405 protein-coding genes, 1 other RNA gene and 5 pseudogenes (1 of these 411 running past the window's edge) are annotated in these 428,120 nt (G+C 68.6%); 227 read left to right on the forward strand and 184 right to left on the reverse strand.

Annotated features, from left to right (window positions below; genetic code table 11):
* Both BS329_RS21725 and BS329_RS21730 read right to left on the reverse strand, forming a co-directional pair.
* Window positions 1-220 carry the 5' portion of a hypothetical protein gene (locus BS329_RS21725; RefSeq protein ID WP_076163072.1) on the reverse strand. It extends 26 nt beyond the left edge of the window, so 220 of the gene's 246 nt are visible here — the first part of the coding sequence; it begins with the start codon at window positions 218-220; the stop codon falls past the left edge of the window.
* A complete protein-coding gene (locus BS329_RS21730; RefSeq protein WP_076163073.1) occupies window positions 213-1,484 on the reverse strand; it encodes a PspC domain-containing protein in 1,272 nt (423 codons plus the stop codon). Before BS329_RS21730 ends, BS329_RS21725 begins: the two co-directional genes overlap by 8 nt.
* A 110-nt stretch (window positions 1,485-1,594) precedes the next feature.
* On the opposite strand from BS329_RS21730, the gene BS329_RS21735 reads away from it, so the two are divergent.
* The 3 genes from BS329_RS21735 to BS329_RS21745 are packed head-to-tail and all read left to right on the forward strand — an operon-like array spanning window position 1,595 to window position 4,035.
* Window positions 1,595-2,950, forward strand: coding sequence for an ATP-binding protein (locus BS329_RS21735; protein ID WP_076163074.1), 1,356 nt, complete (start codon window positions 1,595-1,597; stop codon window positions 2,948-2,950).
* Window positions 2,951-2,991: 41 nt separating this feature from the next.
* Complete coding sequence (locus BS329_RS21740; protein ID WP_076163075.1) at window positions 2,992-3,666, forward strand: response regulator; 675 nt, start codon at window positions 2,992-2,994, stop codon at window positions 3,664-3,666.
* Window positions 3,667-4,035, forward strand: coding sequence for a DUF4345 domain-containing protein (locus tag BS329_RS21745; protein ID WP_076163076.1), 369 nt, complete (start codon window positions 3,667-3,669; stop codon window positions 4,033-4,035).
* Between the two features lie 176 nt (window positions 4,036-4,211).
* Here BS329_RS21745 and BS329_RS21750 read toward each other — a convergent pair whose 3' ends face one another.
* On the reverse strand, window positions 4,212-5,150 hold the full coding sequence (locus BS329_RS21750; RefSeq protein ID WP_076163077.1) for a DMT family transporter: 939 nt from the start codon (window positions 5,148-5,150) through the stop codon (window positions 4,212-4,214).
* 101 nt (window positions 5,151-5,251) lie between these two features.
* Between BS329_RS21750 and BS329_RS21755 the strand changes: the two genes are divergently transcribed.
* Together BS329_RS21755 and BS329_RS21760 are read left to right on the forward strand one after the other, a co-directional pair.
* Window positions 5,252-6,151 carry a LysR family transcriptional regulator gene (locus BS329_RS21755; RefSeq protein WP_076163078.1) on the forward strand — a complete coding sequence of 300 codons (900 nt, stop codon included), beginning with the start codon at window positions 5,252-5,254 and terminating at the stop codon, window positions 6,149-6,151.
* Between the two features lie 118 nt (window positions 6,152-6,269).
* Window positions 6,270-6,938: an alpha/beta hydrolase gene (locus BS329_RS21760; protein WP_076163079.1), complete on the forward strand. Its 669-nt coding sequence runs from the start codon at window positions 6,270-6,272 to the stop codon at window positions 6,936-6,938.
* A gap of 51 nt (window positions 6,939-6,989) precedes the next feature.
* Here BS329_RS21760 and BS329_RS21765 read toward each other — a convergent pair whose 3' ends face one another.
* The 7 genes from BS329_RS21765 to BS329_RS21795 form a co-directional block, all read right to left on the reverse strand.
* Window positions 6,990-8,024 carry a serine/threonine-protein kinase gene (locus BS329_RS21765; protein ID WP_076163080.1) on the reverse strand — a complete coding sequence of 345 codons (1,035 nt, stop codon included), beginning with the start codon at window positions 8,022-8,024 and terminating at the stop codon, window positions 6,990-6,992.
* 13 nt (window positions 8,025-8,037) lie between these two features.
* On the reverse strand, window positions 8,038-9,651 hold the full coding sequence (locus tag BS329_RS21770; RefSeq protein WP_076163081.1) for a serine/threonine-protein kinase: 1,614 nt from the start codon (window positions 9,649-9,651) through the stop codon (window positions 8,038-8,040).
* Between the two features lie 219 nt (window positions 9,652-9,870).
* Entirely contained in the window at window positions 9,871-10,716 is an 846-nt protein-coding gene (locus BS329_RS21775) for a TrbL/VirB6 family protein (RefSeq protein WP_076163082.1), read from the reverse strand.
* A gap of 255 nt (window positions 10,717-10,971) precedes the next feature.
* Window positions 10,972-12,222: a hypothetical protein gene (locus BS329_RS21780; protein WP_244197247.1), complete on the reverse strand. Its 1,251-nt coding sequence runs from the start codon at window positions 12,220-12,222 to the stop codon at window positions 10,972-10,974.
* A gap of 337 nt (window positions 12,223-12,559) precedes the next feature.
* Entirely contained in the window at window positions 12,560-12,865 is a 306-nt protein-coding gene (locus BS329_RS21785; RefSeq protein WP_076163084.1) for a hypothetical protein, read from the reverse strand.
* Between the two features lie 731 nt (window positions 12,866-13,596).
* On the reverse strand, window positions 13,597-13,872 hold the full coding sequence (locus BS329_RS21790) for a chorismate mutase (RefSeq protein WP_076163085.1): 276 nt from the start codon (window positions 13,870-13,872) through the stop codon (window positions 13,597-13,599).
* Window positions 13,873-14,042: 170 nt separating this feature from the next.
* Window positions 14,043-14,462, reverse strand: coding sequence for a DUF1707 SHOCT-like domain-containing protein (locus tag BS329_RS21795; protein ID WP_076163086.1), 420 nt, complete (start codon window positions 14,460-14,462; stop codon window positions 14,043-14,045).
* Window positions 14,463-14,552: 90 nt separating this feature from the next.
* On the opposite strand from BS329_RS21795, the gene pcrA reads away from it, so the two are divergent.
* A complete protein-coding gene (gene pcrA / locus BS329_RS21800; RefSeq protein WP_076163087.1) occupies window positions 14,553-16,961 on the forward strand; it encodes a DNA helicase PcrA in 2,409 nt (802 codons plus the stop codon).
* Between the two features lie 660 nt (window positions 16,962-17,621).
* Here the strand turns inward: pcrA and BS329_RS21805 are convergent.
* The gene (locus BS329_RS21805; protein ID WP_076163088.1) at window positions 17,622-18,308 is read right to left on the reverse strand and encodes a M23 family metallopeptidase; all 687 of its coding nucleotides are present in this window, start codon (window positions 18,306-18,308) and stop codon (window positions 17,622-17,624) included.
* Between the two features lie 627 nt (window positions 18,309-18,935).
* Between BS329_RS21805 and BS329_RS21810 the strand changes: the two genes are divergently transcribed.
* The 9 genes from BS329_RS21810 to BS329_RS21850 all read left to right on the forward strand — a co-directional run bounded on the left by BS329_RS21810 (window position 18,936) and on the right by BS329_RS21850 (window position 29,329).
* Window positions 18,936-20,804 carry a hypothetical protein gene (locus BS329_RS21810; protein ID WP_076163089.1) on the forward strand — a complete coding sequence of 623 codons (1,869 nt, stop codon included), beginning with the start codon at window positions 18,936-18,938 and terminating at the stop codon, window positions 20,802-20,804.
* Window positions 20,801-21,160 carry a hypothetical protein gene (locus tag BS329_RS21815; RefSeq protein WP_076163090.1) on the forward strand — a complete coding sequence of 120 codons (360 nt, stop codon included), beginning with the start codon at window positions 20,801-20,803 and terminating at the stop codon, window positions 21,158-21,160. The genes BS329_RS21810 and BS329_RS21815 overlap by 4 nt, the downstream gene beginning before the upstream one ends.
* A gap of 117 nt (window positions 21,161-21,277) precedes the next feature.
* Window positions 21,278-22,447: an ADP-forming succinate--CoA ligase subunit beta gene (sucC, locus tag BS329_RS21820; RefSeq protein WP_076163091.1), complete on the forward strand. Its 1,170-nt coding sequence runs from the start codon at window positions 21,278-21,280 to the stop codon at window positions 22,445-22,447.
* Between the two features lies 1 nt (window position 22,448).
* Window positions 22,449-23,336 carry a succinate--CoA ligase subunit alpha gene (gene sucD / locus BS329_RS21825; protein WP_076163092.1) on the forward strand — a complete coding sequence of 296 codons (888 nt, stop codon included), beginning with the start codon at window positions 22,449-22,451 and terminating at the stop codon, window positions 23,334-23,336.
* 302 nt (window positions 23,337-23,638) lie between these two features.
* A complete protein-coding gene (locus tag BS329_RS21830) occupies window positions 23,639-24,463 on the forward strand; it encodes a DUF5336 domain-containing protein (protein ID WP_076163093.1) in 825 nt (274 codons plus the stop codon).
* 143 nt (window positions 24,464-24,606) lie between these two features.
* Window positions 24,607-26,052, forward strand: a complete 1,446-nt coding sequence (locus tag BS329_RS21835) for a cell division protein PerM (protein WP_076163094.1) — start codon at window positions 24,607-24,609, stop codon at window positions 26,050-26,052.
* A gap of 76 nt (window positions 26,053-26,128) precedes the next feature.
* Entirely contained in the window at window positions 26,129-26,746 is a 618-nt protein-coding gene (purN, locus tag BS329_RS21840) for a phosphoribosylglycinamide formyltransferase (RefSeq protein ID WP_076163095.1), read from the forward strand.
* Window positions 26,743-28,305 carry a bifunctional phosphoribosylaminoimidazolecarboxamide formyltransferase/IMP cyclohydrolase gene (purH, locus tag BS329_RS21845; protein WP_076163096.1) on the forward strand — a complete coding sequence of 521 codons (1,563 nt, stop codon included), beginning with the start codon at window positions 26,743-26,745 and terminating at the stop codon, window positions 28,303-28,305. The genes purN and purH overlap by 4 nt, the downstream gene beginning before the upstream one ends.
* Before the next feature lie 250 nt (window positions 28,306-28,555).
* Window positions 28,556-29,329, forward strand: a complete 774-nt coding sequence (locus BS329_RS21850; RefSeq protein ID WP_076163097.1) for a hypothetical protein — start codon at window positions 28,556-28,558, stop codon at window positions 29,327-29,329.
* On the opposite strand, the gene BS329_RS21855 is transcribed toward BS329_RS21850, so the two are convergent.
* Entirely contained in the window at window positions 29,326-30,030 is a 705-nt protein-coding gene (locus BS329_RS21855) for an SRPBCC family protein (RefSeq protein WP_076163098.1), read from the reverse strand. The genes BS329_RS21850 and BS329_RS21855 overlap by 4 nt on opposite strands.
* A gap of 180 nt (window positions 30,031-30,210) precedes the next feature.
* Between BS329_RS21855 and BS329_RS21860 the strand changes: the two genes are divergently transcribed.
* A complete protein-coding gene (locus BS329_RS21860) occupies window positions 30,211-30,708 on the forward strand; it encodes a pyridoxamine 5'-phosphate oxidase family protein (protein WP_076163099.1) in 498 nt (165 codons plus the stop codon).
* A gap of 11 nt (window positions 30,709-30,719) precedes the next feature.
* Complete coding sequence (locus BS329_RS21865; RefSeq protein ID WP_076163100.1) at window positions 30,720-31,160, forward strand: VOC family protein; 441 nt, start codon at window positions 30,720-30,722, stop codon at window positions 31,158-31,160.
* A 384-nt stretch (window positions 31,161-31,544) separates the two neighbouring features.
* Here the strand turns inward: BS329_RS21865 and BS329_RS21870 are convergent, their stop codons facing one another.
* Complete coding sequence (locus BS329_RS21870; protein WP_076163101.1) at window positions 31,545-32,135, reverse strand: HD domain-containing protein; 591 nt, start codon at window positions 32,133-32,135, stop codon at window positions 31,545-31,547.
* A gap of 264 nt (window positions 32,136-32,399) precedes the next feature.
* On the opposite strand from BS329_RS21870, the gene BS329_RS21875 reads away from it, so the two are divergent.
* The 7 genes from BS329_RS21875 (at window position 32,400) to BS329_RS21900 (ending at window position 40,045) form a co-directional block, all read left to right on the forward strand.
* Window positions 32,400-33,104 (forward strand): hypothetical protein, encoded by a 705-nt coding sequence (locus BS329_RS21875; RefSeq protein ID WP_076163102.1) that lies wholly within the window; start codon window positions 32,400-32,402, stop codon window positions 33,102-33,104.
* A complete protein-coding gene (locus BS329_RS21880) occupies window positions 33,089-34,720 on the forward strand; it encodes a DNA polymerase Y family protein (protein ID WP_482746709.1) in 1,632 nt (543 codons plus the stop codon). Before BS329_RS21875 ends, BS329_RS21880 begins: the two co-directional genes overlap by 16 nt.
* Before the next feature lie 2 nt (window positions 34,721-34,722).
* The gene (locus BS329_RS43940; RefSeq protein ID WP_167480025.1) at window positions 34,723-34,875 is read left to right on the forward strand and encodes a hypothetical protein; all 153 of its coding nucleotides are present in this window, start codon (window positions 34,723-34,725) and stop codon (window positions 34,873-34,875) included.
* 3 nt (window positions 34,876-34,878) lie between these two features.
* Window positions 34,879-38,232, forward strand: a complete 3,354-nt coding sequence (locus BS329_RS21885) for an error-prone DNA polymerase (RefSeq protein ID WP_076163103.1) — start codon at window positions 34,879-34,881, stop codon at window positions 38,230-38,232.
* 105 nt (window positions 38,233-38,337) lie between these two features.
* The gene (locus tag BS329_RS21890; RefSeq protein WP_076163104.1) at window positions 38,338-38,847 is read left to right on the forward strand and encodes a hemerythrin domain-containing protein; all 510 of its coding nucleotides are present in this window, start codon (window positions 38,338-38,340) and stop codon (window positions 38,845-38,847) included.
* A 68-nt stretch (window positions 38,848-38,915) separates the two neighbouring features.
* The gene (locus tag BS329_RS21895; protein ID WP_076163105.1) at window positions 38,916-39,398 is read left to right on the forward strand and encodes a VOC family protein; all 483 of its coding nucleotides are present in this window, start codon (window positions 38,916-38,918) and stop codon (window positions 39,396-39,398) included.
* Window positions 39,399-39,457: 59 nt separating this feature from the next.
* Window positions 39,458-40,045 (forward strand): pentapeptide repeat-containing protein, encoded by a 588-nt coding sequence (locus BS329_RS21900; RefSeq protein WP_076163425.1) that lies wholly within the window; start codon window positions 39,458-39,460, stop codon window positions 40,043-40,045.
* 71 nt (window positions 40,046-40,116) lie between these two features.
* On the opposite strand, the gene BS329_RS21905 is transcribed toward BS329_RS21900, so the two are convergent.
* The gene (locus BS329_RS21905; RefSeq protein WP_076163106.1) at window positions 40,117-42,789 is read right to left on the reverse strand and encodes a TNT domain-containing protein; all 2,673 of its coding nucleotides are present in this window, start codon (window positions 42,787-42,789) and stop codon (window positions 40,117-40,119) included.
* Between the two features lie 153 nt (window positions 42,790-42,942).
* Here BS329_RS21905 and BS329_RS21910 point away from each other — a divergent pair, with 153 nt between their 5' ends.
* A complete protein-coding gene (locus BS329_RS21910) occupies window positions 42,943-43,242 on the forward strand; it encodes a DUF3017 domain-containing protein (RefSeq protein WP_076163107.1) in 300 nt (99 codons plus the stop codon).
* A 3-nt stretch (window positions 43,243-43,245) separates the two neighbouring features.
* Here the strand turns inward: BS329_RS21910 and BS329_RS21915 are convergent, their stop codons facing one another.
* Both BS329_RS21915 and BS329_RS21920 read right to left on the reverse strand, forming a co-directional pair.
* The gene (locus tag BS329_RS21915) at window positions 43,246-44,418 is read right to left on the reverse strand and encodes an MFS transporter (RefSeq protein WP_076163108.1); all 1,173 of its coding nucleotides are present in this window, start codon (window positions 44,416-44,418) and stop codon (window positions 43,246-43,248) included.
* 195 nt (window positions 44,419-44,613) lie between these two features.
* On the reverse strand, window positions 44,614-44,931 hold the full coding sequence (locus BS329_RS21920) for an ArsR/SmtB family transcription factor (protein ID WP_076163109.1): 318 nt from the start codon (window positions 44,929-44,931) through the stop codon (window positions 44,614-44,616).
* A gap of 277 nt (window positions 44,932-45,208) precedes the next feature.
* Between BS329_RS21920 and BS329_RS21925 the strand changes: the two genes are divergently transcribed.
* The gene (locus tag BS329_RS21925; RefSeq protein ID WP_076163110.1) at window positions 45,209-46,378 is read left to right on the forward strand and encodes an MFS transporter; all 1,170 of its coding nucleotides are present in this window, start codon (window positions 45,209-45,211) and stop codon (window positions 46,376-46,378) included.
* 3 nt (window positions 46,379-46,381) lie between these two features.
* Here the strand turns inward: BS329_RS21925 and BS329_RS21930 are convergent, their stop codons facing one another.
* The gene (locus tag BS329_RS21930) at window positions 46,382-46,570 is read right to left on the reverse strand and encodes a DUF1918 domain-containing protein (RefSeq protein WP_076163111.1); all 189 of its coding nucleotides are present in this window, start codon (window positions 46,568-46,570) and stop codon (window positions 46,382-46,384) included.
* A 115-nt stretch (window positions 46,571-46,685) separates the two neighbouring features.
* Here BS329_RS21930 and BS329_RS21935 point away from each other — a divergent pair, with 115 nt between their 5' ends.
* From BS329_RS21935 to BS329_RS21945, 3 genes are read left to right on the forward strand one after another with little or no spacing between them, the layout of a single operon-like run.
* A complete protein-coding gene (locus BS329_RS21935; RefSeq protein WP_076163112.1) occupies window positions 46,686-47,330 on the forward strand; it encodes a spermine/spermidine synthase domain-containing protein in 645 nt (214 codons plus the stop codon).
* Window positions 47,312-47,818: a hypothetical protein gene (locus BS329_RS21940; protein ID WP_076163113.1), complete on the forward strand. Its 507-nt coding sequence runs from the start codon at window positions 47,312-47,314 to the stop codon at window positions 47,816-47,818. The genes BS329_RS21935 and BS329_RS21940 overlap by 19 nt, the downstream gene beginning before the upstream one ends.
* 7 nt (window positions 47,819-47,825) lie before the next feature.
* Window positions 47,826-48,392 (forward strand): GNAT family N-acetyltransferase, encoded by a 567-nt coding sequence (locus BS329_RS21945; protein ID WP_076163114.1) that lies wholly within the window; start codon window positions 47,826-47,828, stop codon window positions 48,390-48,392.
* Here the strand turns inward: BS329_RS21945 and BS329_RS21950 are convergent, their stop codons facing one another.
* Both BS329_RS21950 and BS329_RS21955 read right to left on the reverse strand, forming a co-directional pair.
* Entirely contained in the window at window positions 48,393-48,980 is a 588-nt protein-coding gene (locus BS329_RS21950; protein ID WP_076163115.1) for an HhH-GPD-type base excision DNA repair protein, read from the reverse strand. It lies immediately after the preceding gene.
* Window positions 48,981-49,017: 37 nt separating this feature from the next.
* Entirely contained in the window at window positions 49,018-49,896 is an 879-nt protein-coding gene (locus tag BS329_RS21955) for a LysR family transcriptional regulator ArgP (protein WP_076163116.1), read from the reverse strand.
* A gap of 66 nt (window positions 49,897-49,962) precedes the next feature.
* Here BS329_RS21955 and BS329_RS21960 point away from each other — a divergent pair, with 66 nt between their 5' ends.
* Window positions 49,963-50,577, forward strand: a complete 615-nt coding sequence (locus tag BS329_RS21960; RefSeq protein ID WP_076163117.1) for a LysE/ArgO family amino acid transporter — start codon at window positions 49,963-49,965, stop codon at window positions 50,575-50,577.
* On the opposite strand, the gene BS329_RS21965 is transcribed toward BS329_RS21960, so the two are convergent.
* Together BS329_RS21965 and BS329_RS21970 are read right to left on the reverse strand one after the other, a co-directional pair.
* Complete coding sequence (locus BS329_RS21965) at window positions 50,578-51,405, reverse strand: aldo/keto reductase (RefSeq protein WP_076163118.1); 828 nt, start codon at window positions 51,403-51,405, stop codon at window positions 50,578-50,580. It lies immediately after the preceding gene.
* Between the two features lie 2 nt (window positions 51,406-51,407).
* Window positions 51,408-52,271: an NAD-dependent epimerase/dehydratase family protein gene (locus tag BS329_RS21970; protein ID WP_076163119.1), complete on the reverse strand. Its 864-nt coding sequence runs from the start codon at window positions 52,269-52,271 to the stop codon at window positions 51,408-51,410.
* A 115-nt stretch (window positions 52,272-52,386) separates the two neighbouring features.
* Between BS329_RS21970 and BS329_RS21975 the strand changes: the two genes are divergently transcribed.
* A complete protein-coding gene (locus tag BS329_RS21975) occupies window positions 52,387-52,821 on the forward strand; it encodes an Lrp/AsnC family transcriptional regulator (protein ID WP_208619250.1) in 435 nt (144 codons plus the stop codon).
* Window positions 52,822-52,824: 3 nt separating this feature from the next.
* On the opposite strand, the gene BS329_RS21980 is transcribed toward BS329_RS21975, so the two are convergent.
* The 3 genes from BS329_RS21980 to BS329_RS21990 all read right to left on the reverse strand — a co-directional run bounded on the left by BS329_RS21980 (window position 52,825) and on the right by BS329_RS21990 (window position 55,024).
* Window positions 52,825-53,820 carry a DUF2203 family protein gene (locus tag BS329_RS21980; RefSeq protein ID WP_076163121.1) on the reverse strand — a complete coding sequence of 332 codons (996 nt, stop codon included), beginning with the start codon at window positions 53,818-53,820 and terminating at the stop codon, window positions 52,825-52,827.
* Window positions 53,821-53,841: 21 nt separating this feature from the next.
* Window positions 53,842-54,432: a hypothetical protein gene (locus BS329_RS21985; protein WP_084750073.1), complete on the reverse strand. Its 591-nt coding sequence runs from the start codon at window positions 54,430-54,432 to the stop codon at window positions 53,842-53,844.
* Window positions 54,433-54,514: 82 nt separating this feature from the next.
* Complete coding sequence (locus tag BS329_RS21990; protein WP_244197248.1) at window positions 54,515-55,024, reverse strand: hypothetical protein; 510 nt, start codon at window positions 55,022-55,024, stop codon at window positions 54,515-54,517.
* Between the two features lie 239 nt (window positions 55,025-55,263).
* On the opposite strand from BS329_RS21990, the gene BS329_RS21995 reads away from it, so the two are divergent.
* The 4 genes from BS329_RS21995 to BS329_RS22015 all read left to right on the forward strand — a co-directional run bounded on the left by BS329_RS21995 (window position 55,264) and on the right by BS329_RS22015 (window position 58,949).
* Complete coding sequence (locus BS329_RS21995; protein ID WP_076163122.1) at window positions 55,264-56,487, forward strand: NADP-dependent isocitrate dehydrogenase; 1,224 nt, start codon at window positions 55,264-55,266, stop codon at window positions 56,485-56,487.
* A gap of 202 nt (window positions 56,488-56,689) precedes the next feature.
* Complete coding sequence (locus BS329_RS22000; RefSeq protein WP_076163428.1) at window positions 56,690-56,995, forward strand: hypothetical protein; 306 nt, start codon at window positions 56,690-56,692, stop codon at window positions 56,993-56,995.
* Between the two features lie 269 nt (window positions 56,996-57,264).
* Window positions 57,265-58,071, forward strand: a complete 807-nt coding sequence (locus BS329_RS22010) for an exodeoxyribonuclease III (protein ID WP_143253148.1) — start codon at window positions 57,265-57,267, stop codon at window positions 58,069-58,071.
* A gap of 11 nt (window positions 58,072-58,082) precedes the next feature.
* Window positions 58,083-58,949 carry a hypothetical protein gene (locus BS329_RS22015; RefSeq protein ID WP_076163124.1) on the forward strand — a complete coding sequence of 289 codons (867 nt, stop codon included), beginning with the start codon at window positions 58,083-58,085 and terminating at the stop codon, window positions 58,947-58,949.
* Here the strand turns inward: BS329_RS22015 and BS329_RS45540 are convergent.
* Window positions 58,943-59,212 carry a hypothetical protein gene (locus tag BS329_RS45540; RefSeq protein ID WP_425266370.1) on the reverse strand — a complete coding sequence of 90 codons (270 nt, stop codon included), beginning with the start codon at window positions 59,210-59,212 and terminating at the stop codon, window positions 58,943-58,945. The genes BS329_RS22015 and BS329_RS45540 overlap by 7 nt on opposite strands.
* Window positions 59,213-59,506: 294 nt before the next feature.
* Here BS329_RS45540 and BS329_RS22025 point away from each other — a divergent pair, with 294 nt between their 5' ends.
* The gene (locus BS329_RS22025; RefSeq protein ID WP_076163125.1) at window positions 59,507-60,004 is read left to right on the forward strand and encodes a MarR family winged helix-turn-helix transcriptional regulator; all 498 of its coding nucleotides are present in this window, start codon (window positions 59,507-59,509) and stop codon (window positions 60,002-60,004) included.
* Window positions 60,005-60,063: 59 nt separating this feature from the next.
* On the opposite strand, the gene BS329_RS22030 is transcribed toward BS329_RS22025, so the two are convergent.
* On the reverse strand, window positions 60,064-60,942 hold the full coding sequence (locus tag BS329_RS22030; protein WP_076163126.1) for a glycoside hydrolase family 19 protein: 879 nt from the start codon (window positions 60,940-60,942) through the stop codon (window positions 60,064-60,066).
* A 398-nt stretch (window positions 60,943-61,340) separates the two neighbouring features.
* Between BS329_RS22030 and BS329_RS22035 the strand changes: the two genes are divergently transcribed.
* Window positions 61,341-61,673: a hypothetical protein gene (locus tag BS329_RS22035; RefSeq protein ID WP_076163127.1), complete on the forward strand. Its 333-nt coding sequence runs from the start codon at window positions 61,341-61,343 to the stop codon at window positions 61,671-61,673.
* Between the two features lie 607 nt (window positions 61,674-62,280).
* Here BS329_RS22035 and BS329_RS22040 read toward each other — a convergent pair.
* Window positions 62,281-63,027: a S1 family peptidase gene (locus BS329_RS22040; protein WP_076163128.1), complete on the reverse strand. Its 747-nt coding sequence runs from the start codon at window positions 63,025-63,027 to the stop codon at window positions 62,281-62,283.
* Window positions 63,028-63,190: 163 nt separating this feature from the next.
* On the opposite strand from BS329_RS22040, the gene trpS reads away from it, so the two are divergent.
* The gene (gene trpS, locus BS329_RS22045) at window positions 63,191-64,210 is read left to right on the forward strand and encodes a tryptophan--tRNA ligase (RefSeq protein WP_076163129.1); all 1,020 of its coding nucleotides are present in this window, start codon (window positions 63,191-63,193) and stop codon (window positions 64,208-64,210) included.
* 41 nt (window positions 64,211-64,251) lie between these two features.
* A complete protein-coding gene (locus tag BS329_RS22050; RefSeq protein ID WP_076163130.1) occupies window positions 64,252-65,274 on the forward strand; it encodes a YhjD/YihY/BrkB family envelope integrity protein in 1,023 nt (340 codons plus the stop codon).
* Window positions 65,275-65,282: 8 nt separating this feature from the next.
* Here BS329_RS22050 and BS329_RS22055 read toward each other — a convergent pair whose 3' ends face one another.
* The gene (locus BS329_RS22055) at window positions 65,283-66,521 is read right to left on the reverse strand and encodes a D-alanyl-D-alanine carboxypeptidase family protein (protein WP_076163131.1); all 1,239 of its coding nucleotides are present in this window, start codon (window positions 66,519-66,521) and stop codon (window positions 65,283-65,285) included.
* 43 nt (window positions 66,522-66,564) lie between these two features.
* Here BS329_RS22055 and BS329_RS22060 point away from each other — a divergent pair, with 43 nt between their 5' ends.
* The 3 genes from BS329_RS22060 (at window position 66,565) to BS329_RS22070 (ending at window position 69,649) form a co-directional block, all read left to right on the forward strand.
* Complete coding sequence (locus BS329_RS22060) at window positions 66,565-66,819, forward strand: SCO4848 family membrane protein (RefSeq protein ID WP_026467335.1); 255 nt, start codon at window positions 66,565-66,567, stop codon at window positions 66,817-66,819.
* Between the two features lie 79 nt (window positions 66,820-66,898).
* On the forward strand, window positions 66,899-68,317 hold the full coding sequence (locus BS329_RS22065) for a S8 family peptidase (protein WP_076163132.1): 1,419 nt from the start codon (window positions 66,899-66,901) through the stop codon (window positions 68,315-68,317).
* 114 nt (window positions 68,318-68,431) lie between these two features.
* Entirely contained in the window at window positions 68,432-69,649 is a 1,218-nt protein-coding gene (locus BS329_RS22070) for a M14 family zinc carboxypeptidase (RefSeq protein ID WP_244197249.1), read from the forward strand.
* A 75-nt stretch (window positions 69,650-69,724) separates the two neighbouring features.
* Here BS329_RS22070 and BS329_RS22075 read toward each other — a convergent pair whose 3' ends face one another.
* From BS329_RS22075 to sdhC, 5 genes are all read right to left on the reverse strand, one after another.
* Window positions 69,725-70,690 carry a hypothetical protein gene (locus BS329_RS22075; RefSeq protein WP_084750076.1) on the reverse strand — a complete coding sequence of 322 codons (966 nt, stop codon included), beginning with the start codon at window positions 70,688-70,690 and terminating at the stop codon, window positions 69,725-69,727.
* 164 nt (window positions 70,691-70,854) lie between these two features.
* On the reverse strand, window positions 70,855-71,625 hold the full coding sequence (locus BS329_RS22080; protein WP_076163134.1) for a succinate dehydrogenase iron-sulfur subunit: 771 nt from the start codon (window positions 71,623-71,625) through the stop codon (window positions 70,855-70,857).
* On the reverse strand, window positions 71,625-73,379 hold the full coding sequence (gene sdhA, locus BS329_RS22085; protein WP_076163135.1) for a succinate dehydrogenase flavoprotein subunit: 1,755 nt from the start codon (window positions 73,377-73,379) through the stop codon (window positions 71,625-71,627). Before sdhA ends, BS329_RS22080 begins: the two co-directional genes overlap by 1 nt.
* A 29-nt stretch (window positions 73,380-73,408) precedes the next feature.
* A complete protein-coding gene (locus BS329_RS22090) occupies window positions 73,409-73,828 on the reverse strand; it encodes a succinate dehydrogenase hydrophobic membrane anchor subunit (RefSeq protein ID WP_037315751.1) in 420 nt (139 codons plus the stop codon).
* Between the two features lie 2 nt (window positions 73,829-73,830).
* Window positions 73,831-74,280, reverse strand: a complete 450-nt coding sequence (gene sdhC / locus BS329_RS22095; RefSeq protein WP_076163136.1) for a succinate dehydrogenase, cytochrome b556 subunit — start codon at window positions 74,278-74,280, stop codon at window positions 73,831-73,833.
* A 544-nt stretch (window positions 74,281-74,824) separates the two neighbouring features.
* On the opposite strand from sdhC, the gene BS329_RS22100 reads away from it, so the two are divergent.
* The 6 genes from BS329_RS22100 to BS329_RS22125 all read left to right on the forward strand — a co-directional run bounded on the left by BS329_RS22100 (window position 74,825) and on the right by BS329_RS22125 (window position 81,646).
* Window positions 74,825-75,961, forward strand: coding sequence for a BMP family lipoprotein (locus BS329_RS22100; RefSeq protein ID WP_076163137.1), 1,137 nt, complete (start codon window positions 74,825-74,827; stop codon window positions 75,959-75,961).
* A gap of 80 nt (window positions 75,962-76,041) precedes the next feature.
* Window positions 76,042-77,619: an ABC transporter ATP-binding protein gene (locus tag BS329_RS22105; RefSeq protein ID WP_076163138.1), complete on the forward strand. Its 1,578-nt coding sequence runs from the start codon at window positions 76,042-76,044 to the stop codon at window positions 77,617-77,619.
* Entirely contained in the window at window positions 77,616-78,704 is a 1,089-nt protein-coding gene (locus BS329_RS22110) for an ABC transporter permease (protein WP_076163139.1), read from the forward strand. Before BS329_RS22105 ends, BS329_RS22110 begins: the two co-directional genes overlap by 4 nt.
* A 38-nt stretch (window positions 78,705-78,742) precedes the next feature.
* Window positions 78,743-79,972: an ABC transporter permease gene (locus BS329_RS22115; protein WP_076163140.1), complete on the forward strand. Its 1,230-nt coding sequence runs from the start codon at window positions 78,743-78,745 to the stop codon at window positions 79,970-79,972.
* Between the two features lies 1 nt (window position 79,973).
* Window positions 79,974-80,363: a cytidine deaminase gene (locus tag BS329_RS22120; protein WP_076163141.1), complete on the forward strand. Its 390-nt coding sequence runs from the start codon at window positions 79,974-79,976 to the stop codon at window positions 80,361-80,363.
* A complete protein-coding gene (locus BS329_RS22125; RefSeq protein WP_076163142.1) occupies window positions 80,360-81,646 on the forward strand; it encodes a thymidine phosphorylase in 1,287 nt (428 codons plus the stop codon). The genes BS329_RS22120 and BS329_RS22125 overlap by 4 nt, the downstream gene beginning before the upstream one ends.
* 357 nt (window positions 81,647-82,003) lie before the next feature.
* Here BS329_RS22125 and BS329_RS22130 read toward each other — a convergent pair whose 3' ends face one another.
* Window positions 82,004-83,092, reverse strand: coding sequence for a PA containing protein (locus BS329_RS22130; RefSeq protein ID WP_076163143.1), 1,089 nt, complete (start codon window positions 83,090-83,092; stop codon window positions 82,004-82,006).
* Between the two features lie 210 nt (window positions 83,093-83,302).
* Between BS329_RS22130 and BS329_RS22135 the strand changes: the two genes are divergently transcribed.
* Both BS329_RS22135 and BS329_RS22140 read left to right on the forward strand, forming a co-directional pair.
* On the forward strand, window positions 83,303-84,412 hold the full coding sequence (locus tag BS329_RS22135) for an adenosine deaminase (protein WP_076163144.1): 1,110 nt from the start codon (window positions 83,303-83,305) through the stop codon (window positions 84,410-84,412).
* Between the two features lie 55 nt (window positions 84,413-84,467).
* Complete coding sequence (locus BS329_RS22140; RefSeq protein WP_076163145.1) at window positions 84,468-85,676, forward strand: MFS transporter; 1,209 nt, start codon at window positions 84,468-84,470, stop codon at window positions 85,674-85,676.
* Window positions 85,677-85,696: 20 nt separating this feature from the next.
* On the opposite strand, the gene BS329_RS22145 is transcribed toward BS329_RS22140, so the two are convergent.
* Window positions 85,697-86,950, reverse strand: coding sequence for a primosomal protein (locus BS329_RS22145; protein ID WP_076163146.1), 1,254 nt, complete (start codon window positions 86,948-86,950; stop codon window positions 85,697-85,699).
* 153 nt (window positions 86,951-87,103) lie between these two features.
* On the opposite strand from BS329_RS22145, the gene BS329_RS22150 reads away from it, so the two are divergent.
* Window positions 87,104-89,614 (forward strand): DEAD/DEAH box helicase, encoded by a 2,511-nt coding sequence (locus BS329_RS22150; RefSeq protein WP_076163147.1) that lies wholly within the window; start codon window positions 87,104-87,106, stop codon window positions 89,612-89,614.
* A 472-nt stretch (window positions 89,615-90,086) separates the two neighbouring features.
* On the opposite strand, the gene BS329_RS22155 is transcribed toward BS329_RS22150, so the two are convergent.
* Window positions 90,087-90,677 (reverse strand): NADPH-dependent F420 reductase, encoded by a 591-nt coding sequence (locus tag BS329_RS22155; protein WP_076163148.1) that lies wholly within the window; start codon window positions 90,675-90,677, stop codon window positions 90,087-90,089.
* 76 nt (window positions 90,678-90,753) lie between these two features.
* Between BS329_RS22155 and BS329_RS22160 the strand changes: the two genes are divergently transcribed.
* Window positions 90,754-91,113 carry a winged helix-turn-helix transcriptional regulator gene (locus BS329_RS22160; RefSeq protein WP_076163149.1) on the forward strand — a complete coding sequence of 120 codons (360 nt, stop codon included), beginning with the start codon at window positions 90,754-90,756 and terminating at the stop codon, window positions 91,111-91,113.
* A gap of 53 nt (window positions 91,114-91,166) precedes the next feature.
* On the opposite strand, the gene BS329_RS22165 is transcribed toward BS329_RS22160, so the two are convergent.
* A complete protein-coding gene (locus BS329_RS22165) occupies window positions 91,167-92,153 on the reverse strand; it encodes a sugar-binding transcriptional regulator (RefSeq protein ID WP_076163150.1) in 987 nt (328 codons plus the stop codon).
* A gap of 129 nt (window positions 92,154-92,282) precedes the next feature.
* On the opposite strand from BS329_RS22165, the gene BS329_RS22170 reads away from it, so the two are divergent.
* Genes BS329_RS22170 through BS329_RS22185 form a run of 4 tightly spaced genes read left to right on the forward strand, consistent with a single transcriptional unit; the run spans window position 92,283 to window position 96,367 of the window.
* Window positions 92,283-93,287 (forward strand): zinc-dependent alcohol dehydrogenase family protein, encoded by a 1,005-nt coding sequence (locus BS329_RS22170; RefSeq protein ID WP_076163151.1) that lies wholly within the window; start codon window positions 92,283-92,285, stop codon window positions 93,285-93,287.
* Window positions 93,280-94,620, forward strand: a complete 1,341-nt coding sequence (locus BS329_RS22175) for an ABC transporter substrate-binding protein (protein WP_076163152.1) — start codon at window positions 93,280-93,282, stop codon at window positions 94,618-94,620. The genes BS329_RS22170 and BS329_RS22175 overlap by 8 nt, the downstream gene beginning before the upstream one ends.
* Window positions 94,620-95,555, forward strand: coding sequence for a carbohydrate ABC transporter permease (locus BS329_RS22180; RefSeq protein WP_076163153.1), 936 nt, complete (start codon window positions 94,620-94,622; stop codon window positions 95,553-95,555). The genes BS329_RS22175 and BS329_RS22180 overlap by 1 nt, the downstream gene beginning before the upstream one ends.
* Window positions 95,552-96,367: a carbohydrate ABC transporter permease gene (locus tag BS329_RS22185; RefSeq protein ID WP_076163154.1), complete on the forward strand. Its 816-nt coding sequence runs from the start codon at window positions 95,552-95,554 to the stop codon at window positions 96,365-96,367. The genes BS329_RS22180 and BS329_RS22185 overlap by 4 nt, the downstream gene beginning before the upstream one ends.
* Before the next feature lie 226 nt (window positions 96,368-96,593).
* On the opposite strand, the gene BS329_RS22190 is transcribed toward BS329_RS22185, so the two are convergent.
* Together BS329_RS22190 and BS329_RS22195 are read right to left on the reverse strand one after the other, a co-directional pair.
* Window positions 96,594-96,788 carry a ferredoxin gene (locus tag BS329_RS22190; protein WP_076163155.1) on the reverse strand — a complete coding sequence of 65 codons (195 nt, stop codon included), beginning with the start codon at window positions 96,786-96,788 and terminating at the stop codon, window positions 96,594-96,596.
* Window positions 96,789-96,796: 8 nt separating this feature from the next.
* Window positions 96,797-98,011 (reverse strand): cytochrome P450, encoded by a 1,215-nt coding sequence (locus BS329_RS22195; protein ID WP_076163156.1) that lies wholly within the window; start codon window positions 98,009-98,011, stop codon window positions 96,797-96,799.
* 214 nt (window positions 98,012-98,225) lie between these two features.
* Here BS329_RS22195 and BS329_RS22200 point away from each other — a divergent pair, with 214 nt between their 5' ends.
* A complete protein-coding gene (locus BS329_RS22200) occupies window positions 98,226-98,864 on the forward strand; it encodes a TetR/AcrR family transcriptional regulator (RefSeq protein ID WP_076163157.1) in 639 nt (212 codons plus the stop codon).
* Between the two features lie 118 nt (window positions 98,865-98,982).
* Here BS329_RS22200 and BS329_RS22205 read toward each other — a convergent pair whose 3' ends face one another.
* Genes BS329_RS22205 through BS329_RS22225 form a run of 5 tightly spaced genes read right to left on the reverse strand, consistent with a single transcriptional unit; the run spans window position 98,983 to window position 104,064 of the window.
* Window positions 98,983-99,849: an aldehyde dehydrogenase family protein gene (locus BS329_RS22205; protein WP_076163158.1), complete on the reverse strand. Its 867-nt coding sequence runs from the start codon at window positions 99,847-99,849 to the stop codon at window positions 98,983-98,985.
* A complete protein-coding gene (locus BS329_RS22210; protein ID WP_076163159.1) occupies window positions 99,842-101,275 on the reverse strand; it encodes an aldehyde dehydrogenase family protein in 1,434 nt (477 codons plus the stop codon). Before BS329_RS22210 ends, BS329_RS22205 begins: the two co-directional genes overlap by 8 nt.
* 3 nt (window positions 101,276-101,278) lie before the next feature.
* Window positions 101,279-102,253, reverse strand: a complete 975-nt coding sequence (deoC, locus tag BS329_RS22215; protein WP_076163160.1) for a deoxyribose-phosphate aldolase — start codon at window positions 102,251-102,253, stop codon at window positions 101,279-101,281.
* Window positions 102,254-102,272: 19 nt separating this feature from the next.
* Window positions 102,273-103,433 carry a serine hydrolase domain-containing protein gene (locus BS329_RS22220; RefSeq protein ID WP_076163161.1) on the reverse strand — a complete coding sequence of 387 codons (1,161 nt, stop codon included), beginning with the start codon at window positions 103,431-103,433 and terminating at the stop codon, window positions 102,273-102,275.
* A gap of 22 nt (window positions 103,434-103,455) precedes the next feature.
* Window positions 103,456-104,064 carry a DUF1707 SHOCT-like domain-containing protein gene (locus BS329_RS22225; RefSeq protein WP_076163162.1) on the reverse strand — a complete coding sequence of 203 codons (609 nt, stop codon included), beginning with the start codon at window positions 104,062-104,064 and terminating at the stop codon, window positions 103,456-103,458.
* Window positions 104,065-104,169: 105 nt separating this feature from the next.
* Between BS329_RS22225 and BS329_RS22230 the strand changes: the two genes are divergently transcribed.
* The gene (locus BS329_RS22230) at window positions 104,170-104,610 is read left to right on the forward strand and encodes a protein-tyrosine phosphatase family protein (RefSeq protein WP_208619251.1); all 441 of its coding nucleotides are present in this window, start codon (window positions 104,170-104,172) and stop codon (window positions 104,608-104,610) included.
* 10 nt (window positions 104,611-104,620) lie between these two features.
* Window positions 104,621-105,244, forward strand: coding sequence for a uracil phosphoribosyltransferase (gene upp / locus BS329_RS22235; RefSeq protein WP_076163163.1), 624 nt, complete (start codon window positions 104,621-104,623; stop codon window positions 105,242-105,244).
* Window positions 105,245-105,526: 282 nt separating this feature from the next.
* Here the strand turns inward: upp and BS329_RS22240 are convergent, their stop codons facing one another.
* Window positions 105,527-106,120 carry a TetR/AcrR family transcriptional regulator gene (locus BS329_RS22240; RefSeq protein ID WP_076163164.1) on the reverse strand — a complete coding sequence of 198 codons (594 nt, stop codon included), beginning with the start codon at window positions 106,118-106,120 and terminating at the stop codon, window positions 105,527-105,529.
* Window positions 106,121-106,204: 84 nt separating this feature from the next.
* Between BS329_RS22240 and BS329_RS22245 the strand changes: the two genes are divergently transcribed.
* Genes BS329_RS22245 through BS329_RS22255 form a run of 3 tightly spaced genes read left to right on the forward strand, consistent with a single transcriptional unit; the run spans window position 106,205 to window position 108,613 of the window.
* Window positions 106,205-106,606: a MerR family transcriptional regulator gene (locus BS329_RS22245; RefSeq protein ID WP_076163165.1), complete on the forward strand. Its 402-nt coding sequence runs from the start codon at window positions 106,205-106,207 to the stop codon at window positions 106,604-106,606.
* Window positions 106,603-107,586 (forward strand): aldo/keto reductase, encoded by a 984-nt coding sequence (locus tag BS329_RS22250; RefSeq protein WP_076163166.1) that lies wholly within the window; start codon window positions 106,603-106,605, stop codon window positions 107,584-107,586. The genes BS329_RS22245 and BS329_RS22250 overlap by 4 nt, the downstream gene beginning before the upstream one ends.
* 25 nt (window positions 107,587-107,611) lie before the next feature.
* A complete protein-coding gene (locus BS329_RS22255; protein WP_076163167.1) occupies window positions 107,612-108,613 on the forward strand; it encodes an aldo/keto reductase in 1,002 nt (333 codons plus the stop codon).
* A gap of 54 nt (window positions 108,614-108,667) precedes the next feature.
* On the opposite strand, the gene hisS is transcribed toward BS329_RS22255, so the two are convergent.
* From hisS to BS329_RS22295, 8 genes are all read right to left on the reverse strand, one after another.
* The gene (gene hisS / locus BS329_RS22260) at window positions 108,668-109,960 is read right to left on the reverse strand and encodes a histidine--tRNA ligase (RefSeq protein WP_076163168.1); all 1,293 of its coding nucleotides are present in this window, start codon (window positions 109,958-109,960) and stop codon (window positions 108,668-108,670) included.
* A 35-nt stretch (window positions 109,961-109,995) separates the two neighbouring features.
* Window positions 109,996-110,385: a hypothetical protein gene (locus BS329_RS22265; RefSeq protein WP_076163169.1), complete on the reverse strand. Its 390-nt coding sequence runs from the start codon at window positions 110,383-110,385 to the stop codon at window positions 109,996-109,998.
* A gap of 82 nt (window positions 110,386-110,467) precedes the next feature.
* A complete protein-coding gene (locus BS329_RS22270) occupies window positions 110,468-111,652 on the reverse strand; it encodes an amidohydrolase family protein (protein ID WP_076163170.1) in 1,185 nt (394 codons plus the stop codon).
* Window positions 111,649-112,782 carry an MAB_1171c family putative transporter gene (locus BS329_RS22275; RefSeq protein WP_076163171.1) on the reverse strand — a complete coding sequence of 378 codons (1,134 nt, stop codon included), beginning with the start codon at window positions 112,780-112,782 and terminating at the stop codon, window positions 111,649-111,651. Before BS329_RS22275 ends, BS329_RS22270 begins: the two co-directional genes overlap by 4 nt.
* Window positions 112,779-113,300 carry a hypothetical protein gene (locus tag BS329_RS22280; RefSeq protein WP_076163172.1) on the reverse strand — a complete coding sequence of 174 codons (522 nt, stop codon included), beginning with the start codon at window positions 113,298-113,300 and terminating at the stop codon, window positions 112,779-112,781. The genes BS329_RS22275 and BS329_RS22280 overlap by 4 nt, the downstream gene beginning before the upstream one ends.
* Window positions 113,297-113,689 (reverse strand): helix-turn-helix domain-containing protein, encoded by a 393-nt coding sequence (locus tag BS329_RS22285; protein WP_076163173.1) that lies wholly within the window; start codon window positions 113,687-113,689, stop codon window positions 113,297-113,299. The genes BS329_RS22280 and BS329_RS22285 overlap by 4 nt, the downstream gene beginning before the upstream one ends.
* A 490-nt stretch (window positions 113,690-114,179) precedes the next feature.
* A complete protein-coding gene (locus tag BS329_RS22290; RefSeq protein WP_076163174.1) occupies window positions 114,180-114,632 on the reverse strand; it encodes a flavodoxin family protein in 453 nt (150 codons plus the stop codon).
* A 1-nt stretch (window position 114,633) separates the two neighbouring features.
* Window positions 114,634-116,271: a phospho-sugar mutase gene (locus tag BS329_RS22295; protein WP_076163175.1), complete on the reverse strand. Its 1,638-nt coding sequence runs from the start codon at window positions 116,269-116,271 to the stop codon at window positions 114,634-114,636.
* Window positions 116,272-116,300: 29 nt separating this feature from the next.
* Between BS329_RS22295 and BS329_RS22300 the strand changes: the two genes are divergently transcribed.
* Entirely contained in the window at window positions 116,301-117,455 is a 1,155-nt protein-coding gene (locus BS329_RS22300; RefSeq protein WP_076163431.1) for a glycosyltransferase, read from the forward strand.
* A gap of 78 nt (window positions 117,456-117,533) precedes the next feature.
* Here BS329_RS22300 and BS329_RS22305 read toward each other — a convergent pair whose 3' ends face one another.
* From BS329_RS22305 to BS329_RS22315, 3 genes are read right to left on the reverse strand one after another with little or no spacing between them, the layout of a single operon-like run.
* Entirely contained in the window at window positions 117,534-118,319 is a 786-nt protein-coding gene (locus tag BS329_RS22305; RefSeq protein WP_076163176.1) for a purine-nucleoside phosphorylase, read from the reverse strand.
* Window positions 118,312-118,743: an ABA4-like family protein gene (locus tag BS329_RS22310; RefSeq protein ID WP_076163177.1), complete on the reverse strand. Its 432-nt coding sequence runs from the start codon at window positions 118,741-118,743 to the stop codon at window positions 118,312-118,314. Before BS329_RS22310 ends, BS329_RS22305 begins: the two co-directional genes overlap by 8 nt.
* The gene (locus tag BS329_RS22315) at window positions 118,740-119,714 is read right to left on the reverse strand and encodes a hypothetical protein (protein WP_076163178.1); all 975 of its coding nucleotides are present in this window, start codon (window positions 119,712-119,714) and stop codon (window positions 118,740-118,742) included. Before BS329_RS22315 ends, BS329_RS22310 begins: the two co-directional genes overlap by 4 nt.
* Window positions 119,715-119,833: 119 nt before the next feature.
* On the opposite strand from BS329_RS22315, the gene BS329_RS22320 reads away from it, so the two are divergent.
* Entirely contained in the window at window positions 119,834-120,472 is a 639-nt protein-coding gene (locus tag BS329_RS22320) for a MerR family transcriptional regulator (protein ID WP_076163179.1), read from the forward strand.
* Between the two features lie 11 nt (window positions 120,473-120,483).
* Here the strand turns inward: BS329_RS22320 and BS329_RS22325 are convergent, their stop codons facing one another.
* Window positions 120,484-122,286: a serine/threonine-protein kinase gene (locus tag BS329_RS22325; protein ID WP_076163180.1), complete on the reverse strand. Its 1,803-nt coding sequence runs from the start codon at window positions 122,284-122,286 to the stop codon at window positions 120,484-120,486.
* A gap of 171 nt (window positions 122,287-122,457) precedes the next feature.
* Here BS329_RS22325 and BS329_RS22330 point away from each other — a divergent pair, with 171 nt between their 5' ends.
* From BS329_RS22330 to BS329_RS22355, 6 genes are all read left to right on the forward strand, one after another.
* Window positions 122,458-124,320, forward strand: a complete 1,863-nt coding sequence (locus BS329_RS22330) for a methylmalonyl-CoA mutase family protein (protein ID WP_076163181.1) — start codon at window positions 122,458-122,460, stop codon at window positions 124,318-124,320.
* Window positions 124,320-126,488: a methylmalonyl-CoA mutase gene (scpA, locus tag BS329_RS22335; RefSeq protein WP_076163432.1), complete on the forward strand. Its 2,169-nt coding sequence runs from the start codon at window positions 124,320-124,322 to the stop codon at window positions 126,486-126,488. The genes BS329_RS22330 and scpA overlap by 1 nt, the downstream gene beginning before the upstream one ends.
* A 3-nt stretch (window positions 126,489-126,491) precedes the next feature.
* Complete coding sequence (gene meaB / locus BS329_RS22340) at window positions 126,492-127,490, forward strand: methylmalonyl Co-A mutase-associated GTPase MeaB (protein ID WP_076163182.1); 999 nt, start codon at window positions 126,492-126,494, stop codon at window positions 127,488-127,490.
* Between the two features lie 57 nt (window positions 127,491-127,547).
* A complete protein-coding gene (locus BS329_RS22345) occupies window positions 127,548-127,856 on the forward strand; it encodes a hypothetical protein (protein ID WP_076163183.1) in 309 nt (102 codons plus the stop codon).
* 239 nt (window positions 127,857-128,095) lie between these two features.
* Window positions 128,096-129,394 carry an amidohydrolase gene (locus tag BS329_RS22350; RefSeq protein WP_076163184.1) on the forward strand — a complete coding sequence of 433 codons (1,299 nt, stop codon included), beginning with the start codon at window positions 128,096-128,098 and terminating at the stop codon, window positions 129,392-129,394.
* Between the two features lie 259 nt (window positions 129,395-129,653).
* Entirely contained in the window at window positions 129,654-130,496 is an 843-nt protein-coding gene (locus BS329_RS22355) for a DUF559 domain-containing protein (protein ID WP_084750116.1), read from the forward strand.
* Between the two features lie 42 nt (window positions 130,497-130,538).
* Here BS329_RS22355 and BS329_RS22360 read toward each other — a convergent pair whose 3' ends face one another.
* Window positions 130,539-130,991 (reverse strand): gamma-glutamylcyclotransferase, encoded by a 453-nt coding sequence (locus BS329_RS22360; RefSeq protein ID WP_181771687.1) that lies wholly within the window; start codon window positions 130,989-130,991, stop codon window positions 130,539-130,541.
* Window positions 130,992-131,118: 127 nt separating this feature from the next.
* Here BS329_RS22360 and BS329_RS22365 point away from each other — a divergent pair, with 127 nt between their 5' ends.
* The 4 genes from BS329_RS22365 (at window position 131,119) to BS329_RS22380 (ending at window position 134,476) form a co-directional block, all read left to right on the forward strand.
* Entirely contained in the window at window positions 131,119-132,522 is a 1,404-nt protein-coding gene (locus BS329_RS22365; RefSeq protein ID WP_076163186.1) for an NAD(P)H-quinone dehydrogenase, read from the forward strand.
* A gap of 81 nt (window positions 132,523-132,603) precedes the next feature.
* Window positions 132,604-133,068 (forward strand): COG1361 family protein, encoded by a 465-nt coding sequence (locus tag BS329_RS22370; protein ID WP_076163187.1) that lies wholly within the window; start codon window positions 132,604-132,606, stop codon window positions 133,066-133,068.
* A 194-nt stretch (window positions 133,069-133,262) separates the two neighbouring features.
* Window positions 133,263-133,919: a class F sortase gene (locus BS329_RS22375; RefSeq protein ID WP_076163188.1), complete on the forward strand. Its 657-nt coding sequence runs from the start codon at window positions 133,263-133,265 to the stop codon at window positions 133,917-133,919.
* 5 nt (window positions 133,920-133,924) lie between these two features.
* On the forward strand, window positions 133,925-134,476 hold the full coding sequence (locus BS329_RS22380) for a hypothetical protein (RefSeq protein ID WP_076163189.1): 552 nt from the start codon (window positions 133,925-133,927) through the stop codon (window positions 134,474-134,476).
* 729 nt (window positions 134,477-135,205) lie between these two features.
* On the opposite strand, the gene glpK is transcribed toward BS329_RS22380, so the two are convergent.
* Window positions 135,206-136,720 carry a glycerol kinase GlpK gene (glpK, locus tag BS329_RS22390; RefSeq protein ID WP_076163191.1) on the reverse strand — a complete coding sequence of 505 codons (1,515 nt, stop codon included), beginning with the start codon at window positions 136,718-136,720 and terminating at the stop codon, window positions 135,206-135,208.
* Between the two features lie 13 nt (window positions 136,721-136,733).
* Entirely contained in the window at window positions 136,734-137,489 is a 756-nt protein-coding gene (locus BS329_RS22395) for an MIP/aquaporin family protein (RefSeq protein WP_208619252.1), read from the reverse strand.
* Between the two features lie 234 nt (window positions 137,490-137,723).
* On the opposite strand from BS329_RS22395, the gene BS329_RS22400 reads away from it, so the two are divergent.
* Both BS329_RS22400 and BS329_RS22405 read left to right on the forward strand, forming a co-directional pair.
* A complete protein-coding gene (locus BS329_RS22400; protein WP_076163192.1) occupies window positions 137,724-139,463 on the forward strand; it encodes a glycerol-3-phosphate dehydrogenase/oxidase in 1,740 nt (579 codons plus the stop codon).
* A 190-nt stretch (window positions 139,464-139,653) separates the two neighbouring features.
* Window positions 139,654-141,117, forward strand: coding sequence for a benzaldehyde dehydrogenase (locus tag BS329_RS22405; protein WP_076163193.1), 1,464 nt, complete (start codon window positions 139,654-139,656; stop codon window positions 141,115-141,117).
* A gap of 77 nt (window positions 141,118-141,194) precedes the next feature.
* Here the strand turns inward: BS329_RS22405 and BS329_RS22410 are convergent, their stop codons facing one another.
* The 5 genes from BS329_RS22410 to BS329_RS22430 form a co-directional block, all read right to left on the reverse strand.
* Window positions 141,195-141,725 carry a GNAT family N-acetyltransferase gene (locus tag BS329_RS22410; protein WP_143253151.1) on the reverse strand — a complete coding sequence of 177 codons (531 nt, stop codon included), beginning with the start codon at window positions 141,723-141,725 and terminating at the stop codon, window positions 141,195-141,197.
* Between the two features lie 22 nt (window positions 141,726-141,747).
* Window positions 141,748-142,122, reverse strand: a complete 375-nt coding sequence (locus BS329_RS22415; protein WP_076163194.1) for a DUF1707 SHOCT-like domain-containing protein — start codon at window positions 142,120-142,122, stop codon at window positions 141,748-141,750.
* A 41-nt stretch (window positions 142,123-142,163) separates the two neighbouring features.
* On the reverse strand, window positions 142,164-142,619 hold the full coding sequence (locus BS329_RS22420) for a DUF1707 SHOCT-like domain-containing protein (RefSeq protein ID WP_076163195.1): 456 nt from the start codon (window positions 142,617-142,619) through the stop codon (window positions 142,164-142,166).
* 46 nt (window positions 142,620-142,665) lie between these two features.
* Window positions 142,666-144,456, reverse strand: coding sequence for an acetyl/propionyl/methylcrotonyl-CoA carboxylase subunit alpha (locus BS329_RS22425; RefSeq protein ID WP_076163196.1), 1,791 nt, complete (start codon window positions 144,454-144,456; stop codon window positions 142,666-142,668).
* Between the two features lie 151 nt (window positions 144,457-144,607).
* A complete protein-coding gene (locus BS329_RS22430; RefSeq protein ID WP_076163197.1) occupies window positions 144,608-144,892 on the reverse strand; it encodes an SAV_915 family protein in 285 nt (94 codons plus the stop codon).
* Between the two features lie 83 nt (window positions 144,893-144,975).
* Here BS329_RS22430 and BS329_RS22435 point away from each other — a divergent pair, with 83 nt between their 5' ends.
* The gene (locus BS329_RS22435; protein WP_084750081.1) at window positions 144,976-145,659 is read left to right on the forward strand and encodes a hypothetical protein; all 684 of its coding nucleotides are present in this window, start codon (window positions 144,976-144,978) and stop codon (window positions 145,657-145,659) included.
* 131 nt (window positions 145,660-145,790) lie between these two features.
* On the opposite strand, the gene BS329_RS22440 is transcribed toward BS329_RS22435, so the two are convergent.
* Entirely contained in the window at window positions 145,791-147,152 is a 1,362-nt protein-coding gene (locus BS329_RS22440; protein ID WP_076163199.1) for a dicarboxylate/amino acid:cation symporter, read from the reverse strand.
* Between the two features lie 100 nt (window positions 147,153-147,252).
* Window positions 147,253-147,900 carry a Maf family protein gene (locus tag BS329_RS22445; RefSeq protein ID WP_076163436.1) on the reverse strand — a complete coding sequence of 216 codons (648 nt, stop codon included), beginning with the start codon at window positions 147,898-147,900 and terminating at the stop codon, window positions 147,253-147,255.
* A gap of 189 nt (window positions 147,901-148,089) precedes the next feature.
* Here BS329_RS22445 and BS329_RS22450 point away from each other — a divergent pair.
* Window positions 148,090-148,497: pseudogene (locus tag BS329_RS22450) on the forward strand (glycoside hydrolase family 3 protein); the annotation flags it as partial.
* Between the two features lie 89 nt (window positions 148,498-148,586).
* Here BS329_RS22450 and BS329_RS22455 read toward each other — a convergent pair.
* Entirely contained in the window at window positions 148,587-149,165 is a 579-nt protein-coding gene (locus BS329_RS22455) for a TetR/AcrR family transcriptional regulator (RefSeq protein ID WP_076163200.1), read from the reverse strand.
* A gap of 88 nt (window positions 149,166-149,253) precedes the next feature.
* Between BS329_RS22455 and BS329_RS22460 the strand changes: the two genes are divergently transcribed.
* Window positions 149,254-149,703, forward strand: coding sequence for an anthrone oxygenase family protein (locus BS329_RS22460; protein WP_425266371.1), 450 nt, complete (start codon window positions 149,254-149,256; stop codon window positions 149,701-149,703).
* Here the strand turns inward: BS329_RS22460 and BS329_RS22465 are convergent.
* The 9 genes from BS329_RS22465 to BS329_RS22505 all read right to left on the reverse strand — a co-directional run bounded on the left by BS329_RS22465 (window position 149,643) and on the right by BS329_RS22505 (window position 156,594).
* Window positions 149,643-149,948: a hypothetical protein gene (locus tag BS329_RS22465; RefSeq protein WP_279628178.1), complete on the reverse strand. Its 306-nt coding sequence runs from the start codon at window positions 149,946-149,948 to the stop codon at window positions 149,643-149,645. The two genes, BS329_RS22460 and BS329_RS22465, sit on opposite strands and share 61 nt — an antisense overlap.
* A gap of 196 nt (window positions 149,949-150,144) precedes the next feature.
* Window positions 150,145-150,465, reverse strand: a complete 321-nt coding sequence (locus BS329_RS22470; RefSeq protein WP_076163201.1) for a hypothetical protein — start codon at window positions 150,463-150,465, stop codon at window positions 150,145-150,147.
* The gene (locus BS329_RS22475; RefSeq protein WP_076163202.1) at window positions 150,462-150,668 is read right to left on the reverse strand and encodes a DUF397 domain-containing protein; all 207 of its coding nucleotides are present in this window, start codon (window positions 150,666-150,668) and stop codon (window positions 150,462-150,464) included. The genes BS329_RS22470 and BS329_RS22475 overlap by 4 nt, the downstream gene beginning before the upstream one ends.
* Before the next feature lie 208 nt (window positions 150,669-150,876).
* Window positions 150,877-151,710: a helix-turn-helix domain-containing protein gene (locus tag BS329_RS22480; RefSeq protein WP_076163203.1), complete on the reverse strand. Its 834-nt coding sequence runs from the start codon at window positions 151,708-151,710 to the stop codon at window positions 150,877-150,879.
* A gap of 73 nt (window positions 151,711-151,783) precedes the next feature.
* Window positions 151,784-152,002, reverse strand: coding sequence for an acyl-CoA carboxylase epsilon subunit (locus BS329_RS22485; protein ID WP_076163204.1), 219 nt, complete (start codon window positions 152,000-152,002; stop codon window positions 151,784-151,786).
* A complete protein-coding gene (locus BS329_RS22490; protein ID WP_076163205.1) occupies window positions 151,999-153,636 on the reverse strand; it encodes an acyl-CoA carboxylase subunit beta in 1,638 nt (545 codons plus the stop codon). Before BS329_RS22490 ends, BS329_RS22485 begins: the two co-directional genes overlap by 4 nt.
* Window positions 153,637-153,695: 59 nt before the next feature.
* Window positions 153,696-154,358: a response regulator gene (locus BS329_RS22495; protein WP_076163206.1), complete on the reverse strand. Its 663-nt coding sequence runs from the start codon at window positions 154,356-154,358 to the stop codon at window positions 153,696-153,698.
* A complete protein-coding gene (locus BS329_RS22500; protein WP_076163207.1) occupies window positions 154,355-155,506 on the reverse strand; it encodes a sensor histidine kinase in 1,152 nt (383 codons plus the stop codon). Before BS329_RS22500 ends, BS329_RS22495 begins: the two co-directional genes overlap by 4 nt.
* Window positions 155,507-155,826: 320 nt before the next feature.
* On the reverse strand, window positions 155,827-156,594 hold the full coding sequence (locus tag BS329_RS22505) for an NAD(P)H-dependent oxidoreductase (protein WP_076163208.1): 768 nt from the start codon (window positions 156,592-156,594) through the stop codon (window positions 155,827-155,829).
* A gap of 43 nt (window positions 156,595-156,637) precedes the next feature.
* Between BS329_RS22505 and BS329_RS22510 the strand changes: the two genes are divergently transcribed.
* The 5 genes from BS329_RS22510 to BS329_RS22530 all read left to right on the forward strand — a co-directional run bounded on the left by BS329_RS22510 (window position 156,638) and on the right by BS329_RS22530 (window position 161,020).
* Window positions 156,638-157,648 carry a GlxA family transcriptional regulator gene (locus BS329_RS22510; RefSeq protein WP_076163438.1) on the forward strand — a complete coding sequence of 337 codons (1,011 nt, stop codon included), beginning with the start codon at window positions 156,638-156,640 and terminating at the stop codon, window positions 157,646-157,648.
* A 61-nt stretch (window positions 157,649-157,709) separates the two neighbouring features.
* Window positions 157,710-158,417: a lysoplasmalogenase family protein gene (locus tag BS329_RS22515; protein ID WP_076163209.1), complete on the forward strand. Its 708-nt coding sequence runs from the start codon at window positions 157,710-157,712 to the stop codon at window positions 158,415-158,417.
* A 67-nt stretch (window positions 158,418-158,484) separates the two neighbouring features.
* On the forward strand, window positions 158,485-158,802 hold the full coding sequence (locus BS329_RS22520; RefSeq protein ID WP_076163210.1) for an ArsR/SmtB family transcription factor: 318 nt from the start codon (window positions 158,485-158,487) through the stop codon (window positions 158,800-158,802).
* Entirely contained in the window at window positions 158,799-159,236 is a 438-nt protein-coding gene (locus tag BS329_RS22525; RefSeq protein ID WP_076163211.1) for an SRPBCC family protein, read from the forward strand. The genes BS329_RS22520 and BS329_RS22525 overlap by 4 nt, the downstream gene beginning before the upstream one ends.
* A 20-nt stretch (window positions 159,237-159,256) precedes the next feature.
* Window positions 159,257-161,020, forward strand: a complete 1,764-nt coding sequence (locus BS329_RS22530) for an alpha/beta hydrolase family protein (protein ID WP_076163439.1) — start codon at window positions 159,257-159,259, stop codon at window positions 161,018-161,020.
* Here the strand turns inward: BS329_RS22530 and BS329_RS22535 are convergent.
* The 5 genes from BS329_RS22535 to BS329_RS22555 all read right to left on the reverse strand — a co-directional run bounded on the left by BS329_RS22535 (window position 161,017) and on the right by BS329_RS22555 (window position 164,139).
* Window positions 161,017-161,472 (reverse strand): VOC family protein, encoded by a 456-nt coding sequence (locus tag BS329_RS22535; RefSeq protein WP_244197250.1) that lies wholly within the window; start codon window positions 161,470-161,472, stop codon window positions 161,017-161,019. The two genes, BS329_RS22530 and BS329_RS22535, sit on opposite strands and share 4 nt — an antisense overlap.
* Window positions 161,473-161,481: 9 nt before the next feature.
* Window positions 161,482-162,105 carry a LysE/ArgO family amino acid transporter gene (locus tag BS329_RS22540; protein ID WP_076163212.1) on the reverse strand — a complete coding sequence of 208 codons (624 nt, stop codon included), beginning with the start codon at window positions 162,103-162,105 and terminating at the stop codon, window positions 161,482-161,484.
* A gap of 846 nt (window positions 162,106-162,951) precedes the next feature.
* Window positions 162,952-163,290, reverse strand: a complete 339-nt coding sequence (trxA, locus tag BS329_RS22545; RefSeq protein WP_076163213.1) for a thioredoxin — start codon at window positions 163,288-163,290, stop codon at window positions 162,952-162,954.
* The gene (locus BS329_RS22550; RefSeq protein WP_076163214.1) at window positions 163,291-163,686 is read right to left on the reverse strand and encodes a MerR family transcriptional regulator; all 396 of its coding nucleotides are present in this window, start codon (window positions 163,684-163,686) and stop codon (window positions 163,291-163,293) included.
* Between the two features lie 57 nt (window positions 163,687-163,743).
* Window positions 163,744-164,139 (reverse strand): nitroreductase/quinone reductase family protein, encoded by a 396-nt coding sequence (locus BS329_RS22555; protein WP_076163215.1) that lies wholly within the window; start codon window positions 164,137-164,139, stop codon window positions 163,744-163,746.
* A gap of 57 nt (window positions 164,140-164,196) precedes the next feature.
* Here BS329_RS22555 and BS329_RS22560 point away from each other — a divergent pair, with 57 nt between their 5' ends.
* The gene (locus BS329_RS22560) at window positions 164,197-164,901 is read left to right on the forward strand and encodes an alpha/beta fold hydrolase (RefSeq protein ID WP_076163216.1); all 705 of its coding nucleotides are present in this window, start codon (window positions 164,197-164,199) and stop codon (window positions 164,899-164,901) included.
* Window positions 164,898-165,437, forward strand: coding sequence for a histidine phosphatase family protein (locus tag BS329_RS22565; protein ID WP_076163217.1), 540 nt, complete (start codon window positions 164,898-164,900; stop codon window positions 165,435-165,437). The genes BS329_RS22560 and BS329_RS22565 overlap by 4 nt, the downstream gene beginning before the upstream one ends.
* A gap of 316 nt (window positions 165,438-165,753) precedes the next feature.
* Here BS329_RS22565 and BS329_RS22570 read toward each other — a convergent pair whose 3' ends face one another.
* Window positions 165,754-166,872: a C40 family peptidase gene (locus BS329_RS22570; protein WP_208619253.1), complete on the reverse strand. Its 1,119-nt coding sequence runs from the start codon at window positions 166,870-166,872 to the stop codon at window positions 165,754-165,756.
* Window positions 166,873-166,952: 80 nt separating this feature from the next.
* Here BS329_RS22570 and BS329_RS22575 point away from each other — a divergent pair, with 80 nt between their 5' ends.
* The 5 genes from BS329_RS22575 to BS329_RS22595 all read left to right on the forward strand — a co-directional run bounded on the left by BS329_RS22575 (window position 166,953) and on the right by BS329_RS22595 (window position 170,889).
* On the forward strand, window positions 166,953-167,777 hold the full coding sequence (locus BS329_RS22575) for a biotin--[acetyl-CoA-carboxylase] ligase (RefSeq protein ID WP_076163218.1): 825 nt from the start codon (window positions 166,953-166,955) through the stop codon (window positions 167,775-167,777).
* Window positions 167,778-167,874: 97 nt separating this feature from the next.
* Window positions 167,875-168,459 carry a PH domain-containing protein gene (locus tag BS329_RS22580; RefSeq protein ID WP_076163219.1) on the forward strand — a complete coding sequence of 195 codons (585 nt, stop codon included), beginning with the start codon at window positions 167,875-167,877 and terminating at the stop codon, window positions 168,457-168,459.
* Window positions 168,459-169,391, forward strand: a complete 933-nt coding sequence (locus tag BS329_RS22585) for a hydroxymethylglutaryl-CoA lyase (RefSeq protein ID WP_076163220.1) — start codon at window positions 168,459-168,461, stop codon at window positions 169,389-169,391. Before BS329_RS22580 ends, BS329_RS22585 begins: the two co-directional genes overlap by 1 nt.
* Window positions 169,392-169,786: 395 nt before the next feature.
* Window positions 169,787-170,614: a TNT domain-containing protein gene (locus BS329_RS22590; RefSeq protein WP_076163221.1), complete on the forward strand. Its 828-nt coding sequence runs from the start codon at window positions 169,787-169,789 to the stop codon at window positions 170,612-170,614.
* Window positions 170,611-170,889, forward strand: coding sequence for a hypothetical protein (locus BS329_RS22595; protein ID WP_076163222.1), 279 nt, complete (start codon window positions 170,611-170,613; stop codon window positions 170,887-170,889). The genes BS329_RS22590 and BS329_RS22595 overlap by 4 nt, the downstream gene beginning before the upstream one ends.
* 39 nt (window positions 170,890-170,928) lie before the next feature.
* Here BS329_RS22595 and hisN read toward each other — a convergent pair whose 3' ends face one another.
* Window positions 170,929-171,714: a histidinol-phosphatase gene (gene hisN / locus BS329_RS22600; protein ID WP_076163223.1), complete on the reverse strand. Its 786-nt coding sequence runs from the start codon at window positions 171,712-171,714 to the stop codon at window positions 170,929-170,931.
* A gap of 42 nt (window positions 171,715-171,756) precedes the next feature.
* Between hisN and BS329_RS22605 the strand changes: the two genes are divergently transcribed.
* From BS329_RS22605 to BS329_RS22615, 3 genes are all read left to right on the forward strand, one after another.
* The gene (locus BS329_RS22605) at window positions 171,757-172,527 is read left to right on the forward strand and encodes a response regulator transcription factor (protein ID WP_076163442.1); all 771 of its coding nucleotides are present in this window, start codon (window positions 171,757-171,759) and stop codon (window positions 172,525-172,527) included.
* Between the two features lies 1 nt (window position 172,528).
* Window positions 172,529-173,812, forward strand: a complete 1,284-nt coding sequence (locus BS329_RS22610; protein ID WP_076163224.1) for an ATP-binding protein — start codon at window positions 172,529-172,531, stop codon at window positions 173,810-173,812.
* 63 nt (window positions 173,813-173,875) lie between these two features.
* Entirely contained in the window at window positions 173,876-174,388 is a 513-nt protein-coding gene (locus tag BS329_RS22615; protein ID WP_244197251.1) for a hypothetical protein, read from the forward strand.
* Here the strand turns inward: BS329_RS22615 and BS329_RS22620 are convergent.
* From BS329_RS22620 to BS329_RS22655, 8 genes are all read right to left on the reverse strand, one after another.
* Entirely contained in the window at window positions 174,366-174,779 is a 414-nt protein-coding gene (locus BS329_RS22620) for a Pvc16 family protein (protein ID WP_076163225.1), read from the reverse strand. The two genes, BS329_RS22615 and BS329_RS22620, sit on opposite strands and share 23 nt — an antisense overlap.
* A gap of 4 nt (window positions 174,780-174,783) precedes the next feature.
* Complete coding sequence (locus BS329_RS22625) at window positions 174,784-175,416, reverse strand: helix-turn-helix transcriptional regulator (protein WP_076163226.1); 633 nt, start codon at window positions 175,414-175,416, stop codon at window positions 174,784-174,786.
* 130 nt (window positions 175,417-175,546) lie between these two features.
* Window positions 175,547-176,194: a response regulator gene (locus tag BS329_RS22630; RefSeq protein ID WP_076163227.1), complete on the reverse strand. Its 648-nt coding sequence runs from the start codon at window positions 176,192-176,194 to the stop codon at window positions 175,547-175,549.
* A gap of 320 nt (window positions 176,195-176,514) precedes the next feature.
* On the reverse strand, window positions 176,515-177,351 hold the full coding sequence (locus tag BS329_RS22635) for an NAD(P)H-binding protein (RefSeq protein WP_076163228.1): 837 nt from the start codon (window positions 177,349-177,351) through the stop codon (window positions 176,515-176,517).
* Window positions 177,352-177,363: 12 nt separating this feature from the next.
* Window positions 177,364-178,722: an MDR family MFS transporter gene (locus BS329_RS22640; protein WP_076163229.1), complete on the reverse strand. Its 1,359-nt coding sequence runs from the start codon at window positions 178,720-178,722 to the stop codon at window positions 177,364-177,366.
* 249 nt (window positions 178,723-178,971) lie between these two features.
* Window positions 178,972-179,511 (reverse strand): GtrA family protein, encoded by a 540-nt coding sequence (locus BS329_RS22645; protein ID WP_076163230.1) that lies wholly within the window; start codon window positions 179,509-179,511, stop codon window positions 178,972-178,974.
* A gap of 181 nt (window positions 179,512-179,692) precedes the next feature.
* Window positions 179,693-180,193: a GtrA family protein gene (locus tag BS329_RS22650; RefSeq protein WP_076163444.1), complete on the reverse strand. Its 501-nt coding sequence runs from the start codon at window positions 180,191-180,193 to the stop codon at window positions 179,693-179,695.
* Between the two features lie 10 nt (window positions 180,194-180,203).
* Window positions 180,204-182,474 carry a sigma-70 family RNA polymerase sigma factor gene (locus BS329_RS22655; protein WP_076163231.1) on the reverse strand — a complete coding sequence of 757 codons (2,271 nt, stop codon included), beginning with the start codon at window positions 182,472-182,474 and terminating at the stop codon, window positions 180,204-180,206.
* A 255-nt stretch (window positions 182,475-182,729) separates the two neighbouring features.
* Between BS329_RS22655 and BS329_RS22660 the strand changes: the two genes are divergently transcribed.
* From BS329_RS22660 to purE, 5 genes are all read left to right on the forward strand, one after another.
* A complete protein-coding gene (locus BS329_RS22660) occupies window positions 182,730-183,602 on the forward strand; it encodes a GGDEF domain-containing protein (RefSeq protein WP_076163232.1) in 873 nt (290 codons plus the stop codon).
* Window positions 183,603-183,683: 81 nt separating this feature from the next.
* Entirely contained in the window at window positions 183,684-185,042 is a 1,359-nt protein-coding gene (locus BS329_RS22665) for a glycosyltransferase 87 family protein (RefSeq protein WP_076163233.1), read from the forward strand.
* Window positions 185,017-186,222, forward strand: coding sequence for a glycosyltransferase 87 family protein (locus BS329_RS22670; RefSeq protein WP_076163445.1), 1,206 nt, complete (start codon window positions 185,017-185,019; stop codon window positions 186,220-186,222). The genes BS329_RS22665 and BS329_RS22670 overlap by 26 nt, the downstream gene beginning before the upstream one ends.
* A gap of 13 nt (window positions 186,223-186,235) precedes the next feature.
* Window positions 186,236-187,420 carry a 5-(carboxyamino)imidazole ribonucleotide synthase gene (locus BS329_RS22675; protein WP_076163234.1) on the forward strand — a complete coding sequence of 395 codons (1,185 nt, stop codon included), beginning with the start codon at window positions 186,236-186,238 and terminating at the stop codon, window positions 187,418-187,420.
* Between the two features lie 11 nt (window positions 187,421-187,431).
* A complete protein-coding gene (purE, locus tag BS329_RS22680) occupies window positions 187,432-187,929 on the forward strand; it encodes a 5-(carboxyamino)imidazole ribonucleotide mutase (RefSeq protein ID WP_076163235.1) in 498 nt (165 codons plus the stop codon).
* 48 nt (window positions 187,930-187,977) lie between these two features.
* Here the strand turns inward: purE and BS329_RS22685 are convergent, their stop codons facing one another.
* The gene (locus BS329_RS22685) at window positions 187,978-189,651 is read right to left on the reverse strand and encodes a class I adenylate-forming enzyme family protein (protein ID WP_076163236.1); all 1,674 of its coding nucleotides are present in this window, start codon (window positions 189,649-189,651) and stop codon (window positions 187,978-187,980) included.
* A gap of 104 nt (window positions 189,652-189,755) precedes the next feature.
* Here BS329_RS22685 and BS329_RS22690 point away from each other — a divergent pair, with 104 nt between their 5' ends.
* From BS329_RS22690 to BS329_RS22705, 3 genes are all read left to right on the forward strand, one after another.
* Window positions 189,756-190,928: an acyl-CoA dehydrogenase family protein gene (locus BS329_RS22690; RefSeq protein ID WP_208619254.1), complete on the forward strand. Its 1,173-nt coding sequence runs from the start codon at window positions 189,756-189,758 to the stop codon at window positions 190,926-190,928.
* 173 nt (window positions 190,929-191,101) lie between these two features.
* Window positions 191,102-191,530, forward strand: a complete 429-nt coding sequence (locus tag BS329_RS22695) for a hypothetical protein (RefSeq protein ID WP_076163238.1) — start codon at window positions 191,102-191,104, stop codon at window positions 191,528-191,530.
* A gap of 535 nt (window positions 191,531-192,065) precedes the next feature.
* Window positions 192,066-192,491 (forward strand): DoxX family protein, encoded by a 426-nt coding sequence (locus BS329_RS22705; protein WP_076163239.1) that lies wholly within the window; start codon window positions 192,066-192,068, stop codon window positions 192,489-192,491.
* Window positions 192,492-192,559: 68 nt separating this feature from the next.
* On the opposite strand, the gene BS329_RS22710 is transcribed toward BS329_RS22705, so the two are convergent.
* The 3 genes from BS329_RS22710 to BS329_RS22720 form a co-directional block, all read right to left on the reverse strand.
* On the reverse strand, window positions 192,560-193,267 hold the full coding sequence (locus BS329_RS22710; RefSeq protein WP_076163240.1) for a TIGR03089 family protein: 708 nt from the start codon (window positions 193,265-193,267) through the stop codon (window positions 192,560-192,562).
* A gap of 10 nt (window positions 193,268-193,277) precedes the next feature.
* Window positions 193,278-194,594 carry an LCP family protein gene (locus BS329_RS22715; RefSeq protein ID WP_076163241.1) on the reverse strand — a complete coding sequence of 439 codons (1,317 nt, stop codon included), beginning with the start codon at window positions 194,592-194,594 and terminating at the stop codon, window positions 193,278-193,280.
* 89 nt (window positions 194,595-194,683) lie between these two features.
* The gene (locus tag BS329_RS22720; RefSeq protein WP_076163242.1) at window positions 194,684-196,225 is read right to left on the reverse strand and encodes an LCP family protein; all 1,542 of its coding nucleotides are present in this window, start codon (window positions 196,223-196,225) and stop codon (window positions 194,684-194,686) included.
* A gap of 149 nt (window positions 196,226-196,374) precedes the next feature.
* On the opposite strand from BS329_RS22720, the gene rfbB reads away from it, so the two are divergent.
* A complete protein-coding gene (gene rfbB / locus BS329_RS22725) occupies window positions 196,375-197,358 on the forward strand; it encodes a dTDP-glucose 4,6-dehydratase (RefSeq protein WP_076163243.1) in 984 nt (327 codons plus the stop codon).
* Window positions 197,345-198,235: a dTDP-4-dehydrorhamnose reductase gene (gene rfbD, locus BS329_RS22730; protein WP_076163244.1), complete on the forward strand. Its 891-nt coding sequence runs from the start codon at window positions 197,345-197,347 to the stop codon at window positions 198,233-198,235. Before rfbB ends, rfbD begins: the two co-directional genes overlap by 14 nt.
* Window positions 198,236-198,313: 78 nt before the next feature.
* Here rfbD and BS329_RS22735 read toward each other — a convergent pair whose 3' ends face one another.
* Genes BS329_RS22735 through BS329_RS22745 form a run of 3 tightly spaced genes read right to left on the reverse strand, consistent with a single transcriptional unit; the run spans window position 198,314 to window position 202,864 of the window.
* Window positions 198,314-199,402 (reverse strand): glycosyltransferase family 4 protein, encoded by a 1,089-nt coding sequence (locus BS329_RS22735; protein ID WP_076163245.1) that lies wholly within the window; start codon window positions 199,400-199,402, stop codon window positions 198,314-198,316.
* A complete protein-coding gene (locus BS329_RS22740; protein ID WP_076163246.1) occupies window positions 199,395-201,908 on the reverse strand; it encodes a glycosyltransferase in 2,514 nt (837 codons plus the stop codon). Before BS329_RS22740 ends, BS329_RS22735 begins: the two co-directional genes overlap by 8 nt.
* Window positions 201,909-201,940: 32 nt before the next feature.
* On the reverse strand, window positions 201,941-202,864 hold the full coding sequence (locus BS329_RS22745; RefSeq protein WP_076163247.1) for a glycosyltransferase family 2 protein: 924 nt from the start codon (window positions 202,862-202,864) through the stop codon (window positions 201,941-201,943).
* A 19-nt stretch (window positions 202,865-202,883) separates the two neighbouring features.
* Between BS329_RS22745 and BS329_RS22750 the strand changes: the two genes are divergently transcribed.
* The 5 genes from BS329_RS22750 to BS329_RS22765 all read left to right on the forward strand — a co-directional run bounded on the left by BS329_RS22750 (window position 202,884) and on the right by BS329_RS22765 (window position 207,856).
* The gene (locus BS329_RS22750) at window positions 202,884-203,942 is read left to right on the forward strand and encodes a glycosyltransferase family 4 protein (protein ID WP_076163446.1); all 1,059 of its coding nucleotides are present in this window, start codon (window positions 202,884-202,886) and stop codon (window positions 203,940-203,942) included.
* Window positions 203,943-204,054: 112 nt separating this feature from the next.
* Window positions 204,055-205,191, forward strand: coding sequence for a glycosyltransferase family 4 protein (locus BS329_RS22755; protein WP_076163248.1), 1,137 nt, complete (start codon window positions 204,055-204,057; stop codon window positions 205,189-205,191).
* Between the two features lie 305 nt (window positions 205,192-205,496).
* On the forward strand, window positions 205,497-205,619 hold the full coding sequence (locus BS329_RS45205) for a hypothetical protein (RefSeq protein ID WP_279628179.1): 123 nt from the start codon (window positions 205,497-205,499) through the stop codon (window positions 205,617-205,619).
* A gap of 274 nt (window positions 205,620-205,893) precedes the next feature.
* The gene (locus BS329_RS22760) at window positions 205,894-206,757 is read left to right on the forward strand and encodes a glycosyltransferase family 2 protein (RefSeq protein WP_208619255.1); all 864 of its coding nucleotides are present in this window, start codon (window positions 205,894-205,896) and stop codon (window positions 206,755-206,757) included.
* A gap of 58 nt (window positions 206,758-206,815) precedes the next feature.
* Complete coding sequence (locus BS329_RS22765; protein ID WP_076163249.1) at window positions 206,816-207,856, forward strand: serine hydrolase domain-containing protein; 1,041 nt, start codon at window positions 206,816-206,818, stop codon at window positions 207,854-207,856.
* A 16-nt stretch (window positions 207,857-207,872) separates the two neighbouring features.
* Here BS329_RS22765 and BS329_RS22770 read toward each other — a convergent pair whose 3' ends face one another.
* The gene (locus BS329_RS22770) at window positions 207,873-208,370 is read right to left on the reverse strand and encodes a hypothetical protein (protein WP_076163250.1); all 498 of its coding nucleotides are present in this window, start codon (window positions 208,368-208,370) and stop codon (window positions 207,873-207,875) included.
* A 140-nt stretch (window positions 208,371-208,510) separates the two neighbouring features.
* Between BS329_RS22770 and manB the strand changes: the two genes are divergently transcribed.
* Window positions 208,511-209,590 (forward strand): mannose-1-phosphate guanylyltransferase, encoded by a 1,080-nt coding sequence (gene manB / locus BS329_RS22775; protein WP_076163251.1) that lies wholly within the window; start codon window positions 208,511-208,513, stop codon window positions 209,588-209,590.
* A 2-nt stretch (window positions 209,591-209,592) separates the two neighbouring features.
* On the forward strand, window positions 209,593-210,489 hold the full coding sequence (locus tag BS329_RS22780) for a DNA-3-methyladenine glycosylase family protein (RefSeq protein WP_076163252.1): 897 nt from the start codon (window positions 209,593-209,595) through the stop codon (window positions 210,487-210,489).
* Here the strand turns inward: BS329_RS22780 and BS329_RS43475 are convergent.
* The 8 genes from BS329_RS43475 to BS329_RS22815 form a co-directional block, all read right to left on the reverse strand.
* Window positions 210,474-210,629 (reverse strand): hypothetical protein, encoded by a 156-nt coding sequence (locus tag BS329_RS43475; RefSeq protein ID WP_158075823.1) that lies wholly within the window; start codon window positions 210,627-210,629, stop codon window positions 210,474-210,476. The two genes, BS329_RS22780 and BS329_RS43475, sit on opposite strands and share 16 nt — an antisense overlap.
* A 25-nt stretch (window positions 210,630-210,654) precedes the next feature.
* Window positions 210,655-210,879, reverse strand: coding sequence for a hypothetical protein (locus BS329_RS22785; RefSeq protein ID WP_244197265.1), 225 nt, complete (start codon window positions 210,877-210,879; stop codon window positions 210,655-210,657).
* Window positions 210,880-210,920: 41 nt separating this feature from the next.
* The gene (locus BS329_RS22790; protein ID WP_076163254.1) at window positions 210,921-211,271 is read right to left on the reverse strand and encodes a GntR family transcriptional regulator; all 351 of its coding nucleotides are present in this window, start codon (window positions 211,269-211,271) and stop codon (window positions 210,921-210,923) included.
* A gap of 84 nt (window positions 211,272-211,355) precedes the next feature.
* Complete coding sequence (locus BS329_RS22795; protein WP_244197252.1) at window positions 211,356-212,012, reverse strand: hypothetical protein; 657 nt, start codon at window positions 212,010-212,012, stop codon at window positions 211,356-211,358.
* Between the two features lie 30 nt (window positions 212,013-212,042).
* On the reverse strand, window positions 212,043-212,588 hold the full coding sequence (locus BS329_RS22800; protein WP_076163256.1) for an NUDIX hydrolase: 546 nt from the start codon (window positions 212,586-212,588) through the stop codon (window positions 212,043-212,045).
* Window positions 212,585-213,922, reverse strand: a complete 1,338-nt coding sequence (locus BS329_RS22805; protein ID WP_076163448.1) for a coenzyme F420-0:L-glutamate ligase — start codon at window positions 213,920-213,922, stop codon at window positions 212,585-212,587. The genes BS329_RS22800 and BS329_RS22805 overlap by 4 nt, the downstream gene beginning before the upstream one ends.
* Before the next feature lie 7 nt (window positions 213,923-213,929).
* Window positions 213,930-214,928 (reverse strand): 2-phospho-L-lactate transferase, encoded by a 999-nt coding sequence (gene cofD, locus BS329_RS22810; protein ID WP_076163257.1) that lies wholly within the window; start codon window positions 214,926-214,928, stop codon window positions 213,930-213,932.
* Window positions 214,925-215,659, reverse strand: coding sequence for a GNAT family N-acetyltransferase (locus tag BS329_RS22815; protein WP_076163258.1), 735 nt, complete (start codon window positions 215,657-215,659; stop codon window positions 214,925-214,927). Before BS329_RS22815 ends, cofD begins: the two co-directional genes overlap by 4 nt.
* A 53-nt stretch (window positions 215,660-215,712) precedes the next feature.
* On the opposite strand from BS329_RS22815, the gene BS329_RS22820 reads away from it, so the two are divergent.
* The 3 genes from BS329_RS22820 (at window position 215,713) to dapC (ending at window position 217,423) form a co-directional block, all read left to right on the forward strand.
* Window positions 215,713-215,907 (forward strand): hypothetical protein, encoded by a 195-nt coding sequence (locus BS329_RS22820; protein ID WP_076163259.1) that lies wholly within the window; start codon window positions 215,713-215,715, stop codon window positions 215,905-215,907.
* Window positions 215,908-216,017: 110 nt separating this feature from the next.
* Complete coding sequence (gene fdxA, locus BS329_RS22825; protein ID WP_076163260.1) at window positions 216,018-216,338, forward strand: ferredoxin; 321 nt, start codon at window positions 216,018-216,020, stop codon at window positions 216,336-216,338.
* On the forward strand, window positions 216,335-217,423 hold the full coding sequence (gene dapC / locus BS329_RS22830) for a succinyldiaminopimelate transaminase (protein ID WP_076163261.1): 1,089 nt from the start codon (window positions 216,335-216,337) through the stop codon (window positions 217,421-217,423). Before fdxA ends, dapC begins: the two co-directional genes overlap by 4 nt.
* 26 nt (window positions 217,424-217,449) lie before the next feature.
* Here dapC and BS329_RS22835 read toward each other — a convergent pair whose 3' ends face one another.
* Window positions 217,450-218,058 (reverse strand): TetR/AcrR family transcriptional regulator, encoded by a 609-nt coding sequence (locus BS329_RS22835; RefSeq protein WP_076163262.1) that lies wholly within the window; start codon window positions 218,056-218,058, stop codon window positions 217,450-217,452.
* Between the two features lie 79 nt (window positions 218,059-218,137).
* Here BS329_RS22835 and BS329_RS22840 point away from each other — a divergent pair, with 79 nt between their 5' ends.
* Window positions 218,138-219,541, forward strand: a complete 1,404-nt coding sequence (locus BS329_RS22840) for an FAD-dependent monooxygenase (protein ID WP_076163263.1) — start codon at window positions 218,138-218,140, stop codon at window positions 219,539-219,541.
* On the opposite strand, the gene BS329_RS22845 is transcribed toward BS329_RS22840, so the two are convergent.
* The 3 genes from BS329_RS22845 to BS329_RS22855 all read right to left on the reverse strand — a co-directional run bounded on the left by BS329_RS22845 (window position 219,517) and on the right by BS329_RS22855 (window position 222,407).
* Entirely contained in the window at window positions 219,517-220,488 is a 972-nt protein-coding gene (locus tag BS329_RS22845; protein ID WP_076163264.1) for a CHAD domain-containing protein, read from the reverse strand. The genes BS329_RS22840 and BS329_RS22845 overlap by 25 nt on opposite strands.
* Window positions 220,489-221,002: 514 nt before the next feature.
* Window positions 221,003-221,989: a 2,3,4,5-tetrahydropyridine-2,6-dicarboxylate N-succinyltransferase gene (gene dapD, locus BS329_RS22850; RefSeq protein WP_076163265.1), complete on the reverse strand. Its 987-nt coding sequence runs from the start codon at window positions 221,987-221,989 to the stop codon at window positions 221,003-221,005.
* Between the two features lie 28 nt (window positions 221,990-222,017).
* Window positions 222,018-222,407, reverse strand: a complete 390-nt coding sequence (locus tag BS329_RS22855; RefSeq protein WP_244197253.1) for a hypothetical protein — start codon at window positions 222,405-222,407, stop codon at window positions 222,018-222,020.
* A 48-nt stretch (window positions 222,408-222,455) separates the two neighbouring features.
* On the opposite strand from BS329_RS22855, the gene dapE reads away from it, so the two are divergent.
* A complete protein-coding gene (gene dapE / locus BS329_RS22860; protein ID WP_076163267.1) occupies window positions 222,456-223,529 on the forward strand; it encodes a succinyl-diaminopimelate desuccinylase in 1,074 nt (357 codons plus the stop codon).
* Here the strand turns inward: dapE and BS329_RS22865 are convergent.
* The 7 genes from BS329_RS22865 to BS329_RS22895 all read right to left on the reverse strand — a co-directional run bounded on the left by BS329_RS22865 (window position 223,522) and on the right by BS329_RS22895 (window position 232,939).
* Window positions 223,522-224,412 carry an aminoglycoside phosphotransferase family protein gene (locus BS329_RS22865; protein WP_208619256.1) on the reverse strand — a complete coding sequence of 297 codons (891 nt, stop codon included), beginning with the start codon at window positions 224,410-224,412 and terminating at the stop codon, window positions 223,522-223,524. The two genes, dapE and BS329_RS22865, sit on opposite strands and share 8 nt — an antisense overlap.
* On the reverse strand, window positions 224,409-225,662 hold the full coding sequence (locus BS329_RS22870) for a helix-turn-helix domain-containing protein (protein ID WP_076163268.1): 1,254 nt from the start codon (window positions 225,660-225,662) through the stop codon (window positions 224,409-224,411). The genes BS329_RS22865 and BS329_RS22870 overlap by 4 nt, the downstream gene beginning before the upstream one ends.
* A 159-nt stretch (window positions 225,663-225,821) precedes the next feature.
* Window positions 225,822-226,877: a chitinase gene (locus tag BS329_RS22875; protein ID WP_076163269.1), complete on the reverse strand. Its 1,056-nt coding sequence runs from the start codon at window positions 226,875-226,877 to the stop codon at window positions 225,822-225,824.
* A 206-nt stretch (window positions 226,878-227,083) separates the two neighbouring features.
* On the reverse strand, window positions 227,084-228,682 hold the full coding sequence (locus BS329_RS22880) for a M20/M25/M40 family metallo-hydrolase (RefSeq protein ID WP_076163270.1): 1,599 nt from the start codon (window positions 228,680-228,682) through the stop codon (window positions 227,084-227,086).
* Window positions 228,683-228,826: 144 nt separating this feature from the next.
* Window positions 228,827-231,091, reverse strand: coding sequence for a M4 family metallopeptidase (locus BS329_RS22885; protein WP_143253153.1), 2,265 nt, complete (start codon window positions 231,089-231,091; stop codon window positions 228,827-228,829).
* A gap of 277 nt (window positions 231,092-231,368) precedes the next feature.
* Window positions 231,369-232,691 carry a helix-turn-helix domain-containing protein gene (locus BS329_RS22890; RefSeq protein ID WP_084750085.1) on the reverse strand — a complete coding sequence of 441 codons (1,323 nt, stop codon included), beginning with the start codon at window positions 232,689-232,691 and terminating at the stop codon, window positions 231,369-231,371.
* 38 nt (window positions 232,692-232,729) lie between these two features.
* The gene (locus BS329_RS22895) at window positions 232,730-232,939 is read right to left on the reverse strand and encodes a DUF397 domain-containing protein (RefSeq protein WP_076163272.1); all 210 of its coding nucleotides are present in this window, start codon (window positions 232,937-232,939) and stop codon (window positions 232,730-232,732) included.
* Between the two features lie 152 nt (window positions 232,940-233,091).
* On the opposite strand from BS329_RS22895, the gene BS329_RS22900 reads away from it, so the two are divergent.
* The 3 genes from BS329_RS22900 (at window position 233,092) to BS329_RS22910 (ending at window position 236,432) form a co-directional block, all read left to right on the forward strand.
* Window positions 233,092-234,954: a glycoside hydrolase family 9 protein gene (locus BS329_RS22900; RefSeq protein ID WP_076163451.1), complete on the forward strand. Its 1,863-nt coding sequence runs from the start codon at window positions 233,092-233,094 to the stop codon at window positions 234,952-234,954.
* Window positions 234,955-235,065: 111 nt separating this feature from the next.
* Window positions 235,066-235,854 (forward strand): LOG family protein, encoded by a 789-nt coding sequence (locus BS329_RS22905; RefSeq protein WP_076163273.1) that lies wholly within the window; start codon window positions 235,066-235,068, stop codon window positions 235,852-235,854.
* Window positions 235,854-236,432, forward strand: a complete 579-nt coding sequence (locus tag BS329_RS22910) for an LOG family protein (RefSeq protein ID WP_084750088.1) — start codon at window positions 235,854-235,856, stop codon at window positions 236,430-236,432. The genes BS329_RS22905 and BS329_RS22910 overlap by 1 nt, the downstream gene beginning before the upstream one ends.
* Window positions 236,433-236,617: 185 nt before the next feature.
* On the opposite strand, the gene BS329_RS22915 is transcribed toward BS329_RS22910, so the two are convergent.
* Window positions 236,618-237,292, reverse strand: a complete 675-nt coding sequence (locus BS329_RS22915) for a lysophospholipid acyltransferase family protein (RefSeq protein WP_076163275.1) — start codon at window positions 237,290-237,292, stop codon at window positions 236,618-236,620.
* Between the two features lie 51 nt (window positions 237,293-237,343).
* Here BS329_RS22915 and BS329_RS22920 point away from each other — a divergent pair, with 51 nt between their 5' ends.
* Window positions 237,344-238,243 (forward strand): glucosyl-3-phosphoglycerate synthase, encoded by a 900-nt coding sequence (locus BS329_RS22920; RefSeq protein WP_076163276.1) that lies wholly within the window; start codon window positions 237,344-237,346, stop codon window positions 238,241-238,243.
* Window positions 238,244-238,343: 100 nt separating this feature from the next.
* Here BS329_RS22920 and cydC read toward each other — a convergent pair whose 3' ends face one another.
* The 4 genes from cydC to BS329_RS22940 form a co-directional block, all read right to left on the reverse strand.
* Window positions 238,344-239,900, reverse strand: coding sequence for a thiol reductant ABC exporter subunit CydC (gene cydC / locus BS329_RS22925; RefSeq protein ID WP_076163277.1), 1,557 nt, complete (start codon window positions 239,898-239,900; stop codon window positions 238,344-238,346).
* Entirely contained in the window at window positions 239,897-241,456 is a 1,560-nt protein-coding gene (gene cydD, locus BS329_RS22930) for a thiol reductant ABC exporter subunit CydD (RefSeq protein ID WP_143253154.1), read from the reverse strand. Before cydD ends, cydC begins: the two co-directional genes overlap by 4 nt.
* 108 nt (window positions 241,457-241,564) lie before the next feature.
* Window positions 241,565-242,557 carry a cytochrome d ubiquinol oxidase subunit II gene (locus BS329_RS22935; protein ID WP_076163279.1) on the reverse strand — a complete coding sequence of 331 codons (993 nt, stop codon included), beginning with the start codon at window positions 242,555-242,557 and terminating at the stop codon, window positions 241,565-241,567.
* A gap of 3 nt (window positions 242,558-242,560) precedes the next feature.
* Complete coding sequence (locus tag BS329_RS22940; protein WP_076163280.1) at window positions 242,561-243,739, reverse strand: cytochrome ubiquinol oxidase subunit I; 1,179 nt, start codon at window positions 243,737-243,739, stop codon at window positions 242,561-242,563.
* A 140-nt stretch (window positions 243,740-243,879) separates the two neighbouring features.
* Here BS329_RS22940 and BS329_RS22945 point away from each other — a divergent pair, with 140 nt between their 5' ends.
* Genes BS329_RS22945 through BS329_RS22970 form a run of 6 tightly spaced genes read left to right on the forward strand, consistent with a single transcriptional unit; the run spans window position 243,880 to window position 246,888 of the window.
* Window positions 243,880-244,206: a helix-turn-helix transcriptional regulator gene (locus BS329_RS22945; RefSeq protein WP_076163281.1), complete on the forward strand. Its 327-nt coding sequence runs from the start codon at window positions 243,880-243,882 to the stop codon at window positions 244,204-244,206.
* Window positions 244,203-244,877 carry a permease prefix domain 1-containing protein gene (locus BS329_RS22950; protein ID WP_076163282.1) on the forward strand — a complete coding sequence of 225 codons (675 nt, stop codon included), beginning with the start codon at window positions 244,203-244,205 and terminating at the stop codon, window positions 244,875-244,877. Before BS329_RS22945 ends, BS329_RS22950 begins: the two co-directional genes overlap by 4 nt.
* 29 nt (window positions 244,878-244,906) lie before the next feature.
* A complete protein-coding gene (locus tag BS329_RS22955) occupies window positions 244,907-245,581 on the forward strand; it encodes a permease prefix domain 1-containing protein (protein ID WP_084750091.1) in 675 nt (224 codons plus the stop codon).
* Window positions 245,578-245,880 (forward strand): DivIVA domain-containing protein, encoded by a 303-nt coding sequence (locus BS329_RS22960; RefSeq protein ID WP_076163283.1) that lies wholly within the window; start codon window positions 245,578-245,580, stop codon window positions 245,878-245,880. Before BS329_RS22955 ends, BS329_RS22960 begins: the two co-directional genes overlap by 4 nt.
* The gene (locus tag BS329_RS22965) at window positions 245,877-246,326 is read left to right on the forward strand and encodes an SRPBCC family protein (protein ID WP_076163284.1); all 450 of its coding nucleotides are present in this window, start codon (window positions 245,877-245,879) and stop codon (window positions 246,324-246,326) included. Before BS329_RS22960 ends, BS329_RS22965 begins: the two co-directional genes overlap by 4 nt.
* Window positions 246,319-246,888 (forward strand): DNA-3-methyladenine glycosylase I, encoded by a 570-nt coding sequence (locus BS329_RS22970; RefSeq protein ID WP_076163285.1) that lies wholly within the window; start codon window positions 246,319-246,321, stop codon window positions 246,886-246,888. Before BS329_RS22965 ends, BS329_RS22970 begins: the two co-directional genes overlap by 8 nt.
* On the opposite strand, the gene BS329_RS22975 is transcribed toward BS329_RS22970, so the two are convergent.
* Window positions 246,885-247,367 (reverse strand): hypothetical protein, encoded by a 483-nt coding sequence (locus tag BS329_RS22975; protein ID WP_076163286.1) that lies wholly within the window; start codon window positions 247,365-247,367, stop codon window positions 246,885-246,887. The two genes, BS329_RS22970 and BS329_RS22975, sit on opposite strands and share 4 nt — an antisense overlap.
* A 110-nt stretch (window positions 247,368-247,477) precedes the next feature.
* Complete coding sequence (locus tag BS329_RS22980; RefSeq protein ID WP_076163287.1) at window positions 247,478-248,272, reverse strand: enoyl-CoA hydratase-related protein; 795 nt, start codon at window positions 248,270-248,272, stop codon at window positions 247,478-247,480.
* A 195-nt stretch (window positions 248,273-248,467) separates the two neighbouring features.
* Here BS329_RS22980 and BS329_RS22985 point away from each other — a divergent pair, with 195 nt between their 5' ends.
* Together BS329_RS22985 and BS329_RS22990 are read left to right on the forward strand one after the other, a co-directional pair.
* Complete coding sequence (locus tag BS329_RS22985; protein WP_005155393.1) at window positions 248,468-248,635, forward strand: DUF3117 domain-containing protein; 168 nt, start codon at window positions 248,468-248,470, stop codon at window positions 248,633-248,635.
* A gap of 90 nt (window positions 248,636-248,725) precedes the next feature.
* On the forward strand, window positions 248,726-250,201 hold the full coding sequence (locus tag BS329_RS22990; RefSeq protein WP_076163288.1) for a leucyl aminopeptidase family protein: 1,476 nt from the start codon (window positions 248,726-248,728) through the stop codon (window positions 250,199-250,201).
* An 8-nt stretch (window positions 250,202-250,209) separates the two neighbouring features.
* On the opposite strand, the gene BS329_RS22995 is transcribed toward BS329_RS22990, so the two are convergent.
* The gene (locus BS329_RS22995; protein ID WP_076163289.1) at window positions 250,210-250,821 is read right to left on the reverse strand and encodes a phosphatase PAP2 family protein; all 612 of its coding nucleotides are present in this window, start codon (window positions 250,819-250,821) and stop codon (window positions 250,210-250,212) included.
* A 70-nt stretch (window positions 250,822-250,891) separates the two neighbouring features.
* A pseudogene (locus BS329_RS23000) lies at window positions 250,892-251,775 on the reverse strand (LysR family transcriptional regulator).
* A gap of 168 nt (window positions 251,776-251,943) precedes the next feature.
* On the opposite strand from BS329_RS23000, the pseudogene BS329_RS23005 reads away from it, so the two are divergent.
* A pseudogene (locus BS329_RS23005) lies at window positions 251,944-253,074 on the forward strand (MFS transporter); the annotation flags it as partial.
* 12 nt (window positions 253,075-253,086) lie between these two features.
* Here the strand turns inward: BS329_RS23005 and BS329_RS23010 are convergent.
* Complete coding sequence (locus BS329_RS23010) at window positions 253,087-253,737, reverse strand: O-methyltransferase (protein ID WP_076163290.1); 651 nt, start codon at window positions 253,735-253,737, stop codon at window positions 253,087-253,089.
* 201 nt (window positions 253,738-253,938) lie between these two features.
* Between BS329_RS23010 and sigE the strand changes: the two genes are divergently transcribed.
* A complete protein-coding gene (gene sigE, locus BS329_RS23015; protein WP_016331450.1) occupies window positions 253,939-254,538 on the forward strand; it encodes an RNA polymerase sigma factor SigE in 600 nt (199 codons plus the stop codon).
* The gene (locus tag BS329_RS23020) at window positions 254,535-255,212 is read left to right on the forward strand and encodes an anti-sigma factor family protein (protein WP_076163291.1); all 678 of its coding nucleotides are present in this window, start codon (window positions 254,535-254,537) and stop codon (window positions 255,210-255,212) included. Before sigE ends, BS329_RS23020 begins: the two co-directional genes overlap by 4 nt.
* Before the next feature lie 9 nt (window positions 255,213-255,221).
* On the opposite strand, the gene BS329_RS23025 is transcribed toward BS329_RS23020, so the two are convergent.
* Window positions 255,222-255,866: an LppU/SCO3897 family protein gene (locus BS329_RS23025; protein ID WP_076163292.1), complete on the reverse strand. Its 645-nt coding sequence runs from the start codon at window positions 255,864-255,866 to the stop codon at window positions 255,222-255,224.
* A 160-nt stretch (window positions 255,867-256,026) separates the two neighbouring features.
* On the opposite strand from BS329_RS23025, the gene BS329_RS23030 reads away from it, so the two are divergent.
* Complete coding sequence (locus tag BS329_RS23030) at window positions 256,027-257,568, forward strand: S1C family serine protease (RefSeq protein WP_076163293.1); 1,542 nt, start codon at window positions 256,027-256,029, stop codon at window positions 257,566-257,568.
* 54 nt (window positions 257,569-257,622) lie between these two features.
* A complete protein-coding gene (tatB, locus tag BS329_RS23035; RefSeq protein ID WP_076163294.1) occupies window positions 257,623-258,045 on the forward strand; it encodes a Sec-independent protein translocase protein TatB in 423 nt (140 codons plus the stop codon).
* Between the two features lie 114 nt (window positions 258,046-258,159).
* Here the strand turns inward: tatB and BS329_RS23040 are convergent, their stop codons facing one another.
* From BS329_RS23040 to BS329_RS23055, 4 genes are read right to left on the reverse strand one after another with little or no spacing between them, the layout of a single operon-like run.
* Window positions 258,160-259,305 (reverse strand): Mrp/NBP35 family ATP-binding protein, encoded by a 1,146-nt coding sequence (locus BS329_RS23040; RefSeq protein WP_076163295.1) that lies wholly within the window; start codon window positions 259,303-259,305, stop codon window positions 258,160-258,162.
* A 9-nt stretch (window positions 259,306-259,314) separates the two neighbouring features.
* Window positions 259,315-259,824, reverse strand: a complete 510-nt coding sequence (locus BS329_RS23045; protein WP_076163296.1) for a DUF1003 domain-containing protein — start codon at window positions 259,822-259,824, stop codon at window positions 259,315-259,317.
* On the reverse strand, window positions 259,817-261,127 hold the full coding sequence (locus BS329_RS23050) for a magnesium transporter MgtE N-terminal domain-containing protein (protein ID WP_076163297.1): 1,311 nt from the start codon (window positions 261,125-261,127) through the stop codon (window positions 259,817-259,819). Before BS329_RS23050 ends, BS329_RS23045 begins: the two co-directional genes overlap by 8 nt.
* A 44-nt stretch (window positions 261,128-261,171) precedes the next feature.
* Window positions 261,172-262,083 carry an aminoglycoside phosphotransferase family protein gene (locus BS329_RS23055; protein WP_076163298.1) on the reverse strand — a complete coding sequence of 304 codons (912 nt, stop codon included), beginning with the start codon at window positions 262,081-262,083 and terminating at the stop codon, window positions 261,172-261,174.
* Between the two features lie 91 nt (window positions 262,084-262,174).
* Between BS329_RS23055 and BS329_RS23060 the strand changes: the two genes are divergently transcribed.
* Window positions 262,175-263,020: a slipin family protein gene (locus BS329_RS23060; RefSeq protein ID WP_076163299.1), complete on the forward strand. Its 846-nt coding sequence runs from the start codon at window positions 262,175-262,177 to the stop codon at window positions 263,018-263,020.
* A 322-nt stretch (window positions 263,021-263,342) separates the two neighbouring features.
* Here BS329_RS23060 and BS329_RS45210 read toward each other — a convergent pair whose 3' ends face one another.
* Genes BS329_RS45210 through BS329_RS23075 form a run of 3 tightly spaced genes read right to left on the reverse strand, consistent with a single transcriptional unit; the run spans window position 263,343 to window position 264,752 of the window.
* Window positions 263,343-263,981 (reverse strand): DUF4190 domain-containing protein, encoded by a 639-nt coding sequence (locus tag BS329_RS45210; RefSeq protein ID WP_076163300.1) that lies wholly within the window; start codon window positions 263,979-263,981, stop codon window positions 263,343-263,345.
* A 49-nt stretch (window positions 263,982-264,030) separates the two neighbouring features.
* Window positions 264,031-264,408 carry a DUF4190 domain-containing protein gene (locus tag BS329_RS23070; protein WP_076163301.1) on the reverse strand — a complete coding sequence of 126 codons (378 nt, stop codon included), beginning with the start codon at window positions 264,406-264,408 and terminating at the stop codon, window positions 264,031-264,033.
* A gap of 32 nt (window positions 264,409-264,440) precedes the next feature.
* On the reverse strand, window positions 264,441-264,752 hold the full coding sequence (locus BS329_RS23075; protein WP_076163302.1) for a DUF4190 domain-containing protein: 312 nt from the start codon (window positions 264,750-264,752) through the stop codon (window positions 264,441-264,443).
* A gap of 157 nt (window positions 264,753-264,909) precedes the next feature.
* Between BS329_RS23075 and BS329_RS23080 the strand changes: the two genes are divergently transcribed.
* From BS329_RS23080 to BS329_RS23105, 6 genes are all read left to right on the forward strand, one after another.
* Window positions 264,910-266,106, forward strand: coding sequence for an acyl-CoA dehydrogenase family protein (locus BS329_RS23080; RefSeq protein ID WP_076163303.1), 1,197 nt, complete (start codon window positions 264,910-264,912; stop codon window positions 266,104-266,106).
* Window positions 266,107-266,182: 76 nt separating this feature from the next.
* Complete coding sequence (locus BS329_RS23085) at window positions 266,183-266,692, forward strand: YflT domain-containing protein (protein WP_076163304.1); 510 nt, start codon at window positions 266,183-266,185, stop codon at window positions 266,690-266,692.
* Window positions 266,693-266,936: 244 nt separating this feature from the next.
* On the forward strand, window positions 266,937-268,259 hold the full coding sequence (locus BS329_RS23090; RefSeq protein WP_076163305.1) for an ABC transporter substrate-binding protein: 1,323 nt from the start codon (window positions 266,937-266,939) through the stop codon (window positions 268,257-268,259).
* Complete coding sequence (locus BS329_RS23095; RefSeq protein WP_076163306.1) at window positions 268,256-269,206, forward strand: carbohydrate ABC transporter permease; 951 nt, start codon at window positions 268,256-268,258, stop codon at window positions 269,204-269,206. The genes BS329_RS23090 and BS329_RS23095 overlap by 4 nt, the downstream gene beginning before the upstream one ends.
* Complete coding sequence (locus BS329_RS23100; RefSeq protein ID WP_076163307.1) at window positions 269,206-270,048, forward strand: carbohydrate ABC transporter permease; 843 nt, start codon at window positions 269,206-269,208, stop codon at window positions 270,046-270,048. Before BS329_RS23095 ends, BS329_RS23100 begins: the two co-directional genes overlap by 1 nt.
* Window positions 270,049-270,051: 3 nt before the next feature.
* The gene (locus tag BS329_RS23105; protein ID WP_076163308.1) at window positions 270,052-271,230 is read left to right on the forward strand and encodes an ABC transporter ATP-binding protein; all 1,179 of its coding nucleotides are present in this window, start codon (window positions 270,052-270,054) and stop codon (window positions 271,228-271,230) included.
* Window positions 271,231-271,291: 61 nt separating this feature from the next.
* On the opposite strand, the gene BS329_RS23110 is transcribed toward BS329_RS23105, so the two are convergent.
* Window positions 271,292-271,492 carry a PspC domain-containing protein gene (locus tag BS329_RS23110; protein WP_034313416.1) on the reverse strand — a complete coding sequence of 67 codons (201 nt, stop codon included), beginning with the start codon at window positions 271,490-271,492 and terminating at the stop codon, window positions 271,292-271,294.
* 199 nt (window positions 271,493-271,691) lie between these two features.
* Here BS329_RS23110 and BS329_RS23115 point away from each other — a divergent pair, with 199 nt between their 5' ends.
* On the forward strand, window positions 271,692-272,618 hold the full coding sequence (locus tag BS329_RS23115; protein WP_076163309.1) for a hypothetical protein: 927 nt from the start codon (window positions 271,692-271,694) through the stop codon (window positions 272,616-272,618).
* Window positions 272,619-272,888: 270 nt separating this feature from the next.
* On the opposite strand, the gene BS329_RS23120 is transcribed toward BS329_RS23115, so the two are convergent.
* On the reverse strand, window positions 272,889-273,566 hold the full coding sequence (locus BS329_RS23120) for a TetR/AcrR family transcriptional regulator (RefSeq protein WP_076163310.1): 678 nt from the start codon (window positions 273,564-273,566) through the stop codon (window positions 272,889-272,891).
* A gap of 121 nt (window positions 273,567-273,687) precedes the next feature.
* On the opposite strand from BS329_RS23120, the gene BS329_RS23125 reads away from it, so the two are divergent.
* Entirely contained in the window at window positions 273,688-275,202 is a 1,515-nt protein-coding gene (locus tag BS329_RS23125) for an MFS transporter (protein WP_076163311.1), read from the forward strand.
* A 75-nt stretch (window positions 275,203-275,277) separates the two neighbouring features.
* Here BS329_RS23125 and BS329_RS23130 read toward each other — a convergent pair whose 3' ends face one another.
* The 3 genes from BS329_RS23130 to corA form a co-directional block, all read right to left on the reverse strand.
* On the reverse strand, window positions 275,278-276,117 hold the full coding sequence (locus BS329_RS23130; protein WP_076163312.1) for a ParB N-terminal domain-containing protein: 840 nt from the start codon (window positions 276,115-276,117) through the stop codon (window positions 275,278-275,280).
* Complete coding sequence (locus BS329_RS23135; protein WP_076163313.1) at window positions 276,114-276,779, reverse strand: metallophosphoesterase family protein; 666 nt, start codon at window positions 276,777-276,779, stop codon at window positions 276,114-276,116. Before BS329_RS23135 ends, BS329_RS23130 begins: the two co-directional genes overlap by 4 nt.
* Window positions 276,780-276,955: 176 nt before the next feature.
* Window positions 276,956-278,044: a magnesium/cobalt transporter CorA gene (corA, locus tag BS329_RS23140; protein WP_076163314.1), complete on the reverse strand. Its 1,089-nt coding sequence runs from the start codon at window positions 278,042-278,044 to the stop codon at window positions 276,956-276,958.
* A gap of 326 nt (window positions 278,045-278,370) precedes the next feature.
* Between corA and BS329_RS23145 the strand changes: the two genes are divergently transcribed.
* Together BS329_RS23145 and BS329_RS23150 are read left to right on the forward strand one after the other, a co-directional pair.
* Window positions 278,371-278,874, forward strand: coding sequence for a MaoC family dehydratase (locus BS329_RS23145; protein ID WP_076163453.1), 504 nt, complete (start codon window positions 278,371-278,373; stop codon window positions 278,872-278,874).
* 34 nt (window positions 278,875-278,908) lie between these two features.
* Window positions 278,909-280,015: a DUF2332 domain-containing protein gene (locus tag BS329_RS23150; protein WP_076163315.1), complete on the forward strand. Its 1,107-nt coding sequence runs from the start codon at window positions 278,909-278,911 to the stop codon at window positions 280,013-280,015.
* Window positions 280,016-280,120: 105 nt separating this feature from the next.
* Here the strand turns inward: BS329_RS23150 and BS329_RS23155 are convergent, their stop codons facing one another.
* A complete protein-coding gene (locus BS329_RS23155; protein WP_076163316.1) occupies window positions 280,121-280,549 on the reverse strand; it encodes an NUDIX hydrolase in 429 nt (142 codons plus the stop codon).
* A 186-nt stretch (window positions 280,550-280,735) separates the two neighbouring features.
* Here BS329_RS23155 and BS329_RS42745 point away from each other — a divergent pair, with 186 nt between their 5' ends.
* The 7 genes from BS329_RS42745 (at window position 280,736) to BS329_RS23185 (ending at window position 285,524) form a co-directional block, all read left to right on the forward strand.
* Window positions 280,736-280,897, forward strand: a complete 162-nt coding sequence (locus BS329_RS42745; protein ID WP_005167589.1) for a hypothetical protein — start codon at window positions 280,736-280,738, stop codon at window positions 280,895-280,897.
* A 24-nt stretch (window positions 280,898-280,921) separates the two neighbouring features.
* Complete coding sequence (locus BS329_RS23160; RefSeq protein WP_076163317.1) at window positions 280,922-281,482, forward strand: PH domain-containing protein; 561 nt, start codon at window positions 280,922-280,924, stop codon at window positions 281,480-281,482.
* 220 nt (window positions 281,483-281,702) lie between these two features.
* The gene (locus BS329_RS23165) at window positions 281,703-282,566 is read left to right on the forward strand and encodes a PHP domain-containing protein (protein ID WP_076163318.1); all 864 of its coding nucleotides are present in this window, start codon (window positions 281,703-281,705) and stop codon (window positions 282,564-282,566) included.
* Complete coding sequence (locus tag BS329_RS23170) at window positions 282,563-283,192, forward strand: MarC family protein (protein WP_076163319.1); 630 nt, start codon at window positions 282,563-282,565, stop codon at window positions 283,190-283,192. Before BS329_RS23165 ends, BS329_RS23170 begins: the two co-directional genes overlap by 4 nt.
* A gap of 333 nt (window positions 283,193-283,525) precedes the next feature.
* Complete coding sequence (locus BS329_RS23175) at window positions 283,526-284,386, forward strand: RecB family exonuclease (RefSeq protein ID WP_076163320.1); 861 nt, start codon at window positions 283,526-283,528, stop codon at window positions 284,384-284,386.
* A 31-nt stretch (window positions 284,387-284,417) separates the two neighbouring features.
* On the forward strand, window positions 284,418-284,762 hold the full coding sequence (locus BS329_RS23180) for a hypothetical protein (protein ID WP_076163321.1): 345 nt from the start codon (window positions 284,418-284,420) through the stop codon (window positions 284,760-284,762).
* A gap of 117 nt (window positions 284,763-284,879) precedes the next feature.
* The gene (locus tag BS329_RS23185) at window positions 284,880-285,524 is read left to right on the forward strand and encodes a hypothetical protein (RefSeq protein WP_076163322.1); all 645 of its coding nucleotides are present in this window, start codon (window positions 284,880-284,882) and stop codon (window positions 285,522-285,524) included.
* A gap of 43 nt (window positions 285,525-285,567) precedes the next feature.
* Here BS329_RS23185 and BS329_RS23190 read toward each other — a convergent pair whose 3' ends face one another.
* Entirely contained in the window at window positions 285,568-286,962 is a 1,395-nt protein-coding gene (locus BS329_RS23190) for an Rv3212 family protein (protein WP_076163323.1), read from the reverse strand.
* Window positions 286,963-287,170: 208 nt separating this feature from the next.
* Window positions 287,171-288,775: a DEAD/DEAH box helicase gene (locus tag BS329_RS23195; protein WP_076163454.1), complete on the reverse strand. Its 1,605-nt coding sequence runs from the start codon at window positions 288,773-288,775 to the stop codon at window positions 287,171-287,173.
* A gap of 461 nt (window positions 288,776-289,236) precedes the next feature.
* Between BS329_RS23195 and BS329_RS23200 the strand changes: the two genes are divergently transcribed.
* The 3 genes from BS329_RS23200 to BS329_RS23210 all read left to right on the forward strand — a co-directional run bounded on the left by BS329_RS23200 (window position 289,237) and on the right by BS329_RS23210 (window position 291,575).
* On the forward strand, window positions 289,237-289,890 hold the full coding sequence (locus BS329_RS23200; protein ID WP_076163455.1) for a ferritin-like fold-containing protein: 654 nt from the start codon (window positions 289,237-289,239) through the stop codon (window positions 289,888-289,890).
* Between the two features lie 59 nt (window positions 289,891-289,949).
* The gene (locus BS329_RS23205) at window positions 289,950-290,180 is read left to right on the forward strand and encodes a DUF3107 domain-containing protein (protein WP_076163324.1); all 231 of its coding nucleotides are present in this window, start codon (window positions 289,950-289,952) and stop codon (window positions 290,178-290,180) included.
* A gap of 114 nt (window positions 290,181-290,294) precedes the next feature.
* Complete coding sequence (locus BS329_RS23210; RefSeq protein WP_076163325.1) at window positions 290,295-291,575, forward strand: heparan-alpha-glucosaminide N-acetyltransferase domain-containing protein; 1,281 nt, start codon at window positions 290,295-290,297, stop codon at window positions 291,573-291,575.
* 74 nt (window positions 291,576-291,649) lie between these two features.
* Here the strand turns inward: BS329_RS23210 and BS329_RS23215 are convergent, their stop codons facing one another.
* Window positions 291,650-291,976 (reverse strand): DUF4873 domain-containing protein, encoded by a 327-nt coding sequence (locus BS329_RS23215; protein WP_076163326.1) that lies wholly within the window; start codon window positions 291,974-291,976, stop codon window positions 291,650-291,652.
* Complete coding sequence (locus BS329_RS23220; protein ID WP_076163327.1) at window positions 291,973-292,740, reverse strand: TetR/AcrR family transcriptional regulator; 768 nt, start codon at window positions 292,738-292,740, stop codon at window positions 291,973-291,975. The genes BS329_RS23215 and BS329_RS23220 overlap by 4 nt, the downstream gene beginning before the upstream one ends.
* Window positions 292,741-292,790: 50 nt before the next feature.
* On the opposite strand from BS329_RS23220, the gene BS329_RS23225 reads away from it, so the two are divergent.
* Together BS329_RS23225 and BS329_RS23230 are read left to right on the forward strand one after the other, a co-directional pair.
* Window positions 292,791-293,699: an AurF N-oxygenase family protein gene (locus tag BS329_RS23225; RefSeq protein ID WP_076163328.1), complete on the forward strand. Its 909-nt coding sequence runs from the start codon at window positions 292,791-292,793 to the stop codon at window positions 293,697-293,699.
* Window positions 293,696-294,622 (forward strand): alpha/beta fold hydrolase, encoded by a 927-nt coding sequence (locus BS329_RS23230; RefSeq protein ID WP_076163329.1) that lies wholly within the window; start codon window positions 293,696-293,698, stop codon window positions 294,620-294,622. Before BS329_RS23225 ends, BS329_RS23230 begins: the two co-directional genes overlap by 4 nt.
* 176 nt (window positions 294,623-294,798) lie before the next feature.
* Here the strand turns inward: BS329_RS23230 and BS329_RS23235 are convergent, their stop codons facing one another.
* Window positions 294,799-295,335, reverse strand: coding sequence for a carboxymuconolactone decarboxylase family protein (locus BS329_RS23235; protein WP_076163330.1), 537 nt, complete (start codon window positions 295,333-295,335; stop codon window positions 294,799-294,801).
* A 160-nt stretch (window positions 295,336-295,495) separates the two neighbouring features.
* Window positions 295,496-296,119: a TetR/AcrR family transcriptional regulator gene (locus tag BS329_RS23240; protein ID WP_076163331.1), complete on the reverse strand. Its 624-nt coding sequence runs from the start codon at window positions 296,117-296,119 to the stop codon at window positions 295,496-295,498.
* A 244-nt stretch (window positions 296,120-296,363) separates the two neighbouring features.
* Here BS329_RS23240 and BS329_RS23245 point away from each other — a divergent pair, with 244 nt between their 5' ends.
* The 4 genes from BS329_RS23245 (at window position 296,364) to BS329_RS23260 (ending at window position 300,715) form a co-directional block, all read left to right on the forward strand.
* The gene (locus BS329_RS23245) at window positions 296,364-297,221 is read left to right on the forward strand and encodes an alpha/beta fold hydrolase (protein WP_076163332.1); all 858 of its coding nucleotides are present in this window, start codon (window positions 296,364-296,366) and stop codon (window positions 297,219-297,221) included.
* Between the two features lie 81 nt (window positions 297,222-297,302).
* Window positions 297,303-298,469: a DUF3152 domain-containing protein gene (locus BS329_RS23250; protein ID WP_076163333.1), complete on the forward strand. Its 1,167-nt coding sequence runs from the start codon at window positions 297,303-297,305 to the stop codon at window positions 298,467-298,469.
* Between the two features lie 118 nt (window positions 298,470-298,587).
* The gene (gene moeZ, locus BS329_RS23255; RefSeq protein WP_076163456.1) at window positions 298,588-299,766 is read left to right on the forward strand and encodes an adenylyltransferase/sulfurtransferase MoeZ; all 1,179 of its coding nucleotides are present in this window, start codon (window positions 298,588-298,590) and stop codon (window positions 299,764-299,766) included.
* 151 nt (window positions 299,767-299,917) lie between these two features.
* Window positions 299,918-300,715, forward strand: coding sequence for a TIGR02569 family protein (locus BS329_RS23260; protein ID WP_076163334.1), 798 nt, complete (start codon window positions 299,918-299,920; stop codon window positions 300,713-300,715).
* 6 nt (window positions 300,716-300,721) lie between these two features.
* On the opposite strand, the gene BS329_RS23265 is transcribed toward BS329_RS23260, so the two are convergent.
* The 3 genes from BS329_RS23265 to BS329_RS23275 are packed head-to-tail and all read right to left on the reverse strand — an operon-like array spanning window position 300,722 to window position 304,218.
* Window positions 300,722-303,001, reverse strand: coding sequence for an ABC transporter permease (locus tag BS329_RS23265; protein ID WP_076163335.1), 2,280 nt, complete (start codon window positions 302,999-303,001; stop codon window positions 300,722-300,724).
* Window positions 302,998-303,678, reverse strand: coding sequence for an ABC transporter ATP-binding protein (locus BS329_RS23270; protein WP_076163336.1), 681 nt, complete (start codon window positions 303,676-303,678; stop codon window positions 302,998-303,000). The genes BS329_RS23265 and BS329_RS23270 overlap by 4 nt, the downstream gene beginning before the upstream one ends.
* A gap of 15 nt (window positions 303,679-303,693) precedes the next feature.
* Window positions 303,694-304,218: a PadR family transcriptional regulator gene (locus tag BS329_RS23275; protein ID WP_076163337.1), complete on the reverse strand. Its 525-nt coding sequence runs from the start codon at window positions 304,216-304,218 to the stop codon at window positions 303,694-303,696.
* A gap of 538 nt (window positions 304,219-304,756) precedes the next feature.
* Between BS329_RS23275 and BS329_RS23280 the strand changes: the two genes are divergently transcribed.
* Genes BS329_RS23280 through BS329_RS23305 form a run of 6 tightly spaced genes read left to right on the forward strand, consistent with a single transcriptional unit; the run spans window position 304,757 to window position 313,598 of the window.
* Complete coding sequence (locus BS329_RS23280) at window positions 304,757-306,838, forward strand: molybdopterin oxidoreductase family protein (RefSeq protein WP_076163338.1); 2,082 nt, start codon at window positions 304,757-304,759, stop codon at window positions 306,836-306,838.
* Window positions 306,835-308,262, forward strand: a complete 1,428-nt coding sequence (locus tag BS329_RS23285; RefSeq protein WP_076163457.1) for an FAD-dependent oxidoreductase — start codon at window positions 306,835-306,837, stop codon at window positions 308,260-308,262. The genes BS329_RS23280 and BS329_RS23285 overlap by 4 nt, the downstream gene beginning before the upstream one ends.
* 29 nt (window positions 308,263-308,291) lie before the next feature.
* Window positions 308,292-309,650, forward strand: coding sequence for a nitrate/nitrite transporter (locus BS329_RS23290; RefSeq protein ID WP_076163458.1), 1,359 nt, complete (start codon window positions 308,292-308,294; stop codon window positions 309,648-309,650).
* A complete protein-coding gene (gene nirB / locus BS329_RS23295) occupies window positions 309,650-312,154 on the forward strand; it encodes a nitrite reductase large subunit NirB (RefSeq protein ID WP_076163339.1) in 2,505 nt (834 codons plus the stop codon). The genes BS329_RS23290 and nirB overlap by 1 nt, the downstream gene beginning before the upstream one ends.
* The gene (gene nirD / locus BS329_RS23300; protein WP_076163340.1) at window positions 312,151-312,498 is read left to right on the forward strand and encodes a nitrite reductase small subunit NirD; all 348 of its coding nucleotides are present in this window, start codon (window positions 312,151-312,153) and stop codon (window positions 312,496-312,498) included. Before nirB ends, nirD begins: the two co-directional genes overlap by 4 nt.
* The gene (locus BS329_RS23305; protein WP_076163341.1) at window positions 312,495-313,598 is read left to right on the forward strand and encodes a uroporphyrinogen-III synthase; all 1,104 of its coding nucleotides are present in this window, start codon (window positions 312,495-312,497) and stop codon (window positions 313,596-313,598) included. The genes nirD and BS329_RS23305 overlap by 4 nt, the downstream gene beginning before the upstream one ends.
* A 326-nt stretch (window positions 313,599-313,924) precedes the next feature.
* Here the strand turns inward: BS329_RS23305 and BS329_RS23310 are convergent, their stop codons facing one another.
* Window positions 313,925-314,320 carry a DUF3224 domain-containing protein gene (locus tag BS329_RS23310; RefSeq protein ID WP_076163342.1) on the reverse strand — a complete coding sequence of 132 codons (396 nt, stop codon included), beginning with the start codon at window positions 314,318-314,320 and terminating at the stop codon, window positions 313,925-313,927.
* A gap of 62 nt (window positions 314,321-314,382) precedes the next feature.
* Here BS329_RS23310 and BS329_RS23315 point away from each other — a divergent pair, with 62 nt between their 5' ends.
* Genes BS329_RS23315 through BS329_RS23325 form a run of 3 tightly spaced genes read left to right on the forward strand, consistent with a single transcriptional unit; the run spans window position 314,383 to window position 317,490 of the window.
* Complete coding sequence (locus BS329_RS23315; RefSeq protein WP_076163343.1) at window positions 314,383-315,351, forward strand: helix-turn-helix transcriptional regulator; 969 nt, start codon at window positions 314,383-314,385, stop codon at window positions 315,349-315,351.
* Window positions 315,344-316,153 carry a uroporphyrinogen-III synthase gene (locus BS329_RS23320; RefSeq protein ID WP_076163344.1) on the forward strand — a complete coding sequence of 270 codons (810 nt, stop codon included), beginning with the start codon at window positions 315,344-315,346 and terminating at the stop codon, window positions 316,151-316,153. Before BS329_RS23315 ends, BS329_RS23320 begins: the two co-directional genes overlap by 8 nt.
* 53 nt (window positions 316,154-316,206) lie before the next feature.
* Window positions 316,207-317,490, forward strand: a complete 1,284-nt coding sequence (locus BS329_RS23325) for a sensor histidine kinase (RefSeq protein WP_076163345.1) — start codon at window positions 316,207-316,209, stop codon at window positions 317,488-317,490.
* A gap of 394 nt (window positions 317,491-317,884) precedes the next feature.
* Here the strand turns inward: BS329_RS23325 and BS329_RS23330 are convergent, their stop codons facing one another.
* Window positions 317,885-318,712: a siderophore-interacting protein gene (locus BS329_RS23330; RefSeq protein WP_076163346.1), complete on the reverse strand. Its 828-nt coding sequence runs from the start codon at window positions 318,710-318,712 to the stop codon at window positions 317,885-317,887.
* On the reverse strand, window positions 318,712-319,050 hold the full coding sequence (locus BS329_RS23335) for an MGMT family protein (RefSeq protein ID WP_076163347.1): 339 nt from the start codon (window positions 319,048-319,050) through the stop codon (window positions 318,712-318,714). The genes BS329_RS23330 and BS329_RS23335 overlap by 1 nt, the downstream gene beginning before the upstream one ends.
* Before the next feature lie 30 nt (window positions 319,051-319,080).
* Between BS329_RS23335 and BS329_RS23340 the strand changes: the two genes are divergently transcribed.
* Together BS329_RS23340 and BS329_RS23345 are read left to right on the forward strand one after the other, a co-directional pair.
* Window positions 319,081-322,320, forward strand: a complete 3,240-nt coding sequence (locus BS329_RS23340) for an ATP-dependent helicase (protein ID WP_244197256.1) — start codon at window positions 319,081-319,083, stop codon at window positions 322,318-322,320.
* Entirely contained in the window at window positions 322,317-325,577 is a 3,261-nt protein-coding gene (locus BS329_RS23345; protein ID WP_076163348.1) for an ATP-dependent helicase, read from the forward strand. Before BS329_RS23340 ends, BS329_RS23345 begins: the two co-directional genes overlap by 4 nt.
* A gap of 69 nt (window positions 325,578-325,646) precedes the next feature.
* On the opposite strand, the gene BS329_RS23350 is transcribed toward BS329_RS23345, so the two are convergent.
* Window positions 325,647-326,033: a DoxX family protein gene (locus BS329_RS23350; protein ID WP_076163349.1), complete on the reverse strand. Its 387-nt coding sequence runs from the start codon at window positions 326,031-326,033 to the stop codon at window positions 325,647-325,649.
* Window positions 326,034-326,122: 89 nt separating this feature from the next.
* On the opposite strand from BS329_RS23350, the gene BS329_RS23355 reads away from it, so the two are divergent.
* Window positions 326,123-327,199, forward strand: coding sequence for a potassium channel family protein (locus BS329_RS23355; protein WP_076163350.1), 1,077 nt, complete (start codon window positions 326,123-326,125; stop codon window positions 327,197-327,199).
* A 135-nt stretch (window positions 327,200-327,334) separates the two neighbouring features.
* Complete coding sequence (locus BS329_RS23360; protein ID WP_143253172.1) at window positions 327,335-327,742, forward strand: hypothetical protein; 408 nt, start codon at window positions 327,335-327,337, stop codon at window positions 327,740-327,742.
* Between the two features lie 189 nt (window positions 327,743-327,931).
* Here BS329_RS23360 and BS329_RS23365 read toward each other — a convergent pair whose 3' ends face one another.
* On the reverse strand, window positions 327,932-329,020 hold the full coding sequence (locus BS329_RS23365; protein ID WP_244197257.1) for a neutral zinc metallopeptidase: 1,089 nt from the start codon (window positions 329,018-329,020) through the stop codon (window positions 327,932-327,934).
* A gap of 216 nt (window positions 329,021-329,236) precedes the next feature.
* Between BS329_RS23365 and BS329_RS23370 the strand changes: the two genes are divergently transcribed.
* From BS329_RS23370 to BS329_RS43480, 6 genes are all read left to right on the forward strand, one after another.
* The gene (locus BS329_RS23370; RefSeq protein WP_076163351.1) at window positions 329,237-330,346 is read left to right on the forward strand and encodes a DUF7847 domain-containing protein; all 1,110 of its coding nucleotides are present in this window, start codon (window positions 329,237-329,239) and stop codon (window positions 330,344-330,346) included.
* Window positions 330,340-330,981: a DUF4129 domain-containing protein gene (locus tag BS329_RS23375; protein ID WP_076163352.1), complete on the forward strand. Its 642-nt coding sequence runs from the start codon at window positions 330,340-330,342 to the stop codon at window positions 330,979-330,981. Before BS329_RS23370 ends, BS329_RS23375 begins: the two co-directional genes overlap by 7 nt.
* Window positions 330,978-332,102, forward strand: a complete 1,125-nt coding sequence (locus BS329_RS23380) for a DUF4350 domain-containing protein (protein ID WP_076163353.1) — start codon at window positions 330,978-330,980, stop codon at window positions 332,100-332,102. The genes BS329_RS23375 and BS329_RS23380 overlap by 4 nt, the downstream gene beginning before the upstream one ends.
* 26 nt (window positions 332,103-332,128) lie before the next feature.
* Complete coding sequence (locus BS329_RS23385; protein WP_076163462.1) at window positions 332,129-333,088, forward strand: AAA family ATPase; 960 nt, start codon at window positions 332,129-332,131, stop codon at window positions 333,086-333,088.
* Window positions 333,088-334,374, forward strand: a complete 1,287-nt coding sequence (locus BS329_RS23390) for a DUF58 domain-containing protein (protein WP_076163354.1) — start codon at window positions 333,088-333,090, stop codon at window positions 334,372-334,374. The genes BS329_RS23385 and BS329_RS23390 overlap by 1 nt, the downstream gene beginning before the upstream one ends.
* A gap of 66 nt (window positions 334,375-334,440) precedes the next feature.
* Window positions 334,441-334,605: a hypothetical protein gene (locus tag BS329_RS43480; protein ID WP_158075824.1), complete on the forward strand. Its 165-nt coding sequence runs from the start codon at window positions 334,441-334,443 to the stop codon at window positions 334,603-334,605.
* A gap of 28 nt (window positions 334,606-334,633) precedes the next feature.
* Here the strand turns inward: BS329_RS43480 and BS329_RS23400 are convergent, their stop codons facing one another.
* A complete protein-coding gene (locus BS329_RS23400; RefSeq protein ID WP_076163356.1) occupies window positions 334,634-335,641 on the reverse strand; it encodes a stage II sporulation protein M in 1,008 nt (335 codons plus the stop codon).
* 60 nt (window positions 335,642-335,701) lie between these two features.
* Between BS329_RS23400 and BS329_RS23405 the strand changes: the two genes are divergently transcribed.
* On the forward strand, window positions 335,702-336,592 hold the full coding sequence (locus tag BS329_RS23405; RefSeq protein ID WP_076163357.1) for an RDD family protein: 891 nt from the start codon (window positions 335,702-335,704) through the stop codon (window positions 336,590-336,592).
* Window positions 336,593-336,628: 36 nt separating this feature from the next.
* Here the strand turns inward: BS329_RS23405 and BS329_RS23410 are convergent, their stop codons facing one another.
* Entirely contained in the window at window positions 336,629-338,119 is a 1,491-nt protein-coding gene (locus tag BS329_RS23410; protein ID WP_244197259.1) for a neutral zinc metallopeptidase, read from the reverse strand.
* Between the two features lie 27 nt (window positions 338,120-338,146).
* Between BS329_RS23410 and BS329_RS23415 the strand changes: the two genes are divergently transcribed.
* The 11 genes from BS329_RS23415 (at window position 338,147) to BS329_RS23465 (ending at window position 352,396) form a co-directional block, all read left to right on the forward strand.
* Window positions 338,147-339,898: a DUF2207 family protein gene (locus BS329_RS23415; protein WP_076163358.1), complete on the forward strand. Its 1,752-nt coding sequence runs from the start codon at window positions 338,147-338,149 to the stop codon at window positions 339,896-339,898.
* Between the two features lie 73 nt (window positions 339,899-339,971).
* Window positions 339,972-341,570 (forward strand): DUF2207 family protein, encoded by a 1,599-nt coding sequence (locus tag BS329_RS23420; protein WP_076163359.1) that lies wholly within the window; start codon window positions 339,972-339,974, stop codon window positions 341,568-341,570.
* A gap of 21 nt (window positions 341,571-341,591) precedes the next feature.
* Complete coding sequence (locus tag BS329_RS23425) at window positions 341,592-342,896, forward strand: M16 family metallopeptidase (protein ID WP_076163360.1); 1,305 nt, start codon at window positions 341,592-341,594, stop codon at window positions 342,894-342,896.
* On the forward strand, window positions 342,893-344,269 hold the full coding sequence (locus BS329_RS23430; RefSeq protein ID WP_076163361.1) for a M16 family metallopeptidase: 1,377 nt from the start codon (window positions 342,893-342,895) through the stop codon (window positions 344,267-344,269). The genes BS329_RS23425 and BS329_RS23430 overlap by 4 nt, the downstream gene beginning before the upstream one ends.
* Window positions 344,269-345,282, forward strand: coding sequence for an NAD(+) diphosphatase (nudC, locus tag BS329_RS23435; protein ID WP_076163362.1), 1,014 nt, complete (start codon window positions 344,269-344,271; stop codon window positions 345,280-345,282). The genes BS329_RS23430 and nudC overlap by 1 nt, the downstream gene beginning before the upstream one ends.
* A 261-nt stretch (window positions 345,283-345,543) precedes the next feature.
* A complete protein-coding gene (locus tag BS329_RS23440) occupies window positions 345,544-346,794 on the forward strand; it encodes an ROK family transcriptional regulator (protein WP_076163363.1) in 1,251 nt (416 codons plus the stop codon).
* A 10-nt stretch (window positions 346,795-346,804) separates the two neighbouring features.
* Window positions 346,805-348,187, forward strand: a complete 1,383-nt coding sequence (locus tag BS329_RS23445; protein ID WP_076163364.1) for an extracellular solute-binding protein — start codon at window positions 346,805-346,807, stop codon at window positions 348,185-348,187.
* 4 nt (window positions 348,188-348,191) lie between these two features.
* Window positions 348,192-349,181: a carbohydrate ABC transporter permease gene (locus tag BS329_RS23450; RefSeq protein ID WP_076163365.1), complete on the forward strand. Its 990-nt coding sequence runs from the start codon at window positions 348,192-348,194 to the stop codon at window positions 349,179-349,181.
* Window positions 349,182-349,251: 70 nt separating this feature from the next.
* A complete protein-coding gene (locus BS329_RS23455) occupies window positions 349,252-350,145 on the forward strand; it encodes a carbohydrate ABC transporter permease (protein ID WP_076163366.1) in 894 nt (297 codons plus the stop codon).
* Window positions 350,142-351,407 carry a 6-phospho-beta-glucosidase gene (locus BS329_RS23460; RefSeq protein ID WP_076163367.1) on the forward strand — a complete coding sequence of 422 codons (1,266 nt, stop codon included), beginning with the start codon at window positions 350,142-350,144 and terminating at the stop codon, window positions 351,405-351,407. The genes BS329_RS23455 and BS329_RS23460 overlap by 4 nt, the downstream gene beginning before the upstream one ends.
* Entirely contained in the window at window positions 351,392-352,396 is a 1,005-nt protein-coding gene (locus tag BS329_RS23465; RefSeq protein WP_084750097.1) for an N-acetylglucosamine kinase, read from the forward strand. The genes BS329_RS23460 and BS329_RS23465 overlap by 16 nt, the downstream gene beginning before the upstream one ends.
* A 69-nt stretch (window positions 352,397-352,465) precedes the next feature.
* Here BS329_RS23465 and BS329_RS23470 read toward each other — a convergent pair whose 3' ends face one another.
* From BS329_RS23470 to BS329_RS23485, 4 genes are read right to left on the reverse strand one after another with little or no spacing between them, the layout of a single operon-like run.
* On the reverse strand, window positions 352,466-352,990 hold the full coding sequence (locus BS329_RS23470; RefSeq protein ID WP_076163368.1) for an SRPBCC domain-containing protein: 525 nt from the start codon (window positions 352,988-352,990) through the stop codon (window positions 352,466-352,468).
* Window positions 352,987-353,316, reverse strand: a complete 330-nt coding sequence (locus BS329_RS23475) for an ArsR/SmtB family transcription factor (protein WP_076163369.1) — start codon at window positions 353,314-353,316, stop codon at window positions 352,987-352,989. Before BS329_RS23475 ends, BS329_RS23470 begins: the two co-directional genes overlap by 4 nt.
* A gap of 47 nt (window positions 353,317-353,363) precedes the next feature.
* On the reverse strand, window positions 353,364-354,731 hold the full coding sequence (locus BS329_RS23480; RefSeq protein ID WP_076163370.1) for a GntT/GntP/DsdX family permease: 1,368 nt from the start codon (window positions 354,729-354,731) through the stop codon (window positions 353,364-353,366).
* Window positions 354,731-355,222: a gluconokinase gene (locus BS329_RS23485; RefSeq protein WP_076163371.1), complete on the reverse strand. Its 492-nt coding sequence runs from the start codon at window positions 355,220-355,222 to the stop codon at window positions 354,731-354,733. The genes BS329_RS23480 and BS329_RS23485 overlap by 1 nt, the downstream gene beginning before the upstream one ends.
* Before the next feature lie 126 nt (window positions 355,223-355,348).
* Here BS329_RS23485 and BS329_RS23490 point away from each other — a divergent pair, with 126 nt between their 5' ends.
* On the forward strand, window positions 355,349-356,032 hold the full coding sequence (locus BS329_RS23490; protein ID WP_076163372.1) for a FadR/GntR family transcriptional regulator: 684 nt from the start codon (window positions 355,349-355,351) through the stop codon (window positions 356,030-356,032).
* 28 nt (window positions 356,033-356,060) lie between these two features.
* On the forward strand, window positions 356,061-357,014 hold the full coding sequence (locus BS329_RS23495; protein WP_208619258.1) for a cobalamin biosynthesis protein CobD/CbiB: 954 nt from the start codon (window positions 356,061-356,063) through the stop codon (window positions 357,012-357,014).
* Window positions 357,015-357,180: 166 nt separating this feature from the next.
* Here the strand turns inward: BS329_RS23495 and BS329_RS23500 are convergent, their stop codons facing one another.
* From BS329_RS23500 to BS329_RS23510, 3 genes are read right to left on the reverse strand one after another with little or no spacing between them, the layout of a single operon-like run.
* Entirely contained in the window at window positions 357,181-357,801 is a 621-nt protein-coding gene (locus tag BS329_RS23500; protein WP_076163466.1) for an FMN-binding negative transcriptional regulator, read from the reverse strand.
* Between the two features lie 54 nt (window positions 357,802-357,855).
* The gene (locus BS329_RS23505; protein WP_076163373.1) at window positions 357,856-358,677 is read right to left on the reverse strand and encodes an SURF1 family cytochrome oxidase biogenesis protein; all 822 of its coding nucleotides are present in this window, start codon (window positions 358,675-358,677) and stop codon (window positions 357,856-357,858) included.
* A gap of 23 nt (window positions 358,678-358,700) precedes the next feature.
* Complete coding sequence (locus tag BS329_RS23510; protein ID WP_076163374.1) at window positions 358,701-359,162, reverse strand: low molecular weight protein-tyrosine-phosphatase; 462 nt, start codon at window positions 359,160-359,162, stop codon at window positions 358,701-358,703.
* 129 nt (window positions 359,163-359,291) lie between these two features.
* Between BS329_RS23510 and BS329_RS23515 the strand changes: the two genes are divergently transcribed.
* Window positions 359,292-359,612, forward strand: a complete 321-nt coding sequence (locus BS329_RS23515; protein ID WP_076163375.1) for a hypothetical protein — start codon at window positions 359,292-359,294, stop codon at window positions 359,610-359,612.
* 293 nt (window positions 359,613-359,905) lie between these two features.
* On the opposite strand, the gene BS329_RS23520 is transcribed toward BS329_RS23515, so the two are convergent.
* On the reverse strand, window positions 359,906-360,460 hold the full coding sequence (locus BS329_RS23520) for a chorismate mutase (protein ID WP_076163376.1): 555 nt from the start codon (window positions 360,458-360,460) through the stop codon (window positions 359,906-359,908).
* 31 nt (window positions 360,461-360,491) lie between these two features.
* Between BS329_RS23520 and BS329_RS23525 the strand changes: the two genes are divergently transcribed.
* The 4 genes from BS329_RS23525 to BS329_RS23540 all read left to right on the forward strand — a co-directional run bounded on the left by BS329_RS23525 (window position 360,492) and on the right by BS329_RS23540 (window position 365,029).
* Window positions 360,492-361,313, forward strand: coding sequence for a Nif3-like dinuclear metal center hexameric protein (locus BS329_RS23525; protein ID WP_076163377.1), 822 nt, complete (start codon window positions 360,492-360,494; stop codon window positions 361,311-361,313).
* 17 nt (window positions 361,314-361,330) lie between these two features.
* A complete protein-coding gene (locus BS329_RS23530) occupies window positions 361,331-362,068 on the forward strand; it encodes a zinc ribbon domain-containing protein (protein ID WP_076163378.1) in 738 nt (245 codons plus the stop codon).
* Window positions 362,065-363,177 carry a bifunctional RNase H/acid phosphatase gene (locus tag BS329_RS23535; protein WP_208619259.1) on the forward strand — a complete coding sequence of 371 codons (1,113 nt, stop codon included), beginning with the start codon at window positions 362,065-362,067 and terminating at the stop codon, window positions 363,175-363,177. Before BS329_RS23530 ends, BS329_RS23535 begins: the two co-directional genes overlap by 4 nt.
* 115 nt (window positions 363,178-363,292) lie before the next feature.
* Window positions 363,293-365,029: a hypothetical protein gene (locus BS329_RS23540; protein WP_076163379.1), complete on the forward strand. Its 1,737-nt coding sequence runs from the start codon at window positions 363,293-363,295 to the stop codon at window positions 365,027-365,029.
* A gap of 80 nt (window positions 365,030-365,109) precedes the next feature.
* On the opposite strand, the gene sfnG is transcribed toward BS329_RS23540, so the two are convergent.
* Both sfnG and BS329_RS23555 read right to left on the reverse strand, forming a co-directional pair.
* On the reverse strand, window positions 365,110-366,237 hold the full coding sequence (gene sfnG, locus BS329_RS23545) for a dimethylsulfone monooxygenase SfnG (protein ID WP_076163380.1): 1,128 nt from the start codon (window positions 366,235-366,237) through the stop codon (window positions 365,110-365,112).
* A 917-nt stretch (window positions 366,238-367,154) separates the two neighbouring features.
* Window positions 367,155-367,727 carry a sigma-70 family RNA polymerase sigma factor gene (locus BS329_RS23555; protein ID WP_084750100.1) on the reverse strand — a complete coding sequence of 191 codons (573 nt, stop codon included), beginning with the start codon at window positions 367,725-367,727 and terminating at the stop codon, window positions 367,155-367,157.
* A gap of 485 nt (window positions 367,728-368,212) precedes the next feature.
* On the opposite strand from BS329_RS23555, the gene rnpB reads away from it, so the two are divergent.
* The 10 genes from rnpB to BS329_RS23605 all read left to right on the forward strand — a co-directional run bounded on the left by rnpB (window position 368,213) and on the right by BS329_RS23605 (window position 379,153).
* Window positions 368,213-368,611: RNase P RNA component class A (rnpB, locus tag BS329_RS23560), an RNA gene on the forward strand.
* 224 nt (window positions 368,612-368,835) lie between these two features.
* Complete coding sequence (locus BS329_RS23565) at window positions 368,836-369,699, forward strand: SCO6745 family protein (RefSeq protein ID WP_076163381.1); 864 nt, start codon at window positions 368,836-368,838, stop codon at window positions 369,697-369,699.
* A 452-nt stretch (window positions 369,700-370,151) separates the two neighbouring features.
* Entirely contained in the window at window positions 370,152-370,418 is a 267-nt protein-coding gene (locus BS329_RS23570; RefSeq protein WP_005166545.1) for a hypothetical protein, read from the forward strand.
* A gap of 13 nt (window positions 370,419-370,431) precedes the next feature.
* A complete protein-coding gene (locus BS329_RS23575) occupies window positions 370,432-370,908 on the forward strand; it encodes a hypothetical protein (RefSeq protein ID WP_076163382.1) in 477 nt (158 codons plus the stop codon).
* A gap of 3 nt (window positions 370,909-370,911) precedes the next feature.
* Window positions 370,912-373,869, forward strand: a complete 2,958-nt coding sequence (locus BS329_RS23580; protein ID WP_076163383.1) for an ATP-binding protein — start codon at window positions 370,912-370,914, stop codon at window positions 373,867-373,869.
* Window positions 373,866-376,034 (forward strand): hypothetical protein, encoded by a 2,169-nt coding sequence (locus BS329_RS23585; RefSeq protein WP_076163384.1) that lies wholly within the window; start codon window positions 373,866-373,868, stop codon window positions 376,032-376,034. Before BS329_RS23580 ends, BS329_RS23585 begins: the two co-directional genes overlap by 4 nt.
* Before the next feature lie 3 nt (window positions 376,035-376,037).
* A complete protein-coding gene (locus tag BS329_RS23590; RefSeq protein ID WP_076163385.1) occupies window positions 376,038-376,634 on the forward strand; it encodes a hypothetical protein in 597 nt (198 codons plus the stop codon).
* A 4-nt stretch (window positions 376,635-376,638) separates the two neighbouring features.
* Complete coding sequence (locus BS329_RS23595) at window positions 376,639-377,637, forward strand: C40 family peptidase (protein WP_076163386.1); 999 nt, start codon at window positions 376,639-376,641, stop codon at window positions 377,635-377,637.
* Window positions 377,638-377,730: 93 nt separating this feature from the next.
* Complete coding sequence (locus tag BS329_RS23600) at window positions 377,731-378,921, forward strand: hypothetical protein (protein WP_244197260.1); 1,191 nt, start codon at window positions 377,731-377,733, stop codon at window positions 378,919-378,921.
* A gap of 34 nt (window positions 378,922-378,955) precedes the next feature.
* A complete protein-coding gene (locus BS329_RS23605) occupies window positions 378,956-379,153 on the forward strand; it encodes a hypothetical protein (RefSeq protein ID WP_076163388.1) in 198 nt (65 codons plus the stop codon).
* Window positions 379,154-379,493: 340 nt separating this feature from the next.
* On the opposite strand, the gene BS329_RS23610 is transcribed toward BS329_RS23605, so the two are convergent.
* Entirely contained in the window at window positions 379,494-380,459 is a 966-nt protein-coding gene (locus BS329_RS23610; protein ID WP_076163389.1) for an ATP-binding protein, read from the reverse strand.
* 134 nt (window positions 380,460-380,593) lie between these two features.
* Here BS329_RS23610 and BS329_RS23615 point away from each other — a divergent pair, with 134 nt between their 5' ends.
* Both BS329_RS23615 and BS329_RS23620 read left to right on the forward strand, forming a co-directional pair.
* Complete coding sequence (locus BS329_RS23615) at window positions 380,594-382,003, forward strand: RNB domain-containing ribonuclease (RefSeq protein WP_076163469.1); 1,410 nt, start codon at window positions 380,594-380,596, stop codon at window positions 382,001-382,003.
* Window positions 382,000-382,761, forward strand: coding sequence for a helical backbone metal receptor (locus BS329_RS23620; RefSeq protein WP_076163390.1), 762 nt, complete (start codon window positions 382,000-382,002; stop codon window positions 382,759-382,761). The genes BS329_RS23615 and BS329_RS23620 overlap by 4 nt, the downstream gene beginning before the upstream one ends.
* 54 nt (window positions 382,762-382,815) lie before the next feature.
* Here BS329_RS23620 and BS329_RS23625 read toward each other — a convergent pair whose 3' ends face one another.
* Both BS329_RS23625 and gabT read right to left on the reverse strand, forming a co-directional pair.
* Window positions 382,816-384,246 carry an aldehyde dehydrogenase family protein gene (locus BS329_RS23625; RefSeq protein ID WP_076163391.1) on the reverse strand — a complete coding sequence of 477 codons (1,431 nt, stop codon included), beginning with the start codon at window positions 384,244-384,246 and terminating at the stop codon, window positions 382,816-382,818.
* Window positions 384,243-385,574 carry a 4-aminobutyrate--2-oxoglutarate transaminase gene (gene gabT, locus BS329_RS23630; protein WP_076163392.1) on the reverse strand — a complete coding sequence of 444 codons (1,332 nt, stop codon included), beginning with the start codon at window positions 385,572-385,574 and terminating at the stop codon, window positions 384,243-384,245. Before gabT ends, BS329_RS23625 begins: the two co-directional genes overlap by 4 nt.
* A 109-nt stretch (window positions 385,575-385,683) precedes the next feature.
* Here gabT and BS329_RS23635 point away from each other — a divergent pair, with 109 nt between their 5' ends.
* A complete protein-coding gene (locus BS329_RS23635; RefSeq protein WP_076163393.1) occupies window positions 385,684-387,153 on the forward strand; it encodes a PucR family transcriptional regulator in 1,470 nt (489 codons plus the stop codon).
* Here the strand turns inward: BS329_RS23635 and BS329_RS23640 are convergent.
* Both BS329_RS23640 and BS329_RS23645 read right to left on the reverse strand, forming a co-directional pair.
* Window positions 387,137-387,868: a cache domain-containing protein gene (locus BS329_RS23640; protein ID WP_076163394.1), complete on the reverse strand. Its 732-nt coding sequence runs from the start codon at window positions 387,866-387,868 to the stop codon at window positions 387,137-387,139. The two genes, BS329_RS23635 and BS329_RS23640, sit on opposite strands and share 17 nt — an antisense overlap.
* A 32-nt stretch (window positions 387,869-387,900) precedes the next feature.
* On the reverse strand, window positions 387,901-388,644 hold the full coding sequence (locus tag BS329_RS23645; RefSeq protein WP_076163395.1) for a FadR/GntR family transcriptional regulator: 744 nt from the start codon (window positions 388,642-388,644) through the stop codon (window positions 387,901-387,903).
* A 138-nt stretch (window positions 388,645-388,782) separates the two neighbouring features.
* On the opposite strand from BS329_RS23645, the pseudogene BS329_RS23650 reads away from it, so the two are divergent.
* Together BS329_RS23650 and BS329_RS23655 are read left to right on the forward strand one after the other, a co-directional pair.
* Window positions 388,783-389,249 (forward strand): annotated as a pseudogene (locus tag BS329_RS23650) (ABC transporter permease); the annotation flags it as partial.
* A 9-nt stretch (window positions 389,250-389,258) separates the two neighbouring features.
* On the forward strand, window positions 389,259-390,011 hold the full coding sequence (locus BS329_RS23655; RefSeq protein WP_076163396.1) for an ABC transporter permease: 753 nt from the start codon (window positions 389,259-389,261) through the stop codon (window positions 390,009-390,011).
* 45 nt (window positions 390,012-390,056) lie between these two features.
* On the opposite strand, the gene BS329_RS23660 is transcribed toward BS329_RS23655, so the two are convergent.
* A complete protein-coding gene (locus BS329_RS23660; RefSeq protein ID WP_076163397.1) occupies window positions 390,057-393,044 on the reverse strand; it encodes a PQQ-dependent sugar dehydrogenase in 2,988 nt (995 codons plus the stop codon).
* A 472-nt stretch (window positions 393,045-393,516) separates the two neighbouring features.
* Between BS329_RS23660 and BS329_RS23665 the strand changes: the two genes are divergently transcribed.
* From BS329_RS23665 to BS329_RS42750, 3 genes are all read left to right on the forward strand, one after another.
* Window positions 393,517-403,041 (forward strand): RHS repeat-associated core domain-containing protein, encoded by a 9,525-nt coding sequence (locus tag BS329_RS23665; protein WP_076163398.1) that lies wholly within the window; start codon window positions 393,517-393,519, stop codon window positions 403,039-403,041.
* 1 nt (window position 403,042) lies between these two features.
* Window positions 403,043-403,498, forward strand: a complete 456-nt coding sequence (locus BS329_RS23670; RefSeq protein ID WP_158075825.1) for an SUKH-3 domain-containing protein — start codon at window positions 403,043-403,045, stop codon at window positions 403,496-403,498.
* Between the two features lie 95 nt (window positions 403,499-403,593).
* On the forward strand, window positions 403,594-403,878 hold the full coding sequence (locus BS329_RS42750; RefSeq protein ID WP_143253156.1) for a hypothetical protein: 285 nt from the start codon (window positions 403,594-403,596) through the stop codon (window positions 403,876-403,878).
* Window positions 403,879-404,092: 214 nt separating this feature from the next.
* On the opposite strand, the pseudogene BS329_RS44690 reads toward BS329_RS42750, so the two are convergent.
* A pseudogene (locus BS329_RS44690) lies at window positions 404,093-404,332 on the reverse strand (prolyl aminopeptidase); the annotation flags it as partial.
* Between the two features lie 13 nt (window positions 404,333-404,345).
* On the opposite strand from BS329_RS44690, the gene BS329_RS43485 reads away from it, so the two are divergent.
* The 3 genes from BS329_RS43485 to BS329_RS23680 all read left to right on the forward strand — a co-directional run bounded on the left by BS329_RS43485 (window position 404,346) and on the right by BS329_RS23680 (window position 406,654).
* A complete protein-coding gene (locus BS329_RS43485) occupies window positions 404,346-404,555 on the forward strand; it encodes a hypothetical protein (protein WP_158075826.1) in 210 nt (69 codons plus the stop codon).
* A 14-nt stretch (window positions 404,556-404,569) separates the two neighbouring features.
* A complete protein-coding gene (locus BS329_RS23675) occupies window positions 404,570-405,064 on the forward strand; it encodes a hypothetical protein (protein WP_076163400.1) in 495 nt (164 codons plus the stop codon).
* Between the two features lie 1,089 nt (window positions 405,065-406,153).
* A complete protein-coding gene (locus BS329_RS23680; protein ID WP_143253157.1) occupies window positions 406,154-406,654 on the forward strand; it encodes an SUKH-3 domain-containing protein in 501 nt (166 codons plus the stop codon).
* On the opposite strand, the gene BS329_RS44165 is transcribed toward BS329_RS23680, so the two are convergent.
* The 4 genes from BS329_RS44165 to panB form a co-directional block, all read right to left on the reverse strand.
* Entirely contained in the window at window positions 406,648-407,019 is a 372-nt protein-coding gene (locus BS329_RS44165) for a hypothetical protein (RefSeq protein ID WP_208619260.1), read from the reverse strand. The genes BS329_RS23680 and BS329_RS44165 overlap by 7 nt on opposite strands.
* 153 nt (window positions 407,020-407,172) lie before the next feature.
* Window positions 407,173-408,153: a prolyl aminopeptidase gene (gene pip, locus BS329_RS23690; protein WP_076163402.1), complete on the reverse strand. Its 981-nt coding sequence runs from the start codon at window positions 408,151-408,153 to the stop codon at window positions 407,173-407,175.
* A gap of 89 nt (window positions 408,154-408,242) precedes the next feature.
* Window positions 408,243-409,217, reverse strand: coding sequence for a right-handed parallel beta-helix repeat-containing protein (locus tag BS329_RS23695; protein ID WP_076163403.1), 975 nt, complete (start codon window positions 409,215-409,217; stop codon window positions 408,243-408,245).
* 230 nt (window positions 409,218-409,447) lie between these two features.
* Window positions 409,448-410,323 carry a 3-methyl-2-oxobutanoate hydroxymethyltransferase gene (panB, locus tag BS329_RS23700; protein ID WP_076163404.1) on the reverse strand — a complete coding sequence of 292 codons (876 nt, stop codon included), beginning with the start codon at window positions 410,321-410,323 and terminating at the stop codon, window positions 409,448-409,450.
* 244 nt (window positions 410,324-410,567) lie between these two features.
* Between panB and lysX the strand changes: the two genes are divergently transcribed.
* Together lysX and BS329_RS23710 are read left to right on the forward strand one after the other, a co-directional pair.
* Window positions 410,568-413,885, forward strand: coding sequence for a bifunctional lysylphosphatidylglycerol synthetase/lysine--tRNA ligase LysX (lysX, locus tag BS329_RS23705; RefSeq protein ID WP_076163405.1), 3,318 nt, complete (start codon window positions 410,568-410,570; stop codon window positions 413,883-413,885).
* A gap of 141 nt (window positions 413,886-414,026) precedes the next feature.
* Window positions 414,027-414,614, forward strand: a complete 588-nt coding sequence (locus tag BS329_RS23710; RefSeq protein ID WP_076163406.1) for a DinB family protein — start codon at window positions 414,027-414,029, stop codon at window positions 414,612-414,614.
* Window positions 414,615-414,624: 10 nt separating this feature from the next.
* Here the strand turns inward: BS329_RS23710 and BS329_RS23715 are convergent, their stop codons facing one another.
* Window positions 414,625-415,161, reverse strand: coding sequence for a methylated-DNA--[protein]-cysteine S-methyltransferase (locus BS329_RS23715; protein WP_076163407.1), 537 nt, complete (start codon window positions 415,159-415,161; stop codon window positions 414,625-414,627).
* 97 nt (window positions 415,162-415,258) lie between these two features.
* Between BS329_RS23715 and BS329_RS23720 the strand changes: the two genes are divergently transcribed.
* Entirely contained in the window at window positions 415,259-415,885 is a 627-nt protein-coding gene (locus BS329_RS23720; RefSeq protein ID WP_076163408.1) for a VOC family protein, read from the forward strand.
* Here the strand turns inward: BS329_RS23720 and BS329_RS23725 are convergent.
* Entirely contained in the window at window positions 415,856-417,613 is a 1,758-nt protein-coding gene (locus BS329_RS23725) for an NAD+ synthase (protein ID WP_076163409.1), read from the reverse strand. The two genes, BS329_RS23720 and BS329_RS23725, sit on opposite strands and share 30 nt — an antisense overlap.
* 214 nt (window positions 417,614-417,827) lie before the next feature.
* The gene (secA2, locus tag BS329_RS23730; RefSeq protein ID WP_076163410.1) at window positions 417,828-420,155 is read right to left on the reverse strand and encodes an accessory Sec system translocase SecA2; all 2,328 of its coding nucleotides are present in this window, start codon (window positions 420,153-420,155) and stop codon (window positions 417,828-417,830) included.
* A gap of 149 nt (window positions 420,156-420,304) precedes the next feature.
* Here secA2 and BS329_RS23735 point away from each other — a divergent pair, with 149 nt between their 5' ends.
* Both BS329_RS23735 and BS329_RS45545 read left to right on the forward strand, forming a co-directional pair.
* Window positions 420,305-421,876 (forward strand): alpha/beta hydrolase, encoded by a 1,572-nt coding sequence (locus BS329_RS23735; protein ID WP_208619263.1) that lies wholly within the window; start codon window positions 420,305-420,307, stop codon window positions 421,874-421,876.
* Window positions 421,877-422,202: 326 nt separating this feature from the next.
* Window positions 422,203-422,655: an alpha/beta fold hydrolase gene (locus BS329_RS45545; protein ID WP_425266373.1), complete on the forward strand. Its 453-nt coding sequence runs from the start codon at window positions 422,203-422,205 to the stop codon at window positions 422,653-422,655.
* A 21-nt stretch (window positions 422,656-422,676) separates the two neighbouring features.
* Here BS329_RS45545 and BS329_RS23745 read toward each other — a convergent pair whose 3' ends face one another.
* Complete coding sequence (locus BS329_RS23745; protein WP_076163412.1) at window positions 422,677-423,345, reverse strand: LppX_LprAFG lipoprotein; 669 nt, start codon at window positions 423,343-423,345, stop codon at window positions 422,677-422,679.
* Window positions 423,346-423,420: 75 nt separating this feature from the next.
* On the opposite strand from BS329_RS23745, the gene BS329_RS23750 reads away from it, so the two are divergent.
* The 3 genes from BS329_RS23750 to BS329_RS23760 all read left to right on the forward strand — a co-directional run bounded on the left by BS329_RS23750 (window position 423,421) and on the right by BS329_RS23760 (window position 427,687).
* Window positions 423,421-424,701, forward strand: a complete 1,281-nt coding sequence (locus BS329_RS23750) for an MFS transporter (RefSeq protein WP_425266372.1) — start codon at window positions 423,421-423,423, stop codon at window positions 424,699-424,701.
* Between the two features lie 68 nt (window positions 424,702-424,769).
* On the forward strand, window positions 424,770-426,113 hold the full coding sequence (gene glnA, locus BS329_RS23755; protein WP_076163413.1) for a type I glutamate--ammonia ligase: 1,344 nt from the start codon (window positions 424,770-424,772) through the stop codon (window positions 426,111-426,113).
* An 11-nt stretch (window positions 426,114-426,124) separates the two neighbouring features.
* A complete protein-coding gene (locus BS329_RS23760; protein WP_076163414.1) occupies window positions 426,125-427,687 on the forward strand; it encodes an amidase in 1,563 nt (520 codons plus the stop codon).
* Window positions 427,688-428,120 lie beyond the last annotated feature (433 nt).

Consider the following 428,120-nt stretch of genomic DNA (forward strand, 5'->3'; position numbering starts at 1 on the left):
CGGCGAGAAGCAGGACACCGACGAAGATCGCCCCGCCCGCCATGACCCATCGGAAGTCGAATCGCGGGAGCCACGAGGAGCCGTCCGAGAGGACGTATCCCGACACCAGCAGCGTCGCGATCCCGACGATCAAGGTGAAGACGTCCACCCCGCGCTTCGCGGGCTGAGCCGACTGAGCCGATCGCGTGCTGTCGTAGTTGTCGTAGTCGTACTCAGCCACGACGCACCTCCACGTTTCCGACACCGTTCTTGACCTGCAAGACGATCTTCTGGCCGGTGCTGCCCGCCGAGGTGAAGTCGACGGTGTCCTCGCCGACTCCCGAGCGGGACTGGCCGAGGCAGTCGACGTCGCCCGCGCCGGTCTCGCAGGTGACCTTCACTTCCGCACCCGCCGGCACGAGCACAGTCGAGTTACCCGCGCCGTTGGAGACCTTCGTGGTCACCGGCGTCCCCGCGGGCAGTTTGGTCAGGTCGAGGTCGATGTTCCCCGCCGAACGGTGGTACTCCGGCAGCACCTCGGACGCCGCGCTCGGCGTCGCGCTCAGGTCGCCGACACCGCCCTTGACGGAGAAGTTCTCGAACGGGACCGTCGTCAGCGCCATCCCGACGATCGCCAGCGGCACCGCCAGCCCGATCAGCCCACGACCGCCCCGGACGAACGAACCGGCGACCAGCCCGATGCCGACCACAGCCAGGGTGAGCCCGACGACGTGCTGCACGGTGAACCACGCCTCGCCGTCCAGGCCCAGCACGGTGCCGACCCCGGCGACCAGCGCGGCGATCCCGAAGGTCGCGGCGCCGATCTTCGACTTCCGGCCACGAAGCGCCGGTGGCGCGGGAGGTGGCGGAGGGGACTGCGGCGGCAGGCCGCCGGACGGCGAAGAAGCGTTCGGCAGGTCCCAGGCGGACGGGTCGGCCGCGAGCGGGTCCCAGCCGCCTTCGGTCGCCGTCGAGGCCGGGGTCGCCGCGGACGCCATCGAGAACGCGGCGGTCGGATGTGCCGGAGCGGGCATCACCGGCCGGTTGAACTGACCGCGGTTGCGGTGCAACAAGTACAGCGCGACCGCCATCAGCGCGAAACCGATCAGCCCGGTGCCGTCGGTCAGCCAGCCACCGCTCAGGGTCCAGCTGAGACCGGGGAACAGCAGGATCAGCAGCAGCACCGCGAACGCGGGCGAACTCGACGCCCTGCCCCGGCCGATCAGGCCCTCGAACGCGGAAACGCTGTCGCCCTCCTGCGGCAGGAACAGCCAGCCCAGCAGATAGACGAAGACGCCGAAGCCGCCGAACACGGTCGCCGCGACCAGCGCGACGCGAACCACGGTCGGGTCGATGCCGTACCGGTAGCCGATCCCGGCGGCGACGCCGGCGAACTTACGGCCGTGTGCCGGGCGAACCGGCCTGCTCCGCCAGAAATCCTTGACGGTGTGTTCGAAGCCGGCGGCCGGGCCGCGCTTCGGTGTGTGTGTCTCACTCCCACTCATGCCACAAAGAATGCGCCCCGGCGACCCCAGCCACATCCGGGAACGCCCCTGAGTTTTCCCCCACCGGGAAGAGTCAGGGGTTTCCCCGATGGATCAGTACCGCACTCCATGTGACCATGGGGAACGTGCAGGAATCCGCCCCCAACGACCTCGCCGAGCAGGTGAAGCCGACGATCATCGAGCGCACTCCGGTGCCCGTGCCCGGCAGCCTGTCGCCGGCGCCGTTCGAGCCGCCCAAGATGTACCGGCGCCGCTCCGGCCGCGCCATCGCGGGTGTCGCCGCCGGCCTCGCCGACCACCTCGGCGTCAAGGTGCTCTGGGTCCGGACCGCGTTCGCGTTGCTGGCCGCGCTGAACGGCATCGGCCTCCTCGCGTACGGCCTGCTCTGGGTCTTCGTCCAGCAGCAGACCGGTGACGTCGAGCCGGAGAAGGCCGCGCCGAAGGAGAAGCAGCAGGCTTTCGGCCTGATGGCGCTGGGTGTCGGCCTCGCCGTCGCCAGCGGCACGTTGACCGGCCTGATCAGCGGCTGGGTCGCCATCCCGCTGGCGCTGGCCATGATCGGTGCGGCGGTCGTCTGGCGGGAGGCCGACGAGTCGCAGCGGAGGCGCTGGCGCCTCGGCGCGAAGGGCAGTGTCGCCGGGGCCTTCCTCGGTGGCGGTGGCTGGTCGGCCGCGGTCCGCGTCGTCGCCGGTGTCGCGCTGGTGATGACCGGTATCGGCGTCGTGGTCTTGCAGAGCGGCAGTATCGACCAGGTCAAGTTCGCGCTGGTCGCGGTGATCGCGACGTTGTTCGGGGTGGCCGTGCTGACCGTCCCGTTCTGGCTGCGCCTGGTCCGCGACCTCTCCGACGAGCGCACCGCCCGCGTCCGGACCGACGAACGCGCCGAGATCGCCGCACACCTGCACGACTCGGTCCTGCAGACGCTCGCGCTGATCCAGAAGCAGGCGGAATCACCGCGTGAGGTCGCCAGGCTCGCGCGCGGTCAGGAACGTGAACTGCGCGGCTGGCTGTACGGGCCGACGGGGTACGGGAAGAGCCAGAAGACCGAAGAGGAAGCGATCAGCGGGCAGCTGTCCGAGGTGCTCGCGGCCGCGTGCGGCGAGGTCGAGGACGCGTTCGCGATTTCGGTGCAGCAGGTCGTCGTGGGGGAGGCCACGCTGAACGAGCCGCTGACCGCGCTGGTCCAAGCGGCCCGCGAAGCGATCGTCAACGCCGCCAAGCACGCGGGCGTCGAAGAAGTCTCCGTGTATGCCGAGGTCGAGCCGACTTCGGTGACGGTTTTCGTGCGCGACCGGGGCAAGGGGTTCGACCCCGACGTCGTGCCGGGAGATCGGCACGGTCTCGCCGATTCCATCCGGGGGAGGATGGAACGGCACGGGGGCAAGTGCAAGCTGCGTACCGCACCGGGTGAGGGAACCGAGGTCCAGCTGGAGATGCCGGTCAAGGCGGGGAAGGGCGCGGCGTGAGGTCGCTATGCTCACTCCGACAGGGCGAACGAGGGAGCATCGTGACGGAGAACCAGCAGACGCGGGAACCGGTCAAGGTCTTCCTCGTCGACGACCACGCGCTCTTCCGGGCAGGCGTGCGCACCGAACTGGACTCGATCACCGACGACGTGCGAGTGGTCGGTGAGGCGGGCTCGGTCGCCGAGGCGGTCGCGGGGATCGCGCGGACCAAACCGCAGGTCGTGCTGCTCGACGTGCATATGCCGGACGGCGGCGGCGCCGAGGTGCTGCGCCGGATCCGCCCGGAGTTGCCGGACGTCGTTTTCCTCGCGCTGTCGGTCTCCGACGCCGCGGAGGACGTGATTGCCGTGATCCGTGCCGGGGCGCGTGGTTACGTCACGAAGACGATCTCGTCGAAGGAACTCGTGCGCGCCGTCGTGCGGGTCTCCGACGGTGACGCGGTGTTCTCACCGCGGCTGGCCGGGTTCGTGCTCGACGCGTTCGCCGACCGGCCGGGTTCCGCGCCGATCAGCGACCCGGACCTCGACCTGCTGACCCCGCGGGAGCGCGACGTGCTGCGGCTGCTCGCGCGCGGGTACGCGTACAAGGAGATCGCGTCGGAGCTGTTCATCTCGGTGAAGACCGTCGAGACGCACGTGTCGAGCGTTCTGCGGAAGACGCAGCTTTCGAATCGGTACGAGCTTTCGCGCTGGGCTTCCGACCGGCGTCTCGTTTAGGTGGCGCCTGTTCTCATCGGCCTGGTGGCCGTGTTCTTCCTGGGGATGGGACTGCTGGGGCTCGCCGCGCCGGGGCGGCTGATCCGGCCGTTCGGGATCACGCTGGACTCCGCGACCGCGCGGACCGAGGTGCGTGCGGTCTACGGCGGTTTCGGGGTGGCGATCGCCGTGCTGCTCGGTTTCGCGGCCTTCGACGTCGGCGGGATCCAGCGGGGCGCCGCGATCGCGGTGGCCGTCGCGCTCGCCGGGATGGCGCTCGGGCGGCTGGTCGCCCGGTTCGCGGAGCGGCCCGAGCGGTTCTATCCGAGCTGGCTGTACTTCTGGGTGGAGCTGGTCATGGCCGCCCTGCTCGTCGTCTCCGCACTCTGACGCGTGTCGCCTTTAGCGGGCTAATCGCGATCCGGAGATCGTGGCGACTTTCGCGGGCTAATCGCGATCCGGTGAGCCCCCAGGCCCCGCCGCGTCGCACTTAGCCCGCGAAAGTCGCCGCGCCGGTCCAGGGAGGTGCCTGGCGGGCGGAGCGCGATCAGCCCGCTAAACGCGGGTCAGGGCGCCTCCCTGGCGGTCGCGAGGGGCCGCTCCACCACCGGGGCGGTAGCAAAGGTCCCCCGCTCCCTCGGGCGCAGCCGGGTCAGCGCGACGCCGCCCAGCACGACGACCATCCCCGCGATCACCCGGAAGTTCAGCGGCTCGGCCAGGAACACCGCCCCCAGCAGCACCGAAACCACCGGCAGCAGATACCCGACGATCGACGCCGCGACGGCGCCTTCACTCGCGAGGAGCTGGTAGTTCAGCGCGAACGCGATCCCGGTCGACCCGATCCCCAGTACCACGACCGCGACGACGGCGCCGGTGCTCAGACGCACCGGTTCGAAGCCACCCATCGGCATCGCCAGCAGCAGGAACCCGGTCGCGAGCAGCATCTGCCCGCCCGCCAGCGACATCGGCGAGTCGCCGGTGCCGGTCAGGTACTTGCCCTCGTAGACGAACGCGAACCCGTAACTCGCGGCCGCCGCGAGACATGCCAGCGCACCCCAGCTGAGCAGCCCGGAGGCTTCCCACGGCGCGAAGATCAACAGGATCCCGGCGAGGCCGGCGATCAGCCCGGTGACCCGCAGCGCGGTCATCTTCGTCCGCGTGCCCAGCATCGGCGCGGCCAGCAGCACCCAGAGCGGCGTCGTCGAGTTCAGCACCCCGGTGATCCCCGAGTCGACGGTCAGCTCACCCCACGCGAACAGCAGGAACGGCAGCGCGTTGTGGAAGAACGCCGCGACGGCGAGGTGCCCCCAGATCCGCCGTCCCGTCGGCAGCCGGTCCCGGCCGAAATAGCAGAGCCCGATCAGCACCGCCGCGCCGAGCACCACCCGCGCCAGCACCAGCTGCACCGGGGAGAACGCGCCCAGCCCCAGTTTGATCCAGAAGAAACTCGATCCCCACATGAGCGCCAGCGCGCCGATCCGCAGCAGGGTCTTCGTCTCGCCCACCCAGTCCTCCTTAAGTACCGGCTCAGCTTCACCGCGCCGACGCGTAAGGACAAGCGAAAATAACTGCAGGGAGTCTTAAGAAGAACTGTAAGATTCCGACCATGCTGGACGTCCGCCGCATGCAGGTCCTCCGAGCCGTGATCAGCAGCGGTTCGATCACCGCCGCCGCCAGGAACCTCGGTTACACACCTTCCGCGATCAGCCAGCAATTGTCCACGCTGGAAAGGGAAGCGGGTGTCGAGTTGCTCGAACGCGTCGGACGCGGCGTGCGGCCGACACCCGCCGGTTCGCTGTTGTCCGAACACGCGGAAACGCTGAGCACCCAGCTCGCCAAGGCTGAGGCCGCGCTCACCGAACTCAAGGAAGGCCGCACCGGCAGGCTCGCGATCCGCTACTTCGCCACGGCCGGTGCCTCGCTGGTGCCCTTGGCCGTCGCCGCGCTGCGCCGGGACTTCCCCGGTGTCCGGCTCGACCTGAAACTGGTCGAGCCCGACGATTCGATGCCCGAGATCGAGTCGGGCGAGGCCGACGTCGCGATGATCGTCCTCCCGACGGCCATGCCCCGGGTCAAGGGTGTCGAGTACGTGCATCTTCTCGACGACCCGTACCGCGCGATCCTGCCGAAGAACCACCGGCTCGCCCGCAAACGCGTCCTCGATCTCGGCGAACTCGCGGAGGATCCGTGGGTCGGCGTGGACGGTCTGCCCGGCGCCTGCCGCGACATCCTGCTCGACGCCTGCGGCGCGGCCGGATTCGCCCCGAACCACGTCGTCGAATCCGAGGACTACCAGACGGCGCAAGGGTTCGTGGCCGCCGGGCTCGGGGTCGCGCTGATCCCGGAACTCGGCCTCGGCGCCCCGCACCCCGGCGTCGCCATCCGCAAGGTCCGCCGTCCCGACCCGGTGCGTTCCATCCACGCCGCCGTTGCCGCCCACGCCAGGGAACACCCCGCGGTGCGCCGGTTCCTCAGCGCGATCGGTGAAGCGGCGAAAGCGGCCTGACCGGACAGGCAACCGGGACTGATCAGGAGGGCACGAAAACCGGCTGAGCTTGAACAGCCGGGCCGGCGGTCGACAACCTGGCGGGGAAGCCACGAATCCCGCCGGCGAAAGGACTTCCGTGCGTCCCCTGATCATCCTGCACGGCTCTTGGCACCAGCCAGCCCATTTCGACGACGTCGCCGAACGCCTGCGCAGGGAGGGCGTCGAGGTCATCGTCCCCGACATAGGCGCGCGCCCGGTCGCCGAGTCCACCCGGATCGTCCAGGAGATCGTCGACCAAGCGGCCGAACCACCGGTGGTGCTCGGGCACTCCTACGGGGGAGTGATCGCCGGCGGGCTCCAGGGGGTCTCGTACCTGATCCTCCTGGCCGCGATCGTCAGCGAACCCGGTGAGACCGCTCAGTACTGGATCGAGCGCGTCAAGGAGGAAACCGGCCGTGAACCCGAGTCGCTGCCCTTGATCTTCGACGACGCGGGCATGACCCACCTCGACCGCACCGCCGTCCGCGAAGCCCTTTACGCCGACTGCTCGGACGCCGTCGCGGAGCGCGCCACGGCGTTGCTGCGTCCGGAGCCCGTCACGATCTTCGACGAGTCGCCTGAGGGCGCGGCCTGGAAGGACACTCCGAACACCTACATCATCTGCACCGAAGACCGGGCGCTGGCACCGGAAATGGTCGCCCATTTCGCCGCGCGCTGCGAGACGAGGGTGACCTGGCGGGCGAGCCACAGCCCGTTCCTCAGCCGTCCTGTCGAACTGACGACCCTGGTCCGGGAGCGGCTCTGACCCGGATCCCGCTCCGCCGCCACCCTCAACGGACAGGCTGTGCCTGGCTGTTCAGATCAGGAACAGCTCCGCGAACAGCGCGCCGATGAGGATCGCCGCCACCACCGCGCCCGCCGTGATCAGCCACTTCCGGGTGTCGGATGCTTTCGCCGCGGCGGGAGCGGGCGCGTACTGCTGTTGCTGTTGCGGCGGTGCGAACTGCTGCGGCGGCTGGTGCTGCGGGAACGGTGGAACCGGCTGCTGCGGCGCCTGCTGCATCGGCATCGGTACCGGCATCGAGGCGGGCATCGTCGGCATGGCGGGCGCGGTCGGCGGGATGAACGCCGTCTGCCGCCCCTCGGTGATCGCGCCCAGCGAGCGGACGGTGTCGGCCATCGTCGGCCGCACGTCCGGCTCGGCTCGCAGCATCTTGCGCAGCGCACCGGCCAGCGGACCGGCGGTCTGCGGCGGCCGTTCCGAAGACTCGCCGTCCTCTCCGAACGGCGGCACGCCTTCGACGGCCGTGTACAGCGTCGCGCCCAGCGAGAACACGTCGGACGCCGACGTCGCCGGTTCCCCGCGCGCCACTTCGGGCGCCCGGTACGCCGGAGTCGCCCCGCCACCGGTGATGCCGATGTCGGTGAGCTTCACGCCGCCGTCGTCGGCCAGCAGCACCGTGCCCGGCTCGACGGTCCGGTGTACCACCCCGGCCTCGTGCATCGCGGCCAGCGCGCGGCCGAGCATGATGCCCAGCGCCGCGGCCTGTTCCGGGGTCAGCCTGCCGTGTTCGGCCAGGAAGGTCGCCATCCCGCGTGACGGGATGTACTCCATCACCAGCCACACGTCCGGCCCGTCGGGCAGCACGTCGTAGACCTTGATGGCGGTGGCGTGCTCGAACTTGGCCGCGTCCTTGCCCTCTTGGATGACGACGGCCTTGGCCTGCTCCGCCCGGTCCGGCGGCAGGCCGACGGGCAGGTACATGCGCTTCATCGCGACTGTGCGCAGCAGGCGGGTGTCGAACGCCAGCCACACGATGCCCGCCCGGCCACGCCCGATGGGCTGGTCCAGGCGGTACCGGCCGCCGACGATGGAACCTTCAGAACTCAATTGCAGCCTCGGATCATGCTCCGGCCGGGGTCGAGACCGGTGGTGTCGGTGTGTCGGACGGAGTGGGTGTCGGCGTCTTCGTCGGAGTCGGCGTGGGGGTCGGCTTCGGGGTCGGCTTCGGTGTGGTCGGCCGATCCGGCTCGTCCGTCTGAGTCGCCTTCGTCGAAGTCTTCTTCGGCGAAGACGCCGTCTCCTTGGGCGGCTCGGCCGATTGCGTCTCCGTCGGCGATTCCGTGGTCTCGGGAGCCGAAGACGTCGCCGACGGGGGCGGCTTCGTCGAGGAGTTCCCCACCTGCGCGGGCGACTCCGGGTTGTTCGGGCTCAGCAGCCAGAAACCCAGCGCGGCCAGCGCCACGACCACGACACCGCCGATGATCGCGGGCTTCTTCCACGCGCCGGGCTTCTCGTCGTCATCCTCGTTCACCGGGCTGGTCTTCGCCCGGGTGGGCGGCGGCGGGGGAGGCGGCGGCGGGTCGTCGTAATGGTCGTCGTAGTCGCCCGCGGGCACCGGGACGGCGCGCGTGGGCGTCGGGCCGCCCGGGTTGCCACGTTCGGACAGCAACGCCGTCTCGTCGTAGTTGTCGTACCCGTCGTAGTCCTCTTCCGGGTACCTGGACGCGGCCGGCTGGTGGAAGTCGTCCTCGTCGTCGTAGTACGGACCCGCGGCGGCCTGCTCGTCGAGGAGCGAGCCCGAGTGCCCGGCGGCTTCGCTGTCGAGGGCCTGGGTCGCCCCGGCACCCGCGAGCGCGCCCGCGACGGGGGCGGCGAGCACGGTGTCGTCCGAGGGACCGCCCAGCGGCGTTTCACCCCGTGCGACAGCGGCGAGGAGTTCTTCGCATTCTTCGGCGGTGGGCCGGTGCCGGATCTCCGGGTGCAGCAGCACGGCCAGCACGCTGGCGAGCGGGCCGGACTGGCGCGGCGGGATGATCTGCCCCGCCGCGACCGCGTGCAGCAGGCTCAGCGTGTTCTCGCTGAGGCCGAACGGCGGCTGGCCTTCGCAGGCCGCGTAGAGCGTCGAGCCGAGCGAGAAGACGTCGGACTCGGGGCCCGGGTCTCCGCCGATGGCCACCTCGGGCGCCAGGTAGGCGGGGGTTCCGGCGATCATCCCGGTCTTCGTGACCGTGACGTCGTCCTTGGCCCGCGAGATGCCGAAGTCGGTGATCTTCACGGTGCCGTTGGGCGCCAGCAGGATGTTGCCGGGTTTGATGTCCCGGTGCACGATGCCGACCGCGTGCGCCTCGGTCAGCGCCGCCGCGACCTGCGCGCCGATCCTGGCCACCTCGATCGGTGGCAGCGTCCGGTGCTCCTGCAACTCCTGGGCGAGACTGGTGGAGTTCAGGTATTCCATGATCAGGCACGGCTGCCCGTTGTCGTCGGTGACGACGTCGAACACCGAGATGGCGTTCGGGTGGTGCAGCCGGGCCGCGATCCGGCCTTCACGCATCGTGCGCTGGCGGGCGTCCTCGGCGTCGTGAGCCTCGAGGCCGGGCTGCAGCAGCAACTGCTTGATCGCCACCGTGCGGCCGAGTACCTCGTCGTGCGCTTGCCAGACGGCACCCATCGCGCCCGTGCCGATCCGCCCGGCGATGCGATATCGACCGGCGACCAGGCGACCCTCGTCGCTCACGCGACCTCCCTTTGGGCTCCGTCTTCACGTCGCGGAGTGGTCCGCGCACGCGGTGCGGCCTTCAGCGCGCCACAGCGTTGGAGCGTATGCACATGTAGTGGTCTGTGTGCCGGCTTTTCCGAGACCGACTCGTGACAAGGCTAGGCCCTCACTCTGCGCACACACACGCGGTACGCTCCGATCGCCCTGGGTAGAGGGCTGTTTCACGCCGGGTGTCCGTCACATGTGCTGCGCGGACAGCAGCCGGGCGTCGGTGATCAGACCCGTCGTCTCGTCGGCGAATTCCAGCACCTGCGTGACCCGCACCAGGCCGCCGTCCGGATTGCGCATGGTCACCACGGCGAGGACCGTGCCGTCGGCCTGCTCCCGGATGTCCTGGATCTGGATGGCGTCCATGGCGCTCCACGCCTGGATCAGCCTGCCGGCTTCGGAGCCGGCCAGCACCGGCGTGAGCAGCGACATCGCGCCGTAGGGGTCGGCGTCGACGGTCCGGTAGAACTTCCGGACCGCGTCGATCTTGCCCTCGGCCGTGCTGATCGCGGCCGGTTTGGCGACCGACTGCGAACTGGTGCCACTGGTCGCCGAACCCGGCCGCGGGACCGAACCCGCGCCGGTGCCCGAAGGCGGCTGGGCCGTCGTGCTGGTGCCCGGCGACGACGTCGGCGCCGCCTGCTTCTGCCGCGGTTCGGCGGCGTCCGGGACGGCGAGCCCGCCGAGCGCGGCGGCTCCGCTCATCACCTCGGGCGCTGCGGCGCCCGGCACCGGACCCTGCCGCTGGGCGCCCGCGAGCACGCCCGCGGTGACGACGGCGCCCGCGACCAGCAGCCCGGCGGCGACCAGGCCTGCCAGCTTGGCCCTCCGGGCGGCGCGGCTTTCCGGCTCCTCTTCGGGCTCGGGCCGCGGCGACGGCTCTTCACGGGTGCGGGCGGGAACGAACTTCTGCGGCTCGCGGAAGACCTGCTCGAGGTACTCGCGGTCGACGCGGGTGTCGTTCAGGATCTCTTCCGGGATGACGTCCTCGACACGTACGGCGTCCTCACGCCGTATGCGCTGTCGATCAAGCACGAAATTCCTCGCTCTGGTCCGGGGCAGGCGCTGGGCCGTTCGGCCGGCGCCTTCGGTCCGCGCGGCCGTCTTCTGAACGGTGCGGACCCTGCTGTCGTCAGGTAACCCTGTGGAGACGGTCCGCGGCCAGGCTCTATCGCCGGAATGCCGTCGCGATACGACGAACGGCAGCTTAGGTCACCCACCCGGAGCAGGGACAGCCGCTCGCCGCACCGCACGTGCAGAGGAACAAGACACTTGCACGTGCGAGGACACCTACATGCCGTCGTCGATGATCTTGTTGTCGTCACCGAAGGTCAGCGTGCGCTGCTCCATGGTCTTCGTCCCGTCTTTGTGAGTGACCTCGACGGTGTTGACCGTGACGCCGCGGCGCTGGTCGATGCTGACCTTCTTCACCTCAAAGTAGGCGACGTCGGCGTAGCGCTCACGGAGGCCCTGCGCGCCTTCTTCGCGCAGGCCGCCGGAGGTGACGGAGGAGGCTTCGTGGGGGTCGGTGGTCACGGTGTTGAGGAAGACTTCGGAGTTATCGCCCATCGCCTGCGCGTCCGGCTGCGACGCGTACCAGGGGGCCGTCGTGGTGGTGCGGTCGGCGGGCATGACCGGCGGCTTGTGCGGCCGGTCGCTCGACGACGGGGCGGGCCGACCGCTCGTGACCGGTCCGCCCGAGCCGGGCCGCGACCCGCTGGTATCGGCGGTCTCGCTGTCGGAGGAGGAGGTGCCCGAATTGGCGGAACTGCGGTCGTCCTGGGTGGCGGAGTCGGTCGCGGAACCGGACGGGTTGCCCGCGGCGCCACCCTGTGGCGGAGTGGCCGGGTCGGCGGCGACGCCTTCGTTGGTCAGCGGGCTGCCGCCGCGGTAACCGGGCCAGCCGCCCTGGCTCTGCTGCTCCGGGGCGGGTTTGCCGACCAGGAACGAACCGGCGAACAGCAGGCCGACGACGACCAGCGCGGACGCGGCCGCGGCGAACCAGGCGGCCTTGCGCCAAGTCTTGGGCGGGGTCACCGAGGCGGGCACCGAACCGAGGTCGAAGGTGCTCAGGCCGTCGACCGGCGGGGCGAGGTAGACCCGGACGTCATCGTCGTCGAGCTCGGTCTCCACCGGTTCGGGGCGGCGGGGGGCGGGCGCGGCCAGTGTCACCTTCGTGCGCTGGGCGGCCTTCGCACGCCGTTCTTCGGCGGAAGGCCGGACGGGTTCGGTGAACGAGACCTCGACGTGGGCCAGGCGTTCCACGGGTACCTCGCGAGCGGGCTGGGGGAGCGGCAGGCTGCCGCTCGATGAGGCGTAGCCGGGGCTCGGTGCCCTCCTGTTCCGCGGTGGCGGCAGGGGAAGGGAACCGGTGGAGGGCGGGGCGAACTCGCTGTGCGCGTGATGCCCGTGCCCGGTCGGACGCTGCCGCCGCGGCGGCACGGGCGGGGTCCAGCCCTCGCTGCCGCCCGCCCGGTGGCGGCCCGAGTGCGCGGCGCCGTCCCGTCCGGTCCGTCCCTGGTGTTCCACCCAGCCGTTCATGTCCGAGCGACCCCCTCGCGGGCCGTCCCTGACGGCGATGTGACACCGGTTAAGCCGAACAGAGCAGCGGTTTCACGGGATCCCTCGCTTGCAGACTCCCGGGCACTCTCGTGAGCAAATGCACGCGCATGCGACTGTGGACGCGCGGGGCTCTCGCCCCCGCGCGTCGTTCGGGCATCGCCCGACCCAGACGCAAGGGTCCTCACGAGAGCCACACTAAAAGCTCGACACCCGCAAGTCTTCACCCACTCTGCAAGTTGCAGATGTTTCACTCGGTCGGGCGCGGCCGAACGGGCTTGGTGACGTAACGCGGTGCTGTTCGTGCAGGTGAGGGCGGTCAGTTACCGCTGCGGTACTTCTGCTGGGTCGATTGCAGGGCCTTGGTGGCCGTGATTCCGCTACCCGCTGCAAGCAAGATGGCGATGATGTCGAGCGTCGTTCCCCCACTAGTGAGCAACCAGGCGAACAGTGAGGCGGCAGTGGTACCCGCTGCGATCGGCCAACGCGACTTGACGTACTGCGCGATGGGCGTACCGCCCGCACGCTTACCCGCCGCATTGTTCAACATGGCGAGATACCCGAGATGGCCCAGCGCGGCGAGCACGCCGGCGATCGCGATCACGACGGCGATGAGGTTAATCATGTGTCCAGTTTGCCCTGTCGTGAGCCGCCGTGGCTCGGGGAACACCCTGAGTTTCACCTCACGGCACGCGATCGTGACGCTGGCGCTTCGCGTTTAGCGGGCTAGACGCGTTCCGAGTACGTGAAGTACATGAAGGGTCCCTTGCTTGCGTCAGGCGCAAGCAACTAGGCCTTCGCCACCTGCACGCCCCTGAACCACCGCACGGGGGTGGAAGCGGTCGTTTCGCGTTTAGCGGGCTAAACGCGCTCCGAGTACGTGAAGTACATGAAGGGTCCCTTGCTTGCGTCAGGCGCAAGCAACTAGGCCTTCGCCGCCCTGCGCGCCCCTGTACCACCGCAGGCGGGTGGAAGTGGTCGTTTCGCGTTTAGCGGGCTAGACGCGTTCCGAGTACGTGGAGTACATGAAGGTTCCCTTGCTTGCGTCAGGCGCAAGTAACTAGGCCTTCGCCGCCCTGCGCGCCCCTGTACCACCGCAGGCGGGTGGAAGTGGTCGTTTCGCGTTTAGCGGGCTAGACGCGTTCCGAGTACGTGAAGTACATGAAGGGCCCCTTGCTTGCGCCAGGCGCAAGTAACTAGGCCTTCGCCGCCCTGCGCGCCCCTGAACCACCGCAGGCGGGCGGGAGTGGTCGCTTCGCGTTTAGCGGGCTAAACGCGCTCCGGCGCCGCAGGAATCTGGGGCGCGCGTTTAGCGGGCTAAACGCGCTCCGGGCGCCGTGGACCTGGAAGCGGGGGTCAGCGGCCGAGCCTCCCCCGGCCCAGGTTCAGGAGCGCCATCGCCAGCTGCCGTCCCTCCGGCCCGAGTTCGCGGTAGCGCGCCAGCACGTCCATCTCGCGGTTGTAGACGATCCGGGTGCCGCCCGCCGCCATCCTGGCGGCGCCGATCGTCTTGGAGACCTCGACGCGGCGTTTCACCAGCCGCAGGATCTCGCCGTCGAGCCAGTCGATCTCCTGGCGGAGCTCACCGATCTCTTCGGCCGTGGCGGTGGGTTCTTCGGCTGTGGTGTCCATCGGGACCTCTCTTCGGTCCGGATTCCCTGCTGGCCCCCGGAACAGCGTAAAGCCCCGGGGTCCGAGGACTCCGGGGCTTCGGGTGATGGCAGTGAGGCACTATGCGATCACGGGAGCCGGAGTCCGGTTCCCGTAGAAAAATCGCATCGCGTGGTGCCGCATACCGATCATTATGCCACAGCGAAGCCGTCCTCCCGCTCGAAGCGGCGCCGTGCCCCACGGACACACGCGTGCACCAGGACGCTCATGGCCAGCCAGAACATCGGCATCGCCGGCCAGAAGAACGGCACCTCCGAAACCGTCCAGCGGACGATCAGCAGCACCGAAAGCACCACGGCGACCGCCAGGTGGACCCGCACCGCCGGATGCCCGAAGGCGGCCTGGCGCCGCTTCGGCGCGGGTTTCGGCAGATCCGAGGTGAGCGTGGCGAGTTCGTCCGTGTACTTGATGGAATACACGGCGCTGAGCCGGTCTTCTACTTCTTCGAGAGTGAGACGGCCTTCGCCACCGGCGGCCTGGATGAGCGAGGCGATCCGCTCGCGGTCGGTGTCGGCGGCCCTGAGCCGGGAGGGAATTCCGTTGGTGTCCATGGCATCCGATCCTCCGCCGCGAACACCGCACGCGCGTCGGACGGCAGGCGACAACAGCGCCTACGCCCGGCGCTGTAGCGTGGACCGGCGATGAACACCCTCTTCGATCTCCCAGCGGACGGCCCGGCCAAGCCACGGCACGCGGACCTGCTCGACGACCTGAACCCGGCGCAGCGCGAGGCCGTGACCCACGCGGGCGCGCCGCTGCTGGTCGTCGCGGGCGCGGGTTCGGGCAAGACCAGGGTGCTGACCAGGCGGATCGCGTACCTGCTCGCCGAGCGGGACGTGCATCCCGGCCAGATCATGGCGATCACGTTCACCAACAAGGCGGCCGCGGAGATGCGGGAGCGGGTGAGCGACCTCGTCGGCCGCCGCGCCAACGCCATGTGGGTGTCGACGTTCCACTCCATGTGCGTGCGGATCCTGCGCCGTGAGGCCAAAACGCTGGAGATGTCGTCGAGTTTCTCCATCTACGACTCGGACGACACGAAGCGGCTCATCACGCTCGTCGCCCGTGATCTCGACATCGACCCCAAGCGGTACGCCCCGCGCACCCTCGCCGTGCACATCTCGAACCTCAAGAACGAGCTGATCGACCCGGACACAGCGGTCGCCGACGCGGGCAACGATCTCGAACGCCGGGTCGCCGAGGTCTACGTCGAGTACCAGCGGCGGCTGAACCAGGCCAACGCGTTCGACTTCGACGACCTCATCATGCGGACGGTCGAACTCCTGCAGACCTTCCCGGACGTCGCCGAGTACTACCGGCGGCGGTTCCGGCACGTACTGGTCGACGAGTACCAGGACACGAACCACGCGCAGTACACGCTGATCCGCGAACTGGTCGGCACCGAGGCGAACGAGGCCGGGATCGACCCGGCCGAGCTGTGTGTCGTGGGTGACGCGGACCAGTCGATCTACGCTTTCCGCGGCGCGACCATCCGCAACATCGAGGAATTCGAACGCGACTTCCCGAACGCGCGGACCGTGCTGCTGGAACAGAACTACCGCTCGACCCAGACGATCCTGTCGGTGGCGAACGCGGTCATCGCGCGCAACCCCAACAGGCGCGCGAAGCGGCTGTGGACCGATTCCGGCGACGGCGAGAAGATCGTCGGCTACGTCGCGGACAACGAGCACGACGAGGCGGCGTTCGTCGCGGGTGAGATCGACGCGCTGGCGGACAAGGGCGAAGCGGACTACTCCGACGTCGCGGTCTTCTACCGCACCAACAACCAGTCGCGCGTCTTCGAAGAGATCTTCATCCGCCTCGGCCTGCCCTACAAGGTCGTCGGCGGCGTGCGGTTCTACGAACGGCGCGAGGTCCGGGACATGCTGGCGTATCTGAGGGTGCTGGCGAACCCGGAGGACACGGTGAGCCTGCGCCGCGTCCTGAACGTCCCCAAACGCGGCATCGGCGATCGCGCCGAAGCGGTCATCGCGACGTACGCCGAGCGGGAGCGCATCTCGTTCGCGCAAGCGTTGCGCGGCGCCGTCAACGGTGAGGTGCCGCTGCTGAACCCGCGTAGCGCCAAGGCCATCACCGGTTTCGTCGAGCTGCTGGACGAACTCGGCGAAATCGCCGAGAGCGGCGCCGAAGTCGCCGACATCCTCGAAGCGGTCCTGGAGCGCACGGGCTATCGGGTGGAACTCGAGGAGTCCGACGACCCGCAGGACGCCTCGCGGGTGGAGAACCTGACGGAACTCGTCACCGTCGCGCGGGAATTCACCGAGTTCACCGCCGAGGTCGCCGGTCCGGACGGCGAACTCCCAGAGGCGGACCCAGGCGTGCCGGAACCGGGTTCGCTGCCCGCGTTCCTGGAGCGGGTCTCGCTGGTGGCGGACGCGGACTCGATTCCCGCGGCCGACGGCGGCGATGACGGCGACGGGCACGACGCGGGTGTGGTCACGCTGATGACCGTGCACACCGCGAAGGGCCTCGAGTACCCCGTCGTCTTCTGTACCGGTTGGGAAGACGGGATCTTCCCGCATATGCGCGCGCTCGGTGACCCGACCGAACTGGCCGAGGAACGCCGTCTCGCCTACGTCGCGATCACGCGTGCCAGGAAGCGGCTGTACGTCTCCCGCTCGATGGTGCGCTCAGCCTGGGGCCAGCCGCAGATGAACCCGGCTTCGCGGTTCCTCGACGAACTTCCCGCCGAACTGGTCGATTGGCGCAGGCTCGCGCCGTCGTCGTCCTCCGGCGGGTTCGGTTCGTCGGGCGGTTCGCCGCGGGCCGCGACGACCTGGGGAAGTCGTGGTGGCGGCTCCGCGTCGCCGTCGAGGTCGACGGGTACGAGCCCGTTCGGCAAGGGCTGGAAGGACACCGTCGCGCTCAAGCTCGACGTCGGCGACAGGGTCAGCCACGACAAGTACGGGCTCGGGACCGTCCTCGCCTGCGACGGAGCGGGCCCGCGAGCCACCGCGACGATCGACTTCGGCGCCGCCGGCAAGGTGCGGCTGATGCTCATCGGCAGCGTGCCGATGGTCAAACTTTAACTCTGACCTGCGGTTTCGCCGCCGCGTCCGAAAACTGTCGGACCCCTCCCGTATACCTGTGCCATCGAACACGAGTTCGATGCGCTGGGGTATGCCGGGCAGGCCGGCGTCCCCCGATCAGGGAGGGGGCGCACGGTGTGGACGGGGTCCTGTTTGGGGTTCTCGCCGCTGGGGTACTTGAGTACTTGCGGGGTGTTGAAGAAGGGGCGGGGCCGGATCGGGGTCCGGAACCGCCGGAAGTGCTCAGGCTGGTCGCGGCCTGGCGCGCGTTACTGCGGATGCACGAACCGGACGGGGTCGGACGGTGTGTCGTATGCGGGCACGCGCGGCGATGGTTGTTCGGGCCGCGGTCAGCCGGGTACCGGGATTCTTCCCGGGGAGTGTTCGTCGGATGGCCGCCGGTCAGACGGCGCCCGGCAGGGCTCTGCACGGTGTGGCAGGTGGCCGTGGGGTACTTCGTCCGAAGACCGCGCGACGGCATCGTATGAGGCTCTTGAAGGCCTGGAAAACCGAACTCGCTCCACCGCGAAGGACCTACGACGTTCCCTTGTGCCCGAAACGGGCGGAGCGGAGGTCCTGAAGGCACGCCAGAGCGTCATTGCCCGGCGTGCCCTTGCATCGGGCGTGGTCACCGGTGTGGTGAGAGGAATAGAGGCTCGATCAGCCGACGTTGACGCCGCGGGCGGCGAGCCACGGGCGCGGGTCGATCTTCTTCGTGCCGTTCTGCCACACCTCGAAGTGCAGGTGCGGGCCGGTGCTCTGGCCGCGGTTGCCGACCTCGGCGATCTCCTCACCGCATTTGACCTTCTGGCCTTCGCGGACGGAGAACGAGTTCATGTGGCCGTAGACGTGGACCGTGCCGTCGGAGAGCTGGACCTTGACCCAGAGGCCGAAACCGCTGGCCGGACCCGCTTCGATGACCGTGCCGTCGGAGGCCGCGACGATCGGCGTGCCGATCGGGGCCGCAAGGTCGATGCCGAGGTGGCTCGTGCCCCACCGGGCGCCGAAGCCCGAGGTGAAGGTGCCCTTGGTGGGCATGCAGGTCTTGGGGCGCTTGGCCTCTTCTTCGGCCTTGCGGGCCGCTTCGGCCTCACGTTTCACGCGGGCCTGGGTGATGCTGTTGCTGTCCGAGAGCTTCTGGGCCTCGGCCGAGGCGTTCGCAGACTGGCTGGTCGGCAGCAACTCGGGGGCGCCACCAGTGGCTCCGCCACCGAGGGCGAACGAGGCGCTCGCGTCCTGGGTGCTGGCCAGCGGGGTGACGGCGGCGTCGGAGGATTCCGAAACGGACTTCAGGGTCTGCCCGGCAGCGGCGGCCGCGAAGGCGCCGGCGGCGACGGCCGCGACCACGACACGACCGCGGAGGGCCGAGGACGGGGGCGACAGTCGGTGCGAGCCCCGGACGCGAACGACCGCACCATCGAGTGCGTTCTCGAGCGCCGGGGAAGGAGCTTGGCCGCCGGGGGAGCGGTGTGAAGCCAAGACGGGGCCTTCCATGTTCGGGGAGTCGGATCAAGAGCCCGGGCGGGGGAACCCGGTGAACGACCTCGGGGGTGGTTCGTTCGACGCTCTCATTCGTGATCTGACTGTAATGGGGACCAGGGGACAGTAACGAAGCGGCACCCCGGTCAGCAAGATTTGGTCGCGCCCTCGGCCGATCAGGCGACGCCGATCTGGCCGTTGTCCAGTGAATATCACCCAAAGTTAGCTGAGGTTTACTCGTAACCTTGTGATTTGCGTTACAAGATCATGCGGCCATTCGGGGGTACCGGAGGGTCGGAAAGGAGGCAAACGAGGGAAATAACCGGTTGCCCGGTGATGTTGAAGGAGGTTTACCCGCTCTCTGCCTCCGCTGAGGCCCTCCGTGAGCGCCACTGAGCGCAACTGAGCGCCTTCGAGTGCCGCTGAGCGCTGGTGAGATCTGCGGCGCCCCTGCTGGCGGGCCCCCGCGAACCCGGCTTGCTAGCGTCGCCGTCGATGACTTCGCGCTCACGGCACCCCGGTGACGAATCCGCAGTGACTTCGGCACCCGCGGACTCCACCGGGCAGGCCGTCCCCGGGACCGCTTCCGCCGAACCATTCCGGAGCGAACCGGGCGCCCGCCCGCGAGCGCTCCTGCTGTCGGCGGGGCTGGTGTCGGCCGGTGCGGTCGCGCTGGCCGTCGGCGCGCTGCTGCCCGCCGTCCGGGGTGGTTCGCCCGGTTTCGCCGCCGGGCCGTTGCTGGTCGTGCTGGCCTTGGCACCCGCGGTGGCCGTGGTCTACGCCCTGGTGACCGGACGTCCGGGGCTCACGGCCGGGCTGGTGCTGGGACTGACGGCGCTCGCGCCCGGGCGGTTGCTGCTGGACCTGCAACTGCTCGCGGACGGATCCCTCGCCGCGCGTCCGGAGCTGTTCCTCGCCGACCGTCTGCTCGCACTGCCTCCGGCCGGGCCGGGACTGTGGCCGCTGGTGGGGGGCCACCTCCTCACGCTCGCCGCCGGGGCGTTCGCCGCGGGGACCGCCCGCGACGAGGCGGAACTGGCGGGCGAACTCGACGGACGCCGCCGCTGGCGGCTGCTCGGGCCGGTGCTCGGCGTGGTGGGCGGGATCGGCCTGCTGCTCGCACCGCTCGGTTCGGGCAACGCGTACCTCCTGGCGAAGAACGCCTTCGAGGGGCCGACGGTCGCGATGGCCGGATACCTGCTGCTCGCGGCCCTGCTTCCGTTGACCGTGCTCGTGGCGGTCAGTTCGCCCTCGGCCGGGGTCGGCAAGGGCGGGTTCGCCGGTGCCGGGCTGGCGGCGCTGGCGGTCGGGGTGCCGCCGGTGGCCGCGGGACTGGTCGTGGACCGGCTCTCGGTCGCGCCGGGTTCGGTGCTGGTGACCGTCGCGGGCCTGGCGCTGCTCGGGCTGGCCTTCACCCGGTTCGACGTCGAGGAAGCGGGCGAGGCGGCTACCGGTGACCTGGCGGGCGAGGCCAGGCTGCCCGGGCTGTTCTGGTGGCGGCTGGCCACCGGCGGGCTGGCGCTGCTCGCCGCCGCGGCGGCGGTCGCGGGCGCGCTGACACCGGTGCTGAAGGCCAACGGCCCGACGCCCGTCCCCGAGACACCGGCGCGCTGGCTGCTGCTCGGCGCCGCCGTCGCGCTCGCCGTACCCGCGCTGTTCGTCTTCGTGCCACGGCTTTCGCCGTTCGCCAGGGGAGTCGTCGCGGCCACGTGGGCGGGTGTCGTCCTCGCGGGCGCGGGCGTCCTGAGCGCGGCTTTGTCCGTGACGGAGGACAAGGCGGTCGACCCGGCGCTGTTCGGCGTCGATCTCCCGCTGCCGTCGCCGGACAAGGTCGGCTACTCGGCGGGCCCGGGCGTCACCTGGACGTTCGTCGCGCTCGCGCTGGCGGCCGTCGCCGCGCTCGCCGCGGTGATCACCGGGGTCGTGGAACGTGACGTCACCGACGACGCCGCGATGGACACCGGGCTGGACGGCTCGCGGGCGAACGGCACCGTGCTCTCCCCGGTCGTCGCCGCGGCGGTGCTGGCGATCGCGGCGTTCGGCACGCCGGTGTTCATCGCGCCCGGCTATACCGCTCCAGGCCTGTGGTCGGACTTCGGCGCGGCGTCGTGGGGCCTGCTCGGCGCGCTCGCGGTCGTCCTCGGCCTGTACGCGCTCGTCGTGCGCTCACGCCCGATCGCGGCCGCGGCCGCCTTGGCCGGTGCCGCGCTGGTGCTCGGCCTGCGCGCGGCGGAACTGCCGCTCGTCGGGTCGGAATACGAGGGCGCGTCGGCCGGGATCGGGTTCTGGCTCGCGCTGGGCGCCGCAGTCGTCTCCCTCGTCGCGGGCGTGATGGCTGTGGCGGGCTCGCGGCGGTCCGGGTGACCCGTCGTCTCCTGCGCGTCGTGCTGGCCGAGTACGGCGTCGAGGAAGGTTCGGCGGTCGCGCTCGGCAGGGTGCTGCGTGACGACGGCGTCGAGGTCGTCTACGCCGGGCGCCTCGACACCCTCGACCACTTGGTCCGGACGGCCGAACAGGAGGATCCGGACATCCTCGGCGTGGTGCGAGGCGCGAGTGAGCCGGAAGGGCTCGCCGAAGCGCTCCCCGACGTCCTTCTCTTCGCGGTCGGTAACGGCGCAGGCGAGTTCGAAAACGCCTTCGAAAGCCTGGAAGAGGCGGCGAACTGGGTCTCCGGTGTGCGGTCTCACACCGTGGAAACACCGTCTGACCGCGTACGGTGACCGACTTCACCAGATGCGGAGTCCCCGGCTTCTGCGCAGGTCGCTAACCTCGACTGGTCCGACAGCGCGGTCCGGCAACGGACCACCACAGTGGCGTGTCGTCAGGAGACTGGAGTAGTGGACCTCTACGAATACCAGGCGAGGGATCTCTTCGCCGCCCACGGAGTACCGGTTCTGCCGGGTGCCGTGGCAAACACCCCCGAAGAAGCCAAGGCCACCGCCGAGAAGATCGGCAACCAGGTCGTCATCAAGGCGCAGGTCAAGACCGGCGGCCGCGGCAAGGCCGGCGGCGTCAAGCTGGCCCAGACGCCGGACGAGGCCGCGGAAAAGGCCGAGGCGATCCTCGGTCTCGACATCAAGGGTCACATCACGCGTCGCGTGCTGGTGGCCGAAGCCTCGGACATCGCCGAGGAGTACTACTTCTCCTTCCTGCTGGACCGTGCGAACCGCACCTTCCTCGCGATGGCTTCGGCCGAAGGTGGCGTGGAGATCGAGCAGTTGGCCGTCGAGCGTCCCGAAGCGCTCGCGAAGATCCCGGTCGACGCGATCATCGGTGTCGACAAGGCGAAGGCCGTCGAGATCCTGACCGCGGGCAAGTTCCCGGAGAACGTGGTCGACGAGGCCGCCGACGTCGTCGTGAAGCTCTGGGAGACCTTCGTCTCCGAGGACGCGACGCTGGTCGAGGTCAATCCGCTGGTCCGTGACCCGCAGGACAAGATCATCGCCCTCGACGGCAAGGTCACCCTCGACGAGAACGCCTCGTTCCGTCAGCCGGGCCACGAGGCCCTGGTCGACAAGGACGCGGAGAACCCGCTCGAGGCGAAGGCCAAGGCCAAGGACCTCAACTACGTCAAGCTCGACGGCCAGGTCGGCATCATCGGCAACGGCGCGGGCCTCGTGATGTCCACTTTGGACGTCGTGGCCTACGCGGGCGAGAAGCACGGCGGCGTCAAGCCCGCCAACTTCCTCGACATCGGCGGCGGCGCCTCGGCCGAGGTCATGGCGGCCGGACTGGACGTCATCCTCAACGACACCGACGTGAAGAGCGTCTTCGTCAACGTCTTCGGCGGCATCACCGCTTGCGACGCGGTCGCGAACGGCATCGTCGAGGCGCTGAAGATCCTGGGCGACGAGGCCACCAAGCCGCTCGTCGTGCGGCTGGACGGCAACAACGTCATCGAGGGTCGCCAGATCCTGGCCGACGCGAACCACCCGCTGGTCACCGTGGTGGACACAATGGACAACGCGGCCGACAAGGCCGCCGAGCTCGCCGCGGCAGGTGCGTGAGATGTCGATCTTCATCAACGAGAACAGCAAGGTCATCGTCCAGGGGCTCACCGGCTCCGAGGGCATGAAGCACGCGACCAAGATGCTGAAGTCCGGCACGAACATCGTGGGTGGCGTCAACGCCCGCAAGGCAGGCCAGACCGTTTCCGTCGAGGGCAAGGACCTCACCGTGTTCGGCACGGTCGAGGAGGCCATCAAGGAGACCGGCGCCGACGTTTCGGTCATCTTCGTGCCGCCGAAGTTCGCCAAGGACGCGGTCATCGAGGCGATCGACGCCGAGATCCCGCTCGCCGTGGTGATCACTGAGGGCATCCCGGTGCACGACTCGGCCTACTTCTGGGCGCACGCGGTCGCGACGGGCAACAAGACCCGCATCATCGGGCCGAACTGCCCCGGCGTGATCAGCCCCGGCAAGTCGAACGCGGGCATCATCCCGGCCGACATCACCGGTGCCGGCCCGATCGGTCTCGTGTCGAAGTCGGGCACGCTGACCTACCAGATGATGTACGAGCTGCGTGACATCGGTTTCTCGACCGGTGTCGGCATCGGCGGCGACCCGATCATCGGCACCACGCACATCGACGCCCTCGAGGCGTTCGAGGCCGACCCCGAGACCAAGGTCATCGTGATGATCGGCGAGATCGGCGGCGACGCCGAAGAGCGTGCCGCGGCCTACATCAAGGACAACGTCACGAAGCCGGTCGTCGGCTACGTCGCGGGCTTCACCGCGCCCGAGGGCAAGACCATGGGCCACGCCGGCGCCATCGTCTCCGGCTCCTCCGGCACGGCCGCCGCCAAGAAGGAGGCCCTCGAGGCCGCCGGCGTCAAGGTCGGGAAGACCCCGAGCGAGACCGCCGTCCTGGCACGCGAGCTGTACAACAGCCTCTGATCTTTCGGAGACTGAGCACTTCCCCGGCGGGCCGGGCACCCACCCAGGTGCCCGGCCCGCCGACTTGCGTTCAGCCCCCTAATCGCGATCCGGCGACCGGAGCGCGTTTAGCGGGCTAAACGCGAAACGCACGTCGCTGAGGGGTTCCGCGCGGAACCCGATCGGGTGTACAGACGTCTCAGAGCCCGAGGCGAGAGATGACCGCGTGCGTGCGCTAGCGTTCGAGCATCACAGCCGCCTCGTTTTGTCCCGGGGGTCCCGCGTGCCCCGGGGTGCCGGTCCAACGACAGGAGAGCATTCGGATGTCCTATCCCAGCGGTGGGCCCGGCTACCCCCAGCAGGGTGGCGGCCAGCAACACCCCAGCCCAGGATCGGGAGCCTTCCCGCAGCAGCAGGCGCCGTCGTCACCGGCGACCCCGCTGAACCTGGCGTTGCTGCTCGCGCTCGCCGTCACCGTCCTCGGCCTGGTGCAGTTCTTCATCGGTTTCTCCGACGAGGCCGACGCCGCCAAGGAGGTCTCGGTCTTCCTCCTGGTCGGCGGTCTGCTCGCGGCACTGCACGCGCTGCCGCGCGGCCCGAAGGTGCTGCCGTTCGCCGCGCTGTTCAGCGTGCTCGGCGCGTTCGGCGCGCTCGACCTGATCATCGGCTACCCGACCGTCGACGGCGGGGAGGGCCGCCCGGAGGTCTCGGTCCCGGGCATCATCACCGTGGTGCTGATCCTCGGCATCCTGCAGATGCTGGTCGCGGTCGCGGCGCTGCTGTTCGAGCACGACGTCCTCAAGCTGCCCGCCGCGAAGCCGCAGCAGCAGGCGCCGCAGGCCCCCTACAGCCAGCAGTTCCCGCAGCAAAGCCCGCAGGGTCCGTTCGGCCAGCAGGGTCAGCAGGGCCCGGCCGCCACGCAGGTCCAGCCGTTCCCCGGCGCGGGTCAGCAGCAGGGCCAGCCGCAGGGTGAGCCGTCCGGCCCGTTCGCGCAGCCGGGCGGGTTCCAGCCGCCGGTCACGCAGCCGCCGGGCCAGCAGGCCACGACGTACGCGCCCCAGCAGGGCCAGTTCTTCCAGCAGCCGCCGTCCTCGGAACAGGGCCAGAACCCGGGTACGCCGCCGGGTGGTCTCGACCGGCAAAGCTGACTTTTCGCACCAAGAAGCACCCACTGTGACTCTCCGTGTCACAGTGGGTGCTTTTCTTTTCCCGGTTACCCGACCGGGTGGGTTGGGCCACGTGCGCCACCCGATGGCGGCGTGCCTCACCCGGACGGCCCAGTCCGGATGTCATGGTGCGGATCATGAAGCTGCTCACCCGCGACGAACGCCCGCCGGGCGAAGAGCCGGTGAGCGACCTCGTCCCCGAGCCGGAGGTGTCCAGGGCGAAGCGGGTTCGGGTGTTGCTCACCGCGGCCTGCACGTCCTTGCTCTTCTCCTACACCGCGGTCGCGACGGTTCTCGCGGTGGTCGCGTTCGCCGCCGACCGCATCCGGTTCTCCACCGTGGGCGCCCTGCTCGCCGCCGGACCCGGCTGGCTCGCCGCGTGGCAAGTGGAACTCGAACTCGGCGGTCATCCGCTCGGTGTGCTGCCGCTGCTTCCGACGCTCGTCGTCGCGGGGCTCGCGGCGAGGACGGCCGCGCGCGCCGTGCGCCGGATCGGTGGCCGGACCCCGGCGGCCGCCGTCCCCGTGGTGGCGGTGACAGCCGGGGCGCACGCGCTGTTCGGCGCGGTCATCGCCATGCTGGCAGGCGGATCGCCGATCGGGGTGAACCCGCTGACCGCCTTCTGCGTGCCGGGACTCCTCGCCGGACTCGCCGCCGTCGCGGGCGTCGCCAAGGTCTGCGGGCTTCCCGCCGCGGTGCGGGACCGGTTCGACCCGGTGGCCGTGCATGGCCTGCGGGCGGGCGCGCTCGGCCTCGCCGCGCTGGTCGCCTGTGGCGCGGCGGTGTTCACCGTCGCCACCGCGTTGGCCTGGTCCACTGTGGACAGTCTGTTCGAACCAGGGCTCGGTGCGAGCTCCGGCCTGTTCGTGCTTTCCGTGGCGTACCTGCCGAACGCGGTCGTCGCCGCGTTGTCCTTCATCACCGGTCCGGGTTTTTCGGTCGGTTCGCTGACCGTCGGCATGTTCGGCTACCAGGAAGGACAGCTGCCCGGAGTGCCGGTGCTGGCGGGGATCCCGTCGCACCCCGCGGTCTGGTGGCCGGCGTTGCTGCTCCTGCCCGCGCTGGTCGGCGCGCTCGTCGGCTGGAAGATCCGCGCGATCGACGAGGAGCCGATGCCGCGGATGCGGGCGGTCGCCGTCGCGGGCGCGCTCGTCGCGTTCGGCTGCGTCGCCCTCGGCACCCTTTCCGGCGGCAGGCTCGGTGACGGGCCGTTCGACCCGGTCAGCGTGCCGGTCGGGGTCGCGTCGGTGATCGCCTTCTGCTGGATCGTCATTCCCGGCGGGTTCGTCGCCTTTTTCGCCGGAGCGCACGAGCCGCCCGAACCGCCGGGTGAGTCCGAAGCTACCGTCGAGGTCGAGGAAGAAGAGGTCTTCGAAGCCGACGAAGAAGCCGTCGAGCCTGAAGAAGCCGAAGCAGGGCCGGGCGACGACGATCTGGACGACGAGGCCGAAGCGGAACTCGCCCGCGAGCTAGGTGAAGATTCCGGCGAAACCCCGCCCGAGCAGGACATCGCTGTGACCGAGTCCACCGACGGGTCCGGCGGCGAAAGCGCCCACGGCAGCGACCGTTAGGGTTGTCGCGACCAGGTGAAGCGCCGTACGCCCGAGTGCGTACCGCCGTGGCAAGGAGCCCGTTCTGGCTAGTCGGTTGGACCTGCCCACTCCGGTGAAGCTCGTCGTCCTCGCGTCCGGTTCCGGCACGCTGCTGCAAGCCGTGCTCGACGCGGTCGAAAAGCCGAACTTCCCGGCGAAGGTGGTCGCCGTCGGAGCCGACCGCACCGGGATCGAAGCGCTCACCCGGGCCGAACGCGCCGGCGTGCCGTCGTTCGCCGTGCGGATGGCCGACCATCCGGACCGCGTGGCGTGGGACAAGGCGATCACCGAAGCCGTCGCCGCCTACCAGCCCGACCTGGTCGTCTCGGCGGGGTTCATGAAGATCCTCGGCGCCGAATTCCTCGCGCGGTTCCCCGGCCGCGTGATCAACACGCATCCGGCGTTGCTGCCGTCGTTCCCCGGCGCGCACGCCGTGGCCGACGCGCTGGCGATGGCCGTCAAGATCACCGGGTCGACGGTGCATTTCGTCGACGCCGGAGTGGACACCGGGCCGATCATCGCGCAGGAGCCGGTGATCGTGGAGTCCGATGACGACGAGCACGTCCTGCACGAGCGGATCAAGGCCGTGGAACGCAGGCTCCTGGTGGAAACGATCGAAAGACTCGGCCGGAGCGGGTGCGCGGTCGAGGGACGAAAGGTGAGGTTTTCGTGAGTACTGCACTCCGGCAGCGTCCCGTCCGGCGCGCGCTGATCGGCGTCTCGGACAAGGCAGGCCTGCTCGAACTCGCCACCGGGCTGCACGCGGCGGGGGTCGAGATCGTGTCGACCGGCGGCACGGCGAAGGTCATCGCCAACGCCGGGGTGCCGGTGACGCCGGTCGAAGAGGTCACCGGGTTCCCCGAGTCCCTCGACGGCCGGGTCAAGACGCTGCACCCGCGCGTGCACGCGGGTCTGCTCGCCGACCGTGATCGCCCGGAGCACGTCGAGCAGCTCAAGCACCTGGACATCGCGCCGTTCGACCTGCTCGTGGTCAACCTGTACCCGTTCACGCAGACCGTCGCTTCGGGCGCGAGCCCGGAGGACTGCGTCGAGAACATCGACATCGGCGGACCGGCGATGGTGCGTGCCGCGGCGAAGAACCACAGCAGCGTCGCCGTCGTGGTCGACCCCTCCCGCTACGGGTGGGTGCTGGAGCGCGTCGCCGCCGGTGGTTTCGAGCTGGCCGACCGCAAGCGGCTCGCCGCGCAGGCCTACGCGCACACGGCGGCGTACGACACCGCTGTCGCCTCGTGGTTCGCGAACGTGTACGCGCCCGCGGACGACTCCGGCTTCCCCGACTTCACCGGCGCTTCGTGGGAGCGCGGCGATGTCCTGCGCTACGGCGAGAACCCGCACCAGAAGGCCGCGCTGTACAAGCACTGGCGGCCGGGCCTCGCGCACGCGGAGCAGCTGCACGGCAAGGCCATGTCGTACAACAACTACGTCGACACCGACGCCGCGCGCCGCGCCGCCTACGACTTCGACGCCCCGGCCGTCGCGATCATCAAGCACGCCAACCCGTGCGGGATCGCCGTCGGCGAGGACATCGCCGAGGCCCATCGGAAGGCGCACGCCTGCGACCCGGTTTCGGCCTACGGCGGGGTGATCGCGACCAACCGGCCGGTGAGCCGCGAGGCCGCCGAGCAGATCTCCGACGTGTTCACCGAGGTCGTCCTGGCGCCGGACTTCGACGCCGAGGCGCTGGAGATCTTGCAGCGCAAAAAGAACGTGCGGCTGCTGAAGCTGCCCGCGATCACGTCGCCGGATCCGATCGAGTTCCGGCCGATCTCCGGCGGCATGCTGGTGCAGACCGTCGACACGATCGCCGCCGAGGGCGACGACCCGGCGAACTGGACCCTGGCGACCGGCGCGGCCGCCGACGAACGGACGCTGGCCGACCTCGAGTTCGCGTGGCGTTCGCTGCGCGCGGTGAAGTCGAACGCGATCCTGCTGGCGAACGACGGCGCGACCGTCGGCGTCGGCATGGGTCAGGTCAACCGGGTCGACTCCTCGCGGCTCGCGGTCTCGCGTGCGGGGGACCGGGCGAAGGGCGCTGTCGCCGCTTCGGACGCCTTCTTCCCGTTCCCGGACGGCCTCGAAGTCCTGCTGGAGGCAGGTGTCCGCGCCGTCGTCCAGCCGGGCGGGTCGATCCGTGACGCCGAGGTCATCGCCGCCGCCGAGGCCGCCGGGGTCACCCTGTACCTGACCGGCACGCGCCACTTCGCCCACTAGCCCCGACCTGCGTTTAGCCCCCTGATCGCGATCCGGCCGCTCCCAGCACCGACGTCGCCTTTAGCGGGCTGATCGCGATCCGGTGCCGTCTTGCGTTCTGCCCCCTGATCGCGATCCGGGGGCGCCCGCGGACAGCACTGCGGGCGTTCCCGGTGCCCGGCCCGGCCGCGCCGTGCCATGCTGACCGCGTGTCGCCTTTAGCGGGCTAAACGCGACGCGCGAGCGTACGCGAAGATCGGTAGGAGGATCGGTGCACCAGCCGCCGCAGGGGTACGGCCAAGGTCCGGGCCAGGGCCCGCCACCTGGACCGGGATACGGACAGCAGCAGCCGGGTTACGGCCCGCCCCAGCCCGGTGGGCAGGGGTATGGCCCGCCGCCCGGATATCCCCCGCCCGGCTACGGGCAGCCGCCCAAGAAGAAAAAGACCGGGCTGATCGTCGGCCTGGTCGTGGGTGGCGTCGTCCTGCTCGGCCTGGGTATCCCAGGCGGCATCTTCGCGTCGGAGTACTACTCGTCCGTCGGCAAGGCGCCGGTCTCCCAGCAGCCGCCCGCCGAGTGCAAGGTCTCTCCGGAGACCCTGACCAAGGCGGTCACCACCAGCTTCCAGGGCGTCCGCGAGAACGAGATCAAAGCGGGCGACATCGTCACCAAACAGTACGGCTGCTCGTGGGCGGCGCCGGACGGTGACAACGTCCACGACCGCACCCTTCAGGTCATGGTCTACCGTCACGAGGGGCCGGACGCCGAGAAGCGCGCGGCCGAGTCCTCCGTCGGGTCGGCCGCGCCGTCCGAACGCCAGCAGCAGGTGCAGGGCATCGGGGAGAAGGCGGTTCTCGTCTCTCTGGACACCGACAGCGCCTTCAGCGGTGCCGAACTGCGCTTCACCCGGGGCGTGTACGTCGGCATCGTCACCTATAAGGGCTGGGACAAGGGGTTCTTCACGAACTCGCCGATTCCGCCCGCGGAGTCCGCCGAAGCGGCGAAGTCCGTCGGGGCCGAGCTCGCGAAGAACCTGCCTCGCTAGGCGTACAGGCCGTTCAGCCAGGCCGTCCATGCTTTCTCGGCCTTGCCCGCGTCGGCGTCTTCGGCGAACAGGTGGTGCCCGATGCCGACAGGCCGGCCCCAGACGTTCCGGCCGTAGAAGCGATACAGCGCGTCTTCGGTCCGGACGCCGATGAAGGCCTGCGTCAGGTAGTCGACGACGCCTTCGATGGTGCCGCCCGGTACGTCGAAGCGCACCTGGTCGCCTGCGACAGTCGCGCCGATCGCCGCCCGCACGACCTCGAACGCCTCCGGAGCCTTCGAGGCTTCGGGCGCGTCGGTCTTGAAGTACTTCACCTGCCGACGGTTGAAGTGTGTCAGGTATTCGGCCAGCGAGTGGTGGTAGAACGCCGTGTGCCGCTTGCAGGCGTCGTATTCGACGTCGTCGAGGACCGTGGTGTGTTCGTAGCGCAGGTAGGTCCCGCCGTCCTTCGGCTCGAGGACGTACTCGAGCGTGTTGAACCAGCCGGTCCCGTCTTCCGCGTAGGTGACGAAGCGTTGTGACGGCTTCCAGACGGTCACCATGCCGCCGTTCGGTGTGAGGCCGGACTCGGCGCCGCCGTCACGCGGTTCGTACTGGATCGGCCAGAGCCAGCCGCCGCTGCCCGTCGTGATCGCGGCCCAGGTGTCGGCGGGTGTGGTGGGCAGGAAGCCCTCGAAGCGGACCTCGGATTCCTTCGTCATGGCTGTCCTCTCTCGTGTGCCTTCACAGACGCGACGCCTGGCCAGGTGCCGTTTCGACAAACAGATCGCGTTTAGCCCGCTAAAGGCGAAGTGAGGCGGGTCACATTCCGGGGTGTCGAAGTGGCGGGGACAGCGGCGTCCCTGGGGTGTCCGCGAAGACAGCGACCCGAGGAGAGCGACATGCGGCAGAGCACGATCGACGAGATCCTGAACCGCCCGTACAGCCGGGACCTTCTGGCCCGTGACCTGGCCCGGCTGGCCTACACCGCGCTTGACGGCACGCCGCGGGCGATCCCGATCGGGATCCACTGGAACGGCGAGGAGGTCGTCATGTGCACCGCGACGAACGCGCAGAAGCTGCTTGCGCTGCGCCGCAATCCCGCCGTCGCGCTGACGATCGACACCGAATCGCACCCACCGAAGGTGCTGCTCATCCGCGGCACGGCCAAGCTGGACTATGTCGACGGCATCCCCGACGAGTACCTGCGGTGGAACGGCAGCTACGAGATGACGCCTCAGCAGCGGGCAGAGTGGGAGAAGGAAGTGCGGTCGCTCTACGACGGCATGGTCCGCATCGTGGTGACCCCGACCTGGGTCAAGCTCATCGACTTCGAGACCACCCTGCCTTCCGCCGTCGAAGAACTCCTGCGTCAGCGGGCAGCGCGCCAGGACGCCTGAAAGGACCTGTCATGAAGCTGGAACACGTCGGTGTCGTCGTCCACGATCTCGAAGCGACCAAGGCGTTCTTCGTCGCGCTCGGTCTCGAACTGGAAGGCGAGGCGTCGCTCACCGGTGACACGGTCGACCGTCTCACCGGGTTGAAAGGGGTTCGGACGGACATCGCGGTGCTACGGCCGCCGGACGGCCGCGGAGGGGTGGAGCTGATCAAATACCGGACGCCGGAGAGGCGGGAAGGTGATGCGCGCGCGCCGATGAACACGCCCGGCATCCGCCACTTCGTGTTCTCGGTCGAGGACGTCGAGGGCACCCTCGAACGGTTGCGGCCGCACGGCGGCACCCTCGTCGGCGAGCTGGTGCAATACGAGGACAGTTACCGGCTCTGCTACGTCCGCGGCCCGGAAGGGATCGTCGTCGAACTGGCGGAAGAGCTTGTACGTCCGGAAGCGTAGGCGAAGGGCCGTGTCGACGGATTCCCGCGAAGCTGGCATCCGCCATGCATGGCGGGTAGTTCCCGTGGTTGTACGGCAACAGCCTGCCGTTAGAGGGTGTTTCGCGCTATAGCAAGCCAAACGGGTTCCCGGCGCGCGAAGCGGCGCTGTTGTCCTGGTTCGACCGCGACGTCGGCCGTCCGCGGCAGGTGCTCACTGGGTCTCAGGTCGGTCAAGTGAACGTGACCTCGTGAAGCAGGCCTATAGGATCTGGACCTCGGCGCTGATCTGGTCAAGCCGCCGCCGTGCCCCGCGTCAGCCGACGACACCGAACGCGAGTGGATCGATCCCGTCCGGCTCCGGCACTCTTCGTGAGCTTCCCGCTGCTTCGCGTGGCCGGACCGATCAGCCGTCGACGGGATGGCGCGCCTGGAAGGCGAGCCTTCCGTCGGCGTCTGCCGCGATCAAGTCGAGCACGTCGTCCAACGCCATGAAGACCTCCCACGGCGACAGTCCACTCGCGACGGTCAGACGATCGACCAGCAGCTGCTCGAGATCCTCGACCCGCTTCGACTTCCATACTTTGTCCGCGATGCTCACGAGCAGATCCTCGACGCCGACATCCTCACCCCAGGCGGCGTGCGTTCGCGCGAATCGAGCCCGCTTTTCGCCGATTCCTTGGGACAGAAGGAGTTCGTAACCGGCTTGTTCGTGCGCGGAGCCGGGTCCGGACAACTCCCCGGGGTGGATCGTCTTGCCGATGTCGTGGATGGCGGCACCGAAAAGGGTCGCTTTGCGGTCGAAGTCCACTTCCGGATGCCGCTTCTCCAGCCAGTCGGCCAGCGTGCCGGCCACATCGTGGACCGCTCGCAGATGGGCGGCGAGCCGCGGGGAAGCGGCCAGCCGGTCCAGCAGGGCGGCGACCTCGTCCGGCAGTGGGCGCAGCGGCGGCTCGCCGGGGTCGGACAACGCGCGACGCAAGGCTTCCGAGGGCATGGCGTCCAGAATGGCAGAAACCGCCTGGTGGCCGAGGGATCGATGTTCCTCAAAGGTCCCTGAGCTGCGGATTTCCTGGCAAACGGCGGTGCTTTCCGGCTTCGGGCATGACAGGTCCGGTGATCGATCCCTCATCGCTTGACAACCACCGCGAGACCCGGTGTACTGGAGTCATCGAACACCTGTTCGAGATGCCGCCTTCCCCGTGGCATGCCAGCACCGTCCTCTATGGACGGTCTAGGTGTAGTGGGGAGGCGAGGTCCGGTGACAGCGGAGGTGGTCGAGGCACGGGCCTTGCCGTTGGCGAGGCTGGCGGCCTTGCCAGGAGTGAGTACGGCCAGTGGCGTGGCTTCCGCGGCCGAACACGCGAGGACTACGGGAAGGGTGCTCCCGGTGTCCCCGGCGTTGTCCGGTCTGCTGCCCGCCGCGGGGCTCCGGCGCGGGAGCACCGTTTCGGTGCTGGGGTCCACGTCACTGGTGCTCACCCTGCTCGCCGCCGCGACCGCCGGCGGCGCGTGGGCGGTCGCGGTCGGCCTGCCCGCGCTCGGGGTGGTCGCCGCCGCGGAACTCGGGGTCGAGGTGGGCAGGCTCGCGCTGGTCCCCCGTCCCGGTGCCGAGTTCCCGGCGGTGACCGCGGCCCTGCTCGACGGCTTCGATCTCGTGGTCGTCGGTCCGGGCCTCGCCCGGCCCGACGTGGCGAGACGGCTGTCCGCGCGCGCCCGCAACCGTGGCTCGGTGCTGCTTTCGCTGGGTTCCTGGCCCGGTGCGGAGGTCGAACTGAGCTGCCGCCGTTCGCGCTGGACGGGCCTCGAGGGCGGTGGCGCGGGCTACCTGCGCGCGCGTGAGGTCGAGGTGCGGGCCGGTGGCCGGGGTGCGGCCGCCCGGCCGACGTCGGCGTTGCTGCGGTTTCCCGGCGAAGGTGGGGTCGAACGGGCGGACTTTCCCGCGACCAGATGGGGGACGGCGTGAACCCGCCCGTGCGCATGCTGGTGCTGTGGTGCCCGGACTGGCCCGCGGTCGCCGCCGCGGCCGTCGCGGGCGAGCCCGTCGGCCGTCCGGCCGCGGTCTTCTCGGCGAACCGTGTGGTCGCCTGCACCGCGGTGGCGAGAGGGGACGGCGTCCGCCGCGGGATGCGGCGGCGTGAGGCCCAATCCTGTTGTCCGGAGCTGGCGGTCTTCGGCGAGGACGACGGCCGTGACGCCCGGCTCTTCGAGTCCGTCGTACGGGCGGTGGAGGAACTGGCCGTCGGGGTCGAGGTGGTGCGCCCGGGGATCGTCGCCGTCCCGGTCGAAGGCGCGGCCGGCTACTTCGGCGGTGAACACGGCCTCCTCGAACGGCTGGTGGACGAGGTGTCCGTGGCGGCGGGGGTGGAATGCCAGGTCGGTGTCGCCGACGGCTTGTTCGCCGCGACACTCGCCGCCCGCCGGTCGACGCTGGTCGAGCCGGGTGAGACGGCGGATTTCCTCGCCCCGTTGCCCATCCGCGAACTCGATCAGCCCAAAACCGGCCGAGCCGAACTGGTCACCCTGCTCCGGCAACTCGGCCTTCGCACGTTGGGTGCCTTCGCGGCACTCGGCGAAAGCGACGTCTCCGCGCGGTTCGGGATGGAGGGTGTCCTCGCGCACCGGCTGGCGCGAGGACGGTCCGAGCGGCCGCCGTCGCGCCGCCGTCCACCGCCGGAACTCTCGCTCGCGCAGGCGTTCGACCCGCCGATCGACCGGGTCGACGCCGCCGCGTTCGTGGCGAAAGGGCTGGGTGAACGGTTCCACGCCGGGCTCGCCGCGCACGGGCTGGCCTGCACCCGCCTCGGCATCTACGCCACCACCGAGACCGGCGAACAACTCGGCCGGGTGTGGCGCTGTGCCGAACCGCTGACCCCGCTCGGCGTCGCGGACAGGGTGCGCTGGCAGTTCGAAGGCTGGCTGAAAGTCCGGGACACCTCGGCGCGGCCCCGGTCCGGTGTCGTCCGGCTGCGGCTGGAGCCGGAGGAGACCGTCGAAGGCCGGTCGCTGCAACTCGGGTTGTGGCAGGCGTCCTCGGCGGGCGGGCTGCGGCCGTCCACCGAGGACGAAGGACTGTCCGGTGAGCGCGCCGGCCGCGCACTGGTGCGGGTGCAGGGGCTGCTCGGCCCGGAGAGCGTCTTCACCGCGGTCCTCGACGGCGGCCGCGATCCCGCCGAGCGGGTCCGGCTGGTGCCGTGGGGCGACAGGCGGGAGAAGTCGGCGCAGGCGGACGCGAACTGGGCCGGACGGCTACCGTCGCCTTCCCCTGCGACGGTGTTCGCGCGGCCGGTGCCCGCCCAGGTGCTGGACGAGAGCGGGCGCGTCGTGGAGATCACCGCGCGGCGCCGGATCACCGCCGTGCCGTTCCTCGTGAGCTTCGAGGGCGGTGAGCCGCGTGAAGTCCTTTCGTGGGCCGGTCCGTGGCCGGTCGGCGTCCGGGCCGGGGCGGGCCACGCGCGGTCGGGGACCCGGATCCGGATGCAGGTGCTGCTGGCCGACGGGCAGGACGCCGAGGAGGCGGTGCTGCTCCGCTTCGAACCCCACAAGAATCCGATGTGGACACTGGAAGGGAAGTACGACTGAACATGGACGAGGAGTACACGCGGCTGGTGCGGAGCTGGCTGGAGGAACCGGCCGTCCCGGTGCAGCGCGCCGAGCCGGACCCGGCCTGGGCGGCGTGCGTCCCGAGAGCGGAAGTGTTCGTCCCCCCGCCGAGACGTTCGACCGAGAATCAGTGACCGATGGGCTGGGACAACCCTCCACGGCCGTGGAAGGACCTCGCCCGCGAACTCGCGGGCGAGGTCCAGCCCGGCGACGGCGGTGACAGCCCCGCGTGGAGCGCCAAACGGGAGGGTTATCAGCCTCCCACCGACCTCTCGGGGCCGATCGGTGAAGACGACGGGGCCACCACGCGCAGGGTGCCGTACGCCGAACTGCACTGCCATTCGAACTTCAGCTTCCTCGACGGGGCGAGCCATCCCGAGGAGCTGGTGGAGGAGGCCGCGCGGCTGGGCCTGGACGCGATCGCGCTCACCGATCACGACGGCATGTACGGCGTGGTGCGCTTCGCCGAAGCGGCCAGGGAACTGGGCGTGCACACCGTCTTCGGCACGGAGCTCAGCTTCGGGCTGTCCGGGCCGCAGAACGGTTTCGCCGATCCTGAGGGCGAGCACCTTCTCCTGCTGGCCAAGCAACAGGACGGTTACCTGAGCCTGAACCGGGCGATCACCGCCGGACAGCTGTATGGCTTCGACAGGCATTCGTTGTCCCCCAAGGAAAGGGCAGAGAAGGGCAGACCGGTCTACGACCTGCGCGCGGTCGCGGAAGAGGTCGACGGGAAATGTGTCGTGCTCACCGGCTGCCGCAAGGGCGCGGTGCGGAAGGCGCTCGTCACCGAGGGACCTTCCGCGGCGGCGGGGAAACTGAAGGAACTCATCGACTGCTTCGGCCGGGACAACGTTTACGTCGAACTGACCGACCACGGTCTTCCCTTGGACAGCACGCACAACGACTTGCTGAGTGAGATGGCCACCGAGTTCGGGCTGCCGACGGTGGCGACCACGGCCGCGCACTACGCCCGGCCGGAACGGGCCCCGCTCGCCGACGCGCTCGGCGCCATCCGCGCCCGGCGTGGCCTGGAGGACATGGAGGGCTGGCTGCCCGCGGCGGGGACGGCGTTCCTGCGGTCGGGGGAGGAGATGGCCGAGATCTTCGCGCGGTACCCGGGTGCGGTGCAGCGGGCGGCGCTGCTCGGCCGGGAGTGCGCGCTCGAACTGCACCACATCGAACCGAAGCTGCCGCCCTTCAAGGTGCCCGAAGGTCACACCGAGGCGACCTACCTGCGGCATCTCACTTACGAAGGCGCGAAGGACCACGAGAAGAACAAAACCGACAAATACCGCCGAAAAGCCCGGAAGCTGATCGAACACGAGCTGGAGATCATCGAGGAATTGGGCTTCCCCGGCTACTTCCTGATCGTCTGGGACATCGTGCGGTTCTGCCGGGAGAAGAAGATCCTCTGCCAGGGCCGGGGTTCGGCCGCGAATTCGGCGGTCTGTTACGCGCTCGGCATCACCAAGGTCGACGCGGTGCGCTACAACCTGCTCTTCGAACGGTTCCTCGCCCCGGATCGCGACGGTTACCCGGACATCGACCTCGACATCGAATCCGATCGCCGTGAGGAGGCGATCCAGTACGTCTACGGGAAATACGGGCGGCTGAACACCGCCCAGGTGGCGAACGTGATCACCTACCGGGCCCGGTCCGCGGTCCGGGACGCGGCGCGGGCGCTGGGGTACTCGCCAGGTCAGCAGGACGCGTGGAGCAAACAGATCGACCGCTGGGGCGCGTTGCGCTCCACGGAGAAAGACCACGATCACGACATCCCCGGCGAAGTCGTCGAACTCGCCTGCGCGCTCGAAGACTTTCCCCGGCACCTCGGCATCCATTCCGGCGGGATGGTGATCTGCCACCAGCCGGTGAGCGAGGTCGTGCCGATCGAATGGGCCCGGATGGCGGACCGCAGTGTCGTGCAGTGGGAGAAGGACGACTGCGCCGCCGCGGGATTGGTCAAATTCGACCTGCTCGGGCTCGGAATGTTGTCGGCCCTGCACTATATGATAGATCTGGTTCACGACCACAAAGGGGAAGAGGTCGACATCTCCGAATTGGATCTCAAGGATCAGAACGTCTACGAAATGCTCTGCCGCGCCGACGCGATCGGCGTCTTCCAGGTGGAGAGCCGTGCGCAGCTGGCCACCCTGCCTCGCTTGCGCCCCAAGAAGTTCTACGATCTCGCGGTCGAGGTCGCGCTCATCCGGCCTGGCCCGATCCAGGGCGGTTCGGTGCATCCCTACATCCGGCGCAAGAACGGGCAGGAGAAATGGGATTTCGACCACCCGAAGCTGGAGAACGCGCTGAAGAAGACCCTCGGCGTCCCGTTGTTCCAGGAACAGATGATGCAGATCGCCCTCGACGTCGCCGATTTCACCCCGGCGGAGGCCGACCAGTTACGGCACGCCATGGGGGCCAAACGTTCCGAGCGGAAGATGGAACGGCTCAAACGACGATTCCTCGAAGGTGCCGCGAAGCACGACATCGGTGAGGAACTCGCGGAGAAGATCTTCGGCAAGCTCAAGGCGTTCGCGAATTTCGGCTTCCCGGAGAGTCACGCGCTGAGTTTCGCCCTGCTGGTGTTCGCGAGCGCGTACTTCAAGTACTACCACCCGGACGCGTTCCTGGCCGGACTGCTGCGCGCTCAGCCGATGGGGTTCTATTCGCCGCAGTCGCTGGTCGCCGACGCGCGGCGGCACGGCGTGAAGGTGCTCGGGCCCGACATCAACGCCAGCCTCCCGCACGCGACGCTGGAACCGTTGCCGGGCAAAGGAGAACTGCTCGCCGTGCGGGGCGGGCTGTCCACCGTGCGGATGATCGGCGAGAGCCTGGCGAAGGAGATCGTCGAGGAGCGGGAACGCGGTGGCCCGTTCGCGGACCTGTCCGAGGTCGCCCGGCGTGTGCGGCTGACCAAACCGCAGGTCGAGGCACTGGCCACGGCGGGCGCGTTCGGTTGTTTCGGCGAGAGCAGGCGGAGCGCGCTCTGGGCGGCGGGCGCCGTCGCCGACGAGAGCCTGGAGAAACTGCCGGGGCTCACCACCGGGGCCAAGGCGCCGATGTTGCCGGGTATGGACGAAATCGACGTCGCGGCCGCGGACGTCTGGGCCACCGGGGTGTCGCCGGACAGCTTCCCGACCCAGTTCGTCCGGGAGAACCTCGACCAACTCGGCGTCGTCACGGCGGCGGGCTTGCGCGAGGTCCCGCACGGTACGCGGGTGCTGACCGGCGGCGCGGTCACCCATCGCCAGCGGCCGGCGACCGCGGGCGGCGTCACCTTCATGAACCTCGAAGACGAGACGGGGATGATCAACATCATCTGCACGATGGGTGTGTGGCGGCGCTATCATCGGGTCGCCCGCGGGAGCCCCGCGCTGCTGGTCCGCGGCGTGGTCGAGCGCACCGGAGAGGTGGTGAACGTGCTCGCGGAGCAGATCCGGCACCTGCCGCTGCGGATCACCGCCAAGTCGCGTGACTTCCGCTGAGCCCCTTGACGATCACCCGGGAGCCATGCTGAAGTTCATCCAGCGTCGCAGTGCACCCGGCAAAGAGACCGCCGTGGGCGCGGAGGCGCCGGACCATGGGAAATCATGGAAACCCCTTCTTCGCCGAACGGCCGGTTGACGGCGTTCGGAAATCAACTCGTTCAGGTTCACAACTGGCTGCGTGAAGAGCTGGCCAGACTGCATGACGACCTCGGATCGGTCGCGGACGGGCGTGCCGAGCGGCTGCGCGATCTACGGGCGCATTGCCTCACCTTCTGCTCGGCGCTGACCAGGCATCACACCGGGGAGGACGGCGGCGCTTTCCTTGTGCTGTCGGAGAAGTATCCCGAACTGCGGCCGGTGCTCGAAGAACTCGCGCACGACCACGACGTCATGACCGGGATCATCGAACGGCTCGAAGAACTGGTCGGCGGCGTCGGCCCGGCGTCGAGTCCGGCCGAGATCCTGCATGTCCAGCGGGAACTCGACGGGCTCACGGCGATCATGGAGACGCATTTCCGCTACGAGGAGAAACGCATCGTCGAGGCCCTCAACTCCTTGGACATGCCGGAGTGGCGGGACATGAAGCCGTCGTTCCTGCTGAAAACGCATTAGGACAAGATCTGTCCTATACGCCCTTTAGTGTTCTTCTCAACGCGCCACGACGACTGAGGAGAACCCTGATGAACAACCCGATCCCCGACGGCTACCACTCCGTCACCCCGTGGATCATCTCGCGCGACACCGCGGGCGTGATCGACTTCCTGAAGTGGGTCTTCGACGCCGAGCCGATGGGCGAACCGGTGTATGTCGAGGGCGGGAAGATCGGGCACGCCGAGGTCCGGGTCGGCGACTCGGTCGTCATGCTGTTCGACGCGCAGGACGACTGGGTCGACACCCCGGCGTACCTGCGGCTCTACGTCGAGGACAGCATCGAGACGCAGCGCCGGGCCGTCGAGGCGGGCGCCGAAGAGGTCACGAAGCAGACTGAACTCTTCTTCGGCGACCGCGTCGGCCGGGTCCGCGACCCGTTCGGCAACCTGTGGTGGATCCAGACCCGGCTCGTCGACCTCGAGTACCCGGAGATGGAGCGCCGCATGAACGACCCGAAGTTCATCGAGGCCATGCGATACGTGTCGGGTGCGAAGATCATCCCGAGCCGCTGAAGCAGGCGGAGCGGTGAACGCGATCCCGTGGCCGTGAGCAGGTGTGCGATCCTGAACGGGTGATCGAGACCGCCGAAGACTATCGAGAAGCCGTCCTTTCCCAGCAATGGTGGGAAAAACGCAGTTTCGTCGGCTGCGACTTCACCGAGGCCGACCTGCGCGGGCTGCGCACCCAAGGCTGCACCTTCGACCAATGCGACTTCACCAAGGTCGACTTCGAGGGCTCGCGCCACGAGGCGTCGGCCTTCCGGTCGTGCACCTTCGACCGCAGCGTGCTCGCCGGGACCCGGTGGAGCTCCTGCTCGATGCTCGGATCGTCCTTTGTGGACTGCCGGTTCCAGAAGGTCGCGTTCACCGAATGTGACCTGTCGCTGGTCTCGCTGAGTCGAAACCGACTGTCCAAAGTGGATCTTTCCGGTCTTCGGCTGCGCGAGGCCAACCTGACCGAGGCGGACCTCACCGGAGCCGATCTGCGCGGCTCCGACCTCACCGGAGCCCGACTGGCTGGGGCGAAACTCGAAGGCGCCGACCTGCGCGCAGCGCGGATCGACGCCAACGGCCTGGTGCAGGCGAACCTCTCGGGTGTCCACGTGGACACCGAGACCGCGGTGGCCTACGCCGCCGCGCACGGCCTCGTCATCCACTGACCCCGGATGTTATGAACGGACCTTTCATAACAAGTCTTGTTATGAAAGGTCCGTTCATAACACGCCACGGGCTAGTCGATCGGCGGTTCGCCCGGGTCCAGTTCGATGAGGTCGCCCTCGGCGAGCAGCTCCTCGATGGACGCCGGCAGCAGGTACGCCGACCCGCCACCGGGCTGGTTGAACCACGGGATCGCGACACCGGCGAGCGCTTCGAGCGGACGCTGCACGCGGTACACGTGGTACGGCCGGTTCACCCACTCCGGCACGAGTGAGCGTTCCTCGAACGGCGTCCCGGCGGCGTAGGTCAGGTTGCCGTTCGGGCCGCCGAAGCGGTCCAGTTCGCTGCCCGCGGGCAGCTCACGCAGCTCCTTGCCGCGGAACAGCGTCAACGGAGGCTCGCCGTTGAGCGGCGAGATCGGCCAGTTCTGCTTGGCGTCGGGAGGCCCGGCGGCCGGTGAAACCGGCGGGCGGGCCGGTTCCTCGCGCCGCATCGGCGGCGGAGGCGGCGGCGTCACCGGCGGTTCGCGCCGGGGCGGCGGACTCGACAGCACCGGATTCGGCCGCACCGGGGGCGGGACCGGTGCGGGGGCGGGCTCGTCGTCCAAGTCGTCCCCGAGCAGTTCCTCGGCCGTCGTGAACGCCGTCTGTTCCTGTGCCGGGATCGACTCCCGCGGCGGAATCGGATGCGAACCGGTCGCGATCTCGGGGGACAGCGTCGCCAGCACGGGCGGCGCCGGAGCCGGGGGCGGCTCCTCGACCGGCCGCTCCTCGGCGGCGGGCGGCTCCTCGTAGGGCTCGTCGATGACCGGCGGAGCGCCGTTCGGGTTGAGGAGGACTTTGCCGAGCATGAACGCGGCCGCGTCCTCGGCGTCGCCGAACACCGCCGGGTTGGTCAGCTTCCCGTCGTACCAGCCGACCCGCCAGCCACCGCCGTCGACCTGCTCGACGCTCCAACCGTGCTCGGTGGGGGAGCCGATGCGGTAGACGTCGTCGGGCACGTCGAGGTCGTCGAACTTCGCTTGTAGTTCGTTCAGGACCGGGACGGGGTGCTCGGCGCGGCGCGGCCGCTCCGGCGCCGCCCGGCGCGGGGCTTCCTCGCGCTGCGGTTCGGGCTCCGCGCGGGGCACGGGGGCGGCAGTAAAGGTCCCCCGCTCCTGCTGCGGGCCGTCGACCTGGGTGATCTCGGAGTCCGACGGCGGGGGCGCGCTGGGCGGCTCCGCGTCGTGTGTGAGGAGAGGCAGCTCAGGGCTGGCGTCGGCCTGCTCGACCGGCGTGTAGCCGGTGGTCGTCTCCTCGGGGGGCGAGTACGGCTGGTCCTCTTCCTGCGGGGGGTGAGGCTGCTCGTAGGCGTCGACCTGAGGAGGCCGCGCGTACGTCGTGGCTTCAGGGTCGGCGACCAGCGGTTCGGGCTCGGTGCGCTGGCGCGGCGCGTCGTCCTGCCGGGCCTCGTCGGTGTAGGCGTCCTGTTCGGACTCGTGGAACTGCGCCTCTTCGTGCCCGTACTGCTCGTCGTAGCCGTCTTCGTACTGTTGCTCGGCGGCGGCTTCGTGGAAGTCCTGCGCCTGGTAGTCCTGGGGGTCGTAGCCGTCTTCGTACTGCTGGGCCTGCTCGGCCTGGTCCGGGACGGTCGTCTCGGCGGCGGGGACGGCCGCGGCGGCGGAGACCGGTGCGGCGGCCGCGGCGGCCAACGAGGCCGAGTCCGGGCCCTGCTGCTGGTGCGGCGGGAGGACCGGCGGCTGAGCGGGCTGGTTCGGGCCGGGACCCGCGAGACCGTTGGGGCCGGGGCCCTGGTTGGCCGGGGCCTGCGGCGGCACAGGCGCGTTCTGCGCCGGGCCGTTCTGCGGTGGGCCTTGCGGAGGCGGGCCGGCGGGGCCGTTGGGCCCACCCGGGCCGTTGGGGCGCTGCTGCGGGGGCTGATTCCCCCGGGTGAGGTATCCCGCCGCGGCCTGCAACGTCGGGTCGTCGACCTCGGGCAGCGTGAAGCCGTTCTGCCGGACGTGGTCGATCAAGTCGAGTTCCGGCGAGACGCCGTACTCGCGCAGGTAGAAGTTGACGGCGGCGGGCCAGATCCATTGGCCGTCGCTGTGGAAGGCGACCGGGACGGTGGCCTCGGGGGTCTGGGCGAGCCTGTCGATGTCGTAGCCGCGCTCGGTGACCACCAGCGGCGCGTGGTCGAGGTATTCGAGCAGCCTGTCCTGCTCCTCGATCTCCAGGTCGGGCCGGTTGATCACCGGACGCCCGGCCGGGCCGACGGTGTCGAAGATCCGGGCGATGCGGAAGTGCGGGCCCGGCTGTTCGGGGCCGAGACCGGACATGCGCCGGATCAGCCATTCGGGCACATTCTCCTCGGAGCGGGGGAACATGCGCAGTTCGTCGGAGAGTGCCTGCGGAGGCGGCGCGAGGCGCCACTGGGGCTCGTCGCGGTTGTACTCGAGGTTGTAGCTGGACGGGTGGTCGAGTTGGTACCGCGCGTTGAACCAGGTGCCGCGGCCGTCGCGGTACATCCCGGCACGGAGCCTGCCGAACAGCGTCGCGATGTCGTGCGTCGCGACCCATTCGTGCGTGGTGCCGTCCTCGGTGATGATCTCGCCGGTCATCTCGTGGTACCTGCCGACGGCCCGGTACTCGGCGGTCACCTTCCGCCAATCACGAGGCGCGGCCCGCAGCAGGGCGAGGCCGATCTGTTTGACCAGGGTGTCCTGCTCGGTCGCGTTCAGCTGAGTCGTCGGTTGTGCCACGCTCACATTTTGACCGTATCCGCGCCCGTGTGCACCCCGCATGTGGGTTTTGCCGCTCTTGACAACGCGGAAGACGCCCTGACCTGCTGTCTGTTTAGTCACCCGGGATACTGACGGCGTGAATCGAATCGCCCGCGAGACCATGAAGGACAAGGATTGATGACGGTGGCCGGACAGCGGCGTGACCGTGGGGCACTGCTCCGTCACGTGCCGTTCCTGCTGGTGATGCTGGTGGTGGCCGTCGCCGCGCTGCGCATCGGCCAGTACCACTGGCGTCAGGGCGCCGCGCTGATCGGCGGCGCGTTGATGCTCGCGGGCCTGCTGAGGGCGCTCCTGCCCGACGTGAAGGCCGGGCTGCTGGCGATCCGCGGCAAGCCTGTCGACGTCCTGACCTATGGCGCGCTTTCCGTCTTGATCCTTTTCATCGCCTTCACGATCACCGGCGGGCCGTTGTCCTGAGGGTCAGGAGGCCATGGCCGGCGTGATTCGCGCTTCGCGGCGGTCCAAGCCGCCGGAGACCACGGCCAGCGAGAGCCCCAGCACCGCCAGTGACGCGCCGACCCAGTTGGGTGCGACCAGGCCGAGCCCGCCCGCGATCACCAGACCGCCGAGGTAGGCGCCGATCGAGTTCGCGATGTTGAACGCCGACTGCACGGCCGCGGAGACCAGCGACGGCGTCCCGCCCGCCTTCTCCATGATCCGGGCCTGCATCATCGGGCCGATCATGAAACCGGCGAGGCCGACGAAGAAGATCGTCACCGCGGCGCCGACCTTGCCGTTCGCCGTGACGGTGAAGATCGCGAGCACCGTGGCCAGCCCGAACAGCGAGACGTAGAGGCTCGGCATCAAGGCCTTGTCGGCGAGCCTGCCGCCGAGGTAGTTGCCGATCGTCATGCCGACCCCGGCCAGCGAGAGCAGCAGGGTGACGTTCGACGGCGAGTAGCCGGTGACGTCGGTCAGCATCGGCGTGATGTAGGACAGGCAGGCGAATACGCCGCCGAGGCCGAAGGTGACGATCGCGAGCGCGAGCCACACCTGGGGACGGCGGAAGGCGCCGAGTTCGCCGCGCAGCGACGGCTCGACCGGTTTGCCCTGATGGGGGACCAGTTTCGCGATCGCGGCCATGGCGACCAGGCCGATCACGGCGACGACGCCGAAGGTCGCGCGCCAGCCGACCTTCTGGCCGAGCAGCGTCCCGAGCGGCACGCCGACGACGTTGGCCAGGGTCAGGCCCATGAACATCATCGAGACGGCCTTCGCGCGTTCGCCCGGCTTGGCCAGGCTCGACGCGACGACCGCGCCGGCGCCGAAGAACGCGCCGTGCGGGAGGCCCGCGAGGAAGCGGAAGGCGACGCCGAAACTTTGGTTCGGCGAGAGCGCGAAGAGGACGTTGCCGAGCGTGAACAACCCCATCATCGCCAGCAGCATGGTCTTGCGCGGCAGCCGGACGGCGACCGCGGTGAGCAGCGGGGCGCCGACCACGACGCCCAGGGCGTAACCGGAGATCAGGTAGCCGGCGGACGGGATGGACACGCCGAAATCGGCGGCGGCTTCGGGCAGTACGCCCATCATGACGAATTCGGTGGTGCCGATGCCGAAGGCACCGATGGCGAGCGCGAGCAGCGCGACGGGCACGGCTCTCCCTTCGAGGGTCGTACGTGAGTAAACGATTACTCGCCCACCGTCGCGGATGGGCAACTGAATCGATTTAGGTCTCGGACATGAAAGAAGACAGCGCGTTCGGCCCCGACGTCGACGAGCTGTCCTACGTCCAGTTCAACGGATCACGGGGGCTTTTGTCATCCCGGTTTCGGGTGAGGCTGCCCACCCTCAGCGGCGGGCGGCGAGCACGCCCTGGAGCAGTCCGGGGAAGAGTTCGTCGAGATCGTTGCGGCGCAACGAGTTGTAGCGCGTGGTGCCCTGCTGCCGGCCCATGATGATGCCCGCTTCGCGCAGGGTGCGCAGGTGATGGGTGAGTGTTGACTTGGTCACGGCGACGTCGAAACCACTGCACGAGATCTCGGTGCCGGGGCCGGCCAGCTGGCGGACCATGTCGAGCCGCACCGGGTCGGCGAGCGCGGCGAGGACCGTCTCGATCCGGATCTCGTCCTGCCCCGGGTAGACGTACTGCTGGGTCGGCGTGGCCATCCGTCCATAGTACGACGCCCCTCGAACTTTCCGCGAGTTCGTAGTACGGTCACCATCGAACTACGACAACCATCGAACAACGACCCCCGTGCGACTTTCGCCCCCTGATCGCGATCCGGCGCCGGCCGGGCTCCCGCGGCACCGGCTCGACTTTCGCGGGCTAAGTGCGCTCTGCCCGGCACCTGGGTGACCGGGGCCGGAGCGACTTCCGCCCCCTAATCGCGATCTGGGCAGGGAGTGGGAAGTGGGCGCAAAAGGGGTCTGGAGCTGGGGAGTCATGACTTTCGCACCACCCAGGACCGCGGTGCTGGCACTCGGCACGTTCGCGGTCGGCACCAGCGGGTACGTCGTCGCCGGGCTGCTGCCCGCGCTGACCGGCGAGCTCGGGGTCTCCGAGACGGCCGCCGCGCAGCTGGTCACCGCCTTCGCCATCGCGTACGCGGTCGGCTCACCGCTGTTCGCCGCGGTCACGGGCCGTTGGGAGCGGCGCACGCTCCTGGTCACCGCGCTCGTCGTCACCGCCATCGGCAACGCACTCGCCGCCCTCGCGCCCGGCTACGTGACCCTGCTCCTCGCCCGGGTCGTCACCGCGATCGGCGCGGCGGTCTTCACCCCGGCCGCGAGCGCCGTCGCCGCCGAACTCACCTCGCCGGAACGCCGGGGCCGCGCGGTCGCGCTCGTCTTCGGCGGGCTGACCGTCGCGACGATCCTCGGCGTCCCGCTCGGCAGCGTCCTTTCACAGAGCGTCGGCTACCAGGCCGTCTTCGCACTCGTCGCGGCCTTCTCGCTTCTCGGTGCCTTCGCGGTCCGGATGGTGTTGCCCGCGGTCCCGGCGCCGCCTCCGGTCCGGCTGGCTGAAAGGTTCACCGTCGCCAGGGACCCGCGCGTCCTCGCCATGCTCGCCGCGACCGTGCTCGGCTGCCTCGCCGCGTTCTCCGTCTACACCTTCATCTCGCCGGTGCTGTCCGCCACGGCCGGCGTCCACGGAACGACGGTCAGCCTGCTGCTGTTCGTCTACGGCGCGGGCGGCGCGCTCGGCAACGTCCTCGGCGGCCGCGCGGCCGACAAGTGGGGCGCCAAGGGGCCGCTGCTGGTCGTCTTCGGCGGGATCACCGTGGTGCTCGCGCTGCTGCCGCTGGTGGCGACCACCGTCGCGGGCGCGGCCGTCGGCCTCTTCCTCTGGGGACTGGCCACCTGGTCGGTCAACCCGCCGATCCAGCACCGGCTGATCGAACTCTCCAGCCAGAACGCCGGACTGCTCCTCTCACTCAACGCGTCCGCGATCTATCTCGGCGTCGGGCTCTCCGGCCTGGTCGGGGGAGCGGTGCTGAGCGGCGGCGGACCGCTCCTGCTGCCCGAGATCGCGGCGGTGCTGACCGCGCTCGGCGCGGCCGTGGTCGTGGCGGGCTGGCGGAGCCGCGTGAAGCAGCCCGCCCTTGCCGAGTGACGCCTATTCGGCGCGAGACTGGACTTCGCAGTCGGGTCCGGGAAAGACCAGCCCTTCGTGCCCGTCGGCGAACCGGACGAGATACGGCGGGGCGCCGTGTTCGCCGCGTACCTCGAGGATTTCACCGCGTTGTTCAACCGAGCCCACCGTGCGTCCGTGCACGTGGATCTCGTCTCCGACGGTCGCGTGCATGAGTATCACCTCCGACGCTTCAAGGTTAGGAGCGCCGGAGGTGATTCCGCTACGGCGCTTGCATGATCCGCGAAATGCGCGGGCTCGCGTCGGCCGTCGCCGATAAGCTGCCCGGATGACCGACGTACTCGACGTGGTGGCCGGGAAAAGTGGCGAACTGGTACTTCGCCGGGCCGGTGAGGACTTCGAGGTCATCGCCAACGGCGTCTTCCTGATGGACACCCGGAACGGTGAATCCGAACGGCTGCTCGTCTCGGTGGCGGCGGACCTGGTGCCGGGCAGGACAAGGATGCTGATCGGCGGCCTCGGTGTCGGCTATTCGCTGCGCGCCGCGCTGGACCACCCCGGTGTCGGCGAGATCGTGGTCGTGGAGCGCGAACCCGCCGTGATCGGGTGGAACCGAGAGGGCCCGCTCAAGGACGTCCACGACGACGCCCTTTCCGACCAGCGGGTCACCGTCGTCGAGGCCGACCTGGTGAAGTGGTTGCGCCGGACGGAAGAGCGGTTCGACGCGCTGTGCCTCGACATCGACAACGGTCCTGAGTGGACGGTCACCGACGGCAACGCCGAGCTGTATCAGAACGACGGACTCGACATGCTCGCTGACCGGTTGCGGCCCGGCGGGGTGCTCGGGGTGTGGAGTGCCGAGGCGGTGCCGTCCTTCGCGAAGCGGCTGCGAGCGCGGTTCGGGGAGGTGCGGGAGCTGAAGATCCCGGTGCCGCAAGGTGAACCGGACGTCCTGTGGTTCGCGCGGGTGTAGCGGACGCCGCGCGCGTCAACGCCCGCTGGTGCGACGTGGTGTGCCGGGCGCACGGGATCGCCGGGACGTTCGGCCGTCATGCCTGGACCGCGCCGCGCCGGACGCCGCCGCTGTACCCGGACGCGGTGACGTTGACGCCTGCCGCCTCGGTGACGGACGTACTGGACGGAATCGACTTGTCGCCGGGTTGTTCGGTGAAGGACAGCTTCGGTTGCCTGGATCTTTCCGGCGCGGGCTTCGAGGTGCTCTTCGAAGCCACCTGGATCACGCGCACCGCTGAGGTGCCCCTCGAACCGGGCTGGGCACGCGTCGACGGCCGGTTCGAAGACCCGTCCGTCGCAGAGTGGTCTGACGGCGTCTCCGGTGTGATCTCCAACCGGGACGGCGACTTCGCCGGACTGTCCAATTTGTACACTCATGGCGACCTCGACGCCGCCCTCCGCGACGGCTACGCGGCTCTCGGCCCGCTGCGGGTGTGGCTGAAATGATCCCCGGATGGAGATCACGACCTGGCACCTCGAACAGACCTCGCCGGACGACCTGAGCGCGGCGAAACCGCCCGCCGTCCCGGTGACGGTCACCCGCGCCGAGCTGGTCAGCCCCGAGCTGAACCGGTACCTCTACACCGCCGTCGGCGGCGACTGGTTCTGGATCGACAGGCTGGACTGGACGTGGTCGCGGTGGATCGAGTGGCTGGACAGGCCGGGCGTCGAGACCTGGGTGGCGTACACGCGGGGAACGCCGTGCGGCTTCTTCGAACTCGACGGCAGCGCGGACGACGAAGTGGAACTCGCGTACTTCGGCCTGATGTCGTCCTTCGTCGGGAAGGGCATCGGCGGGCATCTGCTGACCGTCGCGCTGCGGGAGGCGTGGGCGCTCGCGGACCGCTGGCCCGGCAAGGCGGCGACGCGCCGCGTGACGGTCCACACCTGCACCACGGACGGCCCGGCCGCGCTCAAGAACTATCAGGCACGCGGCTTCCGGCTGTTCCGCACCGAAGCCGGGCAGGCCGAACTGCCCGCCGAGACGCCGGGGCCGTGGCCGGGAGCCGCGAAGAAGTAGCTACTTCGCCGGAGCCTTGGCAGCGGCCTTCGCCGCCTTCTTGAACGCCCGCACCTCGCCGAGGGTCTTCGTGTCGACAACATCGGCGATCGAACGCCGGGAGCCGCGGTCGCCGTACGAGCCGGTGGCCGCGCGCCAGCCCTTGGGCTGCACACCGAGCTGCTTACCGAGCAGCGCGAGGAAGATCGCGGCCTTCTGATCGCCGAAACCGGGCAACGCCTTGAGCCGCTTGAGGACCTCGGGGCCGTCCGGTTTGGGCCGCCCGGCGGTCCAGATCCCGGCGGCGTCGCCGTCGTAGTGTTCGACCACGTGCTCCGCGAGGTCCTTCACCCGCCGGGCCATCGAACCGCCGTAACGGTGGATCGCGGGCGGGACGACACAGAGTTCGACGAAGGTCTCGGTGTCCATCGCGTGGATCTTCTTGATGTCGAAACCGTCCATCCGGTCCGCGATCTTCTGCGGTCCCCGGAACGCGTGTTCCATCGGGAACTGCTGGTCGAGGAGCATCCCGACGAGCAGCGCGAACGGGTCTTCGGTCAGCAGCCGGTCCGCTTCCTCGTCTCCGACCAGGTGCAATGCGCGCGTCATGCGCCCAGGATCTCACGAACGCGCCGCCGCGCGCGTCTCATCCGTGTGGGTCGACCAGCAGGTCCGCGGCCGCGGTGGTGACGGCGGCCGACACCGCCGCCAGCGCGGGGGAGTCGAGTTTCCACTGCTGCCAGAACAGCGGTACGTCGATCGGGTGGTCCGCGTCCAGGCAGACGAAGCGCCCCTCGCGCAGGCGGTCGCCGATCTGCGCGAGCGGCACCATGCCCCAGCCCATCCCGGCAGCGACGGCGTCGAAGAACCCTTCGGACGACGGGACGTAGTGCCGCAGCGAACTCGCGATCGTGCCGCGTTCGCGCGCGAAGCGGTCCTGAAGGTCGTCACGGCGGTCGAAGACGACGACGGGTGCTTCGGCGAGATCGAGGCCTGTCCCGAGCCGAGGGCTCACGACGGCCAGGTAGCGCATGTGCCCGAGCCGGTGCACCGAACAGCCCGCGACCGGATCCGGCGACGACGTCACGGCCGCCATCACCAGGCCTTCCCGCAGCAGGGTCGTGGTGTGGTCCTGATCCTCGCGGTGCAGTTCGAAGCAGATCTTTTGCTCCGCCGGTACCCGGGTGAGCGCCGGCAGGAACCACGTCGCCAGGGAATCTGCGTTCACCGCGATCGGCAGCCGGACCGGCTCGTCGCCCGCGGTCAGGCCGAGTTCGGCCCGGGTGTCGGACTCCAGCAACGTCAGCTGACGGCCGAAGCGCACGACCGCCTGTCCGGACTCGGTCAGGCGCACCGGTTTCGTGCGGATCAGCAGAACCCGGCCGGTGCGCTGTTCGAGGGCCTTGACGCGCTGGCTGATCGCCGACGGCGTCACGTGCAGGGCCGAGGCGGCCGCGTCGAACGTGCCTTCGTCGGCGACCGCCAGCAGGGTGCGGACCAGGTCGAGGGGCAGTTCTGTCGTCACGAGCGCTAATCTTACGTAAGAATCTTTAGCTGTACTGTTGGCGACTCGCTTCCTACTGTTCTTCTCATGGGAAACGTCCTGTTCAGCGCCGCCGCCGGTTTCGGCGCCACCATGGCCCTCATCGTCGCGATCGGCGCGCAGAACGCCTTCGTGCTGCGCCAGGGCATCCGGCGCGAAGCGGTGCTCGTGGTGGTGCTGATCTGCATCGTCTCCGACGTCATCCTGGTCAGCCTCGGCGTCGGCGGAGTCGGCGCGCTGGTGGGGACCTCACCCGAAGCGCTGACCATCGCCGCTCTGGTCGGCGGCGCTTTTCTGCTCTGCTACGGCGCTCTCGCGGCCCGTCGCGCGTTCAAGCCGGCGGCGCTGGAAACCGGGGGCCCGGAGACCGGCGGGTCGCTGCGCCGCATCGTGCTGACCACGCTGGCGATCACCTGGCTGAACCCGCACGTCTACCTCGACACCCTGCTCCTGCTCGGCGCCATCGCGGCGGGGCACGGCGGCGGCCGGTGGGCGTTCGGCGTCGGCGCGGTGTCGGCCAGCGTGATCTGGTTCCTCGTGCTCGGCTTCGGCGCGAGGCTGCTCAGCGGATTCTTCCGGAAGCCGTCGTCGTGGCGAGTGCTGGACGGCCTGGTCGCCGCGACGATGATCGCCCTCGGTGTCACGCTGGTGGCCAGCGCCTGATCACGGCAGCCGAGCCAGGTCCTCGGCGGTGAGCACGAGCTCGGCGGCGGCCGCCGAATCGCGGATCGTCGCGGGCCGCGTCGAACCGGGGATCGCGATCATCGACGGCGACTTCGCGAGCAGCCAGGCCAGGCACACCCGTTGCGGGCTGACCCCGTGCTCTTCGGCCACGGCGAGGAATTCGCCGCCGATCCCGCGCAGCGGACCCCAAGGCAGGTAGGCGAGCCCGAGTTTCGTGCACAGTGCCAGCTCCGGTTCGTGCGCGAGTTGTGCGGGCGAGTGCTCGTTTTGCACCGAAACCAGCTTCCCACCGAGGATCTCCCGCGCTTCGAGGATCTGCGCACTGGACACATTGGACACTCCGGCGAGCTGGATCTTGCCTTCGTCGGCCAATTCCTTGATCGCGCCGACGGACTCCGCCCACGGCACGCGCTCGTCGGGCTTGTGCAACTGGTAGAGCCCGATCGCGTCGACGCCGAGCCGTTTCAGCGAGCCCTCGCAGGCGCTCTTGAGGTGCGCGGGTGTCCCGGTGACGGTCCACGAGCCGTCACCGGGCCTGCCACGGCCGCCCTTGGTCGCGACGAGCACCGCGTCCGAGCCGCCGCCGTAGGTGGCCAGCGCCTCGGCGATCAGCACCTCGTTGTGCCCGATTTCGCCCGCGTGCCAGTGGTAGGAGTCCGCCGTGTCGATCAGCGTGACCCCGGCGTCGAGCGCGGCGTGGATGGTGGCGATCGCGCGTTCGGAGTCCGGACGGCCCTCGATCGACAACGGCATCGCGCCCAGCCCGATCGCGCTCACTTTGACGTCCCCGATGCTGCGGTAGCGCATGCTCAAGCTGCCTTTCGGATCTCTTCGACGGCTTCGCCGAGCCAATCGGTGGTGGTGGAGAAGGAAAAACCGAGATCGGTCGCACGCGAGGTGTTCAGCACGGCGTACCGGTCGAAGGAGAACGGCGACGCGTCCCGCTCGACGATCCGGAACCGGGGCTCGGCGGTGATGGCGGCGGCGAGATCCACCGCGGACAGCTCGCCGTGCGAACCGGCGTTGACCGGGCCCGTGAAGTCCGCTCGCGTGGCCCAGGCCAGGAAGTCCGCGATCTCACGCTCGTGGATGAACGTCGACGGCCGCGGTGCCGCGTGGACCGCGACGGCTTCCCCCGCGTCCAGCCGTTCGACGTAATGCCGCAGCCGCCCGGTGAAATCCTCGCCGCCGAGGACGTGCGCGACCCGCACGGAAGCGAACGGCACGTCTCCGGCCGCGAAGACCGCCTCGGCCTGCCGTTTGCCGTCGCCGTAGTGCGCTTCGAGGAAATCCTCGTCGTGCCAGGGAAGCTCGAAGTCGACGGGGGAACGGGAGACCAGCGATTCGGCCATCGGGGTATGCGTCCGGACCCGGTCGTAGACCTCGATCGTGGACGTCATCACGTACCGGTCCGCGCGGATGACGCGGCGCGCGATGTCCGCCTGGACCGGGGTGTAGCAGACCTGGTCGAGAACGACGTCGAAAGACCGGGAACCCAGCGCGGCCTTCAGGCCCGCCGCGTCGTCGCGGTCGGCGATCAGGTGGGCGACGCCGGACGGCGCCGGGGTGGAGCCGCGATTGACCACGGTGACGTCCAGCCCGGCGTCGCGCAGCCGCTCGACCACCCCGCGGCCGAAGTACCGGCTCCCACCCAGAACGAGCACTTTCTTCATGCCGTCCAGTGTTACGGTGGCGATCCGAGTGCTTGAAGGGGAGATCATGGGCGATTCCGTGGAATCACTGAAAGAACCTCGGTCAAGGCGGGGTTTCACTGAAAGCTCACTGGACGTGATCGACCGGCGACTCCTCGAACTCCTCCAGGAGGAGGGCCGCATCACCCTAAGCGAACTCGGGCGCCGCGTCTCACTGAGCCCGGCCGCTGTCGGCGAACGCGTAAAACGACTCGAAGCCGACGGCACGATAACTGGCTACGCGGCGCTCGTCTCGCCGTCCGGGGTCGGCCTCGGGCTGCGGGCGTTCGTGCGGATGGCGCCGCACAGCGGGTTCACCGTCCGGCATCCGCGCACGCGGAAGGTCATGGACCGCCCGGAGATCCTCGAACTGCACCATGTGGTCGGGGAGGACTGCTGGATTCTCAAGATCGCCGTCCGCGACACCGCCCACCTGGAAGACCTTCTCGAAGACCTGTCCACGCTGGGCACCACGACGACGTCGATCGTCATGTCGAGTCCCATCGAACGGCGGGTCCTCCTGCCTTGGTGACCCTCAGGGTTTGGTCGCGTGCACCACGAACACCGACCGGACCCTGTCCCCGGACTCGACGTCGAGACGATTCACGGTCACCTCGGTGAAGCCCGCTTCGGCGGCGATTCCGGCCGCGTCGTCCTCGGTTTCCGGGAGCTTCAGGTCGGTGGGGACGATCGCGGCGAACGCCTCCGACGGCCGGAACGCCGACGCCAGCGGCAGGCTGAAGCCCAGCCTGCCGCCAGGACGCAGGGCACGCAGCCAGTCGCGGAGCGCGGCCGCGCCGAGGAAATGCAGAGAGGACGCGCACAGCACGGCGTCCGCGCCCTCGTCCTCCACCGGCGACGGCACCGCCGAGGCGACCTGCCAGGTGATGAGCCGGCCAGGGTCGTGCGCCGCCGCCTTCACCTCGGCCTGGGCGATCATGCCCGGCGAGATGTCGATCGCGAGCACTTCGCCCGGCTTCAGGCGCAGGGCGGCGAACGCGGCCACGCCGGTCCCGGTCGCGACGTCGAGAACGCGTTCGGGAGCTGTGCAGCCGAGGCCGTCGACAAGCGCGTCGGCGACAAGACCGTGAAAGGTGTCTTCGTCGTAGTGCGCGGCAACACCGTCGAAGAGGCCCGCCGCGATCTCCTCGCGCACGACCTCGACCCGGTTCGGGAGGCGGCGGCGCCCGGCGAACCCCAGGTCGGTGCGGTGGTACCAGCACAGTTCCTGGTCACCTTCGAGCCAGCAGAGCAGGACGTCGACGCCGTCGAGTTCGGCGGGGAAGTCGATCAGGAGCGGGGCGAACCCCTTCAGCTCCGCACCCGTCCGCTGGACGGCGGTCATCAGATCGTCCAGCCGGGCCTGCGCGGCCTTCCACTCCGGCATGCCGCCGAGCGCGGTCTCGCGGCCACCCGGACGCAGGGACGCGGCGAGTTCGGCCGCGTCGGCGCGGAGACGGACGATCTCGTCGAGCGCCGGGCGTAGCCGGGCGAGTTCGGCGCGGGCTTCAGGAACGGTGAACAAACCCATGCACCGATGGTCCCAGCCTCCTCAGCGCCGCCGCCGGGCGAGTCTCGACGCGAGGCCCGCGCCGATCAGGAGGAAGCCCGTCCCGAGCAGGCCGCCGATGAACAGCCAGCTCGTGACGCCGTAGGTGACGTCGTTCTGCGGCAGGTACCTCGCCAGGCGGAAGCCCCATTCCGGGACCACGGCGGCGGTCACGCCGGGTGCGACGCCCCAGACGAGGCCGCCGAGGATCGGGCCGGTCGCCGAGAGCGCGCCGAGCAGCCCGACCGCCAGCAGCAGGAGCCCGCCGCCCACGAGCAGTCCGATACCGAAGACGTCACGCTGGGTGCTGAGCGTCGCCTGGACGAGCATCTGCTGCCGCAGGCCGCCCCAGGCCAGCAGGCCGAGGGCGACCGGCGTCAGGACCAGCCCGCCCGCGCCGCTGAGGGCGCGACGCGCGCCTCGGCCCGCGCGGGAGTCTTCGGTGACCAGGTCGTCTTCGTACGGCTGCTCGTACGGTTCGTACGACTCGACGTCCTTGTAGGGCCTTCGCGGGTCTTTCGGCTGTTGCTCGTATTCGCCGTACTCCTGGTAGTCCTCGTCGTCGTACTCCGCGACGTACCGGTGCGATGACATGGGCGGGTCACCTCCCTTAACCGGACTACGGACGCGAAGCCCCTTCGGTTCACTTCGATCTCGCCGGAGCGCGTTTAGCCCGCTAAAGGCGAGTTGGGCGGCGCCGGGTGAGGGTCCCGACCAGGCCGGCCCCGACCAGCAGGAAACCGGCTCCGAACAGGGCGCCCATCACCAGCCAGGTCACCAGGCCGACGCCGAGTTCGCGGCCGCCGAGGTCGTACATGGTGCTCATGACGCTCTGCCCGCCCAGGAGGGTGGTCAGTCCCGGCACCACTCCCCAGAGCAGCCCGCCGATGACCGGGCCGAGTCCGGACAGCGCGCCGAGGAGCGCGACGCCGAGCAGGAGGAGGCCGCCGAGGATCAGCAAGAACAGGCCGAGAGGGTCTTCGCCGACGGTGTAGGCCTGCGCGTACATCCGCTGCAGCCGCGAGCCGCCGTAGATCACCAAGCCGAGCGCGACCGGCGTGAGCAGCACTCCGCCGACAGCGCTGAGCACGCGAGGCACGGCGCGGCTGCTTTGCTTAGGCTGGAGGTACGGCTCCGGTGCCGGTGGCTGCTCGTGCGGCGGCACGGCGTAGGGGTTGGTGGACATGGGGATCGCCTTTCCGGTGGCCGGCTGAGGAGTGCGGTTCGATGATGTCGCGGTCTCCGTGGGTCGCGTGACGGCCGGATGGCCGTCGTCCGACCGGGTGACGTCGGCCACATCGGCCTCGTGGAGACTTGATACCGACCACTACTGGAACCATCCAGAGCCGTTAAGCAGTACGCTTGTACCGCTACCGGAGAGACTCAAGAAGAACGCGAAGATCCGCGGAAGGAGCACCGCTGCTCATGGCCAAGATCAAGGTCCAGGGCACCGTCGTCGAGCTCGACGGCGATGAGATGACCCGCATCATTTGGCAGTTCATCAAGGACAAGCTGGTCCACCCCTACCTGGACCTCAACCTCGAGTACTACGACCTGGGCATCGAGGAGCGGGACCGCACCGACGACCAGATCACCGTCGACTCGGCGAACGCGATCAAGAAGCACGGCGTCGGCGTCAAGTGCGCCACGATCACGCCGGACGAGGCGCGCGTCGAAGAGTTCGGCCTGAAGAAGATGTGGCTCTCGCCCAACGGCACGATCCGCAACATCCTCGGCGGCGTGATCTTCCGCGAGCCGATCGTCATCCAGAACATCCCGCGCCTGGTGCCCGGCTGGACCAAGCCGATCATCATCGGCCGTCACGCGCACGGTGACCAGTACAAGGCGACCAACTTCAAGGTCCCCGGCCCCGGCACGCTGACCATCAGCTACACCCCGGACGACGGCTCCGAGCCGATGGAGTTCGAGGTCGCGAAGTTCCCCGAGGGCGGCGGCGTCGCCATGGGGATGTACAACTACCGCAAGTCCATCGAGGACTTCGCGCGCGCCTCGCTGCAGTACGGCCTCGACCGCGAGTACCCGGTCTACATGTCGACCAAGAACACCATCCTCAAGGCCTACGACGGCATGTTCAAGGACGTGTTCGAGGAGATCTACCAGGCCGAGTTCAAGGCCGACTTCGACGCCAAGGGCATCTCCTACGAGCACCGCCTGATCGACGACATGGTCGCCGCGGCGATGAAGTGGGAGGGCGGCTACGTCTGGGCCTGCAAGAACTACGACGGTGACGTGCAGTCCGACACGGTCGCGCAGGGCTTCGGCTCGCTGGGCCTGATGACGTCGGTGCTGCGCACCCCGGACGGCAAGACCGTCGAGGCCGAGGCCGCGCACGGCACGGTGACCCGGCACTACCGCCAGCACCAGCAGGGCAAGCCGACCTCGACCAACCCGATCGCGTCCATCTACGCGTGGACCCGTGGCCTCGAGCACCGCGGCAAGCTGGACTCGAACCCCGAGCTGATCGGGTTCGCGAACAAGCTGGAGCAGGTCGTCGTCGAGACCGTCGAGAGCGGCAAGATGACCAAGGACCTGGCGCTGCTGATCAGCAAGGACCAGCCGTTCCAGACCACCGAGGAGTTCCTCGCGACGCTGGACGACAACCTGGCCAAGAAGATCGCCCAGGGCTGAGTTTCGCTTTGAACACGGTGAAGGCCCCTTCCTCGCGGAAGGGGCCTTCGTCGTTTGTGCCAGATCCGTGACGGTGGGTAGTACGCGACTCGCCGGGTTGGCGCCTCCGGGTGGTTGGCAATCCGGGATCTGGGCGACCGGGCCGGCTTCTGCCACTCTGGTCAAGGCAGAAAACGATTCCCTTGTTCGAGGAGTGACCATCATGGCCATCTCGAAACCGGTCTTGTTCCTCGGCGCCGGCGCGGCGCTGATCGTCGTCGTCGCCATCTCGGGACAAGACAGGGAGTCGAGCGCTTCGAGTCCCACCGGTTGCCAGGTCGTGGTGACCGCCGACGTGCTCAACGCGCGCGACACCCCCGGCGGGCAGAAGATCGTCGGCAAGTACGTCAAGGACGCGAAGATCGACGCACAGCCGGTGGTCGAGAACGGCTTCCGCAAGATCGCCGAGGGCAAGTGGGTCTCCGCCCAGTACGCGACCCCGGTCGAAGGCTCCCAGTGCGGCCCGTGACCTGCGGCTTCGCGTTTAGCCCGCTAAACGCGAATGGGCCTGACCCGCGGGATCGCGATTAGCCCGCTAAACGCAAGTGGGCGCCTTCCTCGGCCGCCAGTATTTCGCCGCTGAACTCCTTCCGCGCCTTTGCCACCGAGGTCCCGCGGTCGGAGCCGGGCGAGAGGCGGGTCAGCAGCAACCGGCGGGCACCCCCGCTCGGCTCGCTACGAACGAGACCTCTCGGCGCGGCTCAACCCCTGACGTTTCTGTCGGACCCTCCGGGTAGCGTGCGAAGGGTGCTGACCGTCTCCACTGTGAATGTCAACGGCCTCCGTGCCGCCGCGAAAAAGGGCTTCGTCGAGTGGCTCGGCTCCACCAAAGCCGACGTCGTCGCCTGCCAGGAGGTCCGGGCCGAGCTCAAAGAGCTCCCGGCCGGTGCCGCCGCGCCCGAAGGCTGGCACGTGGTGCACGCGCCGTCCGCGCAGAAGGGGCGCAACGGCGTCATGCTCTTCAGCCGGACCGAGCCCGACGAGATCCGCATCGGCTTCGGCGAGCCCGAGTTCGAGGACAGCGGCCGCTACGCCGAGATCCACCTGCCGAACGTCGTGGTCGCGAGTCTGTACCTGCCCAGCGGTGACGTGGGGACCCCGCGTCAGGACGAGAAGGAACGCTTCATGGCGGCGTTCCTGCCGTATCTCGTCGACCTGCGCGCCAAGGCCGAGGCCGGGGGCCGCGAGGTCGTCGTCGTGGGCGACTGGAACATCGCGTACGAGAAGACCGACCTGAAGAACTGGCGTGGGAACCAGAAGAGCTCGGGCTTCCTGCCGGAGGAGCGGGAATGGCTCGGCCGCGTGTTCACCGAGGCCGGTTACGTCGATGTGCAGCGCAAACTCGACCCGGAAGGCCCTGGCCCGTACACGTGGTGGTCGTATCGCGGAAAGGCGTTCGACAACGACTCGGGCTGGCGCATCGACTGCCAGATCGCCACTCCCGGCCTGGCCGAGCGGTGCACCTCCGTCGTGGTGGAGCGTGCCGAGTTCTATGACCAGCGCTGGTCCGATCACGCGCCGGTGACGGCGACGTATTCCGGCTAGCCGAGGCGGTCATGGAGACGAACGAAGCCCGGCGCATCGAGGCGACGAACGCCGAGCGCTACCAGATGTCCGGCCAGTACGGGTGGGAGTTCAGCCCGGACGCGCCGAACCTCCTGGAGCGCTGGACGGTGCTGCCGTTCAACCAGCGCGGCGACAAACGGATGGCGTTCGGCGCGCTGAGCGGCGCGTACAACGGGCTTCGGTTCAGCGTCTTCGACTACCACCGCCGTCCGACGGTCACGAGCGTCCACACGCGGTGGACCAACAAGAAGGTCAACGAACTCGACACGCTCTCGATCGACTCGGTCTGGGTGGTCACCCTGCCCGCGCCGATGCCGAACTTCCAGATCGTGTCGAGCATCGAATCCGCCTGGGACGTCGAGCGGTACCCGGAGCCCGCCACCGCGGATCGGAAGTTCAACCGCTGGTACAAGCTGATCGACACCGATCCGAACGTCGCGATCCAGGTGCTCACGCCGCAGGTCGCCGCCACGATGCGGTCGTTGAAGCTGCACACCTGGTCGCTGGCGGGGCCGGAACTCGTCTACGTCGAGAATCCGACGTTCGGCCGGACCAAACCGGACGACGTACTCGCGACGCTGGGCAGGCTCGCGCAACTGGTGCCGCTGCTGCCGTTCCACCTCGGTGGCGGGCAACCCGCCGCGCCGCCGCGACAGCACCAATACCCGCCGCAGCCGTATCCGCCGCGGAATCCCCAGGGCCCGCAGCAGTATCCGCCCCCGCCGCAGTACGGGCAGCACCCCGGATACCCGCCGCGGCAGCCTTATCCACCGCAGTACCCGCCACCCCAGTACCCGCCACCCGGATATCCGCCACCGGGGTATCCGCCCTCGGGATACCCGCCGCGCGGCTACTGACGAGCCTTCGCCGTCTCCGTCCACACTGGACTCTCGACGAAGTGGTTGTCGAATTCTTCCTGGCTGTCCAAGAGATCCTGGACGGTCGCCGTGCCGTGGCCGACCTGCTCCAGCAGCCGGAAGTAGCCGAACCGTTCCACGCCGGGGATGAACACGATCAGCACGTCCGCAGACGAGCCGACTGCCGCGCGGAAAGCGTGTGTGGTCAACGGTGGGACGACGAGCAGGTCGCCCTCGGAAACGGTGACGATATCTTCCCACAAGGACTTCCAGGTTTCCGCCGAGCATGAAGAACATCTCGGAGGAACCGGTGTGGTAGTGCGGCGCCGCGCCGTTCGCGCCGACGCCTAGTCGTGTTCTCGCGCTGCTGAGGAGGCCGCCTGTGGTCGAGACGTCGGCGAGCAGCGTGACGAGATTGGGAGCCGCGCCGACGGTCTCGGTCTCGGCCGCGCGGACGAGGACGGGTTCACGGGTCTCGATGTGCTGGGTCATACTCGGAATAGTTCCACTGCTTATAGTTCGCTGTCAAACTATCTTCCGTCGAATAGACTGCCGTCGTGAATGACGAACGAAACGCCGACGCGATCGACGCGGTGGTCGGCGCCTGGCGGCGGGAACGGCCGGAACTGGACCTGGCCGCGATCGGGGTCGCCGGCCGCCTCGGCCGCGTGGTGATGCTGACGACGCCGATGGTGGAGGCCGTGTTCGCGAAACACGGGCTGAAACAGGGCGAGTTCGACGTGCTGGCCGCGCTCAGGCGGTCCGGGAAGCCGTACACGCTCATCCCGTCCGAGCTGTCCGCGACGCTGATGATGTCGAGAGCCGGGATGACCAGCCGGCTCGACAGACTCGAGTCGGCGGGGCTGGTCGAGCGCGCGCTCGACCCAGAGGACCGGCGCAGCTTCCGGGTCACGCTGACCGAGCGCGGGTTCGAAGTCGTCGACGCCGCGATGACCGAGCACACCGGGAACGTCGCGAAGCTCCTTTCGCCGCTCGGTGACGATCTTGACGTCCTGGACGCCACGCTGCGTCGACTGCTCGGCGCTCTTGAATGACGAAGGGGCCCTTCGCCGCGTCAGATGCAGCGAAGGGCCCCTTCAGTTCCCTAGACGGATCAGCAGGACAGGTTGCCCCCGGGGGTGACGCCGAGGATGCCGGTGAACTGCTGGTACTTGCTCACGCGGCTCTGCACCTGGCCGGGGTTGCCGCCGTTGCACTCGAGGCTGCCGTTGATGCTGCGGATGGTCTCGCCGAAGCCGCGGCTGTTGACCATCGCGTTGTGCGGGGTCATCGTGCCAGGGCCGTTCTGGGTCATCCAGTACCAGATGCCGGTCTTCCAGGCGACCGCCGCGTCGTTCTGCACCAGCCACGGATTGGTCAGCAGCGGCAGGCCCAGCGCGTCGCCGGCGGCCTTGTAGTTGAAGTTCCAGCTCAGCTGGATCGGGCCGCGGCCGTAGTACGCGGCGTTGCCCGCCGGGCAGCCGTAGGACTGGGTCGTGTCGCAGTAGTGCGGGTAGTTGGCCTGGTTCTGCTCGACGACGTGAACCAGGCCGCCGGTCTCGTGGCTGACGTTCGCCAGGAAGGCCGCCGCCTCCTGCTTCTTGACGGTGTCGCTGCCAGTGCCCGCGAAGGCCGGGTACGCGCTGAGGGCGGTGACCAGGCCGTTGTAGGTGTAGAAGGGGTTCCGGCTGGGGAACATCTGGTTGAACTGGGCTTCAGTGACCACGAAGCCGGACGGGTTCTGCGAGCCGCCGCCGCAGGCGCCCTGATCGGCCCAGACCTGTGCCGAGCCGGGCGTTTCGTTCTGCGTCCACCATTTCGCGGACCAGTTGTGCCCGTTGTGGGAGGCGGTGTTGCCGCCCCGGTAGACCGAGCTCGCGTTCCACGGCGTCACGCAGTCCGCCGCGGAGGCGGACTGGGCCGGGACGACCACGGCGACCGTGGTGGCGGCGAAGGTGGCGGCGACCGCCGCGAGAATACGTCGAAGAGACATCGGTGGCTCCTTCATGCGAGGGGACCATGCAGGGAGATTGGTCTATACCTTTTAAGGGGTATGGCCACAGGTATAGACCATTGCGGACAAGAAACCAACCGCGGAAAGTCGGATCGTGCCTGTTCGGCCCTGGGGTGACATCCGAACGGCCTAACCCTTGTCTTGTTCTATCGGAAACCGTTTGGCTCGCGACGACTCCGAGAAGAGGGGTGCTCGAAACATCCACCCTGTGAGGGGCTAGTCTCGTGCCCCGAGTTGATCAGAACCCACAGGTCTTGACACGCTCGGTAGTTTTTTGACCAGCAGCCTGGAAATGCTCACTCGTTCGGGTTAGCGTTCCGGTTCAGCAATGTCACGTCACGGGAGGCACTCCGGTGCGGAACCCAGTTCATCTCCTGATGCGGTCGGCTCTGCCCGCGGCCAGGACCGCGGCGGTCGTCGCGATCCCGGTCGCACTGCTCGTCGCGGGCGCCGGTCCGGCCTCGGCCGCGGAGTCGACTTCGCGCTCGGAGATGGCGTTCGGCCTCTTGGGGCCGGTCGGCCTGATCGCCGTCGCGCTCGGCATCGTCGGCATGGCCTTCGGTGTTTTCCGTCAGCGCCGGAAGGCCCGCGTCGCCACCGCCATCCCTGTTGTCGTCACCCCGATGCGGTCCGCCACGCCGGACGTCGCCGCGATGGCCGAGGCCGTACTCGCCGATGGCGACGCCCTCACCCGCCCGCAGCGCCCCTGACCAGCGCTTCCCTGGCCCCGGATCGCGTTTAGCCCGCTGAACGCGCCTCGCCCAGGCGTCGCGATTTGCCCGCTAAAGTCGACCTGGCGCCAGCCCCGCTCGGATGACGGTTTGCCCGCTAAAGTCGAGTCCGCCCGCGCGGGGTGCCCCGGGCCCGGATCGCGTTTAGCCCGCTAAACGCGAGGCGGCGGCGGGACCGGACAGATCGCACTTAGCCCGCGAAAGGTGACGTGCCGGATTTCTTGGGTAGGGACACCTAGTCCGGCCCGGATTGTTTAGCCGCGCGCTGATCGCCACGCTCAGGTCCATGACGGTGACGCGGCGTCGCAGCCGGCCCGGTGATCCCTTCCCGCGCGCTTTGGACCGGGCGATCACGGACAGCGGACTCGGACTCGACCGGATCCGGCACCGGCTCGCCCAGCGGGGCGTCCGGGTCAGTGTCGCGACCTTGAGCTACTGGCGGACAGGAAGAAGCCGCCCCGAGCGGTGCGACTCCCTGAAGGCGGTCGCGCTGCTGGAGCGGATCTTCGAACTTCCGCCCGGATCCTTGCTGAACCGGCTGGGACCGCGTCGCCCCAGGGGACGGTGGGGCGACGCGGGGACCGGATCAGACTCCGGAGTTGGTGCGGATCCAGCTGCGGAAGTAGGGGACGTCGACGTAGATCGACGGCCCGGTCGCACAGGTGCTGCTGTTGTTCCCGGCGCGGCTGGTGGCGCCGACCAGCTGCCAGACACCGTTGACCTGCTTCACCTGCGGGCCGCCCGAGTCGCCGTAGCAGGCGCCCTTGTTCCCACCGGGGTTGTTGGTGCAGATCTCGCTGGCACCGTTGATCCCGAGACAACGGCTGTCGGCGACGATCGAGGTGTTCAGTTCCTGCAGGGTGATCGGGGCGCCACAGGCACCCTGCGGGGCGCAGGTCTGGCCCCAGCCGATGATCCGCGTCGCGGTGCCGACGGCCCCGGACGCGTCGGCGATCGTGACCGGCGCCTGCGAAACCGCCGTCGAGAGACGCAGCAGCGCCAGGTCGGCGCTCGGGTGGGCGATCCGCTGGGCCACGCGGGCCACGGTGCCGCCGCTGGTGCGGTTCGTGGTTCCGACCCGCACCTGGTACGGCGTGCCGCAGTGCTTCGCGGTGACCACCCAGGTCGAGCTGATCAATGACCCACCACACTGATGCCCGCCGCCGCTCGACTGCTGGGACACCATGAACGAATAGACCTGGGTCGCGTTGCCGCCGCCGACGATGTTCGGCTGGACGCCTCCGGTGGGCTCGGCCGCCGCCGCGACGCCGGAAAGCGAGAAGACGGCCGCGGCCGCCATGGCCAAGCCCATCACCAGGGATCGTGCCTTCATCTGGGTTCTCCTTCGGTGTGGCCGGAAGATCCGGTGCCATGAACGGTAGGAATCGGACACCGTGCCCAGAACCGTCGGAAGTATGTGCCGGTTAACCGTTTACATCTTTCGGCCGGGACGAGGCCGGGTGACCCACCGGGGCACGGCCTGACAGAATCCGGGCGTGTCCGACGAACTGAAGCGCCCGCGGGTGCTCTCCGGGATCCAGCCGACCGCCGACTCGTTCCACCTGGGCAACTACCTGGGTGCGCTGCGGCAATGGGTGCGGCTGCAGGACACCCACGACACCTTCTACATGGTCGTCGACCTGCACGCGATCACTGTCGAGCAGGACCCGAAGGTGTTGCGGGACCGCACGCGCCGCTCGGCCGCGCAGTTGCTCGCGCTCGGTGTCGACCCGGCCCGCAGCGCGCTGTTCGTCCAGAGCCAGGTGCCCGAGCACGCCCAGCTGAGCTGGGTCCTGGAGTGCCAGACCGGGTTCGGCGAGGCGAGCCGGATGACGCAGTTCAAGGACAAGGCCGCGAAGCAGGGCACGGATCGCGCCAGCGTCGGCCTGTTCACCTACCCGGTCCTCCAGGCCGCGGACATCCTGCTGTACCAGGCGAACGAGGTCCCCGTCGGCGAGGACCAGCGGCAGCACCTGGAGCTGACGCGCAACCTCGCGCAGCGGTTCAACAACCGCTACGGCAAGACGTTCACGGTGCCGGAGCCGCATATCGTCAAGGACACCGCGAAGATCTACGACTTGCAGGACCCGACGGCGAAGATGAGCAAGTCCTCGTCGACCGGCAACGGCCTCATCGAGTTGCTCGAAGACCCGAAGAAGTCGGCGAAGAAGGTCCGCTCGGCGGTCACCGACACCGGCCGCGAGGTCGTCTTCGACACCGAGAACAAGCCGGGCGTCTCGAACCTGCTGACGATCCTCTCCGCGCTGACCGGCGAGCCGGTCGCCGAACTCGAAACCGCCTTCGAGGGCAAGGGTTACGGCGATCTGAAAAAGGGTGTCGCCGAGGCGTTCGTCGACTGGGTCACCCCGGTGCAGGAGCGCGTCCAGTCCTATCTGGATGACGTCGCCGAGCTCGACAAAGCGCTGGCCCTCGGCGCGCAACGGGCACGGGAAGTCGCTTCGGTGACTTTGCGGAACGTCTACGAGAACATCGGTTTCCTTCCCCCGGCAGGCTGATTCGCGCTGCGAGCCGGGGTGGACGTGGTTAGCGTCGACAGGTGGCGAAAGACGACGGCGCGAAGCCGGACGAGGACAAGCTGCTACCGCGGTTGAGGCGGAAGTACGGCTGGCTCGATCACCTCATCCGGGCGAACGACGCCTTCACCGAGCGCTACGGCAACCACTACGCCGCGGCCATCACCTACTTCAGTGTGCTTTCGGTGATCCCGATCCTGATGGTCGCGTTCGCGATCATCGGCATCGTGCTCGCCGGCGACCAGGTGGTGACGAACCAGCTCATCGACGGCATCCAGAAGTCGGTGCCGGAGGGCCTGAGCGATCTGGTCGGCAGCATCATCAAGGCGGCGCTGGAGTCCGGCGGCGGCATCGGCGTGTTCGGCCTGGTGCTCGCGCTGTACTCCGGTGTCGGCTGGATGACGAACCTGCGTGACGCGCTGACCGCCCAATGGGGGCAGGAAAAGCAGCAGCTGCCGCTGGTTTCGACGACCATCAAGGACCTGCTGTCGCTGGTCGGGCTTGGCCTCGCGCTGGTGATCTCGTTCGGGCTCACCGCGGCGGGCAGCGGCGTCGGGCGGTTCCTGCTCGAACTGGTCGGCCTGCAGGACCAGAGCTGGGCGGTGTTCCTGCTCAAGGTCGCGACGATCCTGCTCGGCCTGCTCGCGAACACGCTGGTGTTCCTCTGGGTGATCGCGAGGCTGCCTCGCGAGCACGTCGCGCTGCGCAGCGCGGTCAAGGGCGCGGTGTTCGCCGCGGTCGGGTTCATCGTGCTCCAGCAGGGCGCGACCCTCTACCTCGGCAGCGTCACGAAGTCACCGGCGTTCACGTTGTTCGGCCCGGTGATCGGCCTGCTCGTCTTCGCGAATCTCGTTTCGCGCTTCCTGTTGTTCATCACCGCGTGGACCGCGACGGCGAAGGAGAACATGTCGACGGTCATCGAGCCGCCGGCCCCCGTGTCCTTTCACCCGAGGGTGACCGTTCAGCAGGGGCCGGGACTCGGTGCCGTCGGCGGGGCTTTCGCGACCGGCGCGCTGTTGGGCTGGTTCGGCCGCCGGAAGTCCTGACCGTCCGGCTATGAGCGCTCCAGGGCCTTCTTGCGCTGGTGACCGATGACGAACGCCGCCACGATGATCAGGAAGACGACCAGTGTGATGATCCAGCCCGTCACTCCGAACGGGTCTTCCGCCGCGGCGGCGGCGCCGCTGTTCGACGTGCCGTCGGCGTTCGGAGCGGGCTTGGCCACTTCCGCGTTCACCGATTCCGCCGGCTTGTAGTCGATCCGCCCGACCGATTCCGCCTTGGCCTCGCGCAGCGCGAGGCCGTAATCGAGAAGTTTCGCGGCCTGCTCGGTGACCCGCGTCGGACGCTGCTCGGCGCGAAGCATCACGACCGCGACCCGATGGCCGTTCTGGAGCGCGCCGCCGACGTAGGTGTGGCGCGCGTCGTCGGTGAAGCCTGTCTTCCCGCCGATGAAACCGGGATAGGTCCCGAGCAGTTTGTTGTCGTTGTAGATCGTGATGACCGGCTTTCCCGCCGTGGGCGGGATTTCGAAGCTCTTGGTCTTGACCACCTTCGCGAACTCCGGCTGCCTCATCGCGTAGTGGAAGATCAGGCTCATGTCGTAGGCCGAGGTCGACATGCCGGGGCCGTCGAGCCCGGACGGGGTCGCGGCCCGTGTGTCCGTGGCGCCGATTTCGGTGGCCAGCGCGTTCATCTTCGCGACGGCGGCGTCGACGCCTCCGAGCACGGTGGCGAGCGCGTGCGCCGCGTCGTTTCCGGAGTGCATCAGCAGCCCGTGCAGCAGTTGGTCCACTGTGTACTGACCACCGGCGGTGATGCCCATGCAGGTGCACTCCTGGTCGGCGTCCTCCTTGGTCGGGGTGATGACCTTGTTCGGCGGAAGTTCGGTGACCACGACCAGCCCGAGCAGGACCTTGATCAGCGACGCCGGCCGCTGACGGGCGTGCGGGTCCTTCGCCGCGATGATGTCGCCGGTTTCGAGGTCCTGCAGCACCCAGGACGCGGCGGTGGATCCCTCGGGCGGGTTCAGCGCGCGCTTCGGGAGCACGAGCCCGCATTCGGCCATCCGTTCGCCGCCGACCGGAACCGGCGGGACCGGCAACGGCTCGGGCGCGACCTCGCCGGGGCGAGGCTTCTCGGAGGTGTCGATCGGCGCGGGAGGTGTCGTCTTGTTCGCGCACGGCTGCGCCTGGGCTGGTGGCTTCGGAGCGGCTGTGGCCACCGGCGTCACCGCGAGGGCGAGCACACCGGAAACGAGGACCATGAGCGACCGGGAGATAGCGCTGTGCACCCGAGCAATGTAGCGTCGCCGGGCTCGGTTCATACTCAGGGGCATGCGCATTTCGCGAGGTACTTCGATGTTCCTGCTGGGTTTCGGCGTGTGGTCGTGGATCATCTGGATCACCTTCGCCAAGAACCTCTGGGACAGCGACCGCGCCTGGGCCGCGGACGGCTCGCCCACCGCGTACTTCATCGTGCACGCGGTGCTGACGGTCGTCTCGTTCGTGCTCGGCACCATCATCGGTTTGATCGGTCTGCGCACGCTTCGTGGCGCCAAGTCACGGGACGCGGAAAAGGCTGACGCCTGATCGGGTCTGTCGTCCTTTTGACGGTGGTGGGCCCGGCGTCGGCTCCCTAACGTTCACCTCACCGAATCATGGAGGTTGAATGTCCCGGATCAGACGCCTGCTCGTCCCCGCGCTCGTCGCGGCGGCGGCGGGAAGTTTCTTCGCGGCCCCGTCGGCGAGCGCCGCGCCCGCACCCGCCGCACAGTGCGACACCGCGAGCGCGCCGTTCAGTTACGTGGTGCTCTACAACCCGCGTACCCCGGAGCGCAAGGTCGACGCCGAGCTGCGCGCCAAGTGCGGCGAGAAGGTGGCGTACTACCCGGAGATCGGGGTCGCGGTCGCGACCTCGCGCAACGCCGACTTCCAGGCGAAGATCGGTGTCTACCGCGCCTACTCGGGCGGCCGTGACGTGGCGTTCCCGCCCGCGGCGTCGTCCCGGTCGACCCGCTCCGCGGTGGTCGACACCAAGGAAAGCGAAGAGACCACCAGCGTCGCCGTCGAAGAGGACCTGTCGGCCCAGCAGTGGGACATGCGGGCCATCCAGGCTCCCGAGGCGAACAAGGTCTCCGGTGGCAGCCGTTCGGTGACCGTCGGCGTGCTGGACTCGGGTATCGAGCCCACCCACCCCGCGCTGAAGAACGCGCTGGACCCGAAGGTGTCCGCCGGGTGCAACACGGGCGCGCCCGACACCACGCCCGCCGCCTGGGCGCCGACGAACTCCGACCACGGCACGCACGTCGCCGGCACGATCGCCGGCAAGGACACCGCGCGCGGCTTCACCGGCGTCGCCCCCGGCGTCAAGCTGGCCTCGGTGAAGGTCGTGAACGACGACGGCCTGATCCTCCCCGAAGCCGCCGTCTGCGGGTTCATGTGGGCCGCGAAGCACCGCTTCCCGGTCACGAACAACAGCTACTACATCGACCCGGGCATGTTCTACTGCTCGAAGGAGCCGGGCGACGCGGCCGCGTACGAGGCCGTCCGCCGCGCGGTGACCTACTCGACCGGTCGTGGTGTCCTGAACGTCGCCGCCGCCGGCAACAGCGGCTTCGACCCGGACAAGCAGACCACCGACCCGAACCGCCCCCACCCGATCGACGAGAGCTGCGGCATCCTGCCCAAGGCCATCGACGGCGTCGTCAACGTCTCGGCCATCGGCTACGCGGGCACGAAGTCGTCGTACAGCAACTACGGTGACGACGTTTCGGTCACCGCGCCCGGCGGCGACCGCGCCCAGCTGCCGCCCACCGGCCAGGGTGTCGGCTGCCCGCTGTCGACGATCTTCAACGGTGCCTACGGCGCCAAGTGCGGCACCTCGATGGCGTCCCCGCACGTCGCCGGTGTCGCCGCCCTGCTCGCGTCCCGCTACCGGCACGCGCCCCCCGTGGCGCTGAGGTGGCTGCTCGAGCATCAGGCGGACACGGTTCCCTGCGGAACCGCGGCGCCGGTCTGTGAAGGCCCGGCGAAGGACAACTCGTACTACGGGCACGGCCGCGTCAACGCTCTGGACGCGGTGAGGTAGTTCGGCTGTCACGGGGCCGGTCCATGTTCGTGGGCCGGCCCCGTTTCGTTTTCCTGGCCTTTTCGACGGCGTCCTCGCTACGTTGTGAACACCTTCGACAGTGGGGAGTTCACGATGTCGGTGTTCGGTCGGTTGGTTCCCGTGCTGGTGGGCCTGGCGGTGCTCCCGCTCGTCAGCGCGCCCGCCGCGGTGGCGGCGCCCGTCCAGGCCTGTAGTGAGGAACCGCGGGAACTGCCCATCAACGAGTTCACCGACTATCGCGAGATGGTGCGGGAACTCGGCAGGCTCGAGCGCGTGAGCAAGGGGCGGGTGGCGGTCAAGGAGGTCGGGCGGTCCACTCGCGGGCGGGTGATCCACCAGGCGAGCGTCGGGACCGGGCCGAAGGTCTTCGTGGTCTCCAGCGAGATCCACGGAAACGAGAAGACCGGCACCGACGCGCTGCTGCGTATCCTCGACTACCTCGGCACGTCGGAGTCGCGGGACGCCGAGCGGCTGCGGAAGACCATCACGTTCGTCGCGGTGCCAAAACTGAACCCGGACGGCGCCGAACTCGACCGGCGCGGCAACGACCTGTCGTGGGCCGAGGTCCAGCAGAGGTTCCCGCAACTCAAGGACCGGCCGCCCGCCTGGAACTACCTGAGCGACGTCCTCCAGGGTGACGACTACCGGAAGCGTCCCGGGTTCGACGTCAACCGCGACTTCAATCCTGATCTGAACTACGTCCCGCGCGCGGAGGACTTCCCCGGTGCGCCGGACGAGCCGGGTTGGTTCATCACGCCCGAGGCGCGGGCGCTGCGTTCAGTGTACGTCTCGCTGACCGGGCAGCGAGGGAAGGTGCCCGACGTCTACGTCGATCTGCACCATCAGGGAGCGTGCGTCCGGCAGGAGGGCAGCAACCGGCTCCTCGACGTCGGGATCGACTATCCGCCGCTGCCGGACAAGTTCTTCGAGCCCGGCCAGAAGTACGCGAAGTACCGCGATGTGTACACAAAGGACGAATCGCGGCAACTGGCGATCAGCGGGTTCAACGGGATGACGTCGCGCGGGTTCGTCGGGGCGCGCTATCCGCACGCGCCGGATCGCGATCTGCCGGGGCAGGCGCGGTGTTCGTTCGCCTTGAACGGGACGGGGACGGTGCTGTTCGAGGTGCGCGGTCAGACGCAGACGCTCGGGCAGCAGCACCGGGAACACTTCACGCGCGCTGTGATGGCCGGGCTGTACAACATGCTGCGGGACGTGAGCACGGGCGCTGTCGAGTACATCGACCCGGAGGCTTTCGACCGGCTGCCCGGTACCGCCGACTCGGCCGCTGCCGCCCGCGTGCTGGAGTAGGGGTTTCTCCTGGGTTGAAGTACGTGAAGGCCCCCTTCATTGCGCCAGGCGCAATGAAGGGGGCCTTCACGTACTTCAGGCGGCGGTCGCGAGGTGGATGTCCGGTCGGGGGCGGGACTCGGCCACTTGACGGGCGGCGCGGAGTTCGGCGAGAACCCCTTCCGGATCGTTCTGCAGACGTGACGGCAAGGTTTGTACAACGACGAGCCCGGCTGCCACATAGCGCGCATTGCGCTCCAGGGTTCTGGCGTAGTCCGCCTTGCGGAAATGAAACTCGAAAGAGTCGATTTCCCAAACGAGACCCACGTCTTCCCACAACGCGTCCGGGCGTCCGATGTATCGGCCTTCAGTGTCGTAGATCGCAACGTTCCACTGGCTTGGTGGCGGGGACAAGCGCTGACTGAGCATTTTGGCGCGTGACTCCGCCATGGAGCGGATGTCCAGCCAGTTCGTCAGCAGGCGCCTCGGGATCGCGGTTCCTCGTTTCGTTCCATGGTTGAGTTCCCACAGCAGTGCCCGGGGGTGACATCCACCGTTCTGAATTGCTTCGATCAAGATCTTCTCCACCGGTTCCGTGTCCTTGAGCCGGCGCACGGTGTCCGTAGTGGCTCGGACCAAAGGCGCCAAGGGAACCTCGCGACGAACGTGCGGAGACGGCAGTCTGACCGTCCGCTCGACTGTCACGAAACCAGTGCTGCGTACCTTCCGTTCATGGGGGATCAACAGGTGCAGCCCCAAGTCTGCCGGTATCGTCGATGAACGCAGACCGTGTCGAAGACAGGCTTCGCCGCCGGTGAGAAGCGCTTCGGCTCCGCCGTGCAGCAGCGCGGCTGTCACGAGTTGGTCATTGGTCGGTTCAGTGCTGTGCAGCAAGACGATCCCCGGCAACAATCGTTGCCACGGCCCACCCGGCAGGCAACGGGTGTAAATCGTCCGGCTGTTCATTTCCAGGCTTTCCAGGTCGGAAGCGCGGATCACTCCGCCACGACTCCGCTCCAGCAGCAGTTCGGGTTGCTGAGCCCATCTCCCCCTCTTGGTCATAAAGCCATCATGAGTGCGGGACCGAGCACTTCACCAGAGCCAATTCGCCGACCTGTGGATAACTGCCCCCTTGTGGATAACTCGGTCCCAAGTACGTGAAGGCCCCCTTCATTGCGCCTAGCGCAATGAAGGGGGCCTTCACGTACTTGCAAGAACCAGAAGCGTTAGACGCGCTTGAAGAGCAGGGCGCGCTTCACCTCTTGGATCGCCTTCGTCACCTGGATTCCGCGCGGGCAGGCGTCGGTGCAGTTGAAGGTCGTCCGGCAGCGCCAGACGCCTTCGGAGTCGTTCAGGATGTCGAGACGCTCTTCGGCGCCTTCGTCACGCGAGTCGAAGATGAACCGGTGCGCGTTGACGATCGCGGCCGGGCCGAAGTACGAGCCGTCGTTCCAGTAGACCGGGCACGAGGACGTGCAGCAGGCGCACAGGATGCACTTGGTCGTGTCGTCGAACCGGTCGCGGTCGGCCTGCGACTGGATCCGCTCGCGGGTGGGCTCGTTCCCGTAGGCGATCAGGTACGGCTTCACCGCACGGTAGGCCTCGAAGAACGGGTCCATGTCGACGTAAAGGTCCTTGAGCGTCGTCAGGCCCTTGATCGGCGCGATGGTGATGGTGGTCTTCTTGCCACCGGTCTCCAGCAGGTCCTTCATCAGGACCTTGCACGCCAGCCGGTTGATGCCGTTGATCTGCATCGCGTCGGAACCGCAGACGCCGTGCGCGCACGAGCGACGGAACGAGAACGTCCCGTCGATGTAGTCCTTCACGTAGAAGAGCAGGTTCAGCAGCCGGTCGGTGCGCTGCGCGGGGACGTCGTAGGACTCCCAGTGCGGCTCGGTGTCGACCTCGGGGTTGAACCGCAGGATCTTCAGCGTGACGGTGATCGGCGTGTGGTCGGAGGACACGGCCTCCGACTTCTCGGGGGTGGCCGTGGTCATCAGTACTTCCGCTCCATCGGTTCGTAGCGGGTGAAGGTCACCGGCTTGTAGTCCAGTCGGATGTCGGCGGACAGCTCGGCACCCTGTTTGTAGGCCATGGTGTGCCGCATGAAGTTCGTGTCGTCCCGGTTCGGGTAGTCCTCGCGGGCGTGCCCGCCGCGGGATTCCTTGCGTGCCAGGGCGCCGACGACCAGGACCTCGGCGAGTTCGAGCAGGAAGCCGAGTTCGACGGCTTCGAGGACGTCGGTGTTGTACCGCTTCCCCTTGTCCGACACGGTGATCCGCTCGTACCGCTCCTTCAGCGCCTGCACGTCGGTCAGCGCCTGCTTCAGCGTGTCCTCGGTGCGGTACACCGAAGCGTGCGAGTCCATCGTCTTCTGCAGTTCGGTGCGGATGTCGGCGACACGCTCGTCGCCGTGCTCCGAGAGCAGCAGCGACAGCTGGTCCTCGACGACCTTGGTCGGGTTCTCCGGCAGCTCGATGTGCTCGTGCGCCAGCGCGTACTCGGCGGCGGCGATGCCGGCGCGACGCCCGAAGACGTTGATGTCGAGCAGCGAGTTGGTGCCCAGCCGGTTCGAGCCGTGCACCGAAACACACGCGACCTCACCCGCGGCGTACAGGCCGGGGATGACGTTCTCGTTGTCCCGCAACGCTTCGCCGTGGATGTTCGTCGGGATGCCGCCCATCACGTAGTGACAGGTCGGGAACACCGGCACCGGCTCGGTGACCGGGTCGACACCCAGGTACGTCCGCGAGAATTCCATGATGTCCGGGAGTTTCGCGTTCAGCGTCTCCTCGGGGATGTGCGTGACGTCGAGGACGACGTAGTCCTTGTTCGGCCCGCAACCGCGGCCCTGCAGCACTTCCTGCACCATCGACCGGGCGACGATGTCGCGCGGCGCGAGGTCCTTGATCGTGGGGGCGTAGCGCTCCATGAACCGCTCGCCGTCGGCGTTGCGGAGGATGCCGCCCTCACCGCGCACGGCCTCGGAGATGAGGATGCCGAGCCCGGCCAGACCTGTCGGGTGGAACTGGAAGAACTCCATGTCCTCCAGCGGCAGGCCCTTGCGGAAGATGATGCCGAGGCCGTCACCGGTGAGGGTGTGCGCGTTCGACGTCGTCTTGAAGATCTTGCCCGCGCCACCGGTGGCGAACACGATCGACTTCGCCTGGAAGACGTGCAGCTCGCCGGTGGCCAGCTCGTAGGCGACGACGCCGGAAGCGGCCGGGTCGCCGTTCTCGTCCGGGGTCAGCACCAGGTCGAGCACGTAGAACTCGTTGAAGAACTCGGTGCCGTGCTTGACGCAGTTCTGGTACAGCGTCTGGAGGATCATGTGCCCGGTGCGGTCCGCGGCGTAGCAGGCGCGGCGCACCGCGGCCTTGCCGTGGTCACGGGTGTGCCCGCCGAAGCGGCGCTGGTCGATCTTGCCCTCGGGTGTCCGGTTGAACGGCAGGCCCATCTTTTCGAGGTCGAGGACCGCGTCGATGGCTTCCTTCGCCATGATCTCGGCGGCGTCCTGGTCGACCAGGTAGTCGCCACCCTTGATCGTGTCGAAGGTGTGCCACTCCCAGTTGTCCTCTTCGACGTTCGCGAGCGCGGCGCACATGCCGCCCTGGGCGGCGCCGGTGTGCGAACGCGTCGGGTAGAGCTTGGTGAGGACCGCGGTGCGGGCGCGCTGGCCGGATTCGATGGCCGCGCGCATGCCGGCGCCACCGGCGCCGACGATCACCACGTCGTACTTGTGGAACTGCATTGAGGACTCCGCTTAACGTGTGGTGGGCGTCAGTTGGCCGAGATACCTGGGTCGAAGGTGAAGATCACCATCGTGCCGACGGCGAGGATCAGCACCATCGAGACGTAGAGGACGATCTTCAGCCAGAACCGGGTGCTGTCCTTGCGGGCGTAGTCGTCGATGATCGTGCGCAGCCCGTTGCCACCGTGGATCTCGGCGAGCCACAGCATCGACAGGTCCCAGAACTGCCAGAACGGCGAAGCCCAGCGGCCGGCGACGAAGCCCCAGTTGATGCGGTGCACGCCACCGTCGAGGATGTTCATGATGAACAGGTGGCCGAGCACCAGCACGATCAGGGCGAGGCCCGAGATGCGCATGAACAGCCAGCTGTAGAGCTCGAAGTTGCTGCGGCGGGCAGCGGGGCGCTTCGGGGAGCGCGGCTTGTCGAGTGCGAGAACTTCGGATGCCATGGTCAGTGCCCCCCGAACATAACTTCGACGGTGCGCTTCATCATGAAGAAGGCACCGGGAATCATCACCACGACCCAGATGGCCAGGATCGTCCAGAGCATCGGCTTCTGGAACTTCGGTCCCTTTTCCCAGAAGTCGACCAGCATGACCCGGATGCCGTTGAGCGCGTGGAACAGCACCGCGCCGACGAGGCCGACTTCGAGGAGGTTGACCAGCGGGGTCTTGTAGGTCTCGATGACCTCGTTGTAGGAGTCGGGCGACACGCGCACGAGCGCGGTGTCGAGCACGTGCACGAAGAGGAAGAAGAATGTCAGCACGCCGGTGATGCGGTGCAGCACCCAGGACCACATACCGGGGTCGCCCCGGTAGAAGGTCCCCTGCCGGCGTGAGACACCCGCGGAGGCGCTCGCAGCCGCCTCAGTGGCGCTGCTGGGCGTAGCCGTGGTGGACATCGGTGAACGGCCTCCAACGTCATGGCTTGGGCCCGCTGACCGCTGGTTTCCGCGCCTGCCGCCGGGTCGCCCACCTGGGGAGGGCTCCGGCGACGGTGCCGAGATCGTGGTCATCGAGCGTGGATGAAAGGGATGCTAGACCCGCTCCTCACGGTGGGCTCACCTCCGGGTTCGTCTGTGTGATGGACCAGACATCGAGGCCATCGCACGATCGAGTGACGGGAACCGCGTAATTCACCAGTTCGTCCACTGTGGACGCGACGGTCGTCACAGGTCGCCACCCGGGTGGCCGTGAACGGTGCGTGACGACTCTCGGGCCTTCACGCGGCCAGGGGGCCGAGTGCTGCCAGCCGTGATCACCGTAAGTACTCCGTTCGTCGCGCGTACGATTCATGAGTAAACGTTTGTGTCACGTAGCGTGCCTTTCCTATGGCGGCTAAGCGGCCGTTAGGTACCGTCTCTCGGTCGAACCCGGCACTGTCGCCGGGTCGTTTCTTCGGACCATCCGCTGGATCAGCGGGGAGGGAGACACACGTTGCGTCGCATGCGTGGAACCGCGCTGGCCGCCGTCACCATGGCCGGTGCGCTCGCACTGACCGGGTGCGCGAAGGATTCCGGAGCGGGGAACAACAACAACGCGAGCACGGGGGACCAGTCCGCCAGCTGCGTGACCGCGCCGAAGCCGCCCGCCGCGGCCGCCGCCTCGAGCAGCACCCAGAGCGGTGAGAAGGTCGACGGCAGCAAGCTCAAGGTCGCGCTGGCCTTCGACGTCGGCGGTCGTGGCGACGCGTCGTTCAACGACTCCGCCGCCGCCGGCACCGACAAGGCCAAGGCCGAACTCGGCGTGACCACGGTCAGCGAGAGCACCGCGGCGACGTCCGAAGACGAGGCCGCGAAGTCGCAGCGTCTCGACCAGCTCGCCGCGCAGGGCTTCAGCCCGATCATCGCGGTCGGCTTCGCCTACGCCAAGGCCGTCGGCGCCATCGCGCCGAAGTACCCGAACACCCAGTTCGCGATCGTCGACGACGACTCCGTCAAGGCCCCGAACGTCACCCCGCTCGTCTTCGCCGAGGAGCAGGGCTCGTTCCTGGCCGGTGTCGCCGCCGCCTACAAGTCGAAGAAGTGCCACGTCGGCTTCGTCGGTGGCGTCAACACGCCGCTGATCCAGAAGTTCGAGGCCGGCTTCCTCCAGGGCGTGAAGGCCGCTTCGTCCAAGGCCGTCATCGAGGACGAGTACCTCACCCCGGCCGGTGACTTCTCCGGGTTCCAGGACCCGGCGAAGGGCAACGTGAAGGCCGCGGCGCAGATCTCCAAGGGCGCGGACGTGGTCTACCATGCCGCCGGCGCCTCCGGTAAGGGCGTTTTCGAGGCCGCGAAGACCGGCAACGCGCTCGCCATCGGCGTCGACTCCGACCAGTACAACCAGAAGACGGTCGAGGCGTCGAAGGACGTCATCGTCACCTCGATGCTCAAGCGTGTCGACGTGGCGGTGTTCGACTACCTGCGCGCACTGGCCAAGGGTGACCTGACGTCGCTGCCGAAGCGCTTCGACCTCAAGGTCGACGGCGTCGGCTACGCCACCTCCGGCGGCAAGATCGAAGACATCAAGGACGTCCTCGACGGCTACAAGGCGCAGATCGTCTCCGGGGCGATCACCGTCTCGGACAAGCCACAGAAGTAAGGTTCGTCGTGCAGCGGGGCTCGGGAGGGTAACCCCTTCCGAGCCCCACCTGTTTGTCTCCCAGAACTGGATGGCTTTTCATGAGCGCTTCCCAGGCCGAGGTCACCGACGCCCCCGACCGGGGTGAACCGGCCGTGCAGCTGACCGGGATCACCAAACGATTCCCGGGTGTGGTGGCCAACTCCGACGTCAACCTCACCGTCATCAAGGGCGAGGTGCACGCCGTCTGCGGCGAGAACGGCGCCGGCAAGTCCACCCTGATGAAGATCCTCTACGGCATGCAGCAGCCGGACGAGGGCAGCATCGCGATCAACGGTTCACCGGTGAAACTGCGCAACCCGCAGGACGCCATGAAGGCCGGTATCGGGATGGTCCACCAGCACTTCATGCTGGCCGACAACCTGACCGTCGGGGAGAACGTCTTCCTCGGCGCCGAGGCGCTGCACGGCATCGGCCGCGCCGCCAAGGCGAAGCTCGGGAAACTGGCCGAGCAGGTCGGCCTCCGCGTCCGCCCGGACACGCTGCTCGAAGAACTCGGCGTCGCCGATCGCCAGCGCGTCGAGATCGTGAAGGTGCTCTACCGCGGCGCGCGGATCATCATCCTCGACGAGCCGACGGCGGTGCTCGTGCCGCAGGAGGTCGACGCGCTGTTCGAGACGGTCCGCGGCATGCAGGCGGAGGGTTTCACCTTCCTCTTCATCTCGCACAAGCTCGATGAGGTGCGCGCGATCGCCGACACGGTCACCGTGATCCGCCGCGGCACCACCGTCGGCACGGCCGATCCGAAGGCGATCACCTCGCGCCAGCTCGCCGAGATGATGGTCGGCTCGGAACTGCCCAGCCCGGAGACCCGCGAGTCCACCGTGACCGACCGGCCCGTGCTGCGCCTGGACGACGTCTGCCTGAGCCTCGAGGGTTCCGAGCGGAACGTCCTCCACCACATCTCCTTCACCGTGCACGCGGGTGAGGTGCTCGGCATCGCCGGGGTCGAGGGCAACGGGCAGACCGAACTCGTCGAAACGATCATGGGCATGCGCAAGGGCGGCGGCCGGATCGAACTCGTGGACACCGACGGCGAGGCCGTCGAACTGCACAGACTGGGGACACTCGCCCGCCGCGAGGCGGGCATCGGCTACATCGCCGAAGACCGCACGCGGCACAGCCTCCTGCTCACCCAGCCGTTGTGGGTCAACCGGATCCTCGGCTACCAGACCCGGAAGCCGGTCGCGAAAGGCCAGCTCCTCGACATCCTCGGCGCACGCCAGGACACCCGCCGCATCGTCGAGCAGTACGACGTCCGCACCCCGGGCATCGACGTCCCGGCCGCCGCCCTTTCGGGTGGCAACCAGCAGAAGCTGATCGTCGGCCGTGAGCTTTCCGGGAACCCGGTGCTGCTGATCGCGTCGCATCCGACGCGCGGTGTCGACGTCGGCGCGCAGGCGCTGATCTGGGAACAGATCCGGCAGGCGCGCACGGCCGGGCTGGCCGTGCTGCTGGTGTCGGCCGACCTCGACGAGCTGATCGGGCTCTCCGACACCATTCAGGTGATGCTCCGCGGGCGGCTGGTCGGCGAGGCCGACCCCGCGACCGTGACCCCGCAGCAACTGGGCTCCGCGATGACCGGGGCTTCCGAAGATTCCGAAGAAGGTGTGTCGTGAGTTCCTGGCGTACGAGGCTGCTGCCGCCTCTGCTCGCGATCGTGTTCGCCGTCATCCTCACGGCGATCGCGCTGATCATCTCGGGGGCCGACCCGCTTCAGGCGTACGGCACGATGATCGGCCAGCTGTTCAAGGGCTCGACCGCGATCGACACGATCAACCTCGCGACCGTGTACTACCTGTCCGGTCTCGCGGTGGCCATCGGCTTCCAGATGAACCTCTTCAACATCGGTGTCGAGGGCCAGTACCGGTTCGCCGCCATCGTCACCGCCATCATCGGCGGCGCGCTGAAGCTGCCGCCGGTGATCCACGTGCTGGCGATCCTCGTCGTCGCGGTGGTCAGCGGCATGCTCTACGCGGCCATCCCGGCCGTGCTGAAGGTGACCCGCGGTGTTTCCGAGGTCATCTCGACGATCATGCTGAACGCGATCGTCGGCGGCATCGTGGCGTTCCTGGTCAACGCCGACCAGTTCGGCGTGCAGACCGGCAACAACATCGCCACCCGCGAGATCGCCGAAACCGGCCGGATCCCGGGTATCCCGATCGGCTCCGGTGAGCTGTTCGGGTTCGTGTTCATCGCGATCCTGATCGGCGCCGCCTACTGGTTCATGCTCAACCGGACCCGGTTCGGCTTCGAGCTGAAGGCCTCCGGCGAATCGACGACGGCGGCCGCCGCGGGCGGCGTGAACGCCAAGAAGATGACGCTGATCGCGATGCTGCTTTCCGGCGGTGTCGCCGGTCTGATCGCGATGCCGGAACTGCTCGGCCGCGACTTCACCTACGGCATCACCTCGACCCAGATGTACGGCTTCACCGGCATCGCGGTCGCCCTGCTCGGGCGCAACCACCCGGCGGGGATCGCGCTGGGCGCCCTGCTGTGGGCGTTCCTCGACCGGTCAGCCGTGTCGCTGGAGCAGGTCAACGTGTCCAAGGAGATCGCGGTGATCATGCAGGGCGTGATCGTGCTGTCGGTCGTCATCGCGTACGAGATCGTGCGCCGCGCGGACCTGGCCGCCGAGCAGCGACGCGTTGGTCGCGCGCTGGCGGGTAAGGGTTCCAGCGTTTCCGAAGGGGGTGCGGTGTGAGCACGAATGTTCTTTCGTCCAACGCGGGCGGGACGACTATGCCGGTCAAGCGGCAGAAACGCCGCATTCCGGGTTGGGCCAAGGGCGCCATCTGGGGTCTGCTGGCGATCGGTGTGCTTTCGGCCGCTTCGTACGCCACCGGCGTCAACACGCTGACCTCGACCAACACCGCGCACACCGCGCTGCGGCTGGCGTTGCCGATCCTCCTGTGCGCGCTCGGCGGGCTCTGGGCCGAACGCGCGGGCGTGATCAACATCGGCCTCGAAGGCATGATGATCCTCGGCACCTGGGGTGCCGCTTGGGGCGCGTACTACGGCGGGGTCTGGGCCGGGCTGCTCGCGGCGGTCGTGTTCGGCGCGCTCGGCGGTCTGCTGCACGCGATCGCGACGGTGACCTTCAACGTCAACCACATCGTCTCCGGTGTGGCGATCAACCTGCTCGGTCTCGGCGTCGCGAAGTACCTCGCGAACCTCGTGTTCGCCCCGCTTTCGGGTAACCCGCGCCAGTCGCCGCCGGTCCCGAAGTTCGACACCTACTCGGCGACGTTCCTGTCCGACTGGCTCTCGGACCTGGAGAAGATGCAGCGCGTCTTCCTCTCCGACCTCGCGGGCGTGATCAACGGCCTGATCACCGAGGTCGCGCCGCTGACGATGATCGCGATCGCGCTCGTCCCGATCAGCTACCTCGTGCTGTGGCGGACGCGGTTCGGCCTACGGCTGCGGTCCTGCGGTGAGAACCCGGTCGCGGCGGAGTCCCTCGGTGTCAACGTGTACGCGCACAAGTACGTCGCCATGATCATCTCCGGCGGACTCGCCGGCATGGGTGGCGCGTCGCTGGTGCTGCTCGCCGGCGGTGCGGACTACCTGGAGAACCAGACCAACAACCGCGGTTACATCGGCCTCGCGGCGATGATCTTCGGCAACTGGCGGCCGGGTGGCCTGCTCGGTGGCGCGGCGCTGTTCGGCTACGCGGACGGTCTCCAGCTTTCCGGTGGCGGGACCGCGGTGCTCGCACTGCTGTACGGCGCGGTGATCCTGCTCGCCGTGATCGTGGTCGTGCAGTTGTTCCGCCGTCAGTGGATCGCTTCCGCGCTCGGTGTCGCCGGCGCGGGTCTGCTGTACGCGATCTACTGGACCAATGACGACCTGTCGGGCGACCTCATCCCGTACACCGCGCACTTCGTGACGCTGATCGTCCTGGCCGTCGCTTCGCAGCGGCTGCGGCCGCCCAAGGCGGACGGCGCACTGTACCGGCGAGGTGAGGACTGACATGGCGGAGTACGACTGGGAAGCCCTGCGGGCTCAAGCCGTCGAGGCGGCGAAGTCGGCATACGCGCCCTACTCGGGCCTGCACGTCGGTGTCGCGGGTGTGGTGGACGACGGCCGGATCGTCGTCGGCTGCAACGTCGAAAACGCTTCGTACGGCTTGGGAATGTGCGCGGAATGCACGATGGCGGGGCAGCTGCGGCTGACCGGCGGCGGCAAGCTCGTCGCCGTCGCCTGCCGTAGCGGTGCCGGTGATCTGCTGATGCCGTGCGGGCGCTGCCGCCAGATCCTGTTCGAGCACGGCGGCGCGGACTGCCTGGTGGACACCCCGAGCGGCATCCTGCCGATGTCGGCGGTGCTGCCGGACGCCTTCGGGCCGGACGACCTGCCATGAGCGAGTTCGCCGCCGTCGACGTCATCCGCGCGAAGCGGGACGGTGGACGGCTCACCGACGAGCAGATCGACTGGACCATCGACGCGTACACGCGCGGGGACATCGCCGAGGAGCAGATGGCCGCGCTCGCGATGGCCATCTTCCTGCGGGGGATGGACTCGGGCGAGACCGCGCGCTGGACCGGGGCGATGATCTCCTCGGGGGAGCACCTGGACCTGAAGGTCAGCCGTCCGACGATCGACAAGCATTCGACGGGCGGGGTCGGCGACAAGATCACGCTTCCGCTGGCGCCGCTCGTGGCGGCGTGCGGGGCGGCCGTGCCGCAGCTGTCCGGGCGCGGGCTGGGGCACACCGGCGGGACGCTGGACAAACTGGAGTCGATCCCGGGCTGGCGTGCCGCTTTGTCGACGTCGGAGATCATCCGGCAGCTCGACGAGGTCGGCGCGGTGGTCTGCGCGGCGACGTCCGGGCTGGCTCCCGCGGACAAGAAGCTGTACGCGCTGCGGGACGTGACTTCGACGGTGGAGTCGATCCCGCTGATCGCCAGTTCGATCATGAGCAAGAAGATCGCCGAGGGCTCGGCTGGGCTCGTTCTGGACGTGAAGACCGGGTCGGGCGCGTTCATGAAGACGCTTCCGCAGGCCCGTGAACTCGCGCGGACCCTGGTGGAGATCGGGACCGCGCACGGTGTCGCGACGACGGCGCTGATCACGGACATGAACGTGCCTTTGGGATACGCCGTCGGCAACGCGATCGAGGTCGCGGAGTCGGTCGAGGTGCTGCGCGGCGGTGGCCCGGCCGACGTCGTCGAGCTGACCGTGGCTTTGGCCAGGGAGATGCTGGCGCTGGCTGGTCTGTCCGATGTGGACCCGGCCGCGGTGCTCGCTTCCGGGCGGGCGTACGAGACGTGGTGCCGGATGATCGCCGCTCAGGGCGGGGATCCGGAGGCCGCTCTGCCGAGGCCTCAGCACGTCCATGTCGTGAAGGCGCCCGCGGATGGTGTCTTGTCTTCCCTGGACGCTTACTCGGTCGGGGTCGCCGCTTGGCGGCTCGGGGCCGGGCGGGCGCGCAAGGAGGATCCGGTGCAGGCCGCGGCGGGCGTGCTGTGCCTGGCGAAGCCGGGCGACGAGGTGGCGGCCGGGCAGCCACTGCTGGAGCTGCACACGGATACGCCTGATGCGGTTCCTGCGGCTCTCGCTGCGCTCACCGACGCCTACGTGGTCAGCTCCTCGAAGGCCCCGGCCTCCGCTTCGCTCGTCCTGGAGACCGTGCGCCCCTCCTGACCGCGTTTCGTCCTCTAGTTGCGATCAGTCGTCGAAGTACATGAAGGCCCCCTTCATTGCGCCTAACGCAATGAAGGGGGCCTTCATGTACTTCTGATGTGCTCCGCCTGGCCCGCCGGTCGCTTCCCTAATGCCTCGAAGGCCACCTTGAGACATCCCAGCCCGCCCGCCCCCTCCTGACCGCGTTTCGTCCTCTAGTTGCGGTAGTTCGTGTTGCGCACTACCGCAACTAGAGGACGAAACGCGAGGGTCGCCTGAGCGCGTTGAGCGGGAGAGGCGCGTGTAGTCCTCTGGTTGCGGAAGTGCGTAGTGCGAACGACCGCGACTAGAGGACGAAACGAGGGAGGGGGAGAGAACTCAGTCGGTGGTCTCGTCGGTGCCGTCGCCCTTCGCCTTGGCGTCGGCCGCCTTGGGCGCCCGGCCGTTGCGCGAGCTGCGGCGCGGCTGACGCGGGGCGGGCGGCGGCGGGGAGATCTGCTGCACGGCCGGGCCACCACCGAGCATCAGCTCCGCGAAGGTCGCCATCGCCTCGTCCAGCTGACCACCGATGCGCCGCACGGACTCGTCGTTGCTCTTGCGCACCAGCGTGTCCACCGAGTCGGTGTCCGGCTGCTTCGACAGCGTGCTCTCGACCTTCGACAGGCCGCTGCGGATCGAGCCGTCGAGGTCGCCGAGACGTCCGGTGAAGCCGTCCTCGACCTTGTCGAGCCGCTCCGCCAGGCCGTCGAGCCGCGAGGTGACCTTCTCGAGGCGGTCGCCGAGGCCGTCGAGGCGCTCCGAGGCGTCGATCATCTCGCCGGTCTCGGTCAGCGCGGTCTTCAGCGCCTCGGCGTTCGCGGCGAGGCTGTCCTTGGTCGCCTTGTCGAGGTTCTCGACGCGGGTGCGTAGTTCGCGGTCGACGGTGTCGACGCGGTCGCGCAGGACCGACTCGGCCTGCTCGACGCGCTCGCGCACCGGGCCGATCACCGACTGGGGCAGCGAGTCGGTCTTCACGTCCTGCTTGTCCAGGTGCGAGCCGAGCTCGTCGAGACGACGGTGGATGTTCTGGAGCTTGTCCTCGAGCCCGTCCATCCGGCCCGCGACGCCTTCGAACTTCGCGGCCATGCCGTCGAGGCGGCCGTCCAGCTGGGCGAAGGGCTTGGCGAGCTTGTCGACGATGCTTTCGACGGCGCGCGTGAGGGCGGCGATCGCCGTGTCCTGCGCTTCGAGCCGCGACATCGTCTCGTCGAGGCGTTCGGCGAGCACGCTGGTCTCGGTGCGGTCGGGCATCTCCGACAGCCGCTTGCGGACCGCGCCGAGCGAGTCGACCGGGGCGAGACGGGCGTAGATGTCGTCGAGCGCGTCGAAGATCTGCTGCTGTTCGCTCTCACGCACTTCGGCCGCGCGCACCAGCATGTTGCGCATCCGGTCGAAGGACGGGGCTGCAATGTGGTTGTCAGTGGTCACTGCGGTGTCCTTCGTGGGCGGGGAAATGGGAGGGACGTGACGTGAAGCTTATCCATTGCGAAATTGCTGTGCGTATGGCCCCCGGGTATCGGACAATGCCGAGCTCTGCCCCTGATGGCCGATTCAGCCCGTGATCGACAAAGCTGAGGGTTAAGTCCAGCATGAGAGTTACCGCCATGTAGGGGAATGACAGGCTGGTTACCGTTACGTATGTCCTCTGAAAGCACCAGTTCCCGCATCCCGGAGGCGGTACTGACCCGCGCTCCGAAGGTTCTCCTGCACGACCATCTGGACGGCGGCCTGCGTCCCGGCACCGTCGCCGAACTCGCCGACCTGACCGGGTACACGGCCTTGCCCGTCACCGATCCCGTGGAGCTGGGCCGATGGTTCCGCGAAGCCGCCGATTCCGGCTCTCTCGTCTCGTACCTTGAGACGTTCGCGCATACCTGCGGCGTGATGCAGACCGAGGAAGCGCTGGTCAGAGTCGCCGCCGAGGCGGTGGAAGATCTTGCCGCCGACGGAGTCGTCTACGCGGAGGTGCGCTACGCCCCCGAACTCTTCGTCGAACGCGGCCTGTCACTCGATGCGGTGGTCGAGGCCATTCAGGCAGGCTTCGCCGAAGGTGAACGGAGAGTGGCGGACGGAGGGGGCCGGATCCGGGTCGGGACGTTGCTCTGTGCGATGCGCCAGCACGCCCGCGCCCTCGAGATCGCCGGTCTCGCCGTCCGCTACCGCGACGCCGGCGTCGTCGGGTTCGACATCGCCGGACCGGAAGACGGATTTCCGCCTACCAGAAATCTCGACGCATTCGAGTTTCTGCGGACGAACAATGCGCATTTCACCATTCATGCCGGGGAGGCGTTCGGGCTGGCATCGATTTGGGAGGCGATTCAGCATTGCGGCGCGGAGCGGCTCGGCCACGGGGTGCGCATCGTCGACGACATCAAGACCGACAGCGACGGCACGGTCCATTTGGGACGGTTGGCCGCCTATGTCCGCGACCGCCGGATCCCGCTGGAGATCTGCCCCACGTCCAATGTCCAGACCGGAGCGGCGCGTTCGATCGGTGAGCATCCCATCGGCATGCTCGCCCGGCTGCGCTTCCGGGTCACGGTCAACACCGACAACCGCCTGATGAGCGGCTGCACGATGACCAGCGAATTCGCCGCGCTGGCCGAGGCGTTCGGCTTCGGGCTGCCCGATCTCGAGTGGTTCACCATCAATGCGATGAAATCCGCGTTCCTCGATTTCGACCAGCGGCTCGACATCATCAACACGGTCATCAAGCCCGGGTACGCGACCTTGCATTCGTTAGCATAGCCAACTATATTTCACTATATAGGAGAACTTTCCCAAATAGTGAAACGGTGGCGAGATGGCGCAGGTCGTGGACGCGGGGATCGGCGGCAAACGACGCTGGCTCATCCTCGCGCTCGGTCTCGCCGCGCAGACCGCGAGCTGTTCGTTCCTCTACGGGATCCCGTTCCTGGTCCCCTCGATGCAGCGTGCGGAGGGGCTCACGCTCGCCGAAGCGGGAACGGTGGTCGCGGCACCGAGTCTTGGCCTGCTGTTCACCTTGATCCTGTGGGGCGCGGCGGCGGACCGTTACGGAGAGCGTTTGGTAATGGCCATCGGGCTGGGCGTCTCGGGGTTACTCCTCGTGTACGCCGCCGCCGGTGATCACTCGCTCGGGATCCTCTTTGGAGTGTTTCTGCTCGCCGGTGCGAGCACCGCGTCAGTGAACGCCGCGAGCGGCCGGGCCGTCCTCGGCTGGTTCGGCCCGGCCGAACGCGGTTTCGCGATGGGCATCCGCCAGATGGCCCAGCCGCTCGGCGTGGGAGTCGCCGCCTTCGGCCTCCCGCCACTCGCGGACCGCTGGGGATTCCAGGTCTCGCTCATGCTGCCCGCGCTGGCCGCGATCGTCGTCGCGCTGTTCGTCGCCTGGCTCCTTGTCGATCCGCCGCGGCCGGAAGCCGGGGCCACGGCAGGGGAGAAGCCACCGTCGCCGTACCGGCAGCCGGCATTGTGGCGGGTACACGGCGCGAGCGCGCTGCTCGTCGTCCCGCAGTTCACGGTCTCCGCGTTCACGCCGGTCTATCTGGTGACCATGCACCACTGGACGGCCGCGTCGGCGGGCTGGTTCGTCGGCTGCGTCCAGATCCTCGGCGCGCTGGGCAGGCTCGCGTCCGGCTACTGGTCCGACCGCGTCGGCAGCAGGCTGCGGCCGATGCGGCAACTGGCGATTTCGAGTGCCGCGGTGATGCTGCTGGTCGCGCTCGGGGACGCGACCTGGCCGTGGCTGGTGCTGCCGGCGCTCGTGCTGGCCGCGGTGATCACCGTGTCCGACAACGGGCTCGGGTTCACCGCGTCGGCGGAGATGGCCGGGCTCGCGTGGGCGGGGCGGGCGATGGGCACGCAGAACACCGGTCAGAACATCGCCGCCACGCTGACCCCGCCGATGCTGGGCCTGGTGATCGGCGACTCCCGCTACGCGCTGGCCTTCTGCGTCGCCGCGATCTTCCCCGTACTGGCCGTCGCGCTGGTGCCCGTCAGAGCCGAAAAGGGCCCCTCAGGACGAACTTGAGGGGCCCTTTCAGGGGAGGATCACAACACCGTGAGCCGGTTCTCGAAGGTTTCGACGAGCTTGCGCCACTCGGACTGCTCGGCGTCGAACGGAGCACTCGGCTCGAGGCGCGAGGGGTCCGGCCGCAGCACGAACGACACCAGCCAGCCGAGGCTTTCGTTGGCGGCCAGCGCGGTGTCGACGCTGTCGTCCTCGGCCCACTCGGCGGCGTCGGTGATCAGCTCGACGGCCAGTTCCAGCTGGATCGGGTCGATCGACTCGGGGCCTTCGGCGATGTCGTCGGCGATGCCGTTGAGCACGTAGGTGTTCTCGGTGTCGACCTCGATCTCGAGCTCGCCCGCGGTGGCCTTCGTGGTCACCTCGTCCCAAGTGGATACTTGGGCGAGGTCGTTGTCCGCCAGCTCCTTGCCGTCCGCGATCGCGCGGATCAGGGCCTTCTCGGAGGAGAAGACGTCGATCTCGCCTTCGCTGCCGAGGAAGATCGGCTTGTCGTCGAGGTAGCAGCGCAGGGTGTAGTACTCGGCGCCGGAGGTGATGATCTTGATCGGGTCGATGCCGACCTCACCCCAGAAGCCGACGGGCTCGTCGTCCTCTTCTTCGTCATCGTCCGCGTCGACGTCTTCGAGGTCCTCGTCGTGGTCGGCGGCGGCCGCCTCGGCTTCGGCGGATTCCGCGAGGAAGGTCGCGAGCTCTTCCGCCGTCTGCTCCAGCACCTTCTCGTCGACGTCGGGAGCGGTCACGAGACCGTCGATCGCGTCGAGCACGACGTCCCACTTCTCGGAGACGGCCTTCGACAGGTCCGCCCAGAGGCGTTCGCCGTCACGGCCGGAGAAGGGCAGCGTGCCCTGGTCCAGCAGTGAGAAGCTCTCGTGCGCGTCGAGGACCTCGTGCACCTCTTCGAGCTCGCACACGTCCGCGAGCGAACGCACGATGCCGATGATCTCGGCCAGCTCGCCGAGCGTCCACTGGTCCGGCTTCTCGGCGACCAGCTCGGGGACGCCCACCAGGTCGTAGGTGTGGTCGTCGTCCGGGATCAGCTCGGGCACGTTCAGCGCGGGCACGACCTCCCACGCGGGGTGGTCGAGCAGGTCGTGCTGCTCGGAAGTCCGGACGAACGCGGCGAGATGCGCGGCGTCGGGGAAGGCGTACAGGTCCTCCTCGTCGCCGAGGAAGGCTTCCCATTCCTCGCCGTCCTCCCGCCAGCGCGGCGCCCAGAGGGTGACGACGTCACCCTGAGGCAGGCCGAGTTCGATCGGGATGATGTCCTGTGCCATTCCTAAGCCCTCTCGGATTACCGCCTGTGTGCGCGCGGCCGGGCGATGCATGCCCGGTGGGTGCGCGGTACCGCGAAGCCTACGGGTTTCCGGCGAAGGGCGCGATCACCCCTGGGCAAGAAGCGACCAACGGATGGCACGATAGGTCCTCTGATGACACTTACAGACCTCCTGCCTGCGGATCCCGACCCCGACTCGCTGTTCGAAGCCTTCTCCACCTGGACGGCCGAGCGCGGGTTAGCGCTGTACCCCGCGCAGGAGGAGGCCATCATCGAAGTGGTTTCCGGGGCGAACCTGATCCTGTCGACGCCGACGGGGTCCGGGAAGAGCCTGGTCGCGGTCGGGGCGCACTTCACCGCGCTCGCCCACGGCCGCCGCAGCTACTACACGGCACCGATCAAGGCGCTCGTCTCGGAGAAGTTCTTCCAGCTCATCGAGATCTTCGGCGCGGAGAACGTCGGCATGATGACCGGCGATTCGAGCGTCAACGCCGAGGCGCCGATCATCTGCTGCACAGCGGAAATCCTGGCGAACATGGCGTTGCGGTTCGGCGCCGACGCGCCGGTCGGCCAGGTCGTCGCCGACGAGTTCCACTTCTACTCGGAGCCGGATCGCGGCTGGGCCTGGCAGGTGCCGCTGCTGGAACTGCCGAAGGCGCAGTTCGTGCTGATGTCGGCGACGCTGGGCGATGTCTCGTTCTTCGAAAAAGATCTCACCAGGCGCACGGGCCGCCCGACCGCGGTGGTCACCTCGGTCGAGCGGCCGGTGCCGCTCACCTTCCGCTACGCGCTGACGCCGTTGCACGAAACGATGTCCGAGCTGCTCCACGGGGGCCAGTCGCCGGTCTACGTCGTGCACTTCTCGCAGGCGGCGGCGATCGAACGCGCGCAGACGCTGATGAGCATCAACGTCACCACCAAAGCGGAGAAGGAGGCCATCGCCGAGATGCTCGGCGACTTCCGCTTCGCCGCCGGGTTCGGGAAGACCCTCTCGCGGCTGGTCCGGCACGGCATCGGCGTGCACCACGCCGGCATGCTGCCGAAGTACCGGCGCCTGGTCGAACAGCTCGCGCAAGCGGGGCTGCTGAAGGTGATCTGCGGGACCGACACGCTGGGCGTCGGCATCAACGTACCAATCCGCACGGTGGTCTTCTCCGCGCTGACGAAGTACGACGGGGTGCGGCAACGGCATCTCAAGGCGCGCGAGTTCCACCAGATCGCGGGCCGCGCGGGGCGGGCGGGCTACGACACCGACGGCTACGTCGTCGTGCAGGCGCCGGACCACGTGGTCGAAAACGCCAAGGCGCTGGAGAAGGCGGGCGACGATCCCAAGAAGAAAAAGAAGATCGTCCGCAAGAAGGCGCCGGAGGGGTTCGTCAACTGGACGGAGAGCACCTTCGACCGGCTGATCGCCGCCGATCCGGAACCGCTCACGTCGAGCTTCCACGTCAGCCACTCGATGCTGCTGAACGTCGTTTCCCGGCCGGGCAACGCGTTCGACTCGATGCGGCATCTGCTGGAGGACAACCACTCCGACCGTCCCGCCCAGCGGAAACTGATCCTGCGGGCGATCGCGATCTACCGCGCGCTGCTCGCGGCGGGCGTCGTCGAACGGCTCGACGAACCGGACGAGCAGGGCAGGATCGTCCGGCTCACCGTGGACCTCCAGTTCGATTTCGCGTTGAACCAGCCGCTTTCGCCGTTCGCGCTGGCCGCGATCGAACTCCTCGACGTCGATTCGCCGTCGTATCCGCTCGACGTCGTGTCCATTGTGGAATCCACTGTGGACAACCCACGTCCGGTGCTTTCGCAGCAGCAGTTCAAGGCGCGCGGTGAGGCCGTGCAGGCGATGAAGGCCGAAGGCATCGAATACGACGAGCGGATGGAACTGCTCGAGAACGTCACGTATCCGAAGCCGCTGGAGGAACTGCTGGAGGCGGCGTATTCCCGCTACCGGCAAGGGCATCCGTGGGTCGACGACTACGAGCTCAAGCCGAAGTCCGTCGTGCGCGACATGTACGAGCGCGCGATGAACTTCGTGGAGTACATCGGTTTCTACCAGCTCGCCCGGTCGGAGGGGCTGGTGCTGCGGTATCTCACCGACACCTACGACTCTCTCCGGCACACGGTCCCCGACGAGGCCAAGACCGAGGGGCTGCAGGACCTCATCGAATGGCTGGGCGAACTGGTGCGCCAGGTCGACTCCAGTCTGCTGGACGAGTGGGAAGCCTTGCGGCACCCCGAAGAGGAGGGGCCGGTTTCCGCGCGGCCGCCGTCCGAGCCGCCCGCGGTCACGCGGAACGAGCGGGCCTTCCGGGTGCTGGTGCGGAACGAGCTGTTCCGCCGCGTCGAACTCGCTTCCCGGCGTTCCTACGGGACGCTCGGCGAACTGGACGCCGCGTCGGGCTGGGACTCCGACGCGTGGGAGGACGCCATCGAGGACTACTTCGACGAGCACGAAACCCTGGGCATCGGGCCGGACGCGCGCGGGCCCCAGCTGCTGATCATCGAGAAGGAGCCGGAGATCTGGCGACTGCGGCAGATCTTCGACGACCCGGCGGGCGACCACGACTGGGGCATCAGCGCGGAGGTCGACCTGGTGGCTTCGGACGAGGCGGGGGCGGCGGTCATCCGGATCACGGCGGTGGACCGGCTCGGGGGCTGAAGGGAACTTCCCCGCACGTCATGAGGGAAGCGCCCTTCAGCCCCCGACGGCGCTGGACCGACCGCGTGATCAGCACGGTCAGGGAGAGCGCGGGCAGCGGGTAGCCCAGGAGCAGGCCCACGGTGATGTCGACGAGCGGGGCGCCGTCGGCAGCTTCGCCAGCGGCGCGGGCTCGGGTTCGCCCGCCCGCGCCGCCTCGACGGAGTCCGGCAAGCGCCGGACAGCAGGAAGATCCCGGCGTACTGCTGGACGAGGGTGATCGAGAACTTCGCCAGCACCCACCAATGCCGGGTGAAACCCCAGGCCGTCGTCGCGGCGAGCACGCAGCCGGTGAAGGCCGCAGTGCTTCCCCCGTCCAGGCCACCGAAGGGAGGACGTGCAGCCACACGGTCGGCTGCCGCCAGGGTTTCGTCTTCACGCCGCACAGGCTCGTGTGACCGCCCCGCCCGGCACATCGGGGACGGCCTCGAATTCAGGCCGGAAGGGGCGGGAAGCAGGCCTGGGCGTCGTGGCCGTCGAACCACAGCCCGACCGTGAACGCCATCGTCGCCTCCATGAGCGCCGCCCGATCGAGACCGCCCGCGACCAGGGGAACGCACCCGAGGTCGCGGACCAGTTCGCTCACTTCGCCGACCTTGTCACCGCAGATCGGCACCGCCAGCGGACGGCCGCCGAACACCGGCGGAGTCATCCGCCAGACGTCCACGTGGCACAGGTTGAACGCCTTGACCACGTGCGCGCCGACCGCGGCGGCGGCGATCCGCGCCGCCTGATCGGGCACCGTGAGCACGGCGCCGGGGCCGACCGCGTTGGTGCAGTCGATCAAAACCTTCCCGGCGAGATTCCCCGCCATCGCAAGGACTTCCGTCACCGACGCGGCGGGAACGGCGAGCAGGATCACCTCACTCGCGCGGGCGGTTTCCGCCCAGGTCCCCACTCGCGGGGAGATCTCGGCGGCCTTGGCCCGGTCGCGGGCGGCGACCATCACCTCGTGCCCGGCCTTGGCCCACTGGCCCCCGAGTGCTTCCGCCATCCCGCCCGCGCCGAAAATGCCGATACGCATCGTGCTGCTCCCTAAGATCGAGTTACCGCACGACGGTAGAAAACCGCGCGGGCACCAAGTGGTTACCGGAGGTCCCATGAACGACGTCTTCCTCGCCGATTGCCGTGCCCGGCTGGCCTTCGACCTGATGGCCAACACGTGGAACCCGGTCGTCCTGTGGGCGCTGCGGGACGGCGCGCTCCGGCCCTCCGAACTGCGGCGACGGCTCGGCGGGATCAGCACGAAGGTGCTCACGGAGACGGTCCGGCGGCTGGAGTTCAACGGTCTGGTCAGCAGGCGCGACTGCGGCCGCACGGCGAAGGTCGAGTACTCGCTGACCGACCTCGGCGCCGGCCTCCTGGGGCCCATCGAGGCCTTCGGGGAGTGGGCTCATCGACACGGTGACGACGTGATGGAGGCCCAGGACAAGGCGGCCCGATTGCGCGATCTCGCGTGAGTGAACGGCGATCACGCGTGATTAAAGGGCGAACTCGCGTGATTGAACGGCGATCACGTGAGATCGGGCGGGCGGGCCTCGGCCAGTTCGAGGAGCGGGACGGCCGCGGCCGCGTCGGTGATCAACGTCGAGACCATGCCGGAGCGCAGGACGGCGTCGATCGCCTCGGCCTTCGGTTCCGTGTAGCCCAGCGCGATCACCTCGGGGACCGCCGACAGCTCTTCGGCGCTGATGGCCAGCACGTGGTGGGCAAGGCCGGTGGACATCGGGGTCCCGTCGGCGTCGAACAGGCGCGCGGCAACCTCCGCTTTCGCGCCGCGTTTCGCTATCGCGTCCCGTTCCGTTTCGTCGAGTGCGTCGTAGACCGTCGATTCCTCGGGTTTCCACGCGCCGATGCTGACCACCGCCTTGGTCAGGTTCTTGAACTGCCCGAAGGTTTCCGCGATCCCCGGCTGCCGCCGCAGGGTCTCGGTGGTGCGCCGGTCGGGCAGGACGAGCGGGCCGAAGATCGGATATGCCTGTCCGCCGGAGACGGAGGCGACCCGGCTGACCGTCTCCACCGACCGGTCCCGCATGTCCATGCCCGCCTGCACTCCGCACAGTTGCACGACCGGGCATTTCGGCAGCGACTGGATCGCCTCGGTCATCGCGTTCACGGAACGTGCCCATGACAGCCCGAGAACGTCGCCGGGGGTGACGGTTTCGGTCAGGAGCTGAGCCGCGAGCTTACCGATCTTCCGCCGGGCCACCTCGCGGGATTGCGGTTCCGGCGCTCGTTCGAGCACGAGGACCCGGTCCAGCCGGTACGCGGCGCGGATCTCCTCGGACAGCACGAGATCGACCGGCGCCGGCAGGTGGAACTCGACCCGGACGATGCCACTTTCCCTGGCCGTGTCCAGCATCCGGGCCACCTTGAACCGGCTGATCCCGAACTCGTCGGCGATCTCGAGTTTCGAGGCGCCCTGTGCGTAGAACCGCCGGGCCACCGCGGCCAGGCGCAACGACTCCACCAGACCGAGTCCCTGCTTCCTTCCGCTCACCTGAGCACTATAACGCAAAATCAACCCGAAAGGTTGACGTAACACCAAGGAAAAGTTCACCATTCCTGAACATGCTGTCCGAAACATAAGCCCGCCCTGCTCATCTGAGCGGAGAGAAGAGGAGCTGGCATGCGTGCCGCGATCGTGGACAAGCCCGGGGAGATCAGGGTCGGCGAGGTGCCCGATCCCCAACCGGGGGATCGCCAGGTCGTCGTCAAGGTCGGTGCCTGCGGGATCTGCGGGACCGATCTCCACATCGCCGACGGGCACTTCCCGCCGACGCCCTACCCGATCGTCCCCGGCCACGAGTTCGCCGGCGAGATCGTCGAACTCGGCGCCGACGTGCCGGGCGGCTGGCAGGTTGGCGACCGGGTAGCCGTGGACCCGTCGCTCTTCTGCGGTTACTGCAAGCCTTGCCGGTCCGGTCGCGGCAACCTCTGCGAGAACTGGAACGCGACCGGGGACACCGTGAACGGCGCTTTCGCCGAGTACGTCGCCGTTCCGTCCGCGAACTGCCACCGGATGCCGGACACGATGACCTGGGAGCAGGGCGCCCTCGTCGAACCGGTTTCCTGCGCGGTCCACGGCGTGCGCCGGATCGGCGTCGAGGCGGGGGAACGGTTCCTCGTCGTCGGCGCGGGCACGATGGGCCTGATCATGCAGCAGTTGCTGCAACGCGCGGGCGCCCACGTCACGATGATCGACCGCAACACCTCCCGCCTCGGCCGCGCGAAGGACCTCGGCGCGGTCGCGGTCGCGAGTGACGTGAAGGAACTGGACGACGAGAAGTTCGACGCCGCCGCGGACTGCACCGGTGCCGCGCCTGCGATCGAGGCCGCTTTCGACTCGCTTCAGCGCGGAGGCCGCTTGCTGGTCTTCGGCGTCGCTCCCGCCGAAGCACGCGTCGCGCTTTCGCCGTTCCGGATCTACAACGACGAGATCACCGTCGTCGGTTCGATGGCCGTCATGAACAGTTACGGCGCCGCACTCGACCTGGTCGCCGACGGCGCCATCGACACCGGCGCACTGCTCACCGACACGCTGCCGCTGGAGCGGTACCCCGACGCGCTCGCCCTCATGCGCGGTGGCGCCGGCCTGAAGGTGCAGGTCTTACCGGGAGGCGAAAGTGCGTAAACCCCTCGCTCTGCTCGCGGTTCTCCTGCTGACCCTCACCGGTTGCGCCGGTGCGGGCGCGCTCGGGACCGGTGACCGGACGCTCGTGGTCGGGATCGTCGCGAATCCGCAGATGAAGGACGCCATCGAGCTTTCCGGCGAGTTCGAGAAGGCGAATCCCGGCGTCACGCTCAAGTTCGTGTCACTGCCCGAAAACCAGGCACGCGCGAAGATCACCGCGTCGACGGCCACCGAAGGCGGCGAATTCGACGTCGTCATGATCAGCAACTACGAGGCCCCGCAGTGGGCCGCGAACGGCTGGCTCGAAAACCTCGAGCCGCATATCGCGGCGAACCCCTCGTACGACTCGGCGGACTTCATCCCGAGTATCAAGGAATCGTTGTCGTACAACGGATCGATGTACGCGGTGCCGTTCTACGGCGAGTCGTCGTTCCTGGCCTACCGCAAGGACCTGTTCGACCAGGCCGGGATCACCATGCCCGCCAAGCCGACGTGGTCGCAGATCGCCGAGTACGCCGCGAAACTCGACGACAAGTCCAAGGGGCTCGCCGGGATCTGCCTGCGTGGCAAGCCGGGCTGGGGTGAGAGCCTCGCGCCGTTCACCACGGTCGCCAACACCTTCGGCGCCCAGTGGTTCGACAAGGACTGGAACGCCAAGCTGACCAGCCCCGAATTCAAGGCGGCCGCCGAGTTCTACGTGAACCTCGTGCGCGACCACGGCGAGGTCGGCGCGTCGAGCGCGGGCTTCTCCGAATGCGGCACGCGGTACACCCAAGGCCAGGCCGCGATGTGGTACGACGCCACGGTCATGGCGGGGACGAACGAGGACCCGTCGGCGAGCAAGGTGGTCGGGAAGTCCGGCTACGCCCCTGCGCCGGTGGAGAAGACGCAGGCGAGCGGCTGGCTCTACACCTGGGCGCTGGCGATCCCGAAGGTCGTCAAGGACAAGAAAGCCGCCTGGAAGTTCATGTCCTGGATGACCGACAAGGCGTACGTGCAGCGCGTCGCGCAGGAATACAAGGACTGGAACCGGGTCCCGCCGGGCGTCCGGAAGTCGACCTATGACATCCCGCAGTACCGCGAGGCGGCCAAGGCCTACGCGCAGCCGACGCTGGACGGGATCGCGGACGCCAACCAGCGGAAGGCGATGGCGAATCCGGTGCCCTATCCCGGCATCCAGTTCGTCGGCATCCCCGAGTTCCAGGATCTCGGCACGCGCGTGAGCCAGCAGCTTTCGGCGGCGATCGCGGGCCAGATCACCGTGGACGAAGCGTTGAAGCAGTCACAGGAGTACGCGCGGACCGTCGGCAAGTCGTATCAGGAGGTGCGGTGATGGCCACGCTCTCCGCTCCCGCCCGCACCGAGCCCGCCCACGCGAAGAAGGCGGCTCCGAAGCGCGGCACCGATACGCCGTTCAAACGACGGCTCCCGCTGTTGCCCGCGTTGCTGTTCGTCGTGGCGGTGACGCAATTGCCGTTCGTGCTGACGGTGTTCTACTCGTTCCAGTCGTGGAACCTGGTGCGGCCGGGCTCGCGGCATTTCGTCGGACTTCAGAACTACCTCGACGTCTTCGCCGACTCGACGTTCCTCGGCGCGCTGCTGAACACCGTCGTGCTCACGGTCATCTGCGTCTTCTTCTCGCTGCTGCTCGGCCTGGGACTCGCGATCCTGCTGGACCGCAAGTTCCTCGGCCGCGGCGTGGTCCGGACGCTGCTGATCACGCCCTTCCTGATCCTGCCCGCGGCGGGCGCGCTGTTGTGGAAGACGACGATGTTCGACCCGACCTACGGGTTGCTGCACAACGCGATCGGCACCGACGTCGACTGGCTTTCGGAGTTCCCGCTCGCGGCGGTGATGGCCCAGGTCGTCTGGCAGTGGACGCCGTTCATGATGCTGCTGATCCTGGCCGGGTTGCAGAGCCAGCCCAAGGACGTGCTGGAGGCCGCGTCCGTCGACGGTGCCGGCCGCTGGCGGACGTTCACCGCCATCACCCTGCCGCATCTGAGCCGGTTCCTGCAGTTGGCGACGCTGCTGGGCGCCATCTACATCGTGAACAGTTTCGACGCGATCTTCCTGATGACACAAGGAGGTCCGGGTACGGCGAGTACGAACCTGCCGTTCTACATCTACCAGCGGGCGTTCCAAGGTTTCGACATCGGGCAGTCGTCCGCGATGGGCGTGATCGTCGTGATCCTGACGATGATCGTCGCGACTTTCGCGCTGCGACTGATGTTCCGCACGTTCTCGGTCCAGGGAGGCGCCAAATGAAGGGCCGGTTCGGCGCGGGCGCGCTGACGGTCGCGACCTGGGTGATCGCGATCCTGTTCGTGTTCCCGCTGCTGTGGATGATCCTCACGGCCTTCAAACAGGAGGCCGACGCCTACACCGATCCGCCGCGGTTGTTCTTCTCCCCGACCCTCGACCAGTTCGCCGGTGTGCTCGAACGCGGATTTCTGCCGTACCTGTCGAATTCCGCGTTCGTCACCGTCGTCTCGACGCTTTTCGTGCTGCTGCTGGGAATCCCGGCGGCGTACGCGCTGTCGCTGGCGCCGGTGAAGGGGACGAGCAACGCGCTCGGGTTCTTCCTGTCGACGAAGATGCTGCCGATCGTGGCGGCGATCATCCCGCTGTACGTGATCTCGCAGAACACGCGGCTGCTGGACAACGTGTGGGCGCTGATCATCCTGTACACGTCGATGAACCTGCCGCTGGCGATCTGGATGATGCGGTCGTTCTTCCTCGAAGTGCCCCACGAGATGATCGAAGCGGGCCGGATCGACGGCGCGACCCTGCCGGTGCTGCTGCGGAAGATCATCATGCCGGTCGTCGCGCCAGGGGTGGCCGCGACCGCGCTGATCTGCGTGATCTTCTCGTGGACCGAGTTCTTCTACTCGGTCAACCTCACCGCCGCGCGGGCCGGGACCGTGCCGGTGTTCCTGGTCGGGTTCATCACCAGCGAGGGCCTCTACTGGGCGCAGCTGTCCGCGGCCGCGCTGCTCGCGTCGCTGCCGGTGATGATCGTCGGCTGGATCGCGCAGAACCACCTCGTCCGCGGCCTGTCGATGGGCGCGGTCAAGTAGGTCTGGGGCCGGGACCGCGGTCCGCAATTAGTCCTCTACTTGCGTCGCTCCGTGACGGCTCCCGGTCCGTGAAAGCCTCCTTACCTACCCTGAAGGCCTTTACGGACTCCGTGGTGCCCGGTGGCTATGTCGCGAAAGCCACTTTCGAGACATCAGATGTCTCGAAAGTGGCTTTCGCGACACCCGCAAGGGCTGGTGTGCCCTTACGGCGACCACGACCCTCTCCTTACGCGAGTGAGAGTGCCTGACCGGGGCAGATGTGCACGGCCGTGCGTGCGTTCTCTTCCGCCTCGTCCCCTTCAGGCTCCAGGGTCAGCACGATGACCGTCCCGTCGTCCTCGCTCTGATCGAACAGGTCGGGGTCGGTGAGCACGCACTGGCCCGCGCCCACACACCTCCCGGTGTCCGCGATGATCTTCATGGATCCTCCTACCAGGTGACCGGAAGGGCGTGGAGGCCGTAGATCGTCGAATCGTGCTTGAACTGCAGTTCGTCGACCGGAACGGCGATCCGGATGCCCGGAATGCGCTTGAACAGCGTATCGAAAACGATCTGGAGTTCCATCCGCGCGAGGTTCTGGCCGAGGCACTGGTGCACGCCGAACCCGAACGCGACGTGGTGCCGCGCGCCGCGTTCGATGTCGAAGGCGTCGGGGTTCTCGAACCCGTCCGGGTCGTGGTTGCCCGCGTTGCTCAGGCCGACGACGCCTTCTCCCGCGCGGATGAGCGTGCCGCCGATCTCGACGTCCGCCGTGGCGAAGCGTGAGGTCGCCGTCTCGGCGATGGTGAAGACCCTCAGGAGTTCCTCGATCGCGGGGAGGGTCTTGTCCGGGTCCGCCTTGATCTTCGCCAGCTGTTCGGGGTTCTCCAACAGGGTCACCGTGCCGAGCGAAATCATGTTCGCCGTCGTCTCGTGACCGGCGATGAGCAGGAGGAACGCCAGGCTGACGAGTTCGTCGTGGTCGCCTTCGCCCGCTTCCCGCTGCTTCAGGATCTGACGGCCGAGAAGGTCGTCCTCGGTGGCGTTCGCTTCTTTCCTGGTGACGAGTTCGTCGAGATAGTTTTCGAGTTGCTCGAACGCCGCCTGCCGGTCTTCCGGGCTGACCTCCCGGCTGAGCATCTTGGAACTGCGGGCCTGGAAGAACTCGTGGTCCGAATAGGGGACACCGAGCAGTTCGCAGATGACCAGCGACGGAACCGGAAGCGAAAGCGCCTGGACCAGGTCGGCGGGTTTGGGGCCCGCGAGCAGGGCGTCGAGGTGCTCGTCGACGATCTGCTGGATTCGCGGCTGCAGTGCCTTCATCCGCTTGACCGTGAATTCTCCGACGACGTCACGCCGGGCCCGGCTGTGCTCCGGCGGGTCCATCGAGATGAGGGACGGGCGGAACGGCTTGTCCTCGCGCCGGATCTGGCGCGCGACCATCATCGGGAACGCCGGATCGAGCCGGTCGGAACTGAAGTGCGGACTGCTCAGCATTTCGCGGATGTCTTCGAGCCGGGTGAGCGCCCACGCCGTTTGGCCTGACGGCAGACCGACCCGGGAAACCGGGTTTTCCGAGCGAAGCGCCTCGTATTCCGGAGGCGGCGAAAACGGGCATTTACGTACCAGCGGCAAAGTGGCGGTGGTTTCCTCGACGTCAGTCAACGATGTCCTTCCCCAGGATGTCGGGTGGGTTCGGGCGATATCGGACAGGGGCCCCAAAACGTATGCGGATGGTTTCATTCCGCTTATGTCATCCAAGGTACTCAAGCGGAGGCAGGTCGTCCACTCGCGAAGGGGTGGTTCTCCGGGAAGCGTGAAGGGAACGCGCGTACGTGCGAGAATCACGGCGCCGAAGCACCCTTGAGAGGCGAGGATCATGACAGCCGACCCCGAGACCCGCTTGCGTGCCGACGCGCGCCGGAACCGGGATCAGATCCTGGCCGCCGCGAGAGTCATCTTCGCCGCTCAGGGGCCCGAGGTCCCGATGGAGGAAATCGCGCGCTCGGCGGGCGTCGGCGTCGGCACCCTTTACCGCCGATTCCCGGACCGGGACGCGTTGATCCGGGCGGTCGCCGTCGACAACTTCGACAGGGTTCTCAGGGACGCGAAGGCCGCGAAGGACCAGGAGTCGTCGGACTGGGACGCCTTGATCCGACTCCTGCACCAGTCGATGGAGCTCCAGCTGAGCATTCAACTCGCGATGGTGTCGCCTCGTGCGCTGGTGATCCTCACGAGTGATCCCGCGATCAAGGCGCTGCGTGACGAGCTGCTGCTGGTGATGGAGGCTTTCGTCCGGGGAGCGCAGGCCGAGGGGCGGCTCCGGGCGGACGTCGCGACCGGCGATGTGGCGATCCTGTTCGCGACCGTGCTGCGGCAGATGCCGGGCAAGGGCGAGGAGGTCGCGCGGATGGCGACCCGGCGGTGCATCGGGATCATGATCGACGGCCTGCGGGCCGCGGACTCGAACGAGCCGCTTCCGGGCCGGGTCCTGACCGCCGCCGACCTGAACCCGTAAGCCCAAACCGCAACTAGAGGACTACTTGCGCCCGGGCCCGGGCTCGGATCGCGTTTAGCGGGCTAAACGCGATCCGGCCGCCGCACGCAACTAGAGGACTAATTGCGGCGAGGAGGGGTCAGACACCCAGCGGGTGCCAGACGGTCTTCGCCTCCAGGTACCGCCGCAGCCGAGCGATGTCGGCATCGTCGGTCCAGTCCGGCTCGGCGTCCGGCACGGTCAGGACGCGCTTTACGGTGCCTGCGGCGTCACGCGCCAGGTCGGCACGGGCCGAGGGCTCCGCGCCGGTCGGGTCGAGGGCGTTGACGTCCGCGTGCGACGCCAGCCACGAGCCCAGTTCCGACGCGCGCCCGGTCAGGATGTTCGCCACGCCGCCAGGCAGGTCGGACGTCGCGAGGACCTCCGACAGGGTGATCGCGGGCAGCGGCCGCTCCGCGCTGGAGACCACCACCGCGGTCGAGCCCGTCGCCAGTACCGGGGCCAGCACGCTCACCAGGCCCAGCAGCGACGACTGCTGCGGCGCGAGCACGCCGACGACACCGGTCGGTTCGGGGACGGTGAAGGAGAAGTACGGGCCCGCCACCGGGTTGGCCGCGCCGAGCACGGTCGCGATCTTGTCCGTCCAGCCCGCGTACCAGACCCAGCGGTCGATCGAAGCGTCCACAAGGGACTGTGCCTTCTTCGCCGCGATGCCTTCGGAAGCCGAAACCTCCGCGACGAACTGCTCGCGACGGCCTTCCAGCATCTCCGCCACCCGGTACAGCACCTGGCCGCGGTTGTACGCGGTCGCCGCCGACCAGCCGCCGAAAGCCTTGCGGGCGGCGGAAACCGCGTCGCGGACGTCCTTGCGGGACGCGTGCGAGGCGTTCGCCAGGAACTTGCCCTTGCTGTCGGTGACCGGGTACACCCGGCCCGATTCCGAACGCGGGAACTTGCCGCCGATGTAGAGCTTGTAGGTCTTCGCCACCGAAATACGGTCAGACATCGAGGTAGGCCTCCAGTCCGGTGCGTCCGCCTTCGCGGCCGAAACCCGACTCCTGGTAGCCGCCGAACGGCGCGGCGGGATCGAAGCGGTTGAACGTGTTGGCCCAGACGACACCGGCGCGGAGCTGGTTCGCCATCCACAGGATGCGCGAGCCCTTCTCGGTCCAGACACCGGCGGAGAGCCCGTACGGCGTGTTGTTCGCCTTGGTCACGGCCTCGTCCGGCGTGCGGAACGTCAGCACCGAAAGCACCGGCCCGAAGATCTCCTCGCGGGCGATGCGCATCGACTGCTGCACGTCGGAGAACACCGTGGGGGCGAAGAAAAAACCACGTTCCGGCACCGGGCACGGGCTGGTCCAGCGCTCCGCGCCTTCCGCGTCGCCGGATTCCACCAGGCCCTTGATCTTCGCGAGCTGCTCGGCGGAGTTGATCGCGCCGATGTCGGTGTTCTTGTCCAGGGGGTCGCCCAGCCGCAGGGTGGAGACGCGGTAGCGAAGCTTCTCGAGCACTTCTTCGGCGATCGATTCCTGCACCAGCAGACGCGAACCCGCGCAGCAGACGTGACCCTGGTTGAAGAAGATCCCGTTGACGATCCCCTCGACGGCCTGGTCCAGCGCGGCGTCGTCGAAGACGATGTTCGCGGCCTTGCCGCCCAGTTCCAGCGTGAGCTTCTTCGCCGTGCCCGCGACCTGACGCTGGATGGCCTTGCCGACGTCGGTCGATCCGGTGAAGGCGACCTTGTTGACGTCGTCGTGGCCGACGAGCGCCGCGCCGATGTCACCGGCGCCGGGCAGGATGTTGACCACCCCTGGCGGGAGTTCGGCCTGCTGGCAGATCTCCGCGAACACGAGTGCGGTCAGCGGCGTGGTCTCCGCCGGTTTGAGCACCACGGTGTTGCCGGTGGCCAGCGCGGGCGCGATCTTCCACGCCAGCATCAGCAGCGGGAAGTTCCACGGGATGACCTGGCCCGCGACGCCGAGCGGCTTCGGGTTCGGGCCGTAGCCCGCGTAGTCGAGCTTGTCGGCCCAGCCCGCGTGGTAGAAGAAATGCGCGGCGGCCGTCGGCACGTCGGAGTCGCGCGATTCCTTGATCGGCTTGCCGTTGTCGAGGCTTTCCAGCACGGCCAGCTCCCGCGACCGTTCCTGGATCAGGCGTGCGATGCGGAACAGGTACTTGGCGCGTTCCGAGCCCGGCATCTTAAACCAGACACCGTTGTACGCCTTGCGTGCGGCCTTCACCGCGGTGTCCACATCGGACACCGACGCGGTGCCGACCTCGGCGAGCACTTCTTCGGTGGCCGGGTTGATCGTCTTGAGCGGCTCGCCGGAGCCGTCGACGAATTCGCCGTTGACGAACGGCCGGTAGTGCGGTTTGAGGTTCGCGAGGTCGCGCGATTCGGGCGCGGGCGCGTACTCGAAGATGCCCATGGGTCAGTCCACCGTCACGTAGTCGGGACCGCTGTAGTGGCCGTCGGCCTGGGTGCGGCGCTGGAGCAGGAGGTCGTTGAGCAGGCTGGACGCCCCGAACCGGAACAGATCCGGCGTCAGCCACTGCTCGCCGGCGACCTCGTGCACCGCGACCAGGTACTTGATCGCGTCCTTGGTCGTCCGGATACCACCGGCGGGTTTGACGCCGCGCAGGTCACCGGTCTGGACGAACCAGTCGCGGACGGCCTGCAGCATCACGTGGGTGACCGGCAGCGTCGCGGCGGGCGACACCTTGCCGGTGGAGGTCTTGATGAAGTCGCCGCCCGCCAGCAGCGCGAGCCAGGACGCGCGGCGCACGTTGTCGTAGGTGGCCAGCTCACCGGTTTCGAGGATGACCTTGAGGTGAGCGCTGCCACAGGCGGCCTTGATCGCCTGGATCTCCTCGAAGACCGCCATGTAGCGGCCCTCCAGGAAGGCGCCCCGGTCGATCACCATGTCGATCTCGGCGGCGCCGGCGTCGACGGCGATCTTGGTGTCGGCCAGCTTGATTTCACGGCTCGTGCGACCGGCCGGGAAGCCGGTGGCCACACTCGCGACGTGGATGCCGGTGCCGCGCAGCGCCTCGACAGCCGTCTTGACCATGTCCGGGTACACGCAGACGGCCGCCACCTGAGGGGTGTCCGGGCGATCCGGGTCCGGCCGCTTGGCCTTCGCGGCGAGCGCGCGGACCTTGCCCTGGGTGTCGGCGCCTTCGAGGGTCGTCAGGTCGACCATCGAGATGGCGGTGTCGATCGCCCAGAGCTTGGCGGCCTTCTTGATACTGCGCGTGCCGAGGCCCGCGGCCCGCTGCTCGACGCCGACCTGGTCGACACCAGGCAGCCCGTGCAGGAACCGGCGCAGGCTCGCCTCGTCGCGAGTCGCGTCCGTCAGCGGCGCCGGGGTGGCCGGCACCGCTGACGAGCTGGTCGTAGCTGTCATACCGGTGAGTGTAGGCGGCCTACAGGCTGGGCACCGGGGCCTGGGCGGCGGCGTTGACCGGGATCACCGGCGAGCAGAACTCGCTGATCATCGGCAGCTGGCGCTTCAGCTTGGCGTCCGGTGACGCGGTGAGGTCAACGGTGGCCAGCGTCGAGATGTTCTTGCCCGCGTCGTCACGGAAGCTGAGGGTGTTGAAGCCGGGCAGGTCACCGCCGTGGCCCCAGATGGTGATGTCCTCCGCGCAGATGCCCGCACTCTTGAGGTTCAGCTTCATCAGGCCGAGGCCGTACTCCATCCCGTCCGCCGGGACCGTCTTCTTCATCTGCGCGAGCAGGTCCGCGGGGAGCAGGCGGCCACCGAGCAGCGCCTCGAAGAAGCGGTTGAGGTCGGCACCCGAGGACACCACGCCGCCCGCGCCGAAGTAGCGCGAGTAGTTGTAGGTGGTGACGTCGGTGAGGCCGCGCGGGGCGTCGTACAGCTGCTCGTAGCCGCGGGCGGCCGGGCCGATCAGGAACGGGAAGTCGCGGGGGAGCGAGGTGTCGCGCAGGTGCAGCGGCCCGGTGATGCGCTCGGCCAGCACCCGTTCGAGGGGCTTCCGGGTGGTCTTCTCGACCAGCAGGCCGAGGACGTTGTAGCCGGTGTTGGAGTACGCCCAGCTCGTCCCGGGCTTGAACTGCAGCGGTTGCTTCGTGCTCAGACGGATCTGGTCGTCGCTGTCGAAGTGCTCGAACCGCTCGGTGTCGACCTCCGGCCCTGTCACCGTCGCCCAGGAGTCCTCGGGGAGCAGGTCGCGGGGGAGGCCGCTGGTGTGTTGCAGCAGCTGGCGGACGGTGATCGGTTCCGGGTACGGCAGCAGGCCGGGCAGGTAGCGCTGGACGGGCTCGTCGAGTCCGACGTGCTTCTCGCCCGCGAGTTGCAGGACCAAGGTCGCGACGAAGACCTTGGACACGCTCCCAACGCGCCAGCGTCCCGACGCGTCGGGTTTGCCGGGCCGCTCGATGCTCGCGACGCCGCTGACACCGCGGAAGTCATCGGCCACCGCGACCATTCCCGGGATGCCCGCGGCGACCGCCACGTCCATCGCGGTCTGGCGCGGATCGGTCTTCCCGGCGGCCGCCGCAGGAAGGGCGGTGACGGAAAGCAGTGCGGCACAAGCGATCGCGACGAAACTTCGGCGCATCAGACGGTCCCCCCGGTTCGGTTCAGCCTTCTAGCTCAGGTACATCCTTCTTACGTGGCTTCCGCTTCACGACGACGGCGCCCCAGAACGCCAACCCGGTGATCTTGACCGTCGGCGCGGTCGGTGGCGCGGCGGGAGTCCCGGCGCGGTCCTCCAGCTCGAACGCCCCCATGAAGCCGATTCCGGTGACGTCCACGTTGATGTCGTCGGGCACGATGATGTCGATCCCGCCCATGATCGCGACCGCGGTGATCGTCGTGTTCTTCTCGGCGAAGCGCGCGTGCCGCAGGTCGATGTCGGTGCCGCCCCAGAACGCGAAACTGTTGTGCTGCGGCGGGACGACCCAGCTGCCCTTGCGGGACGCGCCGGACATGACGGCGATCGAGGCGCCGGAGCCCGGATGCCCGCCGATGCGGTCGTCGGGCAGGCCGAGCGCGCGCGACGTCGCGGGCTGGATCGCCGAACTGGTCCGCGGCAGGTCCGCGGTGACCGGTTCGAGATCGCCGACGGTCTTGGCCGCGTAGACGACGGTGAGCCGTTCTTCCAGCTCGTTGATGGTGATGCGGCCCTCGGACATCGCCGCGTGCAGCACCTGCGCGACCTGTTCGCGGTCGGCGTCGGAGATGCGCATCTGTTCGGGTCCCGGCAGGGCAGGCTCTTCGCTCACGTGCGGGAGCCTAGCGCTGCGGAGAGGGCTGAGCGTCCATCTTCCGGCCGACAGTGGGATCCTGCCGTGATGGGGAACTCACTACCTGGCGCGATCGCGCTGCCGGACGGCGTCGAGATTCGAGGACGAGGCCTGGGGCGTCCCTGGCCAGAGGGGCCTGCGCCGGATTTCGGGCTGTATCTGGGTGGCGCGAAGCTGCGCCGGAAGCACGACCACAGGCTGGACTGGGAGCACGAGTGGATCCGCTGGCCCGACTTCCTGCTGCCGACCGACTGGGCGGGGGCGCGGCGGCAGATCGTCGCCCTGCACGGGCGGGCCGCGGCGGGAGAGGACGTCGAGGTGGCCTGTCACGGCGGGGTCGGGCGGACCGGCACGGTGCTGTCCTGTCTGGCGACGCTTTCCGGGCTGACCGCCGACGAAGCCGTGGCGTGGGCGCGGGCGAACCATCACCAGCGTTCGGTGGAGACGCCCTGGCAGCGCCGCTGGGTCGGCTGGTTCGCGCGGCAGTAAATTGACCCGCATGGATGTGCACGTCGTTGATCACCCACTGGCCAAGGCCAGGCTCTCCACCATGCGTGACGCGCGCACCGACAGCGCCGCCTTCCGGGCGGCGCTGCACGAACTGACCGTCATGCTGGTCTACGAAGCCACCCGGGACTTGCCCGTGCGCATCGACCGGATCCACACGCCGGTGGCGCGCACCGACGGCTACACGCTGGCGAGCCCGCCGCTGCTCGTGCCGGTGCTGCGGGCCGGGCTGGGGATGGCGGACCAGGCGCACAAGCTGATCCCCGACGCCCAGATGGGCTTCGTCGGGCTCGCCCGCGACGAGGAGACGCTCAAACCGACGCCGTACCTGGAGTCGCTGCCCGAATCGCTCGCCGACCGGCCGGTGCTGGTGCTCGACCCGATGCTGGCGACCGGCGGCTCGATGGAGTACACGATCCGGCTGCTCACCGACCGGGGCGCCACCGACGTCACCGCGATCTGCGCGCTGGCGGCGCCCGAGGGGATCGAGCACCTCGGGAAGACCGGGCTGCCGGTGCGGGTGGTGACCGCGAGCATCGACGAGCGGCTCAACGACTCCGGGTTCATCGTGCCCGGTCTCGGGGACGCGGGTGACCGGCAATACGGCGCCGTCTGACGTCACCCCGGATCGCGGTCAGCCCGCTAAACGCGATCCGGCGGACGGGGGCCTTCGCGGAGCTAGGCGCAAGGATGGCGGTCTTCATGTACTTGCGCTGGGGCGCGGCCAGCGCGTCGCGTTTAGCGGGCTAAACGCGATCCGCGCTCGACGGCCGAGGTCGGGAGGTCGTGTAGGCCTCCTTCTTATCCTGAAGGTAGGCAAGGAGGCCTTCATGACCCGGCGGAGTCGCGCCGCCCACCGCCCCGAGGCGTCGCGTTTAGCCCGCTAAACGCGATCCGGTCACCGGCGCAGCCAGCCCGAGGCGTTCGCCCGCAGCGCCGTTTCGTAAGCGGGGCTCACGGTGTACGCGTCCGGCAGGTTCCCGTTCAGCTCCAGCGACACGAGGCCGTGCACGGTGCCCCAGCAGCTCACGACGATGACCTCGGGCGGCGCGCCGACGAAGACGCCGTCGGCGACCGCCTTGCGGATCGTCTCCTCCAGCGGCGCCATCGTGGCGCGAGCCTGCTCGGACATCTCCTCGGCAGGCTCGAAACCCGGTACCGACTTCGTGAACATGATCGCGTAGAGGTGCGGGTCGGCCAGCGCGCTTTCCCGGTACGCGACGCCGAGACGCACGAGGTCCTCGACGGGGTCGCCGCTCAGCGTCACACCGGACATCCGGAGACCGAAGCGGCGGAAGCCCTCGGCGAAGAGGGCGCTGACCAGATCCGTCTTCCCGCCGAAGAGTGAATAGACCGCGGTGGTGGACGTGCCGACGTCGGCGGCCAGTTTGCGGAGGCTGAGGGCCTTCGGGCCGTCGGCCGAGATGAGCTCACCGGCGCGGTCCAGCAGCTTCAGCCGGAGGTTCTCGTCGTGCGTCCTGGGGCGGGGCATGCGCCGAGCGTATCGCAACGCTGTTATCAATCACTCGGATTCGGAGTTGACCTGGAGCGCACTCCAGGTCGTACTGTCGTTCACATGAGCTACTCGATAGCGGAAGCCGCGCGACGTAGCGGGTTGTCCATCGACACCCTCAGGTACTACGAGCGCATCAAACTCGTCGAACCCCCGGCGCGGGACGCCGCGGGACGCCGCGCCTACACCGACGAGGACCTCGGGTGGCTGGGGTTCCTGACCAAGCTGCGCCTGACCGGCATGCCCATCAAGCGTATGCGGGAGTACGCGTCGCTGCGCCACCACGGAGCGGCGAGCGCGGGACGGCGCAAGTCGATCCTCGTCGACCAGCGCACCTCGGTCGCCGACCGGATCGCCGAGCTGCAGGCCTGCCTCGACATCCTCGACTACAAGATCGACCACTACGACCAGGTGGAACGCAAGGTGCTCGGCACCGGAGCCACCATGGAGGGAATTTCAGCGTGATCAGCACCAGGAAGCTCGGCGCTCTGGAAGTCGGGGCGCAGGGGCTCGGCTGCATGGGGATGAGCCAGGCCTACGGCGTCCGCGACGACGACGCGGAGTCGATCGCCACCATCCACCGCGCCCTCGAACTGGGCGTGACCCTGCTCGACACGTCCAACGTGTACGCCGATGGTGAGAACGAGGAACTGGTCGGCCAGGCAATCGCGGGCAAGCGGGACCAGGTCGTGCTGGCGACCAAGTTCGGCATCATCTGGACCGAGGACGGCGGGATGGCCGCTCGTGGGGACGCGGCCTACGTCAAGAAGTGCTGCGAAGAGTCGTTGCGACGGCTGAACGTCGACCACATCGACCTCTTCTACCAGCACCGGGTCGACCCGGACACGCCGGTCGAGGAGACCTGGGGCGCGCTCTCGGAGCTGGTGGACGAGGGGAAGATCCGGTTCGCCGGGATCTCCGAGGCCAGTGCCGAGACGATCCGCCGCGCGCACGCCGTCCTCCCGGTGACGGCGCTGCAGAGCGAGTGGTCGCTGTGGACCCGCGGCATCGAGGGCGAGATCCTCTCGACCGTTCGTGAGCTGGGGATCGGCGTCGTGCCGTTCTCGCCGCTGGGCCGTGGTTTCCTCACCGGCAGCGTGACGTCGGTGAAGGACCTGCCCGCGGACGACATGCGCCACGGGCTGCCGCGGTTCGCCGAGGGCAATTTCGAGCGCAACATGGCGATCGTCGAGGCGCTGCGCGCGTTGGCGGCGGACAAGGGCGTCACCGCCGGTCAGCTGGCGCTCGCGTGGGTCCAGGCCCAGGGCGAGGACGTCGTGCCGATCCCGGGCACCAAACGCCGCAAGTACCTCGAAGAGAACGCCGCCGCGGCGGACCTGGAACTGTCCGAAGTGGACATCGAGGCCATCGAAAAGGCCGCGCCCGCCGAGGCGATCGCCGGTGAACGTTACCCGGAGCGGCTCGCCCGCGCCGCCGGTAAGTAAAACCCAGAGAATCGCGGGAGAAATCATGACGGGTTCCACCCTGCCCACACGCAGGCTCGGCACGCTGGAAGTCGGCGCGCAGGGGCTCGGTTGCATGGGCATGAGCGAGTTCTACGGCCAGGGTGACGACAGCGAATCGATCGCGACGATCCATCGCGCGATCGAGCTGGGGGTGACCCTGATCGACACGGCGGACATGTACGGCTTCGGCCGCAACGAGGAGCTGGTCGGCCGCGCGCTGGCCGGCAAGCGGGACGAGGTCGTGCTGGCCACCAAGTTCGGCATCGTCCGCGACGAGGCGGATCCCGGCAAACGCGGAATCCGCGGCGACGAGTTCTATGTACGCCAACAGGTCGAAGCGTCGCTGCGGCGGCTGGACGTCGACCACATCGATCTGTACTACCAGCACCGCGTCGACCCGGACGTGCCGATCGAGGAGACCGCCGCCGCGCTGTCTTCACTGGTCGAGCAGGGAAAGGTCCGGCACATCGGGTTGTCCGAGGCCGGTCCGGAGACGATCCGGCGGGCGCACAGCGTGCATCCGGTGACGGCGGTGCAGACGGAATGGTCGCTGTGGTCGCGCGACATCGAGCACGAGATCGCCGGAGTCTGCCGGGAGCTCGGCATCGGTCTGGTGCCGTATTCCCCGCTGGGGCGCGGTTTCCTCACCGGCCGCTTCAAGTCCAAAGAGGACTTCGCGGAAGGTGACTTCCGGCAGACGACGCAGCCGCGCTTCGCCGAGGGCAACCTGGAGCGCAACCTGGCGATGGTCGAGGCACTGCGCGCGCTGGCCGAGGAGAAGGGCGTGACCGCCGGTCAGCTCGCCTTGGCGTGGGTGCAGGCCCAGGGCGAGGACGTCGTGCCGATCCCGGGCACCAAACGCCGCAAGTACCTCGAAGAGAACGTCGCGGCCGTCGGCCTGAAGCTGACCGCGGAGGACGTCGCCGCGATCGAGGCGGCGGTACCCGCTGACGAGGTCGCGGGGGAGCGCTACCCCGAAGCGGCCATGCGGATGCTGTCCCGCTGAGGGAAGCTGAAGGGCGCTTTACCCGCCTGCGACGAAGGGTAAAGCGCCCTTTAGCTAAACGCGAAGCAGGGAAGTGACCGCGTCGACCACGCCGTCGACGGCGACCGGCCGCTGCTCGCGGGTCGCGAGACCGCGGACCGTCACGTTCCCGGCGTCCCAGTCCTCCTGGCCGACGATCACCACGGCCAGGGCCCCGGCCTTGTCGGCCCGGGTGAGCTCCTTGCCCAGCTTGCGGAGTTCGACGGGGGTGAGCGTGCGCAGACCGGCTTTCCGGAGCCGTCCCGCGACCTCGCGTGCGGCGTCGGTGAGCTCTTCGACCACCGGGATCACCACGACATCGGCCTCGCTGCGCGGTTTCGGCGTCAGCTCGTGGGTGTCGAGGAAGTCGATCAGCGTGACGTCGCCCATGCCGAAGCCGATCCCGGGGATCTGCTGCGAGGTGAACAACGACGCCAGGTCGCTGTACCGGCCGCCGCCGAAGAGGGCCCGGCGGTTCTCCGGAGAGGTGTCGAAGACCTCGAACACGGTCGACGTGTAGTACGCGAGCCCGCGCACGATCATCGGATCGAACGTGATCAGGTCCGCCGCGCCGCTGCTGAGCACCTTCACCAGGTTCGAGTTCTCCTTGACCTGCTCGGGCAGCTCGTCGAGCAGGGCCACGCCGGACGACAGGATCTCGGTCAGCTTCTCGAACTGCTTGTCGGTCAGCCCGATCCCGGCCGCGGTGTCGCTCAGCTTCGTGCGGTCCGACTTCTCCCAGCGGTCCACCAGGGTGAACACCTGCGGCAACTGCTCCGCGGTCACGCCGACGATGTCGGTGAGCGCCGAGGAGAGCAGGTTCCGGTCGTTGGCGCGCACTCCGAACATGTCCGGGGTCGCGCCGAGCGCGCCCATCATGTCGTGGATCAGCTCGAAGATCTCGATCTCGCAGTTCGCGCTGTCCGAACCGAAGATGTCCGCGTTGATCTGCCAGTGCTCGCGGACCCGCCCCCGTTGCGGCCGCTCGTAGCGGTGGCAGTTCGGGTGGCTGTACCAGCGCACCGGGAACTGCAGCGACTTGGCGTTGCCCGCGATCATCCTGGCGACCGACGGCGTCATCTCCGGGCGCAGCGCCAGCCGCTCGCCGCCCTTGGTGGTCAGCGTGTACAGCTGCTGGTCGGCGATCTCCTGCCCGGACTTGCGCTCGTAGATCTCGGCGGGTTCCAGGATCGGGCCGTCGTAGCGGAGGAAGCCCCGCAGTTCGAGCACGCCGTAGAGATGGCCGAACACCTGCGTCCGGACGGACATCTCGGCGGGCAGGAAGTCGCGGGTCCCCTTGGCGGGGGCTGTCGGCAGGTATTCAGGCACGTCAGCAAGCTTAACGAGCGGTCGCCACCGCTTTGTCAGGGGAAGGCCACGCCGTACGCGGTGGTCAGGATCGCCGCCCCCAGCAGGACGGCCCCGGCGCTGGTGACCCGTCCGCCGAGCTTGCCCTTGCCCGGTGCCAGGTGCAGGAAGAAGCCACCGGATTGGGCGAGTACGCCGAACAGCAGCAAGAAGCAGACGATCCACAGCGTGGTGTCCGAGAGCCCGGTCTGCCCGAGGATCTGGAGCGCGACCAGCGCCAGCACCAGCAGGACACCGGCGTGGGCGTGACCCGCGCGGAACATGCTCCGCTGGTGTTCGGTCAGTTTCCGGTCGCGCAGGACACCCATCAGGGCGTACCCGCCGTACATCACCGTCGGCAGCGACACGAGCGCGATGACCGTGAACAGTCTGATGGGGCCTTCCATGGTTCTTCCCTTCGTGGTGAGGAAGGCAACGATAACACTGTTTTAAAACGGTGTCATCAAAATTGGCTTCCCGCTTCCGGGATCAGATCCGGGAGCCGCGCGCGAGGACGAGGCGAAGGTTCCGGAGTGCGGAAAGATCGGTGAGCGGGTCGCCGTCGACCACCAGGACGTCGGCGCTCAGCCCGGGGGCGAGCCGCCCGGTGACGTCGCCGAGGCCGAGTCCGGTGGCGCTGTCCTCGGTCGCGATCTCGAGGATCCGGCGCCTGCCGAAGCCGAGCCATTCGTAGAGTTCGAGTGCGCCGACCGGATCGTCGAAAACCGACCCCGGCAGCCCGGCGTCCGTCCCCGATAGGAGCGGGACCCTCAGTTCCTCCAGCCAGGACAGCCGTCCGTAGACGTTCCGCGCGAGTTCCTCGCCCATGCGCTCGGCCAGCACGCGCCAGTTACGACTGCTCGTCGAACACGCCGCGATGCCCTCGTCGGCCATCCGGGTGGCGACGCCGTCACGCCGGTCCTGCTGTCGTGGCCCGGTCAGCCACGTGCAGTGTTCGATGGTGCGCACCCCGGCCTCGACCGACGTCTCGATCGCGTCGGCACCGTGCGCGTGCGCCGCGACGGGAAGTCCGTGGCTCGCCGCGTATGCCACGATCAGGTGAAGTTGGCGGACGTCGAACTGTGATTCCCACATGTCCGCGCCGCCTTCGGTGATCTGGCCGCCGCTGGCCATCACCTTGATCACGTCCGCGCCGCCTGCCGCGTTGGCGTCGATGAGCGCGCGGATCGCGCCGTCGTCGGCGACCTCACCGCCGAAGAAGTGGCAGTGTCCGTTAGGGACAGTCAGAGGAGTGCCCGCCGTCAGCAGACGGGGAGCGGCGATCCTTTCAGCCGCCAGTTCCGCCCGCACCCGCGCGCCGAGAGCGTCGCGGTCGCCGAGGTCCCGCACCGTCGTGACACCGTTGCGCAGCAACTGCCCCAACCGGTCCTTGGCCCCCGCGCGGAGAGCGGCGTCGTCACTCGCCAGGAAATTCGGGAGCATTTCGCGGGTGGCGTCGAAAGCCAGGTGCACGTGGGCGTTGAAGAGGCCGGGCAGCAACGTCGCGCCGGGGAAGTCGAGCCGCTCGGCGTCCGGCGACGCCTGTGCGGCGACTTCGGCGCGCGGGCCGGCCGCGAGGATCCGGTCGCCCTCGACGAGGACGGCGCCGTCCTCGACGGGGGTGCTCGGCCGCGGCAGGAGCCGGTCCGCGGTGAGGAGAAGCTGCAAGGTCATGCCTCGTTTCGGGATACCGCGGCCGAGAGCGCGAGCAACGGCCGCACGTCGGATTCGATGTCCGCGGCGCCACCGGGAAGCACGAGTTTCGCCCGCCCGTCGGTCTCCTCGCCCGCGGTCTGCCTGGCGATCGCCGCCTTCAGCGCCTCCGCCGCCGCGCCGGGATCGTCGACGGCGAGCGCGGTGAGATCGGTTTCCAGGTAGGGGCTCAACTGCACGAGCCCGTCCCGGATCTCGATCACGCGGCGGTAGTAGCGGCGGTGGATCGTACGCGGACGCCACCGCTCCCACGGTCCGTGCGGCGTGGTCCGGAGCACGATGTTCGGGTAGACCTCGGCGAGGACGGTCCACAAGGGCGTGAGCCGTTCGTGGTGCAAGCGGTGCTGGCGACGGCGGCGCAGCGCGGCGAACCGCGCGCGGACGCCGGGATAGGTGATCCCCGCGAGGAACAGCACGATCCCGAGCAGCACCAGCGGGACGGCGACGGTGAGCAGCTGCGGGACCGACGGCCCGAACACCCAGGCGATCACGATGTAGAGCGCGCGGAAGATGCTGCCCGCCGCGAGGCAGATCAGTCCGGCGGCGCCGAGTTTCAACCCGGTCCGCAGGTGCCGGTCCGCCGAGCGGATGTACCGGAAGATCCACCAGGCGCAGGCGGACAGGCCGTAGATCAGGTACAGCCCGGCCCCGAGGTAGAACAGCGCCACGCCGGACACGTGCACGAGCTTCGGGCTCAGCGCGAGCCCTCGTGCTTCCGGTGGGGTGATGGCCATGGCGACCAGCATCAGCGCGATCGCGCCCGCCAGCGGGATCAGTTCGAAGAGGACGCGTCGTGGCCGGCGCGGGCCGAGTGCGGAGCCGAGGAAGACGATCAACAGCGCGCAGACCCCGATGGCGAGCATGACGTTGTTGACGAGGCGGCCGGTGCCACGGCCGGTCAGCCCGTCGAGCCAGCCGGAAATGACCTTCTGCTGGGCGAGGAAGGACCCGGCGACGCAGACGATCGTGATGGTGATCGCCCAGTTCGGGAGCACCCGCGGTGCCCGGTACGTCTGGTAGATCCGCCAGGCGAGTGCGGTCGCGAACAACACCATCGCCACGATGTTGAGCGGGGAGAACAGCGAGTTCACAGCCACCCTTGATGGTCACCCAGCGCGCCTTGGACACGGCGGACGTCATCGTCGTCGGCGCGACGGGGAATCGTGTAGTTCAAGACCGACGCCCATTCGAGGATGATGGTCGCCACGGTCTCGGCTTCCCATTCGTGCGCCTCATCGTAGGAGGTGCGGCGCAGAGCGCGGTGTACGGCGTCGCCGTCGAGCCCCGGCGCGGGGCCGCGCAGGAAGTCGGCCGGTTCGGCGTCGCCGCCGGGATGGTGATCGGCGAGCATATGCCCGAGTTCGTGCAGGACGATGTGATCCTGATGGGATTTCGTGGTCTCCTGCTGGAAGAAGATGTAGTCCGCCGACGAGGTGGCGATCCAGCAGCCGAACGGGCCGGGCACCTCCAGTGGATACGGCATCAGCCGGATCGGCCTGCCGCGCTGCTCGCCGAGCCGCTCGCAGAGCACGCCGACGTCGAGCGGCGGTTCGATGTCGAGACTGTGCAGCATCTTCCGGCAGCGTTTGCGGAGTTCGCGTTCCTTCATCGTTTTTCGCCCGGCTGCCCGCGTTCGGCCCGTTCGTACCGTTCGACGAGTTCCAGCAGATCCATGACCTGGCGGCGGCCCTGCGGCGAAAGCTCCTGCGCGCGCATGGCCATGAGCTTCGCCTCTCCGATGGGGGGTGGTTCCTGCTCTTCGAAGAAGTAGGTGATCGGGACCCCGAAAAGCTTCGCGAGCGCTTCCACGTAGTGAATCTTCGGATTGATCCGTTTGCCGGTGGCGAGCTGCTGGAGGTACGCGGGCGACATGGCGGGCCCGCCGGCGCGATCGATCGCCGCGGACAGTTCGCGATAACTGTGCGGGGCACCTTCGTCCGCGCGCACCGAGTCGATCAGCGCGCTCAGTTTCCGGGCGAAGGTCTGGTGCGGCGGCATGGTCCCCCGTTCATTCCATGGTCCCGTTCTGTAGGGGGAGTGTAACGCGATTCGTCCTGTCCGCAGCTGTTGACAGTGTATGTATGCAGTGGTTTACAGTTGTCAGGCGGTTTCGTACCGTGTCCAGGCCTCTTGCTCCGGAATCCGTGCCCTGGGGGTGCACGGACAACGGAGTGAGAGGCGTTTTTTCAGGCGGGTGCACAAGATCGTGCCGCATGTAGTACGCTTGGGTAGCCAAGGTTGATCGCCATCACGGCGAACCCTTGGCCCAGGCCTGTTGCCGGAGGTCGACCCCCAGGGCTTCCGGTAACAGGCCCCTTTACTTTCTGCTCCCGGTTCGCGCCACCAACTACCGCAACTAGAGGACGAATTGCGTGAGGGCGCGAGAGTGCCGCCGTGGTGACAAGTCCCTGACGCTGACGCAAGTAGGTGACTAAACGCGTCGTCGGTCGTGCCGAAAGCGCAACTAGAGGACGAATTGCGGTGAGCCTCAGGCCATGAGGGTGGCCGCGAGAGTGCCGCCCAGTTCGAAACAAGCCTTCAGCTCCTCATTGCCCGGTTCCCCGGTGACGAGGACCGGGGAAGCCGCGCGCTCCCAGCCGAGGCCGGTGGTGATGCTCTCGATTCCGCGCACGGTCCCGGCGGTGTCGTCGTTGCCGTGCACGAAGAAACCGAACGGCCGCCCGCGTGTGGAATCCAGGCACGGGTAGTAGACGGTGTCGAAGAAATGCTTCAGCGCCCCGGACATGTAGCCGAGATTCGCCGGGGTGCCGAGCAGGTAGCCGTCGGCGTCGAGGACGTCGGGCACGGTCGCGCCCAGCGCCGGACGGCGCACGACGTCGACACCCTCGATGTCCGGATGCTTCGCGCCGGAAAGCACGGCTTCGAACATCGCCTGCGTCGAGGGCGACGGCGTGTGGTGGACGATCAGCAACCTGGGCATGTCAAGCCAGACGGGACTCGATGTCGGCCCGGAGCGCGGCCAGCCGCGTGCCGGCGGCGGTGCGCGCCTCGGCGAGATCTCCGGAAACCGGCTGTTTCACCTGCAGGTACGCCTTCAGCTTCGGCTCGGTTCCGGAGGGCCTGATCACCACGCGCAGACCCTCGCCGGTCAGCCGGAGGACGTCGGCGTCGGGCAGGAGATCCTCCATCGTGACGTCGGTGCCGCCCAGCGACGCCGGGGGAGCGGCGCGCAGACCGGCCATCAGCTTCTCCCGCACCGACAGGTCGGTGACCCGCAGCGAGACCTGGTCCGTCACGTGCACGCCGTGCTTCACGGCCAGTTCGTCGAGGACGTCCAGCGGCCCGCGGCCCGCCGCGCGCAGGGAAGCGGTCAGCCCCGCGGCGAACACGGCGGCGGAGATACCGTCCTTGTCCCGTACGAAATCGGGATTCACGCAGAGGCCGAGCGCCTCTTCGTAGGCGAACACGAGGCCGTCGCCCGCGCGGACCAGCCATTTGAACCCGGTCAACGTCTCCGCGTAGCGCGCTCCGAATTCCTTCGCGACTTCGCCCAGCATCGACGACGACACGATCGTGGTCGCCACGAGCGGATCCACAGTGTCTACAGTGGACAGAACATGCCAGCCGAGCAGGACGCCGGTTTCGTCGCCCCGCAGCATCCGCCATGAACCGTCCCGTTCACGCACGCCCAGCGCGCACCGGTCGGCGTCGGGGTCGAGCGCGATCGCCAGATCGGCGTCCACTTCGGACGCCAGCGCGAGCAAAAGGTCCGTCGCGCCCGGTTCCTCCGGGTTCGGGAAGGCGACCGTCGGGAAGCCGGGGTCCGGCGCGGACTGCTCGGCCACCAAACTCGGCTCGGTGAAACCGGCGCGGGCGAAAGCGGCGCGCAGGGTCTCCGCGCCGACGCCGTGCAACGCCGTCGCGGCGACCTTGACCCCGCGTTCCGGGCCGCGTGGCAGAAGGGCGACCTTGGCGAGATAGGCGTCCAGGAGTTCGTCGCCCAGTACCTCGGCGCCCGGCTCGCGCGGGACGCTGACGGCCGGGAGAGCGGCTTCGATGGCGCGCTCGATCTGGCCGTCCGAAGGCGGGACGATCTGGCCGCCGGTCGCGTCGTAAAGCTTGTAACCGTTGTCGGCGGGGGGATTGTGCGACGCGGTGATCTGGATGCCCGCGACGGCGCCGAGTTCCAGCACGGCGAACGCGAGCACCGGCGTCGGCAGCGGCCCCGGCAGCACCTTCACCGCGAATCCGGCGGCCGACAGCACCTCGGCGGCGGCCTTGGCGAAGGCTTCCGATCCGCGTCGCGCGTCGCGGTCGACCACCACGACGCCGCCCGGATGTCCTTGCGCGGCAAGCCAGGCCGCGACTCCGGCCGTCGTGCGGGTGACGACCGCGACGTTCATCCCGTTGGGGCCCGCGCGTACCGGGCCGCGCAGTCCGGCGGTGCCGAACTCGAGCGGACCCGCCATCCGGTCCGCGAGCTCGTCGGCCGCACCGGCTTCGCCGCCCATCGCTCGGGCGAGGATGTTCTGGAGCTCGACACGGGAATCGTCGTCCGGGTCGTCGGCGATCCAGCGGAACGCCCGATCCCGGAGCTCCGGGGTCAAGGAAGTCGTCACCGAGCCAGCCTACGGGTACCTTGGAGAAGGTGCGATTGATCTTCACTTCTCTGGTCAGTCATGGTCATCTCTATCCCCTACTACCGCTCGCCGTCGCCGCGCGCGACGCCGGGCACGACGTCCTGTTCGCCACCGGTGACGACATGCGGCCGGTCGTCGAAAAGGCGGGCTTGGCTTCGGAAAGCGCCGGCTTCGGCATGCACGACGCGTTCGCCTCGGCCTTCGGTCCCGATGCCCCGCCCCGCGACCCCAACGCTTCGCCGGAGTCGTTCTATCCCGTGATCGGGGAGGTGTTCGGAAACGTCCTGCCGCGGCGGTTCTTCGCCGACCTGACGCCGTTGTTCGAACGGCACCGGCCGGATCTGGTCGTCTACGAGAGCGGCAACGCGGGCGGCGCCATCGCCGCCCGGCTCGCCGGGATCCCCGCGATCGGCCACGGTTTCGGCCGGTTCTCGCCGGGCGAGGTCATCGACATCATCACCAGCCGCCTCGCGGAATACGCGGCGGAGGTCGGTTTCGAAGGCGTGGACCTGCCTTCCTTCGGCGATCCGGTTGTCGACATCTGCCCGAAATCGGTGCAGTCGCCCGATTTCCTGGCCGGGGCGAACCGGATCCCGTTGCGTCCCGTCGGCTGGGCCGAGCCGGGAGATCTCCCGGCCGGTGTGGTGGGGCGCGACAAGAGCCGTCCGCTGATCTACCTCACGCTCGGCACCGCTTTCGGTGACGAAGGCGTGTTGAAGCGGGCCATCGCCGGCTTGGGGCGGCTCGAGGCGGACGTCGTGGTCGCCGCGGGGCCGACGGTGGATCCGGCGCAGCTGGGCGAAGTCCCGGGGAACGTCCGCGTCGAGGCGTGGGTGCCGCAGGCCGAACTCCTGCCGCACGTCGACCTCGTGGTCCACCACGGTGGAAGCGGGACGACGCTGGGGGCCTTCGGCACGGGTCTGCCGCAGCTGGTCCTTCCGCAGGGGGCGGATCAGTTCACGAACGCCGAAGCCGTCGTCGCGGCGGGGGTGGGCACGCGGCTGATCGGCGCAGACAGCACCGAGGACGCCATTTTCGAGCAGTCGCGAAAGCTGCTCGCCGACGACGAGGTCCTGGGGGCGGCGCGGAACCTCGCCGCCGAGGTCGCCGCGATGCCGTCACCCGCCGAGGTCGCGCGGCGGCTTCCCGAGTTCGCGGGCTGACAAGTACGTGAAGGCCCCCTTCCTTGCGTCTAGCGCAAGGAAGGGGGCCTTCACGTACTTGTAGTGTCCTGCGCACTTCTAGGCGCGGGTGACGAGTTCCTTCAGCAGGGTGCCCATCCGCGTCGCCGACTGGCGGCCCGCTTCGAGCACCTCTTCGTGGTTCAGCGGTTCCCCGGTCATCCCGGCCGCCAGGTTGGTCACCAGCGAAAGCCCGAACACCTCGACCCCGGCGGCGCGGGCGGCGATGGCCTCCAGCACCGTCGACATGCCGACGAGGTCGGCGCCGAGCGTCCGCAGCATGTGGATCTCGGCCGGGGTCTCGAAATGCGGCCCGGTCAGCCCCGCGTAGACACCCTCTTCCAGCGAGGGGTCGATCTCGCGTGCGATGTCGCGCAGCCGCTTCGAGTAGAGGTCCGTCAGGTCGACGAAGTTCGCGCCGACGATCGGCGAGCGCGCGGTCAAGTTCAAGTGATCGGAGATCAGCACCGGCTGCCCGACGCGGAAGCCCTCGCGCAGGCCACCGGCCGCGTTGGTCAGCAGCACCGTCCGCGCGCCCGCGGCGGCGGCGGTGCGCACGTTGTGCACGACCGGGTCGATGCCCTTGCCCTCGTAGAAGTGGGTGCGGCCGAGCATGATCAGCGCACGTTTCTCGCCGACGCGGACCGACCGGGCGGTGCCCCCGTGCCCGACCGCGCCCGGCGCGACGAATCCGGGCAGCTCACCCAGCGGGATCTCCGCGTCCGGCTCCCCGATGACGTCCGCCGCCGGGCGCCAGCCCGAACCGAGCACGACGGCGATGTCGTGCTTCTCGACGCCGGTGCGCTCGGCGATGGCGGCGGCCGCCGCGACCTCGTTCTCACTCATGCGACGAGCGTATCCGGACGGTTCGCACGAGCAGGAACGCCACCAGCCCGAACGGGGACAGGAAGATCGTGAGCGCCAGGATCGGGCCCGTCACCAGCGGATGGATGCGGTGCTCGCGGGATTCGAGGTACATCCACCGCGCGATGAACAGGTCGAACGCGATCAGGTGGGCCCAGATCGCGGCCGCCCCGTACGGCGAGCCGGTGAACGCGCGGAGGACGTCCAGCTCCGGCTCGCTCACCGCCGTCCACAGCTCGCCGAGATGAGGGATGGCGAGCGCGAAGTACGGGATCAGCGGCAGCAGCGGCACCCATGGCGAGGCCATGATCCGGCGGGTCCACGACCAGCCGGGCAGGAAGATCATCAGCAGCCACAACGGTGTCGCCAGCGGGAAGGTCCAGGTGAACAGGGTCTCGACGCTCATCGCAGGGACCCCTCCAGCTCTCGATCCTCCGACGGCCGCCCGATCGCGTTCAGCCCGCTGAAGGCGACGCCCGCGATGAGCAGCACGAGGGCCGTCAGGGTCGGTCCGTCGGGGTCGACGATCGACTGGCCGCGCAGCGCTTGCCAGGTGAGCAGGGCGAGAAGTCCCGCGTAGCCGACACCGGCGATCACGACGAGCCGCAGCCGGACGACGTCGTCGCGAAGTCGCGGGTACCGCGCGGCCAGGACCCCGAGGGCGAGGGCGAACAGCGGAAGCGCCTGAAGGCCGTGCAGGCCGACGAAATGCGGGATCCGCAGGTCGCCGCCGACCGTGCTCCAGCCGAGGATCGGCAGGCCGGGACCGCCGTCGGGCAGGCCGACGGTATGCGCGCCGATCATCGCGGACTGGCCGGTCGCGTCGAGCAAGGCCTGCTGGTCCGGGGTGGGGTTGCTCATCAGCGTCGCCAGCGAGATCCCGATCATGCCGAGGACCGCGCCGATCCTGGCCGCCCACGTCGTCGCGCGGTCGGGGAGCCGGGTGAACATGACGACGATCGTCAGGCCGAGGTTGACCGTCCACAGCGTGGCGATCATCCCGGCCATGACCTGGAAGATCGTGTCGTCCAGCGGGGTCGCGTTGTTGAAGTGGCTCGCCCGGACGCGGGCGGCCTGGAACACGATCAGCGCGTATTCGGCCGCGAAGATCACGGTGACCACGTTCGCCAGCCAGCTCGCTGTCCGCCGGAATTTCGGCAGCACCGAGACGAGCCAGCTCCAGGTGAAGAAGTACAGCACGGCGGAGACGGCGAATTTGAACGGTTTCGCCCAGAGCGGCTCGCCGTTCAGTGTCCGCTGGTCGATCAGCATGGCCAGCACGCACAGCACGGTGATCACGGTGAAGACCTGAGCGCAGCGATACGAACCGCGATGCCAGGTGCGGGTTCTCTCCCGGAGATCGGTCAAGATGGTCACGGGTCCTCCCCAGAATGGATAGTCATGCACCCCGTTATGGGAAGTTTAGCTATCCATGCTGAGAACTCTTCAGGGACGACCCGGGAACCGTCCCGAGATCGGAGTGACAACGCGTGCGGATGGCGGAGCTGAGCGGAAAAGCCGGGGTCCCGGTGGCCACGATCAAGTACTACCTGCGGGAAGGGCTGCTCCCGCCGGGTGAGCGGACCAGCCCCAATCAGGCGAAGTACGACGACGGGCACGTCCAGCGGATCAAGCTGATCAGAGCGCTGATGGACGTCGGCGGCCTCGCGCTCACGACGGTCGGCGAGGTGCTCGCCGCGGTCGACGCCGGGGGTGCCGACCCCCACCACGTCCTCGGCATCGCGCAGCAGGGCATCACGATCTCCAAGCAGATCGTCGACGACGAAGCCCGGGACTGGGCGCTCGCCACGGTCCGGGGCCTGGCGAAGCGCCGGGGCTGGCCCCGCAAGAGCGAGGACGATCCGATCATCCAGGCCCTGGTCGGCGTCCTCTGCGCGATCCGGGAGGTCGGGCACGGCTGGTACTTCGACAAACTCGACGACTACGCCGAGATCGCCGACCGGACCGCCGACCTGGACCTCGAAAGCCTCGCCGGGATCGAGTCGCTGGAGCGCATCATCGAGATCGCCGTCGTGGAAACCGTGCTCAGCGACAGGTTGCTCTCGTCACTGCGGAGGCTGGCGCAGCAGCGGGCATCGAAAGCGTACTTCGGCAGGCTGGCCGTCGACGACTGACCGCGCCCCGGCTAGCCGTCGACGACGAGGGACTGCGCGACCGGCTCGAAAACCGTGGTCTTCGCCGACGTCTCCTGCTCGATCGGCGAGGTCACCGAGAGGATCCACAGGTCGGCGCCCCCGCTGAACAGATCCATGAACGTCGTGCGTGTGATGCTCTCGTTCGAGGAGTCCCTGACCGCGGTGGAGCGTTCGGTCGTCCGGTAGACGTACCGCATGCTGTTGTCGCCCCGGCCCGGCACGGGGGCGGGTTCCCCGATGAGGGAGACCTCCGGGCTCTGCGACTTCAGCCAGCTGAAGTAGGCCGGTGGCGGATTTTCGGCGAGGAAGCCGGTCAGCCGCTCGATCCGGATGACCTGCCCGCCGTCGGGCGAGACGTACTGGACCACCGTGCTCGGCACCCCCCTGGTGACGTGCGGGGCGACGAACTTTTTCCAGTCCTTCGGCACGCTGATGCTGAACCGGCCGCCTTTGACGCCGTTCACCGTGCTCGCGTCACCCTGCTGGGTGACCAGTTCGGGCGGCGGCTGAGAGCCGATCTCGCCGCCCCGCGGCGTCCCTTCCGGTGGCCGCAGGTCCTGCCCGCCGACCGCCCTGGCCAGGACGAATCCGCCACCGGCGGCCAGCAGGAAGATGACGACCGAAGCGAGCGCCAGCGCCACCGTGGCCGCCGCCGACCGGCTCGGCGGGCGCGGCACCGCGGGCGTGACCGTCGGCATCGGCGCGGGTTCGGCCGGATGCGCAGGAGGCCGGAGTTCCGGGGACCGCGGCTCCGGAGCCGCCGCGGGCGGGTTCAGGAACGGCAGTGGCCCCGGGTCGGCGGCGAGTTCGGAACTCGTGCCCTCGCCCGGTTTGTCGGGGACGACCGGCTTGATCACCTGGGTGTCGGTCGCGTCGAGGTGCGCGGTGGTCTTCTTGCCGTCGGGCGTGTGGAACAACTCGGCGGGGAAGAGGTCGATCAGGGTCTTGGCCTGCAACGGGTACAGGCGCCGCCGCACCTCGCGCAGGGTGATCCGCTTCGACGGCTCCTTCTTCATGAGCGCGCCGATGACGTCGGACAGCGGGCCGGGGCCGGGTTTGGGAACCTTGCCGTTGACGACCTTGCCGACCGTTTCGAGCGGGTCGCCGTCGGCGTCGTAGGGCGGCGAGCCCTCGATGGCGGCGAACAGCGTCGCGCCGAGGCCCCACAGGTCCGCCGCGGGGACGACGGCGCCGCCGGAGGCGACTTCGGGCGCGATGTAGGCGGGGGAGCCGAGCATCATCCCGGTGCGGGTCATGGTGGCTTCGGAGACGTTCCTGGCGATGCCGAAATCGGTGAGCTTGATGCGGCCGTCAACCGCGACCAGGACGTTCCCCGGTTTGACGTCACGGTGGGTGATCCCGGCGGCGTGCGCGGCTTCGAGGGCGGACGCCACCGCGATGCCGACCGCCGCCGCCTGCTCGACCGTCAGCGGCCCGTGGTCGCGCAGGATGTGCGCCAGGCTACGGGAAGGCAGCAGTTCCATGACCACGAACGGTTCGTCGTTCTCGCGTGCGACGTCGTGCAGGATGATCACGTTCGGGTGACTCAGGACGGCGATCGCGCGGGCTTCCCGCAGGGTCCGTTCGCGGAGTTCGTCGGCCTGCGCGGTCGGGACGCCGGGTGGGAGGCGGACCTCTTTGACCGCGACCGGGCGGTGCAGGAACTCGTCGTAGGCCGACCAGACGGTGCCCATCGACCCCGATCCGATCACCGAGCGCAACCGATATCGCCCGGCTACGACGCGCTTCTCGTCGCCGGGGCTCTCGCTGGACTCGGTGGGGTCGGACGGCACGGCCCCAATTGTGTCGTATGCCCGTCTGACGGGCCGATGCGCCGTGCCCTGGAGGAGCGAAGAGGCCATCCGCCGTCGGAGTCCGGATGATGGCCGCGCGACCAGAGTCCACTCCTCGGCGCGACTCACGTCACAAGTGAGTCTTGTTAAGGGCCGTTAACATCGTTGGTTATGACGGAAGTGGCCGAGACGGAGTCAGTGCGGACCCCAGACGAGCCCGACGAGCTGGCTCTCGCGGCGGAGTTCCCGGAAGCGAGCCGGGAGCAGTGGCGGGAACTCGTCGCCGGAGTGCTGCGCAAGAGCGGCGCGATCGACGAAGGGTTCGATGGCCTGCCCGAAAGCAAGCTGGTCACCCGGACGTATGACGGCTTGGAGATCCAGCCGCTCTACACCGCCGAGGACACGGTCGGGGGAACGGGCTTCCCCGGCCTTCCGCCGTTCGTGAGAAGCGCCCGTCCGGAGGGTTCGGTGACGACGGGCTGGGACATCCGTGCCCGGTACGCGCGCCGCGACGCCAAGGTCACGAACACCGCGATCCTCGCCGACCTCGAAGGCGGCGTCAGCTCGATCTGGCTGCGCGTGGGCTCGACCGGCGTCCCCGTCGCCGATCTGGCCGACGCGCTGAACGAGGTCTACGTCGACCTCGCGCCCGTCACCCTCGACGCGGGCGAAGAGTACGAAGCCGCCGCGAACGAGTTGTTCACCCTTTTCGCCGAACGGGAGATCCCGGCGAGCGCGTTCACCGCGACGCTCGGCGCCGACCCGATCGGGCTGACCGCGCGCACCGGTTCGGCGCGTCCGCTCGCCCCCGCCGCGGAACTCGCGGCGCGCGTCGCCGCCAGTCACCCGAAGGTGCGGACGATCGTCGCCGACGGCCTGCCGTTCCACGAGGCGGGCGGTTCGGACGCGCAGGAACTCGGCGCGGCCATCGCGGCGGGCGTCGCGTACCTGCGGGCGCTCACCGAAGCGGGGCTGGACGTCGACACCGCGGCCGGTCAGCTCGAGTTCCGGCTCGCCGCCACGGCCGACCAGTTCCTCACGATCGCGAAGTTCCGCGCCGCGCGACGCCTGTGGGCTCGCGTCACCGAGGTCTCCGGCGGGAAGGCTTCCGGTATGCGGCAGCACGCGGTCACCTCGCCCGCGATGCTGACCCAGCGTGACCCGTGGGTGAACATGCTGCGGACCACACTCGCCTGTTTCGGCGCCGGGGTCGGCGGCGCGGACGCGATCACCGTGCTCCCGTTCGACGCCGCGATCGGCCAGCCGGACGCGTTCTCCGCGCGGATCGCGCGCAACACGCACGCCGTCCTGCTGGAGGAGTCCAAACTCGCCGGCGTCATCGATCCGGCTGGCGGCTCCTGGTACGTCGAGAACCTCACCGACGACCTCGCCAAGGCCGCGTGGCGTGAGTTCACCGCCATCGAGGCGGCAGGCGGGATCGAGGCCGAGCTTGCGTCCGGCGCGCTCGCCGGGCGGCTCGCCGAAACCTGGGAAAAGCGGTCGAAGCGGCTTTCGACCCGGCGCGATCCGATCACCGGCGTCAGCGAATTTCCCAACCTCACGGAGAAAGCGGTCGTTCGTGATCCCGTCGAAGACCTGCCGGACGGTGGTCTGCCCCGGCATCGGTACGCCGAGGCCTTCGAAGCCCTGCGGGACCGCGCGGACGCGCACCCCAGTCGCCCCCGCGTCTTCCTCGCGACGCTCGGCCCCGTCGCGGCGCACACCGGACGGGCGAGTTTCGCGGCGAACCTCTTCCAAGCGGGCGGAATCGAGGCCGTGAACCCGGGCGCCCCCGAAGACGTCGTCGCGGAGTTCCGGGCCAGCGGAACGAAGATCGCCTGCCTCTGCGGAAGCAACACTTCCTACGCGGAGGAAGCCGACAGCGTCGCGAAGGCGCTGAAGGAAGCAGGCGCCACGTCAGTGCTTCTCGCCGGTAAACCCGGCGATCACGCGGACGTCTCGGGCTACCTCTTCACGGGCTGCGACGCCCTCGAAGTCCTGACCGGCACGTTGAACGAGCTCGGAGTGCAGTGATGACGATCCCGAACTTCGCAGGCGTCGACCTCGGCACCCCCGACCCGGGCGACCGTCCTCAATGGACCGAAGCGTTGCACGCCGCCACCGGCAAGGGGCCTGACGCGCTCGCCTGGGAGACGCCGGAAGGCATCGGCGTCAAACCGGTCTACACCGCCGACGATCTGTCCGGAGTGGACTTCCTTGGCACGTATCCCGGTGTCGCGCCGTACCTGCGCGGCCCGTATCCGACGATGTACGTCAACCAGCCGTGGACGATCCGGCAGTACGCGGGTTTCTCCACCGCCGAGGAGTCGAACGCCTTCTACCGCCGCAACCTCGCCGCCGGGCAGAAGGGTCTTTCGGTCGCCTTCGACCTCGCGACGCACCGCGGCTACGACTCCGACCACCCGCGCGTCGCCGGTGACGTCGGCATGGCGGGCGTCGCGATCGACTCGATCTACGACATGCGCCAGCTCTTCGACGGGATCCCGCTCGACAAGATGAGCGTTTCGATGACCATGAACGGCGCCGTCCTGCCGGTGCTCGCGCTGTACGTCGTCGCGGCCGAGGAACAGGGTGTCACGCCGGACAAACTGGCCGGGACCATCCAGAACGACATCCTCAAGGAGTTCATGGTCCGCAACACCTACATCTATCCGCCGCAGCCGTCGATGCGGATCATTTCGGACATCTTCTCTTTCACCTCGCGGAACATGCCGAAGTACAACTCGATCTCCATCTCCGGCTATCACATGCAGGAAGCCGGGGCGACCGCCGACCTGGAGCTGGCGTACACGCTCGCGGACGGTGTCGAGTACATCCGCGCGGGCACCGAGGCCGGGCTGGACGTCGACAAGTTCGCGCCGCGCCTGTCCTTCTTCTGGGCGATCGGGATGAACTTCTTCATGGAGGTCGCGAAGCTCCGCGCGGCGCGGCTCCTGTGGGCGAAGCTGGTGAAGGGCTTCGAGCCGAAATCGTCGAAGTCCCTGTCACTGCGCACGCATTCGCAGACCTCCGGCTGGTCGCTGACCGCGCAGGACGTCTACAACAACGTCGTCCGCACCTGTGTGGAGGCGATGGCGGCGACCCAGGGGCACACGCAGTCGTTGCACACCAACGCCCTCGACGAGGCCCTCGCGCTGCCGACCGACTTCTCCGCCCGCATCGCGCGGAACACGCAGTTGCTGTTGCAGCAGGAATCCGGCACGACACGCGTCATCGACCCGTGGGGCGGCAGCGCGTTCGTCGAGAAGCTGACCTACGACCTCGCCCGCAAGGCGTGGGGCCACATCACCGAGGTCGAGCAGGCCGGTGGGATGGCGAAGGCCATCGACGCGGGCATCCCGAAGCTGCGCATCGAGGAGGCCGCGGCGCGGACCCAGGCGCGGATCGACTCCGGTCGCCAGCCGGTGATCGGCATCAACAAGTACAAGGTTACTGACGACGAGCAGATCGACGTGCTCAAGGTCGACAACGCCGGCGTCCGCACGCAACAGCTGGAGAAACTGCGGCGGCTGCGCGAAGAGCGGGACGAGGACGCGACACAGGACGCGCTCCGGCGGCTCACGGCCGGCGCCCAGGCCGACGGCAACCTGCTCGCGCTGGCCATCGACGCGGCCAGGGCGAAGGCCACGGTCGGCGAAATCTCCGACTCGCTGGAGAAGATCTGGGGGCGCCACTCCGGTCAGATTCGTACCATCTCCGGTGTGTACCGCGAGGAGGTCGGCAAGGCCGAGAACGTCGAAAGGGCCCGTGAACTGGTCGAGGTCTTCGCCCACGAAGAGGGCCGCCGTCCACGGATCCTGGTCGCGAAGATGGGCCAGGACGGGCACGACCGCGGCCAGAAGGTGATCGCGACGGGCTTCGCCGACATCGGTTTCGACGTCGACGTCGGCCCGTTGTTCTCCACCCCCGGCGAGGTCGCGCGGCAGGCGATCGAGGCGGACGTGCACGTCATCGGCGTTTCGTCGCTGGCGGCCGGGCACCTCTCGCTGGTCCCCGCGCTGCGCGCCGAACTCGCCGAACAGGGCCGCGAGGACATCATCGTCGTGGTCGGCGGCGTCATCCCGCCGCAGGACTACGAGGAACTGCGCGCGGCGGGCGCGGCGGCGATCTTCGGCCCCGGCACGGTCATCGCCGACGCGGCGATCGACCTCATCGGACAGCTGACCGCCCAGGAGTCCTGAACCTTGCCGCGCAAGATCGACGTCGGGGCGCTGGCCAAGGGCGTCCTCGCGGGTGACCGCGGCCTGCTTTCGCGGGCGATCACGCTCGTCGAGTCCAACCGGGAAGACCACCGGGTGCAGGCGCAGGAGCTGCTGGTCGAGCTGCTCCCGCACGCGGGCGGCGCGCGACGGGTCGGCATCACCGGCGTCCCCGGTGTCGGCAAGTCGACCTTCATCGACCAGCTCGGCACGGACCTGACCGAGGCCGGGCACAAGGTCGCCGTGCTGGCCGTCGACCCGTCGTCGACCAAGACCGGCGGCTCGATCCTGGGCGACAAGACCCGGATGGCACGGCTCGCGGTGGACCCGAAGGCGTTCATCCGCCCTTCGCCGACTTCGGGGACTCTCGGCGGGGTCGCGCGGGCGACCCGGGAGACGATCGTGCTGATGGAAGCGGCCGGATACGACATCGTGCTGGTCGAGACGGTCGGCGTCGGGCAGTCCGAGGTGACCGTGGCGAACATGGTCGACTGCTTCCTGTTCCTGACCCTGGCCCGCACCGGCGACCAGTTGCAGGGCATCAAGAAAGGTGTTCTCGAACTGGCCGACGTCATCGCGGTCAACAAGGCCGACGGCGACCACGAACGCGACGCGAAGCGCGCGGCCCGCGAACTCGCCGGCGCCCTGCGGATGATCTACGGACGCGACGCCGAGTGGACCCCGCCGGTGCTGACGTGCAGCGCGCTCACCGACGTCGGGCTGGACGAGGTGTGGGCCGAGATCGGCCGTCACCGTGACGTGCTGACCGCGTCCGGCGAACTGGACGAGCGGCGACGTCGGCAGCAGGTGGAGTGGACCTGGTCGATGGTCCGCGAACAGCTGCTCGGGCGGCTCGCCGCGCATCCGGGGGTGCGAGCGGTCGTTCCGGACGTCGAACGGGCGGTCCGGGACGGTGAACTGACCCCGACGCTGGCCGCTCACCGGATTCTGTCGGCGTTTTCCGGTCCTCCGCGTGGCGGCTGACGACGGGACGCGGCAGAGTGCAGAATCGGATTCGCACGCTGTCGACGAAAGGGAGTCATGCCGAAAAGGTCTCGCCTCGGGCAGCTGGCCGGGCTGATCGCCGCCGGGCTGGTCGTCTGTGCTCCGGTCGCGCAGGCCGCGCCCGCCGCGGCGATCCCGGCCGCTTCGCCGGTGATCACGCAGGCAGCGACGGGGCACGAGGTGCCGTCGCAGGTGCCGCCGGGACCGGTGCTCGACCCCGCCGAGACCGACAAGGCCAACAGCCAGGAGACCAAGAACAAGATCATCGCGGGCGTCATCGCGGTGGTACTGCTGGGGTTGGTCATCCTCGGCCGTCGCGCGCGTTCCAAGAAGAAGAAGTCCTGAACCGCCACCGGTAAGTAGAAGGACTCTCCGCTTAGCCCGGGCAGAACTCCTCGAAGCCGTTCAACGCAGATCCACTACCGGCCATCTCCGGCTCGATCACTCGACGAGCGGCTTGTCATCCGCATGGTGCACGATCTATCGCAAATGCGTATCACAGATCGAACGGCACCCAGCGTGTCTTCAGTGACCACTCGTACGGTGGTAGACGAAGGCAACTGTGTTGCGGGAGGAGGTGCGGCGTGACGGTGCTCGATTCACGTCCGGACATTCCAGGCGACCCCGAGGGTCGCGTCGTTGCCCCTAAAGAGGCGCCCACCGCGCTGATCTCCGAGGCCGGCGTCAGCATGACACCTGTGGATGACCTGGGTGCCGGGCGTGGCCCTTTCTGGCTCGACGACTGGCTTCGCGCGAACGCCACCGACGTCCTCGCGTGGCGCCGTCACATCCACGCGCACCCGGAACTCTCCCGCCACGAGTTCGCGACCACCGAGATGGTCCTGTCCCTGCTCCGCTCGGTCGGGCTCAAGCCATGGGTGCTCCCGGTGGGCACCGGCGTCGTCTGCGACATCGGAAGCGGCGACCGCTGTGTCGCGCTGCGCGCCGACATGGACGCCCTGCCGCTGACCGAGGCCACCGGGCTCCCGTACGCCTCCAAGACCGACGGCGCCGCGCACATGTGCGGGCACGACGCGCACACCGCGATCCTGCTGGGCGCGGCGCGGGCACTGGCAGGCGCGCCGGAGCTGCCGGGACGCGTGCGGCTGATCTTCCAGCCCGCCGAGGAGGTCATGCCCGGCGGCGCGCTGGACATGATCGCCGCGGGCGCGATGGAAGGCGTCGAGCGGATCTACGGGCTGCACTGCGACCCGCGGCTCGAGGTCGGCAAAATCGGCCTGCGCGAGGGCGCGTTGACGTCCGCCGCCGACCTCATCGAGCTGCGGCTCACCTCGCCGGGCGGGCACACCTCGCGGCCGCATCTGACCGCGGACCTGGTGCACGCCCTCGGCACGGTGATCACGTCGCTGCCCGCGGTCCTGTCGCGGCGCGTCGACCCGCGTTCCGGGACGGTGCTGGTCTGGGGCGCGGTGCACGCCGGGCAGGCGGCCAACGCCGTCCCGCAGGACGGGGTGCTGCGCGGCACGCTCCGGACCGCGGACCACGAGGTCTGGACGATGCTGGAGCCGCTCGTCGCGTCTTCGGTGGAGTCGCTGCTCGCGCCGACCGGTGTCGGGTTCTCGCTCGACTACCGCCGCGGCGTCCCGCCGGTCGTCTCCGACCCGGAGTCGACCGCGCTGATGCGGGCCGGTGTCGAAGCCGCGCTGGGCGAGACCGGCGTGGCCGGGACCGAGCAGTCGTCCGGCGGCGAGGACTTCGGGTGGTACCTGGAGCACGTCCAAGGCGCCTTCGCGCGCCTCGGCGTTTGGCCCGGCGAAGGCCCCATGGCCGACATCCACCGCCCGACGTTCACTCTCGACGAGCGTGCCCTGCTGTGCGGTGTCCGCACCCTGGTCCACACCGCCCTGGCCACCCTGGCTTGAGTTACACCTCCAATCACGCGAGTTCCGCCTTCAAGCACGCGAGTTCCGCCTTCAAGCACGCGAGTTCCGCCTCTGTGCACGGGTGTTCGGTCCTATCGGGCCGAACACCCGTGCACAGAGTTGTCCACAGCCCGGTCGAGTTATCCACAGCTCTGGATGCAGCCCCTTCCCAAGGTCTGCTCGATCCTCGATTCTCGAAGGCGTGATCAACTGGGGAGGACGTAATGGGGCGGTCTTGCGTGGTGAGGCCGACAAAATCTTGGGGCGGCGAGCCGTCCTCGAAGGGCTGGCGTCCGGTGTGCTGGCTCAGCCGTGGCGAGGCGTGATCCTCCATGCCGCGGATCTGCTCGAGTTGCCGTGCCTGGCACAGGCGGCACTGCTCGCGGTCGGACCACCAGCAGTGCTTTCCGGCGCGACTTCTCTTGCCCTGCATGGGATTTCGGCTGCTGACAGCACGGTCATCCACCTGACCGTTCCCTACTCGAGACGGGTCGGATCGAGATCAGGGCTAGTGGTGCACAGGGCCGAATTCCGCCCGGCCGATGTACTCGAACTGGACGGACTTCCGGTGTTCCCGTTGGACCGCGCCCTGGCCGACCACCTCTGCGACGGCGACAAGCGAACAGCGTTCGCCGCGCTCGAAGAGGCGCTGCACAACCTCTTGCCGGACCACCGAGGAGTCCTGCACGCCAACGTCCGGGATCGCATCATCGACCGCCGCGACCGACGAGGTATCCACAGGGCGCAGATGCTGCTCGCGCTCGCTACGGGCGAGGCCGAATCGCCGCCGGAGAGCATTCTTCGCTTGCTCGTCGTGGAGGCCGGGCTGCCGGTACCGGTCGCCCAGTACGAGGTCGCCACCATCGACGGGCGGAAGCTGTACGTGCTCGACCTCGCGTGGCCTGAGGTGCGTATCGCCCTGGAGTACGACGGCTACGCCGCACATGAGGGCAGGCGCGACTATGACGCGGAGCGGGACGCTCGGATGGCGGCGCGCGGGTGGATCACGATCCGCGCGACAGCGGCCGATCTGCGGAATCCACGACGGTTGTTGGCTGAGTTACACGGTGCGTTCGAGCGTCGTACGGCGCGACTCGCGTGATTGGGGGCGCGACTTGCGTGATTGGGGGCGTAACACGCGTGATCAGCCGGAGATTCCCGTGCAGGGGCGGGTGCGGAGCGCGTCGACGTAGTCGGCGGGGGCGCCCGCGGCCTCGGCCGCGTCGGCGAGAACGCCGAGGTAGCGCGCGGACGGGAGGCCGCCCTCGTAGGCGTCCAGGACGTACAGCCAGGGCAGGACGGAGCCGTCCATGGTCTGCACGCGCAGGCGGAGCTTGGTGTGCATGCCGAGCTCGCCGCCTTCCCAGCGGTCGAGGCCGTCCTCGTCCAGCGGGGTGACGTCGTACAGCACCACGAAGACCCGGGAGCCCGGGTCTTCGACGATGGTGGCCAGCGCGCCTTCCCAGCCCAGGTCTTCACCGCCGAAGGTCAACCTCCAGCCTTCCAGCCAGCCGGTGCCGGCCATGGGCGAGTGCGGAGCGCGCTCCAACATCTGGGCGGGCTCCATATTGGATCCATACGCGGCATACAACGGCACGGCGACAGCCTAGCGACCCGGCGGTCACCCGGCCGGACGTACATGCCGTGTCCGGCCACTCAATCCGCCCAGCGGTCGCCCGCGTACGGTAAACGCCGTCACAGACACCGCTGCGAGGAGGAGACCAGTGACCAAGATCGTGATCATGGGCGGAGGCCCCGCCGGTTACGAAGCGGCACTGGTCGCGGCCCAGCACGGAGCCGACGTCACCATCGTCGAACGCGACGGTCTCGGCGGCGCTTGCGTGCTCTACGACTGTGTTCCGTCGAAGACGTTCATCGCCTCCTCCGGCGCGCTCGCGAACATGCACGACCTCCGCGAACTCGGCATCAACACCGACATGGCCGACACCAGTGTCGACCTGCCGACCGTCCACGGCCGCGTGAAGGGCCTCGCGCTCGCGCAGTCCGCCGACATCCGCGCCCGCGTCCAGCGCGAAGGCGTCCGCGTCCTCATCGGCCAGGGCCGGTTCGACGACGAAGAGACCGGGCTCGCCACGCACAAGGTCGCCGTCACCACCCACGACGGCACCGTCGAGGTCCTCGACGCCGACGTCGTCCTCATCTCGACCGGCGCCACTCCGCGCGTGCTGCCCGGCGCGGTGCCGGACGGCGAGCGCATCCTCGACTGGCGTCAGCTCTACGACCTGCGTGAACTGCCCGAGCACCTGGCCGTCATCGGTTCGGGTGTCACCGGCGCCGAGTTCGCGTCGGCCTACACCGAGATGGGTGTCAAGGTCACCGTCGTGTCCAGCCGCGACCGCGTCCTCCCGCACGAGGACGCCGACGCCGCCGCTGTGCTCGAAGAGGTCTTCTCGCAGCGCGGCACCACGGTCGCCAAGCAGGCCCGCGCCGACAAGGTCGAGCGCACCGAAAAGGGTGTCGAGATCCACCTCGCCGACGGCCGCGTGATCGAAGCCAGCCACGCGCTGATGACCGTCGGTTCCGTGCCCAACACCGTCGACATCGGCCTGGAGAAGGTCGGCATCGAGCCCGGCCCCGGCGGCTTCATCGGCGTCGACCGCGTTTCCCGCACCAGCGCGCCCGGCATCTACGCCGCGGGCGACTGCACCGGCGTGCTCATGCTCGCCTCGGTGGCCAGCATGCAGGGCCGCATCGCGATGTGGCACGCGCTCGGCGAAGGCGTCGCGCCGATCAAACTCAAGACCGTCGCCGCCAACGTGTTCACCCACCCCGAGATCGCGACCGTCGGCATCAGCCAGCAGGCGATCGACTCGGGTGAGGTGCCCGCCCGCACCATCATGCTCCCGCTCGCGACGAACGCCCGCGCGAAGATGGAAGGCCTGCGACGCGGTTTCGTGAAGCTGTTCTGCCGCCCCGCCACCGGCGTGGTCGTCGGCGGGGTGGTCGTGGCCCCGAACGCGAGCGAACTCATCCTTCCCATCGCGCTCGCCGTCCAGAACCAGCTCACAGTGGAACACCTGGCACTGACATTTTCGGTGTACCCGTCGCTCTCGGGGTCGATCACCGAGGCGGGCCGCCAGCTGATGCGCCACGACGACTTGGACTGATCCTCTCCGGCGAGGCAACCATCGCGGGGGTGCCCGCGTCTAGCGCGTGTCGGATGTTTTCGTTGACCGCTAGGGGTTTTCGTGGTTCGCAGGGTTCTCTTCGGAGTGGTGGCGATCGGTGCGGCGGTGCTGGCGGGGCCGGCGACCGGTTTCGCCCAGCAGCCCCAGTCCGGCAGCCCCGGGGTCACGGTGCAGCTCAACGACGACACCGCCTACGAACTCGGACTCGTCAACAAGTACGTGCACGGCGAGTCCAATGTGGCGCTGGCGCAGTGCCCCGGCGATGGGCTGAAGGCGCCGACGTCGACGACGTTCGCTTCGCCGGTGCTGAGTGTCGGCAAATATGACTACGGCCCGCTCGTCGGGGTCCCGGCGAACGTCAGCGCGGAGGTCGACCTCAAGGAGGGCACGGCGCCGGGTACCTACCCGCTGACCGTCAACTGCAACGGAAATACTTATACGGCGACGTTTTCCGTTCCTCCCCGGCAGGTGAGCGCGGTACCTTCCGGTGCCGCTCGCGCGGGTGACGGCAGCATGGCGTCCTGACCTTCGCCGCTTTGGAAACCGCCGCCGCGGGGAACAGGGGCACGGAGCCGATCGCGATCATTTCGTGACCTGGGCGGGCAACCGTCCGGTCGCGCCTGGCGTCAGGCAGGGGCGGGGGTGAACGATCGAGCCGGTCCCGGTCTGGGGGCGGGGCCGGCTCAATCGCTCGCACACCGCCTTCTTGAGGGGTGAACATGACGTCGACGTGGTGGCGAGGACGACGGGCACCGCTGGTGCTCGTCGTCGTCCTGCTGGTCGTCCTGGCGACGCTGGTGGTCGTCCTGTCCGGCCCGGGGGAGCCAGGGCAGGCCGCTCCGCCGCAGGTCACGGAGCGGTCCGTGGCACCGGTGGAGCCGAGCGCCGGGCCGGAACGCGAGGCCGTCGCCGGCGGGATGGCCAAGGCCGATCCCGTCTCGATCGACGTGCCGAAGATCGAAGCGAAGTCCAGCCTTGTCCCGCTCGGGCTCAACGCGGACAACACCGTCGAGGTGCCGCCGGTGACCCAGCCGATGCAGGCGGGCTGGTACGTGCACGGGCCGACCCCGGGGGAGGTCGGGCCTTCGGTGATCCTCGGGCATGTGGACGGGAACAAACAGAAGGGCATCTTCTTCCGGCTGAAGGAACTGGCGCCCGGCGACCAGGTCTCGATCGCCCGCAAGGACGGAACGACGGCCGAATTCGCGGTCACGAAGGTCGAGCGGGTGGCGAAGGACAAGTTCCCCACCGACGCGGTCTACGGCGACACCACCGAGCCGGAACTGCGGCTCATCACCTGCGGCGGCGTTTTCGACAAGGCTTCGCACAACTATCTCGACAACATCATCGTTTTCGCCCGGCTGCTCGCGAGGTGAGTCCCATGATCAGGTACCGGTCCGCCCTGGTGGTGGCGTGCGGGGTGGCCCTCGCCGCTCCCGCCGTCGCGTTCGCGCAGGACGACGTCCCGTCATCCACGCCGACCACGACGTTCACCCCGCCGCCCATGCAGTACCCCTTTGTCGCCGTGTCCCCGTCGAAGTCGACGGCGGGGGAGGACGTGCTGGTCTCGGTCGGCTGCGCGGTGGCCGACTTCGGCGAGGTGACGTCGATGGTGCTGGACAAGATCGGGAAGTTCGAGGTGACCTCCGAGGATCCGGTGATCCTCGGCGCGGTCGCGCACCTGAGCGACAAGGCGAAGCCGGGCTTCTACGCGGTCAAGGCGACCTGCAAGACGACGACGGTGACGATCAACCTCGAAGTCGCGCCGGGCAAGACCCCGACCGCGACCCCGCCTCCGACGACCGAACCGTCGAAGGGAACGCCGCCGAAATCGATTACGCCGGTGAAACCGGCCGCCGGGCGTCAGGTTCCGAAGATTCCGGTGGGGGCACCACAAACCGGTGGCGGCGGAACGGTGGCCCACCGCAAGTAGTCCTCTACTTGCGGCCGGGCGGGCGGGTCCGGGCGGGTCCCGGCTGCCTTGAAGGCCACCTTGAGACGTTGAGCGTCCTGAAGGTGGCCTTCAGGACACCTGTCACGAAGGGTGGGTTGGGCATCGAGCGCGGCCGCCATCAAGGCGAGCCTCCCTTGCGACAGCGGGCCGAACCTCCCGGCCGCCAGCGGGACGGCGACCGTCGAGTTCGAGATCGTCTGCCTGCCGCCCACGACGACACCCACCAAGCCCCCGTCGAGCAGCCAGCCGCCGTCCAGTTCCAGCGAACCGCCAAGCAGCGGCTCGCGAGCCCTCTTCGCCCGGCAAGAAGCCCCAGGTGAGGGTGACGCCGCAGGGCGCTCCGCGGACCGGCGGCGGAGCACTCGGCTGAAGTACGTGAAGGCCCCCTTCCGGTACTCAGGCGCAAGGAAGGAGGCCTTCACGCTGCTCCGGCCTCTTCGCACCCCAGCGCGTCGCGTTTAGCCCGCTAAACGCGCTCAGGCGACCCTCGCGTTTCGTCCTCTAGTTGCGGTAGTGCGCGACACGAACTACCGCAACTAGAGGACGAAACGCGGTCAGGAGGGGGCGGGGCGGGCTGGGATGTCTCAAAGGTGGCCTTCGAGGCATTAGGGAAGCGACCGGCGGGCCAAGCGGAGCACATCTGAAGTACGTGAAGGCCCCCTTCCGGTACTTAGGCGCAAGGAAGGAGGCCTTCATGTACTCACCAGGTCAGTCTTCGCCCTCGACCCAGTCGAAGGTCTTCGTGACGGCCTTCTTCCAGTTGCGGTACTCGGACTCGCGGCGGGCCTCGTCCATCGACGGGTCCCACTGCTTGTCCTGCGCCCAGTTGTTGCGGATGTCGTCTTCGCTCTTCCAGAAGCCCACCGCGAGACCGGCCGCGTAGGCCGCACCGAGCGCGGTGGTCTCGTTGACCACCGGGCGGATCACCGGCACGCCGAGGATGTCGGCCTGGAACTGCATGAGCAGTTCGTTGACGACCATGCCGCCGTCGACCTTCAGCGACTTCAGCGGGACACCGGAGTCGGCGTTCATCGCGTCGATCACCTCGCGCGACTGGAACGCGGTCGCCTCCAGGACGGCCCGCGAAATGTGCCCCTTGTTGACGAACCGGGTGAGGCCGACGATCGCGCCGCGGGCGTCGGAGCGCCAGTACGGCGCGAAGAGGCCCGAGAACGCCGGAACGAAGTACGCGCCACCGTTGTCCTCGACGCTGCGGGCGTGCTGCTCGACTTCGGCCGCGGAGCCGATCAGGCCGAGGTTGTCCCGCAGCCACTGCACGAGCGAACCGGTGACCGCGATCGACCCTTCGAGCGCGTACACCGTGTCGTTCGAGCCGATCTTGTAGCAGACCGTGGTGAGCAGCCCGTTGTCCGACATGACCTTCTCGGTGCCGGTGTTGAGCAACATGAAGTTGCCGGTGCCGTAGGTGTTCTTCGCTTCACCCGGCGAGAGGCACGCCTGCCCGAAGGTCGCCGCCTGCTGGTCGCCCAGGATGCCCGAGATCGGGACCCCGGCCAGCGCGCCCTTCTCGCGGACCTTGCCGTAGGTCTCCGAGGACGACCGGATCTCCGGGAGCATCGACAGCGGGATCGTCATCTCCTCCGCGATCCCGGCGTCCCACTCCAGCGTGTCGAGGTCCATCAGCATGGTCCGCGAGGCGTTGGTCGGGTCGGTGACGTGCACGCCGCCGTCGACCCCGCCGGTCATGTTCCACAGCACCCAGGTGTCCATGTTGCCGAAGACCAGGTCGCCCGCTTCGGCCTTCGCGCGGGCACCGTCGACGTTGTCGAGGATCCACTTGATCTTCGGCCCGGAGAAGTAGGTCGCCAACGGCAGGCCCACCTTCTCGCGGTAGCGCTCCTGGCCGCCACCGAGCGCGCCGAGGTCGCTGACGATCTTGTCGGTGCGGGTGTCCTGCCACACGATGGCGTTGTACACCGGCTTCCCGGTGGTGCGGTCCCAGACCAGCGTGGTCTCGCGCTGGTTGGTGATGCCGACCGCGACGATGTCGCTCGCGACCAGGTCCCCCTTGGCGAGCGCGCCCGCCGCCACCGCTCGGGTGTTCTCCCAGATCTCTTCGGCGTCGTGCTCGACCCAGCCCGCCTTCGGGAAGATCTGTTCGTGCTCCCGCTGGTCGACGGCGACCACCCGGCCGGAGTGGTCGAAGATCATGCAGCGGGTCGACGTCGTGCCCTGGTCGATCGCGGCTACGTACGAAGTCATCGAAGCTCCAGTCTCAGGTGAGGTTGTGGACGGCGAGGAACAGCAGCGCGGCCAGCGCACCGCCGACCAGCGGGCCGACGACGGGGACCCAGGAGTAAGCCCAGTTCGGGTTGGCCTTGTTCTTGATGGGCAGCAGGAACGCGTACGCGATCCGGGGGCCGAGGTCTCGGGCCGGGTTGATGGCGTAACCGGTCGGGCCACCGAGGGACTGGCCGATGACCAGCACGACGAACGCTACCCCGGCGTAGCCGAGCGCGGAGTTGCCGAAACTCGGCGTTCCGCTTTCACCCGTGGCGTTGGCGTAGACCGGGCTGAGCAGGATCCACGCCACCAGCACGAAGGTACCGATGATCTCGGTGACGAGGTTCCAGACCTTGTTCGGGATCTGCGGCGCGGTCGAGAAGATGCCCAGCGTCTCGTCGCGGTTCGGGTGGTCGTCGAACTGCAGTTTGTAGGTGGCCCAGCAGAGCACGGCGCCGACGATCGCGCCGACCATCTGCCCGGCGAAGTAGATCGGGACGTCGCCCCATGCGGTCTTGTCGGCGATGGCGAGGCCCAGTGTCACCGCGGGGTTGAGGTGCGCGCCGCTCGGCGCGGCGATGCTGGCACCGGTGAAGACCGCGAACGCCCACGCGAGGGTGATCATCACGATGCCACCGTTGTGGCCGTTGTTCTTGCGCAACACGTGGTTGGCGACCACGCCGTTACCCAGCAGGATCAGGACAGCCGTTCCCAGCGACTCCCAGACGAAGATGGCTCCCACACTCACCGTACGACCTCCACATTGGACATTCCGCGCAGGGTCGTACACGGTGTGCTACGGCGCCCTTGCCGACCCACGTCCGACGCACGTTACCGTCGCGTATTTGTTCCTTCCAGGCGTTGAGCGGGCGAATTCTTGCAAGATCGGCGAGGGTTACGCCACACGTGTCACCCGCACAACGGACCGGTCACGGCCGATCGTGCGATGCTGGAGACACAGCGGCACAAGGAGGAATGTCACGTGGCAAGCTCTCAGCGCGAAGCCGAAAACAGCCCCGCCAGGCTGGGACCGCTCAAGCGGGAAGAGTCGTGGCAGCGGCTGGGTGAGGACAAATTCGACCTCGTCGTGATCGGCGGCGGAGTGGTCGGGGCCGGTACGGCGCTCGACGCCGCGACGCGCGGACTGCGGGTCGCGCTGGTCGAAGCGCGCGACCTCGCCTCGGGGACGTCGAGCCGCTCCAGCAAGCTTTTCCACGGCGGGCTCCGTTACCTCGAACAACTGGAATTCGGTCTGGTGCGCGAAGCTCTGCGGGAACGCGAGCTCATGCTGACGACGATCGCGCCGCATCTGGTGAAGCCGGTCAGCTTCCTGTACCCGCTGACGCACCGGATCTGGGAGCGTCCGTACACCGCGGCCGGCTTGCTGATGTACGACACGATGGGTGGCGCGCGGTCGGTCCCCGGCCAGAAGCACCTGAGCCGCGCGGGCGCGCTGCGGATGGTCCCGGCGCTGAAGCGGTCCGCGTTGATCGGCGGGATCCGTTACTACGACGCGCAATCCGACGACGCGCGGCACACGATGACCGTCGCCCGCACCGCGGCGCACTATGGCGCCGTGGTGCGCACCTCCACCCAGGTGGTGGGTTTCCTCCGCGAGGCGGACCGTATTTCCGGTGTCCGCGTGCGTGACGTCGAAGACGGCCGCGAGACCGAGATCCACGCTTCCGCGGTGGTCAACTGCACCGGCGTCTGGACCGACGAACTGCAGCGGCTTTCCGGTGGCCGCGGCCGGTTCCGGGTGCGGGCGAGCAAGGGCGTCCACATCGTCGTCCCGCGCGACCGGATCGTCTCGGAATCGGGCATGATCCTGCGCACCGAGAAGTCCGTGCTGTTCGTCATCCCGTGGCGTAACCACTGGATCGTGGGAACCACCGACACCGACTGGAACCTCGACCTCGCGCATCCCGCCGCGACGAAGCACGACATCGACTACCTCCTCGAACACGTCAACACCGTGCTCGCGACACCGCTGACGCACGATGACATCGAAGGGGTCTACGCGGGACTCCGGCCTTTGCTCGCCGGGGAAAGCGAAGAGACGTCGAAGCTTTCGCGTGAGCACGCGGTCGCCAGGGTCGCACCGGGACTGGTCGCGATCGCGGGCGGCAAATACACCACCTACCGGGTGATGGCGGCCGACGCCGTCGACGCCGCGGCCGTCGACCTGCCCGGCAGGCCACAGCCGTCCATCACCGACAAGGTGCCGCTGCTGGGCGCCGACGGCTACCACGCGCTGGTGAACCAGGCCGACCAGCTGGCCGGCGAGCACGGGCTGCACCCGTACCGAGTCCGTCATCTGCTCGACCGGTACGGCTCGATGGTGCACGAGGTCCTCGCGCTCGGCGAAGGGCGGCCGGAACTGCTCAAGCCGCTGGAGCACGCGCCGGACTATCTCGGCGTCGAGGTCGTCTACGCGGCCAGCCACGAGGGCGCGCTTCACCTGGAAGACGTCCTCGCGCGCCGGACGCGGATCTCGATCGAGTACGCGCACCGCGGCGTCGACTGCGCCGAGCAGGTCGGCGCACTGGTGGGCGAGGTGCTCGGCTGGTCGAAGGACCAAATCACCCGCGAGGTCGAGGTCTACAAGGCACGGGTGGAAGCGGAACGGAAGTCCCAGTCGCAGCCGAGCGACGAGGCCGCCGACGCGTTGCGGTCGTCCGCACCGGAAGCACGCTCCGGGATCATCGAACCGGTGAGTTGATTTCCGGTGCCGAGTGGTGTGCCACGCGCGCAGAGATCGTTGCCTGATCGGGTGAATCTGGCATAGCGTCGGCCGTCCCAGCCCGCGCGGCCGAAGGCCCCGCCATCGCGGTGGCAGGGCCCTTGCCCGCGAACGGGAGAAGTCGCGGCCGCGGGCTCCTTGGTCAGGCACTCAGACGGAAGGCGGCTTTGTGGTGTTTCTCGACTCGTCGACGTGGACGGACCGGATCTTCGCCGGAGGCGCGTGGGTGCCCGGCACCGGTGGCACCCGTGACGTCACGGAGCCCGCGACCGGTGCGGTCTTGGGCAGCGTCGGGATCGCTTCGGCCGCGGACGCCGCGAGAGCGGCGGAAACCGCGGCCGAAGCACAACGGTCCTGGGCGGCGACCCCGCACGTCCAGCGCGCCGCGATCCTGCGCGAAGCGGCGCGGCTGTGGTCCGAGTACGCCGACGAGATCCGCTGGTGGAACGTGCGCGAGGTCGGCGCGGTGCCGGGCGTCGCCGGTTTCTCACTGCACGTCGCGGAACAGGAGTGCTACGAAGCGGCGGCCTTGCCTGGCCGCCCGTACGGCGAACTCCTGCCGAGTGAAGAACCGCGCCTTTCGATGGCACGCCGTGTCCCGGCCGGTGTCGTCGCGGTGATCTCGCCGTTCAACATGCCGATCATCCTGGGCATCCGGTCGGTCGCCCCGGCGCTCGCGCTGGGCAACGCCGTCATCCTGAAGCCGGACCCGCGCACCGCGGTCACCGGTGGCGTGGTCCTCGCGCGGATTTTCGAGGAAGCGGGACTGCCGCCGGGAGTGCTGCAAATGCTGCCGGGTGGCGCGGACGTCGGCGAGACGCTGGTGACGCATCCGGCGGTCCGGGTCATCTCCTTCACCGGATCGACCGGTGCCGGGCGCAAGGTCGGTGAACTCGCCGGAAAGCATCTGAAGCGGGCGCATCTGGAACTGGGCGGGAACTCCGCGCTCATCGTGCTCGACGACGCGGACGTGGACGAGGCGGCCGGAGTCGCCGCGTTCGGCTCCTTCTTCCATCAGGGCCAGATCTGCATGACCACCGGCCGGCATCTGGTGCACGAGCGGATCTATGACGATTTCGTCGAGCGGCTGGCGGCGAAGGCGGCCGCGATCCGGGTGGGCGACCCGGCGCGGGACGAGGTCGCGCTCGGCCCGATCATCGACGCCGGGCAGCGGGACAAGATCCACGCGCTGGTCACGGCCAGTGTGGCGGCGGGAGCGCGGGTCGCCGCCGGTGCCGACTACGACCGGCTGTTCTACTCCGCGACGGTGCTCGCCGACGTGCCGCCGACGGCGCCCGCGGTCGCCGAGGAGATCTTCGGCCCGGTCGCGCCGGTCGTGCGGTTCTCCGACGCGGAGGAGGCCGTCCGGCTCGCCACGGCGAGCGAATACGGGCTTTCGCTGGGGATCGTCACCCGTGACGTCCTCAAAGGACTGGACCTGGCCGACCGCGTCCCGACCGGCATCGTGCACATCAACGACCAGACCGTCAGCGACGAGGCGAACAGCCCCTTCGGTGGCGTCGCCGCTTCGGGCACCGGGAGCCGTTTCGGCGGGGCGGCGGCGAACGTCGAGGCCTTCACCGAGACCCGCTGGGTCACCGTCCGCTCCACACCCCCCACCTACCCCTTCTGACCATCGCAAGTCGTCCTCTAGTTGCGGTGGTTCGCACTACGTACTACCGCAACTAGAGGACGAAACGCGGGGAGGGGTCAGGCGGTGCGGCGCCAGCGGATGAGGCGTTCCCCGGTCGGGGCCGGGTCCAGTTCGGGCCCGATCAGGGTGAACCCGCATTTGCGGGCGACCGACGCCGAAATCTCATTGGTCTCTTCGTAGCGGTAGCTGACCTCGCGCAGGCCGAGGCCGCCGAAACCGAACCGCAGGGCCGCGTTGAGCGCCGTGCTCGCCACACCCCTGCCCCGGGACGCCGCGCGCACCCAGACCGACGCCTCCGCGTACCCGAGGTCGAGATCGAGATCCCGCAGGCCGACCTCACCCAGCAGCTCCCCGGTCGTCGGCTCGGCCACCGCCCAGGAACAGCGTTCGTCACCGGCCCACTGAGCGGCGCGCAGCGCGACGTACTCGGTCGCCTCGTCCAGGTCCCGCAAGCGATAGTTCAGGACGTACTTGCGGTGTGTCGGATCGGCGAAGGCCGCGACCAGCGCCGGACGGTCGTCGAGGGCCTTGTCGGCCCGCAGCTGCCGCAGGTAGTACTCGCCCGCGTTGATCTCCACCGGTTCCACCCTTCGAGGGTAACCGGATCTTTCAGCGACGGCGGCTCATGATCAGCGCCACCGCCAGCGGCAGCAGGAACACCAGGAACGTCCCCCTGGTGAAGAAGAACAACGCGATCGCGACCGCGGCGGCGATCGGCACGGCGCTCGCGGTCAGCCATTTCGACGGCGTGGCCTCGTTCTTCGCGGCCGCCTGCGCGACGCCGGGCATCGGGGGCAGCGGCAGCAGCGCGCCGGGCCGCGGCGAGGGCAGGTCCGTGAACAGCGGTTCGAGGTCGCTCGCCATCCTCGCGGCGCTGACCTTGGCCGAGCGCGTGCCGAACTCGTCGAGGTCGAGTCTGCCGGTGCGGACATGCTCTTCCAGCGCGTCGAGCGCGTCTTGGCGTTCGGCGTCGCTCAGGCGCATGTCCGGTCTCTCGGCACTCACATACCGAGTCTACGGGCGGATCAGCCGTCCAGCTCCCGGCGGCGCTGCTTCCCGAGCTTCTTGTGGGCGTTGTCCCAGCCCTTGCCCCAGATGCCTTCGCCGACGGCGCTGATCCCGATCGGGACGAGGATGAACCACCAGGTGACACCGGTGGTGACGATGAGCGCGATGGAGGCGATGAACAGGATCGGCAGGAGCGCGCCCATGACACGCTGCATCGGCGAGATCCCCGCCCACGGCTTCTCCGGTTCGGTCGCCACCGGCACGGGCGCGTCGAAGCCCGGATGCGGCTCAGGCAGATCGAGGAAGATCTCGGACAGTTCGCCGCGTGTCTTGGCGGCGGTGACCTGAGCGGACCGCTCGCCGAATTCGTCGATGTCGATCCGGCCGACGCTCAGATGCTCACCGAGCGCGGTCAGCGCGGACTCTCGATCCCGGTCACTGATCCGCAGCTGCGGAGACGGCGCTTCACTCACCCTTTCGATGGTAGGCCGAGCGAGGCGCCGTCTTCCACGACATTCGTCAGTCTTTCAGCTCGAACAGCTGGGTTCCTTGGGTGACCGCCGCGCCGACCTCGACCGAAAGGCCGGTCACGGTACCCGCTTTGTGCGCGGTGACCGGGTTCTCCATCTTCATCGCTTCGAGCACGACGACCAGCTCACCCGCCTCGACCCGCTGGCCCTCTTCGACGGCGACCTTGACGATGGTGCCCTGCATCGGCGCGGTGACCGCGTCGCCGCTCGCCGCGGCCTTGGTACCGCCCGCACGCTTGCGCGGCTTGGCCTTGACGGCCGTGCCGCCGCCACCGGCGTCGAGCGAGAACCCGCCGGGAAGCGACACCTCGAGACGACGTCCGCCGACCTCGACGACGACGTTCTGGCGGGGCTGCTCCTCTTCGGCTTCGGCGGCCTCCGGGGCGACGAACGGCTCGATGGTGTTTTCGAACTCCGTCTCGATCCAGCGGGTGTGCACGCTGAACCCGTGCTCGTCACCGATGAAGGCCGGGTCGTCCACGATCACGCGGTGGAACGGCAGGACCGTCGCCATACCGTCGGCGACCATCTCGGCCAGCGCCCGGCGGCTGCGCTCCAGCGCGTTCTGCCGGTCCGAGCCGGTGACGATCAGCTTCGCGAGCATCGAGTCGAACTGGCCGCCGATGACGCTGCCGGACTCGACCCCCGAGTCGACGCGGACGCCGGGGCCGCTCGGCGCGACGAACTTCGTCACGGTGCCGGGCGCGGGCAGGAAGCCGCGGCCGGCGTCCTCACCGTTGATGCGGAATTCGATCGAGTGGCCGCGTGGTTCGGGGTCCTCGGTGATGCGCAGTTTCTCGCCACGCGCGATGCGGAACATCTCACGCACGAGGTCGAGGCCCGTGGTCTCCTCGGACACCGGGTGCTCGACCTGCAACCGCGTGTTGACCTCGAGGAACGAGATCGTGCCGTCGACGGCGACGAGGTACTCGACGGTCCCGGCGCCGTAGTAGCCGGCTTCCTTGCAGATCGCCTTCGCGGATTCGTGGATGCGCTTGCGCTGCTCGTCGGTCAAGTATGGCGCGGGCGCCTCCTCGACCAGCTTCTGGTGGCGGCGTTGCAGCGAGCAGTCGCGGGTGCCGACGACGATGGCGTTGCCGTGCTGGTCGGCGAGCACCTGGGCCTCGACGTGGCGCGGCTTGTCCAGGTAACGCTCGACGAAGCATTCGCCGCGGCCGAAGGCGGAGATCGCCTCACGGGTCGCGGACTCGAACAGCTCCGGGATCTCCTCGCGGGTGCGGGCGACCTTGAGGCCGCGGCCGCCGCCGCCGAACGCCGCCTTGATCGCGACCGGCAGGCCGTGCTCGTCGGCGAAAGCGACGATTTCGTCGGCGTTCTTGGCGGGATCCTTCGTGCCGGGCACGAGAGGGGCGCCGGCGCGCAGCGCGATGTGGCGCGCGGTGACCTTGTCACCGAGATCGCGGATGGCCTGCGGGCTCGGCCCGATCCAGGTCAGCCCGGCGTCGATCACGGCCTGCGCGAAGTCCGCGTTCTCGGAGAGGAACCCGTAGCCGGGGTGGACGGAGTCCGCGCCCGACCGCTTGGCGGCGTCGAGGAGCTTGTCGAAGACGAGATAGCTCTCCGCGGCCGTGGTCCCGCCGAGGGCGAAAGCCTCGTCGGCGAGGCGGACGTGGGGTGCGTCACGGTCTGGATCGGCGTAGACGGCCACGCTGGCCAGCCCGGCGTCCTTCGCCGCCCTGATCACCCGTACCGCGATCTCGCCGCGGTTCGCGATCAGGATCTTGGTCACCGGACCACCTGTGCCGGCCTGCTCGGTCACGCCGTACCTCCTGCGTTCGCACGTCGGGCCGCCCCGATGCGGCTCCGCAGCAGTTTACGGAAGTTCCGGCTCTGGTTGAGTGAGAGCAAGGCCACCCCAGTGACACTGTTTATACCAGCGTTTCGTGTCGTGTCAGTTCTTCCAGGACGTCTTACACCAGTGCGTCCCGGTGTCGCAGTTCTTCCGGAAGGTCGGAATCGAGCACGATCAGGTCGTAGGGCCGGGTCTGGTAGACCCGGCCGAGGTGCTCGGACTTGACCAGTGCCCACGGCTGGTGCGGGCCGCAGCATTCGACCAGGCGCTGCACCGAACTGAAGGCGATCAGCGCCATCCGGCCGTCCTTGGTCGCGCGAAGCTCGATCTCCGCGCTCGTGAAGTCCTTCGGCTCTTTCGCCGTGGGGAGGAACAGGGCGTTGGGCAATCCGGGGTTCGTCACCGGAACAACATAGACGTGCACTCTCCGCTAGATCACTTACGCTCTCGGTTATGCGGACTCAGGAAGCGCGGACGCCGCGATCCGTGCTGTTCACCGCGATGCTGGCCGTCGCGGTGACGGCGGGGGTCATCGTGGCCGTGATCCTGCTCCGCCAGCCCGCTCCGGTGCCCGACGGCGCGCCCGGTGTGCCTCCGCTGCCCGATGGCGCCCCGTCCACGCCGGGGGTCAACTGCGGCCACTCGGCCTGCCGGGAGATCGGTGCGATGACCGTCGGCGGGGTGCCTGTCGTCCTGCTGGCCGACGAAGCGGGGAAGCAGGGCGTGGTCCGGATCGGGGCGGACTCGGTGTTCCCGTTGATCATCAACGACATGGAAGTCACCCTCAAGGGCGATTCTTTGCGCTGTGTCGACGGCGCGACGCCGGTTTGCCTGGTGCGCGGTGCGGCAGACGGTGGTTCGGTGGGCGAGCTGTTCGTCTCACGCGGCGGGATCTGGCGGGACCCCGGGAAGCCGTACTTCTCCGACGCCGGGACGATCGCCCTGAACGACGTGACCGCCGACGGGATCGCGGACGTCATCGTCGTGCGGCACGAATGTCCGGACGCGCGGTCCGGATCGGCCCGGTGCCAGGCGGCGCCGGTGCTCGCGGAGGTCTACGACGTCGCCAGCGGCTCGGTGGGCTGCACGCGCCGGTACACCGCGCCTTCGGAGCTGAGGGGCTGGCCGGATGTCCGGCTCACCCGCGCTGACCTGCGGGCCTGCCCCTGACGCGAAAGCAAGGGACCTTTGCTATCGCTTGCTGAGCATGGCTAAGTAACAGGTCCGTGAAGGCCGCCTTGAGGGGCCGTCCATGCTCCCGCCGCCTCCTTCAAGGAGGCCTTCACGGACTTCTTGAGAACTTACTTCGCGCCGGCCGCGGCAGGCTCCTTCGCCGGAGCGTGCGCGCCGTCGGAGGTGGGCGAAGGGTCCGTCGGCGAGTTGAGGACCTCGTCGTCCAGGAGGCCTTCGCTGCGAGCGACGACGACCGGCACGACGATCTGGCCCGCGACGTTGGTCGCGGTCCGCATCATGTCCATGATCGGGTTGACCGAGTAGATCAGCGCGATGCCGAGCGCCACCTGCTGCGCGTCGAGTCCGATGAACGCGGTGGTCAGGGTCAGCGCGGTCAGCCAGCCGGTGGTGCCCGCGGTGGCGAGCGCGCCGAGGACGGCGACCAGCACGATCCCGCCGTACTGCCAGATGTTCAGCGAAACGCCCGACAGGTTCGCGATGAAGACCGCGCCGATCGCGGGGAACACGGCGGCGCAGCCGTCCATCTTCGTGGCGCTGCCCAGGGGAGTCGCGAAGGCGGCGTACGCGGGCTGGACGCCCAGGTTCACGGCGGACTGCCGGGTCAGGGGCAGCGTCGCGCCCGAAGACTGGGAAGCGAACGCGAACTGGATCGCCGTGCCCGCCTTGGCGAAGAACTTGGCGGGGCTGACCTTCGCCACGAACTGCAACAGGATCGGGTACACCACGAAGAGGACCAGGAGGCAGCCGACGTACACCGCGAGAGTGGTGGTGAACAGCGGGCGGAACAGCGCGTCACCGTAGTTCGCCACCGCCGCGCCGATCAGGCCGATGATGCCGATCGGGGCCAGCCGGACGATCCAGCCGAGGTAGCGCTGGATGATCTCGAAGACGCTGGTGGTGAAGTCGACGAACGGCTTGGCCTTGTCGCCGAGGCTGTAGGCGGCCGCGCCGATCAGCACGGCGAGGAACAGCACCTGGAGCGTCTCGCCCTCGGTGAAGGCGGTGAGGAAGTTCTTCGGCAGGAAGCCATCGACGAAGGCGCTCCAGGAGCCCCAGTTGTCCACGCTCTTCGTGGCCTTGTCGGCGTTCTTCGCGGTCGCGGCCACACCTTCGCCGAGACCGCCGCTGCCCGGATTGAACAGCTTCGCGACGGCGATGCCGATCAGGGACGCGATGAGCGACGTGATCGCGAACCACAGGACGGTCTTGCCGCCCAGCCGGGCGGCCTTCTTGCCGCCGCCGAGGTTGCGCAGGCTGTTGATGCCGACCACGATCGCCGTGAAGACGAGCGGGATCACCGCGATCTGCAGCAGCGTCGTGAAGATCGTGCCGATCTGGTCGAGCAGTTCGGTCAGCCAGCTCGCCTCGGTCGACCTGGCGAGGATGCCGAGGAGGGCACCCACGACGAGTGAGCCGAGGACTGCCACCGCGAAGACTTTTGGCCTGGTGTAGGTCCGAATGAAAGACACGGGGCGACTCCGGTGCGTGAAAGTTTCCTGATTGGCCGAACGTGAAGAACGCTCGGCGAAGCAGGACTCTTCCGGATCACCCCATCGTGTGGGAGCTGTCTCAGGATGCGGGACGCGTCCAGAGATCGACGACACTCACGCCGACCTCGGCCAGAAGACGCCGGGTCAGCGGCAGGCTGATCCCGATGACGCTCGAGAAGTCGCCGTCGATGCCTTCGATGAACCAGCCGCCGAGCCCGTCCAGTGTGAAGCCGCCCGCCACCTGGAGCGGTTCTCCGGACGCGATGTAGGCGTCAATTTCTTCCTGCGACGGTGTTCCGAAGCGAACAATGGTCCCTTCGGTGCCCGACGTTTCCTTCGTTTTCTCACCGTTCTCGACGCGAATGATCGCGTGGCCGGTCAGAAGTTCACCGGATTTGCCCGCCATCGACGCCCATCGCTCGCGCGCGGCCTCGGGGGTGATCGGCTTCCCGACCATTTCGCCGTTGATCGACAACATCGAATCGCAGCCCACGATGACCATGTCGGCGCTTCCGACATGGTCACTGTGAGACCCGACGAGCGTTTCGAAAACCTTTTCGGCCTTCGCGGTGGCGAGTGCCCGGACCAGCTCCGCCGGGGCCGGGTCGGTCAAGGACGCGGCCACCGCGTCCTCGTCGACGCCGGAGACGACGACGCTTGGATCGAAGCCGGCGGACCGCAGGACGCCGAGGCGGGCGGGGGACTGGGACGCAAGGACGAAACGCACCTCCGGACGGTACTCGACGGCGCTCCGTTGTCTGGTCGTGACCTGGGACACGCGGCCCTGGAGTTAGTTTGTTGTGGCGCGCAACATATGGATTGTCCGAGCTACGGAGGAACCGAGGTCGTCCCGCCTCCGCGTCATAAGATCACTTCGCACGACGCACACCACAGTGCTCGCAGGCCTGCTCCTGGCCGGGAGGGTGACGGAATCGACAAGAGCTACCGGGTCGCGGTCGTCGTGGTGGGAGAAACGCCGTACGCCGAAGGGCAGGGAGATCGTCCGAACGGCTTCGGGCTCGACGCGGAAGACCTCGCCACGGTCGCCAAACTGAAGAGTTCCGGTGTCCCCGTCGTCGTGGTGACCGTGTCCGGGCGGCCGCTCGACATCGCTGCGCAGCTGCCCGGGTTCAACGGTCTGGTCGCGGCTTGGCTGCCGGGTAGCGAAGGCGCCGGTGTCGCCGATGTCCTTTACGGCGACTACAACCCGACCGGGAAACTGACGTTCAGCTGGCCGGTCAGTGCCGCTCAGGAACCGGTGAACGTCGGTGACGGCGAGAAGGCGCTGTTCCCGTACGGCTTCGGCCTGCGATACCGCCGGTAGGAAGCTTCCGCCCTCCCGCGGATGAGTTGAACGGGACTTTCCTCGCGAAATTCGAGAGGAAAGTCCCGTTCATCGCGCCGGGCGAGGTGTCAGAGCACGGCGAGCCGGTCCACCAGTAGCTCCGTCCGCCGCTCGGCGTACTCCGGCGGCAGCCGTCCCGCCCGGGTCAGCGTGGCCAGCCCGTGCAGAGCCGCCCAGAACGCCTCGGTGAACAGGCCCGGGTGGACGCCGTCCCCGGCGACCTCGGTGAGGCATTCCAAGAGGGCGGCGAAGGCGTCCTTCAGTGGCTCCGGGGTGTCTTCCTTCGCGAACGCCAGGCCGCCGTCGAGCTGGAACATGGCGTCGTAGACCGCCGGGTTGTGTTCGGCGAAGTCGAGGTAGGCGCGGGTGAGGGCGGTGACCCTGGCGCGCGGGCCGTCCGCGGCGGAGGTCGCGGCCCGCAACGCCACGGCCATCTCGGTGGCGCCTTCGAGGGCGACGGCGCCGATGATCTCGCGTTTGCCGCGAAAGTGGCTGTAGAGGACGGGCTGGCTGTATTCGATGCGCTCGGCGAGCCGCCGGGTGGTGACCGCGTCCCAGCCTTGCTGCTCGGCGAGTTCGCGGGCCGTCGCCACGATGAGCCGTTCACGGTCCGCCCGTGCACGCTCCTTGCGTTCCTGTACCGACATGGCTCGATCCTAGCACTGCTAGACAAACGAGCGGCAGCAATGCTAGCGTCGGCTCAATACCTAGCAACGCTAGATCATGGGAGAGGTCATGTTGATCGAGGCACTCGAGGTCTGCACCATCGTGGTCGTCGGCTTGATGGTGGGGGTGGAGTTCTCCGTCGCCTTCGTCCTCAATCGGATCCTCAACGGACTTCCCGACGACAGCAATCAGCTCGGCCGAGCCCACGGGGGCCGGATGCTCGGCGCCGTCATGCCGTTCTGGTACATCGGCTCGCTCATCCTGAGCGCGGTCTGGGCCATCGCCGGATGGCATGAGCCCGGCGCGGTCCTCGTCGTCATCGCCGCCGGGCTGCTGATCGTGAGCGTGGTCATGTCGATCCTGCTGCTCGTCCCGATCAACGACCGGGGCAAGACGTGGACCCCCGAGAACCGGCCCGAGGACTGGAAGGAGCAAATGAACCGCTGGGACCGTTTCCACTACGTCCGCGTCGCCGTCATCATCGCCGCCTTCGCCCTGCTGGCCACCGCCCTTGCCTGAGCCCGCGGGCTCAGGCAAGGGCGCCTCGAATCAGGCGGCCGTGGCGGCGGGCGCCGCCTCGTCAGCCCCGCCGGTACGCCCAGCAGCAGGACGGTCGCGGGCAGCGGCAGGGTCACCCTGGCGGCGTCGGTCAGTCCATGGTGGACGGCTTCGAGCGCGAGCCGCTGGGCCTGCTCCGCCACCCCGGCGGGAAGCCCCGGAATGGCCGCCGGACCGGAAGAACCGAACTCTCCGGTCGATTCCACGGCCTTCGCGATCCCTTCCGCGAACGGCGCGCGGTTCCGCCTGCCCGGCCAGGGCAACCACGTCGGAAACACATCCGCACTCGGACCCGAGGCGTCGCGAAAGCTACTTTCGGGACGTCAGATGTCGCGAAAGTGGCTTTCGCGACACGTGATGGGCGGTTGGGCGCGGTAAGTCGCGAACCAGCGAATCGCCACCCTAGTTCAGGCGTCTCGGTCCGATTTCGCGTTCGAGGAAGCGGTGGTACTCGATGGCCGCGATCGAATTCTCCAGCTGTTCGAACGTCGGGGCGGGGAGCGCGCCGTTGAAGACGATCGTCAGGCTCTTTCGCGGGATGTTGATGACGTACGGATCGACACCGAGTTCTTCGCAGTGCTCGCGCAGCACGGCCGTCCAATGGTCCAGGTCCTCGTCCTCGCCGAGGTGCTCCCACCGCGCGACGATCCAGTTGCCGTTGATCAGCTGGCCCGCCATTTCCCGCGGGTCATGGACCATGTACGGCTCGGCGACGTCGTTCATCGGCCCAAGTGGTCGATCAGGGCGGCGAAGGACGCGGCCGGGAGCACCAGGATCGGCCGGGTCTCGTCCGGCAGAGCCCACTGCTTGGTGTCTCGGATGCCGACCAGACCGGGCAGTCCGCCGACCTCGACGCAGGCGTTTTCTTCCCAGTGCGTGTAGGTCGACTTGTGCCAGTCGGTCATGCGTTCGTGCCAGGTGGTCATCGGAGTCGCCTTTCCCGAGTGACTGTTTCGGCAAGTAGACGGGTTGCGCGGAGGCAAAGTTGTCGATTTCGAGTGATCTGCCGCTGCTGGTCGGCGAACGGTCCTGAAAAGCCCCCAAGATCGCGTTCGGCGCAGAAAAGGGGACCTTCACCGACAGCTGCTTTACTCACGATGCATTCTCAGGGTGCATAGCGCCAAGGGTCCTTGGTCACTGATGTGGTCCGGCCGCGAGCAGCCGGTAGTCGTCCGCGATCCGGGCCAGATGCGAGCAGGCGACGCCGTCGTAGGTGGCGTAGCGCTCGACTTCGGCGAAGTTCTTCTCGTAGTCGGCGACTTCGCGTTCGTCCGTGACGAGCGCCGTCGCGGTCTGCGTGCCGAGGAGCACCGCGCGCGAGTCGTAGATGTCGAAACCGTGGAGAACGGGGACCGACACCGGCGCGGTCCACGGGATCACGCCCAGCCGCACCCGCCCGCGGCAGGACAGGTCGATGAGGTGACCGAGCTGGGCCAGCATGGTCGCCGCCCCGCCCATGTTCCAGCGCAGGGCGCCTTCGGTCAGCACGAAGTGGAATTCGCGGTTCGATTCGAGGATCCGCTGGCGCTCCAGCCGGGCTTCGACCGTCTGGTCGCGTTCGCCGTCCGGCAGGGAATCGCCGAACAGGGCGGTGACGTAGTCGCGGGTCTGGAGCAGGCCGAACACGATCGTCGGCTGGAAGCTCCGGATCCGGGCGGACGCGGACTCGATCTTGCCGATCCGCTGCTGCATCCGCCAGGCGCCCCGCTGGAGGACGACGCGGGCCGACGACGCTTCCTCGCGAAGGTCACGGGTGATCGCGACGAGTGCCCGCCGGACTTTCGCGGGCGCGCCATAGGCACTGCACAGCGCGATGACCTGCTCCTCGGTCGGCATGAACGCGCCGGTTTCGACCCGCGAGACCCTGGACTGACTGAGGCCGGTCAGGCTCGCCGCCTCGGTACCGGACAACCCGGCGGCTTTACGCAGACGGCGCAATTCGGTGGAGAGCTGGTCCTGGTTCGTCACGCACGGCTTTCTGGGGCGTATCGGCTCGAAGACCTGTCACGATAGCCCGCGCAAGCCGAACCCGCGGGCCGCGTCAGCGCGGAAGGGCCGAGGCCCGCCAGGCACCGTCACCGGGGGAAAGCGGGGCCCGGACGAGCGAGGCCTTGTCCGCCCACCACGAATCCCGTTTCGGCGACGGCTCCGGGGCCCGCTCGCTCGCCGCCGCCGCGACGACGGCGGTCAGCGCGGCGACTTCGGCGTCGCTCGGATTGCCGCGGACGATCCGCAGCAGCGGGGTTCCGGGCGCGGTCACAGCGGGATGTTCCCGTGCTTCTTGGGCGGCAGTGTCTCTCGTTTGCCCTGGAGCAGCGAGAGCGCCTTCGTGATGTGACCGCGGGTGTGCGCGGGCACGATCACCGAATCGACGTAACCGCGTTCGGCCGCCGCGTACGGGTTCAGGAGCGTGTCCTCGTACTCCTGGATCAGCTCGGCCCGCAGCGCGTCGACGTCCTTGCCGTCGGCGGCGGCCGCGGAAAGGGTCTTGCGGTGCACGATGTTCGCCGCGCCCTGCGCGCCCATGACCGCGACCTGCGCGGTCGGCCACGCCAGGTTGACGTCCGCGCCGAGGTGCTTCGACCCCATGACGTCGTACGCGCCGCCGTACGCCTTGCGGGTGATGACGGTGACCAGCGGGACGGTCGCTTCGGCGTAGGCGTAGATCAGCTTCGCGCCGCGCCGGATGATGCCGTTCCACTCCTGGTCGGTGCCGGGCAGGAAGCCGGGGACGTCGACGAAGGTGAGGACCGGGACGTTGAACGCGTCGCAGGTGCGCACGAACCGCGCGGCCTTCTCGGACGCGTCGATGTCGAGGCAGCCGGCGAACTGGGTCGGCTGGTTCGCCACGATGCCGACGCTGCGCCCGTCCACCCGGCCGAAGCCGACCAGGATGTTGGGCGCGAACAGTTCGTGCACCTCGAGGAAGTCGCCGTCGTCGACGACGCGGTTGATGACCTCGTGCATGTCGTAGGGCTGGTTCGGCGAGTCCGGGATCAGCGTGTCCAGCTCGCGGTCGGAGTCGGTCACGTCGTCGAAGAAGCCACCGGCGGGCGCGTCCGTCTCGGCGAGCGGCGCTTCGGACAGGTTGTTCGCGGGGAGGTACGAGAGCAGGTCCTTGACATAGGCGATGGCGTCTTCGTCGTCGGAACCGAGGTAGTGCGCGACGCCCGAACGGGTGTTGTGCGTGCGTCCACCGCCGAGTTCCTCGAAGGTGACCTCTTCGCCGGTCACGGTCTTCACGACGTCGGGGCCGGTGATGAACATGTGCGAGGTCTTGTCGACCATCACCACGAAGTCGGTCAGCGCGGGGGAGTAGACGTGCCCGCCCGCGTTGGCGCCCATGATCAGCGAGATCTGCGGGATGACGCCGGACGCCTTGACGTTGCGGTTGAAGATCTCGCCGTACAGCCCGAGCGAGACGACGCCCTCCTGGATCCGCGCGCCGCCGCCCTCGTTGATGCCGATGATCGGGCGGCCGGTCTTGATCGCCAGGTCCATCACCTTGACGATCTTCTCGCCGTACACCTCGCCGAGCGAACCGCCGAAGACGGTGACGTCCTGGCTGAACACGCACACCGGGCGGCCGTCGATGGTGCCGTAGCCGGTGACGACGCCGTCGCCGTAGGGCCGGTTCTTCTCCTGGCCGAAGTTGACCGAGCGGTGCTTCGCCAGTTCGTCGAGTTCGACGAACGAGCCTTCGTCCAGCAGCAGGTCGATCCGCTCGCGAGCGGTTTTCTTGCCCTTGGCGTGCTGTTTCTCCACCGCTCTCGCGGAACCCGCGTGCACCGCCTCGTCGTATCGGCGGTACAGGTCGGCCAGCTTGCCGGCCGTGGTGTGGATGTCCGGTTCGTCCTCGGGCGGCGTCCCGAGCGGCTCCGTCGCACTGCTCATGAATCCGCAGCCTAGCTACTCAGCGGTCACTTCGCGTGTGGCGTAGGCAACGTTCCGGGCTACCGCGCGGCGCGCACCAGGCCGGATTCGTAGGCCGCGATCACCAGCTGCGCCCGGTCCCGTGCGGCGAGTTTGTGCAGGAGATGGCCGATGTGCGTCTTCACCGTCGCCAGCCCGAGATGCAGTGTCCCGGCGATCTCGTCGTTCGACAGACCGCGTGCGATCAGGCTCAGGACCTCGCGTTCGCGCGTGGTGATGTTGTCGAGCGACGCCGCGACGCGCCGGCCGGGGTCGGGCAACCGGGCGAACTCGGCGATCAGCCGTCGCGTGATCGAAGGCGCGAGCAGCCCTTCGCCCGCCGCGACGACCCGGATCGCGGTCAGCAGCTCGGCGGGTGGGGTGTCCTTCAGCAGGAACCCGCTCGCACCCGCGCGCAGTGCCGAATAGACGTAGGCGTCGAGGTCGAACGTCGTCAGCATCAGCACGTGGACGCCTTCGGTGGCGGCCGACGCGCAGATCCGCCGGGTCGCTTCGATCCCGTCCAGTTCCGGCATGCGGACGTCCATCAGCACGACGTCGGGGCGTTCCTTCTCGGCCAGTTCCGCCGCTTCCACGCCGTTCTCCGCCTCGCCGACGACCTCGAGGTCCGGCGCGCTGTCGACGAGCACGCGGAAACTGCCGCGCAGCAACGCCTGGTCGTCGGCGATCAGCACGCGGATCATCGTGTCCCCACTTCCTCGACGGCGTACGGCAACCGCGCGAACACCCGGAATCCCCCGGCGGGCAGTGGACCCGCTTCGAAGTCACCACCGTAGACGGCGACGCGTTCGCGCATGCCGATCAGACCGTGCCCGCCGACGGTCGCGGCCGAGCCTTCGCCGCGTCCGTCGTCGACGATCTCGACGCTGATTTCGCCTGGCCCTTCGGTGATCGTGACCCGGCAGGTCGACGGTCCCGCGTGCTTCACGACGTTGGTCACCGCCTCCTGCGTGATGCGGTAGACCGAAAGCGCGACGCCTTCGGGAAGCTCGTCCACCACCTCGCCGATCAGCTCGACGCGGACGCCCGCCTGTCCGGCGCGTTCGGCCAGCGTCCGCAGATCGGCGAGTTTCGGCGCGGGGCCGAGCGCGGCCTCGGGCGTGCCGTCGCCGGAGCGGAGGACGCCGAGCATCCGCCGGAGTTCGACGAGGGTCTCGCGGCTGGTGAGTTCGATGACCCGCAACGCTTCGCGCGCTTCTTCGGGCTGTTCTTTCGCGACGTGGTTGCCCACGGCCGCTTTGACGGCGATCAGGCTCATGCTGTGCGCGACGACGTCGTGCATCTCGCGGGCGATGCGCAGGCGTTCGTCGGAAACCGCCTGATCGGCGTGGGCCTCGGTGAGCAGGGCGAGGTTCGCCTGTCGTTGGCGCGCCGTCCAGCCCAGCGCCCACGAGCCCGCCACCCCGCCGCCCGCCAGCGCGGTCGAAGCGAGCGTGCTGGGCCCCAAGTGCAGGAACTCCAGGAACGCGACCACGACCAGGCCGGCGCCCATCGCGATCAGCGAACGGGAGCGCGGGTAGTGCAGCGCCGTCATGTAGAGCGCGGACGCGGTGGCCAGCGCGGCGGCCGGGCCGAGCCCGCCACCCACGAACGAGGCGGGGATCAGCGTGGCCAGCGCGAGGGCGTAAGCAGTCACCGGCCGGTGACGCCGCAGCAGGATGGCGACCGCGCAGGCGCCGGTGGCCACCCACGCGACCCAGACCGGGATGGCGACGTTGAACGTCCAAGTCCCGGCCACGAGGTTCCCGCCGACGGCCACCACGAGCACCAGCGCGACGAGCACGTCGATGATGTGCGACACCCGGCCGGGGAGCGCGGACGGCTGTTTCATACGGCGAACCTAGCCGGGCGCGCGGCTTTCGCGCGTCCGTCCGGCGGAGGTCATCCCCAGGGTGGAGATCAGCTTCCTTGCGCCGCCGCGAAGAACTCCTTCAGCTTCTCGCGCCAGCTTCGCAGCGCCTCGGGGGACGACGTCGTCTTGTCCGTCGGGGACCGTCTGGGTCACCTCGACCATGGTCCCTTCGAGTTCGGAACGGGTGAACTCCCATCGCATGGCCGGTCTACTGGTACAGCGTGTCGGCGTCGGTGAAGCTGTACTTCGACCCTTGGGTGAGCTGGCTGGATCAGCCGGAACTCCGCCGCACCTGAGCTTCAGGACGTGTGGACCCCGACGCCGCCCCGGCCGGGAGCGAGGTCGTCGCGCAGGACGAGGTCCTCGTCGTAGTCGCCGCCGTTCTGGGAGCGGAAGGGGATCGGGTCGCTGGTGGACAGGGTGCGCAGCCTGCGACGCAGTGCTTCGGCGGCGACGTCGTACTGCTCGGGTGTAACCCGGTCGGCGCCGCAGACCGTGAGCGGAGGGAGGACGGACATCCCGGCGTACCAAAGGGTTCCGTGCTGGAGCGGGAACAACACGTCGTTGATCTCGCCGTTCACGCCGCGTGGCCCGATCGTGGCTTCCGGCGCGCCCGCGGTCAGCAGGACCATGGCGCGTTTCCCGGCCAGCGCCCCTTCGCCATAGCGCGACGTCCGGCCGTCGGGGCGCCGCACACCGTAAGCGAAACCCTTGACGAAAACGCGGTCGAACCAGCCCTTGAGGATCGCGGGCATCCCGTACCACCACAGCGGGAACTGGACGACCATCGTGTCCGCCCACGCCAGTTTCTCGTGCTCGGCACGGATGTCTTCGCTCAGTTCTCCCGAGACGAAGGCGTTCTTCGAGGTCGCGCCGACGATCAGGCGGCCGCCCTGTGCGGCTGAGCCGAAGTCTTCGGCGTCGACCACCGGGTTCCACTTCATCGCGTAGAGGTCGGATTCCCGGACGTCCGCGCCTTCCTCGCGGAGCGTGCGCAACCCTTCGTCGCGCAGCGAGCCACCGAGGGAGCGGGGTTCCGGGTGGGCGAAGATCCACAACACGTTCATGTCCTCAAGGTCTCTCGGCCCGCTCTTCGACGCGAGTGGCTCGATGGTCAACATGTGCAAGAATCGAGCCATGGGCTATTTCACGCGTCCGGGTCGCCATCGGGTCGCCGTCCTGGTCCGGCACGGAATGCTGGTGATGGAGCTGGGCATCGTCGTCCGGCTGTTCGGCACGGCCAAGGCGGCCGACGGCGAGCTGCTGTACGAGGTCGTCACCTGCACGCCGGAACCCGGGCAGGTCCGCACCGACGCCGACGTCACCGTCTCGGTCCCGCTCGGACCGGAAGTGCTGGCCGAGGCCGACACCGTCGTCATCCCGGCGTCGTCCACCGAATACGAGCCCGCCGGGCACGACCTCACCGAACCGCTCGCGCGGGCGCTGGAGCTGATCCGGCCGGACGCCAGGATCGCGTCGATCTGCACGGGTGCCTTCGTGCTCGCCGCCGCGGGCTTGCTCGACGGCAGGAAGGCGACCACGCACTGGCGCTCCGCGCTGGACTTCCAGGCGAAGTTCCCGAAGGTCGACCTGGACCCCAATGTGCTCTACACCGACGACGGCAACGTGCTGACCGCGGCGGGGGTCGCGTCCGGCATCGACCTCTGCCTGCACATGATCCGCTGCGATCACGGTGCGGCGGTCGCGAACGAGGTCGCGCGCGGCACGGTCGTTTCACCGCATCGGGAGGGCGGGCAGGCGCAGTTCATCCGGCGTCCGGTGCCGGAGCCGCAGTCCTCGTCGACGGCGGCGGCGCGGGCGTGGGCGCTGGAGAACCTCCATCGGCCGCTGACGTTGCGCGAACTCGCGGCGAAGGAGTCGATGAGCACGCGGACGTTCACGCGGCGTTTCCGGGACGAGGTCGGGGTTTCGGCGTTGCAGTGGCTGACCCGGCAACGGGTCGAACGAGCCCGTCAGCTGCTGGAGGAGACCGATCTGCCGGTGGACAGGATCGCGGCCGAGGCGGGGTTCGGCACGGCCGCGTCACTGCGTCAGCATCTGCAAGCCGCGCTGGGTGTTTCGCCGAGCGCGTACCGGAACACCTTCCGCGAGGCCGTTTAGGAGACGAACACGAGCTGACCTGCTGGTAACTTACCCAGAAATAAGTTCTGGAGGTCTGCCAGTGTCCACAGCGAAAGCCCTCAAGTTCGCCGAGCGGGTGCTGTTCGGCGCCGCCGCGATCGGCACGGTGTACTCCGCCAGGACGGGTAACCGGCGGTTGCGACTGGTGACGAAACCGGCCGCGGTCCCGGTGCTCGCCGCTCGCGTCGCCCGTGCACAAACGCTGGCACCAGGGGAGAAAGGGTTGCTCGTCGCCGCCTTGGTCGCGGCGGGCGCGGGCGATCACTTCATGGGCAGGTCGCATGAAGACCGTGAACTGATCAAGGGCGCGACGTCGTTCGGCGTGATGCAGGTGCTGTATTCCGTGTTCCTGTGGCGCCGTGGCGCCCGTCCGCGCGCGGCGACCGCGTCGCCCCGGCTCGGGGCGTGGGCCGCGGCCGCCGTCGCGATGACCCTCCCGAAGCCGTCTCCGGTGTCTTCGGTGCTTTCGGTCTACGGAGGCCTACTGAGTACGACGTCGACCCTCGCGGCCGACCCGGCCTTGGCGCCGAAGGCTCGCGTGTCGGGCGGGATGGTCGTCCCGTCGGGCGACCGCCGGACCTGGCTCGCCGCCGGAGCGCTGTTGTTCTCCGCGTCGGATCTGGCGATCCTGATCCGCCGCGACTTCGTCACCAGCGAGCGGGTGCGGGCCAATCTCGAAACCTTCGTGCTGACCTCGTACCTGGCCTCCCAGTGGCTGCTTGTAGAGGGTATGACCGCGGAGAAGTAGAAAGTTAAGCACATACTTGACTATTGCTCGGCGGGGGCGGATAGTTAAGCATGTGCCTAACCAACGGATGGATCAGGTGTTCAAGGCGCTGTCCGATGGGACGCGCCGCGAAATGATCGAGCGCCTCACCCGGGGGCCGTCCTCGGTGGGGGAACTCGCGCGGCCGTTGTCGATGTCGCTGCCCGCCGTGATGCAGCACCTCCAGGTGCTCGAAGCCTGCGGGCTGGTTCGGTCGGAAAAAGCGGGTCGCGTCCGCACCTGCCACCTCGAACCGGACGGCCTGCGGATGGCCGAGGACTGGCTCGGCGGGCAGCGCACCGGCTGGGAACACCGGCTCGATCGCCTTGGTGACTTTCTGAACTCCGATGAAGGGAAAGAGTCATGACCGTCAAACACGCCACCTTCACCCTCGAACGCGTCTACTCCGTTCCGCCCGAACAGGTTTTCGCCGCTTGGTCCGATCCCGCCGCGAAAGCGGGCTGGTTCACCGTGCCCGGCGGCGGCCATTCCCTGGACTTCCGCGTCGGCGGCCGCGAAGTCACCACCGGCCCGCCCGATGACGGGAAGCGGATGGTCTTCGAAGCGCGCTACGAGGACATCGCCGAAAACGAGAGGATCGTTTACGCGGGCACGCTCTCCGCGAACGACGTCCTGGCGACCGTGTCCGTCACGACGGTGCTGCTCGAAGCCGAGGCCGACGGCACCCGGCTGACGTTGATCGAACAGGGCACGTTCCTCGACGGGCACGAAGAACCGAGCTGGCGGGAGCAGGGAACGGGCGACTGGCTCGACAAACTGGGCGAAACACTGGCGCGGTGATTTCCGGCAGGATGGGGGACATGCTGACCGCTGAGCAGATCGTCGACAGCCATTTCCCGTCGGTACCCGCGTTCTCCTCCGACGGGAAATGGGTCGCCTACCAGGTTTCGACCATCACGAAAAGCGTCCCTGAGATCTGGCTCGCCGCTGTGGACGGCAGCGAGAAGCCGCGGAAGCTGGCCGAAGGTTCCTCGCCCCAGTGGTCCGCGGATGCCCTCTACTTCCTCCGGGACGGCCGTGTCTGTTCGGGGGACGAGGAACTGTTCGCCTGGCGGAGTGAGATCACCGGGTTCCTTCCGCTGCACGACCGGATCGTGTTCATCGCCGAGGACGAGACGCCTGCCCCGGCCGTCTGGGTCTGGAGTGAGAGCCTTCGCCCGGCGCGGCTGCGGAGTTTCGACCCGCGGACCGGCGAGATCGGAACGCTGATCGAAGACCACGTCGTCGACGTCGCCCGCCGCCCGGACGACGGGGCGCTCGCCATCGTCACCTGGCCGACTCCCGAACCCGACCCCGGCGGACTCGAACCCCGGCTTTCCGTGCTGGACCTGGAAACCGGTGAGCGGCACGATCTCGGCCAGGTCGCGTTCGAAGCCGCCAGCCCCGTTTGGTGGCGGGACGAGGACGGCTGGCACATCGCGTATCTCGGGACTCCGGAACTGGTGGGTGGCCGGGCGGTCTTCGACGTTTCCGTGGAAACAGGGGAACATCGGAACCTGACCGAGGAATCGACCTGCCCGGTCAAGCTCGCGCAGGTCGATTCCGGTCCTCCCTTGGTGCTCGTCGCCGACGGGCTCGACACGGCCCTCCATCGGCTCGGGTCCGGCGAAGTGTCGTTCTGGCGCGGGCAAGCCGACGCGGTGGCCTCGAACGGCGAGATCGTGGTCACCGTGCTGAGTACCGCGTATCGGCCGAGAGATGTTCATTGTGGACCGGTGGGCGGGGCGTTGACGCGAGTCAGCGACACGGCGCCGGAGTTCGCCGGGATTTCGTGGGGCTCCCAGGAACGGTTGTCCTATAAAGCGTCCGACGGCCTCGCGCTGGACGGCCTGCTCGTTCTGCCGCCGGGAAAGACTCGGGCCGACGGACCTTTCTCGCTGGTCACGCGGATTCACGGCGGACCGTACGACCGGCACGCGGACGGCTTCATGCTCGGCTGGTTCCCCTCCGCGCAGTGGCTGGCCCTGGCAGGGCACGCCGTCTTCCTGCCGAATCCCCGTGGGGGACAAGGTCATGGGCATGAATTCGCCGCTTCCGTCGCGGGACGGGTAGGCCTGGAGGAGTGGAGCGATATCGAGACCGGGATCGATCTCCTCATCGCCGAAGGAGTGGCCGATCCCGAGCGGCTCGGGATCGTGGGCGGGAGTCACGGCGGATATATGACGGCCTGGGCCGTCGGGCAGACCCGCCGGTTCAAGGCGGCGCTGATGGTCGCCGGGATCTGTGACTGGAGCATGCTCGCCGCGACCGGTGAACTCGGTCCGCTGGTGGAATCCGCGCATAGCGGGAGTATCGGCTGGGAAGGGACAGGCCCGCACCGGCACGATCAGCTCAGCCCGATCTCCTTCGCGTCGAAGGTCGAGACCCCCGTGCTGATCGTGCACGGTGCGGAAGACACGAACGTACCGTTGTCCCAGGCGGAATTCTTCCACCGCGCGCTACGCCACTTCGGTGTCGAACACGACCTCGTCGTGTATCCCGGCGAAGGGCATTCGTTCCGCGGGCGGGAACACCAGCTGGACCTGCTCCGCCGCACTCGCGAGTGGTTCGCGCGCCTGCTCTAGCTTGGTTGTCCGGGAACATGGGTGCCGAAGGTCCATTCGTACCCTTCGAGATCGTCGACTCGGCAGCGGTAGTTACCCCATTCAGTGTTCGCCGGTTCCCAGACCCGCGTCGCGCCCGCTTCGATGGCGGAGGCAAAGACGGCGTCCACGGCCTCTTGCGTCGCAAGGCTGACGTAGAGGCCGTGGCCGACGGTCTCACCCTTGCGGGCCGCGCGGTCGTAGTCGTCCTCGGCGCTGAACACGACGATGGAGGCGCCGCCGAGCCGCAGTTCGGAATGCAGGATCAAGCCCTTGTCGTCGGGGTACTCCATGACGGTCTCGAAGCCGAAGGCGCTTTCGAGCCAGCGAAGCGCCTTCGGAGCGTCGCGGTAGGCGAGGTAAGAGTGGAGGGAAGCCGGGCGTTCCGTGGTTTCGGTCATGGGCAGAGCCTCGCAACCGATGCGGACGACCACGGTCCTCGATCACCAGAGCAGGCGCACCCCGAGCCCCGCGATCAGCACGCTGGACGCGAGCGCGGTGAGCAGCCGCCCTCGCCGTCCGGTGAGCGCCTTGCCGAGCACCGCGCCGCCGCCCGCGAGGAACAGTTGCCAGCTCGCGGAGGCCGCGAACGCCGCGATCACGAAGACCACGTGTTCCGCCCCGCTCGCCGCGGCCATGTCCTCGCTGCCGAGGACGAGTGCCGCGAAGTAGACCACCGTCGTCGGGTTCAGCAGCGTGATCCCGAGCAAACTCACGTAGGCCTTCACCGGTCCGATCGCCACCGGCTGAGTCACCTCGGCCTTCGAGGAGTCGCGATGGTTCCGAATCCCGGTTAATCCGATGTGGAGGGCCAGCCCGAGCAGTACCACCACCGAAATCCAGCGCAGGGGCACGGCGATCGGCTGGATGACCGGGATGAGCCCGCTGCCGCCGAGCACCGCGACCAAGGCGTAGAGACCGTCGGCCGTGGCGACGCCCAACGCGGCGTACACGCCGATCCTGAGCCCTGCCCGAGCCGTCAGCACCACCAGATAGGTCCCGACCGCGCCCACCGGGATGGCGATGCCATAGCCGGCGAGCAGGCCCGCGACGAACGCGGCGCTCATGGTCGGACTGGGGTCGTCCTTCCACCGGTCACGGCCTGCTGCTGCACCCGCACCCGTCGGACGACGGAGGGTGACGGCACGAAGGTGAGGGTCGAAGTCATGTGCTGAAGGATGCGAACGGATCGCTCCACGCGCAACACAATTATGGGACCGGTCCTTCGCCTGCCGGGACCCCGGTGGCGGGTGGTGTGGTCACCCGGCGCAAGTGTTCCGCAGCTAGTCGATCCGATAGAACTCGCTCAAGTACATAAAAAGCCCCTTCCTTGCGCCAGCGTCGCGTGATCCTTCGGGTCTTACACGTGACTGGACGGCGATCACGCGTAACCGCCGTCCAATCACGCATGATCGCCGTCTGATCACGGATGATCGCCGTCTGATCACGGATGATCGCCGTCTGATCACGCGTAGCCGCCGTCTGATCACGTGAGATCGCCTTCTTCAGAAAGAAACGAAACGTCAAACACTAGCGTCCCGTGTCGGAGGTTCGTGCGTCGGATCGAAGGCACTCGCGTTCGGCGAATGAGACCACTGTGCTGCCCGCGTATAGGACACGAACTTCAGACACGCGACACTGGTACACGGAAGGAGCCTTCATGTACTTCCATACGCGGACTCAAGACGCGCCAGCGATCCGCATAAACCGCGAAGCGAGCGAAGGCGCTTCGCGCGTATCACTGCCGAAGCATCTTACGTTCTATTCCCGGGCCGGTGGTTGGCAGGCGCTAATGAGCACGATGGTGGCCATATTCAAAAAATTTTCACTCATCGCCGAAAGAGCGCTAGACCATATGTTCGACTGGTGCTAATGTCGAAGGCGAGCGCCAAGGCCGGTTCAAAGGGAGGTGATCAGACGCCGGTCGTCTGGAGAACGGCATCCAGGTCTGCCAGCAGCCGGGCTTTCGGCTTGGCGCCGACGGTCGTCCACACCGGACTGCCGTCGCGGAAGAGAATCAGCGTCGGCAGGGACATGACCTGGTAATCCCTTGCCGTGAGAGGGTTTTCGTCGGAGTTCAGCTTGCGGATGATCAGCGCGTCGGCGCGCTCATCGGCGATCTCGGCGAGCACCGGCGCGATCATGTGACAAGGCGGGCACCACTGCGCCCAGAAGTCCACCAGGACGGGCTTGTCCCGCTCCAGGACGAGTTCTCGGAAGGTTTCATCGGTGACGACAGAAAGGGATGACATTCAGGTCTCCTCGTATTCCGGCACGACGACACACGGACCCGGCGGCGTTTTCAGCGCGCCCGCCAACTTGGCCAGCAGGCTGTCCCGTACGTCGTTGAGCCTGGCCAGACAGGCGTCCACCTCGGCGAGTTTGCGTTGGTAGACCTCGATCGAATCGGCGCACGAGTCGCCGGTCTCGTGCCCGGCGCGCAAGCACTCGACGAACGGCCTGGTGTCTTCGAGGCTGAGCCCGACCGCTTGCAGGGTCAGGATCTCGTTCACCAGACGGTAGTCGTCCTCGTCGTACTCCCGGTACCCGTTCGACGCGCGCCGTGCGTCGAGAAGTCCCTGTGACTCATAGAAACGCAGCGCGCGGGTGGTGGTTCCGGTACGCGCGGCGAGTTCGCCGATCCGCATGGTTCCGAGCCTAAACCTTGCCCTTGGCGTCAAGGCAAGAATGCCTGTACCGATCGATCAGTCGTCGAGATCGATTCGGATGGTGAGGAGGTCCGTGCCGATAGCCTGGACGGCGGCGCTGTTGAGCCTGGGCAGCGCTTTCAGCCGGGCGCGGGGATCGTCGTCCGGGAGCAGATGCGCCGTGCCAGTGTGCCACTGACCCTTGAGCCGGACCCGGACGCGTGGATCGGCTTGGATGTTGCGGACGTACTGCGACTTCTCGCCGAACTCCGAGACGATCCAGAACTCGCGGCCCACCCGGCTCCCGCCGATCGGGGTCTGCCTGGCCACGCCCGATCTGCGCCCGGTGGTCTCGAGGATCGCCTGGTTCGGCAGCCTGCTCAGGAGCGGGTTGCCCACGTGCCGCTGGAACGTCGTGGCCACTCGGTGCTTGATCTCGTGATAGCGGGACATAGGTCCAGGGTGCCCGACGCCGCCACTTTTGGTCGTCCGCGTCAGTACGGTCGGTTCATGGTGAACGAGTCCGAGGTGGGCCTGCTGCACATCTATGACCCGGGCGGGACCGGCCCGGTGGTCTCGACACCCCGGCGGGGAAGGAACGTCGCCTCGGTGGCGGCCGATGTCGAGAAGATCGCCGATGCCCTGGAGATCGAGCGGTTCGCGGTCTTCGGTCATCGCGGTGGAGGCCCGCACGCGCTCGCCTGCGCGGCGCTGCTTCCGGAACGGGTCTCGGCGATGGTCGGCGTCGCGAGCATGGCTCCGTACGGCGGAGAGGGGCCCGACTGGTTCGAAGGAATGAGCAGGGCGGGCATCGAATCGTTGACCGCGGCTTTGGCGGGACGGGAGGCGAAGGAGAACGACGAGGCATCGGCCGAGTGCGACACCGACATGTTCACCACGTCGGATGACGCGGCCTTGTCTTGCGACTGGAAGTGGTTCCTCGACGTCGTCGGCCCGGCGTTCGAAGGCGGGCCGGGCGCGCTGATCGATGACGATCGCGCGTACGTCGCGCCGTGGGGATTCCAGCCGTCCGACGTCAAGGTGCCGGTTCTGCTGCCGCACGGTGGCGCGAACCGGATCGCGCCTCTCGGGCACGGGGAGGGGCTCGTCCGGCAGTGCGCGACGGCCGAGTGGCGCACGTATCCCGAAGAGGGGCACATCCCGGTCCTCCGCCTTGGAGAGGCCGCGCTCGAGTGGCTGTCCGATCCGGTATGACGTGCGACATCGTTCTCGTCCGTCATGCCGAGTCCGTTCCGCCTGCACCAGGGCAGCCTGACGACCCGGAGCGGCCCTTGACCGCGGCGGGCGTGGCGGCGTCGGAACTGCTTGCCGACGAACTCGTCGCGATGAACCCGACGGCGGTCGTGTCGAGCCCGTACCGGCGAGCGGTCGAGACGGTCGCACCGGCGGCCAGGAGGGCCGGGCTCGAAGTCGCGACGCGCTGGGAGCTACGCGAGTGGGACTCGGGACTGGAGCCGACGCCGGACTACGCGGTGCACTACGAGCGAAGCTGGGCCGATCCGGATTTCGCCCGTCCGGGAGCGGAGAGTCTGCGGCAGCTGACGGCACGGGCGATCGCCGCCGTCGAGCGGCTCGCGGTGCGGCACGAAGGCGGCGTCGTGCTGGTGGGTAGTCACGGAACCTTCGTGTCCTGCCTGGTGGCCGGATTCAGCCCGGGAATCGGCTGGCCGTTCTCCCGGGACATGCCGATGCCCGCAGTCCATCGGCTGCGCTGGCCCAGCGGGAGCTGAGCAACGGGTGTCCGTTCGATACCAGCAGGCGTGATGGGCGGCGTGTCACGGGACCTGAACCACGACGTTCAGTGGCCGGTCCCGGAGTTCGCCGGACTTTCGGTGGCCCAGACTCTCGCGTTGGCCGACGAAGCCGGGATCGTGCTGGACGAGGCCGACGGGACGAAGCCGCTGGCCGGGCGTTCCGAGCGGCGAGTCGTGCGCCGGTCAGCGCCGGGTTCGGGACGTCGTCGACCGGAGAGGGTGACGATCCAGCAACGGGATCGGTCACCAGCACCGCGCTCGAACACGCCACCACGGGTAACGACTGCGCGCCTCAGGCCGACGGCCGTCCCGCACCGGTGTAGTCGTCACCCTTCGAGTGATACGTGTGGATCTGGATCGCCTGGCCCTCGGTGGGCGCGTTGATCATCAGGCCGTTGCCGAGATAGAGCCCGACGTGATGGATCCGCGTCGACGGGTTTCCGTAGAACACGAGATCGCCGAGTTTCGGTTCACCGGAGACCTGCGGCAGGGCGCGGAACTGGCTGTCCGCGGTCCGCGGGAGCCCGACCCCGGCTTCGTCGTAGGACGCCTTGGTCAGCCCGGAGCAGTCGAAGCCCGCCGCGCCCGCTTCGGGTCCGTTGCCACCCCACACGTACGGGAGTCCCAGCTGGCCGAGGGCGAACCTGGCCGCCTTCACCGCGGGGCTGGGGGCTCGCGCCGGGTCGAGGGACAAGGTCGCGTACAGCTGGGCGTTGCCCAAGACGCGCTGGCGGAACAGCTCGGCTTCGGTGCCCTTGCCGCCCTGGTAGCCGGCGATCGCCTTCCACCAGCCGTTGCCGCCGCCGAGGTCGGCCCCGGACGCGCACAGCGCGCGACCGGCGGCGACCGACGCGGAATCGGGATCGGCGAGCGCGGGCTTTTCGATCCCGGGGATCGACGTGCCGTGCTTCTTCCACTGCTGCGCCGAAAGGCCGAGGGGGTTGTCGCCGCCGCGTCCGTGGTTCGAACTCGCCGCGCCGACCCCGGCGAGGGTGACCCAGGAGAGGTGACAGTTCGGCTGTTCACCGCGCAGTGCCAGCTCGCCGTTCGCGTAGCCGATCAGTGACTTCGCCGGAATGTCGAGCGCCCCGGCGAGCTTGTTGGCCCACTCTTCGAGCGGGCGGGCGCCCTTCGGTGTCTCTTGAGCCTTGACCGGCGCGCTGACTTCGAGGACCGATGGGCCCGCGCCGCCGCCGACGGTGGCCGGGTCCTGTTTGGCGGCGGGGAGCGGGGCCTGCCGGTTCCCGTCGGCAGGCGCCGGCTCGTTGCCGCCCGCGAGCAGCCAGCCCGCCGTCACGAGCCCCGCGACCAGCGGGAGGGCGACCAGGCTGCGCATCGCCACGCCGTGTGCCCACGACTTCTTCTTCGAGCCGGTTGCGGGCGCGCTCGGGGCGGACTCGGGGTCGGTCACGCCGTCCAGGTTATTGGAGACCACCTCTGCGTAACGAGCGAGCGCCTTGCACGTTAGGGGGACTCTCATATTCTGGGCAAATGAGTGAGACGGGAGCGCTCGACGCCGAGCGTCTGAGTGCCGCGCTGTCCGGCCGGTACGCCGCGATCCAGGTCGTGGCGAGCACCGGGTCCACCAATGCTGACCTGCGGGAAGCCGCCGCGAAGGGGGCCGAGGACCGCACCGTGCTGATCGCCGAAGAGCAGACGGCCGGTGTCGGCCGCCGCGCCCGGCAGTGGTCCTCGCCGAAGGGATCGGGTCTCTACGTCAGTGTTCTGCTGCGTCCGAGGAAGGTCCCGTTCGCCAATTTGGGTTCACTTTCCGTGGTCGCGGGCCTCGCGGTGCGGGAGGTCGCCGCGAACCTCGGCGTCGACGCCGTCCTCAAGTGGCCGAACGACGTCCTCGCCGGGCCGGAGCGCGCCAAATGCGCGGGCATCCTGGCGGAGGCGGTCGCGGGCGAGGAGGCCACCGTGGTCCTCGGAATCGGCCTGAACGTGCTGCCGCTGGGCGAGAACGTCCCGGCCGGGCCCGGTGGCCTGCCCGCGACTTCGCTGGCCGAACAAGGGGCGACGGAGACCGATCGCGCCGAGATCGCCGCGCGGCTGCTCACCGGTTTCGACGAACTCGAACACCGCTGGCGGCTCGCCCGCGGGTCGCTGGCCGATGCGGGCCTGCTGGGGGACTACCGGCGGCACTGCGCCACGCTGGGCCAGGACGTCGAGGTCCAGCTGCCCGACGGTTCGGCGCTGACCGGCCGAGCCGCCGACATCGATCCCGCCGGCCAGCTCCAGGTCGACGTTCCCGGTGGTGAGCGGTACACGGTGTTCGCCGGAGACGTCGTCCACGTACGGCCTGCCAAGGCTTGATCCGGAGGTCTCGATTTCCGGCGCCTCCTCTTCCACCGGGACCGTTCGCCGGTACGGTGAGCCCACCAGCGCCGAACACACTTTGGGAGCGTCCCCCGTGGCCTATCCGGACGATTTGCTCAGCGAAAACGAGCACGTCGTGGTGCACAGTCACCCGCATTTCAAGATGCTGATCTTCCCCGTCCTCGCGCTGATCGTCACCCTCGGCGTTGGCATCTGGCTGGGCATCCTGGCGAAGGACGCGACGGCTCCCTGGGACCTGATCGCGCTGATCGCGGTCGGCGCGGTCGGTCTCGGTCTTGTCGTGTGGCTCTTCCTGGCGCCGTTCGTCCGCTGGCGCACGACGCATTTCATCGTGACCACGGACCGGCTGATCGCCCGCGAAGGCGTGCTCAAGCGCACCGGGATCGACATCCCGTTGTCGCGGATCAACAGCGTCCAGTTCGAGCACGGCCTGCTGGACCGTGTCTTCGGCTGCGGCACGCTGGTGATCGAGTCCGCTTCGGACGAACCGCTGAAGTTCGACGACATCCCCAAGGTCGAGCGCGTGCACACGGTGATCTACCGCGAAGTCAACGACAACCCGTACGACGACTTCGCCCCGCCTGCCGCCGGCGCGCCGCAGCAGACCGAACCCCTGCCGCCGCAAGGGCATCCGCCGCGCGGAAACCGGCGGCGTTGATGGGCACGCGAGAGCTGGGGCTGCCCGACCGCGTCCCGTCGGCCGCCGCGTTGCCGGAGCGGGTGACGATCTGGGAGGTCGGTCCGCGTGACGGCCTCCAGAACGAGAAGTCGATCGTTCCGGTCGAGGTGAAGCTCGAGTTCCTGGACAAGCTCGCCGACGCCGGGTTGAGCACGCTCGAGGCGACCAGTTTCGTGAGCCCGAAATGGGTGCCGCAGCTGGCCGACGCCGAGCAGCTCCTGTCGGGGCTCGACCGGCGTGAAGGTGTCCGCTATCCAGTGCTCGTCCCGAACGAGCGCGGGCTGGACAGGGCGCTGGAGGCCGGGGTCTCCCATATCGCGATCTTCGCCAGCGCCACCGAGACCTTCGCCGAGAAGAACCTCAATTCGACGGTGGACGACCAGTTCGCGATGTTCGAACCGGTCGTCACCCGTGCCCGCGCCGCGGGTCTCGACGTCCGCGGATACGTGTCGATGTGCTTTGGCGACCCGTGGGAGGGCGCCGTCCCGGCCACGCAGGTCGCCGGGGTGGGCAAACGACTCCTGGACCTCGGCTGCTCGCAGCTTTCGCTCGGGGACACCATCGGCGTCGCCACCGCGGGCCAGGTCGAGGCGCTGATCGGGCAGTTCCCCGACGTCGGCACCCTGGCCGTCCACTTCCACGACACCTACGGCCAGGCGCTCGCGAACACGGTGACGGCGCTGCGCTGCGGAGTGTCCACTGTGGATTCTTCCGCCGGTGGACTCGGTGGCTGCCCGTACGCCGAATCGGCGACCGGGAACCTCGCGACCGAGGATCTGGTGTGGATGCTCGACGGTCTCGGCGTCGAAACCGGTGTCGACCTCGACGCGCTGGTGTCGACCAGCAAGTGGATGGCCGGGAAGCTGGGCAGGCCGAGTCCGTCCCGGGTGGTCAACGCGCTCGCGGGATGAGGTTCGCCGGACTCTCGCCGAGGAGACCTGGCCGCTTCGAGCGGTTGTTCGGCCGCAAGGCGTATGTCCGTGCGGAGGCCGCCGCCGGGAAACCGCTGGGGCTTCCGGTTTTGGTGGACGACGAGCCGCTCGGATGGGTCGCGGTCTCACCCTGTCGGACCACCCTCGGCTGGCGCGGTCGCCGGTCGCGGCGTCGGCAGAGGATCCGTACCACACCACGGTGAACACGTTCGCGAAGGCGGGTTTCGCCTCTTCGAACGCCGCCAGCCCGCGCGGGTCTTGATGCGCTTTCGGGTATCCGCCGACGAGATCACGGTTCGGCGCTAAGGTCGTAGCGCGTCCTGTCCGCTGCCTCCCCCTTCACCGGTGGGACCGATTTCCTTGGGGGAGGTGCGGTGACCGATCCGAGCGAGGCGGGGACGGGCCCGATTCGGCTGCCTTTCCAGTTCGAAGGCGCGGACGCACCGACGCCGCCTCAGGGTGCGCGCGCTCCGTACGCGCCTTCGCCGTGGCCGCCCGCGGTGGCGCCGTTGCGAGTGCCTTTCCCGCCGCCCGCCGCCCCGCCGCCCATGGGGGCCTTGCGGACCGAACGGGAGAGCGTGATCGCGCTGTTCCTCGTGCACATGTTCCCCATCGGGCATCTCCCGGTGGCGATGGGCAAACCCGCGCGCCAGTTGCCGCTCCCCGACGGTGGTTCCGGCCCGCGGGATCACCCCGAGGCGGACGTGCTGGACGATCTGGACGCGTTGTCCCACGTCAGCAGCGGTTTCCGGCGGTCGCCGACGGTTCCGGCCGTCGTTCCCCCGGCGGAGTTGACCAGAGGACATGACCCGTGGGGCGGGGAGTCCCCAGAGGACTGGCGAAAGCGCTTCTTGGGGGAAACGGGCTTCTTGTGGCCTCCAGGCGAACTCTTCCCCGAGGGCGGTATCGACCCGGCGACACCGGTGATGCTCGAAGTCGGCACCCATCTCGACCGCTTCGGTGACCAGCACGGCCGGGTGTTCGCCGAGGACGCGACCTGGTATTCCATGCGGTCGCTGCCACCCGACCGGGTTGCCGCGTATCGGCGTTACCGGGTCGTCCGGCCGTTGCCGGTCTGGCGTTCGGTGGCCGCCGAATGGTTCGGCCAGCCGGGCGGCGGGGTGCGTTTTCGCGCGGTGCTGGGCGCCGATGAACTCGTCACGCTGGGCTTCCTGGCGGACGTCACGGGGGAGGTTCGGTGAATACGGGAACGATCCTGCGGTGGCTGGCCGCGCTGGGGGTGCCGCCCGAGGTGGTCTCGGTCGGCACGGAGACCGACAACGCCTGGTGCCTCATGCGCACCGAAGACGACGCCGCGGAAGGCGCCGCCTGGGAAGTTTTCTGGCGTGAACAGGGCAACCGGTACGACTGGGCGCGGTTCACCAGCGAACAGGTCGCCTGCCACTACCTTTTCGGCCGCCTGGCCTGGTCCCAGGTCGCGCGCGGCGCCGTCGGCCTCCTCCCCGGCGCGCAGTGAGTCTCAAGCGGCTGAGGGGGACTTTCAGCTTCCGCTCGATCAGCGCTTCAGGATGCCGAGGACCTCGTCGTGGAGCAGGCCGTTCGTCGAAAGCGCTGAGCCGTTGTCGTAGCGCGCTTCACCGGAAAGGTCGGTGAACCGTCCACCCGCCTCGGTGATCAGCACCTGGGCCGCGGCGACGTCCCACGGATTCACGATGCATTCCGCGGTGACGTCGAGCGCGCCCTCGGCGACCAGGCAGTGGTGCCAGAAGTCGCCGAAGGCACGGCTTTCCCAGCACGCGTTGACGAGGTCGAGGTACTTCTCCCGGGAGTGGTACTCGATCCACGAGTTCAGATCGGTCGTGGACAAATACGCGTCTTCGAGCGACGCGACCTTCGACACCGAAAGCCGCTGTTCGCCGGCGGAATCGCTCATCCAGGCGCCGTCCCCGGTGGCCGCCCACCAGCGGCGGCCGAGCAGCGGCGCGCTGATCATGCCCACCACCGGCGTGCCGTCCTCGACCAGCGCGATCAGCGTCGCCCAGACCGGGACGCCGCGCAGGAAGTTCTTGGTTCCGTCGATCGGGTCGAGCACCCAGGCCCGGCCGGTCGCGGCCGAACCGCCGCGTTCTTCACCGAGGACGGTGTCCTCCGGGCGTTCTGTGGCGAGGATCGCGCGGATCGCGTCTTCGACGGCGGTGTCCGCGTCGGTGACCGGCGTCCGGTCGGGTTTGCGTTCCACGGCGAGGTCCAGCGCGCGGAAACGGTCGGTGGTGATGGCGTCGGCGGCGTCGGCCAGCCGGGTGGCGAGTTCCAGATCATTCTCGTAGCCAGGCACGGTCACGATGCTTTCACGCCCGGCGGTCGTAGAGTTGGCCAGGTGAGCATGGTGCTACTCGCCGAGGACGACCCGGCCATCGCCGATCCGCTTTCCCGCGCGCTACAGCGGGAGGGGTACGACGTGCGTGTCGTCGGCGACGGGCCCGCCGCCCTCGACGTGACCGAGAGCGACAGGGTCGATCTCCTGGTCCTCGATCTCGGCTTGCCGGGGATGGACGGCCTCGAGGTCTGCCGCCGCCTGCGCGCGAGCGGGACCGAGGTGCCGGTGCTGATGCTCACCGCGCGCACGGACGAGGTCGACTTCGTGGTCGGCCTGGACGCGGGCGCCGACGACTACGTCGCCAAGCCGTTCCGGCTCGCCGAACTGCTGGCCCGCATCCGAGCGCTGCTCCGCCGCCGGGCGCCCGAGGTGCTCGAAGCCGGGGGAGTGCGGATGGACCTCGGCGCCCGGATGGTCACCGTGGACCTGCACGAGGTGCAGCTGGCGAACAAGGAGTTCGAGCTGCTCCGGGTGCTGATGAGCCGGGCGGGCCAGGTGGTCAGCCGCGACGAGATCCTCGCCGAGGTGTGGAACGACCTCGAATCGAAGACCTCGAAGACCCTCGACATGCACATGTCGTGGCTTCGCCGGAAGCTCGCGATAGCCGCGGACGAGGCGGCGGGCCGGGCAAGCAGGGCAGGTGGCTTCGCCGACGGTAACCACGGCATCGCCGCGGACGAGGTGGCGGGCCGGGCGGCGAGGCCGGGCGGGAACGGCGACGGCGAACGGCGGATCGCCACGGTCCGCGGCGTCGGCTTCCGCTTCAACGCGGAATAGCATGCGCCGTCGCATCCTCCTGGCGATCCTGCTCGCCGTCGCGGTCACCGCGGCGGTGCTGGGCATCCCGCTCGGGATCACCGCCTGGCAGCTGGTCGAGAACCTCAACCGCGAGAACCTGGCTTCCTCCGCACGCGGGATCGCGGCGACGCTGGACAACGAGATCGCCGTCGGCCAGCCGATCAACCTCGACCTGCTCCGGGTGGGCGTGCCACAGGGCGGGCTGCTGACGGTCCGCGCGCAGGGGCAGATCGAGAAGCGGTACGGCTCCGACCCCGGTCCCGACGTGGTGTCCGAGCGGGCGCCGATCGCGTTGCACGGCGAGGTCGAGCTGTCCATCCCCGCCGGGCCGATGCGCACCCGCCAGACCCAGGTGACGCTGCTCGTGGTGTTGCTGGTCGTGCTGTCGGTGGGCACCGGCACGGTGGTCGCGACCGTGACCGCGCGACGGCTCGCGAAACCGCTGAGACATGTCGCCGATCGGGCGGTCAAACTCGGTGGCGGTGATTTCCGGCCGGATCCGAAGCGCTACGGCGTCGGCGAACTCGACATGGTCGCCGAAGCGCTCGACGCGTCCGGCTCGGCTCTCGCGCAGCTCGTCCAGCGAGAACGGCAGCTCGTCGGCGACGTCTCCCACCAGCTGCGGAGCCGGTTGACCGCGTTGCAGCTGCGGCTCGAACCGCTCACCGTCCACCCCGAGCAGGATGTCGCCGACGAAGCGAAAGCCGCGCAGGAACAGGCGGATCGGCTGGCCGGGGCACTCGACGAACTGCTGGCCGCCGCGCGGGCGGCGCGCGAGGTCGGCGCGGAACCGGTGAATCTGCCGGAAGTGCTTCCCGCGGTCGCGGAGGAATGGCGACAGTTGCTTCGTGCCGAAGGCAGGCATCTGCGGCTTCGCGTCACCGATGGGTTGAGGGCGAGAGCCACCCCCGGCCGGTTGCGTGAGGTCGTCGGCGTCCTGCTCGACAACGCGTTACGCCATGGTGCGGGAACGGTCACGCTCGCCGCCCGGCGCGGTGACGCGGACGGCACCGTGGTCATCGAGGTCGCCGACACCGGCTCGGGCGTGCCCGACGAGCTGGCGCCGCACATCTTCGAACGCGGTTTCTCCGGCGGCGGCTCGACCGGCGTCGGGCTGGCCCTCGCCCGCGCGCTCATCGAGGCCGACGGTGGACGGCTGGAGCTGTCGAGCAAGCAGCCCGCGGTGTTCAGCCTCTTCCTGAAGGTGCCCCGCCCGGGCGATGTGGCCGAAGTGCGCTGGCCGGCCGAGCGGGTCCCGCGCTGAGACGTCCCGAAGGATCTCCCGATCGGGCAACGCCGGGGAAGCGCGCCGACCTAACGTCGAGGGGTGCATGCGTCGGCGTTCCGGTACCGCCCACCGGTGTATCCGGTGGCCGCGGCGGCACTCGAGATCGGCAAGGTGGCGATCTCCGTGCGGTTGTCCTTCGACGGCGCTCTGTACGCGTGCCGCCGTCCGCCCGGTGTGGTGGAACGGATGGAGGCCGATGCACTGGATCTGCTCTCGAAGGGCTTGTTCGTCAGCGGGATCGACACCCCGGTCGCGACCGTCACCGGAGCGGCGGGACACCGGTTCATCCAGGAGAGCGCCGTGTTCGAGCCCCCGGACCGCTGGATTTACCGGGGCTTGTGCGGGATCGGTGCCAGCCGGAACGGGCTGACCTTGACCGGGATGGTCGGCTACCGCCTCGAAGTCCGCGCGGGGTGGGCCAGACGGGCCGGTGAATGCGGGCCGCCCGCGTCGGCGGCCGAATGGTGCGAATTCTTCGGTGCGCAGCTGGCGTCCATCGGCGGGGTGGTCCTGCGGCGGTCCTCGGTGCTCAGTCCCGGTACTCCGCCGTGACCGTGACGACGAACGCCGCCCTGGCGGGCAGGCCCAGGCTGACCCACAGCCCGGTCGGATCGGTTTCCCCGAGAGCCAGCCGCAACGGCCGCGAATCGACCGTCAAGCTTTCGGTCCAGATCAACGCTCGCAGCGACCGGTCGAGCAGGGTGTGCTCGTCCCGGACCTTGTCGGCGCGCGCCGTGACCAGATACGACAGCTCGCACCTTTTCGCCCGCACGGCGCCGGTTCCCGGGCCGGCGCCGTGCAGGGCGAAGAGGAACAGATCGACGCTCGACACCTGCGTCTCGGTCTGCCAGGTGGGTTTCGGCGGATCCAGCCGGACCACCGTCCCCTCCGGCAGATGTGGTGCGATGAGCAGGCACAAGGCCTCGTCGACCTGAGTGATCACGAGCTCAGATCAATCCCTCACGCAGTGCGTAAGCCACCGCGTGCGAGCGGTTCCGGAGCTGGAACCGGTTGGTCACGTCGTGCAGGATGCTCTTCACCGTTCGCTGCGAGTAGCAGAGCTGGTCGGCGATCTCCTGCGTCGAGAACCCGGACGCGACCAGCTTGAGCACCTCGGTTTCCCGGCTGCTCATGCCGCCGAACTGCAGGCCGCGCGGCTGCAGGACCTGACGTTGCAGCCGGGAGACCCGGTGCAGAAGCCTGCCGAGCAGGTCGGGCGGGAGCGCGCCTTCCCCGGCGGCGGCCGCCTTGATCAGCCGGACCAGCACGTCGGCGCCCGCTTCCGAGCGGCGGGCGACCGCGCAGACGCCGTGCTCGATGGCGTTGAGGATCTCGTTGTCGTCGACTTCACCCGCGATGAGCACGATGCGGGTGAACCCCTGGTGGTGCAGCGCGGACAGCAGCTGCGTCATGGCCTCGTCGAGGCGGTCGGTGACCAGGAGGGCCACCATGGTCGGGTCGGCGGTCTCCCCGTCCACCAGCCAGACGTCGTCACGGGAGCGAAGCGTCATGCAGACGCCGTTGTGCAGGATCGGATCGGTGGCGCGGACGAGCACCGGTGTTCTGTTCGGTTCGAACATGTGATTCCCATTCCCCTCGAACGGTGCGAGGGCCCCACCCCTCACCCCGCTCACCCTGCCGGGTGCGGTGTCCCGGGCGCATGGGACTCCGGTCCTGACATTGCCCGAAAAGCCGCCCTGATTGGGGTGTTCAACGACCGAGCCCCGCTTCACGAGCGAGGACGATCGCTTCGGCGCGATCTGCGACATGAAGTTTGCTGAACACGTTGGAAATGTGGTTCCGCACGGTTTTCGGGCTGAGGCACAGGGTGCTGGCGATGGCGGTGTTGCTGCGCCCGCCGGCGATCAGCGAAAGGACCTCTCGTTCGCGGACGGTCAGTTCCGGGAACACCGTGTCCGGATTCGGCTGAGAGTTGTTGAAGAAGCCGAGAACGCGCGTCGCGATGTCAGGCCCGAAGATCGCTTCGCGCCTTGCGACGGCGTGAACGGCGCGGATGATTTCGTCCGGCTCCGCGTCTTTCAGCAGGTACCCGCGAGCACCGGCACGCATCGCGGAGAAAACCGATTCGCTTTCGTCCGCCATTGTCAGCATGAGCACGCCGATGCCGGGTTGTTCGGCGACGATGTGCCGGGTCGCTTCGGCGCCGCTGAGATCGGGCAGGTGCAGGTCCATAACCACGACGTCGGGCCAGAGGGCGCTCGCCGCGCTGATCGCGTGCGCCCCGCTCGCGGCCTCGCCGACCACGTCGATGTTCGGCTCGTTGGCGAGCAAGGTGCACACCCCGAACCGGAACAGCGGATGGTCGTCGACCACGAGCACGCGAAGGTGTCCGTCCATGTGGTCCCCCTGTCTCCCCGAGGCGGCACGCTAGCGAGAGGAGCGGCCGGGAACAATGCGTGGTCCGGACAGCGGACCCGGCATGAATTAAACGCCTGATGAGTGTCGCGTATCGCGAGGACCAGCCCAAGTGATTAACCCTTTCGGCCCAGGCGCGGGAGCAAGGGACCTTTGCTATCACTTCTCTCGGCATTGAGAGAGGTGCGAATCGCCTCAGCCGAGGAAGCTCGCCCTTCGCGCCGACGCCAGTACATGAAGGGTCTTCACGTACTGGCCCCGACTCAGCCGGGAGCAAAGGTCCCTTGCTCTCTTTCCGCAGGTCAGGCGAAGGCCGCGGCGTGCTCGCGGGCCCAGTCGGCGAACGTCAGCGGCGCCCGGCCGAGGAGTTCGCGGACGGTGCCGAACACGATCTCCTCGTTCCCGGCGGACTGCCGTTTGAGCTCGAAGATTCCGTCGACCGCCGAAGCGGGCCAGCCGAACCCGAGCATCCGGGCGCGGGCGTCCGCTTCGGGCTCTTCGGCGTAGGTCAGGCGTCGGCCGAGGGCGTCGCCCAGGATCTCGACCTGCCGCCGCGTCGTGAGGGCCTCGCCGCCGGTGATCGGGTACGTCTCGCCCGCGTGTCCGTCGGTGGTCAGCACGGTCGCGGCGACCTCGGCGATGTCGCGGACGTGCACCAGCGCGGACGCCGGATCGCCTTCGGGGACGCGGATGACGCCGTCGCCGCGTACGGCGTGCAGCCACGCGAACCGGTTGTCCATGAACGTGCCGGGACGCAGGATCGTCCAGTCCGGCCCGGCCTCGCGCACGGCCTGTTCCGCCGCGGCGTGGACGAGGGAGATCGGATCGGTCTGTCCGAAGTGGACTCCGGTGGTGGAGAGTTTGACGACGTGCGCGACGTCGGCGGCCGCTTCGAGCACCGTTCGTTCCTGCGCGAGCGGGTCCGAGCCGTGCCCGGAGGTCAGGATGAAGACACGCTCGACACCGACGAGCAGCGCGGGGTCGAAAGCGTCGAGATCGCCGGCGGCCACTTCGGCACGCGGATCGATCCGGGCGCGGGCGGGATCGCGCGTCAGAGCGCGGACCCGAGCGCCTTTGTCCAGCAGCGAGGGAACGAGTTCGCGGCCGATCTTACCGGTGGAACCGAGAACGAGAATCATCGAAGAACTCCTTCAGTGGTTGGGCCGCAAGGAAACGCGCGGCAGGAAGAGGGAGGCGGCGAGGCCGATCGCGAGGGCGGGGACCATCACCCAGAACACCCCGTTGAGCGCGGAGGCGTAGCCGCTGGGACTGTCGGTGCCGAACGAACTCGTGAACACCGCGCCGAAAACGGTCAGCCCGGCCGTGGTGCCGAGGGAACGCAGGAAGCCGACGGTCGCCGAAACCGCGCCGAGATCGGTACGGGGCACGTTCTGCTGGGCGGCCATGGACAGCACCTGCATGTTGAGCCCGGCCGCCGCGCCGAACACGACGAGATAGGCGACGACGAGCGGCAAGGGGGTCGTCTCGTCCATTGTGGACATCGCGAGCGCGGCGGCGAGGCCGAGCGTCATGCTGAGGATCGGCGCCCAGCGGTAGGCGCCGGTCTTGGCGATGATCCGGCCCGCGACCATCGACGACGCGGCGACGGCGAGCGTCATGGGCAGCAGGAGGAGTCCGGCTTCCGAAGGCCCGGCGCCGCCCGCGGTCTGCAGGAAGAGCGCCAGGTAGTTGACCGAACCCAGGAAGACGAACCCGGCGGCGGCGCTGGCCAGCACGCTGAGACCGAACATCCTGACGCGGAACAGCCGCAGCGGGATGATCGGCTCGGCCGCCCGGCGTTCGATGACCAGGAAGGCGACGAGCAGCACCGCGCCGATCGACGCGGACAGCGGCGTCGCCAAAGTCAGCCCGACGATCGCGCCGGACAGGACGACGATGCCCGCGAAGTCGAACGGCGCGGTCGTCCGGCGTCGTTCGAGCCGCAGGGATCGCGCGACGACGACGAGCGCGACCAGCCCGATCGGCACATTGATCCCGAAGATCGACCGCCAGCCGGCGAGGTCGGTCAGCACGCCGCCGACGACCGGACCCGCCAGCGAGGAGCCGGCGAAACAGATCGAGAACCAGGCGAAGTACCGCGCGCCTTCGCGGCCGGGGAACAGTTCGCCGATGATCGCGGCGACCACGACGAACAGGCCGCCGGAGCCGACGCCTTGCAGGACGCGGGCGGCGATCAGCAGCGGCATCGTCGGCGCGAACGCGCAGGCGAGCGAGCCGAGGACGAACAGGGTGATCGCGACGAGAACGACACGTTTGCGGCCGAACAGGTCACCGAGTTTTCCGTAGACGGGCGCGCTGACGCTGCCAGCCAGCAGGTACGCGGTGGTGACCCAGGCGAACGACGTGGCACCGCCGAGTTCGCCGACCATCCGCGGCAGGGCGGTCGCGACGACCTGGGCGTCGAGCATCGCCAGGAAAACGGCGGCGAACAGCCCGACGAGGGCAAGGGTGTTTCGGGCGCGCGGAGGCGCCCCGAGAGCGGTGCTCAAGAAAGAGATCCATTCACTGGAAGAAACGAGGGCACGCGAGGGACGCGGAGCGCTGCTGTGGCAAGCGGCCCCGGATCCCCGCCAAGACGGGAAAAGGCTCAACCGTCATCCGAACCGGATGCGGTCCTCTTCGCGCTTGGCGATCACCCCTTATTCGTCCCGCTCGACCGTACGAACCCGGCCGGCGGCATCAGTGAAGGAACGTTGACATGGATGACTCTAAGCAATCACATGTCTTCTCACAAGTACTTATCGGAGGGGGACGACGTCGTCGTCCTGCTCGTCGCTGTCCCGGCGGCGTTTGCCCAGCTCGTCCGGGAAGACCCACTTCTTGAAACCCCAGAAGCGGAAGAACATCGCGAGGAGCATGCCGATGATCGACCCGCTCGTGAAGTCCGCGAACTCCTGGACGAACCGCGTCACGTGCGGCACTTCGAGATCGAAGACGTATCGCGACGCGTAGAGCGGGATCAGGTTGACCACCACGGCGATCCCGCTGATCACGAAGAAGAGCGCCGCCTCGTGATGCCGCTCGCGGCCGCCGCGGGTCCGGAAGGACCATTCCCGGTTGAGGATGTAGGAGACGATCGTCGCGACGATGATCGCGATCGCCTTCGCCGTGGTCGGCTTCGACTCCAGCACGCTGAGCTTCAGCAAGTACCAGACCCCGTTGTCGACCAGGAACGTCGTGCCGCCGACGATCGCGAACTTCAGCAGCTCGCGGTGCTTGATCAGCACCGATCGAAGCGGCTCGGGCGTCCGGGAAAGGACGGATTCGACCACGGTCACCCAGCCAGTCTAATTCGCGCGACCCGCCCAACGGGCTGGCAGGGCATTGTCGGAGCGTTATAGGACACTTTGGGCGATTCTTCGGCATAGGTGCAGGAAGGCCCTCTGCCGCGCCGGATCTCGCGAGAGCCGTTTCAAGCACGCGAGTCACGTCTTCAAGCACGTGAGTGCGGCGAACGGGTCAGGCCGCTGTGTCGTCCCTGTCGCGCGAAGCGCCCCGCCCGCCGCCCCGCAGCAACCGCGGTCGCACGCCGGCCTCCGGGAACACCCACTTCTTGAACGACCACCAGCGGAACGCCGTGCCGAGCAGGGTCCCGATGATCACGCCGCTGACGAAGTCGGCGATCTCCTGCGTCAGCAGCCCGACGTGCGGCTGTTCCAGCTTGAACACGTACCGCGAAATCACCTGCGGAAGCGCGTTGAGGCCGAGTGCGATCGCGCTGAGCAGGAAGAACAGCGCCGCCTCGTGGGCGCGTTCACGACCACCCCGGGTGCGAAAGGACCATTCACGGTTCGCCACGTACGAGAAAACGGTCGCCACCAGGACGCCGATCACCAGCGCTGTCACCGGTTTGGCGGTCAGCACCGTGAACTTCAGCCCGTACGTCACCGTCATCGTGATGACGAAACTCGCGCTCCCGACCACGGCGAAACGCAGCATCTCCCGATGCTTCCCCAGCATGAAAGGCACGCTACTGGAAAATCCGGTCGACTACCCCGTTGGGCTCCGTGGTCGGCTTGGACTTGCCCGGCCGAGGCGGCGCGCTCGTGGTGGCCGCCGGTGGGGCGGGCTCCTGCTTCGCGGGCTCTGAATGTGTCGCGGACGGCACAGGCTTCTTCGACGGAGAAGGCCGCCCAGGCCGCCCCGGCTTCGTCGTCTCCGAAGTGGCCGGAGGCTTCGAAGTGACCGAAGGCACCGACGGCAGCGAAGGAGGCGTGGTCGGGGGAAGTAGCGCGGAGTCGTCACACCAGTGGTGCCAGCAGCCGAAGTAGACCTCCACCGGTTTCGCCTTCGCGACGCCGAGGGTGGCGTTGACCGTCACCGGGAGGTTGTCCGCCGGACGCCCCTTCAGGCGAACCCACAGGCTCGCCTGACGTCCTGGAGCCAGCGAGCCACGCGAAGTGCACGACGCGCCTTCGCCGGTCGGTCTGCACGGGATGCCGGACACGCTCCAGGAGCTCAGCACGCGGTGATCGAGGGTGATCGTCACCGGCTTCGTGGTCTTGCCCGTGTTCTTAACCCGGATCATCACCAGCGGGTTGCGGTTCCACGGGAACGCCGACAACCCGTCGCTTTCGGCCCGGAGTTCGAGGTCGTCCGGCGGCGCCGGCACGGTGACCTTCACCGCGATCGACACCTTGATCCGCGCGCCCGCCATCACCGATCCGGTCACCGTGCTGCCGTCCACGGCCGTGTCGTCGGCGAGCAGCCGAAACATCAGCACCGCGGACTGTCCCGGTTCGAGTCCGGTGCCGGTCACGCAGGTCACCGTGCCGGTGCCGCCGGGGCAGTTCACCGCGATCGCGGGAGATCCCGCCTGCCGCCGGAAGCCGCTGACACCCATCCCGCCACCGCCGCCGGCGGGAACGGCCTTCACGCCCTCCGGCAGGTTCAGCGAGACCGCCACGGGCTCGGACTTCGAGCCACCATCGTTGCGCACGGTGATCGGGAGGTTGGTTTCTTCGCCTGGCTGGAGCTGGACACCGCCGGCCGGGGTCGCCGCCGTCATCACCGGCGGCGACGGGATCGCCGGCGACGACGCGGGCGGAGGCTGCTGAGTGGGAGGTGTCGCGGAGGGCAGGACCGGAGGCGGTACCACCGGGGGCGGCGCGACAGGAGGCGGCACCACCGGGGGCGGCTGCTGAGCGGGAGGCACCGGCTGCGCCGGCGGGACCACCGGAGGCACGGCGGGCGGGACCACGGGGGTGGGAACGGGCACCACGGCGGGCGGCGGGACGGCCGCGGCGGCCGGGATCTCCTGGGTGCCGCCACCGGCGGCGAGCGCCACCGCGACGGCGGCGACGATGGCCGCGCCCGATCCGGCCACACCGGCGAACTGGCGCGGTCCGGACGCGGCGGCGCCTGCCGCCCCGCCTGAACTCGAACCCGCGGCGGCGGCCGTCGCGGCCGCGGTGACCGCGCCCGCCTTGCCCGCCCCGGTGGTGGCCAGGTATCCGACAGCCGCGCCACCGAGCACGATCGGCGCGATGACCCCGCGCAGGCCGCCGTTGATGTCGGCCAGTTCCGCGGCCAGCGCGCGGCATGTCTCGCAATCGTCCAGGTGGTCCTCCACCTGGGCTCGTTCACGTTTGGAGAGCCCGTCGCGAGTCCACGCGCCGAGTTTTTCCGCGCTCGCGCGACAGCGTTCGCCGGAGTTCTCGGCCAGGTGCACCTGCAGATACGCCTGCCGCAGGCCTTCACGGGCCCGGTAGGCGAGCGCGGAGACGCCGTTCGCGGTCAGCCCCAGCAGCGGCGCGACCTCGGCGGGGCTCTGCCCCTCGATCTCGGTGTGCCACAGCACCGCCTGCCACCGCTCGGGCAGCCGGGTGAACGCCTTCGCGGCGAGCGTGCGCTCCAGCCCGGCGACGGCGGTGTCGGAGAAGGGGACTGTCAGCGCTTCGCCGACGGCACCGCCGACGTCGGACATGTCCTCGTTGAGGTCGACGCGCTTGTCCTTGCGCGTCTTGTCGTAGGCGGTGTGCCGGAGCGCCGTCAGCAGGTACGCGCGGAAAGCCGTGTCGGGGCCTTTGCCGCCGCGCAGCGTGTCCAGCACCTTCGCGAAGGCTTCCGAAACGAGGTCGTCGGCTTCGGAACTCGACCGGGCGAGCTGGCGGGCGAGATTGTGCGCCGCGGCGGCGTGACGTTCGTAAAGCGTTCCGTAAGACGCGATCTTCCCGTCACGCACCTCGGCGATCAGCTCGGCGTCACTCTTACCGGAGAGATCGGCGGGAACGGTGGACACGGGGCTCCTTCATCAGCAGGTTCGGTGCTTCTCCTCGTTGAACGCCCGAACCCGCCCAGTGTGACGGACCATGCGACGTACGTCACCTCGCGGTACCGCCGATGACCCGGAGGGCCCAACGGCTTCACCCGCGCCGGGTTACCGAAGAGTTCGGAAAGATCCTTGGAAAACGCCGTCACGCCGGACGCGGACCGGCGTCCCCACCGTGAAGCGATCGCAAGATCGAAAAGATCGGGACGGAAGGGGCGGTGGCCAGTGGACGTACCGGCGACCGGTGCGCCGTCCGGGGGACCAGACGGGCAAGCCGCCTGGAACCGGTTCGAACGAGATCGTTCTCTCCGCGCCCTGCGGGCTCGCTGGCGGACCGCCAGTCTGGCCGCGGGCTGGCGTTTCCCCAGTGACTGGGGCCTGCCGGAGGTCGACGCCGTCTGCGCGGCGGTGATCAAGCACGGCCGGTCCGTCACCGTCGACGTGGCGGAGACCGCCCTCGCCGGACTGGGCCGGGCACGTGCCGCGGCGGGTGCCGGGCTGGCCGAGACGCTCGCGGATCTCGCGGCGTTGCACGCGGTGCTCGCCGACCCCGACGCGGTGGACGGTTTCCTCGCACCGGATGTCGACTCCACGCCGTCCCGGCTACTCCGGGTGACGGCGCTGGCATGGGCGGACGTGGCGACCGATCAGCTCGTGAACACCGAGGTCACCGAACCGCTCACCGGGCTGCCCACGGCGGCGTACCTGAGGACCCGGTTGAGTGAGCTGTACCGCCAGGCCCGCCGCGAGGAGCGGCCGGTCGCGGAGGCGCACACCCTGCTCGTGGTCTCGATGGACTTCAGTTCGGTCGCGGGCTGGCCACGGCTGACCGGGATGATCCTGGTCGCGGACGCGCTGAAGCAGGTCTTCGACGGCGGCGAGAGCGTCGCCTCGCTCGGCCCGTCGATCGCGGGCGCGCTGGTGCCGAAGGACGTGAGGCTCGCTTCGTCCGGTGTCGCGCTGCGGCGGGCGCTCAACGAGCGGCTTTCGATGGACGCCCAGCTGCGTGACACCGGCCGTCCGCAGATCTCGGCCGTCCGGCTCCCGGCGACCTACGACCAGGCGTGCGATCTCCTCGGTTCCCTCGCGCGGTCCTGAACCGGGGTAGCGCAAGACGTTCTCCAGGTCACGGGCGACCCTGTCGACGTGCGACGACCCGGTTCATGATTTCCTGTTTGCGTGACCCGGACTGTTCCCGCCGACGCGAACGGCGACGTATCGGTGAGCCGCCCGCAGCATCGCCTCTCGTTGCGCCGCTCGCTCGCTCGCTTGTCCGTCCGGCCGAGATCGATCCTGATCCTCTCGGTGATCCCGCTGGTCGCGATCGGTTTCGGCATCTGGGGCTGGCAGCACGAATGGGTGCTGGGCGTGGACAGCGCGGTCTACCGCGCCGGTGCCCTGACACTGCTGAACGGTGACCCGCTCTACGACTCCAACACCCTTCCGGTGGAACCGTGGTGGGCGCTGCTGCCGTTCACCTACCCGCCGACGGCCGCTCTGCTCTTCATCCCGCTCGCGCTGGTCCCGACGCAGGTCGCCTGGGGGCTCCTGACCGCGGTTTCGCTGCTGGCGCTGGCGCTGTGCGTCCGGATCGCGATCGGCGCGCTGCCGAAGCCGTCGACCGACGGACCCCGCTGGTGGGCCTCGCCCGCGCGGTCGACGATCGCCTTCTTCCTGGTGTTCCTCGGTCTCGAGCCGGTGTGGCGCACGATCTTCCTCGGCCAGATCAACCTCATCCTGATGGCGCTCGTGATGCTCGACATCCTGGTCATCGGGGCGAGGGGCAGCCGCTGGGGCGGGGTGCTGGTCGGCGTCGCGGCCGCGGTCAAGCTCACCCCGATCGTCTTCCTGGGACATCTGTTCATCACCGGCCGCCGCATGGACGCCATCCGCGGACTCGTCACCTTCGTCGTGATGCAGGGCTTGATGTTCCTGATCATCCCGCACGACGCGGCGCGCTACTGGACCTACACGCTGCCCGACACCGGCCGCATCGGCCCGGTGCACTGGGCGGGCAACCAGTCGCTGAACGCGCTGATGAACCGCTTCACCGAGCTCGCGCCCTGGGCGTCGAAGGCGGCGATGGGGATCGGCGCGCTGCTCGCGATCCCGGCGATCTGGCTGGTGCTGCGCTTCCACCGCAAGGGCCAGGCGCTCGCGGCGATGCTCGTGACGGCGTTCTGGATCCTGCTGATTTCGCCGATCTCCTGGACCCACCACTGGGTCTGGGTGGCGCCGCTGGTCGTGCTGCTGGTCTCGCGGCTGCCGAAGACCACGCCCGCCACCGCGTGGAAACGCTGGCTGGGCACGTTCGCGGTGTTCTTCGTCTTCATCAGCTGCGTGCTGCTGATCCTGCCGAACGGCCGCAACGTCGAGCTGCACTGGAAGGTGTGGGAGAACATCCTCGGCAGCGCGTACATCCTCATGCCGCTGGTACTGGCGCTCGCGCTGGCCGGGCGCTGGTGGTATCTGCGCCGGAAGCGGCGTGTGGGAGCCGGGGACGACGGCGAGCATGCTGAAGTCGCGACCGGCGGCTGAGCCACGGCTCGTCGGGGTCGCGCTGGCGGGTGCGCTCGCCCTGGCGATGCTCGTGCTGGGCGTCGTGGCCTTGCTCGGTGAATGGCACCTCGGCGCGGACAGCGCCGTCTACCGCGCCGGTGCCCTCACCCTGCTGAAAGGCGAACCGCTCTACACCCGCGAGGCGCTGACGACACTGCCGCCGTGGGTGCTGCTGCCGTTCACCTACACCCCGGCCGCGGCGCCGCTGTTCCTGCCGCTCGCGATCGTTCCGGCCGGGCTGACCTGGGGAGTCGTCGGCGCGCTGTCGGTCGTCTGCCTGAGTGTCGTGATCTCCGTGGTCGCCCGCGCCTGCGGTGCCCCGATCACCCGATGGTGGGTTCTGCCGCTGGCGACGGCGGGCGCGCTGGCACTGGAGCCGGTCTGGAAGACGATCTTCCTCGGCCAGATCAACCTCATCCTGATGGCGCTGATCGTCCTCGACGCCCTGGTGCTTTCGGCGCGTGGTTCGCGCTGGGCCGGGGTGCTGATCGGGATTTCGGCCGCGATCAAGCTGACGCCGCTGATCTTCGTGCCGCATCTGCTGTTCACCGGCCGCTGGAAGGACGCGCTACGGGCGCTCGGCACGTTCGTCGTGCTCGAAGCCGTGATGTTCGCGGTGATCCCCGGCGACGCCTTCCGGTTCTGGACGGAATCGGCGACCGATCCCAGCCGGGTCGGCTCCGTGCACTGGATCTTCAACCAATCACTCAACGGGCTGGTGAACCGCGCCTCGGAACTCGCGCCGTGGTCGCTGACGGTGGCCATCGCGGTCGCCGCCGTCCTGGCCGTTCCCGCCGTCTGGCTGGTCGTGCGCCTGCACCGCCGCGGTGACCCGGTCGGCGCACTGCTGGTGACGGCGTTCTACGGACTGTCGGTCTCGCCGGTGTCCTGGTCACACCACTGGGTGTGGACGGTGCCGCTGCTCGTCCTGCTCGTCCTCCGCCGATCGTGGGTTCCGGCCGCGGGTGTCGTGGTGCTGTTCGCGAGCGGCGTGATCATGTTCGTGCCCAACGGCGGCGACACCGAGTTCGGCTGGGGACCGGGCTGGTCGCTGATCGGCAACGGCTACGTGCTCGCGGCTGCGATCGCCATCACAGGACTGGCCGTGCGAGAGCTGCGACGCGGGTCCGCCCAGGTCGCGGCGGTAGCGGCCAAGTAATCTGACCTCCGTTATGGACAAACGAACCGGTTTTCCGATCGTGGGCATGGTTGGCGGCGGACAGCTGGCCAGGATGACCCACCAGGCGGCGATCTCCCTCGGCCAATCCCTGCGCGTGCTGGCCGCCGGGGAGAACGAATCCGCCGGCCTCGTCGCGGGCGAGGTCGTGCACGGGCACCACACCGACCTCGAAGCGCTGCGCTCGTTCGCCGCCGGGGTCGACGTGCTGACCTTCGACCACGAGCACGTTCCCGGCGAGCACCTGCTCACGCTCGCGATGGAAGGCGTCACCATCCGGCCCGATCCGGCCGCGTTGTCGATGGCGCAGAACAAACTCGTCATGCGCGAGATGATGGCCGGACTCGAGATACCCGGCCCCGAATTCGCCGAAGTGTCTTCCACGGACGACGTGATCTCCTTCGGTGACAAACACTCCTGGCCCGTGGTACTCAAGGCGGCGCAGGGTGGCTACGACGGCCGCGGCGTCTGGATGCTCGACACCGCGCAGCAGGCGCGCGAGACCGTGCCCGAACTCCTCGACGCCGGAACTCCTTTGCTGGTCGAGGAAAAGGTCGTCATGCGGCGCGAGCTCTCCGCGCTGGTGGCCCGTTCGCCGTTCGGGCAGGGCGCGGCGTGGCCGGTGGTGGAGACCGTGCAGTCCGGCGGGATCAACACCGAGGTGCTCGCGCCCGCGCCGGGCCTGAGCTACGCGCGGACGCAGGAGGCGCAGGACCTCGCGCTGCGGATCGCCGCGACGCTGGACGTGACCGGGCTGCTCGCCGTCGAGCTGTTCGAGACCGACGAAGGCCTGCTGGTCAACGAACTCGCCATGCGTCCGCACAACTCGGGACACTGGACGCAGGACGGCTCGCGCACCTCGCAGTTCGAGCAGCACCTGCGCGCCGTGCTCGACTACCCGCTCGGGGCGACCGACCTGATCGCACCCGCCTGCGTGATGGCGAACGTCCTCGGCGCCCCCGAGGCCCCCGCGATGGGCCCGGACGAACGCCTGCACCACCTGTTCGCGCGATACCCGGACATCCACGTCCACCTGTACGGCAAGGGAGAGCGTCCCGGCCGCAAACTCGGCCACGTCAATTTCGTCGGCGAACGCATGGAGGAGCTGCGCGACCGCGCGCTGCTGTCCGCGCACTGGCTTTCCCACGCCGTCTGGCTCGACGGCTACGAGATCCACTAGGAGTAATGAGTATGTCGCCGCAGGTTGGCCTGATCATGGGCAGCGACTCGGACTGGCCGACGATGGAAGCGGCCGGGCAGGCGCTGGCCGAGTTCGGCATCGAGTACGAGGTCGGCGTCTACTCGGCGCACCGCACTCCGCAGCGGATGCTCGACTACGCGACGTCGGCCGCTTCGCGCGGCGTGCGCGTGATCATCGCCGGTGCCGGGGGCGCCGCGCATCTGCCGGGCATGGTCGCGTCGGCGACGGTGCTGCCGGTGATCGGGGTGCCGGTGCCGCTGAAGTACCTCGACGGCATGGACTCGCTGCTCTCGATCGTGCAGATGCCCGCCGGGGTCCCGGTCGCGACGGTTTCCGTCGGCGGGGCACGGAACGCGGGCCTGCTCGCGGTCCGCATCCTCGCCGCGTCCGACGAGGGACTTCAGGCGAAGATGGCGCGGTTCCAGGCGGACCTCGAGCAGCTGGTGCTCGACAAGGACGCGGCCCTGCGCAAACGCGTCGAAGACTGACCGCGTTTCGTCCTCTAGTTGCGGTAGTTCGACGACGAACCACCGCAACTAGAGGACGAAACGCGCTGGGGTTCCGTCGGCGAGTTGCTTCCGTAGTTCCCGCTTCAGTACCTTCCCGGCGGCCGAAACCGGGATCTGGTCGACGAAGTGGATCGCCCGTAGTCGTTTGTACGGCAGCACGCGCTCGCTGACCGCGGCCATGAGCTGATCCGCGGTGACGTTCTCGTCGCTGCGGACCACGAACGCGACCGGCAGTTCGCCGACCTCGGTGTCCGGTTTGCCGACGACGGCCGCCGCGGACACGCCGGGCAGGGTGATCAGCAGCTCTTCGAGCTCCCGCGGGAACACGTTATATCCCTTGTACAGCAGCATGTCCTTCTTGCGGTCCACAATGGACAGGTAGCCGTCCTCGTCGAGGACGCCGATGTCGCCGGTGTGCAGCCAGCCGTCGACGAGCACGGCCGCGGTGTCTTCGGTGCGGTTGCGGTAGCCGGTCATCACTTGCGGCCCGCGCAGGCACACTTCGCCGCGTTCCCCGGAGGGCAACGGATCCTCCCCGCCTTCCGCCGGGACGATCTTGATCTCGGTGTTCGGTAACGGCAGGCCGACCGAGCCGACCTTGCGCGTGGCGGAGCGAGAGGACGGCGCGATGACCGCGCCCATGGTGACCTCGGTGAGGCCGTAGCCCTCGATGACGAGCACGCCGGGGAAGCGGTGCTGAAGGGCACGGATCATCTCGTGGTGCATCGGCGCCGCGCCGGAGCCGATGGTCAGGACCGACGACAGGTCGGCCGTGTGGAACTCGGGGCACGCGAGCAGGGCGGCGAACAGCGCGGGCGCCCCGCCGATGGTGGTGACCCGCAGCATCTCGGCGTCGGCCACGTACGCGGCCGGGTCGAAGCGGTCGTGGAGGACGATGGTTCCGCCGTCGAGCAGCGGGACGTTGAGCGCGGCGATGGTGCCCATGGCGTGGAACCACGGCGTCAGGTTGAGGGCGATCCCGGTGCCGATCCGGGACGGCCATTCGTCCGGGCCGCCGAGCTGCTCGACGACCACCTCGCCTGACGCGTCGAGCGCGGGCACCGCGCCCAGTCGCCAGCAGGAGCTCTGGAGGCTGTTGACCACCACGTTCCGATGCGGCAGGCAGACACCCTTCGAACGACCGGTGGTGCCGCCGGTGTACGCCAGATGGGCGAGATCGCGGTAGATGTCGATGTCCACGTCAGGTCGCTCGTCGGAGTGACCGGAGTGGAACTCGGCGAACTCGACCTCGCCTTCGTTCAGTCCCTCGGGCGGGTGAACGACGATGCTCAACCGGACCGAGGTCCGATCACGGATCGAAGCGAGCACGCGTGCGACCGGCCCGACGGTGACGGCGGCGACCGCCCCCGCGTCGGTCAGCTGGAAGGCGAGGTCTTCCGGCGGGAGCAGGGGGTTCGCCGGGCTGAAGGTGGCGCCCGCGAGCAGCGTCCCGTAGTACGCGACCGGGTACGCCAGGCAGTTCGGCAGGTGGAGCGCGACGACGTCGCCTCTTCCGATGCCCTCGGCACGCAGCGCGTTCGCGAACCGGCAGGCCGCGCTGTACGTCTCGGCGAAGGTGAGGCTCTGGTCTCCGTGGGCGAAGGCCGTGCGGGAGCCCCAGCGAGCAGCGGCGCCGGCCAGCACCGAGCCGACCGGGACCTCGGGATAGTCGAGCGACCGGGGGAACGGAGTGAGCTGCATCACTCGAACGTACGGACTTTGCGGTCAAAGACACAAGCGCTCGCGATGTCGCACAATGTGAACGAGCGCTAACATCGGTCGAACTCTCATTCGCGTTAGAAGAGGTGACAAAGGTGTCTGACGGCCCGGGTCTGTACCAGCTTGCCGAGGAGCACGAAGAGCTGCGGGCCGCGGTCCGTGCCTTGGCGGAAAAGGAAATCGAGCCGTACGCGGCCGAGGTCGACGAGGACGAGCGCTACCCGATCGAGGCGTACAACGCGCTGGTCAAGTCGGGTTTCAACGCCGTCCACATTGAAGAGGCCTACGACGGCCAGGGCGCGGACGCCATCGCCGCCTGCATCGTGATCGAAGAGGTCGCGCGCGTCGACGCGTCGGCGTCGCTGATCCCGGCGGTCAACAAGCTGGGCACGGTCCCGATCATCCTTGCGGCGTCGGAAGACCTCAAGAAGCTGGTGCTGCCGTCGATCGCCTCCGGCGATGCCTCGGCGTCGTACGCCCTTTCGGAGCGCGAAGCCGGCTCGGACACCGCGTCGATGCGTACCCGCGCGAAGCTCGACGGCGACCACTGGGTGCTGAACGGCACCAAGTGCTGGATCACCAACGCGGGTGAATCGTCCTGGTACACCGTGATGGCGGTGACCGACCCGAACGCCGAGAAGAAGGCCAACGGCATCTCCGCGTTCGTCGTGCACAAGGACGACCCCGGTTTCACCGTCGGCTCGAAGGAGCGGAAGCTCGGCATCAAGGGCTCGCCGACCCGCGAGATCCACTTCGAGAACTGCACCATCCCGGCCGACCGCATCATCGGCGAGCCCGGTACCGGCCTGAAGACCGCGCTGCGCACCCTCGACCACACCCGTCCGACCATCGGCGCGCAGGCGCTGGGCATCGCGCAGGGCGCGCTCGACGCGTCCATCGCATACGTCAAGGAGCGCAAGCAGTTCGGCAAGGCGATCGCGGAGTTCCAGGGCGTCCAGTTCATGCTGGCCGACATGGGCATCAAGATCGAGGCCGCCCGAAACCTCGTCTACGCCTCCGCCGCGGCGACCGAACGAGGCGACAAGCGCGGCGGCTACATGGCCGCGGCGGCGAAGGCCTACGCGTCGGACATCGCGATGTCGGTGACGACCGACGCCGTGCAGCTTTTCGGCGGCGCGGGCTACACGCGCGACTTCCCGGTGGAGCGCATGATGCGCGACGCGAAGATCACCCAGATCTACGAAGGCACCAACCAGATCCAGCGCATGGTCATGGCCCGCGCCCTGCTCAAGGGCTGATTCTCCCGACGCCGTCACGCGCTTCAGGACGTCCGCAATTCGTCCTCTAGTTGCGGTGGTTGCACGCTCAACGACCGCAACTAGAGGACGAATTGCGGAGGGGGAAGGCCGTAGGCGGTGAGATGCTTCATGGAAGTACGGCGATCATGGGCCGACGGTGTCACTCTCGAAGGATGTTCTGGTCCGCTCCGGTGTCGTGGACACCGCACGACGAGGCCGAGCTGATCGCCGGCTGGCGGTTGTGGCTCGAGCTCGGGGATCGCACGTGGCCGTCGGCCGGGTGGGACGGGACGGCGGCCGACGTTGTCAAGCCGCTGCGTGAGCTGGTCGCGGCCTGCGACGAGATCGAAACGGGTTACCGCAAGGCCGTCGACGAGCCGTCCGCGGAGTTCATCCGGATCATCCAGTTCCTCGTGTGGACCGTCAGCACGGTGATCGAGCTGTGGGCCGACGACGAGGTCCCGCTCGACGCCGAGCGGATCGCGTTGCTGCACGCGGATCTGGCCGGGTTCGCCGAGCAGGCCGAGCGAGTGCTCGCGGTGCTGGCCGTCAGCGGGGGCTGGACGGGTCTGGCCTCGGAGCAGCGGCGGACAGACCGCTGAGCGATTCCGGTTTCTCGACCCAGGCGAAACCGCGAGGTGATCGTCCAGCAAGACTAGGGTCACCGGGTTGCCGAAGGGATCTTCGCCGGGCGCGATCGCGTAGCCGACTTCGACCACGGATGCTTCCTTCTCGTCGGATTCGACGTCGTGCCGCATGACGCTGTCGTTCGACCATGTGCTGCCGAGGACGCGGTGTAATTTGAGGGCCAGTCGAACTCGGTGCTCCAACGAGACCATCCGGAGCCGTCGCCGCGGAAAGCCAGTCCGGCGGACTCGACGTCGCTCGGATACAGCACGCGGTCCGACCAGACGTTCATCCGTCACGCACGGGATTCTGCCCGCCGGGCGCCTGGGACAACGGCGGCCGTACGGGGGAATAACAGCCACGTCCTTCCACAGAGGACATGCCGCCGTCCGGGGGCCGGTTCCTGTCGGGTACCTGTCGATCACGCTCCGGAGGTGCCGTCGGAGGCGTCCGGTGCCTTACCTTGATCCCGGTAAGTTGAATATTCACCGATCAGAAAGCTGATACCCGATGTTCGCTCGTTTCAAGGATGTCGCCCTCCTGCTGGGCCGGATCGGTGTCGGTGTCGTCTTCCTCGCACACGGCCTGCAGAAGTGGGAAAACGGGATCGACGGCACCGCGAAGTTCTTCGAGCAGACAGGAATCCCGCTGCCGACGCTCGCGGCGATCTTCGCGATCGCGGTGGAGATCGTGGGAGCCATCTTGTTCATCGTCGGCTTCTTGACGCCGCTGGTGGGCCTCGGCTTCGTCGTGGTTTCCGTCGGCGCGCTGCTCTCGGTGCACCTCGACAACGGCTTGACCGGTCAGGGTGGTTACGAACTCGTCCTCGTCCTGGCGGTGGCCGGGCTCGCGCTCGGCTTCAACGCCGGAAAGCTGTCGCTCGACCACATGCTCTTCGGACGCAAGCGTGAGGCGAAGCAGCTTCAGGACGCCTGAGGCCCCGTGCCTGTTATGAACGGACCTTTTATAACAAATTCTGTTATAAAAGGTCCGTTCATAACACTTCAGGAGGAGAGATCCGCGGTCGTCCGCTCCGCTTCGCGCCGGGAAGCGAGTTTGGCCGGATCCGCGTCGGTCACCTGGACCAGATGCGCACCGGCCGCGAGCGGCGTCAGGAATCCCGCGAGAATGCCTTCCTTGCCGGTCCATTCCACAGTGGACAGAACGCGATCGTCGGCCGACAGGCCCAGGCTGGAAGCGCGGGAACGAGCTTCGGCCAGCACCTCGTCCACAGTGGACGAACCCAGCGCCGGAGTGTCACCGGGAATGGGCGACAGCGGGCTGAACTGGTCGCCCGAAAGTCGGGCTTCGGTCAGGTAGTCCATGGCCCTGTCGGGCACGGAACCGGCGGGCAGCCCGAGGCCCATCGGGTGCAGTGAGACGACGGCCGTCGCGGCCGCGTCGGAGACGCCGCCCGGCACGACGAACGCCACCCGCGCGCCCGCGGTCTCGGTCACCACCCTGGCACCGCACCACCACGCGCCCAGCAGGACGCCGGCGGTCTGCCAATGCGGCGGCAGCACCACGGCGACCTCGTCGCCCGGTTCGACGTCGAACTCGTCGACCAGCCAGTTCGCCGTTTTGGCTGCCCAGTTCACCGTGGTCGCCACGGACAGTTCGACCCGGCTGCCCTGCTTGTCGTCGTAGTGCGTGATCAGCGGTTTCGCGGGCGACCCGAGCAGGGGTCGCAGCAGCAGTTCGGTGAGGCTCACGCCCCCAACGCTAGTTGACGCAGGGAACGCTCGACGCGGCGAGCAGGGGAGCCGCGCCGGACGCCCCGCCGCCACCGCCCCGGCCCACCAGGCCGGAGACGAAAGCCCGCACGGCGGCGGGGTCGATCTCGACAATGCTCTGGCCGTCCGCGCTGCGGCCGTTGACGTTCACCACCGGGATGGTCGTGAACGTCAGGTCGCCCGACGCGATCCCCTTCGCCTGTTGCGCGAATTCCAGCAGGTCCAGGTCCTCGTCGAGGACGATCGACCGGCGCACGACGTCCGTCAGGCCCGCCATCGTCGACGGGCTGGTGAGCGTGCCCGCCGAGAGCACCTGGTTCAGCGCCGAGGACAGGAAGGTCTGCTGCCGCACGATGCGGTCGAGGTCGCCGCGCGGCAGGTTCTTCCGCTGGCGCACGAAGGAAAGTGCCTCCCCGCCCGAGACGGTCTGCTCGCCGCGCCGGAAGTTCGCGCCGGAGTCCTTGTCCTCGGTGGAATGGTTCAGGCAGACCTTGACCCCGCCCAGCGCTTCGGTCAGCAGATAGAACCCGAGCAGGTTGACCTCGGCGTAGTGGTCGACGCGGATCTGCGTCAGGTCCTGGACGGTCTGGACCAGTGCCTTGCGACCCTCCTGGTCGGAATCGCGTTCGAGTTTCGCCTGGTCGGGCTCACCGCGGTGCGCGTTCGCGTAGTTGGCCTTCGCGACGCCGTACGCCGAATTGATCTTGTTCGGGCCGCGGCCGGGGATGTCGGTCCAGGTGTCGCGCGGAATCGAGATACCGGACGGCTTCCCGCCGTTCTTCGGAATGCGCAGGATGATGATGGTGTCGGTGTTGACGCCCGGCTTCTCCTCGGTGCGCAACTCCTTGAGGACCTTGAGCGGCAGCGGATTGCCCTGCGCGTCGGTGCGCGCGTCACTGCCGACCAGGAGGATGTCGTTCGCGCCGTCGTCGGCGGGCGGCGCGGCGGGATCGTCCGCCTTGCTCAGCGCGTTCGTCGTGGGGACGTTGTTCTGTAGCTGGTCCTTGGTGACGTACGCGTAGCCCGTCGTGCCTAGGGCGAGCAGCGACACGAGGCCGAGTGCGATCCGCCGGGTGATCCGGCCGGCGCGGCGCGGCGGGCGCTCGGGCACGGCGAGCACACCCGAGACCGCTTCGTCCTCGAGTGGGGCAGACGGCTGGGGGAGCGTGTCGCGCGGGTACGGCGTCGGGACGAACGGGGGCTTTTCATCACTCTCGGTATCCGAGGTGGTGTCTTCCTGCGGCTGTGAGTCTTCGGCGTCCAACTGCTCAGAACGCTCATCCGCGTCCTTGTCCTCGCTGTCCATCCCTGCTCACCTCCCCTGGGGTGCCCGCTTATCCGATCGTAGGAGAAGGCTAGGCCACCGCGAGGTCGGCCACGCTGAGTACCCGGCCATTAATTGACGCAGGGCACATCGCCCGCGACGATCGGCGTCGTGGTGGGCGCCGCCGGAGCGCTGGAGGGCGGCTGTGCGGGCTGCGACGGGGATGACGTCTTCGACGGGGCGGTGGCCGGGCCACCGGCGGACGCGCCCTTGAAGTCCTTGCCGAGCAGGACCCGCACCTTGCCCGGGGCGACGTCGCGATCCGCCTCGGCCTGCACCGCGGTGCCGAAGACCTGCTTGATCAGGGCGAGCGCGTCCTCGTCGCCCGGCGCGTACCGGACGACCGTGGAGTTGCGGGTGCTGAGCTTGGTATCGGCCGCGAACTTGAAACCCTTGCCCTGCAAGAGATTCCGCGTCTCGGTGGCCAGGGTGGGGGAGCCGGACCCGTCGAACAGTTCGACCGTCACCGCTTCCGCGCCCGGCAGCTTGGCCGGGGTCTCGGCGGGCGCCGTCTGCCCGTCGGAGGTCAGGCGGGTGACCTCGGCCTGCACCTGCGCCGGGTCCACCCGGAGCACGGCGGCGCCGCCGATCATCGCGTCACCTTGAGTCGGTATCGTGTGGAACTCGACGTTTCCGCTGGTCAGCCCACGCATCTGCGCGGCGAACTCCGGCAGGTCCCAGCCTGCCGACAGCACGACCGACTTCTTCACCGCGTCGATGAGGTCCGCGATCTTCACCGGGTTGATCAGGACGTCGGACGACAGGATCTTGTTCGCCAGCCCAGACAGGAAGGCCTGCTGGCGCGCGATCCGGTCCAGGTCGCCATTTTGCAGGTCGTACCGCTGGCGGACGAACGCGAGCGCCTGGACGCCCTCGACGGTCTGCCGCCCGGCCGGCAGGTCGACGCCGGACTTCCGTTCCTTGACCGGCCCGTTCAGGCACACCTCGACGCCGCCGATCGCCTTGGTGATCTCGTAGAAGCTCGACAGGTTCACCTCGGCGTACCGGTCGATCATCTTCGGCTTGCCGATGAACTTCTCCAGCGTCGCGATCAGGTTCTTGCGGCCCGCGTCCTTCGCCTTGGCGTCGACGTCCTTGAGATCCGAGTTGCCCTGCTGCTGCAGCGTCTTCGACGTGTCGTTGTAGGCGTACACGTACGCGCTGTTGAGCTTGTGCTTGCCGAAGCCGCCGGTGATCTCGACCCACGAGTCGCGGGGGAAGGAGATCGCGGTCGCCTTCTTGCCGTCCTGCGGGATGTGCACGAGGATCATCGTGTCGGTCTGGCGCTCGCCGTCGGAGACACCGGCGTGCAGCATGTCGAGGACCTCGCGCGGCAGCGGGTTGCCCTGCGCGTCGGTGCGGCTGTCCTGGCCGACGAGCAGGATGTCGATCGCGCCGTCCAGCGGTTTCGCGGGCGGGTGGCCGTTGTCCTCGAAGATGTTCGTGGTCGCGAAACCCTGCGACGGGTCGCCGATGAACTGCCAGCCCCACCAGGTCAGCGCCAGGATCGTGATGGAGACCAGGCTGAACACGACCTTCACCCCACGGCGGGCGAACACCACGAGGCCGCCGTTCCGGCGCGCCGGAAGGGGTGGCCCGGGCCACTCGGTCACGTGCGGTCCTCCACGAATCTCCCCAGGGCACACGCGTGCCACTCCACAACTCTACTGACCCCTGTGTTAGACGTCCGTAGGCTGGTGGAAGGTTGCCCCGGTCGTGCACACTCGGCTGGTCAGGGAAGTCGCAGAGGGAGGAACGCGGGATGCGCGTGCTGGTCACCGGAGGTGCCGGATTCATCGGCTCGCACTACGTCCGGCAGGTGCTGAACGGGGCGTACCCGAGTCTCGCCGACGCCGAGGTGGTCGTACTCGACAAGCTGACCTACGCGGGCAACGAGGCGAACCTGGAGCCGGTGCGCGAGAACCCGCGCTACCGGTTCGAAAAGGGCGACATCTGTGACGCCGCGCTGGTCAACGAGCTGATGCGGGGGATCGACCTGGTCGTCCACTTCGCCGCCGAGTCCCATGTGGACCGTTCGATCGCGGGGGCGGCCGACTTCGTGCTGACCAACGTGCTCGGCACGCAGACCTTGTTGCAGGGCGCGCTCGAAGCCGAGGTCGGGAAGTTCGTCCACGTGTCCACCGACGAGGTCTACGGCTCGATCGACGAGGGATCCTGGACCGAAGACCACGCGCTGGAACCGAATTCGCCGTACTCGGCGTCGAAGGCGTCTTCGGATCTGTTGGCGCGCTCCTTCTTCCGCACCCACGGCCTGCCTGTCTGTGTCACCAGGTGCTCGAACAACTACGGTCCGTACCAATTCCCGGAGAAGGTCATTCCCCTCTTCGTGACCAACCTGCTCGACGGCAAGAAGGTCCCGCTCTACGGCGACGGGCTCAACGTGCGTGACTGGCTGCACGTGGACGATCACTGCCGCGGTATCCAGTTCGTCGCCGACGGTGGCAGGCCGGGCGAGGTCTACAACATCGGCGGTGGCACGGAACTGACCAATCGCGAGCTGACCGGGCTGCTGCTGAGCGCTGTCGACGCCGACTGGGAGAGTGTCGAGCCGGTCGAGGACCGTAAGGGGCACGATCGCCGGTATTCGGTCGACATCGGCAAGATCTCGCGGGAACTCGGCTACGCACCGCAGCGGTCCTTTGAGGACGGTCTGGCCGACACGGTCGCCTGGTACCGCGACAACCGGTCCTGGTGGGAGCCGCTGAAGAACCATGCGGGAGCGTGAGAAGTTGCTGAATATTCTCGTGCCAGGTGGCTCCGGCCAACTGGGGCAGGACATCGCCGCGCTGGCGCCGGCCGCCGCGACACCGTCGTCGGCGGAGCTGAACTTGCGTGACACCGGCCAGATCGTCGCCGCGGTGACCGAACTGGCGGACCGGGCACGCGCGGCCGGGACGTCGCCGGTGGTGATCAACGCGGCGGCCTACACCGCGGTGGACGCGGCGGAAACCGATGAGGAGCGGGCGTTCGCGGTGAACGCCGACGGTCCCCGGGTGCTCGCCGCGGCGTGCTCGTCGCGTGGTGTGCCGCTCATCCACGTGTCGACGGACTACGTTTTCGCGGGCGACGCGACTTCACCGTACGAGACCGGTGACCTGCTGGGCCCGCTCAACGCGTACGGCCGGACAAAGGCGGCGGGCGAGGACGCGGTTCTCGGCTCGGGGGCCCGTTCCTGGATCGTGCGGACGTCCTGGGTGTACGGCAAGACCGGCTCGAACTTCGTTAAGACCATGGCGCGGCTGGAGAAGGAACGCGAAGAACTGTCCGTTGTGGACGATCAGACCGGTTCGCCGACCTGGTCGCGTGATCTCGCCGCCGGACTGCTGGAACTGGCCGGGAAGGTCGCTTCCGGGCAGGGGCCGTCGCAGCGAGTGCTGCACTGTACGGGTGGTGGGTCGACGACGTGGTGCGGGTTCGCGCGGGCGATCTTCACGGAACTGGGCGCGGATCCGGCGCGGGTGAAGCCCTGTACGACGTCGGAGTTTCCGCGTCCGGCGGTGCGCCCGGCATACGGGGTGCTGTCGAACGCCTTTTGGCGTGAGGCTGGCCTGACGCCGCTTCGGGACTGGTCCGAGGCGCTGAAGGCCTACTTCGCTTCCTGACACTCCCGCGTTTCGTCCTCTAGTTGCGGTAGTTGCGCGTGCAAGTACCGCAACTAGAGGACGAAACGCGAGGGGGGATCAGTGCTGGGTGCTGGCCTGGCGGTAGGCGGCGACGGTGAGTTCGGCGCACGCGCGCCAGGTGAAGTTCGCGACGTGGGCGCGGCGCGCGGCCGAGGTGGCGACGGCGTGCGGGTCGCTGACGGCGATCCGCAGAGCCTCCACGAGACCGTCGACGTCCTCGTAGGGGACCAGGCTCGCGCAGTTCCCGGCCACCTCGCGCAGCGCCGGGATGTCCGTGCACACCACGGGCACGTCAGACGCCATCGCTTCCAGCACCGGGAGCCCGAAGCCCTCGTCTCGCGACGGCAGCACCAGCGCGCTCGCCCCGGCGACGACCCTTCGGAGGTTCACGTCCGACAGGTAGCCGACATGTCGCGAACGTGAGCCCACCGAGAACGAGCCGGGGCCGACGAACACCAGTTCCGGCAGATCCGGTGCGGCCTCGTGCGCCTGCTGGAGCCAGTGCAGGCCCTTGCGGGGCCCGGGGGCGCCGGCGAAGAGCAGATACTTGTCCGGAAGGCCGAGTTCCTCGCGGCGTTCCTGGTCCGGCGGGCGCGCGGTGAACCAGGCCGGGTTGACGCCGAGCGGGGTGACCACGATCTTGCGGCGGTCGACGTCGAGCCGTTCGGCGATCTGATCGGCGACGGCGTTGGTGGGAGTGCAGATCACGTCGGAGAGCCGGGCGCCCCGGCGGACCAGTCGCGGGAGTTCGTGATCGCTCGGCGCGAGTTCCCCGGGAGCGTCCAAAAAGGCCAGATCGTGGATCGTCACCACCCCGGCCGCGCGGAACCGGCCGGGCAGGACGAAGTTGGTGCCGTGCACGACGTCCGTCGGGCCCGCGAACAGTTCCACCGGCGGCAGCTGGGAACGCAGCCACGCTTTGCGCAGCAACCGCGCCGCCACGGGCATGCCGCGGGCCTGGACGCCGTGCGGCAGCACCTTCCGCAGGCGCCGCCAGCCGCGCAACGTGAACGCGACCGCACGAGTGTCCACTTCGGACATGGACGCGAGTTCTTCGGACAGCGCGACCGTGTACCGGCCGATACCCGTCCTGGCACCGAGAAGCGGGGTCCCGTCGAGCAGGACGCGCAAGGGGCGGTCAGCCACGGCCGAGCCTCTGCTTGGCGACCTTGACCACCCGGCCGCCGACGCGCCGCACGAGTTCCTTCGGTCCGCCATCGGCGAGGTATTCGCGGATCAGGTCGACGTCGCGACGCAGCATTTCCTTGCCCCGCACCGGTTCGGTGAGCACGAGGTCGGCGGAGCCGGGTAGTCTGTCGGCCGCCGGACGCGGGTTCCGGCAGAATTCCACCAGTGGTTTCAGCGCTTCCGGCCAGGTGTAACGCCGGGCGACCGCGGCCATCCGTTCGACGCAGCCCGCCGCGAACTCCTCGTCGTACAACGCCTTTTCCAGCGCGTCGGCCAGCGCGTCCACGTCCTCGGCCGGGACGACGACGCCGAGCCGTTCCTCACGGACCAGGTCGGCGAACGAGTCGCCGTCGGTGGTGACGATCGGGAGCCCGGCCCACAGATAGTCCAGCACCCGGGTGCGGAACGCGAACGTCGTCTCGACATGCTCGTAGTGCGTCGTGACGCCGCAATTCGCGTCCAGCAGCCAGTTCTGGCGCTCCTCGTACGGCACCCAGTGCTGGTTGAAGAACACGTGCTTGCCGGTGAGGCCGAGCGTGTCGGACAGCAGCATCGTGCGCGCGCCGATGTCCATCTCGGTGACCTCGGGGTTGGGATGCTTCATCCCGAGGAACACCAGGCGGACGTCGCCGCGGCGCCGCCGCAGCCGCTCGATCGCGCGGACCAGGGTGAGCGGGTCGAACCAGCTGTAGACCCCGCCCGCCCACAGCACGACGTGATCGGTCTCGCCAATACCGTCCAAAGTGGACCGGAGGCCGGGGCCGGTGCGAACCGGCGCGTGAGGGGGCAGGCCGAACGGGACGATCGAGAGCAGCGACTGGGTGGTCGGGTCGGCGTCGTAGAGCCGCGGCGAGAGCCTGCCCATCGCGGCGAGGTGCCCGAGCCAGAAGTGGCGCTGACGTTCCGACGCGCACAGGAAGAAATCGCCGCGTTCCAGTTGCGCGTCGAGGACCTTGGTGACGCCGATGAGGTCGAGGGCGCGTTTGTCGTCGGGGACACCCTTGCCCTGTTCGAGCAGTTCCAGGTGCATCGGGTCGTACAGGTCCGCGACCACGATCTTGTGCGCGTACTGCTTCTTGAGCGAGGGCGCGAGTTCCAGCACGTGGCCTTGCAGGACGATGATGTCGGCCCACGCGATCGGGGCTTCCAGTTCGCGCCGGGTCGCCGCGCTGACCTGGAACGGCGCGGACGGCGGGTCGGCGAGAGGGTTGACCGTCACCAGGTGGACGTCGTGTTCGGCGGCCAGGGTCGCGGACATGTTCCACGCGCGGATCGCCGGGCCCGCCATCCGCTCGGTGATCGCGTCGCCGGTGATCACCAGTACCTTGCGGCGCTGCCCGAAGAGCGCGTCGATACCGAAGGTCTCGACCAGGATGTCGTGCGCCGCGAGATAACGCGGCAGCGGGTACGCGGGCTCCAACGCCTTGCGCAGCAAGGGAAGGAGGTCGGCGTCGGTACGGACGCGGGCAGCCTGCTCGATGGCGCGGGACTCGGCGAGCGACGGCAGCAGCTCGACGAACTGATCGATCGCGAGTACGCCTGCCAACGTCGTCCGCGGTACCTCGACCGGACCGGTTTCGGCCGGGCCGACACCCTTGGCGAGGTCGAACCGAGTGGCGTCGAGATCGCCGCGCGCGGTCGCCCGGCGGACGGCCAGCGCCAGCGCGGCCGGCAGCGCGCGTGACAGTGTCTCGTCGGAGAGGTTCTTGTACAGCGCGGCCAAAGCGTTGCGCTCCAGCAAGAACGTCTCGCGGCCGGAGTCCGGAGCGTCCACTGTGGACATCGTGGCATGGTGCTTGTGGTAGGTCAGCGATTCCGGCACGTACCGGACGCGCCAGCCGCGCAGGTTCAGCCGCCAGCCGAGATCGACGTCCTCGTAGAACATGAAGAACCGCTCGTCGAACCCGCCGAGTTCGGCGAACACCCCGGCGCGGACGAACATCGCCGAACCGGTCGCGAACAGGACGTCCTTGGCGATCTCGTGCTCGGCGGCCGGGACGTCGGCCAGCGGGCTGCCCGCGTGCCGCTTGTAGCCCATGCCGAACCAGGTCAGGCCCGCGTCGACGAAGTCGGTGCCGGTGCCGTCCCAGTCGAGGACCTTGCTGGCCACCGCGGCGACCGTCGGCCGCGCGCGGAGTTCGGCGACGGCGGCGCCTGCCCAGCCGGGCGCCGGGCGGGCGTCGTTGTTGAGGAAGGCGAGGACGGTGCCGGTGGCGTGCTTCGCGCCGAGGTTGCAGCCGCCCGCGAAGCCGGTGTTCACCGGGGACTCGACGAGCTTGACGCCCGGGGCCGCGGCCTTGATCTCGGCCACGTCGGTGCCGCCGGAGGCGTTGTCGACGCAGATGACCTCGAGGTTCGGGTAATCGTGTTCAGCCAGTGCGCGCAGGCAGGTGACGGTGTCGGCGGCCCCGCGAAAGTTCACCACGATCACCGAGACGACCGGTTGCGTTTCCCCCTGCGCCAAAGCCGTACTCCCTGCTCTCGATTGGGGCAAGCTTAATTGCCTGCCCACGCGTCCCAGACCGCGCCTCGGCCGAGTGCCGCGCGCCGCCCGATGGCCCGCCGCTCGAGCAGCGTGCGCGGCAGGCGGGCGGCGACCTCACCCAGCACCCGGTACCGCAGGTTCGGACGAAAGTTCGGCGCCTCCGGTTTCCCTCGAAGGGATAGGACGAGCGTGAGCGCGGCGAACTTCAGCAGTTGGCGGAGCGCGACCGCGCGCGGAGCACACCGGAGGAGGGTCAGCAGGCGGTTGCGTTCATTCCACCGGTGGAACTGGACCGAACCGGGCCGAGTGCTCGCGCCATGCCGGTGGGTGACCTCGGCGTCGGCGCTGACGACGTCCCAGCCCGCGAGGCGCAGGCGCCACGCGGTGTCGGTGTCCTCGTAGTAGCAGAAATAGGAGGCAGGGACGCCGCCGACGGAGCGGAGCGCCTCGACGTTCAGCACGGCCGCGCCCCCGCAGAAGCCGAAGACCTCGCCGGTGGGTTCCGGCAGGTCGGCGCCGTGGCCGTCGGCGGTCAGGCGGACGCCGGTGGACTGGACGGTCCCGTCGGCCAGCGTCAGCCGGGCGCTCACGGCCGCGGCGAGCGGGGCTTTCGCGAGGGTGTCTTCGCAGTTCGCGAGCCATTCCGCGGCGGGCGCGGCGTCGTCGTTCAGCCATGCCATCAATGGAGTGTCCACTTTGTTCAGTGCGGCGGCCATGGCACCCGCGTAACCGGTGTTGCGTCGCAGCCGGAGCACCTCGGGCTTCGACGGGTGAGCGGCGAGGAGCGCGGCCGTTCCGTCGTCGGAGGCGTTGTCGACGACCAGGGTGCGGTGCGGACGGGACTGCGCGGCGAGGGCGTCGAGGCAGGCGGTGACGTGCGCGGCGCCGCGCCAGGTGACCACGACGACGGTGGTGCTGGGCTCGGCGGCGGTCATGCCAGAGAGAATAGAGACCATGCCCGAACTGGTCGTGCTCGCCGAGCAGCTGCTGGCGCCCGTCCCCGGCGGGACCGGCCGCTATACCGGCGAGCTGCTGCGGGCGCTCGCCGAGACCGCGCCGCCGGGCTGGACGGTGTCGAGCGTGGTCGCGCGGCATCCCGACGTCGACGCCGCGTTCGTCGAGGGGGTCGAAGGGCCGCGCGTGCTGCCGATCCCGCCCCGGGCGCTGATCGCGGCCTGGCAGCTGGGCCTGCCGTGGTGGCCGGGCGGCGACGCGGTGCACGCGCCGACACCCCTCGCGCCCGCCCGGGTGCCGAAGGGGCGGACGCTGTCGGTCGCGGTGCACGACACCGTGCCGTGGACGCATCCCGAGACGCTGACGCCGCGCGGAGTCTCGTGGCACAAGGCGGTGATCGCGCGCGCCGCGTCGCGGGCGACCGCGCTGACCGTGCCGACACGAGCGATCGCGGACGAACTCGCGGGGCTGGTGCCGGTCTCCGTGCCGCTTCGCGTGATTCCACACGGGGTTCGGCCGCATACCGAGTTCGCCGAGGTCGCGCTGCCCGGGCGTTACGTGCTGGCGATCGGGACGATCGAGCCACGCAAGGGCGTCGACGTGCTGATCGACGCCGCCGGCCGGATCGGGGTGCCGCTGGTCCTGGCCGGGCAACCGGGCTGGGGCGGAATCGATCCGGGTGCGCTGGCGCGTGAGCACGGCGCGGACGTCCGGCTGCTGGGGAAGGTGAGCGACGCGGAACTGGCGTTCGCGTTGCGGGGCGCGTCCGTGCTGGCGATGCCGAGCCGGGCGGAGGGGTTCGGGCTGCCGCTGATCGAGGCGATGGCGGCGGGGGTGCCGGTGGTGCACTCGGCCGTCCCGGCTCTGGTCGAGGTCGCCGGGGGAGCGGGCGTCGTCGTACCGGTGGGTGACGCGCAAGCGCTTGCCGCCGCCCTGCGTGACGTACTGGACCATTCGGAGCAAGCGGCAGCGCTGCGTGACAGCGGTTTCAGCCGTTCGAGTGACTTCACCTGGCAGCGTGCCGCTTCCGCTGTTTGGGCCCTTCACCTGCGTCGTTAGGTCGCCTGGCAAGAGTCGCCGGAGTTCTTCCTTGCCTGGAGAGAATCTGCCGGTTCCCCACCACCGGGGCGGGATGCCGTCGTACTCTGCGAGGGTGACCGATGACCCTCGCGTGCTGATCGACGCGACAGCCGTCCCGGCGGACAGGGGTGGCGTCGGTCGCTACGTGGATTCGCTGGTCGCGGCACTGGACGCGGACGGCGCGCGGATCACCGTCGTCTGTCAGCCGCGGGACGCGGTGTTGTACGACCGCCTGGCGCCGGATGCGCGGATCGTGCCCACCTCGCCGTCGACTTCGACCCGGACCGCGCGGCTGACCTGGGAGCAGGCGACGCTGCCCCGGCTGGTCCGCCGGCTCGCCGCCGACGTCGTCCACTCGCCGCACTACACGATGCCGCTGGCCAGCCCGGCCGCATCGGTGGTGACGCTGCACGACGCGACCTTCTTCACCGATGCGATCCTGCACTCTTCGGTGAAGGCGCGCTTCTTCCGCGCCTGGACCGCGACGGCGCTTCGCCGCGCGACGCTGTGTGTCGTGCCGAGCATCGCGACGGCGGCTGAGCTGGGGCGCGTCGGCCAGGCGCGGACGGCCGAGCTGGAGATCATCCACCACGGCGTCGAACCGGATCGGTTCCATCCGCCGTCGCCCGCCGAGATCGAGGCCGCGCGAAAGGCCGTCGGACTCGGGAAGACGCCGTACGTCGCCTTCCTCGGCGCGCTGGAACCGCGTAAGAACGTGCCCGCGCTGATCCGCGGCTTCGCACACGCCGTGATCGGCAGGCCGAACCCGCCCGCGCTGGTGCTGGCCGGTCAGCCGGGCTGGGATTCGCAGGTCGAGCGCGCGCTGGACGCCGTGCCGCACCGGCTGCGGGTGATCCGCGCCGGCTATCTGCCGTTCGACACGCTCGCCGGTTTCCTCGGTGGCTCCGAACTGGTCGCCTACCCGAGCCTCGGCGAGGGGTTCGGGCTGCCGGTGCTGGAGGCGATGGCATGCGGCGCGAGCGTGCTCACGACACGACGGCTCTCGCTGCCGGAGGTCGGCGGGGACGCGGTCGCCTATTGCGGTGTCGGCGCCGGGGACGTCGCCGCGGCCATCTCGGAACTGCTCGACGACCCGTCGCGGCGGGCGGAGCTGGCCGAAGCCGCGCAGCGGCGGGCGAAGGAGTTCTCGTGGGCGACGACAGCGGAGCGTCATCGGGAGGCTTACGCGAAGGCTTGGCACCGGCATGCGCAGCGGCGGGCGGGCTGAAGGGGACTTTGCTCTCGTCAGATGCAGGGAAGGCGCCCCTTCGCCGTGTCGGACGCGGGTATGGGCCCCTCAGCTCTCACCGGTCCCTCTGACGAGCAGTTGGCCAGGATTGGGGTATAGTTCGCTGTGCGAGGTCCCCGTGGGGCCGAGTATGAAAGCTCGTGACGCGTCCGGACGGTCGTCTCACGGGCTTTTCGCTTTCTCCAGGTCGATGACCGCTTGCGGCGCCAATTTCCGCCCGCGCCGAAACACCAGCCGCCCGCGTCGGAAATCCACACCAAGGCGCGCTGCAAGGTCCTGCGGTCGTGGACATCGCGATGGTCTCTGGAGCCGAGGACGAGCCGGCGAGCGTTCTTGGCGAGCAGATCGCCGACGGCGGCCTCGAGACATCTCTGTCTGGCGTTTACTTCCGTCTTGCGGGTGCATGACCCCACGTTCGAGAGTGGTGATCCGGCTGATCAGTTGTCTGCGGCGCGGTTCCTTCTCCTTCTTGAAATGCAGCTCCCGTGCGCCGGGCAGAAGTAGGGCATTCAGCTCTCGCGCACTGACTCGTCGGTGAAGGCGTGCACGGGCATCAATCCATTCTTCCCGATCTTGATCGCGGAGTGTGTTCGAGCGAATACGCATAGTTGCTTCGGAGCAAATTGTGCTGGACGGGGTGGGGGCCGGAGTCGCGTTCGGTGACGGGTGGACAATGGCCGCGTGACTGAGCACCCCAGCTACGGCGACGGGCTCGCCGTCGTGACCGTGACGTACTTCCCCGGCGAAACCCTCGAGAAGTTCCTCGACACGCTCGAGAAGGCGACGGACCGGGATGTCCAGGTCGTCGTCGCCGACAACGACTCCACGGACGGCGCGCCCGAGAAGGCCGCCCTGCGGGACAACGTCAAGCTGGTCAGCATCGGCGAGAACGTCGGTTACGGCACGGCCGCCAACCGCGGTGTCGCGGCGCTGGACGACAGCTACGGCTGGATCGTCGTGGTGAATCCGGACCTCGAATGGGAACCCGGTTCGCTCGACGCGTTGCTGGAGGTCGCCGAGCGCTGGCCGCGCGGGGGTGCTTTCGGGCCGCTGATCCACGACCTCGACGGGACCGTCTACCCGTCGGCTCGCCTGCTGCCGTCGTTCGGCCGGGGGATCGGGCACGCGGCGTTCGGCAAGATCTGGCCGGGCAACCCGTGGACGCGCCAGTACCGCCAGGAGACCGGCACTCCCGCCGAGCGCACGGCGGGCTGGCTTTCCGGGTCCTGCCAGCTGTTCCGCCGCGAGGCGTTCGACTCGGTCGACGGGTTCGACACGCGCTACTTCATGTACTTCGAGGACGTCGACCTCGGTGAGCGGCTGACCCGCGCCGGCTGGCTGAACGTGTACGCGCCTTCATCCAGCGTCATGCACATCGGCGGGCATTCGACTTCGCAGGCTTCGGAAAAGATGCTGCGCGCGCATCACGACAGTGCCTACCGCTACCTCGCGGACCGTCACCCCGGCCTCCTGTGGAAGCCGGTCATGCTCGCGGTGAAGGCCGGTCTCGCGCTGCGGCTCAAGCTGGAGACCCGCAAGAAGTAGCCGTTCCGGCCAACGGAACTCGCGCGACTCGCGAACCCGCCGTCGTTACCGTCGGCACATGGATTTCGCCGAGTTGGACGCCTGGTTGACCGAACGGGCCGGGGAGGACCGCTTCTCCGGGGTCGTGCTGATCCGCCGCGGCGACGAGACGCTGTTCGAACGCGGATACGGCCTGGCCAGCCGACGCTGGTCGGTGCCGAACGCGCCGGACATCCGGTACGACACGGCGTCGATCACCAAGGTCGTCACCGCGATCGCCGCACTGCGACTGGCCGAGCAGGGGCACCTCGACCTGGATCGTCCGATCGGCGAGATCATCGATCTCACCGGAACGGTGATCGCGCCCGAGGCGACCACGCGGCACCTGCTCACGCACACCTCCGGCATAGCCGACGACGCCGACGAAGAGGCGGGCGAGAGCTACGAGGCGTTGTGGGTCGACAGGCCGGTGTACTCGGTCGTGAACACCCGCGACCATCTGCCCAACTTCGCTTACCGGGCACCGAATTTCGCACCCGGCGAAGGCTGCCGGTACTGCAACTCGGGGTACGTCCTCGCCGGTCTGGTGATCGAGGCGGTCGTCGGCGGGCCTTATCGCGAACATGTCCAGGAGACCGTGCTCGACCGCGCGGGGATGACCGAGTCGGGCTTCTTCGACCGGCGCGATCCGCAGCCGAGGGTCGCCGAGGGCTGGGACGAGATCTTCGACGGCGAGCTGGTCACCGGGTGGAAGCAGAACATCTTCAGCTACCCGCCGATCGGTTCACCCGATGGGGGCGCGTACTGCACTGTCGGCGACCTCGTCCGGTTTCTGCGGGCGATCCGCGAAGAACGGCTTCTGTCGCCGGAACGCACGAAGGAGTTCCTCACGCCGCAGGTGCTGCACAGCAAGGGCGTCTGGTACGGCTTCGGCCTCGAATTCGTCCTGGAGCGGGACGGTTCGGTGTGGAACTACTACAAGGATGGCGGCAACGCCGGTGTCTGCTCGCTCGCGCGGCACTATCCGGGCGTGGGGCTGGACGTCGCGATGCTGTCGAACCACACCTACGGGGGAGGCGCGGCGATCCGAGAGATCGATCGGGTGATCCGGGCTTCCTGACGACCGCGCGTAGGGTCTAGATACCGTCCAGGCGTCGCGAAAGGTTCGAACGCCCCGAAGGGTTCTGCTTCACGGTCGGCACCAGGCCACCGACCTCGTTCTCGAGAGTGTCCGGCTCCGGATGCTCGATCAGGGGGCTTTGCACCGGCGCGGCGGGCGGCCGCCGGGTGAGAGGGGTCGTCGCCTGCGGCAGAGGCCTGGTCGGCTGCATGCCGGGACGGCGCGGGTACGGCTGCGGCTGTGTCGAGCCTTCGCCCCGCAGCGGCGGCAGGTCCAGCCGGGTGGTCGGTTCGGGCCCCGCCAGCGGGTGATCGTTCTCCGCGATCAGCGAGGCCGGTAGCTGCGTGGTCGTGTCCGGGTCCGACGAACGGTCGATCTCGGCGACCACCGATCGGGGGATCTGCTGGGTGTTCGCGGAGTCCATCGGCGACGTCGCGTTGTCCGGTGTCACGACGAAGGCTCCACGCGCGCTGGCGCGTGCGAGCAAGGCGTCCGCCCGAGCACGGGGGTCCATCCCCTAGGCCTCCCGACTGACCTGGGGCCCTCTGGGTTCAGGGCCGACTGTGTGCTGTCTAGGGTAGGCCCTCGGGGCGGCCGACGTCAGGGTTTCCCGCGGCTTGTCGCCTGGCGGCACGTGATACAGGAGGAGTTTCTGTGACGTCTGAGGTCAAGACCGACGCCGTGGTGCTCGTCGGGGGGAGGGGAACCCGGCTGCGCCCACTGACCCTTTCGGCGCCGAAGCCGATGCTCCCGACAGCGGGTACGCCCTACCTGAGTCACCTGTTCTCGCGCATCCGCGAGGCCGGGATGACCCACGTTGTACTGGGAACTTCCTACCGCGCCGAAGTCTTCGAGGAGTATTTCGGCGACGGGTCGGAGCACGGTCTCGAACTCGAATACGTCGTCGAGGAGGAGCCGCTCGACACCGCCGGGGCCATCCGCAACGTCTACGACCGGCTCCGCGCGGACAACGTGATCGTCTTCAACGGTGACATCATCTCCGGTGCCGATCTTTCAGAACAGTTGCGGACGCACACGGAATCCGGCGCCGATGTGACCCTGCACCTGCAGCGCGTGCCCGATCCCAGCCGGTTCGGCTCGGTCCCGACCGACGAGAACGGGCGGGTCACGGCCTTCATGGAGAAGACTCCGAACCCGCCGACCGACCAGATCAACGCCGGCTGCTACGTCTTCCGCCGTGAGGTGGTCGAGTCGATCCCGGCCGGGCGGCGGATCTCCGTCGAGCGTGAGACCTTCCCCACCTTGCTCGAAAGCGGTGCGCACCTGCACGGGTTCGTGGACTCTTCCTACTGGCTCGACGTCGGCACGCCGGAGGCGTTCGTCCGCGGTAGTGCGGACCTCGTCCGCGGCGTGGCGCCGACGTCGGCGCTGCCCGGCCCGGTAGGCGAGGCACTGGTGCTGGACGGTGCGAAGGTGTCCGAGAGTGCCGTCCTGCGCGGCGGTTCGACGGTCGGCGTCGGCGCGGTGATCGGTAGTGGCGTGACGGTGGACGGGTCTGTCGTCTTTGACGGCGCGGAGGTCGGCGAAGGGGCTGTCATCGAGCGCTCGGTGCTCGGCGCCGGAGCGAAGATCGGCGCGGGAACGGTGCTTCGCGGCGTCGTCATCGGCGATGGCGCCTCGGTGGGCGCGGGCTGCGAACTGCTCGACGGTGCTCGCGTCTGGCCGGGTGTGACCCTGCCCGAGGGCGGCCTCCGGTTTTCGAGCGACGCCTAGCCATGCTGTTCCGCCCCGGCTTCGAACTCGACCTGGACACGGTGCTGGGTCCGCTGAGTCGTGGGTCACGGTCGCCCAACCTCGTCCGCACCGAGGGCGGGGTCACCTGGCTGGCCGCCAACACCGCCGACGGCGCCGGCACGCTCGCGCTGCTGCGGCGCGCGGACGGCGAGATCGAGGCGGAGGCCTGGGGGCCCGGCGCGGACAGGCTGCTCGATGGGGTCCCGGCGATGCTGGGCGCGCACGACGACGATTCCGAATTCGTGGCGCATCACGACGTCATCGCGTCGGCGCGGCGCCGGAATCCGGGACTGCGCCTCGGCTCGACCGGCCGGGTGTGGGACGCGCTGGTGCTCGCCGTGCTGGAACAGAAGGTGACCAGCGTGGAGGCGCTGCGATCGTGGGGCGAACTGTGCCGCTGGTTCGGGGAAACCGCGCCGGGACCGGCGCCGTCACGGTTGCGGGTGCCGCCGACACCCGTCGCCATCCGGTCCATTGTGGACTGGAAATGGCATCGTGCCGGAGTGGACCTGAAACGGCGGACGACGCTGATCACCGCGGCCCGTGTCGCGACTCGGCTGGAGAAAGCCGTCGAGCTGAAGGGCGCCGAGGGCCGGGCTTGGCTACGGAAGGTGCCGGGCATCGGCGTGTGGACCGCCGCGGAGATCGCGCAGCGCGCCTGGGGCGACCCGGACGCGGTGAGCTTCGGCGACTACAACATCCCGTCGATGGTCGGGCACGCGCTGATCGGCACGAAACTCGACGACGCCGGGATGTCCGAGGTGCTGGCGCCGTATTCACCGCAGCGGCAACGCGCGGTGCGCTACCTGTCGACGGCCGGATTCCGCCGGCCGCGGTTCGGACCGAAGATCGAACTGCGCGACTATCGCGCGATGTGACTCGGCCGAGTTCTGGTTGCCCAGCCCTGCGGCGGGCCCGGGTACTGCGGCGGCTGCTTGGCGCTCGACTTCACGAGGAAGTACACGCCGATCCCGGCCGGGACCAGGACGCCGACCCCGAGCACCGGAAGGAAGACCACGCGCCGAGGTTGGCCGGTCCGGCGATCACCAGCCAGGCGGCGGCTGCTGCGGCGGCTGACCGGGGTACTGCTGAGGCGGGTATGGACCCTGTGGGCCGCCCTGGGGGTACTGAGGCGGGTACGGCGGCTGCGGCGGGTACTGGGGCGGATAGGGCGGCGGCTTCGGCTTGTTGAGCGTCTTGATCAGGAAGAAGATCCCGACCCCCACGCCCGCGAGCACGGCCACGATGAACACGAGTTCGATGATCATGACCACGACAGACCCCTTCGTTCGTTCCAGCGGAGGGTAGATCAGCCCAGGGCCGCGTCGACGATCGCCTTCGCCTCGTCACGGTCGAGGCCCAGTTTCCTGGTCAGCGCGGCGTAATCGGCGGCGGCTCGCCTCGCTCGTTCGCGGGTCTCATCGCCGACGGCGCCGACGAAAGTGCCCGCGCGGCCGCGGGTCTCGATCAGGCCCGCTTCTTCGAGCTCACGGTAGGCCTTCGCGACGGTGTTGGGGGCGATGCCGAGGTCCTCGGCCAGTTTTCGCACGGTCGGGAGTTTCGCCCCGACGGGCAGTGAGCCGTCGTTGATCCGCGCCGCGTAGGCCGTGCGCACCTGCTCGAAGGGTGGGACCGAGGAGTTCGGGTCGACCGTGACCATGCGGTTTCTCCCTGCTGGAAATGCCGTGAAGGCCTCCTTCACTACTTTGAGAGTAGGTAAGGAGGCCTTCGCGGAATGTCGGGGCTACTGGCGGGGCGGGACCACCTGGGTCCGGTCCCCGCCGGGAACGACCTGGGTGGCGTCACCGGCGCCACCGGGCACCACCTGCGTCCGGTCACCGCCGGCGGGTGCGACGACCTGGGTGCGATCGGCGCCCGCGTCCGCCTGGTGCTGCCGGGACACGACCTGCGTGCGGTCCGCGCTGCCGTCGACCGGCGGACCGGTCTGCGGAGGCGGCGGCGGAAAACCGGGGGCAGTCGGTGCGGCGATCGGAGGCTGCGACATGGCGAACGGGTTGTGCCCAGGGTTGCCGGGCGGCGGCGCGAAACCCGCGGCCGGCGGCGCGAAACCCGCCGGAGCCGGGGCCGGAGGCGCCGGGAAACCGGGCGCCTGGCCGTAACCGGGCTGAGGCGGCGGGAAACCGGGCTGCTGCTGCCGGTTGCCCTGCGGGGCGGGCGGGGGCGGCGGGAAGCCCGGAGCCGGGCCGCCGCCGCCGAAGTTCGGGTTCTGCGGGAAGGTCATCGGCGGCTTCTTCGCCTGGTTGACCTTCACGATGATCACCACGACCACGATGATGACGATGATGATCGCCAGGATCAGCAGAAACCAGCCGAAGCCGTCACCGTCACCGCTGCTGTGGACCCGGACCCGGTCCAGGTATGGCGTCAGCGTCGTCAGCATCATTCCCCCTTTTGAACGTCAGCCGACACCTTAACGGCCGAGTGGCGCGGGGAGGGCCGCTTCCACCAGTTCGGTGAGATCTTCCGACCCCGGAGGAAGGGAATTCACCGGCCACCAGCGAAGATCATCCGATTCGTCGCTTTGTGCCGGCTGTGCGCCAAGGGGTGCGCGCACGACGAAACGCACGTCGAAATGCCTTGTCGGCACGCCGAGCGAGCAGGTGATCGGGTGGACGTCGAGATGCACCGGAACCGGGTCGATCACCAGCTCCTCGATACCCGATTCCTCCCGCGCCTCACGCAAAGCCGCGTCCGCGAGTGTCGCGTCGCCCGGTTCGCAATGCCCGCCGAGCTGCAACCAGCGGCCGACTCGCGGATGCAGGGTGAGGAGCACGTTTTCCGCGTCGGCGTCCAGAAGTACGGCCGACGCGGTGATGTGCCCGGCCGCGCATTCGCGGCGGCAGACGTCGTCGCGGGCGGCGAGGAAGCCGAGATAGGCCTGGCGCAAGGATTCCTGGGCGGCGTCCGCCGGTCGCCAACCGGACAAAGTGGACACAACGTCAGCGTGGAGGGTCACAGTTCGAGAAGTCCTTCTCCGGGATCGCCCGCGCCGCGAGCGGGTGGCAGGGCGGCGGGATGGCCGATCGCGACCGCGCCGAGCGGCTCCCAGCGCGCGTCCAGGCCGAGCACCTCACGCACGATGGCGGGCGCGAAGATGGTCGATCCGATCCAGCACGAGCCGAGGTCTTCGGCGGCGAGCGCGACCAGCAGACCCTGCACCGCCGCGCCACCGGCGACGGTGAACATCGTGTGCTCGCAGGCATTCCGGCGATCGTCGCGGTAGGTGTGCGCGCCCTCGGCGACGAGGAACGGCACCACGACCTCGGGGGCGTCGTACAGGATGTCGCCGCGGCTGAGGCGTTTCGCGACCTGCTCGGCGGTGAAGTCGTCGGCTTCGAGATCGGCCTGCCACGACGCCTTCATCGCGTCGAGAAGCTTGCGGCGCAAGCCTTCCTCGCGCAACCACACGAACCGGACCGGTTTCGTGTGATGCGGTGCGGGCGCGGTCAGCGCTGTCGAGACGGCCCGGCGCAGCACCTCGGGATCGACCGGCTCGCCGGTGAACGACCGGATCGAACGCCGCGCGAGCACCGCTTCCCGCCGTCCCTGCGCGATGGCTTCGTTGGTGCCGAGCCGGAACAGGTCCTCTTCGATCGGCCGGATCAGCTCGCGGGCGGTGGAACCGTCGTCGGTCAGCCGGAGCCCGCGCACGACGGCGACGGGTGTGCCGCCGAGTTTCCCCTTGACCAGATCCGCCGCGGCGGCGAGTTCGTCGGCGATCGCCACCTCGGTGACCGCTAGTTCGTTGCCCTGGCTGTCGACTTCACCCGCGTACGCGTGCAGCACCCGCAGCCCGGACGAACCGATCGCGGCGTCGGTCTGCCCGACCCGCCACGCGCGGCCCATGGTGTCGGTGATCACGACCGCGACCTCGACACCCGTCCGCTCGCGCAGCCCGTTGCGCAGCGCGAGCGCGGAGGCGTCCGGATCCGTCGGCAGCAGCGCGACCTCACCGGCGGCCACGTTCGACGCGTCCACGCCGGACGCCGCCTGCACGATGCCGAGCTTGTTCTCGGTGATCACCGTCCGGTTGATCCGCGCGATCACGCGGACGGACTCGTCCTCGACGAGTTCGCGCCGGGCGGCGTCACGCTCTTCGGGATCAGTGGGGACGCGGATCAGCATGCCCTCGGCCTTGGAGACGATCTTGCTCGTCACGACCAGGACATCACCCGAACGCAGCCAGGGGACCGCCTTGACGATCGCGCCGGTCAGGTCGTCACCGGGACGGAACTCCGGGAGTCCTTCGACGGGCAAGATCTCGATCTTCGAAGAAGCGTGATCAGGCAGTTTCATTTCAGGCACCAGAAACTCCGGCCAGCTCGAAGGCCGCGCGTGCCATCGCCGCGGTCGCGTCCACATCGGACATCAGCAGGGGGACGTCGCGGACGGCGACGCCCGGCACGTCGACGGTTTCGCCCTCGGCGACCAGCCAGCCGTCGAGGACGCCTTCCGAGGAGTCCGCGCGGGAGCCGTAATGCCGTCCGACGGCCTCGGCCGAGGTCTCCACGCCGATCGCGCTCAGGCACGCGTCGGCCATGCCGCGCAACGCCTTCCCGCCGATGATCGGCGAGATCCCGACGACCTTGGCGCGTGTCTTCCGCAGCGCGGCGCGGATCCCCGGGACACCGAGGGTCGTGCCGACCGACACCACCGGGTTGGACGGCGCGAACAGCACGATGTCGGCGGCCGCGATCGCTTCGAGCAGGCCCGGCGCCGGCTTGGCCTCGTCGGCGCCGACGGCGATGATCGAATGCGCCTTCGGCTCGGCGCGGTACCGCACCCACCACTCCTGGAAGTGGATCGCCTTGCGCTGATCGGGATCTTCGGGGTCGTCGATCACGACATGCGTTTCGACCCGGTCGTCCGACATCGGCAGCAGGCGCACGCCAGGTTGCCAGCGGTCGCACAGCGCCTCGGTGACCTGCGAGAGCGGATAGCCCGCGCGCAGCATCCGCGAACGGATCAGATGCGTCGCGATGTCCTTGTCGCCCAGCCCGAACCAGGTCGGCTCGGCGCCGTACTCGGCGAGTTCCTCCTTGACCGTCCAGGTCTCGCCCGAGTGCCCCCAACCGCGTTCTTCGTCGATCCCCCCGCCGAGGGTGTACATGCAGGTGTCCAGGTCCGGGCAGATGCGCAGACCGTGCATCCACACGTCGTCCCCGGTGTTCACCAGCGCGGTCACCTCGTGGGGTGATTCCGGCGCGGAACCGACCGCGGGCAGACCCAGTGCTTGCTTGACCCCCAGCAGGAAGCGGGCCCCGCCCACTCCGCCGACCAAAATGACGACCTTCACGACGGGCGATCCTCGCACGCGCCCGGACCGGGGGCCCAGTAGCGGTACCTGTGGTGCTCCGTACAGCCCAGGTTCTCGTACAGCTTCAGCGCGCCGGAGTTCGCCACCGCGACCTGCAACAGCATGCCCGTGGCGCCCTGAGCAGCGCCCCAGGCGCCCAGCGCGTTCATCAGCCCACGCGCCAGCCCCCGTCGACGGAACTCCGGCCGGGCCGCCAACCGGGCGACGTGCAGCCACTCGCCGACGATCGCGCCGCGCACCGCCCCGGCCGTGACGCCGTCCAGCTCGGCGACCCCGAAACCGACTTTGCCGGTGCCGAGAACGTGCCGCGGCGCCTCCGCGGGCTCCGCACCGCCCGCCGTCATCTCCCACCATCCGGGCGTCGGCTCGTCGAGGATCACCGCTCCCGCCGAGGTCCCGCGCGAGAGCGGCCCGGTCATCACGCGCACCTCGTGCGCGGGACGGTGTTCCACATACTGGACCCAGCCGCAGTCCTCGATGGCTTCCTCGGTGGACGTGTTCTGGATCACCTGAACGACCGGCGGGATGGCATGATCGTGGGCGAAGTCACAGACCTGTTTCAGGGTGTCTGGCAGCGGTTTTCCCGGGTCGCCTATCGCCAGGGCGCTGTTCGCCCTGGCGGTGAACCCGTCCGCCCAGCGCAGCCTCCAGTCCCCGATCCGGCGCTCCAGCAGGGGCGTCCAGGCCTGACTGCAGGTGAGCTCGAGCATTTCCGCACTGTTCACGGTTAGATTGTGCCAAGGAAGGCAGTGGGAGGAACCCGATGAGCATCGCGCGCAAGGACGACCGGCACAACGAAGACCTGGTCCGCGAGATCTCCGACGGCTTCAACCGGGCACTGGGCTCGGAGAAGGCCGTCGAGGAGGCGGACGCCGAAAAGGCGAAACCCGCCGCGCCGAAGTTCGTCATCACTGGGGACAGCAGGGCCACTCCGCCGCCTCGCCGGAAGGACCGCTGAAAGCCCATACCCGGGGTACGGATAAGGGTGGCCTAAGCGGGCCGGTCGCGCCCGTGGGCGCGTAATGTCCGTTGCAGACTGGTGAAGCAGAGACAAAGCAGGAGTGCGCAGTGACCTACGTGATCGCCGAGCCCTGCGTCGACGTGCTCGACAAGGCGTGTATCGACGAGTGCCCCGTGGACTGCATCTACGAGGGTGACCGGATGCTGTATATCCACCCGGACGAATGCGTCGACTGCGGTGCCTGCGAGCCGGTCTGTCCCGTCGAAGCGATCTACTACGAGGACGACGTCCCCGACGAGTGGAACGACTACACCAAGGCCAACGTCGACTTCTTCGACACGCTGGGCTCGCCCGGCGGCGCCTCGAAGGTCGGCAAGACCAGTCACGACCCCGCCTTCATCAAGGCTCTTCCCCCGCAGGGCGAATGAGCCGGATCGCCCTTCCTGATTTTCCCTGGGACTCCCTCGCCGGAGCCAAGGCGAAGGCCCAGGCGCATCCCGGCGGCATCGTCGACCTGTCGATCGGCACGCCGGTGGATCCGGTCCCCGAGAGCATCCGCGCGGCGCTCGCGTCCGTTTCGGAGATCCCGGGGTACCCGACCACGCACGGAACGCCCGAGCTGAGGGCGGCCGCGATCGACGCGCTCGCGCGGCGACACGGTGTCGAAGGCGTCCCCGAAGCCGCCGTCCTGCCGACGATCGGTTCGAAGGAACTGGTCGCCGCGCTGCCGCGTCAGCTGGGCTTCGGCCCTGGTGACCTCGTTGTCATCCCCGAAGTGGCGTACCCGACGTACGAGGTCGGCGTGCTGCTGACGGGTGCTTCGCTGCTACGCGCGGACAGCACGTTCGCGCTCGGTCCGCAGCGGCCGTCGATGCTGTGGCTGAACTCGCCGTCCAATCCGACCGGCCGCGTGTTCGGTGCCGACCACCTGCGCAAGGTCGTCGAATGGGCGCGGGAACGCGACGTCGTCGTGGTCTCCGACGAGTGTTATCTGGCGCTGGGCTGGGAAAGCGAGCCCGTGTCGATCCTGCACCCGTCGGTGCACGGTGGCTCCCTCGACGGTCTGCTGGCCGTCCACTCGCTGTCGAAGTCCGCGAACCTCGCGAGCTACCGCGCCGGGTTCGTCACCGGTGACCCGAAGCTCGTGGCCGGGCTGCTGGAGATCCGCAAGCACTCCGGGCTGATCATGCCGCGGCCGGTGCAGGAGGCCATGGTGGCCGCGCTGAAGGACGACGAAGCGCTTGCCGTGCAACGGGAGCGTTACGCACGTCGTCGTCTGGTCCTGCGGAAGGCGCTGCTGGACAGCGGTTTCGAGATCTCGCACTCCGAGGCGGGGTTGTATCTCTGGTCCACGCGCGGGGAATCCGCGCTCGACACGGTCGACTGGCTGGCCGAGCGAGGCATCCTCGCCGCGCCGGGGACGTTCTACGGGCCGGCGGGTGGCCGGCACGTGCGGATCGCGCTGACGGCCACGGACGAGCGGATCGAGGCGGCCGCGGAGCGGCTCGCTTAGCTTGGTGGAAGCGGTGACAGGGACTTTCAGCCCACGTCGCGGCCCGTGAACCCCCGATAGACGAACCGCGTGAGTGCCTCGACGGCTTCCTCCTCGGAGGCCGATGACGGGTCGAGCAGCCACGTGTGCGCGAAACCGTTGAGGAGTTCGACCATCATCGCGAGCGAAAGCCGGTCCGACGCGGGCAGTTCCATCCCCGCCGCGGTGACGTACCCGAGGTGGTCGAGGATGTCCGCCGCCTGATCGGCGCCGAACCGCGCGAACGTGCGCGCGAAGTCGTCGTTGACCATCGCCGCCTGGCGCAGCGCCAGCATCGTCGCGGCGTTGTCCCGATGGAAGTTCCAGTACTCGCGGACGTGCCAGCGCACCGCGTCCGGGTCGGTGAAGTCGGCTTTGTGTTCCGGCAAGGCCGCGTTGACGTCGCTCATCGCCGCCAAGTCCGCGAGGAGCGCTTCGAGCAGCTCTTCCTTGCTCGCGAAGTGGTTGTAGAACGATCCCGCCGCGCGCCCGGCCTCCGCCGTGATGTCGGTGATCTTGGTGTTTAGGTACCCCTTCACCGCGAAGACGCGCTTCGCCGCGTCCTTGAGCGCGGACTCGGTCTCCGCCGCCTTCTCCTTGCGGCTCGTCGCCGTCATCGGCACCTCCTTGACACGGAAGGCTAGCAACGGTCATGCTGAATCTATATTCACTGAATCCTAATTCACTGGAGGAGAGATGACCGGGGTACTGATCGCGGGAGCCGGGCCGACCGGGCTCACGCTGGCCATCGATCTCGCCCGCCGCGGTGTCGGCGTGCGGATCGTGGAGAAGGCCGAGACGTTTTTCGAGGGCTCGCGCGGCGACGGCATCCAGCCGCGCACGCTGGAGGTCTTCGAAGACCTCGGCGTACTGGACGCGGTGCTGGCGGCGGGTCAGGCGCCGGTGCCCCTGCGGATCCACCTGGGCGGCGAGGTCGTCGGCGAGCGGATGATGGCCGAAGTCGTCGAGCCGACGCCCGCCGTGCCGTATCCGAACGGCTGGTTCCTCGGCCAGTCCCGGACCGAGGGGATCCTGCGCGACCGGCTCGCCGAGTTCGGTGTCCACGTCGAGCTCGGCACCCCGCTGATCGGCTTCGAGCAGGACGCCGACGGGGTGACCGCCGAACTGCCGGGCGAGCGAGTCCGGGTCGACTACCTCGTCGGCGCGGACGGCGGGAAGAGTTTCGTGCGCAAGGCGCTCGGCGTCGCGTTCGAGGGCACCACCGACGAAGCGATCCGCATGTTGCTGGGTGACGTCCAGGCCGAAGGACTCGATCGCGCATGCGGGCACTGGTTCGCGAAGCCCGAGGAGCCGATGTCGGGGATCGTGCTCACGCCGCTGCCAGGGGTCCCGTACTTCCAGTTCGGCGCGCCGCTGGGCGAGGGCGAGGTCGAGGCGTCGCTGGGCACGTTGCAGGCCCGGCTCGACGCGCTGTCCGGCGGCGGCGTCCGGCTGCACGATCTGGCGTGGTCCACGGTGTGGCGGCCGAACATCCGGCTCGCGGAGCGGTTCCGGGACGGCCGCGTGTTCCTCGCCGGCGACGCGGCGCACGTCCATCCCCCCACCGGCGGGCAGGGGCTCAACACCGGCGTGCAGGACGCGTACAACCTGGGCTGGAAGCTCGCCGACGGGTCACGCGAGCTGCTCGACAGCTACGAGCCGGAGCGGCGAGGAGTCGCCGCGCGGGTGCTGAAGATCAGCACCGAGCTGCTCGAGAAGTACACCGAGGGGGCGGACGACGCCTACGAGCGCGGCGAGAACACCCGCCAGCTCGACATCGGTTACCGCGGCGGACCGCTCGCACCCGAGGCGTCCGGCCGGATCCGGCCCGGAGACCGCGCGCCGGACGCGCCGCTGGTGGACGCGAACGGCAAGGCCGTCCGGCTGTTCGAGCTGCTGCGTGGTCCGCAGGCCACGGTGCTGGTGTTCGGCGACGGCCCGGCCCCCGAAGGCGCGCGCCGGATCCTGCCCGCGGGCGGCGCACTGTCCGATGGGGACTTCGAGGACGTCGGCGGGCACGCCTTCGCCGCGTACGACGCCGAGAACGGGCGCCAGGTGTCGATCCGCCCGGACGGCTACATTCGCGGGCTCACCGCCTGAGCGGCCTCGTCGACCTCCGCCCATACGTCGCGCCATACGGCACGGACCCCGGCGCGGCGCAGCAGTTCTTTCTCCGCGACCCGGCCCGCGACGAAGGCGACCTCGGAGTCGACCGAGTTCACCACTTCGCGCATCCGATCGGCGGCGATACAGGCGTCCTGATGGTCCCCGAGAACGGTCTGAAGGTCTTTCGTCGCCTTGATCAGCCGTTGGATCCTCGCCGCCTGCTTCTTCTTCGCAGCGGGCTTGGCCATCTCAGCGGCGTAGCGCAGCTTCTTGCCGTAGATGCGAAGCGCGTGGAGGTCGTCATCCGGAGGATCAGCGGGAAGCGCCTTCACGGCCTTCGCGAGCTTTCGATGCGGCTTCGCGAGCCCGGCGACGAGATCGGCCGAGGTGAGAGGGGCCGCGGAGGTGGGTTCTTCGGCTACGGGCTGCCGGGCAAGACGGCCGATGCCCTGCAACATCGAGGCGTACCGGGGGCTGGCGAGCGCGCGGGTGAGCCGCCGCTTCGCGACACCGCGTTCGGTGACGAACTTCGAGACCAGACGGCGCGCGGCCGGCTGGTCGCGCACCTCGAACTCGGCGACGACCTCGCGGAGATGGCCGATCAGGACGTCGAAGTCGCGGACCTCGCCGAGCGACTGGCCGAGCCAGCCGAGTTCGGCACGCACCGGTTCGGCGTCCGGGCCGACGAGGCGGCCCGACAGTTTGAGGACACTGCGCATCCGGCGCAGCGCGACCCGCATCTGGTGCAGGTCCTCGGGGTCGGCGCCGGATTTGGTGCCCGGTTCGTGCGCGAGGAGTGCGCGGATCTCGACGTCGAGTTTGACCCGGACGTGCGTGGCCGCCGGATCGTCCGGCCCGGCTTTCGCGGGCCGGTCGCCGAGCCCGAGCGCGGCCGGAGTGGTCGAAGGGGCGTTCTTGCGCGGCAGGGTCTCGGCTGTCACAAGATGAATTCTAGGTGAACTGGCAAGGTGGTCCAGGCCGTGAGAGAAGCAAGGGACCTTTGCTGTCACTCTCCCCCGGAAAGCGACAGCAAAGGTCCCTTGCTCTCTTTTCGTGCTGCCGCGGGTGTCGCGAAAGCCACTTTCGGGACATCAGACGTCCCGAAAGTGGCTTTCGCGACACCCGGGAGACCTAGACGGTTGATTCCGTGAAGATCGCGCGAAGTGGAGGGTTTACCGTTCGTCCGCGCGAAGGATCTCCGCTGGGGCGTTGGCCATCAGGGAGCCAACCGCTGTAAACGCCCGCAGCCACTGCACCCAATGCCACATTGGGACCATCAACCCCGCAGCGCGCCCGTCTCGACCGAGCCCCAACCGCCACCACCGTTACCTCACCAGTCACCCACTCACGCCACCTTCACGGAATCAACCGTCTAGGAGACCCAAGCGATAGCAAAGGTCCCTTGCTCCCGCGCGTGAAGTGCCCGGGCCGGGTCTCTTTCCGCACACCCGCAGGTCAGTTGGCGTGCAGGGCCGCGTTCAGCTCGATCCCGACGCCGGTGCGCGCGACGACCTCGACCGCGCCGGTCCCGGAGTTCCGCCGGAACACCGCGCCCGAGATGCCGGACAGCTCCAGCGCCTTCACGACCTTGCCCTCGAAGCTCACCTTCGTGCCCGCGGTGACGTACAGGCCCGCCTCGACGACTGAGTCGTCGCCGAGCGAGATGCCGACGCCGCCGTTCGCGCCGATCAGGCAGCGCTCGCCGATCGAGATGGTCTCCTTGCCACCACCGGACAGCGTGCCCATGATCGACGCGCCGCCGCCGACGTCGGAGCCGTCACCGACGACGACGCCCGCCGAGATCCGGCCTTCGACCATCGAGGCGCCGAGCGTGCCGGCGTTGAAGTTGACGAAGCCCTCGTGCATGACCGTGGTGCCGTTGGCCAGGTGCGCGCCGAGCCGGGCGCGGTCGGCGTCGGCGATGCGGACGCCGGTGGGCACGACGTAGTCGACCATCCGCGGGAACTTGTCCACGCAGTAGACGGTGACGTTGCCGCGTGCCCGCAGCCGCAGCCGGGTCGCTTCGAAGCCCTCGACGGGGCACGGCCCGTGGTTGGTCCACACGACGTTCGCCAGCAGGCCGAAGATGCCGTCCAGGCTCGCGCCGTGTGGCCGGATCATGCGGTGCGACAGCAGGTGAAGGCGCAGGTAGACGTCGTGCGTGTCGCCGGGGGCGTCGGCGAGCCGGGCGATGGTCGTGCGGACCGCGACGACCTCGACACCGCGGTCGGTGTCCGGCCCGAGTTGGGCGGCGGCCGCCTCGCCGAGGGCCTCGGTGGCCTCTTCGGCGGTCAGCCGCACCGTGCCGGGTTTGCCGTCGGCGCTCTCGGTCAGCTTGGGCAGCGGGAACCAGGTGTCCAGCACCGTGCCGTCGGTCGTGACGGTGGCCAGTCCGACGCCGCCGGCGCCGGTCGTTTCGGGATCAGGGGTCTGCTCGCTCACGCCCTGAACGGTAACCCAGTGACCGGGCTCAGCCGCCGACGAGGCTCTTCACCGAGGTCAACGCCGCCGACATGTCGGCCAGCGCCTGTCCGCACGGGCCGCCGGGGGCCGCCTGGTCCTGGCAGTTCGCGGTGCGGAACGCCGAGATCGGGCGGTCGAGGGTGTCGGCGTGCGACGACAGGTCCGGGCGGCGCTTGCGGATGCCGCCCGCCGCGCCGGATAGTTCGGTGACGTACTTCTGGCAGCCCTTGGGCGACTCGGTGCCGGGCGTCAGGTAGCACTGGTCGGTGGTCAGCGCCTTGAGCTTGATCGGCAGCACGTCCGGCCCGGCGCTCTGGGTGGGCTTCACCGTCACCGGGGCCTCACCCGATCCGCAGCCGCTGGTCACCAGGAGAAGGCAGGCCACGATCACTCGCATGCGCACTCCTTCACGGTAGCCCCGCCGCCTCGCCGGTACGGTGCGGGCATGCCTTCGCTCGATCTGCACGCGGACCCCGTCGATCTCACCGCCGCGCTGGTGGACATCTTCAGCGTCTCGGAAGAGGAGAAGGTCATCGCGGACACCGTGCAGGCCGCGCTGGAGACACAGGCGCCGCACCTCGAGGTGATCCGCAACGGCGACGCCGTCCTCGCCCGCACGAACCTCGGCCGCCCTTCGCGGGTGATGCTGGCCGGGCATCTCGACACCGTTCCGGTCAACGAGAACATGCCGGTACGTCGTGAGGGGACCGGTGACGACGAGGTCCTGCACGGCCTGGGCACCGTCGACATGAAGAGTGGCGACGCCGTTTTCCTGCACCTCGCCGCCACCGTGCGCGAGCCGAGGCACGATCTGACCTTTGTCTTCTACGACTGCGAAGAGATCGAAGCGACGAAGAACGGTCTCGGCCGCATCGAGCGCGAGTCGCCCGAGTGGCTGCGGGCAGACCTCGCGATCCTCGGCGAGCCGTCGAACGGCGGTATCGAGGGGGGTTGCCAGGGCACGATGCGGATCGAGATCCGCGTCGAAGGCGTCCGGGCGCACACCGCGCGCGGGTGGATGGGCGTCAACGCGATCCACGGCCTCGCCGAACCGCTGCGCAGGCTGGCCGAGTACACCCCGCGCGTGGTCGACATCGACGGCCTGACCTATCGCGAAGGTTTGCAGGCCACCAAGATCGGCGGCGGTGTCGCGGGCAATGTCGTGCCGGACGAGGCCGTGCTCACGATCAACCACCGGTTCGCACCCGACCGCGGTGCCGAGGAGGCCGAAGCGCACCTTCGCGAGGTCTTCGAGGGCTATGACGTCAAGATTGTCGACTTGTCGCCAGGGGCGCTGCCTGGTCTGAGCGCCCCCGCGGCGGCCGAGCTGGTCGCGGCGGCAGGCGGCAAGGTTGTCGCGAAGCTGGGCTGGACCGACGTCGCGCGCTTCGCGGCTCTCGGGATTCCGGCGGTGAACTTCGGGCCCGGCGACCCGACGCTGGCGCACACGCGGCAGGAGAACGTGCGGGCCGGTGAGATCCGGCAGGTCGCCGCGGTGCTGCGCGAATTCCTCAGCTAGCCAGGGCGAGCAGTTCGTCGATCGCCCGTGCCGGGCCGCCAGAGGTGAGGTACGCGATGGCGAACATGGGCGCGATGACCCGGCTCCAGGCGTACAACCTTCCCCCGTCGAGCCCGCACGCGTTCGCCACCAGGCGGCAGCGGGCCTCGACGCCCTCCTGTCCGGCGCCGGACACCACGTAGTCGACGGCGTCGTAACACGGATCGCCCAGGCACGCCTTCGGATCGATCGCGATCAGGCCGCGTGACGGGCCGCCGTCCAGGACGTTGCCGAGGTGCAGATCGCCGTGGAGCACCACGACCCTGTCCTGCGTGTCCAGCAACTTCTCGCAGCGTTCGATCGCCCGCTGCCAGGTGTCCGGGCCGATCCTGGCGGCGATGGCCGGTTCGGTCAGTTTCCGGCCGATCCGGTCGAAGGCTTCCCCGCATCGGCCGCGCAGGCTCGACGGCCACCGCGCGGGCGTGTCCACGGAGTGCAGCGCGGTGAGCAGTTCTCCCCATCGCCGTGGCAAAGACGACGACGGCAGGTCCCCGGCCTCGGTGCCCGGCAGGATCTCCTCCAGCACCATCGCCCCGGCGGCCGCGTCGGCGGCCAGCACGGCGGGCACGCGGCCCGACGAGGCGAACACCCGCAGCATCTCGACCTGCTCGGCCAGCAGTGTCCCGTCCGGGCTGAGTTTGAGCACCGCCGGGGTCCCGTCGGACCAGCGGCACCGCAGGACGACGGACGATGCGCCGCTGTCGAACAACTCGCCGAGCGCGAAATCCCACCGAGAGGCCAGCCGCGCGGCGAGGGTCGGAACGCCGGCGAGCCATTCTTCGGCGTCAGGACCGAATCGGCCCACCAGCCGGGTGCGGATGTTTGCCAAGTCCACTGCGGTCACGTGGGAATGTCCTCTTCGGCGCCTAATAGGAGTAGTCCGCGCCGCAACAGGTCTGCGGCCTCTTCAGAGCGTCCCTGGTCGCGAAGCAGCTCTCCCGCCTTATCCACCGAAGCAGCCAGGACGCCGCGAGCCTCGCGGAGGGCGGCGACGTCGATGGCGTGCGCGAAGCCTGCTTCAGCTGCTTCAAGGTCTCCGCGAGCCAGAGCGAGTAAGCCTTGCTGGAAGGTGAGGGACGCGGAGTGTGGCGAGTCACCCGGGATGGCTTCGGCCGCTTCGGCGAGCAGTACGGCGGCGTCGTCGATACGGCCGAGTTCGCGGCTGAGATCGGCGAGTTCCAAGGTGACGGCGTGATCGGAGACGGCCGCTCGTGACGCGCGAAGGTCCGCGAGAGCGCCCTCGGGATCGTCGGCTCGCCGGACCAGCGCCCGCGCGAACAGGCACCGGGCCAGCACCGGCCGCAGCGCGCGTTCGTGGAGCAGGTCGTGCAGCGCCGACACGGCCGCGACGGCGTCGGCCACCCGTCCTTCGCCGAGATAGGCCTCGGCCAGCCGCCGCTGGTTCCCGGTGAGCTCGGCCAGGAGCTCCTCGCCGCCGCGGACCAGCCGCAACGCCTTGCCCGCGTGTTGCGCGGCCTGAGTGGTTTCGCCGAGGCGGAGCCGCCCTTCGGCGAGGTACGCGTGCAGCGTCAGCAGGAGCACCGGATGCGGATGACGGTCGAGGCTCGCGTCGAGCGCGGTCCGGAGCAGGTGCATCGCGTGATGCGGCTCGCCGCGGTCGATCAGGACGTTCGCCCGCAGCGCCACGGCCAATTCCCGATACGGCGGGATGTCGCCGCCGAGCGCGGTTTCGGCGGCGACCACCAGCCGCGGCCGAGCTTCGCCTGCGGCGTATCGCGCGAGCCACAGCCAGGCGAGCCCGGCCTGACGGGTCCTGCCGATCCCCTGCGCGCGCCGCGCCAGCCGCCGCATCTTCGGAGCCGACCCGTTCCCCGCGAGGAAGTCCGCCGCGGCCGCCGCGATGTCCAGGTCGAGCCGGACGTCGTCGCGGGGCGAGGTCACGCCGAGCAGTTCGCCGGTGTCCACCCCGAGCCGCGCGGCGAAGTGGCGCAACGCGTCACCGGACGGGGTCCGGGCGCCCGTCTCGACGGACGAAACGTACGCGGCGGTGTAGTGCGGTTCGGCGAGTTCACGCTGGGTGAGGCCGCGTTCGGCGCGTAACCGCCGCAACCGTCCGCCGACCTCCTCGCCCATACCGGGGAACGATACGGCCGAACGCGCCGAAAGGTCGCGCGCGCGACCCACCGGCCGACCGCGAGTAGTCCTCTAGTTGCGGTAGTTGCGTGTGCAAGGACCGCAACTAGAGGACTACTTGCGCCGGGACTACTCGCGCCGGGGTGCCGCACGAGATGCTCAGCGGCCCTGCAACGACCTCACGTTGTTCCCGAAGGTCCAGTTCCGCGAACCGTCCCAGTTGATCGACCACGTCATCAGGCCCTTGAGTGCCGGAATGCTCCGGTACGCCTGGGAAACCAGGCTCGGCGACATGTAGCCGCCACCGGCACCGGCCTGCGCGGGCAGCCCCGGCGCCTGCTTGTCGTAGGGAACCCGGATCGTCTGGCCCTGGATCACCAGGCCCTTGTCGAGGCAGTTGGTTTGCGCGACGAAGCCCTGCACCGTCCCGGCCTGGTACGAATCGCCGGAGCAGCCGTACATGCTTCCGTTGTAGTACTGCATGTTCAGCCACCACAGCTTGCCGTTGTCCGCGTACTTCTTGATGATCGGCAGGTACGCGCCCCAGATCGAGCCGTAGACGACGCTGCCGCCGGTGACGTACGCGGTCTCGGGTGCCATGGTGAGCCCGAAGTTCGGCGGCATCGCGGCGAGTACGCCGTCGATGATGCGGATGAGGTTCTGCTGCGACGCGGAAAGCGTGTTGATGTTCCCGTTGCCGACGAGGCCCGTCTCGATGTCGATGTCGATCCCGTCGAAGTTGTACTTCTTCAGGATCGGCACGATGGTCGCGACGAACTTGTCCGCCACGGTGGCCGAGTTCAGGTCGATGCCCGCGGTGGCACCGCCGATCGACATCAGGATCGTCGCGCCCGCGTCCTTCGCGGCGCACATTTCGGACGGTGTCGCGACCTTCACAGTCGCGTCCATCCCATCCTCCCATTTTGCCGTTCCGTCGGACAGGATGACCGGAAAGGCCGCGTTGATCACGTTGTATCCGTTGGCCTTGATCCGCGCGTCGGTGATCGGGATCCAGCCCATCGGCGGATGGACGCCGTTCGAGGCGCCGTCCCAGTTCTCCCAATAGCCTTGCAGGATCTTGCCGGCGGGTTTCGCTTTGACCGCGCAGACCTCGGCGTCCACCGACGCCTGCGCCGGGGTCAGGACGACCAGTGTGGTGACGGCGAGTACCGCCGCGCCGGTGATTGCGAGCAGCCGTGAGACGCGACCGAACATACCCAGCTCCCATCTCGAAAGCGGTTGTGAACGAACAGGAAGCGGCCGTTCGGCTCAACATAGGTCGCCGTGCACGAGTGGCGCTACCGACGATCGGGTGGTCTAGACCAGATATCGAAAGGTTGTCCGAAATTCTCGCCAGGGAAACACGAAGGCCATCTCACGAGGCCGGGTGTCCTCGTGAGATGGCCCTCTGGCTCAGCTGATCAGACCGTGATGGTCCAGCTGTCGAGCGTGCCGGTGTCCTGGGCGTAGGCGTCGTAGAGCACGAGCGTCCAAGTGCCGGACGCGGCTTCATTGGTCACCGGGACCGAGTAGCTCCGGGTACCGAGGTCGGTACACGGAAGGGAACCGGTGGCCTTGACCGAGTAGGTGCTGCCGTCCGGCGCCTTCAGGCTGATCCGCAGGTCCTCGGAACAGGTGTGCGTTCCGGTGACCGTCACCTTCACCGGCGAGGTCGCCGAACCCGTTGCGCTGGAGGTGATCGGACTGTTCACCGTGGCGTAGTCGGGGAGCGCGAAATCGGTGCCGTTGGTGAACGTGCGCACGCTGACGTCGCCGACGGTGAGCGTGTACTGCGCCGTGCGGTCCACCGCGGTCCCGTCACCGAGCACCGTGATCGTGCTGGTGCCGTTGGGAGTGCTCGCCGACGTCGCGATGGTGAGGGTCGAGGAGGCACCGGACTGGACCGAAGCCGGGTTGAACGTCGCGGTCGCCCCGGCGGGGAGGCCGCTGGCGCTCAGTGAGACCGCTTGTGCCGCACCGGAAGTCGTCGCGGTGGTGACCGTGACGGTGGCCGACTGTCCGGCTTGGACAGTGCCGGAGGAGGGGGAGAGCGCCAGCGAGAAGTCGGGGCCCGTCGACGCGCCGACGGCGAGCTTCCAGACCGCGTAGCCGATCGCGTCGCTGTTCTTCTCCAGCGGGGTGTCCGGGATGTTGGACAGCGTGTCGCAGGCGCGGTGGTAGCAGCTGTCGAACGCCCGCCCGGCGGTGCCGCCCCATTTCTGTTGCTGAGCGGCGCTCTTGGTGTAGCCCGCACCGGTCGCGAGGCCGCCGACCGGGATGCCCGCGCTCTTGAACGAGGCGTGGTCCGAGCGGCCGTCGCCCTCGGTGTCACCTTCGGTCCGGATGCCGATCGAGGTGAAGTACTCGTCGAACACCGCCTTGACCGAAGCGACGTCGTCGTAGACGAAGTAGCCCCAGTTGTCGGAGCCGATCATGTCGAAGTTCAAGTAGGTCTTGATCTTCGTGCGCTCGGCGGCCGGCAGGTTGGCGACGTAGTGCTTGGACCCACGCAGGCCGGACTCCTCGTCGGCCCACCAGCCGAAGCGGACCCGCTTGGCCATCGTCGGGTTCTCGCGGGCCAGGGTCAGCGCGACTTCGAGGATCGACGCCGAGCCAGAGCCGTTGTCGTTGATGCCGGGGCCGGCGGCGACGCTGTCGAGGTGCGCGCCGAGCATGATGACCTGGTTGGCGTCACCCTGCGGCCATTCCGCGATGATGTTCTGGCTCTGGCCCGCGCAACTCGTGCAGGTCTGGAGCGTGACGTTGTAGCCGGCGTCACGCAGCTTCTGCGCCACATAGGACACCGACGCCGGGTAGCCCGGCCGCCCCGAGGCGCGGTTGCCGCCGTTCTGGTTGGCGATCGTTTGCAAAGAACTCAGGTGCGCCTTGATGTTCGCGAGCGAGATGTCCGGCGCGGCGTTGCTGGTCGCGGCCGTGACGGCCTGCGCGGGTGTCACGACGACCCCCAGTACGGCGGCCATGCCGATGACGGCCGCTCCTATTCGCTTTCCCCACTTCATGCCGGGGTTCCCTTCCTGGATCGGGTTCGCGTGAAGGACTCCTTCCCCCGGTTGAATTCCATCCGCGTGCGCAGCACGTCCGGTGAGGGCGGCGGCGGGGGCATGGATGGACGGGAGAAGGAGTCCTTCACGTGCGGGGGAGTGCTAGACGGTGATCGACCAGCTGCTGAGCGTGCCGGTGTCCTGTGCGTAGGCGTCGTAGAGCACGAGGGTCCAAGTGCCCGCCGCGACTTCGTTGGTCACCGGGACCGAGTAGTTCCGGGTGCCCAGATCGGTGCAGGGCAGGGAACCGGTCGCCTTCACCGAGTACGTGCTGCCGTCGGGGGCCTTCAGGCTGATGCGAAGGTCCTCGGAGCAGGTGTGCGTACCGGTGACGGTCACCTTCACCGGCGACACGGCGTTGCCGGTGGCGGTCGAGGTGATCGGGCTGTTCACCGTGGCGTAGTCGTTCAGCGGGAAGTCGGTGTCGTTGCCGAACGTCCGGATGTTGCCGCCGGCGCCGACGGTCAGCGTGTACTGCGCGGTGTGCGCGCCGCTGGCCGCGGTGCCGGTCACCGTGATGGTGCTGGTGCCGTCAGGGGTGCTCGCCGACGTCGCGATGGTGAGCGTCGAGGAGGCACCGGACTGGACCGAGGCCGGGTCGAACGTCGCGGTCGCCCCGGCGGGGAGGCCGGAGGCGGTCAGCGCCACCGACTGGGCCGCACCGTTGACGGTCGCGGTGTTCACCGTGACGGTCGCCGACTCGCCGGGCTTGACGGTGCCCGAAGCCGGGGTGACGCCGACCGAGAAGTCGTTGCCCTGCGGGGTGCACGAGGTCGGTTCACCGGTCGCCGCGGGGACGCTGATGGCCTCCCACGCCGCCTTGGTGGTGTTGAACTCGGTGCAGGAACCCGGGTACAGGGCGAGCGCCGCCTCCAGGGTGGCCTTGCGGGCCGCCCGGTGGTTCCAGCTGGAGGTCTTCTTCAACAGGCCGTTGTAGAAGATCTTCCCGGCCTTCTGGATGCCGATACCGGTGATCGAGGTGTTGTTGCAGGTCGGGCTGGTCGGCTTGCCGACCGGCGCGGTGCCCTCGGCCAGCAGGTAGAACCAGTGGTTCTGCGGGCCGGCGGCGGCGTGCACCTCGGTGTTCGGGATGGACGACGAGTAGCAGTTCGGGTTGCCCGAAATCCGGCTCGGCTGGTTCATGTAGCGGATCGGGCCCTGTCCGACCAGGTTCACGCCCTCGCCGACGTCGTAGTCCGGGCGGTCCTTGGCGTTGTTCGCGTAGTGCTCGGTCATGGCACCGAAGATGTCACCGGTGGACTCGTTGAGGCCGCCGTTCTCGTTGCCGCTGCCCGCGCCACCCGGCGTGGTCTGGAAGATGGCGTGGCCGTACTCGTGCGCGACGACGTCCATCGGGGTGGCCTGGCGCTGGCTGTCCGACGAGCGGCCGTAAGTGGTGGACGAGCCGTTCCAGAAGGCGTTGGCCTGGTTGAGGCCGACGTAGGCGGGGAAGCCGCCGCCATTGCCGTTGATACCGTTGCGGCCGAGCCATTCGCTCAGCATCTTCCACTCGGTCTGGACGCCGAAGAGCGCGTCGACGCAAGCGGTTTCCAGGTCGGTGCCGGTGCCGTTGCCCCAGTTGTCGTCCGGACCGCTGAACGGCGAGCCGTTCTGGCGGGCACAGCTGATGTTGCTGCGCTGCGGGTCGCGCATGGTGTAGGTGCCGCCGGAGTTCGTCGTGTCGATGGTGACGTTGCCGACGTAGTAGCTGTTCCCGGCGCCCAGCACGCTGACGTCGTTCGACGTGGCCTTCGCGGCGGTGGGGAAGTTGGACATCTTGACGTCGTCACGCGTCTGGATGACCGCGCCGGTGGTGCCGTCCACGAAGACGTGCAGGTTGCTCGGCGTCGCCGCCTTGGTACCCGCGACGACGACCTCGTAGGCGAGTTTGGGGGAGTTCCCCGCCAGCACGACGAGGTTCGGCGCGGTGACACTGTCTACTTTGGACAGCTGGCCGCGGGCGACCTCGGCCGCCTTCGCCGCCGTGATCCTGGCCTTGGTGTCGACCGAGATCGCCGCGGTCTCCGCGGCGCTGGTACCGCGGACGCGCCCGGCGCCGTCGGCGACCACCACCGCGTCCCCGCCGACGACCGGCAGGCCACGGTAAGTCCGTTCGTAAGCGGCGTAAAAGAGCCCTCCGCCACCAGGGGTCAGTCCGACGCGGCGGAAGCCTTCGTCGGCACCCTTGCGCAACTGGTCTACACCAGTCGCGGCGGCCCGGTCGGCCGCGCTCGCGGCCACCGAGTCGGGGCTCGCGGGTTGGATGGTCGCGGTGGTCGCGTTCGCCGGGGTCACCGGGAACGTCATGCTCAGGGCAAGGCCGGCGATGGCCGCCAACCCTGTTCTGAGCCCTCGCTGAACGGTCATGGGGAACCTTCCATGGGCAGGACCGTGAACCCGGCGGCCAGCGGCGCGGCGGGGAATGCGACCGAGTCGGGGAACACGGCGGGGGACGGGGAGCGTGTCCATTCGGATAACTGGAGTTATCTCGACGGACACGTCCGAGTAAAGGAGCCGGTCACAGGCCCGTCAATGGGCCGGATGGCCTAGCGGGGCGGGTGAAGATCAATATGCGAGGATTAAAATCCCTGTGTAGTAAGGCTTTTCCCGCCGGTTGCGATATATGGCGACTTTCGTATGGTTTTCAGTCCACCGGCCCGGAATCGGACATAGCGGCCGCGCGTACGCCGCGCCGATAGGCCGCCACCGCCTCGTCGAGCAGTCCGCGGGCACGCAAGGTGTCACCCAAATGCAGCGAGGTCGCCACGAGGGCTCCGCGCAGTTCGGAGTTTTCCTGCGCGGTGGCGGCTTCTTCGAGTAAGGCGGTCGCCTCGGGCAGATCGCCGCGGGCACGGGCGATGAGTCCCAGTAACCGGAGAACCTCCGCCTTCGCCTCGATGTCGGGGGATCGATCCAGAAGCGGCCGGATCCCCTCGGCGAGTTCGGCGGCCTCGTCGAGCGCCCCTTGGCGGCGGCGGACGTCGGCGAGTTCGATGGTCGCACCGAGCACGCCTTCGCGCGAACCGGCCTTGGCGAGGAGGTCGCGGGCGAGCAGGAGTTCGGCGTGCGCGTCGTCGAGTTTGCCCAGCCGTCGCCACAGGAAGCCGCGGGCCCAGCGGCTCCGCGCGGCGTCCCGGTCGTAGCCGATGGAGGTGAACAGCCGCAGTGCCCGCGAAAGATCCTTCTCAGCGCGATCGGCCAGGCCGATCGCCTGCCACAGCTGCGCGGCCTGCCGGTGATATCGCGCGGAGATGTCCTTGCGCTGAGCGAAAACCAGCGCGCGCCGTCCTTCTTCGGCTGCCCGTCGCGCGCGGCGGAGCGCGCCCATTTCGATGAGCGGGTGGATCAGCGCGGTCACCAGTGCGAGTTCGGCGTCGGGGTCGACGGGGCCGTCGGCGCGGAGCCCGGCGAGCGCGGTTTCGGTCAAGGCGACCGATGCGCCCAAGTCACCCGACAGCGCGCGGCAGGCGGCCACCCGGTTGACGATCATCGCGCGCAGCCGTGGTGACGCGGCTTCGGCGAGTTCCATGGCGTGCGCGAACCCCTTGTCCGCCAACGGGATGTCATAGCGCTGCCAGTGGACCTCGCCGAGATAGAACCGCGCGTGGCACTGGACGTCGGGCAGCCGGTACGCGGCCGCGCGCTGTTCTATCCGCGCGAATTCGCGCTCGGCGGACCCGAGTCCGCCTCGCTGCAATTCCCGATATGCACTTTCCAGTGCGTCGGTGAGGTCCGCGGCGGCACCCGGCGGTCTGCCGAAGCGGAGTTCGTCCGCCGTCAGCCCGAGCCGCCGGGCGAGATGGGACAGGACGTCGTCGGAGGGCACGCGGCTGCCGGACTCGACCTTGGCGAGGAAACCGCGGTCGTACCGGGGCTCGGCGAGCTCACGCTGAGTCAGCCCGCGCGCCTTGCGCAACCGCCGGATCCGCGCGCCGAGCGGTTCGGCCTCGGTTCGCGGTGACGGCATCGGTCCACGGTAGACGATTGCCCGGCGGGTACCGGGGTTCAGCCGGAGAGGTGGGTGAGCAACGCGGTGAAGCCGCTCACCGATACCACGAGGACCGGTCTGACCTCGGACGGGAGTTCCCGCTGCTTGGTGTCACGGATGCCGACACGCGCCCCGTCGATGCCGACCTCGACACAGGCGTTCTCTTCCCAGTGGGTGTGGCTCGATTTGTGCCAGCCGGTCATGCGCTCATGCCAGGTGGGGGTCATCTCTGTGGGATACCCGCTGACAGCCGTGCCAATCCGGTGACTTCCACCCGGCGAATCGGACATATTGACTGGGGGTCGTCCCGGCGCTAGCGTCTTGCGCGATAAAAAGGAAACTTTCTTAACTAATCTGACGAGTCATGAGCGGGGCGCCGATGATGGTGAGTTCCTGGTCCCGGGCGGTGGCCGCGGTTTCGGCACTGGTCCTCGGGGGTTTGACGGTTCCGGCGGTTTCGGCCGCGGCGGCGGTGCGCGGTGAGGTCCGGGTCGATCAGGTCGGCTACGGCATCACCGAGACCAAATACGCCTATCTGCTGTCCAGTGCGCCGGGGTCGTTCTCGGTGATCGACGAACGGGGCCGGACCGTCCATCGTGGACGGACCGGTTCCTCGCTCGGCGCGTGGAACGCGAAATATCCGGCGGTGTACCAGCTCGACCTGTCGAAGGTCTGGCTGCCGGGCAAGTACCGGATCGAGGTCAGCGGCGAGACCAAGGCGACCTCGCCGACGTTCCGGGTGGACACGAAGCAGCGGCTCTTCACGCCGCTCGTCCGCGCCACCACCGAGTTCTTCCAGGCGCAGCGTGACGGCGACGACATCATCCCCGGGCGGCTCGACCGGAAGCCGTCACATCTGGCGGACAAGCAGGCCACGGTGTACGACTGGCCGGTGTTCGTCGGCGAGGGCGGCGACGAGATCGCCGAACCGCTGAAGCCGATCGGCGGGCCGATCGACGTCGAAGGGGGCTGGGTCGACGCGGGTGACTTCGTCAAGTTCACCTCGAACACGGCGTATTCGCTGGCGGAGCTGGGTTACGTGCTCCGCGAGGGGTACGACCCAGTGCTGGCCAAGGAGGTCACGCTCGGCCTCGACTGGCTCGACAAGATGTGGGACCAGCGGAGCAAGACGCTGTACGCCCAGGTCGGGATCGGGACGGGCAGTGACGAATTCGGGTTCCTCGGCGACCACGACGTCTGGCGGAACCCGCACGACGACGACCCGCTCGACGTGAAACCCGGTGACCCCAAGTACTTCGTCAAGCACCGGCCGGTCTTCCCCGCCAACCCCGGTGGCACCGCGCTCAGCCCGAACCTCGCCGGCCGCGTGGCCGCGGCGTTCGCGCTCGGCGCGCAGGTCGAGGTGAAGCGGAACCCCGTGCTGGCAAGGAAGTACCTCGCCGAGGCCGCCTCCGTCTTCGCGCAGGCCAAGACCGAGGACGTCGGCGAACTCGTCACCGCGTTCCCGCACGCCTACTACCCGGAATCGTCCTGGCGCGACGACATGGAACTCGGCGCGACGCAGCTCGCCTTGGCGGGCAAGGCCTTGCGGGATCCGCGATCCGTCGAATGGACGCGGCAGGCGGCGCACTGGGCGAAGGCGTACATCGACCTCGAAGAGAAGAGCACGCTCAACCTGTACGACACCAGCGCGCTGGCGCACGCCGAACTGGCGAAGCTCCTGCGGCACGGCGTCCCCGGTGCCGCGCTCGGCCCGAAGGAGCTGATCGGCGACCTTCGGCGTCAGCTCGACGAAGGTGTCGCGAACGCGGCGAAGAGTCCTTTCCGGACTGCCGTGTCCGTCACCGAATTCGACGCCGCCAGCAAGAGCTTCGGGTTCGCCGCGACCGAGCGGCTGTACGCCGACGTGACCGGTGATCGGCGGTACGCGGCGTTCGGTTCGCAGCAACGGAACTTCACCCTCGGCGCGAACGCGTGGGGTATCTCGCTGGTCGTCGGGGTCGGCACGACGTCCCCGAAGTGCCCGCACCACCAGGCGGCCAACCTCGCGGGCGAGGAGAAGGTGCTCTACGGCGCGGTCGTGAACGGTCCGAACGGGGCCGGGCACTTCGCGGACCTGCCGTTCCCGGCCGGGGCCAAGGAGTGCACGAAGCCGTACGACGCCTTCGACACGACCGAGTCCCGCTACACCGACGACCTGGCCTCGTGGCCGAGCAACGAACCCGCCATCGACTTCACTTCGACGGCGATGCTCGCGTTCTCGCTGGCAGGACGTTCTTAGGTACGTTCGCGGGGCCCGCTCTCCGGCGGGCCCCGCGTTCGCGAATCCGACAACTCCTGTTCGCGGCGATGCTGCCGCTCCGGACGGTGACGACGTCGTAGTCTTGGTTGGGTGAGTGAGACAAACAGCGAGTTCCCCGACGGCCAGTACCCGGAACGTCCGATCGAGCGCCACAAGGGCCCGGTCGTGTTGCGGCGGGATCGCCGTGACCAGGGCAGCACCACCGACCAGCGCCTGCTGGACTCACGCGGGCCGAGTGACTGGGTGCACACCGACCCGTGGCGCGTGCTGCGGATCCAGGCGGAGTTCGTCGAGGGCTTCGGCGCGCTGGCCGAGGTGCCGCGCGCGGTGACCGTGTTCGGCTCGGCGCGGACCAAACGGGACCACCCGGAGTACGAACTCGGCCGCAAGATCGGCGGCGCGCTCGCCGACGCCGGCTTCGCGGTGATGACCGGCGGCGGCCCCGGCGCGATGGAAGCGGTGAACCGCGGCGCCAACGAGGCGGGCGGGTTCTCCGTCGGCCTCGGCATCGAGCTGCCGTTCGAGCAGGGCCTGAATCCGTGGGTCGACCTCGGCGTCAACTTCCGGTACTTCTTCGCCCGCAAGACGATGTTCATCAAGTACTCGCAGGCGTTCATCTGCCTGCCCGGCGGGTTCGGCACGCTCGACGAGCTGTTCGAGGCGCTCACCCTGGTGCAGACGAAGAAGGTCACGAAGTTCCCGGTCGTGCTGTTCGGCAGCGACTACTGGGGCGGCCTGTACGACTGGATCGCCAAGACGCTGCTCGCCGAGGGCAAAATCGGCGAGAAGGACCTCGACCTGCTGCACGTCACCGACGACATCGACGATGCCGTGCGGGTGGTGCAGGACTCGTACCAGGCATGGGAGAACACCCACTGATGCCGGCTCCGCGCCGGGTTTGCGTCTTCTGCGGTTCGTCGATGGGCTTCGACCCGCGCTACGCACTCGAAGCGAAGGCACTGGGTACGTTGCTGGCCTCTCGCGGCATCGGGCTCGTCTACGGCGGGGCCTCGGTCGGGACGATGGGCGTCGTCGCGGACGCCGCGCTGGCCGCGGGTGGCGAGGTGATCGGCGTGATCCCGGAGGCGCTGGGCAGCGTCGAGATCGCGCACGCGGGCCTGACCGAACTGCACGTCGTCGCCGACATGCACCAGCGCAAGGCGAAGATGGCCGCGCTGTCCGACGGATTCCTCGCGCTGCCGGGCGGTGCCGGGACGCTGGAGGAGCTGTTCGAAGTCTGGACGTGGGCGCAGCTCGGGCTGCACGAGAAGCCGATCGGGCTGGTCGACGTCGGCGGGTACTACGCGCCGCTGCTGAAGTTCGCCGACCACATGGTTTCGGAGGGCTTCCTGTCGGCGGGGTACCGGGACATGCTCTCGATCGACTCGGACGCTTCTTCGCTTCTGGACGGCTTCGCGGACTACGTCCCACCTCCGCGACCCAAGTGGGCTAAGTAAGTACGTGAAGGCCCCCTTCACTGCGCTAGACGCAATGAAGGCCCCCTTCACTGCGCTAGACGCAATGAAGGGGTCCTTCACGTACTTGGGCGGGCCTCCACGGACCTGACCAGGGCGGCCGCGCGTCGGCGGACGGGGGCGCGGGACCGGAGGGGGAGCAGGGGACCTTTGCTATCGCCCGAGTGTCAGGCAGCGCTCTGATCAGGGCGTTTGTGGTACGAGTCGACGTACTCCTGCCCCGAAAGCTCCAGGATCGCGTACATGATCTCGTCGGTCACCGAGCGCCGGATCGCCGGTGACGAGTCCTGTCCCTCGTACCGCGAGAAGTCCAACGGCGAGCCGTAGGTGACCGTGATCTTCGCCCGCCGCGGGATCCGCTTCCCCTCGGGCTGCAAGTCCTCGGTGCCGGAAAGGGCGACGGGGACGACCTTCGCGCCGGTCGCCAGCGCCAGCGCGGCGACGCCGGTGTGGCCGCGGTGCAGCCGTCCGTCCAGCGAGCGGGTGCCCTCGGGATAGATCGCGAACGCGCCGCCCGCGTCGAGCACCTTCCGCGCCGCTTCCAGCGCGGCGAGACCGGCCTGCGCGTTGCCGCGTTCGACGGGGACGTAACCGAGGCCGCCCAGGAAACCCGCCATCAGTTTGCCCCTGAGGCCGCGGCCGGTGAAGTACTCCGCCTTGCCGAGGAATTTGACCTGCCGCATCGCCGTGAAAGTGATCACGCCGGTGTCCAGTGCCGCCCGGTGGTTGGGTGCCAGCAGCACCGGCCCGGTGGCGGGGATGTTCTCCACGCCGCGGATCTCGGGGTGGTACAGGGCCCTGACCAGCGGGCCCAGCACGAATCGGACGAGTAGCGGTAGCAAGGTTCCTCCATCGACAGGGTGTCGGACTCCAGCATGGCACGATCACTACTCATGAGTTGGTTCGAGCGGCGCACGTGGCAGGACCCCGGTTGGACGCTCGACGACATCGTCGCCGCGAAGGGTGACCGGACGGTTTCGGTCGTGCTACCGGCACTCGACGAAGAGGACACCGTCGCCGAAGTCGTCGGCACGGTGCGGCCGTTGCTGGGCACGGTCGTCGACGAGCTGGTCGTGATGGACTCCGGGTCCGCCGACGCCACCGCCGAGCGCGCCGAACGCGCCGGCGCGCGGGTGGTGCACCGTGAGGACGTGCTCCCCGAACTGCCGCCGGTGCCGGGCAAGGGTGAGGTGCTGTGGCGGTCGCTGGCCGCGACGACCGGCGACGTCGTCGTGTTCCTCGACTCCGACCTGGTCGACCCCGATCCGGCGTTCGTGCCGACCCTGCTCGGGCCCCTCCTCTGCGAAGAGGGCGTCCACCTGGTCAAGGGCTTCTACCGGCGGCCGCTGCGGCTGGAGAGCAGCGGTGGCGGCCGGGTCACCGAACTGCTGGCGCGACCGGTCCTCTCGGCGCTGCGCCCGTCGCTCTCCGGGCTCATCCAGCCCTTGGGCGGCGAGTACGCGGCGACGCGCGAGTTCCTCGAGTCCGTGCCCTTCGCGGCCGGGTACGGCGTCGAGATCGGGCTCATCCTCGACGCCGAAGCGCGCTACGGCCTCGAAGGGCTCGCACAGGTCAATCTCGGCGTACGCAAGCATCGCAACCGTTCGCTGCTTCAGCTGGGGGTGATGGCGCGGCAGATCCTCGGGACGGCGCTCGCTCGCTGCGGAATCAAGTCGGACGACCCGGCTCAGCTCACCCAGTTCGCGCAAGTAGAGGACGAGTGGCTGCCGGAGGTCGCCGAAGTGTCGATCAGCGACCGGCCGCCGATGCGAGACGTGCGCCGCCTCTCGTGAGCGATGGGGAAGTGCCTTAAGTAACGCGGGTGGCCGTGTCGCGAAAGCCACTTTCGGGACGTCTGATGTCCCGAAAGTGGCTTTCGCGACACCAAATCACTCATGAGCCCAGCCGCAGGACCTCGTCGAAGCCCGCCACCTGGTCGGGACGGTGCGTCACGAGGACGACAGTGCCGCGCGTGGCCGCGAGCACATCGGCCAGGATGGTGTCGCCGTGTTCTGGGTCCAGTCCCTCGACCGGCTCGTCCAGCACCAGGACCGGCGGCGCGGCCAGCACCGCCCGCGCGAGCACGAGCCGCTGGCGCTGCCCTCCTGACAGAGCGTCGCCATCGGAGCCGGCTTCGCGGTCCAGCGGCAGGTCGAAACCCGCCGTCGCGCAGGCCGCGAGCAGCTCCGAGTCGGTGGCGCCGGGTTTGGCGAGGAGCAGGTTCTCCCGGACAGTCGTGTGGAAGACGTGCGCGTCCGCGAGCGCACCCGAAACCACCGACGGCAGCAGCGCGGGGTCGTAGGCGTCGAGCGGCCTTCCGTTCAGCAGAGCCCGTCCGGAGGTCGGCGCCACGGACCCCAGCAGGACGTTCAGCAGCGTCGTCTTCCCGGCACCACTCGGCCCCAGGATCCCGACCCGTTTGCCCGGTGGAAGGTCGAGGTCGACGCCGTCCAGCGCCGGAGCCCTGCCCTCGAAACGCACGCCGACCCCTTCGAGCCGCAGGTGTCCCGGCTCGGGCACCAGGGTTCCGCGCGGGGGAGCGGGCTCGGTCAGCAGGGCGCGCACCCGCTCCGCCGACGCCCGGACCTCGACCCAGCGCTGGGCGGCCGCGGTCAGCGGCAGGACCAGCTCGAACACGGCCAGCGCGCCCAAGGCCAGCGCCGCCGTCAGCGGCGGTGAAACCCCGGCGGTCAGTGCGATCGTGACGCAGGTCAGCAGCTGGACGAGCATCCCGGCCGCGGTCAGCAGGCTGGTCCGGTTCGCCGTCGACCGGTCCCGCGCGGCGAGGGCGTCGACAGCGGTGTGCGCGGAGTCCACAGTGGACTCATGGACGCCGTAGGCGATCAGCTCCCGCCGCCCGGTGATCAGTTCGACCGTCCGCTCGGCCAGATCGGCCCGTGCCGGAGCGCTCTCCTTCGCCGCCGCGCGAGTGATCCGCACGCACAGCCACGGTAGTCCGATCCCGGCGACGGCGAGTCCGAGTGCCAGCACCAGACCGGCCGTCGGGCTGGCGGCGAGCGCGACGGCGGTCGACACCGTGCCCACGAAAGCGGCGACCCCGGCGGGCAGCAGGCAGCGGAGGATCGCGTCCTGCACGGCGTCCACATCGGACACCAGCCGCGTCACCAGGTCGCCGCCGGAATGCCGGGAAGCCCGCTGTGGCAGTAGTGACATGTACACGCGGGCCCGCAGGGCGCCGAGATAGCGCAGGACGACGTCGTGTCCGGCGAGCCGTTCCGCGTAGCGCAGCCCGCCGCGCAGCAACGCCAGCGTCCGGACGGCCACGATCGCCACCGTGAGCGATGCCAGTGGCGGCTGCTCGGCCGCCTTCAGCAGCAGCCACGCGGCGGTGGCCATCAGCGCCGGCCCGGCCAGTTCGGCCCCGGCCGCGATCAGTCCGGCCCGTAGCAGTCGGACGGAGTCCTTGGTGGACATACCCCAGACGTTCACACGAGTTCCCGTTCCCTTACGGCGCCATCACGGACTTCGATGACGCGGACGGCCAGTCCGGCCATCGCGGGCCGGTGGGCCACGAGTACCGCGGTCCGGCCGGTGAGCAGTTCGCGGGTCGCGCCGAGTACGGCCGCCTCGGTCTCCGTGTCGAGCCGGGCGGTCGGTTCGTCGAGCAGCACCAGGCCCGCCTCCGTGCGGGCCAGTGCCCTGGCGAGGCCGAGCCGTTGCCGCTGCCCGGCCGAAAGCGGCGCGCCCAGTTCACCGATCCGCGTCCGGTAGCCGCCGGGCAGCCCCCGCACGACCTCGTCGAACGCCGCCGCGAGGGCCGCCGCCTGGACGTCCGGCACCTGGCCCATGGCGATGTTCTCCTCGACGGTCCCGGTGAACAACGTCGGCCGTTGCGGCACCCAGGCCGTCCCGGCCCGCCACCGCGCCGGATCCAGTTCGCGCAGGTCGACGCCGTCGACGAGGACGCGGCCGGACGTCGGCGTGACGAAGCCCAGCAGGACCGCCAGCACCGTGCTCTTCCCGGAACCGCTGGGGCCCACGAGCGCGACGTGCTCGCCAGCCTCGATCGTCAAGTCCACTTCGGACAGAGCGAGCTCGTCGCCGTACGCGACGCTCACCTTCTCCAGCACGATCCGCGGCGCACCGCGGCCCGCCGACTGGGAACCCCTGGCGGGCTCCTCCGGCGGAACGGCCAGCGCTTCCCGCAACGTGGCGAGCCCTTCCGCGCTGGCATGGAACTTCGCCCCGGCCGCCCGCAACGGCAGGTACGCCTCGGGCGCGAGCAGCAGCACCAGCACCGCCGTGTGCACCACCATCCCGCCTTCCAGCAGCCGGAAACCGATCGGCACCGCCACGAGCGCCACCGAAAGCGTCGCCACCAGTTCCAGCACGAGCGCGGACAGGAACGCGACCCGCAGCGTGCGCATCGTCGCGTCCGTATGCGCGTCCGCCATCGTCCGCACGGTCTTGGCCTGCGCGGCGGCGCGGCCGAACACCTTCAGCGTGCCGAGCCCGCGTACGACATCGAGGAAATGCCCGCCCAGTTTGGAAAGCAGCCGCCACTGCTTGGCCGTCTTCGCCTTCGTGTGCTGCCCGACCAGGATCGCGAACACCGGGATCAGCGGCAGGGTCGCGGTGATGATCAGCGCTGACGCGAGATCCGCGGTGAACAGCCGGACGAGCACGGCGACCGGCACGATCGCCGACAGCACCAGCGTCGGCAGGTAGCCGGTGAGATACGCGTCGCCGGCGTCGATCCCCCTGGTCACCAAAGTCGCGACCTCGCCGGGATTCTCCGCTTCCGCGCCGAGAAGCCGTTTGCGCAGCTTGGCTTTGACTGTCGCCGCGAACCGGCCGCCGAGCGAACCTTGGACACCCACGAGCAGCACTCGGGCGGCGATGGCGGCCGCGAGTGTCCAGGTCACGCCGCCGCCGGTGAGCAGCGTCGCGAGGCCGTCCGCCTGGACGAGGATCGCCACGGCGGTCAGCGTTCCGAGGACGGCCAGCACGCCGAAATGGCGTCGCAGCCCGGGAAGGGGAGGCATCACAAGCTCCTGTCTGGCTGGGTCGTGAGTGGCGATGCTTGAACGGCGATCACGCGTGTTCGAACGGCGATCACGCGTGCTTGGGCGGCGATCAGGCGTGCGTGGAGGCTAGAAGTGCAGCAGCGAACGCTGGTCGACCCGGCTGTCGTGCCTGCGCCAGGTCAGCCACTGCACGGCGGCGACCACCACCAGCGCGGGCGGCAGGACGAAGGTGAGCAGCTCGAGCATCTCGGTACTGCTGGCCGCTTCCGCCAGGCTCAGCGAGAATCCTCCGTCCTCAGAGGACACCAGCGCGTCCGGCAGGCGCAATGTCCCGACGGTCAGCGCCGGCGATGCGGACAGGACCATCGTGGCGACCAGTGCCGCCTTGTGCCGCCCCGCGCGCAGTGCCGCGGACGCGGCGGCCAGCGCGCCGAACGCCAGCACGATCGCGGGCAGCACGGTCCACGACGCGGTGGTCTCGATCGCGCCCCAGGCGACCGCCACGACCAGGAACGCGAGCGCGGGCGCGAGCAGGGCCTTGGCGACCCGGTTCGCGCGGGCGGTGAATTCGGCGGGTGCCCGGACGGCGAGGAAAGCCGCGCCCTGCAAGGCGAACAGCGCGACGAACCCGGCACCCCACAGCAGTGCGTACGGCTCGAACGCGGCGAGGACACCGCCGGTCGGCGCTCCCTCGGCGTCGAGCGGGAGCCCGAGGACGAGGTTGCCGAGGAACACACCCCAGGACACCGCCGTCACCCACGCGCCGACGGTGATCGCGAGCGTCCAGGTGCCGCGTCCGGCGTCGGACCGCCTGCTGCGCAACTGCACCGCCGCGGTGAAGGTGACCAGCCCGAGCAGCAGGGTGACGACCGGGAGATAGGCCCCGGCGAACACCTTTCCTTCCAGATGCGGGAAAGCGCCGAACAGGACGCCGACCGCGGCCACCAGCCAGACCTCGTTGGCGAGGAAGAACGGGCCGAAGGCGCCGAGCACACGCCGCCGTCCTTCCTCGTCACGGCTGATCCTGCCGAGCAGCATCCCGACGCCGTAGTCGTAACCTGCCAGCGCGAAATAACCCGAGGCCAGGAAACCGAGCACACACCACCACAGGATCACCATGGGTCAGACTCCGCTCAGGACTAGAGTTTCAGCTTGAGGCCCCGCCGGCTCTTCTTCGGGTTCCGGGCCGCGTTTGGCGACCCGCGACATCAGCACCCAGTCGGCGATCGCGAGTACCAGGAACAACAGTGTGAAAGCGATGAAAGAGAACAGGATCTGCCCCGCCGGGATCGAGGCGACGGCGTCTGCCGTCGTCAGCTGCCCGCGGATCAGCCACGGCTGACGGCCGATCTCGCGCACCAGCCAGCCGAGGATCGCCGCGACGAACGGCAGCGGAATGGCCAGCACCATCACGTACAGCAGCGGCCGCACCTTGGTGATCCAGTTCCGGAACAACAGCAGCGTGCCGAGAATCGAGGCGAGGAAGGCGAGGAAGCCGAACTGGATCATGAAGCCCAAGGAGGCGCCGACCAGCGGATCCGGGGATTCGAGTTTGCCGGGGTGGTAGTCCCCGAGCGGGCCGAACTGCGCGAACCCGAAGCCGATCACCATCGTGCTGCCCACCAGCGAGGCGAGCACGCCGACCCGCATCGAGCGCCGGAAGAACTCGATCTCCTTGGTGCGCCTGATGAAGTGGTACGCGCTGACGCCGACCACGAAGAATCCGCCGGTCATCAACGCCGCGCTCAGCACATGCGGCAACGACATCGTCAGTGCCGGGTTGGTGAACAGGGCGCCGAAGTCGTCGAGCTTCAGCACGCCGTTCTCGGCGTGCGTGCCGACCGGGTTCTGCAGGAACGAGTTGGCCACCATGATGAACAGGGCCGAGGCGTAGGCGGTCAGCGTGACCAGCCAGATCAGTGCCAGGTGGACCCCTTTGTTCAGCCTGCCGAAGCCGAAGATCCACAGCCCCAGGAAGGTCGATTCGGCGAAGAACGCCACCAGCGTCTCGATGGCCAGCGGCGCGCCGAAGACGTCGCCCGCGACCGCGGACAGACCGGTCCAGGTCAGTCCGAACTGGAATTCCATCACGATTCCGGTGACGATTCCCAGCGCGTAATTGATCACGTAAAGCTTGCCCCAGAAGCGAGTCATCCGCGTGAGTTCCGGCTTGCCGCCGAACGCGGAGCGTGTCTGCATCACCGCGACGAGTGTCACGAGCCCCAGTGTGAGCAGCACGAACAGGAAGTGGAACGAGGTCGTCGTCGCGAACTGGAGTCTCGCGATCGGGAGTGCGTCCATGTCGAAGCACTGTATACGTAGCCTGCCTACATGTAGGCACCAAATCTATGAATTCGGGGTGATCTCGGGGACATTCCCTGAGGCCGATCCGGGAAAGACCCGGCTACCCTGGTAGGCGGCGATGTGTAGACTGTCTATCTATGAAGGCCGACAGCCTGCGCGGGCACCTCGACGCGTTGCTCCTCGCCGTCCTCGACGGCCGGAAGCTGCACGGGTACGCCATCATCGAGGCGCTCCAGCTCCGCAGTGACGGTGCGCTCGACCTGCCGACGGGCACCGTCTACCCGGCGCTTCGCCGGTTGGAGCGCGCCGGGTTCCTCGCCAGCGAATGGGACGTCGTGTCCGGCCGCAAACGTCGTACGTACAAGCTCACCCGCTCCGGGCAGAAGGCGCTGGCGGCGGAACGGGCGGAGTGGCGGGAGTTCACCACGGTCATAGGTGGTGTCCTCGGGGGGAGCACGGCATGAGCGCGATCGAGGCCTACATCTCGGAGCTGGACAGACGGTTGAGCGGGTCGGCGGGGGCCAAGGCCGATCTGCTCGCCGAGGCGCGGGACGGCCTGATCGACGCGGCCGAGGCGTACCGCGCGGGCGGTGTCACGGAACACGACGCCGAACGGCTGGCCGTCGCCGATTTCGGCCCGGCCGACCTGATCGCCCGTGATTACCAGGCGGAACTGGGACTACGGCGTGACATCCGCGTCCTGTGGGAGCTGATCGTCGGCGTCCCGATCCTGATCGTCGCCTGGGACCTCGCGCGAATGCTGAGCTTCGGCGACTGGTCGCGGCTCGGTGACCCGCCGCCGTCCTGGTACCACCGCGCGATCGGCGCGGCCGACGTCGTGGCCGCGCTGTCCCCGGCGGCCGCGATCGCCGGGGTGATCGCGGCACGGCTGCTTTCACGGCGGATGGACGGCCCGCGCGCCGCGCGTTCGGTCTCGCTGACCGTGGCCGCGGCGCTGGGGCTGAACCTCGTCGCGGTCGCGCTGTACGGCGGCGCGACCGGGCTGCTGGAACCCGCCCGGCTGATCATCAGCGTGCCGTGCGCCGTCCTGTCCGGAGCGTGGATCCTGTTCAGCATGCGGCTCACGCTCGCCGCGCGCCGCCACCGGCGACCGGAGATGGCGATCGCGGCCTGACCGCGCGGAGTTTCGGGGAAAACTACGGCATGACTCTGATCGAGGCCTATCTCGGTGACCTGCGCTCGCGGCTGGACGGCCCGGCGTCGGCGAAACGGGATCTGCTGCGCGAGGCGCGGGACGGGCTCAACGACGCCGCCGACGCCTACCGCGAGGGCGGCTGGAGCGAGCACGACGCGCAACGGCGCGCCGTCGCCGATTTTGGGCCGGTGCACCTGATCGCGCAGGGCTTTCAAGCCGAACTGGGCATGCACAGCGGGACCCGCACCCTCTGGAAGTTGATCCTCGGCGTGCCGTTGATGCAGCTCACCTGGGAATTCGCCCGCAAGTGGACCTTCGGCGACTGGTCGCAGCTCTCGACGCCGACCCCGGGCTGGTACCTCTACGTCGCCCAATTCACCCACGGCTCGGTGTACCTCGTGCCGGTGCTGGGGGTGTTCGCGCTCCTCTGCATGCGGCGGCTCTCCCGGCGGATGGACGGCGCCCGGCTCGTCCGGACGGCCGGGGTGCTGATCGGTGAGGCCGTCGGGCTGAACCTGCTTTCGGTGGCGCTGATGGTGATCGCCACCGGGTTCCTCGACGCGTCGCGGCTGTTCCTGTCCGTGCCGTGCGGGATCCTGATGGTCCTCTGGGTGGTGGTCAGCGTGCGACTCGCGTTGCTGGCGCGACGATCGTGGCGTTCGTGTGCCACGATCGTGGCGTGACGACCGCCCTGATCTATCTCGTAGTCATGCTGCTGGTGGCCGCGGTGGTGTTTCTGCTGGCCGCCGTGGTGTTCGGCCGGGGTGAGGAGCTGGCACCGCTGCCCCCCGGCAGTTCGCCGACCAGGCTGCCCGCCGAGGACATCACCGCCGAGGACGTCTACGCCGTCCGCTACCAGATGGTGGTGCGCGGCTACAAGATGTCCGAAGTGGACTGGGTGATGCGCCGCCTCGGCGTCGAGATCGACGAACTGCGGTCCAAGGTCGCCGAGCTGGAGGCCGAGCGCGAGGGCGCCAGGTGACCGATGTCGTCGTCTCCGTCGACGTCGCGGTACCGGCCGGGACGGCTTGGCTCGCCCTGACCGACTGGGAACGCCAGGGCGAATGGATGCTCGGCACCGAGGTCGAGGTCGTCGAGGGCAACGGGCGCAGTGTGGGCTCGAAGCTGTCGGCCTTCACCGGTGTCGCCGGGATCGGGTTCACCGACACCATGGAGATCACCAGCTGGGAGCCGCCGGTGCGCTGCGTCGTACGGCACCTCGGCAAGATAGTGCAGGGCACCGGGGTGTTCCAGGTGATCGAAAAGGGGCCGCACGCGTCGGCGTTCGTCTGGGCGGAGCATCTGCGGCCGCCGTTCGGCGTCGTCGGACGGCTCGGCTGGCCGGTCGCGAAACCGGGGTTCGAGCTGGGGCTGCGGCTGTGCCTGCGGAGGTTCGTGAAGTACGCGGAGGGGTACCGGGTTGGCTGAGGCGGGTTTGCTGGGCACGGACGGGATCAAGCGGTGCTCATGGGGCAACTCGGCGCAGGACTACGTCGAGTACCACGACACCGAATGGGGCGTGCCGCTCCATGGTGACGAGGAGCTGTACGAGCGCCTGTGCCTGGAGTCGTTCCAGTCCGGGCTTTCGTGGATCACGATCCTGCGCAAACGGGAGTCGTTCCGGAAGGCGTTCAAGAAGTTCAAGCCGAAGAAGGTCGCGGCGTTCACCGACGACGACGTCGAACGGCTGATGCAGGACGCGTCGATCGTGCGAAACCGGGCGAAGATCCTCGCGGCCGTCAACAACGCGCGGGTGATCGCGGAACTGGACGGCTCGCTGGACGACCTGCTGTGGTCGTTCGCGCCCGCGCGGCGGAAGCGGCCGCGCACGATGGCGGACGTCCCGGCGATCACCGACGAGTCGAAGGCGATGGCGAAGGACCTCAAGAAACGCGGGTTCGTGTTCCTGGGGCCGACGACGTGTTACGCGCTGATGCAGGCGACGGGCATGGTCGACGACCACGTGAGGGACTGCTTCCGGGCCGGTTAGACGCTGCTTCGAAGGTCGCTCGCCAGCCGCTCCAGCGGCCGGTAAGTGCCGTCGAACTCGATTTCTCGTCCGTCGCGCAGGGCTACCGTGCAAGTCGCGGCGTAAGCGACGGGGACGAAGTTCACCCAGTGCTCGACGCTCTCGTAGCGCACTTCGCGGACATCGGCCCAAGTGCTTGCGGACAGGACTTTGCGTCCGTACACCTCCGCGAAGCCGCCGGTGAAGACGTAGATGCCGCCGTCGAGGCGTTTCCTCGTGAAGTGGCACCACGGCAGGAACAGCGGCGGCCACACGAACAGCACTACGGCCAACGCTCCGATCAGGTCGCCTTCGTGGATCCCGAGCGCCAGAGCGCCCGCTAGTGGTGCGAAGGCGAAGAAGGTGCCGACGACTCCTGGCCTTCGACGGTAGCGGCGGAGGCATTCGCCGAGGTCGCGCTCCGCGGCTTTCGCCTGGAGGTGGGCCGGGATCGGGATCACCGCCGGACGCTAACCGCTCAGGTTCGGTACCGGTCCCCAAGAGCACGCGACGAAGGACGCTTTCCTCACGGAATTCGCTAGGAAAGCGTCCTTATTGCGCGCCGGGTCGGCTACTTGCCCTGGAAGTTCGGCTTGCGCTTGCCCACGAAGGCCTCGACCGCCTCGCTGTGGTCGGCGGTCGCGCCCAGCGCGGATTGCGCGGCGTCCTCGGCGTCGAGTGCCTTTTCGAGCGAGGACTCGGCGGCGACGGACAGGACGTTCTTGATCTCCGCGTAGGCGACCGTCGGGCCCGCCGCGAGCTTCGCGGCGACCTTCTGCGCGCGGGCCGCCAGTTCCTCGTCGGGGACTACCTCGCCGACCAGGCCGAGCGTCAGTGCCTCGGCCGAGTCGACCGTGCGGGCCAGCAGCATCAGCTCGGCGGCGCGGCCGAGGCCGATCAGCCGCTGCAGCGTCCACGACGCGCCCGAGTCCGGGCCGAGGCCGACGTTCGCGAACGCCATCAGGAAGTTCGCCGACGTCGCCGCGATCCGGAGGTCGCTCGCGTAGGCGAAGGCGGCACCGGCACCGGCCGCGGGGCCGTTCACCGCGGCGATGACCGGTTTCGGCATCCCGACGATGGCCTTGACGATTGGGTTGTAGTGCTCCTTGACGGTGTGTAGCGGAGCCGGGTCACCCGCCTGCAGCAGTCCGACATGCTCCTTCAAGTCCTGACCGGCGCAAAACGCCTTGCCGGAGCCGGTCAGCACGACGGCCCGGACGCTGTCGTCGGCCGCGGCCTCCCGCAGCCCCGCCAGCAGCAGTTCCTTGAGTTCGACGGTCAGCGAGTTGTACGCCTGCGGCCGGTTCAGCGTGAAGGTGCGCACGCCATCGGCGTCGGCGGTCAGCAGAACGTCGGATGTGGTCACGGGATCTCCTAGTCGGCGAAACTGCGGTCTGAGTGGAGTCTTTCAGCCTCGCGAGCCGCATACCAGCACCGATACGACGGCAAAAGATCGGTCCGCGTTCGCGCCCGGCCGCTGATGAGGGACAATGGACAGTAGACCCGGCTGGCTTTGACGAGCGCGACCCGGGCGCGCCGGTTGAGACGGAGGGAGCACGCTATGGCGGCCATGAAGCCCCGGACCGGAGATGGTCCCCTCGAAGTGACTAAGGAGGGGCGGGGCCTCGTGATGCGCGTACCACTCGAGGGTGGTGGGCGCCTCGTCGTCGAACTCTCCGCGGAAGAAGCGAAGGATCTCGGCGCGGCCTTGCAGGAGGTCACCGGCTGAGCCGGACCGCACCAACGGTCAACCACCCGCACCCCGGTCTCCGTTCGGAGGCCGGGGTCGCGGCTCATCTGCGCCCGGAGGTCGCTCACTGTGCGTAACCCGCTACCCCCCGTCCCGGGGAAGCTGCTCGAAATCGAGGTCTCGGACGACCTGCGGCGCGGCACGCCGCTGGCCACGCTGATCGCGGCGCCGTCCGAAGAGGACGGTGACGCCGGACTCGGGGAGATCGGGGGCGTGCGGCCGACCGGCAAGGCCGGCGACGTGCAGACCGTGCCGACCGGCGGCACCCGCTGGCTCGCGGGCGTCGGCGACGGGGAACCGCGGCAGTACCGCAAAGCCGGCGCCGCGCTGATCCGCGCCGTCTCCTCGGCGCTGGAGGACGACGTCAAGGCAGGCCAGAAGGCGTTCCGCACCTTCGCCGTCGAGCTGCCCGAGGACGCGGGCGCCGAGCACGTCGAGGAGCTGGCGTTCGGCCTGTTGCTCGGCGGCTACCGGTTCACGGTGACGGCCGAGGAGCCGAAGCCGAGCCCGCGGACCGTGCGGCTGCTGACCCGCTACGAGCGCGCCGTGCCCGCGTACGAGAGGGTGCTGGAGTGGGTTCGCGAACTCGCCGCGGCCGCCTCGTTCGCCCGCGACCTGGCGAACGCGCCTTCGAACGTCAAGACCCCCGCCTGGCTCGCCGACACCGCCGCGCGCGTCGCCGGCGGCCTCCCGGACCTGACCGTTTCGGTCCGGGACGAGAAGTGGCTGGCGGAGCGGGGCTTCGGCGGTGTGCTGGCCGTCGGTGGCGGTTCGGTCGCGCCGCCGAGGCTGATCGAGCTGGAGTACCGGCCGCGCGGGGCGACCACGCATCTGCTGCTGGTCGGCAAGGGCATCACCTTCGACACCGGCGGTCTCTCGATCAAACCGGCCGACGGCATGCACCTCATGCGTACCGACATGGCCGGCGGCGCGGCGATCATCGCCGCGGTCCGCGCGATCGCCGCGCTCGGCCTGCCGGTCAAGGTGACCGGGCTGGTGCCCGCCGCCGAGAACCACGTGTCCGGCTCGTCGTACCGGCCCGGTGACATCGTCCGGCACTACGGCGGCAAGACGACCGAAGTGGGCAACACCGACGCCGAAGGCCGCATGGTCCTCGCCGACGCGCTCGTCTACGGCATCGAGAAGCACAAACCGGACGCCGTGATCGACGCGGCGACGCTGACCGGCGCCATGAAGGTGTCGCTCGGCGTCCGGACCGGCGGCGTCTTCGCCACCGACGACGCGCTCGCGGAGCGGGTCACGAAGGCGGGCGAGCGGGTCGGCGAGGCGTGGTGGCGGATGCCGCTGCTGGAGGACCTCGCCGAGACCGTGCAGGGCTCGCTCGGCGACGTCCGGCAGGCACCCGGCGGGCCCGGCGGCATCGTCGCGGCGTTGTTCCTGCGGGAGTTCGTCGGCGACGTGCCGTGGGCGCACCTCGACATCGCCGGCCCGGCGCGGGCCGACAAGACCTACGCCGACGTCGTGCCGGGAGCCACCGGTTTCGCGGCCCGGACGCTGGTCGAACTGGTCGCTTCCTACGCCTGACCTGCGGTTCACCTGCGGGGCGGTAGCGAGGGACCTTTGCTATCGCCCCGCGGGCGCACCCTGGGCATCGGCTGGGTCGGCGCGTCACCGGCGTGCGCGGTGAGCCGGCGGGCGAGCCCAGTCACGGGGCCCGTCAGGTACCGGAACACGAGCCACGCGGTCACGGAGCCGAGGACGAGTCCGGCGAGGACGTCGTGCGGGTAATGCGCGCCGACGAAGACCCGCGAGAAGCCCATGAGCAGGGCGCCCGGGAGCACCCACGGCGCGAGCCGCCGCCAGGCGAGCGCGAGCCCGACGGCGGCCGCCGCCGCGATCGTGGAGTGATTGCTCGGGAAGGACCAGTCGCCTGCCGCGGGGCATTCGACGAGCGTGACGAGATTCCGGCAGGGCCGGTCCTCACGGATCACGAGCTTCGCCGCTTCGCTGATCAGGTACGCGATCGCGGTCGCGGCAGGCACCAGCAGCGACACCGCGATCCTGGCCGGCGAGGGGCGAGCCCGCCAGAAGACCCAGGCCATCAGTGCGGCGAAGATCAGCAGTCCCGCGTCGGTGAACAGGACGCCTGATGCCTGAAGCCAACTCGGACTCTCACCGGCCATCTCCACGATGTCGTCGTACATTCACCCTAAATTAGTGAAAATGACGGACTCATCGCCTTGTGCGAAAGGCAGTGACCGACCCTGACGATCGTCACCCGTGCTCGGCGCGGACCCGATCCCGGAACCTCATGACGGCGGGCGGCAGGACGACGTCCTTGCGCCACGCCAGTCCGATGGTCCGCCCGACCGGTGGCACCAGCGGGACTTCGGCGACGCCCGCCGGGCTGCCGGGTTCGAACCGGGGGAGCAGCGCCACCCCGAGCCCGGCCGCGACCAGTCCTCGGACGGTGTCGGACTCCTGGCCCTCGAAAGCGATCTTCGGCTCGAAGCCGGCTTCGGCGCACAGGTCGTCAGTGATGGTGCGGAGGCCGTAGCCGGTCTCGAGGAGGACGAACTCCTCGTCCTTGAGGTCCTCGATGGCGGCACTGGGCCGGTCGGCGAACCGGTGCGACGTCGGGACGGAGAGAAAGATCTCCTGTTCGCCGAGGACGGCGGTGTCGAGCAGCGGGTCTTCGACGGGCGCGGGGGCGAGCAGCGCGAGGTCGAGTTCACCGCTGGTCAGCCTGTCGACTATGTCCTGACGTGAGCCTTGGACCAGCGTGAAGCGTACGTGCGGGTGGTCCGCGCGGTAGCCGCGGAGCAGGGTGGGGGCCAGCGACCGGCCGAGCAGGTGCAGGAAGCCGAGGACGATGTGCCCGGAGCCGGGATCGACTTCTTCGCGGGCTTAGCGGACTCCGGCGTCGACGGTGGCGAGGGCGCGTTCGGCGGCGTCGGCCAGCAGTTCGGCGGCGCGGGTGAGGCGGATGCGCGGCCGTCGGGGACGGTCAGCGGAGCGCCGAGGGCCTCACCGAGCGCGGCGATCCGGCGGCTCACCGTCGGCTGCGGGACACCGAGGAGTTCGGCGGCGCGTGTGACGTTCGTCGTGCGGCGCAGTGCGGAGAGCAGCGCGAGCTGCGGGGCTAGCTGGGCGGTCATCCTTTCATTCAGCACGGTATCGATTGTGGCAGAGGAACGTATTAGACGTATCGTTTAGCCAGGCTTAGCTTCAAGATCGTGCCTGCCACCGGAACCACCCGCCGCGTGACGATCGCCGTCGCCGCGGCCGGGATCTCCTCGTTCGCCCTGCTCTACGCGCCGCAGCCGGTGCTGCCGCAGCTGGCCGAGCAGTACCACCTCGACCCGGGCGGCGCTTCGCTCGCGGTGAGCGTCGCGACCGGCGCGCTCGCGATCGCCGTGCTGCCGATCGCGGCGCTCTCCGAGATCGTGGGACGGCGTCCGGTGATCATCGCTTCGGTGGTTTCGGCGGCCGTGTTCGGTTTTCTGCTGCCGCTGGCTCCCAGCTATCCGGCGCTGCTCGTGCTGCGGGCGCTCCAGGGCGTCGCCATCGCGGGGTTCCCCGGAGTGGCGGCGGCCTACCTCGCGGAACGGTTCGGCAAGGCCGGGCTCGCGGCGGCGGTGGGCGCGATGGTCGCCGGGAACACCGTCGGCGGCATGGTCGGCAGGCTCGCGGCCGGGTTCACCGCCGGTCCGTTCGGCTATCACGGCGCGCTGGTCGTCGTCGCGGTGATCGGGCTGGTCTGCGCGGTGGTCACGGTGGTGGCCCTGCCGCCGGGGGAGCAAGGGACCTTTGCTGTCACTTCTGGGGATCGCCGCAGGTCAGAGGAGCTGCGCGGGCATGGGCGAGCGGTCCTCGCGGGCCTTGGCGCGGCCGTGCGGAAGCCGGTCCTGCTGGTCCAGTACGCGGTCGCGCTGCTGGCGATGGGCTCGTTCGTCGCACTGTACAACGCCGCCGGATTCCGGCTGACCGGCGAACCACTGGACCTCTCGCCCGCGATCGCGTCGCTCGTCTTCCTCGCCTACGCGATGGGCGCGGTCTCGTCGGCGACCGCGGGCAAGCTCGTCGGCCGGTTCGGACGCCGCCGGTCGCTCGCCGGCGCGCTGGTGCTCACGATCGCCGGGGCCGCGCTGACGCTGCCCGATTCGCTGCCGCTGGTCATCGCCGGGTTCGTCGTGCTGACCGGCGCGTTCTTCGCCGCCCACTCCGTCGCCAACGGGTGGGCCGCGGCGGAGGCGCCCGAGAACGCCCGGGGCCAGGTGGGTGGTCTCTACACGCTTTCGTACTACCTCGGCAGCAGCATCGGCGGCGCCGTCGGCGCGACCGTCTACGGGCACGCGGGCTGGACGTGGCTGATCGCGCTCACCGCCTGCTGGCTCGCCTTCGCGGCCGCCGCCGTGGTCAGCGTGGCCAGCGTGGTCACGGACCAAGGCGATAGCAAAGGTCCCTTGCTACGCGATGGCGGCGACCAGCAACCCGCCACCCACCGGCAACAGCGCCGGGACCAGCCGCTCGTCCTCCCGGAAGGCCCGCGCGACCTCGCGCAGCGCCAGGGTGTCCGGATCCCGCCGTGAGGGATCCGTCACCCTGGCCCCCGAGACGTTGTGAAACGCCAGTATCCCGCCGGGCCGCAGCAGCGCGACGGCCTTCTCATAGCAACTCGGGTACTCGATCGGCGCCGAATCGACGAACACCAGGTCGTATCCGCCAGGGGTGAGCCGAGGCAGAACGTCGAGCGCGCGGCCCATGATCAGCCGGGTCCGCCCCGGCGGATAACCCGCCTCGCGGAACGCCGACCGCGCCGCCCGGTGGTACTCCGGTTCGATGTCGATCGAGGTCAGGATCCCGTCGTCGACCATGCCCCTGAGCAGGCACAACCCGCTCACTCCCGCTCCGGTCCCGACCTCGACGACGGCCTTCGCGCGCAGCGTCGTCGCCAGGAAACGCAGGGTCGCGCCGGCGCCCGCGCTCAGCGGACCGCACCCCAGGTCGGCCGACCGCGCCCGCGCGGTGGCCAGTACCTCGTCGTCGGGGAGGTACCCGTCGACGAGGTCGGCGTCGGCGGCCTCGGCTGGCGAGCCCGCATGCGTCCCGGAATTCACACGCGGAGGTTAGCGCTGCCTGTGGACAAAACAGCGAAGACTCCCTGCTACCGAACTTCTCAGCCTCCTCTCAGTCCAGTCTCACTAGAAACATAAGCAGGCCGGAGAGACTGGGTCTCGACAACGGGAACACCGTGCAGATCGCCCGCGTTGGGTGGAGTAGTTAGGGAGAAGACGCTGATGGAGGTGCCTACTTCCCCGATGCAGGAAACGATGCAGGACCAGCACGCGGACCAGGTCACGCCGGTCACCGTGGACGAGGCCGCTTGGACGCCGCCGTCTTGGGACGAGGTCGTGCGTGAGCACGCCGACCGCGTGTACCGGCTGGCGTACCGGCTGACCGGTAACGCCCACGACGCCGAGGACTTGACGCAGGAGACCTTCATCCGGGTCTTCCGCTCCCTCGCGTCCTACAAGCCCGGCACATTCGAGGGCTGGTTGCACCGCATCACCACGAACCTCTTCCTCGACATGGCCCGCCGCCGCTCACGCGTGCGGATGGAAGGCCTCCCCGAGGACACCGACCGCATCGTCGGTGACGACCCGAGCCCCGAGCAGGTCTACTCGGACACCCATCTCGACCCGGACCTGCAAGCCGCGCTCGACGAGTTGCCGCCCGAGTTCCGTGCCGCGGTCGTGCTGTGCGACGTCGAAGGCCTCTCGTACGAGGAGATCGGCGCCACCCTCGGTGTCAAGCTCGGCACCGTGCGCAGCCGGATCCACCGCGGCCGCCAGGCACTTCGCGCTTCTTTGGAGCGTCGTCGCGCCGCGGCGCAGGAGTCTGCGAAGGTGGGGGTATGACCGCACCGCGAGGCTGGGGACTCCCCGAGTCGCATCTGCTTCCGGACGCCATCGTCGCCTTCGTGGACGGCGAGTTGAGTCTCGGCGCCCAGGACAGGGCATCGGCGCATATCGCCCGCTGCCAGGCGTGCGCGGCCGAGGTCTCGGCGCAGCGGCAGGCCGTCACCGCCGTGAAGCAGGCAGGCGCCCCGTCGATGTCGGCGGGTTTCCTGGCCAGCCTGTGCTCCATCCCGCAGAACACCGAACTCCCCAGCGCGCCGGACAACCTGGCGATGACCGCCGACGGTCAGCTGGTGGCCATCCAGCGGCCCGACCGGGTCGCGGGTCTTCGTGACACCGGAGTCCTGGGTGGGACAGCGCCGTTGGGATCGTCGGCGCCACTGGGTCAGTCCCCGAATGTCCTCGGTGGCGGAAAGCTCGGCCTCGCCCGCCGGAAGTACGCGCAGGGTGCCGGAGTCGTCGTTTCGGGTCTGGTGCTGAGCGCCTTGGCCCTGGTCGCGACCTCGGGTGACGGCGTGGAAGACCAGCCGAGCCCCGCTTTCGTACCTCCGCAGGGCGTCAACGCCGGTCTGCTGCCCGCGCAGCTGGGCGGCGGCACCAAACCGGAACCGCCGCGCAGCACCGCGCCGAGCCCTAGCACGTCGACAGCGCCCATGCCCGTGTCGGTCCGCTGATCCGCTTCGTCAGGGTTTGACGAAGCAGATCGTCGCGCTCTTGAAGTTCGAAGTCCCGTAGCTGGCGTAGGAGATGACCTCCGCCGTGCCTTCGGCGCACGGGCTGTTCACCATGCTCATCTTCGGGAAGACCTCGCTGATCCGCAGCCGCGCCGAGCCGCAGTCCTTCAGCGGCGGCGGGGTCTTGGTCTCGATGTCGTCGAAACACAGCCCGACCTTGGCGTTGATCGCCAGGCACAAGGCGACGCCGTCCCCGCGCACCGGCCTCGGGACGGAGTACTGGTAGAAGCCTTCCTTACAGTTCCAATCGCCCTTGTCGACGCCGGTGAGGCTCACCGCGTACGGCGTTTGAGGCGAGTCGCACGGCGTCTTGACCGCGTCGGCCTCCTTGCCGGAACCGGTCAACACGACGCAGTCGCCTTCGGTCAGCGCCTTCGCCTGCTTCTCCGGCCCAGCGGCCGCCTTCATCACGAAGATCAGGCCGAGCCCGCCGCCGACCACCACGAGTGCGGCGACGAGCAGCAGCACTTTCACCTTGGTGGACAGGCCTTTCTTCTTGGGTGGGTGCTGCGGCCAGCCTTGCTGCTGGGGCCACTGCTGGTGCTGGTGCCACTGCTGTTGAGGTGGGAAATGTCCTCCATGATTCTCTGACATGTGCTTTAGACGGCCGGAAGTGAGACAAGGTTGCTTCAAGTGTCACATTTCTGGTCGTTCCGGGGAATCAACGCGCACTTCACCGTGGTCACGGCAGAATCGAGGTCGAGGCCTGGCGTACTCTCGCGTCCGGCCAACCTGATCTCAGCCCCGGGGAATGATGACCGAGCAGCCGAACGCGAATCCGCAGCAGCCTGGTGACCCGGCGGGTGATCGGCTGGCGCCGCGCCCCCTGGCCCGGCCTGCCGTCGATCCGGCTCAGGCGGCCACGTTCGGCAGGCCGCGTGGCGTCGACGGCGCCTTCGACAAGCTGTACCAGCCCGGCACGAACGGGCAGGCCACGCCGGGGGTGAACCTGGCGCCGCCGACGCCGGAATCGCTCGCCGAGGCCTTCCGCCGCCCGCCGGGCGCCGAAGGTGTCGTGCTGGAGCGGCCGCACGGGTCCAACGGCTCCGAAGCGTCCGAAAACGGCGCGGAAGGCCCGCTCTGGACCACGACCTCGGATCCATGGCGTGATCCCTCCGCCGGTGCGGTGCTCGCGGGGCCCGCCGTGCAGGCGGAGTCGGAACCGGAGAGGGACGCGAAGCGCCCGCAAGGCGCGTTGCTGAGCCTTCCGGAAGTCCTCTTCGGGCGGCGTGTGCAGACGAAGGCGCTGGCGATGCTCGCCGCCGTCGCGCTGGTCGTCGGCGCCGCGGGTGGCCTGATCGGCTGGTGGTTCGCCGACACCGGCACCGAACTGACCGGGCAGGCCAGTATCTCCGAGGCCGACGCGGCCAAGGAGCGTCCGGCGGGCTCGATCGCCGACATCGCCCACCGCGTGGCGCCCGCGGTCGTCTCGCTCGAGGTGTTCAAGCCCGGCGCCGACGCCGGTCAGCAGGGTTCCGGCGTCGTCATCGACAACCAGGGCTACGTGCTCACCAACGAGCACGTGATCTCCGCCGCGACGGCCGACTCGGCCACCAAGGTCACCGCTGTGTTCTTCGACGGCAAGCGCGTCGAGGCGAAGGTCGTCGGCGCCGACGCCAAGACGGACCTGGCCGTGGTCAAGGTCGACGTCAAGAACCTGACCGCACTGCAGGTCGGGAAGTCGTCCGACCTGGCCGTCGGCGACTCGGTGATCGCCGTCGGTTCACCGCTGGCCTTGCAGAACTCCGTCACCGCCGGCATCGTGAGCGCGCTCAACCGCCCGGTGACCGCGGGTGGCGACGGCGGCAGCGCGCCGGTGATCTACGAGGCCATCCAGACCGATGCCGCGATCAACCACGGCAATTCGGGCGGCGCGCTCGTCGACGCGACCGGTGCGCTGGTCGGGATCAACTCGGCGATCCGCTCGTCCAGCGCCGAGGGTGGCAGCATCGGCATCGGATTCGCCATCCCGAGCGACTACGCGGTGAAGATCGCGAAAACGCTGATCAAGGACGGAAAGGTCGTCCACCCCGACATCGGCATCAACGCTTCGTCGACCGTCGCGGGCTCCAGCACCATGGGCGCGCAGGTCCGCAATGTCGCCCCTGGTGGCCCGGCCGCGTCGGCCGGGATCAAGGAAGGCGACGTCATCACCGAGGTCGGCGGGCGGCTCGTGCGCGACTCGGCGGAGCTGCTCGTCGCGGTCCGCGCACGCGAAGTCGGCGAGATGGTCCCTGTCCGGCTTGTCCGGGATGGGTCGTCGCTTGTGGTGGACGTGAAACTGGCCTCCGACTAGCCGGTCCGGCCGGGTACCCTGAACGGGAAGACGCCGAGGCGGAGGTTCACACGGGTGTTCGAAAGTGTCGGCTGGGGCGAGATCCTCATCATCATCGTCGCGGGGCTGTTCATTCTCGGTCCGGAGCGGCTCCCCGAAGCCGCGGCGTGGATGGCGAAGAGCGTCCGCAAGGTCCGCGAATTCGCGACCGGGGCCAAGACGCAACTGCGCGAAGAGATGGGCCCGGAGTTCGATCAGCTGCGCAAGCCGCTGGAGGACCTGCGAGGCTTGCGCAACTTCGACCCGAAGCGGGTCGTCACCCAGCACCTGTTCGACGGTGACTCGGATCCGCTGGGACTCAAGGACGTCAACGGCACCAATGGCTCCAACGGCGCCACGAACGGTGCTTCGAAGCCCAACGGCTACCCCGCGACCGCCGCGCAGCCCGACCCCCTGAAGCCGGGCGAACGCCCCCCTGTCGACCCCGACGCCACCTGACCCCTCACGCGTTTCGTCCTCTAGTTGCGGTCCTTGCGCGCGCAACTACCGCAACCAGTCCTCTAGTTGCGTGGTGGGAGGCTCGCAAGTAGAGGACTGGTTGCGAAAGGCAGGTCAGCGGCCCGCGGGGGTCACGTTCAGCATCATCCCGGCCAGTCCGCGTGCCCGGACGGTCAGCTTCGTCGCCGCCTCCTTGAGCACGAGCGACGCCGGCGCGTCCGGCTCCGCCAGCACGATCGGCGTGCCCGCGTCGCCGAAGGTGACCACGCGCGGGTCCATCGGGATCTGCCCGAGCAGCGGCACGGTCGCCCCGACCGACTTCGACAGCGAATCGGCCACGGACTGCCCGCCGCCGGAGCCGAAGATCTCCATCCGGGCGCCGTCGGGCGTCTCCAGCCACGACATGTTCTCGATGACCCCGGCGACCCGCTGCCGCGTCTGCAACGCGATCGCACCCGCGCGCTCGGCCACCTCGGCGGCCGCCTGCTGCGGGGTGGTGACGACCAGGATCTCCGCGTTCGGGATGAGCTGCGCCACCGAGATCGCGATGTCGCCGGTGCCCGGCGGCAGGTCCAGCAGCAGGATGTCCAGGTCGCCCCAGAACACGTCGGCGAGGAACTGCTGCAGCGCGCGGTGCAGCATCGGCCCGCGCCACACGACCGGCTCGTTGCCAGGGGTGAACATGCCGATCGAGATGACCTTCACGCCGTGCGCCTGCGGCGGCATGATCATGGTGTCGACCTTGGTCGGCTTCTCCCGCGCGCCGAGCATCCGCGGCACCGAGTGCCCGTAGATGTCCGCGTCGACCACGCCGACGGAAAGCCCGCGTTCGGCCATCGCGGCCGCGAGGTTCACCGTCACCGAGGACTTGCCGACCCCGCCCTTGCCGGACGCGACGCAGTAGACCCGCGTCAGCGAGCCCGGCTGCGCGAACGGGATCACCGGTTCCGCGGCGTCGCCGCGCAGCGATTTTCGCAGTTCCGTGCGTTGCTCGTCGTTCATCACGTCGAGTTCGACCCGGACGTCGTTGACGCCGGGGAGCTTCGCGACGGCGTCGGTGGTGTCCTTGGTCAGCGTCGCCTTCAACGGGCAGCCGGCGACCGTCAGGTAGATCCCGACGGTGACCACACCGTCCGAGCCCACCTCCACGCCCTTGACCATGCCGAGGTCGGTGATCGGTTTCTTGATCTCCGGGTCGTACACGGCCTTCAGCGCGGTGCGGACGTCGTCGACGCTGGGGAGTTGCTGCGTACTGGTCACACGTCCATGTTACGTACCGGTAGCCGTGCGGTCGGGTTTGCCCTTGCGCGGCTTGGCATCAAGATCCTCACGGAGGCGGTCGAGTTCGCCGCGGAGGAAGTCACGGGTGGCGACCTCGCCGACCGCGATCCGCAGTGACGCCAGCTCCCGCGCGAGGTATTCGGTGTCCGCCTTGGTCTGCTCGGCCCGGTTCCGGTCTTCCTCCAGCGAGACGCGGTCACGGTCGTCCTGGCGGTTCTGCGCCAGCAGGATGAGCGGCGCGGCGTACGCGGCCTGCGTCGAGAACGCCAGGTTGAGCAGGATGAACGGATACGGGTCCCAGCGCAGCGAGACCGCCACCAGGTTCAGCACGATCCAGACGATGACGGTCAGTGTCTGCCAGAAGAGGTACTTGCCGGTGCCGAGGAACCGCGCGACCCGTTCGGTGAGCCTGCCGAAGGTGTCCGGATCCAGGTTCAGCTTGAACCGGCCTTGGCCGCGGGGCTGGTCGAGCCGTCGCCCGGGCGTCAGTTCAGGCACGTTCGGCCTCCTCGCTTTCTTCTTCGGTGACCTCGCCGGTGATGTCGTGCAGCCCGGTCTCGCGCCAGTCCTCCGGGAGCAGGTGGTCGAGCACGTCGTCGACGGTGACCGCGCCGAGCAGATGGTCCTCGGCGTCCACCACCGGCCCGCAGGTGAGGTTGTAGGCGGCGAAGTAGCGGGTGACCTCGGACAAGGTGGCGTCCGGCCGTAGCGCGGGCAACTGGGAGTCCACGGCACTCGCGACCATTTCCGCGGGCGGCTCGCGCAGCAGGCGCTGGAAGTGGACGACACCGACGAAGCGCCCCGTCGGCGTCTCCGTCGGCGGGCGGCAGACGTACACCATGCTCGCCAGCGCCACCGGCAGGTCGGCGTTGCGGATGTGCGCGAGCGCCTCCGCGACCGTCGCGTCCGGCGTCAGCACCACCGGTTCGGGCGTCATCAACCCGCCCGCGGTGTCCGAGGAGTACTTCAGCAGCCGCTTCACCGGCGCCGACTCCTCGGGTTCCATCAGCTCCAGGAACCGGTTCTGTTCGGCGGGCGCCAGTTCGGCCAGCAGGTCGGCGGCGTCGTCGGGGTTCATCGCCTCGAGGATGTCGGCGGCCCGTTCCTCGGCGAGGTAGGACAGCAATTCCTTCTGGTCGTCCTCGGGAAGCTCCTCGATGACGTCGGCGAGATGCTCGTCGTCCATCGCGTCGGCGACCTCGTGCCGCCGTTTCAGCGGCAGGTCCCGGACCGTGGCGGCGACGTCCGCCGGGCGCATGGTGTCGAACAGCATCAGCAGCTGCGCCGCGCCCTGGGTCTGGCCGGTCAGGTCGGTGAGCCCGAGCCCGGACACCTCCGACCACGGCAGCACCTGCATCGGCGCGCGCCGCCTGCCGAGGCCGAGCCTGCTCGACCGCTCGCGGATCGCGAGTTTCGCGAGCACCCAGTCCCGGGTCCGCGTCGGTTCCATCGCGGCGTCGACCACCGTGACCCGGGTGTCCGAGCCCGCGAGCGTGGCGTACGCGTCGAACAGCTGCCCGACCACCAGCACCTCGTTGGGCCGCTGATGGAACCGCCGCATGTTGACCGAACCGGTGGCGAGCGTGATGGCGGTGGGCTCGATCGAGGTCACCCGCAACATCGGCACGAACACGCGGCGCCGCGTCGTCAGCTCGACGACGATGCCCAGGATCCGCGGTGGTTGCTGGTCGAGCCGGAGACCCGCCACCAGGTCCCGCACCTTGCCGATCGATTCGCCGTCGGGTCCGAAAACCGGCAAACCGGCCAACTGAGCTGCGAATACCCTGTTCACGGAGGCCATGCCCGAAGGTTATCGGCTCCCGGGCCGGGAGACGATTCGTGTGATCACCGCAATGCCCAGGCGGCGATCTCCGGGACGGCGGCGTAGGCGGGATCTTCGGCGAGGGTCGCGGGTTCGGCACCCTCGGCGAGGTCTTCGTGGAGCCAGATCCAGTTCTCCACCGCGCGCACGAGCGTCCACGCACGCGTGCGCTCGACGTCCACTCCGGCGGCGGTGGTGAACCACGCGATCTTTTCGTCCATTGTGGACTCGGCCGCGCGGTTCCAGAGGATCGAGATCGCGCCGAACTCGAGATCGCCCGCGAGCGGCTTCGGATCGATCACCAGCCACGGTTCGCGTTCCCCGGCGAGGACGTTCTCGAAGTGCAGATCCTCGTTCACCATCAGCTCGCCCGCCGTGGGCCCGAGCCGCACGCAGATCTCGACCGCCGCGTCGATGTACTCGCGGTCGAACGGTTCGCCGAGTGCGCTCCACGTCTTCGGAAGTTCGGTGACCAGCTCCTCGGCTTCCTCACGAAGAGAACGTTGCAGCGCTTCGGGAGCAGGGACGGCCAGCCGTCGCGCCAGGGCGCCGACGGTCTCGACGGCTTCCTGGATCGGCTCGGTTTCGAGCGATCGTGTGGAGTCGAGCCGCTCCAGGAGCAGCACGCCGTCCTCGGGCACGTTGTCGTACATCAGCACCGCTCCCTGACCGGCCCAAGTGGACAGTGCCAAGGGTTCGTCGTCGGATTCCTCGTGCGGCCAGCCGAGTTTGAGGATCGCGGGGGAGCCGTCCGCGCGGCGAACGGGCTGGGCGACGCCGACGAAGCCGTGCATGGCCTCGCCGTCGAGTTCGAGATCCCACTTGGCCGTGTACTTCTCGGCGAGGAACGGGAGGGAGTCGAGCCACTCGGCGGCTCCGGGGCCGAGGCCCGCGGCGCGGTCGAGGAACTTGGGCGGGATCTTGAAACCGGTCACGGACCCACCTTGGCAGGGCTGTCCACCGTGTTTCGCCCGTGACCAGCCAGGCGTACCGTGAGCAGGGAGAACACAACCCCGGGGAGTAGCCATGGTGGTGGAGATTCTCGGTACGATCGCCGTCGCGGGCGGCGCTTGGCTCGCGACCGGCCTTCGGGTGGTGAAACAGTACGAACGCGGCCTCGTCTACCGGTTCGGCCGGGTGCGCGCGACGATCCGGGAGCCCGGTCTCGCGCTGCTGGTCCCGTTCGCGGACAGGCTGCAGAAGGTCAACATGCAGATCATCACGATGCCGATCCCCGCGCAGGACGGCATCACCCGCGACAACGTCAGCGTGCGGGTCGACGCGGTCGTGTACTTCAAGGTGGTCGACCCGGTATTGGCCGCGGTGAACGTGCAGGACTACCGCTCGGCCGTCGGCCAGGTCGCGCAGACGTCGCTGCGGTCCATCATCGGCAAGAGCGAGCTGGACGATCTGCTGTCCAACCGTGAACGGCTCAACGAGGGCCTGGAGCTGATGATCGACAGCCCGGCGCTGGACTGGGGCATCCACATCGACCGCGTCGAGATCAAGGACGTCGCGCTGCCGGAATCGATGAAACGCTCGATGTCACGCCAAGCCGAAGCCGAACGCGAGCGGCGCGCGCGGGTCATCTCGGCCGACGGTGAACTGCAGGCGTCGTACAAGCTTTCGCAGGCGGCCGCGACCATGGCCGACACCCCGGCGGCGATGCAGTTGCGGCTACTGGAGACCGTCGTGCAGGTCTCGGCGGAGAAGAACTCGACGCTGGTCCTGCCGTTCCCGGTGGAACTGCTGCGCTTCCTCGACGCGAACACGCCGAAGAGGGAGGCTCCGCTCGCTCCTGCGGTTTCGGAGGCCGACGGCCAGGTCGCGCCGTCGCCACGGGAGCCCGACGACGCGGAGCCGCGTTCCTGAGGCGTGAAGGCGCTTGCAGCAGAGGCGACACTGGGGCATTCGTCACTGACGGCAGCATTCTCGCTGACCGGTCCGGGCATTCTGACACGGCCGACCTCGAGCCCGCCCAGGCGAACCAGGGCCCATGAGTGGCGATCCGGGCGGCGCGACGGCGTCGCGAAAGCCACTTTCCGGACGTCTGGTGTCCTGAAAGTGGCTTTCGCGACACCCGAAGCGGCACGTGGGCGAGAGCGCAACCACGCCACTTTTGACTTGCCCCTCAAGAGAACCAAGAGTGGGAAAGGGCCTTCGCCTCTCGCACCACAACCCGGGCCGAGACCCGCTAATCCAGTTCGCCGTTGACACCCAGAATGATCAACGTCCCGAAGAAACCGACGTACAGCGCGAGCACGATGTAGCCGATGATCACCGCCGCGAGCGCCATGCCGCGGCCGCCTGCCTCACCGCGGTTCGCCTTGGCCAGCCCGATGTGCCCCAGGATCAGCCCGACGATCACGGTCACGCACGAGCAGATCCCGACGAGCGAGCACACCAGTCCGGCGATCGCCATCCCGTTGTCCTGCGGACGCTGTGGTGCCGCCGCCGCGTACGGGTTGTACGGCTGCGGCGGGTACACGACCGGCATGGGCGCGGACGGGTACACCGGAAGGGCCGAAGGGGCCGGAGCCGAGAAGGTGGACTCGGGCTGCGGGACGGGCTCGGCGGTCAGCGGGTCGATGGCCTGCGCGTACGGCTCCACGGGAGCGGGAACGGGAGCGGGAGCCGAAGCGGCACCAGGAGGTTCGAAAGGTGCTGGCGGCTGGAAAGGCGGTGGCGGCGTGAAGGGCTCGGGAGGCTGGAACTGCTGCGGTTCCGCCGGTGACGGGCTCGCCACCGTTTCGGACGAGGACGCGGACGTCGGGTCGGAAAAGGTGTTCGAGTCGGTGTAGGACGGCGTGTCCTGCGGGTCGGAACTGCTCATCCGGTTGACCCCCTGGTTCGTGCGGGACCCCACCGTATCCGGGGACGGGTCACGAGACGCCCGCGGCACCGATCGCGAACACCACCACCACGAACCACAGGATGACCGGGATCAGCCACAGCCCGGTGACGACGTACCCGACGATCATCCCGGCCTGCGCCATGCCCTTGCCGCCCGCTTCGCCGCGCTTGGCCTTCGAGAGCGCGATGTGCCCGAAGATGATCCCCAGTATCGCCGGGAAGCACATGATCAGCCCGAGCAGCGAGCACACCAGCGACGCCACTGCCATCCCCTGGTCCGGCGGCTGCACGTAGGTCTGCTGGAGGTAGAACTGCTGCGGAGGCTGGTACGGCTGGAGACCGTAGGACTGTTCGAACTGCCCGGAAGGCCGCTGCTGTCGCCCGTACGGATCGTGCGGATTCGTCATGAGGGTCCCCTCGTCGGCACAGGACGGTATCGCTAGCGGAAAGCCCCGTGTTTCGCGGCGATGTTCAGGGCGACCGGAATCGCGATGGCGTAGAGGACGATCATCAGATAGCCGACGATGAAAGCGGCCAGCGCCATACCCTTGCCGCCGGCTTCGCCACGCCGGGCTTTCGCGAAGGCGACGTGGCCCATCACGATCCCCGGGATCACGGACACCAGTCCGATCAGCCCGAAGAGTGAAAAGATCAGGGCGGCGATCGCCAGGCCGGAGTCCTTGCTCTGTGCCTGGTTCGGGAAGCCGTACTGCTGAGGCGGCGGGAATCCGCCAAAGGGCTGCTGAGCCACGTTCGTCCCCCTCGGACTGTGATCGGCTGTCACTGTAGCGCCACGGTCACGGATGGCGTACGCGTGACTGCGCTCATAGCGAGGTCCCCGGTCAAGCGTCATACTCACCGGTAACCCAGCGCCGGGAGCCCGGTGCGCGCGAATTTAGGGAGCAGCGATGGCTCGCCTCGCCCAGACCGCCGGCTTGACCGACGTGCAGTCCGAAATCCTGGCAACGGTCCGCCAGTTCGTGGACAAGGAGGTCATCCCGCGCGCGCAGGAACTCGAGCACTCCGACACCTATCCCACCGACATCGTCGAGGGGATGAAGGAGATGGGCCTGTTCGGGCTCACCATCCCGGAGGAGTACGGCGGCCTCGGCGAATCACTGCTGACCTACGCGCTCGTGGTCGAGGAGATCGCGCGCGGCTGGATGAGCGTGTCCGGCGTCATCAACACGCACTTCATCGTGGCGCACATGATCTCCCGTCACGGCACGCCGGAGCAGAAGCAGCACTTCCTGCCGCGGATGGCGACCGGTGAGGTCCGCGGTTCGTTCTCGATGTCCGAGCCGGACCTCGGTTCCGACGTCGCCGCGATCAAGACCCGCGCCCGCAAGACCGACGACGGTTACGTCGTCGACGGCTCGAAGATGTGGCTCACCAACGGCGGCAGCTCCAACCTGATCGCGCTGCTCGTCAAGACCGACGAGGGCGCCGAGAAGGCTCACCAGAACCTGACCACGTTCCTGGTCGAGAAGCCCGAGGGCTTCGGTGAGGTCGCCCCCGGCCTCACCATCCCCGGCAAGATCGACAAGATGGGTTACAAGGGCGTCGACACCACCGAAGCCGTTTTCGACGGCTACGAGATCGGTGCTGACAAGGTCCTCGGCGAGGCGCCGGGCAAGGGCTTCGCGTACATGATGGACGGTGTCGAGGTCGGCCGCGTCAACGTCGCCGCGCGGGCCTGCGGTATCGCGATCCGCGCGTTCGAACTGGCCGTGGAATACGCCCAGCAGCGCAAGACCTTCGGCAAGGCGATCGCCGAGCACCAGGCGGTGGCGTTCAAACTCGCCGAGATGGCCACCAAGGTCGAGGCCGCGCATCTGATGATGGTCAACGCCGCCCGCCTCAAGGATTCCGGCGAGCGCAACGACGTCGAGGCCGGGATGGCGAAGCTGATCGCGAGCGAGTACTGCGCCGAGGTCACCCAGGACTCGTTCCGCATCCACGGCGGCTACGGCTACTCGAAGGAGTACGAGATCGAGCGCCTGATGCGCGAGGCGCCGTTCTTGCTCATCGGTGAGGGCACCAGCGAGATCCAGAAAACCATCATCAGCCGCGGCCTGCTCCGCGAGTACAAGTCCCGCTCCTGAAGGCGCCTTCCAGCTCACGTTCGCGCCTTTCGCCCGTCCTTGAGAAGATGGACCGGGACGGGCGAGAGGTGATTACGTGAGTGCTCCCTTCGGCGGAGGCGGACGTGCCGCAGGCGGACTGCCACGGCTGCCGACACCGCCTTCCGGCTGGCCGATCGGTTCCTACGCGACGTACGGCGAAGCGCAGCACGCCGTCGGCTTCCTCGCGGAGAAGGAGTTCGGGGTCGCCGACGTGACGATCGTCGGCGTCGACCTGATGCTCGTCGAACGCGTCGTCGGCCGGTTGAGCTGGGGCCGCGTGCTGGGCACCGGCGCCGTGTCGGGCGCCTGGTTCGGCCTGATCATCGGCCTGTTGCTGGGGATGTTCAACAACCAGGGCTTCGCGTGGCAGCCCATGATCGGCGGGCTCGTCCTCGGCGTTCTGGCGTGGACGGTCTTCGCGGCGATCAGTTACAGCATGTCCCGCCGCGACTTCTCCTCCGCGAGTCAGCTGGTCGCCGGTCGCTACGACGTGCTCTGCCAGCCGCGTTCGGCCGAGCAGGGCCGTGAGCTCCTCGCCCAGCTCGCGATGCGCTCGCCCGGGTGACGCCGGGACCGGACCACTGACATTCGGCGGTACTGGTTCACCTGTTCGTCGTGCGATCCGCTGAATCGTTACCGATACTGCTTGCGGGCGTAGATCGCCCGGAATAGGTTGCACAACACCAGTCGGGCGGTCGCGTACTCCAGCGTGCCCGCCCGAGCACTAGCACGTCGGGGTGCTGGCGCGCGGCTTCTTCAACGCGTTCTAGCGCCGCCACATCCCGGGTGTGCGCGGGTGAGGAGGCCTCATGGGGAAGAGGATGAGCGCGAGCCGGAGGGGCCGCTCACCAGGCCGCACCGGCTCGCTATTCGGCGCGACAGCGCTGACGGTCGGCCTGCTGGCGGGCTGCGGACCGGATGCCGGACTCAAGATCAACGTCTACTACGCGCCCGAAGACAATTTCCAGTCCGTTGTGGACGAATGCACCAAGGCCTCGGGCGGGCGGTACGAGGTCGTCTACAACAAGCTCCCGCGTCCGGCCGACGGCCAGCGGGAACAGATGGTGCGCCGGTTGGCCGCCGGGGACGATTCACTCGACGTACTGGGGCTGGACGTCACGTGGGTTTCCGAGTTCGCCGAGGCGGGCTGGGCCGACGAATGGACCGGTGAAGCGAAGGCCGAAGCGACCGCCGGTGTCCTGCCGGGGCCGCTCGAAACCGCGATGTGGAACGGAAAGCTCTACGCGGCGACCAAGAACACCAACGTCCAGCTGCTCTGGTACGACGACAGGCTGACGCCGACGCCGCCGAAGACCTGGGACGAGATGATCCAGCAGGCCCAGGCGCTCAAGGCGCAGGGCAAACCGGCGAACGTCGTGTTCACCGGCGCGCAGTACGAGGGCCTCGTCGTCATCTACAACACGCTCGTCGAGTCGGCGGGCGGCAAGATCCTTTCTGACGACGGTAAATCGGTCGTGATGGACGCGGGCGCGATCAAGGCGCTGGAGATGCTCAAGAAGGTCACCACGGCCGGGATCACCGACCCGTCGCTGACCAACTCGAAGGAGGACGAGGTCCGCCAGTCCTTCCAGCGCGGCAACGCCGCCTTCGAACTGAACTGGCCGTTCGTCTACGCCTCCTACGCCAAGGAGAAGAAGGACGAACTCCAGCATCTCAAGTGGACCACCTATCCGGAGTTCGAAGCGGGGAAGCCCGCCAAGACCACGATCGGTGGCTACAACCTGGCGGTCAGCTCGACGTCGAAGCACAAGGCCGAGGCCTACGAGGTCGCGCTGTGCCTGCGCAACGAGAAGAACCAGAAGTTCTCCGCGCTCAAGGACGGTGTCCCGCCGACGCTCGAATCGCTCTACACCGACACGGTCCCGCTCGATCCGACGGCCGCCGTCGGCGATGACAACCCGAGCATGGACACGAAGTACCCGATGCGGGAGACGATCCTGGACGCGCTCAAGGACGCCGCGGTGCGCCCGCTGACCCCGGCGTACCAGAACGCTTCGACCGTGTTGTCGAAGGTGCTTTCCCCGCCTTCTGCCATCGATCCGCAGAAGACGGCGGACAAGCTGCGGGAGCAGCTCGCCGACGCGCTCCAGTCGAAGGGAGTGATCCCGTGACCGTGCAGGAAACCGCCGGTTCGGCGACCAAGAGCGAGCGGGGCAAGAAGGCGAAACCCGTTCTCAGCGAAGGAAAGAAGGCCGAGCGCAGACTCGGGCTCTGGCTGTGCGCCCCGGCGGCGTTCGTGATGATCGCCGTCACCGGCTATCCGATCATCTACTCGATCTGGCTGTCCCTGCAGCGTTACGACCTCCGGTTCCCCGCGCAGCAGGAATTCGTCGGTCTCGACAACTACGTCGCGGTCCTGTCCAACGGCTATTGGTGGACGGCGTTCGGGACGACGATGGGCTTGACCATCGTTTCGGTGGTGATCGAGTTCGTCCTCGGCATGGGCCTGGCGCTGATCATGCACCGGACGCTCGTCGGACGGGGCCTCGTGCGGACGGTCGCCCTGATCCCGTACGGCATCGTGACGGTGGTCGCGGCGTTCTCCTGGTACTACGCCTGGACACCGGACACCGGGTATCTGGCCAATCTGTTCTTCCCCGACACCGCGCCGCTGACCGAATACTGGCCTTCGCTGGCGATCATCGTGCTGGCCGAGGTGTGGAAGACGACGCCGTTCATGGCGCTGCTGCTGATGGCGGGGCTGGCGCTGGTGCCGGATGACCTGCTCAAGGCCGCGTCGATGGACGGCGCGACCGCGTGGCAGCGGTTCACCAAGGTGATGCTGCCGGTGATGAAGCCGGCGATCCTGGTGGCGCTGCTGTTCCGCACTTTGGACGCGTTCCGCATCTTCGACAACATCTTCGTGCTCACCAACGGCGCGCAGGACACGTCGTCGGTGTCGATGCAGACCTACAACAACCTGGTCAAGGGGTTGAACCTCGGGATCGGGTCGACGATGGCGGTGCTGATCTTCATCACGGTGGCGATCATCGCGTTCATCTTCATCAAGGTGTTCGGCACGGCCGCACCCGGTAGCGACAGTGGGGGTAAGCGCTGATGGCCATCGGTGGAGCGGTCACGCCCGGCCGCAAAGTCAAATGGGGCGTGGTGGACCTCCTCGTCCTGGTGTTCGCGTTGTTCCCGGTGCTGTGGGTGGTGTCCCTTTCGTTCAAGACCAAGGAAACCCTGGACGACGGGTACTTCATCCCGCAGGAATGGACCTGGCAGAACTACGCGGACATCTTCGAGACCACGGAGTTCATCCGGGCACTGGTGAACTCGATCGGGATCGCGATCATCGCGACGGTGATCGCGGTCGTCCTCGGCACGATGGCGGCGTACGCGATCGCGCGGCTGGACTTCCCCGGCAAGCAGCTGCTGGTCGGGATGTCGCTGCTGATCGCGATGTTCCCGCAGGTGTCGCTGGTGACGCCGTTGTTCAACATCGAACGTGAGCTGGGGTTGTTCGACACCTGGCCGGGGCTGATCCTGCCCTACATCACGTTCGCGTTGCCGCTGTCGATCTACACGCTTTCCGCGTTCTTCCGCGAAATCCCGTGGGAGCTGGAAAAAGCGGCGAAGATGGACGGCGCGACCCCGGCACAGGCGTTCCGGAAGGTGATCGCGCCACTGGCCGCGCCAGGGGTGTTCACCACCGCGATCCTGGTGTTCATCTTCTGCTGGAACGACTTCCTGTTCGCGATCTCGCTGACCTCGACCGAGGCCTCACGGACGGTCCCGGCGGCCTTGTCGTTCTTCACCGGGTCCTCGCAGTTCGAAGACCCCACCGGGACGATCTCCGCGGCCGCCGTGGTGATCACCGTCCCGATCATCCTGTTCGTGTTGTTCTTCCAGCGTCGCATCGTGGCGGGGCTGACGTCCGGTGCGGTGAAGGGCTGACCCATGGCTGAAATTGTTCTAGAGAAGGTGTCCAAGAAGTACCCCGACGGTGCCCTCGCGGTGTCCGAAGTGGACATCACGATCGCCGACGGTGAGTTCATCATCCTGGTCGGCCCGTCCGGCTGCGGCAAGTCCACGACGCTGAACATGGTCGCCGGCCTGGAGGACATCTCCTCCGGCGAACTGCGCATCGACGGCAAGCGTGTCAACGAAAAGGCGCCGAAGGACCGCGACATCGCGATGGTGTTCCAGTCCTACGCCCTGTACCCGCACATGAGCGTGCGGGAGAACATGGCGTTCCCGTTGCGGCTGGCCAAGGTCGACGACAAGACCGTGCGCGCGAAGGTCGAAGAGGCCGCGAAGATCCTCGACCTGACAGGACACCTCGACCGCAAACCGGCGAACCTCTCCGGCGGGCAGCGTCAGCGGGTCGCGATGGGGCGCGCGATCGTCCGTGATCCCAAGGCGTTCCTGATGGACGAGCCACTGTCCAATCTGGACGCGAAGCTGCGCGGCCAGATGCGCACCTCGGTGTCGAAGATCCAGAAGCAGCTGGGCACGACGACGCTCTACGTCACGCACGACCAGACCGAGGCGATGACCCTCGGCGACCGGGTCGTCGTGCTCCGGGCGGGCCACGTGCAGCAGATCGGGTCGCCGCAGTTCCTCTACGACAACCCGGCGAACCTGTTCGTGGCCGGGTTCATCGGCAGCCCGTCGATGAACTTCGTCCCGGCGACGCTGGAAAACGGCGTCGCGCGCAGCGCGCTGGGCGAGATCCCGCTCACCGACCGGGTCCGGCGGCTGGTCGAGGCCGCCGACGCGCCACGCGAGGTCATCGTCGGTATCCGGCCGGAGCACTTCGAGGACGCCGCACTGGTGGACGCGTCCGCCGGCGAGGGCGCGGCGTTCACCGCCCACGTGGACGTCCTCGAGTCGATGGGTTCGGAGAAGTTCGCGCACTTCTCGGTCGAGGGTGAGGCCGCGTCGTCGTCCGACCTCGCGGATCTCGCCGCCGACAGCGGCTCCTCGGACGTTCCCGGCTCCGAGTCGCAGATCGTGGCCCGCCTCTCGGCGGCGTCCGCGGCGGCGGAGAACCAGGACGTCGAGCTGTGGTTCGACGCGGACAAGATCAAGCTGTTCGACGGGGCCAGTGGCAAGAACCTGACCTACACGGACTAGCCACCCATGTCCCCGCCGCCCCCTCAACGGAGGGCTTGATTGCGGTTCGTCCTGCCCGGGATCAGTACTCGCTCTCGGGCAGGGCGAGCCACAGCACGAGGTAGACGATGAACTGCGGGCCCGGCAGCAGGCAGGAGAGCACGGCGAGCAGGCGGACCTTGCCCGGCGTGGTGCCGAACCGTTTGGCGAGACCGGCGCAGACGCCGCCGATCATGCGGCCCTGTCGCGGTCGGGTGAGGCGGGCGGCTACGGGGTTGGTCACGGGTTCTTCCCTCTCGGTCGTCGCTGTGTGTGAAACCCATTCTCGTCGCGCGGCGCCGCCGCCGCATCCCACCGCGGGACGAAACGCACCCCTAAGGGCGTGAAATCGCGGTAAAGCACCCACCTGGAAAAACGTCGAAGTCCCTGTGTTCTTCGCCCGTAGGGGTGGTGTTCCTGGTTCTTTTGACGATACTGCTCCGGTGCCTTCGAAGAGACTGATCGCGGTCCTCTGCGGCCTGTTCCTGGCCGCGGCCTGTGCCACCCCGGAACCGGCGGTGACGCCGTCGCCGGCCACGGCTCGTGATGAGGCCCTGACCGCCGCCGAAGCGCTCGGGGACTACTCGTCGCTCGATTACTGCAGCCTGGTCGACCAGGCGAAGGTGATCGGCGGGGGAAACGCGGTCAAACCGGCCTTGTCCTCTTTCGAGTTCTGCCGTCTTGAATTCGTCCAGGGCGCCAATCGCTACACCGTGACCACCGGCCCGATCACTTCCGGGCAGGATCCGAACAACCAGCCCTACGAATTCGGCGGATCGCTGCCGGAGGGCGTCAGCGTCCAGCAGTCGACGTTCAACGAGGACACCACCTGCACGCGGCTGCTGACCTTCGCCGACGGGATCCGGCTGTCCATCGTCGTCACCTCCGACAACGACGACCCGTCCGACCAGGCCGATCGGTGCCGGATCGCCGACGCGACGGTCGGCAGCGCGGCGGGGGTGATCACCGCGCAGAAGGTCGGCAGGCTGAACCTCGACCAGCGGTCATGGGGCAGGGTCGCTCCCTGCGCCCTGCTCGACCAGCACGAACTCGACGCCACCGCCGGGGCGGAGACCAAACCGGCCCCGGCGCTGTCCGGGCACAACTGCATCCGCGGCAAGGTCAGCGTCTCGCTGTCGGTCGGGGCGGACACCACGCCGGGCGCGACGGAGGCGCTGGGCGGACGGCAGGTCCAGGTCACCACGTCGGGCGCGTTCTGCCAGGTGACCACGCACCGGCCGATCCCGGGCACGCCGGAACGGGTCGAGCAGGCGCTGCTCTCGGTGGTCGGTGTCGACGGTGCGCCGGAGGACGCCACCTGCGCCGCGGCCCGTGAAGTCGCCGTGGCGGTGTTCCCGAAGCTCCCCTGACCGCGTTTCGTCCTCTAGTTGCGGTACTTGCACGCGCAACTACCGCAACTAGAGGACTACTTGCGTGGCCTCGCTCAGTGCTCCCCTGACTGGACGCCGAACACACGCGAGATCGCCGTCTAATCACGCGAGATCGCCGTCTGGACACGTGAGATCGCCGTCTGGACACGTGAGTTCGCCGTCTAATCACGCGAGTTCGCTTTCCAAGCACGCGAGATCGCCGTTCGGGGGCGGGTGGGATCGCAAGTGGGTGGCTGGTTGCGACCGGGGTCAGCGCAGCTTGGGCAGGCGGAAGGAGCACATCGCCTCGTCCAGCGCCTCGAAGTCCAACGGCGGATGCGGCAGCGGGGTGGCGCGGCCGGGTTCGGCGCGCAGGCCGTCCAGCAGCAGCGCGAGGCACCGGCGCCACAGGTCCGGCTGGATACCGTGCGTGAACTCGATGACCGAGCCGATCATCTGGTGCAGCAGCGGCATGTCCGTCGGCACGACGTCCGAGCGGAGGACGCCCGCCGACTGGGCCCGCTCGACGAGCTGTGTGATCAACGGCACCATGCGTGCTTTCGCCTCGGCGACGCGCTCGTGGCCGAAGACGTTCGACAACATGACCTCACGTAACCCGCGGTCACCGGCGTGCAGTTCGGCCGCGCGCCAAGTGAAGCCCGTGAAGCCTTCCCAAGGGTCTTCGGCGCGAAGCGCCTCTTCGGCGAACTCGCGGATCGTCTCGAACTGGTCGACGAACATCGCCTCGACCAGGTGTTCCTTGCTGGGGAAGCGCCGATAGACGGTGCCGACGCCGACACCGGCGTGATGCGCGACGTCGTCGAGTGTCGCTTCGAGCCCGCGCTCGCCGAAGACATCGCGCGCCGCCGCGATGATGCGCTGCCGATTGAGTTCAGCGTCGCGCCGCAGCGGCCGCGCCGGTGCGGCGGGAGCAAGGTCCCGAGCCATTCGTCCAGCTTAACAAACTAAGTAGAGGACACTTCTCCACTTCTTGTGTACCTTGGGCGCGGAAAGGGGAGATACCTACTCCACATAGCTTCTCCGTCACTATCGGTGAGGAACCACCCGTATGTCTGAGTCATCCACCGCTGTCGTCACGCCGCCGGGGGACGCGGCCGCGCAGCACCCCAATCCGCACCACGCCAGGAGATGGCTGATCCTGGTGATGATCGGTCTCGCCCAGCTGATGGTGGTGCTCGACGCCACCGTCGTGAATATCGCGCTCCCGTCGGCGCAGCAGGACCTCGGCTTCTCGAACGACGCCCGCCAGTGGGTCGTCACCGCCTACGCGCTCGCGTTCGGCAGCCTGCTCCTGCTGGGCGGACGGCTCGCGGACCTCTTCGGCCGCAAACGCGCGTTCCTCGTCGGGCTCGCCGGTTTCGCCATCGTGTCCGCGATCGGCGGCGCCGCCACCAGCATCGAAATGCTCCTCGTCGCCCGCGCCGCACAGGGCGTCTTCGGTGCGCTTCTCGCTCCGGCGGCCCTTTCGCTGCTGACCACGACCTTCACCGATCCGAAGGAACGCGGCAAGGCCTTCGGCGTCTTCGGCGCGATCGGTGGTGGCGGCGCGGCGATCGGCCTGCTGCTCGGCGGCGTGCTGACCGAGTACCTCGACTGGCGGTGGTCGATGTACGTCAACATCGTCTTCGCGGTGATCGCGTTCGCCGGTTCGGCTGTGCTGCTGAAAAACTCGGAGATCGACGGGCCGCGCCCGAAGCTTGACATCCCAGGCACGATCACCGCGTCGGCCGGGCTGTTCGCGCTGGTCTACGGCTTCGCGAACGCCGAGCGTGACTCGTGGGCCGCGATCTCGGTGTGGGGTTTCCTCGCCGCCGGTGTGGTACTGCTCGTGGCGTTCGTGGCGATCCAGCAACGGGCCGAACACCCGCTCCTGCCGCTGCGTGTCCTGCTCGACCGCGATCGCGGCGGTTCGTACCTCGCGATGTTCCTGCTCGCCATCGGGATGTTCTCGATCTTCCTGTTCCTCACCTTCTACATCCAGTTGAACCTCGGGTTCACCCCGGTGCAGAGCGGGGTCGCGTTCCTGCCGATGGTCGCCACCCTGATGATCAGCGCGACGTCGGCGACGGCCGTGCTGCTGCCGAAGTTCGGCGCGAAACCGTTGGTGTCACTGGGAATGCTGATTGCCGGACTGGGCTTGTTCTGGCTTTCGGCGATCGACACCACCAGCACCTACGCCAGCGGGGTGCTGTTCCCGTTGATGATCATGGGTGTCGGTATCGGCCTCGCCATGGCGCCCGCGATGAGCGTCGCGACCTTCGGGGTCGAAACGCACGACGCCGGTGTCGCGTCGGCGGCGGTCAACACCGCGCAGCAGGTCGGCGGCTCGATCGGGACCGCGCTGCTGAGCACGCTGGCCGGGAACGCGGCGACGTCGTTCCTGGTCGGGAAGACGCCTTCGCCGCAACTCGCGGCCGAAGCGGCTGTGCACAGTTACACGACCGCCTTCGTGTGGGGCGGGTGGATCTTCGTCGCGGGTGCGGTGATCTGCGGGCTGCTGCTGCGGTCGGGCGCCCCGGCGAAGGCCGCTTCTTCGGACGCTCCGGTGGCCGTGCACATGTAGTCACGGCTGTTATGAACGGACCTTTCATAACAGGATTTGTTATGAAAGGTCCGTTCATAACACGCGCGGAGCGCGTCAGCGGGACTGTGAGCGCACGGCTTCGAAGACCTCGTCGTCCCACCGGTGCGTCCGGATCAGCCGGTACCGTTCGCAAGCCACCCACAGATACGCCTCGGCGTCGGTGCGTTCGCCGATCAGATCCGCCTGCCGCAGCATCGCCACCACTGGGACGAACTCCTCGTCGAACCACCGCTGCGCCAGCGTCGCGCGGTCCGAGTAGTGCCCCTCGTCCTGCATCAGCCGGAAACCCCACGCCTCCACGTGCTCACCGAGCCGCGCGTAGTCCCACGGATCCGTGAACACCACCGAAGCCCGCGAATGCCCGGAAAGCGGGACGCGCTCCAGGAACAGCCGCCGGTAGTCCTTGACGATCAGGTCGCCGCGGTACCGGATGCCGCTCGGGTCCAGTTTGGTCCGCACCTCGGTGACCATCGCCTCTAGTGTGGACAGTCCCATCGCGTGCGCCACCGAAACGCGGTGGTGCCCGTCGATGATGAAATGCAGTTCGCCGACGCGGTACACCTCGATCGGCGGAATCGACTCGCCACGCCGGGTCGCGAGTGCCAGCCGTTCCCAGCGTTCGCGGACGCGGCCGGACGTCGGGCGGAAGCGGCGGTCGAAGTCACGGCCGCGATCGACGCTGCCGACGATCGAATCGAGCCGGATCACCCGCGCTCCGATCTTCCGTTCGCCGAGGAAGCCGAGCGCGTCGACCACCTCGTGGAACGGCAGCATGATGTTGACGTCGTCGGGCTCGCCGCGCAGCCAGTTCGCCAGCCGCGACAGCACTTGACGCCGCCGTGCGCGGAGGAAGTCGTGTTCCGCGTCAGCCCTGGGAAATCCGGTGTCCTTCATAGCGCGAACTCCATGATTTGGTGCCCGACCACGTTGCGTACCGTGGTTCCGCCGACCACCCGGTCCGGGACGGGTTCACCGTGCGGGTGGATATGCCCGTGCAGCAACCATTTCGGCCGCAGCGACTCGATCGTGCGATGGAGACAGTCGAACCCGTGGTGCGGCGGGTCCTCGCGGTCGCCGCAGTGCCGCGGCGGCGCGTGGGTGAGCAGTACATCAACGTCCCGGCCGTCCCGCCCCTCTCGCCATCGGCGGAACCGCGCCCGGCGCACGAGCCGGCGCGCACGCCGCGCCTGCTGGCGTTGCGTCCACTGGTTCGGGCCCTCGTTGTAGCGGACCGAGCCGCCGAGCCCGGCGAACCGGAGCCCGCCGACGTCGACGATCCGGCCGTCCGCGTTCACCCCGCCCGCCGGACCCGGCCACACCGCCGGGAAACCGTCCTTCATGGACAGTCCCCCGTAGCGGGTGTAGCCGGACAGGTCGGGATCGTGGTTGCCGGGCACGAACACGCACGGCACGTCCAGCGCGCCCGCCAGGAACTCGAGGTAGTCGTACGGCAGGTCGCCGGCACCGACGACAAGGTCGAGGTCGGCCGGCAGTCGGTGGACGGCGGACGTCCACAACCGCTCTTCGACCTCGTCCGCGACGACCAGCGCCTTCATGCGCTCCAGCGTAATGCCGGAGGCGCTACTTGGGGCCGTGCGCGAACGCGGGGTCTTTGGCGATGATCGCGATCACGATGCCCAGCCAGACGACGCAGAAGGCCAGCGCCCAGAACTTGAGGTTGGTCAGGATCCTTGGCATGAGGGAACTCCACGACTACCGAAGGGGAAGAAGGTCAGAGCCAGCGGTTCTTCCGGAATATTCGGTAGAGCAGGATGCAGACGCCGAAGATGACCGTCATCGCCATCGGGTAGCCGAACCGCCAGTGCAGCTCCGGCATGTAGTCGAAGTTCATCCCGTAGATACCGGCCAGCGCCGTCGGGACCGCGATGATCGCCGCCCACGCGGTGATCTTGCGCATGTCGGTGTTCTGCTGGAGCGTGATCTTCGCCAGCGTCGCGTCCACCAGGGTGGTCAGCAGTTCGTCGAAGTTCGCGACCCGCTCCGCGACCGTGGTGAGGTGGTCGGAGACGTCGCGGAAATAGGACCGGACCTCGTCGGGGATCAGCCGCGTGTAGCCCTCGGCGAGGCGTTGCAGCGGGGTCCCCAGCGGCATGACCGCGCGGCGCAGCTCCAGCACTTCGCGCTTCATGAAGTAGATCTGCTCGGCGCTCACCTTGGAACGCGGCGCGAAGACGTGCGTCTCCATTTCGTCGATGTCCGATTCGATCGCGGTGGTGACATCGAGGTAGTGGTCGACGACGTGGTCCGCGATCGCGTGCAGCACCGCGGACGGCCCGAGGGCGAGCCGCTCCGGGTCCTGGTCGAGTTCGCGGCGCAGCCGGGCCAGCCCCGAGTGGTTCCCGTGCCGCACGGTGATCACGAAGTCACGGCCGAGGAACGCCATCAGTTCGCCGGTCTCGACGATCTCGTTCGCTGTCGCGGGGGACTCGTGTTCGACGTAGCGGACCGTCTTCAGCACCATGAACAGCGTGTCGTCGTAGCGCTCCAGCTTGGGCCGCTGGTGCGCTTCGAGCGCGTCCTCGACAGCCAGTTCGTGCAGGCCGAAGGTCTCCGCGATGCCCTGGATCTGGACCGCGTCGGGTTCGTGCAGGCCGATCCAGACGAATCCGGCGTGCCGCTTGCGTACCTCTTTGATCGCTTCGGAGTGTGACCAGCGGCCGGGCAGGCGCTTGCCTTCCACATACACCGCGCAATCGACGACGTACGCCGAAAGGGGGACGGGCAGCGGGCGCTCGGCGCCGCTCTTGGCGCGACCGTTGCTCCGGCCGCGAAGGCCGCCGAGCGAGGGAATGGCAGGCATGGGATCTCCTGGGCAGACGTCGTGCGTTGGTGCGCGAAGACGACGGGCCAAGCGGTCGGGGGGCCGCTCGGCTAGGCCAGCGTTCCCGGTTTCGTCAGCCCTGCCAGGTGGGGATCCGGCGAGATGTGAAGGCGGAAACGCTGCGACTACTAGGAAGCGGACTATCGCCACTCGACATCGGGTTCCTCACCTCCTTCGGCTCGGCGGACGGTTACGCAGTGGTGTGGGTCGCGTTGACGACCCGACACCAATGGTCGAGGGTACTCCTCAACACGAAAGCCTGTCGTTCCAGGTTCACGCCGCGTTACTTCGTGCAGGAGGAATGGGTGCAGTTCGGTCGTTATTACGAAGAGTTCGAGGTCGGCGCGGTCTACAAGCACTGGCCGGGCAAAACGGTCACCGAGTACGACGACCACCTGTTCTGCCTCATCACCATGAACCACCATCCGCTGCACCTCGACGCGCACTACGCCGGGGAGACCACCGACTTCGGCAAGAACGTCGTGGTCGGCAACTACGTCTACTCGCTGCTGCTGGGGATGTCGGTGCCCGACGTGTCCGGCAAGGCGATCGCCAACCTCGAGGTCGAATCACTGAAACACGTGAAGCCGACGTTCCACGGCGACACCATCTATGGCGAGACCGAGGTGCTGGACAAGACGCCTTCGAAGTCGAAGGACGATCGCGGCGTCGTCTACGTCGAGACCCGCGGGTACAAGCAGGACGGCACGATCGTTTGTGTGTTCCGTCGCAAGGTGATGGTGCCGAAGCGGTCCTACGGTGACGCAAGGGGCGGTGAACAGCCCGGCCGTCCCGTGCCGCACGAATAATCGGGTGTCACGGACGGAAAAAGGGAGCGCGTCGATGACCATCGGGCTGGATGAGATCAAGAGCCGCCTGCGGAAGTTCGCGACGGTCGAGGCAGCCGGTGTTTCGCCGCTGTACGAACACCTGGCGGCCAAAGCGGCCGAGGACGACGACGTCGCCGGGCTGCTGACCGACGCGCGCGGCGGTGAAGCGCGCGGCACGCTGCTCCTGGCGACCGCGCACCGGCTCATCCAGGCCGACCCGATCCACCCGCTCTCGCGGTATTACCCGTCCGTCGGTGGCTTCGACGGCGTGGATTCGGAGACATGGCCGCTGTTCCGCTCGTTCCTGCTGGAGCGGGCGGACCGGGCGCGGGCGATCATCTCCTCGCGGTACACCCAGACCAACGAGGTCCGCCGCGCCGCCCTGCTCTACCCCGCGGTGACGGCGGCGGCGAAGGAGGCGGGCGGCAAGATCGCGCTGCTCGAGGTCGGTTGCAGCGCCGGCCTGCTCCTCGGCCTGGACAAGTACGCCTACCGCTACCAATGCGACGGCGGCGAACAGCTCACCGCAGGGCCCGCGAAAGCCGCTGTCGGCCTGCATTGCGCGCTGGATCTCGCGCCCGGCGCCGTCACGCCGAAGGTGCCGAAGAAGCTGACGGTCACCGCCCGTGCCGGCCTCGACCGCGCCCCGGTGGATCTGACCGACGAGGACGAACTGGCCTGGCTCGAAGCCTGCGTCTGGGCCGACCAGCCGGACCGGATCCGCCTCCTGCGCACCGCCGCGGCCGCGCAGGCCAAGCAGCGGCCGGAGCTGATCACCGGCGACGCCGTCGACGACCTCGCCTCGGCGGCCGCCACCGTTGGCCCGGACGCCCCTCTCGTGGTGCTGACCAGTCACGTGCTGGCGTATCTGGGGGAGCGGCGGGCCGAGTTCCTCGACGCCTTGCGCGAACTCGCCGCCGGACGGCCGCTGTGGTGGGTCAGCGAGGAGTTCTACGGCGCCGCGCTGGAGCCGTTGCTCCCCGGCCGGGCGGAACTGGCCGACACCAACGGCGGATCGGCCGTGCTCGGACTCGTCCGTTGGGAGGACGGGACCCCGGACGTGCGCGCACTGGCCAGGACGGCGCCGCACGGACAGCGGATGACCTGGCTCCCGGTTTAGCCTTTCGGATCTTCGGGAGGTGTCGGTAAAGCATCGACAAGGCTAATTTTCACCTCTTGCGCTGCATAATCCACGTGCTATTCGCCGAATCGGGCAAAGCGGCCGTCACTTCGGCGAGACGTTCCCGCTCGGCAGCACACCCCAGTCGCGGAGAGTGACGAACAGGAGTTCGGCCAATCGGCCCTGCTCGTCGAGTTCGATCAGGGTCACGGCGTCGATCCAGCGGGCGTCGTCGGCGTCGTCCCCGGCACGGAGAGTGCCGCCGGTGACCGAGCAGGCGTAGTCGTGGATGTCGTAGGGGCCGCGACGCGCGTTGCCGACGTATGTGCCCGGCATCACGTCCAGTCCCGTCTCCTCACGCATCTCGCGGATGACGGCTACTTCGTCCGTTTCGCCGGGTTCGACCCGCCCGCCGGGAACCGACCACAATCCCCGTCCGGGTTCGTTCGCGCGCCGGATCAGCAGGATCCGCCCTTGTGCGTCGTGGACGATGCCGCCGACACAGCGGACGGTGCTGTCCGAAACGGTGTTCATTCCCGAATGGTAGACGCGGGCGCCCTGACAACGACTGTCCTATACACGGAGAGTAGCCGTACGGTACACTTCCCCTCGCCGGCTGACCCAAGCGCGGGACTTCCCTCCCGCGCGGGTGGAAGGTGCGGTACAAAATGAATAGTCAGTATCCGCAGTCAGTCACCGTAAGAGACAGGATTGATCGCTGTGAACGCGAAAAAGCTCCTCACTTTCGCAGGAATCGCGTTGGTGCTGTTCTTCGTGATCGCGCAGCCAGGTCAGGCCGCGGGCCTCGTGGGAAACATCATCGGCTTCCTGCGTGACTCGGCCGAATCGGTGATCACCTTCGTCAGCAACGTCTTCAGCTAGCGGGGGAGCGGATACTCTATCGGTATGTTCGCACCACGCGATCCAGACGAGTATCTCCTCGACACCGAGCGACGGGTCATCAGGATTCGCCGTCACTGGGCTGTGCTGTTGTGGGAAACCTTCGAGACGGCCGCTTTGCTGGCCGTCTGCGTCCTGGTGTCCTACCTCCTGCCGCCCGCCGCGTGGGTGATCCAGAACATCCTCTGGTATGCCGCGTTGCTCGTCATCCTGCGCTTCGCGTACGTGGTGATGGAGTGGTGGGTCGAGCGCCTGGTCGTCACGGACAAACGGTTCGTGATGACCACCGGTGTCTTCACCACCAAAGTGTTGATGATGCCGATCACCAAGGTCACCGACCTCACGTACGAACGTTCGGCCTGGGGCCGGATGATGGGGTACGGGACGATGGTGGTCGAGTCGGCCGGTCAGATCCAGGCGTTGAACCGCATCGACTACCTGCCGCGGCCGGAAGAGTTCTACGACACGATCTCCGAACTGGTCTTCGGCGACAAGCAGAAGCAGGCCGAGCGCTTCTCGATGATCAAGGCGCAACGCGCCGCACGCGGCAAGAAGAAGGTCGGTTAGCCAAGGGACAGGCGACGGCCACAGCAGCCGCAGTCTTGGCCTCGGCTGAGGTGACCGATCCTGCGGTGACCCAGGTCTTTTGATCTTTGGAGTCGCGCGCCTTTTGGCCGCCAGGCCTCAGGGCCGTGATGGCAGGGCGCCCTTACCGCGATAGCGACGCAGGGCACTTAGTCGCGCCCTGGCAGCGCGGCCCTGATCAGCGCGATAGACAATACAGTCGATGCGCATCGACCTGCACGCCCACTCCACCGCCTCCGACGGTACCGACAGCCCTGCCGGGCTGGTCGCCGCCGCCGCGAAGGCGGGCCTCGACGTCGTCGCGATCACCGATCACGACACCACGGCCGGCTGGGCCCCGGCCGCCGAGGCACTGCCGCCGGGGCTTTCCCTGGTTCCGGGCGCCGAGCTGTCCACGATCTCGGTCGATCCGGTGACTGGGCGGCACGTCAGTGTCCATCTGCTCGCGTATCTGTTCGATCCGGCGTCGACGGCGCTCGTCGCCGAGCAGGCCCGGTTGCGGTCGGAGCGGCGATGGCGGCTGCGCGTGATGGCCGAGCGGATGGCCGCCGACGGCCTGCCGGTCGATCCCGACGAGGTCATGTCGCTGTTGCCCGAGGACGGTTCGGCCGGGCGGCCGCATCTGGCGCAGGCCTTGGTGCGCGCCGGTGTCGTCTCGTCGGTGAACGAGGCCTTCGAGAGTTACCTCGGCAACGGCAGCGGGTACTTCGTGGCGCGGCAGGACACGCTCGTGGAGGACGCGATCGACATGATCGCGGACGCGGGCGGCGTCACCGTGATCGCGCATCCCTTCGCCTACACGCGTGGCGCGACCATCACCGTCGACGTGCTCGCGGCGCTGGCCGAGCACGGCCTGACCGGCGTCGAGGTCGATCACCCGAACCACGACGAGGAGACCCGGGTCCGGCTGCACGGGGTGGCGGGGGAGCTGGGGCTCGTGCGCACCGGGTCGAGCGACTACCACGGCACGAACAAGACCATCGACCTCGGCGACGAGACCACCGATCCGCTCGCGCTGGAGGAACTCGTCTCGCGGTCGACCGGGTCCGAGGTCGTGACCCGGTGACGATCACGGACTTCTTCGACGCGCGCTTGTTCATGAGCGCGACGATCACGCTGATCGTCATCATGGACCCGCCCGGCACGGTGCCGGTGTTCCTGAGCCTGACCGGGCGGAAGTCGGTGGCGTTCCGCGCCAAGGCCGCGCGGCAGGCGGTGCTGGTCTCGCTGCTGGTGATCTCGCTGTTCGCGGTGGCCGGACAGGCAATCCTTTCGTACCTCGGCATCGGCATCCCGGCGTTGCAGGGCGCGGGCGGGCTGTTGCTGCTGCTGATCGCGTTGCAGTTGCTCACCGGCAACACCGGTGGTGAGGCCGAGGCGGCGGGTGACGACGTCAACGTCGCGCTGGTGCCGCTCGGGACGCCGCTGCTCGCCGGTCCGGGCGCGATCGCCGCGACCATCGTCTTCGTGCGGCAGGCCGACGGGCACGCCGGCGCGTACGTGGCTCTCGCGCTTTCGATCGTGACGGTGCACTTCGTGCTGTACCTGTGCATGCGGTACTCGGGCGTGGTGATCCGGTTGATCAAGGAAAGCGGGATCACGCTGCTGGCGAAGATCGCCGGTCTGCTGCTGGCCGCGATCGCGGTCGAGCTGGTGGCGAACTCGGTGAAGGGTTTCATCGCGGGCACGTGACCGAGGGCTGTTGTTCCGAGGGCTGCGGTCGGCCAAGTACCTGAAGGCCCCCTTCCTTGCGCTAGGCGCAAGGAAGGGGGCCTTCATGTACTTGAGGATACGGTCAAGCTGGATGCAAGCGGACATTTCTCCTTGAGGGGCGTCCTCTGCGGACGGTCTGAGGAGTCACCCCAGGGACGCTCAAGTTCCTGGCATTGGCTTTGAGGGTAGGAAAGGAGGCCTTCACGGGACCGGCGGCAAAGCGGGCGATAGCAAAGGTCCCTTGCTCTCTCCCTGGGGATCCCCTCGAAAAGTGTCGGTGGGGGTGCGTAGCGTTGCGGGCGGGGTGATCCGATGGAGCAGATTGGTTTCGACTTCGGCGTCGAGGCACCGCGCAAGCTGACGAAGGTCTCGCCCGCGCGCCTCGCGACGTTCGAAGACTGCCCGCGCCGCTACCGCATGTCGTACCTCGACCGCCCGTCCCCGGCACGCACCGGGGCGTGGGCGCACAGCACGCTCGGCGCGGTGGTGCACAACGCTTTGCGGGCGTTGTTCGACCTGCCGGTGATCAAACGCGTGCCGCAGCGGGCGATGGCGCTCGTCGCCGAGCACTGGAAGGACGCCGGGTTCGAAGACACCGACCAGGCCGCCCGCTATCGCGCGCGTGCCAAGGGCTGGGTGGCGGAGTACGTCGAGCACAACGACGTCAGCGTCGATCCGGTCGGGTTGGAGCGCTGGGTTTCGGCGCCGGTCACGCTCGAGCCGGGCAGCGGGCCCAGTCTCATCATCGAGGGTCGCGCCGACCGTATCGACCAGCGCGGCGGGGAACTGGTGATCATCGACTACAAGACCGGTCGTCGTGAGCCGGACGACTACGAGGCGCGCTCTTCGCAGGCCTTGGCGCTGTACGCGGTCGCGGCCGCCAGGACGTTGCGGACGCCGTGCTACCAGGTCGAGTTGCATCACGTGCCCACCGGCACCATCGCGGCCGCCGAGCACACCGAGCAGAGCCTCAGACGACATCTCCAGCGCGCCGACGAGACCGCCGGGGACCTCCGGCTGGCAACGGATACCCTGAACGCGGGCGGCGACGAGGACGTGTTGTTCCCCGCCCGCCCCGGCCGCCGTTGCTCCTGGTGCGACTTCCGGCCCAGCTGCGCGGCGGGCCAGGAGGCCGGGCCCGCGGCCCAGCCATGGGACTTGCTGGCCCCTTAGCTCGAAACCCGACGATTGGACAGGCGAGGACGTGTCGTCACCGGACACCGAAGAGCTCGCGACCGCACCGCCGCCCGCGGAACCGGACGGTCCCGCGGTGGCCGGACGCGGCCGGTTCTGGCGCGGGCTGACCGGATCGCTCGCGGCCGGGATGGTCGTCCTCGCGGTGTGCGTGCTCTCGATCGCCGGGATCTGCCTGTTCACCGGCGCTCCGGGGCCAGGGCCGCTGATGCTGGTCGGACATCCGGTCGCGACGGTGGTCGCTTTGCTCTGTCAGCGGGTGGCCGACGCGCGGAATGGCCGTGTCGCGGGCTTCGCGGGTCTCGGCGTCGTGGTGAGTGTGACGGCCGCGCTGAGCCTGTTCTGGTGGAACTGAACACGGCAGGAAAGTGCCACTGTCCGGAAAAGCGACCTGACGGGCCGGAAAATGGGGCTCACTGGGCACGTCGTAGACGAAGACGCTGCCGCGCAGCGAGCACGAAAGGCACCGTTGATGACCTACCCACCCCAGCCAGGACAGCCCGACCACGGCCCTGGTGGGCAGCAGTACCAGCAGGGCGGTTACGACCAAAGCGGGTACGACCAGAGCGGCGCGTATCCCCAGCAGCAGTACCCCGGCCAAGGCCAGCCGCACTACGGTCAGAACCAGCAGTACGGCCAGAACCAGCAGTACGGTCAGGGCTTCGGCGGGCCGCCCGCGCCACCGAAGAACAGTAAGACCGGCCTCATCGCGGGCATCGCCGCCGCCGCCGTGGTGCTGGTCACGCTGGTGATCACCGGATTCGTCGCCCCCGGCTTCTTCCTCGGCGACGACAAGGCCGACAAAGCGGCCGGCCTTGAAGGGACCGCGCAGGCGGTCGTCGACGGCATCAACGCCCACGACAAGACCGCGTTGACGGCGCTCAAGTGTGGGAACGCGGAAAACGACGTCGACCAGGCCATCGAGCGAGTCGGTGACGTGTCGAACGCGACGCTCGACGGGGTCACGAAGGTCTCCGAAACCGAGTACGCGGTGGCCGTCACGTTGAACGTCGAAGGGCGATCCCGCACCGCCACCGGCTCACTCGCCAAGGAAGGCGGTAGCTGGTGCTGGAAGGAAATCGGCCGATTGCGTAGCAAGACTTCGGCGACGACGTGATGACGGCGGGCGATAGCAAGGGACCTTTGCTATCGCCGGGCGGTCACTTGAGGGCGGCCACGGTGGGGCCTCGCTGCTCCAGCAGCACCGGCCCGACCGACGAGAGCCGCACGGGGCCGGTGTAGCCGCGCCGGTCGACGCCGACGGTGCGGATCGTCGTGCCGGTCAGTTCGTCCAGAACGGCGAGCCCGCCCTGGATCGGCACGACCAGCTGATCCCCGAAGGTCACGCCGGGGCCGACGGCGCTGTTCAGCGTCCAGCGCGGCGTGAGGTCGTCGCGTGAGAAGGCCATGGTCTTCGAGCCGGTGAACCAGTAGACGCTCTGCGCGGTCCACGCGGTCGCCATGATGCCGCCCATCGGATCCCGCGCGGTGTCGGCGGCGGGCGCGTCGAGCGGATACGCCGATTTCTGCACGCCGTCGCCGCCATAGATGACCAGCAGTTTCTGTTCCGGCAACACGATCAGCGCGAGGTCGCCGGACATCGCGACGACTTTCGCGTTCTTCCCGGCGAGCACGGTGCTGTAGTCGACCTTCGGGTCGTCGGCCTCATCGTTGGTCGCGCGGTAGACGGTGAAGCGGTCGGCCGGGTCGCCGGGGCAACGCTCGATCACGCCGATCTTGCCCGCCGCGGCGGCCACCGTGCCATAAGTGCAGCCCGTTCTAGGCTGCTTGTTCGCGTTCACGATGGCCGGGACCTGGCCGTACTCCATGCTCTTGACCAGGTCGTCGCGCCAGGTGTTGAGCAGTTTCTTGCCGGTCGTGGTGACATGCGAGCCGTCGACGACCAGCTGGGTGCCGAGTTCGGCGTCGCCGTTGCGCTGCGCGGTGCGGCGCCCGGTCCCGGCGTCGAGCTGGGTGACCTCGCTGCATCCGGTGTCCTTGCGGTACACCGCGTCCACCTTGATCCCGGCGAGCGCGACGGTGCACAGCTCGAGATCACGGGAATAGCGCCATCGGACGTCGCCGGTGTACGGGTCGCGGCCGAGTACTTCGCCGTTGTCCGCGGTGACGACGCTGTTGGCCTCACCGATCGGGACGGGTGTCGACGAACTCGGTGCCTGCCACAGCTCGGTCAGCGAGCCGGGTACTTCCGCCGGGGCGGGCGGGAGCCCGGGCGGCTGGGTGGCCGCGACCTGCGCGACTGTCGCCGCGTTGTCGCTGGTCACGCCGATGACGACACCGGTGACCGCGACGACCACCACGATCACCGCGACGATCACGTGATCCCGCGTGCGGTTCCACGGCGAGCGCCGGGCGCGTTTCCCGGCAGGCGACGGCGCGGAGGCCTCGGGCTGGGCGGGTTCGGCGTCCAGCACGTCTTCGGTGCCGATCGTGGCCGAGGTGTCCGGCCCGTCACCGTTCGACGGCTGTCCGGGATCGGCGGGCACGGGCCGCGCCGGATCTTCGTCCGGCGCGGCGTCCCAACGTTCGCTCACGTGCCCTGGCTCCCCACGTCCGCGTCTGCGTTCTTGGTAGTGAACCCGCGACCGCGAACTCGTCGCCAGGGCGCTGGACGGCACACGCGTCACGGTGTGCGAGCCAGGCGCCCTGCCGTCGAGTTCGCGGAGCCTCCGGCCGGGCGGGTTCACGCTTGTAGCTGGTTCCGCAGTGAGCCCTTCAGCTCCGCCAACCGGTCTGAAAAGCTCAGTCTGCCGACGCAGGTGTATCAGAAGTCGCCGAGGGACGGCGACGGCGGCGTCGGCGAGCCGGACGCTCGGCGCTGTCGCCTGCCTCCTTCTCGACCGCGGGGCCACTGACTTCCGGGCTCGGCTTCGCGGCGCCACGGCTGCGGCGGCGCGTGCGAGTGCGGCCTTCCGAAGCACCTTCGCTCTGGCCTTCGGCGCTGTCGCCGGAAGCGTCCGCGGCGGCGTCGGCGGCCTCGATCTTGGCGGCCGCGTCGGCACCGCCGCGAGTCCGCTTGCGCGGCGTGCGGTTGCGCTTGCGGGGCGCCTCTTCGTCCTTGTCCTTCGCCACACCCTGGCCGCGGCCCCGGCGCTTACCGCCCAGGTCTTCCTCGACCTCGGCCGAGAGGCCGGCGCGGGTCCGCTTCGACAGCGGGAGACGGCCGGTGGTGCCCTCGGGGATGCCGAGGTCGCTGAACAGGTGCTTGGACGACGAGTACGTCTCGGCGGGCTCGGGCATGTCGAGCCCGAGGATGTCCGAGATCATCTTCCAGCGCGGCTCCTCGTCCCAGTCGACGAGCGTGATCGCGACACCGGTGCGCCCGGCGCGGCCGGTGCGGCCGATCCGGTGAACGTAGGTCTTCTCGTCCTCCGGCGTCTGGTAGTTGATCACGTGCGTGACATCGTCGATGTCGATGCCGCGGGCTGCGACGTCGGTGGCGACCAGCACGTCGACCTTGCCGGCGCGGAACGCGCGCAGTGCCTGCTCGCGGGCGCCCTGGCCGAGGTCACCGTGCACGGCGGCGGCCGCGAAGCCACGCTCGACGAGTTCGTCGGCGACCTTCTGCGCGGTGCGCTTGGTGCGGGTGAAGATCATCGTCAGGCCGCGGCCCTCGGCCTGGAGCGCGCGGGCGATCAGCTCGGGCTTGTCCATCGAGTGCGCCCGGTAGACGAACTGGGTGGTGCGCTCGTGAATGGCGCCGGCGTCGTTCTCCTCGGCGCGGATGTGCGTCGGCTGGGTCAGGAACGTGCGGGCCAGCGTGATGATCGGGCCCGGCATGGTCGCCGAGAACAGCATCGTCTGCCGCTTGTCCGGGACCATCCGCAGGATGCGCTCGATGTCGGGCAGGAAGCCGAGGTCGAGCATCTCGTCGGCCTCGTCCAGCACCAGACCGCGGACCTTGCCCAGCACCAGGTGCTTCTGCTCGGCCAGGTCCAGCAGGCGGCCGGGCGTGCCGATGACGACGTCGACGCCGCTGCGAAGCGCCGCGATCTGCGGCTCGTACGGACGGCCACCGTAGATGGCCAGTGTGCGGATGCCGAGGTGCTTGCCCGCGCCCTTGAGGTCGTTCGCGACCTGGATGCACAGCTCGCGGGTCGGCACGACCACCAGCACCTGCGGGGTGCCGTCGCCGGGGACCTCGACGCGGTGCAGCAGCGGGACGCCGAAGCCCAGAGTCTTGCCCATACCGGTGCGGGCCTGGCCGATGAGGTCGTCGCCGGCCATGGCCAGCGGCAGGGTCAGGGCCTGGATGGCGAAGGTGCGCTCGATCCCGGCCTCGCTCAGAGCCTTCACGATCTCCGGCTTGACGCCGAAGGACGCGAAGGAGGGAGATTCGGCTTCCACCGGTGCGCCCGCCTGGAGCGGGTGCGACACGTCGAGTGCCGCCGGGCCAGTCTCGCTGTGTTCCAGCGCGACGGCCTCCGGGACGCCGGTGATGACGTTCTCTTCGGTTGTGGTTTCGTTCGTGGTCAGGGTGCTCGCCTCTCTCGTGACCAGCGCGCACTGCCCTGGTCACCGATCGACACTCGACCACGAAAATTCGCTCGGGCTCCGCGCTACTGGCGCTGAAGCGGCCCTTCGTGGGAATGCCGCAGGATGGCGTGCACGCACATCATTCTTGCGCTGATCAGGGCCGCACCGGCTGTCCTTCAGCCGCAGCAGCGTCCCGATCCGGGACGGATGATCCGTCGTATCCGTCGGTGAGTCTACCTGATCTGCGGTTTTTCGATAGTCCCCGCCGTGTCGGGAGGTGGGGAGGGTCTCTTTACGGCCCCGAAGGTGTGTTCGGCGATACCCTTTCCGCCGTGACGGAGGCAAAGCAGATCAGTGAAGGCGTAGTCGATTTGCTCGGCGTACTCGCCTATGGGGAATTGTCCGCATTCGATCGCATGGCCGAGGACGCGCGCACCGCGCCGACGTTGTCCGGCCGGGCCGCGCTGGCGTCCATGGCGGCCGCCGAGATCGGGCACTACGACCTGCTCGCCAAGCACCTCGCGGGGCATGGCGTCGCGATCGAGGACGCGATGCGGCCGTTCGTCGGGCACATCGACGCTTGGCACGCCTCCACGAAGCCGCGTTCCTGGCTGGAGTCGCTGGTAAAGGCCTACGTCGGTGACGGGCTCGCGGCGGATCTCTACCGCGAGATGGCCAGCTGGCTCGACCCCGAAACCAAGGACCTGGTGCTCACCGTGCTCGCCGACACCGGGCATTCCGCGTTCGCCGAACGCGAAGTCGCGGCCGGGATCGAGGCCGACCCGAAGGCGCGGGACAAACTCGCGCTGTGGGGCCGTCGTCTGCTGGGTGAGGCGTTGACGCAGGCCCAGTACGTCGTCGCCGAGCGGGACGGGCTCGCCGAACTGATCGTCGAAGGCTCGGGCGACCTTTCGGGAATCGCCGCGCTGTTCCGCCGGTTGCAGCAGGGACACACCAAACGCATGCAGGTGCTGGGGCTCGGCTGACGTCTCTTCGGCTAGCCTTGGCGGGCCAGTAATTTCGAACTTTCAAGCGGAGGTCCCACGTGGAGGTCAAGATCGGCATCAAGGACACGCCGCGGGAGCTCGTGGTGTCCAGCAACCAGTCGCCCGACGAGGTCGAGGAACTGGTCGCGAACGCCTTGAGGGCCGGCGACGGGATCTTCCGCCTCGACGACGAAAAGGGCCGTAAGTACATCGTGCCCACCGACCGGATCGCCTACGTCGAGATCGCGCCGTCAGACGTTCGCAAGGTCGGCTTCGCTGTTGGTGGTTAACCCGATCGGGTTGTAGTCGGATGTCACAGTGGCGTCACCGCCGCGTCTCAGCCAGCTCTCAGATTTGATCGTCACGCTAGGGCGGGGACGGCAGGGGGCTAGCCGAGAAATGAGGTGGACGGCGTCACTGTGATGGACCGCGCGCTGGTCGACGGCGTGCGTACAGTTCCCGAACAAGGCAGACGGGTCGCCGGGCGGCTGACCGGCATCGACGTCGCCCGCGGCCTGGCCGTCCTCGGCATGTATGCGGTGCATGTCGGCCCCGATCCCGTCAAAGGCGGCGCCGGGGTGCTGTTCAAACCGTTCGAAGGCCACTCCGCGGCGCTGTTCGCGGTGCTGGCGGGTGTCTCGATCGCGCTGATGTCCGGCGGTCGCCGTCCGAAACTGGGCCGCGACAGGACCCGCGTGGCGCTCAAGCTGGCGACCCGCGCGCCACTCTTGGTGGCGCTGGGACTATGGCTGACCAGCCTCGAGACCGGCTACATGGTGATCCTGGCCTACTACGGGGCCTGTTTCCTCTTCGCGATCCCATGGCTGCGCGCGAGCGCGAAGGCGCTGGCGATCGCCGCGGTCGTCGTCGCCGTGGCAGGCCCGCTGTCCTCGCATCTGATCAGGGCTCAGCTACTGCCCCGCGACCTGCTGTTCTTCGCACCGGACCTGACCGCGGACGACGTCACGTCGACAGGGCTGCTGAAGGCAGCGACCGTGCTCGTCCTGACCGGCACCTTCCCCGCGTTGACGCTGATGGCGTACGTGTTCGCCGGGATGTCCCTCGGCCGGATGGACCTGACCTCGCGCAGCGTGTGCCGCCGCCTGTTCTTCGGCGGATCGGCGCTCGCGGTGGGCGGGTATGTGGTGTCCTGGATCGCGACCGGGCCGCTCGGCGGTATGCAGGCCGTGTACCGCTCACTGGAACCGGCCGCCGCGCAGGCGGGGATGACGCCGCCGGAGTTCTTCCGGCTCCACCAGACCTGGATCCACGGCACGCCGCCGACCACTAGCTGGGCCTGGGAACTGCTGCCGACCGGAACCTCGTACACGCCGTTCGACCTGCTGATCTCGATCGGGATCGCGGCGGCGGTGATCGGTGGTTGCCAGCTGGTGATGCCGAAGTTCGAGCGCGTGCTGCGGCCGCTTTCGGATCTGGGCGGGCGGGTGCTGAGCGCGTACGTGCTGCATTTCGTGGCGATCGCGCTGTTGTGGGACGAGAGTGACGGCGATTCGATCTTCAGCGTGCCGCACTTCGTCGAGTTCTCGGCGGTCGCGCTGACCGCCGCGGTGCTGTGGCGGAAGTTCGTCGGGCGCGGGCCGCTGGAATGGGCGATGAACAAGCTGTCGAGCTGGCCGAAGTATCTGGGGCCACGCACTCGGGTGCCCGCTCAGCGGCAGGGTTGACCGGTCGCCTGATGTCGGTGAAGGCCCTCCTCGAGGGACTCCGGGTCCCTTAAGGAGGCCTTCACGGACTCGAGTCAGGCGTTGAGTTCGTTCAGTTCTTCGAGGCTGGTGGGCACGTGGAAGGGCGGCGTGCTGGTGCCCATGACGCGGTAGCGGTCCCACGGGTCCGGGTCGGACAGCTCACCCTTCGCGCTGTACTCGCCCGCGCGGATCTCGACGGCGGTCTTCTTGCCACCGGCGGCCGCGGACACCTGCTCGCTGGTGGCCACGCGGCCGTACCAGCGGTAATAACCGTCGATCGGCTGGAAGTAACCCCGTAGTTCGACGGTCGCCGCGATCTCGGTCCCGTCGATCACGAGGACCGCTTCGCCGGAGTAACCGTCTTCGTCGTGCTCGCTCACTGTGCCTCCACGTCTTGGCGCATCTGGACGACCTTGTTCTCTTCGAGCGGCAGGTTCGGGTCGATGACGATGCCCTGCTGCCGGGAGAGGCCGTCGATCGCGGCCCAGATGATCTGCGTCAGGTATTCGACGACGCTGTCGCGGCCCATCGAGCGCCGGTCCAGCCACCATTCGCCGGTGCTCTGCACCATGCCGACGATGCCGTGCGCCCACGGTTCGGCGGCGCCGGAGTCCATGTTGAACATCCGCATGTAGTCGCCGAGCAGCGCGGTCAGCGCGGTGGCGATCAGTTCCTTGTCCTCGGCGACGACGTCCGACTTGACGAGCACCTTCTCTTGCAGGCCGCCGCGCGCGAGCAGGCGGTAGAGATTGGGGTGCTCCTCGATGACGCTGAAGAACGCGTCGAGCGCCATCCGGATCCGGGGGACCGGGGCCAGTTCGGAGTTGATGGCCGGGATCAGTCGCTGGAAGAGGATCTCGGTGCCGCGCTGTCCGAGCGCGACGTACAGATCGGCCTTGTCGTCGAAGTGCCTGTACAGCACGGGCTTCGTGACGCCCGCTTCGGCGGCGACGTCTTCCATGCCGAGGTCTGGTCCGTGGGCGTCGAGCGCGCGGAGGGCGGCCTCGACGAACTCCGCGCGGCGCGCGATCCGGTGCTTGCGCCAGCGGTCGCGACGGGCGTCACCCGTGTCGGCTTCACCCGCGGTGGGGTGCTTGCCAGACTGCTTGCTGTTGCGCTTGACACGTTCGATCACCCAAGCCATGCTACCAGAGGTAACTGTTACCGCGAGTTACAGATAGGGGCGTGTCGGCAATGACGCGGGCGCTGAAGGAAACAGACCGGGAGAAGACGGCCGAGCGGCTGCTCAAGTCCTCCGCAAACAAGTTCTACGACCCCGACGTCGACATCGACTGGAACGCTCCGCTGGTGGACGGGAAGCGCTTCATCCCGGCACACCGTTCCTCGCTCTACGGCACCGAGCTGTGGGACTCGCTGTCCGAAGAGCAGCGCATCGAACTCGGCAAGCACGAGGTCGCGAGTGTGGCCACGACCGGGCTGTGGTTCGAAATCCTCCTGATGCAGATGCTGCTCAAGGAGGTCTACGACGAAGACCCCACCAGTTCGCACGCGCAGTACGCGCTGACCGAGATCGCGGACGAATGCCGTCATTCGACGATGTTCGCGCGGATGGCGTCGCGAATCGGCTGTCCGAACTACGGGCCGGTGCCGTGGCTGCGGCGCCTCGCGAAACTGATGCCGTCGATCAGCTACGGGCCCGCGCGCTACGGCGCGATCCTCGTCGCCGAAGAGGTCCTCGACCGGCTTCAGCGCGAGCAGATGAACGACCCGGACATTCAGCCGCTGGTGCGCATGGTCAACCGCATCCACGTGCTCGAGGAAGCCCGTCACGTCACCTTCGCCCGCGAAGAGGTCACTCGCGGGATGGCGAAGCTGTCGAAGAAGGAAATCGTCTACCAGCAGTTCATCATCGCGCTGATCTCGTATTTCGTGACACGGGCGTTCATCAACCCGCATGTCTACAAGGCCGTCGGCATCCGTCCGCGTGACGGCGTCGAAGCCGCGATGAACAACCCGAACTGGCAGGAGAGCGTGCGCTGGGCCGGCGAGAAGATCATGCCGTTCCTCCAGGAGTCCGGTCTGGTCGGGAAGCCGGGAATGTATTTCTGGCGCAAGTCCTTCCTGCTGCCGGGGAAGCGATGAGGGGCGTCAAACAGCGCGGCACCGTGTCCTGGGACCCGTCCGGGGAACACCGGTTCGTGACCGGTGACGGCACCGCACTGCACGTCGAGATGAGTGGTCCCGCCGACTCCGAACTCACGCTGGTCTTGGTGCACGGCTGGACGCAGGACCACCGGACCTGGGACAGCGTGGTGGCCCGGCTCGGCGACTCCGTCCGGATCCTGCGCTACGACCTGCGCGGGCACGGTGGTTCCGCGCCGGCGAAACCGGGCACGGCCACGATCCCGACACTGGCGAACGACCTGGCCGAGCTGCTCGAAGACCGCGTCCCGAACGGGCCGATCGTGCTCGCGGGACATTCCATGGGCGGCATGACGATCATGGAACTGTCCCGTAGCCACCCCGACCTCGTGGCCCGGCGCGTCGCCGGTGTCGCCTTCGTCGCCACGTCGTCCGGTGAGATGGACCGGATCACCCTCGGCCTGCCGGGGATCGCGGGCAGCGGCGCGGCAAGGTTCGAACGGCGCCTCGCGAAGCTGCTCGCGAAACAGCGCCGGGACGCCTTGCCGCTGCCGCTGTCGGTGGTGCGCCCCGGCGCGCGGCTGCTCGTCTTCGGGCGGCGGCCGCGGCGGGCGGACGTGGACTCGGTGGCGGAACAGCTGCTGTGCGCGCATCCGGCGAGTGTCGCCGGATTCCAGGACGCGATCTCGCGGCACGACTGCCGGGTCACGCTGGCCGCGCTGCTGGGGAAGCCGGTGGTCGTGCTGTCGGGGGAGCAGGACCGGCTCTGCCCGACCACCCACGCCAAGGTCATCGCGGATGCGTTGCCGGACGCCGAATTCGTGCGGTACCCGGGTGCCGGGCACATGCTTCCACAGGAACGCTCTGAGGAGGTTTCGGACCGCATCGCGGCACTGGTGCGGTGTTCGTCTGTCGCGCGCTGACGGAAACCTTTCGCAGGGCGCAGACCGCGTGAGACTCGCGTTTTCGTGGAAGGCGTCCCGCGAAAGGTTTCCGTGGGCCTCCGGCCCAATAGAGGGCGCGCGACGGTGAAGTCTCCGTCGGGCGCGGGGCGCCCTTGGGGAGAACGTTCGGTCGCGCGCCAGCCGGTCGCGTGGTTTCAGAGGCGTGTGTAGCCGCTTGCCAAGAGGCGGGCACCCGCGCCCTGGTAGGAGTCCTGGTCGTCCGAGGCGATGGTCCCCAGCCCGTCGACGTACCGGTTGAACATGCAGAAAGCGGCCGCGATCAGCACCGTGTCGTGGATTTCGAGATCCGTCGCGTCCTGCGCGCGGGCGGCGGCGATCAGGTCCTCATCCACGGATTTCCCGCCTTCGCGGACGGCGAGCGCGATGTGCAGGAGCGCCTTGACCTTCGCCGAGACGGGCGCACCGTCGATGTCCTCCCAGGCCGCTTCGACGACCGGCATACCGCCTTCGAGCGCTTCGGCGGCGACGGCGGCGTGACTGCGTGAGCAGTACGTGCAGTCGTTACCGCGCGAGACGACAGCGCCGATCAGCTCACGTTCGCCGACGCTGAGGCTGCTCGGCCCGCGAAGCAGGACTTCGGCGAGTTGTCCGAGCGGCGCCGCCGTCTCCGGCCGGTAGGCGAACAGGCCTCTGATACCGGGCAGGTTTTCGTCAAGCGCGATGTGCGGCATGGGGACTCCTCGCGGATCGGCAACGCGGTCACTCGAGTCATAGCCGAACCCCGGCCCGCCGCGGTGCCGCTGGATGGTGGAAAGCGCCCCCGCGCGATTCGTCCTCTAGTTGCGATCCTTGCGCGCGCAACTACCGCAACTAGAGGACGAAACGCGGGGGTCAGTGCTGGAGCGGGAAGCCACCGCCGATGCCTCGCCAGGCGAGGTTGGCGGTGAGGGCGACGGCTTCTTCCTTGCTCATCGACTTGTGGTGCGCCAGCCAGAACCGGGCGCTGACCTGCGAGAGTCCCACGAGGCCGACGGCGAGCAGCCGTGCTTTGTCCTCGTCGAGGCCCGCGTCGGCGGTGATGGTGTCGGTGATCGCGTCGACGCTGGCCGACGTCGCCCGGTCCACGGCCTCCTGCACGGCGGGCTCGCCGCGCAGGTCGGACTCGAAGACCATGCGGAACGCGCCGGCGTCGTTGTCGACGAAGTCGAAGAACGCGCCGACGGTCGCCGGAACACGCTGCTTGTTGTCCGTCGTGGAGTCGAGCGCGTCCTTGACCCGCCGCACCAGTTCGTCGACGTGGCTCTCCAGCAGCGCGATGTAGAGGTCGAGCTTGCCGGGGAAGTGCTGATAGAGGACAGGCTTGCTGACCCCGGCCTCTTCGGCGATCTCGTCCATCGCGGCGGCGTGGTATCCGTTCGCGGCGAACACCCGCTGCGCGGCGGCCAGTAGCTGGGCGCGCCGTTCCGTTCTGGGCAGGCGGACGCCTCGGGCTTGCAATCGCGCCATTTCGGTCATCGTTCCTCCAGTCGAGCGGGGCTCCGCCGGGCGGGGTCGCCGCCGCGTGAAGTGAACTCGAGATTACTCGCCGGTACGGCCGAACCGCCAAGGGTCGGGCATCCTTGATGCTGTGTCTTCTCCAGTTTCCCGTGCCGCCGGGGGCCGCTCGCCGCTGACCCACGTACCGCTGTCGCGCAGGTCATTGCCGTCGCTGGAGCCAGCGCCGCCGCCGTGGCCCGGGGAAACACTAGGTGTCGGCGGGGTGAAATTGCACATCCGCCGGACGCCGGGTGGTCCCGAAACGGCGGTCTACGTCCACGGACTCGGCGGTTCGTCCACGAATTGGACCGACCTCGCCGCGCTCCTGGCACCTCAGGCCGGGGGCACTTCGGTCGATTTGCCGGGTTTCGGCTATTCGGAGCCGCCGGACGGTTTCAGCTTCAGTCTCGACGCGCACGCCGAGATCGTCGCGAGCCACATCGAGGGCCTCGACGCCGGGCCGGTGCACCTGCTCGGCAACTCGATGGGCGGCGCGGTCGCACTGCTCGTCGCGGCCCGCCGTCCGGAGCTGGTGAAGACGCTGACGCTGATCTCGCCCGCGATGCCGGATCTCCGGCCCAGCATGAGCAGGCTGTCCGATCCGCGGATGGCGTTCGCGTATCTGCCGCTGATCGGCCCGCGGGTGCGCCGTCAGCTGGCCTCGCTCGACCCGCGCGAACGCGCCATGCAGGTCATCAACCTGTGCTTCGCCGACCCGGGCCGCTTCGCCGAGAGCAGATTGAGCGAGCTGGAAGAGGAGCACAGCGCCCGTGCCGGCTTCGCCTGGGCGGCCCCCGCGCTGGCCCGCAGCACGTTCGGCATCTTCCGGACGTGGTCCGCACGCGGACCCGCGTCGCTGTGGGCCGTCGCGCCGACGGTCGCCACGCCGACGCTCGTCGTGTGGGGGCAGCACGACCGGGTGATCTCCGTCCGGCGCGCCGAGCGCACCGCTCGGCTACTTCCGCACGCCCGGTTGCTGGTTCTGCCCCGAACGGGCCATGTGGCGCAGATGGAACGCCCGAATATCGTGGCGAAGGCCGTTTTGGGGATGTGGGAATCGGTCGAATCGGGCACCTGGTAACCCCTTCGGGCGGGTGGAACGCCCCGCGCGTCGCGGCGGTCGCTCACAACATCACAGTTCGGTTATGGCACCCTGGTTCCCGTGGATCGGGTGAAGCAAGGCGCGCAGGGCGAAGGTCGGCGGTCTCAGTACTCCGCTTCCGCCCGTCGTTCGCCGCGCGCCCAGTCCCGGGCCTCCGATGCTCCGCGCACCGGCCAGTACCGGCCGTCGACACCGCCGTCGCAGCGGCTCGACGAAGATCGTTACCGCCCGGGCGGCCGCCGGACCAGCGCCCAGCCGCTCAGCGCGTCCTGGAAGCCGCACGAGCCCGGCGCCGCCAAGGGCGCCAAGCGCAAGGGCAAAGGCGGCATCGGCCACTTCGCCAAGACCTACGGCTGGCGCGTGTACGCGCTGCCGATCCTCGTGGTGATCACCGCGCTGGTCGTGTTCAACACCGCCACCGGTCCGGCCGAGCCGATCGACTCCGACGGGGCGAGCCTCACCACGGCCGACGGCTCCGCGGGCAACGGCGGCGAGCCGGGCGCGGGGGTCGACGGGGGCGGCGACGTCCTCCCGGAGAACCCGGCCAAACCGGTCGACCTCAAGATCCCGACCGCGGACCTGCCCAAGGGTGGTGACTTCACCCAGTCCGGCAAGGGCACCTATCACGTGGTGCCGGGCAAGGGCGAGAAGGTCGGCACAGGGCAGCTGTTCACCTACACGATCGAGGTCGAGGACGGTATCAATCCGGTCAGCTACCAGGGCGACGACAGCTTCGCCGCGATGGTGGAGGGCACCCTGTCCAATCCCAAGAGCTGGACGTGGGACGGCAAGAAGGCGCTCCAGCGCGTGGACGCGAGTTTCCCGGACCCCAGCTTCCGGGTGAGCCTCACCACACCGGACACGACGCATCGCGCGGACGTCTGCATGTTCCAGATCACCTACGAGACCTCGTGCTATCGCTCGAGCTTCGACAAGCGCGTGGTGATCAACCTCGCCCGCTGGGTGCGGGGGGCGATGGCCTTCGAGAGCGACATGACCGGATATCGCCAGTACGCCATCAATCACGAGGTCGGGCACGCCCTGGGCGGGAAACACGTGGGCTGCCAGGTCAACGGCGGGATCGCGCCGGTGATGATGCAGCAGACCTTCGGCGTCTCCAACGACTTCGTGGCGCAGCTGAACAATCTCCCCGGCGGTGACCGCGGCAGGGTGCCCGCGAACGGCTTCGTCTGCAAGCCGGGTTCCTGGCCGAACCAGACACCTTAGTCTTCGCCGTCTCACCTGCTGGAAATTCCCAGGATATGAAACAGGGGAAGTCGTTTCCGCCTGTCCGTGTTGTAGATACTGGGAGGCGACCCGCGATCCACGCGAGATGGAGGACCCGATGTCAGGCACGCTGCCGCCGCTAGTCGAGCCGGCCGCCGAGCTCACCAAGGAAGAGGTGGCCCGGTACAGCCGTCACCTGATCATCCCGGACGTCGGGGTGACCGGGCAGAAGCGGCTGAAGAACGCCAAGGTGCTGGTCATCGGTGCCGGCGGCCTCGGCAGCCCGGCGCTGCTGTACCTGGCCGCGGCCGGGGTCGGCACGCTCGGCATCGTCGACTTCGACGAGGTGGACGAATCGAACCTGCACCGCCAGGTCATCCACGGCCAGTCCGATATCGGCAAGCTCAAGGCCGCGTCGGCGCAGGAGACCATCGCCGAGATCAATCCCTTCGTGAAGGTGCACCTGCACACCGACCGGCTCGAGTCGTCCAACGCGCTGGAGCTGTTCGAGCAGTACGACCTGATCCTCGACGGCACCGACAACTTCGCGACGCGCTACCTGGTCAACGACGCCGCCGTGCTCACCGGCAAGCCCTACGTGTGGGGCTCGATCTACCGGTTCGAAGGCCAGGCGAGCGTGTTCTGGGAGGACGCGCCGAACGGCAAGGGCCTCAACTACCGCGACCTCTACCCCGAGCCGCCGCCGCCCGGCATGGTCCCGTCGTGCGCCGAGGGTGGCGTGCTGGGCGTGCTGTGCGCGTCGATCGGCTCGATCATGGTCAACGAGGCGATCAAGCTGATCACCGGCATCGGTGAGCCGCTGCTGGGCAGGCTCGTCAGCTACGACGCGCTCGAGATGAAGTACCGCGAGGTCAAGATCCGCAAGGATCCGGAGACCCCGCAGATCACCGAGCTCATCGACTACGAAGCGTTCTGCGGTGTCGTGTCCGACGAGGCCGCTTCGGCCGCTTCAGGGCACACGATCACTCCGGCGGAGCTCAAGGCCAAGTTCGACAACGGCGACAACTTCGCCCTCATCGACGTCCGCGAGCCGCACGAGTACGAGATCGTGAACATCAAGGGCGCGACGCTGATCCCGAAGGACAAGATTCTCTCGGGTGAGGCGCTGTCGGAACTGCCGCAGGACAAGCCGATCGTGCTGCACTGCAAGTCGGGCGCGCGTTCGGCGGAGGCGCTGGCCGCGCTGCACCAGGCCGGGTTCAAGGACGCGACCCACCTCGGTGGCGGCGTGCTGGCCTGGGCGCGGCAGATCGACCAAAGCCTGCCGACCTATTGACGGGTTCTTTCGCCTGAAGTCCGTGAAGGTCCCTTGAGGGACCAAGAGTCCCTCAAGGGAGCCTTCACGGACTTGGAGCACGCCTCGGTAGACCCACCCACCAGCGCGTCTTCTCGTTCATGGCGCGGAAGACGGGGTAACGTGCCGAGCCGTGCGTGCCACTCTGGAAAGTCCTCCGGCTCACGTCCGCGCGGCGTTCGGCGGACGTACCGGTGACGCGGAGCCGCTGCCCGGCACCACCGCCTGGCGCTACGGCGATCTCGTGCTGAAGCCGGTCGTGGACAAGTCCCGGACCCTGTGGACCGCCCGTGCGCTGGAAGCCGTGGACGAGCCGGGGTTGCGGGTCGCGAAGCCCGTCCGGTCCAGTGACGGCCGGTGGGTGCTCGGCGGCTGGTCGGCGAACCGGTTCGTGTCCGGGACGGCCGAGCATCGCTACGACGAGGTCGTGCACGCGGCGGTCAAACTGCACCGGACGACGGCGGGGTTGCCGCGGCCGGATTTCCCGGGACGGCGCACCGATATCGAGACCCTGGCCGACAAACTCGCGTGGGGCGAAGCGGACATGTCCCTCGACGAGAACAAGGGCGGCCGCTGGTTCGAGGTGCTGGCGGGTTCCCGGAGACCGGTCAACCTGCCGGACCAGGTCGTCCACGGGGAGCTGCTCGCCGGAGTGTTGTTCGACGGTGACGCGGCGCCCGGCATCGTCGATTTCGTGCCGTACTACCGGCCCGGTGAATGGGGCGCCGCGATCGTCGCGGTCGACGCGCTGGCCTGGGGCGGCGCCACCATCGATCTTCTCGAACGCTGGGCGCATCTACCGGAATGGCCCCAGCTTCTCCTGCGGGCCGTCCTGTTCCGGCTGGCCGCCAACGCCCTCGACCCGCGCTCGACGCGAGCGGCGCACGATGGGCTTCGTGCCGCCGCTCGCGACGTCAGCGCTGTGCTGTAAGGACGTTCACTCGGTCCGCAGGTTCTCCGACCGCGCTGCCGAGCGCACCGACGGCAGGGTCGACGCCGTCACCAGGAGCGCCACCACCGCCGCCGCGACGGCGAGGAATCCGACGGCGCCCCAGTCGACGTAGAGCGTGTTCCAGACCAGGCGTTGGCCCACCGTGGCGATGCCGACCCCGATCGCCGTCGCGATCACGATGCCGAGCAGCAGCGGGATCCCGTTCTGCCACAACAGGGATCGGACGATCACCCGGACCGGCACCCCGGTCGCGGACAGCGCCCCGAGCGCCCGGCGTCGTGCCCGGACCTGCTCCTGTGCGAGCACCAGCAGACTGACCCCGGCCAGCACCAGCACCGACAGCGAACCACCGAGCAGGAAGCTCCTCGCGTCGGCGAACATCCGGGCCTCGGCGCTGTCGCGCTGCCCGTCGTAGGCGGCCACGGAGGCACGCCAGGCCAGCGGGGCGATCGCGTTCCGCACCCGGTCCACGAAATCCGGGTCCGAGGCGGCGGGGCGCACGCTCATGGTGGCCGAAGCGCCGCTCAGGTCGACTCCCGCGATCGCGGCCGGTGTCACGAGGAGCTGGGTCCGAACGTACTGGCCGACTCCCCACTGTTTCAGTTCGACGGGCCGGGGTGCGACGGGGATAGTCCAGTTCTGGTCCCCGTTCCGGTCCTTGCTCCGGAAATCGCTCAGGATGACCGGCTGCCCCTTCTCGAACGGGCGGCTGTGGGAGTTCCGGACGGTGAACACGTCGCCGTCCCGGCAGCCGGTCACGCCGGTCGTCGCCTCGACGGTGGCGCAGTCGGCGACGCCGAGGGTGAGGTGACCGGCGTCCGGGGTGCCCGACTTGACGAAGATCGTGCGCACGGCCTCGAAATCGGCCGAGCCCGGCAAGGCGCGCAGGGCGGTCGTCGCGGTCTCCGCCGCCTCCCCGTCCGCGTGGACGATCGCCTGTCCGACCAGTGTTCCCCGCTCCTCCGCCGACTGGGCTTGGTCGAAGTCCGTCTGACCGGCGAGGAGGCTCAACAGGCCGATCGCGCCGGCGAGGACCACGCAGAGTCCGGCGACCACCCGCGACGGGGTCCCGCTGTCGGCTTGCAGACGGCGGATCGCGAGTTGGAACGACGGGGGACCGCCACGGATCCCGGACACGGCGCGTTCGAGCAGCCACGGCAGCAGTGCCGGGATCCCGAGCAGCAGCAACACCGCGCCGCTTGCCATCAGGACCTGGCCGAGCTGGGTCCACGGACCGACGTCGGGGATCAGCAGGGCGGTCCCCGCGGCGATCGGCAGGAGCCGCCACCACAGCCGCCGCCAGGTGGGGGCGGCCTCCCTGACCACGCCCAGCGGTTCGACGATCGTGTGCCGCTGGGCGGCCAGCGCCGTCGCCACGGTCAAGGCGGGGACGACGAGCACGATCAGCGCCACCAGCGGCCATGGCGGGGTGAGATCGTGCGGGAAGACACCGAACCGGAACACCTGGATGTCCGCCGCCATGGCGCGGAGGACCAGGAACAACGCGGAACCGGCGAGCAGACCGGCCAGAGTGCTCACCAGGGTCTCGGCCGCCGCGATCCGGCGCAGCTGGGGCAGCGACGAGCCCGCCAGCCGGAGTGCGGCCAGCCGTCGATCCCGTTCGGCGGCGCCGAGTCGCGAGACGGTCCCGATGAAGACGAAAACCGGCGCGAGGAGGATGACCAGGCCGAGCAGCAGCAACGCCAAGATGTTCTGTTCGGCCACGCGGGGCAGAGCGGAGTCGGCGCCGAACGCGTAGACCGGGACGTTCCCTGCGAAGTCGTCCGCTCCGACGTAGACGACCAGGTCGTTCGGATTGACCAGTGCCTCGTGGTCGATCAACCCGACCTGTTCGCCGGGAAGCCGCGGCTTCAGCAGGCCGCTCGTGTCGGCCGCGATGAGTTCGTCCACCTTCGGCGAGACGACGACCTCGCCCGGCGCGGGGATCCGGTCCAATCCCGGTGGGACGGGCGAGTTCGGCCCGGTGGGATGCAGATAGACCAGCGCGATCGGGTTGCCCCGGAAGTCGGTGTTCCGCGCCAAGTAGTCCAGTGGCGCTACACCGGGAATCGGTGCGGTGACCACGGCGGCGTCGGACGACCGCTGGAGCCGGTTCTCCCGGACGGTGCCCAGGGAGGCGGCGACCAGCAGGATCGCCACCGCCAGCCCGATGCCGACGGTGCTCAGGACGAGCCTGGTGACCGAACCCCGGCCGCCCCCGACGGCCAGCCGGAAGCCCAGTGCCAGATCTTCCCGCCCGGTCATCGGGTCACCACCGGTTCGTGTGTCCGGCCGTCTCGCACGATGACCTCCCGATCAGAGTAGGCGGCCACCCGCGGTTCGTGGGTGACCAGGACGACGGCGGCGTTCGTCTGCTTCGCGGTTTCCGACAGCAGGCGCATCACCTGCTCGCCGCTGAAGGTGTCCAGCGCGCCGGTCGGTTCGTCCGCGAAGATCACCGACGGTTCGGTGATCAGCGCTCTGGCCATGGCGACCCGCTGACCCTGTCCGCCCGAAACCCGGCCGGGTGTGTTGCCCGCGACGTCGGTGACCTCCAGCTTGCCGAGCCAGGTCTCGGCGAGCCGTTCCGCCGGGCGGCGTTTCATGCCGCCGAGCCGCAGCGGCAGCGCGACGTTCTCCAGACAGGTCAGCTCCGGGACGAGCTGGCCGAACTGAAAGACGAAGCCGAATTCGGTGCGCCGCAAGGCACTGCGTTCGATGTCGGACATCGCCGACAGCGCCCGCCCGCGGAACAGCACCTGTCCCCGGTCGGGTCGCACGATGCCGGACAGGCAATGCAGCAGCGTCGATTTACCGGATCCCGAAGGGCCCATGACAGCGACGATCTCGCCTTGGCCCAGTTCGAGTCCGGCCGCGCTCAACGCCTGGTCGGGGCCGAAGGCCTTGTGCAGGCCCAAGCCTTGTAACAACGGTGTTTCCACTTTGTGGTCCCCAGGTCAGCGCGTCAGCTGACGCGCGAGGTCGTCGAGGCGGGCGGCCGTGAGTTCCAGCCACCGCAGATCCGCCTCGAGGTGGAACAGCGCGTGATCGCAGATGAGCTGGTCGGCGAGGTCGCCCTCGGTTTTGCGGGCGGTGAGTTCACGCATGGCGCGGAGGTGGGAGCCGCGCTGGGCGTCGAGCAGGTCTTGGGCGCCGCGGCCGGACAGGAGGGCGAGCACGACCTTGGTGTAGAGCGTGTTCTGCAGGTAGACGGACGGATTTTCCGGGCTTTTCAGCCATTCCTCGACGTTGGTGACGCCCGCTTCGGTGATCGCGTACCGCTTCCGGTCCGGCCCGCCGCCCGCTTCGACGCCGTTCTCCTCGACGAGGCCGTTCTTCAGCAGCCGGTTCAGCGTCGAGTAGACCTGCCCGTAGTGCAGTGGGCGGTCTTGCCGGAACTGCTTGTCGTAGAGCTGTTTGAGGTCGTAACCGTGCTTGGGGCCGGCTTCGAGGAGGCCGAGCAGGGTGTTCCCGATGGACATGCGGCGACTATACACAGTGTGTATACGCATCGTCTATACACGAGGTTCATAGGTGTTGAAGGGGACTTTGGCCGCGTGACATGAGGGTCCTGGCGAACGGGTTTGGCATCGCTGGTGTCTGTCAGGGTCGTGTGGGGAGGGTGCGGACGTCCGAAATCTTCCCTGCTCAGAGGTGTGTCGAGTTCTGGGGCATGTTCCTGATTTCCTGGTGTTCAGGCTCTGCAACCGGTGTGATCCCGCGGCCGTGAAGGAATTCCTTCACCGTCAGCCTCACGAAGTGACGACGTCCCCATCAGCTCGCGTGCGCGGCACTCTGCCTGCTCATGTCCCGAAAGTGGCTTTCGCGACGTTTGCAGGCTGACCGCCACCAGGCCTGAGGTGAAGGGAGCTTTCACCGCGTGACATGCGGGGGAAGTCCCTTCAGCTCGTCGGTGACCTCACGGTGTGACGTCCATCGGCGGCGGGCAATGTCAAACGCCTGAAACATTCAGGAGTTTTCAGGTAACACGGCCTCCCTACCTTCAAGCGCAATCGACGCATGGAGGAGGTGCCCGTGCCGCTCGCCGCCCCCGCCCGAGCCGTGGCCACGCACTGCCCGTACTGCGCCTTGCAGTGCGGGATGAGCCTCGACGGCGCCCGCGTCACCCCGCGCGACTTCCCGGTCAACGCAGGTGGCCTGTGCCAGAAAGGCTGGACGTCGGGAGAACTCCTCACCTCGCCTTCCCGGCTGACGACACCGCTGATCAGGGTCGACGGTGAACTCCGGCCCGCGACCTGGGAACAAGCGCTCGACCTCGTCGCGCGGCGGCTCACCGAGATCCGCGCGGCCAAGGGCGCCGACTCGGTCGCCGTCTTCGGCGGCGGCGGGCTGACCAACGAAAAGGCTTACCTGCTGGGGAAATTCGCCCGCGTCGCGCTGGGTACCGCGCAGATCGACTACAATGGCCGGTTCTGCATGTCCTCGGCGGCCGCCGCCGCGGTCATGGCGTTCGGCGCCGATCGCGGGATGCCGTTCCCGGTCACGGATCTCGCCGCCGCCGACGCCGTCCTGCTCGTCGGCGCCAACCCCGCCGAGACGATGCCGCCGTTCACGCAGCATCTGCGCGGCGCGGATTTGATCGTCGTCGACCCACGCCGTACCCCGACCGCCGACCTGGCCGGACTGCACCTCGCGCCCGCGCCGGGGACCGATCTCGCGCTCGCGCAAGGAATCCTGCACGCGGTCGTCGCCGACGGACTGCTCGACCAGTCCTATGTGGACGCGCGCACCAACGGTTTCGGGGAACTGTGGCGTTCGGTCGCGGCATGGTGGCCGGAGCGCGTCGAGCAGGTCACCGGAGTCTCCGCCGCGGACCAGCGCCGCGTCGCCGCGAAACTGGCTTCCGCCCGCAACGCCTACGTTCTCACCGCGCGGGGCACCGAACAGCATGCCAACGGCACGGCGATGGTGAACGCGTGGATCAACCTCGCGCTCGCCCTCGGTCTGCCTGGGCGCCAGGGTTCCGGCTTCGGCTGCCTGACCGGGCAGGGCAACGGCCAGGGGGGTCGCGAACACGGCCAGAAGGCCGACCAGCTGCCGGGGTACCGCAAGATCGATGATCCCGCCGCCCGCGAGTACGTCGCCGGAGTCTGGGGTGTGCCACCGGAATCCCTGCCGGGACCGGGCCGCTCGGCCGTCGAACTGCTGGAAGCGCTCGGCACCGAAGGCGGACCGAGCGCGTTGATGGTGTTCGGCAGCAACCTCGTCGTTTCCGCGCCCCGGGCGGGACGTGTCCAGGAAAAGGTGTCCTCTTTGGACTTCCTGGTCGTCTCGGACCTTGTCCTGTCGGAGACCGCGGTGATGGCCGACGTCGTCCTGCCGGTCACCCAGTGGGCCGAAGAAGACGGCACGATGACCAATCTCGAAGGCCGGATCCTCCTGCGGCGCAAGGCGATCGATCCACCGTCCGGCGCGAGGACGGATCTGTACGTGCTTTCGGAACTCGCCCGGCGGCTCGGCCAGCCCGACGGCCGGTTCCCTTCCGACGCCGAGACCGTCTTCACCGAACTCCGCCAGGCATCGAAGGGCGGCGTCGCCGACTACTCCGGCGTCACCTACGACCGGCTCCGTGACGGCGAGGCCCTGTACTGGCCCGTTCCGGCGGAATCGCATCCCGGCACGCCGCGGATGTTCCTCGGCACTTTCGCCCATCCGGACGGCCGCGCGCGGTTCGTGCCGGTGGATCACGTCGGCCCGGCCGAAGTGCCCGACGCCGAATTCCCCTTGCAGGCCACCACGGGCCGGGTCCTGCAGCACTACCAGTCCGGGGCGCAGACCCGGCTGGTCAAGGAACTGAACGACGTCGTGGCGGAGGCCTTCGTGGAAGTTCATCCGGACACCGCCGCCCGGGCGGGGCTGGCCGAGGGCGATCTCGCGGTGGTGCGGTCGCGGCGCGGGGAGACCGTCGCCCGCGTCCGCTGCGTGCCGTCGCTGCGCCCGGACCTGGTGTTCCTGCCGTTCCACTTTCCCGGCGAAGGAAGGGCGAACCTGCTGACCAACCCGGCACTCGACCCGACGAGCCGGATGCCCGAGTTCAAGGTGTGCGCGGTCGCGCTCGCCCCGGCCGGGGTCGTCGCGTGAGCCCCCGGTCGGTGGTCATCGCCGGGTACGGGATGGCGGGTGCCCGGCTGGCGGATGACATCCGCCGCCGCGATCCCGACGGGGAACGCGTCCGGCTCACCGTCGTCGGCGCGGAGACGCACGCCGCCTACAACCGCGTGCTGCTGTCGGCGGTGGTCGCCGGGACCATGCGGCCCGAGGTCGTCCGGCTCCACGACGACGACTGGCCGTCCCGCACCGGGGCGGACCTGCGGCGCGGGGTCGCCGCGACGTCGATCGACCGCGCCGCCCGGCGGGTGCACCTCGATGACGGGTCCACCGTGGACTACGACGCGCTCGTGCTCGCCACCGGGGCCAACCCGTGGATGCCGCCGGTCGAGGGGCTCGAACCCGGCCCGGACGTCGTCGCGTTCCGCACCCTCGACGACTGTGCCCGCATCCTCGACGCCGCCAAACGGGGTGCCCCGGTCGCCGTACTCGGCGGCGGGCTGCTCGGGCTGGAAGCCGCGCGAGGCCTGGCGGGGCGTGGAAACCTCGTCACCGTCGTGCATCCGATGCCGCACATCATGGAACGTCAGCTGGACGCGGAATCCGCGCGGGTGCTGACCAGGAAGCTCGAGAACTTCGGCATCGGCTTCCGGCTCGGCGTCGGGGCCGCGCGTTATGTCAGCGGCGACGGGCTCAAACTGGACGACGGCACCCACGTGCCCGCCGATCTCATCGTCGTCTCGACCGGTGTCCGCGCCGAGACGAAACTGGCCGTGGACGCCGGGCTGACCGTCGAGGGCGGCATCGTCGTCGACGATCTGCTGCGTACCAGCGACGGCCGGATCCACGCGATCGGCGACTGTGCCCGGCATCCGGGCGCGTTCGGCGGTCTCGTGCAGCCCGCGTGGGAACAGGCCGCCGTCGTCGCGGATCTGGTCACCGGGACGAAAGCCGCGTCCCGCTATCGCGGCACCCAGCCGGTGACCAGGCTGAAGGCTCGCGGCATCGACCTCACCGCGCTCGGCGAGACGACGACCGGCGCCGACGATCCGACCGCGGAAGTGCTCACCTTCAGCGATCCGGCGGGCTGCCGCTACGGCAAGCTCGTCGTCCGCGAGAACAAGGTGACGGGGGCGATCCTGCTCGGCCTGCCCGACGCGGCCGCGACGATCACGCAATTCCACGACCGGGGCACACCGGTGCCCGAAGACCGGCTCGCCGTCCTTTTGGGACGTGCGCTGCCCGCCGGATCGCCGTCGGCGTCGAGCCCGGCCGATCTGCCCGCGTCGGCGGTCATCTGCCGCTGCAACGCGGTGACCAAGGGGCGGCTCGTCGAGGCCTGGCGCGGCGGTGCCACCGACGTTCCCGCCCTCGCCGGGGCGACCCGCGCGACGACCGGCTGCGGTGGCTGCGAGGACGCCGTCGGCGGGGTCGCGAAGTGGCTGGCCGCCCAGTGAACCCGAACGCATCCACCAAGGAGGACCTCATGGAAGCTCGTGGAAAGCGCTGGATCGAGCACTGGGATCCGGAGAACGAGCGGTTCTGGGAGGAGACCGGGAAGAAGGTCGCCCGCCGGAACCTCTGGTTCTCCGTCCTGGCCGAGCACATCGGCTTCTCCGTCTGGACACTGTGGTCGGTCATGGTCCTGTTCATGGGGCCGCAGTACGGTTTCTCCGCCGCCGACAAGTTCCTCCTCGTCTCGACACCGACGCTGATCGGCGCGCTCATGCGACCGTTGTACACCTTCGCGGTCGCGAGGTTCGGCGGACGGAACTGGACGATCGTCAGTGCGTTGCTGCTGCTGGCGCCCACCGTGCTGGCCGCGATCGCGATGGAACCGGGCACCCCGCTCGGCACGTTCCTGCTGATCGCCGCGCTCGGCGGGGTCGGCGGCGGCAACTTCGCGTCGTCGATGACCAACATCAACGCGTTCTACCCCGAGAAGCACAAGGGCTGGGCGCTCGGGCTCAACGCGGGCGGCGGGAACCTCGGCGTGGCGGCGATCCAGCTGATCGGGCTGCTGGTCATCGGCACCGTCGGCGCGACCGCGCCCCGGCTGGTGCTCGCGATCTACCTCCCGCTGATCGTCCTCGCCGCGACCTGCGCGTACTTCTTCATGGACAACCTCGCCTCGATGAAGGGCGACACCAAGGCGATGCGTGAGGTCGTCAAGGATCCGCACACCTGGGTGATGTCGTTCCTCTACGTCGGCACGTTCGGTTCGTTCATCGGGTACAGCTTCGCGTTCGGCCTGGTGTTGCAGAACCAGTTCGGCCGGACCCCGTTGCAGGCGGCGGCGGTGACCTTCCTCGGGCCGCTGCTCGGCTCCTTCTCGCGGCCCGCGGGTGGCTGGCTGTCCGACCGGATCGGTGGCGGCAAGGTCACCTTCGTGACGTTCGTCGGGATGGCCGCGGCGACCGCGGTGCTGATCCTGGCGTCGACGTCGAACTCGCTGGCGCTGTTCACCGTCGCGTTCATCGTGTTGTTCGTGCTCACCGGCATCGGCAACGGCTCGACCTACAAGATGATCCCGGCGATCTTCCGCGCCAAGGCGAAGGTCGCGATCAGCGAGGGCGCCGACGAGACCCTCGAAATGCTCAAGGCACGCAAGCTCTCCGGCGCGTTGATCGGGCTGGCCGGGGCGATCGGCGCGCTCGGCGGGCTGTTCATCAACCTGGCCTTCCGGCAGTCGTTCGCGGACACGAAGAGCGGTGTGCCGGCGTTCGTCGCCTTCCTCGTCTTCTACGGGCTGTGCTTCGCCGTCACCTGGGCGGTGTACCTGCGCAAACAGCAGACGGAGGTGGCGAGCACCCGAGGTCTGGCGCTCGCCGGGGCGGAGGTCTGATGCGGAAACTCGTCGTCGCGGGACACGGGATGGTCGCGCACCGGCTCGTGGAAGCGGTACGCGCGGAGGACAAGACCGGCGAATGGCAGGTCGTGGTGCTCGCCGAAGAGGCCAGGCCCGCTTACGATCGCGTCGCTTTGACGTCCTATGTGGACACCTGGGATCCGGATTCGCTCGCGCTTTCCGGCGCGGATTACGCCGATGACCCGCTGGTCGAACTGCGGCTCGGCGACGCGGTGACGTCGGTGGACCGGAAGCGCAAGGTGGTCGTCACCGAGTCCGGGTACGAGCAGGCGTACGACGCGCTCGTCCTCGCGACGGGTTCGCGGCCGTTCGTTCCGCCGGTGCCGGGGCACGATCTTCCCGGCTGTTTCGTCTACCGGACGATCGAGGATCTCGACGCCATCCGGGAAGCCGCTCAGCGGCCTGGACGCGGTCGGCGGTCGGCCGTCGTCATCGGTGGCGGTCTGCTCGGTCTCGAAGCCGCGAAGGCGTTGCGGGACTTGGGACTCTCGCCGCATGTGGTCGAGATGGCGCCACGGCTGATGCCGTTGCAAGTCGACGAGGGCGGCGGTGGCCTGCTGCGACGGCTGATCACCGACCTCGACGTGACCGTCCACACGGGAACGTCGACCGACGCCATCGAGCGGGACGGCGAACGCTACCTCGCGCGGCTGGGCAACCGCACGGAACTCGACGTCGATCTGGTCGTGTTCTCGGCCGGGATCCGGCCGCGCGACGACCTCGCCCGGTCGTCCGGGCTGGAAGTCGGCGCGCGGGGCGGCATCCTGGTCGACCACACCTGCCGGACGTCCGACCCGGCGGTGTACGCGATCGGCGAATGTGCCGCCGTGGCCGGAAAGGTGTACGGCATCGTCGCGCCAGGGTACGCGATGGCGGAGATCGTCGCCGCGCGGCTGACCGGCGGTGAGGGCACCTTCCCCGAACCTGACCTGTCGACAAAGCTCAAGCTCATGGGTGTCGACGTCGCCAGTTTCGGCGACGCGCACGCGGCGACCGAGGGCGCGCTCGAGGTCGCGTTCAACGACGCTGTCGCCGGGACCTACAAGAAGCTCGTGGTGTCCGACGACTCGAAGACGTTGCTGGGTGGCGTTCTCGTCGGCGACGCGAGCGAGTTCAACACGCTGCGCGCGATGGTCGGCAGGCCGTTGCCCGCCGAACCGGGCGCGATCCTCGCCCCGGCCGGTGGTGGCGCGGCGGTCGGTGTCGACGCGCTGCCCGGCGCCGCGCAGATCTGTTCGTGCAACGCGGTCTCCAAGGGCGCCATCACGCACGCGATCACTGATCAGGGCTGCGATTCGGTCGCCAAGCTCAAGGGCTGCACGCGGGCGGGCACGGCGTGCGGATCCTGCGTCCCGCTGCTGGGCAAGCTGCTGACGGCTTGCGGTGTCGAGCAGTCGAAGGCGCTGTGCGAGCACTTTTCGCAGTCACGCGCGGAGTTGTTCCAAATCCTCCAGGCCACGCGGATCGGCACCTTCAGCGAGATGATCGACCGGTACGGCACCGGAACCGGTTGCGCCATCTGCAAACCGGCGATCGCGTCGATCCTGGCCACGCTGGGCAACGGGCACATCCTCGCCGGTGAGCAGGCGACCCTGCAGGACACCAACGACAAGTTCCTGGCGAACCTCCAGCGCAACGGCACCTACTCGGTGGTCCCGCGGATCCCTGGCGGCGAGATCACGCCCGAGAAGTTGATGGTGATCGCGCAGGTGGCGATGGACTTCGGGCTGTACACCAAGATCACCGGCGGACAGCGGATCGATCTGTTCGGCGCGGGAGTCGACCAGCTCCCGCTGATCTGGCGGCGGCTCGTCGACGCCGGGTTCGAGTCAGGGCATGCGTACGGGAAGTCGTTGCGTACGGTCAAGTCCTGTGTCGGTTCGACGTGGTGCCGCTACGGCGTCCAGGACAGTGTCGGCCTCGCGATCGAGCTGGAACTGCGGTATCGAGGACTTCGTTCGCCGCACAAGCTGAAGTCCGCGGTGTCGGGTTGCGCACGGGAGTGCGCGGAAGCGCGCAGCAAGGACTTCGGCATCATCGCGACCGACAAGGGCTGGAACCTCTACGTCGGCGGGAACGGCGGCGCGACCCCACGGCACGCGGATCTGCTGGTGTCCGAAGTGGACACCGAGACGCTGATCCGCACGATCGACCGGTTCCTGATGTTCTACGTCCGCACGGCCGACCGGTTGCAGCGCACGGCGCCGTGGGTCGAGGAGATGGACGGCGGACTCGACCACCTGCGGGCGGTGATCGTCGACGACAAGCTCGGCATCTGCGAGGACCTCGACGCGGCGATGGCCAAGCACGTCGGCGACTACGCCGACGAATGGCGTGGAGTGCTGGAGGATCCGGAGAAGCTGGCGAAGTTCAGCTCGTTCGTCAACGCGCCGGGCACGCCGGACCCGACGATCTCGTTTCGCACCGAACGTGACCAGAAAGTGCCCGTGCTCCTGGGTATCCCGGAGGTGAAACAGTGACGACCTCGATCGAGCGCACCTGGATCGCCGTCTGCGCGGCGGGCGCCGTCCCGGAATGGTCCGGCGTCGCCGCCCTGCTCGACGGCGGCGTGCAGGTGGCGATCTTCCGGCTGCCCGGTGGCAGGTGGTTCGCACTGTCCAATATAGACCCGGTCAGCGGCGCCGCGGTGCTTTCGCGGGGGATCGTCGGCGACGCCGGCGGTGTCCCGGTGGTGGCTTCGCCGGTGTACAAGGAACGATTCGATTTGCGGACCGGCGACTGCCTGGACGCCGAAGGTGTCTCGGGCGAGGTGTATCGGGTGCGGGTCACCGGGGGTGTGGTGGAGGTGGAGGATTCACCGTGACAGACGTTCCTCCCCTGGCGGGATTCGTCATCGGCATCACGGCGGCGCGACGGGCTGACGAGCTCGGCGCGCTGTTCGTGCGCAAGGGCGCCACCGTGCGATACGGCCCGGCCATCCGGATCGTGCCGCTCGCCGACGACACCGAACTGCGGTCGGCCACGATGCGCCTGCTGGAAGAGCGGGCAGATATCGTCGTCGCGACGACGGGAATCGGTTTCCGTGGCTGGACCGAGGCCGCCGAAGGCTGGGGGTTGGGGGAGGAACTGCTGGAGCGGCTGGGGGAGTCGTCGCTGCTGGCGCGAGGACCGAAGGCCAAGGGCGCGATCCGCTCGGTCGGTCTTTCGGAGGACTACTCGCCCGCGTCGGAGAGCAACGCCGAGGTGTTGCGGCATCTGCTCGAATCCGGTGTGGACGGTCAGCGGATCGCGGTGCAGTTGCACGGCGAGCCGCTGCCGTACTTTGTGGACAGTCTTCGCGCCGCGGGTGCCGAGGTGATCGAGGTTCCGGTGTACCGCTGGGTCGGACCGGCCGATCCGGGACCGCTGGACCGGCTGCTGGACGCCGTCCTGGATGGCTTGGTGGACGCGCTGCCGTTCACCAGCGCTCCGGCCGTCGCGTCGCTGCTGGCGATGGCGAAGCGGACCGGACGGCTGCCGGGCATCGTGCGGGCACTGGAGAAGCGGGTCGTGGCGGCCTGTGTCGGGCCGATCACCGCGGGGCCGCTGGCGGCGCTCGGGGTCCCGACGGTCCAGCCGTCACGGTCGCGGATCGGGGCGCTGGCGCGGACGGTGTCCGACGCGCTCGAAGCCCGCTCACCGCGACTGGACGCGGGCGGGCGGAGCATCGAACTGCGCGGACAGGCGGCGCTGGTGGACGGGCAGTGGTGTGACATCGCGCCCGCGCCGATGGCACTGCTGCGGGCGCTGGCGGAGTCGCCGGGCCGCGTGTTCTCCCGGCGGGAACTGATCTCCGCGCTGCCCGATGGCGGCGAGGAACACGCCGTCGAGACCGCCATCGGCCGCCTGCGGAACTCCTTGGGCGCCCCGAAACTCGTCCAGACGGTGGTGAAACGCGGCTACCGCCTGGCTGTCGACCCCTGACCCCCCCGCGTTTCGTCCTCTAGTTGCGGTAGTTGGGAACGCGAACTACCGCAACTAGAGGACGAAACGCGGGGGGTACGCGGGGGGTTACGCGAAGGTGACGCCCGGGGTGGCCGGACGTTGATCCGCAGGTAGGCCTCGACGACGCGGGTGGCGGCGTCGAGACGGGCGGTGAGGCCCGGCAGGGCGGTGTCGCGTACGGAGTCCTACAAGCCGAGGTCGAACACGGGCACCGCGGCCACGTCCGTCTTCTCGCGGTGCAGTCCGTGCGCCGCGATCCGGTACGCCAGCACCTGCTCGCGATCGACCTCGAGCAGTCGTCCTCCCTAAATTTCGAAAGCGAACGTGTACGACATCGCCGGCTCGCCGATCACACCCGTGGTGGTACCGGACCCGGTGATCCCGGCGAGTTCACCCGTTCCGGAGCCCTCGACCACCGTGAACACCGACGAGACGCCCTTGGCGTCGAATCCGGTGTCGTGCTTGATCACGAAGCTTCCCTTGCGGCCGTCCACACTGCCTTCGACGCGTTCGAACCCCGGGGCGGTCGTGCCGCCGCCGTCGTAGCCCTCACCCGCGTAGTACAGCAGGTAGTCGACGATCGACTCGCCCTCGATCAGCCCGCTGTAGGCGAGCGTGGCGTGGGCGTAGGCGACACGCGGGCCGCCCTCGGTGCCGCTGACGATGCTTTCGTCCCAGTTCTTCATAACGAAGGTGTTCATGGGACTCACCCTGACAGGCAAACCTGTCAGATCATGTCAGGTTTTTCGGGGATACTCGATTCATGCGCGCGAGCAGACTCCTGTCGGTCCTCCTCCTGCTGCAGAACCGCGGCCGGATGACGGCCGAGGAGCTGGCGGCCGAGTTGGAGGTGTCGGTCCGGACGGTCTACCGCGACGTCGAGGCGCTGTCCGCGGCCGGCGTGCCGGTGTACGCCGATCGCGGCCGCACGGGCGGCTATCAGCTGGTCGACGGGTATCGCACGCGGCTGACCGGGCTGACCGAGGAGGAAGCGCAATCGCTTTCGCTGGCCGGTCTGCCGGGCGCGGCCGCCGAACTCGGGCTGGGCACCGTCCTCGCCGCCGCGCAACTCAAACTGCACGCGGCCATGCCCGCGGAGCTGCGTGCCGGGGCGAGCAAGGTCTCTGACCGGTTTTACCTGGACGTCCCGGGCTGGCACCGCGGGATCGAAAGCCTGCCGCGACTGTCCGAACTGGCCGGTGCGGTCTGGCACGCGCGGCGGGTCAAGGTCCGGTACGAACGCTGGGGGCAGAAGAAGGTCGAGCGCGTCCTCGACCCGCTCGGCCTGATCCTCAAGGCGGGGAACTGGTACCTCGCGGCGCGGTGCGACGGGACCGACCGGACCTATCGCGTGTCCCGGATCGAGGAGCTCGAAGATCTCGGCGAGACCTTCGAGCGGCCGTCCGACTTCGACCTCGCGCGGTACTGGCAGGAGTGGTCGGAGCAGTTCGAAAAGCGGATGTACTCGCGCGTGGCGGTGGTCCGGCTGAACGAGTTCGCCCGCATACTCCTACCGTTCTATCTCGGCGCTGTCGGCGTGCGAGCGTTGCGGGAAGCCGACGCCGAACCGGATGAAGACGACTGGCTGACGATGGAACTGCCCGTCGAGCCGGGAGAGCCTGCCGTCGGCGAACTGCTGCGGTTCGGCGGGAACCTCGAAGTGCTCGAACCGCCGGATCTGCGCGAGCGGCTGGCGGAGGAGATCAGGAAGATGGGCGCGCGTTATGGCTGACCTCAGCGGCATCACGATCGGGATCACCGCGGAGCGGCGGGCCGACGACTTCATCGCCGCCCTCGAACGACATGGCGCGACCGTGCTGCACGCGCCCACCATCCGCATCGTCCCGCTGCCCGACGACACCGAACTGCGGGCGGCCACGGACGCGGTGCTGGCCGAACCGGTCGGGTTCACCGCGGTCACCACCGGCGCCGGGTTCCGCGGCTGGCTTTCGGCGGCCGAAGGCTGGGGGCTGCGCGAACCGCTGCTGGAACGACTGGCGGCGTCACGAATCTTCGTGCGCGGGCCGAAAGCGGCAGGCGCGGTGCGTGGCGAGGGGCTGCGTGAGGAATTCTCCGCGCCGGAGGAGAGCAACGCCGAACTCTTCGAGGGCCTGCGCGACGCAGGGGTCGGCGGGGCACGCGTCGCCGTCCAGTTGCACGGCACCCTGCTGCCCGAACTCACCGGGCTGCTGCGGGATTCCGGCGCGGACGTCGTCCAGGCGCAGCCGTACCGCTGGCTTTCGCCGTCGGACGTCGGACCTGTGCACGATCTCGTCGAAAGTGTGGTCGCCGGGCGGGTGGGCGCGCTGGCGTTCACCTCCGCTCCGGCGGCGGCGAACCTGCTCGCGCTGGCGGGGTCGCGCCGCGAGGAACTTCTTGCCGCACTGCGAGGTCCGGTGCTGTGCGCGTGCGTCGGACCGGTGACCGCGGCGCCGCTGGAGGCCGCCGGGGTGCCGACCGTCCAGCCCGAACGGCAACGGCTCGGCGCGCTGGTGAAACTTCTCGTCGCGGAACTGCGCATTCGGCCGTCTTGACGGGTGTGGTCCCCTTTGCCAGGCTCGACACCGGGCGCACGGGAGGGCGGCGGATGTCCGAGTCGGTCACCTTCGTGCGGGCTATGTTGCGCAAGGGATCTTCGGTATTGGGCGCGAGCCCGGCCGACGAGGTGCCAGACCCCGATTCCGTTCCCGATTGGCGTTATCGCGAAGACTCGGCGGATTTGCTGCTGACACGCGCGATCCGCTACTCCGCGCTCGGCCCGCTTTTCTACCGCGTGGCCGCGTTTCCCAAGGTGTACATCGGTTTCCTGGTCGCGAACGGATCGGCCGGGATCGTCCCGGTGCTGAGCACGACGATCCTGGCGGTGCTGCTCAACGTCTTCGCCGTCTGGTGGGTGGTGCGGGGCCGCGGGATCCGGGCGAAGACGTCCGGGCGGCTGATGTACGCGGATCTCGCGGTGGGCCTGGTGCTCACGACGGTCGTGGCCGCGACCGCGCCCGCCGAGATCCAGCCGTTCGCCATCGACGTCGCGTGGACGTGGCTGGTCGGGACGGTGGCGTTGTGGACGCTGTCGTCCGGGCTGCCGGCCGCTTTCCTGCTGCTGATCGCGGCTCTGCCGTTCCGGGCGTTCCTGACCTGGATCGGCGGGCTCCCGATCGACCATCCGCTCGCGGTGAGCCGGTCGGTGGGGTGCATGGTCGCGCTGGTCGTGGCGATGGTGACCACGGCGGGGATCCTGATCCTGCTCGGCATCGGGACCAGATTCGCGCTGGGGATCGGGATGCGGCGCGGGCAGCGCGCCGAACGCCTGCGGACTCAGCGGGTCATGCACGACTCCGTGCTGCAAACCTTGGAAGCGATGGGCATGGAGGCGCCCGACGACGATTCGGCCGCCGCACGGCGGCTCGCCGAGATGCGGGCCGCTGCCCGGGCACAGGCCGCCGAGCTCCGACGCGAACTGACCGGCCCGGACACGCCTTCGACCCGCGGTCTCGCGGCGGACCTGGCTGAGGTCGCCACAGAAATGGCGCGAGACGGCCTCCGCACCCAGCTCGTCGCCGCCGAGACCGAAGAGGACTACCGCCTCTCACACGCCCGTCGGACCGCCATCCGCGACGCCGTCCGCGAAGCGCTCCGAAACACCGTGAAGCACGCCGGGACGAAGCAGGTCGTGCTTCGCGTCGAGGAGTGCGAAGGCGGCATCGCGGTCATCGCGCGGGATCAGGGGACCGGTTTCAGCATGCTGGACCGGCCGCCGGGGTTCGGGATCAGCCAGTCGATCATGGCGCGACTGGCGGAGGTCGGCGGGCGGGGGACGATCGATTCGCATCCGGGGCGGGGGACCCGGGTGACGCTCTGGGTTCCGCACTGAGGGTCCGGTGGGGAGACGCTCGCGAAAGCGATAGCAAGGGACCCTTGCTATCGTTTGGTTAGCATGCCTACGTAAGTGATAGCAAAGGTCCCTTGCTTTCTTTTCGCAGGTCAGCGGGGGTGTGGGGGCGGGGCGCTGGACGCGAGGCAGGGGAGTCGTCGCCTTCGCAGGGGTCGAGAGTGCGAAGGCCGCGTACGCACCACTTCGTGGGGAGCGGCTTCAGGACGCCCAGCTCCCGCGCCCTCGGTCGCGAAGTGCAGGAAGGCCCCCTTCCTGTACGTAGGCGCGAGGAAGGGCCCTTCGGGACATGCCGCGAGGTGTGCGACGCACCCAATGCGGCCTTGGGTGCATTCAACGCACCCAATGCCACATTGGGTCCAACCGAAGACCCGGCTCAGTCCTCGTCGAGGGGAACTTCTCCGCTTTCCCGCTGTCGCATCGCTTCACGCCCGGCGGCCTCTTCGCTCACTCCCTGCCGCCAGTACCCGGTGAAGCAGATCGCCCGCTTGTCCACGCCGCGCTCCCGCACGAGGTGCCGCCGCACCAGCTTCACCATGTTCGCTTCGCCCGAAATCCACGCGTAGGGCGTCCCGCCCGGCAGTTCGGCCTTCCGCACGGCTTCGAGCACCGCGGAGCCGACGTCACGGGAGCCGCGCACCACCCAGTGCAGCTCCACCGTCCCCGGTGTTTCGAAGACCTGACGATCCTCGCGATCACCGATCTCGACGTAGACCACCGCTCGCGTCCCGGCGGGCAGCGCTTCGACGATCGCGCCGATCGCCGGGATCGCGGTTTCGTCGCCGACCAGTAGCTGCCAGTTCGTGTCCGAGGGCACGTCGTAGAGCCCGTGCGGGCCCAGGAAAGCGACCCGGTCACCCTCCGAGGCGCGCGACGCCCACGCCGAAGCGGGGCCTTCGTCGCCGTGCAGCACGAAGTCGATGTCGACCTCCTGTGCCGACGGCCGCAGCGCGCGGACGGTGTAGGTGCGCATCGGCGGGCGGACGTCGTCGGGCATCGCGAGGTAGGTCTTGTACCAGGAGTAGACCTCGTCACCGCCCAGCGGCGCGGGCAGGACGGGTTCCGGCTGGCCGGGCTGCGGGAAGAACACCTTCAGGTACTGGTCGGGTGCCTGGTCCTCCAGTGACGCCCCCGCGAAGGTCACCCTGCTCATGTGCGGGGTGAGCCGCCGGACACCGGTCACCTTCGCCTCGATGTAGCTCATTAGGCGAGCCTAAGCTGAAAAAGTCCGCCCAAGCCAGCGTCGTCGCCGGGATCACGCTGCCACCGGTATTTTCGCAGGTCGACGCGCTGGCCATCGGCCAGGACGCCCTCCTCGCGCAGCCGTTGCAGCTGCTCGTCGAGTAGATGCGGAGCCGGTGTCCCGTCGGCGCGCAGAATGCGGTGCCAGGGGAGATCGTGGCCGTCCTCACTGAGGATCCGCCCGATCAGCCGTGGTGACGGCGCTCCCGAAACCGACGCTATATCCCCATAAGTCGCGACCGAGCCGGCGGGCACACTCGCGATGACCTCGCGCACCCGCTCATGCAGTTCGTCATCCATGGGACCACTTTGCCGTGCCGCTGCGAGGTTGTGTCGGCGGGGCGTGGTTCCATCGTGGGCGTGAACGGGCGGCGAACAGCGGCAGGAACCGACGCGCGGCTGGTCCGCACGCCGGTCACCGGCACGCCGTCCTTCCAGTGGGATTCCGGCGCTCGTCGTCTCCTGGCCGCCCCGGACGGCTTCCGCCGGGTCCTCGGCGGCCCGGGAACGGGCAAAACGGCCTTGCTGGCGTCGGCGGCGTCGCGGCGCATCGCCGAGGGCGCCGATCCGGAGAGCGTGCTCATCCTGACCACCTCTCGCAAGGCCGCCGAGGTTCTCCGCGCCGACATCACCCACCGGCTCACCACCGATCCGGAAGAGGATCCGCTGCCGCGCACGATCCGCGAGCCGCTCGTGCGCACGGTGCACTCGTACGCGTACGCGCTGTTGCGGATGGAGGCGCAGGCTGACGAACTCCCGCCGCCTCGCCTGCTGGCCGGAGCGGAGCAGGACGTCGTCGTCCGTGACCTGCTCGCCGGTGACCTCGAAGCGGGCGCGCTCGACTGGCCGGAACAGCTGCGGCCCGCGCTGAACGTGCCCGGTTTCGCCGAGGAACTCCGAGACCTCCTGCTCCGCGCCGCCGAACGCGGGCTCGGCCCGGAGGACCTGGCCGAACTCGGCAGGCGCCGCGGCCGTGACGAGTGGATCGCGGCCGGGCATTTCTGGAGCCAGTACGAAGAGGTCACGTTGTTGCAGGGCGCGGGCGGCAACGCGCTGGGCGTGGCGAGCGCGCCGGCGCTGGACGCGGCGGAACTCGTCACTTCCGCGCTGCTGGCGCTGGAGGACGATCCCGAACTGCGCGAACGCGAGCAGCGCCGGGTCCGGCACCTGTTCGTCGACGACGCCCAGCATCTCGACCCGTTGCAGACGCAGCTCATCCGGCTCATCGGGCACGCGGCCGACGAGTTCGTCGTCGCGGGTGACCCGGATCAGTCCGTGTTCTCCTTCCGTGGCGCGGATCCCCGGTTGTTCGCCGACGCGGACGACGACGGCGAGCGCACGGTGCTGCTGACCACCGCGCACCGGCTCGCCCCGGTGATCCGCGCGGCCGTCACGAAATTCGGCTCCGTGCTGCCGGGTTCGTCGCCGCAGCGCAAACTCGTCGACGCGCCGGACGCCGAGGGCGGCGCGGTCCGTGTCCGCCTGATGCCGACTCCGGCGTCCGAGGCGAGCTGGATCGCCGATCAGCTCCGCCGCGCGCATCTCGTCGACGGTGTCCCGTGGTCGGAGATGGCGGTGCTCGTCCGGTCGCCCGCCCGTACTTTCCTTGTCCTGCAACGTGCTCTGCGGGCCGCCGGGGTCCCGATCGGTTCGGCCACCGAGGAACTGCCGCTCGCGAAACAACCCGCCGTCCGGCCGTTGCTGGCGATGCTGCGGCTCGCCGCCGATCCGGAACTGCTCGACGTCGATCTGGCCGAGATGTTGCTGTCCTCGCCGTTGGGTGGCGCGGATCCGCTCGCCCTGCGGCGGCTGCGCCGCGGTTTGCGCAGGCTGGAACTCGCGGGCGGCGGACAGCGATCCAGCGACGAACTGCTGGTGGAAGCCTTGCGCGCCCACGATGTCCTCACCGGCCTCGCCGAGGCGGAGGCGCTCCCGATGCGCCGGATCGGTGGCCTGCTCCACGCGGCGCACCAAGCCGTCGTGCGCGGCGAAGGCGTCGAGCAGGTGCTGTGGGAGCTGTGGCAGGCCAGCGCGCTGGAGCAGCGCTTCCTGCGTCTGGTCGACCGCGGCGGTTCCCTTGGCTCGCAGGCGGATCGGGATCTCGACGCGATCGTCGCGCTCTTCGACGCCGCCGGTCGCTATGTCGACAGGTTGCCGAGGGCGAGTGTCGCCTCGTTCGCGGATTACCTGTCGTCGCAGAACATCGCCGGTGGCACGCTGGCCCCTGCGGCCATCAAGAGCGACGGTGTCTCGCTGCTCACCGCGCACGCGTCCGCCGGCCGCGAGTGGACGGTCGTGGCGATCGCCGGTGTCCAGGAGGGCAGCTGGCCGGATCTGCGGCTGCGCGGTTCCGTGCTCGGCGTCGAGCGGCTGGTCGACCTCATGTCCGGCGTCGACGACGAAAAGGTGTCCGCCACCGCGCCGATCCTCGCCGAAGAGCGGCGGCTGTTCTACCTCGCCGCGAGCCGCGCGCGGAAGACGTTGCTGGTCAGCGCGGTCGCGGGGGAGGACGAGCAGCCCTCGCGGTTCATCGACGACCTGGAGGAGAACGGCGCGGACGACGGCGGCCTCGATTCGCGGATGAAACCGGCGGGCCGTTCGCTGGTGCTCGCCGAACTCGTCGGTGAACTGCGCGAGGTGGTCTGCGACGAGGCGAGCGAGCCGGAAAGGCGGCAACGGGCGGCGCGACAGCTCGCCAAACTGGCCGCCGCCGGGGTGCCGGGAGCGCATCCGGGCACCTGGTACGGGCTGCTGGAACCCTCCACCGGCGAACCCGTGCACGGAGCGGGGGACCTCATCCGCATCTCACCGTCCACCGTGGAGGTTCTGGTCAAATGCCCGCTGCGGTGGCTGATCGAACGCCACGGCGGCAGTGACCCGGCGCAGCTCGCGGCCGTCACCGGGACCCTGGTGCACGGGCTCGCGCAGGCGGTCGCGGGCGGCAGCAGTGACGAGCAGATCCGCGCGGCGCTGGACGAGGCGTGGGTGCGGGTCGACGCGGGAGCACCGTGGTTCTCGCGCCGCGAGCGGTCACGGGTCGAGCAGATGCTGCGGAACTTCATCTCCTGGCTGGAAACCAGCCGCAAGGAACTGATCGAGGCCGGGGTCGAGCAGGACATCGAAGTCGAGCTGCCGGTCGGCGAAGGCGACCTCCGCGTGCTCCTGCGCGGCCGCGTCGACCGCGTGGAGATGGACAAGGACGGCCGCCCGGTCGTCATCGACATCAAGACCGGCAAGGTCCCGATCTCCGCCTCCGACGCCGAACAACATCCGCAGCTGGCCGCGTACCAGCTGGCCGTGCTGCTCGGCGCGGTCGAGGGCGGTTCGAAACCCGGCGGCGCACGGTTGGTCTACGTCGCGAAGTCCAACAACAAGACCGGATCCACCCAGCGTGAGCAGGCGCCGCTCGACGAGGACGGTGGCAAGCAATGGCTGGAGCTGGTGCGGTCGGCGGCCGGATCGGCCGTCGGCCCGGAGTACGGGGTCACCGAGAACCCGGACTGTGATCGTTGCCCGGCAAGGGGTTGCTGCCCGCTGCGGCCCGAGGGCAGGCAGGTGACCGGTCCTTGATCTCCCACCTCCAGCGCCGCCAGGTCGAACCGGCCGAGATCGCCCGCGCGCTGGGACTGCACAGCCCGACCGACGAGCAGGCCGAGGTCATCGCCGCCCCCATCGAGCCGTCGCTGGTGGTGGCGGGCGCCGGCGCGGGCAAGACCGAGACGATGGCCGCACGCGTGGTGTGGCTGGTGGCCAACAGTGTCGTGCCGCCGGAACGCGTCCTCGGCCTGACCTTCACCCGCAAAGCCGCCCGCCAGCTCGGTGAACGCGTCCGCACCCGGCTGCGCCGCCTGGTCGGATCGGGGCTGCTCGACAGGATCGACCCGACCGGCGACCTCCGCATGACGGTGACCGCAGGGGAGCCGACGGTGCTCACCTATCACGCGTACGCCGGGCGGCTGCTGTCCGAACACGGCCTGCGGTTGCCGGTCCAGCCCGGGGTGCGGCTCCTGTCGGAGACATCTTCGTGGCAGTTCTCGCATCGCGTGGTGTCCACTTGGGACAATGACCTCGACACCGATCGTGTGCCCGCCACGGTGACCGCGCAGCTGCTGGCACTGGCCGGGGAACTCGGTGAGCACCTGGTCGAGACCGAACGGCTGGCGCAGTACACGTCGTGGCTGTGCGAGGTCATCGAGAACGCGCCGCGGGCAAAGGGGCAGCGCGCGGCGCTGCCACAGAAACTGGCCGAAGTCATGACGGCACAACGGTTCCGGCTCGCGCTCCTGCCGCTGGTCGAGGCGTATCACGCGCGCAAGCGGGCCGAGGGCGCACTCGACTTCGCCGACCAGATGTCGCTGGCGGCGCAGCTCGCGAGCAGTTATCCGGCGGTGGTCGCGGGGGAACGCGAGCGCTACGGCGCGGTGCTCCTCGACGAGTACCAGGACACCGGCCACGCTCAGCGGATCCTGCTGCGGTCGCTGTTCGGTGGCGTCGAGCATCCGCCGATGCCGGTGACGGCGGTGGGAGACCCGGCGCAGGCCATCTACGGCTGGCGCGGGGCCAGTGCGGCGAACCTGCCGCGGTTCACCACGGACTTCCCGCGCGACAACGGCGAACGGCTCGTCCCGGCACTGGATTTCGGGCTGCTGACCAGTTTCCGCAACCCACCCGAGGTACTGGACTTGGCCAACGCGATCTCGGAACCGTTGCGGGAGCGTGGTCTCGGTGTCGCGCGGCTACGCGCGCTGGAAGGCGCGGGCACGGCCGACATCGCCTCCGCGTTGCTGCCGGACATTCGCGCCGAACGCGAGTGGGTGGCCGACGCGGTGGCGAAGCGCTGGTTCGAAACCGTGGAGGAGACCGGAAAACCGCCGACCGCCGCGGTGCTGGTGCGCCGCCGCGCCGACATGGCGCCGATCGCGGCCGAAATGCGGGCCCGCGGGCTTCCGGTGGAGGTGGTCGGCCTCGGCGGTCTGCTTGACGAACCCGAGGTCGCGGACCTGGTCAGCACGTTGCGGGTGCTCGCCGATCCGCTCGCGGGCAGTGCCGCCGCACGGTTGCTGACCGGGGCGCGCTGGCGGATCGCGGCGGCCGACCTCGCGGCGTTGTGGCGCCGCGCGGGCGAACTCTCCTCGCCGGTGCCGCCTTCGGAAAAGTCCGATGTGGACGAACCGGTGCTGGTGACCGAACGGGTCGAGCAGGCCGGGCTCGCCGACGCGATCGACGATCCCGGAACGCCGGAACGATACTCAACCGAGGGTTACCGGCGGATCCGGCGGGTGGGTGGCGAGCTTTCGGCGTTGCGCCGCCGCCTCGACCAGTCGCTGCCCGAACTCGTCGCCGACGTGGAACGCACCATGCTGCTCGACGTCGAATCGCTGGCCCGCCCCGGGCCGGCCGGGCGCGCGCACCTGGACGCTTTCGCCGACGTCGTCACGGATTTCGCCGAGACCTCGCCGACGGCCACCCTTTTGTCCTTTGTGGACTACCTGAACACCGCCGCGCACGCGGAGGACGGGCTCACCCCCGGGGAGGTGGAGGTCGTCCCGGACCGGGTCCAGGTGCTGACCGTGCACTCGGCCAAAGGGCTGGAATGGCGCATCGTCGCGGTTCCGCACCTGGTCAAGGAAGTCTTCCCTGGCAGGCGGCGCTCGTCTTCGTGGCTGCGGACGTCGACCTCGCTCCCGGCCGCGCTGCGCGGGGACTCGGAGGACCTGCCGGAGCTGAGGGTGTCCGAAGGCTTCGACCGTAAGGAAGTCCAGGAAGCGCTGGAATCGCACGAAGAAGGTTTCGTGGCGCGGGAGGCGGATGAGGAGCGGCGGCTCTGCTACGTCGCACTGACCCGCTCCGAGCACACGTTGCTGGTTTCCGGGCATTGGTGGAACGAGAGCAGCGCGCGGCCGAAAGGGCCTTCGGAGTTCCTGCTCGAAATCGGTGAGGTGATGCGGGGCAACTCGGTCGGCCGCATCGAGCACTGGGCCGAAGAGCCCGAGGCCGACGGGGAGAACCCGCTGGTCGCCGATGCACGCAAGGCGCGATGGCCGGTCGATCCGCTGTGGCCGCGGCGCGAGGGCGTCACCAACGGTGTCGATCTGGTGCTCGGTGCCATGGAAGACGCCGAAGACGCGGAAGACACTGAGGAAGAGGACGATCCGGACGGCTGGATCTCCGACACCAAGGTGCTGCTGGAGGAACGCGCGCGGGCGCAGAACCGGGTCCAGCAGGTGGTGCTGCCGTCGCACCTTTCGGTGAGTCAGCTGGTGGAGCTGTCGGCCGATCCGGCCGCGCTGGCCAAACGGCTGCGACGGCCGCTTCCCGTGCGTCCCAACACTTACGCGCGCCGGGGGACGGCTTTCCACGGCTGGCTGGAGCAGCGGTTCGGCGGTGAGCAGCTGCTGGAGATCGACGACCTGCCGGGTGCGGCGGACGTCGACGAGGCGCCGGATTCCGAGCTGGAAGCACTGCAGACGGCGTTCGAGAAGAGCGAGTGGGCGAATCGGGTGCCGCACGCGGTCGAGGTCCCGTTCTCGGCCGACGTCGTGGGGGTGACGCTGCGCGGGCGGATGGACGCGGTGTTCGCCGACCCCGACGGCGGCTGGACCGTCGTCGACTGGAAGACCGGTGCCGTGCCGGACAAGGACCGGCTCGCGCCGCTGGCCGTGCAGCTGGCGGCGTACCGGCTGGCGTGGGCGGCCTTGAGGAAGATCCCCGTGGAGAAGGTGCGGGCGGCGTTCCACTACGTGAAACACGACAAGACCATCCGCCCGGCGGACCTGCTGGACGCTGAAGGACTGCGAGACCTCTTACGCCGCGTCCCGACGATCTAGCGTTTCGTCCTCTAGTTGCGGTACTTGCACGCGCAACTACCGCAACCAGAGGACGAAACGCGGTGGGGATCAGGCGCGATCGCGCACCTTCAGGGCCCAGGTGACCAGCGGGATCTGGAGCGGGACGCGAGCCCAGAAGGCCGCCCGTAAGACCTTCGGGGCCTTCCGGCGATCGGCGTCGGCGGCCATCTTCACGTTCCCCGGCAGAACCACGACGAACAGCAGCGCGGCCGCCAGCCCGCCGAGCCGTCGCGTCTTCGGAGCGGCGACCGCGGCGGCGACCCCCAGCTCGGCGACACCGGAGCCGTAGGTCCACGCCCGCGGCGAGCCCGGCAGCTGCTTCGGGATGATCGCGTCGAAGGGCTTCGGCTGGACGAAGTGCAGGACACCGGCCGCGCCGAGCAGGCAGGCGAGGAAGTATGCGGGCCGCTGGGACGGCCGGGAATCCGAGGACATGCCCCTGAGCTTCGCATACCGCGCTGAACGTAAGGTTCTTCGGCTATCCTCCCGACCGTGAGTGACGCGGACCAGGCCGGAGCCTGTGCATGAGGGTTCTCAAGCGTTTCCCGGTCAGGCTGAGCGACCGCCCGGACCATGAGCTCGTCGGCGTGATCCGGATGCCGGAACTGACGGTCAGCCCGATGCGGTCGATCCTGAAGCGGATCATCGGCGCGATGCTCGCCCTGCTGGCGACCGTGCTGATCGTCTACCTCGACCGGGACGGCTATCGCGACGCCAACGGCGACGGGCTCAGCCTTCTCGACAGCCTCTATTACGCGACCGTGTCGCTGTCGACCACCGGGTACGGTGACATCGCGCCCGCGACGTCGTCCGCGCGGCTGGTCAACGTCCTGGTGATCACCCCGCTGCGGGTGCTCTTCCTCATCGTCCTGGTCGGTACCACACTCGAAGTGCTCACCGAGCGCTCCCGCCAGGCTTTCAAGATCCAAAAGTGGAGGACGAAGGTGCGTGACCACACGGTCGTCGTCGGTTTCGGCACGAAGGGCCGGTCGGCGGTCAACGCGCTGCTCGGGGACGAGAACGTCGAACCCGACCACATCGTCGTCGTCGACACCGACCAGCAGGCCCTCGAAGCGGCCACTTCACTCGGCCTGGTGACCGTGCACGGCTCGGCCACCCGCGCCGACGTCCTGCGGGTCGCCGGCGTGCAGCGGGCCAAGGCCGTCGTCGTCGCCCCGAACCGGGACGACACCGCGGTGCTGGTCACGCTGACCGCTCGCGAGCTGGCACCGAAGGCACACATCGTGGCGTCGGTGCGGGAGGCGGAGAACGTCCACCTGCTCAAGCAGTCGGGCGCGAACCAGGTCGTGGTGTCGAGCGAGACCGCCGGGCGCCTGCTCGGCATGGCGACGTCGACACCGCTGGTGGTCGACATGGTCGAGGACCTGCTCACCCCCGAGTCCGGCCTCGCGATCGCCGAACGCCCGGTGGAGCCGTCGGAAGAGGGCGGTTCGCCGCGGCATCTGCCGGACATCGTGCTGGGTGTCGTCCGCGACGGCGTCCTGTACCGCGTGGACGCCCCGCAGGCGGACGCGATCGAGCCGGGCGACAAGCTGCTGTACATCCGGAAGGTGACGTCCGCGGAGACGATCGAGCGGTAGCAAGGGACCTTTGGTCACCCTCCTCCGGCCGGGAGGGCTCGCTGTGTTTTGCCGCCGGGTTCTGGAAGCATGGCGTTCGTGCGCAAGCGATCGGACCCCGCCAGAGGGCTCACCCCGGGATGGAACTCCCTGGCGGTGGCGGCCGGTGCCTGCCTGCTGGTGATCTTTCTCGCCTGGTTCGCCGGGCCGGGGCTGTTCGGCATCACGAGCGAGGCCAAGGGGACGACCGTCCAGGCCGAGGTCGTCCAGCCCGCGCCGTGCGCGGCGGGCGGGGCCACCGAGACCGTCAAGTTCGAATTCGGCGGCAAGCCGGTGGAGGGTTCGCTCAACGGCTGCGGGCACGGCAAGGGGGAGCGGCTCGAGGTCGTCGTCCCCGACGGCGCTTCCGGCGACGCGGTCTCGGTGCACGCGGCCGACGCGGCGGCGGGGGCCAGCGACGCGCGGCGCCCGGTCGGGCTGGCTCTGCTGGTGTTCAGCTGCTTCGCCGGTGGGATGTACGTCTATCTCGTGGTGCGCGGGCCGCGTCGGCTGGCGACGGCCTGACCCGCCGCGTTTCGTCCTCTGGTTGCGGTACTTGCACGGGCAACTACCGCAACTAGAGGACTAGTTGCGGCTTCGCAGATCCGGACGTCAAACCGGGCACCGCGCCGGCAGCCGGCACGTGTGCCTGGGTGGACGGCACGTGTGCCTGGATGGACGACACGCGTGTTTAGCCGGACGGCACGCGTGAAGTCAGGAGACAGCGCTGGCTGGGGCGGAGAAGGTGTTGCAGTCGGCGACGCGGTTGTTGCTCGCGCCCGCCCGCCACCAGGACGCGTAATGCGCGTTCGTCCCGTGGTCCTGGCTGCGCGAGGTGTTGTCGCCCCGGGTCTCCTGGTCGTTCCACGCCTTGTTGTACATGTCCCGGCTGACCGTGCCGCCCTGGTCGACGTGCGCGCCGAGGAACATCCCGGAGAAGCACTGCGCCTGTAGTTCCTTGCGCCGCGACATCTCCAGCCCGGCGGGGCTGTTCTGGCCTGTTTCGTAGATCTTCTGCCAGGCCGCGTCCATCAGCCCGGCGACCTCCTGCACGTGATGCCCGTACTCGTGCGCGAAAAGGGCGAGGTAGACGCCGGGGTTGTTGCCGTACTGGTCGGTCTGAAGACCCCGGAACGGCACGTAGAGGTTGTTCTCGCAGTAGTACGCCGCCGTCGCGATGCCCACCTGGATCGTGCCGCATTCGGTTTCGAAGCTGGCGCCGGTCGGGAAGTGCAGGGCGGGCGGGGTGAACGGCAGGCGGTAGGCCTCGAGGAACGGGCCCCACGCGTCGTCGAGGCATTTGCCCGCCGCGGTGAAGAACGCCTCGGCGGCCTGCTGGCTGCTCTGCCACTGCGGCAGCGAGCAGACGCGGTTCTGCAGGCCCGCGTTGGGATCCTGGAGAATCGGGTGGTCGCCCAGTTTGAGGATCTTCTGCGGCCCGCTCGACGACGAAGGCGCCCTGGACGACGAGGTCGGGAACGGGTCCGGGGACGACGAAGGTGACGACGACCCGCTCGGCGGCAGGGCGGCCTGGGAAGTCGGGTTCGGGAGGGTCTGGTAGCCCGCGTTCGCCACGTGATCCTTGTCGTCACGATTGAGTGAAACGATCGCGACCAGGCCGAGGGCCAGCACGGCGACCGCCCCGAGGCAGATACCGACGATCGCGCCGACGGACCGGCGCGGTGACGGCGGCGGGAACTGGTGCGGAGCACCGTGATGCCACTGGGCGGGGGGCTGGCCGTGCACCGGCGGTGGCTGGACGGCGCCGCGTGGCGGCCACTGGCCGTGGGGCGGTTGCGTCATCAAGTCGGTCCCGGTGGTTCTAGGGGCGAACCGGGGGTGCCCGGCCCGATGTTCAGCATAACGAGCTAACGGCTTCCCCTCCCACTACTCGGCAGCAGAGGGTATCCAGCGTGAGCCGAACGGTCACCCATCAGTGTCGTCCCCCCAGCTCTGGCTGGGTGTCGGACCCTCTGGAAGAGTGTGCGTAAGCAACGCGAACGGGTAAGGGGCTGTCGCATGACGGAGACCGGCGGACCGTCCGGGCCGGAAGGTACCGAGAAGCCGCAGGCGGGCACACCTCCGCAGGCGGACGCACCGACGCCGCCGCGGGGTGAAATGCCGCCGCCACCGGCGCCGGACCAGCAGTGGCAGTCCCCGTCAGGGGCGACCCCGCCGCCGCTGCCGTCCTATCAGCCGCCGCCGCAGCAGGCCCCGAACTGGAAGGTCGGCCTCGGCAGGCCCGGGGTCATCCCGCTGCGCCCGCTGAACCTGACCGACATCCTCGACGGCGCGGTCACGGCCATGCGCAAGTACTGGCGGATGGTCTTCGGCGCCGCCGCCGTGACCGCCGTGCTCACCGCGGCCCTCAACCTGGTCGGGTTGCTGCTGGTCGACACCACCGGCGACCTCGAACAGGTCCGCGATCTCGGCCCCGCGGCCACCGATCAGGAGCTGATGAACCAGATGCTCGGCCTGCTCGGCGGGACACTGGCGTCGTCGTTCATCACCCTCGTGGCCACCCTGCTCGGGACGACCATCCTCACCGGATTCCTGACCGTCCTGATGGGCAAGGCCGTCCTCGGCAAGCCGGTCACCTTCAAGGAAGCCATGAAGGAGGCGACGCCCCGGCTGTTGCCGCTGCTCGGGCTGACCGTGCTCTACACCCTGGCGATCCTGGTCGGGGCGATCTTCTGCCTGCTGCCGGCGATCATCCCCTACACCTTCTGGGCACTGGCCAGTCCGGCGTTCATCCTCGAACGCGGCACCGTGATGGAGGCGTTCCGCCGGTCGGTGAAACTGGTCTCGGGCATGTTCTGGCGGGTCTTCGGGATCCTGCTGCTGGCCTACGTGATCTCGTCGTTCCTGGCGTCGATCATCACGCTGCCGTTCAGCTTCAGCGCGTTCCTGTCGATCTTCGGCAACCTGGACCAGATGTACATCCCCTCGACCGGTGACCTGATCCTGCAGTCGGTGGGCACGGTGATCGCGCAGACCATCGTCGGGCCGTTCACCGCGCTGGTCACCGTGATCCTCTACATCGATCAGCGGATGCGCCGCGAGGGCATGGACATCGAACTGGCCCGCGCGGCCGGGATCGCGACACCGCCCCCGCCGCGGGCATGGTGACGCGCTTCCTCACCGAGGTCCCGGTCGACATCGACCGGGACACCGCCCGGCTGCGCGCCATCGAGGAACTCTCGGACCCGACCTACCAGGCCGCGAGGCCTGGTTGGTTGTCCGAAGCGTTCACCTGGCTGGTCGAACGGGTGCTGCGCTTCCTGGACACCGTCGACGGCGCCGTACCCGGCGGGATCTTCGCGGTCGTGCTGCTCGTCGTCGTGCTGATCGTGCTGGTGGTGGTGATTCGGCTGAGGTCCGGGCCCCTGGCGACGGCGGCCAAGGGCGCCAGGGCCGTGTTCGCCGGACAGCGCAAGGCTTCCGGTGCACATCGGAAGGCGGCCGAGGACGCCGCGTCGCGAGGCGACTTGGACGAAGCCGTCCGTGAGATGTTCCGTGCCGTGGTGCGGTCTCTGGAGGAGCGGGCGCTGCTGGACGAGAAGTCCGGCCGCACCGCCGACGAGGCGGCCGTCGAAGCCGGGCGCCTGCTCCCGGACGTCGCTGACGCGTTGCGCGCCGGTGCCCGGTTGTTCGACGACGTCCACTATGGCGGGATCCCGGCCACCGTGGCCGGCTACCGTTCACTGTCCGCATTGGACGAACGCTGCCGCCGCGCGAGGCCCGTCGCACTGGCGGCCGGATGACCTCCGTTTCGCCCGACGCCCGCCGGATCTGGCGCGGGGTGAGGCTCCCGCTCGCGGTCGTCCTCCTGATCGTGCTGACCGGGACCCTGCTCGTCCTCTTCCGCGGTGAGCAGACCACCGGCGCGCTCGACCCGGGTTCGTACGAGCCCGGCGGAAGCCGTGCGCTGGCCGCCTTGCTGGAACGGGAAGGCGTCAAGATCACCCCGGTGCGCACGGCGGCCGAGGCCAGGGACTTCGCCGACGGCGCGACCGTCCTGATCACCCAGCCCGGCTTCGTGCCCAAGAGCACGTTCACGGAACTCCGGCGGATCTCCCCGCATATCGCGCTGGTGCAGCCGAGCCCGAGCACGGTCGACGAGATGCTTCCCGGTGTGCGGGTGAACGGTCAGCTCGAAACGGAGACTCGACGGCCCGACTGTCCGGCCGCGGATCCCGTCGCGGCGGGCGGCGCGACCATGGGCGGACTGAAGTACACGGCCACGCAGCCGAGGGCGCAGGAATGCTACGGCGGCTCGTACCTCGAAGTACCCGGTCCACAAGGGACGGTCACCGTCCTCGGCGCCCCCGAACCGCTGTCCAACGAATGGCTGGGCGACGAGGGCAACGCGGCATTGACGACGCGGATGCTCGGAAAACACGAGCGGCTGGTCTGGTACCTGCCGACGCCCGCTGATCCGTCGCTGGAGAACGAGAAGAAGCCGCTGTCCGAACTGATCCCGGCAGGCTGGTCGTACGCCGCGTTGCAGGCCGGGATCGCGGTGGTGCTGCTGGCGCTGTGGCGTTCCCGGCGGCTCGGGCCGGTGGTGACCGAGCCGATCCCGGTCGTGGTGCGCGCGGCCGAGGCCACCGAGGGACGGGCTCGGCTGTATCGCAAAGCGAAGGCCGCCGCGCACGCCGGGGAGACCTTGCGCGAGGCGGCCCGCGCGCGGCTCCGGCCGTTGCTGGGGCTGCCCCGTGACGCGGAACCCGCGGCGCTGGTGGAATCCGTCGCCGCGCGGACCGGCCGTGCCCCGGCCGAGCTCGGCGCACTGCTGTACGGGGACCCGCCCGCCGACGACACCGCGCTGGTGCGGCTGGCGGACGGACTCGATGTCGTGGAACGAGAGGTGGAGCGGTCTTGAGTACCGAACAGACCGGACAGTCCGGTGTGGACAGCGCGGCCGAAGCACGGGCGGCGCTGATCGCCCTGCGCGCCGAGGTCGGGAAGGCCGTTGTCGGCAACGACGCGGCCGTCACCGGGCTCATCATCGCGTTGCTGTGCCGGGGACACGTGCTGCTCGAAGGCGTACCGGGCGTGGCGAAGACCTTGCTGGTGCGGGCACTGGCCGCGGCGCTGGACCTGGAAACGACCCGGGTGCAGTTCACCCCGGACCTCATGCCGGGCGACATCACCGGCTCGATCGTTTACGACGCGCACAGCGGCGAGTTCTCCTTCCGCGAGGGCCCGGTGTTCACGAACCTGTTGCTGGCGGACGAGATCAACCGCACCCCGCCGAAGACGCAGTCGTCACTGCTGGAGGCGATGGAGGAGCGTCAGGTCTCCAGCGACGGCAAGACCCGGCCGCTGCCCGATCCGTTCATCGTCATCGCGACGCAGAACCCGGTCGAATACGAAGGCACGTATCCGCTTCCCGAGGCGCAGCTGGACCGGTTCCTGCTGAAGCTGACCATGCCGACACCGTCCCGTGAGGACGAATTCGGCATTCTTTCCCGGCACGCGCAGGGTTTCGACCCGCGGAACCTGGTCGCGGCCGGGATCAAGCCGGTCGCCGGGATCGCCGAACTCGACGCGGCGCGGCGTGCCGTCTCGGGGGTCACCGTGCGGCCCGAAGTGCTCGCCTACATCGTCGACGTCTGCCGGGCGACGCGGGCGCTGCCGTCGGTGCGTATCGGTGTCTCGCCGCGTGGCGCGACCGCGCTGCTGGCCGCGACGCGGGCGTGGGCGTGGCTCGCGGGCCGCGACTACGCCACCCCGGACGACGTCAAAGCCTTGGCACGGCCGTCTTTGCGGCACCGGCTCGATCTGCGGCCCGAGGCCGAACTCGAAGGCGTGACCGCCGACGGTGTGCTGGACCGCGTCCTCGCGTCCGTGCCCGTTCCACGCTGATGGCCGTCACCGGGCGGCTCGGGCTGCTGGCGCTCCTCGCGGCGCCGGTGGTCGGCCTGCTGCTGCCCTCGTGGGCCGGGATCGGGCTCGCCGCCGCGGTGCTGCTTTTGCTGGTGGTGCTGGATCTCCTGCTCGCCGGGAGTGTGCGGCGGCTGCGGTTCGCGCGGTCCGGAGCGACGTCCGTGCGGCTGGGGGAGGCTTGCGAAGTCACGCTGACCGTGGCCAATCCCGGTGTCCGCCCGGTGCGCGCGTGGCTCCGGGACGCCTGGCCGCCCAGCGCCGGAGCCGACGACAGGCACCGGCTTTCCTTGCCCGCGGGCGAACGCCGCATCGTGACCACCCGGCTCCTGCCGACCCGGCGCGGCGACCGGCGGGCGGCCAGGGTCACCGTCCGGTCGACCGGGCCGCTGGGCCTCGCGGCGCGGCAGGGTTCGCACGACGTGCCGTGGACCGTGCGGGTGCTGCCGCCGTTCCACAGCCGCAAGCATCTGCCGTCCCGGCTGGCCCGCCTGCAGCAGCTCGACGGCCGCAACGCGGTGCTGATCCGGGGCCAGGGCACGGAATTCGACTCCTTGCGCGAGTACGTGATCGGCGACGACGTCCGGTCGATCGACTGGCGTGCTTCGGCCCGCGCGTCCGACGTCATGGTGCGGACCTGGCGGCCCGAACGTGATCGGCGCGTGGTGCTGGTCCTCGACACGGGCCGTGTTTCGGCGGGCCGGGTCGGCGACGCGCCGCGGCTCGACGCGGCGATGGACGCGGCACTGCTGCTGGCCGTGCTGGCGGCGCGGGCGGGGGACCACGTCGACCTCCTGGCCTATGACCGTCAGGTGCACGCGGCCGTCCAGGGTTCGACGGATCTGCTGCCCTCCCTGGTGAACGCGATGGCGCCGCTGGAGCCGTCGCTCATCGAGACCGACGCGCGCGGCATGGTCGCGGAAGTGCTGCGGCGGACCAGGCGGCGCGCGCTGGTCGTCCTGCTGACCGGACTGGACGCGGCACCGCTGGAAGAAGGCCTGTTCCCGGTGCTGTCGAAGCTGACCTCGCGGCACCAGCTGGTGATCGCTTCGGTGGCGGACCCGCGGGTCGCCGAGATGGCGGCGGGCCGCGGCGATGCGGAAGCCGTCTACGACGCGGCCGCCGCCGAGCGCGTGCTGGCGGAACGGCGCCAGGTCACCGCGCGGCTGGCACGGCACGGGGTCGAGGTCGTCGACGCCGTTCCCGAGGACCTGCCGCCGCGGCTGGCCGACCGGTATCTCGCGCTGAAGGCCGCCGGACGGCTGTGAACCCGACGGGGTGGTGCCGGTGACGGCGGGTGTCCCGAGCGGTTGGACCGGCAGGATCGGGGTCCGGTGTGCGCGAAGGTCGTGCTGTTCTTCGCGGTGCTCGTTTCGCCCGCGTGGGCGCGACCGGCCGGGGCACCGTGGCTGTACGCCAAGGCGGCTCTTTCGTACCAACATGTCGCGGGTGGACAGTGCCTGGCGGCGATCAGCCCGCCCGCCGGGGCGCGGCGATAGCAAAGCTCCCTTGCTCTCTTTTCGCAGGTCAGCCCGCTTCTGGGCGGGCATCTCCGGCGTATCGCCAGTCCACGTCGCCCACTTCGCCCGCCTTCGCGGCCTTACGCCCGACTACGAACACGTAGAGCAAGAAGAGGACTTCGGCGACTACGCCGATCCCGATCCGCGCCCAGGTCGGCAGACCCGACGGCGTCACGAAGCCCTCGATCACGCCGGAGATCAGCAGCACCACGGTCAGCCCCAGTGCCATCACCACGACCGATCGGCCCTGTTCGCCGAGCGCCGCGGTCCGGGAACGGCGTCCCGGGTCGATGACCGTCCAGCCGAGCTTCAGTCCCGTCCCGGCCGCGACGAACACCGCGGTCAGCTCCAGCAGGCCGTGCGGCAGGATCAGGCCGAAGAAGACGTCGAGCCGTCCGGCCGACGACATCAGCGCCGCGCCGATCGCGAGGTTCAGCGAGTTCGCCCAGAGCGCGTAGATCACCGGCACACCCAGCACCACGCCGAGGAACAGACAGGTCGCCGCCACCCACGCGTTGTTGGTCCAGACGCGTGCGGCGAAGGACCCCGCCGGATCGGACGAGTAGTACGTCTCGTACTTCCCGCCCGGCGCCGTCAGGTCCTTGAACTCCTCCGGCGACGCCAGCGACGCGAGCACCTGCGGGTCACCGGCGATCCACACCGCCGCGATCGCCATCACCGCGATCGACGCCGCCGCCGACGCCAGCCACCAGCGCCTGCTCAGGTACAGCGCCGCCGGGAACCGTCGGGTGAAGAACAGGCCGACCTCACGCCAGGCGGGGCTGTGCGAACCCGTGACGGCCGACCGGGCCTTCGCGACCAGGCCGGACAGGTGCGCGACGAGCACGGGGTCGGGGGCGACCGAGCGGATGATCGAAAGGTGCGTCGCGACGCGCTGGTACAGCGTCACCAGCTCGTCGGCGTCCGGGCCGCTGAGTTTCCCGGCGCGGCCGACGAGGTCACGCAGCCGATTCCATTCGGCCTGGTGCGCGGCGACGAACACGTCCACGTCCAACTCGGAGCCCTCCCGGCGATCGTCCTTGGTGGCCAGCCTATTCGTCACTACGCTTGCCGGGTGGAACAAGAGTCCGAACTCGTCACCGGCGAGGCCGTCGTCCTGGACGTGCGCGCGGCGAAACTGGCCAGCCGCGGGCTCGCCATGATGCTCGACGTCGCCCTCCAGCTGATCACGCTGATCGTCGCGATGCTGGTGCTGAGCCAGGTCGCCGCGTTCGGTGACGAAGCGCTGGCGCTGACCCTGTTCCTGGTGACCCTCGTGCTGATCATGGTCGGCTACCCGGTGATCTTCGAGACGCTGAGCCGCGGCCGGACGCTCGGAAAGATGGCGCTCGGCCTGCGCGTGGTCCGCACCGACGGCGGACCGGTCCGGTTCCGGCACGCGCTGGTCCGCGGGCTCGCGGGGTTCTTCATCGACTTCTGGGCGCTGGGCCTGCTCGGCGTCGTGGCGGTGGTCACGTCGCTGCTGTCCACCAACGGCCGCCGCGTCGGCGACTACCTCGCCGGCACCCTGGTGATCCGGGAACGCATGCCCGCCTCGCGGACGCCGTATGTCGGGATGCCGCCGCAGCTGGCGTACTGGGCTTCGCAGCTGGACCTGACCCGCCTGCCGAACGAGCTCGCGCTCGCCGTCCGCCAGTACTTGAGCCGCACTAGTGAGCTTCGCCCCGAAGCGGTCGAAGCCCTCGGGTACGGGCTCGCGCAGCAGGTCGAGGCGGCGATCGGGGCGCCGGTGCCGCCCGGGGTGCCGTCCTGGGCGTTCCTGTCGGCGGTGCTGGCCGAGCGACGGCGACGGGACCAGGTGAAGTCACAACCCCAGTACGCGCCGCCGCAGCCTCAGTACTCGCCGCAGTACCCGCAGAGCGCCGCTCCGGTGGCCGCGCCGGTTCCGGTGCCGCAGCCTGCGCCGGAACCTGTGCCGGAAAACCCCTTCGCGCCACCAGGCTGACCAGCACCCGCCGCAAGTAGTCCTCTAGTTGCGGGTTCAGGAGACGTCGGAGGAGTTCGCCGCCCACGTGTTGCACTGCGCCATCCGGTTCTTCTGCGCGCCGTGCTGCCACCATGAGATCGCGTGCGCGTCGGAGCCGTGGTCGCGGGGGCCGCCGTTGTGGTCGCCGCGGTCCTGCGAACCCCACGCGTCCCGGTACATCGACTGATCGACCGAGCCGCCGCGGCCCACCGTCGAGCCAAGGAACGTCCCGGACAGACACTGCGCCGAAAGTTCGTTCCGCCGCGACATCTCCAGGCCCGCCGCCGAGTCGACACCGGCGTCGTACCGCGCGTCCCAATAGGCCTCCATGACACCGGAGAGCGCCTGGACGTGGTGCGCGTATTCGTGCGCGAAGACCGCGAGGTACACCCCGGGCTTGTTGCCGTACTGATCGACCTGAAGGCCGTCGTACGGTATGTACAGCGTTTCGTTCTGCGAGCAGTAGAACGCCGCCCAGCCCTTGCCGGCGTCACCGCACGGGCTCGACCAGTTCTTGCCGGACGGGTATTTCACGGTAGGGACCCGGAACGGCAGTTTCGAGTAGTTCATGACCTGCTGCCAAACACTGTCCAGGCAAGGCCGCGCGCTTTCGAAGAACGCCGAAGACGCGTTCGCGTTGTTCGCCCAGCGCGAGAGGTTGCACGCCTGGTTCGGCAGGCCGACGTCGGAATCGAGCCACAGCGGGTTGTCCGCCAGCTTGTGGTGTGGCTGCGGGCCGGACGGGGTCCGGCTGGCCGACGTCTCGCGGGTCGAGCCCGCCGACGTCTCGCGCGAGGCGGTCGAATCACGCGACCTGGTGGCCGTGGTCGTCGACGTGTCACTGGCCGTGGTGGTCGTCGAGTACTCCGAAGACGAGGTCGTCGGGTACGTCGAGTAACCGGCGTCGGCGACGTGCCGTGAGCCGCCGTTCGCGATGGCGATCACCATGATCAGCCCGCCCATCACCGCCATCACGGCCACGATCGCGACGGCCGCGATCACCCCGCCGTTCGACTTCTTGGCGCGGTATCCCCCGTAGGTCGTGAACGCGGGCTGAGCGAAACGCGGGCCATAGGGGAGTCGCGGCGGGCCGACGGCGCCGGGCTGGAACGGGACCGGCGCGCCGATCCGCGGCGGCGGCAGCGGAGCCGCGCCCGGCGGGGGCAACGGCATCCCGCCGCTCGGCGGACCCGGCCGGAACGGCGGCGGGATCGGCGGCGGGATCGGCATCGGGGCCGGCTGTGAGATCGGCGGACGGCCGGGAACCGGGCGTCCGCCGGGGCCCGGCCGGTTCGGCGGCGGCATCGGCGGGCCACCGCGCGGTGGCAGCGGCCGCGCGCCCGGCGGCGGGAGCGGACGGCCGCCCTGCGGCGGTCGCGGTGGCGGAGTCGGCCGGCGCCGCGGATCAGGCGGGCCGGGCGGCTGCTGGTTCATCGAGTGGATCCCCCATGCGGTCGGCAACGCCGTTCCCCAGGTGGCGGGATCCGGCGTTTCGGCGGTCAGCATAGATCGGCTGTCCTAGAGTGTGTGGCTGTGTTGACGAAATGGGGGACGGCGGTCGTGGCCGTCGCGGCGAGTACGGCCTTGATGGCCCCGCCGACGGAATCGAACGTTCCGAAGGCGCCCGAAGCGGGCCCTTCGCTGACGAACGCGCCACAATTGCCGAAGCCGCCGCCGATCGGCGCGCGCGGTCAGCTCGGCCTGCTCCAGCCGCCGGGCGGCGCGGCCGCGAACGTCGCGGTGAAGGTGGAACGCGACGGTTCGCTCTCGATCACGGAGCAGGTGACCGTCCCGGGTGGACAGCATCTGGTGCGCCGGATCCCGTTGAAGGTTCCCGCCGGTGAGGAACAGGACCGCGTCTACGGGGTCCGTGACGTGACCGTCGAGGGCGCGGGCAAGACCGAGTCGAACGGCGAACAGCTGGTCGCCGCCTTCGACGGCGGCGCGTCCACCCTCAGGTACAAAGTGGACGGAGCGGTCGCCGACGTCACCGGCGCGCAGCAGGTGCGCTGGCAGGTCGCGAGCGGATGGGACGGCGAACTGTCCCGGGTGTCCGCTTCGTTCAGCGCGCCGACGCGCGAAATGCCCACAGTGGACTGTTTCGCCGGGCCGCTCGGTTCGGACAGGCAGTGTTCGCTCGCCGAAACCGACCACAGCGGTGTCGTCCGCATCGAGCAGGACAAGCTCGCCGCGGGCGAACGGGTCGACCTCGCCGTCCAGCTTCCGGCGGGCACCGTCCCCGCGAACGCGCGTTTCGAGCGGATCGCCTCGGTCGGCGGCGCGTTCGCCCTCACCACGCTCACCGGCATCGGTTTCGGCGCACTGGCACTGTTCCTTCTTCTCGGCGCGCTGGCCGTCTGGTCGCTGCGCCGACGCGACAGGGGCGCGCTCACCGCGGGCACCGGCCCGGTCGACGTCCTCATGCGCGACGGTGATCGCGCCTCCTTCGCCTCTCCCGACGGTGTCCTGCCCGGCCAGGTCGGCACGGTCGTCGACGAGACGGTCGACGTCGTGGACGTCAGCGGCACGGTGGTCGACCTCGCGGTCCGCAACTACCTCATGCTCGCCGAGGTCCGCGGCGCGGGCACCGTCGACTGGCGGATCGCCCGCCGTAACGCGCCGGACGAGCACCTCGTCGCCTTCGAACGCGAGATCTACACCGCGATCCTCCCCGAGGGCACCGATTCCGTGCTGCTGTCGGAACTCCGCGGCCGCGGCACCGTCGATCTCCGCGTGGCGGGCCAGGCGATGTACACCGATGTCGTGCGCAAGGGCTGGTTCTCGCGCCGTCCCGACAAGGGCAAGAGCAAGCTCACCTTGGCGGGTATCGGCCTGGTCGTGCTCGGACTCGTGGGCACCGCGGTCCTGACGTTCACGGCCGGGCACGCGCTGCTCGGTGTCGCGGTCGCGCTCGCCGGGGTCGCCGTGCTGCTCGGCGCCTCCTGGGTGCCGCCGCGGACCTCGCGCGGCAGGCGCCTGGTCGGCCAGGTGCGCGGTCTGCTCGAATACCTGCACACGGTCAAGGTCGCCGAGATTCCGCCGGGGGACCGGGAAATGGTGTTCTCCCGGTCGCTGCCGTACGCGATCGTCCTCGGCGACACCGAACACTGGCTCCGGACTTTCGAAGCGCTCGACCCGTCGGCGGACGGTTCGGCCGGGCTGTACTGGTTCGGCGGGTTCGAAGGCGATCGGGATCTGCGCCGGTTCGCCACGCATCTGCCGTCGTTCCTGTCCGCTTTGGACGGTCTTCTCGCCGAGTCCGGGCATCTGCGCTCGATTGCCTGACATGAACTCCCGCGATTCGTCCTCTGGTTGCGGTCCTTGCGCGCGCATATACCGCAACAAGAGGACTACTTGCGTGCTCTTCGTGGTCTTCCTGCTGGTGCTGGGCGCGGCACCGGCGGGAGCGCAGGGCGAGACTCCGCTGCCGACGCTCCCCAACAGCGCGGAGATCTCGCTCAGGGTGGAACGCGACGGCGCCCTCTCGGTCGTCGAGGCGGTGTCCGTGCCGAGCGAGGCGACCATGACCCGCCGCATTCCGTTGCGGACGGCCGCGCCCCACGCTCGCGACCGGATCATCGGCATCCGTGACGTCGTCATCGAAGGCGCGGGCAACTCCGAACTGACCGACGACGCATTCGTCGTCCGCCTCAAGGGCGGCACCTCGATCGTCCGGTACACAGTGGATGGTGCGGTCGCCGAAGCCGACGGAGTGGCGCGGGTCGGCTGGCAGCTCACGGGCGGCTGGGACACCCGCCTCGAACTCGTGCGCGCGAGCTTCGCCGCACCCGCCATCCCGAACGCGGTCACCTGTCACGCCGGTCCCGAGGGGTCGCGCGCGCACTGCGGGGCCGCGCAGATCGCGCATTCCGGGCTGACCCGGTTCAGCCAGCAGAACCTCGCGGCCGGGCAGCGGATGGAGATCTCGGTCGAGTTGCCCGGCGGCACCGTCCCGGCGAACGCGCGGCTGGAGCCGTCGAAGACGCTCGCCGGCGCGTTCGTGCTCACCGCTCCGGTGGGCTGGGCTTGGGGTGGCTTCGCGCTCGCGCTGGTCGCGGCCGCCGTGGCGCTGGCCTTGCTCCGGAGGCGGGACGAACACCCCGGCGACGCACTACCGGTCGAGCTGCTCACCGGAAAGGATGACCAGGCCGCGTTCGCGTCGCCCGACGGCGTGCTGCCGGGACAGGCCGGGATGGTCCTTTCGGGGCAGGCCGACGCCGTCGATCTCGCGGCGACGGTCGTCGACCTCGCGGTTCGTAACTACCTGTGGGTGAGCGAGGAGCCCGGCGAACTGACCGGCTGGCGGCTCGTCCGCCGCAATCCGCCGGACGAACAGCTGAACCCGTTCGAACGGGCCGTGTTCGACGCGCTGCTGCCGGACGGGCGCGAGTCGGTGCTGCTGTCGGAGATCCAGTCCGCCCGGATCGGGATCGAGACGGTTCGCGGCGAGCTGCGCGACAGCGTCGTCGAACGCCGCTGGTATTCGCGCCTGCCCGGCAGACTCGCCCGCGTCGGCCCGCGTGTCTGTTTCCACGGTTTGTTCCTTACCGTCTTGCTGGCGTTGACCGTCGGCTACGCGCAGCTCGGGCTGATCGTCGTCGCGGCGGGCGCGGTACTCGCCGTCGCCGCCCGGTGGCTGCCGGTGCGCACCGGCGCCGGTGTCGCGCTGCACCGCCGGCTGCTCGGCGTCCGCGAGACGCTGCTGGCGACCAAGCCGTCGGCCGTTCCGAAGCTCGAACGCGAGGTGCTCCTTTCCCGGGCGCTGCCCTACGCGCTCGCTCTCGGCGAACAAGAACAGTGGCTCGCCGGATTCGCCGCGCTGAAGGGTCCGCCGAAGATCTACTGGTACGGAAAGGAAGGCGCCGAGGGGGACGGCCTCGCGCGGGTGAGTGACTTCACGGCCGCGGTGGTGGGAACCTTCGCCACGACCCGCCAGGGTCGTCGCCTGGAGGCCTGACTAGCCCGTAGGGTGGTGCGCATGGCCGATCCCGAGCTTGTCCGATTCACCCTCGACAACGGTCTGCGTGTGGTGCTCGCGCCCGACGCGACCGCTCCGGTGGTGGGTGTCAGCGTCCACTATGACGTGGGCTTCCGTTCCGAGCCCGAAGGGCGCACCGGTTTCGCGCACCTCTTCGAGCATTTGATGTTCCAGGGGAGCGAGAGCCTGGAGAAGCTCGCGCACTTCAGGTACGTCCAGTCGAGTGGTGGCAGCTTCAACGGCTCCACCCATCCGGACTACACGGACTACTTCGAGGTCCTCCCCGCCGCGGCTCTCGAGCGCGCCCTGTTCCTCGAAGCGGACCGGATGCGGGCGCCGAAGCTGACGCAGGAGAACCTGGCCAACCAGATCGACGTGGTCAAGGAGGAGATCCGCCTCAACGTGCTGAACCGGCCGTACGGCGGGTTCCCGTGGATCACCCTCCCGCCGGTGCTGTACTCCACGTTCCCCAACGCGCACAACGGTTACGGCGGTTTCGAGGACCTCGAGCAGGCCACCCTGGACGACTGCGCGGCCTTCTTCGACACCTACTACTCGCCGGCGAACGCGGTGCTGACCGTCGCCGGTGACTTCACCGTCGAGCAGGCCCGCGAGCTGATCGAGAAGCACTTCGGCGACGTGCCGCACCGGCCCGCGCCCGTGCGTCCCTCGTTCGCCGAGCCCGCCCCCGAGGGCGAGCTGCGCGGCGAGCAGGTGGACCCGCACGCCCCGCTGCCCGCGGTCGGCGTCGGCTACCGGATGCCGGACCCGATCAACGACCTCGATGGTTACCTGGCGAACCTCGTGCTCGCCGGCGTGCTGACCGACGGCGACGGCTCCCGGCTGCAACAACGCCTGGTGCACCGCGAGCCGCTGGTCGTCGACATCGGCGCCGGTGCCGGGCTCTTCGGCCCGTTCGAGGCGCGTGACCCGGACACGTTCACCATCACCGCGATCCACCCGCCGGAAGTGAGTACCGACCAGGTCCTCACCGCGCTGGACGAGGAACTGGAGAAGCTGGCGGCCACGCCGCCGGGGGACCAGGAGATCAAGAAGGTCACCGCGCGCTGGGCCGCGAGTCTGCACTCCGAGCACGACAAGCTGGTGTCCCGGACGCTCGCGCTCGGCTCGTTCGAGCTGCTGTACGGCGACGCGTCGCTGGTGTACCGGCTCGCCGAGAAGATCTCGGCGGTCACCGGGGAGGCCGTTTCGGCGGCGGCGAAGGCGCTGCGGCCGGATTCGCGCGCCGTGCTCGTCGTCCGCCCGGGCAGTGCCGATTCAGATCAGGAAGGTACCGAGCAGTGAGCGCACCGCACCGCACCGCCGAGGAGATCGGCCGCACGGCCGCCGGGCCGCGTCCGGTCCCGCCGCTGGGAACGCAGCGCGCCGCCGCCGACCTGTCCCATGTGGACACCACGCTGAGCAACGGGCTGCGGGTGCTCGCCGTCCGCAAGGCCACCGTGCCACTGGTCGAGCTGCGGATGTGGATCCCGTTCGGCGGCGACGACGCACTGCACCCGGCGACCGCCGAAGTGCTGGCCGAGACCCTGCTGACCGGCACCGCCCGCCGCGACCGCATCGAGATCGACGCGGACCTGGCCCTGATCGGTGGTGACCTCGCGTCCGGCGTCGACCCGGAGCGGCTGGCCATCACCGGTACCTCGCTGGCCGACGGCCTGCCGACGATGCTCGACGTCCTCGCCGACGCGCTCACCGGCGCGTCGTACGCCGACGCCGAGGTCGAGCGGGAACGCGAGCGGCTCATCGAGCGGATCGCGGTCTCCCGCACGCACCCGAGGACGATCGCCCGCGAGGCCCTGCAGAAACACCGCTACGGCAACCACCCCGCGGTTCGCGAGGTTCCGCAGGCCGAGGACGTCGCCGTCGTGACGCCGGAGCAGGTTCGCGCGCTGCATCAGGCTTCGGTGCTGCCGCGGGGATCCGTGCTGGTGCTGGTCGGTGACATCGACCCGCAGACCGTCGTCGGCGACCTGGAGAAGGCGCTCGCCGGCTGGGCTTCGGACCGTTCCGCCGTCCGCCTGCCCGCACTGCCCGACCTCACCGGCGGCCACGTGCTGCTGGTGCCGCGCGCGGGTGCCGTGCAGTCGCAGATCCGGCTGTCCGCGCAGGCCGTGTCGCGCACGGACCCGGGTTATGCCGCGCTGCAACTGGCGAACCTCGCGTACGGCGGGTACTTCTCGTCGCGGCTGGTCGAGAACATCCGTGAGGACAAGGGTTACACCTACAGCGCGCACTCGGGATTCGAGTTCACCGACCAGACCGCCGTGGTGAACGTCGAGGCGGACACCGCCACCGACGCGACCGCGGCCGCCCTCCTGGAGACGCGGTACGAGCTGGCCAGGCTCGGTCTCGTGCCGCCGACCGCCGAGGAGGTCGAGTCGGTACGCCAGTACGCGATCGGTTCGCTGGTCACGGCGGCGTCGTCGCAGGGCGGCCTCGCCGCGCAGCTGGCCGCGCTCGCCGCGACCGGTCTCGGCGCCGAATGGCTCGCCGAGCACCCGGCACGGCTCGCCGCGGTCACCGCCGGAGAAGTGGCCGATGCCGCGCTGGAGTTCTTCGCGCCCAAGCGGTTCACCGGGGTCGTCGTCGGTGACGCCGACGTCCTCGCGCCGAAGCTGGCAGCGCTGGGCGACGTGACCGTCGGGGAGCCCGCCTGATGGAGACACCGTTCGGGTTGGGGGCGCTCCCGACGCTTTCGCGCTCCACGGCGGACCGTCAGGAATCCTTGCGCACCAACCCGGACAGGCTCGCCGAGCGCTGGCCGGACGCGCATGTCGTCCTGCTCGACGAGCACGCGCGCACCCCGGTGGTGGAAGGTTCCGGCACGCTCGCGACCCGCAAGGCGCAGGACTTCGGCGCCGAACCGCCCGCGGACGCGGTCTTCCTGGGGGAGTGGCAGGGCACCGACTTCTGGTCGCTGCCCGGCCGTCCCGCCGGGGAGACCGAGACGGTCGAGATGGCGGGCAGCTGGGGCGTCGTCGAAGAGGTCCCGCGACACGAAGGCGAGATCTGGGTCGACCTGCGCGGCTACGGTGACCTGCTCGACGACACGTCGGCCGGGTTGTTCACCACCGCGCAGGCGCTGCGGAACTGGCGGAACCAGGCGAAGTTCTGCACGCGCTGCGGGAGCCCGGTCGAGGTGGTCCAGCTGGGCTGGGCGAGCGAATGCACCGGCTGCGGCCGGGAGGAATACCCGCGCACCGACCCCGCCGTGATCTGCCTCGTGCACGACGACGCCGGTGTCAACGGCGAGCACGTCCTGCTGGCGCGGCAGCCGATCTGGCCGGAAAACCGGTACTCGATCCTCGCCGGATTCGTCGAGGCGGGCGAGTCGCTCGAAGGCTGTGTCGAGCGGGAGATCCGCGAAGAGGTCGGCCTCGAGGTGCGCGATGCGCGTTATCTCGGCAGCCAGCCTTGGCCGTTCCCGCGGTCGATCATGCTCGGCTTCACCGCGCGGGCCGACATCTCCGCTCCGCTGATGCCCGCGGAGGGGGAGATCGAGGAGGCGTTCTGGGTCTCGCGCGCGGAGGTGCGGGCCGCTTTCGCGAACAGTCAGCTGCGGAACGCGGGCGCCGTGCCGACCCCGATCGCCGGTGGTACCCGTGAGCTGGTGCTGCCGGGGAATTCATCGATCGCGCGCGTCATGTTGGCGGCCTGGGCAGGCGTTTAGTCTCAGAAGTACGTGAAGGCCCCCTTCATTGCGCTAGGCGCAATGAAGGGGGCCTTCACGTACTTGCCGGTTGTCCGGCCACCCGTAGCCACCCTCCGCAGCGGTACATCTACCCGCTGTGCGGAACACGGCAAGCGTTACCTCCCCGTTTCCCAGGCCCGTTGACGACTGTGGTTCGGCTCACTACAGTCCCCGGAAACCGTCTGTAAAGTTTCCTAACGAAGTCGGGAGCGAGCCCCAGTGCGAGCCGGTAGTCCGCGAATGCTGCGCGAGATCAACGATCGCGCGGCCATCGAGGTCCTCCTCCGAGACGGCCCGCTGACGCGCTCCGAACTCGAGGTCTCGATCGGCCTCTCCAAACCCGCGACGGCGCAGCTGCTCACCCGCCTCGAACAGGACGACGTCGTCGCCAAGGCGGGCGTGCGTGGTGGGGGCCGCGGGCCGAGGGCGCAGCTCTGGCAGGTCAACGGCTGCGTCGCCTATGTCGCGGCCGTGGACCTGACGCCCCGGAAAGCCGATTTCGTCGTCGCCGACGTCACGGGTGCGGTGCTCGCGGAGTACCAGGTGCCGTTGCCGGTCCACGAGGGCGCGGACGTCGTCGGCACCTTCGGTGCGGCCCTCAGTCACGTGGCCGGTGAAGCAGGGCTCGCCGCCACCGACCTCCGACACGTCGTCATCGGCGCGCAGGGCGCTTTCGATCCGCGCACCGGCCTGCTCTCTTCGGCGCCGCACATCCCCGGCTGGCTTGGGTTCGACGTGCCGAGCAGGCTCAGCCAGGACCTCGGCGTCGGGGTCACCATCGAGAACGACGTCAACCTCGTCGCGATCGTCGAAATGACCGCCGGACAGGCCGCCGGGCTGGACGACTTCGTGATGATCTGGCTCAGCGACGGCGTCGGCGGCGCGGTGGTGGTCGGGCGGCGGCTGCTGCGCGGCGCGACCGGCGGTGGCGGCGAGATCGACTGGATGCGCGTCCCCGACCCGGTTTCCGTCGCCACCCCGGGCCCCAAGCCCCGCGCCGGAGACCGGTTCGGCGACATCGTCGCGTCGCCCGCGGTCGTCGCGCTGGCGGCCGCGCACGGCATCGAAGCCGAGACCGGCGCGGACGCCGTCACCAAGGCGCGACAAGCCGAAAACGAAGGTTTCCTCGACGACCTCGCCCGCCGCGTCGCGGGCGGCGCGGCGGGTCTGATCGCGGTCGTCGACCCCGAACTCGTGCTGCTGTCGGGTGACACCAGCCGCGCCGGTGGCGACGAATTCGCCGCGCTGGTCGCGACAAGGCTGCACGAACTCGTCTTGCCCCGCACCCCCGTCGGGGTCGCGTCGGTGCAGGGCAACGCGGTGCGCGAGGGAGCGCTTCAGTCGGCCCTCGCCACCGTTCGCAGGGACGTCTTCGGCGTCAACACCCCTTCACTCCTCGGGCCTCGCCGGTCCGGGGCGGGAGAGCCCCATCCGATCGTGGCGATCCCGGATTCACGAACAGAACCACCATCTCCCGCCCCAACCAACTAGGAGGAGGGTCATGAGTTCCACGACCCAGGTTCGGAGAAGTGGCCGCCGTTGGCGCGGCTCGATAGTGCTCGGCGCGGTCACCGTCGCCGCACTGGTGTCCGCTTGTTCGGGCGCCGCAAGCGGCCCGGCCGGGGGAGCGGGTGACGCGGCGGCCGCACCCGCCGCGGACGCGAAGCTCACGCTGACCGTCTACAGCAAGTTCACCGACCGCGAGTACAACGTGGTCACCGCCGGGCTCAACAAGCTCAAGGCGAAGTTCCCGAACATCGAGATCAAGCACGAAGGCCAGCAGGACGACGACAAGATCACCCAGTCCATCCGCGGTGGCAACCCGCCGGACGTGGCGATCTCGTTCTTCACCGACAACCTCGGCGCGTGGTGCTCCACGGGCAGCTTCCAGGATCTCAAGCCCTACATCGACCGTGACAAGATCGACCTGACACAGATCCCCGACGCGGTCCGCAGCTACACCGAGTTCCAGGGCAAGCGCTGCGCCATGCCCTTGCTCGCCGACGTCTACGGCTTCTACTACAACAAGGACATGTTCGCGGCGAAGGGCATCACGTCGCCGCCGAAGACGACCTCGGAACTGTTCGAGGCCACCAAGAAGCTGACCGAGTTCAACCCCGACGGCTCGATCAAGGTCGCCGGGTTCATGCCGTCGATGCCGTTCTACGCCAACTTCGCGCAGTACTGGGCTCCGAACTTCGGCGCCACCTACCTTGGCCCGGACGGCCAGTCGCATCTCGCCGACAGCCCCGAGTGGAAGGCGATGTTCGACTTCCAGAAGCAGCTCGTCGACTTCTACGGCGGCCACGCCAAGGTCGAGCAGTTCAAGGCAGGCCTCGGCGAGGAGTACTCGGCGGACCACGGTTTCCAGCGTGGCAAGCTCGCGATGATGATCGACGGCGAGTACCGCACCGCGTTCATCAAGGACCAGGCGCCGGACCTGAAGTTCGGCACCGCGGCCCCGCCGGTGCTCGACAGCAAGCCGGACCGCTACGGCGGCGCGTTCACCACGGGCACGATCATCGCGATCCCCAAGGGCGCCAAGAACCCCGGCGCGGCTTGGGAGCTGATCAAGCAGGTCACGCTGGACACCTCGACGCTGGTCGAACTCTCCAACGGGCTCAAGAACGTGCCGAGCACCAAGGCCGCGCTGACCGACCCGAAGCTCGAGGTCACGCCGGAGTTCAAGACGTTCCTCGACCTGTACAACGGCGGGAAGCTGCTGCCGAACCCGTCGACCCCGATCGGTGACGCGCACCTCAAGGCCGTCAACGACTTCGCGGAGAAGTGGCAGGCGGGCAACATCCCCGACATGGCCGCGGGTCTCAAGCAGGTCGACGCTCAGATCAACGACGAGCTGGCCCAGAAACGCGCCGGCGGCTGATCGCATGACCTCGACCCTGGATTCCAGGGCGGTCGGTTCCCCTTCCTCGTCCACCAGGACGCGGAAGGGGAACGCAGCGCGCCGCCGTCGCACCGTCTTCTACTTCATCGCACCGGCGATGCTCGGGTTCCTGATCTTCTTCGGCTACCCGCTGATCGCCACGGTGTATTACTCGTTCACCCGCTACGACCTGATCAACGCGCCGGAATTCGTCGGCTTCGACAACTACATCCGGATGTTCACCAGTGAGCCGCTGGTCGGCACCGCCGCGTACAACACGCTGTGGCTGGTGATCGTCCTGACGTTCTGCCGCGTGGTGTTCGCCCTCGGCACGGCGTCGATCATCTCCCGGCTCAAGTCGGGTGTCGGCCTGGTGCGGACGCTCTGTTACCTGCCTTCGCTGGCCCCGCCCGCCGCGGCGACCCTGGCCTTCGTGTTCCTGTTCAACCCGGAATACGGCCCGGTCAACGCGTTCCTGCGCGCGGTCGGCATCGACGGCGGCCTGTGGTTCAACGACCCGGCGATGTCGAAGCCCGCGCTGACCCTGCTGGTGATGTGGGGTTCGGGCGAGCTGATGATCATCATCCTGGCGGCGCTGCTCGACGTGCCGCAGGAACAGTACGAGGCCGCCGCACTCGACGGCGCCGGTCCGGTCCGCCGGTTCTGGCACGTCACGCTCCCGTCGATCTCGCCGGTGCTGCTGTTCGGCGTCGTCAACTCGATGATCTTCGCGTTGCAGTTCTTCACACAGGCGATCGTCGCGGGTTCGGCGGCCGCGGGCGCGGCGGACGTCGCGGGCAACACGAGATTCATCGGCGCACCACAGAACTCGACGCTGACCTACCCGGTCTGGCTGTACGTCCAGGGTTTCCGGTACTTCAACATGGGTTACGCGGCGGCGATGGCGGTCCTGCTGTTCATCGTCTCGGCCGGGTTCACCTGGATTCTCGTGCGGCAGCTCCGTAAATCCCAGCATCAGGAGGAGGGGGCATGATCATATCCTCGCGACAGCCTGTTCATGGCCCCGACCGGGTGCGGGTGCCCCGCATGAGCGGAGCGGGCGGATGACCACACTGGCCGAACCCCGGCACGCCGCCCCGGCGTCCGAACCGCCGAAGGTACGGATGCGGCGTCAATGGGACAAGAAGCTGTACTGGATCGCGACGCACAGCCTGGGGATCGCGATGGGCGTGATCTTCATGCTGCCTATCCTCTTCGTGTTCCTCACCGCGGTGATGTCCAGCGAACAGGCGCTTTCGTCGAACTTCTGGCCGAAGGAATGGCACTTCGAGAACTTCATCGAGGTGTTTGAGAAGGCGCCGCTGCTGCAGTACTTCGGCAACAGCATGCTCTATTCGTCGCTGGCCACCCTCGGTGCGCTCATTTCGGCGATCCCGGCGGCGTACGCGCTTTCGAAGCTGAAGTTCCGCGGGCAGAACCTGTTCTTCATGCTCACCGTGGCCGCGATGATGCTGCCCCCGCAGGTCACCGTCGTGCCGCTGTACGACCTGTGGGTACGGCTCGGGTTCACCGGGACGCTGATCCCGTTGATCGTGCCGTACTTCTTCTTCGACGCGTTCTCGATCTTCCTGCTGCGGCAGTTCTTCCTCACCATTCCGAAGGACTATCTGGAAGCGGCGAAGATCGACGGCTGCAACGAGTTCCAGGCGATGATCAAGGTGCTGATCCCGATGGCGAAGCCGGGGATCGCGGCCACCGCGATGTTCTGCTTCCTGTTCACCTGGAACGACTACTTCGGACCGCTGCTCTACACCGGTGAAACCCGCGACAGCTGGCCGCTTTCGCTGGCGATCGCGTCGTTCCGCGGGATGCATCACGTGGAATGGAACCTCACCATGGCGGCCACCGCGCTGATCATGCTGCCGGTGATCGTGCTGTTCGTATTCGCGCAGAAGTCCTTCGTCAAGGGCGTCACATTCACAGGGGTCAAGGGATGAAACTGGCAGTCGTCGGTGGTGGATCCACTTACACACCCGAGTTGATCGACGGGATCGCCGGGCGGCGGTCCACTTTGGACGTCGACGAGATCGTGCTGATCGATCCGGACGCCTATCGGGTGGAGGCGGTCGGAGACTTCAGCAACCGGTTGCTGAACCACGCCGGTCATCCGGCGCGGGTGCGGACCACCGCGAATCTCGAAGAAGGTGTCGACGGCGCGTCGGCGGTGCTGATCCAGTTGCGGGTCGGCGGACAGCGTGCGCGGCGCGGGGACGAAACATTCCCGCACGCCTGTGGCTGCGTGGGGCAGGAGACCACAGGCGCGGGCGGCCTCGCGAAGGCACTCCGCACCGTGCCGGTGGTGCTCGACATCGCTGACAGGGTCCGGAAAATCGCCGGAGACGACACCTGGATCGTCAACTTCACCAATCCGGTCGGCATCGTCACCCGCGCACTGCTGAACGAGGGCCACCGCGCCGTCGGACTGTGCAACGTCGCGATCCACCTCCAGCGCACGTTCGCGCACCTGCTCGGCGCCGGAGTCGACGACGTCAAGCTCGTGCACACCGGGCTCAATCACCTGAGCTGGGAACGGAAAGTGCTCGTCAACGGCGAGGACAGGCTGCCGGAACTCCTTGCCGAGCACGCGGAATTCCTCGGCGAGCACGTCACCGCGCCGGTGGAGTGGATGCGGCGGATGAACGTCGTGCCGTCTTACTACCTGAAGTACTACTACGGGCACGACGAGCAGGTCATGAAGCAGCGCACCGAGCGGCCGCGCGCGGACGTCGTCAGCGACGTCGAGGAGGAACTGCTCAAGGTGTACCTCGACCCGGAGGTGGTGACCAAACCGGAGCAGCTGGAAAAGCGGGGCGGTGCCTACTATTCCGAGGCCGCGGTGCAGCTCGTGCACGCGCTCACCTCGGGTGGCCCCGCGGAGGAACACGTCGTCAACGTCCGTAACGAAGGCACTTTCGACTTCCTGCCGGACGACGCCGTCATCGAAGTTCCGTCCCTTGTGGACGGTAAGGGTCCTCGCCCGATCCCGCAGGCGCCGGTTGAGCAGCGGTTCGCCGGGCTCATCGCGGGCGTGACCGCGTACGAGCATCTCGCGCTGGAGGCGGCGATCAAGGGCGGCCGGGACCGGGTGGCCGACGCGCTGCTCGCCCATCCGCTCGTCGGCCAGTACACCAAGGCCGACCAGCTCGCGGACACGCTGGTGGGAACCAATCGCCAGTTCCTGCCGTGGGCCGGGGCATGACGGCGGGCTCAGCCGACGTCGTCGTCGCGATCGACGGCGGCAACAGCAAGACCGACGTCCTGATCGTCTCCCGGGACGGACGGGTGCTCGGGCAGTCACGGGGTCCGGGCACGTCCCCGCAGAACATCGGGGTCGACGCCAGCGTCCGCGCGCTGGAGGAGCTGGTCCTGGAGGCTCTTCGCGAGGCTGGGATTCCCGACGAACGTCCTTTCGCGACACACACGTCCGCGTACCTCGCGGGGCTGGACTTCCCCGAGGAGGAGGCGATCCTGCACGCGGCGCTGGCCGCACGCGGGTGGAGCGACACGCTGATCGTCGGCAATGACACGCTCGCGCTGCTGCGCGCGGGCAGTTCCGACGGGACGGGCGTGGCGGTGGTGTGCGGTGCCGGGATCAACGGCGCCGGTATCAGCGCCGACGGTCGCGAGCACCGTTTTCCGGCGCTGGGCAAGATCTCCGGCGACTGGGGCGGCGGCTACCGGCTCGGTGAGGAAGCGCTGTGGTGGGCCGTCCGCGCCGAAGACGGCAGGGGCCCCGGCACGGCTTTGCAGACGGCCGTCGCCGCGCACTTCAAGGCGTCGACAGTGCTGGAAGTGGTGCGGCGCCTGCACTTCGAGGAGCTGCACACCGATTCGATCCACGGCCTGTGCCCGCTGCTGTTCGCCGTCGCGGCGGACGGTGACGAGGTGGCGCAGGACGTGGTCGACCGGTTCGTCGACGAGGTCGCCGTCCTGGTCACGGTGATTCTGCGGCGGCTCGAACTGACCGAGGAGGCGCCCGAGGTCATCCTTGGCGGGGGAGTGCTGACCGGGGTCGGCGCGCAGGTGATCGCGGAGATCGAGCGGCGGTGCCTGAAGGTGGCGCCGCGCGCCGCGATCCAGGTCGTGGACGTCGCCCCCGTGGTCGGCGCGGCGTTGTTCGCCCTGGACACCGTCGGTGCCGCCGACACCGCGAAGGCCTCCCTGAAGGCCGCCACCAAGCGGGTCTGAACGCGCGTGAAGGCCCCCTTCCCTCGACTGAGCCGAGGAAAGGGGGCCTTCACACGCGTTGGCGGAGCGTCAGGAAGCGGCCGGGACCAGCGGCTCATCGGTCTCCAGCAGAGACTTGAGGTCCGACAGGATCCACGCCCAGCCGCCACCGGCGTTCTCGCCCGGACCGGCGTTGATGTCCTCCTGCGAACCGTTGATCAGCGCGGCGGTCGTGGGCGCGTCGGTGACGTCGTGGGTGACGGTCAGCCGGGTGCCCGCGGTTTTCGTCTCTTCGATCTCGTAGGTGAGCTTGGTGTACGGCTCCTTCTCGAAGGACGGGTCCATCAGCAGCTTCCAGGTGATGACCAGCTTGCGTGGCGGATCGACTTCGAGCACCTCGCCGTCGGTGAGGTCGCTGGTGAATCCGGCGTCGATGAAGTCCTTCGTCGGGTGGGTGGCGTGCTTGCCGCCCGGGCGCAGGTCGTAGTCGACGAGGCCGGTGTAGCCGTACTTCTGCGACCACTCGGGCTTCGTGATGGCGTCCCAGATCTTCTCCGGGGTGGCCTTGATGTAGACGCGGTAGACCTGGGTCGTGGCGACGGTGGTGTCGGTCATGAGGGTGGCTCCTCGGTTTCGAGTTCGGCTTTGAGGTCGAGCAACATGGTCACGTTGCGTTCCGTGAACTTGTCGATCCACCGGTCGTGGATCTGCCGGATCGGAACCGGGTTGAGGAAATGCCGCTTCTCCCGGCCCTCCTTGCGCGTGACGACAAGTCCGGCTTCTTCCAGCAGTTTCAGATGCTTCATCACACCGAACCGGCTCATGTCCACTTCGGACTCGAGTTCGGTCAGTGTGCGGCCGTCACGCGCGAACAGCTGGTCGAGCAGGAACCGGCGAGTCGGATCCGCCAGGGCCTTGAAAACCAGGTCGTCGTCGGGCACGCCAGAAGAATAGGTGACCAAAAGGTCACATGTCAACCGGGCGGTCGCTAAAGGAGTGCGCCGAGGGGAAGGATCAGGGCGATCGCGACCACGGAGATGATCGTCTCCATGATCGACCAGCTCTTCAGCGTCTGCCCGACCGAAAGTCCGAAGTATTCCTTGACCAGCCAGAACCCGGCGTCGTTGACATGCGAGAAGAACAGCGAACCGGCGCCGATCGCCAGCACCAGCAGTGCGCTGTGCGACGGGTCCATGGTCGCCGCGAGCGGTGCCACGATGCCCGCCGCGGATACGGTCGCGACCGTCGCGGAACCGGTGGCGAGGCGGATCGCGACCGCGACCAGCCAGCCAAGCAGCAGTGGCGACAGGTTCGCGCCGGTCGCCAGGTTGGTGATGACGTTGCCGACCCCGCCGTCGACGAGGGTCTGCTTGAAGCCGCCACCCGCACCGACGATGAGCAGGATGCCGGCGATCGGCGGGAGCGAGTCTCCGATGGTGGACGACATCTTGTCGCGGGTGAAGCCCGCGGCCTTGCCCAGGGTGATCATGCCGAGCAGGACGGCGGCGAGCAGGGCGACCAGCGGGTCGCCGATGAAGTCGAGCACGCGGCGGACGTGGCTTTCCTTCTCCAGCAGGATGTCCGCGAGTGCTTTGCCCATCATCAGCGCGACCGGCAGCAACACTGTCGACAACGTGGCGAGGAAGCCGGGGCGCCGCCGGTCTCCCGAGGACGATTCGGGGACGAGCCGTTCCGGCGCGACGGCGTCCGGGACCATCTTGGCGGCGAGCCTGCCGAACAGCGGCCCGGCGACGATCACCGTCGGGATCGCGACGAGCAGGCCGAAGGCGAGGGTGAGGCCGACGTTCGCGTTCAGCGCGCCGGCGGCGGCGAGCGGTCCGGGGTGCGGCGGGACGAGGCCGTGCAGCACCGAAAGCCCGGCGAGCGCGGGAATGCCCAGCAGCAGCAACGGTTTCCCGGTGCGCTTGGCGACCAGCAGGATCACCGGGATCAGCATGACCAGGCCGATCTCGAAGAACATCGGCAGTCCGATGAGGACGGCGACCAGTGCCATCGCCCACGGCAGCGTCCGGTCGCTCGCCCGGCGCAGGATCGTGTCGACGATCTGGTCCGCGCCGCCGGAGTCGGCGAGCAGTTTGCCGAGCATCGCGCCGAGTGCGATCAGCACGCCGACCGAGGCGACCGTGGAGCCGACGCCGGAACTGAAGCTCTTGATCAGCTTGTCCACCGGCATGCCGCCGACGAGCCCGAGCACGCCGGAGCCGAGGATGAGCGCCAGGAACGGATGCAGTTTCGCTTTGGTGATCAGCACGACGATCGCGGCGATGGCGAGCACCGTCGCGCCGATGAGGCGAGTGTCGTGCCCGGTCCAGGAGGCGGCGAGAGTGGTGGTCATCAGCGGTCCTTGAAGGCGGAAAGGGTGGTTTCGACGATCTGTTCCGGTGACTTGGCGATGTCGGCGACGTAGCCGAACTCGTCCGGCTGCAACGGTTCGAGGTCGGCGAGCTGGGAGTCCAGAAGGGACACCGGCATGAAGTGCCCGGAGCGCGTCTTCATCCGGTCCGCGAGCAGGGCGCGGTCGCCGTGCAGGTGCAGGAACCAGACGTCGCCGCCACCGCGCAGGACGTCGCGGTACCGGTACTTGAGGGCCGACGACGTGACGACGCCGCCCGAGTCCTGGTGGTCGGAGATCCAGCCGGCGATGGCTTCGAGCCATGGCTGCCGGTCCTCGTCGTTCAGCGGGTGGCCGGAACTCATCTTGTCGATGTTCGCCCGCGGATGGAACGTGTCCGCTTCGGCGTAGTCGACGCCGAGGCGTTCGGCCAGTTCCGTGCCGACGGTCGTCTTCCCCGAGCCGGAAACACCCATCACCACGATGACGGTCATCCGTACCTCCCACGTCGTTGTAGCCGGATGAGTACAACTCAAAAGTACTACTTAAGCAATATCAAGTACTACTTAATCGAGTCAGAACGCTAAGGTCGCCTGGTGGGCAACGACAGGCATGCCGAAATGCTCGACGCGTTCGGCTCCGCGATCGCGAACGGGGAGATCCCGCCGGGTTCGGTGCTGCGCTCCGACGAAATCCAGGAGCGGTTCGGCGCGTCCCGCACGGTGGCGCGCGAGGTCGTGCGCGCACTGGAGACGATGTGCCTGACCAGCAGCAAACGCCGGGTCGGGATGATCGTGCGCGAGCCACGTGACTGGAACCATTACGACCCGAGGCTGCTCCGCTGGCAGCTCGACGGCTCCGAGCGGAAGACCGCGCTGCGCACGCTGACCGAACTGCGTTCCGGCGTCGAACCGTGCGCGGCCCGGTTCGCCGCGCTGCGGGCGACGCCGGAAGAGGGCGGCCGTCTCCGGGCTTTGGCGAAGCGGCTGGAGGAGACGGCGCGCCGCCGGGATCTCGCGACGTTCCTCGGTCACGACGTCGCTTTCCATGAGCTGCTCCTGACCGCGTCGCGGAATCCGATGTTCGCGCAGCTTTCGGCGGTCGTGGCCGAAGTGCTCGCCGGGCGGACCGAGCATGGCCTGATGCCGGAGGAACCGCAGCCCGAAGCCGTCGCGCTGCACGTCGAAGTCGCGGCCGCCATCGACGCGGGCGCCCCTGACCGGGCCGAACGCGCGATGCGGGCCATCGTCATCCAGGCGCGGGACGAGATGGCCCTCGGCGTCGGACAGATGATCTTCGAGTAATCTCTGCAGGTCTTTCGAGGGAAACGGCATGCAGGGGGCGACGGTGAGCGCGGCACGCGCGATCGGCTTGGTGTTGGGGGTGGTCGCGGACGGGGCGATCGGGGATCCCCGCTCACGCCGCCCGGTGACGGCGTTCGCCAGGGCGGCCTCGGCCATGGACGTGAAGGTCCGGTCGAAACACCCGGCGGCCGGTCTGCTGTGGACCGGCGGTCTCGCGGGTTCCGCCGTGCTGGCGGGCGTACTCGTCGAACGCGCCGGGCGACGCAGTCCTGTCTTGCAGGCGACCACGACCGCGGTGACCACTTGGGCCGTCCTCGGCGCCGCCGGCCTCGCCGCGAGCGGCACCTCGCTCGCGCGCGATCTCGAAGAAGGCGAACTCGAAACCGCCCGCGGCACACTGTCCACACTGGACCCGCGAGTCGCCGACGACCTCGGCGTCATCGGCCTCTCGCGTGCTTCGGTGGAAACACTCGCCGAGAACACCGCGGACGTCGTCATCGCGCCGCTGGTGTGGGGAGCGCTGGCCGGTGCGCCCGGCCTGCTCGGCTCGCGCGCGATCAGCCTGCTGCGCGGCCTCGGCCGGGGGCGTCCCGAGCGGTACCGTTGGTTCGTCGCGCGGCTGGACGAAATCGTCCATCTCGTGCCCACCCGGGTCGCCGCCGGGCTGACCGTCCTCGCCGCGCCGGTCGTCGGCGGCTCGGCGGGCGGCGCCTGGCGGGCCTGGCGCCGCGACACGACCGCGCACCCGAGCCCGAACGCGGGCCGCGTCGAAGCCGCGTTCGCCGGGGCGCTGGAGGTCCGGGTCGGCGGGCGGACGGTGTACCCGCACGGGGTCGAGGAACTGCCGGTGCTCGGCATCGGCCGCAACCCGGACGCCGGGCACGTGACGCGGGCCGTGGAGCTTTCGCGGGTGGCCGGGTGGCTGGGCGCGATCAGCTCGGTGGTGCTGGCGGTCTTGATGGGCCTCTGGCGGCGGCGCTGACCCCCGGCTTCACGGACTTCAGGTGAGCAGCGGGGGAGCAAGGGACCTTTGCTATCGCCGGGCGCTCTGAACTGCGGAAATAGCTCCTCGTCGCCGCCTCCCCCAAGTGCGTGAGGGGGTTTTCACGCACTTGAGAAGGGTGTCCTTCCGCTCACGAGGCGTGAGTTCACCGCTCCCGCCGGGCCAGCTGCGCCCGTGCCCGCGCGTCCCTCGGACCGTCGCGCCGCTCCAGCTCGGCATCGATCCGTGACCGGTCGCCGGACGTCTTGTTCCCGCCGAACTTGAACTTCGCCCGCACCCCGGTCACGGTCAGCTCGACCCCGCGGATGGCAGGCAGCAGCCGCTTGTCCGGCGCCCCGGTGGCGCTCACCGCCAACCGGCCCGAGCCGGGCTCGAAGTGTGCCAGCTGCCGGTCCAGGAGCGCGGCCTTCTCCCGCGCGTCGTCGATCAGCCGGACGTCGCATTCGAGCTGGACGGACGCGTAATACGACGTCGGGACGCCGTGCGGCGGGTCGGCCGGGGTGTTCCAGCCGGATCGGATGTAGGTGTGGTCGTCGGTCACCGCGAGCAGCGCGCGCGGATGCTCTTCGAGCAACGGCCAGACCGGGTTGGAGCGCGCGAGGTGCAGCAGGATCGTCCGGTCGCCGTCGTAGATGAAGTGCGCCGGGTTGACGATCGGCAGGTCACGGCCCGCGCCACCGGCGATCAGCTGGCCGAAGTCGTGGCCGGACAGCCAGGCCTTCCACTCGGCGTCGTCGTGGGCGGCGTCCCACGGGTGAATCAGCATGATCGAGTATGAGTACACACAATGGACCTATAAAAGGTCCAGTTTCACGCCGGGTCAGGTGGCCACTTCGGATCGCTCGTCCTCGGCCAGCATCTCCGCGACACTCTTGCGCCGCTGCGGCCGTTCCGTGGTCAGCACGCCGCCCGGCTTCAGCTCGCGGACGGTGAAGTACAGCCAGCCCATCAGCGCCATGGCCCCGAACGCGATCCATTGGAGCGCGTAGGAAAAGAACGGTCCCGAGTCGGTCTGCGGCAGCGGCAGCGCCCCCAGCACGCCCGGCTGCTCGACGTCGAGCTGGAAGTAGCCGGGCCGGATGTCGAGCTTCGCGGCCCGCGCGACGACCTGCGAATCGACTACGTAGCTCTGAAGCTTCCCGCCGGTCGACTCGTCGGCGAAAGCGTCGCGGTTCTTGCCGTCCCGCTCGTCGTGACGGGCCCGCGTGATGATGTCGACGGTCCCGGCGGGCGGCCGGGCGAAGGGGAGCGCGCGCGATTTGTCGTCGAGCCGGACGTAGCCGCGATCCACCAGCACGATCGTGCCTTCGACGGTCCGGAACGGCGTCAGCACCTCGTAGGCTGCTTCGCCCTGCACGGAGCGCAGACGGGCTACGACCTCGCCCTCGGGAAGGTACGTCCCCTTCATCGCGACCAGGTGCCATTCGGTGCGCTGATCAGGGGCGGCTCCGTCGGGAAGCAGCTGGTCGAGCGACCTCGGCTGCCCGGTGAACGACTCCCTCAGCGCCGCGTTCTGGTGCTCGCGCTCGGTGTTGCGGGAGAACTGCCACGGCGCCAGCAGGGTGAAGCAGCAGACGGCGAAGGTGAACACCACCAATGTCAACGCCAGCCAGCCGGGCTTCAGCAGGAACTTCAACCGCACCCCACCACGGTAAGCGGTCCGCCTCAGGCGTGTGCGCGCACCCAGTCGAGCAGGCCGGGAACGGACCGCTCGATCATGCCGAGGACGTCCTCGAAACCGTCGTCCTCGCCGTAATACGGGTCCGGGATCTCGGCGCCTTCGGGAGCGGACGGGTCGAACTCGCGCAGCAGGCGGACCTTCGACGGGTCCGGCACTTTGCGCTTCAGGAACGTGAGGTGGCTGTCGTCCGCGGCGAGCAGCAGGTCGGCGGCGAGATGCCCACGATCGACCTCGGCCGCGACGTGACCGGTCGGGTAGCCGTGTTCGGCCAGCTTCGCGCGGGCCCGCTTGTCGGCGGCCTCGCCGACGTGCCAGCCGCCGGTACCCGCGCTGGACACCTGCACGAGGTGATCGAGACCGGCCTCCTCGACCTTCGTGCGGAAGACGAGTTCGGCCATCGGCGAGCGGCAGATGTTGCCGGAGCAGACGAAGACGATGTGCACCACCCGATCAGTGTGAAGGCAGGGGGAGTCGACCGCTCACCGGCTCCGAACGGCTTCCGGGCGCGCGAAGCTGGAAAGCCGGGGTGAAGCGGGAGTAGACCTCCTGGGAAGAAACACGCAGGAAGGTCGCGTATGAGCGCCCCAACACCCACCGTGGAATCCCCGGCAACCGGGCTCCACTGGTACCGCATCACCGTCAAGCATCCGCACCCCTACGAGGTCGGGCGGATCCTTTCGGAACACCGCTTCGTCCAGGCGAGATCGCCGAAAGAGGCGATGACCAGGATGCCGTTGCACCTCCGGTCGAGCGCGTCCGTCGCGCCCTATCAGGTCGACCACTCCGACGTCCCCGATCACTCGACGAAGGCCTACCGGGCGATGCTCTGGACCGGCCGCGTCATGCGCGCGGCAGGCCGCTGGGCAGTCAACAAGGACGCGAAGGCGCTGGAGTGACCTCGCCCCTCCTGCCGCCGCGATAGCAAAGGTCCCCTGCTCTCTTTTCGCAGGTCAGCGGCGCGGTTGGTCGATCCGGAGCGTGTCGCGAAAGCCACTTTCGGGACATCAGACGTCCCGAAAGTGGCTTTCGCGCCACGCGCCACGCGCCACGCGCCACGCGCCACGCGCCACGCGACACGCGCCACGCGACACGCGCCACGCGACACGCGCCACGCGACACGCGGCGCAGGCCGGGCCGGGCAGGTCAGCGGCGCAGGTGATAGCAAAGGTCCCTTGCTCCCGCCCCACGGTCAGCGGTGGGAGCAGGCCGACCTGACGGACTCCCCGAGCGCCACCGAGTGCAGCCGGTCCAGCCCGCGCCGCGCGTCGACCAGCCGCGCCGTGACCGCGAGCCGCGCGTCGCAGGACGGCCGCGCCCGCGCGTCCCGCGTCGCCGCGAGTTCGGTGAGCAGACCCGCGTTGAGCCGGTCGATCACCGGCCGGACCTCGGTCGCCAGATCGGGCCGTCCCGGCGGCCGCGAGCCGGGATGCGTGGTCCACCGCGCGTACAGGCCGCGCTGCACGACCTTGTTCGCTTCGATCTGGTCGCGAAAGAACCGCACCACGCTCGCCGCGTCGAGGCCGAGACCGGGCGCCTTCGCCGCCACCGAGTCGAGGATCTGCTGTTCGCGCACCGGGTCGTCGATCGGCGACGGCGTGCCGAACTTGGCGGCCGCGACCTTGTCGGCGATTTGCCCGCGCTGAGCGGCCAATTCGGTCAACGTCCAAAAACCTGAGGACGCCGAAGCGGGCGAGGGCAGGCCCACGAGAAGCAACACGACGGCACAGAGCACCCGAAGTCGCATGTCCGGAAACGCTACATGCGAAAATCCCCGGGTGCCCGCGCTAGCCGAAGTCATCGCCGCCCTCGAGCAGGCCTACCCGCCCGAACTCGCCGAATCGTGGGACGCCGTCGGACTCGTCTGCGGCGACCCCGCCGAGAACGTGGACAAGGTGCTGTTCTGTGTCGATCCGGTCGACGAGACCGTCGACGAGGCGATCGCCGACGGCGCGCAGCTGATCGTCGCGCACCACCCGCTGCTGCTGCGCGGCGTGCACGGCGTCCCGGCCGACAGCACCAAGGGCCGTCTCGTGCACCGCATGATCCGCGCGGGCGTCGCCCTCTACTGCGCGCACACCAACGCCGATTCCGCGTCACCCGGCGTCTCCGACGCGCTCGCCGACGCCATCGGCCTGACCGTCCTCGGCCCGCTCGACCCCCGCGAGGACGGCGTCACCGGCATCGGCCGCATCGGCGAACTGCCCGCCCCCGAACCGTTCTCGGTCTTCGTCGAACGCGTCGCGAACGCCTTGCCCCGCACGGAACCCGGCGTCTACGGCGCGGGCGATCCGGCCCGCCCCATCCGCCGCGTCGCCGTTTCCGGCGGTTCCGGCGACAGCTATCTCAAGCGTGCCACCGCCGCCGGGGTCGACGCGTACGTCACCGCCGATCTCCGGCATCATCCCGCCGGCGAACACCTCGCCGAGATCGCCGAAGTCCCCGCCCTGGTCGGCGTCACACACTGGGCGAGCGAATGGCCGTGGTGCGAGCAAGCCTCGGCCGTCGTCCGCGCCGCGTTTGCGGGTAACGTCGACATTCACGTCTCCACGCGGTGCACCGACCCGTGGACGCTACGGGCCACCCGAACCGAGCACTAAGAATCACAAGGAGCACCGTGAAGGCCGACCCCGCCGTCCAGCGCCAGCTGCTCGAACTCGCGAAGGTGGACGCCGAACTCTCGCGTACCGCCCACCGCCGCCGCACCCTGCCGGAAATCGCCGAGATCGACGCGGGCGAGAAAACGGTGCGCGACCGACGTGACGCGCTGGTCTCGGTCCAGACCGCGGCGTCCGACCTCGACCGTGAGATCGCCCGCCAGGAGAAGGAGATCGAGTCGGTGCGCGCTCGCGGCGACCGCGACCGCAAGCTCCTCGAATCCGGCTCCGTCGCGGCGAAGCAGATGACCGACATCGAGCACGAGCTGAACAGCCTCAACCGGCGTCAGGCCGCGCTCGAGGACGACCTGCTCGAATTGATGGAACGCCGCGAGGCGCTCGATCTCGACGCCCAGCGCACCAGCGCCGAGGTCGCGAAGGCCGAGAACGAGGTCGCCGAGGCCGTCCGCCGCCGTGACGAGAACTTCACCGACTTCGACACCACGAAGGCCCGCCGCGACGAAGACCGCGCCAAACTCCTGCCGCGGTTTCCGGAAGACCTGCTGAAGCTCTACGAGCGGGTCCGCGCGCACAAGGGCATCGGCGCGGCGCTGCTGCGGGCCCGCCGTTGCGGCGCCTGCCAGCTCGACATCGACCGTCGCGAGATCGCCGAGATCAAGGCCGCTCCCGAGGACAACGTCATCCAGTGCGAGAACTGCGGCGCCATCCTGGTGCGCACACTGGAGTCCGGCCTGTGACCGACCACGTGCTGATCGAGGCCGACGGTGGCTCGCGGGGCAACCCCGGGCCCGCCGGCTACGGCGCGGTCGTCAAGGACGCGAACACCGGTGAGGTGCTGGCCGAGCGCAAGGCCTACGTCGGGATCGCGACCAACAACGTCGCCGAGTACTCCGGCCTGATCGCCGGGCTCGCCGCGGCCGCCGAACTCGGAGCGTCCACAGTGGACGTCCGGATGGACTCGAAGCTCGTGGTGGAGCAGATGTCCGGGCGCTGGAAGGTCAAGCATCCGTCGATGCAGCCGCTGAACGCCGAAGCCAAGGAACTCGCGGCGCGCTTTTCCCGCGTGCGCTACGAGTGGATCCCGCGCGCGGAGAACTCCCACGCGGACGGGCTCGCGAACGAGGCGATGGACGCCGGGGCCGCGAAGAACTCAGAAGCGCCGAAGACCGTGAAGCAGGACAGGACCAGCCCTGTCGGCTGGACCGGCGCCACCGGGACACCGACGAAACTGCTTCTCGTGCGGCACGGCCAAACGGCGATGTCGGTCGAGAAGCGTTACTCCGGCCGCGGTGACGTGCCCCTCACCGAGCACGGCAAGCAGCAGGCGGCCGCCGCCGCGAAACGCCTCGGCTCGATGGAGGGCCTGGTCGTCGACGGTGAGGCCGCGCCGATCATCGCCTCACCGCTGATCCGCACCCAGCAGACCGCGCAGGCGATCGCGGACGCGCTCGGCGGCCGCGTCGAGACCCATCCCGGGCTGATCGAGACCGACTTCGGCGATTGGGAAGGCCTCACCTTCAAAGAGGCCATGGACCGCGACCCCGAATTCCAGACCGCCTGGCTTTCGGACACCTCGATCGCGGCGCCGGGCGGCGAGAGCTTCGACGGCGTCCACCGTCGGGTCCGCAAGGCCCGCGACGAGCTGATCGCGAAGTACGGCGGGCGGACACTCGTGCTGGTCAGCCATGTCACGCCGATCAAGGCGCTGCTGCGGATGGGCCTCGACGCCGGGCCGTCGCTGCTGTTTCGACTGCACCTTGACCTGGCCTCGCTGTCGATCGTCGAGTTCTACCCCGACGGCAACGCCTCGGTCCGCTTGGTGAACGACATCTCGCATCTGTCCTGACGCGCCGTGAATGTGGCGCGGATCACGCCTGGATATGACGTGTCGCGGGCAGCCGATGGGGTATTGGCTACAGTTTCGGCGACGGGCACGTGAGCGAAAAGGCGAAGACGGGGACATGACGGCGAGCGCACTCAGCGAAGCTTCCGAAAAAGACGTGCCCGACCCGGCGGAGACGCCGGCCCGTCGTGGCCCGGCCGCCCGGATCGCGCCGTACCTGGCGGTGCTGGCCGGTGTCGCGGCGCTGGCCTGGCACGCCACCCTCTACGGCCACTGGATCGTCGACGACGCGGCCATCACCTTCTCCTACGCGCGCAGCTTCGCCGATGGGCTCGGCCCCGTGCTGCAGCCGGGGCAGCCGTCGGTCGAGGGATGGTCGAACTCGACGTGGCTGGTGCTGCTGGCGGTCGGCAAGCTTTTCGGGATCTTCGACAGCGGAACGCTGTTCGGCCTTCCCGACTACGTCCTGTTCCCGAAGCTGCTCGGGCTCCTGTTCACCGCCGGGACGCTGGCCGCCTGCCACATCGCCGCGAAGCAGGTCTTCAAGCGCTTCGCCTGGCTGGCGACGCTGGTCGTCGGGCTGACGCTCGCCGCGATCCCGTCGTTCGTCATCTGGACCGTCTCCGGTCTGGAGAACTCCCTGTTCGGGATGGCCGTCGCCTGGCTCGCGGTGCTGCTGTTCGTGGCCGTGCGCAAGAACACCGTGCTCACCGCGAAGATCGCCATCTGGTCCGGGGTGCTCGTCGCGTTCGCCGCGCTGACCCGTCCCGAAGGTCTGATCTACGGCGGGGCGTACCCGCTCGTCGTGCTTTTCCAGCTGCGGAAGCCGCTGTTGGGGCAGAGCGTCAAGTTCATCGTGGTGTCCGTGGTCGCGTTCGCGATCCCGTTCGGCGCGTATCTCGCCTGGCGGATCGCGGAGTTCGGCAGGCTGCTGGCGAACCCGTCGATCGCGAAGGGGCAGGGACTTCCCGGCCTTTCGGCGCTGAAGCAGCCGTTCGAGCTGGTCGGCTACGCCGGTGTCGCCGGGACGATCCTGCTGGCCCTGACCCTCGGTTACGCGCTGGTCCGCGCGGAATGGCGGCGCGCGCTGATCGCGTTGCTCACGCCGTTGGCGCTGGGGATCATCGCTTACGGCGTGATGGTGCCGGACTGGATGGGCCAGCACCGCTTCGCCACCCCGATCTGGATTCTCGCCGCGCTGGCCGGAACGCTGGCCGCGGGCGAACTGCTGCGCCGTTCGCGTGCGGCCCTGCGGACCGTCGTGGTGCTCGTGCTGGTCGCGGCCGCGATCCCGTCCGGGATGGGTTTCGCGTCGTCGTCGGAGAAGTTCCAAGAGGTCCCGACGGTGCCCGCGTGCCTCATCGCCGACCGGTTCGGCCGCGGTTTCAACACCATCGCCGACATTCTCGGCTTGCAGCAGGCGTCGTTGCTGCTGCCCGACCTCGGCGGCTCGTCGATGACCAGCCGCCTGCACCTGGTCGACATGGCCGGGCTGGTCGAGGCGGACGTCGCGGACTTCCTCAAGAACGGCGACCTGCCTGGCCTGCGCGACTACGTGTTCGACAAGGTCAAGCCGACCTTCATCCACTCGTGGGGCCCGTGGGCCGCGGGCAACGGCATCACCGTCGACCCGCGGATCGACCGCGACTACGAGCCGATCTTCGTGTACCCGGGCAGCGGGCCGCGCAACGGGGACTTCGTGCGCAAGGACGCCGTCTCCAGCCCGGAGAAGCTGAAGGCGGCCCAGGACTACGCCGCGAAGACCCTGCCGGACGTCGAGAAGGCGCGCTTCGGCGGTCCGCTCAAGGACTGCGGCCCCACCATGCACCCGGGCCAGACCGTCCACCTGCCCTAGCCCCCTCCCTACCGCCCGCGTTTCGTCCTCTAGTTGCGGTAGTTGCGCGTGCAAGGACCGCAACTAGAGGACGAAACGCGTCAGGGGGCGGAGGTGACGAGGGGTTCGGGGGTGGCGGCGCCTCGCTCGAGGTCCGCCTCCTTGGCCCGGATCACCGGCAGCACGTGCTTCCCGAAGTGCTCGACGTCCTCCAGGTAGTGCAGGAATCCGAGCAGCAACAGGTTCGCCCCGCGCGTCTTGTACTCGATGGCCTGGTCCGCGATCTGCTCCGGCGTGCCGATCAGCCCGGTGCGGAAGCCGTCGTTGTACTGCACCAGATCCTTGAACTCCGAGTCGGCCCACATTCCCTTCTTGTCCGAAGTGGAGCTTCCCGCCTGCTTGACGGCGTTGCGGAATCCCTCGACGGCGTCGGTGTTCGCCTTCTCGACGATCTCGCGCAGCACGGCCTTCGCCTCGCTGTCGGTCTCCCGCGCGATCAGGAAACCGTTGAGCCCGAAGCGGACGGAGTGATCGTTCTCGACCGCGTAGCCGCGGACCTCCGAGACCTGCTCGCTGAAGCCGTCGAAGTCCTTGCCGTTGCTGAAGTACCAGTCGGAGACCCGGCCCGCGAGCTTCCGCGCCGCGGTCGAATTGCCGCCCTGGAAGATCTCCGGATGCGGCCGCCCGACCGGTTTGGGCTTGATGTCGAAATCGTGGATCCGGTAGAAATCACCGTTGAATTCGGCGTGGTCGCTCGTCCAGAGTTCCTTCAGTACGCGAATGAACTCTTCCGAACGCCGGTACCGTTCGTCGTGTTCGAGCCACGCTTCACCGAGGTTGGTGAATTCGTCCTTGAACCAGCCGCTGACCACGTTGACCGCCGCGCGCCCACCGGAGATCACGTCCGCACTGGCGATGAACTTCGCGAGCACGCCGGGATGCCACAGCCCGGGGTGGATCGCCGCGATCACCTTCAGCCGCTGGGTCGCGAGCAGCAGCGCGAGGCTGAATCCGGTCGATTCATGCTGGTAGGCGGCACCGTAGCTGGCCGTGTAGCGGACTTGGCTCAGCGCGTATTCGAACCCGCTGTTCTCCGCGAGGACGGCGAGATCCCGGTTGTACTCGTATCCCCAGTCGGTGCGCTGCTCGATGTCGCTGGTGACCAGCCCGCCGCTCACATTGGGGACCCAGTAGGCGAATTTGAGTGGTTCGGATTCGATTCCCGGCATGCCGCGGAGTGAACCCGCCGCGCACGGAGACCGTCAATCACCGTCCAAGCGCTGGGAACGGCCGAGCGCGGAACTCAATTCGGTGCGCCCGGTGATCCCCAGTTCGCGGTAGGCCCCGGCCTAATGCAGTTCGACGGTCCGGCGAGGTCAGGTGCGGCGCCTCGGCGATCTCCCGGCTGGTGAGACCTTGTGGCGCCATCGCCGCGACGCGGTACTCCTGTTGGGTGAGCCGTCTTCGTTGTCCTTCACCATCGCCAGGCTTGCCCGCGCATTTCCGCACCGCAGTGCTTGCTCGACCGCGCGGCCTGCCACAACGTGTTGATCGACTTCTCACCCTGTCCGTGCCGGTCCTGCGACGCGCCGAGTTCGGTCAGTGCCTCGGCTCGAATGCGTCTCCAGCCGGGACGCGGCGGCGATCGCGACGGTGAACCCGGCCGCCTCGGCCAGTTCGCCCGCCGGAACAGTCCGGTGATCGCGTCGAGTTCGCTGTCGCGACCCAGCAGCCCGGCGGCGTGGCGCTTCGGTACCGAAGGGACTCTCGGGATTTACTTCGGTATGCACCGAAGAGACCGTCGTGTCGGCTTGCGGCAAACTACTCGAACGTAAGCGGTCGTAGGAGTAAGCGCTGGTCGATGTCCGTATCCGGCGAGTCCCGCGGAAACCGGCGAGACGATCGTTGTGACGACGACACACGCCAGGAAGATCACCACGAGGTTGGCCGTGATCAGCGACAGCCGTCCGCGCCGCCGGGTGGCGCCAGAGGGCAGGGCGGATCGGCCCTCGCCAGCGCGTTCTCCACCGACGAGAATCCCGCGACCTGGTGCCCGCAGCTGTTCTTCGAAGGCGTATGCCTCGGTTCGATCGAGCACACCGAGCACACAGGGCCGCGACGTCGGTGTGTTTCGTCTTTCGCTTCCTCATCGCGAACCCAGCTCTCCTAACGACCGTCGCAATGTCCTCATAGCCGCGTACAGCCGTGATTTGACCGTGCCCTCCGGTATTCCCAATATCACCGCCGCCTCCCGGACCGTATGTCCGGTCAGATATGTCTCGTAGATGACAGCCTGGTATTTGCTGTCCAGATATCGTAGTGCCTCGGAAATGGCGAGTGCGGACAGCGACTGATCCACCTGGTCCGCTGTTTCGGCGTTTTCGGGACTTTCCAGCTCCGCCTCCTGTGGCCGGGCGCTCTGGTTTCTCCAGCCGTCGATCACGATCCGCTTCGTGACCGTGAGCAGGCAGCCGCGCAGCATTCCCGGCTCGCGGTTCAGCGTGTCGGAATGTTGCCAGGCGCGAATCAGCGTCTCTTGGACAACGTCCTCTGTCCATTGTCGATCATGGCCGGTCAGGTACAGGACCTGGCTGAACAGGGTCTCCCGCGGCCGAACCTGCACCCTCTGCTCACTGCTTCCATAGGGTTCGCGACCTCCTCGGCGGTGGAGGATTTCACAGGTCGGTACACCGTAGCGCAGACTTTCGCCGTAAGCCATGTGCAGTAGTGCTCCAATTACCATTAATCGGCCGGTACGTATGACGGCGAGAAACGGTTCAAACATGCTATGTGATTCACATCACACTTGAGTAAGTGGGCAGAAATCGAACCGGCCGCTCCGGTTTGCCGTATTTCCCATGAAGCTGCTCGGAGTGGTGATCGCCTGCCTGAAGATATTGGTAGGAATGCCCGCCCATGCCTTCGCGAAAATGACCGGGAACTGCTCACCATCGCGCGACAGGCGGGGTCCGGTCGGTCGCCAGGCGGAACAGTGCGGAGGCGCGCAACGGGTGTGCGAGGTCCGGGCGGCCACCCGTGACGACGCGATGCGGTCCTTCGCCGAAGCTCGGCTAAGTTCGCCAACGCGCGGCCCGGCGAATGGACCGGACAGGGCACCGGCCACGGCTGGTTCGTGATCAGACCCGACGGGTAGCGCAACCTGAATCGCCTGCCCACCCCCGTGCAGTAGGATTCGCCGACGGACGAGTCGGCAGGGCGGCCGCGAGCCGGGAGACCGGTTCGAGGAAAGTCCGGACTCCACAGGGCAGGGTGGTTGTTAACGGCAACCCGGGGCGACCCGCGGGACAGTGCCACAGAAAACAGACCGCCTCCGCGCGCTTCGCGGGCGGAGGTAAGGGTGAAACGGTGGTGTAAGAGACCACCAGCGTCCTGGGTGACCAGGACGGCTAGGTAAACCCCACCCGGAGCAAGGCCAAGAGGGAGCCCCGAGGCTCCTGCGCAGACGACCGAGGGCTGCCCGCCCGAGTCTGCGGGTAGGCCGCTCGAGCCCGCCGGCGACGGCGGGCCTAGATGGATGGCCGCCACTCGCTCAGCCGCGAGGCGAGGCGAGGACAGGATCCGGCTTACACGCCGGCTCGTCCCGGTACATGAAGGCCCCCTTCCTTGCGCCAGGCGCAAGGAAGGGGGCCTTCATGTACTTCAGGCCGGGGTGGGAGCGCGCGGTGGGCATTTCTTCACGGACCGTCCCCTGCCTCATTCCCCGAGAATTCGCCCCACCTGCGGAAGTGATAGCAAAGGTCCCTTGCTTCCCACCTCGGCCCCTTGGAACGCTGCGCCCCCTGACTACTTGCCGGTAGGGTGCACCCATGGGCGAAGCGAGTCGGGTCACGGGACGGTTCCGCGGGACGTTCGATGCACTGCATTCCCTCACTTATTTCGCCCCCGAGACGGAGGCCGCGCTCACCGACGCTGGACTCCGGCCGGGGCGCATGACGTACTTCGCGGGCCGCGCGGCCCCCATGGGCGCGGTGAGCCCGGGTGTCGTCGCCGCCACGTTCTACAACTTCAATCCCGAGCTGGTCGCCCGCCACATCCCGCGCGCGTGGACGCTGGCCAGCCCGGATCGGATCATCGAGGCCAGGTTCGAAGCGGTCGACGCGACCCTGACCCGGCTGCTCGGCAAGGACACCATCGACTCCGAACAGGTCGCCGAGGCCGCCGAACTCGCCCGCGAGGCGACCGGAGGTTGCCAGGCCGACGGGCGCCCGCTCTACGCCGGGCACGCCGACCTCGACTGGCCGAGCGAGCCGCACCTCGTCCTCTGGCACGCCGTCACCCTGTTGCGTGAGCACCGCGGGGACGGCCACATCGCCGCACTCGTCCTCAACGGTCTCGGCGGGCTCGAAGCTCTCGTCACGCACACCGCCACCGGCAAGGGCTTCCAGGCCGCCGCGGCCAAGGCTACCCGTGGCTGGAGCGACGAGCAGTGGGACGCCGCGGGCGACGCTCTCCGCGAGAAGGGTGTCCTCGACGCCGAGGGCGGCTTGACCGAGGCCGGGAACGATCTTCGCGAGCGGATCGAGGTCGCCACCAACGCGGCGTCGACCGGGCCGTGGGAGCACCTCGGCGAGGAGAAGACCAAGCGGCTTCACGAGCTGTGCGGGTCCTTGAGCCGCCAGGCCGTCGAAGCAGGCGCTTTTCCCGCGAATGTGTTCTCCAAGGGCCAATAATTACGCTATGTAGTGAAAATGCGGGTTCGGTTTTCGCTTTGGGTAACGGAAGCGTGACTTCCCCTGATCGGTGCCCATGATTTTTGTCGAATACGCGCTCACGCAGTGGACTCGCGGAAAGCCACCGAACGAGTCATGTCACACTGGTCGTGGCCCGATTCCCGGCCGCCGACCCGTACTCACAGTGAGCAAGAATCTCGCAACCGGGTGAGTTCGTCAGCACACTGCGAAATCCGGGTGGCCGGGGTTAATCCTGACGACCCTTGCAACGATGATGGAGACCGAGGATGGTCGTGGTGCTGCGCCTCGCTCTGTGCTCAGCAGACGCTGCGTAATACAAGAGGTATCCACAGAGCGCGCTTTGACCACTACCCCTCGTGACGTCATGATGTTCGAAGCACCACCGAGCCAGAACCGCGCGAACCCCCTCTCCGCGCACCGGGAGTAATGCGATGATGACCTTGACCACCCTCGACACGCTGGCCGCCGGCGAGCTCGGCACCGGCAACGTCCGCACCTGGCTGATCGACAACATCATCCCCCTGGTGCTGCTGGCCGTCGCACTTCTGCTGCTGTGGCTGGGTGGCGGCAAGGGGGACAACGCCGGTGTCATGCGCCGTCTCGCCGGTGTCGTGATCGCGCTGGCGATCATCGGCCTCGCGGTGAGTGGTGCCGGAGTCAACGTGGGCCAGTGGATCGCCGGCCTCTTCACGGGCTGAGGCAGGGCCCGCGTTGCGTATCCGCACCGATGACGAGGTTTACCGGGTCGATGCCGTGTGGCTCGGCCCGCCGAAAGCGACTTTTCCCTGGAGGGCCCGCTACGTCGCGTGGCTCGTCGGTATCCCGGTCTTCCTGCTCGTGCTCACCGCCGAACGGTGGGCGGGCTGGAGCTTCGGGTTCTTCTCGACCGCCTGGGCTTTCGTCGCCACAATTGTGATCACGAGATTGATCACGTCCAAGATCAGCCACGAGCGCCCGCTGGGCGCGGTGGCCGGGATGGCGGCGAAAGAGCTCAACTCACCTAGAGAACGGACCACGGGTACGGGCGGCGCGGCCAGCGCTTCCCGCGTCCGGGTGCGGGCGACCCGCCCGTTGCCGAAGCACCGCAGGAGACGGCAGTACCAGCAACACGGCTACGGCGGCGGCGCCGGAGCTCAGGGAACACCACGAGCGCGTCGGAGCCGCCCTGCGGCTCGGGCCGGGAGGTAGTCGTTGTTCGGTCGCGGCGGAAGCCGAGGAAAACGTGATCGTGACCTGCAGCAAGGGGCCTGGAGCCAGCCCCAGCAGGTCCGCTCCGCGCAGCCCAAGAAGGCCGGCAAGGGAAGGCGGCTGCCCGGTGAGGCGGCGATACCTGCCTATACCCCGTCCATCGCGGCGCGAAGCATCGACGGGCACCTGTTACGTACCGGTTATGAGGTCTACGCCTGGTACCGGCTCGCGCCGCAGCGCTGGTCGTTCCGGTCGGACTCGCAGCGCCGCGACCTGATCGCGGCCATCGCGGGCCAGTACGCGGAATTCCAGGGCCGCTGGCTGCACCTGCGCGTGACCAACCGGCCGTACCCGATCCGCATGTGGGCCGAGGCCCACGTGCACAACGCCGTCGGCCGTCCCCAGGACGTCCGAGGGGCGCTCTCCTTCGACGACTATCTCATCGGTGAGCAACAGCAGCTCATGGGCCGCTCGATGGCCGAGAAAGAGGTCTATCTCGGCATCCAGGTGCAGACCCGGCGGATGATCGACCGCGCGGTCGAGAGCGCCGCGCCGGTGCTGCGCAAGATCCTGCCGGAGGCCGTCGACGCCGAACTGGCCGCGCTCGACTCCGAGGTCGAGCACCTCGACCAGGTGATCGGCTCGGCCGGGCTCGAGGGCCGCCCGGTGCACGCCGAAGAGATGTCCTGGCTGATGCACCGCTCGTGCTCGCTGGGCCTGCCCGCGCCACGCAACATGCCCGCGGTGCCCGGCGCCGCCTGGGAGCCCGAAGACCTCGCCAGTTTCACCGACGCGGCGGACTTCCACGCCGAGCCGTACGCGCCGACGGTCACCGTGCGCGGCCGCACCGGGTCGAACGCCGGGGTCTCGCGGCATCTCGCCGTCCTCACCGTCGGCCAGATGCACGGTCTTCAGATCCCCGAGGTCGACGACCCGTGGATCCAGCACGCGGACCGGCTGCCCGCCGCGGTCGAGGTGTCCGCGCGGATCTACGTCCGGCGACCGGAAGAGGTCGCCGGTGAGCTGCAGCGCCAGATGAACAAGGTGCGTTCGCAGGTCAAGCACTACACCGACGAGCACGAACTGGAGCCGCCGCAGTCGCTGGCGCGCCAGGCGGGCCGGGTGCTGGAGATCGACGACGAGATGACGTCGGGCTTCACCGCGCTGGCCACCCGTGTGCGCTCCTGGTGGCGCCTGGCGGTCTCCGGGCCGACAGAGCGTGACGCGCTGCGCCTCGCTCAGCAGCTTCTCGACCTCTACAAGCCGAAGATCGCCGTCGAGCACCCTGAGGCTCAGTACGCGCTGGCCCGGGAGTTCATCCCCGGCGAGCCGCTGGCCTCGGCGGCGTACATGCGCCGCGGTTCGGTCGTGTGGGCGTCCTCGTCGGTGCCGACGGCGACGGCCGAGGTGGGCGACCGCCGCGGCATCCTGCTCGGCGAGACGGTGACCGCGACCCGGCGCCCGGTGGCGTGGGATCCGTGGATGGCGCAGGAGATCCGCGACGGTTCGGGCCTGACCGCGATGGTCGCCGGTCTCGGTGGCGGCAAGTCGTTCCTCGGTGGCGGCATCGTCTACAAGACGCTCCGCGCGGGCGCGCACTGGACGATCCTCGACCCGTCGGGACCGCTGTCGCGCCTGTGCGACCTGCCCGAACTGCGGCCGTACGCGCGGAACATCAACCTGCTCAACGCGCAGCCCGGCATCCTCAACCCGTACCGGGTGGTCGCCGAGCCGCAGATCGAGCATTTCATGGACGAGGACGACCCCGAGCGCTCCTGGCGGCGGGAGAAGGCCCTCGCGGGCGCGACCCGGCGACGGCTCGTACTCGACGTCCTCACCGGTGTCCTGCCGTACGAGGTCTCGCGGATGGCGCAGACCCGGATCGTGCTGCTGCGCGCCGTCCGCGCGGTCGGCGGCCGGTTCGAAGCCGACCCCGGCCAGGTCATCGACGCGCTGCGCCGCGACTCCAGCGAGCACCACGAGCACGCCGTCGTCGTCGCGGACTTCCTCGACGAGATGCGCGAGCGGATGGCGCTGCTCATCCCGGAGACCGACGCGGACCCGTACGCCGAGACCCGCGACGACCGGATGACCGTGCTGACCATGGCGGGGCTGACCCTGCCCAAGGACGGCGTCCCGCGCGAGTACTGGACGGACGCGGAATCCCTCGGCGTCGAGATGCTGAACCTCGCCGCGTGGCTGACGCAGCGGTCGGTGTACGAGAAGCCGAAGGAACTGCGCAAGGGCGTCTGGATCGACGAGGCGTTCTTCCTCTCCGAGGTCCCGACCGGTCGCGTGCTGATGAACCGTTTCGCACGTGACTCGCGTAAGTGGAACGTCCGGGTGCTGCTGTCCTCGCAGATCCCCGCGGACTTCCTGAAGATCCAGGGTTTCGTGGCGCTGCTGGACTCGGTGTTCGTCGGCCGCCTCGACGACGACGACGCCCAGGCCGACGCGCTGCGCCTGCTCAAGGTCCCGGTCGGCGTCGGCTACGAACAGGTCGTCGCGGCGCTGGGCCGCCGTCCCGGCTCGTCACGCGATCTCCAGCGGGACGTCGAGCCGCGCCAGTTCATCTTCGGTGACGGTGCCGGTGGCGTGGAGCGGATCCGCGTCGACTTCTCCGGACCGCACCTGGAACACCTGCGCCGGGTCATGGACACCACGCCGGGTTCGCCCGACGCCAAGCCTTCCCGGCGGGGCAACGAACTCGCGGTCCCGGCGGAGAAGCAGTTCGTGGCGTCGCCGCCGGAGGAAGACGACTTCGAACTCGAGGAAGACCTCGAACTCGCGGCCGAACTCGAAGTCGGCCTCACCGACGAGCAGATGCTCGGCGCGCCCGACCCGCTGGCCGCCGAGACGGGCGAAGTGCACGGCGCTGTCCAAAATGGACACATCACGAACGGGGAAAAGGGCGAGCACGCGCGCGCCGGCAAGGGTGGCACCGGCAGGGATGCCGCATGAACACGGTGATCACGCTGGCGTGCGTGCTCGCGTTCGCCGCCGGCTGGCACGCGCTGCGCCGCCGTCTCAAAGAGGGGCCGCGACCGGGTAAAACCATGCCCAGCCGCCGCGCGACCATGTTCGTCGTCATGCTGATCCTCGGCTTGCAGGCGGTGGCGACCGCTCCGGCGGCGTCGGCCGCGGCCTGTGGCGAAGCGCCGAACCCGGAACGGCCCGGCGCGGGCATGGTCGGCGCCCTCGACCCGCCCGCGACCGCTCGCGGTGAAGGCGGCAGCCCGTACAACGTCTACGGGTACGCGGGCCACGTCTGGGACACGTTCGAAACCGACTGCGGCCCGCTGGCCGGGATCACCTCGCCCAACTCCACGATCGACACCTGGGCTGGCAACCAGCTCTTCAACATCGGCAAGAACCTCGTCGGCGCCACGAACTCGCTGCACTACACCGTGTTGCAGGGCAGCCTGCTCAGCCCGCTGTACAACGCCGTCAAGGCCGGGGCCGAGAAGGTCTACAACAACATCTACGCCCAGTTGTTCGGCCTGGCCGCGCTGATCATGTCGATCATGCTGTTCCGCAACATCTGGCGGGGCGACCTCGCGGCGGTCAGCAAACGGGCGCTGTACGGGCTGGCCGCGGTCTGGCTGGCGGCGTCTTCGTTGGCACTGCTGCGTTTCCTCGATCCGATCGACAACGCGATCGTGCAGACCACGACCAACATCCAGGCAGGCTTCATCGACGAGCCCAAGACGCCGCCGCCGTCCCAGCCGCCGCCGCCCTCGGCGCAACCGTGCCAGGCGACGCCGGAGGCCGTGGCCGCCCGCCAGCCATGGGACCGCGTCCCGACCGAACTGCATTGCCGGGTCGTCTACGACAACTGGCTCCGTGGGGAGTTCGGCAGTCCGGACTCGCCGCAGGCACTGCAATACGGTCCGCCGCTGCTGGACGCCCGCGCCTTCACCTGGGGCCAGATCCAGCAGGGCGGCGACGCCGACACCGCGCTGGTGGATTCCAAGAAGGCCGCGTTCAAGGACATCTCGACCAAACTCGGTCCGGCGACCGGGTACTTCACCGGTGAGGACGGCAGCCGCGTCGGCGCCGGTTTCCTTTCCCTCGGCCAGGGAATCTTCTACTCGCTGTTCCAGTTGCTGGCCAAGGCCACGGTGCTGCTCGCGCAGGTGCTGATCAGGATCTTCGTCCTGACGGCTCCGCTGATCGGCCTGATCGCGCTACTCCAGCCGCAGATCATGCAGCGCATTCTCAAGGTCGTCGGCGCGGTCGCCTTCAACCTCATGGTGCTTTCCGTGCTGGCCGGCGTGCACACGCTCTTGCTCGAGGCGATCTTCACCGCCGGGAACTCGCTCTCCCTGCTGACGAAGATGGCGCTGGCGGCAATCATCACCGTGTTGCTGTTCATGATCGGCCGCCCCGTGCGGCGGCTGTGGCAGATGGTGGAGATGTCCGTCGGCATGGTCGGCGGCGCGGTGCCCTCGCCCCGCGGCGGGCTCTTCTCCCGCTTCCGCAAGAAGAACAACGAGCAGACCCCGCAGGACGCGTTCTGGCAGAACGTCCGCGACACCGACGACGTCGTCGACGGCGACCTCCGTGGTCCCGTCGGCGCGACCGTCGGCGGCGGGCGATTCCGGCCGGAGGCGACGATCTTCGCCAGTTCCCAGCGGCTCGACAACGGTTCCGGCGCGATCCGGCCCGCCGCGGCCTGGTCCGGAGCGCCCTGGCCGGGCGCGGTCGGCAGTGGTGGTGGCGGCATGCCCGCGCTGCCCGCCGGTGGTGGCGGAGGCGTTCCGGTGTTCGGCCAGTACAACCCGTCCGCGGGCATCCCCGGCGACTCGATGTTCACCTCGGGTGGGCGGAGCCCTGTCCAGATACCGAGCCGCCGCGTCGACACGTCGCCGGTCGCCGACCGGCGCTGGAGCGACGAACCGGAGCCGGTCGTGGTGCCGTCGCGGATGAACTCCGCCGGTGGCGGCTACGCCACTCCCGACCATTCGGGCGTCGTACCGGTGCAAGCAGGCCCGTCCACACCTCGTCCCCGCCGCGTCGATCCCGAAGTCGTCGCGGGCAAGCAGGTCTTCGTGGTGTACCGGCCTTCGCGCGGGCTCGAGGTCCGAGAGGACTTCCGGGACACCGACCACGCAGTGGGCCGGTGACCCATGCCGATCCGGACGAATCGCGGGCGTACCGCGGTCTATCGCAGGCTGTGGGGGTGGCCGCTGCGCTCACCCCGCCACCTCATCGGCACGCTGGTGATCCTCGCGGTGGCGCTCACCGCGGTGGGCATCCTGCTGCCCAAGGCCATCGGAAAACCGGGGCAGACGGCCGCCGGGCCGGGTTCTTCGGCGACCAGCACCTCACGGCCGGGCGTCGCGGCGCCGGTGACCGTGACGTCGACGCTGCCGCCGAGGCTGACCACCCAGCCGCCGCCGTCGTCCGCACCACCTGACCAGAGCGGTGTCCGGGTCGCCAAGGAGTGGGTGACGGCATGGGCGAACCATCCCGACGGTACGACGACCGAGCAGTGGCTGAACGGCTTACGGCCGTACACCACCGAGGAATACCTGGCCGGGGAAATGACGACGGTGGATCCCGCGAACATCACCGCCACGAAGGTGACCGGGGAGCCGCAGGTCGTGTCGTCCCTCACCGGATCGATGGAGGTGGATGTCCCGACGGACGGGCCCAGGGTCCGGGTCACCGTCGCCAAGCTGAACTTCGGGTGGCGGGTCACCAAGTTCACGCAAGCGGGCTGATCCGATGAAGATCGGGATCATCGTCGGCGTGCTGATAGCCGCGGTCTTCGCCGCGGTGGTCACCACGAACACGGTCACCGAGGTGGTGACCGAGCATATGGAGGCGCAGGCGGGCGGCGTCGTCAAGACCTCCTGTGACGCGTCGATCGGGCCGACCCTGCCCGGGCAGGCCGATCACGGTTCTTCGGACATCGACAAACTCGACGAGGAACAGCGGGGGATCGTCGCGCTGATCATCTCGATCGGCAAGCAGCGGACCCTGTCGCCGCGCGCGTGGCAGGTGGCGATCCAGGCCGGGATGACCGAGTCCAAGCTGCGGAACCTGACCTACGGCGATCGCGACTCGCTCGGCATCTTCCAGATGCGGCCCTCGATGGGCTGGGGCACCGTCGCGCAGGTCACCGACCCGCCGTATCAGGTCAACAAGTTCTTCGACGTGCTGCTCGCGGTGCCGGACTGGGAGAACATGCGTCCCGGTGACGCGGCCCAGCGGGTGGAACGGTCCGGTTTCCCCGACCGCTACCACAACTGGGAGCCGATGGCGGCGCTCCTCGTGCAGAACGAGGGCCAGATCGTCGACGTCGTCGGCTGTGGGACGAGCGTGGGCAGCGTGGTGCCGCCGAGCCAGGCCGCGGCACAGGCCATCAAGTTCGCCCTCGGCGAGCAGGGCAAGCCGTACATCTGGGGCGCCACCGGGCCGAATTCCTACGACTGCTCCGGGCTGATGCTGCGGGCATACGAGTCGGCCGGGATCATCATCCCGCGGGTTTCGCGGGACCAGTACAAGGGCGGCGCGATGCTGCCGGTCCGCCAGGCGCAGCCGGGTGACCTGCTGTTCCTCGCCACCGTCCCGTCGAACCCGGCGACCATCCACCACGTGATGATGTACCTGGGTGACGGCAAGATCGTCGAGGCGCAGCAGACCGGGGTCCCGGTGCACATCCGCGACTTCTCCTTCGACGAGGCCGAAGTGGTCGCGCAGGCGGTCCGTCCTGGCGTTTAGCATGGTGAAAGCGTGGTTTCGCGACCGCGGGACCATCGGATTCACCCGAAGTGGCGGCCTGTCCACCGGCAAGCGGCCGCACACTGGCAGAGGATGAAGCACGTGGCACGGAAATTCGGAAGGCGAGGCAAGCCCGCGGCGGCGCACGGCCCGGAGGTCGATCCCCGCGATCTTTTCGGTACTCCGCAGCCCGCGCGGCAGGCCGCGAGGCCGGCGTCGAGCACGCCGCTGGCCGACCAGCTGAACCAGGGCTGGCCGGGCGTCGACCCCGGTTACGTGGTGTTGCCGCGTTCGCTGGCCGAAGGGATGTCGCTGCCCTGGCAGCAGCAGATGGCCGCCCTGCTGGCCCAGTTCCACCACGAGAACGCCCATCTGGCCTGGCCGATCTACCGCGTCGTCCCTTCGCGGTACGAAAAGCTCGTTGATCTTGACGAGGAGCAGCTGGCGGAGGCAGGCTACCTGGTCGAGATGGACACCGAAGGCGAGATGATCTACCGCGAGCGCAGCGGCCGGAAGATCGATGACCCGGCGAACACCACGGTGCTCGTGTCCTGCCTCGACCCGATCCCGAAGCCAGTGCAGCGTCAAGCGCCTCCGCCGCCTTCGCAGGCCGCGCCGCCCGTGACCGGGCAGCCGCCGCGAGCCCCGGCGCCGATGAACATCGGACCGGCCCCGGTGTGGCGCACGGTCACCCCGCCCGCCGGTCCGCCCGCGTCGCCGGTGCCGGGTGGGACCTCGCCACCTGCCCCTCCTCAGGCAGGCCCGCCCGCCGCTGCCCCGGTCGCGCCTCCGCCGGTGCGGCCTCAGCCGGTTCAAGCTCCTCCCGCGCAGGCTCCGGCCGCGCAGACTCCGACCGCGCAGACGCCGCCTCCGGCGCAGGCTCCGGCGGCGCAGGCTCCGGCGCAGACGCCGCCTCCGGCGGTCAGCGCGCCTCCGGCCACGCCGGAAACGCAGTCCGCCGTGCCGTCCCAGGCCGAACCGCAGCCCCAGGCCGAACCGCAGCCGGATCCGCCGCAGGCCGCGAGCCCGCCGATGCCGGTCACCCCACCGGCGACCCCGCCGCCAGGACCCTTGCCGCAGCCGGTGTCACCCGGTTCACCACCGCAGGGCATCCCCGTCACGCCGGAGCTTGCCACCCCGCCGCGCGGCATCCCGGTGCACCGCGGGTGGTTCGACGAAATGGGCGAAAACGTGCCCGAAAGCTCAAAACTGGATCCGCCCGAGAACGCCGAGTTCGGCCCGACCGGCGATCCCACGGAGATCCCCTATCGCTACCGCAAGTGATGACAGGACGTCCGGGTGATGTCACGCTAGACCTATGTCGAGCGACCCGAACCCGGATCAGGGCTGGTACTTCAACACCAAGACGAATCAGGTCGAGCACCTGGAACGCGGCCGGAGCGTCGACCTCCTCGGCCCGTACCCGGACGAGGCGACGGCCCGGCGCGCACTGGACATCGCCAAGGAACGCACCCGTCAGGCCGACGCCGAGGACGCCAAGTGGAACGGTGACTGAGGCCCGCCACCCCACTGACCCTCCCGGCACCGGCGCCCTTGTCGTCTGAAGTACATGAAGGCCCCCTTCCTTGCGCCTAGGTACATGAAGGGGTCCTTTATGTACTGGGGAAGGGGTCCGTGAGGGATCCAGGACATCGGCAGTCTTCTCGCGTGGGTCCGTACACGCGCTTCGCATGCTCGGCCTTCGCGGAGCGTCCGCCTACGCCCTGCGCTCTACCCCTATACCTCGCTGACCTGCGGAAAGGAAGCAAGGGACCTTTGCTATCGCTTACGTAGGCATGCTAAGCAAGCGATAGCAAAGGTCCCTTGCTGCTGTTCACTTCACCCAACGCAGAAACTCAGGCGTCCTGCCCGGCCAGCACCGGTCCCAGCACGAACCCCGGATCCACCTGGGCGGTGAGGTCTTCCCCCGCTCGCCCGCTGCCCCACGCCCGCGCGTTGCGCAGGTGGAACTCGACGCCCTGACGCTGATAGCGAGCCCAGTCCCGCCGCTCGGCGTCGACGGTCGTGAGCATCGAGCCCAGCGTCCCGAGGTTGTGCGCCTCGAGTTCGCCGATCGGGCGCGCGCGGCCGCGTTCGGCGGCGCGGACATGCCGCGAGTTCTCCATCCAGCCCAGCAGGGCGTCGCCGACCTCGTCGCGCAGGAACTCGATGTCCTCGTCCTCGGTCACCTTGTTCCCCACGACGACCAGCCGCACCCCGAAGTCCCGCGCGTAGTCGGCGTACTGCCGGTACACGCCGACGCTGCGGACGGTCGGCTCGCACACCAGGAACGTCACATCGAACCGCGTGAACAGCCCGGACGCGAACGCGTCGGCGCCGGCGGTCATGTCCATGACCACGTATTCGCCCGCGTCGTCGACCATGTGGTTCAGCAGCAGTTCCGCCGCGCCGACCTTCGAGTGGTAGCAGGCGACACCGAGGTCGTCCTCGTCGAACTGCCCGGTGACGCCGAGCCGCACGCCGCCGAAGTCGCGGAAACAGGCCTGGAAAATCGGGTTGTCCTCGAACGGCCGGACCAGCCGCGACCCGCGACCCGGCGGGGTCGTCTTGATCATCGAGGCCGCGTCGGCGATCCGCGGGTTGTCGCCGCGCAGGTAGTCCTTGATCAGGCCCATGTTGTCGCCCAGCGTCGGCCACGCGATGGCCTCTTCCTCGCTCGCGCCGAGCGCGACGGCGAGATGCTGGTTGATGTCCGCGTCGATCGCCAGTACCGGTTTCCCGGCCCCGGCCAGGTACGCGGTGAACAGCGACGCCAGCGTGGTCTTGCCGCTGCCGCCCTTCCCGACGAACGCGATCTTCACGCCTCGGCCCTTCCTGTCGTTTTGAAAAGGGTATCGGTTTTCATTTCGGCTCGTAACCTACACCCGACCGGCCCGCGCCCGAACGGGCGATCAACCGGGCCGGATCGGGATAGGGTTGGGTGGTGCCTCCACTCGTGATCAGGACACACACGGCCGGAGGGGACTTCGGTCGCCTGCGAGCCGAGTTCTCGCTGCCGGAGACGTTCGGGCCCGACGTGCTCGCCGAGGCGGAGACGGCGGTGGTCGACCCGCTCGAGTCGGCGGGGGAACGCGAGGACGCCACCGGTCTGCCCTTCGTCACCATCGATCCGCCCGGCTCGAAGGACCTCGACCAGGCGGTGCTGATCGAGCGCGCCGAGGGCGGCGGCTTCCGGGTGCACTACGCGATCGCCGATCTGGCGGCGTTCATCCCGCCGGGTGGCGCGCTCGACAAGGAGGCACGCCGCCGGGGTCAGACGCTCTACCTGCCCGACGGCAACGTCCCGCTTCACCCACCGGTGTTGTCCGAAGGCGCGGCGAGCCTGCTGCCGGGGGAGATCCGGCCCGCGGTGCTGTGGACCATCGACGTCGACGCCCAGGGCGAACCGACCGCCACCAACGTCCGCCGGGCGCTGGTCCGGTCAGGCGAACAGTTCGACTACGAGACCGTCCAGGCCTCGATCGACGCGGGGAATCCCCATCCGTCGGTCGCCGCGCTGCCGGAACTCGGCCGCCTGCGCCGCGAACTCGCGGTCCGGCGCGGCGCCGTCGAACTCCAGTTGCCGGAGCAGGAGATCAACGGCGATCCCGACGGCGGCTGGGCACTGGTCCAGCGGCCGCGCAACGACGTCGACGCGTGGAACGCCGAGATCTCGCTGCTCACCGGGATGGCGGCGGCCAAGATCATGATCGATGCCAAGATCGGCGTCCTGCGCACGCTGCCCCAGCCCGACGCCGAAGCGATCGAGTGGCTGCGGCGGTCCGCGCAGGCGCTGAACATCGAGTGGCCCGAGGGTGCGAGTGTGTCGGAGTTCCTGGCCGCGCTGGATCCCGGCCAGCCCGCTTCCATGGCGCTTTTCGCCGACACCACCAGGCTTTTGCGGGGCGCTGGGTACACCGCGTTCGACGGTGAGCTGCCCGCTTTGACCACGCACGCCGGGATCGGCGGCGCGTATGCCCACGTCACCGCGCCGATCCGGCGCCTGGTCGACCGGTTCGCCACCGAGATCTGTCTCGCCGTGAGCGCCGGCCGCGACGTGCCCGCGTGGGTCCGCGCGGCGCTGTCCGAAGTGCCCCAGTTGATGACCGCGTCCGACACGCTGGCGGCGAAGGTCGAACGTGCCTGCATCGACCAGGTCGAGGCCTGGGTGATGGCCGAGCACATCGGCGGCGAGTTCGGCGCGATCGTCCTGCGCGCGGACGAGGCCAAGGCCGAGATCCTCGTCGAGGATCCGCCGGTGATGTCCAAGTGCACGGGCGAAAAACTGCCCGAGGGCGAGCGGATCCGCGTCCGGCTCACCGCGGTGGACGTCACCAAGCGGAAACTGTCCTTCGAGCGCGCATGATCGACGATCTCGGCGAAGTGGTCCCGCTGCGCGAACCGGCGTCGCGGGTGGTTTCGCTCGTGCCGTCGTTGACCGAGGCCGTCGAGGTGAGCGCGCCGGGAAGGCTCGCGGGCGCCACCGACTACTGCACCCACCCGGTTGATTTGGACGTCCCGAGGGTAGGGGGTTCGAAGTACCCGAATGTGGACAAAGTGCTCGAACTCGCGCCGGATCTGGTGCTGGCCAACTCCGAGGAGAACCGGCCGGAGGACGTGGAACGCTTACGTGCCAACGGGATTGCGGTCTGGGTGATGGAGGCGTCGGCGACCGTACCCGGCGCGCTCGCCTCGATCCGGCGGATACTGACGCAGGCCTACGACCTCACCGAGCCGGAGTGGCTGGTCGAGGCCGAAGAGGTGTGGCGGGAGACCCTGCCGGAGCGGTTCCGGGCGGTCGTCCCCGTGTGGCGGAAGCCGTGGATCGTGCTCGGCCGCGACACTTTCGGCGGTGACGTCCTGCATCGCGTCGGAATCGGCAACGCCTACGTGGACGACGAAGAGCGCTACCCGCGTCCGAAGCTCGATGCGATCCAAGCGCGCTTCGCGGACGAAGACGCGAATCTGCTCGTACTGCCTGATGAGCCCTACGAGTTCACCGCGGACGACGGTCCCGAAGCGTTCCCCGGCGCGAAGTACGTCCTCGTCTCCGGACGTCACCTAACCTGGTACGGCCCTTCGCTCGTCGAAGCCCACTCCCACCTCACGCAACTCGTCCTCTAGTTGCGGTAGTTCGCGCCACGAACCACCGCAACTAGAGGACGAAACGCGAGAGGGTCAGAGGGTCAGGCCGGTCAGGACGGTGACGCGCTCCTCGGTGAAGTCGGCCATCGCCGACGCGGGGCCCTCGCGGCCGACGCCGGAGTCCTTCACACCGCCGTAGGGCATCTGGTCGGCCCGGAAGCTCGGCACGTCCCCGACGAGCACGCCGCCGACGCGCAGCTTCGCGGACACATCGAACGCGGTCGGCAGGTCGCGGGTGAACACGCCCGCCTGAAGCCCGAAGCGCGAGTCGTTGATCCGGCGTACGCCGTCCTCCACCGACTCCACCCGCGTGATCGACACGACCGGACCGAAGACCTCGTCGGCCATCACCGACGCGTCTTCCGGCACGTTCGCGAGCACGGTCGGCTCGACGGTCGCGCCGTCACGCTTGCCGCCGGTCAGCAGCTCGCCACCGGCGTCGACGGCGGCCGCGACCCACGATTCGACCCGCTCGGCCGCGGCGGTGTTGATCAGCGGCCCGACGTCCACGCCGTCCGCCCGCGGGTTGCCGGTCCCGAGCGCGCGCACCTGCTCCAGCACCTTCGCCTGAAGCTCTTCGTAGACGTCGGCGTGCGCGTACACCCGCTGCACCGAGATGCACGACTGTCCGGCCTGGTACATCGCGAAGGTCGCGATACGCTGCGCCGCGAAGTCCAAGTCCGTCCAATCAGGACAGACGAGCACCGCCGCGTTGCCGCCGAGTTCGAGCGCGACGTGTTTGCGCGGCACACTGTCGCGGATGCCCCAGCCCACCGGCACGGAACCGGTGAACGACACCACCGGCAGCCGCGGATCGGAGACCAGCCGGGCCGATTCCTCGTTGCCGACCGGGAGGATCGACCAGCTCCCGGCCGGAAGATCGGTCTCGGCCAGGATTTCGCCGAGCAGCAGCGCGGTCAGCGGCGTCGCGGGCGCGGGCTTGAGCACGATCGGCGCGCCGACCGCGATCGCGGGGGCGACCTTGTGCGCCACCAGGTTCAGCGGGAAGTTGAACGGCGTGATGCCCAGCACCGGCCCCTTCGGCACGCGCCGCACGAGCGCGAGCCGTCCGGTGCCGCCCGGGTCGGTGTCGAGCCGCTGCAGGTCACCGGAGAACCGGCGCGCCTCCTCGGCGGCCCAGCGGAACGTCGACGCCGCGCGCCCGATCTCGCCACGCGACCACTTCAGCGGCTTGCCGGACTCGGCGGTGATCAGCTGCGCGAGCTCTTCGGACCGCTCACCCAAAACTCGGGACACGTGGTCCAACGCGCCAGCCCGGACGTGCGCGGGCAGCGTCGCGAACTCGTCGGAGACGTCGTGCGCCGCCTGCACGGCGGTCTCGATGTCCGAAGAGGACGGAACGTGGTGCGAGCCCGCCTCGCTGCCGTCGAAGGAATGGCGGACGACGACGGTCTCGTCGCTGGTGACCGGCTTTCCGGCTACCCAGAAGGGAAAGGTACTCACTTGGAAGCCTCCGTACGGACAGCGTGCTCCAGGACGGTCAAGCCCTCGTCGAGCAGTTCGGTGGACAGGGACAGCGGCGGCAGCAGCCGGACGACGTTGCCGTAGGTGCCGCAGGTGAGGACGACGACCCCGGCCTGGTGGCAGGCTCGCGCGACCCGTTTGGTCAGGTCGGCGTCGGGTTCGGTGGTGCCGGGCTTGACGAACTCGGCGGCCAGCATCGCGCCGCGGCCGCGGACGTCGCCGATCACGCCGGTCTCCTCGGCCAGCGCCCGCAGCCGCGGCAGCACGGCGTCCTCGATGCGTTTCGCCGACGCCGCGAGGTTTTCCTTGCGCATGACCTCGATCGAGCCGAGCGCCGCGGCACACGCGATCGGGTTGCCGCCGTAGGTTCCGCCGAGCCCGCCCGGCGGGACGGCGTCGAGCAGCTCCGCGCGGCCGGTGACGGCGGCAAGGGGCAGCCCGCCCGCGATGCCCTTGGCGGTCGCGATCAGATCGGGCACGACCTCTTCGTGCGTGGACGCGAACCACTCGCCGGTGCGGCAGAAGCCGGTCTGCACCTCGTCCGCGACGAACACGACGCCGTTCTCGGTGCACCAGCGGGAGAGCGCGGGCAGGAAACCGGGCGCGGGCTCGATGAACCCGCCCTCACCCTGCACCGGTTCGAGGACGACGGCCGCGACCTGGTCGCCGCCGATCTGCTTCTCGATGCGGTCGATGGCGATGCGTGCCGCTTCGGGACCGGACAGGCCGTCGCGGAACGGGTACGACCCCGGCACCCGGTAGACCTCGGGCGCGAACGGGCCGAAACCGTGCTTGTAGGGGACGGACTTCGCGGTCAGCGCCATCGTCAGGTTGGTGCGGCCGTGGTAGGCGTGGTCGAACACGACGACCGCCTGGCGGCCGGTCGCGGCGCGGGCGATCTTCACCGCGTTCTCGACGGCCTCGGCGCCGGAGTTGAACAGCACCGAACGCTTCTCGTGGGTGCCTGGCGTCAGCTTGTCGAGTGCTTCGCACACCTCGACGTACCCCTCGTACGGCGTGACCATGAAACACGTGTGCGTGAACAGGCCCACCTGCTCACGGACGCGGTCCACGACGGCGGGGGCGGCGTGGCCGACGTTGGTCACCGCGATGCCGGAACCGAAGTCGATGAGGACGTTGCCGTCGGCGTCGGTGAGCAGGCCACCCTCGGCCGAGGTGATGTAGACGGGCAGCACCGAGCTCACGCCCGCGGCGACGACGCCGGCGCGGCGTTCCTGCAAGGCTCGCGAGGCGGGGCCGGGGATCTCGGTGCGCAGCCTGCGCTGGGTTTCGGTGGTGACGGTCACGGCCAGACTCCTGCGGACGCGAGGGACGGGGTCGCTCTCCAGGATGAGAGCCGGGCCGGTCCGCGTCAGCTTGACATCTTGTCCATATCGAGGCGTAGACTTGGACAACATGGCACTGACGCTCCGCGCCCTCGTGGCCGAACGCCCGCTGGGCCTGCGGGTGCGTGCGGCCGAGAGCGGGCTCGACCGGCCGATCGGCTGGGTCCACCCCACCGAACTGACCGATCCGCAGGCCTTCCTCGAAGGCGGCGAACTGCTGCTCACCACCGGTCTCTCACTCGATGAGACCACGGCGCCGGAGTACGTCCGGCGGCTCGTCGACGCGGGGGTGGCGGGGCTCGGATTCGGAGTCGGCCTCAGCCACGAAACCATCCCGTGGTCTCTTGTGGACACCGCCGAAGAGGTGGGGCTCCCGGTACTCGAAGTGCCGAGGAGGACGCCGTTCATCGCGATCACGCGCGCGGTCTCCAGGGCGGTGGCCGCCGACGAGTACGCCTCGCTCGTGCGCACCGGCAAGGGACAGCAGGAACTGACCAGGACCGCCGTCGGCAAGGGCGGTCCTGGTGGAGTGGTGCGCAAACTGGCGAAACTGGTCGACGGCTGGGTGCTCCTGCTCGACTCGTCCGGTGCGGTCACTGAGGCTTCGCCTTCCGCGAGACCCTTCGCCGACGAAATCCAGGATGACTTCGCGCGGCTGCGGGCGGGCACGCTGGTGACGGTGGCGGGGGAGTACGAGGTCGTCCTGCAGACGCTCGACACCCGTGCGCGCGGTGTGCTCGCCGTCGGCACCCGCGAGCCGCTCGATGCCGCGGGGCAGCACATCGTCAACACCGCCGTGTCCTTGCTTTCCCTTGCGCTGGAACAGAACCGTGAGCACGTGGACGCCGTGCGGCGGCTGAGGTCAGGACTGTGCGACCTGCTCACCGCAGGGCACGCCGAACTCGCCACACGGACGATGAAGTCGCTCTGGGGCGGTGTGCCGGAACCGCCGTGGCCGGTCCTCGCCGTCACCGGTCCCGCCGCGGCCCGCCGTTCGCTCGCCGACGCGCTCGACGCCGAAGCGCCCGGAGAGAAGGTGTTCTTCGGTGAGTCCGGCGCGTTCGTCGTCGCGCTCGGGGACGTGGAGGCGGTCTCGCGGTTGGCTTCCCGTATCGGAGGGCTGCACGCCGGGCTGTCCGACGCTGTGTCCACAGTGGATTTCCCGGTGGGGCTCCGTCAGGCGAAGCAGGCGGCGGAAGCGGCGAAGGCCGAGCGGGCGCCGTTGGTCCGGTTCGCGGAACACGCCGGGCGCGGCTTCCTGGAGATGGTCGGTTCCCAAGCGGCGCAGGCGTTTTCGGACAGTCTGCTGGCGCCGTTGCGGCAGCACGACGAAACCGGGCGTGGCGAGCTGGTCGCGTCACTGACCTGCTGGCTCGAACACCACGGTCACTGGGATCTGGCGTCCGCGCGGCTCGGCGTGCACCGACACACCCTGCGCAACCGCGTGCGCAAGGTCGCCGAACTGACCGGCCGCGACCTCGATTCCCCCGGTGTGCGCGCCGAATTCTGGCTCGCGCTGCAGGTCAACCCCCGGACCTGACCAGAGCGATCGGCGAATCCCCGCAGCGTCGCAGCGTGGCGCCGTTCTCGGTGGTGACCGGCTCCGCGCCGGAAGACCACCACGCCGGGACGTCGACGTCGCGCACGAGCGAGCCGGTCGCCTGGCGCGCGTTGTTCGACACGATCACCCTGCCCTGTGCGTTGACCAGCGCCGCGCGGCCGCCGAGCGCGTGCAGTTTCGGCTGCAACAGGCGCTCGACCTCGCGCACGTGGACGTCCGCGCCGACGACCCCCGCGAACGAACCGTTCCGCTGGACCGGGACGGTGAAGGTCAGCGTGTACTCGTCGGTGCAGAGGTAGTCGACGTACGGGCCGTTGAGGTGACGGCGGCCGGTGTCACGCGGGACGGTGAACCATGATTGCCGGGTGTAGTCGAGGAAGTGGTCGCCGGCCGGGTCGAGGCTGATGACCAGCCGCACGGGTTCGGCGTCGCCGGTCTCGGTCCACCATTCGAAGCCGAATTCCTGATCGGCCAGCGCGTTCGGCGCGCTGATGAACCCGGCACCCACGACCAGGCCGCCGAGGACGTCGAAGACCTGCGGACGGAGCCGGGTCAGGTCGTCGGCGGTGGCATCGCCGGAGGCGGCCAGCAGCGCCTCGGTGACGGCCAGTACCGGCTTCAACCGCCCGAAGACGTCCTCGACCAAGGCGGATACCTGTCCGACGACTTCGGAACCGGACGGTGTGTCGTTCACGATGCTCACCTCGGATGCGCGGATGCCGCAGCTTAAGGGGCCAGAAGGTCCAAATGCACGCCCGCCAGCCGGTCTATCGCCTCGAGGATGTGTTCCTCGGTGAGTTTCCTGGCCAGTACGCCGTCGCCCTGTGCGATGGCGGCGGTGATCGCGCGGTGTTCGGCGTAGGCGTTCTCTCGGGTGCCGTGCGGTTCGAGCGGCAGCCAGAGCAGCCCGCCCCGTTCGCTCTGTAACTGCACTTCCTCCCTGGTCAGCCGGGATGACTGCGCGGCCGCGGCGACTTCGAGGTGGAATTGGCGTTCGGCTCGCGACGCTTCCGCGCCTGTCGCGATGCGGATGTCTTCGGTCGCCAGCTCGAGCCGCTCGATGTCCTCGGGCGAACTCCGCTCGGCGGCGAGTTTGGCCGCGGCGCCGGCGATGGCCAAATAGTGGTCGCCGACGTCGCGCAGATCCGACAGCGAAACCGTGCGAAGGCGTTCTCGCCACGAAGCGGCCGAAGGATCCACAGGCGTCCTCACAAAGCTTCCGCCGCCTCGCCCACGTCGCGTCTCGACAAGGCCCTGTTGTCGCAAGGCCACGAGCGCTTCGCGAACGGTCACGGTGGAGACGCCGAACTGCGCGGCCAGTTCGGCTTCGCTCGGCAGCTGTTCCGAGTCGGCCAGCAGTCCGAGCGTGATGGCGTCGACCAGCCGCGCGGTGACCGCTTCCGCCCGGCCGATCTGGTCGAGTGGCGCGAACATCGCTGACCGCGCGCTGTGCGACATCCCCTTACGCATGGTGGCCCTTCGCCTGAACTACTACCCGATGGAACCAATCTTGCCCCATCGTGTTGACATTTGACCTATGGACTTATCTGTTCAGCTCCCTCGCCGCCCCAAAAGGGAGCAAGGGACCTTTGCTATCGCCTTACGCCCCAGGCCCAGTTGTCCGGCAACGGAGTCCTGCACTGGCTGCTGAACACGTTCGGCCTCGACACCCCGGGCTACGGCGTGCTCGCGACGTGATCACCTTGTCGTATCTGTGGCTGCCGTACATGATCCTGCCGATCTACGCTGGTCTGGAGCGGCTGCCGAACTCCCCGGTGGACGCTTCCGGAAACCTCGGCGCGAGACCGTTCAGGACTTTCCGGTCGGTGGTCTTGCCGGTGACGTTCCCCGCCGTCGTCGCCGGGTCGATCTTCACGTTTTCCCTGTCGCTGGGCGACTACATCGCGGTCAAGATCGTCGGAGGCACGTCGCAGATGCTCGGCAACGTCGTCTACGACAACATCGGCGCGGCCAACAACCTGCCGTTCGCGGCGACCGTCGCGACCGTCCCCGTGGTGATCATGCTCGCCTACCTCGCCGCCGTGCGCTGCACGGGCGCGCTGGACAACCTGTAGGAGCGCGCGATGCGGCTTTCCCGGACGACCAAATACCTGCTGTTGGCGGCACTCGTACTCGGCCTCGCGGTCATCTATTTCCCGCTGCTGGTGGTGCTGCTCAATTCCTTCAACGCGGACACCACCTTCGGCTGGCCGCCGTCGAGCTTCACCCTCGAATGGTGGGGCCGGGCCGCGACCACCGCGATCGCCTTGGTACTCGGTACGATGGCGGCGTTCGCGCTCCAGAAGTACCGGTTCTTCGGCCGCAACCAGGTGTCGCTGCTGATCATCCTGCCGATCGCACTGCCCGGCGTCATCACCGGCATCGCGCTGAACAACGCGTTCCGGACGATCCTCGGCGTCGACCTCGGCCTGTTCACCGCGATCGTCGCGCACGCGACGTTCTGCATCGTGGTGGTGTTCAACAACGTCGTCGCGCGGCCGCGGCGCATGGGCGGTAACCTCGAAGAGGCGTCGATGGACCTCGGCGCCGACGGGCTCACGACGTTCCGGCTGGTCACTTTTCCGATGCGGAGTTCGGCCCTGCGGGCCGGCGGCCTACTGGCCTTCGCGCTGTCGTTCGACGAAATCATCGTCACGACGTTCACCCTCGGGACCGGACTGGAGACCCTGCCGATCTGGATCCTGAACAACCTCTTCCGGCCGAACCAGGCACCGATCGTCAACGTGGTCGCGGCGGTGCTGATCCTGGCTTCGACGGTACCGCTCTATCCGGCGCAACGTCTTTCCGGCGACACGACTTCGGGCGGACGGTTGTGAAAACGCCGGTGCGACCCGAAAGCCGCACCGGCGCTCAGGTTTCACTCAGTACCGACGGTCTTCGATCGCTCCCGTCGATCCGTTGTAGGTGATGTAGCCGAACTGGAAGTCACTGCGCTTACCGGTCGGGATGTTGTACTCGCCGCTGGTGGGGAAGCCGAGATACGACGTCTCCCAGCCGAGGTCCCGCCATCGCAGCCGGATCATTCCCTTGACCTCCCAGGCGACACTCGTTCCCGAACGCCAGTAGATCGAGTGCTCGAAGCCGCCCTGGCGGAAGTGGTTGTACTTGCCCCTGCTTCCCGGCGTCCACGTCTCGTCGGTGATCGGGTAGCCGACACCGGTCTGCCAGCCGGTCGCCGCGAATCGGTCGCGGATCGAACCGTGCACTTCGAAGGCACCCGTCGACGCCGACCAGTAGATCGAGCCGTTCCCGCTGAAGTGGGTGTACCGGCCGACATTGTCCGGCGTGGCCACCTCGTCGGTGGTCGGGTAACCGAAGAACACTTCCCAACCCAGTGAACGCCACTTCTGCCAGATACTGCCCATCACGTAGTGGGCGCCGGTCGCCGCGGTCCAGTAGATCGAGGCGTTGTTGTTGTAGAAGTGGTTGACGCGGCCGATCCCGTCCGGCGTCGTCAGCTGGTCGGTGGTCGGGAAACCGAGCGGCCCGGCCTCGCCGTTGGTCGCCTGCCACTTCGCCCGGATATCGCCATGGATGGCCATGGCCCCGATACTGGAAGTCCAATAGATCGACCCGGCACCGGTGGTCGGACCGCCCACGAAGTCGTTGTAGCGGCCATTGCCCGCCCTGGCCACGAGTTCGTCGGATTTCGGCGACCCCAGGAAGGAATGCGCCCCGAGCGTGACGTACTTGGTCAGGATCTCCCCGGCGACGGCTCTGACGCCGTGCTGCTCCGTCCAGTACAAACGGCCCGAGGTGTACAGCTGCCAGTGCCCGTCACCTTCTATGAGCTCCAGCCCTACCGGAGTGCCCACGAGAGTCCGGAGAGGGGCCTCGTCCGCGTAACGTTTCTGGATGGGTGTCTGGTAGTCCGCGCGGAGTGCCAGTCCGCTCGCGGGCATGACGATCTGCCGTGTCGGGTCCGTGCTCTGGTTGTCGGCCCACTTGGTGAAGTTCGCTCGGTCGAGCGATGTTGTCGGGGCGGATACCTGGACGGCGGCGCCCACGGTCACCAGCCGGTTCGTGTCTTCGTGCGCCCCGATCTTGATCCGCGCCGGACGACTGCCCGCGATGCTGAACCGGGCGGTTCGCGGGTTCACGACGTACCGCTGTCCCGCGGCCACGTTGCGGCCGTTCACCGCCGTCGCCGTCACCACGACCTGGGTGTCGGTTTCCGAGGGGAAAAGGAACGAGAAGGTCGGACCTGTACCCGTTCGCAGGGAGCTGACTTCGCACGTGCTGCTTCGGGGGCAGTGCAGCCGGTCGGCTCGCCAGGCGACGGTGAGCGGCCCATCTGTGCCATCGTTCGCCGATGCGGCGAGGTGCACCGATTCCCCCGCTGAGAAGACGGTCGCGTCGCCGGGAGCCGTCAGTGAGACGGTGGGACCGGCCTCGCCGGGCAAGAAGGTCTGACTGTAGTTCGCCACAGCGCCGTGGGGATCGCTCACCGTCAGCGTGACCGTCACCGGCTCTGTAGCCGAGTACGTGTGTTCCGTCGTGCGACCGCTGCCGGTGGCACCGTCACCGAAGGCCCACTGGTAGCCGAGGGACTCGAGGTCCGGGTCATGTGACCCACTCGCGTCGAACGAGATCGTCTTCGTCGCCGGAGCGACCGTCGCGGTGAAGGCAGCGACCGGGGCCTTGTTGGCAGGTTTGTAGCTCAGCCTGCGCATCTTGGCGGAAGCGGCGTCAGCCACGACTATGTCGCCGTTCGGTGCCGTCAATACGGCGACAGGGTCACCGATATCGGTGGCGAGGGCGGTGATCTGCTGCGTCGCCCGGCCGTTCGAGTCGAAGGCCAGGGTCGAGAGCGAATGTGCACCCTTGTTGGCTACGAAATGAATTCCCCGGTACGTGGCGGGATAGGAGGTTCCGGTGTAAGCGACTCCGCCGACCAAGGTATCCGCGGTTCCATGCACGGATTCGGCGAGTGGCCCGGCATTGGCGACATTGGCGCATTCCGGTAGGTCGCGATAGCCCGGTGCCCGGGTGGTTCCTTCCCAGCACGGCCATTTGAGGTTCTGCCCGGCGAACGCGAGGTTGACCTCGTGGCGCGCGCCCCAGCCGGTGTCCGTGACGATCACCCCGCCTCGAGGGTCCAGCGCGATTCGCGGATCACGCAGCCCGCTGACGTAGTTGCGGCTTCGCCACGAGCCGGAGGATCCCGCCTCGTAGTACGGATTCGTGGACAGGCCTTGGCCGCTGGTGTCGATACGCAGCACTTTCCCAGTCGGCTCTGCCGGATCCAACGCGCGCAGCGCGAACTTGTCCACGTTGTCCTTGGTCGCCCCGTCTGTCGGCCGGACGACGGAGTTGTCACCCACCGCGACCCAGAGCGTGTCGCCCGACGGCTCGACCACGACATCCTGGATGCCCTTGTTGTCGGCGTTCACCGGGAACTCGAGAAGCGGGGCTTCCTTCACCAGACCGGTCGGTGCACCCGTCCCGTCGGCCTGCCATTTACTGAGGCGGAACACCTGAGTGGACGTACCGGTCGACAACGCCCTGGTGGTATAGACCGTTCGACTGGTGGTGAAGTCAGGTGCCACCGCGATTCCGGTGAGGCCGAGCGAGCCGGACGTGAACACCGGGAGTGACGCGATCTGGGTCGGTTGGCCGCCCTGTGGTGTCAGATGAACGGTTCCCAGACGGCCGGTGCTCAGGACACTTCCGTCCGGAAGGTAGGCGGCGTCGGTGAGTTCTCCGGCCTGCTGGCCGGTGGGAGTGTCGAGCAAGACGAATTCTCCGGGTAGCACCGGCGCGGCGTGTGCCGCGGGCGCCGTGACGACCACCGTGCCCAACAGGGCGGTGGCGGCCGCGGAGACGACCAGGGATCTTCGAGTCCGCATTGGACCTTCTTTCTCCGAGTGCGGAGAGTGCCATGTGCGGAAAGTGCTCACGAACGCACAAAAATCGCGAGTTGCTCATTCTGCAACGCGACGCGACGTTCCGCCCCCAGCGCCCTCGTTTTCTGGCTATGAGCATGCCGGACGCTAGCGCCTGGTCAAGGTCCCGTCATTCGGCTGAAAGTGTGATCCCGTGCAGTCCACGACGGCCTGTGATAAACCTCATCTTCGGCTAACGCTGGAATCTTTGCGTCGAACGAGCGTTCGATGCCCTGGTGGACAAGTCCGGATGTCCATTCAGGCACGGCCATTCGGTCCAAAATCGACAAAAGGTCTTGTCGGACTTCTCAAAGCCCAGCAATATCGACTCGCCGACCTGCTCTGAAAAGGCCGAGGGCTGTCCTGGGTGGGCATCCCTAGGGGGGAAGTCATGAAGCGGATCCGTCGTAGACCTGTCCTGCGCGCAAGACTCCGGGTGACGCTCGCATTGCTGTTGATCGTCGCCTTGGTCGCGACGCTGGGGCCGGCGGCTTCGCAGCGTTTCCCGTCGTCGGACGAAGCAGGAGCCGCCGCGGCGGCGGACGCACCGAAGCAGCAATCGGGTTCCGCCGAGGGCGTTCCGGACCGGCCCACACCCGACAGCGCGGCCGCGCCGGCGGTCAACAGGGCGACAGCCGCTTCACTTCAGTCGAAGTATCCGCCGCTGACCTTCCCCGAGCCCGCCGCGGACAAGCGCAGCAGCGCGAAGGCCGTCCCGCCGCCCGCCGCCCAGGTCCGCGGTTTCGATGCACAAGCCAGCAAGGAACTACCCCAGCAGCGCACCACGCACAGCAGCGTCTACGCCAACCCTGACGGCACGCAGACCACCGTGTACGGCCACGACCCGTTGAACTTCCTACTGCCCGGGGGTGGCTATGGCCCCGTCGACACCGCCGCGGTCCCCGATCAAGCGGGTGGATGGCGTAAAGCGGGCGACGAACTCCAGGTCCACATGGGGCAGACGAGCGGCTCGATGCGGGTCAGTGATGCCGCGGGGCACGAGGCAGCCTTCACCTTGCTCGGTGCCCGAGCGGCAGCCGGACGCGCGGAAGGCAACGCGGTCGGCTATCCCGATGTCCTGTCGAACGCCGACATGCGGGTCGAGTTCACCGCGGGCGCGGCCAAGGAATGGTTCGTGCTCAAGAGCCCCGACGCTCCTCACGCATGGGAGTTCGCTCTCGGCTTGAAGGGGCTCGAGGCGAAGGTCGCAGAAGGTCAGATCGTCTTCGTCGACCAGGCGGGTGTGGTCGTCCTGCGCGTCCCGGCCGGCTACATGATCGACTCCAGTCGCCAGGAAAGCGGCGAACCCGCGACCTCCCATCGCGTCACCTATCGGCTCGGAAACCGTGACGGGAAGCAGATCCTCCGGGTAGAGCTCGACTCCGCGTGGCTGCGTGACCCGGCCCGGGTCTACCCCGTGCAGGTGGACCCGACCGTGGTCAAGGAGTCGGTCAGCACCGGCAACATGGTGGTCGAGAACGGCGCGCGCTACACGAACCTTAACGAGCTGCGCATCGGCCGCAGCGGGGGCAAGACGGCCTCGAGCTTCCTGAGGTTCGGCGGCATCGGTGGCGACCTGAAGGACAACCGGATCTTCGCCGCCCAGCTGCAGCTGACCAACTTCTGGTCCGGTTCCTGCACACCGCGCCCGATGTCGGTGCACCCCGTCACCGCGGACTGGGGTTCTTCCGGGACGCCCCCGATCGGCGCAGCGCTGGGTGGAGGAGTCTTCTCGCACGGGTACATGGCGCCCTTGGCGACCCGGTCCAACTGCCCGACGGCGCACGAGCTGATCGATCTGGGTGTCGGAGGCCGTGACCTCGTCCAGCAATGGGCGAGTGGCTCGCCCAACCACGGTCTCTCTCTTCAGGCGCCGACCGACCCGGCGGCGTGGAAACGCTTCACCGGGTCCGGAACGGCCAACCCACCGCGGCTGTACGTGACGCACTCGCCCTACAACGCCGATTACCGCATCGACCGTGCCACCCCGGAACCGCCGGTTACCCGGGTCACTCCGGGCAAGGTCAAGATCACCGTGACCAACCGTAGCGCGCAAGCGTGGTCGCGCAACGACTTCGCGCTGGGCTACCGCATTTACGACCGGAGTGGGACCCTGCGCGATTCGCACGTGGCCGCGGAGCTTCCCGGTGATGTGGCGCGAGGTGCGTCCGTCACGCTCGACGCCGAGATCAAAGCCATCGGTGTCGGCAGTTACCTGCTCGACTTCAGCATGCTGCGCAAACCGGGCGACTACTTCACCGATCACCAGGTCGCGCCGGCACGTCTCGGGCTCGACGTGTACGACGTGCCGCCGTTCATCAAGCAGCAGTACCCGCCCAACGGAGCCTCCGTCCAGACCTTGACCCCGCAGTTGTGGGCGAACGGGATCGATGTCGACCCTCCCGCGGGCAGCACCTTGAAGTACCGGTTCGAGGTGTGTGAAGAGGGTCCGGACGAGACACCCGTCAAATGCTTCAGTTCGGAGCGTCAGACGAGTCCAACGTGGACTGTTCCGGACAAGAAGCTGTTCTGGAACAAGATCTATCTCTGGCGTTCGTTCGCGTTCGACGGCAACAGCGAAAGCGAGGCGCTGCCGTTCAGCGCCATCTTGAGCGCCGTCCCGCAGCCGGCGATCACCTCGCATATGGCCATGACACCGCACAGCGGATCCGACCGTGACTTCGATCCGATGGTCGGAAACTATTACTCCAGCGCGGTCGACATCCAGATCCCCACGGCGGGCCCCGACCTGAGTGTGATCCGGACTTACAACACGCTGGATCCCCGTCGCGACCATTGGTTCGGCACCGGTTGGGCGACGAAGTACGACATGCGAGTGGTCAGAGACTACGTGGGGAACGTCCTCGTCACCTATCCCGACGGCCAGCAGATGCGGTTCGGACTCAACCCGGACGGCACCTATGCACCGCCGCAAGGCCGGTTCGCCGCTTTCAAGTCCGTGCCGGAGGGTGGGTGGACCCTGACCGACAAGTCGGCGACCACGTACCAGTTCGACGCGACCGGCAAGCTCACCGGATACACCGACGGTGTCGGACGCGGCGTGATCCTGTTCTGGGATGGGGATACCCCTGTCCGCGTGCTGGATATCGCCAGCAAGCGCCAGATCGTCTTCCAGATCCAGGACCGCAAGGTCAGCCACGTGTTCGCGACCGAGGTCAACGGGCAGATACGGCAGTGGAAGTACTTCTACGAAGGAAACCGTCTGCGGCGTGTCGAAGACCCGAGGGGGAACAGTACTCGTTACGACTACGTCGATCAGTCCCGCTTCCGCACGGTCGTCAACGACACGACACCGGATGGGTACTGGCGGCTCGGTGACCAGACCGGGGACGTCGCGGTCAGCCAGGTCGCGCTTAACCGGGGCAAGGACAACGGCAAGTACAAGAACGTCGTACTCGGGGCACCGGGTGCGGTTCCTGGGTCGGCGGACAGCGCCGCGACGTTCAACGGTTCGTCCTCTTCAGTCCAGCTGCCGGACGGTGCCGTCAAGAAGAGCAGGGACCTCGCGGTCGAACTGTGGTTCAAGACCAGCGGTTCCGGGGTTCTGCTCGGCTATCAGCAGAACGATCTTGTCGGCACCGTCCAGAACGCCTACACGCCGGCGCTGTACGTCGGTACGAACGGCAAACTCCACGGTCAGTTCGCGGACGGTACGACCGCTCCAATGGTCACCCCGGGCGTGGTCAACGACAACAAGTGGCACCACGTAGTGCTTTCCGGCTCGCTTGCGACCCAATGGCTCTACCTGGACGGCGTCCAGGTCGCGTCGAAACAGGGGGTGATCGACCACGGCAACCAGACCAAGGCATACGTGGGAGCGGGCTTCATCTCGGGTAACTGGCCCGCCAAGCCGGCCAACGACCACGGCTACTTCGCCGGGGCGATCGACGAGGTCGCCATCTTCACCAAACCCCTCGGGGACAACGCGGTCCGCGAACACTTCCAGGCCGCCCAGCCTTCGGAAGGACTGAGCAAGATCGTCTTGCCCAGCGGCAGGATCGCCGCGGAGGTGGAGTACGACACGGTCAGTGAGCGGGTCAAGACCTACACCGACCGCAACGGCGGGAAATGGCGGCTGGGCGTCCCGGTGATCACCGGTGAGGACAACAACCTGATCCGCACCGTCCAGTTCGCCGACCCTGGGAACCGTAACCACACCTTCGACTACGACCCGGTCCGGGGCCGGATCCTGAGGACGGTCACTCCGCTGGGGCTCGGCGTGCGCCCGGAGGATCAGATCGGCCAGCCCGCCGGCGAGATCGGCTACGGGATCCGGACCTACGACTACGACGACGAAGGCAATCAGAACACGATCGTCTCCGAGAACCTCAACAAGGTCACGCTCGGCTTCGACCAACGCGGCAACGTGGTCAGCAAGCAGACCTGTTTGATGGTCGGGACGTGCCAGACCGAATACTTCGGCTACTACCTCAACTCCACGAATCCACTCGATCCGTCCAACGACAAGGTCTTGTGGAGCCGGGACGGCAGGTCGACGAACGCGAGCGACAACCGATACCTGACGACGTACACCTACAACGCCAAGGGCGATCTCCTCACCCAGGAGATGCCTGACGGTGGGAAGGTCACGCACACCTACACCACGGGCACCGAGCAGTCGCTCGACGACGCGCAGTCCCCTGTTCCCGCAGACCTGCTCCTGAACACCGTCGGGGCCACGGGTGAAAACACGAACTACCGGTACTACAAATCGGGCGATCTCGGCGAGATCCATCAGCAGTCCGGTATGCGCACGCGCTTCGTTTATGACGTGGGGGGAAGACGGACGTCATCCACGATCTATGTGGACGCGTTCCCCGACGGCATCACGACCACATATGAGTACGACGCGCTGTCCAGAGTGATCGCGGAGACAGGACCCGCGACCACGAACAGTGTCACTGGCGTCAAACATCAGGCGCGGACTGTCACGGACTACGACGAGGACGGCAACGTCAAGCGGGAGGAGACCACCGACGTCCTCGGTGGCGATCCGGCCCGTGTCACCGCCCGCGAGTACGACGAGCACGGGCGGCTGGTGAATCTCGTCAACCCCGAGGGCAAGGAGACGCGGTACGGCTTCGACATCTTCGGCAACCGGATGTTCGAGATCGATGCCAGTGGTGTGAAGCGGTCCTATGCCTATACGGCCCGCAACGAGGTCGCCGAAATACGGCTGCACGATTGGCACGGTGGCGTGGTCGACCCGGCCGGTGGCGACGGTCGCCCCGGTGACGGCGAGGGTGACACCGATCCGGCGAATTCGAAGCCGACGGTGCTCGAGTCGTTCCGGTACGACGAGTCCGGGCGGCAGATCCTGCACACCGACGCGATGGGCCGCAAGACACGGAACAACTACTACGCCAACGATCTGGTCGCTCAGGTCGTGGCGGAGGGTTACCAGGATCCTGTCACCGGATACGTTCGCGACCTCGTACTGGAGAACAACAGCTACGACGGTGCCGGGAACCTGACCAAGCAGACCACCGCGGGCAACCGGACTACGACCTACGACTACGACGTCGTGAGCAGGCTCATCCAGACCAGGGAAGACCCCGGCAAGCTCGACCGCAGCACGAGGCTGATCTACGACCGCAGTGGCAACGTGATCCGCACCGAGAAGTCCGGTAACCCCTCGAACACCGGTGGCGGGCAGGTGAACACCGCCGAGGTCACCGAGTTCGAATACAACGCCTCCGGTCAGCGGATCAAGCAAACCGTCCACAATGGTCTGGAGCGGCTGGTCACCCAGTGGGCCTACGACGAGCGTGGTATGCCGACGGCGGTGACGGATCCTCGTGGGAATCCGTCGTTGCCCGACTACACCACGACGATGAAGTACGACGAACTTGCCAGGCCCATCCAGGCCACCGGTCCGCGAGTCCGCACCGAATCGAACGGCGGTGCACCGGCAGACATCCGGGCGACGATGGTCACCGGATACGACACCTTCGGCTCGGTCACGCAGACGAAGGATCCGCTCGGCCGGGTGACGACGGCGGAATACGACAAGCTCGGGCAGCTAGTGAAGGCGAGCATGCCCTCGTACACGCCGCCCGGTGCCACGGCGCCGATCACACCGACCAAGGAGATCCGCTACGACGCCATGGGGCGGGTGATCAAGCAGATCGACGCCCGTCAGCACGCGACCGAGCTCCGGTACGATCAGCTGGGCAGGCTGCTGGAACGGCACGACCCGCAGGACGGTGGCACGGCCGCCGGGGTCTGGAAGTACTCGTACACGACGACCGGCCTGCCGCTGTCCGCGACTTCGCCGACAGGCGCCCGGGTCGAAGCGACCTATGACGAACTGGGTCGCAAGGTGACATCGACCGCGGTGGAACGGTTCCCCAACCCGACTTCGCACACCACGCGGTACCGGAACGACGACGCGGGCAACGTCGTGTCGGTCGAGAACCCGGCCGGCGAGAAGATCCTGAGCACCTACGACAAGCTGAACCAGCTGATCACCGCGGTCGACCCGGCAGGCGTCACGACTCAGCGGGGTTACGACCGGCAGGGACGTCTCGTCCGGGCGAGCGATGGTGCGGGTGCCACGAAACGGCTCAACTACGACCTGGCGGGCCGCAGGATCTCCGAGTTCGACGTCGACGGGCAGTGGACGGGCTCGCAGCCGGTGCTGCGGGAGCGCAAGTTCACTTACGACCCGGCCGGCAACGTGAAGACGGCGGAGGACTGGGAGAAGCGCGTCACGACTTTCTCCTACGACGCGGCGAACCGGCTGTCCGGTCAGGTCGAGCCTGTCGCGGACGGAAAGACGATCACGACGTCGTTCGGCTACGACGCCGCCGGGAATCGCACCAGGTTCACCGACGGCCGGACGAACAAGACCGTCTTCACCTACAACAGCCTGAACCTGCCGGAATCGGTGATCGAGCCGTCCACCGCAGCGCATCCCGCGGCAGCGGACCGGACCTGGACACAGTCCTATGACGCGGCGGGCAACGCGACGCGCTTGACCGCGCCGGGGAACGTTAACCGCGATCGGACCTTCGACGCCCTGAACCGGATGGTGACGGAGACCGGCTCGGGCGCCGAGACACAAACCGCCGACAAGACACGGACCTACGACGCCGACGGTCGTCTGCGGGTGGCGGGGAGCAACGCGTACACCTACAACGATCGCGGTGGTCTGCTGACCGCGACCGGTACTTCCGGTGCGTCGTCCTTCGAATACGACACCGCCGGACGCGTCACCACCCGGACGGATGCCGCGGGCACGACCCGATACGGCTACCTCAAGGGGCGCCTGAACACCGTCACCGACGGTGCGACCGGCGGCGTGCTGACCTACGGCTACAACGAGGCAGGGAAGGTCAAGACGGTCGACTACGGCGCCGGCCGTGTCCGTACCTACGACTACGACAACCTGGCGCGGCCGAAGTCCGATGTCCTGAAGGAAGCGAACGGGACGGTTCTCTCGTCCGTCGCCTACACCTACGACCCGAACGACCGGGTCAAGACGAAGACGACCGCGGGATTGGCGGGCTCCGGTCAGAACAGCTATTCGTATGACTACCAGGGGCGGATGCTCTCCTGGACCGACCCGGTAGGCAAGGCGACCGAGTACGGCTGGGACGACACGGGCAACCGCGTCAAGGCGGGTGACAAGAACGCGACCTACGACGAGCGGAACCGCGTCCTCGCCGATGGCGACTACACGTACGCCTACTCGCCGCGCGGTTCGCTGAGTTCACGCACGTCGTCCGGCATGGAGGAGAAGTACTCCTTCGACGCCTTCGACAGGCTGGTCAAGTTCGGCACGACCGAATACACGTATGACGACTTCGACCGGCTCGCGACCCGAGGCGGACAGAAGTTCTCCTACGCGGGAATGGAACGGGACACTGTCAGCGACGGCGTCTCGCGGTTCGGCCGCGGGCCTGATGGCTCACTGGTGTCGCTTTCGCAGGGAACCGACTCCAGGCTCACGCTTTCCGATCGGCACGGCGATGTCATCGGCGCGTTGGCGCCCGCGTCCGGAGGCGTCGTCGACTCGACGGCGTACGACCCGTACGGCAAGCGGATCGCGTCGACAGGTGTCCAACGGTCGGTCGGTTTCCAGGGCGACTGGACGGATCCCGACAACGGGAACGTCAACATGGGAGCGCGGTGGTACCAGCCGGGTTCCGGTACCTTCGCCTCCCGCGACAGCATCGATCTGCCGTTCTCGCCGTCGATCAGCGCCAATCGGTATTCGTACGTCCTCGGCTCGCCGCTGAACTACTTCGACCCTGACGGTCACGGTTGGTTCAGTGACCTGTGGGACAAGGCGGGTGGCATCGTGCACACCGCCCTGGACGTGGCGGGCATGATCCCCGGGATCGGCGAGATCGCCGACCTGGCGAACGCCGCGATCTACGCGGTGGAGGGTGACTGGGAGAATGCCGCGTGGTCGGCCGCGGGCGCCATCCCGTTCGGTGGCAACGCCGCGACCGCGGCGAAGTGGGCCCGAAAGGCGGGTGACTTCATCGGCGGCGGTCGCCGGGCGGGTCGTCATGCTGATGATGCGATCGGTCTCGGCCGCCGCTATGGCGATGATGTCGCCGGTGCGGCTCGTCGAACCGCTGGTGACGCCGCTGCGTCTGCCGCACGCAAGGCTTCCGCGGTCGCGGCTGCCCGAAAGGCGGCGGCCGCGGCTGCTGCGGCGGCCGCTCGGCGGGCTGCGGCGATCTTGGCGAAGAAGAAGGCGGCTGCGGCTGCTGCGCGGGGTGCCGCGGAGCGGACGGCGAAGCGGAATCCGATTCCGGCGTTGAAGGCGGCGTTGAAGCCGGTGTTCAAGGGGACGGATCTGGTGTCGTCGTCTCCGTTGATGCCGGCGCGGGTGGTGCAGGCGTTCAAGGCGGACGTTCAGGATTCCGGCCGGGTTTTCGACTTTTTCAAGAAGCAGGTGGTGGGGGACGGGGCTGTCGTCCAGAACGTCGCGGAGACTGTGACGGCGGTGTCGGAGATTGCTCAGTCGGGTGCTTCTCCTGATGATCTTCTGTCTGCCTTGGGTGGTCTGGCTGGGCGGAACAAGAGTCGGGGTAAGCATCACGACGAGTCGTCTGGTGGGGCGGATCCGGGCTGTGTGACGCAGAAGAACAGCTTCGATCCGAACACCTTGGTGGTGATGGGTGACGGGTCTCGGAAGCCGATCAAGGATGTGAGGGTCGGGGACAAGGTCCTGGCGAAGGATCCGACGACGGGCCGTACCGCTGTCCGTGTGGTGACGGATGCGCGCTCGCATGCGAGCCAGCGGACGTTGGTCGAGGTCGGTGTCGCGAGTGGTGCCGATCGCGGGTCCTTGGTGGCGACGGACGAGCATCCGTTTTGGGTGGAGTCGGAGAAGCGGTGGTCTCACGCTGTTGATCTGAAGCCGGGTCATCGGTTGGAGACCGGGGACCACCGAGACGCCACCGTCACCGGTACCAGGTCGTGGTCCGAGACGCGGCGGGTCTACAACCTGACCGTCGACACCGACCACACGTACTACGTCCTCGCAGGTCAGGCACCCGTACTTACCCACAACTGCGACGGAGGGGCGCTGGGGGCGGCGCAGGGGGTAGCAGATGCTTCGGCGACAATCCGCCCTGACGCATCGAGGCCTGCTGTTGCAGAGGCTATTCAGCTGGTTGGTGGGCAAATCTTTGGCAGTGCTAGCGTTCGAGGAGAAAGGGTCCGCGTACACCCGGCCGTGCAGGTCGTGTTGAATACGGTTTTGCCCGGGGAGCGTGGCAACGGGCATGGGCAATGTGGTTTGGTCGTCTGTCTATCGCAGGCGCTCTTCAACGGGGAAAGTCCGGTGGGAGCTGATGCCGCTGCGGTCTTGATCAGAAGCAGCGTCGAGCACTCAAAACACGGAAATCCGATAGGCCCATGTAGTAGCTGCAGGGCACTTAGTGAACATTTCAATCTCAATTTCACAACAGGTGGCTAGAGTGACAGATTTTTCTGCAGAGGCGAAGGACGCCTTGTTTGCGGCAGGATGGACTCCTGGGAGAAGGGTCGATATTGCGGATTGGTGTGCTCGCCTGACGGAATCTGGAGTTGCGGTACATGATTCGGCAAAAGCTTTTCTGGCTGAGTTTGGCAAAATTTCTATTGAATTTAGCGGTAAAGGTATTTCGCGAGCCAGGGAAGCTTTTAGTATCGATCCAAGTCTTTGCTTGGGCGAAGAGGGGAGGTTTTTTGAATGGGGACAGTTGATTGGGAAAATTATTGTCCCTGTCGGCGAGCTTGATGAGGGTAGGTCATTTCTTGGGATTGATGAAGATGGTGCAATCTATTTAGTTGTTGATTGGCTTGGAAAATTCGGTTCGGGTTGCGCCGGAATTGAATCTCTAGTCTTGGGGGTTGCACCAGAAACGATTTATGATAGCTATCCAAAGTCCTAGTCTGTCCTTAATGGCATGAAAGATTCTGAGGTCGGGGTGTCGAAGGAATTGTTCGGCATACTCAATAGGTATAAGCTAACGCTGCTGGACGGTCGATGAGTTCTGATGGCTTGACTGACTTCGAAATTCGACAGCTTGGCCGATTAGTGGATGCCAAGGTTGCTGCCGTCTTCCGCTGGGGCGTGATTGTTGATATCAACCTATCTCGGCCGGGTCTCATAGACGCACTGTACGTTGATGATTCGGATAGTTATGTAGTTGACGATGTTGTACGCGTTTACCTTGATAGCTATGACCGGCAGAAAGATAAGATCATCGCACGTCCGCCGCATCAGGTACCGCTGCTGGATCGACTTCGAGAAAAAGGGTTCGATCTATGATGATAAAAAACGTTCTGTCTATTTGGAGGGCTGGTTAGTGAAAAAGGGGTAACTGTGGTGAAATCCTTCGCTTTATTTCAAGAAGAAATGTATCTTTGATGAAAAGAAGCCGTTGTACGGGTGGTGTTAAGAGGCGGTCAATAGGCTGAGTTGGCCTGGTTCGAGTTGTGGTGCGGGATCGCCGAAGACTTGGGGCTAGGAGCCTCGACCACGTCGACCGGAAGGATTCCGTCGCGGCCCGGGTCGCGGCTAGCATCCCCGGATCCGTCACCGCATGGCCGGCCGCCTCCATCAACTCCAGCTTCGAGTCCGCCCGGGCCTGCCGTAGCTCATAGGCCGTCTTTGGAAGAAACACCGCGTCGTACCGTCCCTGCACGATCACGCCGGGAATCCCCGACAGCTTCCCGGCCTCCCGGACCAACTGCCCATCCTCAAGCCATGCCCCATGGCAGAAGCCGATCAAGGGTGTGAAGGTCGGTGATCGGGTTCTGGCGAAGGATCCGACGACGGGGCGTTCTGCGGTTCGGGTGGTAATGGATGCCCGTTCGCATGCGAGTCTGCGGACGTTGGTGGAGGTCGGTGTCGCGAGCGAGGCTGGTCGTGGCTCGGTGGTGGCGACGGATGAGCATCCGTTCTGGGTGGTGTCGGAGAGCGGTGGTCTCACGCTGTTGATCTGAAGCCGGGTCATCGGTTGGAGACCGGGGATCATCAGGATGCGACGGTCACCGGTACCAGGTCGTGGTCTGAGACGCGGCGGGTCTACAACCTGACCGTCGACACTGACCACACGTACTACGTTGTCGCAGGCCAGACGCCAGTCCTCACCCACAACTGCGGCGGCTTGGACTGGGGTCGTGCGAAGATTCAGCAGAATGGCGTCGATGCGGTTGAGCGGCATCTGCAACCATTCACCGATGGTGGGCCGCTGGAGTCGGCCGAGCAAGGCATGTTGAACCGCCTCCGTTCCATTTCAAACGGAGATTTTGCACCGACGTCGCACGATCTCCGTTTTTACACCCATGAGCTTCGCGAATCAGTGTTGTATCGAAAGTCGGGGTATCCATCCGGACAACCCGACGATGACTCGTATGAACTCTGGGACAAGCTACACACGCAGTCTCTGGTGGACTACGGCCTGACCCGAGCCGGTGCACCCTCTGACCTGTACCATCCCAGTGTAAGGTGAGGTAGTGAATCTTATCCCGATCTCTCTGGCTCTTGAAGTAATTCGTGATGGGGGCGGGAAATGGGACACCCGAACCATTGATCTGAAGCTCGGGCGGCGTGGTGCCCGCATCGAGGGCAATATCCTTGCTGATCTTCGTTCCATCGCCAGTCAGGGGCTAATTTGTGAGGGCGAATCAGGGGCAGGCGCTACTGGGCCTCGATGGTGCCTTACCGAGCGCGGAACAGCATGGCTTGAAGCAGGTGGCCAGGGCAACTATGAGTTGAGTGAATAAGTTCGCTGGCGCGTAGGTGGCGCCTTGTTTGCCCGCTACTGCCGTGCAGTCAGCGGTGTCCAGCCCGGCGCCGCCGTTCCGATCTCGAGGTTCCCCTGCCTGGTGCTTAGCTTCGTCCGGGTCGTCGGGGGCGGGAGATGGCCGATCAACCACCCCCGCTTCGGAGACTCGGGCAATCGAGGTGTTCATGAATGAATGAGTAAGAGCACCGTCAAGTGTCAGTGAGCCGCCCTGGGGTTGATGGAGACTCCATCAACCCCAGGGCGGCTCACAAATTTGATCGAACCATCGAGATATTGGTGAAGGCTGTTTGCCAGTGCTTCGCTTAGAGTTCAACGTTCAAGTATAATTCGCACGCGAGCAAGTGGACGTTGATGGGGACCGGATGAGTATCCGTTCTGGTTTGGTCGGAGAAGTGATGGTCGAACGCTATTGATCTGAAGACCGGGCACCGGCTGGAGGCCGGTGACCACCGGAATGCCACGGTCACGGGGACGCGGTCCTGGTCCGAGACCCGGCGGATCTACCGGGGTACGGATATGGTTTCCAGAGGTCACTCTGGTCATTCGTCCCGCACCGCCTATTTCGAGCCCGAGATTGATTCCGTTCTTACGGATGGTGGGCAGATCGCTGGCCGCGGAGCCGATAACTGTGCCGATCCGGGCCTGCAATGCTCTAATCGCCGAACATGGAGCCGATTTTGAGGATCAAGTCGGGCGCTCCCTGCGGTTGAGTGACATCGAGTTCTTGACCGTTCGCAGTGCCACGGGTGCCCCAGAAGCGGCGTGCTTATCCTGTCGGAGTGTTCTTGTTCGGTGTGGAGCGACAGACCTATCGAGGTAAAAATAATGCGCGAGTCGGAGCTGGAGAAATTCCTCAGGTCGTGTGGCTGGGAGGGGGCTGGGTTTCGCCGTGAGACGGATGCCATCGTGGCGGGTCTGGAGCGTGTCGGTTTCGCCTGTCATGAGGAGGCAAGGAAGTTCTTGGGTGAATATCTTGGTCTAAGGATCGACCATCTCCCAGCCCTTGTTATCGCGGGGGAGAGGATCTCAAGTTGGACGAATTTTGATCCGTCCGCGGTCTGCACCATCCGTGATGCAGACGTGGCTCGCCGATGCACAGAGGTGGCTGACACCCCCCTATTCCCGATTGGCGTGGACAGCTTCCATCTGACCGTGTACTCGGGAAGCGCCGGAAGGTTCTATGCAGGGTTCGATTCATCGGTCTATCAATATGGGGAAGATCGCAATGCAATGTTCTCGATGATGAGGGCTGGAATTCGACCAATTTCATTGAGTGAGTGGACGCTTCAGTGAGAAGGATGCGCGGCAGCCTTGATGAACTTGGGTTCTTCAGAAAACGACACCCTCTCGGCTGAGGATTCAGAACCCTGAAACCGCACACGAGCCCTCATCGACAGTGATGTCGATGAGGGCTCTGCGGTTTTGACGGCAACGTCAGCGGACGACGGCTGTGGCGGGTGGGTCGTCAGGATCGTCGTCCTGGTCGCCGAGGGGGTCCCCATGGCGTCGATGGCTTGGCGTTGCGGGCGGAGTCGGACGTGGGCGTAGGCGTCGGCGGTGACGTCGATGTCGGCGTGGCTTAACAGCTCCTTGATCACAACGAGATCGACGCCCTGTTTCAGGGCGGCGCGGTTGAGATCTTTTAATACACCATGCATGAACTGTGTTGGAGTTCGGTTTTAGATTTCGCCAGGACGAGACTCGAAAGTGAACCAAGCATAACGAAGCGAGCGCTGTTGAGAACCGCTATTGATGCCTTCGAGGAAGATTGGGATGATCGCGATCTATTCAGGCGTTACGGAGGGTAAAAATCAGGTTATTATGCCTCTGCATGGCATACGTCGGAAAGAGTCCGTCGCGGCCCGAAGTGCCGCCAGCATCCCCGGATCCGTCACGGCGTGACCGGCCGCCTCGACCAACTCCAGCTTCGAGTCCGGCCAAGCCTGGTGCAGTTCGTAGGCCGTCACCGGCGGACACACCGCGTCGTACCGTCCCTGCACGATCACGCCAGGAATCCCCGACAGCTTCCCGGCCTCCCGGACCAACTGCCCATCCTCAAGCCATGCCCCATGGCAGAAGTAGTGCAACGCGAGTCGCGCGAAGGTGACCGCGAAGTCCGGCGACGCGTACTGATGGTGGAAGCCCGGATCCGGGCGCAGGCAGACGATCGCGCCTTCCCAGACGCTCCAGGCGATGGCGGCACGTTCCCGAATCATCCGATCGGAGTGATAGACGAGTTCGCGGTAGGCCGACAGCGGGTCAGCGCGGCGCTCTTCGGGGATCGGTGCGAGGAAGGCTTCCCACTCGCGGGGGAAGAGGTTCGCGGCGCCGCCGTTGTAGATCCAGTCAAGTTCGTTGCGGCGGGCGGTGAAGACGCCGCGCAGGATGATTTCGCTGACCCGGCTCGGGTGGGTTTCGGCGTAGGCGAGGGCGAGGGTCGCGCCCCACGAGCCGCCGAAGAGCTGCCATTGTTCGAGATTCAGCCGTTCGCGCAGCTTTTCCATGTCCGAGACGAGGTGCCAGAGGGTGTTGACCGACAGGTCGACGTCCGGTGTTCCGATGTGCGGAGTGCTGCGGCCGGCGCCGCGCTGGTCGAACAGGATGATCCGGTAGGCCTCGGGGTCGAAATGCCGCCGGGCCATGGGCGAGATACCGCTACCAGGGCCGCCATGCAGGACGACCACCGGTTTGCCGTCCGGGTTCCCGGCTTCCTGGCAGTAGATCCGGTGCCCGTCGCCGACGTCGAGCATGCCCTCGGCACGCACGTGGATCGGCGGGTACAGATCGTCCATAAAGACACTCTGCCCGAATCGGCGGGTGTCCGAAGGGTGGGGGCCCGCCCCCGCCGCCGGGCTGAGCGGGCCCCCGGTCTTCGGTCGCGTCAGCAGCCCGCCGTGGCGGCCACGTTCGCGAACCCCTTTCCGGCGCCGGTCACCTTGTTGCTCGCGCAGACCTTGTTCCCCGTCGCGGCCTTCACGAGATAGAAGCCGTACGCGTAACTGGATTGCACGTCCGCGGTGTTGCCGGAGAAGGTGTTGTCGCGGCCCCAGCCCTCGAGTTGGACATGGACCTCGAAGCCGCCGTAGGTCGCGTTGTGCACGAAGACCTTGCTGCCCCGATTGTCCGCGACCACGTAGTTGTTGCCCTTCATGTCCACCCAGCTGTCGGCGAAGTGCTCGCCGCTCTGCCCGGTCCCGTCGAAGACGTTGCCGCGCAGTTCGCCGCCGGTGGTGCCTTCCTTGATGTCGATCGACTCGGCCCGCACGTTCGGACCGATCTTGTTGCCGAGGGCCTTGTTGCGATCGCTCCGGTCGGGCGTGCCGCCCGGCCAGTTGCTCTTCGCGGAACCGAAGTAGATGCCTTCGCCGTAGCCCGCGTACTCGCGGCCGGTGTCGGTCACCTCGGAGTTCTTCACGACGTTGTCGGTGCTCGTGTACTCGAAGTGGATGCCCTCGTGGCCGACGGCGGTGACCTTGACGCCATCGACCACCGTGTTCTTGACGCCGGTCGCCATCAGACCCTTCTGACCACCGGTGAGGGTGAAGCCGGTCAGATTCCAATAGCTACCGGTCAGTTCGAGCGTGCGCCCGGCCGAAGCCTTGATGACCGCACTTCGAGGACCCTTCAGCGTGATGCGGCTGCTGGAGGTACCGCTCTTCGCCGCCTTGAAGTTGCCCGTGAAGGTCGTGTTGGCCGCGAGTTCGATGACAGTGCCGGGAGTGACCGAAGCGAGCGCCGCCGTCAGCTGCTTCGAAGTCCCTACGCGGACTGTCGCGGCCTGTGCGGGGTACGCCACCAGGGTCGACAGCAGGGCGACACCGGCGCCGATGGCCAGAACCCGCTCACGAACACGCATCCGTGGTCCTCCTCGTCGAGGGATCGAAGCTTGGTCGTGGCGGCGACGGCTAGACCGTAAGGCAGCTCTCGAACGCGAGTCAAGGACATGATTGAAGTTCATATACGTGAACGACTAAGGATCGACACGCACGGGCCGCCCCGGAGAGAGCAAGGGACCTTTGCTATCGCCCTCCCCAACGGGAGTGATAGCAAAGGTCCCTTGCTCTCTTTCTGCAGGTCAGGGGTGGGTCAGTCGTGGAACGAGTGCTCCGAAGCCGGGAATTCGCCTCGCCGGACGTCCTCCGCGAACGCCGTCGCGGCCCCGGCCAGCACGCCTGCCAGATCGGCGTACTTCTTCACGAACCGGGGTGTCTTGCCGCGCCGGAGCCCGGCCATGTCTTGCCAGACGAGCACCTGCGCGTCGCAGTCCGGCCCGGCGCCGATACCGACGGTCGGGATCCTCAGTTCGTGCGTGATCCGCTTCGCCGCTTCGGCGGGCACCATCTCCATGACGACCGCGAAGGCGCCTGCCTCCTCCAGGGCGAGCGCATCGGCGAGCAGCGCGTCAGCCGCTTCGCCGCGTCCCTGGACTCGGTAGCCGCCGAGATTGTGTTCACTCTGCGGGGTGAATCCGATATGTCCCATCACCGGGACGCCGGCCGACGTCAGCGCCTCGACATGCGGCGCGAACTTCCGCCCGCCTTCGAGTTTCACGGCGTGCGCACGGCCTTCCTTCATGAATCGCACCGACGTCTCCAGCGCCTGCTGCGGCGAAAGCTGGTACGAGCCGAACGGCAGATCGGCCACGACCAGCGCCCGCTTCACCGAGCGGGTCACCGCCCGGACCAGGGGAAGCAGCTCGTCCACGGTCACCGGAAGTGACGTGTCGTAGCCGAAGACGTTGTTCGCCGCAGAATCGCCGACGAGCAGCACGGGAATGCCGACCTCGTCGAACAGCGCGGCGGTGTACATGTCGTAGGCGGTGAGCATCGGCCAGGTTTCGCCGCGCTCCTTCATGTCGCGAAGGTGATGTACGCGGACTTTCTTCCCAGATGTGGCCTGGGGTGCCGCACCGGTTCCGTACGGAGCGGCGAGTTCGCCAGAATCCTTTTCGGTGGCAGACATCCTTGTCGACCGTCCTTCCCTCGAGGCCTCGAAGAGGTCCCCGGGTCGCGGAGCTGAACAGAGCAAAGCCTGACACGCGGGGATAGCGCCCCCAAGGCCCTGCGACCAGCTTCACACCGCAGCGTCACGCCTCCGGACGACCAAATCGAGACCAGAGGATGATGATCGTTGACAACCACACCGGGTTGTGTGACGTCAAGTAGTAGCAGCTGTCGATCACCTGTGTGTACCCCGAAAGGCCAGTATGGGAAACCCAGCGAGCCGTGTCCCGCCGTGGAAGGCGAGGGCGGGCGGCATCGTCGCCACTCTTGTGCAGCTCGCGGCCGTGTTCTCCGTGATCCTCCTTCTCGCCGGCGGCGTGAAGGGGAAGGTGCTCAAGGCGGGTGACGTCGCCTTCTCGGCACTGAGTATCCCGACGAACGCGAGCCTCGTGATCGTCCTGCTGCTCGTCGTTCTCGGCGCCGCGCTTCGCCGACGCAAACGCGCCGCCCTCTACACGCTGCTGCTGTTTCAGATCGGCGGCATCGCGGTGACCCTGGCCTTCCAAGCCGCTCTGTTGTGGTGGCCCGAACTGCTGAGACTGGGGCCGTGGCAGGTCCGGCACATCCCGCATCAGGTGTGGGTGCTGGCCATCGTCGACGTGATCTCGATCGGCATGATCGCGTTCCTGTGGATTCTGCGGCCCGCGTTCCCCGCCCGGCTCGCGCCGGGCGCGTGGCGCGACGGCCTCACCATGCTGTTCGGCGGGCTGGCCGCGGTCATCCTCATCGGCTGGGGGCTGAGCGAGGCCTTCCCCGGTCGTCTCGTGGACACCTGGGCGCGGTTCGCCTGGGTCGTCAACCACACGACCGGTGAGAACATCCAGCTCCGCCGGGTCGGCATCGGCGAAGGACCCGCCTGGCTCGATCTCGTGCTCGACCTCAGCGCCACCGCCGTCGCGACGGCCGCGCTGTACACGCTTTTCCGCGGGGTTCGCAGCCGTCGGTTGAGGACAGACGAGGAAGAACTGCGCGTACGCCGCCTTCTCGCCGAACACGGTGAAGACGACTCTTTGGGCTATTTCGCCACCCGGCGCGAGAAGAGCGTCGTCTTTTCACCCAATGGCCGCGCCGCCGTCGCCTACCGCGTGCTCGCGGGCACCAGCGTCGCCAGCGCCGATCCCATCGGTGATCCCGACGCCTGGCCTGACGCGGTCCGTGCCTGGCTGAACGAAGCACGCACCTACGGCTGGACCCCTGGCGTGCTCGGCGCGAGCGAACGCGGCGCGAAGGTGTACGCCGACGAGGGTCTGCGCGCGCTGGAGATCGGCGACGAAGCGGTCCTCGACGTCCGTGACTTCAGCCTCGCCGGGCCGGAACGCCGCTCGGTCCGGCAAGCGGTCAAACGGATCGAACGGGCCGGATACACCACGAAAGTCCGGCGGCACAGCGAAATCCCGGCCGACGAAATGGCGCGGCTGCTGTTGCAGGCGCAGCAGTGGCGCGGCGCGGAGACCGAGCGCGGGTTCTCGATGGCGCTCGGCAGGCTCGGTGATCCGAGTGACGGCCGGAGCGTGATGGTCGAGGCGTACGACGCCCGAGGCGAGCTGCGCGGCATGCTGTCGTTCGTCCCGTGGGGTCGCCGTGGGTTGTCGCTGGACTTGATGCGGCGTGACCGTGACGCCGAGAACGGCCTCAACGAGTACATGATCGCCGAGGTGGTGGCGGCGAGCTCACACCTTGGCGCACAACGGATTTCACTGAACTTCGCGATGTTCCGCGCCGTCTTCTCCGAGGGGGAGCGGATCGGTGCGGGTCCGGTGCTCCGCGCCTGGCGCGGTGTCCTCAGCATGGCGTCGAGGTTCTTCCAGCTGGAATCGCTCTACCGGTCCAACGCCAAGTACGGCCCCGACTGGGAACCGCGATTTCTGTGCTATTCCTCGGCTCGACGGCTGCCGCGGGTCGGCATCGTCGCCGGTGCGCTCGAAGGTTTCGTCCCGACCGGACGGTCAGGGCGGGCACTGAAACTGGAGACGGTCACCGACGAATTCGTCGCCGAAGTCGACCGTATCGACGCGAACGCGGCCACCCCGGCGCCGAAGCAGGTGCGGCGCCCGGACCAGGTCCGCGTGCGGATGGCGAAGCTGGATCGCTTGCGGGAAGCCGGGATCGACCCCTATCCGGTCGGTTTCGCCCGGGAGGATCTGCTCGGCGAGGTCGTCGCCAAGTTCGGGGACCTGGGCCCGGACACTCACACCGGTCACCGGGTCAGCATCGCAGGCCGGGTGCTCGCGATGCGCAACCTCGGCGGACTCTGTTTCGCCAGGGTCAAGGACTTCAGCGGTGAGATCCAGCTGATGCTCGACGCGTCCGTGCTCGATCCCGGCGGCTGGCGGCGGGGTGTCGACCTCGGTGACCACGTCGGCGTGAGCGGGCAGGTCGTGACGTCGCGGCGCGGTGAGCTTTCCGTGCTCGTCGAAGCGTGGACGGTCACGGCGAAGAGCCTGCATCCGTTGCCGGACAAGCGAAAGGGTCTCACCGACCCGGAGACGCGAGTGCGGCAGCGCTACCTCGACCTCGCGGTGAATCCGGACTCGACGGCGATGCTGCGGATGCGGTCGACCGTGGTGCGCGCGGTGCGGGAACGGCTGCACCGGGGCGATTACCTCGAAGTCGAGACGCCGATGTTGCAGACCGTGCACGGCGGCGCCAACGCCCGCCCGTTCGTCACCCATATCAACGCCTACGACATGCGGATGTACCTGCGGATCGCGCCCGAGCTGTACCTGAAACGGCTGTGCGTGGCCGGGGTCGAGCGGGTTTTCGAGCTGAACCGGAACTTCCGCAACGAAGGCGTCGACGCGACGCACAACCCCGAATTCACCATGCTGGAGGCATACCAGGCGTATGCCGACTACAACACGATGCGAACGCTGACGCGTGAACTCGTGCAGCACGCCGCTGAGGCCGCGTACGGCGCGCAGGTCGTTCGCCGTCCGGGGCCGGACGGGAAGGTCGTCGAGTACGACATCTCCGGTGATTGGCCGGTGATCCCGGTCCACGAAGCCGTTTCGGCGGCGCTCGGGGCGCAGATCGACGCGGGCACCTCGGTCGCCGAACTCCAGCGGCTGTGCCGCGTGGCGGGAGTGCCGGTGAACAAGGAGGCCGGACACGGTGACCTCGTGCTGAAGGCGCACGAGCACCTCGTCGAAGGTTCGACGGTGATGCCGACCTTCTACACCGACTACCCGACGGATGTCTCGCCGCTGACCCGGCAGCATCGTGTGGATCCGCGGCTGGCCGAGCGCTGGGACCTGATCGCGTTCGGCTCCGAGGTCGGCACGGCCTACACCGAACTGACCGATCCGCTCGAACAGCGGCGGCGGCTGGAGGCGCAGTCGCTGCGCGCGGCGAGCGGGGATGTCGAGGCGATGGAACTGGACGAGGACTTCCTGCTCGCGCTCGAACACGGCATGCCGCCGACCGGCGGGCTCGGCATCGGCGTCGACCGGCTGCTGATGATGCTGACCGGGGCTTCGATCCGGCAGACCGTGCTGTTCCCGTTCGTGCGTCCCCAGTCGTAGCGGGGGAGCAAGGGACCTTTGCTATCGCTCGTTAGCCTCACTAACGAGCGATAGCAAAGGTCCCTTGCTCTCTTCCTGCTCGAATCGGCCCGAGACCGCGTTCCGGATGTAAAGATCTTCTTCCCTACGGAAGGAGCCATCATGGCTGGAAACGTTCCCCCGGTCGCCGATGAGCGCGAAGGTCTCCTCGCCTACCTCGAGCAGCAGCGTCACGTCCTGCGCATCGCCGCGCACGGCCTGACCGAAGAACAGGCCAGAGCGGTCCCGACCAGAAGCTCACTGAGCGTCGGTGGCCTCATCAAGCACACCGCGTTCACCGAAGACGGCTGGATCGACATCCTTCTCCAGAAGCCATCGAAGCCGATGGAGGAGACGATGAAGGACTACGAAGCCGGTTACGTGATGGCTGACGATGAGACGCTCGAAGACGTCTTCGCGCGCTACGACGAGGTCGCCCGCCGGACCGCGGACGTCATCGCCGGGATCGCCGACCTGGGCCAGCCGGTCCCGGTGCCGAAGGGCGTGCCCTGGTATCCGCAGGACGTCGACGCCTGGTCGGTCCGCTGGGTGCTCTTACACCTCATCGAGGAGACCGCGCGGCACGCCGGGCACGCCGACATCATCCGCGAGCACATCGACGGCGCGACCGCCATCCCGTTGATGGCCGCCGCGGAAGGCTGGCCGGAGACGCCCTGGCTCAAGCCGTGGTCGCCGACCGCGACCGTGTAGCGGTGTCCGCCTAGAACAATGTCGGTTCGTCCACCAAAGCGCCTTCGATGACCAGCATCCGGCGCTTGGTGGCGACCCCTCCTCTCGCGGAGAAACCACCGTCCTTGCCGCCCGCGGCGAGCACGCGGTGGCACGGCACGATGATCGGGAACGGGTTGCGCCCCATCGCCTGCCCCACGGCCTGCGCCCCGCCGGGCATGCCGAGGATGTTCGCGATGTCGCCGTAGGTCAGCGTCTTCCCGGCGGGGATCGAGCGGATGAATTCGTAGACCCGGTGCTGGAACTCCGGCACGCCCTCGTAGTCGAGTTCGACGCCGGTGAGGTCCGTGCGCTGGCCGTTCATCAACGAGACCACGCCATCGATCGCCTGCTGGACTTCCGCCGGTGGCGCGGATTCGACCGCGTCAGGTAGCCGCGCGACAAGCCGTGTCCTGGTCTTTTCCTCACTGCCCTCGGGGAGCTGGACCGCGATGACCCCGCGTTCGTTCCACGCGATGCCGCAGTCGCCGATCGCGGTGCCGAACACGACGTAGCCCGGTGCCGTCATGAGACCAGCGTACGAGACAAGTCCGACAGTTTCGGCTTGGCCGCTTTCGGCGGCACCGCGGTGCCAAGGACGTGGCGGCTGCGATAGGACTATGGGGATGAGCGACCTCGTGCTTGATCACCTCGTCTACGCCGGGCCGAATCTCGAAGAGGCCATCGCGCGCGTCGCGGATCTGACCGGCGTCACGCCCGTACGCGGTGGCAGGCATGTCGGGCTCGGCACGGCCAATTACCTGGCCGATCTCGGTGCCGGTGCTTACCTCGAGGTTGTCGGGCCTGACCCGGCCCAATCCGAGCACGTCGGCCCTCGGCCGTTCGGCGTCGACGAGCTGACCGAGCCCGCACTGGTCACCTGGGCCGCGCGAGTGCGGGGCATCGACGCCGCGATCGCCGAGGCGCGCGAGCGCGGTTACGACCCGGGAGAGGCATTCGAGATGTCGCGCGCCACCGACGACGGCGACCTGCTGACCTGGCGCCTCACCGGCGCCGGCGGCTTGGATGGGCTCGCGCCCTTCCTCATCGACTGGGGGAGCACCCCGCATCCGACGACACGGAGGCTCCCCGCGATCCCGCTGCTCCTGGTCATCGGTGTCCACCCCGAGCCCACCGCGGTGGAGTCCGCGGTCCGGGCGCTCGGGATGGACATACTCGTACGGCGCGACACGAAGCCCGGTCTGGTGGCCGTGCTCCAGAACTCAGCCGGGAAGCAGATCACGCTGAGCTGAGCGGGCCACGACCGTGCCCTCGCGCCAGCCGTTGGTCATCGGCAGCCGCCGGTCCCGCCCGAACGCCTTGAATGTGATCTTGGTGCCCGGCGGGTACTGGCGGCGCTTGTATTCGGCTTTGTCGACCATGCGCACCACACGATCGATGGTCTCCGGCTCGAAGCCCGCGTCGACCAGGTCGACATAACCGCGGTCACCCTCGATGTAGTCGTCGAGGATGTCGTCGAGCATCAGGTAGTCGGGCAGCGAGTCGCTGTCCAGCTGCCCTGGCCGCAGCTCGGCCGAAGGCGGCTTCGTGATCGAGTTCTCCGGGATGGGCGGGGTCTCGCCGTTCTTCTCGGCTTCCGCGTTACGCCATTTGGCCAGATGCCAGACGTGCGTCTTGAACAGGTCCTTGATCGGCGCGAAGGCCCCGACGGCGTCGCCGTAGATCGTCGAGTAGCCGACGGCGAGTTCGGTCTTGTTTCCGGTGGCGAGCACCAGGTGACCGTCCTGATTGGACAGTGCCATCAGCAGCATGCCGCGGACCCGCGCCTGGATGTTCTCCTCGGCGAGCCCGGTCAGCTGGAGCTGCTCCACGTAGACCTTGACCATGTCCGCGATCGGTTCGACGCGGTAATGCGCGCCGATGCGGCGGGCGAGGTCTTCGGCGTCGCCCTTCGAGTGCTCCGACGAGTATTCCGAAGGCATCGAAACGCCGTAGACGTTGTCGCCGCCGAGCGCGTCGGCGGCCAGCGCGGCCACGACCGCCGAGTCGATGCCGCCGGAGAAGCCGAACGTCACCGACGAGAAGCCGTTCTTGTGCACGTAGTCGCGCAGGCCGATCACGAGCGCGTGCCACACTTCGGCCTCGTCCGACAGCGGTTCGCTGATCACCGATTCGGTGCGCGGGCTGTAGGCCGGAACCGTTTCTTCGCTGAGGACGCGGCGCTTGACCCGCAGGCCCTCGAACTCGCCCTCGGCGGTGTGCCCGCCCGCGACGAGGTCCGTGTCGACGATCAGCAGGTGCTCGGTGAACTGGGGCGCGCGTGCCAGCAACCGGCCGTCCGCGCCGACCACGATCGAGTCGCCGTCGAAGACGAGGTCGTCCTGACCGCCGATCTGGTTCGTGTACACCAGTGGCGCCCCGGCCTCGGCCGCGCGACGGGCGATGAGTGGCAGGCGGATGTCGTCCTTCGCACGCTCGTAAGGCGAAGCGTTGGGTGCGACCACGAGGTCCACTCCGGCCTTGCCGAGTGCGGAGATCGGGCCGCCGTCCTGCCAGACGTCCTCGCAGATCACCATGCCGACGTCGACACCGTGGAAGCGGACGACCTCCAGTTCGTTGCCCGGCTTGAACCAGCGGTGCTCGTCGAAGACGCCGTAGTTGGGCAGGTGGTGTTTGAACTGGCGGGCGACCACTTCGCCTCGGTACAGCGCGGCCGCCGCGTCGCGCGGGCCGGTTTCGTCCAGGTCGAGATACCCGATGTAGGTGAGCACTTCGCCGCATCCGGCGTCATCGAGCCGCTGGGCGAGCGCTTCGACCATCTGCTTCGAGGCGGAGGCGAAGGTCGGGCGGAGGGAGAGGTCCTCGACGGGATAGCCGGTGAGGGACATCTCCGGGAAGACCACGATGTGGGCGCCTGCCTCGGCGGCTTTACGGGTCCACTCGACTGTGAGCTCGGCGTTGCCCTCGAGGTCTCCGACGGTGGTGTTGACCTGGGCCAGTGCGATGCGCAGTTGCGGCATGCCGACATTCTCACTCACGGGAGTCACGGGGGACGAGTGGATGTGCCGAATCGCCCAACTGGGTGCGGCCCGCTGCCGGGGGAGCAAGGGACCTTTACTACTGCCCGGCCGCTGACCTGCGGTTTCGCCCCAAAAGAGAGCGGGGGACCTTTGCTGTCGCTCTCCAAAAGAGAGTGACAGCAAAGGTTCCCCGCTCCCGCGACCGGACCGAGCGCTACTTCCGCTTGATCATGCTCCGCACCTTCTTGATGGTCTGCTCGAAGTCGGAGTCGAACGGGTTGTCGTGCACCAGGTAGGTCCACGTCGTGTTGGCCCGCCGCACTCCCGCGTCACCGAGGTCGATCCCGTTCTCGGTGATCTCGGCCTCCTCGAGCGTCTTCGCCGCCCGCTCGGCCGCTTCCGGGATGATCTTGTGGAACTCGGGGATCGCCGCGCGGTGGAACTCGTCGATCGGCGTCTCCCGCGCCAGCGCCCGCAGGTGGATGCTCTCCCGCACGTCGGTCAGGAACGCCAGGTGGTCCGACCACAGCTGGTCGATGTGGAACAGCAGCACCTCACGGCTCAGCTGTTCGACACGAGCCTCGTCGTCGACGGCCTCCGAAAGCTCCTTGAACTTCTCCGGATGCGCCTTCTCCAGCACCTCCGCCGCGTGCGCGGTCCGCAGAACCTTGTCCCGGTGCCCGAGCAATTCGCCACGCTGCCGCTCGATCAGCCGCGTGTAGCGCCAGGTGTTCCGGTGGATCTCCAGGTCGACACCCTCGGCGACACGCTGCGCGTGGTTGATCTGCCGCAGCGCCGCCGGATCGACGATCTCACCGCTGCCCACGTCCGAGCTGATGCCCTCGGGGATGTCCGGCGCGTTCGACAGCACGAGTTCGTCGTTCAGGCTGGCGAAGAACACCGCACTGCCCGGGTCGCCCTGCCGTCCGGACCGGCCGCGCAGCTGGCCGTCCAGCCTGCTCGACGGGTAGCGGGCGGTGCCGATCACGTGCAGGCCGCCCAGTTCGACGACCTCGTCGCGGCCGTCGCCGTCCTTGCCGCCCAGCCGGATGTCGGTGCCTCGACCGGCCATCTGGGTCGAAACGGTGACAGCGCCCTTCTTGCCGGCGTCGGCGATGATCGCGGCTTCCTCGGCGTCGTTGCGCGCGTTGAGCACGACGCACTCGAGTTCGACCTTCGCCAGCTTCTCGGCCAGTTCCTCCGATTCGGCGACGTCCTGGGTGCCGACGAGGATCGGCCGTCCGCTCTCGTGCACCCGCCGGATCTCCTCCTCGATCGCGCGCAGCTTCTGCGACGGCGATCCGAAGATCCTGTCCTCCTGGTCTTCGCGGATGTTCGGCGTGTTCGGCGGGATGACCGCGACCTCGAGCTTGTAGAACTCGCGCAGCTGCTCGGCGACCGCGACCGCGGTACCGGTCATGCCCGCGACCTCGGGGTAGCGCGCGAGCAGCGCCTGCACGGTAATCGAGTCGAGGATCTCGCCCCGGTCGGTCGCCTTGACCTGCTCCTTCGCCTCGACGGCGGCCTGGAGGCCGTCCGGCCAGCGCTGGAGTTCGGCGACGCGGCCGCGCGCGGCGTTGATCAGCTGCACCTTGCCGTCCCGCACGAGGTAGTCGACGTCGCGGGTGAGCAGCGCGTGCGCGTGCAGCGCCACGTTCACCGCGGGCAGCCGGTCCGAACCCGTGTCGTCGTACAGGTTGATGTCGTCGCCGAGGGCCTTCTCGACCACCGAAGCGCCCGCCTTGGTCAGCCAGGCGTTACGGCCGTCGGCGTCGGTCTCGTAGTGCAGCCCGAGCCGCAGGCGCCGGACGATGTTCGCGACCTCTTCGTCGGCGTCGGTGTGGTCGATCGACCCCGCCATCACCAACGGCACACGCGCCTCGTCGACCAGCACGGAGTCCGCCTCGTCGACGATCGCCACCTCGGGATCGCGCTGGACCAGGTCCTCCTCGCGCGTCACGAGGCGGTCGCGCAGCACGTCGAAGCCGATCTCGCTGACGGCACCGTACGTGACTTCCTTCGCGTACGCCTCGCGGCGCTCGTCCCGGGAGTGCGCGGGCTCGATCCAGCAGACGGAGACGCCGAGCAGATCGTAGATCGGGCCCATCCACTCCGCGTCACGGCGGGCGAGGTAGTCGTTCACCGTGACGACGTGGACGTGCTTGCCGCGCAGGGCGTATCCGGCGCCTGCCAGCGCACCGGCCAGCGTCTTGCCCTCACCGGTCTCCATCTGCACGATGTGCCCGCTGAGCAGGCCCATCGTGCCCAGCAGCTGGACGTCGAAGGCACGCTCACCCAGTGCCCGGCGAGCGGCCTCACGGCCGAGCGCGCAGACCTCGACCAGCTGGTCGTTGCCGAAGGCCGTGGCGTCCCGAAGCTTGCCGGCCCGCTCTGTCAGCTCCTTGTCGGAGAGCTTCTCCAACTCGGGCTCGAGCTTCTCGATGGCCGGCAGCAGCGCCTCGTAGCGGGTCAGCTCGACGCTGCCCGGCCGCTGGATGATCCGGCGCAGCTTCTTGCCCACCCGGCTGATCAGTGCTGCCACCCCTGTGCTCCCGTCTGTTCTTCTGCCGTCCGCACCCGTATCACCAACGCGGTGGTGGTGCGGCCGAGTTCCACGGCCGATGGCACGATCCAACCGTGTCCACTCATGTCAGCGCCAGGTCCCGTGCCCGCCGATTCGCCGCGATCTCGCTGTCCGGCCTGCTCGCCGTCACTTTCGCCGCGTGCTCGTCGGGAGAGGGTAGAACCCAGCCGCCGCCTCCGGCGACCGAGTCGCATGCTCCGTCCGGCCAGGTGCCCGCAGGACTGGAGAAGTTCTACGGACAGAGTCTGACCTGGGCCGACTGTGCACCCTACGCGACATCCGACGACGCAAAAGCGGCGTTTCGAGTGAAGGACGCGCAATGCGCCCGGCTGGCCGTTCCGCTCGATTACGCGAAGCCTGAAGGCGACTCGATCACGCTCGGTCTCCTGCGCCGGAAGGCACTGAAAACCGACGAAAGGATTGGCTCGCTCGTGGTCAACCCGGGTGGCCCCGGAGCCTCCGGCATGCAGGCCGCGGCCGGTCTCGCGTCCCGGACCGCGACGAATGAGCTGGGCAAACGCTTCGACGTGGTCGGCTTCGACCCGCGAGGCATCGGTGCGAGCCAGCCGCAGATCCGCTGCCTGACCGACGCCGAACGCGACGCGGACCGGGCGGACGACAGCGAGACGGACGGGTCACCCGAGGGAGTGAAAAAGCAGGAAGCCGAGTCCAAGGACTTCGCGACCAGGTGCGCCCAGAGGACCGAACACGGCGCCTCGATGCTCGCGAACGTGGGTACCCGCGACGTTGTCAAGGACATGGACGTCCTGCGGTCCGTTCTCGGCGATCCGAAGCTGAGCTACGTCGGCTACTCGTACGGCACGCGGATCGGATCCGCCTACGCGGAGGCGTTCCCGACGAACGTCCGCGCGCTGGTGCTCGACGGGGCCGTCGACCCGGAGCAGGACGCGGTGGAATCGCTGGTAGCGCAGGGGCAGGGCTTCGGCAAGGCGTTCGGCGCGTTCTCCAACTGGTGTGCCGCGCGGGAGGACTGCGCGCTCGGGCGAGACGCCGCGGGCGTGACGAAGGCGTTCCAGGACCTGGTGCGGCCATTGATCGACTTCCCCGTCCCGGTCAGCGACGGCAGGAAACTGTCGTACGAGGACGCGACCACCGGCGTGATACAGGCTCTTTACCAGGAAGATCTCTGGGAACCGCTGAACACCGCGCTCAACGACCTGAAGCGCCAACGCGGCGACGGCCTGGAAAAACTGGCCGACCTCTACAACGAACGCGGCGCCGACGGCCGCTACGGGACGACGCAGGACGCTTTCGTCGCGATCCGGTGCGTCGACGATCCGCGGGTCACCGACCCGGCGAAGATCCTGGACGCGCAGAAGCGGTACGCGCAGGCGGCACCGTTCCTAGACGACGGCAAGCCGGACGGCGCCGCGCTCGACTCCTGCGCCTTCTGGCCGGTGCCGAACACCTCGGAGCCGCACCAGCCCAACGTCGAAGGGCTGCCGAAGACGCTGGTCATCTCCACGACGAACGACCCGGCGACCCCCTACCAGGCGGGCGTGAACCTCGCGAAAGCGATCAAGGGAGCTTTGCTGACGTTCGAGGGGAACCAACACACGGTGTTCCTCCAGGGCGTCTCGTGTGTCGACCAGATCGGCATCAAATACCTGGTGGACGGCACCGTGCCGGACGAGGGCACTCGCTGCGAGGCCAAGTAACGAGTTCGGTGTTGTCGCCGCACTGGTCGCTTCGTGCACGACGCCGCGGCCCGCGCCGCCGACGACTTCGGTGTCGCCGACTCCGGACCCGAAGGCGCTCGAAAGGTTCACCGGGCAGAAGCTCGCGTGGAGCGCGTGCACGGACAAGGCGTTCGACTGCGCGAAGCTCACCGTTCCGCTCGACTACTTGAAACCGGACGGCGAAACGATCTCGATCGGCGTCCACCGGCACAAGGCGAAGAAGACCGATCAGCGGATCGGGTGTCTCAGCGGCGGCGCGAATCGCGAAGTCCCGCCCCGCTGCGACGCCGGCGACGCGATTCGACATCGTCGGATTCGACCCGCGCGGCGTCGGGACAAGCGAACCGAAGCTCGTCTGTCTCACCGACGCCGAACGCGACGCGGACCGTGCGGAGGATTCGGAAAGCGACACGACTCCGAGCGGGATCGCGAAGCAACTCGCCGACGCCAGCGCGTACGCCGCGAAGTGTGCCGATCGCACGAAGCACGGCCAGGAGCTACTCGCCAACATCGGGACCAGGGATGTCGTCCGCGACCTTGACGTCCTGCGCTCGGTCCTCGGCGACGAAAAACTCACCTACCTGGGCTATTCGTACGGCACGCAGATCGGGACCGCCTATGCCGAGGCGTACCCGGACAAGATGCGGGCGCTGCTCCTCGACGGTGTCTTCCTCGACGGCAACGAATGCGTCGACGGCGCGGGCAACGCGTACCTGACCGACGGCGAATTACCCGCCCCCGGCACCCGCTGCACCTAGCGGGGGAGCAAGGGACCTTTGCTATCGCCCGCCCCCGACGACCACCGCGTCATGCCCGGTCAACGCCAGTTCCAGCATCACCGCGAAGTCCTCCGGCCTCGTCGGCGGCACCTGCACCCACACCCGCATCAGCCGCCGCGGCTCGTCCTTCGAAATCCACAGCTTCACGAACACATCCGACCGGATCTCCGGCACGATCCCGCCGATCACCGCGGCCGGCACCTTCGCGCCGATCCGGAACGAGTCGGTGTCCTGCACCCGCTCCCACCGCTCGCCCTTCAGCTCGGTCGCCCCGGTCAGCAGCCGCCGAAGCCCGCCTTCAGCTCCGAGCATCGCCTGCGGCGTGTACGGCGCCGAAGCAGAAATCACGCGCTCCCCGCCAGGCCCACTGAGCGTGATCTCCGAACCGGACAGCCGGTACTTGACCTTCATCCGTTCGAAGTCGTCTTGCAGATCGGCGTTACCGACCGCGCCACCCTCGAGACTGATCTCGCCGTCGAGCCCGCGCACCGGCAGCCCGGTGACCACGCCGTTCACGCCGAGGGTGAACCGCACGCTGCGCAAAGAGACGAGGGAGTCGGCCGCCGCGCTCACGAATTCCGGTGCCGAGGGCAGCGGGGGTGACCCCGCGCAGCCGCCGATGAGCCCGATCGAGAGCAGCAGCACCGGCACGAGATGACGGCAGCGCATGGCCCGAGCCTATGGCCTTGGCCCGAATCTTTCGCACAGTGTCCTTCCAGCCGCTTCCGCCAGGAGCCGCCGTCGATGACGCTGATCGGCGTGCAACTCCAAACCCGACTCCACCGTGCGTGGTTCATCGCGGCCGCCGCGTTCGTCGCCCTCCTCGCCGCCGCTGGGTTCCGCGCGGCCCCCGGGGTGCTCATCGACCCGCTTCACAACGAGTTCGGCTGGTCGCGCGCGACGATCGCGTCGGCCGTCTCCGTCAACCTCGTGCTCTACGGCCTCTTCTCGCCCTTCGCGGCAGCTCTCATGGAGCGCTTCGGCATGCGACGCGTCGCCTCGACGGCGTTGTTCGTCGTCGCGATCGGCGCGGGCGGCACGGTGTTCATGAGCGCGAGCTGGCAGCTCATCCTCTGCTGGGGTGTCCTGGTCGGTGTCGGCACCGGCTCGATGGCGATGAGTTTCGCCGCGACGGTCGCCGCCCGCTGGTTCGTCCGCAGCCGCGGCGTCGTCACCGGCGTCCTCACCGCGGCCGGGGCCACCGGCCAGCTGATCTTCCTCCCGATCGTGGCGAACCTCGCCATCGACGAAGGCTGGCGGACGGCCTCGCTCGTCATCGCCATCGCCGCGCTGGCCGTCGTTCCCGTCGTCCTCTTGGTGGTCCGCGATCACCCGTCCGACGTCGGAACGACCGCGTACGGCGCCGAACCCGGAGAAGTCGAACCACCAGCCCGTACGAGTGGTTCCGCCCGTCGTGCGCTCTCGGTCCTCGGCTCGGCAGCACGCACGAAGACGTTCTGGCTGCTCGCAGCCGGTTTCGCGATCTGCGGCGCCACGACGAACGGCCTGGTCAGCACCCACTTTGTCCCCGCCGCACACGACCACGGCATGCCGCAGACCACCGCCGCCGGCCTGCTCGCCCTCGTCGGGATCTTCGACGTCGTCGGCACGATCGCCTCCGGCTGGCTCACCGACCGGGTCGATCCGCGCGTCCTGCTCGGCGTCTACTACTCCCTTCGTGGCGTTTCGCTCGCACTTCTTCCGCAGCTGTTAAGCGGATCGGTGGAGCCGAGCATGTGGGCGTTCATCGTCTTCTACGGCCTCGACTGGGTGGCGACGGTCCCACCGACGGTCGCGCTCTGCGTCCGCCAGTTCGGTGCCGCCGGGCCGATCGTCTTCGGCTGGGTCTTCGCCAGTCACCAGCTCGGCGCGGGTCTCGCGGCCTTCGGCGCCGGCGCGATCCGTGACTCTTCCGGCAGCTACGCGCTCGCTTGGTACATCGCCGCGGGCCTCGCGGTGCTCGCTTCGGTCGCTTCCCTGTCGATCACGAAGGCGGCCAAACCCGAGCCGGTTCCGGTCGGGTGATCTACCACTTCCGGTCGTACGGCGCGTCGCGAAACATGTCGTTAACACGTTCTCGTTAGGGTGCGGCCATGGATCGCCAGCAGGAGTTCGTGCTCCGTACCTTGGAAGAGCGCGACATCCGTTTCGTCAGGCTCTGGTTCACGGATGTGCTGGGGTTTCTCAAATCCGTCGCCGTGGCGCCCGCCGAGCTCGAGGGCGCCTTCAGCGAAGGGATCGGCTTCGACGGCTCGGCCATCGAAGGGTTCGCGCGCGTCTACGAATCCGACATGGTCGCGAAGCCCGACCCGGCCACGTTCCAGGTCTTGCCTTGGGAGACCCCCGACGGCGGACCGTATTCGGCGCGCATGTTCTGCGACATCGCGATGCCGGACGGCTCCCCGTCCTGGGCGGATCCGCGGCACGTCCTGCGCAGGCAGCTTTCGAAGGCGGCCGAAGCGGGCTTCACCTGCTACGTCCACCCCGAGATCGAGTTCTTCCTGCTCTCGAGCCTGCCGGACGACGGCAGCGAGCCCGAGCCCGCGGACAACGGCGGGTACTTCGACCAGGCCAGCCACGCGACCGCGACGCACTTCCGCCGCCACGCCATCGAGACGCTCGAGGCGATGGGGATCTCGGTCGAGTTCAGCCATCACGAGGGCGCGCCCGGTCAGCAGGAGATCGACCTCCGGTACGCCGACGCGCTGACCATGGCCGACAACGTGATGACCTTCCGTTACGTCGTCAAGGAGGTCGCGCTCACCCAGGGGGTCCGCGCCACCTTCATGCCGAAGCCGTTCACCAGCCAGCCGGGCTCCGGGATGCACACCCACGTGAGCCTCTTCGAGGGTGACCGCAACGCCTTCTACGACGCCGAAGACCCGTACGAGTTGTCAGCGACAGGTAAAGCTTTCGTGGCGGGGTTGTTGCACCACGCGAAGGAGATCTCGGCGGTCACCAACCAATGGGTGAACTCCTACAAACGGCTGATCAGCGGCAGTGAGGCCCCCACGACCGTCTCGTGGGGCCGGGCCAACCGCTCCGCGCTGGTCCGAGTCCCGATGTACTCCCCGGGCAAGGCGTCGTCACGCCGCGTGGAGATCCGCACGCTCGACTCGGCCTGCAACCCCTATCTGGCTTACTCGGTCATCCTGGCCGCCGGCCTCAAGGGCATCGAGAAGGGCTACGAGCTGCCGCCTCCCGCCGAGGACAACATCTGGCAGCTGTCCGACGCCGAACGCCGCGCGGCCGGATACGCCCAGCTCCCGCAGAACCTCGGTGAGGCCCTGTCCGAGATGGAAAAATCGGAACTTCTGCCCGAAGCGCTCGGAGAGCACGTTTACGACTTCTTCCTGCGCAACAAACGTGTTGAATGGGATAACTACCGCAGCGCGGTGACCCCGTACGAACTGCGGACCTTGCTTCCGGTGCTCTAGAAGGAGACCTGATGGTGCGGCGACCGGTGTTCCGAATCCTGACGACACTGGTCGCCGTGACCATCACGGCGAGTGCCGCACCAGCGGCATCCGCCGTCAGCAGGCCTCTCGATCTCGATGCCGCCGACATCCCCGCCCTCCAGGCGCGCATGTCCGCCGGGCGGCTCACGGCAGTCGGCCTGACCTCGGCTTATCTTGATCGCATCCGCAAGGTCGACGGGAAGGTGAACGCGGTCATCGCGGTCGATCCGGCCGCGATCGCGCAAGCCGCGGAAAGTGACGTCCGCCGTCGGGCAGGCAAGACGCGAGGCCCTCTCGACGGCATCCCGATCCTGGTGAAGGACAACGTCGACACCCGGTCGATGCAGACGACCGCCGGCTCTCGGGCCCTGCGCAGCAAGCCCGCGAAGGACGCGACCTTGATCCGCCGTCTGCGTGACGCGGGGGCGGTGGTCCTCGGCAAGGCGAACCTGTCCGAATGGGCGAACTTCCGCGCCGCCAGACCCACTTCCGGGTGGTCCGGCGTCGGCGGGCAGACGAACAACCCGTACGTACTCGACCGCAACCCTTGTGGGTCTTCCGCCGGCTCCGCCGCCGGAGTGGCCGCGTCACTCGCGCAGGTCGCGATCGGAAGTGAGACCGACGGCTCGATCGTCTGCCCGGCCGGGATGACCTCGACCGTGGGGCACAAACCAAGCCTCGGCCTGGTCAGCCGCGCCGGCGTGGTGCCGATCTCGGCGGAACAGGACACCGCCGGTCCGATCGCCAGGCATGTCGTCGACGTCGCGCTGACCCTTTCCGCGCTCCAAGGCCGCGACCCGGCCGACCCCGCCACCGGCGCGTACCCGCCGAATCAGCCGACCGACTACGCCGCGCACCTCCGGCCAGGCGTGCTGAAAGGCTCCCGGATCGGACTCTGGCGCCTGCCGATCCTCGGCCCGGACGTCGACGCCGTGCTGACGCGGACCAGGAACTCGCTGGTCAGGGCCGGTGCCGAAGTCGTCGAGGTGACGCCGCCATACCAGGCAAGGCTCGGTGAACTGGAGTTCCCGGCGCTGCTCACGGAGTTCCACCGCGACATCGACCGCTACCTGGCCACGCGCCCCGAAGGCCCGCGCGACCTCGCCGCGCTGATCGCCTACAACAAGTCCGATCCGCTGGAGCGGACCTGTTTCGCCGGGCAGGAACTCTTCGAGCAGGCACTCACCGCGCCCGGCCCGTCCGACCCCGGCTACCTGGCGATGCGCCGCGAGCTGACCGACCTGGCGAAACGCTCGATCGACGAGACCGTCGCGAAGTACCGCCTCGACGCGATCGCTGCACCCACTAACCCGCCTGCCTGGAAGACCGACTGCAAGACCGGCGACAACGACGTGATCCCGTCGTCGACGCCGGCCGCGGTCGCGGGCTATCCGGCGGTGACCGTGCCCGCCGGGTTCGTCGGCGAGCTTCCAGTCGGAGTTTCGTTCATGGCGGGGCGGTGGGCAGACGCTCGAGTGCTCTCCTACGCGGCCGACTTCGAACGCGTCGTCCCCGCCCGCGAACCGCCTCGCTACCTGAAGACCGTCGGATGACGGCGGTTCATACCGACTGACCTGCGGCGATGTCGTTAAGTGACCCCCCTGTTTTCAGGGGGTTCCGGGGCATGTAATCTTCTCTTCGTCGCCAAGAACACCGGGCCGCCGGGGCCGAAAGCCCCAGGCCAGGAACACGGGCCGAGCGGGTTGACACCGCGAATCGGACCAGGTAACGTTCAGCGTCGGCCCACGAGCGGCCGCCGACTCCCTACGACTAAGACCGTAGGACTCGGTATGCTCGACCAAAAGCTTGTGAATATCGCTTTGAAACAAAGTGTGTTGCTTGAGAACTCAACAGTGTGCTAGTGAACTAAGCCAGTAGAGCTTATGTATTTAAACCTCGTTTGAGGTTCCTTTGAGTGCATTAAATTGCCTCGATCAAATTTGACATTGTTGGAGAGTTTGATCCTGGCTCAGGACGAACGCTGGC

Origin of the sequence: Amycolatopsis coloradensis (genome assembly GCF_001953865.1) — a bacterium.
In the GTDB taxonomy this organism is placed as follows: Bacteria; Actinomycetota; Actinomycetes; order Mycobacteriales; family Pseudonocardiaceae; genus Amycolatopsis; species Amycolatopsis coloradensis.

Bases quoted from the DNA above. Each gene is read 5' to 3' on its own strand.
- BS329_RS23460 (WP_076163367.1), top strand. From the start codon at position 350,142: ATGAAACTGGCAGTCGTCGGTGGTGGATCCACTTACACACCCGAGTTG.
- BS329_RS22105 (WP_076163138.1), top strand. From the start codon at position 76,042: ATGAGCGCTTCCCAGGCCGAGGTCACCGACGCCCCCGACCGGGGTGAA.
- BS329_RS21980 (WP_076163121.1), bottom strand. From the start codon at position 53,820: ATGGGTTTGTTCACCGTTCCTGAAGCCCGCGCCGAACTCGCCCGGCTA.
- BS329_RS23280 (WP_076163338.1), top strand. From the start codon at position 304,757: ATGGAGGAGGTGCCCGTGCCGCTCGCCGCCCCCGCCCGAGCCGTGGCC.
- BS329_RS22920 (WP_076163276.1), top strand. From the start codon at position 237,344: ATGAGTTGGTTCGAGCGGCGCACGTGGCAGGACCCCGGTTGGACGCTC.
- BS329_RS22840 (WP_076163263.1), top strand. From the start codon at position 218,138: ATGACCGGGGTACTGATCGCGGGAGCCGGGCCGACCGGGCTCACGCTG.
- BS329_RS22225 (WP_076163162.1), bottom strand. From the start codon at position 104,064: ATGCGCATCTCCGACGCCGACCGCGAACAGGTCGCGCAGGTGCTGCAC.
- BS329_RS22100 (WP_076163137.1), top strand. From the start codon at position 74,825: ATGCGTGGAACCGCGCTGGCCGCCGTCACCATGGCCGGTGCGCTCGCA.
- BS329_RS22305 (WP_076163176.1), bottom strand. From the start codon at position 118,319: ATGAGTGAGAACGAGGTCGCGGCGGCCGCCGCCATCGCCGAGCGCACC.
- BS329_RS22815 (WP_076163258.1), bottom strand. From the start codon at position 215,659: ATGCTCGAGCTCACCTGCAGTCAGGCCTGGACGCCCCTGCTGGAGCGC.
- BS329_RS22125 (WP_076163142.1), top strand. From the start codon at position 80,360: ATGAGCGAGTTCGCCGCCGTCGACGTCATCCGCGCGAAGCGGGACGGT.
- purE (WP_076163235.1), top strand. From the start codon at position 187,432: ATGTCGCCGCAGGTTGGCCTGATCATGGGCAGCGACTCGGACTGGCCG.
- BS329_RS21870 (WP_076163101.1), bottom strand. From the start codon at position 32,135: ATGCCCTCGGAAGCCTTGCGTCGCGCGTTGTCCGACCCCGGCGAGCCG.
- BS329_RS23100 (WP_076163307.1), top strand. From the start codon at position 269,206: ATGGCCATCGGTGGAGCGGTCACGCCCGGCCGCAAAGTCAAATGGGGC.
- BS329_RS23485 (WP_076163371.1), bottom strand. From the start codon at position 355,222: ATGACCGTCATCGTGGTGATGGGTGTTTCCGGCTCGGGGAAGACGACC.
- BS329_RS22200 (WP_076163157.1), top strand. From the start codon at position 98,226: ATGACAGCCGACCCCGAGACCCGCTTGCGTGCCGACGCGCGCCGGAAC.
- BS329_RS22345 (WP_076163183.1), top strand. From the start codon at position 127,548: ATGCCGAAAAGGTCTCGCCTCGGGCAGCTGGCCGGGCTGATCGCCGCC.
- lysX (WP_076163405.1), top strand. From the start codon at position 410,568: ATGGGAAACCCAGCGAGCCGTGTCCCGCCGTGGAAGGCGAGGGCGGGC.
- BS329_RS23660 (WP_076163397.1), bottom strand. From the start codon at position 393,044: ATGCGGACTCGAAGATCCCTGGTCGTCTCCGCGGCCGCCACCGCCCTG.
- BS329_RS22240 (WP_076163164.1), bottom strand. From the start codon at position 106,120: ATGCCCCGCCCCAGGACGCACGACGAGAACCTCCGGCTGAAGCTGCTG.
- BS329_RS23440 (WP_076163363.1), top strand. From the start codon at position 345,544: ATGCTGCGCGAGATCAACGATCGCGCGGCCATCGAGGTCCTCCTCCGA.
- BS329_RS22555 (WP_076163215.1), bottom strand. From the start codon at position 164,139: ATGTCCCGCTATCACGAGATCAAGCACCGAGTGGCCACGACGTTCCAG.
- sdhC (WP_076163136.1), bottom strand. From the start codon at position 74,280: ATGTCCACCACGGCTACGCCCAGCAGCGCCACTGAGGCGGCTGCGAGC.
- BS329_RS22280 (WP_076163172.1), bottom strand. From the start codon at position 113,300: ATGAAGGAACGCGAACTCCGCAAACGCTGCCGGAAGATGCTGCACAGT.
- BS329_RS23125 (WP_076163311.1), top strand. From the start codon at position 273,688: ATGTCTGAGTCATCCACCGCTGTCGTCACGCCGCCGGGGGACGCGGCC.
- BS329_RS22470 (WP_076163201.1), bottom strand. From the start codon at position 150,465: ATGAACGACGTCGCCGAGCCGTACATGGTCCATGACCCGCGGGAAATG.
- BS329_RS21930 (WP_076163111.1), bottom strand. From the start codon at position 46,570: ATGCACGCGACCGTCGGAGACGAGATCCACGTGCACGGACGCACGGTG.
- BS329_RS23745 (WP_076163412.1), bottom strand. From the start codon at position 423,345: ATGCGCTGCCGTCATCTCGTGCCGGTGCTGCTGCTCTCGATCGGGCTC.
- BS329_RS21890 (WP_076163104.1), top strand. From the start codon at position 38,338: ATGGAAACCCCTTCTTCGCCGAACGGCCGGTTGACGGCGTTCGGAAAT.
- BS329_RS21995 (WP_076163122.1), top strand. From the start codon at position 55,264: ATGGCCAAGATCAAGGTCCAGGGCACCGTCGTCGAGCTCGACGGCGAT.
- BS329_RS22670 (WP_076163445.1), top strand. From the start codon at position 185,017: ATGCTGAAGTCGCGACCGGCGGCTGAGCCACGGCTCGTCGGGGTCGCG.
- BS329_RS21935 (WP_076163112.1), top strand. From the start codon at position 46,686: ATGACCGACGTACTCGACGTGGTGGCCGGGAAAAGTGGCGAACTGGTA.
- BS329_RS21970 (WP_076163119.1), bottom strand. From the start codon at position 52,271: ATGAAGAAAGTGCTCGTTCTGGGTGGGAGCCGGTACTTCGGCCGCGGG.
- sdhA (WP_076163135.1), bottom strand. From the start codon at position 73,379: ATGCAGTTCCACAAGTACGACGTGGTGATCGTCGGCGCCGGTGGCGCC.
- scpA (WP_076163432.1), top strand. From the start codon at position 124,320: ATGACGATCCCGAACTTCGCAGGCGTCGACCTCGGCACCCCCGACCCG.
- BS329_RS21965 (WP_076163118.1), bottom strand. From the start codon at position 51,405: ATGCGCTACCGCAGCATCGGGGACGTCAAAGTGAGCGCGATCGGGCTG.
- corA (WP_076163314.1), bottom strand. From the start codon at position 278,044: ATGCCTGCCATTCCCTCGCTCGGCGGCCTTCGCGGCCGGAGCAACGGT.
- BS329_RS23335 (WP_076163347.1), bottom strand. From the start codon at position 319,050: ATGGATGACGAACTGCATGAGCGGGTGCGCGAGGTCATCGCGAGTGTG.
- BS329_RS22075 (WP_084750076.1), bottom strand. From the start codon at position 70,690: ATGACCAAGAGGGGGAGATGGGCTCAGCAACCCGAACTGCTGCTGGAG.
- BS329_RS21910 (WP_076163107.1), top strand. From the start codon at position 42,943: ATGACGGTGGCCGGACAGCGGCGTGACCGTGGGGCACTGCTCCGTCAC.
- BS329_RS23275 (WP_076163337.1), bottom strand. From the start codon at position 304,218: ATGTCCATCGGGAACACCCTGCTCGGCCTCCTCGAAGCCGGCCCCAAG.
- BS329_RS22135 (WP_076163144.1), top strand. From the start codon at position 83,303: ATGTCCTCTGAAAGCACCAGTTCCCGCATCCCGGAGGCGGTACTGACC.
- BS329_RS22855 (WP_244197253.1), bottom strand. From the start codon at position 222,407: ATGCGAGTGATCGTGGCCTGCCTTCTCCTGGTGACCAGCGGCTGCGGA.
- BS329_RS22500 (WP_076163207.1), bottom strand. From the start codon at position 155,506: ATGAAACAGCCGTCCGCGCTCCCCGGCCGGGTGTCGCACATCATCGAC.
- BS329_RS21885 (WP_076163103.1), top strand. From the start codon at position 34,879: ATGGGCTGGGACAACCCTCCACGGCCGTGGAAGGACCTCGCCCGCGAA.
- BS329_RS42750 (WP_143253156.1), top strand. From the start codon at position 403,594: ATGAGTTCTGATGGCTTGACTGACTTCGAAATTCGACAGCTTGGCCGA.
- BS329_RS22610 (WP_076163224.1), top strand. From the start codon at position 172,529: ATGCGCCGTCGCATCCTCCTGGCGATCCTGCTCGCCGTCGCGGTCACC.
- BS329_RS21925 (WP_076163110.1), top strand. From the start codon at position 45,209: ATGACTTTCGCACCACCCAGGACCGCGGTGCTGGCACTCGGCACGTTC.
- BS329_RS22245 (WP_076163165.1), top strand. From the start codon at position 106,205: ATGAGCTACTCGATAGCGGAAGCCGCGCGACGTAGCGGGTTGTCCATC.
- BS329_RS22685 (WP_076163236.1), bottom strand. From the start codon at position 189,651: ATGCAGCTCACTCCGTTCCCCCGGTCGCTCGACTATCCCGAGGTCCCG.
- panB (WP_076163404.1), bottom strand. From the start codon at position 410,323: ATGTCTGCCACCGAAAAGGATTCTGGCGAACTCGCCGCTCCGTACGGA.
- BS329_RS22140 (WP_076163145.1), top strand. From the start codon at position 84,468: ATGGCGCAGGTCGTGGACGCGGGGATCGGCGGCAAACGACGCTGGCTC.
- BS329_RS22180 (WP_076163153.1), top strand. From the start codon at position 94,620: ATGGCCACGCTCTCCGCTCCCGCCCGCACCGAGCCCGCCCACGCGAAG.
- BS329_RS22585 (WP_076163220.1), top strand. From the start codon at position 168,459: ATGGGCACGCGAGAGCTGGGGCTGCCCGACCGCGTCCCGTCGGCCGCC.
- BS329_RS23410 (WP_244197259.1), bottom strand. From the start codon at position 338,119: ATGCTGACCGCCGAAACGCCGGATCCCGCCACCTGGGGAACGGCGTTG.
- BS329_RS23390 (WP_076163354.1), top strand. From the start codon at position 333,088: ATGGCCGTCACCGGGCGGCTCGGGCTGCTGGCGCTCCTCGCGGCGCCG.
- BS329_RS22605 (WP_076163442.1), top strand. From the start codon at position 171,757: ATGGTGCTACTCGCCGAGGACGACCCGGCCATCGCCGATCCGCTTTCC.
- BS329_RS23720 (WP_076163408.1), top strand. From the start codon at position 415,259: ATGAGCGACCTCGTGCTTGATCACCTCGTCTACGCCGGGCCGAATCTC.
- BS329_RS21785 (WP_076163084.1), bottom strand. From the start codon at position 12,865: ATGATTAACCTCATCGCCGTCGTGATCGCGATCGCCGGCGTGCTCGCC.
- cydD (WP_143253154.1), bottom strand. From the start codon at position 241,456: ATGCCTCCCCTTCCCGGGCTGCGACGCCATTTCGGCGTGCTGGCCGTC.
- BS329_RS22505 (WP_076163208.1), bottom strand. From the start codon at position 156,594: ATGAACGTGTTGTGGATCTTCGCCCACCCGGAACCCCGCTCCCTCGGT.
- BS329_RS23120 (WP_076163310.1), bottom strand. From the start codon at position 273,566: ATGGCTCGGGACCTTGCTCCCGCCGCACCGGCGCGGCCGCTGCGGCGC.
- BS329_RS22170 (WP_076163151.1), top strand. From the start codon at position 92,283: ATGCGTGCCGCGATCGTGGACAAGCCCGGGGAGATCAGGGTCGGCGAG.
- BS329_RS22190 (WP_076163155.1), bottom strand. From the start codon at position 96,788: ATGAAGATCATCGCGGACACCGGGAGGTGTGTGGGCGCGGGCCAGTGC.
- BS329_RS23595 (WP_076163386.1), top strand. From the start codon at position 376,639: ATGAAGATCGGGATCATCGTCGGCGTGCTGATAGCCGCGGTCTTCGCC.
- moeZ (WP_076163456.1), top strand. From the start codon at position 298,588: ATGTCAGGCACGCTGCCGCCGCTAGTCGAGCCGGCCGCCGAGCTCACC.
- BS329_RS22955 (WP_084750091.1), top strand. From the start codon at position 244,907: ATGACTCTGATCGAGGCCTATCTCGGTGACCTGCGCTCGCGGCTGGAC.
- BS329_RS22630 (WP_076163227.1), bottom strand. From the start codon at position 176,194: ATGGACGGACACCTTCGCGTGCTCGTGGTCGACGACCATCCGCTGTTC.
- BS329_RS23445 (WP_076163364.1), top strand. From the start codon at position 346,805: ATGAGTTCCACGACCCAGGTTCGGAGAAGTGGCCGCCGTTGGCGCGGC.
- BS329_RS23715 (WP_076163407.1), bottom strand. From the start codon at position 415,161: ATGACGGCACCGGGCTACGTCGTGTTCGGCACCGCGATCGGCGACTGC.
- BS329_RS22770 (WP_076163250.1), bottom strand. From the start codon at position 208,370: ATGGACCCCCGTGCTCGGGCGGACGCCTTGCTCGCACGCGCCAGCGCG.
- BS329_RS22265 (WP_076163169.1), bottom strand. From the start codon at position 110,385: ATGGAAGGCCCCATCAGACTGTTCACGGTCATCGCGCTCGTGTCGCTG.
- pcrA (WP_076163087.1), top strand. From the start codon at position 14,553: ATGAACACCCTCTTCGATCTCCCAGCGGACGGCCCGGCCAAGCCACGG.
- BS329_RS21920 (WP_076163109.1), bottom strand. From the start codon at position 44,931: ATGGCCACGCCGACCCAGCAGTACGTCTACCCGGGGCAGGACGAGATC.
- BS329_RS23375 (WP_076163352.1), top strand. From the start codon at position 330,340: ATGGTGACGCGCTTCCTCACCGAGGTCCCGGTCGACATCGACCGGGAC.
- BS329_RS23555 (WP_084750100.1), bottom strand. From the start codon at position 367,727: ATGGCTTACGGCGAAAGTCTGCGCTACGGTGTACCGACCTGTGAAATC.
- BS329_RS22820 (WP_076163259.1), top strand. From the start codon at position 215,713: ATGAGCATCGCGCGCAAGGACGACCGGCACAACGAAGACCTGGTCCGC.
- BS329_RS23080 (WP_076163303.1), top strand. From the start codon at position 264,910: ATGGCTCGCCTCGCCCAGACCGCCGGCTTGACCGACGTGCAGTCCGAA.
- BS329_RS22255 (WP_076163167.1), top strand. From the start codon at position 107,612: ATGACGGGTTCCACCCTGCCCACACGCAGGCTCGGCACGCTGGAAGTC.
- BS329_RS23695 (WP_076163403.1), bottom strand. From the start codon at position 409,217: ATGCGTGTTCGTGAGCGGGTTCTGGCCATCGGCGCCGGTGTCGCCCTG.
- BS329_RS23490 (WP_076163372.1), top strand. From the start codon at position 355,349: ATGCTCGACGCGTTCGGCTCCGCGATCGCGAACGGGGAGATCCCGCCG.
- BS329_RS22940 (WP_076163280.1), bottom strand. From the start codon at position 243,739: ATGGACGCACTCCCGATCGCGAGACTCCAGTTCGCGACGACGACCTCG.
- BS329_RS23320 (WP_076163344.1), top strand. From the start codon at position 315,344: ATGGCTGACCTCAGCGGCATCACGATCGGGATCACCGCGGAGCGGCGG.
- BS329_RS22880 (WP_076163270.1), bottom strand. From the start codon at position 228,682: ATGAAGTGGGGAAAGCGAATAGGAGCGGCCGTCATCGGCATGGCCGCC.
- BS329_RS23605 (WP_076163388.1), top strand. From the start codon at position 378,956: ATGTCGAGCGACCCGAACCCGGATCAGGGCTGGTACTTCAACACCAAG.
- nirB (WP_076163339.1), top strand. From the start codon at position 309,650: ATGCGGAAACTCGTCGTCGCGGGACACGGGATGGTCGCGCACCGGCTC.
- BS329_RS23315 (WP_076163343.1), top strand. From the start codon at position 314,383: ATGCGCGCGAGCAGACTCCTGTCGGTCCTCCTCCTGCTGCAGAACCGC.
- rfbB (WP_076163243.1), top strand. From the start codon at position 196,375: ATGCGCGTGCTGGTCACCGGAGGTGCCGGATTCATCGGCTCGCACTAC.
- BS329_RS21945 (WP_076163114.1), top strand. From the start codon at position 47,826: ATGGAGATCACGACCTGGCACCTCGAACAGACCTCGCCGGACGACCTG.
- BS329_RS23050 (WP_076163297.1), bottom strand. From the start codon at position 261,127: ATGGCCTCCGTGAACAGGGTATTCGCAGCTCAGTTGGCCGGTTTGCCG.
- nudC (WP_076163362.1), top strand. From the start codon at position 344,269: ATGGAGACACCGTTCGGGTTGGGGGCGCTCCCGACGCTTTCGCGCTCC.
- BS329_RS22380 (WP_076163189.1), top strand. From the start codon at position 133,925: ATGATCAGGTACCGGTCCGCCCTGGTGGTGGCGTGCGGGGTGGCCCTC.
- BS329_RS21990 (WP_244197248.1), bottom strand. From the start codon at position 55,024: ATGTCCACCAACCCCTACGCCGTGCCGCCGCACGAGCAGCCACCGGCA.
- BS329_RS22065 (WP_076163132.1), top strand. From the start codon at position 66,899: ATGTCCCGGATCAGACGCCTGCTCGTCCCCGCGCTCGTCGCGGCGGCG.
- BS329_RS23710 (WP_076163406.1), top strand. From the start codon at position 414,027: ATGGCTGGAAACGTTCCCCCGGTCGCCGATGAGCGCGAAGGTCTCCTC.
- BS329_RS22780 (WP_076163252.1), top strand. From the start codon at position 209,593: ATGCTGTTCCGCCCCGGCTTCGAACTCGACCTGGACACGGTGCTGGGT.
- BS329_RS22785 (WP_244197265.1), bottom strand. From the start codon at position 210,879: ATGATCATCGAACTCGTGTTCATCGTGGCCGTGCTCGCGGGCGTGGGG.
- BS329_RS22145 (WP_076163146.1), bottom strand. From the start codon at position 86,950: ATGGCACAGGACATCATCCCGATCGAACTCGGCCTGCCTCAGGGTGAC.
- BS329_RS23235 (WP_076163330.1), bottom strand. From the start codon at position 295,335: ATGCCGCACATCGCGCTTGACGAAAACCTGCCCGGTATCAGAGGCCTG.
- BS329_RS22795 (WP_244197252.1), bottom strand. From the start codon at position 212,012: ATGCTGACGACGCTGACGCCATACCTGGACCGGGTCCGGGTCCACAGC.
- BS329_RS23500 (WP_076163466.1), bottom strand. From the start codon at position 357,801: ATGCTGATTCACCCGTGGGACGCCGCCCACGACGACGCCGAGTGGAAG.
- BS329_RS22895 (WP_076163272.1), bottom strand. From the start codon at position 232,939: ATGACCCCCACCTGGCATGAGCGCATGACCGGCTGGCACAAATCGAGC.
- BS329_RS22080 (WP_076163134.1), bottom strand. From the start codon at position 71,625: ATGACCACGGCCACCCCCGAGAAGTCGGAGGCCGTGTCCTCCGACCAC.
- BS329_RS22270 (WP_076163170.1), bottom strand. From the start codon at position 111,652: ATGACCTTGCAGCTTCTCCTCACCGCGGACCGGCTCCTGCCGCGGCCG.
- BS329_RS22000 (WP_076163428.1), top strand. From the start codon at position 56,690: ATGGCCATCTCGAAACCGGTCTTGTTCCTCGGCGCCGGCGCGGCGCTG.
- BS329_RS22525 (WP_076163211.1), top strand. From the start codon at position 158,799: ATGACCGTCAAACACGCCACCTTCACCCTCGAACGCGTCTACTCCGTT.
- BS329_RS21790 (WP_076163085.1), bottom strand. From the start codon at position 13,872: ATGGACACCACAGCCGAAGAACCCACCGCCACGGCCGAAGAGATCGGT.
- BS329_RS22455 (WP_076163200.1), bottom strand. From the start codon at position 149,165: ATGTCGGTACAGGAACGCAAGGAGCGTGCACGGGCGGACCGTGAACGG.
- sigE (WP_016331450.1), top strand. From the start codon at position 253,939: ATGCAGGAAACGATGCAGGACCAGCACGCGGACCAGGTCACGCCGGTC.
- BS329_RS22040 (WP_076163128.1), bottom strand. From the start codon at position 63,027: ATGAAGGCACGATCCCTGGTGATGGGCTTGGCCATGGCGGCCGCGGCC.
- BS329_RS21830 (WP_076163093.1), top strand. From the start codon at position 23,639: ATGTCCTATCCCAGCGGTGGGCCCGGCTACCCCCAGCAGGGTGGCGGC.
- BS329_RS22530 (WP_076163439.1), top strand. From the start codon at position 159,257: ATGCTGACCGCTGAGCAGATCGTCGACAGCCATTTCCCGTCGGTACCC.
- BS329_RS23150 (WP_076163315.1), top strand. From the start codon at position 278,909: ATGACCATCGGGCTGGATGAGATCAAGAGCCGCCTGCGGAAGTTCGCG.
- BS329_RS22715 (WP_076163241.1), bottom strand. From the start codon at position 194,594: ATGGACAGCGAGGACAAGGACGCGGATGAGCGTTCTGAGCAGTTGGAC.
- BS329_RS22650 (WP_076163444.1), bottom strand. From the start codon at position 180,193: ATGCTGGGGAAGCATCGGGAGATGCTGCGTTTCGCCGTGGTCGGGAGC.
- BS329_RS23070 (WP_076163301.1), bottom strand. From the start codon at position 264,408: ATGACGAATCCGCACGATCCGTACGGGCGACAGCAGCGGCCTTCCGGG.
- BS329_RS21855 (WP_076163098.1), bottom strand. From the start codon at position 30,030: ATGACGAAGGAATCCGAGGTCCGCTTCGAGGGCTTCCTGCCCACCACA.
- BS329_RS22560 (WP_076163216.1), top strand. From the start codon at position 164,197: ATGGTGAACGAGTCCGAGGTGGGCCTGCTGCACATCTATGACCCGGGC.
- BS329_RS22635 (WP_076163228.1), bottom strand. From the start codon at position 177,351: ATGATTCTCGTTCTCGGTTCCACCGGTAAGATCGGCCGCGAACTCGTT.
- BS329_RS23230 (WP_076163329.1), top strand. From the start codon at position 293,696: ATGAGGGGCGTCAAACAGCGCGGCACCGTGTCCTGGGACCCGTCCGGG.
- BS329_RS21895 (WP_076163105.1), top strand. From the start codon at position 38,916: ATGAACAACCCGATCCCCGACGGCTACCACTCCGTCACCCCGTGGATC.
- sfnG (WP_076163380.1), bottom strand. From the start codon at position 366,237: ATGCCGGGAATCGAATCCGAACCACTCAAATTCGCCTACTGGGTCCCC.
- BS329_RS22790 (WP_076163254.1), bottom strand. From the start codon at position 211,271: ATGGTCACGGTCGACCCGAACTCCTCGGTCCCACCCTTCGAGCAGGTG.
- BS329_RS23480 (WP_076163370.1), bottom strand. From the start codon at position 354,731: ATGACCACCACTCTCGCCGCCTCCTGGACCGGGCACGACACTCGCCTC.
- BS329_RS22550 (WP_076163214.1), bottom strand. From the start codon at position 163,686: ATGCGGATCGGCGAACTCGCCGCGCGTACCGGAACCACCACCCGCGCG.
- BS329_RS23585 (WP_076163384.1), top strand. From the start codon at position 373,866: ATGAACACGGTGATCACGCTGGCGTGCGTGCTCGCGTTCGCCGCCGGC.
- BS329_RS23725 (WP_076163409.1), bottom strand. From the start codon at position 417,613: ATGCCGCAACTGCGCATCGCACTGGCCCAGGTCAACACCACCGTCGGA.
- BS329_RS22220 (WP_076163161.1), bottom strand. From the start codon at position 103,433: ATGCGCCGAAGTTTCGTCGCGATCGCTTGTGCCGCACTGCTTTCCGTC.
- BS329_RS23590 (WP_076163385.1), top strand. From the start codon at position 376,038: ATGCCGATCCGGACGAATCGCGGGCGTACCGCGGTCTATCGCAGGCTG.
- dapC (WP_076163261.1), top strand. From the start codon at position 216,335: ATGAGCCGGATCGCCCTTCCTGATTTTCCCTGGGACTCCCTCGCCGGA.
- BS329_RS23495 (WP_208619258.1), top strand. From the start codon at position 356,061: ATGCAGGGGGCGACGGTGAGCGCGGCACGCGCGATCGGCTTGGTGTTG.
- BS329_RS23090 (WP_076163305.1), top strand. From the start codon at position 266,937: ATGGGGAAGAGGATGAGCGCGAGCCGGAGGGGCCGCTCACCAGGCCGC.
- BS329_RS23020 (WP_076163291.1), top strand. From the start codon at position 254,535: ATGACCGCACCGCGAGGCTGGGGACTCCCCGAGTCGCATCTGCTTCCG.
- BS329_RS23030 (WP_076163293.1), top strand. From the start codon at position 256,027: ATGACCGAGCAGCCGAACGCGAATCCGCAGCAGCCTGGTGACCCGGCG.
- BS329_RS22070 (WP_244197249.1), top strand. From the start codon at position 68,432: ATGTCGGTGTTCGGTCGGTTGGTTCCCGTGCTGGTGGGCCTGGCGGTG.
- BS329_RS23220 (WP_076163327.1), bottom strand. From the start codon at position 292,740: ATGGCTTGGGTGATCGAACGTGTCAAGCGCAACAGCAAGCAGTCTGGC.
- BS329_RS23470 (WP_076163368.1), bottom strand. From the start codon at position 352,990: ATGACCGACACCACCGTCGCCACGACCCAGGTCTACCGCGTCTACATC.
- BS329_RS44165 (WP_208619260.1), bottom strand. From the start codon at position 407,019: ATGCATGGTGTATTAAAAGATCTCAACCGCGCCGCCCTGAAACAGGGC.
- upp (WP_076163163.1), top strand. From the start codon at position 104,621: ATGGATGTGCACGTCGTTGATCACCCACTGGCCAAGGCCAGGCTCTCC.
- BS329_RS22995 (WP_076163289.1), bottom strand. From the start codon at position 250,821: ATGTACGACGACATCGTGGAGATGGCCGGTGAGAGTCCGAGTTGGCTT.
- BS329_RS22565 (WP_076163217.1), top strand. From the start codon at position 164,898: ATGACGTGCGACATCGTTCTCGTCCGTCATGCCGAGTCCGTTCCGCCT.
- deoC (WP_076163160.1), bottom strand. From the start codon at position 102,253: ATGACAGCTACGACCAGCTCGTCAGCGGTGCCGGCCACCCCGGCGCCG.
- BS329_RS22155 (WP_076163148.1), bottom strand. From the start codon at position 90,677: ATGCGTATCGGCATTTTCGGCGCGGGCGGGATGGCGGAAGCACTCGGG.
- BS329_RS23540 (WP_076163379.1), top strand. From the start codon at position 363,293: ATGACGGCGAGCGCACTCAGCGAAGCTTCCGAAAAAGACGTGCCCGAC.
- BS329_RS22695 (WP_076163238.1), top strand. From the start codon at position 191,102: ATGTTCTGGTCCGCTCCGGTGTCGTGGACACCGCACGACGAGGCCGAG.
- BS329_RS22510 (WP_076163438.1), top strand. From the start codon at position 156,638: ATGGTCAACATGTGCAAGAATCGAGCCATGGGCTATTTCACGCGTCCG.
- BS329_RS23620 (WP_076163390.1), top strand. From the start codon at position 382,000: ATGATCGACGATCTCGGCGAAGTGGTCCCGCTGCGCGAACCGGCGTCG.
- BS329_RS23570 (WP_005166545.1), top strand. From the start codon at position 370,152: ATGATGACCTTGACCACCCTCGACACGCTGGCCGCCGGCGAGCTCGGC.
- BS329_RS23370 (WP_076163351.1), top strand. From the start codon at position 329,237: ATGACGGAGACCGGCGGACCGTCCGGGCCGGAAGGTACCGAGAAGCCG.
- BS329_RS22030 (WP_076163126.1), bottom strand. From the start codon at position 60,942: ATGTCTCTTCGACGTATTCTCGCGGCGGTCGCCGCCACCTTCGCCGCC.
- BS329_RS23635 (WP_076163393.1), top strand. From the start codon at position 385,684: ATGGCACTGACGCTCCGCGCCCTCGTGGCCGAACGCCCGCTGGGCCTG.
- BS329_RS22885 (WP_143253153.1), bottom strand. From the start codon at position 231,091: ATGACCGTTCAGCGAGGGCTCAGAACAGGGTTGGCGGCCATCGCCGGC.
- BS329_RS22205 (WP_076163158.1), bottom strand. From the start codon at position 99,849: ATGTCTGACCGTATTTCGGTGGCGAAGACCTACAAGCTCTACATCGGC.
- BS329_RS22150 (WP_076163147.1), top strand. From the start codon at position 87,104: ATGACACTTACAGACCTCCTGCCTGCGGATCCCGACCCCGACTCGCTG.
- pip (WP_076163402.1), bottom strand. From the start codon at position 408,153: ATGGACGATCTGTACCCGCCGATCCACGTGCGTGCCGAGGGCATGCTC.
- BS329_RS23165 (WP_076163318.1), top strand. From the start codon at position 281,703: ATGCGCATCGACCTGCACGCCCACTCCACCGCCTCCGACGGTACCGAC.
- BS329_RS22460 (WP_425266371.1), top strand. From the start codon at position 149,254: ATGTTGATCGAGGCACTCGAGGTCTGCACCATCGTGGTCGTCGGCTTG.
- rfbD (WP_076163244.1), top strand. From the start codon at position 197,345: ATGCGGGAGCGTGAGAAGTTGCTGAATATTCTCGTGCCAGGTGGCTCC.
- BS329_RS23655 (WP_076163396.1), top strand. From the start codon at position 389,259: ATGCGGCTTTCCCGGACGACCAAATACCTGCTGTTGGCGGCACTCGTA.
- glpK (WP_076163191.1), bottom strand. From the start codon at position 136,720: ATGACTTCGTACGTAGCCGCGATCGACCAGGGCACGACGTCGACCCGC.
- BS329_RS22835 (WP_076163262.1), bottom strand. From the start codon at position 218,058: ATGACGGCGACGAGCCGCAAGGAGAAGGCGGCGGAGACCGAGTCCGCG.
- BS329_RS22415 (WP_076163194.1), bottom strand. From the start codon at position 142,122: ATGCGCCTGAGCGACGCCGAACGCCAAGACGCGCTCGACGCGCTGGAA.
- BS329_RS43940 (WP_167480025.1), top strand. From the start codon at position 34,723: ATGGACGAGGAGTACACGCGGCTGGTGCGGAGCTGGCTGGAGGAACCG.
- BS329_RS21795 (WP_076163086.1), bottom strand. From the start codon at position 14,462: ATGGACACCAACGGAATTCCCTCCCGGCTCAGGGCCGCCGACACCGAC.
- BS329_RS23025 (WP_076163292.1), bottom strand. From the start codon at position 255,866: ATGTCAGAGAATCATGGAGGACATTTCCCACCTCAACAGCAGTGGCAC.
- BS329_RS22495 (WP_076163206.1), bottom strand. From the start codon at position 154,358: ATGATCCGCGTGCTGATCGCCGACGACCAGGCGTTGCTGCGCGGCAGT.
- BS329_RS21865 (WP_076163100.1), top strand. From the start codon at position 30,720: ATGAAGCTGGAACACGTCGGTGTCGTCGTCCACGATCTCGAAGCGACC.
- BS329_RS22015 (WP_076163124.1), top strand. From the start codon at position 58,083: ATGGAGACGAACGAAGCCCGGCGCATCGAGGCGACGAACGCCGAGCGC.
- dapE (WP_076163267.1), top strand. From the start codon at position 222,456: ATGCCTTCGCTCGATCTGCACGCGGACCCCGTCGATCTCACCGCCGCG.
- BS329_RS22935 (WP_076163279.1), bottom strand. From the start codon at position 242,557: ATGGTGATCCTGTGGTGGTGTGTGCTCGGTTTCCTGGCCTCGGGTTAT.
- BS329_RS22625 (WP_076163226.1), bottom strand. From the start codon at position 175,416: ATGTTCGAACCGAACAGAACACCGGTGCTCGTCCGCGCCACCGATCCG.
- BS329_RS22875 (WP_076163269.1), bottom strand. From the start codon at position 226,877: ATGTTCGGTCGCGTCTCACGGCTGCTCGCAATCACCGGCGCGGCGGTA.
- BS329_RS22320 (WP_076163179.1), top strand. From the start codon at position 119,834: ATGGCGGAGCTGAGCGGAAAAGCCGGGGTCCCGGTGGCCACGATCAAG.
- BS329_RS21755 (WP_076163078.1), top strand. From the start codon at position 5,252: ATGCTGGACGTCCGCCGCATGCAGGTCCTCCGAGCCGTGATCAGCAGC.
- BS329_RS23520 (WP_076163376.1), bottom strand. From the start codon at position 360,460: ATGCGACTTCGGGTGCTCTGTGCCGTCGTGTTGCTTCTCGTGGGCCTG.
- BS329_RS22540 (WP_076163212.1), bottom strand. From the start codon at position 162,105: ATGAGCGCCGCGTTCGTCGCGGGCCTGCTCGCCGGCTATGGCATCGCC.
- BS329_RS22375 (WP_076163188.1), top strand. From the start codon at position 133,263: ATGACGTCGACGTGGTGGCGAGGACGACGGGCACCGCTGGTGCTCGTC.
- BS329_RS23645 (WP_076163395.1), bottom strand. From the start codon at position 388,644: ATGCGTAAGGGGATGTCGCACAGCGCGCGGTCAGCGATGTTCGCGCCA.
- BS329_RS22060 (WP_026467335.1), top strand. From the start codon at position 66,565: ATGCGCATTTCGCGAGGTACTTCGATGTTCCTGCTGGGTTTCGGCGTG.
- BS329_RS22490 (WP_076163205.1), bottom strand. From the start codon at position 153,636: ATGAGCAGTGCGACGGAGCCGCTCGGGACGCCGCCCGAGGACGAACCG.
- BS329_RS22285 (WP_076163173.1), bottom strand. From the start codon at position 113,689: ATGCCGCCGCACCAGACCTTCGCCCGGAAACTGAGCGCGCTGATCGAC.
- BS329_RS21780 (WP_244197247.1), bottom strand. From the start codon at position 12,222: ATGAACGGCTGGGTGGAACACCAGGGACGGACCGGACGGGACGGCGCC.
- BS329_RS21730 (WP_076163073.1), bottom strand. From the start codon at position 1,484: ATGAGTGGGAGTGAGACACACACACCGAAGCGCGGCCCGGCCGCCGGC.
- BS329_RS23425 (WP_076163360.1), top strand. From the start codon at position 341,592: ATGGCCGATCCCGAGCTTGTCCGATTCACCCTCGACAACGGTCTGCGT.
- BS329_RS45210 (WP_076163300.1), bottom strand. From the start codon at position 263,981: ATGAGCAGTTCCGACCCGCAGGACACGCCGTCCTACACCGACTCGAAC.
- BS329_RS23060 (WP_076163299.1), top strand. From the start codon at position 262,175: ATGGTGGTGGAGATTCTCGGTACGATCGCCGTCGCGGGCGGCGCTTGG.
- BS329_RS23290 (WP_076163458.1), top strand. From the start codon at position 308,292: ATGGAAGCTCGTGGAAAGCGCTGGATCGAGCACTGGGATCCGGAGAAC.
- BS329_RS23130 (WP_076163312.1), bottom strand. From the start codon at position 276,117: ATGAAGGACACCGGATTTCCCAGGGCTGACGCGGAACACGACTTCCTC.
- BS329_RS23155 (WP_076163316.1), bottom strand. From the start codon at position 280,549: ATGAACACCGTTTCGGACAGCACCGTCCGCTGTGTCGGCGGCATCGTC.
- BS329_RS21985 (WP_084750073.1), bottom strand. From the start codon at position 54,432: ATGTCATCGCACCGGTACGTCGCGGAGTACGACGACGAGGACTACCAG.
- BS329_RS22870 (WP_076163268.1), bottom strand. From the start codon at position 225,662: ATGGGCGAGGAGGTCGGCGGACGGTTGCGGCGGTTACGCGCCGAACGC.
- BS329_RS23240 (WP_076163331.1), bottom strand. From the start codon at position 296,119: ATGACCGAAATGGCGCGATTGCAAGCCCGAGGCGTCCGCCTGCCCAGA.
- trxA (WP_076163213.1), bottom strand. From the start codon at position 163,290: ATGTCATCCCTTTCTGTCGTCACCGATGAAACCTTCCGAGAACTCGTC.
- BS329_RS23350 (WP_076163349.1), bottom strand. From the start codon at position 326,033: ATGTCCTCGGATTCCCGGCCGTCCCAGCGGCCCGCATACTTCCTCGCC.
- BS329_RS21810 (WP_076163089.1), top strand. From the start codon at position 18,936: ATGACTTCGCGCTCACGGCACCCCGGTGACGAATCCGCAGTGACTTCG.
- BS329_RS22090 (WP_037315751.1), bottom strand. From the start codon at position 73,828: ATGGCATCCGAAGTTCTCGCACTCGACAAGCCGCGCTCCCCGAAGCGC.
- BS329_RS23455 (WP_076163366.1), top strand. From the start codon at position 349,252: ATGACCACACTGGCCGAACCCCGGCACGCCGCCCCGGCGTCCGAACCG.
- BS329_RS21880 (WP_482746709.1), top strand. From the start codon at position 33,089: ATGGGGGACGGCGTGAACCCGCCCGTGCGCATGCTGGTGCTGTGGTGC.
- BS329_RS22750 (WP_076163446.1), top strand. From the start codon at position 202,884: ATGCCCGAACTGGTCGTGCTCGCCGAGCAGCTGCTGGCGCCCGTCCCC.
- BS329_RS22985 (WP_005155393.1), top strand. From the start codon at position 248,468: ATGGCGGCCATGAAGCCCCGGACCGGAGATGGTCCCCTCGAAGTGACT.
- BS329_RS22745 (WP_076163247.1), bottom strand. From the start codon at position 202,864: ATGACCGCCGCCGAGCCCAGCACCACCGTCGTCGTGGTCACCTGGCGC.
- BS329_RS23325 (WP_076163345.1), top strand. From the start codon at position 316,207: ATGTCCGAGTCGGTCACCTTCGTGCGGGCTATGTTGCGCAAGGGATCT.
- BS329_RS23175 (WP_076163320.1), top strand. From the start codon at position 283,526: ATGGAGCAGATTGGTTTCGACTTCGGCGTCGAGGCACCGCGCAAGCTG.
- BS329_RS22290 (WP_076163174.1), bottom strand. From the start codon at position 114,632: ATGCCCAGGTTGCTGATCGTCCACCACACGCCGTCGCCCTCGACGCAG.
- BS329_RS23565 (WP_076163381.1), top strand. From the start codon at position 368,836: ATGGGCGAAGCGAGTCGGGTCACGGGACGGTTCCGCGGGACGTTCGAT.
- BS329_RS22035 (WP_076163127.1), top strand. From the start codon at position 61,341: ATGCGGTCGGCTCTGCCCGCGGCCAGGACCGCGGCGGTCGTCGCGATC.
- BS329_RS22900 (WP_076163451.1), top strand. From the start codon at position 233,092: ATGATGGTGAGTTCCTGGTCCCGGGCGGTGGCCGCGGTTTCGGCACTG.
- BS329_RS22210 (WP_076163159.1), bottom strand. From the start codon at position 101,275: ATGGGCATCTTCGAGTACGCGCCCGCGCCCGAATCGCGCGACCTCGCG.
- BS329_RS23330 (WP_076163346.1), bottom strand. From the start codon at position 318,712: ATGAGCTACATCGAGGCGAAGGTGACCGGTGTCCGGCGGCTCACCCCG.
- sucD (WP_076163092.1), top strand. From the start codon at position 22,449: ATGTCGATCTTCATCAACGAGAACAGCAAGGTCATCGTCCAGGGGCTC.
- BS329_RS22520 (WP_076163210.1), top strand. From the start codon at position 158,485: ATGGATCAGGTGTTCAAGGCGCTGTCCGATGGGACGCGCCGCGAAATG.
- BS329_RS23355 (WP_076163350.1), top strand. From the start codon at position 326,123: ATGAGGGTTCTCAAGCGTTTCCCGGTCAGGCTGAGCGACCGCCCGGAC.
- BS329_RS22160 (WP_076163149.1), top strand. From the start codon at position 90,754: ATGAACGACGTCTTCCTCGCCGATTGCCGTGCCCGGCTGGCCTTCGAC.
- BS329_RS23600 (WP_244197260.1), top strand. From the start codon at position 377,731: ATGAAGCACGTGGCACGGAAATTCGGAAGGCGAGGCAAGCCCGCGGCG.
- BS329_RS22575 (WP_076163218.1), top strand. From the start codon at position 166,953: ATGAGTGAGACGGGAGCGCTCGACGCCGAGCGTCTGAGTGCCGCGCTG.
- BS329_RS22910 (WP_084750088.1), top strand. From the start codon at position 235,854: ATGCCGGCTCCGCGCCGGGTTTGCGTCTTCTGCGGTTCGTCGATGGGC.
- BS329_RS22120 (WP_076163141.1), top strand. From the start codon at position 79,974: ATGGCGGAGTACGACTGGGAAGCCCTGCGGGCTCAAGCCGTCGAGGCG.
- BS329_RS21860 (WP_076163099.1), top strand. From the start codon at position 30,211: ATGCGGCAGAGCACGATCGACGAGATCCTGAACCGCCCGTACAGCCGG.
- BS329_RS23160 (WP_076163317.1), top strand. From the start codon at position 280,922: ATGTTCGCACCACGCGATCCAGACGAGTATCTCCTCGACACCGAGCGA.
- glnA (WP_076163413.1), top strand. From the start codon at position 424,770: ATGGATCGCCAGCAGGAGTTCGTGCTCCGTACCTTGGAAGAGCGCGAC.
- BS329_RS22115 (WP_076163140.1), top strand. From the start codon at position 78,743: ATGCCGGTCAAGCGGCAGAAACGCCGCATTCCGGGTTGGGCCAAGGGC.
- BS329_RS21950 (WP_076163115.1), bottom strand. From the start codon at position 48,980: ATGACGCGCGCATTGCACCTGGTCGGAGACGAGGAAGCGGACCGGCTG.
- BS329_RS23265 (WP_076163335.1), bottom strand. From the start codon at position 303,001: ATGACCGGGCGGGAAGATCTGGCACTGGGCTTCCGGCTGGCCGTCGGG.
- BS329_RS22765 (WP_076163249.1), top strand. From the start codon at position 206,816: ATGGATTTCGCCGAGTTGGACGCCTGGTTGACCGAACGGGCCGGGGAG.
- BS329_RS23310 (WP_076163342.1), bottom strand. From the start codon at position 314,320: ATGAACACCTTCGTTATGAAGAACTGGGACGAAAGCATCGTCAGCGGC.
- BS329_RS22230 (WP_208619251.1), top strand. From the start codon at position 104,170: ATGGGGAACTCACTACCTGGCGCGATCGCGCTGCCGGACGGCGTCGAG.
- BS329_RS23365 (WP_244197257.1), bottom strand. From the start codon at position 329,020: ATGACGCAACCGCCCCACGGCCAGTGGCCGCCACGCGGCGCCGTCCAG.
- BS329_RS23185 (WP_076163322.1), top strand. From the start codon at position 284,880: ATGACCTACCCACCCCAGCCAGGACAGCCCGACCACGGCCCTGGTGGG.
- BS329_RS22675 (WP_076163234.1), top strand. From the start codon at position 186,236: ATGGACAAACGAACCGGTTTTCCGATCGTGGGCATGGTTGGCGGCGGA.
- BS329_RS23135 (WP_076163313.1), bottom strand. From the start codon at position 276,779: ATGAAGGCGCTGGTCGTCGCGGACGAGGTCGAAGAGCGGTTGTGGACG.
- BS329_RS21960 (WP_076163117.1), top strand. From the start codon at position 49,963: ATGGGAAACGTCCTGTTCAGCGCCGCCGCCGGTTTCGGCGCCACCATG.
- BS329_RS23450 (WP_076163365.1), top strand. From the start codon at position 348,192: ATGACCTCGACCCTGGATTCCAGGGCGGTCGGTTCCCCTTCCTCGTCC.
- BS329_RS22890 (WP_084750085.1), bottom strand. From the start codon at position 232,691: ATGCCGTCACCGCGAACCGAGGCCGAACCGCTCGGCGCGCGGATCCGG.
- BS329_RS23760 (WP_076163414.1), top strand. From the start codon at position 426,125: ATGGTGCGGCGACCGGTGTTCCGAATCCTGACGACACTGGTCGCCGTG.
- BS329_RS22950 (WP_076163282.1), top strand. From the start codon at position 244,203: ATGAGCGCGATCGAGGCCTACATCTCGGAGCTGGACAGACGGTTGAGC.
- BS329_RS22475 (WP_076163202.1), bottom strand. From the start codon at position 150,668: ATGACCACCTGGCACGAACGCATGACCGACTGGCACAAGTCGACCTAC.
- BS329_RS22330 (WP_076163181.1), top strand. From the start codon at position 122,458: ATGACGGAAGTGGCCGAGACGGAGTCAGTGCGGACCCCAGACGAGCCC.
- BS329_RS23750 (WP_425266372.1), top strand. From the start codon at position 423,421: ATGACGCTGATCGGCGTGCAACTCCAAACCCGACTCCACCGTGCGTGG.
- BS329_RS22945 (WP_076163281.1), top strand. From the start codon at position 243,880: ATGAAGGCCGACAGCCTGCGCGGGCACCTCGACGCGTTGCTCCTCGCC.
- BS329_RS23225 (WP_076163328.1), top strand. From the start codon at position 292,791: ATGACGCGGGCGCTGAAGGAAACAGACCGGGAGAAGACGGCCGAGCGG.
- BS329_RS22185 (WP_076163154.1), top strand. From the start codon at position 95,552: ATGAAGGGCCGGTTCGGCGCGGGCGCGCTGACGGTCGCGACCTGGGTG.
- BS329_RS22310 (WP_076163177.1), bottom strand. From the start codon at position 118,743: ATGAGCGTCGAGACCCTGTTCACCTGGACCTTCCCGCTGGCGACACCG.
- BS329_RS21835 (WP_076163094.1), top strand. From the start codon at position 24,607: ATGGTGCGGATCATGAAGCTGCTCACCCGCGACGAACGCCCGCCGGGC.
- BS329_RS23515 (WP_076163375.1), top strand. From the start codon at position 359,292: ATGAGCGCCCCAACACCCACCGTGGAATCCCCGGCAACCGGGCTCCAC.
- BS329_RS22705 (WP_076163239.1), top strand. From the start codon at position 192,066: ATGTTCGCTCGTTTCAAGGATGTCGCCCTCCTGCTGGGCCGGATCGGT.
- BS329_RS23105 (WP_076163308.1), top strand. From the start codon at position 270,052: ATGGCTGAAATTGTTCTAGAGAAGGTGTCCAAGAAGTACCCCGACGGT.
- BS329_RS23380 (WP_076163353.1), top strand. From the start codon at position 330,978: ATGACCTCCGTTTCGCCCGACGCCCGCCGGATCTGGCGCGGGGTGAGG.